387 protein-coding genes, 9 tRNA genes, 24 pseudogenes and 2 riboswitches (2 of these 422 running past the window's edge) are annotated in these 461,373 nt (G+C 65.9%); of the genes and pseudogenes, 227 read left to right on the forward strand and 193 right to left on the reverse strand.

The features are described from left to right. Together QP166_RS03480 and QP166_RS03485 are read right to left on the reverse strand one after the other, a co-directional pair. Window positions 1–700, reverse strand: the 5' portion of a protein-coding gene (locus tag QP166_RS03480) for an enoyl-CoA hydratase/isomerase family protein (protein WP_333914647.1). It extends 68 nt beyond the left edge of the window; the window shows 700 of its 768 coding nt (coding positions 1–700); its start codon is at window positions 698–700; its stop codon lies off the left edge, out of view. Continuing rightward, entirely contained in the window at window positions 697–1,863 is a 1,167-nt protein-coding gene (locus QP166_RS03485; RefSeq protein ID WP_333914648.1) for an acyl-CoA dehydrogenase family protein, read from the reverse strand. The genes QP166_RS03480 and QP166_RS03485 overlap by 4 nt, the downstream gene beginning before the upstream one ends. A 293-nt stretch (window positions 1,864–2,156) precedes the next feature. Between QP166_RS03485 and QP166_RS03490 the strand changes: the two genes are divergently transcribed. The 7 genes from QP166_RS03490 (at window position 2,157) to QP166_RS03520 (ending at window position 13,277) form a co-directional block, all read left to right on the forward strand. Then, entirely contained in the window at window positions 2,157–4,361 is a 2,205-nt protein-coding gene (locus QP166_RS03490) for an autotransporter assembly complex protein TamA (RefSeq protein ID WP_333914649.1), read from the forward strand. After that, window positions 4,361–8,590 (forward strand): translocation/assembly module TamB domain-containing protein, encoded by a 4,230-nt coding sequence (locus QP166_RS03495; RefSeq protein ID WP_333914650.1) that lies wholly within the window; start codon window positions 4,361–4,363, stop codon window positions 8,588–8,590. The genes QP166_RS03490 and QP166_RS03495 overlap by 1 nt, the downstream gene beginning before the upstream one ends. A 584-nt stretch (window positions 8,591–9,174) precedes the next feature. Next, the gene (locus tag QP166_RS03500) at window positions 9,175–9,393 is read left to right on the forward strand and encodes a hypothetical protein (RefSeq protein WP_333914651.1); all 219 of its coding nucleotides are present in this window, start codon (window positions 9,175–9,177) and stop codon (window positions 9,391–9,393) included. Further along, a complete protein-coding gene (locus QP166_RS03505) occupies window positions 9,390–9,512 on the forward strand; it encodes a hypothetical protein (RefSeq protein WP_333914652.1) in 123 nt (40 codons plus the stop codon). Before QP166_RS03500 ends, QP166_RS03505 begins: the two co-directional genes overlap by 4 nt. After that, the gene (locus QP166_RS03510) at window positions 9,506–10,456 is read left to right on the forward strand and encodes an EAL domain-containing protein (RefSeq protein WP_333914653.1); all 951 of its coding nucleotides are present in this window, start codon (window positions 9,506–9,508) and stop codon (window positions 10,454–10,456) included. The genes QP166_RS03505 and QP166_RS03510 overlap by 7 nt, the downstream gene beginning before the upstream one ends. After that, window positions 10,453–12,828: an ATP-binding protein gene (locus tag QP166_RS03515; protein WP_333914654.1), complete on the forward strand. Its 2,376-nt coding sequence runs from the start codon at window positions 10,453–10,455 to the stop codon at window positions 12,826–12,828. The genes QP166_RS03510 and QP166_RS03515 overlap by 4 nt, the downstream gene beginning before the upstream one ends. 62 nt (window positions 12,829–12,890) lie before the next feature. Then, window positions 12,891–13,277 carry a response regulator gene (locus tag QP166_RS03520; RefSeq protein ID WP_159761048.1) on the forward strand — a complete coding sequence of 129 codons (387 nt, stop codon included), beginning with the start codon at window positions 12,891–12,893 and terminating at the stop codon, window positions 13,275–13,277. Window positions 13,278–13,322: 45 nt separating this feature from the next. Here QP166_RS03520 and QP166_RS03525 read toward each other — a convergent pair. After that, a pseudogene (locus QP166_RS03525) lies at window positions 13,323–14,158 on the reverse strand (class I SAM-dependent methyltransferase). A gap of 48 nt (window positions 14,159–14,206) precedes the next feature. Between QP166_RS03525 and QP166_RS03530 the strand changes: the two are divergent. Genes QP166_RS03530 through QP166_RS03540 form a run of 3 tightly spaced genes read left to right on the forward strand, consistent with a single transcriptional unit; the run spans window position 14,207 to window position 15,657 of the window. Continuing rightward, the gene (locus QP166_RS03530; protein ID WP_333914655.1) at window positions 14,207–14,935 is read left to right on the forward strand and encodes a ComF family protein; all 729 of its coding nucleotides are present in this window, start codon (window positions 14,207–14,209) and stop codon (window positions 14,933–14,935) included. A 31-nt stretch (window positions 14,936–14,966) separates the two neighbouring features. Further along, a complete protein-coding gene (grxC, locus tag QP166_RS03535) occupies window positions 14,967–15,224 on the forward strand; it encodes a glutaredoxin 3 (protein ID WP_333914656.1) in 258 nt (85 codons plus the stop codon). Between the two features lie 7 nt (window positions 15,225–15,231). Further along, window positions 15,232–15,657, forward strand: coding sequence for a DUF1178 family protein (locus tag QP166_RS03540; protein WP_333914657.1), 426 nt, complete (start codon window positions 15,232–15,234; stop codon window positions 15,655–15,657). Between the two features lie 114 nt (window positions 15,658–15,771). Here the strand turns inward: QP166_RS03540 and QP166_RS03545 are convergent, their stop codons facing one another. Next, a complete protein-coding gene (locus QP166_RS03545; RefSeq protein WP_333914658.1) occupies window positions 15,772–16,434 on the reverse strand; it encodes an HAD-IA family hydrolase in 663 nt (220 codons plus the stop codon). Then, the gene (leuA, locus tag QP166_RS03550) at window positions 16,431–18,089 is read right to left on the reverse strand and encodes a 2-isopropylmalate synthase (RefSeq protein ID WP_333914659.1); all 1,659 of its coding nucleotides are present in this window, start codon (window positions 18,087–18,089) and stop codon (window positions 16,431–16,433) included. Before leuA ends, QP166_RS03545 begins: the two co-directional genes overlap by 4 nt. 238 nt (window positions 18,090–18,327) lie before the next feature. On the opposite strand from leuA, the gene QP166_RS03555 reads away from it, so the two are divergent. Both QP166_RS03555 and QP166_RS03560 read left to right on the forward strand, forming a co-directional pair. Further along, window positions 18,328–18,717: a BLUF domain-containing protein gene (locus tag QP166_RS03555; RefSeq protein ID WP_333914660.1), complete on the forward strand. Its 390-nt coding sequence runs from the start codon at window positions 18,328–18,330 to the stop codon at window positions 18,715–18,717. A 68-nt stretch (window positions 18,718–18,785) separates the two neighbouring features. Further along, window positions 18,786–19,151, forward strand: coding sequence for a hypothetical protein (locus tag QP166_RS03560; RefSeq protein WP_333914661.1), 366 nt, complete (start codon window positions 18,786–18,788; stop codon window positions 19,149–19,151). 36 nt (window positions 19,152–19,187) lie between these two features. Here QP166_RS03560 and QP166_RS03565 read toward each other — a convergent pair whose 3' ends face one another. From QP166_RS03565 to miaA, 6 genes and pseudogenes are all read right to left on the reverse strand, one after another. Then, complete coding sequence (locus tag QP166_RS03565) at window positions 19,188–19,805, reverse strand: YceI family protein (RefSeq protein ID WP_333914662.1); 618 nt, start codon at window positions 19,803–19,805, stop codon at window positions 19,188–19,190. Window positions 19,806–19,899: 94 nt separating this feature from the next. After that, entirely contained in the window at window positions 19,900–20,625 is a 726-nt protein-coding gene (locus tag QP166_RS03570) for a hypothetical protein (RefSeq protein WP_333914663.1), read from the reverse strand. A gap of 514 nt (window positions 20,626–21,139) precedes the next feature. Continuing rightward, window positions 21,140–22,159: a ketol-acid reductoisomerase gene (gene ilvC, locus QP166_RS03575; RefSeq protein WP_333914664.1), complete on the reverse strand. Its 1,020-nt coding sequence runs from the start codon at window positions 22,157–22,159 to the stop codon at window positions 21,140–21,142. A gap of 126 nt (window positions 22,160–22,285) precedes the next feature. Further along, window positions 22,286–22,801 (reverse strand): acetolactate synthase small subunit, encoded by a 516-nt coding sequence (ilvN, locus tag QP166_RS03580; RefSeq protein WP_333914665.1) that lies wholly within the window; start codon window positions 22,799–22,801, stop codon window positions 22,286–22,288. A 148-nt stretch (window positions 22,802–22,949) separates the two neighbouring features. After that, window positions 22,950–24,725 (reverse strand): biosynthetic-type acetolactate synthase large subunit, encoded by a 1,776-nt coding sequence (ilvB, locus tag QP166_RS03585; protein ID WP_333914666.1) that lies wholly within the window; start codon window positions 24,723–24,725, stop codon window positions 22,950–22,952. A gap of 64 nt (window positions 24,726–24,789) precedes the next feature. Beyond that, a pseudogene (gene miaA / locus QP166_RS03590) lies at window positions 24,790–25,703 on the reverse strand (tRNA (adenosine(37)-N6)-dimethylallyltransferase MiaA). Between miaA and serB the strand changes: the two are divergent. Beyond that, window positions 25,702–26,583, forward strand: a complete 882-nt coding sequence (gene serB, locus QP166_RS03595) for a phosphoserine phosphatase SerB (RefSeq protein WP_333914667.1) — start codon at window positions 25,702–25,704, stop codon at window positions 26,581–26,583. The pseudogene miaA and the gene serB sit on opposite strands and share 2 nt — an antisense overlap. A gap of 78 nt (window positions 26,584–26,661) precedes the next feature. Then, complete coding sequence (locus QP166_RS03600; RefSeq protein WP_333914668.1) at window positions 26,662–27,378, forward strand: ParA family protein; 717 nt, start codon at window positions 26,662–26,664, stop codon at window positions 27,376–27,378. Here the strand turns inward: QP166_RS03600 and QP166_RS03605 are convergent. The 5 genes from QP166_RS03605 to QP166_RS03625 form a co-directional block, all read right to left on the reverse strand. Continuing rightward, window positions 27,324–28,148, reverse strand: a complete 825-nt coding sequence (locus QP166_RS03605; protein WP_333914669.1) for a hypothetical protein — start codon at window positions 28,146–28,148, stop codon at window positions 27,324–27,326. The genes QP166_RS03600 and QP166_RS03605 overlap by 55 nt on opposite strands. Continuing rightward, a complete protein-coding gene (locus QP166_RS03610; protein WP_333914670.1) occupies window positions 28,145–29,365 on the reverse strand; it encodes a dihydroorotase in 1,221 nt (406 codons plus the stop codon). The genes QP166_RS03605 and QP166_RS03610 overlap by 4 nt, the downstream gene beginning before the upstream one ends. Continuing rightward, a complete protein-coding gene (locus tag QP166_RS03615; RefSeq protein ID WP_333914671.1) occupies window positions 29,362–30,351 on the reverse strand; it encodes an aspartate carbamoyltransferase catalytic subunit in 990 nt (329 codons plus the stop codon). Before QP166_RS03615 ends, QP166_RS03610 begins: the two co-directional genes overlap by 4 nt. A gap of 588 nt (window positions 30,352–30,939) precedes the next feature. Next, window positions 30,940–31,404, reverse strand: a complete 465-nt coding sequence (gene ruvX, locus QP166_RS03620) for a Holliday junction resolvase RuvX (RefSeq protein WP_333914672.1) — start codon at window positions 31,402–31,404, stop codon at window positions 30,940–30,942. 231 nt (window positions 31,405–31,635) lie between these two features. Next, window positions 31,636–32,739, reverse strand: a complete 1,104-nt coding sequence (locus QP166_RS03625; protein ID WP_333914673.1) for a DUF3089 domain-containing protein — start codon at window positions 32,737–32,739, stop codon at window positions 31,636–31,638. A gap of 134 nt (window positions 32,740–32,873) precedes the next feature. On the opposite strand from QP166_RS03625, the gene gatC reads away from it, so the two are divergent. Genes gatC through QP166_RS03645 form a run of 4 tightly spaced genes read left to right on the forward strand, consistent with a single transcriptional unit; the run spans window position 32,874 to window position 36,531 of the window. After that, the gene (gatC, locus tag QP166_RS03630) at window positions 32,874–33,161 is read left to right on the forward strand and encodes an Asp-tRNA(Asn)/Glu-tRNA(Gln) amidotransferase subunit GatC (RefSeq protein WP_333914674.1); all 288 of its coding nucleotides are present in this window, start codon (window positions 32,874–32,876) and stop codon (window positions 33,159–33,161) included. Further along, window positions 33,161–34,645, forward strand: coding sequence for an Asp-tRNA(Asn)/Glu-tRNA(Gln) amidotransferase subunit GatA (gene gatA / locus QP166_RS03635; protein WP_333914675.1), 1,485 nt, complete (start codon window positions 33,161–33,163; stop codon window positions 34,643–34,645). The genes gatC and gatA overlap by 1 nt, the downstream gene beginning before the upstream one ends. Window positions 34,646–34,657: 12 nt before the next feature. After that, window positions 34,658–36,121, forward strand: coding sequence for an Asp-tRNA(Asn)/Glu-tRNA(Gln) amidotransferase subunit GatB (gatB, locus tag QP166_RS03640; RefSeq protein WP_333914676.1), 1,464 nt, complete (start codon window positions 34,658–34,660; stop codon window positions 36,119–36,121). After that, window positions 36,118–36,531 (forward strand): GFA family protein, encoded by a 414-nt coding sequence (locus QP166_RS03645; protein WP_333914677.1) that lies wholly within the window; start codon window positions 36,118–36,120, stop codon window positions 36,529–36,531. The genes gatB and QP166_RS03645 overlap by 4 nt, the downstream gene beginning before the upstream one ends. Before the next feature lie 177 nt (window positions 36,532–36,708). On the opposite strand, the gene QP166_RS03650 is transcribed toward QP166_RS03645, so the two are convergent. Next, on the reverse strand, window positions 36,709–36,909 hold the full coding sequence (locus tag QP166_RS03650; RefSeq protein WP_159758995.1) for a hypothetical protein: 201 nt from the start codon (window positions 36,907–36,909) through the stop codon (window positions 36,709–36,711). Between the two features lie 270 nt (window positions 36,910–37,179). Here QP166_RS03650 and QP166_RS03655 point away from each other — a divergent pair. The 7 genes and pseudogenes from QP166_RS03655 (at window position 37,180) to QP166_RS03685 (ending at window position 45,448) form a co-directional block, all read left to right on the forward strand. Beyond that, window positions 37,180–37,264, forward strand: a tRNA-Leu gene (locus QP166_RS03655). A 58-nt stretch (window positions 37,265–37,322) separates the two neighbouring features. After that, on the forward strand, window positions 37,323–39,017 hold the full coding sequence (gene tig / locus QP166_RS03660) for a trigger factor (protein WP_333914678.1): 1,695 nt from the start codon (window positions 37,323–37,325) through the stop codon (window positions 39,015–39,017). Window positions 39,018–39,164: 147 nt separating this feature from the next. After that, the gene (locus QP166_RS03665; RefSeq protein WP_333914679.1) at window positions 39,165–40,733 is read left to right on the forward strand and encodes a hypothetical protein; all 1,569 of its coding nucleotides are present in this window, start codon (window positions 39,165–39,167) and stop codon (window positions 40,731–40,733) included. Then, window positions 40,730–41,674: a glycosyltransferase family 2 protein gene (locus tag QP166_RS03670; RefSeq protein ID WP_443027182.1), complete on the forward strand. Its 945-nt coding sequence runs from the start codon at window positions 40,730–40,732 to the stop codon at window positions 41,672–41,674. The genes QP166_RS03665 and QP166_RS03670 overlap by 4 nt, the downstream gene beginning before the upstream one ends. 57 nt (window positions 41,675–41,731) lie before the next feature. Beyond that, a pseudogene (gene clpP, locus QP166_RS03675) lies at window positions 41,732–42,417 on the forward strand (ATP-dependent Clp endopeptidase proteolytic subunit ClpP). A gap of 263 nt (window positions 42,418–42,680) precedes the next feature. Continuing rightward, window positions 42,681–43,949: an ATP-dependent Clp protease ATP-binding subunit ClpX gene (clpX, locus tag QP166_RS03680; protein ID WP_333914680.1), complete on the forward strand. Its 1,269-nt coding sequence runs from the start codon at window positions 42,681–42,683 to the stop codon at window positions 43,947–43,949. Between the two features lie 374 nt (window positions 43,950–44,323). Next, window positions 44,324–45,448 (forward strand): calcium:proton antiporter, encoded by a 1,125-nt coding sequence (locus tag QP166_RS03685; RefSeq protein WP_333914681.1) that lies wholly within the window; start codon window positions 44,324–44,326, stop codon window positions 45,446–45,448. Between the two features lie 145 nt (window positions 45,449–45,593). Here QP166_RS03685 and QP166_RS03690 read toward each other — a convergent pair whose 3' ends face one another. Together QP166_RS03690 and QP166_RS03695 are read right to left on the reverse strand one after the other, a co-directional pair. Then, window positions 45,594–45,839 carry a hypothetical protein gene (locus QP166_RS03690; protein WP_333914682.1) on the reverse strand — a complete coding sequence of 82 codons (246 nt, stop codon included), beginning with the start codon at window positions 45,837–45,839 and terminating at the stop codon, window positions 45,594–45,596. Beyond that, window positions 45,809–47,569, reverse strand: coding sequence for a M1 family metallopeptidase (locus QP166_RS03695; RefSeq protein ID WP_333914683.1), 1,761 nt, complete (start codon window positions 47,567–47,569; stop codon window positions 45,809–45,811). Before QP166_RS03695 ends, QP166_RS03690 begins: the two co-directional genes overlap by 31 nt. On the opposite strand from QP166_RS03695, the gene lon reads away from it, so the two are divergent. The 6 genes from lon (at window position 47,568) to QP166_RS03725 (ending at window position 56,362) form a co-directional block, all read left to right on the forward strand. Then, window positions 47,568–49,964: an endopeptidase La gene (lon, locus tag QP166_RS03700; RefSeq protein WP_333914684.1), complete on the forward strand. Its 2,397-nt coding sequence runs from the start codon at window positions 47,568–47,570 to the stop codon at window positions 49,962–49,964. The genes QP166_RS03695 and lon overlap by 2 nt on opposite strands. A 161-nt stretch (window positions 49,965–50,125) precedes the next feature. Further along, window positions 50,126–50,398, forward strand: a complete 273-nt coding sequence (locus QP166_RS03705; RefSeq protein WP_333914685.1) for an HU family DNA-binding protein — start codon at window positions 50,126–50,128, stop codon at window positions 50,396–50,398. Between the two features lie 60 nt (window positions 50,399–50,458). After that, window positions 50,459–50,533, forward strand: a tRNA-Val gene (locus QP166_RS03710). Between the two features lie 803 nt (window positions 50,534–51,336). Continuing rightward, window positions 51,337–51,558, forward strand: a complete 222-nt coding sequence (locus QP166_RS03715) for a DUF5818 domain-containing protein (protein ID WP_333914686.1) — start codon at window positions 51,337–51,339, stop codon at window positions 51,556–51,558. A gap of 238 nt (window positions 51,559–51,796) precedes the next feature. Continuing rightward, complete coding sequence (locus tag QP166_RS03720; protein ID WP_333914687.1) at window positions 51,797–53,440, forward strand: hypothetical protein; 1,644 nt, start codon at window positions 51,797–51,799, stop codon at window positions 53,438–53,440. Between the two features lie 99 nt (window positions 53,441–53,539). After that, the gene (locus QP166_RS03725) at window positions 53,540–56,362 is read left to right on the forward strand and encodes a TonB-dependent receptor domain-containing protein (protein WP_333914688.1); all 2,823 of its coding nucleotides are present in this window, start codon (window positions 53,540–53,542) and stop codon (window positions 56,360–56,362) included. 167 nt (window positions 56,363–56,529) lie between these two features. Here QP166_RS03725 and QP166_RS03730 read toward each other — a convergent pair whose 3' ends face one another. After that, window positions 56,530–57,159 carry a prolyl hydroxylase family protein gene (locus QP166_RS03730; RefSeq protein WP_333914689.1) on the reverse strand — a complete coding sequence of 210 codons (630 nt, stop codon included), beginning with the start codon at window positions 57,157–57,159 and terminating at the stop codon, window positions 56,530–56,532. Between the two features lie 118 nt (window positions 57,160–57,277). Between QP166_RS03730 and QP166_RS03735 the strand changes: the two genes are divergently transcribed. From QP166_RS03735 to QP166_RS03820, 18 genes are all read left to right on the forward strand, one after another. Beyond that, window positions 57,278–58,174, forward strand: a complete 897-nt coding sequence (locus QP166_RS03735) for a type II secretion system protein N (protein WP_333914690.1) — start codon at window positions 57,278–57,280, stop codon at window positions 58,172–58,174. Next, window positions 58,171–60,387 carry a type II secretion system secretin GspD gene (gene gspD, locus QP166_RS03740; protein ID WP_333914691.1) on the forward strand — a complete coding sequence of 739 codons (2,217 nt, stop codon included), beginning with the start codon at window positions 58,171–58,173 and terminating at the stop codon, window positions 60,385–60,387. Before QP166_RS03735 ends, gspD begins: the two co-directional genes overlap by 4 nt. After that, window positions 60,384–61,964 carry a GspE/PulE family protein gene (locus QP166_RS03745; RefSeq protein WP_333914692.1) on the forward strand — a complete coding sequence of 527 codons (1,581 nt, stop codon included), beginning with the start codon at window positions 60,384–60,386 and terminating at the stop codon, window positions 61,962–61,964. Before gspD ends, QP166_RS03745 begins: the two co-directional genes overlap by 4 nt. Window positions 61,965–62,109: 145 nt before the next feature. Then, window positions 62,110–63,333, forward strand: coding sequence for a type II secretion system inner membrane protein GspF (gene gspF, locus QP166_RS03750; RefSeq protein WP_333914693.1), 1,224 nt, complete (start codon window positions 62,110–62,112; stop codon window positions 63,331–63,333). An 8-nt stretch (window positions 63,334–63,341) separates the two neighbouring features. After that, window positions 63,342–63,782, forward strand: coding sequence for a type II secretion system major pseudopilin GspG (gene gspG / locus QP166_RS03755; RefSeq protein ID WP_333914694.1), 441 nt, complete (start codon window positions 63,342–63,344; stop codon window positions 63,780–63,782). 4 nt (window positions 63,783–63,786) lie between these two features. Next, window positions 63,787–64,266 carry a GspH/FimT family pseudopilin gene (locus tag QP166_RS03760; RefSeq protein WP_333914695.1) on the forward strand — a complete coding sequence of 160 codons (480 nt, stop codon included), beginning with the start codon at window positions 63,787–63,789 and terminating at the stop codon, window positions 64,264–64,266. Then, window positions 64,253–64,654, forward strand: coding sequence for a type II secretion system minor pseudopilin GspI (gene gspI / locus QP166_RS03765; RefSeq protein WP_333914696.1), 402 nt, complete (start codon window positions 64,253–64,255; stop codon window positions 64,652–64,654). Before QP166_RS03760 ends, gspI begins: the two co-directional genes overlap by 14 nt. Beyond that, window positions 64,651–65,340: a type II secretion system minor pseudopilin GspJ gene (gspJ, locus tag QP166_RS03770; RefSeq protein ID WP_333914697.1), complete on the forward strand. Its 690-nt coding sequence runs from the start codon at window positions 64,651–64,653 to the stop codon at window positions 65,338–65,340. Before gspI ends, gspJ begins: the two co-directional genes overlap by 4 nt. Continuing rightward, complete coding sequence (gspK, locus tag QP166_RS03775) at window positions 65,327–66,403, forward strand: type II secretion system minor pseudopilin GspK (RefSeq protein ID WP_333914698.1); 1,077 nt, start codon at window positions 65,327–65,329, stop codon at window positions 66,401–66,403. The genes gspJ and gspK overlap by 14 nt, the downstream gene beginning before the upstream one ends. Further along, window positions 66,298–67,380 carry a type II secretion system protein GspL gene (gene gspL / locus QP166_RS03780; RefSeq protein ID WP_333914699.1) on the forward strand — a complete coding sequence of 361 codons (1,083 nt, stop codon included), beginning with the start codon at window positions 66,298–66,300 and terminating at the stop codon, window positions 67,378–67,380. Before gspK ends, gspL begins: the two co-directional genes overlap by 106 nt. Then, window positions 67,377–67,982 (forward strand): type II secretion system protein GspM, encoded by a 606-nt coding sequence (gene gspM / locus QP166_RS03785; protein ID WP_333914700.1) that lies wholly within the window; start codon window positions 67,377–67,379, stop codon window positions 67,980–67,982. Before gspL ends, gspM begins: the two co-directional genes overlap by 4 nt. After that, window positions 67,909–68,568 carry a type II secretion system protein N gene (gspN, locus tag QP166_RS03790; protein WP_333917250.1) on the forward strand — a complete coding sequence of 220 codons (660 nt, stop codon included), beginning with the start codon at window positions 67,909–67,911 and terminating at the stop codon, window positions 68,566–68,568. The genes gspM and gspN overlap by 74 nt, the downstream gene beginning before the upstream one ends. Before the next feature lie 48 nt (window positions 68,569–68,616). Next, window positions 68,617–68,693: transfer RNA gene (locus QP166_RS03795), tRNA-His, on the forward strand. Between the two features lie 90 nt (window positions 68,694–68,783). Then, complete coding sequence (locus QP166_RS03800) at window positions 68,784–69,839, forward strand: Leu/Phe/Val dehydrogenase (RefSeq protein ID WP_333914701.1); 1,056 nt, start codon at window positions 68,784–68,786, stop codon at window positions 69,837–69,839. 243 nt (window positions 69,840–70,082) lie between these two features. Then, on the forward strand, window positions 70,083–70,808 hold the full coding sequence (gene ccmC / locus QP166_RS03805; RefSeq protein WP_333914702.1) for a heme ABC transporter permease CcmC: 726 nt from the start codon (window positions 70,083–70,085) through the stop codon (window positions 70,806–70,808). Beyond that, window positions 70,805–70,909, forward strand: a complete 105-nt coding sequence (gene ccmD / locus QP166_RS03810; protein ID WP_333914703.1) for a heme exporter protein CcmD — start codon at window positions 70,805–70,807, stop codon at window positions 70,907–70,909. Before ccmC ends, ccmD begins: the two co-directional genes overlap by 4 nt. Beyond that, window positions 70,906–71,346 carry a cytochrome c maturation protein CcmE gene (gene ccmE / locus QP166_RS03815; protein ID WP_333914704.1) on the forward strand — a complete coding sequence of 147 codons (441 nt, stop codon included), beginning with the start codon at window positions 70,906–70,908 and terminating at the stop codon, window positions 71,344–71,346. Before ccmD ends, ccmE begins: the two co-directional genes overlap by 4 nt. After that, the gene (locus QP166_RS03820; protein WP_333914705.1) at window positions 71,346–71,978 is read left to right on the forward strand and encodes a tetratricopeptide repeat protein; all 633 of its coding nucleotides are present in this window, start codon (window positions 71,346–71,348) and stop codon (window positions 71,976–71,978) included. The genes ccmE and QP166_RS03820 overlap by 1 nt, the downstream gene beginning before the upstream one ends. 10 nt (window positions 71,979–71,988) lie before the next feature. Here the strand turns inward: QP166_RS03820 and QP166_RS03825 are convergent, their stop codons facing one another. Continuing rightward, entirely contained in the window at window positions 71,989–72,207 is a 219-nt protein-coding gene (locus tag QP166_RS03825) for a DUF3072 domain-containing protein (protein ID WP_333914706.1), read from the reverse strand. A 136-nt stretch (window positions 72,208–72,343) separates the two neighbouring features. Here QP166_RS03825 and QP166_RS03830 point away from each other — a divergent pair. The 5 genes and pseudogenes from QP166_RS03830 (at window position 72,344) to lldD (ending at window position 77,157) form a co-directional block, all read left to right on the forward strand. Next, window positions 72,344–74,264 (forward strand): annotated as a pseudogene (locus QP166_RS03830) (potassium transporter Kup). Further along, on the forward strand, window positions 74,261–74,782 hold the full coding sequence (locus QP166_RS03835; RefSeq protein WP_333914707.1) for a 2'-5' RNA ligase family protein: 522 nt from the start codon (window positions 74,261–74,263) through the stop codon (window positions 74,780–74,782). Before QP166_RS03830 ends, QP166_RS03835 begins: the two are co-directional and overlap by 4 nt. A 60-nt stretch (window positions 74,783–74,842) precedes the next feature. Then, window positions 74,843–74,919: transfer RNA gene (locus QP166_RS03840), tRNA-Met, on the forward strand. 190 nt (window positions 74,920–75,109) lie between these two features. Beyond that, window positions 75,110–75,931 carry a TrmB family transcriptional regulator gene (locus QP166_RS03845; RefSeq protein WP_333914708.1) on the forward strand — a complete coding sequence of 274 codons (822 nt, stop codon included), beginning with the start codon at window positions 75,110–75,112 and terminating at the stop codon, window positions 75,929–75,931. Window positions 75,932–76,011: 80 nt separating this feature from the next. Then, window positions 76,012–77,157: an FMN-dependent L-lactate dehydrogenase LldD gene (lldD, locus tag QP166_RS03850; RefSeq protein ID WP_333914709.1), complete on the forward strand. Its 1,146-nt coding sequence runs from the start codon at window positions 76,012–76,014 to the stop codon at window positions 77,155–77,157. A 42-nt stretch (window positions 77,158–77,199) separates the two neighbouring features. Here the strand turns inward: lldD and QP166_RS03855 are convergent, their stop codons facing one another. The 3 genes from QP166_RS03855 to QP166_RS03865 form a co-directional block, all read right to left on the reverse strand. Continuing rightward, window positions 77,200–78,309 carry a copper resistance protein B gene (locus QP166_RS03855; RefSeq protein WP_333914710.1) on the reverse strand — a complete coding sequence of 370 codons (1,110 nt, stop codon included), beginning with the start codon at window positions 78,307–78,309 and terminating at the stop codon, window positions 77,200–77,202. Beyond that, complete coding sequence (locus QP166_RS03860) at window positions 78,306–80,033, reverse strand: copper resistance system multicopper oxidase (RefSeq protein WP_333914711.1); 1,728 nt, start codon at window positions 80,031–80,033, stop codon at window positions 78,306–78,308. Before QP166_RS03860 ends, QP166_RS03855 begins: the two co-directional genes overlap by 4 nt. A gap of 72 nt (window positions 80,034–80,105) precedes the next feature. Further along, a complete protein-coding gene (locus tag QP166_RS03865; RefSeq protein WP_333914712.1) occupies window positions 80,106–80,555 on the reverse strand; it encodes a DUF2721 domain-containing protein in 450 nt (149 codons plus the stop codon). 154 nt (window positions 80,556–80,709) lie between these two features. Here QP166_RS03865 and QP166_RS03870 point away from each other — a divergent pair, with 154 nt between their 5' ends. The 5 genes from QP166_RS03870 (at window position 80,710) to QP166_RS03890 (ending at window position 86,947) form a co-directional block, all read left to right on the forward strand. Further along, window positions 80,710–81,144, forward strand: coding sequence for a hypothetical protein (locus QP166_RS03870; protein ID WP_333914713.1), 435 nt, complete (start codon window positions 80,710–80,712; stop codon window positions 81,142–81,144). A 7-nt stretch (window positions 81,145–81,151) separates the two neighbouring features. Further along, complete coding sequence (locus tag QP166_RS03875; RefSeq protein WP_333914714.1) at window positions 81,152–81,877, forward strand: TorF family putative porin; 726 nt, start codon at window positions 81,152–81,154, stop codon at window positions 81,875–81,877. A 197-nt stretch (window positions 81,878–82,074) separates the two neighbouring features. Continuing rightward, the gene (locus tag QP166_RS03880) at window positions 82,075–83,211 is read left to right on the forward strand and encodes a thiolase family protein (protein WP_333914715.1); all 1,137 of its coding nucleotides are present in this window, start codon (window positions 82,075–82,077) and stop codon (window positions 83,209–83,211) included. Then, a complete protein-coding gene (locus QP166_RS03885; RefSeq protein WP_333914716.1) occupies window positions 83,211–85,538 on the forward strand; it encodes a 3-hydroxyacyl-CoA dehydrogenase/enoyl-CoA hydratase family protein in 2,328 nt (775 codons plus the stop codon). Before QP166_RS03880 ends, QP166_RS03885 begins: the two co-directional genes overlap by 1 nt. A 107-nt stretch (window positions 85,539–85,645) precedes the next feature. Then, window positions 85,646–86,947 (forward strand): OmpP1/FadL family transporter, encoded by a 1,302-nt coding sequence (locus tag QP166_RS03890; protein ID WP_333914717.1) that lies wholly within the window; start codon window positions 85,646–85,648, stop codon window positions 86,945–86,947. A 277-nt stretch (window positions 86,948–87,224) separates the two neighbouring features. On the opposite strand, the gene QP166_RS03895 is transcribed toward QP166_RS03890, so the two are convergent. After that, the gene (locus QP166_RS03895) at window positions 87,225–90,080 is read right to left on the reverse strand and encodes a helicase-related protein (protein ID WP_333914718.1); all 2,856 of its coding nucleotides are present in this window, start codon (window positions 90,078–90,080) and stop codon (window positions 87,225–87,227) included. Continuing rightward, window positions 90,077–90,376 (reverse strand): hypothetical protein, encoded by a 300-nt coding sequence (locus tag QP166_RS03900; RefSeq protein ID WP_333914719.1) that lies wholly within the window; start codon window positions 90,374–90,376, stop codon window positions 90,077–90,079. Before QP166_RS03900 ends, QP166_RS03895 begins: the two co-directional genes overlap by 4 nt. Window positions 90,377–90,508: 132 nt before the next feature. On the opposite strand from QP166_RS03900, the gene QP166_RS03905 reads away from it, so the two are divergent. Beyond that, window positions 90,509–90,907 (forward strand): hypothetical protein, encoded by a 399-nt coding sequence (locus QP166_RS03905; RefSeq protein WP_333914720.1) that lies wholly within the window; start codon window positions 90,509–90,511, stop codon window positions 90,905–90,907. 18 nt (window positions 90,908–90,925) lie between these two features. Here QP166_RS03905 and QP166_RS03910 read toward each other — a convergent pair whose 3' ends face one another. The 8 genes from QP166_RS03910 to QP166_RS03945 all read right to left on the reverse strand — a co-directional run bounded on the left by QP166_RS03910 (window position 90,926) and on the right by QP166_RS03945 (window position 98,943). Further along, window positions 90,926–91,114, reverse strand: coding sequence for a hypothetical protein (locus QP166_RS03910; protein WP_333914721.1), 189 nt, complete (start codon window positions 91,112–91,114; stop codon window positions 90,926–90,928). Between the two features lie 21 nt (window positions 91,115–91,135). Next, window positions 91,136–92,314: a vWA domain-containing protein gene (locus tag QP166_RS03915; RefSeq protein WP_333914722.1), complete on the reverse strand. Its 1,179-nt coding sequence runs from the start codon at window positions 92,312–92,314 to the stop codon at window positions 91,136–91,138. After that, window positions 92,314–93,165 carry an AAA family ATPase gene (locus QP166_RS03920; RefSeq protein WP_333914723.1) on the reverse strand — a complete coding sequence of 284 codons (852 nt, stop codon included), beginning with the start codon at window positions 93,163–93,165 and terminating at the stop codon, window positions 92,314–92,316. Before QP166_RS03920 ends, QP166_RS03915 begins: the two co-directional genes overlap by 1 nt. 72 nt (window positions 93,166–93,237) lie before the next feature. Continuing rightward, on the reverse strand, window positions 93,238–93,897 hold the full coding sequence (locus QP166_RS03925; RefSeq protein WP_333914724.1) for a DUF6975 family protein: 660 nt from the start codon (window positions 93,895–93,897) through the stop codon (window positions 93,238–93,240). Between the two features lie 178 nt (window positions 93,898–94,075). After that, window positions 94,076–96,103: an RNA polymerase sigma factor RpoD gene (gene rpoD / locus QP166_RS03930; RefSeq protein ID WP_333914725.1), complete on the reverse strand. Its 2,028-nt coding sequence runs from the start codon at window positions 96,101–96,103 to the stop codon at window positions 94,076–94,078. Next, window positions 96,103–97,998, reverse strand: coding sequence for a DNA primase (dnaG, locus tag QP166_RS03935; protein ID WP_333914726.1), 1,896 nt, complete (start codon window positions 97,996–97,998; stop codon window positions 96,103–96,105). The genes rpoD and dnaG overlap by 1 nt, the downstream gene beginning before the upstream one ends. Then, the gene (locus QP166_RS03940) at window positions 97,995–98,291 is read right to left on the reverse strand and encodes a GIY-YIG nuclease family protein (protein ID WP_333914727.1); all 297 of its coding nucleotides are present in this window, start codon (window positions 98,289–98,291) and stop codon (window positions 97,995–97,997) included. Before QP166_RS03940 ends, dnaG begins: the two co-directional genes overlap by 4 nt. A gap of 199 nt (window positions 98,292–98,490) precedes the next feature. Further along, window positions 98,491–98,943, reverse strand: a complete 453-nt coding sequence (locus QP166_RS03945) for a GatB/YqeY domain-containing protein (RefSeq protein ID WP_333914728.1) — start codon at window positions 98,941–98,943, stop codon at window positions 98,491–98,493. 125 nt (window positions 98,944–99,068) lie between these two features. Between QP166_RS03945 and carA the strand changes: the two are divergent. From carA to QP166_RS03970, 5 genes and pseudogenes are all read left to right on the forward strand, one after another. Beyond that, window positions 99,069–100,303, forward strand: a pseudogene (gene carA / locus QP166_RS03950) (glutamine-hydrolyzing carbamoyl-phosphate synthase small subunit). Then, entirely contained in the window at window positions 100,300–100,569 is a 270-nt protein-coding gene (locus QP166_RS03955; protein WP_333914729.1) for a hypothetical protein, read from the forward strand. Before carA ends, QP166_RS03955 begins: the two are co-directional and overlap by 4 nt. Beyond that, entirely contained in the window at window positions 100,569–103,913 is a 3,345-nt protein-coding gene (gene carB, locus QP166_RS03960) for a carbamoyl-phosphate synthase large subunit (RefSeq protein WP_333914730.1), read from the forward strand. Before QP166_RS03955 ends, carB begins: the two co-directional genes overlap by 1 nt. Window positions 103,914–104,000: 87 nt before the next feature. Beyond that, window positions 104,001–104,477 (forward strand): transcription elongation factor GreA, encoded by a 477-nt coding sequence (gene greA, locus QP166_RS03965; RefSeq protein ID WP_333914731.1) that lies wholly within the window; start codon window positions 104,001–104,003, stop codon window positions 104,475–104,477. Beyond that, window positions 104,477–105,262 carry an APH(3') family aminoglycoside O-phosphotransferase gene (locus tag QP166_RS03970; protein WP_333914732.1) on the forward strand — a complete coding sequence of 262 codons (786 nt, stop codon included), beginning with the start codon at window positions 104,477–104,479 and terminating at the stop codon, window positions 105,260–105,262. Before greA ends, QP166_RS03970 begins: the two co-directional genes overlap by 1 nt. Before the next feature lie 158 nt (window positions 105,263–105,420). Here the strand turns inward: QP166_RS03970 and QP166_RS03975 are convergent, their stop codons facing one another. The 5 genes from QP166_RS03975 to QP166_RS03995 form a co-directional block, all read right to left on the reverse strand. Continuing rightward, entirely contained in the window at window positions 105,421–105,651 is a 231-nt protein-coding gene (locus QP166_RS03975) for a DUF4170 domain-containing protein (protein ID WP_333914733.1), read from the reverse strand. 185 nt (window positions 105,652–105,836) lie between these two features. Continuing rightward, window positions 105,837–106,286: a hypothetical protein gene (locus QP166_RS03980; RefSeq protein ID WP_333914734.1), complete on the reverse strand. Its 450-nt coding sequence runs from the start codon at window positions 106,284–106,286 to the stop codon at window positions 105,837–105,839. After that, the gene (locus QP166_RS03985) at window positions 106,283–106,615 is read right to left on the reverse strand and encodes a hypothetical protein (protein WP_333914735.1); all 333 of its coding nucleotides are present in this window, start codon (window positions 106,613–106,615) and stop codon (window positions 106,283–106,285) included. Before QP166_RS03985 ends, QP166_RS03980 begins: the two co-directional genes overlap by 4 nt. Beyond that, window positions 106,612–106,962: a phage holin family protein gene (locus tag QP166_RS03990; RefSeq protein WP_333914736.1), complete on the reverse strand. Its 351-nt coding sequence runs from the start codon at window positions 106,960–106,962 to the stop codon at window positions 106,612–106,614. Before QP166_RS03990 ends, QP166_RS03985 begins: the two co-directional genes overlap by 4 nt. A gap of 4 nt (window positions 106,963–106,966) precedes the next feature. Then, window positions 106,967–107,503: a hypothetical protein gene (locus QP166_RS03995; RefSeq protein WP_333914737.1), complete on the reverse strand. Its 537-nt coding sequence runs from the start codon at window positions 107,501–107,503 to the stop codon at window positions 106,967–106,969. A 134-nt stretch (window positions 107,504–107,637) separates the two neighbouring features. Here QP166_RS03995 and eno point away from each other — a divergent pair, with 134 nt between their 5' ends. Both eno and QP166_RS04005 read left to right on the forward strand, forming a co-directional pair. Then, window positions 107,638–108,918 (forward strand): phosphopyruvate hydratase, encoded by a 1,281-nt coding sequence (gene eno / locus QP166_RS04000; RefSeq protein WP_333914738.1) that lies wholly within the window; start codon window positions 107,638–107,640, stop codon window positions 108,916–108,918. Window positions 108,919–109,035: 117 nt separating this feature from the next. Then, window positions 109,036–109,278, forward strand: a complete 243-nt coding sequence (locus QP166_RS04005; protein WP_333914739.1) for an FtsB family cell division protein — start codon at window positions 109,036–109,038, stop codon at window positions 109,276–109,278. A gap of 243 nt (window positions 109,279–109,521) precedes the next feature. On the opposite strand, the gene QP166_RS04010 is transcribed toward QP166_RS04005, so the two are convergent. The 3 genes from QP166_RS04010 to QP166_RS04020 form a co-directional block, all read right to left on the reverse strand. Then, window positions 109,522–110,346, reverse strand: a complete 825-nt coding sequence (locus QP166_RS04010) for an alpha/beta fold hydrolase (RefSeq protein ID WP_333914740.1) — start codon at window positions 110,344–110,346, stop codon at window positions 109,522–109,524. 318 nt (window positions 110,347–110,664) lie between these two features. Continuing rightward, window positions 110,665–111,765 carry a 3-dehydroquinate synthase gene (gene aroB / locus QP166_RS04015; RefSeq protein WP_333914741.1) on the reverse strand — a complete coding sequence of 367 codons (1,101 nt, stop codon included), beginning with the start codon at window positions 111,763–111,765 and terminating at the stop codon, window positions 110,665–110,667. Then, window positions 111,762–112,325: a shikimate kinase gene (locus QP166_RS04020; protein ID WP_333914742.1), complete on the reverse strand. Its 564-nt coding sequence runs from the start codon at window positions 112,323–112,325 to the stop codon at window positions 111,762–111,764. The genes aroB and QP166_RS04020 overlap by 4 nt, the downstream gene beginning before the upstream one ends. Window positions 112,326–112,423: 98 nt before the next feature. On the opposite strand from QP166_RS04020, the gene QP166_RS04025 reads away from it, so the two are divergent. The 4 genes from QP166_RS04025 to QP166_RS04040 are packed head-to-tail and all read left to right on the forward strand — an operon-like array spanning window position 112,424 to window position 116,164. Then, window positions 112,424–112,561, forward strand: a complete 138-nt coding sequence (locus QP166_RS04025; RefSeq protein WP_184033684.1) for a hypothetical protein — start codon at window positions 112,424–112,426, stop codon at window positions 112,559–112,561. Next, window positions 112,542–114,311, forward strand: coding sequence for a hypothetical protein (locus QP166_RS04030; protein ID WP_333914743.1), 1,770 nt, complete (start codon window positions 112,542–112,544; stop codon window positions 114,309–114,311). Before QP166_RS04025 ends, QP166_RS04030 begins: the two co-directional genes overlap by 20 nt. Beyond that, a complete protein-coding gene (locus tag QP166_RS04035; RefSeq protein WP_443027183.1) occupies window positions 114,308–115,204 on the forward strand; it encodes a tyrosine-type recombinase/integrase in 897 nt (298 codons plus the stop codon). Before QP166_RS04030 ends, QP166_RS04035 begins: the two co-directional genes overlap by 4 nt. Before the next feature lie 9 nt (window positions 115,205–115,213). Beyond that, window positions 115,214–116,164 carry an acetyl-CoA carboxylase carboxyltransferase subunit alpha gene (locus QP166_RS04040; protein ID WP_333914744.1) on the forward strand — a complete coding sequence of 317 codons (951 nt, stop codon included), beginning with the start codon at window positions 115,214–115,216 and terminating at the stop codon, window positions 116,162–116,164. A gap of 150 nt (window positions 116,165–116,314) precedes the next feature. Here the strand turns inward: QP166_RS04040 and QP166_RS04045 are convergent, their stop codons facing one another. Both QP166_RS04045 and QP166_RS18915 read right to left on the reverse strand, forming a co-directional pair. Continuing rightward, window positions 116,315–116,482: a Flp family type IVb pilin gene (locus QP166_RS04045; RefSeq protein WP_333914745.1), complete on the reverse strand. Its 168-nt coding sequence runs from the start codon at window positions 116,480–116,482 to the stop codon at window positions 116,315–116,317. A 146-nt stretch (window positions 116,483–116,628) separates the two neighbouring features. Next, a complete protein-coding gene (locus QP166_RS18915; protein ID WP_443027184.1) occupies window positions 116,629–116,727 on the reverse strand; it encodes a hypothetical protein in 99 nt (32 codons plus the stop codon). A 147-nt stretch (window positions 116,728–116,874) separates the two neighbouring features. Between QP166_RS18915 and QP166_RS04055 the strand changes: the two genes are divergently transcribed. The 4 genes from QP166_RS04055 (at window position 116,875) to QP166_RS04070 (ending at window position 120,089) form a co-directional block, all read left to right on the forward strand. Further along, complete coding sequence (locus QP166_RS04055) at window positions 116,875–117,261, forward strand: (deoxy)nucleoside triphosphate pyrophosphohydrolase (RefSeq protein WP_333914747.1); 387 nt, start codon at window positions 116,875–116,877, stop codon at window positions 117,259–117,261. Further along, a riboswitch (cobalamin riboswitch) is annotated at window positions 117,243–117,439 on the forward strand. It overlaps the preceding gene by 19 nt. Window positions 117,440–117,544: 105 nt before the next feature. Beyond that, window positions 117,545–118,357, forward strand: a complete 813-nt coding sequence (locus tag QP166_RS04060) for an ABC transporter substrate-binding protein (protein WP_333914748.1) — start codon at window positions 117,545–117,547, stop codon at window positions 118,355–118,357. Beyond that, window positions 118,354–119,316 carry a FecCD family ABC transporter permease gene (locus QP166_RS04065; RefSeq protein ID WP_333914749.1) on the forward strand — a complete coding sequence of 321 codons (963 nt, stop codon included), beginning with the start codon at window positions 118,354–118,356 and terminating at the stop codon, window positions 119,314–119,316. The genes QP166_RS04060 and QP166_RS04065 overlap by 4 nt, the downstream gene beginning before the upstream one ends. After that, window positions 119,313–120,089, forward strand: coding sequence for an ABC transporter ATP-binding protein (locus tag QP166_RS04070; RefSeq protein WP_333914750.1), 777 nt, complete (start codon window positions 119,313–119,315; stop codon window positions 120,087–120,089). The genes QP166_RS04065 and QP166_RS04070 overlap by 4 nt, the downstream gene beginning before the upstream one ends. A gap of 10 nt (window positions 120,090–120,099) precedes the next feature. Here the strand turns inward: QP166_RS04070 and QP166_RS04075 are convergent. Beyond that, a tRNA-Cys gene (locus QP166_RS04075) sits at window positions 120,100–120,173 on the reverse strand. A 142-nt stretch (window positions 120,174–120,315) separates the two neighbouring features. On the opposite strand from QP166_RS04075, the gene QP166_RS04080 reads away from it, so the two are divergent. From QP166_RS04080 to QP166_RS04095, 4 genes are all read left to right on the forward strand, one after another. Beyond that, window positions 120,316–120,990, forward strand: coding sequence for a protein-L-isoaspartate O-methyltransferase family protein (locus QP166_RS04080; RefSeq protein ID WP_333914751.1), 675 nt, complete (start codon window positions 120,316–120,318; stop codon window positions 120,988–120,990). 11 nt (window positions 120,991–121,001) lie between these two features. Continuing rightward, window positions 121,002–122,531, forward strand: a complete 1,530-nt coding sequence (locus tag QP166_RS04085) for a TolC family outer membrane protein (protein ID WP_333914752.1) — start codon at window positions 121,002–121,004, stop codon at window positions 122,529–122,531. Between the two features lie 30 nt (window positions 122,532–122,561). Further along, window positions 122,562–123,140, forward strand: coding sequence for a DUF2497 domain-containing protein (locus QP166_RS04090; protein WP_333914753.1), 579 nt, complete (start codon window positions 122,562–122,564; stop codon window positions 123,138–123,140). Window positions 123,141–123,227: 87 nt separating this feature from the next. Beyond that, window positions 123,228–125,258 carry a S9 family peptidase gene (locus QP166_RS04095; RefSeq protein WP_333914755.1) on the forward strand — a complete coding sequence of 677 codons (2,031 nt, stop codon included), beginning with the start codon at window positions 123,228–123,230 and terminating at the stop codon, window positions 125,256–125,258. Here QP166_RS04095 and QP166_RS04100 read toward each other — a convergent pair. Beyond that, a complete protein-coding gene (locus tag QP166_RS04100) occupies window positions 125,255–125,638 on the reverse strand; it encodes a hypothetical protein (RefSeq protein WP_333914756.1) in 384 nt (127 codons plus the stop codon). The genes QP166_RS04095 and QP166_RS04100 overlap by 4 nt on opposite strands. A 101-nt stretch (window positions 125,639–125,739) precedes the next feature. Here QP166_RS04100 and QP166_RS04105 point away from each other — a divergent pair, with 101 nt between their 5' ends. Both QP166_RS04105 and QP166_RS04110 read left to right on the forward strand, forming a co-directional pair. Beyond that, window positions 125,740–128,520 carry a valine--tRNA ligase gene (locus QP166_RS04105; protein ID WP_333914757.1) on the forward strand — a complete coding sequence of 927 codons (2,781 nt, stop codon included), beginning with the start codon at window positions 125,740–125,742 and terminating at the stop codon, window positions 128,518–128,520. 63 nt (window positions 128,521–128,583) lie between these two features. Next, the gene (locus QP166_RS04110) at window positions 128,584–128,991 is read left to right on the forward strand and encodes a response regulator (protein ID WP_333914758.1); all 408 of its coding nucleotides are present in this window, start codon (window positions 128,584–128,586) and stop codon (window positions 128,989–128,991) included. Here the strand turns inward: QP166_RS04110 and QP166_RS04115 are convergent. The 8 genes from QP166_RS04115 to uvsE all read right to left on the reverse strand — a co-directional run bounded on the left by QP166_RS04115 (window position 128,988) and on the right by uvsE (window position 134,747). After that, window positions 128,988–129,191, reverse strand: a complete 204-nt coding sequence (locus QP166_RS04115; RefSeq protein WP_333914759.1) for a helix-hairpin-helix domain-containing protein — start codon at window positions 129,189–129,191, stop codon at window positions 128,988–128,990. The two genes, QP166_RS04110 and QP166_RS04115, sit on opposite strands and share 4 nt — an antisense overlap. Window positions 129,192–129,420: 229 nt before the next feature. After that, window positions 129,421–129,690, reverse strand: a complete 270-nt coding sequence (locus tag QP166_RS04120) for a hypothetical protein (protein ID WP_333914760.1) — start codon at window positions 129,688–129,690, stop codon at window positions 129,421–129,423. 51 nt (window positions 129,691–129,741) lie between these two features. Beyond that, window positions 129,742–130,368 (reverse strand): methyltransferase domain-containing protein, encoded by a 627-nt coding sequence (locus tag QP166_RS04125; RefSeq protein ID WP_333914761.1) that lies wholly within the window; start codon window positions 130,366–130,368, stop codon window positions 129,742–129,744. Further along, window positions 130,365–131,018, reverse strand: coding sequence for a PIG-L deacetylase family protein (locus QP166_RS04130; RefSeq protein ID WP_333914762.1), 654 nt, complete (start codon window positions 131,016–131,018; stop codon window positions 130,365–130,367). The genes QP166_RS04125 and QP166_RS04130 overlap by 4 nt, the downstream gene beginning before the upstream one ends. Continuing rightward, complete coding sequence (locus tag QP166_RS04135) at window positions 131,015–131,989, reverse strand: acyl-CoA dehydrogenase (protein WP_333914763.1); 975 nt, start codon at window positions 131,987–131,989, stop codon at window positions 131,015–131,017. Before QP166_RS04135 ends, QP166_RS04130 begins: the two co-directional genes overlap by 4 nt. Further along, window positions 131,986–133,032: a glycosyltransferase gene (locus QP166_RS04140; protein ID WP_333914764.1), complete on the reverse strand. Its 1,047-nt coding sequence runs from the start codon at window positions 133,030–133,032 to the stop codon at window positions 131,986–131,988. The genes QP166_RS04135 and QP166_RS04140 overlap by 4 nt, the downstream gene beginning before the upstream one ends. Further along, the gene (locus QP166_RS04145; protein WP_333914765.1) at window positions 133,029–133,463 is read right to left on the reverse strand and encodes a pyridoxamine 5'-phosphate oxidase family protein; all 435 of its coding nucleotides are present in this window, start codon (window positions 133,461–133,463) and stop codon (window positions 133,029–133,031) included. The genes QP166_RS04140 and QP166_RS04145 overlap by 4 nt, the downstream gene beginning before the upstream one ends. Window positions 133,464–133,553: 90 nt before the next feature. Further along, window positions 133,554–134,747 carry a UV DNA damage repair endonuclease UvsE gene (gene uvsE / locus QP166_RS04150; RefSeq protein WP_333914766.1) on the reverse strand — a complete coding sequence of 398 codons (1,194 nt, stop codon included), beginning with the start codon at window positions 134,745–134,747 and terminating at the stop codon, window positions 133,554–133,556. Window positions 134,748–134,951: 204 nt separating this feature from the next. On the opposite strand from uvsE, the gene QP166_RS04155 reads away from it, so the two are divergent. Then, window positions 134,952–135,845 (forward strand): Gfo/Idh/MocA family protein, encoded by an 894-nt coding sequence (locus QP166_RS04155; RefSeq protein WP_333914767.1) that lies wholly within the window; start codon window positions 134,952–134,954, stop codon window positions 135,843–135,845. Window positions 135,846–136,010: 165 nt separating this feature from the next. Here the strand turns inward: QP166_RS04155 and mgrA are convergent, their stop codons facing one another. The 7 genes from mgrA to QP166_RS04190 form a co-directional block, all read right to left on the reverse strand. Continuing rightward, window positions 136,011–137,021 (reverse strand): L-glyceraldehyde 3-phosphate reductase, encoded by a 1,011-nt coding sequence (mgrA, locus tag QP166_RS04160; RefSeq protein ID WP_333914768.1) that lies wholly within the window; start codon window positions 137,019–137,021, stop codon window positions 136,011–136,013. A gap of 683 nt (window positions 137,022–137,704) precedes the next feature. Beyond that, entirely contained in the window at window positions 137,705–138,337 is a 633-nt protein-coding gene (locus QP166_RS04165; protein WP_333914769.1) for a PEPxxWA-CTERM sorting domain-containing protein, read from the reverse strand. 205 nt (window positions 138,338–138,542) lie between these two features. Beyond that, window positions 138,543–141,830 carry a family 43 glycosylhydrolase gene (locus QP166_RS04170; protein WP_333914771.1) on the reverse strand — a complete coding sequence of 1,096 codons (3,288 nt, stop codon included), beginning with the start codon at window positions 141,828–141,830 and terminating at the stop codon, window positions 138,543–138,545. Between the two features lie 249 nt (window positions 141,831–142,079). Beyond that, window positions 142,080–144,809 (reverse strand): TonB-dependent receptor, encoded by a 2,730-nt coding sequence (locus tag QP166_RS04175; protein ID WP_333914772.1) that lies wholly within the window; start codon window positions 144,807–144,809, stop codon window positions 142,080–142,082. A gap of 222 nt (window positions 144,810–145,031) precedes the next feature. After that, complete coding sequence (locus QP166_RS04180) at window positions 145,032–147,623, reverse strand: cellulosome protein (protein ID WP_333914773.1); 2,592 nt, start codon at window positions 147,621–147,623, stop codon at window positions 145,032–145,034. Continuing rightward, window positions 147,620–149,008, reverse strand: coding sequence for an MFS transporter (locus QP166_RS04185; protein WP_333914774.1), 1,389 nt, complete (start codon window positions 149,006–149,008; stop codon window positions 147,620–147,622). The genes QP166_RS04180 and QP166_RS04185 overlap by 4 nt, the downstream gene beginning before the upstream one ends. Next, the gene (locus QP166_RS04190) at window positions 149,005–151,053 is read right to left on the reverse strand and encodes a glycoside hydrolase family 31 protein (RefSeq protein WP_333914775.1); all 2,049 of its coding nucleotides are present in this window, start codon (window positions 151,051–151,053) and stop codon (window positions 149,005–149,007) included. Before QP166_RS04190 ends, QP166_RS04185 begins: the two co-directional genes overlap by 4 nt. A gap of 117 nt (window positions 151,054–151,170) precedes the next feature. Here QP166_RS04190 and QP166_RS04195 point away from each other — a divergent pair, with 117 nt between their 5' ends. After that, window positions 151,171–152,238 carry a LacI family DNA-binding transcriptional regulator gene (locus QP166_RS04195; protein ID WP_333914776.1) on the forward strand — a complete coding sequence of 356 codons (1,068 nt, stop codon included), beginning with the start codon at window positions 151,171–151,173 and terminating at the stop codon, window positions 152,236–152,238. A gap of 125 nt (window positions 152,239–152,363) precedes the next feature. Then, a complete protein-coding gene (locus QP166_RS04200; RefSeq protein ID WP_333914777.1) occupies window positions 152,364–155,261 on the forward strand; it encodes a TonB-dependent receptor domain-containing protein in 2,898 nt (965 codons plus the stop codon). Between the two features lie 64 nt (window positions 155,262–155,325). Here the strand turns inward: QP166_RS04200 and QP166_RS04205 are convergent. Then, window positions 155,326–157,502 (reverse strand): annotated as a pseudogene (locus QP166_RS04205) (TonB-dependent siderophore receptor). Window positions 157,503–157,530: 28 nt separating this feature from the next. Here QP166_RS04205 and QP166_RS04215 point away from each other — a divergent pair. Next, a complete protein-coding gene (locus tag QP166_RS04215; RefSeq protein WP_333914779.1) occupies window positions 157,531–159,489 on the forward strand; it encodes a BCCT family transporter in 1,959 nt (652 codons plus the stop codon). A gap of 128 nt (window positions 159,490–159,617) precedes the next feature. Here QP166_RS04215 and QP166_RS04220 read toward each other — a convergent pair whose 3' ends face one another. After that, on the reverse strand, window positions 159,618–160,337 hold the full coding sequence (locus QP166_RS04220) for a FadR/GntR family transcriptional regulator (protein ID WP_333914780.1): 720 nt from the start codon (window positions 160,335–160,337) through the stop codon (window positions 159,618–159,620). A 180-nt stretch (window positions 160,338–160,517) separates the two neighbouring features. Between QP166_RS04220 and QP166_RS04225 the strand changes: the two genes are divergently transcribed. The 8 genes from QP166_RS04225 (at window position 160,518) to QP166_RS04260 (ending at window position 173,156) form a co-directional block, all read left to right on the forward strand. Then, entirely contained in the window at window positions 160,518–163,277 is a 2,760-nt protein-coding gene (locus QP166_RS04225) for a TonB-dependent receptor (protein ID WP_333914781.1), read from the forward strand. 26 nt (window positions 163,278–163,303) lie between these two features. Then, complete coding sequence (locus QP166_RS04230; protein ID WP_333914782.1) at window positions 163,304–164,992, forward strand: GH39 family glycosyl hydrolase; 1,689 nt, start codon at window positions 163,304–163,306, stop codon at window positions 164,990–164,992. After that, window positions 164,982–166,256, forward strand: a complete 1,275-nt coding sequence (locus QP166_RS04235) for an MFS transporter (protein ID WP_333914783.1) — start codon at window positions 164,982–164,984, stop codon at window positions 166,254–166,256. Before QP166_RS04230 ends, QP166_RS04235 begins: the two co-directional genes overlap by 11 nt. Then, window positions 166,253–167,431, forward strand: coding sequence for an L-rhamnonate dehydratase (locus QP166_RS04240; protein WP_333914784.1), 1,179 nt, complete (start codon window positions 166,253–166,255; stop codon window positions 167,429–167,431). Before QP166_RS04235 ends, QP166_RS04240 begins: the two co-directional genes overlap by 4 nt. Further along, the gene (locus tag QP166_RS04245; RefSeq protein WP_333914785.1) at window positions 167,428–168,003 is read left to right on the forward strand and encodes an NAD(P)-binding domain-containing protein; all 576 of its coding nucleotides are present in this window, start codon (window positions 167,428–167,430) and stop codon (window positions 168,001–168,003) included. Before QP166_RS04240 ends, QP166_RS04245 begins: the two co-directional genes overlap by 4 nt. Next, window positions 167,892–168,296: an NAD-binding protein gene (locus tag QP166_RS04250; protein WP_333914786.1), complete on the forward strand. Its 405-nt coding sequence runs from the start codon at window positions 167,892–167,894 to the stop codon at window positions 168,294–168,296. Before QP166_RS04245 ends, QP166_RS04250 begins: the two co-directional genes overlap by 112 nt. Window positions 168,297–169,104: 808 nt before the next feature. Beyond that, complete coding sequence (locus QP166_RS04255) at window positions 169,105–171,987, forward strand: TonB-dependent receptor (protein WP_333914787.1); 2,883 nt, start codon at window positions 169,105–169,107, stop codon at window positions 171,985–171,987. Between the two features lie 65 nt (window positions 171,988–172,052). Further along, window positions 172,053–173,156, forward strand: a complete 1,104-nt coding sequence (locus tag QP166_RS04260) for an arabinan endo-1,5-alpha-L-arabinosidase (protein ID WP_333914788.1) — start codon at window positions 172,053–172,055, stop codon at window positions 173,154–173,156. Window positions 173,157–173,216: 60 nt separating this feature from the next. On the opposite strand, the gene QP166_RS04265 is transcribed toward QP166_RS04260, so the two are convergent. The 3 genes from QP166_RS04265 to QP166_RS04275 all read right to left on the reverse strand — a co-directional run bounded on the left by QP166_RS04265 (window position 173,217) and on the right by QP166_RS04275 (window position 175,188). Beyond that, window positions 173,217–174,476 (reverse strand): sensor histidine kinase, encoded by a 1,260-nt coding sequence (locus tag QP166_RS04265; RefSeq protein ID WP_333914789.1) that lies wholly within the window; start codon window positions 174,474–174,476, stop codon window positions 173,217–173,219. Window positions 174,477–174,547: 71 nt separating this feature from the next. Beyond that, the gene (locus QP166_RS04270; protein ID WP_333914790.1) at window positions 174,548–174,994 is read right to left on the reverse strand and encodes a response regulator transcription factor; all 447 of its coding nucleotides are present in this window, start codon (window positions 174,992–174,994) and stop codon (window positions 174,548–174,550) included. After that, window positions 174,976–175,188, reverse strand: coding sequence for a hypothetical protein (locus tag QP166_RS04275; protein ID WP_333914791.1), 213 nt, complete (start codon window positions 175,186–175,188; stop codon window positions 174,976–174,978). Before QP166_RS04275 ends, QP166_RS04270 begins: the two co-directional genes overlap by 19 nt. 62 nt (window positions 175,189–175,250) lie before the next feature. On the opposite strand from QP166_RS04275, the gene QP166_RS04280 reads away from it, so the two are divergent. The 4 genes from QP166_RS04280 to QP166_RS04295 are packed head-to-tail and all read left to right on the forward strand — an operon-like array spanning window position 175,251 to window position 180,925. Continuing rightward, window positions 175,251–176,336: an efflux RND transporter periplasmic adaptor subunit gene (locus QP166_RS04280; RefSeq protein ID WP_333914792.1), complete on the forward strand. Its 1,086-nt coding sequence runs from the start codon at window positions 175,251–175,253 to the stop codon at window positions 176,334–176,336. Between the two features lie 10 nt (window positions 176,337–176,346). After that, window positions 176,347–179,415 carry an efflux RND transporter permease subunit gene (locus QP166_RS04285; RefSeq protein WP_333914793.1) on the forward strand — a complete coding sequence of 1,023 codons (3,069 nt, stop codon included), beginning with the start codon at window positions 176,347–176,349 and terminating at the stop codon, window positions 179,413–179,415. Then, window positions 179,412–179,711: a DUF3240 family protein gene (locus QP166_RS04290; RefSeq protein WP_333914794.1), complete on the forward strand. Its 300-nt coding sequence runs from the start codon at window positions 179,412–179,414 to the stop codon at window positions 179,709–179,711. Before QP166_RS04285 ends, QP166_RS04290 begins: the two co-directional genes overlap by 4 nt. Next, entirely contained in the window at window positions 179,708–180,925 is a 1,218-nt protein-coding gene (locus QP166_RS04295; protein ID WP_333914795.1) for a TolC family protein, read from the forward strand. The genes QP166_RS04290 and QP166_RS04295 overlap by 4 nt, the downstream gene beginning before the upstream one ends. Window positions 180,926–180,957: 32 nt before the next feature. On the opposite strand, the gene QP166_RS04300 is transcribed toward QP166_RS04295, so the two are convergent. After that, the gene (locus tag QP166_RS04300; RefSeq protein ID WP_333914796.1) at window positions 180,958–181,695 is read right to left on the reverse strand and encodes a hypothetical protein; all 738 of its coding nucleotides are present in this window, start codon (window positions 181,693–181,695) and stop codon (window positions 180,958–180,960) included. A gap of 251 nt (window positions 181,696–181,946) precedes the next feature. Here QP166_RS04300 and QP166_RS04305 point away from each other — a divergent pair, with 251 nt between their 5' ends. Continuing rightward, window positions 181,947–182,267, forward strand: a complete 321-nt coding sequence (locus QP166_RS04305) for a hypothetical protein (protein WP_333914797.1) — start codon at window positions 181,947–181,949, stop codon at window positions 182,265–182,267. A gap of 78 nt (window positions 182,268–182,345) precedes the next feature. Next, window positions 182,346–183,176 carry a 23S rRNA (adenine(2030)-N(6))-methyltransferase RlmJ gene (locus QP166_RS04310; RefSeq protein ID WP_333914798.1) on the forward strand — a complete coding sequence of 277 codons (831 nt, stop codon included), beginning with the start codon at window positions 182,346–182,348 and terminating at the stop codon, window positions 183,174–183,176. Between the two features lie 42 nt (window positions 183,177–183,218). Here the strand turns inward: QP166_RS04310 and QP166_RS04315 are convergent, their stop codons facing one another. Continuing rightward, window positions 183,219–184,718, reverse strand: a complete 1,500-nt coding sequence (locus QP166_RS04315) for a glycoside hydrolase family 13 protein (protein ID WP_333914799.1) — start codon at window positions 184,716–184,718, stop codon at window positions 183,219–183,221. Between the two features lie 352 nt (window positions 184,719–185,070). Here QP166_RS04315 and QP166_RS04320 point away from each other — a divergent pair, with 352 nt between their 5' ends. The 3 genes from QP166_RS04320 to QP166_RS04330 all read left to right on the forward strand — a co-directional run bounded on the left by QP166_RS04320 (window position 185,071) and on the right by QP166_RS04330 (window position 190,982). Then, complete coding sequence (locus QP166_RS04320; protein ID WP_333914800.1) at window positions 185,071–187,938, forward strand: TonB-dependent receptor; 2,868 nt, start codon at window positions 185,071–185,073, stop codon at window positions 187,936–187,938. A 90-nt stretch (window positions 187,939–188,028) separates the two neighbouring features. Further along, on the forward strand, window positions 188,029–189,525 hold the full coding sequence (locus QP166_RS04325) for a tryptophan halogenase family protein (protein ID WP_333914801.1): 1,497 nt from the start codon (window positions 188,029–188,031) through the stop codon (window positions 189,523–189,525). Further along, entirely contained in the window at window positions 189,522–190,982 is a 1,461-nt protein-coding gene (locus QP166_RS04330; protein WP_333914802.1) for a tryptophan halogenase family protein, read from the forward strand. Before QP166_RS04325 ends, QP166_RS04330 begins: the two co-directional genes overlap by 4 nt. Window positions 190,983–191,034: 52 nt before the next feature. Here the strand turns inward: QP166_RS04330 and QP166_RS04335 are convergent, their stop codons facing one another. Genes QP166_RS04335 through QP166_RS04345 form a run of 3 tightly spaced genes read right to left on the reverse strand, consistent with a single transcriptional unit; the run spans window position 191,035 to window position 194,230 of the window. After that, a complete protein-coding gene (locus QP166_RS04335; protein WP_333914803.1) occupies window positions 191,035–192,369 on the reverse strand; it encodes a GntT/GntP/DsdX family permease in 1,335 nt (444 codons plus the stop codon). Further along, complete coding sequence (locus tag QP166_RS04340; protein WP_333914804.1) at window positions 192,370–192,762, reverse strand: RidA family protein; 393 nt, start codon at window positions 192,760–192,762, stop codon at window positions 192,370–192,372. Beyond that, window positions 192,755–194,230, reverse strand: a complete 1,476-nt coding sequence (locus tag QP166_RS04345) for an N-acyl-D-amino-acid deacylase family protein (protein ID WP_333914805.1) — start codon at window positions 194,228–194,230, stop codon at window positions 192,755–192,757. Before QP166_RS04345 ends, QP166_RS04340 begins: the two co-directional genes overlap by 8 nt. 71 nt (window positions 194,231–194,301) lie before the next feature. Between QP166_RS04345 and QP166_RS04350 the strand changes: the two genes are divergently transcribed. Next, on the forward strand, window positions 194,302–195,531 hold the full coding sequence (locus QP166_RS04350) for an amino acid deaminase (RefSeq protein WP_333914806.1): 1,230 nt from the start codon (window positions 194,302–194,304) through the stop codon (window positions 195,529–195,531). A 21-nt stretch (window positions 195,532–195,552) separates the two neighbouring features. Here the strand turns inward: QP166_RS04350 and QP166_RS04355 are convergent, their stop codons facing one another. The 10 genes from QP166_RS04355 to QP166_RS04400 form a co-directional block, all read right to left on the reverse strand. Then, window positions 195,553–197,661 (reverse strand): alpha-L-fucosidase, encoded by a 2,109-nt coding sequence (locus QP166_RS04355; protein WP_333914807.1) that lies wholly within the window; start codon window positions 197,659–197,661, stop codon window positions 195,553–195,555. Next, complete coding sequence (locus QP166_RS04360) at window positions 197,658–199,964, reverse strand: family 20 glycosylhydrolase (RefSeq protein WP_333914808.1); 2,307 nt, start codon at window positions 199,962–199,964, stop codon at window positions 197,658–197,660. Before QP166_RS04360 ends, QP166_RS04355 begins: the two co-directional genes overlap by 4 nt. A gap of 41 nt (window positions 199,965–200,005) precedes the next feature. Next, window positions 200,006–202,180, reverse strand: a complete 2,175-nt coding sequence (locus QP166_RS04365; RefSeq protein WP_333914809.1) for a TonB-dependent receptor domain-containing protein — start codon at window positions 202,178–202,180, stop codon at window positions 200,006–200,008. Continuing rightward, on the reverse strand, window positions 202,123–203,238 hold the full coding sequence (locus QP166_RS04370) for a TonB-dependent receptor (protein ID WP_333914810.1): 1,116 nt from the start codon (window positions 203,236–203,238) through the stop codon (window positions 202,123–202,125). The genes QP166_RS04365 and QP166_RS04370 overlap by 58 nt, the downstream gene beginning before the upstream one ends. Window positions 203,239–203,356: 118 nt before the next feature. Continuing rightward, window positions 203,357–204,037, reverse strand: coding sequence for a FecR family protein (locus QP166_RS04375; protein WP_333914811.1), 681 nt, complete (start codon window positions 204,035–204,037; stop codon window positions 203,357–203,359). Then, the gene (locus QP166_RS04380; protein ID WP_333914812.1) at window positions 203,977–204,444 is read right to left on the reverse strand and encodes a DUF4880 domain-containing protein; all 468 of its coding nucleotides are present in this window, start codon (window positions 204,442–204,444) and stop codon (window positions 203,977–203,979) included. The genes QP166_RS04375 and QP166_RS04380 overlap by 61 nt, the downstream gene beginning before the upstream one ends. Next, a complete protein-coding gene (locus QP166_RS04385; protein ID WP_333914813.1) occupies window positions 204,441–204,968 on the reverse strand; it encodes a sigma-70 family RNA polymerase sigma factor in 528 nt (175 codons plus the stop codon). The genes QP166_RS04380 and QP166_RS04385 overlap by 4 nt, the downstream gene beginning before the upstream one ends. A gap of 74 nt (window positions 204,969–205,042) precedes the next feature. Then, window positions 205,043–205,375: a hypothetical protein gene (locus QP166_RS04390; protein ID WP_333914814.1), complete on the reverse strand. Its 333-nt coding sequence runs from the start codon at window positions 205,373–205,375 to the stop codon at window positions 205,043–205,045. A 21-nt stretch (window positions 205,376–205,396) separates the two neighbouring features. Beyond that, window positions 205,397–206,227, reverse strand: a complete 831-nt coding sequence (locus tag QP166_RS04395; protein WP_333917253.1) for an aldo/keto reductase — start codon at window positions 206,225–206,227, stop codon at window positions 205,397–205,399. Window positions 206,228–206,262: 35 nt separating this feature from the next. Continuing rightward, window positions 206,263–207,546, reverse strand: coding sequence for a glycoside hydrolase family 130 protein (locus QP166_RS04400; RefSeq protein WP_333914815.1), 1,284 nt, complete (start codon window positions 207,544–207,546; stop codon window positions 206,263–206,265). A gap of 190 nt (window positions 207,547–207,736) precedes the next feature. On the opposite strand from QP166_RS04400, the gene QP166_RS04405 reads away from it, so the two are divergent. Continuing rightward, a complete protein-coding gene (locus QP166_RS04405) occupies window positions 207,737–209,821 on the forward strand; it encodes a TonB-dependent siderophore receptor (RefSeq protein WP_333914816.1) in 2,085 nt (694 codons plus the stop codon). A gap of 94 nt (window positions 209,822–209,915) precedes the next feature. Here the strand turns inward: QP166_RS04405 and QP166_RS04410 are convergent, their stop codons facing one another. The 6 genes and pseudogenes from QP166_RS04410 to QP166_RS04430 all read right to left on the reverse strand — a co-directional run. Next, entirely contained in the window at window positions 209,916–210,464 is a 549-nt protein-coding gene (locus tag QP166_RS04410) for a ShlB/FhaC/HecB family hemolysin secretion/activation protein (RefSeq protein WP_333914817.1), read from the reverse strand. Then, window positions 210,449–211,624, reverse strand: coding sequence for a ShlB/FhaC/HecB family hemolysin secretion/activation protein (locus tag QP166_RS04415; protein WP_333914818.1), 1,176 nt, complete (start codon window positions 211,622–211,624; stop codon window positions 210,449–210,451). The genes QP166_RS04410 and QP166_RS04415 overlap by 16 nt, the downstream gene beginning before the upstream one ends. Further along, a complete protein-coding gene (locus tag QP166_RS04420; RefSeq protein WP_333914819.1) occupies window positions 211,621–217,905 on the reverse strand; it encodes a YDG domain-containing protein in 6,285 nt (2,094 codons plus the stop codon). The genes QP166_RS04415 and QP166_RS04420 overlap by 4 nt, the downstream gene beginning before the upstream one ends. After that, window positions 217,835–218,170, reverse strand: coding sequence for a hypothetical protein (locus tag QP166_RS04425; RefSeq protein WP_333914820.1), 336 nt, complete (start codon window positions 218,168–218,170; stop codon window positions 217,835–217,837). The genes QP166_RS04420 and QP166_RS04425 overlap by 71 nt, the downstream gene beginning before the upstream one ends. A 111-nt stretch (window positions 218,171–218,281) precedes the next feature. After that, window positions 218,282–218,377, reverse strand: a pseudogene (locus QP166_RS18920) (hypothetical protein); the annotation flags it as partial. A gap of 107 nt (window positions 218,378–218,484) precedes the next feature. Continuing rightward, window positions 218,485–221,250: pseudogene (locus tag QP166_RS04430) on the reverse strand (two-partner secretion domain-containing protein); the annotation flags it as partial. Window positions 221,251–222,078: 828 nt separating this feature from the next. Here QP166_RS04430 and QP166_RS04435 point away from each other — a divergent pair. The 14 genes from QP166_RS04435 to QP166_RS04500 all read left to right on the forward strand — a co-directional run bounded on the left by QP166_RS04435 (window position 222,079) and on the right by QP166_RS04500 (window position 237,708). Next, complete coding sequence (locus QP166_RS04435; RefSeq protein WP_333914822.1) at window positions 222,079–222,285, forward strand: cold-shock protein; 207 nt, start codon at window positions 222,079–222,081, stop codon at window positions 222,283–222,285. Next, the gene (locus QP166_RS04440) at window positions 222,286–222,585 is read left to right on the forward strand and encodes a hypothetical protein (protein WP_333914824.1); all 300 of its coding nucleotides are present in this window, start codon (window positions 222,286–222,288) and stop codon (window positions 222,583–222,585) included. A gap of 53 nt (window positions 222,586–222,638) precedes the next feature. After that, entirely contained in the window at window positions 222,639–223,346 is a 708-nt protein-coding gene (locus QP166_RS04445) for a spermidine synthase (RefSeq protein WP_333914825.1), read from the forward strand. An 81-nt stretch (window positions 223,347–223,427) separates the two neighbouring features. Next, a complete protein-coding gene (locus tag QP166_RS04450) occupies window positions 223,428–223,718 on the forward strand; it encodes a hypothetical protein (RefSeq protein ID WP_333914826.1) in 291 nt (96 codons plus the stop codon). Between the two features lie 404 nt (window positions 223,719–224,122). Then, a complete protein-coding gene (locus tag QP166_RS04455) occupies window positions 224,123–225,304 on the forward strand; it encodes an alpha/beta hydrolase-fold protein (RefSeq protein WP_333914827.1) in 1,182 nt (393 codons plus the stop codon). Between the two features lie 432 nt (window positions 225,305–225,736). Then, window positions 225,737–228,760 (forward strand): TonB-dependent receptor plug domain-containing protein, encoded by a 3,024-nt coding sequence (locus QP166_RS04460; RefSeq protein ID WP_443027185.1) that lies wholly within the window; start codon window positions 225,737–225,739, stop codon window positions 228,758–228,760. Window positions 228,761–229,078: 318 nt separating this feature from the next. Next, a complete protein-coding gene (locus QP166_RS04465) occupies window positions 229,079–229,594 on the forward strand; it encodes a GntR family transcriptional regulator (RefSeq protein WP_333914829.1) in 516 nt (171 codons plus the stop codon). Between the two features lie 146 nt (window positions 229,595–229,740). Then, window positions 229,741–231,087, forward strand: coding sequence for an amidohydrolase family protein (locus QP166_RS04470; RefSeq protein ID WP_333914830.1), 1,347 nt, complete (start codon window positions 229,741–229,743; stop codon window positions 231,085–231,087). Continuing rightward, window positions 231,084–232,406, forward strand: coding sequence for an MFS transporter (locus tag QP166_RS04475; RefSeq protein ID WP_333914831.1), 1,323 nt, complete (start codon window positions 231,084–231,086; stop codon window positions 232,404–232,406). Before QP166_RS04470 ends, QP166_RS04475 begins: the two co-directional genes overlap by 4 nt. 17 nt (window positions 232,407–232,423) lie before the next feature. After that, a complete protein-coding gene (locus QP166_RS04480) occupies window positions 232,424–233,668 on the forward strand; it encodes an iron-containing alcohol dehydrogenase (RefSeq protein WP_333914832.1) in 1,245 nt (414 codons plus the stop codon). A gap of 17 nt (window positions 233,669–233,685) precedes the next feature. Further along, window positions 233,686–235,152 (forward strand): NAD-dependent succinate-semialdehyde dehydrogenase, encoded by a 1,467-nt coding sequence (locus tag QP166_RS04485; RefSeq protein ID WP_333914833.1) that lies wholly within the window; start codon window positions 233,686–233,688, stop codon window positions 235,150–235,152. A gap of 8 nt (window positions 235,153–235,160) precedes the next feature. Next, entirely contained in the window at window positions 235,161–237,260 is a 2,100-nt protein-coding gene (locus QP166_RS04490; RefSeq protein ID WP_333914834.1) for an outer membrane protein assembly factor BamB family protein, read from the forward strand. Further along, window positions 237,260–237,559, forward strand: coding sequence for a c-type cytochrome (locus QP166_RS04495; RefSeq protein ID WP_333914835.1), 300 nt, complete (start codon window positions 237,260–237,262; stop codon window positions 237,557–237,559). The genes QP166_RS04490 and QP166_RS04495 overlap by 1 nt, the downstream gene beginning before the upstream one ends. Then, entirely contained in the window at window positions 237,550–237,708 is a 159-nt protein-coding gene (locus QP166_RS04500; protein ID WP_333914836.1) for a hypothetical protein, read from the forward strand. Before QP166_RS04495 ends, QP166_RS04500 begins: the two co-directional genes overlap by 10 nt. A 34-nt stretch (window positions 237,709–237,742) precedes the next feature. Here QP166_RS04500 and QP166_RS04505 read toward each other — a convergent pair whose 3' ends face one another. Then, window positions 237,743–238,519 carry an enoyl-CoA hydratase gene (locus tag QP166_RS04505; RefSeq protein ID WP_333914837.1) on the reverse strand — a complete coding sequence of 259 codons (777 nt, stop codon included), beginning with the start codon at window positions 238,517–238,519 and terminating at the stop codon, window positions 237,743–237,745. Beyond that, window positions 238,516–239,703, reverse strand: coding sequence for a CaiB/BaiF CoA transferase family protein (locus QP166_RS04510; protein WP_333914838.1), 1,188 nt, complete (start codon window positions 239,701–239,703; stop codon window positions 238,516–238,518). The genes QP166_RS04505 and QP166_RS04510 overlap by 4 nt, the downstream gene beginning before the upstream one ends. A gap of 181 nt (window positions 239,704–239,884) precedes the next feature. Between QP166_RS04510 and QP166_RS04515 the strand changes: the two genes are divergently transcribed. Both QP166_RS04515 and QP166_RS04520 read left to right on the forward strand, forming a co-directional pair. Beyond that, on the forward strand, window positions 239,885–241,777 hold the full coding sequence (locus QP166_RS04515; RefSeq protein ID WP_333914839.1) for an outer membrane protein assembly factor BamB family protein: 1,893 nt from the start codon (window positions 239,885–239,887) through the stop codon (window positions 241,775–241,777). An 11-nt stretch (window positions 241,778–241,788) separates the two neighbouring features. Beyond that, a complete protein-coding gene (locus tag QP166_RS04520) occupies window positions 241,789–242,112 on the forward strand; it encodes a hypothetical protein (protein ID WP_333914840.1) in 324 nt (107 codons plus the stop codon). A gap of 35 nt (window positions 242,113–242,147) precedes the next feature. Here QP166_RS04520 and QP166_RS04525 read toward each other — a convergent pair whose 3' ends face one another. From QP166_RS04525 to QP166_RS04535, 3 genes and pseudogenes are all read right to left on the reverse strand, one after another. Next, window positions 242,148–243,146: an SMP-30/gluconolactonase/LRE family protein gene (locus QP166_RS04525; RefSeq protein WP_333914841.1), complete on the reverse strand. Its 999-nt coding sequence runs from the start codon at window positions 243,144–243,146 to the stop codon at window positions 242,148–242,150. A gap of 2 nt (window positions 243,147–243,148) precedes the next feature. Beyond that, complete coding sequence (locus tag QP166_RS04530) at window positions 243,149–243,565, reverse strand: hypothetical protein (protein ID WP_333917392.1); 417 nt, start codon at window positions 243,563–243,565, stop codon at window positions 243,149–243,151. A gap of 91 nt (window positions 243,566–243,656) precedes the next feature. Next, a pseudogene (locus QP166_RS04535) lies at window positions 243,657–244,559 on the reverse strand (cupin domain-containing protein); the annotation flags it as partial. 89 nt (window positions 244,560–244,648) lie between these two features. Here QP166_RS04535 and QP166_RS04540 point away from each other — a divergent pair. From QP166_RS04540 to QP166_RS04590, 11 genes and pseudogenes are all read left to right on the forward strand, one after another. Continuing rightward, window positions 244,649–245,920, forward strand: a complete 1,272-nt coding sequence (locus QP166_RS04540; protein ID WP_333917254.1) for an MFS transporter — start codon at window positions 244,649–244,651, stop codon at window positions 245,918–245,920. 23 nt (window positions 245,921–245,943) lie between these two features. Beyond that, the gene (locus QP166_RS04545; RefSeq protein ID WP_333914842.1) at window positions 245,944–246,903 is read left to right on the forward strand and encodes a hypothetical protein; all 960 of its coding nucleotides are present in this window, start codon (window positions 245,944–245,946) and stop codon (window positions 246,901–246,903) included. A gap of 246 nt (window positions 246,904–247,149) precedes the next feature. Further along, a pseudogene (locus tag QP166_RS04550) lies at window positions 247,150–250,679 on the forward strand (hydantoinase B/oxoprolinase family protein). Then, window positions 250,679–251,332 carry a DUF969 domain-containing protein gene (locus tag QP166_RS04555; protein WP_333914843.1) on the forward strand — a complete coding sequence of 218 codons (654 nt, stop codon included), beginning with the start codon at window positions 250,679–250,681 and terminating at the stop codon, window positions 251,330–251,332. The pseudogene QP166_RS04550 and the gene QP166_RS04555 overlap by 1 nt, the downstream one beginning before the upstream one ends. Continuing rightward, window positions 251,329–252,270 carry a DUF979 domain-containing protein gene (locus tag QP166_RS04560; protein ID WP_333914844.1) on the forward strand — a complete coding sequence of 314 codons (942 nt, stop codon included), beginning with the start codon at window positions 251,329–251,331 and terminating at the stop codon, window positions 252,268–252,270. The genes QP166_RS04555 and QP166_RS04560 overlap by 4 nt, the downstream gene beginning before the upstream one ends. Then, window positions 252,270–253,244 carry a DUF2891 domain-containing protein gene (locus QP166_RS04565; protein WP_333914845.1) on the forward strand — a complete coding sequence of 325 codons (975 nt, stop codon included), beginning with the start codon at window positions 252,270–252,272 and terminating at the stop codon, window positions 253,242–253,244. Before QP166_RS04560 ends, QP166_RS04565 begins: the two co-directional genes overlap by 1 nt. Window positions 253,245–253,338: 94 nt before the next feature. Further along, window positions 253,339–254,286: a DNA/RNA non-specific endonuclease gene (locus tag QP166_RS04570; protein ID WP_333917255.1), complete on the forward strand. Its 948-nt coding sequence runs from the start codon at window positions 253,339–253,341 to the stop codon at window positions 254,284–254,286. Window positions 254,287–254,520: 234 nt separating this feature from the next. Next, window positions 254,521–255,447, forward strand: coding sequence for a hypothetical protein (locus QP166_RS04575; protein ID WP_333914846.1), 927 nt, complete (start codon window positions 254,521–254,523; stop codon window positions 255,445–255,447). Window positions 255,448–255,550: 103 nt separating this feature from the next. Then, window positions 255,551–256,306, forward strand: a complete 756-nt coding sequence (locus QP166_RS04580; protein WP_333914847.1) for a hypothetical protein — start codon at window positions 255,551–255,553, stop codon at window positions 256,304–256,306. Between the two features lie 25 nt (window positions 256,307–256,331). Continuing rightward, complete coding sequence (locus QP166_RS04585) at window positions 256,332–257,411, forward strand: M4 family metallopeptidase (protein WP_333914848.1); 1,080 nt, start codon at window positions 256,332–256,334, stop codon at window positions 257,409–257,411. Next, complete coding sequence (locus tag QP166_RS04590) at window positions 257,411–257,761, forward strand: protealysin inhibitor emfourin (RefSeq protein ID WP_333914849.1); 351 nt, start codon at window positions 257,411–257,413, stop codon at window positions 257,759–257,761. The genes QP166_RS04585 and QP166_RS04590 overlap by 1 nt, the downstream gene beginning before the upstream one ends. A gap of 253 nt (window positions 257,762–258,014) precedes the next feature. On the opposite strand, the gene QP166_RS04595 is transcribed toward QP166_RS04590, so the two are convergent. From QP166_RS04595 to QP166_RS04605, 3 genes are all read right to left on the reverse strand, one after another. Beyond that, a complete protein-coding gene (locus tag QP166_RS04595) occupies window positions 258,015–260,426 on the reverse strand; it encodes a TonB-dependent receptor (protein WP_333914850.1) in 2,412 nt (803 codons plus the stop codon). 96 nt (window positions 260,427–260,522) lie between these two features. Continuing rightward, on the reverse strand, window positions 260,523–260,897 hold the full coding sequence (locus QP166_RS04600) for a winged helix-turn-helix domain-containing protein (RefSeq protein ID WP_333914851.1): 375 nt from the start codon (window positions 260,895–260,897) through the stop codon (window positions 260,523–260,525). Between the two features lies 1 nt (window position 260,898). Further along, window positions 260,899–261,105 carry a TOBE domain-containing protein gene (locus QP166_RS04605; RefSeq protein WP_333914852.1) on the reverse strand — a complete coding sequence of 69 codons (207 nt, stop codon included), beginning with the start codon at window positions 261,103–261,105 and terminating at the stop codon, window positions 260,899–260,901. 172 nt (window positions 261,106–261,277) lie between these two features. Here QP166_RS04605 and QP166_RS04610 point away from each other — a divergent pair, with 172 nt between their 5' ends. Both QP166_RS04610 and QP166_RS04615 read left to right on the forward strand, forming a co-directional pair. Further along, window positions 261,278–262,015, forward strand: a complete 738-nt coding sequence (locus QP166_RS04610; protein WP_333914853.1) for a M24 family metallopeptidase — start codon at window positions 261,278–261,280, stop codon at window positions 262,013–262,015. Window positions 262,016–262,178: 163 nt separating this feature from the next. After that, window positions 262,179–262,946, forward strand: a complete 768-nt coding sequence (locus QP166_RS04615) for a COG4705 family protein (protein WP_333914854.1) — start codon at window positions 262,179–262,181, stop codon at window positions 262,944–262,946. A 56-nt stretch (window positions 262,947–263,002) separates the two neighbouring features. Here the strand turns inward: QP166_RS04615 and QP166_RS04620 are convergent, their stop codons facing one another. Further along, entirely contained in the window at window positions 263,003–264,742 is a 1,740-nt protein-coding gene (locus tag QP166_RS04620; protein ID WP_333914855.1) for an alkaline phosphatase D family protein, read from the reverse strand. Here QP166_RS04620 and QP166_RS04625 point away from each other — a divergent pair. The 3 genes and pseudogenes from QP166_RS04625 to QP166_RS18925 all read left to right on the forward strand — a co-directional run bounded on the left by QP166_RS04625 (window position 264,702) and on the right by QP166_RS18925 (window position 267,015). Continuing rightward, window positions 264,702–265,514: a Plug domain-containing protein gene (locus tag QP166_RS04625; protein WP_333914856.1), complete on the forward strand. Its 813-nt coding sequence runs from the start codon at window positions 264,702–264,704 to the stop codon at window positions 265,512–265,514. The genes QP166_RS04620 and QP166_RS04625 overlap by 41 nt on opposite strands. A gap of 51 nt (window positions 265,515–265,565) precedes the next feature. Continuing rightward, a pseudogene (locus QP166_RS04630) lies at window positions 265,566–266,618 on the forward strand (TonB-dependent receptor domain-containing protein); the annotation flags it as partial. Continuing rightward, the gene (locus QP166_RS18925; RefSeq protein WP_443027186.1) at window positions 266,617–267,015 is read left to right on the forward strand and encodes a TonB-dependent receptor domain-containing protein; all 399 of its coding nucleotides are present in this window, start codon (window positions 266,617–266,619) and stop codon (window positions 267,013–267,015) included. The pseudogene QP166_RS04630 and the gene QP166_RS18925, both read left to right, overlap by 2 nt. Before the next feature lie 93 nt (window positions 267,016–267,108). Here the strand turns inward: QP166_RS18925 and QP166_RS04635 are convergent, their stop codons facing one another. The 4 genes from QP166_RS04635 to QP166_RS04650 all read right to left on the reverse strand — a co-directional run bounded on the left by QP166_RS04635 (window position 267,109) and on the right by QP166_RS04650 (window position 271,657). After that, entirely contained in the window at window positions 267,109–267,894 is a 786-nt protein-coding gene (locus QP166_RS04635; RefSeq protein ID WP_333914857.1) for a glycoside hydrolase family 97 catalytic domain-containing protein, read from the reverse strand. Further along, entirely contained in the window at window positions 267,828–268,934 is a 1,107-nt protein-coding gene (locus QP166_RS04640; protein WP_333914858.1) for a glycoside hydrolase family 97 N-terminal domain-containing protein, read from the reverse strand. The genes QP166_RS04635 and QP166_RS04640 overlap by 67 nt, the downstream gene beginning before the upstream one ends. Before the next feature lie 49 nt (window positions 268,935–268,983). Further along, window positions 268,984–270,171, reverse strand: a complete 1,188-nt coding sequence (locus QP166_RS04645) for a glycoside hydrolase family 43 protein (RefSeq protein WP_333914859.1) — start codon at window positions 270,169–270,171, stop codon at window positions 268,984–268,986. Between the two features lie 82 nt (window positions 270,172–270,253). Continuing rightward, window positions 270,254–271,657: a family 43 glycosylhydrolase gene (locus QP166_RS04650; protein WP_333914860.1), complete on the reverse strand. Its 1,404-nt coding sequence runs from the start codon at window positions 271,655–271,657 to the stop codon at window positions 270,254–270,256. A 544-nt stretch (window positions 271,658–272,201) separates the two neighbouring features. On the opposite strand from QP166_RS04650, the gene galA reads away from it, so the two are divergent. After that, a complete protein-coding gene (gene galA / locus QP166_RS04655) occupies window positions 272,202–275,261 on the forward strand; it encodes a beta-galactosidase GalA (protein ID WP_333914861.1) in 3,060 nt (1,019 codons plus the stop codon). Here the strand turns inward: galA and QP166_RS04660 are convergent. From QP166_RS04660 to QP166_RS04710, 11 genes are all read right to left on the reverse strand, one after another. Then, window positions 275,152–277,860, reverse strand: coding sequence for a TonB-dependent receptor (locus QP166_RS04660; RefSeq protein ID WP_333914862.1), 2,709 nt, complete (start codon window positions 277,858–277,860; stop codon window positions 275,152–275,154). The genes galA and QP166_RS04660 overlap by 110 nt on opposite strands. A gap of 661 nt (window positions 277,861–278,521) precedes the next feature. Then, entirely contained in the window at window positions 278,522–279,919 is a 1,398-nt protein-coding gene (chrA, locus tag QP166_RS04665; protein WP_333914863.1) for a chromate efflux transporter, read from the reverse strand. Next, on the reverse strand, window positions 279,916–280,572 hold the full coding sequence (locus QP166_RS04670; protein ID WP_333914864.1) for a chromate resistance protein ChrB domain-containing protein: 657 nt from the start codon (window positions 280,570–280,572) through the stop codon (window positions 279,916–279,918). Before QP166_RS04670 ends, chrA begins: the two co-directional genes overlap by 4 nt. A 638-nt stretch (window positions 280,573–281,210) precedes the next feature. Next, complete coding sequence (lysA, locus tag QP166_RS04675) at window positions 281,211–282,506, reverse strand: diaminopimelate decarboxylase (protein WP_333914865.1); 1,296 nt, start codon at window positions 282,504–282,506, stop codon at window positions 281,211–281,213. A 19-nt stretch (window positions 282,507–282,525) separates the two neighbouring features. Then, window positions 282,526–282,789 (reverse strand): hypothetical protein, encoded by a 264-nt coding sequence (locus QP166_RS04680; protein ID WP_333914866.1) that lies wholly within the window; start codon window positions 282,787–282,789, stop codon window positions 282,526–282,528. Beyond that, window positions 282,786–283,307 carry an SAM-dependent methyltransferase gene (locus QP166_RS04685; protein ID WP_333914867.1) on the reverse strand — a complete coding sequence of 174 codons (522 nt, stop codon included), beginning with the start codon at window positions 283,305–283,307 and terminating at the stop codon, window positions 282,786–282,788. Before QP166_RS04685 ends, QP166_RS04680 begins: the two co-directional genes overlap by 4 nt. 9 nt (window positions 283,308–283,316) lie before the next feature. After that, window positions 283,317–283,580 carry a hypothetical protein gene (locus tag QP166_RS04690; protein WP_333914869.1) on the reverse strand — a complete coding sequence of 88 codons (264 nt, stop codon included), beginning with the start codon at window positions 283,578–283,580 and terminating at the stop codon, window positions 283,317–283,319. Window positions 283,581–283,730: 150 nt separating this feature from the next. Then, window positions 283,731–284,699 (reverse strand): magnesium and cobalt transport protein CorA, encoded by a 969-nt coding sequence (locus tag QP166_RS04695; RefSeq protein ID WP_333914870.1) that lies wholly within the window; start codon window positions 284,697–284,699, stop codon window positions 283,731–283,733. A gap of 11 nt (window positions 284,700–284,710) precedes the next feature. After that, window positions 284,711–285,079 (reverse strand): hypothetical protein, encoded by a 369-nt coding sequence (locus QP166_RS04700; protein WP_333914871.1) that lies wholly within the window; start codon window positions 285,077–285,079, stop codon window positions 284,711–284,713. 55 nt (window positions 285,080–285,134) lie between these two features. Beyond that, on the reverse strand, window positions 285,135–285,677 hold the full coding sequence (locus QP166_RS04705) for a hypothetical protein (protein ID WP_333914872.1): 543 nt from the start codon (window positions 285,675–285,677) through the stop codon (window positions 285,135–285,137). 549 nt (window positions 285,678–286,226) lie between these two features. After that, window positions 286,227–287,069 carry a potassium channel family protein gene (locus tag QP166_RS04710; RefSeq protein ID WP_333914873.1) on the reverse strand — a complete coding sequence of 281 codons (843 nt, stop codon included), beginning with the start codon at window positions 287,067–287,069 and terminating at the stop codon, window positions 286,227–286,229. Window positions 287,070–287,237: 168 nt separating this feature from the next. Between QP166_RS04710 and QP166_RS04715 the strand changes: the two genes are divergently transcribed. Further along, window positions 287,238–288,185: a transglutaminase-like domain-containing protein gene (locus QP166_RS04715; RefSeq protein ID WP_333914874.1), complete on the forward strand. Its 948-nt coding sequence runs from the start codon at window positions 287,238–287,240 to the stop codon at window positions 288,183–288,185. Between the two features lie 160 nt (window positions 288,186–288,345). Here QP166_RS04715 and QP166_RS04720 read toward each other — a convergent pair whose 3' ends face one another. The 3 genes and pseudogenes from QP166_RS04720 to QP166_RS04730 all read right to left on the reverse strand — a co-directional run. Then, a complete protein-coding gene (locus QP166_RS04720; RefSeq protein ID WP_333914875.1) occupies window positions 288,346–289,227 on the reverse strand; it encodes an alpha/beta hydrolase in 882 nt (293 codons plus the stop codon). Between the two features lie 32 nt (window positions 289,228–289,259). Beyond that, on the reverse strand, window positions 289,260–289,541 hold the full coding sequence (locus tag QP166_RS18930) for an alpha/beta fold hydrolase (RefSeq protein WP_443027187.1): 282 nt from the start codon (window positions 289,539–289,541) through the stop codon (window positions 289,260–289,262). A gap of 176 nt (window positions 289,542–289,717) precedes the next feature. Further along, window positions 289,718–290,032 (reverse strand): annotated as a pseudogene (locus QP166_RS04730) (alpha/beta fold hydrolase); the annotation flags it as partial. 142 nt (window positions 290,033–290,174) lie between these two features. Here QP166_RS04730 and QP166_RS04735 point away from each other — a divergent pair. Further along, window positions 290,175–290,921 (forward strand): glutathione S-transferase, encoded by a 747-nt coding sequence (locus QP166_RS04735; RefSeq protein WP_333914876.1) that lies wholly within the window; start codon window positions 290,175–290,177, stop codon window positions 290,919–290,921. 96 nt (window positions 290,922–291,017) lie between these two features. Here the strand turns inward: QP166_RS04735 and QP166_RS04740 are convergent, their stop codons facing one another. Beyond that, window positions 291,018–291,362 carry a hypothetical protein gene (locus tag QP166_RS04740; protein ID WP_333914877.1) on the reverse strand — a complete coding sequence of 115 codons (345 nt, stop codon included), beginning with the start codon at window positions 291,360–291,362 and terminating at the stop codon, window positions 291,018–291,020. A gap of 403 nt (window positions 291,363–291,765) precedes the next feature. Further along, on the reverse strand, window positions 291,766–292,299 hold the full coding sequence (locus QP166_RS04745; protein ID WP_333914878.1) for a glutathione S-transferase N-terminal domain-containing protein: 534 nt from the start codon (window positions 292,297–292,299) through the stop codon (window positions 291,766–291,768). Between the two features lie 622 nt (window positions 292,300–292,921). On the opposite strand from QP166_RS04745, the gene QP166_RS04750 reads away from it, so the two are divergent. After that, entirely contained in the window at window positions 292,922–294,079 is a 1,158-nt protein-coding gene (locus QP166_RS04750; RefSeq protein WP_333914879.1) for a methyl-accepting chemotaxis protein, read from the forward strand. Window positions 294,080–294,510: 431 nt separating this feature from the next. Here the strand turns inward: QP166_RS04750 and QP166_RS04755 are convergent, their stop codons facing one another. Beyond that, a complete protein-coding gene (locus QP166_RS04755; RefSeq protein ID WP_333914880.1) occupies window positions 294,511–295,617 on the reverse strand; it encodes an NAD(P)-dependent alcohol dehydrogenase in 1,107 nt (368 codons plus the stop codon). 207 nt (window positions 295,618–295,824) lie between these two features. Between QP166_RS04755 and QP166_RS04760 the strand changes: the two genes are divergently transcribed. Next, window positions 295,825–296,031: a TOBE domain-containing protein gene (locus QP166_RS04760; RefSeq protein ID WP_333914881.1), complete on the forward strand. Its 207-nt coding sequence runs from the start codon at window positions 295,825–295,827 to the stop codon at window positions 296,029–296,031. 58 nt (window positions 296,032–296,089) lie between these two features. Next, a pseudogene (locus tag QP166_RS04765) lies at window positions 296,090–296,278 on the forward strand (winged helix-turn-helix domain-containing protein); the annotation flags it as partial. Between the two features lie 124 nt (window positions 296,279–296,402). Here QP166_RS04765 and QP166_RS04770 read toward each other — a convergent pair. Continuing rightward, window positions 296,403–296,840, reverse strand: coding sequence for a DUF6538 domain-containing protein (locus QP166_RS04770; RefSeq protein WP_333914882.1), 438 nt, complete (start codon window positions 296,838–296,840; stop codon window positions 296,403–296,405). Between the two features lie 274 nt (window positions 296,841–297,114). On the opposite strand from QP166_RS04770, the gene QP166_RS04775 reads away from it, so the two are divergent. The 4 genes from QP166_RS04775 to QP166_RS04790 all read left to right on the forward strand — a co-directional run bounded on the left by QP166_RS04775 (window position 297,115) and on the right by QP166_RS04790 (window position 303,054). Next, window positions 297,115–298,446 (forward strand): integrase, encoded by a 1,332-nt coding sequence (locus QP166_RS04775; RefSeq protein ID WP_333914883.1) that lies wholly within the window; start codon window positions 297,115–297,117, stop codon window positions 298,444–298,446. Window positions 298,447–298,979: 533 nt separating this feature from the next. Next, window positions 298,980–299,960 (forward strand): AAA family ATPase, encoded by a 981-nt coding sequence (locus QP166_RS04780; RefSeq protein ID WP_055817233.1) that lies wholly within the window; start codon window positions 298,980–298,982, stop codon window positions 299,958–299,960. 2 nt (window positions 299,961–299,962) lie between these two features. Beyond that, window positions 299,963–302,377, forward strand: coding sequence for a S8 family peptidase (locus QP166_RS04785; RefSeq protein WP_333914884.1), 2,415 nt, complete (start codon window positions 299,963–299,965; stop codon window positions 302,375–302,377). Window positions 302,378–302,763: 386 nt separating this feature from the next. Next, window positions 302,764–303,054 (forward strand): hypothetical protein, encoded by a 291-nt coding sequence (locus tag QP166_RS04790; protein WP_333914885.1) that lies wholly within the window; start codon window positions 302,764–302,766, stop codon window positions 303,052–303,054. Window positions 303,055–303,133: 79 nt separating this feature from the next. Here the strand turns inward: QP166_RS04790 and QP166_RS04795 are convergent, their stop codons facing one another. Then, a complete protein-coding gene (locus QP166_RS04795; protein ID WP_041394249.1) occupies window positions 303,134–304,492 on the reverse strand; it encodes a voltage-gated chloride channel family protein in 1,359 nt (452 codons plus the stop codon). Window positions 304,493–304,515: 23 nt separating this feature from the next. Continuing rightward, window positions 304,516–304,592, reverse strand: a riboswitch (Fluoride riboswitch). A gap of 167 nt (window positions 304,593–304,759) precedes the next feature. On the opposite strand from QP166_RS04795, the gene QP166_RS04800 reads away from it, so the two are divergent. The 5 genes from QP166_RS04800 to QP166_RS04820 are packed head-to-tail and all read left to right on the forward strand — an operon-like array spanning window position 304,760 to window position 307,843. After that, complete coding sequence (locus QP166_RS04800; protein ID WP_229668351.1) at window positions 304,760–305,125, forward strand: DUF305 domain-containing protein; 366 nt, start codon at window positions 304,760–304,762, stop codon at window positions 305,123–305,125. A 1-nt stretch (window position 305,126) separates the two neighbouring features. Then, window positions 305,127–306,566 carry a YncE family protein gene (locus QP166_RS04805; RefSeq protein WP_333914886.1) on the forward strand — a complete coding sequence of 480 codons (1,440 nt, stop codon included), beginning with the start codon at window positions 305,127–305,129 and terminating at the stop codon, window positions 306,564–306,566. A 1-nt stretch (window position 306,567) separates the two neighbouring features. After that, the gene (locus QP166_RS04810; protein ID WP_041394245.1) at window positions 306,568–307,077 is read left to right on the forward strand and encodes an RNA polymerase sigma factor; all 510 of its coding nucleotides are present in this window, start codon (window positions 306,568–306,570) and stop codon (window positions 307,075–307,077) included. Then, window positions 307,074–307,661 carry an anti-sigma factor family protein gene (locus QP166_RS04815; RefSeq protein ID WP_333914887.1) on the forward strand — a complete coding sequence of 196 codons (588 nt, stop codon included), beginning with the start codon at window positions 307,074–307,076 and terminating at the stop codon, window positions 307,659–307,661. The genes QP166_RS04810 and QP166_RS04815 overlap by 4 nt, the downstream gene beginning before the upstream one ends. A 32-nt stretch (window positions 307,662–307,693) precedes the next feature. Continuing rightward, window positions 307,694–307,843, forward strand: coding sequence for a hypothetical protein (locus QP166_RS04820; protein ID WP_156357090.1), 150 nt, complete (start codon window positions 307,694–307,696; stop codon window positions 307,841–307,843). A gap of 50 nt (window positions 307,844–307,893) precedes the next feature. Here QP166_RS04820 and QP166_RS04825 read toward each other — a convergent pair whose 3' ends face one another. Continuing rightward, a complete protein-coding gene (locus QP166_RS04825) occupies window positions 307,894–308,406 on the reverse strand; it encodes an MgtC/SapB family protein (RefSeq protein ID WP_052075880.1) in 513 nt (170 codons plus the stop codon). Next, window positions 308,403–309,470 (reverse strand): sulfite oxidase, encoded by a 1,068-nt coding sequence (locus QP166_RS04830; protein ID WP_333914888.1) that lies wholly within the window; start codon window positions 309,468–309,470, stop codon window positions 308,403–308,405. The genes QP166_RS04825 and QP166_RS04830 overlap by 4 nt, the downstream gene beginning before the upstream one ends. A gap of 146 nt (window positions 309,471–309,616) precedes the next feature. On the opposite strand from QP166_RS04830, the gene QP166_RS04835 reads away from it, so the two are divergent. The 10 genes and pseudogenes from QP166_RS04835 (at window position 309,617) to QP166_RS04880 (ending at window position 317,604) form a co-directional block, all read left to right on the forward strand. Then, a complete protein-coding gene (locus QP166_RS04835; protein ID WP_333914889.1) occupies window positions 309,617–310,489 on the forward strand; it encodes a LysR family transcriptional regulator in 873 nt (290 codons plus the stop codon). Continuing rightward, window positions 310,486–311,637: a TDT family transporter gene (locus tag QP166_RS04840; protein WP_333914890.1), complete on the forward strand. Its 1,152-nt coding sequence runs from the start codon at window positions 310,486–310,488 to the stop codon at window positions 311,635–311,637. The genes QP166_RS04835 and QP166_RS04840 overlap by 4 nt, the downstream gene beginning before the upstream one ends. Before the next feature lie 89 nt (window positions 311,638–311,726). Further along, window positions 311,727–312,962: a molybdopterin-dependent oxidoreductase gene (locus QP166_RS04845; protein WP_056532709.1), complete on the forward strand. Its 1,236-nt coding sequence runs from the start codon at window positions 311,727–311,729 to the stop codon at window positions 312,960–312,962. A 12-nt stretch (window positions 312,963–312,974) separates the two neighbouring features. After that, window positions 312,975–313,457, forward strand: coding sequence for a c-type cytochrome (locus QP166_RS04850; RefSeq protein ID WP_056532564.1), 483 nt, complete (start codon window positions 312,975–312,977; stop codon window positions 313,455–313,457). 374 nt (window positions 313,458–313,831) lie between these two features. Next, window positions 313,832–314,155, forward strand: a pseudogene (locus QP166_RS04855) (ArsR/SmtB family transcription factor); the annotation flags it as partial. A 19-nt stretch (window positions 314,156–314,174) separates the two neighbouring features. Further along, entirely contained in the window at window positions 314,175–314,603 is a 429-nt protein-coding gene (gene arsC, locus QP166_RS04860) for an arsenate reductase (glutaredoxin) (protein WP_082445131.1), read from the forward strand. Next, window positions 314,603–315,886, forward strand: a pseudogene (locus tag QP166_RS04865) (arsenic transporter). Before arsC ends, QP166_RS04865 begins: the two are co-directional and overlap by 1 nt. After that, the gene (locus QP166_RS04870) at window positions 315,883–316,206 is read left to right on the forward strand and encodes a YnfA family protein (RefSeq protein ID WP_333914891.1); all 324 of its coding nucleotides are present in this window, start codon (window positions 315,883–315,885) and stop codon (window positions 316,204–316,206) included. Before QP166_RS04865 ends, QP166_RS04870 begins: the two are co-directional and overlap by 4 nt. Beyond that, entirely contained in the window at window positions 316,206–316,964 is a 759-nt protein-coding gene (gene arsH / locus QP166_RS04875; RefSeq protein ID WP_056015372.1) for an arsenical resistance protein ArsH, read from the forward strand. The genes QP166_RS04870 and arsH overlap by 1 nt, the downstream gene beginning before the upstream one ends. A gap of 451 nt (window positions 316,965–317,415) precedes the next feature. Then, window positions 317,416–317,604 (forward strand): hypothetical protein, encoded by a 189-nt coding sequence (locus QP166_RS04880; RefSeq protein ID WP_041394287.1) that lies wholly within the window; start codon window positions 317,416–317,418, stop codon window positions 317,602–317,604. Window positions 317,605–317,847: 243 nt separating this feature from the next. Here the strand turns inward: QP166_RS04880 and QP166_RS04885 are convergent, their stop codons facing one another. From QP166_RS04885 to QP166_RS04905, 5 genes and pseudogenes are all read right to left on the reverse strand, one after another. Then, window positions 317,848–318,534 carry a ZIP family metal transporter gene (locus QP166_RS04885; protein WP_031393017.1) on the reverse strand — a complete coding sequence of 229 codons (687 nt, stop codon included), beginning with the start codon at window positions 318,532–318,534 and terminating at the stop codon, window positions 317,848–317,850. Window positions 318,535–318,545: 11 nt separating this feature from the next. Next, window positions 318,546–321,770: an efflux RND transporter permease subunit gene (locus tag QP166_RS04890; RefSeq protein ID WP_333914892.1), complete on the reverse strand. Its 3,225-nt coding sequence runs from the start codon at window positions 321,768–321,770 to the stop codon at window positions 318,546–318,548. Window positions 321,771–321,773: 3 nt separating this feature from the next. Next, window positions 321,774–322,943: an efflux RND transporter periplasmic adaptor subunit gene (locus tag QP166_RS04895; RefSeq protein WP_056532552.1), complete on the reverse strand. Its 1,170-nt coding sequence runs from the start codon at window positions 322,941–322,943 to the stop codon at window positions 321,774–321,776. Next, window positions 322,940–324,205: a TolC family protein gene (locus QP166_RS04900; protein ID WP_333914894.1), complete on the reverse strand. Its 1,266-nt coding sequence runs from the start codon at window positions 324,203–324,205 to the stop codon at window positions 322,940–322,942. Before QP166_RS04900 ends, QP166_RS04895 begins: the two co-directional genes overlap by 4 nt. Before the next feature lie 419 nt (window positions 324,206–324,624). Next, window positions 324,625–325,286, reverse strand: a pseudogene (locus tag QP166_RS04905) (cation transporter). Window positions 325,287–325,355: 69 nt separating this feature from the next. Here QP166_RS04905 and QP166_RS04910 point away from each other — a divergent pair. Both QP166_RS04910 and QP166_RS04915 read left to right on the forward strand, forming a co-directional pair. Next, window positions 325,356–325,760: a MerR family transcriptional regulator gene (locus QP166_RS04910; protein ID WP_235513447.1), complete on the forward strand. Its 405-nt coding sequence runs from the start codon at window positions 325,356–325,358 to the stop codon at window positions 325,758–325,760. A 413-nt stretch (window positions 325,761–326,173) separates the two neighbouring features. Continuing rightward, the gene (locus QP166_RS04915; protein WP_333914896.1) at window positions 326,174–326,953 is read left to right on the forward strand and encodes a hypothetical protein; all 780 of its coding nucleotides are present in this window, start codon (window positions 326,174–326,176) and stop codon (window positions 326,951–326,953) included. Here the strand turns inward: QP166_RS04915 and QP166_RS04920 are convergent. Continuing rightward, window positions 326,940–327,572, reverse strand: coding sequence for an SOS response-associated peptidase (locus tag QP166_RS04920; protein ID WP_333914898.1), 633 nt, complete (start codon window positions 327,570–327,572; stop codon window positions 326,940–326,942). The genes QP166_RS04915 and QP166_RS04920 overlap by 14 nt on opposite strands. A gap of 46 nt (window positions 327,573–327,618) precedes the next feature. Continuing rightward, window positions 327,619–327,888 carry an HU family DNA-binding protein gene (locus QP166_RS04925; RefSeq protein ID WP_333914900.1) on the reverse strand — a complete coding sequence of 90 codons (270 nt, stop codon included), beginning with the start codon at window positions 327,886–327,888 and terminating at the stop codon, window positions 327,619–327,621. Window positions 327,889–327,929: 41 nt separating this feature from the next. On the opposite strand from QP166_RS04925, the gene QP166_RS04930 reads away from it, so the two are divergent. The 3 genes from QP166_RS04930 to QP166_RS04940 are packed head-to-tail and all read left to right on the forward strand — an operon-like array spanning window position 327,930 to window position 329,259. Continuing rightward, window positions 327,930–328,106 (forward strand): hypothetical protein, encoded by a 177-nt coding sequence (locus QP166_RS04930; RefSeq protein WP_333914901.1) that lies wholly within the window; start codon window positions 327,930–327,932, stop codon window positions 328,104–328,106. A gap of 39 nt (window positions 328,107–328,145) precedes the next feature. Further along, the gene (locus QP166_RS04935; RefSeq protein WP_333914902.1) at window positions 328,146–328,592 is read left to right on the forward strand and encodes a hypothetical protein; all 447 of its coding nucleotides are present in this window, start codon (window positions 328,146–328,148) and stop codon (window positions 328,590–328,592) included. Continuing rightward, the gene (locus QP166_RS04940) at window positions 328,585–329,259 is read left to right on the forward strand and encodes a hypothetical protein (RefSeq protein ID WP_333914903.1); all 675 of its coding nucleotides are present in this window, start codon (window positions 328,585–328,587) and stop codon (window positions 329,257–329,259) included. The genes QP166_RS04935 and QP166_RS04940 overlap by 8 nt, the downstream gene beginning before the upstream one ends. A gap of 21 nt (window positions 329,260–329,280) precedes the next feature. On the opposite strand, the gene QP166_RS04945 is transcribed toward QP166_RS04940, so the two are convergent. Continuing rightward, window positions 329,281–329,727, reverse strand: a complete 447-nt coding sequence (locus QP166_RS04945) for a hypothetical protein (RefSeq protein ID WP_333914904.1) — start codon at window positions 329,725–329,727, stop codon at window positions 329,281–329,283. 169 nt (window positions 329,728–329,896) lie between these two features. Here QP166_RS04945 and QP166_RS04950 point away from each other — a divergent pair. The 5 genes and pseudogenes from QP166_RS04950 (at window position 329,897) to QP166_RS04970 (ending at window position 335,902) form a co-directional block, all read left to right on the forward strand. Continuing rightward, window positions 329,897–330,656 (forward strand): annotated as a pseudogene (locus QP166_RS04950) (ImuA family protein). Window positions 330,657–330,819: 163 nt separating this feature from the next. Next, entirely contained in the window at window positions 330,820–331,785 is a 966-nt protein-coding gene (locus QP166_RS04955; protein ID WP_333914906.1) for a Y-family DNA polymerase, read from the forward strand. 325 nt (window positions 331,786–332,110) lie between these two features. Then, a complete protein-coding gene (locus QP166_RS04960) occupies window positions 332,111–332,353 on the forward strand; it encodes a DUF6504 family protein (RefSeq protein ID WP_333914907.1) in 243 nt (80 codons plus the stop codon). Then, window positions 332,350–335,611, forward strand: a pseudogene (locus QP166_RS04965) (error-prone DNA polymerase). The gene QP166_RS04960 and the pseudogene QP166_RS04965 overlap by 4 nt, the downstream one beginning before the upstream one ends. A gap of 33 nt (window positions 335,612–335,644) precedes the next feature. Then, window positions 335,645–335,902 (forward strand): hypothetical protein, encoded by a 258-nt coding sequence (locus tag QP166_RS04970; protein WP_333914908.1) that lies wholly within the window; start codon window positions 335,645–335,647, stop codon window positions 335,900–335,902. A 260-nt stretch (window positions 335,903–336,162) separates the two neighbouring features. Here QP166_RS04970 and QP166_RS04975 read toward each other — a convergent pair whose 3' ends face one another. Genes QP166_RS04975 through QP166_RS04985 form a run of 3 tightly spaced genes read right to left on the reverse strand, consistent with a single transcriptional unit; the run spans window position 336,163 to window position 337,963 of the window. After that, window positions 336,163–336,966: a hypothetical protein gene (locus QP166_RS04975; RefSeq protein ID WP_333914909.1), complete on the reverse strand. Its 804-nt coding sequence runs from the start codon at window positions 336,964–336,966 to the stop codon at window positions 336,163–336,165. Between the two features lies 1 nt (window position 336,967). Further along, window positions 336,968–337,330 (reverse strand): DUF3768 domain-containing protein, encoded by a 363-nt coding sequence (locus QP166_RS04980; protein WP_333914910.1) that lies wholly within the window; start codon window positions 337,328–337,330, stop codon window positions 336,968–336,970. A gap of 54 nt (window positions 337,331–337,384) precedes the next feature. Beyond that, on the reverse strand, window positions 337,385–337,963 hold the full coding sequence (locus tag QP166_RS04985; RefSeq protein WP_333914911.1) for a tyrosine-type recombinase/integrase: 579 nt from the start codon (window positions 337,961–337,963) through the stop codon (window positions 337,385–337,387). A gap of 446 nt (window positions 337,964–338,409) precedes the next feature. On the opposite strand from QP166_RS04985, the gene QP166_RS04990 reads away from it, so the two are divergent. Further along, entirely contained in the window at window positions 338,410–339,084 is a 675-nt protein-coding gene (locus tag QP166_RS04990) for an HAD-IA family hydrolase (protein WP_333914912.1), read from the forward strand. A gap of 9 nt (window positions 339,085–339,093) precedes the next feature. Here the strand turns inward: QP166_RS04990 and QP166_RS04995 are convergent, their stop codons facing one another. From QP166_RS04995 to QP166_RS05010, 4 genes are all read right to left on the reverse strand, one after another. Next, entirely contained in the window at window positions 339,094–340,608 is a 1,515-nt protein-coding gene (locus QP166_RS04995) for a tryptophan halogenase family protein (RefSeq protein WP_333914913.1), read from the reverse strand. Further along, a complete protein-coding gene (locus tag QP166_RS05000) occupies window positions 340,605–341,612 on the reverse strand; it encodes a cupin-like domain-containing protein (protein WP_333914914.1) in 1,008 nt (335 codons plus the stop codon). Before QP166_RS05000 ends, QP166_RS04995 begins: the two co-directional genes overlap by 4 nt. A gap of 70 nt (window positions 341,613–341,682) precedes the next feature. Further along, window positions 341,683–344,802, reverse strand: a complete 3,120-nt coding sequence (locus QP166_RS05005; protein ID WP_333914915.1) for a TonB-dependent receptor — start codon at window positions 344,800–344,802, stop codon at window positions 341,683–341,685. Window positions 344,803–344,879: 77 nt separating this feature from the next. Further along, complete coding sequence (locus QP166_RS05010; protein WP_333914916.1) at window positions 344,880–345,629, reverse strand: SDR family oxidoreductase; 750 nt, start codon at window positions 345,627–345,629, stop codon at window positions 344,880–344,882. Window positions 345,630–345,756: 127 nt separating this feature from the next. On the opposite strand from QP166_RS05010, the gene QP166_RS05015 reads away from it, so the two are divergent. The 4 genes from QP166_RS05015 to QP166_RS05030 all read left to right on the forward strand — a co-directional run bounded on the left by QP166_RS05015 (window position 345,757) and on the right by QP166_RS05030 (window position 351,192). Then, window positions 345,757–346,968, forward strand: coding sequence for a mandelate racemase/muconate lactonizing enzyme family protein (locus tag QP166_RS05015; RefSeq protein WP_333914917.1), 1,212 nt, complete (start codon window positions 345,757–345,759; stop codon window positions 346,966–346,968). Continuing rightward, entirely contained in the window at window positions 346,965–348,185 is a 1,221-nt protein-coding gene (locus tag QP166_RS05020) for a cellulase-like family protein (RefSeq protein WP_333914918.1), read from the forward strand. Before QP166_RS05015 ends, QP166_RS05020 begins: the two co-directional genes overlap by 4 nt. A 54-nt stretch (window positions 348,186–348,239) precedes the next feature. Next, entirely contained in the window at window positions 348,240–348,926 is a 687-nt protein-coding gene (locus QP166_RS05025) for a FadR/GntR family transcriptional regulator (protein ID WP_333914919.1), read from the forward strand. Window positions 348,927–349,230: 304 nt separating this feature from the next. Then, window positions 349,231–351,192, forward strand: coding sequence for a sialate O-acetylesterase (locus tag QP166_RS05030; protein WP_333917258.1), 1,962 nt, complete (start codon window positions 349,231–349,233; stop codon window positions 351,190–351,192). 254 nt (window positions 351,193–351,446) lie between these two features. Here the strand turns inward: QP166_RS05030 and QP166_RS05035 are convergent, their stop codons facing one another. Next, a complete protein-coding gene (locus tag QP166_RS05035; protein WP_333914920.1) occupies window positions 351,447–353,240 on the reverse strand; it encodes an arylsulfatase in 1,794 nt (597 codons plus the stop codon). Between the two features lie 174 nt (window positions 353,241–353,414). Further along, window positions 353,415–354,328: pseudogene (locus QP166_RS05045) on the reverse strand (formylglycine-generating enzyme family protein). Between the two features lie 515 nt (window positions 354,329–354,843). Between QP166_RS05045 and QP166_RS05050 the strand changes: the two are divergent. Beyond that, a complete protein-coding gene (locus QP166_RS05050) occupies window positions 354,844–355,878 on the forward strand; it encodes an IS110 family transposase (protein ID WP_333914923.1) in 1,035 nt (344 codons plus the stop codon). Window positions 355,879–356,544: 666 nt separating this feature from the next. Here QP166_RS05050 and QP166_RS05055 read toward each other — a convergent pair. From QP166_RS05055 to QP166_RS18940, 11 genes and pseudogenes are all read right to left on the reverse strand, one after another. Then, entirely contained in the window at window positions 356,545–357,462 is a 918-nt protein-coding gene (locus QP166_RS05055; RefSeq protein ID WP_333914924.1) for an HNH endonuclease, read from the reverse strand. Then, window positions 357,459–357,815, reverse strand: a complete 357-nt coding sequence (locus tag QP166_RS05060; protein WP_333914925.1) for a hypothetical protein — start codon at window positions 357,813–357,815, stop codon at window positions 357,459–357,461. Before QP166_RS05060 ends, QP166_RS05055 begins: the two co-directional genes overlap by 4 nt. Then, window positions 357,794–358,738, reverse strand: a complete 945-nt coding sequence (locus tag QP166_RS05065; protein WP_333914926.1) for a hypothetical protein — start codon at window positions 358,736–358,738, stop codon at window positions 357,794–357,796. Before QP166_RS05065 ends, QP166_RS05060 begins: the two co-directional genes overlap by 22 nt. Next, window positions 358,735–362,511 (reverse strand): helicase-related protein, encoded by a 3,777-nt coding sequence (locus tag QP166_RS05070; RefSeq protein ID WP_333914927.1) that lies wholly within the window; start codon window positions 362,509–362,511, stop codon window positions 358,735–358,737. Before QP166_RS05070 ends, QP166_RS05065 begins: the two co-directional genes overlap by 4 nt. A 207-nt stretch (window positions 362,512–362,718) precedes the next feature. After that, window positions 362,719–363,315, reverse strand: a complete 597-nt coding sequence (locus QP166_RS05075) for a hypothetical protein (protein WP_333914928.1) — start codon at window positions 363,313–363,315, stop codon at window positions 362,719–362,721. A 12-nt stretch (window positions 363,316–363,327) separates the two neighbouring features. Continuing rightward, window positions 363,328–363,540 (reverse strand): hypothetical protein, encoded by a 213-nt coding sequence (locus QP166_RS05080; RefSeq protein ID WP_333914929.1) that lies wholly within the window; start codon window positions 363,538–363,540, stop codon window positions 363,328–363,330. Then, window positions 363,527–364,015: a hypothetical protein gene (locus tag QP166_RS05085; protein ID WP_333914930.1), complete on the reverse strand. Its 489-nt coding sequence runs from the start codon at window positions 364,013–364,015 to the stop codon at window positions 363,527–363,529. Before QP166_RS05085 ends, QP166_RS05080 begins: the two co-directional genes overlap by 14 nt. 107 nt (window positions 364,016–364,122) lie before the next feature. Then, window positions 364,123–365,265 carry a hypothetical protein gene (locus tag QP166_RS05090; RefSeq protein WP_333914931.1) on the reverse strand — a complete coding sequence of 381 codons (1,143 nt, stop codon included), beginning with the start codon at window positions 365,263–365,265 and terminating at the stop codon, window positions 364,123–364,125. Window positions 365,266–365,472: 207 nt separating this feature from the next. Beyond that, window positions 365,473–367,941: a hypothetical protein gene (locus QP166_RS05095; protein WP_333914932.1), complete on the reverse strand. Its 2,469-nt coding sequence runs from the start codon at window positions 367,939–367,941 to the stop codon at window positions 365,473–365,475. Beyond that, window positions 367,938–368,123, reverse strand: coding sequence for a hypothetical protein (locus QP166_RS18935; RefSeq protein WP_443027188.1), 186 nt, complete (start codon window positions 368,121–368,123; stop codon window positions 367,938–367,940). Before QP166_RS18935 ends, QP166_RS05095 begins: the two co-directional genes overlap by 4 nt. 481 nt (window positions 368,124–368,604) lie before the next feature. Continuing rightward, window positions 368,605–369,174 (reverse strand): annotated as a pseudogene (locus QP166_RS18940) (DNA cytosine methyltransferase); the annotation flags it as partial. Window positions 369,175–369,338: 164 nt separating this feature from the next. Here QP166_RS18940 and QP166_RS05105 point away from each other — a divergent pair. After that, entirely contained in the window at window positions 369,339–369,794 is a 456-nt protein-coding gene (locus QP166_RS05105; protein ID WP_333914934.1) for a hypothetical protein, read from the forward strand. Window positions 369,795–369,848: 54 nt separating this feature from the next. Here the strand turns inward: QP166_RS05105 and QP166_RS05110 are convergent, their stop codons facing one another. The 4 genes and pseudogenes from QP166_RS05110 to QP166_RS05125 form a co-directional block, all read right to left on the reverse strand. Further along, window positions 369,849–371,021 carry a hypothetical protein gene (locus QP166_RS05110; RefSeq protein ID WP_333914935.1) on the reverse strand — a complete coding sequence of 391 codons (1,173 nt, stop codon included), beginning with the start codon at window positions 371,019–371,021 and terminating at the stop codon, window positions 369,849–369,851. A gap of 226 nt (window positions 371,022–371,247) precedes the next feature. Then, window positions 371,248–372,375 carry a helix-turn-helix domain-containing protein gene (locus tag QP166_RS05115; protein ID WP_333914936.1) on the reverse strand — a complete coding sequence of 376 codons (1,128 nt, stop codon included), beginning with the start codon at window positions 372,373–372,375 and terminating at the stop codon, window positions 371,248–371,250. A 143-nt stretch (window positions 372,376–372,518) separates the two neighbouring features. Continuing rightward, entirely contained in the window at window positions 372,519–373,241 is a 723-nt protein-coding gene (locus QP166_RS05120; protein WP_333914937.1) for a hypothetical protein, read from the reverse strand. Window positions 373,242–373,299: 58 nt separating this feature from the next. After that, window positions 373,300–374,078: pseudogene (locus QP166_RS05125) on the reverse strand (IS5 family transposase). A 341-nt stretch (window positions 374,079–374,419) separates the two neighbouring features. Here QP166_RS05125 and QP166_RS05130 point away from each other — a divergent pair. The 3 genes from QP166_RS05130 (at window position 374,420) to QP166_RS05140 (ending at window position 379,244) form a co-directional block, all read left to right on the forward strand. After that, complete coding sequence (locus tag QP166_RS05130) at window positions 374,420–376,159, forward strand: DUF6538 domain-containing protein (RefSeq protein ID WP_333914938.1); 1,740 nt, start codon at window positions 374,420–374,422, stop codon at window positions 376,157–376,159. 461 nt (window positions 376,160–376,620) lie between these two features. Then, window positions 376,621–378,015 (forward strand): hypothetical protein, encoded by a 1,395-nt coding sequence (locus QP166_RS05135; protein ID WP_333914939.1) that lies wholly within the window; start codon window positions 376,621–376,623, stop codon window positions 378,013–378,015. A gap of 617 nt (window positions 378,016–378,632) precedes the next feature. Beyond that, complete coding sequence (locus tag QP166_RS05140) at window positions 378,633–379,244, forward strand: hypothetical protein (RefSeq protein WP_333914940.1); 612 nt, start codon at window positions 378,633–378,635, stop codon at window positions 379,242–379,244. Here the strand turns inward: QP166_RS05140 and QP166_RS05145 are convergent. The 4 genes from QP166_RS05145 to QP166_RS05160 all read right to left on the reverse strand — a co-directional run bounded on the left by QP166_RS05145 (window position 379,241) and on the right by QP166_RS05160 (window position 380,948). Then, window positions 379,241–379,471 carry a DUF6771 family protein gene (locus QP166_RS05145; protein ID WP_333914941.1) on the reverse strand — a complete coding sequence of 77 codons (231 nt, stop codon included), beginning with the start codon at window positions 379,469–379,471 and terminating at the stop codon, window positions 379,241–379,243. The two genes, QP166_RS05140 and QP166_RS05145, sit on opposite strands and share 4 nt — an antisense overlap. A gap of 53 nt (window positions 379,472–379,524) precedes the next feature. Continuing rightward, entirely contained in the window at window positions 379,525–379,731 is a 207-nt protein-coding gene (locus QP166_RS05150) for a hypothetical protein (protein WP_333914942.1), read from the reverse strand. Window positions 379,732–379,774: 43 nt separating this feature from the next. Next, window positions 379,775–380,137, reverse strand: a complete 363-nt coding sequence (locus QP166_RS05155) for a hypothetical protein (protein WP_333914943.1) — start codon at window positions 380,135–380,137, stop codon at window positions 379,775–379,777. A gap of 268 nt (window positions 380,138–380,405) precedes the next feature. Continuing rightward, the gene (locus QP166_RS05160; RefSeq protein ID WP_333914944.1) at window positions 380,406–380,948 is read right to left on the reverse strand and encodes a recombinase family protein; all 543 of its coding nucleotides are present in this window, start codon (window positions 380,946–380,948) and stop codon (window positions 380,406–380,408) included. A 353-nt stretch (window positions 380,949–381,301) separates the two neighbouring features. On the opposite strand from QP166_RS05160, the gene QP166_RS05165 reads away from it, so the two are divergent. Continuing rightward, window positions 381,302–382,825 carry an AAA family ATPase gene (locus QP166_RS05165; protein WP_333914945.1) on the forward strand — a complete coding sequence of 508 codons (1,524 nt, stop codon included), beginning with the start codon at window positions 381,302–381,304 and terminating at the stop codon, window positions 382,823–382,825. 343 nt (window positions 382,826–383,168) lie between these two features. Here QP166_RS05165 and QP166_RS05170 read toward each other — a convergent pair whose 3' ends face one another. Both QP166_RS05170 and QP166_RS05175 read right to left on the reverse strand, forming a co-directional pair. Further along, the gene (locus QP166_RS05170; RefSeq protein WP_333914946.1) at window positions 383,169–383,912 is read right to left on the reverse strand and encodes an HNH endonuclease; all 744 of its coding nucleotides are present in this window, start codon (window positions 383,910–383,912) and stop codon (window positions 383,169–383,171) included. Window positions 383,913–383,956: 44 nt separating this feature from the next. Next, window positions 383,957–384,370 (reverse strand): hypothetical protein, encoded by a 414-nt coding sequence (locus tag QP166_RS05175; protein ID WP_333914947.1) that lies wholly within the window; start codon window positions 384,368–384,370, stop codon window positions 383,957–383,959. A 366-nt stretch (window positions 384,371–384,736) separates the two neighbouring features. Here QP166_RS05175 and QP166_RS05180 point away from each other — a divergent pair, with 366 nt between their 5' ends. Further along, window positions 384,737–385,612, forward strand: coding sequence for a hypothetical protein (locus QP166_RS05180; RefSeq protein ID WP_333914948.1), 876 nt, complete (start codon window positions 384,737–384,739; stop codon window positions 385,610–385,612). Between the two features lie 29 nt (window positions 385,613–385,641). Here QP166_RS05180 and QP166_RS05185 read toward each other — a convergent pair whose 3' ends face one another. The 3 genes from QP166_RS05185 to recJ form a co-directional block, all read right to left on the reverse strand. Further along, window positions 385,642–386,220, reverse strand: a complete 579-nt coding sequence (locus tag QP166_RS05185; RefSeq protein WP_333914949.1) for a hypothetical protein — start codon at window positions 386,218–386,220, stop codon at window positions 385,642–385,644. Window positions 386,221–386,298: 78 nt separating this feature from the next. Beyond that, a tRNA-Glu gene (locus QP166_RS05190) sits at window positions 386,299–386,373 on the reverse strand. Window positions 386,374–386,432: 59 nt separating this feature from the next. Beyond that, window positions 386,433–388,178 (reverse strand): single-stranded-DNA-specific exonuclease RecJ, encoded by a 1,746-nt coding sequence (gene recJ, locus QP166_RS05195; protein WP_333914950.1) that lies wholly within the window; start codon window positions 388,176–388,178, stop codon window positions 386,433–386,435. A 96-nt stretch (window positions 388,179–388,274) separates the two neighbouring features. Here recJ and QP166_RS05200 point away from each other — a divergent pair, with 96 nt between their 5' ends. The 10 genes and pseudogenes from QP166_RS05200 (at window position 388,275) to QP166_RS05250 (ending at window position 397,538) form a co-directional block, all read left to right on the forward strand. Beyond that, a complete protein-coding gene (locus QP166_RS05200; RefSeq protein ID WP_333914951.1) occupies window positions 388,275–388,655 on the forward strand; it encodes a MerC domain-containing protein in 381 nt (126 codons plus the stop codon). Between the two features lie 217 nt (window positions 388,656–388,872). Next, entirely contained in the window at window positions 388,873–389,367 is a 495-nt protein-coding gene (locus QP166_RS05205) for a Fur family transcriptional regulator (protein WP_333914952.1), read from the forward strand. A 23-nt stretch (window positions 389,368–389,390) separates the two neighbouring features. Next, a pseudogene (gene dxs / locus QP166_RS05210) lies at window positions 389,391–391,294 on the forward strand (1-deoxy-D-xylulose-5-phosphate synthase); the annotation flags it as partial. A 564-nt stretch (window positions 391,295–391,858) separates the two neighbouring features. After that, on the forward strand, window positions 391,859–392,095 hold the full coding sequence (locus QP166_RS05215; protein ID WP_028966408.1) for a ribbon-helix-helix protein, CopG family: 237 nt from the start codon (window positions 391,859–391,861) through the stop codon (window positions 392,093–392,095). Further along, complete coding sequence (locus tag QP166_RS05220) at window positions 392,086–392,436, forward strand: type II toxin-antitoxin system PemK/MazF family toxin (RefSeq protein WP_333914953.1); 351 nt, start codon at window positions 392,086–392,088, stop codon at window positions 392,434–392,436. Before QP166_RS05215 ends, QP166_RS05220 begins: the two co-directional genes overlap by 10 nt. 22 nt (window positions 392,437–392,458) lie before the next feature. Next, window positions 392,459–393,367, forward strand: coding sequence for a class I fructose-bisphosphate aldolase (locus tag QP166_RS05225; protein ID WP_333914954.1), 909 nt, complete (start codon window positions 392,459–392,461; stop codon window positions 393,365–393,367). Window positions 393,368–393,569: 202 nt separating this feature from the next. Continuing rightward, window positions 393,570–394,250, forward strand: coding sequence for a thiamine phosphate synthase (thiE, locus tag QP166_RS05230; protein WP_333914955.1), 681 nt, complete (start codon window positions 393,570–393,572; stop codon window positions 394,248–394,250). Between the two features lie 55 nt (window positions 394,251–394,305). Further along, window positions 394,306–395,895 carry a peptidoglycan DD-metalloendopeptidase family protein gene (locus tag QP166_RS18945; RefSeq protein WP_443027189.1) on the forward strand — a complete coding sequence of 530 codons (1,590 nt, stop codon included), beginning with the start codon at window positions 394,306–394,308 and terminating at the stop codon, window positions 395,893–395,895. Window positions 395,896–395,961: 66 nt separating this feature from the next. Further along, a complete protein-coding gene (gene efp / locus QP166_RS05245; RefSeq protein ID WP_333914956.1) occupies window positions 395,962–396,525 on the forward strand; it encodes an elongation factor P in 564 nt (187 codons plus the stop codon). Between the two features lie 200 nt (window positions 396,526–396,725). Continuing rightward, window positions 396,726–397,538 (forward strand): inositol monophosphatase family protein, encoded by an 813-nt coding sequence (locus QP166_RS05250; RefSeq protein ID WP_028966401.1) that lies wholly within the window; start codon window positions 396,726–396,728, stop codon window positions 397,536–397,538. Between the two features lie 230 nt (window positions 397,539–397,768). Here the strand turns inward: QP166_RS05250 and QP166_RS05255 are convergent, their stop codons facing one another. The 4 genes from QP166_RS05255 to QP166_RS05270 all read right to left on the reverse strand — a co-directional run bounded on the left by QP166_RS05255 (window position 397,769) and on the right by QP166_RS05270 (window position 401,139). After that, window positions 397,769–399,115 (reverse strand): sensor histidine kinase, encoded by a 1,347-nt coding sequence (locus QP166_RS05255; RefSeq protein WP_333914957.1) that lies wholly within the window; start codon window positions 399,113–399,115, stop codon window positions 397,769–397,771. Between the two features lie 8 nt (window positions 399,116–399,123). Further along, window positions 399,124–399,846 (reverse strand): response regulator, encoded by a 723-nt coding sequence (locus QP166_RS05260; protein WP_333917260.1) that lies wholly within the window; start codon window positions 399,844–399,846, stop codon window positions 399,124–399,126. 41 nt (window positions 399,847–399,887) lie between these two features. Beyond that, on the reverse strand, window positions 399,888–400,382 hold the full coding sequence (locus QP166_RS05265; protein WP_333914958.1) for an EF-hand domain-containing protein: 495 nt from the start codon (window positions 400,380–400,382) through the stop codon (window positions 399,888–399,890). Between the two features lie 118 nt (window positions 400,383–400,500). Next, window positions 400,501–401,139, reverse strand: coding sequence for a glutathione binding-like protein (locus QP166_RS05270; protein WP_333917261.1), 639 nt, complete (start codon window positions 401,137–401,139; stop codon window positions 400,501–400,503). A gap of 756 nt (window positions 401,140–401,895) precedes the next feature. On the opposite strand from QP166_RS05270, the gene QP166_RS18950 reads away from it, so the two are divergent. Further along, the gene (locus QP166_RS18950) at window positions 401,896–402,156 is read left to right on the forward strand and encodes a hypothetical protein (protein WP_443027240.1); all 261 of its coding nucleotides are present in this window, start codon (window positions 401,896–401,898) and stop codon (window positions 402,154–402,156) included. Between the two features lie 21 nt (window positions 402,157–402,177). Here QP166_RS18950 and QP166_RS05275 read toward each other — a convergent pair. Further along, window positions 402,178–403,404 (reverse strand): annotated as a pseudogene (locus QP166_RS05275) (TetR family transcriptional regulator); the annotation flags it as partial. A gap of 134 nt (window positions 403,405–403,538) precedes the next feature. On the opposite strand from QP166_RS05275, the gene QP166_RS05280 reads away from it, so the two are divergent. The 4 genes from QP166_RS05280 to QP166_RS05295 all read left to right on the forward strand — a co-directional run bounded on the left by QP166_RS05280 (window position 403,539) and on the right by QP166_RS05295 (window position 407,744). Then, window positions 403,539–404,774, forward strand: a complete 1,236-nt coding sequence (locus tag QP166_RS05280; protein ID WP_333914959.1) for an acyl-CoA dehydrogenase family protein — start codon at window positions 403,539–403,541, stop codon at window positions 404,772–404,774. Then, on the forward strand, window positions 404,771–405,790 hold the full coding sequence (locus QP166_RS05285; RefSeq protein ID WP_333914960.1) for a phosphotransferase family protein: 1,020 nt from the start codon (window positions 404,771–404,773) through the stop codon (window positions 405,788–405,790). The genes QP166_RS05280 and QP166_RS05285 overlap by 4 nt, the downstream gene beginning before the upstream one ends. Then, window positions 405,787–406,587, forward strand: a complete 801-nt coding sequence (locus tag QP166_RS05290) for an SDR family NAD(P)-dependent oxidoreductase (protein ID WP_333914961.1) — start codon at window positions 405,787–405,789, stop codon at window positions 406,585–406,587. The genes QP166_RS05285 and QP166_RS05290 overlap by 4 nt, the downstream gene beginning before the upstream one ends. An 89-nt stretch (window positions 406,588–406,676) precedes the next feature. After that, the gene (locus QP166_RS05295; RefSeq protein ID WP_333914962.1) at window positions 406,677–407,744 is read left to right on the forward strand and encodes a catalase family protein; all 1,068 of its coding nucleotides are present in this window, start codon (window positions 406,677–406,679) and stop codon (window positions 407,742–407,744) included. 2 nt (window positions 407,745–407,746) lie between these two features. Here QP166_RS05295 and QP166_RS05300 read toward each other — a convergent pair whose 3' ends face one another. The 4 genes from QP166_RS05300 to QP166_RS05315 all read right to left on the reverse strand — a co-directional run bounded on the left by QP166_RS05300 (window position 407,747) and on the right by QP166_RS05315 (window position 413,153). After that, window positions 407,747–408,643, reverse strand: a complete 897-nt coding sequence (locus QP166_RS05300; protein ID WP_333914963.1) for an acyl-CoA thioesterase — start codon at window positions 408,641–408,643, stop codon at window positions 407,747–407,749. Next, entirely contained in the window at window positions 408,640–409,767 is a 1,128-nt protein-coding gene (locus tag QP166_RS05305; protein WP_333914964.1) for an acyl-CoA dehydrogenase family protein, read from the reverse strand. Before QP166_RS05305 ends, QP166_RS05300 begins: the two co-directional genes overlap by 4 nt. A 174-nt stretch (window positions 409,768–409,941) precedes the next feature. Then, on the reverse strand, window positions 409,942–411,120 hold the full coding sequence (locus QP166_RS05310; protein ID WP_333914965.1) for an acyl-CoA dehydrogenase family protein: 1,179 nt from the start codon (window positions 411,118–411,120) through the stop codon (window positions 409,942–409,944). Continuing rightward, entirely contained in the window at window positions 411,117–413,153 is a 2,037-nt protein-coding gene (locus tag QP166_RS05315) for a 3-hydroxyacyl-CoA dehydrogenase NAD-binding domain-containing protein (RefSeq protein ID WP_333914966.1), read from the reverse strand. Before QP166_RS05315 ends, QP166_RS05310 begins: the two co-directional genes overlap by 4 nt. Window positions 413,154–413,371: 218 nt before the next feature. On the opposite strand from QP166_RS05315, the gene QP166_RS05320 reads away from it, so the two are divergent. The 4 genes from QP166_RS05320 (at window position 413,372) to QP166_RS05335 (ending at window position 415,646) form a co-directional block, all read left to right on the forward strand. Continuing rightward, on the forward strand, window positions 413,372–414,106 hold the full coding sequence (locus QP166_RS05320) for a Crp/Fnr family transcriptional regulator (RefSeq protein WP_333914967.1): 735 nt from the start codon (window positions 413,372–413,374) through the stop codon (window positions 414,104–414,106). Between the two features lie 52 nt (window positions 414,107–414,158). Continuing rightward, complete coding sequence (locus QP166_RS05325) at window positions 414,159–415,349, forward strand: AI-2E family transporter (protein WP_333914968.1); 1,191 nt, start codon at window positions 414,159–414,161, stop codon at window positions 415,347–415,349. Between the two features lie 46 nt (window positions 415,350–415,395). Continuing rightward, window positions 415,396–415,472: transfer RNA gene (locus tag QP166_RS05330), tRNA-Asp, on the forward strand. A 97-nt stretch (window positions 415,473–415,569) separates the two neighbouring features. Continuing rightward, window positions 415,570–415,646: transfer RNA gene (locus QP166_RS05335), tRNA-Asp, on the forward strand. 19 nt (window positions 415,647–415,665) lie between these two features. Here the strand turns inward: QP166_RS05335 and QP166_RS05340 are convergent. The 4 genes from QP166_RS05340 to QP166_RS05355 all read right to left on the reverse strand — a co-directional run bounded on the left by QP166_RS05340 (window position 415,666) and on the right by QP166_RS05355 (window position 417,091). After that, entirely contained in the window at window positions 415,666–415,872 is a 207-nt protein-coding gene (locus QP166_RS05340) for a DUF2842 domain-containing protein (RefSeq protein WP_333914969.1), read from the reverse strand. Then, the gene (locus QP166_RS05345) at window positions 415,869–416,411 is read right to left on the reverse strand and encodes a 5-formyltetrahydrofolate cyclo-ligase (protein ID WP_333914970.1); all 543 of its coding nucleotides are present in this window, start codon (window positions 416,409–416,411) and stop codon (window positions 415,869–415,871) included. Before QP166_RS05345 ends, QP166_RS05340 begins: the two co-directional genes overlap by 4 nt. Before the next feature lie 186 nt (window positions 416,412–416,597). Continuing rightward, on the reverse strand, window positions 416,598–416,903 hold the full coding sequence (gene zapA, locus QP166_RS05350) for a cell division protein ZapA (RefSeq protein WP_333914971.1): 306 nt from the start codon (window positions 416,901–416,903) through the stop codon (window positions 416,598–416,600). Next, a complete protein-coding gene (locus tag QP166_RS05355) occupies window positions 416,903–417,091 on the reverse strand; it encodes a hypothetical protein (protein WP_333914972.1) in 189 nt (62 codons plus the stop codon). The genes zapA and QP166_RS05355 overlap by 1 nt, the downstream gene beginning before the upstream one ends. Before the next feature lie 141 nt (window positions 417,092–417,232). Between QP166_RS05355 and gap the strand changes: the two genes are divergently transcribed. The 3 genes from gap (at window position 417,233) to QP166_RS05370 (ending at window position 419,895) form a co-directional block, all read left to right on the forward strand. Then, window positions 417,233–418,234, forward strand: a complete 1,002-nt coding sequence (gene gap, locus QP166_RS05360) for a type I glyceraldehyde-3-phosphate dehydrogenase (RefSeq protein ID WP_333914973.1) — start codon at window positions 417,233–417,235, stop codon at window positions 418,232–418,234. 66 nt (window positions 418,235–418,300) lie between these two features. Further along, window positions 418,301–418,708 carry an MOSC domain-containing protein gene (locus QP166_RS05365; RefSeq protein ID WP_333917262.1) on the forward strand — a complete coding sequence of 136 codons (408 nt, stop codon included), beginning with the start codon at window positions 418,301–418,303 and terminating at the stop codon, window positions 418,706–418,708. Further along, the gene (locus QP166_RS05370) at window positions 418,705–419,895 is read left to right on the forward strand and encodes a phosphoglycerate kinase (protein WP_333914974.1); all 1,191 of its coding nucleotides are present in this window, start codon (window positions 418,705–418,707) and stop codon (window positions 419,893–419,895) included. The genes QP166_RS05365 and QP166_RS05370 overlap by 4 nt, the downstream gene beginning before the upstream one ends. Window positions 419,896–420,018: 123 nt before the next feature. Here QP166_RS05370 and QP166_RS05375 read toward each other — a convergent pair whose 3' ends face one another. Next, window positions 420,019–420,681 carry an RBBP9/YdeN family alpha/beta hydrolase gene (locus QP166_RS05375; RefSeq protein ID WP_333914975.1) on the reverse strand — a complete coding sequence of 221 codons (663 nt, stop codon included), beginning with the start codon at window positions 420,679–420,681 and terminating at the stop codon, window positions 420,019–420,021. Between the two features lie 202 nt (window positions 420,682–420,883). On the opposite strand from QP166_RS05375, the gene QP166_RS05380 reads away from it, so the two are divergent. From QP166_RS05380 to QP166_RS05405, 6 genes are all read left to right on the forward strand, one after another. Next, on the forward strand, window positions 420,884–421,627 hold the full coding sequence (locus tag QP166_RS05380) for a TlyA family RNA methyltransferase (RefSeq protein WP_333914976.1): 744 nt from the start codon (window positions 420,884–420,886) through the stop codon (window positions 421,625–421,627). Window positions 421,628–421,691: 64 nt separating this feature from the next. After that, on the forward strand, window positions 421,692–422,246 hold the full coding sequence (locus QP166_RS05385; protein WP_333914977.1) for a TspO/MBR family protein: 555 nt from the start codon (window positions 421,692–421,694) through the stop codon (window positions 422,244–422,246). Window positions 422,247–422,274: 28 nt separating this feature from the next. Further along, window positions 422,275–422,535: an accessory factor UbiK family protein gene (locus QP166_RS05390; RefSeq protein ID WP_333914978.1), complete on the forward strand. Its 261-nt coding sequence runs from the start codon at window positions 422,275–422,277 to the stop codon at window positions 422,533–422,535. A gap of 58 nt (window positions 422,536–422,593) precedes the next feature. Next, window positions 422,594–423,106, forward strand: coding sequence for a YbjN domain-containing protein (locus QP166_RS05395; RefSeq protein ID WP_443027241.1), 513 nt, complete (start codon window positions 422,594–422,596; stop codon window positions 423,104–423,106). Between the two features lie 7 nt (window positions 423,107–423,113). Further along, the gene (locus QP166_RS05400) at window positions 423,114–423,533 is read left to right on the forward strand and encodes a pyrroline-5-carboxylate reductase family protein (RefSeq protein WP_333914980.1); all 420 of its coding nucleotides are present in this window, start codon (window positions 423,114–423,116) and stop codon (window positions 423,531–423,533) included. Next, window positions 423,533–423,856, forward strand: a complete 324-nt coding sequence (locus QP166_RS05405; RefSeq protein ID WP_333914981.1) for a pyrroline-5-carboxylate reductase family protein — start codon at window positions 423,533–423,535, stop codon at window positions 423,854–423,856. Before QP166_RS05400 ends, QP166_RS05405 begins: the two co-directional genes overlap by 1 nt. Before the next feature lie 114 nt (window positions 423,857–423,970). Here QP166_RS05405 and QP166_RS05410 read toward each other — a convergent pair whose 3' ends face one another. Continuing rightward, the gene (locus tag QP166_RS05410; RefSeq protein ID WP_333914982.1) at window positions 423,971–424,645 is read right to left on the reverse strand and encodes a MarR family transcriptional regulator; all 675 of its coding nucleotides are present in this window, start codon (window positions 424,643–424,645) and stop codon (window positions 423,971–423,973) included. Between QP166_RS05410 and QP166_RS05415 the strand changes: the two are divergent. From QP166_RS05415 to QP166_RS05425, 3 genes and pseudogenes are all read left to right on the forward strand, one after another. Continuing rightward, window positions 424,529–425,627, forward strand: a pseudogene (locus QP166_RS05415) (branched-chain amino acid aminotransferase). The gene QP166_RS05410 and the pseudogene QP166_RS05415 overlap by 117 nt on opposite strands. A gap of 36 nt (window positions 425,628–425,663) precedes the next feature. Then, window positions 425,664–425,738: transfer RNA gene (locus QP166_RS05420), tRNA-Gln, on the forward strand. Between the two features lie 530 nt (window positions 425,739–426,268). After that, window positions 426,269–426,655 (forward strand): PAS domain-containing protein, encoded by a 387-nt coding sequence (locus QP166_RS05425; RefSeq protein WP_333914983.1) that lies wholly within the window; start codon window positions 426,269–426,271, stop codon window positions 426,653–426,655. A gap of 556 nt (window positions 426,656–427,211) precedes the next feature. On the opposite strand, the gene QP166_RS05430 is transcribed toward QP166_RS05425, so the two are convergent. The 4 genes from QP166_RS05430 to QP166_RS05445 all read right to left on the reverse strand — a co-directional run bounded on the left by QP166_RS05430 (window position 427,212) and on the right by QP166_RS05445 (window position 430,745). Beyond that, the gene (locus QP166_RS05430; protein WP_333914984.1) at window positions 427,212–427,994 is read right to left on the reverse strand and encodes a TadE/TadG family type IV pilus assembly protein; all 783 of its coding nucleotides are present in this window, start codon (window positions 427,992–427,994) and stop codon (window positions 427,212–427,214) included. Next, on the reverse strand, window positions 427,985–428,581 hold the full coding sequence (locus tag QP166_RS05435) for a TadE/TadG family type IV pilus assembly protein (RefSeq protein ID WP_333914985.1): 597 nt from the start codon (window positions 428,579–428,581) through the stop codon (window positions 427,985–427,987). The genes QP166_RS05430 and QP166_RS05435 overlap by 10 nt, the downstream gene beginning before the upstream one ends. Beyond that, window positions 428,578–429,276, reverse strand: coding sequence for a hypothetical protein (locus QP166_RS05440; RefSeq protein WP_333914986.1), 699 nt, complete (start codon window positions 429,274–429,276; stop codon window positions 428,578–428,580). The genes QP166_RS05435 and QP166_RS05440 overlap by 4 nt, the downstream gene beginning before the upstream one ends. A gap of 95 nt (window positions 429,277–429,371) precedes the next feature. After that, window positions 429,372–430,745: a pilus assembly protein gene (locus QP166_RS05445; RefSeq protein ID WP_333914987.1), complete on the reverse strand. Its 1,374-nt coding sequence runs from the start codon at window positions 430,743–430,745 to the stop codon at window positions 429,372–429,374. 695 nt (window positions 430,746–431,440) lie between these two features. Here QP166_RS05445 and QP166_RS05450 point away from each other — a divergent pair. The 5 genes from QP166_RS05450 (at window position 431,441) to QP166_RS05470 (ending at window position 435,106) form a co-directional block, all read left to right on the forward strand. Beyond that, window positions 431,441–431,662, forward strand: a complete 222-nt coding sequence (locus QP166_RS05450; protein WP_333914988.1) for a hypothetical protein — start codon at window positions 431,441–431,443, stop codon at window positions 431,660–431,662. A gap of 78 nt (window positions 431,663–431,740) precedes the next feature. Beyond that, the gene (locus QP166_RS05455; protein WP_333914989.1) at window positions 431,741–432,061 is read left to right on the forward strand and encodes a hypothetical protein; all 321 of its coding nucleotides are present in this window, start codon (window positions 431,741–431,743) and stop codon (window positions 432,059–432,061) included. A 37-nt stretch (window positions 432,062–432,098) separates the two neighbouring features. Beyond that, on the forward strand, window positions 432,099–432,464 hold the full coding sequence (locus tag QP166_RS05460) for a CsbD family protein (RefSeq protein WP_333914990.1): 366 nt from the start codon (window positions 432,099–432,101) through the stop codon (window positions 432,462–432,464). 8 nt (window positions 432,465–432,472) lie between these two features. Next, a complete protein-coding gene (locus QP166_RS05465) occupies window positions 432,473–433,993 on the forward strand; it encodes a helix-turn-helix transcriptional regulator (RefSeq protein ID WP_333914991.1) in 1,521 nt (506 codons plus the stop codon). A gap of 231 nt (window positions 433,994–434,224) precedes the next feature. Then, window positions 434,225–435,106, forward strand: coding sequence for a hypothetical protein (locus QP166_RS05470; protein ID WP_333914992.1), 882 nt, complete (start codon window positions 434,225–434,227; stop codon window positions 435,104–435,106). Between the two features lie 263 nt (window positions 435,107–435,369). On the opposite strand, the gene QP166_RS05475 is transcribed toward QP166_RS05470, so the two are convergent. From QP166_RS05475 to QP166_RS05485, 3 genes are read right to left on the reverse strand one after another with little or no spacing between them, the layout of a single operon-like run. Further along, window positions 435,370–435,834: a nuclear transport factor 2 family protein gene (locus QP166_RS05475; protein WP_333914993.1), complete on the reverse strand. Its 465-nt coding sequence runs from the start codon at window positions 435,832–435,834 to the stop codon at window positions 435,370–435,372. Window positions 435,835–435,847: 13 nt separating this feature from the next. Continuing rightward, window positions 435,848–436,258, reverse strand: a complete 411-nt coding sequence (locus QP166_RS05480) for a VOC family protein (protein ID WP_333914994.1) — start codon at window positions 436,256–436,258, stop codon at window positions 435,848–435,850. Continuing rightward, window positions 436,255–436,863: a pyridoxamine 5'-phosphate oxidase family protein gene (locus tag QP166_RS05485; protein ID WP_333914995.1), complete on the reverse strand. Its 609-nt coding sequence runs from the start codon at window positions 436,861–436,863 to the stop codon at window positions 436,255–436,257. Before QP166_RS05485 ends, QP166_RS05480 begins: the two co-directional genes overlap by 4 nt. Window positions 436,864–436,939: 76 nt before the next feature. Here QP166_RS05485 and QP166_RS05490 point away from each other — a divergent pair, with 76 nt between their 5' ends. Continuing rightward, window positions 436,940–437,833, forward strand: coding sequence for a LysR family transcriptional regulator (locus tag QP166_RS05490; protein ID WP_333914996.1), 894 nt, complete (start codon window positions 436,940–436,942; stop codon window positions 437,831–437,833). Window positions 437,834–438,117: 284 nt separating this feature from the next. Here QP166_RS05490 and QP166_RS05495 read toward each other — a convergent pair whose 3' ends face one another. Together QP166_RS05495 and QP166_RS05500 are read right to left on the reverse strand one after the other, a co-directional pair. Further along, complete coding sequence (locus QP166_RS05495) at window positions 438,118–440,844, reverse strand: TonB-dependent receptor (protein WP_333914997.1); 2,727 nt, start codon at window positions 440,842–440,844, stop codon at window positions 438,118–438,120. A gap of 61 nt (window positions 440,845–440,905) precedes the next feature. Continuing rightward, a complete protein-coding gene (locus QP166_RS05500) occupies window positions 440,906–443,407 on the reverse strand; it encodes a glycoside hydrolase family 95 protein (protein ID WP_333914998.1) in 2,502 nt (833 codons plus the stop codon). A gap of 285 nt (window positions 443,408–443,692) precedes the next feature. Here QP166_RS05500 and QP166_RS05505 point away from each other — a divergent pair. Beyond that, window positions 443,693–444,791 (forward strand): IS3 family transposase gene (locus QP166_RS05505; RefSeq protein ID WP_333914999.1). Its coding sequence is split into 2 segments (ribosomal slippage): window positions 443,693–443,946 and window positions 443,945–444,791, totalling 1,101 coding nucleotides; the frame shifts between segments, so codons are not numbered across the junction. A gap of 112 nt (window positions 444,792–444,903) precedes the next feature. Here QP166_RS05505 and QP166_RS05510 read toward each other — a convergent pair. Beyond that, a complete protein-coding gene (locus QP166_RS05510) occupies window positions 444,904–447,063 on the reverse strand; it encodes a putative bifunctional diguanylate cyclase/phosphodiesterase (RefSeq protein WP_333915000.1) in 2,160 nt (719 codons plus the stop codon). 544 nt (window positions 447,064–447,607) lie between these two features. Here QP166_RS05510 and QP166_RS05515 point away from each other — a divergent pair. Both QP166_RS05515 and QP166_RS05520 read left to right on the forward strand, forming a co-directional pair. After that, window positions 447,608–448,321 (forward strand): PAS domain-containing protein, encoded by a 714-nt coding sequence (locus QP166_RS05515; protein WP_333915001.1) that lies wholly within the window; start codon window positions 447,608–447,610, stop codon window positions 448,319–448,321. A 274-nt stretch (window positions 448,322–448,595) separates the two neighbouring features. Further along, window positions 448,596–450,884 carry a PAS domain S-box protein gene (locus QP166_RS05520; protein ID WP_333917263.1) on the forward strand — a complete coding sequence of 763 codons (2,289 nt, stop codon included), beginning with the start codon at window positions 448,596–448,598 and terminating at the stop codon, window positions 450,882–450,884. 356 nt (window positions 450,885–451,240) lie between these two features. Here the strand turns inward: QP166_RS05520 and QP166_RS05525 are convergent, their stop codons facing one another. After that, on the reverse strand, window positions 451,241–451,702 hold the full coding sequence (locus tag QP166_RS05525; RefSeq protein WP_333915002.1) for a PaaI family thioesterase: 462 nt from the start codon (window positions 451,700–451,702) through the stop codon (window positions 451,241–451,243). Continuing rightward, window positions 451,699–452,295, reverse strand: a complete 597-nt coding sequence (locus QP166_RS05530) for a TetR/AcrR family transcriptional regulator (protein ID WP_333915003.1) — start codon at window positions 452,293–452,295, stop codon at window positions 451,699–451,701. Before QP166_RS05530 ends, QP166_RS05525 begins: the two co-directional genes overlap by 4 nt. A 67-nt stretch (window positions 452,296–452,362) precedes the next feature. Between QP166_RS05530 and QP166_RS05535 the strand changes: the two genes are divergently transcribed. Genes QP166_RS05535 through QP166_RS05545 form a run of 3 tightly spaced genes read left to right on the forward strand, consistent with a single transcriptional unit; the run spans window position 452,363 to window position 455,315 of the window. Next, window positions 452,363–453,163 carry an SDR family NAD(P)-dependent oxidoreductase gene (locus tag QP166_RS05535; protein ID WP_333915004.1) on the forward strand — a complete coding sequence of 267 codons (801 nt, stop codon included), beginning with the start codon at window positions 452,363–452,365 and terminating at the stop codon, window positions 453,161–453,163. A gap of 50 nt (window positions 453,164–453,213) precedes the next feature. Beyond that, the gene (locus tag QP166_RS05540) at window positions 453,214–454,299 is read left to right on the forward strand and encodes an alkene reductase (RefSeq protein WP_333915005.1); all 1,086 of its coding nucleotides are present in this window, start codon (window positions 453,214–453,216) and stop codon (window positions 454,297–454,299) included. A gap of 14 nt (window positions 454,300–454,313) precedes the next feature. After that, entirely contained in the window at window positions 454,314–455,315 is a 1,002-nt protein-coding gene (locus tag QP166_RS05545) for an NADP-dependent oxidoreductase (protein ID WP_333915006.1), read from the forward strand. Between the two features lie 168 nt (window positions 455,316–455,483). Here QP166_RS05545 and QP166_RS05550 read toward each other — a convergent pair whose 3' ends face one another. From QP166_RS05550 to QP166_RS05565, 4 genes are read right to left on the reverse strand one after another with little or no spacing between them, the layout of a single operon-like run. Continuing rightward, window positions 455,484–457,487 (reverse strand): alpha/beta hydrolase domain-containing protein, encoded by a 2,004-nt coding sequence (locus QP166_RS05550; protein WP_333915007.1) that lies wholly within the window; start codon window positions 457,485–457,487, stop codon window positions 455,484–455,486. 2 nt (window positions 457,488–457,489) lie between these two features. Beyond that, window positions 457,490–457,807: an AtuA-related protein gene (locus QP166_RS05555; RefSeq protein WP_333915008.1), complete on the reverse strand. Its 318-nt coding sequence runs from the start codon at window positions 457,805–457,807 to the stop codon at window positions 457,490–457,492. Next, the gene (locus tag QP166_RS05560) at window positions 457,808–459,145 is read right to left on the reverse strand and encodes an acyclic terpene utilization AtuA family protein (protein ID WP_333915009.1); all 1,338 of its coding nucleotides are present in this window, start codon (window positions 459,143–459,145) and stop codon (window positions 457,808–457,810) included. Beyond that, complete coding sequence (locus tag QP166_RS05565) at window positions 459,142–460,467, reverse strand: CitMHS family transporter (RefSeq protein WP_333915010.1); 1,326 nt, start codon at window positions 460,465–460,467, stop codon at window positions 459,142–459,144. The genes QP166_RS05560 and QP166_RS05565 overlap by 4 nt, the downstream gene beginning before the upstream one ends. A gap of 308 nt (window positions 460,468–460,775) precedes the next feature. On the opposite strand from QP166_RS05565, the gene QP166_RS05570 reads away from it, so the two are divergent. Beyond that, window positions 460,776–461,373, forward strand: partial view of a TonB-dependent receptor plug domain-containing protein gene (locus QP166_RS05570; RefSeq protein ID WP_333915011.1) — the beginning only. 2,111 nt of this gene lie beyond the right edge of the window; only the first 598 of its 2,709 coding nucleotides appear in the window; the start codon lies at window positions 460,776–460,778; its stop codon lies off the right edge, out of view.

A 461,373-nucleotide genomic window follows, 5' to 3' on the forward strand; every position in this document is an offset into this window, starting at 1 on the left:
TTTGCATCAAACGATCCTGCTCGGCGCGCTCATGCTCGGTCCGCTCGCGCACCGCTTCGGCCAGCCCGGTGCGCAGCGTCGCGCGGGTCGCCTCGACCGCGAGCGGCGCATTGGCGGCGATTTCGGCGGCCAGCGCCTGCGCGGCGGTGCGCGAGTCGGCGGCGATCTGGTCGACCAACCCGAAGCGCAGCGCCTCGTCGGCCTTCACCCGCCGCCCGGTCAGCAGCATCAGGCTGGCGTGCTGCTCGCCGATCACGCGCGGCAAGGTCAGGCTGATCCCGAAACCGGCATGGAAGCCGAGCGTCACGAAATTCGCCGAGAACTTCGCCTCGGGTGCGGCGACGCGGAAGTCGGCGACCAGTGCGAGCCCGAGCCCGGCCCCGACCGCCGCACCCTGGACCGCAGCGACGATCGGCTTCTTCGCCGAGAACAGCCGGTAGGCGCCACGATAGAGCGCGGGGGTCTCGCTCTCGCCCTGCTCGTCGACCAGGGGCTTGTCGCCGGTCAGGTCGGCCCCGCCGCAGAACACGCGCCCCTCGGTCGCCAGCACCACCGCGCGCACCTCGGCGTCGGCGTCCAGCTCGTCGAGCACATCGGCCAGCGCATGGATCAGCGCGGCGTTGACGTGGTTGTGCGGCGGGCGGTCGATCACGACGGTCGCGACATGCCCCTCGCGGGTGACGGACAGATGCTGTTTCATGCGCGGGTTCCCAGAAGGTTGCGGGCCACGACCCAATTGTGGATCTCGGTCGGGCCGTCGTAGATCCGCATCAGGCGGATGCGCGCCGCCATCTGCGCCAGCGGCAACTCGCGGGTCATACCCATCGCGCCGAACGCCTGCATGACATGGTCGAGCACCTCCCACGCCATCTCCAGCGCGAAGCTCTTGAGCATCGACACCTCGGTCCGCGCGTCGCGGCCCTGATCGATCTTCCACGCGCAATCATAGGCCATCAATCGTGCGGCATGGATGCGGATCGCGGCATCGGCGACCCAGTTCTGCACCGTTTGCCGCTCGCTCAGCGGCTTGCCGAACGTCGTGCGCTGCGGCGCATAATCGATCAGCATGTCGAGCGCACGCGCGGCCATCCCGATCGCATTCGCCGCCATCTCGGCACGGCGCGTGTTGAGGCGAAGCTGCATCGGCGCGAAGCCTTGCCCCTCGGTCCCGAGCAACTTCCACCCCGGTACGCGGCAATCGTCGAGCGCGACCTCATAGGTGGTCTCGCCGCCGATCATCGGGATCGGGCGCACCACCGAGAAGCCCGGCGCGTCGCGATCGACCAGGAACGCGCTCATCCCGCCACGCTGGCGCTTTTCCTTGTCGGTGACGGCGATGACGATCGTGAAGTCGGCGCGATCGGCCTTGGTGATCCAGATCTTGCGCCCGTTGAGCACCCAATCGTCGCCGTCGCGCACGGCGGTGGTCTTCATGCCCGCCGGATCGGAGCCGGCGCCCGGCTCCGAAATGCCGATCGCCGAGATCGTCTCGCCGCGCACATACGGGGCGAGGTACGCCTCGCGCTGGCGATCGTCGACGGTCGCGGCGAGCATTCGCAGGTTCGGGCTGTCGGGCGGCAGCGTCCACGGCACGATCGTCCGTCCCAGCGCCTCGTTGACCGCGACCATCGCCACCGCGGGCAGGTCGGTCCCGCCGACGTCGGCCGGCGCATCCAGCCCCCACAAGCCCAGTTCGCGCGAGACGCGATCGACATTGCCGCGCTCGTCGGCGGTCAATTCCAGCCCGTGCCCGGTGGCATCGCGCTCCAGCAGGCCGTTCTCCAGCGGCACCAGTTCGTCATCGACGAAGCGCCGCACCAGCTCGGCGATCATGCGGTGATCGTCGTCCAGATCGAAATTCATGCGCTCTCCCAGCGTTCGTTGCTGCCGGTCCTAGGCGGTTGGCGAGACGCGCGCCAGCGGTGTCGAGCAAGCTCCCATCGTCATACCGGACGTGTCCGGCATCCACAGCGCCACGTATCCGCAAGCCTTTGCTCCTGCGGGACACTAGACGCCGGAACGAGTCCAGGGTGACAAGCTGAGTTAGAGCCTCGCCCCGACGTAAAGTGCGCAACCGTTTCGCCGGTGGATCGTTGCCGTGGGACGGGAGATAAGAACCGGATTGCCGGACTCTCCCGCTCAAAGGGGCGTTGTTCTTGGTTTTTTCGGTTCGTCACTCCCGCCTGCTCCTGGCCACCGCCGGGTTCGCGTTGATCGCCGGGCAGGCGCAGGCCCAGATCCAGACGCCGGGCACCGCCCCGGCGCAGGGTCCCGACGCGCCGCGTGACACGCCGCCCGCCGCCGATCCGCAGGGTGATGCCCCGATCGTCCCCGATGCCGAGTTCGACAAGGCGCTGCCCCCGCTGTCGGGCGACATCAATGCGCCGCTGGAGCCGATGCCCGCCGACACCACGGCCCCCGCTACGACGCCCACCGTCGATGCCGCCGCGCAGCAACCGATCACCCCCGGCACCCTGCCGCCACCGCCACCCGTCGACCCCGCGCTCGCCCAGCCGCTCGAACCGCTGTCAACGTTCAACACCGAGCCACTGCGCTCGGTCGCCGACGTCAAGGGCGACGACGCGCCCGACATCCGTTACGCCAGCGAGGTGCGCGGGCTCGATCCACTTGGGCTGACCGACGAGTTCAACTCGCTGTCCGCGCTGCGCGAAGGCAAGGGCAAGGCCGACAATGCCACGCAGGTCGCGGCACGCGGGCGCGAGGACGAGCAACTCGCGGTACGGCTGATGAAGTCGCTCGGCTATTATGACGCGACCGCGATCTCGACGATCGAGACCGTCCCCGGCGGCGACCAGAAGATCAAGGCGATCGTCAGCGCGACACCGGGGCAGCAATACAAGCTCGGCACGATCACCGTGCAGGCGAACGCGACGACCCCGCCCGAGCTGGTCCGCCGCGAACTGCCGCTGCGCACCGGCGACCCGATCGAGGCGCTGCGTGTGCAGGGCGCGGAGGCGAACGTCAGCCTCAAGCTGCCGCAACAGGGCTATCCGTTCGTCAAGGTCGGCGAGCGCGACATCCTGCTCGACGAGCAGACCGCGCGCGGCGACTATACGCTGCCGGTCGACACTGGGCCGCGCTCGTCGTTCGGCGTGCTGCGCACCGAGGGCGAGCCGGTCTTCGACCTCAAGCATCTGAACGTCTTCCCGCGCTTCGATCAGGGCGAGCTTTACGACAATCGCAAGGCCGACGATCTGCGCGAGGCGCTGGTCGCGACCGGGCTGTTCAACGGCGTCGGGGTCGAGCCGGTGCGCACCGGCACGGTCCTGCCCGACGGCACCGAGCAGGTCGACTTGATGGTCCGCCAGAGCCGGGGTCCTGCCAAGAGCCTGTCGGGCGGCGCAGGTTTCCAGACCGGGCAGGGCGTCACGGTCGAGGGCACGTTCACCAACCGGAACCGCTTCCCGCCCGAGGGCGCGCTGATCCTCGGTGCGATCGCGGGCACGCAGCAACAGGGCTTGTCGGCGACCTTCCGCCGCCAGAACGCCGGCAAGCGCGACCGCACCGTGACAGTGGTCGCGAGCGCGCTGCGCGCCAATTACGACGCGTTCGAGGCGTTCACCGGCACGCTGTCGGGTCGGATCTCCTACGATTCGACGCCGATCTGGCAGAAGAAGTTCACCTACGCCTATGGGTTCGAACTGGTCGCGACGAACGAAAGCGTCTTCGACTTCGCCGAGAACGATCGCGTCCGCCGCACCTACGGCGTGCTCGCGCTACCGGGGCAGGTGCAGTTCGACACGTCGGACAATCTGCTCAACCCGACGCGCGGCTATCGCCTGAAGCTGAGCCTCAGCCCCGAAACGTCGGTGCAGGGCTCGGTGCGGCCCTACGGACGCAGCCTTGTCGAGGCGACCGCTTACTATCCCGTCTCCGACAGCCTTGTGATCGCCGGCCGCGTCCGCGCGGGCAGCATCTTCGGCATCGCCCGCGACGACATCGCGCCATCGCGGCGCTATTACGGCGGCGGCGGCGGATCGGTGCGCGGCTATGGCTTCCAGCGGCTTGGGCCGCTCGAACCCGAAAGCTCGCTGGTGCCGGGCGACAAGGACCGCGACGAGGTCAAGGACCTGCGTCCGATCGGCGGGCGCAGCCTCAACGAATTCTCGATCGAGGCGCGCTATCGCTTCGGCAACTTCGGGATCGTGCCGTTCATCGACGGCGGAAACACCTATGAGAGCACCCTGCCGAACGGCAGTGACCTGCGCTTCGGCGCGGGTATCGGTGGGCGCTTCTACACCAATTTCGGCCCGATGCGCGTCGACGTGGCGACGCCGCTCAATCCGCGACCCGGCGATGCCAAGGTCGCGCTCTACATTTCGATCGGGCAGGCGTTCTGATGACTGACGACACGCTGGCGCCGGGCGAGGGCACGACCGTGGTGGAGCGTCGGCCGCTCTGGCTGCGCATCCTGAAGTGGATCGGCATCGCGATCCTCGCGCTGCTGCTGCTGATCGTGGCGATCGTGCTGGGGATCAACACCGACCCCGGCCGGCGTTTCGTTGCGGACCAGATCGGCGGCTACACCACCGCCTCGGGGCTCAACATCAAGGTCGGGCGCGTCGACGGCTCGCTCTATGGCAAGATGCGGCTCAGCGACGTGCGCGTCAGCGATCCGAAGGGCGTGTTCCTCACCTCGCCACGGCTCGATGTCGACTGGCGTCCGTTCGCCTTCGCCAACAACCATGTCGACGTGCGGTCGGTGTCGAGCCAGCTCATCACCTTGCGGCGCAACCCCGAGTTGAAGCCCTCGACCGAGCCGACGGACCCGAACGCGCCACTGCTTCCCGATCTCGATATCGACATCAACCGCTTGCAGGTCGCCCGATTCGTCATGGAGCCGGCGGTGTCGGGCGCGCGGCACATCGCGCGCTTCGACGGGCAGGCGCATATCGCCGACCGCCGCGCACAATTGCAGGTCAATGCGGTCGCGCTGCGTGCGCCCGGCGTGGCAGGCGGCGACGTCGCGCGCGTGAAGATCGACGCGGTGCCCGACGACAATAAGCTCGACGTCGACGTGCGCCTCACCGCCCCGGCAGGCGGCATGGTCGCGCAGCTCGGTGGGCTGAAGGCGCCCTTGATCGCGACGGTCACTGGCCGCGGCAGCTGGGCGTCGTGGCAGGGCCGCGCGCTCGCCACACTCGGCGGCGGGCAGCTCGCCGACCTCGCGCTGACCGCGCGCAACGGCCATTTCGAAGTGCGCGGGCCGACGCGCCCCGGCCTCTATTTAGAAGGTCCGGTCGAGCGGCTGACCGCTCCGGCCTTGCAGGTCGCCGCCGACGTCACGCTCGGCGAGCGCAGCGCGGGCACGCGCATCAAGCTGACGTCGAACGCATTGGCGGTCGATGCGGGCGGGATGCTCGACCTCAAGAACAGCCGCTTCGGCAATTTCGCGGTCGATGCCAAATTGCTGACCCCCGGTGCGATCGCACCGAACGTCCGCGGGCGCGACGTGCTGGCGCGCGTCGTGCTGAACGGCGCGTTCGCGACGCCGACGGTGGACTATAAGGTCCGCGCCACCTCGCTCGGCTTCGGCGAGATGAGCGTCGAGAACCTCTATGCCGAGGGGCTGGCGCGCGTGAACAGCGACCGCATCCTCGTGCCGGTCCATGCCCGTGCCAAGCGGATCGCGGGGCTCAACCCGGCGCTCGGCGGGCTGACCACCAATGCGCGGATTGACGGCGATCTGGCGATCCAGATGCCGAACATCCTGTCGGACAATCTGCGCATCCGCTCTGATACGATCGACGCGACCGCGATCATCGCCGCCAATATGGCGACCGGCCGCTACACCGGCGGCTTGCAGGGACGCGTCAACAACTTCCGCGTCGACAGCGTCGGCATCCTCAACATCCAGACCGATGCCAAATTGGTCCCCGGCGCGCGTGGCGGGTTCGGGATCACCGGCCGCGTCGCGGTGCAGACCAAGCAATTGTTCAACGAGGGCGCCCGCAACTTCCTCGGCGGCAATGCCGTGCTCAGCACGCGCTTCGGCTATTCGCCCGAGGGTGTCGTCACCTTCCAGAGCCTGAAGATGAACGCGCCACAATTCCGCATCACGCGCGGGCAGGGGCGGTTCGATCCGGCGAGCGGCGCGCTGCTGGTGGATGCCGACGCCTATTCGACGCAATACGGCCCGTTGTTCGCGCGCGTCACCGGCTCGGCGACCGCACCGGTCGTGCGGCTGCGTGCGCCGCGGCCGGGAGTCGGGATCGGGCTCGCCAATCTCGACGCGCGCGTCGTCGGACGCGGCGGGTCGTATCAGGTCAATGCGACCGGCGGCACCAATTACGGGCCGTTCACCGCCGACGTGCTGGTGACGCCGGGCAAGCAGCTTGCGGTCGACATCCGGCGCGTGCTGTTCGCGGGCGTCCAGTTCGCGGGCCGTGTCGTCCAGACCGCCGCCGGCCCGTTCGCCGGTCAGGTGCGCTTCAACGGTCAGGGGCTGAACGGCCTCGCGACGCTGGGCGCCGAGGGCAAGTATCAGCGCGCCAGCGTCAACGCGCGCGCCTTGGCGGCGAAGATCCCGGGCGCGGTCGATTTCACGATCGGGCGCGCGCTCATCAACGCCGATATCGTGCTCTACGACAAGCCGCAGGTCCGTGCCGACGCGCAGATCGCCGACATGCGCTATGGCGCGACGGTGATCGAGGCCGGGCGCGTGCGCGTGAACTATGCCAATGGCTCGGGCACCGCGGAGGCGCTGCTGACGGGGTCGAACAGCGTACCGTTCCGCCTCGCCGCCAATGCGCAGCTGTCGCCCTCGCAATATCTGGTCGCGCTGCAAGGTGCGGCCAATGGCGTCAACTTCCGCACCGCTTCCCCGGCCCGCATCGTTCCTGACGGCAAGGGTTACCGCCTCGATCCGGCACGGCTCGACTTCGACAAGGGCTCGATGCGGCTGGCCGGCAAGTTCGGCGGCGGCGCGACCTCGGCGCAGATGCGGCTCGACCGGCTCGACCTCGCCTTGCTCAACGCGCTCGTCCCCAATCTCGGGCTCGGCGGCCAGGCAACCGGCAGCGTCGACTATGTGCAGGAGGCCGGACAGGCGTTCCCGCGCGCCGATGCGCGCATCAACATCGCCAACTTCACCCGCTCCAGCCTGACCTCGGTGTCCGAACCGGTCGACGTCGTCTTCCAGGGCCGACTGACCAGCGCGGCGGGTGAGGGGCGTGCGCTCATCAAGCGCGGCGGCACCCCGGTCGGACGCATGGTCGCGACGCTGACGCCGAGCGGCAGCGGCAGCTGGACGACCCGGCTGATGCAGGGGCCGCTGTCGGGCGGGATCCGCTACAACGGGCCGTCGGGCGTGCTGTTCAGCCTCGCCGGGCTCGCCGAGCAGCAATTGTCGGGGCCGATCGCGATCGCGGCGGACTTCGGCGGAACGGTCGGCGCGCCGCGCATCAACGGCCTGATCCGTGCCGACAATCTGACCTACACGAACGAGACCTATGGCACGCGCCTGACCAACATGCGGATCGGCGCGCGCTTCAACAACGACCGGCTTGAGCTGTCGCAGCTTCAGGCGAAGGCCGGCGACGGCACCGTGCAGGCGCAGGGCAATGTCAGCCTCGCGGCGGCGCAGGGCTTCCCGCTCGACGTGCGGGTGGCGCTGCGCAATGCGCGGCTGGCGAAGTCCGACGCGCTTGGGGCGACCGCGACCGGCGACATCCGCATCCAGAACAATGCGAATGGCGGGTTGATCTCGGGCGACATCCTCGTGCCCAACGCGCGCTACGAGATCATCCGGCAAGGTTCTGCCGAGGTGCCCGAACTGACCGGCATCCGCCGCAAGAGCGATGCGGTGCGGCCGGCGCGTTCGACCGATCGCCCGGCGGCGCCGGCGGTGGGGCTATTCAAGCTCGACCTGCGCGTCCACGCCGACAACCAGTTGTTCGTCTCCGGCATGGGGCTGGAAAGCGAATGGTCGATGGACCTGCGGATCGGCGGCACCAGTGCGGCGCCGACGGTCGGCGGCGGGCTCGATCTGGTGCGCGGCACCTATTCGTTCGCGGGCAAGCGCTTCGACGTGTCGCGCGGGCAGGTACGCTTCCGCGGCGGCGCGGCGCTCACCGATCCGGACATCAACATCCTCGCGACCACCAGCAACGATGGCGTGACGTTCAACATCAACATTACCGGCACCGGGCAGCGTCCGCAGATCGCCTTCACCTCCACCCCGTCGCTGCCGCAGGACGAGGTGCTCAGCCGCCTGCTCTTCGGCACCAACCCGGAGAATCTGTCGGCGACCGAGGCGCTGCAACTCGCCTCCGCGCTCAACTCGCTGCGCGGGTCGGGCGGCGGGCTCAACCCGCTCGGCAAGTTGCGCTCGGCGACCGGGTTCGACCGGCTGCGCATCTTGGGCGCGGACGAGGCGAGTGGCCGCGGTTCTGCCTTGGCGGCAGGTAAGTATCTGACGAACGATATCTATATTGAGATCGTCACCGACGCCCGCGGCTTCACCGCCACCCAGCTGACGATCGCGCTGACCAAGTCGATCAGCCTGTTGTCGCAGGCGGGATCGTTCGGCGGATCGAACGTCCAGCTCCGCTACTCACGCGACTGGTAAGGACCGTCTTGGTCGTCCCGGGTCTGACCCGGGACGAGCAGGCTAGTTTGGCCACGCCTCGCCATGGACGAGGATATTCTCGCTGATCAGGGGCCTCTGCAAAAGTCCGGGAAACAGGTCCACCCGAGCGTGTGCTCCTGCGAGCGCAGGAGCCTAGGGCAATGCAGAACGACGCCTGACAGGACGTGAAAGTCAGGGCTCCTGCATTCGCAGGAGCGCGACAAGAACCTCCGCAGAGATTTCGCGTGTCACGCTGATGATTGCTGTCGGGAAACCGCACGCCGGCCACCTGCGACCAGCCGTCCCGCTACTTCATCGGGAGCGATGTGCCCCCTCTATCGCTGGTTCGGCGATCCGGCCGGAGCCGGATCGCCGCTGGAAATTACCAGGGCTTGACGACGAGACCGACGGCAAGCGCGATGATGAAAGCGAGCATGGGTTTCTCTCCCTTATGTGTCCCCCCGAAGGGTGACTTGTACTTAAGAGATCGTTAGGCATGGCTCAATGGCGTTAACCCTTTATTCACCAACAGGAACCACCACTTAAGTCATTCTTCAAGAGTGGGTCCTACCAACGGCAAGGACATGGCCAGCCTGTTCCATCTTGCCCCGCTTACGCCGCCCGACGGCGAGATCGTGCTTCCGGCGCGGCGGCAGGGACGCGCCCTAATTAAATTGATGAATTTCAATGTGTTACGACGTGACATCGGCGTAGCAGGCGTGCGGCGGCTGGTCGATGTGCTGGCCTCACGGCTAGCACAGACGGTCCCGGAGGGGGCGTATCGCAGTCCGGACGCGACGTGATCGAGGTCGATTTCACCTCCTCCGCTCCCGACGCCTTGACGAAAATCATCGCCGATTGTCGCGCCGCCTGTGCCGCACCGGTGCAGATCGACGAATTTTTTGCGCGCCCAAATTGTTGATATCGGGTGCGATCGGCGCGGCCGATGCCGATTCGGCGCTGTTGATCGAACAGGCCGAGGCGGCGCTTGCGGAGGCCGAGCAGGCGGCGACATCGCCCACGCGACAGGCCGGTGGCGTCGAGGATATCGTCGTCGCCGGGCTCGAGGGCGCGCTCGATCGAGGCGAGATGGTGCTCCATTATCAGCCGAAGGTGCATATCCGTCGGCAAGCGATCGATTGCGTCGAGGCGTTGGTCCGGTGGCAGCATCCGGAACGCGGGCTGGTGCTGCCGGGCGATTTCATCCCGGCGACCGAGCGCGCACAACGCATGGAGCGGCTGACTTTATGGACGATCGCACAGGCGATCGCCGATCAGCGCGCCCTCCGCGCGCAGGGGCATGACCTGCGCATCTTCATCAACATGTCGGGCCATCTGCTCGCCGATGCCGAGTTCGTGCGGCTGGCCTGTGCGGCGATCACCGCCGCGCCCGACGCACGGCTCGGGTTCGAGGTTACCGAGACCTCGGTGATCCGCGATCCCAATGGGGCGATCGCGCACCTGCGCGAATTCGATCGCATCGGGGTGCGCATCTCGATCGACGATTATGGCGCGGGCCTGTCGAGCCTCGCCTATCTCAAGCAGCTCCCGGCGTGCGAGCTGAAGATCGACAAGCTCTTCGTCACCCAGCTCACCAGCTCGAACCGCGATCCGCTGATCGTGCGTTCGACGATCGACCTCGCCCATGCGCTCGACATGGAAGTGGTTGCCGAGGGGGTCGAGACGCAGGCGGCGCTGGCGCTGCTGTCGGTGATGGGGTGCGACATGGCGCAGGGCTATTTCATCAGCCCGCCGCTCGCCCCCGCGCCGCTCGCGGCGTTCCTCGCCGCGGAACAGCATCGTCAGGCGACGCAGGACGTGCGCGGATCGTTCACGCGCCGCGCCGCCGGATGGAAGCGCGGATGATGCGCACGGTGCGGATCGCGCTCGGCGCCATCCTCGTCGCACTGCTGGCCGGAAACACGCCCGCCGCTGCCACCCCGGCAGATGCCGCGGCGATCGAACAGCGGATGGCGAGCGATCCCGAAGCGGCGCTGGCGATGGCGCAGAAGGCGCGTGCGCGACTGTCGCCGACGATGCTGCGCTCGGCAGACGGTGCGGCCTTGCTATGGCTGGCCGGGGAGGCGCAGGTTCGCGTCGGTGACCCTCGCGGCGGGTTGCGCACGCTCGAACAGGCGCGCGAGATCGCCACCCGCGTCCCGACGCCCGCGCGATTGCTCGCCGACATCACCCTGTCGCAGGGGAGCGCGCTGACCGATGCCGGGCAGGTCGCCGACGCGCTGACGACGTTGCAGCGCGCGCACCGCATGTTCGTCGCGCTGCACGATCTCCGCAGCCAGTCGCGCGCGCTGATCCTCGTCGCGTTGCTTTATGCCAGCGCGCAGGATCATCTGACCGCGCTGCGCTATTTCGATCAGGTCGAGGATGGCCATCCCACCGATCTGGGGCTGGCGATGGCGGTCGACAGCGGGCGCGGCAACGCCTTGCTCGCGCTCGGACGCTTTACGGAGGCGCAAGGCGAGTTCCGGGAGGCACTGGCCGCAGCGCGCAGCCTGCGCAGCGGGCCGGTGATCGCGCAATCGCTCGGTGACCTGTCGCTGGCGCAAATGCGCAGCGGCGATCTCGCTGGTGCGGCGCGTAGCGTCGAAGCGGCATTGGCGGTGGCGCGCCGCCCGGACGCCTCGGTCATTCGGCCGCAATTGCTGGCCGCTGCGGCAGATGTGGCGCTGCGCCGCGGCGACCTCGCCCGCGCGCGTCGGCTCGTCGAAGAACGTTTCCAGGCGGTCGATCTGACGCATACGACCCTGACCGATCGCCATGCGCACGACGTCGCCTATCGCACCTTCGTCGCCAACGGCGATCCGGCGGCGGCGCTGCCGCATCTGGCCGCCGTCCAGCGGCTCGACGCACAGGCGACCGAGATCGCCCGCTCCACCAGCGCGGCGCTTGCCGCCGGGCGCTTCGACTATGCCAATCAGGAATTGCGGATCACCCGACTGAAGGCGGCGGGATTGGCGCGCACGATCGCCTACCAGCGCGCCACCGCGCGGTCGGAGCGGTTGATCCTGTACGGTGTCGCCGGCGCGACGTTGCTGGTGATCGCCATGCTCGCGACCGGGCTCGCGCTGATCGGGCGCAGCCGCAACCGCGAGCGCGACGCCAACCGCGATCTGGCGGCGAGCAACGCGCAGTTGGAAAAGCTCTCGCAGGCCAAGACCGAGTTCCTCGCCACCACCAGCCACGAGATCCGCACGCCGCTCAACGGCATCCTCGGCATGACGCAGGTGATGATCGCCGACAAGTCGCTCGACGCGACGGTCCGCGAGCGGCTCAACGTCGTCCATGCCGCCGGGCAGACGATGCGGGCATTGGTCGACGACATCCTCGACATGGCGAAGATCGAGACCGGGCGACTGACGCTGGAGAGCGCCCCGTTCGACCTTCATGCGACGATCGACGATGCGGCCCGGTTGTGGCGCGATCCCGCGCTGGCGAAAGGCTTGCGGTTCGAGGTCGACACGGTCGACGCGCCGCACTGGATCGTCGGCGATGCGGCCCGCTTGCGGCAGATCGTCTTCAACCTGCTGTCGAACGCGGTCAAGTTCACCGAAAGCGGGCTCGTCTCGCTGCGTGTCGCGTCGGCACAAGGACGTTTGCTCGTCAGCGTCACCGATCACGGCATCGGCATGGACGGCGCGACGCAGCGGATCATCTTCGAATCGTTCCGCCAGGCCGATGCCAGCACCACGCGCCGCTTCGGTGGCACCGGGCTGGGGCTGTCGATCTGCCGCAATCTCGCGCGCGCGATGGGCGGTGACGTGACGGTGGAGAGCCAGCTTGGGGAGGGCTCACGCTTCACGCTCGATCTGCCGCTGGTCGCCGCCGACGCCCCTGCCGAGGTCGTCACATCTGGCGGCCTGCTGATCGTCGAGCGCCAGCCGATCGCGCGCGCGATGCTGCGGTCGTTGTTCGCCGCCCACCCGGTCGTCACCTTCTGCGATGCCGATGACGCGCTGGCGCGCGTTGCCGAGGTGCGTCCGCAGGTGGTGCTGATCGACGCCGGCACCTTCGGCCGCGTACCCGCCGACCTCGCCGCGCTGGTCGACGCCGCGGACGGTGCGCGGGTCGCGTTGCTCGGCCCCAAGCTGACCGACGAGGAGCGTTACGAGCTGTATCGCTCTGGCATCACAAATGTTATCGAAAAGCCTGTTCCCAAACAGGTGTTGGTGGACGCTATAGGTGCCATGCTCAGGCACCCTGTCAGGGATGCCGCGTAACGGGTATGAACGGTCGGCGCATTCGCCACCGTGCATCAGCTAGGAAGATTGAAATGGCGGCGATGACGGTGCTGTTCATCGAGGATGACAGGATGAACCGTCGGGTCGTGCGCGACATGCTGGACGTCGCCGATGTCGAGATGGTCGAGGCCGAGAGTGCCGAGATCGGCCTGGCGCTGATCGACGAGCATGATTTCGCGATCGCGCTGATCGACTTGCGGATGCCGGGCATGGACGGGCTTACCGCGATCGGCCACATCCGCGCCCGCACCGACGCCAAGGCGCGGCTGCCGATCATCGTCGTCACCGCCGACACCGCGGTCGACCTGCGCCAGCGCTGCGTCGCGGCCGGCGCGAACGACGTGATCTTCAAGCCGGTGGCGATGGACGAGTTGTTCGACGCAATGGGCCGCCTGCTCGCCGAAGACGGCGACGCCGCGCTGATCTGATCGCGCTCCCATCCCGGACATGATCCGGGATACGCTTGCTGCCTCTTACGCCTGCGGCCGCAGCGCAGCCGCCAGCGACGCCCCCGCACTGCCGCGCCGCGCCGGCTTGGGCTGATCGGGGAGGGTGACCAGCCGGTCAGAAAGATCATGTCGAATCGCTCCTCCGTCCGCCCGTCCGGCGCCGCCCGCGCCGCGAACGCCGCCGCCGCGCGCGCCAGCACGTCGCGGCGCAACGGATGACGCGTGGCGAGCACGTTGGCCGCCGCCATCCCGCGCAGATCGTCGAGCAACCGCCCGAACGAACCATACCGCACGGTCAGCGTCTCGCTGTCGGCGACCGGCAGCGTCAGTCCGGCGCGCACCAAAAGGTCGCCGGCCGAGCGAAGGTCGACCTGCGGATGCAGCCGCGCCACCGGACGCTCGCCCTCGGCCTCGCGCAACACCGCGCGCAGCGTCGAGAGGCTGTTCCCGCCGACGAACGCGCCCAGGAACAGGCCGTCCGGCCGCAAGGTCCGCCGGATCAAGGTCAGCGCGCCGGGCAGGTCGCCGACGCTGTCGAGCGTCCCCGCCGCGACCACCAGGTCGAACGCGCCGTCCGCGAACGGCAGTCGATCCTCGTCGCCCTGCACCCCGCCCGCAGACCGCGCGAACGCAAAGCCCGGATCGAACCGCGCGACCCGTGATCCTGCGGGCGGCACGAAGGACGCATCGAAACAGCCGAGATCGAGCACATCGGTAAATTCGCGCTTCACCGCGCCCAACCGGTCGACGATCCCCTCGACCATCGCGGCGCGCAGAAAATCGTGGTCGGCGTAGCCGCTTGCGGCGCGGTCGCGACGAAGACGGCGCGCGGTGCGGTCGAAGATGTCGGGGGAGACCATGATGCCGGCGGCTTGTGCCCGTTCGCGGCGCGCGCCACAAGGTCGGGCGTGCCGCCCCGTCTGCTCGCCCTCGGCCTACTCGATCTTGTCCTGCCGCCGCGCTGCCCCGGCTGCGGCGCGACCGTCGCAGGGCAGGGGCGCTTCTGCGCATCCTGTTGGTCGAGCCTGCGCTTCCTCGGTCCGCCCTGGTGCGCAGGCTGCAACGTGCCGTTCGCGTTCGATCGCGGCGAGGATGCGTTGTGCGCCACCTGTCTCGCCGATCCGCCCGCCCATGCCGGTGTCCGCGCGGCGGTCGGCTATGGCGATGTCGCGCGCACCGTCGTCTTGCGGCTCAAGTACGGCGGCCGCCCCTTCTACGCCGCGACGATGGCGGCGCTGATGCTACGCCATCTGCCCCCGGAGGCGGCGCGGCTGATCCCGGTCCCGCTGCATCGCCGCCGGTTATGGTCCCGCGGCTACAATCAGGCGGCACTGATCGCGACGGCTTTGGGCACGCGCGCGAACCTGCCCGTCGACGTGCACGCGCTGCAACGCCATCGCGCGACCCCACCGCTCCGCGACCGGTCCGCGCGCGAGCGGCGCGCGACGGTCGCGGGAGCATTTCGTGTGACTGCGCGTGGCCGGGAGGCGGTGCGCGGCGCGTCGCTGGTGCTCGTCGACGACGTCTATACCAGCGGCGCGACCGCCGAGGCGTGCGTGAAGGCGCTGCGTCGCGCCGGGGCGGCGTCGGTCACGATCCTCGCCTGGGCGCGCGTGCTCGACGGCGCAAGCGATTGACAGCCGGGGTCGTCGCTCACACCTAGGGGCGATGGCACAGGTCGAGATCTACACCAAAGCATTCTGTCCTTATTGCGCGCGCGCGATGAACCTGCTGGCGTCGAAGGACGTCGCGGCGGAAGAGACGGACATCGGCATGAACACCGCCAAGCGCGGCGAGATGATCGAGCGCGCCGGTGGCCGCACCACCGTTCCGCAGATTTTCATCGACGGCACGCACGTCGGCGGCTCCGACGACCTCGCCGCGCTGGAGCGTGCGGGCAAGCTCGACGCGCTGCTCGGCCGCTGACGATGCGATGATCGTCTTCGATCTGCGGTGCGCGCGCGAAGGCCATGTGTTCGAGGCATGGTTCGCGTCGTCGGCCGCCTATGACGACCAGCGTGCGCGCGGGTTGCTGGCGTGCCCGTCGTGCGGCGCGGCGGAGATCGACAAGGCGGTGATGGCGCCCAATGTCGCGCCGAAGGGCAATCGCGGCGTCGCGCCCGCCGAGGCCAAGGCGTTGCTCGCCAAGATCGCAGAGGCGCAACGTTGCGCGCTGTCGGGATCGCGCTGGGTCGGCGGCGACTTCGCCGCCGAGGCGCGCGCGATGCACGTCGGCGACAAGCCCGACGCGCCGATCCACGGCCAGGCCAGCCTCGCGGAGGCGAAGCAACTCGCCGAGGAAGGCGTCCCGATCGCACCGCTTCCGCTGCCGGTGACACCGCCGGAGACGGTGAACTAGCGAGTTTCCGCCGTCATTCCCGCGAAGGTGGGAATCCAGAACCTCTGACGGCGCGACTCTTGCGATAACCTGCGCGTCTGGATTCCCGCCTTCGCGGGAAGGACGGCGGCGGGCTCAGTCCGCCGCCACCACCCGTTCGTGCAGCAACAATCCGCCGTCCTCCGCGACCTCTACCGACAGCGCCCCATAATCCTCGATGCTGCGATGCGCCGTCTCCAGCGGCGCATGATGCGTCGCGGTGACGACCATCACGTCCGCGCCCGCTGCCTCGCCCGCCGCGATCCCGGCTGGCGCATCTTCCCACACCAGACAGTCGCTTGCCGCCACGCCCAGCCGCTCGGCGGCGAGCAGGAAGCAGTCGGGCGCGGGCTTGCCGCGCTCGATGTCGTCGGCCGTCACCATCACCGCCGGTGCTGCCAGGCCGGCTGCGCGCAATCGCACTTCGGCCAGGGAACGCGGCGCGGACGTGACGATCGCCCAGCGTTCCGCCGGCAGGGCGCGCGTGAACGCCGCCGCACCGGGGATCTCGACCACATCGGCGACATCGTCGATCTCGGCCTGCAACAATGCCTCGAACTCTGCCTGCGGATCGACGCCCGGCGGCGCGAAGCGGCGGATCGTCTCGATGGCGCGGACGCCGTGCATCACCGCCATCAGCGCGTCGACGTCGATCGCGTGCTTTTCCGCCCAAGCCGTCCAGGCACGGATCGCCGAGGGGATGCTGTTGATCAGCGTCCCGTCCATGTCGAACAGGAAGGCGGCGTAGCGGCGGGTCATGCGCGGTTCGCCGCGGAGAGCACCGCGCGGACGCTGGCGGTGGCGATGTCGCTGTCGATCCCGACGCCCCACACGGTCCGTCCATCGCCGGTCTGGCATTCGAGATAGGCGACCGCCTGCGCCGTCGCGCCATGGCCGATCGCATGTTCGCTATAGTCGACGACGTCCAGATCGGGGCCGGTGCTGTCGGCCAGCGCCGCGATCACGCCCGAGATCAAGCCGTTGCCGCGCCCCGACAGCGAGCGTTCCTCACCGTCGATCGCGACCCGTCCGACGAACACGCGCTCTCCGGTCGCGCCGGTTTCCTCATAGTCGCGCAGCACGAACCGGTCGCCGTCGCCCGGCAGATACGCCGTCTCGAACGCACCCCAGATGTCGGCGGCGTTCAGCTCGCGGCTGCTCTCGTCGGCCAGCGCCTGCACGTGGCGGCTGAAGTCGGCCTGCATCCGCTTGGGCAGCTTCAGCCCCTTGTCCTGCTCCAGCACCCAGGCAACACCGCCCTTGCCGCTTTGCGAGTTGACGCGGATCACCGCCTCGTAACTGCGGCCCAGATCGGCGGGATCGATCGGCAAGTACGGGACCTCCCACAAGGTATCGTTGCGCGCGGCCTGTGCGGCAAAGCCCTTCTTGATCGCGTCCTGATGGCTGCCCGAAAAAGCGGTGAAAACCAGATCGCCCGCATAGGGCGTGCGCGGATGCACCGGGATGTTCGTCGCATATTCGACCGTCTTCACGATCTCGTCAATGTTCGACAGGTCGAGCTGCGGGTCGGTCCCTTGCGTGTACATGTTGAGCGCCACGGTTACGAGATCGCAATTGCCGGTCCGCTCGCCATTGCCGAGCAGGCATCCCTCGACGCGGTCTGCGCCCGCCATCAACCCCAGTTCCGCTGCCGCGACCCCGGTGCCACGATCGTTGTGCGTGTGGAGCGAGATCACCACCGCGTCGCGGTTGGGGATGTTGCGCCCGAACCATTCGATCTGGTCGGCATAGACGTTCGGCGTCGCGCATTCGACCGTCGCGGGCAGGTTGAGGATGATCGGCGACTCCACAGTGGGGCGCAGCACCTCCATCACCGCCGCGCAAACCTCGACCGAGAAATCCAGCTCGGCGGTCGAGAAGGTTTCCGGCGAGTATTCGAACTGCCAGCGCGTGTTCGGGCGCTTGGCCGCTTCGTCGCGCAGCACCTTCGCCCCATCCACCGCGATCTTCCTCACCTCGTCCCGCGTCATCCCGAACACGATCTTGCGCCATGCCGGGCTGACCGCATTATAGACGTGGACGATCGCGGTCTTCGCGCCCTCCAGGCTTTCGAAGCTGCGCTCGATCAGATCGCGCCGCGATTGCGTCAGCACCTGGATGGAGACATCGTCGGGAACGCGCCCATCGCGGACCAATCCGCTGATGAAGTCGAATTCGGTCGCGCCCGCGCTGGGGAAGCCGACCTCGATCTCCTTCAATCCCACCTTCACCAGCAGGTCGAAGAAGCGCGTCTTCTTCTCGGCATCCATCGGATCGATCAGCGCCTGATTGCCGTCGCGCAGGTCGGTCGACAGCCAGCGCGGGGCACGCGCGATCGTGGTCGACGGCCAGCGTCGATCGGGCAGGTCGATGGTCGGAAACGGACGATATTTCTGGCTAGGATCGCGCAACATCACGGGCTCTCTTGTGCAGGAGCATCAGGGAAGGTCGGAAAAGCCCTTAGGCGCGTCGCGCGTGCGATGCACGCGTCGGAGTGTCCGCGCCTAAGGGCGCGTAAGTCGCAGAAGGAGGGCCGGACGGCGCGTCATCGTTGCCGTGCCTAGCCCGCGACAATGCCCACTGTCCAGTGCGGCGGTCCGGTTGAGGAAAAGCAAGACTTCACGGTCATTAACGGCGGTTACAGGAGTTTGTATGTTGCAGATCGTCTATATCAGCACGGCAACGGGCGCGGTCGACACCGCCGCGATCCTCGCCACGTCGCGTCGTAACAACACGCGCGATGGCTTGACCGGCCTCCTCTACACCAATGGCAAGCGCTTCCTGCAGGTGCTCGAGGGCGAAACGGCGAATGTCGAGCGGGCGCTGGCGCGGATCGACGCCGATTCACGGCATCGTGCGATGGTGGTGCTTTCGTCGCGCGACGTGTCTGCACGTGAATTCGGGGCCTGGGCGATGGCCGAACGCGTCGCGGGCGACGATGCCGACGCCTTCGTGGCGCGCGTCCGTGCGCTGGTCGCGCAGGCGTCGCCTTCGGTCCGCGCAACCTTCGACGGCTTCGTCCAGCTCCACCGCGCGGCCTGAGATCATCGCTTGCCCGCCGCTCGGCAGGGCGTAATAATTTTCCCCGAAAAACAAGGGGGAGGGTGACGATGCGAACGATCATCATGGCTGCGGCGATCGCGACGGCCGCCGCAAGCGCAGCAGCGGCGGCGCAGACGGGCGACTATGGACCGGCGTTGCGCCGGATGCTGACCGAGACGGCGGGTGGGCGCTGCCCCGACGATCTGATGGCCGAGCCGCTGCTGTCGGCATGTCGCGCGCAATTGCCGCAGATGCAGCCCGGCCTGACGGCGCTCGGCGCGATCGGCGACCTGTCGTTCATCAAGGCCGAAGGTGACGGCGATACGCGCGTCGAAACCTATGCGGTCAAGTTCGCGGGCGGAAAGACCGCGATCTGGAGCATCGGCCACCGCAAGGACGGCAAGTTCGGCGCGGCCTACTCGCTCGGGCAGTGAGGCCCGGCCCCGCGCGTCGCGGGGCCGGGAACATGGTCAGGCGGTGAACGCCGCCTGCACCGTCAGCTTGACGTTGTCGGACACCACCGGCGCGGCATAGCCGAGCCCGAAGTCGCTGCGCTTGATCGTGCCGGTGCCGGTGAAGCCGAAGTTGACCTTCTTGCTCATCGGGTTGGAGCCCGCACCGACGAAGGAGACATCAAGCGCGACCGGCTTGGTGACGCCCTTGATCGTCAGATTGCCCTTCAGCGTCGCGCGGTTTGGCCCACGCGCCGTCACCGAGGTCGAGACGAAGCGCGCTGTCGGGTTGGCCGCAGCGTCGAAGAAATCCCCCGACTTGAGGTGCTTGGCAAACTGCGCCGAGGTCGTCGACAGTTCGTCGATCGCGAAGGTCACGTCGACCTTGGTCGCGGCCGGCTTTTTCGGGTCGATCGTGATCGAGCCGCCCTGCGCGCCGAACTGGCCCTGCAGCATCGAGAAGCCCATGTGGTTGACCTCCCACGTCACCTGCGTGTGCGCGGGGTCGACCTGATAAGTGCCGGCGGCGACGCGCGCCGCCTGCGGCTGGCCGGGCTGCTGCTGGGTGGTCGCGAGCTGTGCGACGGCGGGAACCGCGAGCGTCGTGGCGAGAACGGCGGCGATGATCGGACGCATGTTATTGATCCTCCTGTTGTACTTGTCGTTGCACCACAGTTTCGCGTCGTTGCGAAGACGCTGCGCGCGAAACGGATCATTTCGCGGCCGGTCGCTATTGGCCTTCCGGTTCCGGTCCGTCCTCCGGACCGCCGGTCGGCACGATGTCGAAGCGGATCCGCACCCACGCGCCGATCAACTCGGTCCCGCCCTTGCGCGGCGGCCGCACGAGGAACTGCCACGCCGCCTGCCGCAGCGCGCGCCCGATCCCGGAACCCGGCGACTCGCCCAGTTCGCGGCAATCCTCGACATGGAAGCGCGGCGCGGTCCGGCACGCCACCATGCCCCAGCCGGTCTTGCCGCGGGGCATGTACGGCTGGGTCTCGGCGGGGCGCGGGCGGCGATACCATTCGGCGGCGTAGAGCGGCTCGCCGCCCGGCCCCAGGCCGACCGTCTGCGTGTCGTCGCCGCGCCCGCTGTCACCACGCCCGCTCGCGGACGGACCGGCGGTGCCCTTGATCGTCCCGATGTCCGAGGCGGCGAAGTCGACGTGGTTGAGGATCATCACGCCGGGCAGGTGCAGCGGCTGTTCGGGAAGTGGTGGCGCCGGCACCGGGCGCGGCGTGACGACGCGCGGCGGGGTGATTTCGCTGCGGGTCGGCGCCGCCTGCTGGCGCTGCGCCTTCTGCGTCTCGGATTTCTGTTGCTTGGCGCCCTCGTTGCGCACGTCGAAGCTGACCAGCCGCCGCCCGTCGCCGAAGTCGCCGTGCACGACCCCGCCCATGGTCAGCAACGCGAGGATGATCGCGATCGCGATGCCGATCGCCAGCAGCACCGACACGACGCGGCTGCCCGTGTCTTGACGGGTCCGGTACGACGAAGCTCGGTACGTCGCCGTCCGCATGAGCGCGCGAGTACAGGAGCCGGCCGCAGGCGGCAATCGGGTTCCGGGTTACAAAGCGGTTAGGTGGGGCAGGGGGCTGACGCGGAGATCGTCATTCCCGCGGAGGGCGGAGATCAAGACTTAGGTGGCGGGATGAGCCCATGCCGAAATCGTCATCCCCGCGGAGGGCGGGGATCCAGACTTAGGTCGGGGGTGAGCCAACGCCGAAATCGTCATCCCCGCGGAGGCGGAGATCCAGACGCGCGGGTTCTCGTAAAGGCCGCTACGTCAAAGGTTCTGGATTCCCGCCTGCGCGGGAATGACGAAGGGACTAGGGGAAGGGCGGGGGCATCGCGTCCCACCCGCCGGCCCGTCGGACCCGGCAAAGCCGGGCCCTATGGGCCGGCTCTGCCGTGCCGGCCGAGCTTGGGCGAGCGAGGACGCAGCCTTGCTGCGACTTGCCGCCCTTCGCTTAGTTCTTGTCCTTGTCCACCAGCTTGTTCGCGCCGATCCACGGCATCATCGCGCGCAGCTCCGCACCGGTCTTCTCGATCTGATGCGCCGCCGCCGCCTTGCGCGCCGCCTTCAGCTCGGGCTGCCCCGCACGGTTGTCGAGCACGAAGTTCTTCACGAAACGCCCCGACTGAATGTCGGCCAGCACGCGCTTCATTTCCTTCTTCGTCTCGTCGGTGATGATCCGCGGACCCGTGACGATGTCGCCATATTCGGCGGTGTTCGAGATCGAGTAGCGCATGTTCGCGATCCCGCCCTCGTACAGCAGGTCGACGATCAGCTTCGTCTCGTGCAGGCATTCGAAATACGCCATTTCCGGCGCATAGCCGGCCTCGACCAGCGTCTCGAACCCGGCCTGGATCAGATGGGTCACGCCGCCGCACAGCACCGCCTGCTCGCCGAACAGGTCGGTCTCGCACTCTTCCTTGAAGTTCGTCTCGATGATGCCCGAGCGACCGCCGCCGACGCCGCTTGCATAGGCCAGCGCCACGTCATGCGCATTGCCGCTCGCGTCCTGGTGGATCGCGATCAGGCATGGCACGCCGCCGCCGCGCACGTACTCGCTGCGCACGGTGTGGCCGGGGCCCTTCGGCGCGATCATGATGACGTCGATGTCCGCCGGCGGCTCGATCAGCCCGAAGTGGACGTTCAGCCCGTGCGCGAACGCCAGCGCGCTGCCCGGCTTCATCCGGCCCTTGATGTCGTCCTCATAGATCGCGGCCTGATGCTCGTCGGGGGCGAGGATCATCAGGATGTCGGCCCATGCCGCGGCATCCTTGGTGCTCATCACCTTGAAGCCCGCACCCTCGGCCTTCTTCGCGGTCGCCGAACCCTCGCGCAGCGCGATCGCGACCTCGGCGATGCCGGAGTCGCGCAGGTTCTGCGCATGGGCGTGGCCCTGCGAGCCATAACCGACGATGGCGATCTTCTTGCCGGTGATGAGATTCAGATCGGCGTCGCGATCGTAATAGACCTTCATGATATTCTACTCCCTTCTTCGTCGCCCCGGCCTTGCTCCGGGGTCCCGCTTTTCGCCAGCGTGGCAGAAGAAGCGGGACCCCGGATCAAGTCCGGGGTGACGTGGTGTTGATGAAAAAACGAAAACTCAGGCCGCGTCCTTGCCGCGGGCGATCGCGACCACGCCGGTGCGCGCGACCTCGATCAGGCCGACCTCTCCCATCAGCTCGACGAACTTGTCGATTTTCTCGATCCCGCCCGTCACTTCGAACACGAAGCTGCTGGTCGTCGCATCGACCACGCGCGCGCGATAGACCTCGGCGAGCCGCAGCGCCTCGATCCGGTGGTCGCCGGTGCCGCGCACCTTGACCAGCGCCAGCTCGCGCTCGACGTGATCGCCCTCGGCGGTCAGGTCGTGCACGCGGTGGACGGGCACCAGCCGGTCGAGCTGCGCGACGATCTGCTCCAGCGTCGCCGGGCTGGCGCTGGTAACGATCGTGATGCGGCTGACCGCCTTGTCGGCGGTGATCTCGCTGACCGTCAGGCTCTCGATATTATAGCCGCGCGCGGTGAACAGCCCGGCGATCCGCGCCAGGATGCCCGGCTCGTTGTCGACGATCACCGCCAGCGTGTGGCGTTCGGCTTTCTCTTCACGGATATGCATTCGTCGTCCTTCTCCCCTCCCTTTCAAGGGAGGGGGCGGGGTGGGTGGCGTCCTGGGGATGTACGGAGGGCGAGGCGCACCAGGCGCCGTATCGCGAGCACTCCACCCACCCCCAGCCCCTCCCTTGAAAGGGAGGGGAGTGGAAGGATCAAACCAGCGCCTTGGCCTCGTCGTCCATCGTCCCGCTGACCTCGTTGGCCTGCAGGATCATGTCGGTATGCGCCGCGCCGCTCGGGATCATCGGGAAGCAATTGGCGAGCTTGGCCACCATGCAATCCACCATCACCGGTCCATCATGCGCGAGCATGTCCGCGATCCCGGCCTCCAGTTGGTCGGACCGCTCGATGCGGATGCCCTTCCAGCTATAGGCCTCGGCCAGCTTCACGAAATCGGGCAGCGAGTCCGAATAGCTCTCGGCATAGCGGCTCTCATAGGTCAGCTCCTGCCACTGGCGGACCATCCCCATATATTCGTTGTTGAGGATGAACACCTTGACCGGCAGGCGATATTGCGTCGCCGTCGCCAGCTCCTGGATGTTCATCTGGATCGAGGCTTCGCCCGCGATATCGATGACCAGGGCATTCGGGTTGCCGAGCTGCGCACCGATCGCGGCGGGCAGGCCGTAGCCCATCGTGCCGAGCCCACCGCTCGTCAGCCACTTGTTCGGCAGATCGAAGCCGAAATGCTGCGCGGCCCACATCTGGTGCTGGCCGACCTCGGTGGTGATGATCGGCTGGCGACGATGCGTGGCGTCGTACAGCGCACGGACGGCGCGCTGCGGCATGATCTCCCCGTTCATTGAATTGGGCCCGTTCTCGGGGAATTCGAGACACTTGACCGCACGCCAGCCCTCGATGCGGCGCTGCCATTCGGTCGTGTCGGGCTTGGGATGCTGGCGCGCCTTCCAGACGTGGATCATGTCCTGCATCGCATGGCCGGCATCGGCGACGATCGCGAGGTCGATCCGCACCGTCTTGTTGATGCTCGACCGGTCGATGTCGATATGCACCTTGCGGCTGTTCGGGGAGAAGGCGTCGAGCCGCCCCGTCACGCGATCGTCGAAGCGCGAGCCGATCGCGACGACCAGGTCCGCCTGGTTCATCGCCATGTTCGCTTCATAGGTGCCGTGCATCCCCAGCATCCCGAGCCATTGCGGCCCGGTGGCGGGATAGGCACCCAGACCCATCAACGTCGAGGTGACCGGCGCGCCGGTGATCTTCGCCAGTTCCTGCAACAGCTGCGCCGCTGCCGGGCCCGAATTGATGACCCCGCCACCGGTGTAGAGCACCGGGCGTTCGGCGGCCGCGAGCATGTCGACGACCTGCTCGATCGCGGCGCGATCGGCCTTGATCTGCGGACGATAGGTCTTGTGCTGGATCGGGCCGGGCTTGGCATAGCTGGCGGTCGCGACCTGCACGTCCTTGGGGATGTCGACCACCACCGGGCCGGGGCGTCCCGAGGTGGCGATATGGAACGCCTCGTGGATGACCGGGCCGAGCCGCGCCGGATCCTTCACGAGATAATTGTGCTTCGAGCAGTGACGCGTGATGCCGACGGTGTCGGCCTCCTGGAACGCGTCCGATCCGATCAACGCGGTCGGCACCTGCCCGGTGATGACCACCATCGGAATCGAATCGAGCAGCGCGTCGGTGATCCCGGTGACCGCATTGGTCGCACCCGGACCGGACGTGACCAGTACCACGCCGGGCCTGCCCGTCGAACGCGCATAGCCTTCCGCGGCATGGGTGGCGGCCTGTTCGTGACGCACGAGGATGTGCCGAATCCGCTTAGACCGGAACAAGGCGTCGTAGATCGGCAGGACGGCACCGCCCGGATAGCCGAACACGACCTCCACGCCGAGATCGCACAGCGCCTCGACCAGGATGTCTGCTCCGCTCTTCTCGGTCACGTCACGTCTCCTCATTGGGGAAGGGGCAAGCGTCTTAGCCCGCCGGGTCCGGGCGCGCTACGGCATAGAAAGTTACGCGTCAACCGCTTTGTGCGAAATAAAATTGCGAATTTGGCGCGGTGCAGCATTGCCATTCGCGAGGTAACTGATTGCGAAACCATGTGTATTGCCGCTTGGCATAACGACGGGTGGCAAGCTGCGCCGCCGCCAGCGCGTCCTCCCGCGACAGCGTGCCGGAAAGCAATGCGGCGATTTCCGGCACCCCGATCGCGCGCCGCACCGGCGCATCGCCGGGCACGTCGGTGCGGGCCAGCAGCACCGCGACCTCGTCGATCCCACCTTCGTCGAACATCTGGATCAGCCGCGCATCGCAGCGCGCCATCAACGTCTCGCGATCGGGCAGCAGCACCAGCCCGCGCACGTCGATCGTCTCGCCGATCCCGCCACTCCGTTCCGCCTGCCACGCGGCCAGCGTTCGCCCGGTCGACCGCACGACCTCCAGGGCGCGCGCGACGCGCGTCGTATCGCGCGCGTTGAGCCGCGCGGCCGCCTCCGGGTCCTCCAGCGACAGCGCCGCATGTGCCTGGGCAACCGGCATCGCACGCACCGCCGCGCGGACGTCGGCATCGATCTCCGGCACCGGCGCGATCCCGTCGAGCAGGGTGCGCAGGTACAATCCGGTCCCGCCGACCAGCACCGGCACGCCACCCGCCGCGTGGACGCGCCGCACCTCCTCCGCTGCGTCCGCCGCCCAGCGCGCCGCCGAACACGCTTCCGCGCCATCGACATAACCGAACAGCCGATGCGGCACCCGCGCCTCGTCGGCGGGGAGGGGCGCGCCGACAAGATGCGCAGGTCGCGGTACACCTGGCTGGCGTCGGCGTTGATGACCGTTCCGCCGACCCGTTCCGCCAGCTCGATCGCCAGCGCGCTCTTGCCGCTGGCGGTCGGCCCTGCGATGAGCGCCAGCCTTGGCTTTGCGGGGTTAGGCATGTTCACGGCGACGCTGATAGCAGCAGGGCGGCTGACGCCCAACATCATGGCCGAGGCGCACGACCGGCTGGCGGCGGCGGGCTGCGCGCCGACGACGATGGCGTGGATCGACGAGGGCGATGCGGCCGACTGGCAGTTCGAACTGGCGCCGGCCGATGCGCGCGCCGCATTGGAGGGCACGTTCGATCGCGTCGACATCGTCGTGCAGCCGCGCGAGGGCCGGCGCAAGATGCTGCTCGTCGCCGATATGGATTCGACGATGATCACCGTAGAGTGCATCGACGAACTCGCCGATTATGCCGGGCTGAAGCCGAAGATCGCCGCGATCACCGAGGCGGCGATGCGCGGTGAACTCGATTTCGAGGCTGCGCTAGACGCGCGGGTCGCGTTGCTCAAGGGGCTCGACGCCGCCGTGGTCGATACCTGCCGTGCCGAGCGCGTGCAGTTGATGCCCGGCGCGCGCGAACTGGTCCGCACGATGCGCGGCTGGGGGGCGAGCGCGGTGCTGGTGTCGGGCGGGTTCACGCGCTTTGCCGAGCCGGTCGCGGCCGAGATCGGGTTCGATCGCGCGATCGCCAACGTGCTGGAGATCGATGGCGCGATGCTGTCGGGCACCGTCGCGCGCCCGATCGTCGGCGCCGCGACCAAGCGCGAGACGTTGCTGGAGACCCGCGCCACGCTCGGCCTCGCCGATGCCGCGACGCTGGCGGTCGGCGACGGCGCGAATGACCTGGCGATGATTGAGGTCGCCGGGCTGGGGGTCGCCTATCATGCCAAGCCGATCGTCGCGGCCGCGGCGGCGGCGCGCATCGAGCACGGCGATCTCACCGCATTGCTCTGGGCGCAGGGTGTGCCGCGCGCCGAATGGGTAAGTATCTGATCGAGCGTCTTTAACGCTTCCTCCACCATCCGCGTGGCAAACAGCCGCACGGATCAACGGGGGACATCGGCAGCCGACATGCGCGTAATCGCGGTGGCATCGCAGAAGGGCGGGTCGGGGAAGACGACGCTCGCCGGGCATCTCGCGGTGCAGGCACAGCGAGTCGGCGTCGGGCCGGTCGCTTTGCTCGACCTCGATCCGCAAGGCACGCTCGCGCCATGGGCCGCGGCACGCACCGACCGCTTTCCCTCGTTCGACATGAGCGGGGTCAACAGGCTCGCAACGGACCTCGACGCCTTGCGCGACAAGGGTGTCCGGCTGGTCGTGATCGACACGCCGCCCGCGCTGACCGTCGCGATCCAGGCGGCGATCCACCTCGCCGAGCTGATCGTGGTGCCGACGCGCCCCAGCCCGCACGATCTCCACGCGGTCGGCGGCACCGTTGAGCTATGCGAACGCTCGGGCAAGCCGCTGCTGTTCGTCGTCAACGCCGCGACCGAAAACGCCCCGATCACCGCCGACACCACGGTCGCGCTCTCGCAGCACGGCACGGTCGCCGCGGTGACCATCCATCAGCGCACCGAATATGCCGCGTCGATGGCCGACGGGCGCACCGTCATCGAAACCGATCCCGACGGGCCGGCGGCTGCGGAGATCGCCGCGCTGTGGAGCCATGTCTCCGATCGACTTGAGAAGAACTTCCGCCGCACCGTCTTCACCACCAGCACCCCCGGCGGCGGCTACGGCGCCGTGCGCGCGACCGCGAACAGCTTCGGGCGGCGGGTGCTGAGCTGATGCGCGCCGTCATTGCCCGCGCTGGCACCACGCTGCTGCTCGCGCTCGCGCTGTCCGGGTGCAGCGTGTGGCGCTTCGATTTCAGCCGCGCGCCCGCCGCGCGAGCCGACGACGTCGCGGCAGCCGAGCGTGCGCTCCGCCAACGCCGCTGGCCGGTCGCCGTTTCTCGTGCCGAACAGGCAGTCGCGGCGAACGGCAGCGACGGCGCGCGACGTGCCTTGCTCGGTACCGCTTACCTGCGCGCCGGCCGGTTCCGCTCGGCGGCGCAGGCGTTCGACGATGCGCTCGCGCTCGACCATGTCGACGGTACGACCGCGCTCCACCTCATCCTCGCGCAGATCGCCAGCGGGCAGCAGCACGCGGCGCAGGCGAGCCTGTCGCGCCACGCCGCGCTGATCCCCGCCGCCGACCGCGGGCTCGCGCTGGCGCTCGCCGGCGCGCCGGGGCAGGGCGTCGAGGTGCTGATGGCGGCGATGCGCCTCCCCGGCGCGGATGCGCGCACCCGCCAGAACCTTGCGCTCGCGCTCGCACTGGCCGGCGAATGGCCCGACGCCTTCTTCCTCGTCGGGCTCGACCTTACGCCAGCACAGGCGCGCCAGCGCATCCTCGAGTGGATGCGCTTCGCCCGCCCGCAGGGGGCGGCGGATCAGGTCGCCGCGCTGATGAAGATCACCCCGCGCTCGATCCCGGTCAGCCCGCGGTGCTGGCCCTCCACCGCGTCGACCCTTCGACCGTCGAGGCCGCAGCACACTGACGCTGCGACGCGTCACCCTGCGATCGCGCGGCCGCCCTTCCACATCGCGGTGACGCGTCCCTGCACGGGAAGGCCGTCGAACGGCGTATTGCCCGCCTTGCCCGGCAAGCGATCGGCGTCGATCTGCCACGGCGCGCTCTCGTCGATCAGGATCACGTCGCCCGGCATCCCCGCCGCCAGCGTCCCCGTCTCCAGCCCCAGCAGCGCCGCCGGCCCGGTCGCCAGCAGCGCGAACAGCCGCGGCAGCGTCACCCGCCCGTCGCGCGCCAGCCCCAGCGCCAGCGGCAGCAGCGTCGCCGCATCCGCCGCGCCCGCGCTCGCGTCCGCGAACGGCAGGCGCTTCTCCTCCGGCCCGCGCGGATCGTGCCCCGAACACAGCAGGTCGATCGTCCCGTCCGCCAGCGCCGCCAGCGCCGCCTTGCGATCGTCCTCGCTCCGCAGCGGCGGCGAGAGATGCGCGAAGGTGCGGAAATCGCTCATCGCATTGTCGCTGAGCAGCAGATACGCCGGGGTGACCCCGCACGTCACCCGCACCCCGCGCGCCTTCGCCGCCCGTACCAGCGCGAATCCCGCCGCGGTGGTGACGCAGCGAAGGTGCAGCCGGGCGCCCGTTTCTTCGGCCAGCATCAGGTCGCGCGCGATCGCCAGCGGCTCGGCGAGCGCCGGCGCGGACGGCAGCCCAAGCCGTGTCGCGGTTTCGCCCTCGGTCGCCACCGCATCCGCCGCCAGCCCGCCGTCCTCGGCATGAGTGACGACCACCACGTCCAAATCGCGCGCATACATCAGCACGCGGTGCATCACACCCGAATCGGCGATCCAGCCACGCCCGGTCCCGACCGCGCGCGCCCCCGCCGACAGGCAGATCGCCATTTCGGCAAGGTCCTTGCCCTGCAGCCCGCGCGTCGCCGCGGCGATCGGATGGATCCACAGATCGGGCCGCCCGATCAGCGTCAGCCGCTGCACCGCACCCGGCTCATCGAGCACCGGCACCTGATCGGGCATCGGCGCCACGCGCACCACGCCACCCGCGCGCGCCGCCGCCCGGTCGATCCGCGCGACGCCGACGTCGATGATCCCCGGCGCGAGCAACTTGCCGCGACAGTCGAAGCGCTCGGCATGGCCCGGCGCCTCACCCGCGACGATCGTGCCGTCGACGATCAGCACGTCGCCGTCGCGCTCGCCGCCTGCGGGGCAGACCAGCCGCGCATTGGTCAGGTGCAGCGCCTGGGTCATGCCCAACCCTCCACCTTGCGCGCCCGCCGCGTCAGCACGTCCAGACAGGCCATCCGCACCGCCACGCCCATCTGCACCTGCTCCGTAATCGCCGACTGCTCGACATGGTCCGCGACCGCCGAATCGATCTCCACCCCGCGGTTCATCGGCCCCGGATGCATCACCAGCGCGCCTGGCGCGCGCGTCTCGAGCCGCTCCAGCGTCAATCCGTAGCGCAGGTGATATTCGCGCGTGGAGGGGACATAGCCGCCCGCCATCCGCTCGGTCTGCAATCGCAGCATCATCACCACGTCCGCGCCTTCGATCGCCTTGTCGAAGTCGGTGAAGGCGGTCACGCCGAACCGCTCGATCGCGGGCGGCATCAACGTCGAGGGCGCGCAGACACGCACCTCGGCGGCCAAGGCGGTGAGCGCGAGGATGTTCGATCGCGCCACGCGGCTATGCAGCAGGTCGCCGCAGATCACGACGCGCTTGTTCGCGATCCCGCCCAGCCGCCGCCGGATCGTCAGCGCGTCGAGCAGCGCCTGGGTCGGATGTTCGTGCCGCCCGTCCCCTGCGTTGAGCACCGGGCAATCGACCTTGTCCGCGATCAGCCGCACCGCGCCCGACGACATGTGCCGGATCACGATCACGTCGGCGCGCATCGCGTTCAGCGTCATCGCGGTGTCGATCAGCGTCTCGCCCTTCTTCACGCTCGACTGTGCGGCGTGCATGTTGACGACGTCTGCGCCGAGCCGCTTGCCCGCGATCTCGAAGCTCAGCAGCGTGCGCGTGCTATTCTCGAAAAAGGCGTTGATCTGCGTGAAGCCCGCCAGCCGCTGGTCGGGGGCGGCGCGGGTGCGGTTCGCCTCGACCCAGGTTTCCGCCTCGTCGAGCAGGAAGGTGATCTCGTGCGGCTCTAGGCCTTCGATCCCGGTCAGGTGGCGATGCGGAAAAACCGCGCCTCCGGGGATCAGCGTGGCGGGGCGGTGGTCCGACTGGTTCATCGAAGCCGCTGCCTAATGGCGGAGCGGACAGGGGGCAAGCGGAGCGTGGACTCGCGCCATGTCGGACTCGTCGCTCCGGATTAGATCCGGCGCCCCGCTTTTCTGCGACGGAGGTCAGAAGCGGGATCCCGGATCAAGTCCGGGATGACGCCATGTTGTGAGGAGCGCTCTTCGGCATCCGTCACCCCGGTCACTGCCGTCACTGCCGTCACCCCCGTCATCCCCGCGAAGGCGGGGATCCAGACGCGCAGGTGTTCGTAAGAGCCGAAAGGTCAGAGGTTCTGGATTCCCGCCTTCGCGGGAATGACGGCATGGGTGATGATCAGGGAGCTGCCACCAAGGCGACGATTGCCGCTTGCCCGTCGCCCCCTGGCCCCGTCAGCCCGTCGCCACGTCGCCACGTCGCCACGTCGCCACGTCGCCACGTCGCCACGTCGCCACGTCGCCACGTCGCCCTGTCATGCTCGTCATCCGCCATCCCCGTCATCCCCGCGAAGGCGGGGATCCAGACGCGCAGGTCTTCGCAAGTGCCGAGAAGTCAGAGGTTCTGGATGCCCGCCTCCACAAGATTGACGGCGTGGGTAAGGATCACGGAGCCGCCACCAAGGCATCGATCGCCGCTTGCAGGATATGCGCCGCGGCATGATTGTCGATCCGCTCCGCCCGCTTGGCGCGGCTGAAGTCCTGTTCGATCAGCGCGCGCTCCGCGGCCACGGTCGACCAGCGCTCGTCCCACAACAGGATCGGCAGCCCGGTGTCGCGGCAATTGCGCGCGAACGCCCTCGTCGACTGGCTTCGCGGGCTCTCGGTGCCATCGAGGTTGAGCGGCAATCCGATTACCCAGCCGCGCACCTGCTGCGCCTCCGACAAGGCGACCAGCGCCGCCTTGTCCACGGTGAACTTCGCACGCCGGATCAGCTGCGCCGGGCTCGCGAAGCTCCACCCGGCATCGCACAGCGCCGTGCCGACCGTCTTGGTCCCGACGTCGAGCCCCAGCAGCCGCCCGCCCTCGGGCAACAACGCGCGAAACGCCGCCGCTGCGGTGACGATCATCGAAACTCCCGTCATTGCGAGCGTAGCGAAGCAATCCAGGGCCGGACCAGGACGCCCTGGATTGCTTCGCTACGCTCGCAATGACGGCTCACGTCGACGTTGTTCCAAGCTAAGGCACTTACCGGGTGCACGATACTATCGCCTCCGTTCGTGCTGAGCCTGTCGAAGCACGGCTCCCAACGAACACGCTCTTCCACAAGGCGAACGGCGTCGGAAATCTAACGTCACGCGTCATCCCTGCGCCGCCATCCGCCGCGCGGCATCGGCACGGACGTTCGCCCAGAACAGGCTGTAATCATAGACGTGATAATTGTTGCCGGGCAGCGTGTAGGGCCCGACGTCGGGCGGCGAGCCGATCAGCAGCAGCCCGCGGCCGCCGCACTTCGCGCCGATCCGCCCCGCCTCGATCCGCGCGTCGCTCAGCGTCGAATTGGGGAACAACGTCCCCAGGTTGGCGCTTGCCGGCGCGGCGGCGTCGGGCGTGCCGGTCAGCGGGTTGGTGCACAGCATCTGCGTGCCGCGCCGCGGCCTGCCGTCGAACCCGGTCGAGCGATCGTAATTGTCGAGGATCAGCGACGGATCGGCGGGTTCGGCGAAGGTTTGCCACGAGAGCACGCACCCGCGCTGGTCGGCGCGTTCGCACGCCGGCAGCCCGAGCGCGGGCAGGTCATTGGTCGTCGATACCGGCCAGCCGACGACATAGGCCGCGACGATGCGCTTCGCGAGCGGCGTGCCGGCGACGCGATCCTTGAGCAGATGCGTCAGGTGCAACGCGCCCTGGCTATGGCCCGCAAGGATGATCGGCCGCGTCGGCCCGGCTTCGGCCAGAAACGCATCGAAGGCGGCGAGGATGTCGCCATATGCCAGCGCCAGCGCCTGCTCGGCGGCGCGCTGGTCGGTCAGGAACGCACCGAACGTCGCCTGACGATAGCGCGGCGCCCAGATCTCGCCCGCGTCGTTGAACGCGCTCGCCTGGCCGCGCAGGAACAAGGCGGCGCGGTTGTTCGCCTCCTGGTCGGCCAGCGGTGCGTTCCAGTGCGCGCGAGTGAGATAGGAGGTCGGGTGGATGAAGAACACCGCCGCGCCGCCGGGGGCCTTGCGCGGCGTATAGCCAGCCGGCGTCCACAAGGCAGGATTGCGCGCGAGCGAAGGCCGCGCCAGCCACATCGAATCGGGCGCATAATCCTTGGCGCTCAATTGCTGCTGGTCGCGGAACGACTCGCCCGGGACCATCGCCATCCGCATCATTCCGACGCCCCACAAGCGATAGGCAAAGGCAGCAGCAGTCGCCAGCACGATCAATGCGACGACGACATAGAGGAATTTGCGGGCCAAAAGAGCGTCACCATTGTGCGGTGCAGCAAAAGCGCCGGGTCCGCAACCGCAAAGCTGGTGCCTCAGGAATGCGCCATACGCAACCGTGTCAGGCGTGTTGCAAGATCGGGCCGCCGGGTGGTAGCGGCGGCGGCATGTCCGTTGACACTGCAACCGTTAGGCGCATCGCCGGCCTCGCCCGCATCGCCATCACCGACGACGAAGCCGCCCGGCTCGCGCCCGAACTCGGCAACATCCTCGACTGGATCGAGCAGCTGGGCGAGGTCGACACCGCCGGGGTCGATCCGATGACCGCCGTGATCCCCAATCACTTGCGGCTGCGCGACGACGTCGTCACCGACGGCGGCGTCCGCGAGAAGGTGCTCGCCAATGCACCGCAGGCCGAACACGGCTTCTTCACTGTGCCCAAGGTGATCGAATAATGACCGCACTCACCGATCTGGGCATCGCCGCGATCCGCAACGGCGTGCGCGACGGCGACTTCTCCGCGCGTGAGGTAGCCGAGGCGTTCAACGCCGCGGTCGCCGCCGCGAAGCCGCTCAACGCCTTCCTCGTCGAAACCCCCGAACATGCGCTCGCCGCCGCCGACGCCGCCGATGCCGCGCGCGCGGCCGGCGAGGTGCTGAAGCCGATGGCCGGCGTGCCGATCGGGATGAAGGACCTGTTCTGCACCAAGGGCGTGCCGACCACGGCGGCCAGCCACATCCTCGAAGGCTTCACGCCCGAGTATGAGTCGACGGTGTCGCAGAACCTGTGGAACGCCGGTGCGGGGATGCTCGGCAAGCTGAACCTCGATCAGTTCGCGATGGGCTCGTCGAACGAGACCAGCTACTTCGGCAACGTCATCAGCCCGTGGCGGCGCAACGACGGCGGCAACGCGCCGCTCGCGCCCGGCGGGTCGTCGGGCGGTTCGTCCTCGGCGGTCGCGGCGCGCTTGGCGCCGGGTGCGACCGGCACCGACACCGGCGGCTCGATCCGCCAGCCGGCGGCATTCGTCGGCATTTCGGGGATCAAGCCCACCTACGGCCGCTGCTCGCGCTGGGGCACGATCGCCTTCGCCTCGTCGCTCGATCAGGCCGGGCCGATGGCGCGCGACGTCCGCGACTGCGCGATCATGCTGGAGGCGATGGCCGGCTTCGACGCGAAGGATGCGACCTCGCTCGATCTGCCGGTCCCGAACTGGGAAGCGCAGCTCAACGCCTCGCTCGCCGGCAAGCGCGTCGGCATCCCCAAGGAGTATCGCGTCGACGGGATGCCCGCCGAGATCGAGGCGCTCTGGCAGCAGGGGATCGCGTGGCTGAAGGATGCCGGCGCCGAGATCGTCGACGTCTCGCTGCCGCACACCAAGTACGCGCTGCCCGCTTATTACATCATCGCACCGGCGGAGGCTTCGTCGAACCTCGCGCGCTACGATGGCGTCCGATACGGGCTCCGCGACCTTCCGGAGGGGGCTAATTTGCAGGAGATGTACGCACGGACGCGCGCCGAAGGCTTCGGCAACGAGGTCAAGCGCCGCATCCTGATCGGCACCTACGTGCTCTCGGCGGGCTTCTACGATGCGTACTACACACAGGCGCAGAAGGTCCGCACGCTGATCGCGCGCGATTTCGAGCGCGCCTGGGACGTCTGCGACGTGCTTCTGACCCCCACCGCGCCGTCGGCGGCCTTTGCGCTCGGCGAGAAGTCGGCCGATCCTTTGGCCATGTATCTCAACGATGTATTCACTGTCCCTTCCAGCCTCGCGGGCCTTCCGGCGATGAGTGTACCGGGCGGTGTCGACGCGGCGGGACTTCCGCTCGGCCTGCAGGTCATCGGCAAGCCGCTCGACGAACAGGGCGTCCTCAACGCCGCACTGGCGCTCGAGGAACGCGCCGGTTTCACGGCGCGTCCGGCTAAGTGGTGGTAAGAAAGACGAAACATGGCTGACGCATCCACCCCGTTCCGCATCAAGGGCGCCACCGGCGATTGGGAGGTCGTGATCGGCCTCGAAGTCCATGCGCAGGTGTCCAGCAATGCCAAATTGTTCTCCGGCGCCGCCACCACCTTCGGCGCCGAGCCGAATACGCAGGTGTCGCTGGTCGACGCCGCGATGCCGGGAATGCTGCCGGTCCCCAACCGCGAGTGCATCCGTCAGGCGGTGCGCACCGGCATGGCGATCGACGCGCAGATCAACAAATGGTCGCGGTTCGACCGCAAGAACTATTTCTACGCCGATCTGCCGCAAGGCTATCAGATCTCGCAGCTTTATCACCCGTTGGTCGGTGAGGGCGCGGTCGAGATCGAGGTCGGCGACGACACCAAGACGATCGGAGTCGAGCGGATCCACGTCGAGCAGGACGCCGGCAAGCTGATGCACGACCAGCATCCGACCCGCTCCTATGTCGACCTCAACCGCTCCGGCGTCGCGCTGATGGAGATCGTCAGCCGCCCCGACATGCGCTCGCCCGCCGAGGCCGGCGCGTATCTGACCAAGCTGCGTTCGATCTTGCGGTATGTCGGGTCCTGCGACGGCAATATGGATCAGGGCTCGATGCGCGCCGACGTCAACGTCTCGGTGCGCAAGCCCGGCGATGAATTCGGCACCCGCACCGAGACCAAGAACGTCAACTCGATCCGCTTCGTTATGCAGGCGATCGAGCATGAGGCGGCACGGCAGGTCGACGTGCTGGAGGCCGGCGGCACGATCGTGCAGGAAACGCGGCTCTTCAACCCCGACAGCGGCACGACACGCTCGATGCGGTCGAAAGAAGATGCGCACGATTACCGCTACTTCCCCGATCCAGATCTGCTCCCGCTCGAACTCGATGACGCATTCCTCGACGAATGCCGGACGAGCCTGCCCGAACTGCCCGACGTCAAGCGCGCGCGCTACGAGGGGCTGGGGATCACGCCGTACAATGCGCAGGTGCTGACCGCCGAGGTCGAGAGCGCGCGCTGGTTCGACACGCTGCTCGACGCCGGTGCCAAGCCGGTCACCGCGGCGAATTGGGTGACCAGCGAATTGTTCGGCGCGCTCAACCGTCTCGGCAAGTCGATCGGCGACAGCCCGGTCACGCCGGGACAGGCGGCAGAGCTGCTCGCGCTGGTCGCGGACGGCACGCTCTCGGGCAGCCTTGCCAAGCAGGTGTTCGAGGCGATGCTGGAAACCGGCGACGCACCGGGCAAGATCGTCGAGGAGCGCGGGCTCAAGCAGACCAGCGACACTGGCGCGATCGAGGCGGTGATCGCCGACGTGCTGGCGAAGAACCCCGGCCAGCTCGAGCAATATCGCAGCGGCAAGGTCGCGCTGTTCGGCTTCTTCGTCGGGCAAACGATGAAAGCGATGGGCGGCAAGGCCAACCCCGCGGTGGTCAACGATTTGCTGAAGAAGGCGCTGGGGTGACGATCGAGCGGCGCGCGCGTTGCCGGTGTGGTCAATTGACCGCGACCTGCATCGGCGCGCCGGTTCGTGTGTTTGCGTGCCACTGCCACGCTTGCCAGCGTCGCACCGGCGGTCCCTTCTCGGCACAGGCGCGGTTTCCGATCGATCGGGTGACGATCGCGGGGGACTTTCACGTCTGGGAACGGGTGGCGGATAGCGGTCGGCGGGCGTGGTATCGCTGGTGCGGCGACTGCGGTGGAACGATCGCCTATACGAATGAAGGTATGAACGGGTTGATCGCCATTCCGATCGGCGCGTTTGCGGACGAGGCGACCGGGGCGGAACTACCGTCCCTCACCGCATCGGTGTTCGAGCAGTACAAGCAGCGGTGGCTCAGGATCGAAGGCGACGGCATCTCGCACGAAGACTGAATGCCGCCAGTCGTGCCCGTCGATCTTCATCAAATACCCCGTCTCTTACGTCATCCCGGACTTGATCCGGGATCCCGACTTCCCGCGGTGTCCGAAGGGGCGGGGCCCCGGATCAAGTCCGGGGCGACGAAAGAGAAGCGCCGATAAATGCGGGCGCGAGGCTCTTAAAAACCGGGCTTACTGCTGCGTCAGGTCTTGGTTCTTGACCTCGCCGCCGGTGCCGCTGTTGCCGTCGAACTCGCCGGTATCGGTGAAGCGCGCCGGTTCCTTGCCGCCTTCGCCGCGCGCGACCGCGTCGCTACGCGCCTCGACTGCCTGCTGGATGTCGGGGCGCTCGTCGTCGCGGTTCGGGATCGGATCGATCGTCTTCTCGGTCATGGCGTGCGCCTTTCAGATGCTCAGGGTCGTAGGGGACGGCGCACCGGGGGCCGGAACGTCGATATCGGGGCCGGGCGGCACGATTTCGGGGGAGGCGCGTCGGGCGTGGCCGGCTGAGTCGGCTGCGGCACGTCGGCGGGAAGGTCTCCGGGGTTGGTAGCCATGGCATTTTTCTCCTTCCCTCCATGAACGCGCCGTCGAAGCGTGGGTTGCCCGCTTGCCCCATCGCGCGCGTCGGTATAGATGCCGCCGACCGGCGGTGTCCGACTAGCGGGCGTGGCGGAACTGGTAGACGCGCCAGATTTAGGTTCTGGTATCGCAAGATGTGGGGGTTCGATTCCCTTCGCCCGCACCAGTCCCCGCGCAAGCGGGGTTGGCCACCACTCACAAAATTCTTCTGACGAAAGCGGCCAATGCAGACTGTCGAGACGCTGAACGAGGGCCTGAAGCGCGCCTTCACCCTGACGATCCCCGCCGGCGACATCGCCAAGCGGGTCGATGCCGAGCTGAAGCGCGTTGCGCCGCAGATCAAGATGCCGGGCTTCCGCCCGGGCAAGGTGCCGACCAATCTTGTCAAGAAGATGCACGGCCCCGCGATCGAGCAGGACGCGCTGAACACCTCGATCCAGGAGGGCATCCAGGCGCTGATCGCCGACAAGCAGCTTCGCCCCGCGATGCAGCCGAGTGTCGAGCTGGTCGAGGGCTATGAGTCCGGCAAGGACGCCGAGCTGAAGGTCGAGCTGGAAGTGCTCCCGCAGGTCCCGGCGCCCGCGATCGAAGGGCTGAAGCTCGAGCGTCTCACCGTCCCGGTCGACGAATCGGCGATCGACGAGCAGCTGAAGCGCTTCGCCGACGGCGCGAAGCGCTGGGAAGACGCGGGCGACAAGGCCGCCGAAACCGGCGATCAGGTCATCATGGACTTCGTCGGCAAGACCATGGACGGCGTGGCGTTCGATGGCGGCACCGGCACCGACATGGCGGTCGAGATCGGTGCGGGTCGCCTGATCCCCGGCTTCGAGGAGCAGGTCGTCGGCGCAAAGGCGGGCGAAGAGCGCCAGATCAAGGTGACCTTCCCCGAGGATTACGGCGCCAAGGAACTGGCCGGCAAGGACGCGACCTTCGATCTGACGATCAAGTCGGTGCAGACCGCGGGCGAGAGCCAGATCGACGACGAGATGGCCAAGAGCCTCGGTCTCGAGAGCCTCGAGCAGCTGCGTGGGCTGGTGAAGGGCCAGTTCGAGCAGGAGAACAACGGCCTGACGCGCACCTATATGAAGCGCAAGCTGCTCGACCAGCTGGCCGAGGGGCATGACTTCGAAGTGCCGCCGTCGATGGTCGAGGCCGAATTCAACCAGATCTGGCAGCAGCTCCAGCACGAAGCGACGCACGAGCCCGATCCGCAGGCCGCGCTCGACGAAATGGAGAAGGAGCGCGACGATTACCGCAAGATCGCCGAGCGCCGTGTCCGTCTCGGCCTGCTGCTGAGCGAGATCGGCCAGGCGAACGGCGTCGAAGTGACGCAGGCGGAAATGCAGCGTCTGCTCTCGCAGGCGGCGCAGCAATACGGCCCCGAGGACCGTCAGCGCTTCATCCAGTACGTGCAGCAGGACCCGATGGCCGCCGCACAGCTCCGCGCGCCGCTTTACGAGGACAAGGTCGTCGACTTCCTGTTCGACAAGGCCGAAATCAGCGAGCGCGAGACGACCAAGGAAGAGCTGGAAGCCGCGATCGAGAGCGAGGACGGTTTCGCGACCGGCACGCACAGCCACGATCACGACAACCACAAGCCCAAGCAGAGCCGCGCCAAGAAGAAGGCCGCACCGGCCGCAGAAGGCGACGACGCCGCTGCCGAGGCGAAGCCCGCCAAGAAGGCCGCCGCCAAGAAGCCGGTCGCCAAGGGTGAGGATGCCGGCGCGGTGACCGAGCCCGCTGCTGCCGAAGCCGAGGCGGCGCCGGCGAAGAAGCCGCGCGCCAAGAAGGCTGCTGCGCCGGTCGAGGCCGAGACGCAGGTCGCCGAATCGTCCCCGGAGGCCGCTGAGGCAGCCGAGGGCACGCAGGCCGCCGACGCCGCTCCGGCGAAGAAGCCGCGCGCGAAGAAGGCCCAGTAAGATCGGTTCGCGCATGATCCTTGCGGCGGCGACGCTCGCGAGGATCATGCGCCGCCGACTGTCCCATTGCCGCGGGACGAAGGTGCGTGACGCTCTTCCTTCCGACTGTTAGACGCGGCCGCTGAAGGCGTGGGCAAGGGGCTTGCGATGGATGTGGCGATGGGTGGTGAAGGCGAGCGGCAGAACGTCGCGGCGCGCGGTAACCGCACGCCCGCGCTCGACCTCGTCCGCCACATCGTCTGCATCCTGGCGCTGATGTGGACCGGGCTGGTCAACGGCCAACCGTTCTTCTTCCCTGACAGCACCAATTACATCCGCGCTGCCGATCTTGCGGTACATCTCGCCTCGGGCCGGACGATATCGACGGCATGGACGGCCCGCTACGCCGAGGACTTGCCGGCGGCGCGGCCTTCGCCCGCCACGCCGCCGTCCGCTCGCCCGATCAAGCCGGAGGCGGCGCACTCCAACACCGCGAACGACTTGAAGAGCGGGCTCGTGATGAGCGGGCGATCGCCGTATATCGGCGCGCTGATCTATGCCGGCTGGGTGCTCGGGTGGTTCTGGCCCTTCGTGCTCTTGCAGGCGGTGATCGCCTACCTCCTCATTATCATGGTGTTGCGCCGCTTCGATCTGGCGCGGGCCGGGATCGTGACACTGGTGACGTTGGTCCTCGCGCTCACCACCAGCTTGCCGACCTATAACAGCATGTTGCTCGCAGACGGTTTTGCGTCGTTCGGGATGCTTGCGCTTGCGCTGCTCGCGCTGCCGGGGCGGCTGCGGCGGTGGGAGGTGGCGTTCCTCGTCGCGGTGATGGTGATGTCGGCGATCGCGCATCTGACGCATCTGACGATGTTGCTCGGCATGACCGGCGCGTTGGTGCTGCTGCGGTTGCTCGGCTGGCTGCGCGTCCCCCCGCGCGCCTGGTTTGCCGCGATCGGGACGATCGTCGTCGCGGCGCTGGCGTTGCAGGCGACCACCTTCGCCACCCGCATGGCGCTGGGGCGCGCGCCGCAATTGTTGCCGTTGCTCACCTCGCGCTTCTACGCCGACGGGCCGGGGCAGAAGTTCATCGAGGCCGGCTGCGAGGGGAATCGCTTCGAGGCGTGCCGCATTCCGATGGGCAAGCCCTACAACAACGCCGCGTGGCTGTTCTCGGACGATCCGCGCTACGGCGCCTATATGCTTTCCACGCCGACGCAGCGCCGGATCATGGGCGAGGAGGACGTCGCCTTCGCGCTCGCTGTGCTCCGCGCCTATCCGGTCGAGCAGATCACCGCATCGGCGCGCAACACGATCCAGCAGGTGCTATGGATCGATTATGATGCGCTCAATCAGGGCTGCGGCACCGGGCCGAGCTGTTGGGAGAGCCTGCCGCCGGTCGTTCGTGCGCGCTTCCTGCACAGCCTGTCCGGACGCAATGCGTGGCCGCGCGACCTGATGAACGGCATCCTCTATGCCGCGGTGATTGCGTCGCTGCTCGCGCTGGCGGCGATGCTGCCGATGCTCGCGCGCCGGGATCGCGACGCGTTCGTGCTGATGCGCAGCCTGCTGGTGATTACCGGGATCGGGATGCTGGTCTGCTGCTTCTTCGGCGGCGCGGTCGCCGATCCGCAATATCGCTATCAAGGGCGGTTGATCTGGCTGCCGGTGTTCTTCGCGCTGGTGGCGGTGTTGCGGGCACGGCAGGGGCGCTTTGTCGAGGACGAGCGGCGGTGATCGCGGGTCCGCGGATCGCGGTGCTGTTGCCGTGCTATAACGAAGAGGCGGCGATCGCGCAGACCGTCGCGTCGTTCCGCACAGCGCTGCCCGATGCGGCGATCTACGTCTACGACAACAACAGCCGCGACCAGACCCGCGAGCGCGCTGCCGCGGCCGGCGCGATCGTCCGCACCGAACGCATTCAGGGCAAGGGCGCGGTGGTGCGGCGGATGTTCGCCGATGTCGATGCCGACGTATATGTGATGGCGGACGGCGACGCGACCTATGACGCCAGCGCCGCACCTGCGCTGGTCGCGCGGATGCTCGACGAGCATCTCGACATGGTCGTCGGTTGCCGGATCGGCGAGGCCGCCGCCGCCTATCGCCGCGGGCATCGGCTCGGCAATGCGCTGCTGACCGGCATGCTTACGCGGCTGTTCGGGCGTAGCTTCACCGACATCCTGACCGGATACCGCGTGTTCTCGCGTCGCTTCGTGAAAAGCTTCCCGGTGCTGTCGGTCGGGTTCGAGATCGAGACCGAGATCAGCGTCCATGCGCTCGAGCTCAAGATGCCGGTCGGCGAGGTCGAGACGCCCTATTTCGCGCGCCCCGAAGGATCGGTATCGAAGCTGAGTACCTATCGCGACGGCTGGCGGATCGTCGGCACGATCGCGACGCTCTACCGGATCGAGCGGCCCTTGTGGTTCTTCGGCGGATTTGGCGGGCTGCTCGCGGCGCTGGCGGTGATCCTCGCGGTGCCGCTGGTCGTCACCTACATGCACACCGGGTTGGTGCCGCGTTTCCCGACCGCGATTCTGACCACCGGGCTCATCATCCTCGCGGCGCTCTGCTTCTTCGCCGGGTTGATCCTCGACACCGTGGTGCGCGGACGGCGCGAGGTGCGGCGGCTCGCCTACTTGCAGCTCCCCGCGCCGGGCCGGGTAAGCGAAGGGGCTTGAACCGTTTCGCGGAAGCACCGATGTTGCGGGTTCTTCCTTAGCGAAAAGAGAGTTTCCATGCACAATCCGTTCGACACCGGCGATTTCGCGGGCAAGCTGGCGAGCGCCGGGCTCGGGCTGCATCAGACCCAGGCCGGGTTGGTGCCGATCGTGATCGAGCAGTCGAACCGCGGCGAGCGGTCGTTCGACATCTTCTCGCGCCTGCTGCGCGAGCGGATCGTGTTCGTGACCGGGGGGTCGAGGACGGCATGGCCAGCCTCATCACCGCGCAGTTGCTGTTCCTCGAGTCGGAAAATCCGAAGAAGGACATCTACATGTACATCAACTCGCCGGGCGGCGTCGTCACGGCGGGCATGGCGATCCACGACACGATGCAATATATCCGTCCGCGCGTCGGCACGGTCTGCATCGGTCAGGCCGCGTCGATGGGCAGCTTCCTGCTCGCCAGCGGTGAGCCGGGGATGCGCGTCGCGCTGACCAACAGCCGCATCATGATCCACCAGCCGTCGGGCGGGGCGCAGGGCATGGCGGCCGATATCGAGATCCAGGCGCGTGAGATCCTGCGGATGCGCCACTTCCTCAACACGCTCTATGCCAAGTACACCGGCAAGCCGCTCGAGGAGATCGAGCGTGCGATGGACCGCGACAAGTTCATGGGCGCCGATGAGGCCAAGGAGTTCGGCCTGATCGATCAGGTGTTCGACAAGCGGCCGCAGCCGGCCGAGGATGCAGCAGCGGCCTGAGGGTGATCGACGCGCGCGAACGGCGCGCGTCGATACCAATTGCTTACGCCTGCCTGCTATGGCGGTTGCGCGACGAACCGCGCCGGGCCTGCCCTTGAAGCCCGTCGCGGGACGTTCGATATAGGGCGCTGCGCCGGCGTGAAGCGGGACCTTCGCGCCGCGCGGCGGCCAACGACGCTTTGTACGTTGTTGCTTAAGCAGCGGTGCGTTAGCTTGCGCCGCGCACAGGGCGGGTCGACGATCCGCGACGAAGGATGGACTGAATGACGAAACTTAGTGGCGGCGATAGCAAGAGCACCCTCTATTGCTCGTTCTGCGGCAAGTCGCAGCACGAAGTGCGCAAGCTGATCGCCGGACCCACCGTCTTCATCTGTGACGAATGCGTCGAGCTGTGCAACGACATCATTCGCGAGGAGACGAAGTCCGCGCTGGTCGCCAAGAAGGACGGCGGCGTGCCGACTCCGCAGGAAATCTGCGACGTGCTCGACGATTACGTCATCGGGCAGAAGCAGGCGAAGCGCGTGCTGTCGGTGGCGGTCCACAATCACTACAAGCGGCTGAACCATGGCGCGAAGGGCGCCGATGTCGAGCTGGCGAAGAGCAACATCCTGCTCGTCGGTCCCACCGGCTGCGGCAAGACGCTGCTCGCGCAGACGCTCGCGCGGATCCTCGACGTGCCGTTCACGATGGCGGACGCCACCACGCTGACCGAGGCCGGTTATGTCGGCGAGGATGTCGAGAACATCATCCTCAAGCTGCTCCAGGCGTCGGACTATAACGTCGAGCGGGCGCAGCGCGGCATCGTCTACATCGACGAGATCGACAAGATCAGCCGCAAGGCCGAGAACCCCTCGATCACGCGCGACGTGTCGGGCGAGGGCGTCCAGCAGGCGTTGCTCAAGCTGATGGAAGGCACCACCGCCAGCGTGCCGCCGCAGGGCGGGCGCAAGCATCCGCAGCAGGAATTCCTGCAGGTCGACACGACGAACATCCTGTTCATCTGCGGCGGCGCCTTCTCGGGGCTCGAGAAGATCATCGGCGATCGTCTGCAGGGCAAGTCGATCGGCTTCGGCGCCTATGTCGCGACTCCGGAAGAGCGCCGCACCGGCGAGGTGCTGCGCCAGACCGAGCCCGAGGATCTGCTCAAGTTCGGGCTGATCCCCGAGTTCGTCGGCCGTCTGCCGGTCATTGCGACGCTCGAGGACCTCGACATTCCGGCGCTGGTCAAGATCCTCGCCGAGCCGAAGAACGCGCTGGTGAAGCAGTATCAGAAGCTGTTCGAGATGGAGGAGGTCAAGCTCGGCTTCACCGACGACGCGCTGGTCACGGTCGCCAAGAAGGCGATCGAGCGCAAGACCGGCGCGCGTGGCCTGCGTTCGATCCTCGAGGCTATCCTGCTCGACACGATGTTCGACCTGCCGGGAATGGACTCGGTCGACGAGGTGATGATCGACAAGGACGTGGTCGAAGGCCGCAAGGACCCGGTCCGCGTCTACGCCGAGAAGAGCAAGAAGGCCGGCGAGGTCGCCTGACTTGATAGTGCGTAGGTAGAGCGGTCGGCTTCGTCCGTCCCTCTACCCACGTCGTCCCGGGCTCGACCGAGGACCCCGATTGTTACGCTAACGGCGCGCCGCTCGAGCGAGCCCACTCGTTGCTTCGCTCGTCCGTCATGCCGGCCTTGTCCCCGCATCCACCGGGTCACGAACGCGGAGCCCGACGATTGCGACGAGCCGTGGACCCCGGAACAAGTCCGGGGCGACGTAACGCTCAAAGCATAGTCGAGCTTTGTCGTGGATCCCGGCCGCCTGCGATGGCCTTCCTGATCACGGCTATGCGCAATCGTTACACCCGTGGATCATGTCCGCGCGTCATGCATTGGTCGGGAGAAGGGAGCCCGCCAGATCGCATGACCATCGAAGACGACGCCTTGCCACCCGCCGACGTTCGCCGTTTGCTGCTTCACCGGCTCGATCTGCCGTTGTGGACGCTGGCGATGCCGCCGCTCGGGCTGCTGACCGTCCTGCTGTCGCTCTACAAATTCGGGACGGTCGGCACGATCGGCGCGACGATCGTGCTGTTCGGCTGCGTGCTCGCGGCGGTCCACCATGCCGAGGTCGTCGCGCACCGCGTCGGTGAGCCGTTCGGCACGCTCGTGCTCGCGATCGCGGTGACCGTCATCGAGGTCTCGCTGATCGTCTCGCTGATGCTCTCGGACGCGGGCGACGCTTCGGCGCTGGCGCGCGATACCGTGTTCGCGGCGATCATGATCATCCTCAACGGCATCATCGGCCTGTGCCTGCTGGTCGGTGGCGTCCGGCATGGCGAGCAGCGCTTCACGCTGCGCGGGGTCAGCGCGGCGCTCTGCACGCTCGCCGCGCTCGCGGTGCTGACGCTCGTGCTGCCTAATTACACGCTCACCACGCCCGGGCCTTATTACGCGACGTCGCAACTGGTGCTGGTCGCAGTGGTCAGCCTGTTCCTCTACGGCATGTTCGTGATGGTGCAGACGCTGCGCCATCGCGAATATTTCCTTCCCGAACACGGCGATGAAGACGGCCACGCGGCAATGCCGACCCGCGTGACCACCGGCGTGGCGTTCGGGACGTTGCTCGTCGCGCTGGTCGCGGTCGTGCTGCTCGCGAAGGCGCTGTCGCAGACCGTCGAGGAAGCCGTGCTCGGCGCCGGGCTGCCGCTGGCGGTGGTCGGGGTGGTGATCGCGGCGCTGGTGCTGGCCCCCGAAAGCCTCGCCGCCTATCGCGCCGCGGCACGGAACCGCATTCAGACCAGCCTCAATCTCGCGCTCGGCTCGGCATTGGCGACGATCGGGCTGACGATCCCGGCGGTCGCGATCGTCAGCCTCGTGCTCGACCTGCCGCTCGCGCTCGGGCTTAGCGCGATGAAGATCATCCTGCTCGCGCTGTCGCTGTTCATCGCGACGATCTCGCTTGGCACCGGGCGGACGACCGTGCTGCAAGGCGCGGTGCATCTCGTGATCTTCGCGGTGTATCTGTTCACGACGGTGGTGCCGTAGCTTCCACCCGACCGTTCGTCCTGAGGAGAGGCTGAGCCTGTCGAAGCCTCGTCTCGAAGGATCTGCGCGACAACGCTGCTTCGAGACGGCATGTTGACGTCGCTCAATGCCGCCTCAGCACGAACGGAGAAGGGGAATGGCGCCGCTATCCCCGCTGTCGTGCCGCAAGCGCCAACCCCGCCGCGATCTGCACCAGCGCGTACAGCCGCCGCCGCCCCGGCCGCCCGACGAACGGCCGCACCGTTCGCTCCGCGCCCAGGGCGCGTTCCTTCCACAGGTCGGTATGCCGCTCGGTCTGCGTCAGCCCGAGCAGCCCGTCGCCGATCATGAAGACCGCCGCCATTTCGACCACGCGCGCGGTCAGCGGGGTTTCTGCTGCTGTTGTCGCCATTGCTGATAGTCCTCCACCGCCACCGAGCGACGCAGGATGCGCGCCGCAGGATCGATCACCACATGCGCGCCGGCCGGCACCGCGATCGTCGCGGTCCCGTTCGGCATCTCGACGCGCCGCATCACGCCATCGACGGTCAGTTCGACCGGCATCGCGAACACGCGCGCTCGCTCCGTCCGCCAGCCCAGCCGAAGCGTGTCGCTGTCACGCGTCGTCACCAGTTCGGGCAACGCACGATCGCGCAGATAGGTGTCGAAAAACCACGACAGGTCGCGCTTGCTTTCCTCGCCAACGATCGCCTCGAATTCGCGGGTAGAGTTGTAGCGCGGCGTGAAATTGCCCGGCTTCGGATCGCGCCGGCCATAGACGAGCCGCCGCACCGCATCGAAAAACGCCCGGTCGCCGATCAGCCAGCGCAGCGTATGAAGCGTCCACGATCCCTTGTAATAGATGTCGGTGCCCGCACCGCCCTTGCTCGGCTCGTAGACTTCTTCCTCGGTCAGCACGCGATCGCGGACAATCGGGGCGCGATTGGCAATCTGGTTGCGCTGCGCCTCCAGCATCACCGCATAGCGTGCGTCGCCCTCGCGCCACTGGCCGTAGAGCGGCTGCATGTAGCTGCCGAACCCCTCGTGCAGCCAATAATCGTCCCAGTTTGCGGCGGTCAACTGATTGGCGAACCATTCGTGGCTGAACTCGTGCTGGAATAGCCAGTCGAACCCCTCCGGCGCCTTGGCATAATCGTTGCCGTAGGCGTTGATCGTCTGGTGCTCCATGCCCTTGTGCGGCGTCTCGACCACGCCCAGCTTCTCGTCGCCAAAGGGATAGGGGCCGATCACGCTTTCGAAAAAGTCGAGCGTCGGCGCGAACTCGTCGAACAGCTTCCGCGCCTGCGCACCCTCGCCGGGCAGATGCCAGTAGAACAAGGGGATCGTGTTGCCGAAGCGGCTCTTGTAGCTGCCCTCGATCACCTCATACGGCCCGATGTTGATCGCGATCGCATAAGTGTTCGGCTGGCGTGCGCGCCAGTGCCAGACGGTGCGCCCATCGGGCAGCGTGTCCACCCCCAGCAATCGGCCATTGGACGGCGCCTTCAATCCCTTCGGCGCGGTGATGTGGAGCGTGGCCACGTCGGGCTCGCCGGTCGGAAAGTCGAGGCAGGGCCACAACAGGTCGCACCCATAGCCCTCGGTCGTGCTCGCGACCCACGGGCGACCGTCGGGGGTCTGCGACCATACCATCCCGTCGTCCCACGGCGCGTTGACCGCGACGTGCGGGGTGCCGTCATAGGCGATCGCGATCGACACCTGCTTTCCCCGCGCCAGCGCCCGCGCCACGACGATCTGCCCGTCCGGCCGCTGCGCGCGCACCGGCCTGCCATCGACCGTCACCGATCGCACCTGATAGTTCGAATCGAGGTCGAGCGTGATCGCCGCCACGTCGCGCCTGGCTGCGACGACGAGCGTCGCGCGGGCCACCATCCGCCGCATGGCCGGATCGGGGGCGAACGAGAGGTCGGCGGATCGCAGGCTCAGCTCGGCCTGTCCATTCGGCCGCACCCCACCCGAAAGCTGCGTCTGTTCGCTGATCGGCGGTTCGCCCTTCCCGGGCAATTGCGCGGCGGCGAGCGGGGCGGGGAGGGCCAGCGCGAGCAGAAGATTGATGCCGCGCCCGAACGCACCATATAAAGAGGGTAGGCCGCCCCCGACCGGCGGCACCGGAGTATCCATGACGTCTGCTTTCCCCGTTCTGCCGCTTCGCGACATCGTCGTCTTCCCGCATATGATCGTGCCGCTGTTCGTCGGGCGCGACAAGTCGGTCGCCGCGCTGGAAGCCGCGATGGCGGCCGACAAGGAAATATTCCTCGTCGCGCAGCTTGATCCGGCCGAGGACGATCCTGCGCGTGACGATCTCTATACGATGGGCGTCACCGCGACGGTGTTGCAATTGCTCAAGTTGCCCGATGGCACCGTCCGCGTGCTGGTCGAAGGCAAGGCGCGCGCGACGCTGGAGACGCTGGAGGAGGGCGGCGAGTATCTGACCGCCGCGGTCGAGCCGGTGCTTGACGCCGAGGTCGAGGGGCCGGAGGCGGCGGCGCTGATGCGCTCGGTCGTCGACCAGTTCGAGAATTATGCCAAGCTCAACCGCAAGCTGCCCGCCGAACTCGCCGCGCAGCTTGGCGAAATCGACGTCGCCGGGCGGCTGTCGGATACGGTCGCGGGCAATATCCAGGTCAAGGTCGCCGAGAAGCAGGCGCTGCTGATGGAGGCCGATCCGCTCAAGCGGCTGGAGATGGCCTATGCGCTGATGGAAGGCGAGCTGGGCGTCCTGCAGGTCGAGAAGAAGATCAAGAGCCGCGTCAAGCGCCAGATGGAGAAGACGCAGCGCGAATATTACCTCAACGAGCAGTTGAAGGCGATCCAGCGCGAGCTGGGCAATGAGGGCGAGGAAGGCGAGGGCGACGAGATCGCCGAGCTGACCCAGAAGATCGCCACGCTCAAGCTGTCGAAGGAGGCGCGCACCAAGGCGACCGCCGAGCTGAAGAAGCTCAAGACCATGGCGCCGATGAGCGCCGAGGCGACCGTCGTGCGCAACTATCTCGACGTGCTGCTCGGCCTGCCATGGGGCAAGAAGAGCAAGATCAAGAAGGACATCCCCGCCGCCGAGGCGATCCTCAACGAGGATCATTACGCGCTGGAGAAGGTCAAAGACCGGATCGTCGAGTACCTCGCGGTACAGGCGCGCACCAACAAGCTGAAGGGGCCGATCCTGTGCCTCGTCGGTCCGCCGGGCGTCGGCAAGACCAGCCTCGGCAAGTCGATCGCCAAGGCGACCGGGCGCGAGTTCATCCGCCAGTCGCTGGGCGGCGTGCGCGACGAGGCCGAGATTCGTGGCCACCGCCGCACCTACATCGGCTCGTTGCCCGGTAAGGTGGTGACCAACCTCAAGAAGGCCGGCGCCAGCAACCCGCTGTTCCTGCTCGATGAGATCGACAAGCTCGGCCAGGATTTCCGCGGCGATCCCGCCTCGGCGCTCCTCGAAGTGCTCGACCCGGAGCAGAATGCCAAGTTCAACGACCATTATCTCGAGATCGATATCGACCTCTCGGACGTGATGTTCGTCTGCACCGCCAATTCGCTCAACCTGCCGCAGCCGCTGCTCGACCGCATGGAGATCATCCGGCTGGAGGGGTATACCGAGGACGAGAAGGTCGAGATCGCCGAGCGGCATCTGGTCGACAAGCAGATCGAGGCGCACGGCCTGAAGCCGGGTGAGTTCACGCTCACCAACGAGGGGCTGCGCGCGCTGATCCAGCGCTACACCCGCGAGGCTGGCGTCCGCACGCTGGAGCGCGAGATCGCCAAGCTGTGCCGCAAGGCGCTGCGCCAGATCCTCGAGGGCAAGGCGGAGAGCGTGACGATCACGCCCGACAATCTCTCCGATTACGCCGGGGTGCTGAAGTTCCGCCACGGCCTGTCGGAGACCGAGGACCAGATCGGCGCGGTCACCGGGCTGGCCTGGACCGAGGTCGGCGGCGAATTGTTGACGATCGAAAGCGTTACCGTTCCCGGAAAGGGACAGGCGAAGGTCACCGGCAAGCTCGGCGACGTGATGAAGGAATCGGTGCAGGCCGCCTTCTCGTTCGTCCAGGCGCGCTCGCCGTCGTTCGGGATCAAGCCCAGCCTGTTCCACCGCAAGGACATCCACATCCACTTGCCCGAAGGTGCGGTGCCGAAGGACGGCCCGTCGGCGGGCATCGGGCTGGTCACCTCGATCGTCTCGACGCTGACCGGCATTCCGGTCCGCAAGGAAGTGGCGATGACCGGCGAGGTGACGCTGCGCGGGCGCGTGCTGCCGATCGGGGGCCTCAAGGAGAAGCTGCTCGCGGCGTTGCGCGGCGGAATCGAGACGGTGCTGATCCCCAAGGAGAATGAAAAGGACCTCGCCGAGATCCCACAGAACATCCGTGACGGGCTGAAGATCGTGCCGGTCGCGCACGTCGACGAGGTGCTGCGGCTCGCGCTGGTGCGGCCGCTCGAGGCGATCGACTGGACCGAAGCCGATGAACTCGCGGCCCTGCCGCCGGCGCCGATCGCGCCGGTCGGTGGTGAGCTTCACCACTAATTTAACTGGGTTTTTGTTTCACGTCTCCGCCGTACCGTTGATCCGGTACGGCGGTTTCGTTTGACTCGGTGGCGGGGGCGCGCGTTAATGGGATGGTGCGGGCTTCAATCCGCGAATCCATTCCATATCTGTAACGACATTCTGAAAGTGGGGTTTTGCGGATGAACAAGCAGGAACTGATCGCGCAGGTTGCGACGGTCGCCGGACTGGGGAAGAACGAGGCGAGCCGCGCGGTCGAGGCGGTGTTCGACACCATCTCGGGTTGCCTGAAGAAGGGGGACGAGGTCCGCCTCGTCGGCTTCGGAACGTTCGCGGTCAGCAAGCGCAAGGCCTCCACCGGGCGCAACCCGCGCACCGGCGAACCGATGACGATCAAGGCGTCGAGCCAGCCGAAGTTCAAGGCCGGCAAGGTGCTGAAGGATTCGCTGAACTGAGGCGGATTTGCTCTGGACAGGGCGGGGGGCTTGCGTAATTGCGCCGCTCCGCCAGCGGATGGGCGCGTAGCTCAGCGGTAGAGCACACCCTTCACACGGGTGGGGTCACAGGTTCAATCCCTGTCGCGCCCACCATCCACGGCCCGAAAGCCCCGCCCGGTCATGATGATCCGGCGGGGCTTTTCGCGTCCTGGACGATGGCGTTCGTCGCTGGTTCCGTGACGCCCACTCCCTGCCGTCGTCATCCCCGCGCCCGCTATGGGGTGATCCATCAAGCTGAAGTGTTCTCCGGCGAAGGCCGGGGCCCAGTTGGGGGACGCTGCTGGGTCACGTCGCGCTTCATCTCGCTGACCTTCTTAACTGGGTCCCGGCCTTCGCCGGGGTCCGAAGGAGAATGGCTCAAGCCAACTGGATCAAACTCCGAACCTCTGCGAACACCTCTTGCCGTGCTCCTGCGAAAGCAGGAGCCCAGGGTTCCGGGCGCCACAAGGCGTTACTCTGCTCGGCCCTGGGCTCCTGCCTCCGCAGGAGCACAAGCTCGGAGAGCCATGCTTTTGGCTTCCCGCCTGCGCGGGTATGACGACGGGGCTGCCGCCGCCGTTTGCAGTCTAGCCGCCGCACAGGTCACGCAACCGGAACCGCTTGGCGTCGCCTGCGCGCGGTTGCGCGCGACGGTGCAATATTCAATATAACTCTCGGAGCCACCACGCACGGCTTCCGGGGATTAGTACCCCCGATGTGACCGGTAGATGCTGACCGCAACAGCGTCACACTTCCTGACCCTTCTGGTCGGGGAGCCTGTGGCGTATGTCCAAGGCTTCTAGCCCAAAGGCCGCAGGGCCGACTTTTGCCGGTGTACTAACTCCCCGATCACCAAGGGATCAGGTGTGAAGTCGATAGCGGGGGCGTACCGCATCGGACTTCCGGGGAGACGGGCGATGCCACGCGGCACCCGGCATGTTCTCACTGGCACGTTGCGACGGACGCGGTTCGGTCATGCGCTCGACATGGACGGCGGCGGGGTGTGGCAGCTCGATGTCGGCTGGCTGGCCGCCTGGCGCCTGTGCGGTCGTCGGGTGAGAGTGGAGGGCACCCGATCGGGCTTCGACCTTCTCGACGTTCGTCGCATGACGTCGGCGGACGATCTTCATGAGACTTGATCGTCCAGCTTCCCGCCTGCGCGTGAATGACGTAAGTTGCTGAAAGACGGCGCGGTAAACACGTCCCATCCTCGCACATGTCACGCAACCGTAACGGTGGCGTCACGCAACCGTCTCCCAAATCGCATTCAGCTGTCATCCTCAACGCCTAGCGGCGCTCTCGACGATCGAGCGGACAGTCAGGTCCGACTCTGATCGGGGCCTTGGGAAGGGTCCGTATCTCGAAGGGAGTGAGTTCATGGTCAGCTTCAGCCGCCGCAGCCACATGCTGCTGGCATCCAGTGCCGCCCTGTTGCTGGCGTCGTGCGGTGCGGATGACGTGGCGTCGCCGGGCGCGGGCAGCATCCCCGTCACGATCAATCAGCCGGCCCCGACGCCGACCCCGACGGGCACCGCGACGCCGACCCCGCTGACCGCTTCGCAATTCGCGCTGTCGACCACCGTCAACGGCGTCAGCATCACCGCCGACGAGCAGGTCGCGCTGGTCAACGCCGGGCAGAACAACAACCTTCAGGGCTTCGGCACGACGCTGAACGGCGTCTATCCGGTCAGCGGCACCTCGCTCACCACCGCCAGCAACCCGCAGACGGTGCTGGACAACACGGCGTTCATCCAGAACACCAGCTTCGTCGGCGCGCTCAGCGGCCCGAACGACAATTCCTTCTCGGGCTGGACCTGCAATTCGTCGAGCGCGACCTTCCTCAACAGCGGGTCGTGCACCGCGGTGCCCTCGATCGGCACCGGCACCCCGGCGGCGTCGTGCCCGACCGGTCTGACGGATGATGGCCTCAACACGTCGAACACGGCCAGCAACCCGGCGACCTTCCGCTATTGCCGCCTGCCTTCGGTCATCTCGGCCGACCTGACGCTCGCGAAGGTGCCCGGCCTCGTCTACCGCTTCCGCGGCCTGACCGAAGTCGGCGTCGACGGCGGTGCGGCGGCGACGCTGACGATCCAGCCGGGCGTCGTGCTGGCGGCGGACTCGACCGAGACGTCGAACGACGTCGTGCTCGTCAACCGCGGCAGCAAGATCAACGCGGTCGGCACTGCCGATGCGCCGATCATCTTCACCGCGCAGCAGAACCTCGCCAACAACGGCGTGTCGGACTCGTCGCAGGGCCTGTGGGGCGGCGTGATCCTGCTCGGCAAGGCGCCGACCGCGGTCTGCGCCACCGGCACCGGCCCGAACACCGCCGATGGTACCTCGGCGGGCGCGTCCGCGCCGTGTCAGCAGCAGATCGAGGGTGTGACCGGTCGCCTGTACGGCGGTACCGAAGCCGCCGACAGCTCGGGCACGATGCAGTACGTCCAGATCCGCTACACCGGCATCGCGATCAGCGAGGGCAACGAGTTGCAGGGCCTGACGCTCGGCGGCACCGGCTCGGGCACGATCATCGATCACGTCCAGAGCCACAATTCGGCCGACGACGGCATCGAGATCTTCGGTGGCACCACCAACCTGAAGTATTTCGTGGTCACCGGCGCCGATGACGACGGCTTCGACGTCGACAACGGCTGGCGCGGGTTCATGCAGTTCATCATCGCCGCGCAGAAGGCCGGCGGCTCGACCGCCGACTCGTTCGCGACCGAGATCGACTCGAACGGTGCCGAGGACCTGCTGCCGCGCACCTACGGCCGCTACGCCAACTTCACCTTCATCCAGACGAACTCGGCCCCGGCCGCGATCCGTCTGCGCGGCGGCGCGGACTTCGCCTTCGTCAACGGCATCGTGAAGACGCAGTCGGGCGCGGCGTGCCTCAACCTGATCGCAGGTGCGGGCTCGGGCGACACGCGCACGACGATCCGCCCCGCGAACAGCGCGTTGCAGGACGTCGGCCCGCCGACCTTCAACTCGGTCTACTTCCAGTGCCAGGGCCGCTGAGGCGCCCTTAAGCCCCTCGTGATGCTCGGCGGAGCCCGGGGAGCGCCTGATCGCGCCACCCCGGGCACGCTTTATGACCTCCGATCGGAACACCCGACCATGCGCCAGCGCAACCTCGCCACGCTTCTTCTCCTGACGACCACGCTGGTCGCCCCCGCGGCGCTGGCGCAGGTCGCTCCCGCTCCGTCGGCGCCGGCCGGCCCGCCGCAGACCAGCACCACGTCGCCCGGCCCGGCGACATCCGCAGACCGTCAGGCGGAGGCGACGCAGGATGCCGTGCCGGGCGGTGCGGACGATCAGGCGGAAATCTCCGCGCCCGGCGTCGACGCCAGCACCGCTGGCGACATCGTCGTGGTCGGACGCAACATCCCGAATGCGGTCCGCGCCACGGCGCAGGTCGTCAACGTGCTGTCTAGCGCGGATATCGCCCGCACGGGTGAGGGTGATATCGCCGGCGCGCTGACCCGCGTCACCGGCCTGTCGGTGGTCGGCAACGGCTATGTGTTCGTGCGCGGTCTGGGCGATCGCTATTCGTCGGCGCTGCTCAACGGTTCGCCGCTGCCCAGCCCCGAACCGCTGCGCCGCACCGTTCCGCTCGATATCTTCCCGACGACGGTGGTCGGCTCCGCGCTGGTCCAGAAGACCTATTCGGTCAATTATCCCGGCGAGTTCGGCGGCGGCGTCATCAACCTGACGACGAAGGCGATCCCGGACGAGAATTTCTTCACGGTCGGCGCCTCGGGCGGGATCGATACCGAGACGACCGGACGGCTCGGCTATACCTATTTCGGATCGAAGACCGACTGGCTCGGCTATGACGGCGGCGAGCGCAACGTTCCCGATTTCATCAAGCAGGCGCCGCTCGGCAATGGCGTGATCCCCAGCGCGCAGGTGCTGCAACTGTCGAACGCACGGACGACGCTGCTCCAGCGCAACAGCGACATTCCCGCCAACTACTCCGGCAGCCTCGATCTCGGCGTCACCGGCGACATCGGCGGAACGCGCGTCGGCCTGATCGGCAGCGTCGGCGTGTCGAACAACTGGCGCACCCGCGATGCGGTGCAGCAGGACACCGTCAGCAACGACGGCACGCTCCGCAACGATTTCCAGACCGTCATCACCGACAATCGCGCGGTGGTGAACGGGCTGCTCGGTTTCGGCGCGGAATTCGGCGAGAACAAGATCCGCTGGACCAACGTCTATATCCACGACACGCTCAAGCAGGGGCGCGCCTCGGCGGCGACCGTGTACAACAATTCCAGCGGCAACCCGCTGTTCCAGCAGAACACCAGCTGGTTCGAGCGCAAGCTGATCGAGACGCAGCTGGTCGGCGAGTTCAAGCCGGTGCAGGATCTCTCGATCGACCTGCGCGGCGCCTATGCCAATTCGCAGCGCAATTCGCCGTACGAGCGGCAGTTCATCTATCTCTGCAACACCTCGCTCAACACCGACCTCAGCAATGCGCCGGTGTCCGACACCGGGGTGAGCTGCCCGGGCGTGTGGCAGGCGACCAACGCCTTCGACCGCTTCGCGACGGTGGTGTTCAGCGAGCTGAACGAGAACCTCTATTCGGGTCAGGCGGACGTCGCGTACAAGTTCCAGGGCGAGCGCCCGATGACCTTGTCCGCGGGCTATTATTATTCGGAGAACGAGCGGACCTCGACGCGTCTGCCGTTCACCTACCAGACGGTCGCGGGCGGTGCGATCCCGTTCCCGTGCAATCTGTTCCGCCCCGATTACCTGCTGTCGCCCGATGTGGTGAACGGCTGTCCGGTGCCGGGTGCGGGCAGCCCGACCGACACCGCGGTGCAGATGCGCTTCGACGCCGGACAGAACGGCTCATACGCCTATGACGCGCTGCTGCGCGTCCACGCCGGCTATGTGCAGGCCGAGGCGGAGGCGTTCGACGGCGTCCGCGCGATCATCGGCGTCCGCTACGAAACCGCGACGCAGCGCGTCACCCCGATCAATGCGACCGGCACGCGTCTGAAGAACGATTACTTCCTCCCGGGCGCGACGCTGACGTGGAATTTCGCGCAGGACATGCAGCTGCGCCTCGCCGCGTCGAAGACGCTCGCGCGCCCGCAGTTCCGCGAGCTGGCCCCGCAGGCGTTCCGCGACTTCGAATCGGATCGCCTGTTCTTCGGCAACCCGCGGCTGAAGGACTCGCAGCTCTACAATCTCGAGGCGCGTTACGAATGGTTCTTCGCGCGTGACCAGCGGATCACGCTCGCCGGCTTCTACAAGCGGATCGACAATCCGATCGAGCAGGTCGGCTTCTTCCCGACCCCCGATGCCCGCCTCCAGACCGGGTTCACCAACCTGCCGCGCGCCAAGCTGTACGGCGCCGAGATCGAAGCGCAGAAGTACATCCCGCTCGACTTCATCTCCGAAGGCATGGCGGGCAAGCGCGCGGTGGTGATCGCGAACTATACCTGGACGCATTCGGCGCTCACCGCCGATCGCACCTGCGTGCCCGGCGTGCTGGAAGGGACGACGCTCGGCGGCTGCCAAGCCAATTTCGCGCCCGCCGCCAGCCTGTTCCGCAACGGCGCGCCGCTCACCGGCCAGTCCGACCACCTCGTCAACCTGCAACTCGGGTTCGAGGACAAGGACAATGGCACGCAGGCGACGCTCTTGTTCAACTACGCCAGCGAGCGCGTGACCAACCGCGGCCCGTCGCTGCTCGGCGGTGCCGGCTTCCAGCCCGACATCATCGAAAAGCCGGGCATCCGCCTCGACTTCGTCGCGCGACAGACCGTCGATTTCATGAGCAAGAAGGTCGAGATCAAGGCCGAGATGCGCAACCTGACCGGCACGCGTTATCAGGAGTTCCAGATCTTCGAGGGCGGCAACCGCGTCGACATCAACAACTACCGCCTCGGCCGGCTGTTCACGCTCGGCGCCAGCGTGACCTTCTAAGCCGGAGGGCCGGCGCTTTCGTCTCGCAGCGCCGGCTACCGTACGGAGGAAGCAAACAATTCGTCATTGCGAGCGTAGCGAAGCAATCCAGGGCCGGACCAGGACGCCCTGGATTGCTTCGCTACGCTCGCAATGACGGAAGAAAGGCGGCCACGCTTGGTCGTCTTTCACCACCCCCAGGCGCGCTCGCGATACCATTTGGTGATGATATATTTGGTCCCGGCGCGCACCTTCATCCCGTGATGGATCGTCGCCGGGTTGAGCGTGCCGTCGGGGCGGCAATTGTTCCAGCAGACCAGCTTGCCCAGCTCGGGCTGGATCGTCTTGTCGACCGCCTTGAACCGCGTCGCGCCGCCCGCCTCGGGCTCGTTGAGATAGATCATCGCGGTCCAGGTGCGATTGCCCGCGACGCTGCAATAGCGCGCGAAATCCGCGCCGTTCGGCTCGAAATAATCGGTATGCGCCTTGAACTCCTGCCCCACGGCATAGCGTTGCCCCTGGACCGGCTCGCCGTGCAGCGGGTCGAGCCCCGTCGCGCCCGCCAGCGCCGCATCCACCTCCGCCACCACCGGATTGGTCGCGGGCAGGTCGCAGGTCTCGCTGGTGCGGAACGCGGTGTCGCCGTTCGGATCGGCGATCGTCGACGGGCGACGGCCGATGTCGATCAAATCGACCAGATGCGCACACGCATCGGGCGACAGGAACGCGCGTTTGATGAACAGCGTCAGCTTGGGGCTAGGCAGCCGCTGGAAACCGGGCGAGGCGGCAAGCCGGGCGGCGATCGGGTCGGTGGCCATCGCGGGTTTGTGCCACAGGTGAAGGTCCGCGCCCAAGCACAGAAATATTACACAAAGCCGCAATACCCACGTAATATGGTTTACCTAAGCGGCCGTTCGCGGGGAGTTGGCCTGGCCGATGCGATTGAAGTTCGATGCCCGTGCGCGGGCGATCCTGCGGCGGCTGCCCGTGGTAAATATCTACTCCGCGGCCGAATTGGCGCTGCTCGCGGTGCTGGCGGTGCAGTGCGCGCGGCTGGCATGGGTGCTGCTCACCCCCGTCGCGCCGCTAGGCGCATGGGTGCCCGCCGGGCCGACCGTGCCTGCCGATGCGGCCGGCGTGCTCGCCGGCTTCGATCCTTTCTACCGCGTCAGCGGCGCGGCACAGGCGCAGGGGCCGAGCGCGGTGACCTCGCTCCAGCTCACGCTGTACGGCACCCGCATGGACGATGCGCAGGCGCGCGGCGCGGCGATCATCGCCGGCCCGGACGGCGTTCAGAAGAGCATCGCGGTGGGTGAGGAGGTCGTGCCCGGCGTCACGCTCAAGGCGGTCGCCTTCGACCATGTCACGCTCGATCGCGGCGGTCGGAACGAGGATCTGTTCCTCGATCAGTCGTCCAGCAGCGGCATCGTCACCGCGCCCGCCGCCGACCCCGCGCAGAACCCGCCGCCGACATCGGTGCCGCCGGCCGGCGCGCCCGGCCCCGCCGCGCCGCTCGAGACGCCGAGTGGCGGGCCGGTCGCCCCCGGTGCCGCCAACGTCTCGCCGCAGCAGCTTCGTCAGGAAATCAACGCGATCCCGCGCATCGAAGGCGGCAAGGTCACCGGGGTCACCGTCCGCGGACAGGGCGGGACGGCGTTCCGCGCGGCCGGGCTGCGCGACGGCGACGTCATCACCACCGTCGCGGGTCGCCCGATCAGCGGCCCGTCCGATCTCGAAATGCTCACCCGCGCGCGCGCGTCGGGCGGCACCCTGTCCCTCACGGTCGAACGCGGCGGCCAGCCGCTGCCGCTCACCATTCCGGTAACACGATGAACCGCACCGCCACTTTCCTGTCCCCGCTCGCTCTCGTCGCCGCTGCGCAGCCGGCGCTGGCGCAGACCACGCTCAATGTCCGCGATGCCGATATCCGCGCCTTCATCGCCGATGCCGCGAAGGTCACCGGGCGCACCTTCATCATCGACAATCGCGTGCAGGGTAAGGTGTCGGTCGTCACCGATCGCCCGTTGTCGCGCAGCGAATATCTGGAGGTGTTCCTCTCGACGCTGCGCGCCAACGCGCTGATCGCGGTGCCGACCGCCAATGGCGCATTCCGCGTCCAGCCGATCGACAATGCCGCCAGCCAGCCAGGGCGGATCGGACTGGCGGGCGCGCAGCGCAACCAGCTCGTTACCGAGATCATCCGGCTGCGTTCGGTCGACGCCGCGCAGGCGGTCGATACGGTGCGTCCGCTGGTCAGCGCGCAGGGCTCGGTCACCGCCAATCGCGGCGGCAACAGCCTGGTCGTCGTCGATTTCGCCGACAATGTCCGGCGGGTGCGCGAAGTGGTACGGCGGATCGACGCCGACACCTCGGCGACGCGGATCGTCGCCCTCAAGAACGCGCGCGCCAGCGAGGTCGCGACCGCGCTGACGGGATTGCTCGGCGGCGGTGCGCAGGGCGGTGCGGCGGCGGCGACCGGCGGTGCCTCGGCGGTCGCGATCGAGAGCAGCAACGCGGTGGCGCTACGCGGCGATCCGCAGACCGTCGCGCGGCTCGCCGGGCTGGCGCGCGAACTCGACCAGAACGCCCGCAACGCGACCGAAATCCGCGTCGTCTTCCTCGAGAACGCCGACGCCAATCAATTGCTGCCGGTGCTCCAGCAACTCGTCGGTCAGGCACCCGACGCGGTCCAGGAACAGGGGCTCAGCCGCACCGGACTCAGCACGTCGAGCACCGGCGCGACTGGGGTCGGCGCGACCCCGCAGCCCGCGACGCGCAGCCAGTCGCAACAGACCACTACACAGCAATCGGGCAGCCAGCCGCAGCAGGCCGCGATTCGCGGCGAAGGCGCGCGCACCGCCGCGGTGGTGACGCGCTATGCCGGCGCGAATGCGATCGTCGTTGCCGCCCCCGCCGACGTCCAGCGTCAGCTCGCCGAGGTGATCCGCAAGCTCGACCAGCGCCGCCAGCAGGTGCTGGTCGAGGCGATCGTCGCCGAAGTGTCGGACAGCACCGTCAACCGCCTCGGCGCGCAATTCCTGCTCGGCAACATCGACGGTGGCGCCTTCGCCGCCTCGACGTTCAGCAATTCCGCCCCCAACATCCTGCAGATCGCTGGCGCCGTCGGCGCGCAGAAGCTCGGCAGCACGCAGACCACGGTCGTGTCGCCGGACGGGACGCGCACCACCACCAACGTCAACAACAGCGCGTCGAACCAGCTCACGCAATCCGCGATCAGCTCGATCATCGGCTCGCAAGGCGGGTTCGGCGGGTTCGGCGGGCAGATCGGCAGCACGATCTTCGGCGCGATCATCAACGCGGTGAAGAGCGATACGCAGTCCAACCTGCTGCAAGTTCCGCAGATCATGACGCTCGACAATCAGGAAGCGCATACCCTGGTCGGGCAGGAGATCCCGATCACCACCGGCGAGGCGCTGTCGAACAATTTCGACAATGCCTTCCGCACGACGCAGCGGCAGAATGTCGGCATCGGGCTCGACGTGCGGCCGCAGGTCAATTCGTCGGGCACGATCAAGATGAACCTCCATCTGGAGGTCAGCTCGATCGCCGGCCCGGTCAGCAGCAACAATTCCGACCTGATCCTCAACAAGCGCGAGGTCGAGACGGTACTGACCGTCGACGATGGCGCGATCGGGGTGATCGGCGGACTGCTCTCCGACGAGGAGCGGCGGACGATCGAGAAGATCCCGTTCCTCGGCGACATTCCGATCCTCGGCAATCTGTTCAAGAGCAAGGCCAAGACCCGCGCCAAGTCGAACCTGATGATCTTCATCCGCCCGACGGTGATCCGCTCGGCGGAGGAGAACCGCCGCGTTACCGAGCGCCGCTACGGCTATCTGCGCCTCCAGCAGGGCTTGCAGGACCCGACCGTCGAGCCGTCGATCGACGAGCTGGTGCGCGATTATATGGGCGCCACTCCGCCGCTGCCCGCACCGGGCGAGCCGGGCAGCATCGAGGACCCGCGCGTCGGCGTGCCGGTCTATCGCAACTCGACGAGCGTCATCACCGGGGGCAAGCGCAAATGATCTTGCGGACCGGCGCGGAGATCGACGCGGCCGCCGCGCCGCTGCCGCCCGCCCCGGACGGCGCGACCGTGCTGACCGATGCGGTGCCGGTCGTGCCGCCGGTCGCCTTGCCTTATGCCTTCGCGCGCAAGTTCGGCGTCGTGCTCGATGGCGACGCCGTGGCGCTGCGCGAGGGCAGCGATCCGCGCGCGCTGATCGAGGTGCGGCGCGTGCTCGGGCGCGCGTTCGATGTCGCGGTGGTTGCGCCGGCCGCCTTCGACCGCTTGCTCAGCGACAATTATGCGATGGACGGGCAGGCGACCGCCGCCGCCGCCGTCGGCATGGGCGACGAACTCGACCTGCTCGCCGATGGCTTGCCGACCGCCGAGGATCTGCTCGACACCGCCGACGACGCGCCCGCGATCCGGCTCATCAACGGTATCATCGCCGATGCCGCGCGCAACGGCGTGTCGGATATCCATATCGAGCCGTACGAGACCGGGCTGGTCGTGCGAATGCGGATCGACGGCGTGCTGCGCGAGACGCTGCGGATGCCGCCGCATGTCGCGCCCGTCGTGGTCAGTCGTATCAAGGTCATGGCCCGCCTCGACATCGCCGAGCGGCGCGTGCCGCAAGACGGGCGCATGGGGCTGACGCTGGGCGGCAAGCTGCTCGACGTCCGCGTCTCGACCCTCCCGAGCCGCGCGGGCGAACGTGTCGTGCTGCGTATTCTCGACAAGGAGAATGCCGGCATGGACCTCGACGCGCTCGGGATGAGCGCGCCGATGTACGCGTTGCTGCGCGAGGCGATCGCGGAGCCGAACGGCATCGTGCTGGTGACGGGCCCGACCGGCAGCGGCAAGACGACGACGCTCTACGCGGCGCTGCGCCTGCTGAACGACGGCAGCCGCAACATCCTGACCGTGGAGGACCCGGTCGAATATGCGGTCGAGGGCGTCGGGCAGACGCAGGTCAACGCTAAGGTCGGGCTGACCTTCGCCGCGGGCTTGCGCGCGATCCTGCGGCAGGACCCCGACGTGGTGATGATCGGCGAAATCCGCGACCGGGAAACCGCCGAGATCGCGGTGCAGGCGTCGCTGACCGGCCACCTCGTGCTGTCGACCGTCCACACCAACGACGCGGTCGGCGCGATCACGCGGATGCGCGACATGAAGGTCGAGCCGTTCCTGCTCGCCTCGACGTTGCGCGCGGTGATCGCGCAGCGCTTGGTGCGTCGCCTGTGCAAACATTGCGCACGCCCGGTGCCAGCATCGGAGACGGTCGCACCGCTGCTCGGCATCGATCCGGCGAAGATTGTCTACGAGGCGGTAGGCTGCGAGAATTGCAACAGAACCGGCTTCCGCGGCCGGATCGGCGTCTACGAAGCGGTGCGCGTCGACTCGACCGTCCGCCGCCTGATCAACGAGGGCGGCGACGAAGACGCCATCGCGCGCCACACCTTCGTCAACAACGACACGCTGGCCATCGCCGCGCGGCGGCTGGTGGAGAGCGGGCAAACCACTGCGGAAGAAGCGATTCGCGTCTCCCGCAGCGAAAACGTCGACGCCGCCGAAGCCGCGATCGCCGATGCGCATTAAGCCGCTACATACTCCCCTCCCTGTCAGGGAGGGGCCGGGGGTGGGTGGCGTGTCCGCGATACGTCTGAGTGTGCGCCCCCGGCTCCGTACCACCCGAACCCTACCCACACCCACCCCTCCCTGACAGGAAGGGGCGGGTAAGGTCATGGCTGACTTCGACTATCTTGCGATCGACACCCGCGGTAACGAGACGCGCGGCCACGTCAGCGCCACCGACATGGACGCCGCCCGCGCCGCGCTCGACCGCAAGCGGCTGTACGTCGTCCGCCTCGAACCCGGCAACACCCCACAGGCGCGTAGCCGCCCATTGTTCGGGCTCGAACTCGGCCGCGCGAAGATGTCGGGCAAGCAATTGACCTTGTTCACCCGACAGTTGGCAACGCTCAACCGCGTGTCGCCGCTGGAAGAGTCGCTTCGCACGATCACCCGCCAGACCGAGCAGGACAGCGTCCGCGCGATCGTCCAGACCGTCCATAGCGCGGTCGTCGAAGGCCGCCGCCTCGCCGATGCGATGGCGCGCGAGCCGAAGAGCTTCCCGCCGCTCTACCGCGCGATGGTCGCGGCGGGCGAAAGCTCGGGCACGCTGCCGCAGATCATGGAGCGGCTGTCGACCCTGCTCGAACGTCAGGCCGAAATCCGCGGCAAGTTGCTGACCGCGATGGCCTATCCCTCGGTGCTCGCCGCTGTCGCGCTCGGGGTGGTGCTGGCGCTGATGACCTTCGTCGTTCCGCAGGTGGTCGAGCAATTCGATACCGTGGGGCAGGAACTCCCGCTGCTGACGCGGCTGGTGATTGGGCTGTCGGACGTGCTGGTCGGCTGGTGGTGGCTGATGCTGCTGGTGCTGGTCGCGCTCGGCGTCGGCGCATGGGCAGCGCTGCGCCAGCCGCCGATCCGGCTCGCCTTCGACAGCTGGCTGCTGCGTGTACCGCTGCTTGGTCGCCTGCTCCGCGACCTCCACGCGGCACGGATGGCGCGGACCTTGTCGACGATGGTCGCCAGCCGTCTCCCGCTTTTGGAAGGGCTTAGCCTTACCGCGGGCACGATCCACAACCGGCGGCTGAAGGTGGCGTCGGACGAGATCACCGAATCGATCCGCGGCGGCGGCAGTCTGTCGACGGCGATGCGCCGCGCGGGTGTGTTCCCGCCGCTGCTCGTCTACCTCGCCGCCAGCGGGGAAGCGGCGGGGCGGCTCGACGAGATGCTGGAGCGCGCCGCCGATTATCTGGAACGCGAGTTCGACCGTTTCACCGCCACCGCCATGTCGCTTCTCGAACCGCTCATCATCGTCATCATGGGCGCGATCGTCGCGACGATCGTGCTATCGATCCTGCTCCCCATCCTTCAGCTCAACACGCTGGCCGGACAATGAGAATGCCTATGTCGACCGAACAGAAGAACCGCCGCAGGAAGCGCAACGGGTTCACCCTCGTCGAGCTGATGGTGGTGATCGTCATCATCGGCCTGCTCGCGACGATCGTCGCACTGAACGTGCTGCCGTCGGGCGACACCGCACGCATCCAGAAAGCCAAGGCCGATATCGCGACGATCGAGCAGGGTCTCGAACTCTACCGGTTGCAGATGGGCAATTACCCGACGACGACGCAGGGGCTGCAGTCGCTGGTCACCCCGCCGGCGGGCGCCGATGCCGCGCGCTACCAAGCCGGCGGCTATATCAAGCGTTTGCCGGAAGATCCGTGGAACCGGCCGTACCTTTATGCCTCGCCCGGTCAGCACGGCGCGGCGGATGTCTGGACGCTCGGGGCCGACGGCAAGGACGGCGGGCAGGGGATCGATGCCGATATCGGATCCTGGCAGTAAGCCATTGTTCCTGGCCACGGCGTGGGCCGGGGCGCGCTGCCGCACGCATGACGCGCGGCAGCGCGGCTTCACGCTGATCGAGCTGATGGTGGTCATTACCGTCATCGGGCTCGCCTCGGCGGCGGCGGTGCTGATGATGCCCGACACGCGCGGACGGCTGATGGACGAGGCGGCGCGCTTCGCGGTGCGCACCCGCGCCGCGCACGACGCCGCGATCGTCGAGGCGCGCCCGGTCAGCCTGTGGGTGACGCCGGGCGGCTACGGCTTCGACCAGTGGCGTGGTGGGGCGTGGACCCCACTCGATGGCCCGCTGGGCGTCGAGCGCTGGAAACCCGGTACCGCAACCACCGGCCCGGCGCGCGACCGCTTGACCTTTGATACCACCGGGCTAGCCGACCGCGCGATGACCGTGACGCTGACTCGCGAGGGGATGCGCACCGATGTGGTGATCGACGCCGACGGGACCGTCCGTGTCGCGGGCTGACCCGCGCGCCCGCGGGTTCACTTTGGTCGAGATCATGGTCGCACTCGTGGTGTTCAGCCTCGCCGCATTGGCGCTGATCCGGCTGGAGGGACAGACGATCCGCTCGACCGGCTTCGTGTCCGAGACGTTGCTCGCGCAGATCGTCGCGCGAAACGTCGCGATCGAGGCCGTCACCGATGCGCAACCGCCGACGCGCGGCCGCGCGACCGGGATCGAGCAGGCGGGCGGGCGCAATTGGACGTGGGTCCGCGACACACAGCCGCTCGGCGATGGCGATGTCCAGCGGATCGATGTCGCGGTCAGCGACGCGGGCGGCGCGGTGATGGGGCGCGCGACGATGGTCCGCCCACCGCCCGCGCCGATCTCGCAAGTCAGGGTCGGGCCATGACCCGCCGGACGACGCACGAAGCGGGCTTTACCTTGGTCGAGGTGATGATCGCGCTGATGATCTTTGGGATGATCGCCGCGGCGGGCGTCGCATTGCTGGCGTTCAGCGTCCGCGCGCAGGGCGCGACCGACGCGGCGCTCGATGACAATGCCGCGCTCAACCGGCTGGTGTCGATCATGACCGCCGACATGGCGCAGGCGCAGGATCGCCCGACTCGTGACGCCGCGGGCACGCTGCTCCCGGCCTTTTCGGGCGACCGCAGCGCGCAGCCGATCCTGCGCCTCGTGCGCGGCGGCTGGGCGAACCCCGATCAGGCACCGCGCGCGACCTTGCAGAAGGTAGAATATCGCCTGACCGCCGACGGGATCGAGCGCGTCGCCTATCCCGCGCTCGACGGAGCCGCGCCTTTGCCGGCGGCGTTGCTGGTCGAACGTGTGCAGGAGGTGCGCGTGCGGTTCCGCTATGCCGGGGCGTGGAGTGACACCTGGCAGGGCGACGAACGAGCGACGCTGCCGCAGGCGATCGAGCTGACGCTCGTGCGCGCCGGTGGGCAATCCTACCGGCTGCTGTTCCTCGTCGGCACGGGCGCGCCGCGTACGACCGACGACACCAACAACGGTCAGCAAGGCCCTGGAAGCGGCACTCCGGCGGGCACACCCGCAGGCGCGATCGATGCGCCGCGCTAGGCCGGGCGAGCGCGGCGCCGCGCTGTTGACCGTGCTGCTGCTCGTCGCGGTGATCGCGGTGATGGCGGCGACTGCGCTGGAGCGGCTCCGGCTATCGACGCGGCTCGCCGCCAATGCCGTCGCGCTCGATGCCGCGCGGGGCTACGCCTATGCCGCCGAGACGTTGGCGACCCGTCGCGTTTCTACCTTGCTGCAACAAAGCCGCGACCGCGTCGCGCTGACCGGCGGATGGAGTGGTCGACCGTTCGGGCTGCCGATCCCCGGCGGCACCGCGGTCGCGCGGGTTACCGATGGCGGCAATTGCTTCAACCTCAACGGGCTGGTGACGTTCGGATTCGGCGATGCCTATCTCGTCAACCCACAGGCGCTGACGCGCTTTCAGAGGTTGTTGCGGCTGTTGCGCGTGCCGGAAGGTGACGCGATCGCCGCCGCCACGGCCGACTGGCTCGACAGCGACGACGATCCACTGCCCGGCGGTGCGGAGAACAACGATTATCGCGGCTATCGCACCGCCGGCACGCTGATGGCGGATGTCAGCGAGCTACGCGCCGTGAAAGGCGTCACGCCAGAGGCGTTCAAGGTGATCCGGCCATGGGTATGCACGCTGCCGATCGCGCGGCAGTCGGTGTTGAACGTCAACACGTTGCTTCCGGAACAGGCGCCGCTGCTCGCGATGCTGCTCCCCGACTCGATGGGCGTCGCGCAGGCGCAGGGCCTGCTGCTGCGCCGGCCACCCGGCGGCTATGCGCAGACCGGGCAGTTCTGGGCACAACTGGCGAGCGCGGGCGGTGCGACCGACATCGGCGCGCAGTCGCAGACCGCCGTCACCACCAAATGGTTCGCGCTGCGCATCGATGTGGCCAATGGCGGCGCGGAATTGCATGAGGAAGGGCTGATCGACGCGCGGACCCTTCCCGTCCGGCTCGTGACGCGGCAATGGGGGATGTACCATGACCGTTGCGACGCTCCTCTTCCTGCCCCCCGACGATCTCGCAGCCGTGGCGCTGGTGGCGGATCCGCGACGATGCGGTCGAGCGCGAGGGCGAGGGGCTGCCCGAGGTGACGGCGGACGATCGCGTCGTCGCGGTCGCGCCGGCCGATGCGGTGACGTTGCACTGGGCGGCGCTACCCGCCCGTTCCCCGGCGCAGGCGCTGGCGGCGGCACGCGTCGTGGTCAGCGACGCGACTGCCGAGCCGGCGCACGACCTCCATGTCGCGGTCGGCCGAGAGCGCGATGGCGAGCGCGCGATCGCGGTCGTCGCACCGGCGCGGATGGCGGGCTGGCTCGCGGCCTTGGCACGCGGCGGAGTCGATCCGGCCGCGGTCGTACCCGCCCCGTTGCTGCTCCCGGAACCCGAAGAGGGCTATGTCCGCGCCGACCTTGGCGGGCAGGTGGTGGCGCGTGGCCGTACGACCGGTTGGGCCGACGAACCGGTGCTTACCGGGCTGGTCACGCGGGGCGAGACCCCGCGCCTGCTCGACCGCGCCGCGCTTCGCGCCGCCGCGATCGACGCGGTCGCGGAGCCGGTGATCGACCTGCGGCAGGGGGCGTTCGCGCGTCGCCGCCGGCGTACCTCGATCGACTGGGCGCTGGTGCGGCGGCTGGCGGTGCTCGCCGGGCTGATCCTGCTCGCAACGCTGGCGATCGATGTGGTGCGGATCATGCGCTATTCGTTCGGTGCCGATGCGATCGAGCAGCGCGCCGCGACGATCGCGCGACAGGGCCTGCCGCGCGGCACCGGCGAAGGGGATGCGACACGGATGCTCGGCGAGCGACTGTCGGCACTGCGCGGGCCGGGGCAGGGTTTCACCCGCACCGCCGCGGCGATCTACGCGATCGTGGAGGCGGTGCCCGACACCGAGATCACCGCCTTGCAGTTCGAGCCGAACGGTGCGCTGCGTGTCTCGCTGTCGCTGGCGGGCGAGGCACAGGCTAACACGGTCAAGTCGCGGCTCGCCGATGCCGGCTTCACGGTCGAATCGAGTGTCTTCCAGCAATCCGCCGGTCGCCTGACCGGCGACATGACGGTGCGGCCATGACGGCGTTGAAGGCATGGTTCGACGGACGCTCGCTGCGTGAGCGGCGATTGCTGCTGGTGATGGTCGCGTTGGCGGCGGTGACGCTGGTGTGGGGCGCGGTGATCCGTCCGGTGCGCGACGGCCTGTCGTCGTCGCGTGAACGCTATACCGATGCGGTGATCCGGCTCGGCACCGCGCAGGCCGGGCTGCGGCAGGTCAAGGCGTTGCAGCGCCGTGCGACCCCGCTGTCCGCGCCGCTCGCCGACATCGTCCGCGCGCGTGCCGACGCCGCGGGCTTCACGCTCGCCAGCCTCGACGTCGAGGCGCCGGATCGCATCCGAACCGCGATCGCCACCGCGCGGGCCGGGGCGTTGATGCAATGGATCAGCGGCCTGGAGGCGGAAGGCGTCCTCGTCGACTCGCTCAGCGTCTCGGGCAACGGCGCGGGCAGCGTCACCGCGACCATGACGCTGCGTGCGCGGGGGCCTGATGCGCATCCCGCTTACTACCGGTCGCCGCACGCTGTTCCTCGCGCTTTTCGTGGCGGCGATGCTCGCCTTTCTCCCGCTGCGGCTCGCGCTCGGCTGGACCGGGCTCGACGGACAGGGCTTTGCCGCGCGTGAAGTGACCGGCAGCTTGTGGTCGGGGCGCTTGGTCGAGGCGCGGTTCGGCGAGATCGCCTTGGGGGATCTCGACGCGGGCCTGTCGCCCCTCTCGCTGCTGATCGGTCGCGCGAGGATCGCGTTGGAGAGCGAGTCGAACGATCCGGCACAGCGGCTCGCCGGTGCGGTTGAGATCGGGCGCAATCGCGCGGCGATTATTGGTGCCAGTGGACCGCTCTCGCCCGGTAACGCCTTCGCGCCTTTACCCGTCTCCGCGCTCAACCTCGACGGTGTGACGGTGCGCTTCGTCGACGGTACGTGCCAAGCGGCGGAAGGTCGCGTCCGCGCGACGCTCACCGGGGCGTTCCTCGGGCAGCCGCTGCCCGGTGCGCTCAGCGGCACTGCGCGCTGCGATGCCGGCGCCTTGCTGCTGCCGCTCACCAGCGGCGCGGGCGAGGGGGTCAACCTGCGGCTCTGGCCGGACGGCCGCTATCGCGCCGACCTGACGCTGATCCCGACCGACCCGACGATCGCGGCACGGCTCGACGGCGCCGGCTTCGCGGTCAACGGTGCGGCACGAACCTTCTCGGTCGACGGACGTTTTTGAACCGCTTGACGAACCGGCTGCCATGCCGCTAGGGGCACGGCCTTCGCGGCGATCGTAGCTCAGTTGGTTAGAGCATCGGTTTGTGGTACCGAGGGTCGCGGGTTCAAGTCCCGTCGGTCGCCCCATCCCTCCATTTCTGTTTCTTGCTGGCGTTTTTCGCCAGACAAGATTAGCGCGCCTGACGGTAATTTAACGTCGTGCGCACTGGAGAGACGATGACCTCGGTCTGGGACTATCCCGATTTCGACAGCCATGAAGGGCTGCACCTGTTCACCGATCCGACGTCGGGGCTGAAGGCGGTGATCGCCGTCCACTCGACCACGCTCGGACCGGCGGCAGGCGGGGTGCGCTTCTGGCATTATGCCGATGATTCCCGTGCGATTACCGATGCCCTGCGTCTCTCGCGCGGCATGAGCTACAAGAATGCGATGGCCGGACTCGATCTCGGCGGCGGCAAGGGTGTCGTCCTCGCGGACCGGGCGGGCGCGACGATCAGCGACGACCAGCTGGTGGCCTTCGGCCGCGCGGTTGAGTCGCTCGGCGGTCGCTACGTCACCGCCGAAGACGTCGGCATGTCCGAGGCACGGATGAAGGTGATCGCGGGCGAGACGCGCTACGTCTCCGGGCTGCCGGTCGCGCAGGGTGCGGCGGGTGGCGATCCCGGCCCGTACACCGCACACGGCGTCTATCTCGGCGTGCGCGCCGCGGCGAAGCGCGGGCTCGGCACCGATGACGTGAAGGGCGTGCGCGTCGCGATCCAGGGGCTCGGTTCGGTCGGCGGCGGCCTTGCCCGGCTGCTGGCGAAGGACGGAGCGATCCTGACGCTGGCCGACGTCGATCAGGCGCGGGCCGAGCGGATGGCCGCGGAGCTGGGGGCGACGACCGTCGCGCCCGACGCGATCCTGTCGGCGGATGTCGATATCGTCAGCCCCAATGCGCTGGGCGCAATCCTCACCGAGCGCTCGATCCCGACGCTGAAGGCGAAGATCGTCGCGGGCGGCGCGAACAACCAGCTCGAGACGCGCGCGGACGGTCAGCGACTGCACGACGCCGGGATCGTCTACGCGCCCGATTACGTCATCAACGCCGGTGGCATCATCAACGTCGGGCTCGAATATCTCGGCCACGGCGACGAGGCCGAGGTGATGGCGCGGATCGCGCAGATTCCTGGTCGCCTGGATCAGGTATGGGACGAAGCTGCCGCCTCGGGCGATCCGACCGCCGAAGTCGCCGACCGGATCGCGCGCCGCCTGATCGGCAGGGCTGCGTAACAGTGATCTGGCACACCGTTGCCGCGTTCGGCGGCGACGGTGCGCGAGACGAAGCAGACATAGGCCCCTGCCTCCGCAGGGGCGACACCGCCTCAAACAGCCGTCGCCCCTGCGAATGCAGGGGCCTATGTCTGTCGCCTCCGCCGATACCCGTGCCGCGGAAGATGGGGCGATTGTGTCCCTCACCCCCATCCACAAAACGCCGGGGGTGACGGCCGCCCCCGGTTCGCCTATCCCGGCGCCGTGCCTGCGCTCCATGCCTTTGCCAACCCGGCGCGTTTCCTGAAGATCGCGCGTCCGCTCACCCCGATCCTGTGGTGGGCGGGCGTCGCCTTGATCGCGATCGGCTGCTGGGCGGGGCTGACGCAGACCCCGGCGGATTATCTGCAGGGTGAGACGGTCCGCATTCTCTACATCCACGTGCCATCCGCCTGGCTGGGGATGGGCGGATGGAGCAGCATCGCAATCTCGAGCATCGTCTTCCTCGTGTGGCGGCATCCACTGGCGATGATCGCTGCGCGCGCGATCGCCGCGCCCGGCGCGATCTTCGCCGCGCTGTGTCTGGTGACCGGCGCGATCTGGGGCCGGCCGACTTGGGGGACGTGGTGGCAATGGGACGGCCGGCTGACCTCGATGCTGCTGTTGTTCTTCGTCTATCTCGGCTTCATCGCGTTGGCGCAGGCCGATCGCGAGCGCGACGGCGATGGCCGCATCCCCGCGCTGTACGGCATCGCCGGCACCGTGCTGCTCCCGATCATCCGCTATTCGGTGGTGTGGTGGAACACGCTGCATCAGGGGCCGAGCATCGGGCTGACCGGCTCCAGCATCGATCGCTCGCTGCTCTGGCCGCTGCCGATCATGCTGGCGGGCTTCTCGTTCTTCTTCGGGGCGGTGGTGCTGATGCGGATGCGCACGATGCTGGCGCGCGAAAAGGCCGAGGCACGGCTCCGGCGGCGGGCACGCGCATGAACCCGTGGCCCTTCGTCACCGGCGCCTATGCGCTGACCTTGCTCGCCGCCGCGGCGCTTGCGTGGTGGAGTTGGCACCAGATGCGGGATGCCGAGAAGTGACGCGCAAGAACCAGCGACTGATGCTCGTGTTGCTCGGCCTCGGCGCGATCGCCGCGGCGGCGCTGCTCGCGCTTTCGGGTCTGCGCGACCAGGCGGCGTTCTTCTACGCGCCCGCCGACGTCGCGGGCAATCTGCCGCCGCCCGACAAGGCGGTGCGGCTGGGCGGGATGGTCGAGCGCGGCTCGCTCAAGCGCGCGGCCGACGGCGTATCGATCGACTTCGTCGTCACCGACGGCAAGGCGACCACCCCGGTGCGGTTCAGCGGAATCGCGCCCGACCTGTTCCGCGAAGGCTCGGGTGTCGTGGCGGAGGGGCATTTCCGCCCGGACGCCTCGTTCGTCGCCACCAACCTGCTCGCCAAGCACGACGAGAAATACATGCCGCCGCAAATGGCCGGGAAGATGCACGAAACCCGCACGCTCGAGGAGCAGCGCTGATGGGGTTCGTCGCGCTATTGGTGTTGGCTGCGGCGGCGTTCGCCGCGATGGCGTTGTGGCTGCGCGTCGATCGGCTGTTGTGGTCGATGGTCGGCGCGGCACTGTGCCTCGGCGGGGTCGGCTATGCCTGGCAGGGGCGGCCGATGGTCGGCGCCGCGGCACCGCAACGCACGACCACGACTCCGCCGATCGATATCGAAGAAACGCAGCTTCGCGACAGCATGTTCGGCCGCTTCAACGCCGATACGGCCTATCTCGTCGCCGCCGACGCGATGACGCGCAGTGGCAATGACGATGCGGCGGCGCGGGTCGTGCTCGGCGGCCTGTCCAAATTGCCGCAGAGCTTCATCCTGTGGACATGGGCCGGCGTGACGCTTGCCGCCGAAGCGGGGCATCGCGTCTCGCCGCCCGCGTTGGTCGCGTTTCGGCAGGCGGCGCGGCTTGCCCCCGAACACCCGGCACCACCTTATTATCTCGGCTTCGCCTATCTGGAGGCCGGGGACGTCGCCAAGACACGCAAGCTATGGGCGCGTGCCGTCCAGCTTTCGCCGGACGGCACGCCGTATCGTATCGAGATCGCGCGCCGGCTGGCGCTGCTCGACCGGTTGATCGCGGCCAACGACGCGCGCTGACCGCCGCGGGCTATTTGCCGCGGCCGGTCTTCTCCTGAAGCGCATCGATCCGCTTCGACGCGTCGCCTTTCGTCAGCGACTCGTCGAATGGCTCGCCCGCCTCTTCGCTCAGCGTTTTCAGATAGCTCGCCTGTGCCCCGGTCATCGGCTCGTCGCCGGTGGTCCAATCGTCCGGGTCCTTTTCGGCGTTCGAGAAGGGTTCGCGCTTCGGGTTATGGGTATCGGTCATGGTGGCAAGGTCCTTTCGCTGAACAGAACATTTATGTTCGCGACCTGTTCCGCGTTGCGGGCGCATCGGGCGCGTGCTAGGCGCGCCAGCTTATGGCCACCAATGCGGACGACCTCTCGATAGCGGTGGCCAGCGCATGAGCGTCAGCACCGTCGACCCTGCCGTCCGCGCACAAGCGGCCGCCGGGCATCATCAGCACAGCGGCAGTCTTGCCAAGCTCGCGCTCGGCGCGATCGGTGTCGTCTATGGCGACATTGGCACCAGCCCGCTCTACGCGATGAAGGAGGTGTTCGTCGGGCACCACCCGCTCGCGGTCGACCCACTGCATGTCTTTGGCGTCATCAGCCTCGTCTTCTGGTCGCTGATGCTGATCGTGACGCTCAAATATGTGCTGATCGTGCTGCGCGCCGACAACAATGGCGAGGGCGGCAGCCTCGCGTTGCTCGCATTGATCCAGCGCCGGTCGGGCGCGGGAAAGAAATGGGGGTCGAGCCTCGTCATCCTCGGCGTGCTCGCCACCGCCTTGTTCTTCGGCGATTGCATGATCACCCCGGCGATTTCGGTGCTGTCGGCGGTCGAGGGGCTGGCGACGGTCGAACAGGGTTTCGATCTCGTTCGTGCTGCCGATCGCGGTGACGATCCTGATCGCGCTCTTCTACATGCAGTCGATCGGCACCGAGAAGGTCGGGCGGCTGTTCGGGCCGATCATGGCGGTCTATTTCGTCGTGCTCGCGGTGATGGGTGTCGCACACATCATCCAGCGTCCTGATATTCTGTTCGCGCTCAACCCGCTCTACGCGGTGCGCTTCGCGATGAACGATGGCGGGCTGGCATTCCTCGCGCTCGGATCGGTGGTGCTCGCGGTGACCGGGGCGGAAGCGCTCTACGCCGACATGGGCCACTTCGGCCGCCGCCCGATCGAGCTGGCGTGGCTGGCGTTCGTGCTGCCGGCGCTGATGGTCAACTATCTGGGGCAGGGCGCGTTGCTGCTGCAACAGCCGTCCGCCGCGGAAAATCCGTTCTTCCTGATGGCGCCCGAGAATTGGCGCCTTCCGCTCGTCATCCTCGCGACCATGGCGACGGTGATCGCCAGCCAGGCGGTCATCACCGGCGCCTATTCGGTCGTCCAGCAGGCGGTGCAGCTCGGGCTGATGCCGCGTATCCGCATCACCCACACCAGCGCGTCCGAAGCGGGGCAGATCTACATCCCGGCGGCGAATTGGGCGTTGATGGTGATGGTGCTGCTGCTCGTCTTCGGTTTCGGCGAATCGTCGAACCTCGCCGCGGCTTATGGCATTGCGGTGACGGGCACGATGTTCATCTCGACCTGCATGGTCGGCGTGCTGATCCGTCGGGTCTGGCACTGGCCGCTGTGGGCGACCGCCTTGTTCGAAATTGTGTTCCTGTCGATCGACGGCCTGTATTTCGCGTCGAACCTCACCAAGGTGCCCGACGGCGGCTGGTTCCCGCTGTTGGTCGCGGTGATCGTCTTCGTGCTCCTCACCACCTGGTCGCAGGGGCGCAAGCTGATGATCGAGCGGATGCGTGAGGCGGCGATGCCGATCAAGATCTTCATCGATTCGGCGGCGACCTCGGCGACGCGCGTCTCGGGCACCGCGGTGTTCATGACCTCCACGCCGGAGGGCGTGCCGCACGCCTTGCTCCACAACCTGAAGCACAACCGCGTCCTGCACGAGCGCGTCATCCTGCTGACCGTCCGCGTCACCGACATGCCCTATTTCCCCGAGGAAGACCGCTTCCTCCACGAGGATCTGGGACAGGGCTTCCACCGCGTCATCCTGCGCTACGGCTTCATGGAGGAGCCCGACGTGCCGGCGCACCTGAAGACCTTCGACGGCTGCGGCGCGGCGTTCCGGATGATGGACACCAGCTTCTTCCTCAGTCGCCAGACGCTGCTCGCCTCGGAGCGCCCCGGCATGGCGATCTGGCGCGAGAAGCTGTTCAGCTGGATGCTGCGCAACGCGGAAAGTGCGATGGAGTTCTTCCGTCTGCCCACCAACCGCGTGGTGGAGCTGGGCAGCCAGATCGAAATTTGACCGCCTCTTTCGAGCCTGCCCCGATCATCGTCACCGCGCTGTTCGGGCGCGAGGATCAGGCTTTCTTCGAGGCCGAGCGTCGCGCGTACTTCCCGCCCGAGCGCAACCAGCTCGCGGCGCATCTGACGATGTTCCATCATCTCCCGCCGTCGCTCGCGCCTGAGGTAAAGCAGCGGCTGGTCGCGGAAACCCGCGGCGTTCCGGCGCCGCGCGCGCGGATCGCGGACGTGATCTCGCTGGGTCGCGGCGTCGCCTATCGCATCGACTGCGAAGAGCTGGCCGCGATCCGCGCGAGCCTCGCCGCTGCCTTCGCCGGGCTGCTGACGCCACAGGACGCCGGGGGTTGGCGCGCGCATGTCACGGTGCAGAACAAGGTCGAGCCGGCGGTCGCCAAGGCGCTGTTGGCCGATCTCCGCGCGACGTTCCGGCCGCGCCCGGTCGCGATCGCCGGGCTGGCGGCCTATTGGTACCGCGGCGGCCCGTGGGAATTGTTGTCGAACCATTCTTTCGCCGCTTGACCGCTTTGGTTCGGCTGCTATAGCCCGCGCCTCACGAGCGCTGGTTCCCTCGCTTGACGGGGCGGAGTAGCTCAGCTGGTTAGAGCAGCGGAATCATAATCCGCGTGTCGGGGGTTCAAGTCCCTCCTCCGCTACCATCCCCGTTTCGGGCTGGAACGGCGATCAGGCGTTCGTGAGTGTTCCTATCCCTGTCGATCCGGCGCTGGCGTAGGCGATCGATCGGTGCCCCGCAGCGATGTAACCCGCTGGATCGAGCGGCAATCTTCTATATAGCGTCGCTGCGGGCCGGCCGGGACATGGCGCCCGCGCTTTCCCCGGAGTAGTCCCATGCCGCCGAACACCGCGCTCAGCGCCTTCGGATTCACCGATCTCGAATCCTCGCTCTATACCGAGCTGCTGCGGCAGGCGCCGGCCACCGGTTATCGACTGTCGCAGCGCGTCGGCAAGGCGCCGGCGAACGTCTATCAGGCGCTGAAGGTCATGGAGCAGAAGGGGGTTCTGCTCGCCAGCAACAGCAGCGATCCGGTCACCTACACGCCGATCCCGCCCGCCGAGCTGTTCGCCTCGCTCAGGCGCGACTTCGACCGTCGCCACACCGAGGCGCTCTCGTCGCTCAGCGCGGTCTATCAGCCGACCCGCGCCGAGGAATTCTTCCAGTTGCGCTCGGTCGCGCACGTCGTGGAACGCGTCCGCGCGATGATCGCCGAGGCGCGTGAGATCGTGCTCTTCGATCTATTTCCGGCGGTCTTCGACCTCTTCGCGGAGGACATGGAAGCCGCGCGTGCGCGTGGCGTCACCGTCGCCGGGATCGCCTATCGGGAGGAACATGCCGGGCCGACCGTGCCGTTCAACCGCGAGGCGGCGTCGTTCGTCGGCGAGGGTTGGCCGGGGGTCGGCGTGCTGGTGGTCGCCGACGGCGCGCAGCAGTTGATGGCGCAATTGTCGCTCGACATGGAACATGTGCTCAACGGGCTGTGGAGCGACAGCATTTTCCAGAGCTGTTTCCTCCATTCCTATGTCGCCGCGCACATCCGCCTCGTGGCGTTCCGCGCCGATCCTTCGGATCCGCTACGCGAATTGTCGCTGCAACAGGCACAGCCGCCGGGCTTGCAGATGCTGATGGCGCAACGTGAGGGCAACGCGGGCTGATCGCTTTCCACGTCCGGGGCGACGAACGGAAGATCCTGGGCTAGGTAGGCGCGCGATCACCGCAGAGGACCCGGCAAGATATGGCGAAGGCAGCATCGGCGCTCGACTATCGCGACCTGGCGCGACGGCGGCTGCCGCGCTTCCTGTTCGAATATATCGATGGCGGCAGCTATGCCGAGGCGACGATGCGACGGAACGTCGAGGATCTCGCCGATATCGCCTTGCGTCAGCGCGTGCTGACCGACGTCTCGACGCTCGACCTGACCACCGAATTGTTCGGGCGGCGGCAGGCACTGCCGGTCGCACTCGCACCGATCGGTCTGGCGGGAATGAACGCGCGCCGTGGCGAGGTGCAGGCCGCGCGCGCTGCGAACAAGGCCGGGGTGCCGTTCTGCCTTTCGACCGTCTCGGCCTGCCCGATCGGCGAGGTCGCGGCGCAGACCGACGCGCCCTTCTGGTTCCAGCTCTACATGATCCGTGACCGTGCGTTCATGAAGGACCTGCTCGCGCAGGCGCGCGCCGCCGGGTGCAGCGCGCTGATCTTCACCGTCGACATGCCGGTACCGGGATCGCGCTATCGCGATTATCGCAGTGGACTGGCGGGCGCGCCGGGGTTGGCGGGGGCGATGCGGCGGACGTGGCAGTCGATCCTGCGTCCGCATTGGGCATGGGACGTCGGGGTACGCGGGCGTCCGCATCAATTGGGCAATGTCGCGCCGGTGCTCGGCCGCAACACCGGGCTGGAGGATTTCTTCGCCTGGATGCGCAATAATTTCGACCCGAGCGTCTCGTGGCGCGACCTGGAGTTCATCCGCGAAAGCTGGGACGGGCCGCTGATTATCAAGGGTATTCTCGACCGCGAGGACGCCCTGGCCGCGGCGAAACTGGGTGCGGACGGGATCGTGGTGTCGAACCATGGCGGGCGGCAGCTCGACGGCGTGCCCTCGACCGCGCGCGCCTTGCCCGCGATCGCCGAGGCCGTGCGCGACCGGATGACGGTGCTGGCAGACGGTGGAGTGCGCTCGGGGCTTGACGTGGTGCGGATGTTGGCGCTGGGGGCGCATGGCGTGCTGCTCGGACGCGCCTGGATCTATGCGCTGGCGGCGCGCGGGGAGGCGGGGGTTACCCATATGCTGCAACTCGTCGAGGCCGAGATGCGCGTCGCGATGGCGCTGACCAGTTGCACCAGCATCGACAAGATCACGGGCGACGCGCTGGTGCGGTGAGGCTTCTTGTCGCCCCGGATCATGTCCGGGGCGACGGGCTTCTCAGAACCACGCGCGCACCCCCAGCGCCACCACGGCGCCTCCGTCACCACCGCGCAGCCGCCGCGTCTCACCGAACGCCCGCTCCCACGACACGCCGACATAGGGCGCGAACTCGCGGCGCAGCTCATAGCGGAGCCGCAGCCCCAATTCGGCATCGACCAGCCCCGCGCCGATCCGATCCTGCGCGACATCCTGCGCCGAAAGGTTCAGTTCGGCGCGTGGTTGCAGGATCAGCCGCTGCGTGATCCGCTGGTCGTAATAGCCCTCGACGCGCGCGAGCACGTCGCCGCGATCGGAGAGGAAGGCGGTCGCCTCGACATCGAACCAATAAGGCGCGAGCCCCTCGATCCCGGCCACGGCATAGCGGCGATCCGCACCGATCTCCTGCCGGATGCCGCCCTGCACGTTGAAGTACGGCCCGATCGCCCGGCTGTAGAGCGCCTGGACTTCACCGCTGGCGCGGGTGCCCAAGCGGCCATCGCCCTCGCTCTTCACTACCAGCCGGTCGACGTCGCCCCCGAACCATGCCTCGCCATCCCAGCGATAGCCGTCGCGCCCGCCACGCGGTTGCAATTCCGCGATGTTGAGCATCACCTGCGTGAAGGTCATTCCGCCATGTTGGTGGCGCAACCGCGCGCGCGCCGGCCCCATCGCGCCGGCACCCCAGATGCGATCGGCATAGGTCGGTGCCGGCGCTGCCGGGGCCGGAGCGTCGCCGGCCGGCAGCGCGGTGCCGCTCGCCGCAGCATCGCCCGGCGCGGCGCTGCAATGCCCCATCGCGGCATGTTCGGGCGGGCAAGGCTCGGTCGGGCCGGTCGTCGGCATCGACGCCGGCGCCTCGCAATGCCCCATCGCCGCATGTTCCGGCGAGCAGGCTGCGACCTCGGGCATCTGCATCGGCGCCGCCGGCTTCGCTTGCTTGGCGTCCGGCACATCGCGGCGCTTCGGTTTCGCCGTCGCCTTGGGCTTTGCAGACGGCTTGGGCTTTGCAGACGGCTTGGGCTTCGCAGCCGGCTTGGGCATCGGCATCGTCATGCCCGGCATGTGCCCGGCATGATCCATCCCCTGCATCTGCGCGGCGGCGAGCGCGAGCGCGAGCGCCACGCTCATGCTGCACCCTCGTCGCGCGGGCGGACGCTGACCACCTGCATCATCCCGGCGTGCATGTGGTAGAGCATGTGGCAGTGGAAGGCCCAGTCGCCGACCGCATCGGCGGTCAGGTCGAAGGTGACGGTACCGCCGGGCTGGACCTGCACGGTGTGCTTGCGTGGGGCGTGGTCGCCGTGGCCGGTGACCAGTTCGAAATAATGGCCGTGCAGGTGGATCGGATGACCCATCATCGTGTCGTTGACGAGCGTCACGCGCACGCGCTCGTTTTCGAGAAAGGCGAACGGTGCGGTCACCTCGTTCAATTTCTCGCCGTCGAACGCCCACATATAGCGTTCCATGTTCCCGGTCAGATGGATGCGCAGCGCGCGGGCGGGCGCGCGCACGTCGGGGTTGCGCGTCGCAGCGACGAGATCGCGATAGGTCAACACGCGGTGGTCGACCCCCGCCAGCCCCTGGCCGGGCTCGCCGGTGCGATCGACCGGCATCGGCGCGATCGTCTGGACGGTTGGCGTGCGCTTCACCTCGGGCGCATTGGCGAAGTCGCGCATCGAATGGTTCATCGCGGCCATATCGTGACCGGCCTCCCCATGAGCCGGCATGTCGTGACCGCTCATGTCGTGCGGCGGCATCGCATCGTCGCTGCCCATCGCCATCGCGCCCATTCCCATGTCCTTCATGGTTGCGAGCGGACGCGGACGCAGCGGCGGTGCGGCGGCGCGCATCCCGACGCGTGGTGCGAGCGTGGCGAGCGCCATTCCCGATCGGTCGACGCTCTCGGCGACCAAGGCATAGGCGCGGTCGTCGGCCGGCGTGACGATCACGTCATAGGTTTCGGCGACCGCGATCTGGAGTTCGTCGACCGTCACCGGGCGCACCGCCAGCCCGTCGGCCTCGACCACCGTCATCGCCAACCCCGGCAGCCGGACGTTGAAGGTCGTCATCGCCGAGGCGTTGACCAGCCGTAGCCGCACGCGCTCGCCCGGCGTGAACAATCCCGTCCACTGGTCACGCGGGCCATGACCATTGACCAGATAGGTGTAGGTCGCGGCAGTGACGTCGGCGACATCGGCGGGGTCCATCCGCATCTTGCCCCACGCCCGCCGCTCGCCGGCGCGCTGATCGCGCCCGGAAAGCAGCCCCGCCAGTGTCTGCTTCTGATAATTGAAGTAGCCGCCCTGCTGCTTGAGCTTGCGGAAGATCATGTGCGGGTGAAGCTGGCTATGGTCGGACAGCAGGATCACATGCTCGCGCATCGGGCCCGCGGCGTCGGGGGTCGCCGGATCGATAACGATTGGACCATACAGCCCCATCTGTTCCTGCAACCCCGAATGGCTGTGATACCAATAGGTGCCCGCCTGCTTCACCGGAAACTCGTAGGTGAAGGTCGAGCGGGGCGCGATCCCGGGGAAGCTGACGCCGGGCACGCCGTCCATCTGGAACGGGACGAGCAACCCGTGCCAGTGGATCGAGCTTTCCTCGTCGAGCGCATTCTCGACATGCAGCCTTACCTTCTGCCCCTCGCGCAGCCGGATCAGCGGCGCGGGCACGCTGCCGTTGATGCCGATCGCATGGCTCTGCCGGCCGTCGATCGTCATCATCTGGTGCGCGATGCGAAGGTGGATGTCGTCGCCGGAAACCTCCGGGCGTGCGGCGATCCCGACGCTGCCGGCTTGCGCCCACGCCGGTGTCCATGCGCCCGCCGCCAGCACACCGCCGGCACGCAAAGGTCGCGGCGACCAAAGCGGGTCGCCGTGTCATGATCGCTCGTCATATGCGTCATATAAGGTGTTGGCGCGTCATTGCAGCAGGTCGTCGCGCACTCGGATCGCACGGCTCGACAGGCGCACCTCGATCATGAACGCGACGAACGCCGCGATCAGCAGCGACATCGCGAGGATGAAGCTGATCGCGACATACGGTCCGATATGGCTATGCGTCAGCGCGCCGACGAACAGCAGCGCGACGACGATGCACGTCGCCACCGCGCTCGCCACCGCAAGGAACAATGCGAAGTTGATGACGCTCATTCGCCTGGCCAGCCGGCGCAATTCCCACACCAGCCGCGCGCGTTCGTCGATGCCGATCTGCGGATGGCGCTCCTCCAGCGTCCGCACGCGGTCGATCACGCGCGACAGCCGGCCGGTCAGCACGTTGAGCAGCGCGCCGATGCCGGTCAGCACGAAGACCGGGCTCAGCGAGGCCTGGATCGCCTCGGCGATGGTGGGCAGGGCAGGGGCATAGGGCATTGCGGCATGTTGTGGCGCGTCGTGGCGCGATCGACAACGACGGATGACAAATTGTTACGCTGTCGGCCGGATCGTTGAAGCGGCGCGGCGCGTACGTATCTCGGGATACGGTCACCGGGCAGCATGGTCCGGGGCCGACGCAAGGAGAAACGCCATGATCGTCTCGATCGTCGCCGGGCTGCTGCTCGGCACCCCCATCGCCGAAGAGGCACACCGAGTGCAGATGGACCATCGCGGACAACAGGTCGACGTCACATACCGGAGCGCGGTCGACGTTACGCACAAGCAGGTCGGCGCGGTCGGCGCGCCCGGCCGCCCGACCGCGCTGCGCTGCGCCTGGACCGCCTCGGTCGACGTCCATCGCGAGGCGCGCCACGCCGCCGGACATGTGATGGCGCGCACGATCAGCGCCGACGCGCCGCTGACCGGCAGCCGTCCGGGCTGGTGCGATACGCAGCGCGACGCGATCGCGCAGGATATCGCGGCGCGCAGCGGCAAGGTCCGCGACCATTTGCTCGCGGTCGCCGCGCGCGATCAGGATGCGCTGGTCGCCGAACTCGACGCCGCGCACGACCGGGTCCGCGGCTGAGGTGCGGATGCGTTATGTGATCGCCGCCATGCTCGCGGGCGTGGCGGCACTGCCCGCTGCGGCGCAGGTACAGGCCGGTGTCGAACTCGCCACCGACGAGCGCCGCCGTGGGATCAGCTGGAGCGAGGGCAAGGCCGCGCCGTCCGCCTATGCGCGCATCGACCTGCCCGCCGGTTTCGACCTCGGCGCGCGCGTGCTCGCCACGCGCGGCGATGCGCGCCACGACGGCGCGGACGGCGTGATCGAGCCGACGCTCGGCTATTCGCGCGACCTCGCCGGCTTGCGCCTCGACGCCTTCGCGACCGGCCATCTCTTCACCGACGCGCGCGGGTCGATGAATTACGGCGAGCTGGGCGCGGGGCTCAACTATTCGCTCGGCCCGGCACAGGCCGGGGTCGAGGCGCGCTATGCCCCGTCGCAGAGCGCGATCGGCGGCGACAATCTCTATCTCGGCGTGCGCGGTCGCATCGGCATCCCCGCAACGCCGTGGACGGTGACCGCCAGCGCCGGGCGCTCGTCAGGCAGTGTCGACGACCCGATCCGCGCGGCGCGCCTGCGGCCGGGCGGGACCTATCACGACTGGTCGTTGGGGGTGCAGCATATTACCGGGCCGCTCACGGTGGCGCTGGAATATACCGGCACCGACATCCGCAACGAGCCGGACCCCTCGCGCTTCGCGGTGCGCGACCATGCCGGCGACCGGCTGGCGGCGCGGATCTCGCTAGGGATATAGCGCCTCACCGTCATTCCCGCGAAGGCGGGAATCCAGAACCTTGGACCTCGCGCCTGTCTCGTCGGACCTGCGCGTATGGATTCCCGCCTTCGCGGGAATGACGAGGTAACCACGGCAACGACCTCGCCAAAACCCCTTGAGCCCCGTCTGACGTTGACGTAAACGGCAGCCAGCAATTCCTACCGAGAGGGTTACCGATGACCGACGTCGTTATCGCGGGCTATGCCCGGTCGCCGTTCCATTTGGCGGGCAAGGGCGCGCTGGCGCGGGTCCGTCCCGACGATCTCGCGGCGCAGACGATCCGCGGCCTGATCGAGAAGACCGGCGTCGACGCGGCGCTGATCGAGGACATCGTGCTCGGCTGCGCCTTCCCGGAGGGCGAGCAGGGGCTGAACGTCGCCCGCATGATCGGCCTTCTCGCCGATCTGCCGCTGTCGGTCGGCGGGATGACCGTCAACCGCTTCTGCGGATCGTCGATGAGCGCGATCCACATCGCGATGGGCCAGATCGCGGTCGGCGCGGGCGAGGCCTATATCTGCGCCGGCCTGGAGTCGATGAGCCGCGTCCCGATGGGCGGCTACAACCCGCTGCCCAACCCTGAATTGGCCGCCAAGAGCGCGGGGGCCTACATGGGCATGGGCCAGACCGCCGAGAACGTCGCGCAAAAGTACCAGATCACCCGCACCGAGCAGGAAGCGTTCGCGGTGAAGAGCCAGCAGAAGGCTGCCGCCGCGCGTGAGGACGGCCGCCTGTCCGACGAGATCGTCGCGATCAAGACCAAGGCCGGTGCGGTCGATCAGGACGGTACGCTGCGCCCCGACACCACCGCCGAAGCGCTCGCCGGGCTCAAGCCAGCCTTTTCGCAGGACGGCTCGGTGACCGCCGGCACCTCCTCGCCGCTGACCGACGGCGCCAGCGCGGTGCTCGTCACGTCGGAGGATTTCGCGAAGAAGCACAACCTCCCGATCCTTGCGAAGATCAAGGCGATCAGCGTGTCGGGCTGCGATCCCGAGACGATGGGGCTCGGCCCGATCGGCGCGTCGAAGAAGGCGCTGGAGCGCGCCGGCATCTCGCCGGCCGACCTCGATATCGTCGAGATCAACGAGGCGTTCGCGAGCCAGGCGATCGCCTGCATCCGCGACCTCGGCCTGAAGGAAGAGACGATCAACCTCGACGGCGGCGCGATCGCGATCGGCCACCCGCTCGGCGCGACCGGTGCGCGGATCGTCGGCAAGGCGGCGGCGCTGCTGGCGCGCGAGGGCAAGCGCTACGCACTCGCCACGCAGTGCATCGGCGGCGGGCAGGGCATCGCCACCGTGCTGGAGCGCGTGTGATGGGCGAGCCGATCAAAAAGGTCTGCGTCATCGGCGCAGGCGTGATGGGCGCGGGCATCGCCGCGCAGGTCGCCAATGCCGGCGTGCCGGTGCTGCTGCTCGACATACCAGCGAAGGCCGGTGACGATCGCGACGCGGTCGCCAAGGGCGCGGTCGCGAAGATGCTCAAGACCGAGCCTGCGCCCTTCATGTCGACGGCGGCGGCGAAGCTGGTCGAGACCGGCAACATCGACGATCATCTGGCGCGCGTCGCCGAATGCGACTGGATCGTCGAGGCGATCGTCGAGCGGCTCGATATCAAGCAATCGCTCTACGCCAAGCTCGAGCAGTTGAAGCGTCCCGGTACCGCGGTGTCGTCGAACACCTCGACGATCCCGCTAGAGCGACTGGTTGAGGGGCGCAGCGAGCAGTTCCGCCGCGACTTCCTCATCACGCACTTCTTCAACCCGCCGCGCTATATGCGGCTGGTCGAGATCGTCCGCGGCACCGACACCGACGCGGGCACCGCCGGCAAGGTCGAGGACTTTGTCGACCGTTTCATGGGCAAGCGCATCGTCCGCGCCAAGGACACACCGGGCTTCATCGCCAACCGCATCGGCACATACTGGCTGGCGATCGCGGTCAATGCCGCGATCGATCAGGGGCTGACGGTCGAGGAAGCCGACCAGATCGGCGGACGACCGATGGGCGTGCCGAAGACCGGGATATTCGCGCTGATCGACCTCGTCGGCGTTGACCTGATGCCGCTGCTGGCCAAAAGCCTGTCGGACACGTTGCCGGCGGGCGATCCTTACTTCGCGACCGTCCGCCCGCTGCCGCTGGTGGACAGGATGATTGCGGAGGGCTTCACTGGCCGCAAGGGCAAGGGCGGCTTCTACCGGCTCGACAAGGGTGCGGATGGCAAGCGCACCAAGCTGGCGATCGATCTCACCTCGGGCGAGTATCGCGCCGAGGCCAAGCCGGAGGCGCTCCCCGCCGCGGCCGAGAAGGATCTCGCCGCGCTCGTCACTGTCCCCGGCAAGGTCGGCGATTATGCGTGGACGATCCTCGGCAACGTGCTGAGCTATGCCGCGATGCTGGTCGGCGAGGCCGCCGATGATGTCGTCGCGATCGATGATGCGATGAAGCTCGGCTACAATTGGAAGTTCGGCCCGTTCGAACTGATCGACCGGCTCGGGCCGGGCACGCTCGCCGAGCGGCTGCGTGCCGAGGGCCGCGCCGTGCCCGCGATCCTGGAAACCGCCGGCGACCGGCCGTTCTACCGGGTCGAAGGCGGGGTGCGGCAGTATCTCGGCAGCGAGGGCGGCTATCACGACGTCCCGCGCGCCGAGGGCGTGATGCTGCTCGAAGACATCAAGCGTCGCTCGCAGCCGGTGGCGAAAAGCGCCTCCGCCGCGCTGTGGGATATCGGCGACAGCGTGCTGTGCCTCGAATTTACCGCCAAGATGAACGCGCTCGACGGTGAGGTCGCCAGCCTGATCCAGCAGGCGATCCCGCTGGTGCAGGAGCGTTTCAAGGCGCTGGTGATCTACAACGAGGGCAGCAATTTCTCGGCCGGCGCCAACCTCGGGCTCGCGTTGTTCGCGGTGAAGGCCGGGGCATGGGGCGAGATCGAGAAACTGATCGTCGGCGGACAGCAGGCGTTCAAGGCACTGAAATACGCCCCCTTCCCGGTGGTCAGCGCGCCCGCCGGCATGGCGCTGGGCGGCGGGTGCGAGGTGCTGCTCCACTCGGACGCGGTGCAGGCCCATGCCGAGAGCTATATCGGACTGGTCGAGGCCGGTGTCGGCCTGGTGCCCGGCTGGGGCGGGCATGGCGAGTTGCTCGACCGGCTGGCCAAATCGAGGGGGATGCCGCGCGGGCCGATGCCGGCGGTGATGAAGGCGTTCGAGCTGATCTCGACCGCGCAGGTGTCGCGCTCGGCGGCGCAGGCCAAGGAAATGGCATTCCTGCGCCCCTCCGACGGCATCACCATGAACCGTGACCGGCTGCTCGCCGACGCCAAGGCGAAGGCGCTGGCGCTGGTCGACGGCTACACGCCGCCCGAGCCGCCCACCTTCCGTCTGCCGGGCGAAAGCGGGCGCACCGGGCTGGCCGGCGCGGTCGCCGACTTCCGCCGGAAGGGCGTCGCAACCGCTTACGACGAGGTCGTCGCGGAGCGGCTCGCCAACGTGCTGACCGGCGGCGAGGCCGATCTCGTCGACACCGTCACCGAGCAGCAATTGCTCGATCTCGAACGCGCCGCCTTCATGGAAAGCGCGCATGACGAACGCACCCATGCGCGCGTCGAGAGCATGTTGATGACCGGTAAACCGTTGCGCAATTGACGCATCGCTTCCCCGTTGGCCCGGACGAGGAAGCGAGTTCATCCTGCGTTCAACGAAATGGGACGCAGGCACACCGGGCCCAGACACAAAAAGACATGAGGATCGCCATGAATACCCGTCACCGCATCATCGCCTCACTGGCCGTGCTTGCCGCATCGTCGGCGCTGGCCGGCGCCGCGCACGCGCAGGCTTTCTACCTTCAGGAGCAGGCGGCACGCGGTGCGGGTCGTGCCTTCTCGGGCGAGACCGCCGACACCGGTGCCGCCTCCTTGTGGTGGAACCCTGCGGCGATCGCCGGGATCGAGCGCGCGGAGGCGACGGTCAGCGCCTCGGTGATCCTCCCCAAGGGTGACGTGGTCGACAATGGCACCGTGATCCAGCGTCCGGGCGGCACCTTCGCGCCGGTCGGCGGTTCGTCGACGTCGCGTGATCCGATCAACAAGGGCGTGCTGCCCTCGGGCGCAGTGGCGGTGCCGCTCGGCGACCGGCTCGCGGTCGGTCTTGCGGTGACCTCGCCGTACAGCTTCACGACCGACTACAGCAGCGACAGCTGGGCACGCTACAGCGCCGACCGCACCTATCTGCGCACCTTCGACATCCAGCCATCGGTCGCGGTGGCGGTCACCGACTGGCTGCGCGTCGGCGGCGCTGCCAATGTCGAGCACGTCGACGCCAGCCTCGGCAATGCTTTGCCGAACCTTTCGGCGACCCTTCCGGACGGCAATCAGACGCTGAAGGGCGACGGCTGGGATCTGGGCTGGAGCGCGGGCTTCCAGATGCACAACGACTGGGCGACGGTCGGCGTCAGCTACAAGTCGGCGATCAAGCACACGCTTAAGGGCGACCTGACCGTCAGCGGGCTGCTCGGACCGCTCGCCGGGCAGAACCGCGTCCTCAACGGCGTCGAGGCGAGCTTCTATACGCCCGCGCAGATCATGGTCGGCGGCCGCTTCCGCGCCACCGACCGGCTGACGCTCAACGCACAGACGATCCGCTCGACCTGGGAGAAGTTTGACGCGATCCGGCTCGGCGCGCCGCTCAATGCCGCGCTGCCCGAAAACTATCGCAGCATCTGGAGCTATGCGGCGGGCGTCGATTATGCGGTATCGCCGCGCCTGACGGTGCGTGGCGGTGCGCAGCGCACGCTGACCCCGACCAGCGACGGCGAGCGTGACGCGCGCGTCCCCGATGCGAACCGCTGGAATTACGCGCTCGGCGCGTCGTTCGACGTAACGCCGCACTTCTCGCTCGACGCCGCGGCCAATTACGTCGACTTCGCCGATGCGACGATCGATCGGACCACGGCGGCCTATGCCGGCACTGCGGTGCAGACCCCGGTCCTCATCAACGGCCGCCTGGAAGACGCCCGCGCAATCGTCCTGTCGCTCGGCGGCCGCGTCCGCTTCTGAGGATCACGAAGGGGAGGGGACCCGCTTCCCTCCCCAACACGTCATTACCCCCATCTCCGTCATTCCCGCGAAGGCGGGAATCCAGAACCTCTGACGACGCGGCTCCTGCAAATACCTGCGCGTCGGCATCCCCTCCGCCGGAATGACGACGGACAGACAGGACCGGCTGTCCTACACCGTCCAACAACCGCTATCCTGAAAGCCCCCGCGCACAGGCCAGCCGCGCCGCACGCGCTTCAACCCGCCGTCCGCACAACCTTCGCAAACATCCGCGCGCTCACGCCTCGGCCATCTCCCGCACCAGCTCGCCCGCGCGCTCCAACCGGGCGAACGGATCGTCGATCCGCTCCCTCAACAGGAACCGCCGTTCCTTCTGCTCCAGCCCGAACGCCGCTGCGTCGATCGCCGTGCCGTTGTGCGGCTCCAGCGCCACCGCCGCCGGGCCGGCGCTCACCTTGGCGATCCCCGCCGCGCGCGAATCGACCCGCAGCCGCGCCGTCGTCAGCAACGTCCGTGCCTCCTCCGGCAAAGCGCCGAACCGGTCCTCCAGTTCGTCCTCCAGCGCGTCGAGCGCCGCCGCCTCGGTGATCCGCGCCAGCCGGGCGTAGAGCGTCACCCGCAGTTCCTCGTCCGGGATCCACGTCTCGGGCAGGCGCCCCTCGATCCCGAGGTGCAGTTCGGGCGTCCAGCGCTCGACCTCCTCGCCGCGCGCACGGCGTAGCGCGCCTTCGAGCAACTGCTGGTAAAGATCGATCCCGATCAGCTTCATATGCCCGGCCTGCGTCTCGCCGAGCAGGTCGCCCGCCCCGCGCATGTCGAGGTCGCGCGCGCTGATCGCGAAGCCGGCCCCGAGCCGATCAAACGCCTCCAGCGTGCGCAACCGCTTGAGCGTGCGCGGTGCGATCTCATGCTCGGGATCGGTGAACAGCAACACCTGCCCGCGCCGGCTGCCCCGCCCGACGCGACCGCGTAGCTGGTGCAGCTGCGACAGCCCGAACCGGTCGGCATGCGCGATCACCATCGTATTGGCGCGCGGTACGTCGAGCCCGGCCTCGATGATGTTGGTGGCGAGCAGCACGTCGCCCTCCCCACGCCCGAACCGCACCATCGCCGCATCGAGGTCGTCCGCAGGCAATTTGCCATGCGCTTCGATCACCTCCAGATTCGGCACCAACTTGCCGAGTTGTTCGGCGAGCGGCGCCATGTCGGCAATCCGAGGCACCACCACGAAGCTCTGCCCGCCGCGGCTCTTCTCGCGCAGCAAAGCGGCGCGCAACGTCTCGGGGTTGAAGCTACCCACCGCGGTGCGGATCGGCTGGCGGCGCGCCGGCGGCGTGGCGATGATCGACAGTTGCTGCAGGCCGACCAAAGCCGATTGCAGCGTGCGCGGGATCGGCGTCGCCGACAGCGTCAACACGTGACCTGCTGAAAGCGCCCGCAATTTGTCCTTGTCCGCCGCGCCGAAACGCTGTTCCTCGTCGATGACGACCAGTGCCAGGTCCTTGTAGGTCACGCCCTTGCCCGCGACCGCCCCCGTGCCGACGACGATCTGGATCGAGCCATCGGCCAGCCCGGCCTTCACACGCTTCTTCTCGGCGGCGCTCGACAGCCGCGACAGCCCGGCGACGTCGATGCCGCTTCCTTCGAAGCGCGCGGTGAAGGTGTCGAGATGCTGGCGCGCGAGAACGGTGGTCGGCGCGGCGATCGCGACCTGCTTGCCAGCCAGCGCGGCGAGCGCGGCGGCACGCAACGCCACCTCGGTCTTGCCATAGCCGACATCGCCGATCACCAGTCGGTCCATCGGGCGTCCGGCGGCAAGGTCGGCGCGCACCGCGGTGATCGCCTTGGCCTGATCGGCCGTCTCGGTGAAGGCGAAGCCCGCCGCGAACCGTTCGTAGGCGGCAGGGTCGGGGGCGAGCACCGGCGCGTCGCGTGCGGCGCGTGCCTCGGCGAGCGCGGTCAAATCGCGCGCGCTCTGTGCGATGGCGGCGTCGATCTCACCGCGGCGTTTCTGCCAGCTCGATCCGTCGAGCCGGTCGAGCGTCACCGCGTCCGCTTCCGCACCATAGCGCCAGATGCGATCCGCCTCGCCCACCGGGACCAGCCGCACGCCATCCTGCGCATAGGTCAGCTTGATCGCATCGCCGCCATCGTCGGGCAGTTGCTCCAGCCCGGCGACGACGCCGATGCCATGATCCTCATGGACGACGACATCGCCGATGCGGATCTCGCCGACGTCGAGCAGCGCGGTGTCCGTCGGTGCCCCGGAGCGTTGCTCGCGTTCCGCGCGGCTGCCGAGCAGGTCGGCAGCCGCGATCGCGAGCACCCCCTCGCGCCGGAAGCCGCGATCGGCGGCCCACTCGAGCGTCAGCAACGCTCCACGCTTGGCCTTCGCCACCTTGGCCCAGCTATCGACTGTGGCAGGCTCTTCGCCGAGCGCCTTGGCAACCCGCGCGCGCAGGAACCGCAGATCCCGCGCGCTGCCGAGCAGCACGACCCGGTCGCCCGCCTCGCGCGCTTCCTTCGCCAATTTGGCGAAAGCGCGCAGCGGCGCCTTGTGTTCGGCAAAGCGCGGCGGCGGCTCGCCTTCGCGGGCAAGCGTCTGACGGTCGCGTGCGTCGAGTGCCTTCTGCCATGCCGCTTCGTCGATCACGTCACGCGCGGCACGTTTCGGCGCGCGGCGGGTGGCGTCGGCGACGAGCGTCAGGAACCGGCGGCGACGGTCGTCGGCAGCTTCGTCGACGATCACGATCGCGCCGGGCAGATGATCGAGCAAGGTGGTGCAGTCGTCGCCGGGCGCGGGTTCGGCCACCCGGCCGAGTTCACGTTCCGCGACATCGTCGATCGAGCGCTGGTCGGCGGGATCGTAGCAGCGCAGCGCGACCACCTTGCCGTCCGCAACCTCGACACGCAGCGGAAGTGCGGCATCGGCCGGAAAGACATCCAGCACCTGGCCGCGCAGTGCGACCTCGCCGGGTTCGTCGACGCGTTCGTCGCTGATATAGCCCAGCTCTTCGAGTTCGGCGAACAGCGCGGCAAGGTCGAGCGGCGCGCCATGCCTGATGGTCGGCGGCACCGAGTCGTACGCAGACGGCGTAGGATAGGCGCGCGCCAGCGCCTCACCCGTGGTCACGAGCGCGATCCGCGACGGGCGCTTTTCCGCACCAAGCCGGCGTGCGCGGCGCAATGCTGAGACGCGCTGGCCGACATTTGCAGGGGAAGGGGCGCATCCTCGCCGGGCAGCGCGTCGCTTCCTGGGCAGAACAGCACCGCCGCGGTCGGCATCGCAGCTTCCAGCGCCAGCGCCACCGCGGCGGCGCGGACATCGTCGGCCAGCGCTACGATGAGGTCCTGCGTCGCCAGCATTTCGGCAAGCATCGCAGCCTGTTCGGCGACGGAAAGCGGGGCGGCCGGATCGACGGCGGGCATCAGCGGAAAGCGTCCATAGGCCACACGAACGGGCCGCAACCCCCGCCGTTCCGGGTGATCCGCTTGCTTCAGATCAGCGGTGGATCGACGCGGGTCAGCGCTGGTTCAGCCAGCATGTGTCAGGAGCGTGCCATGAAGAAACTGATCGCCGCCGCGGCGCTGGTCGCCGCCATAGCCGCCCCCGCCCAGGCCAAGCAGTCGAGCCCCGATCAAGACCTCGCCGAACTGCTGAAGGGGAGGGTGGCGGAGGCGCCGGTGCGCTGCATTCCGGTCAGTCCGACCGATCTCAGCTCGGTACAGATCATCTCGGGGCGTGCACTCGTGTGGCGGATCGGCTCGCGCATCTACGTCAACGTGCCGCGCGCGCGCGCCGAGACGCTGGACGACGACGACATTCTGATCACTGAGCCGTTTGGCAGCCAATTGTGCCGCAACGATCAGGTGCGCCCGCTCAATCGCATGTCACGCATTCCCAAGGCGTCGCTGCTGCTCGGCAACTTCACGCCTTATGTGCGCAGCGCCACCAAATAGGCGCTGCGCCGATGCGGCTCAGGCAGCGCGACGAGTGTCGGTGTCGTTCGCGGCGATGGCGCGCGCGCGGGTCTGGTTGCGATATTGGGCGATCAGATAGACGAGGTAGAGCATCAGGGCCTCACGAAATTGCTTTGCTGCGGCGCAGCGTGTGCCGTTGATCTGGTGAAGGAAGCGTGTTGCAGCAATTGCAACCTGCGCGATCATGGGTGCGTGAAGCGCAACTGCTTAACGCTTGCGGGTAAGCTCGCGCATCGCCGCGTCGAGCCCGTCGAGGGTCAGCGGATACATGCGACCGCCCATCAGCGCATGGATCATGCCGACCGAGGCGGTATAGTCCCAATGCGCTTCCGGCAGGGGGTTGAGCCACGCGGCGGCGGGGTAGGTAGCCGTGAGCCGCTGCATCCATACCGCGCCGGACTCTTCATTCATATGCTCGACCGATCCGCCGGGCTGGCTGATCTCATACGGGCTCATCGACGCATCGCCGACCAGCACCAATTTGTGGTCGTGTCCGAAGCGGTGGAGCACGTCCCATAACGGCGTCCGCTCCTGGAAACGCCGGCGGTTGTCCTTCCACACGCCCTCATAGGGGCAATTGTGGAAGTAGAAGAACTCGAGGTGGCGGAATTCGGCGGTCGCGGCCGAGAACAATTCCTCGCACAGCCGGATGTACGGGTCCATCGATCCGCCGACGTCCAGGAAGAGCAACAGCTTGACCGCGTTGCGCCGCTCGGGACGCATCGCGACATCGAGCCAGCCGCGCCGCGCGGTGCCGGCGATCGTGGCGTCGATGTCCAGCTCGTCGGCCGCGCCCTCGCGAGCGAAGCGGCGCAACCGGCGCAGCGCGACCTTGATGTTGCGCGTGCCCAGCTCGCGGGTGTTGTCGAGGTCACGGAACTCGCGCTGCTCCCAGACCTTGATCGCGCGGCGGTGGCGCGATTCGCCGCCGATCCGCACGCCAGCGGGATTGTAGCCGCCGTTGCCGAACGGGCTGGTGCCGCCGGTCCCGATCCATTTCGACCCGCCCTGATGCCGGGCGTGCTGCTCCTCCAGCCGCTGGCGGAGCGTTTCCATGATCTCGTCCCATGAGTCGAGCGCAGCGATCTTCGCCATCTCCTCGGGCGTCAGGTAGCGTTCGGCGATCGCCTTCAGCCATTCGTCGGCGATCGCCGCGCCGGGTTCGGCAAAGCTCGTCTCCAGCCCCTTGAAGACGTGAGCGAACACGCGATCGAAGCGGTCGTACAGCCCCTCATCCTTGACGTAGATCGCGCGCGACAGATGATAAAATTCCTCCGGGCTACGCTCGATCACCTCGGCCTGCAGCGCCTCGAGCAGCAGCAGATGCTCCTTCATCCCCGCGGGGATGCCGGCGGCGCGCAGCTGGTCGAGGAACGCGAGGAACATCAGCCGCGCGGGCCCCGGCGCGCCATGAACGCCAGCCGCTCGAACAGCATCACGTCCTGTTCGTTCTTGAGCAGCGCACCATGCAGCGGCGGGATCGCCTTTGTCGGGTCGCGGTTCTGGAGGACGTCGAGCGGCATGTCTTCGTGGAGCAGCAGCTTGAGCCAGTCGAGCAACTCGCTGGTCGACGGCTTTTTCTTGAGGCCGGGCACTTCGCGGACCTCGTAGAACAGGTCGAGCGCACGGCCGACCAGCAGTTTCTGGATGCCGGGGAAATGCACGTCGACGATCGCCTGCATCGTCTCGCGATCCGGGAAGCGGATATAGTGGAAGAAGCAACGGCGCAGGAAGGCGTCGGGCAATTCCTTCTCGTTGTTCGAGGTGATGACGACGATCGGACGCTGTGCGGCGCGCACCGTCTCACCGGTTTCGTAGACGTGGAACTCCATTCGATCGAGTTCCTGCAACAGGTCGTTGGGGAATTCGATATCGGCCTTGTCGATCTCGTCGATCAGCAGCACCGGCGGGGTGGGGCGGGTGAACGCCTCCCATAATTTGCCGCGGCGGATGTAATTGGCGATGTCGTGGACACGTGGATCGCCCAATTGCCCGTCGCGCAGGCGGGCGACTGCGTCATATTCGTAGAGGCCCTGCTGCGCCTTGGTGGTCGACTTGACGTTCCACTCGATCAATTCGGCGCCGACCGCGTGCGCGATTTCCTGTGCCAGCACGGTCTTGCCGGTGCCCGGTTCGCCTTTGACCAGCAACGGGCGGCGCAGCGCGACCGCGGCGTTGACCGCGACTTTCAAATCATCGGTCGCGACATAATCCTGCGTGCCCTCGAAGCGCTGCATCGCTCAACCCGTTCCTCATCGAAGATCGGGTACGGGATAGCGGCACCGCGCGGGTGCGCAAGCGGCGAAGCGTTACATGCCCTGGCGCGCGGCGGCCCGTGCTTCGAGCAACTGCCACAGCCCGCGGTGTTGCGCGAGCATCTGCTGCGCGCCGAATCCCATGGCGCGCTCGACGGAGGCGGTGGCCTGGATGGCCTTGAGCAAGGCGATCGCCTGATTGGCGGCGGCGGTGAATGGCTCGCCCACCGGCAACGCCATCCGGCGCGCGCAACTGTCGAGCACGCCGCGCACCGCCAACCAATCGAGGACGAAGGCGAGCGCAGTGCCCGTCGCACAGCCTGCGCGGTCGGAACGCGACAGCATCTCCAGCGCATTACGCTGCCCGAGGATCGCGGTCTGCGATGCGGCCTGTCCCGGCGTCGACGGCAGCGGCCCGACCGCGGCGGTCAGCCGCACGAGCAACGCGCGTTCGCTGCTGACTGCCACCGCCGCCTGTTCCAGCCACCCGCGCGCGAACGGATCGGCGCAGCCGTCGCGCGCATTGTCGACGATGCCGGGGAAGGTGCCGTGGATCACGCACAGTGCATGGACCGCATCGGCGATGTCGCGAAGCGTCGCCGCCGGCTGCATCAGCGCGGCGGCATAGGGCGCGGTGGCGGTGCCGTCGCTCGCGACCATCGCGAGGATCGTGCCGGCGCAGCCCTTGGGCTGCTTGTCGATGGCGATGGTCACGCTTTCCTCCGCTCGATGCGACCCCTCCGCGCCGGCAATGGCCCGGTGGTTGGTGGCAACGATAAAGCGGGGGTATGAAGAGGCGGTTTACGGCGCGGGTGTCTCAGTACACCCGTCGAACATTATGACCCATAATGACGGGCCGTGGAGAGCGGGACCACCCGCTCTCCACAATGGCTTATTGGTCGAGGAAGCTGCGCATCTTGCGGCTGCGTGACGGATGCTTGAGCTTGCGCAACGCCTTGGCCTCGATCTGCCGGATACGCTCGCGCGTGACCGAGAATTGCTGCCCGACCTCTTCCAGCGTGTGATCGGTGTTCATCCCGATCCCGAAGCGCATCCGCAGCACACGCTCCTCGCGCGGCGTCAGCGACGCGAGGACGCGGGTGACGGTTTCCTTGAGGTTCGCCTGGATCGCGGCATCCACCGGGATCACCGCGTTCTTGTCCTCGATGAAGTCGCCGAGATGGCTGTCTTCCTCGTCGCCGATCGGCGTTTCGAGGCTGATCGGCTCCTTGGCGATCTTCATCACCTTGCGGACCTTCTCCAGCGGCATCGAGAGGCGCTCAGCCATCTCTTCCGGGGTCGGCTCGCGGCCCTGCTCGTGCAGGAACTGGCGGCTGGTGCGGACCAGCTTGTTGATCGTCTCGATCATATGGACCGGGATGCGGATCGTGCGCGCCTGATCCGCGATCGAGCGCGTGATCGCCTGACGGATCCACCAGGTCGCATAGGTCGAGAACTTGTAGCCGCGGCGATACTCGAACTTGTCGACCGCCTTCATCAGGCCGATGTTGCCCTCCTGGATCAGATCCAGGAACTGAAGCCCGCGGTTCGTGTACTTCTTGGCGATCGAGATCACGAGCCGCAGGTTCGCCTCGACCATCTCCTTCTTGGCGATTCGCGCCTCGCGCTCCGCCTTCTGGACCATGTTGACGATGCGGCGGAACTCGCTGAGCGCCATGCCGGTCTGCTGCGAGATCTCGCTGATCTCGGTCCGGATGCGATCCACCGCCGCGACCTCGTTGGTCGCGAACGCCGTCCACTTCTTGTCGAGCCCGGTCACCGAAGCAAGGAAGCCCTCGTCCAGCTCATGCCCCATGTAGCGCTCGAGGAAGTCCCTGCGGTTCACCTTGTGACGCTCGGCGAGGCGCAGCATCTGCCCGCCCAGCGTCGTCAGCCGGCGGTTGTAGCTGTAGAGCTGGTCGACCAGATATTCGATCTTGGTCTGGTGGAACTGGACGCTCTCGACCTCGGCGGTCAGGTCCTCGCGCAGCTTCTGGTACTTGCGTTCCTCGGCCGCCGACAGCTCGATGCCGGTGCCCATGGCCTCCAGCCGGCTCTCCTGCATCTTGGAGAACTTGCGGTAGATCGCGGTGATGTTGGCGAACTTCTCCAGCGCCTGCGGCTTGAGCGTTTCCTCCATCTGCGCGAGGCTGAGGGTATTGTCCTCCTCTTCCTCGTCGGACGGACGCGGCGCACGACGCTCGGTCATGTCGTCATCGTCGTCGGCGGGCGCTTCCTCGGGCTCGTCCTCTTCCTTGAACTGCGGCCCGGCGTTCGAGGCGCTGATCTCGCCCGAATCGTCCTCTGCGCCCTCGACCTGCTCGGCCGACGGACCCTTGGAGAGCATCGCGTCGAGATCGACGATCTCGCGCAACTGCATCGTGCCTTCGTTGAGCGCGGTCGACCAATCGATGATCGCATTGAAGGTGATCGGGCTTTCGCACAGCCCGAGGATCATCGTGTCGCGACCGGCCTCGATCCGCTTGGCGATCGCGATCTCGCCCTCGCGCGACAGCAGCTCGACCGCCCCCATCTCGCGCAGGTACATGCGGACGGGATCGTCGGTGCGATCGATCGTCTCCTTCTTCTTCTCGACCGCAGGGGCAGAGCCGTCGGCTTCGCCGTCGACGGCCTCCGCCTCTTCCTCGTCGGCGCGTTCCTCGGTCTCGCCGTCCTCGCCCTGCTCCTCGTTCTCGACGATGTTGACGCCCATTTCATTGAGCGCCGACATCACGTCCTCGAGCTGGTCGGACGACATCTGATCCTGCGGGAGCGCTTCGTTGAGCTGGTCGTATGTGATGTAGCCGCGCTTCTTGGCGCGGGCGATCAGCTTCTTGATGTTCGCGTCGTTCAGGTCGATCAGCGGAGCATCGGCCACTTCCGCGCCTTCGTCAGCACCGCCACCGTTCATCTTCGCCATCAATCGTCCTCGGGTCCAAGCGCGCGGGCGTCTTCGTTTGCCTGCACCAGATTTGCAAGCCGCTCGTCGAGCGCGCGCTGTTCGTTCACCAATGCCACCTGTCGTTCGAACGCCTCGGCAGTGAAATGCGTCTGCATCGCCGAGGTTGCCTCGGCGAGCGCTGCATCCACCTCCGGCCGCGCGATCAGCACCGCGATCGCCTCGTCGAGGTCCTCGCGCGCCTGCTTCTCGTCGCCGCCCGCGCGGGTAAACGAATAGGGCATCGTATCGGCTCTAAGTAGATCATGCGCGATCGCCTCGAAACCGGACCGCGCCAATATGGTGACGAGCCCGCCGCTATCAAGCGGCGCGGCGCGGCGGTCCTCCAAGGCGACGTCGACGACCGCCTCGAACAAGCGTCCGAGTGCGCCATCGGCGAGCTTGAGACTGCCCAGCACCTCCATGTGACGCGCGATCTCCGCGGGGTGGCGGATCAGCCCGGCGAGCACCGCCTTGGCGAGCACGCGGTCGATATTGCCGGCGGCACCGACCTTCTTGGCGTCTTCGGTGACGGGCGGCGAGGGCGGCGACCATTTCTGGCCGGGCTTGCGCTGTCCCATCGGGTAGAAGGGCTGGCGTTGCTGGAACGGCTGCCGCTGGCGCGCGAACCGCTCGTCGAAGCGGTTGCGGAACTCGGCCTTGTATTCGGACTTCACCGACGGATCGGCGATCGTCTCGGCAAGATCGTTGAGGCGCTTTTTCAGCCCCGCGCGCTGCTCGGGCGTATCGAGCGGTTCGGCGGCGAGTTCGTGCTTCCACAAGCGATCGGCGAGCGGCTCCGCGTCGCGCACCAACGCCTCGAACCCTTGCGCGCCCTTGGCCCGCATCAGGTCGTCGGGATCCTGTCCCTCCGGAAGCATCGCAAAGACGAGGCTGCGGCCGGGCGCGAGCATCGGCAGTGCGCGATGCGCGGCACGGATCGCGGCCTTCTGCCCGGGCTTGTCGCCGTCGAAGCACAGCATCGGTACGTCGACCACGCGCCACAGCCGCTCGAGCTGCTGCTCGGTCAGCGCGGTGCCGAGCGGGGCGACGGTCTCGCCGATCCCGCCCTGCGCGAGCGCGATCGCGTCCATATAGCCCTCGACGACGAACAGCCGCGCGGTCTTGCGCGCGGCGGGCAACGCGCGATCGAGATTGTAGAGCGTCCGCCCCTTGTCGAAGAGCGGGGTGTCGGGCGAATTGAGATATTTCGGCTCGCCCTCGCCGATGATCCGCCCGCCGAACGCGATCACGCGCCCGCGGGGATCGCGGATCGGGATCATCAACCGACCACGAAACCGGTCATAGGGCTCCTTGCCCTCGACCTGAATCAGCAGCCCTGCCTCGACGAGCATTTCGTCGCCGAAATCCTTGAGCGCGGTCCGCAGCCGGCCGCGCGCGTCGGGGGCATAGCCGAAGCCGAACGCCTTGCGGGTCGCGTCCTTGATCCCGCGGCGGTCGAGCAGCGCGCGCGCCTCCGCCCCGTCGATCCCGCCCAGTTGCTGCGTGAACCAATCGGCGGCGGCCTGCATCACGTCGTGGAGCGACTTCGCCTTCTCGGCGCGCTGCGCGGCGCGCGCGTCGGGGGCGGGGACCTCCATTCCGGCGGCGGCGGCGAGTTCCTTCACCGCGTCCATGAAGGGCAGGCCCTGGTGATCGGTCAGCCAGCGAATCGCGTCGCCATGCGCCGAACAACCGAAGCAGTGATAGAAGCCCTTGTCGTCGTTGACGTAGAAGCTGGGCGTCTTCTCGTTGTGAAACGGACAGCAGCCCTTCGACTCGCGCCCGGCGCGGGTGAGCTTGACGGTCTTGCCGACGAGCGCGGTCAGCGAGGTGCGCGCGCGAAGCTCATCGAGGAAGGCGGGGGTGAGGCTCATGCGGACAACTCCGCCGACTCACACCCATCCGTTCGTGCTGAGCTTGTCGAAGCACGTGCCCCATACGCCCGCGCTAGCCCGGGGAGCGCGTCCCAGTCACCCGCGATCAACGCTTCCTTTTTCGCACGCGACCAGCCCTTGATGCGTCGCTCGCTTTCCAGCGCCTCGATACGGGTCGGGAATTCCTGCGACCAGACCAGCGAAACCGGGCGCCGTCGCGCCGTATAGTCGCCGCCCCGGCCGGCGTCGTGCAGACCGATCTCGCGTCGGCAGGTCGTCGGTATGGCCGGCATAATAGCTGCCGTCTTCGCAACGCAGAAGATATGCCCAGAAGACCATCGTGTGCGCCTGCCACATCGGGGCGATCAGGTCGAGACGTTGTGCTTCGGGGCACGTGCTTCGACAGGCTCAGCACGAACGGTGGGGCGGGGGCGGCGGGTAGTAGCTACCGTCCTCCCCTGACCCCTAGCGCAAGCGGGAGGGAAGATTTTCTTACGCCAAAGCCGCCTTCACCAGCCCGCTCGCTTTGCTCATGTCGAGCGTCGTCGCATGGCGCGCCTTCAGTTCCGCCATCACGCGGCCCATATCCTTCATGCCGCTCGCGCCCAGATCGGCCTTGATCGACTCGATCGCCGCTCGCGTTTCCTCCTCGCTCATCTGCGTCGGCAGGAAACGCTCGATCACCGCGACCTCGGCGGCTTCGGCGGCGGCGAGTTCGGCGCGGCCGCCCTGTTCGTACATCGCGATCGATTCGCGGCGCTGCTTCACCATTTTCTGCAGCACCTCGATCACCAGCGCGTCATCGTCGGTCGGCGCGGTGCCGGTGCGCGCCTCGATGTCGCGATTCTTGATCGCCGCCTGAATCAAGCTGATAGCCCCGCGCGCTTCTTTGTCGCCGGCCTTCATCGCCGCGATCTGCGCTGCCTTGATGTCGTCGCGAATCATCTACTCGTCCTTAACAGATTGACGCATCGCCGATGCGTCTCTAGCGGGCGGGGCTTAGCGACATTGCCGACCCTTTCAAGGAGTGCCCGCCCATCATGGCCGAGCCAGAGTTTCCGCACGCCCCCATGCCCGAAGGCGCCACCGGCGTCCTCGTTCTGGCCAATGGCGAGGTCGCGTGGGGGCGCGGCTTCGGTGCGGAGGGCGCGGCGGTCGGCGAGGTGTGCTTCCACACCGCGATGACCGGCTATCAGGAGATCATGACCGATCCGTCCTTCGCCGGGCAGATCATCACCTTCACCTTCCCGCATATCGGCAACGTCGGCGCGAACCCCGACGACGTCGAGGCGGACAACCCCCATGCGCTGGGCATGATCGTCCGCGAAGACCCGACCGCGCCGTCGAACTTCCGCGCGATGGAGAATCTCGACGGCTGGATGAAGCGTCACACGCGCATCGGCCTCGCCGGCATCGACACGCGCGCGCTGACGCGGCGCATTCGCTCGGGCGGCGCCCCCAACGGTGTCGTCGCGCATTCGCCAACCGGCGAGTTCGACCTCGACGCGCTGCTCAAGATGGCGCGCGGCTGGCCGGGGCTGGAGGGCATGGACCTCGCCAAGGACGTGACGCGTGAGACGCACGGCACCTGGGCCGGCGGCATCTGGCGGCTGGGGTTCGGCTATGACGATGCTGCTCCCCTCCCTGCAAGGGAGGGGCCGGGGTGGGTGATGGCGGAGACGCCACCGCTCCCCAAACACCCACCCCCAACCCCTCCCTCAAGAGGGAGGGGAGTGCTGGCCGCCCGCATGTCGTCGCGATCGACTATGGCAGCAAGTTCAACATCTTCCGCAATTTGGTCCAGGCCGGTGCGAAGGTGTTGGTGGTGCCCGCCAGCGCTTCGTTCGACGAGATCATGGCGCTGAACCCGGACGGCATCTTCCTGTCGAACGGCCCCGGCGACCCCGCCGCGACCGGCGACTATGCCGTGCCGGTGATCCGCCAGTTGCTGGACACGGGCAAGCCGCTGTTCGGCATCTGCCTGGGCCACCAGTTGCTCGCGCTCGCGGTCGGCGCGCGCACGACCAAGATGTTCCAGGGCCATCGCGGCGCGAACCATCCGGTCAAGCGCGTGGCGGACGGTGCGGTCGAGATCACCAGCATGAACCACGGCTTCGCGGTCGAACGCGACTCGCTGCCCGCGAACGCGCGCGAGACGCATGTGTCGCTGTTCGACGGATCGAACGCGGGACTGGAGCTGACCGATCGCCCGGCGTTCTCGGTTCAGTACCACCCCGAGGCGAGCCCGGGGCCGCAGGATAGCTTCTATCTGTTCGAGCGGTTCGTGGCGGGGTTGCGTAAGTGAGCGTGGTCCTTGCACTGGCCTTGCAGGCCGCGGCGCAACCGACCGGGCCTCGGCACAAGGTCAGCCAGGCTGACCTGAATGCCATGGCCGATGCGTGCCATGCGCCGCGTACGTCGCTGGTTCTGACAGAGCACTCTGTCCTGTTTCGGTCCAGCCCGGATGCCGACCTTGCCAAGATCGACTGCCTAGTCAGGAAGGTCAGCGCAGTCGTGCCGATGGAAAAAATCGGCTTCATCGGCAACGGACGAGCTTCGAAAGAAAAGTAATGCCCAAACGCACCGACATCTCCTCTATCCTCGTCATCGGCGCCGGCCCGATCATCATCGGGCAGGCGTGCGAGTTCGACTATTCGGGCACGCAGGCGATCAAGGCGCTCAAGGAAGAGGGCTATCGCATCGTCCTGGTCAATTCGAACCCGGCGACGATCATGACCGATCCCGAGCTGGCCGACGCGACCTATGTCGAGCCGATCACGCCCGAAGTGGTCGCGCGGATCATCGAAAAGGAGCGCCCCGACGCCGTCCTTCCGACGATGGGCGGCCAGACCGCGCTCAACACCGCGCTGGCGCTGTTCCGCGACGGCACGCTGGAGAAGTTCGGCGTGACGATGATCGGCGCCGATGCCGACGCGATCGACAAGGCCGAGGACCGCCTCAAGTTCCGCGACGCGATGGACAAGATCGGGCTGGAAAGCGCGCGCAGCCATATCGCGCACACCGAGAAGGAGGCGCTCGAAGGGCTGGAGAAGGTCGGGCTGCCCGCGATCATTCGCCCGAGCTTCACGCTCGGCGGCACCGGCGGCGGGATCGCGTACAATCGCGAGGAATTCATCGAGATCGTCCGCAAGGGGCTCGACGCCTCGCCGACCACCGAGGTGCTGATCGAAGAGTCGCTGCTCGGCTGGAAGGAATATGAGATGGAGGTGGTCCGCGACCGCGCGGACAATTGCATCATCATCTGCTCGATCGAGAATGTCGATCCGATGGGCGTCCATACGGGCGACTCGATCACCGTCGCGCCGGCGTTGACGCTGACCGACAAGGAATATCAGATCATGCGCAACGCCAGCATCGCGGTGCTGCGCGAGATCGGCGTCGAAACCGGCGGCTCGAACGTGCAGTTCGCGGTCAATCCCAAGGATGGCCGCCTGATCGTCATCGAGATGAACCCGCGCGTGTCGCGTTCGTCGGCGCTGGCGTCGAAGGCGACCGGCTTCCCGATCGCCAAGGTCGCGGCCAAGCTGGCAGTCGGCTACACGCTCGACGAGATCGATAACGACATCACCGGCGCGACCCCGGCGTCGTTCGAGCCGACGATCGACTATGTCGTCACGAAGATTCCGCGCTTCGCCTTCGAGAAGTTCAAGGGCGCCGAGGCAGTGCTGGGCACCGCGATGAAGTCGGTCGGCGAGGTGATGGCGATCGGCCGCAACATCCACGAATCGATGCAGAAGGCGCTGCGTGGGCTGGAAACCGGCCTGTCGGGCTTCAACCATGTCGAGCGGCTGGTCGGCGCGCCGCGTGCCGAGATCGAGGCGGCGCTCGCCTCGCCGACGCCCGACCGCCTGCTGGTCGCCGCGCAGGCGCTGCGTGAAGGCTTCACCGTCGCCGAGGTGAATGCGATCGCCAAATACGATCCGTGGTTCCTCGAGCGGATGGCGGAGATCGTCGCCGCCGAGAACGAGGTGATGAAGGACGGGCTGCCGATCGAGGCGGCGGGAATGCGCCGGCTGAAGGCGATGGGCTTCTCCGACAAGCGGCTGGCGTGGCTGGCGCTGCAATCGGCGAACCTGCGCGGCATGGAGCGCGGGATCGCGCGTGGCTCGGGGCTGATCCACGAGGCGGTCAAGGCGATGACCGGCGGCGTCACCGAGGACGAGGTGCGCGAGCATCGCCTGAAGCTGGGCGTGCGTCCGGTCTTCAAGCGGATCGACACCTGCGCCGCCGAGTTCGACGCCAAGACGCCGTACATGTACTCGACCTATGAGGCGCCGTCGTTCGGCGAGCCCGAGAACGAGGCGCAGCCGTCGGATCGCCGCAAGATCGTGATCCTGGGCGGCGGACCGAACCGGATCGGGCAGGGGATCGAGTTCGATTATTGCTGCTGCCACGCCTGCTTCGCGCTGGCGGAGGCGGGCTACGAAACGATCATGGTCAACTGCAACCCGGAGACGGTGAGCACCGATTACGACACCTCGGACCGCCTGTATTTCGAGCCGCTGACCGCCGAGGATGTGCTCGAAATCCTGCACGTCGAACAGTCGAAGGGCGAGCTGGTCGGCGTGATCGTGCAGTTCGGCGGGCAGACCCCACTGAACCTCGCGCGCGCGCTGGAAAAGGCCGGGATCCCGATCCTCGGCACCTCGCCCGATGCGATCGATCTCGCCGAGGATCGCGAGCGATTCGCGGCATTGGTCAACCGGTTGAAGCTGCTCCAGCCGTCGAACGGCATCGCGCGCAGCCGCACCGAGGCGCTCAACGTCGCCAACCGTATCGGCTATCCGGTGCTGATGCGCCCCAGCTACGTGCTCGGCGGGCGCGCGATGGAGATCGTCGACAGCGACCAGCAGCTCGAGGATTATATCCTGACCGCGGTGCAGGTGTCGGGCGTCGCGCCGGTGCTGATCGACCAGTATCTGCGCGACGCGATCGAGGTCGACGTCGACGCGATTTGCGACGGTGAGGACGTGGTGGTCGCGGGCGTGCTCCAGCATATCGAGGAAGCCGGCGTCCATTCGGGCGACAGCGCCTGCTCGATCCCGCCCTATTCGCTGCCGCCGGAGATCATCGCCGAGATCGAGCGGCAGACCGAGGCGCTCGCGCGTGGGCTGAGCGTCGTCGGGCTGATGAACATTCAGTTCGCGGTCAAAGACGGGCAGGTCTTCCTCATCGAGGTCAACCCGCGCGCCAGCCGCACCGTGCCGTTCGTCGCCAAGGCCATCGGCGCACCGATCGCCAAGATCGCCAGCCGCGTCATGGCGGGCGAGAAATTGCGCGACCTGCCGAAGATCGACCGCGACATCGATTATTTCGCGGTCAAGGAAGCGGTGTTCCCGTTCGCGCGCTTCCCGGGGATCGACCCGGTGCTCTCGCCCGAGATGAAGAGCACCGGCGAGGTGATGGGGATCTCCACCGATTTCACCACCGCCTTCGCCAAGTCGCAGCTCGGCGCGGGCACCGTCCTGCCGACCAGCGGCGCGGTGTTCGTCAGCGTCAAGTCCGGCGACAAGGATCTGATCGTCCCCGCGGTACGCGCGCTGGTCGACGCCGGCTTCACGATCGTCGCGACGACCGGCACCGCCGATCACCTGACGCGCGCCGGGCTTCCGGTCGAGACGGTCAACAAGGTGGCCCAGGGCCGTCCGCATATCGTTGATCGGATCAAGGACGGCGCGATCGCGTTGATCTTCAACACGACCGAGGGCTGGCAGAGCCTGAAGGACTCGCAGCCGATCCGCGCGTCGGCGGTGAATGGCAAGGTGCCGTACTTCACCACCGCCTCGGCGGCGGTGCAGGCGGCGCAGGCGATTCATGCCGCGGTCAAGGGCGATGGTGCGCGCAACCTTGAAGTACGGCCGTTGCAATCCTATTATTCGCAGCCGCACAACTGATCCCCGGACATATGTGCTGATGTAGGGGGCGGCCTTCGCAGGGAGAGGGCCGCTTCCGGGGACGCGTTTTTACGAAGGACAAGGGCGATGGCGACGGTCGAAAAGATGCCGATGTTGCAGGAAGGCTATGAAAAGCTGACTGCGGACCTGAAGCGGCTGAAGACCGAGCGTCCGCTGATCGTCGACGCGATCGAGGAAGCGCGTGCGCACGGCGATCTTTCGGAAAACGCCGAATATCACGCCGCCAAGGAGCGACAGGGCCAGGTCGAGGCGACGATCGCCGACATCGAGGACAAGTTGAGCCGCGCGCAGATCATCGATCCGCGTGAGCTGTCGGGCGACAAGATCGTGTTCGGCGCGACCGTCACCTTGCTCGACGAGGACGAAAAGCCCGTAAGGTATCAGATCGTCGGGCAGACGGAGGCCGATGCCAAGACCGGCCGGATCAGCTACAACTCGCCGATCGGCCGCGCGTTGATCGGGCGCAGCCTCGACGACGAGGTCGAAGTGTCGGTCCCGGCGGGTGATCGCTATTATCTGGTGTCGAAGATCGAGTTCATCTGATGCCCATTCCGCTTCCTCCGTCGTGGCGGGAGCGGTTGGCTGGGGCGACATGGGAGCGCGAGCCGGAGGGTGAATCTGGTGGCGTGATCCACCGTATTCTCGCTGCCAACGGTGACCGGCTGTTCCTGAAATATGGTGACGGCGCCGTGGCGGAGGCGGTAGCCGACGAGGCCATTCGGCTGCGATGGCTGCAGGGACGCGTGGTGACGGTGCGCCTCGTTGCTACCGCCTTCGAGCCGGATGCTACATGGCTCCTCACCAGCGCCGCGTCGGGCAAGACCGGGGACGCATGGATCGACGAAAGCCCTGATTCATTGACGCAGGTGATCCGCGGTTTCGCGACCTTCCTGCGGACGCTTCATGCCCTTCCGGTGGACGAATGTCCGTTCGACGCCTCGGCATCCGTTCGACTCGCAGCTGCGAGGAAGCTCGTCGCGGCGGGCAAGGTAGACGAGGCCGATTTCGGCCACGACCATCTCGGGATGAGCGCCGCCGCCGTGCTGGCGGAGGCGGAAAGGCTAGCGTGCCATGCCGCCGGTCGCGTGGTCACACATGGTGACTTCTCGCTCGGCAACGTCCTGCTCGATGCCGATGGCGTGGTGACCGGATGTATCGACGTTGGCAGGCTCGGTGTCGCGGATCCCTATCAGGACATTGCGATATTATGGGAGAACCTCGGCGAGTTCGGCGATGCCGCGCAGCACACGCTGTTGGCATCCCTCGGCCTCGACGCGCTCGATGAGGATCGGCTTCTTTTCCACCGGACTCTGGACGAGTTGTTCTGAGGGGCAGTCGCTGTGGACCTGATCCCGCCGGTATGCTTGCTCACCGGTAAATTTATTTAATGACCTAAATCGTCGCTCCGGACGCGACCCGGGATCACGCTTCTTCGCCATCGAGGAAAGAAGCGGGAGCCCGGATCAAATCCGGGATGACATGAACGTCAGGCCGCCGGCTTGGCGAGCAGCTCGGGCTCGAGCAGGCGGTGCAGGTGGACCACCACATATTTCATCTCGGCGTCGTCGACGGTGCGCTGCGCGGCCGCGCGCCACGCCTTTTCGGCGCTGGCATAGTCCGGAAAGACCCCGACGATATCGATCGAGGACAGATCGCCGAATTCGAGGGTGCGCGGATCGCTGACGCGACCACCGAACACCAAATGAAGCTTGCTCATGCACGCGCTCCCGCTGGGGATTGAACCAGTGCCGCACCGCTCGTCCGCGTCGCCGCCGGAACGAGGAAGAGCCGCGGGCAGCGATTGCGCAGACCCGGCGGCTCTCCCTCAAACTCCGATCGGCGCCGCGGTCGCGCGGTCGGCCTGCGCAACCCCTAGCGCGATGCGCGTCCGGATTGAAGGGGTCAGGACCCGCTCTTTACCTGTTCCTTGCCAGCCTGCGCCGCGGCCGACCCTGCGGTGCCGGCCGCCTTGAGCACGCCCTGGAATAGCGAGCGCGCCTGATCGCGCGCGGCATTCGGCGTCAGCCCCAGCTGGTCCATCTCGGCGCGACCGGCATCCTTGGCGGCGGCCAGCGCCGCAACCGCGGCGGTGTTGATCTTGCGCCCGACGCCGGACAGCAACTCCTTCTCGCGGTGGCTGCGCGGCAGGATCGCGGCGACCGCCGCACCCAGCACGAGTCCGCCGATCAGCACGCCAAGCGGATTGCCTTCCAGCGTCTCGGCGGTGGCATGGGCGGCATCGCTGGCGCGGTGCTTGGCGGTGTCGAGCGCGCTCGACGCTGCCTCACGCGCGTGGTCGACGCTTTCGCGCAGACGGCCGTGCTGCTCCTGATCGTTCACTTGGTCGGTCATGATCCAGTCCTTTCGGCGGGTTGGGCGATATCTTCTGGAGATGGCAGACGCTTCTGCCGCTTCTTCGTGCCGAACAAACGCGCGATCTGTCGCCCGACGACGAGCGCCGCCAGCAGCGACGCACCGCCTGCGACCACGCCCGGATTGCGGCGGGCCACCTCGGTGCCGACCCGCACGGCGCGTTCGCCGCTGCCCGACACCTCGGCCAGTGCGACGCGCGCAAGGCGGCGGGGTTCGAGTTCGCTCTGCAAACGCCCGACGGTGCCGTCGAGGCGACGACGCGCCTCGGCGACGCGCGCCTCGGCCAAAGTTACGTCCGTAGCCGTCATGCGTCCGTATCCGTGCGCAACGCGGACTTGCCCGACAAGGCGAGCAAGCCGGCGATCACCAGCACCACGCCGACCACCGCGAGCGTCGCCCAGCCGGGGCCGATCAGCGTCGCCAGCGACAGGATCGCCCCGACCAGCAAGGCGATCAGCGCCGCCAGCGCGAGCACGCCGGCAATGGCAAAGCGAATCGCCGCCGCCTTGTAGCGGCTGACAGCGAAGCCCGCCTTGGCCTTGGCCAATGCGATCTCCGCCTTCGCCACGTCGCGCGCGTCCGTCGCCAGCTGCGTCACAAGCTGCGGGATACTATCCGGATGGACGCGATCACGTACGTCCGTTCGTTCGGACATTAGATCAGGCATCGCGCTGGTCGACGGCGGCACCGATCAGTCGCGCCACCACGAAGCCGATTCCGGCCGCGAGGCCCACGGCCAATTCGGGGCTCTTGCGCACCAGTGCACGGGCGTCGTCGAGCAGGTCGTCGACGCTCTTCTGATCGATCGTGCTGGTAAAGCCCTGCACGCGATCCGCCGCTGAGCGGGCATATTGGCCGTACTGTGCGCCAAGCTTCTCATCGACCTGCCCGGCGGCGTCGGTGAGCATCTGCGAAAGCTGCGTCAGCGCGTCGGTCGCCCTGGCTTTGCCGTCTTCGGCGAAGGTGCGCGCCTTGTCGGCGGCCTGTTCGCGGCCCTTGGCGACGTGATCGCGTACCGATTGCTTGGCATCCGCAAGCGTGCTGCCGCTGGCGGTCGCGCTAGTGTCTTCGGGCGTAAAGTCGACGCCGGCATCCTTCAGCGGCGCGGCGGGCGTGAACGATGCGTCGGCGGGTGGCGGCGCGGCGTCTGCCGGAGTGGAATGCTGGAGCGTGTCACGATCCTGCTCAACGGCCATGATTCATCCTTCCCTGGTCGAGGTCCAACAACCCGGCGGCCGGGTCGGCGGTTCCATCGCGTTGCAGCATCGCCGGGCGCCCGCTAGGAGGCGCCATGCCCTGCCGCGATGGCAGAAAATAGGAGGATCGTTTCGTGACCGCAATCATCGACCTGCACGGACGCCAGATCATCGACAGCCGCGGCAACCCGACCGTGGAGGTCGACGTGCTGCTCGACGACGGCAGCTTCGGTCGCGCGGCGGTCCCTTCGGGGGCGTCGACCGGCGCCCACGAGGCGGTCGAGCGGCGCGATGGCGACAAGGCGCGCTGGGGCGGGAAGGGCGTCGACGACGCGGTCGAGGCGGTCAACGACGAGATTGCCGACGCGATCATCGGGCTCGATGCCGAGGACCAGCTCGAAATCGACCAGACGATGATCGAGCTGGACGGCACCGAGAACAAGGGCCGGCTCGGCGCGAATGCGATCCTCGGCGTCAGCCTCGCGGTGGCGAAGGCGGCGGCGGATGCGCGCGGGTTGCCGCTGTACCGCTATGTCGGCGGCGTCGCGGCGCACGTGCTCCCGGTGCCGATGATGAACATCATCAACGGCGGCGAACATGCCGACAACCCGATCGACTTCCAGGAGTTCATGATCGTGCCGGTGGGCGCGGAATCGCTGGCCGAGGCGGTGCGCTGTGGCTCGGAAATCTTCCACACGCTGAAGAAAGGCCTGAGCGAAAAGGGCCTGGCGACCGCAGTTGGCGACGAGGGCGGGTTCGCGCCCAACCTCGCCAGCACCACCGACGCGCTCGATTTCATCATGACCTCGATCGAGCGCGCGGGCTACACCCCCGGCGACGACGTGATGCTCGCGCTCGATTGCGCGGCGACCGAATTCTTCAAGGACGGCAAGTACGTCATCTCCGGTGAGAATCTGACGCTCGAGCCGGGCGCGATGGCCGAATATCTCGCCGATCTCGCCGCACGCTATCCGATCTTCTCGATCGAAGACGGCATGGCCGAGGACGATTTCGAGGGCTGGAAGGCGCTGACCGACGCAATCGGCAAGAAGGTGCAGCTGGTCGGCGACGATCTGTTCGTCACCAATCCGAAGCGGCTGCGCGACGGCATCGGGCAGGGGCTCGCCAACTCGCTGCTCGTGAAGGTCAATCAGATCGGCACGCTGTCCGAGACGCTGGAGGCGATCCGCGTCGCCGAGCGCGCCGGCTATACCGCGGTCATGTCGCATCGGTCGGGTGAAACCGAGGACTCGACGATCGCCGATCTGGCGGTCGCAACCAATTGCGGACAGATCAAGACCGGCAGCCTTGCACGGTCGGATCGGTTGGCGAAGTACAACCAGTTGATCCGCATCGAGGAGGAATTGGGCTCGATGTCGCGCTATGCGGGCCGGGACGTGCTGCGGAACCGCTGATAGGGCTTGCAAAGGGCGAGGCGACTCGCGAGAATCGCTGGCGTTATGCCTCGCCCGTCAACCCGCCTCTCGCAAACGCTCCGGCGTGCTGCCGTCCCCGCCCTTGCGGTGGCGGTGATGGCGTTTTTCGGCGCCTATGCGGTGGTGGGGCCAAACGGACTGATCGCGCTGGGTGATTACAAGCGGCAGCTGGTGGCGCGAGAGCGGCAATATGCCCAGCTCGATCAACGCCGGACGATGTTGCAGAACCGGGTGACGCTGCTCGATCCCCGCCACGCGAACCCGGATATGGTGGACGAACTGGTGCGCAAGGAGCTGAACGTCGCGCACCCCGACGAGGTGATCGTTCCGCTGAAATGAGCGGCAACGGGGGGACGCTCCCTTGATCGTCACCCCGGCGAAAGCCGGGGCCCAGTTGGGAAAGCCTCAGTAGCTGCGCGGCGTGCGTCGCCATCAGCGTCACGAAACTGGACCCCGGCCTTCGCCGGGGTGACGGGGTTCGGGAGGATTGGCGTGCCAATCTTGTCTTCCCGGACCTAGTCCGCGACCCCGCTTACTCCCGGCAGAAGAAGCGAGACCCCGATCAAGCCCGGGATGACCACCTTACCTGCCCAAGAACGTCAGCAGATCGTCGGTCAGCCGGTCGCTTTCCGTAGCGAACAGCCCATGCGGCGCGCCGTCATATTCGACCAGTTGCGCGTTCGCGATCCCGGCCGCTGCGGCGCGGCCGCTGGCGTCGATCGGCACGGTCTTGTCGGCGGTGCCATGCAGCACCAGCGTCGGCACGCGGAAGGCGGGCAGGTCGGGGCGGAAGTCGGTGTGGCCGAAGCTCTCGGCGCATTTCAGCGTCGGCTGCAACCCCGCCTGCATCGCGATCCGCCATGCCCAATCGAGCGTCGCCTCGCTGACCGGGCTGGTGACGTAACCGACGCCGAAGAAGTCCTTGAAGAAGCTTCGGAAGAAGTTCGGACGATCGGTCAGGATCCCGTCGGCGATGCCGGCCAGCGTCTGCTCGTCGACGCCATCGGGATTGTCCTCTGTCTTCAGCATGTACGGCACGACCGACGCGATCAGCGCCGACGAGATCACGCCCTTGCCGTCGTAGCGGCTCTGATATCGCGCCACCTCGCCGCCGCCCATCGAGAAGCCGACCAGCGTCACGTCTTCCGTCGCGCCCGCCGCCTCCATGACGTCGCGAAGATCGTCGGTGAGGGTGTCATAGTCATAGCCCGACCATGGCTGTCCCGAGCGCCCGAAGCCGCGTCGGTCATAAGCAATCGCGCGAAAACCGGCATCGGCCAGCGCTTTCATCTGCGGGTCCCAGCTATCCGAGGACAGCGGCCAGCCATGGATCAGAACGACCGGGCGACCCTCACCCCAATCCTTGACGTAGATGTCGGTCCCGTCGCGCGTCTTCACATATGGCATGTGGCTCTCCTTGGCAGAGCAGCCGTAACGGGCGGTTTGTGGTGGCGTTCCTTGCCCGGGTGGCGGGCTCGACACACTCATTTACGCGCAGTCGGAAATTTTGGCGCGCAGGTGGTGATGCGAGCCGCAAGGTCAGAGGTTCTGGATCCCCGCCTTCGCGGGGATGACGAAAGGGGGCGTTCCTTGGCCCGAGTGCGGGGCCAACACCGTCATTCCCGCGCAGGCGGGAATCCAGACGCGCAGGTCGTGGTAGGAGTCGCAAGGTCAGACGTTCTGCGTCCCCGCCTTCACGGGCATGTCATAAGGGATGAGGGGCAGTTACCGCCCCGGTTCGCCGAGGAACGCCTCGACCCGATCGAGCGCCACGGTCTTGTCGAGATACGTCTGGCCGATCCCGTGCGCGAGCAGGAACGGCAGCGTGCCGGCCGCCATCTTCTTGTCGTGGCGCATATGTTCGACCAGCCGTGCGGGCTGGGCGGTGATGCCCGAGGCGGCGAGGCCGTCGGGCAACCCGCTGTCGCGCCAATGCGCGGCGACGCGCGCGGCATCGTCCGCCGAACAGCGCCCGGTCGCGGCGGAGAAGGCGAAGGCGAGCCCGCAGCCGGCGGCGACCGCCTCGCCATGGAGCAGCCGGTCGGAGAAGCCCGCCTCCGCTTCCAAGGCGTGGCCGAAGGTGTGGCCGAGGTTGAGCAGCGCGCGGCGGCCCTTGGTCTCGAACTCGTCCTCGCCGACGATCCGCGCCTTGGCGGCGACCGCATGCGCGATCGCCTTCACGCGCGCTTCGGGATCGCCCGCGAGCAGTTTCGCGCCATTCGCCTCGCACCAAGCGAAGAAGTCGGCGTCATCGATCAGCCCGTATTTGACGACCTCGGCATAGCCGGCGCGCACCTGCCGCGCGGGCAGGGTATCGAGCACGTCGGGGTCGATCAGCACCACCTTGGGCTGGTGGAAGGCGCCGATCAAATTCTTGCCGGCGCGCGCGTTGATCCCGGTCTTGCCGCCGACCGACGAATCGACCTGAGACAACAGCGTGGTCGGGATCTGCACGAACCCGCAGCCGCGCTTGAGGATCGCGGTCGCAAAGCCGACCAGATCGCCGATCACTCCGCCACCCAGCGCCACGACATGATCGCCGCGCTCGACGCCGAGCGCGAGCAGTTCGTCGGTGAGCCGCTCCAGCGTCGCCCAGCTTTTCGACGCTTCGCCGGCCGGCAGCACGATCTCGGCGTGCCGGAGGCCGGCGGCGTCCAGCGCGGCGGTCAGCGTGGCGAGATGCGCGACGACATTGGCGTCGGCGACGATCACCACCGGGCGCGTGCCGACGATCGGCGCGAGCGCGTCGCCGGCACGCGACAACAGCCCCGGCTCGATCCGCACGTCATAGCTGCGGTCGCCCAGCGCCACGGTCACGGTCGTCATTTGCTCAGGGCCTCCATGATCGCGCGCACCGTGATGTCATGCGGCGTATTCGCGCTGGGAATGCGCAGATGTGCGAGTGCGTAGAGCGGGTTGCGGACCGCGGCCAGCTCGCGCAGCACGGTCGCGGGGTCCTTGCCGCGCAGTAGCGGGCGGGTGTCGCGGCGCTTCACGCGCTCGGCAAGTACCTCGACGGGCGCGTCGAGCCAGATCGCCAGCGCATCGGACAGGATCAGCGCGCGTGTCTCGTCGTTGACGAAGGCGCCACCGCCGGTCGCGATCACCTTCGGACGCCCATCGATCAGCCGCTGGATCACCCGCCGCTCGCCGTCACGAAAATATTCTTCGCCGAACTGCGCGAAGATGTCGGCGATCGACATGCCCGCCGCCGTCTCGATCTCGGTATCGGCGTCGACGAACGGCAGCGCGAGGCGCAGCGCGAGCCGGCGGCCGACCGTCGATTTGCCCGCGCCCATCAATCCCACCAGCACGATCGGGCGGCCGGTCCAGCGATGCGGACGGCGCGACGAGCGGCGGGACGGGACGGGCGGGCTTTGCAACATCGTCTCTGCGGCTATACAGCGCGTTCCGTTCCCGGCAACAGCAGGCTCGTGCCGCGTCGGGGCTGAGTTATACGTCGCGCGCAAAGGTTGGGAATTTCATGACCCGGTTGATTGTCTCCGTCGTCGTGCTGCTGGTGATCGTGGTGGGCGCGCTGTTCTTCTTTGCGGGCCGCGCAACCGAGCAGCCGGTCACGCGTGTCGAGAAGGCGGTCGAGCTTGGCAATCTCGCCGGCTAAACGCGCCGCGCTGGCCGGCGTCGCGGCGCTCGGCCTCGCGGCGGCGGCCATCGCACAGGACCGCCCCGAGTCGCTGTTGCCGCCCGGCTTCGGCGACGCGGCGCCGGCGCCAGCGCCCGCTGCACAGCCGAGCCCGGCCGCGACCGGGGCCGCCAATGCGCCGCGCGTGCAGGCGACGACGCCGGCCGGGCCGTTGCCGCCGCTGCCTCCGCTGCCCTTCCCGTCACCGACGGCGAGTCCCAGCCCGGTGCCGACTCCAAGCTATGTGCTGCCGGCGTTCGCGCGACGCTCGCTGGCGGCGGTCGGGGCCGATCAGGGGTTCGTGGGCGAGGCGTTCGGGAGCGCGGATGGCCGCTATGTCGAGCGGCTGATGCGCTATCTGTCGGCGCCCTTGCCGTCGCGGTGGCTGTCGATCGCCCTGCGGCGGCTGCTGGTGGCGAAGATCGATACACCTGCGCGCGTCAACGGTGCCGACTTTGCCGCCGAACGTGCGTGGTTGTTGCTGCGGATGGGCGAGTCGGTGTCGGCGCGCGCGGTCGCGCAGTCGGTCGACAGCGACCGTGTGACGCCGAAGCTGCGTGAAGTGTGGATGCAGGCCGCGCTCGCGACCGGCGATCCGGCCGGACTGTGCCCGCTCGCCGCCACGGCGGGCGACAGCGAGCGCGCGTGGACCGTCGCGCGCGCGATGTGCGCCGGGTTGACCGGGGCGGGGCGGACCCAACCGCTGATCGCCGACATCCGCCGCCGCCGCGTCGCCAGCGGGATCGACCTGGCACTGGCGCAGAAGGTGATGGGCGCCGGGCTCAACAGCCGCCAGGCGGTGACGATCGAATGGGCACCGGTGGTGCAATTGACCGCGTGGCGGTTCGGGCTGGCGACCGCGACCGGGGTCGCAGTGCCTGACGAGCTTTACGCTACGGTCGGACCGCAGGTGCGCGGCTGGCAGGCGCTGGCCCCCGCGATCCCGCTCGCCGAGCGTGCCGCCGTCTCGGATCGCGCCGCGGCGCAGGGCGTGTTATCGAGCGCGGCGCTGGTCGATCTCTATGCTGCGGTCGCCGAGGGCAATGACGCGCCCGCCGCCTTGTCGGGCACCGCCGCGACGTTGCGCGACGCCTATGTCGGCAACGATCGGGCGACGCGGATCGCCGCGATGGTCAAGCTGTGGGACGCCGCGGAGACGCCCGCGAGCCGCTATGCCCGACTGGTGCTGACCGCGCGCGCCGCGGCACGGCTGCCGGCGCGCGCCAACGAGGCGGAGGCCGATCGATTGATCGCGTCGATGCTGACCGCCGGGCTGGATCGCACCGCGCAGCGTTGGCAAGGCGCAGTGCCCGCCGGCAGCACCGGCTGGGCGATGCTCTTGCTCGCCGACCCCGATGCGATCGCGCAACTGCCCGCATCGACGATCACCGATTATGCCCCCACCGGCGCGCTGGCCGAGCGCAAGCGGCAATTGTTCTTCGCCGGCATGGCGGGGCTCGGGCGGCTGCCCGCCGCGGCGGTCGACGATCTCGCCGAGAAGCTGGCGGTGCCGGTCGCGCAGCGCAACGCCTGGACGAGCGCGCTGGAGCGTGCCGCGGGCGAGGGGCAGGCGGGAACGGTGCTGTTGCTGGCGGCGGTCGGGATGCAGGCGGATGGCTGGGCACATGTCCCTCCCGCGGCGCTGTTCCATATCGTCCGCGCGCTGCGGGCGGTCGGGCTCGACGGCGAGGCGCGGATGATCGCGGCGGAGGCGATCGCGCGATTGTGAGCGACGCCGCCGCGATCGATCGCTTCCTGGAGATGATGGCGGCGCAGGCCGGGGCGGCGCCGAACACGCTGGCCGCTTACCGCCGCGACCTGATGCTGGCATCCGCTGCGCTCGACGGAGGGCTGGCGGTGGCGGACGGCGCGGCGCTGGAGCGGCTGGCCGATGGCTGGGACGCGCTGTCGAAGTCGACGGTGGCGCGCAAGGCGGCGGCGCTGCGGCGCTTCTTCGGGTTCCTGATCGACGAGGGCGACCGCGCCGACGATCCCTCGCCGGCCCTGCCGCGGCCGGGGACGCAACGGCGGTTGCCACGCACGCTCGATCACGGCGATGTCGACCGGCTGTTCGCCGCGATCGAGGCGCGGCTGGCGCGCGGCGCGGTGATCCCGACCGACCTGCGGCTCTCGGCCTTGTTCGAGCTGCTGTACGGATCGGGTCTGCGCGCGACCGAACTCGTCTCGTTGCCGCGCGGCGCGATCCATCCCGATCGGCCGTTCCTGATCCTGAAGGGGAAGGGTGGGCGCGAGCGGCTGGTGCCGATCTCGGATCGTGCCCGCGCCGCGGTGGCGGCGTGGCGTACGCATGTCCCCACCGATCGCGCATTCCTGTTCCCGTCGGGCGCGACGCATCTCTCGCGCGTGCGGCTGTTCCAGCTGGTGCGGGCGCTCGCCGCCGAGGCCGGGATCGCGCCCGAGCGGATCAGCCCGCACGTCCTGCGCCACGCCTTCGCGACGCACCTGCTGGAAGGTGGGGCGGACCTGCGCGCGCTCCAGACGATGCTGGGCCATGTCGATATCGCGACCACCGAAATCTACACCCACGTCGATAGCAGCCGGCTGGTCGAGCTGGTCAACGAGCGTCACCCGCTCGTTGACGCGTTGCGAAAGCGCGCCTAGCTGCGCTCGATGCGTATTTTCCTCGACTTCGAGAAGCCCATCGCCGAGCTTCAGGCGCGTATCGACGAATTGCGCGAGACCGGCGCCGAGGGCACCGTCGACATTTCGTCCGAGATCGCCAAGCTGCAGGCGAAGTCGGACAAGCTGCTGAAGGACACGTTCGGCAAATTGTCGCCGTGGCAGAAGACGCAGGTCGCGCGTCATCCCGAGCGCCCGCACTTCAAGCATTTCGTCGCCGGGCTCTTCGATGAGTTCGTGCCGCTCGCCGGTGACCGTGCGTTCGGCGACGATCAGGCGATCCTCGGCGGCTTCGCGACCTTCCGCGGGCAGCGCGTGATGGTGCTGGGGCATGAGAAGGGCGACGACACCGCCAGCCGGCTGCGCCACAATTTCGGAATGGGTAAGCCGGAGGGCTATCGCAAGGCGATCCGGCTGCTCGAACTGGCCGATCGCTTCGGGCTGCCGGTCGTGACCTTGGTCGACACCTCGGGTGCGTTCCCGGGCATCCAGGCCGAGGAGCGCGGGCAGGCGGAGGCGATCGCGCGCTCGACCGAGGCGTGCCTCGCGCTCGGCGTGCCGATGGTCGCGGCGGTGGTCGGCGAAGGCGGCTCGGGCGGCGCGATCGCGCTGGCGAGCGGCAATCGCGTGCTGATGTTCGAACATGCGGTCTATTCGGTGATCTCGCCCGAGGGCTGCGCCTCGATCCTGTGGCGTACCGCCGACAAGGCCCCTGACGCCGCCGAAGCGATGAAAGTGACCGCGCAGGATCTCAAGTCGCTGGGCGTGATCGACGCGATCGTACCCGAGCCGCTGGGCGGCGCGCACCGTGATCGCGACGGCGCGATCCGTGCGCTGGGCGATTGCATCGAGCGGATGCTGCGCGATCTGGCACCGCTCACGCCCGAGGCGTTGCGGCAGGATCGCCGCACCAAGTTTCTGAAGATGGGCCGCGTCGCCTAGGCGAGTTGATCCTTCCGGATTGACTGCCCTATTGCTCACACCGGACCTGATCCGAACGCCCGCTTTTCGGTTTCCCTGCCGGACGGACAAAGAGAAGGGCGGCGGAACCGATGTTCCGCCGCCCCACCGGTCACCGCCGGTCAAACCCTATTACGGGTTCGTCATCTTCGTCTGAACGTTGGTGAAGGTGGTGTTGAGCTGCGTGCCGATGCCCTTCATGGCAGCAATTGCGGCAACCGCGATAAGGGCAGCGATCAGACCGTATTCGATCGCGGTCGCGCCCTTGCTGTTCTTGAGGAACGAACGAATCTTCTGCATGTCGATCTCCAGTGACAACCTAAATTTCTGTACCCGCCGACGCACCGTTCAGGTCCATCAATGACGTTTCTAGAAGCGCAGGGTTGATAAAGGTTTAAGTGGAACCCTATGTTTTTGTTCAGTACCTTGGCGATCGACAACAATCGCTAGCGCGCTGACTGCAGGTTGCTGCTGATCGACGCGAAGATGCCCGTTACCGGGTGACCGATTGCGGACATGCCGCCGACGGCGGTCAGCGCGATCATCGCTACGATCAGCCCGTATTCGACCGCGGTCGCGCCGCGGGTGTGCGGCGCAAGGGCCCGCAACCGGGTTGAGAACGAGCGAGCAGCGGATCGACGTGACATGACCCACACGATATTCGAAACGGGTTAAGGAAGGATCGCAGCGCGATGCTGGTGGTGGCCGTGGCATTGACCGACGGGTCGGGGCGCTGCCTGATGCAGCAACGCCCGCACAACAAGCGGCATGGCCGGCTCTGGGAGTTCCCCGGCGGCAAGGTCGAGCCTGGCGAGCATCCGGTCGCCGCACTGATCCGCGAACTGGAGGAGGAACTGGCGATCAGCGTCGCGGTCGACGCACTCGATCCGCTCGGCTTCGCCACCGACATGCCTGTGACGATGCTGCTCTACCGCTGTACCGCGTGGCGGGGCACGCCGCGTCCGCTCGCAGCGCAGGCGTTCCGCTGGGATTGGCCGGAGGCGCTCATGCACCTGCCGATGCCGCCGGTCGACGTACCGCTGCTGGCGGCGCTTGCCCGCGCGCTGGCGGGCGGCTAGGCCCGATCACGCGATCAGGAAAGGAAATCCGGTAGGCAACGATCCGGAGCTGCCCCCGCAACTGTGACCGGCGAGCCGCTCGCCCCTCGTGTGCCACTGGATCGCTCGCGCTCCGGGAAGGCCGGGCGAACGGCGACGACCCGGGAGCCAGGAGACCTGCCGGATCGCGGTTGTCCTTCGCGCGGACGGGGTGTGCCGGGCGATCGGGGATTTTTTCCCGCGCGACGACGAACGAGTCGGGTCGGCGTGGGGATGGATGAAGTTGAGCGATCGTAGATTTCGCATGGCGCGGGTCGCCGCCGCAGTGCTGGCAGTGCCGGTGCTGATCGGTGCGGCGCCTGCACGCGCGCCGCGCGTCGTGTCGATCAATCCATGCCTCGACGCGATGCTGATGCAGGTCGCCGATCCGGCGCAGATCGCCGCGATCAGCCATTATTCGCACGATCCGCGCGCTACGTCGGTCCCGCTCGCCTGGGCGCGGCGCTTCCCCTCAACCTCAGGCACCGCCGAGGAAGTGGTAGCGCTCCGCCCCGATTTGGTGGTGGCAAGCGGGCATGTCGCGCCGGCCACGGTCGCGGCGCTGACGCGGATGCACATAAAATTGCGGCAGTTCGCGCTGCCCGACTCGATTGCGGAAAGCGCGCAGCAGGCGCGAGACCTGGCGGAGGCGATCGGCCATCCCGCCCGGGGCGCGGCGCTCGCCGGCCGAATCACTGCCGCAGCGCGCGCCGACGCGGTGCCGCCGATGTCCGCGGTGATCTTCGGGCCGGGCGGTCTGGTGCCGGGGGCGGGGACGCTGCCCGACGAGATGCTGCGGAGCGCCGGCTTCCGCAACGCCAGCGCCGGCTACGGGCTGAAGCGCTGGGACGTGCTGCCGCTGGAATATCTGCTCGCCGATCCGCCGCGCATCATCCTGTCGGTCGCCGCCGCGCAGGGCGCTGGGGAGCGGATGGAGCGGCATCGCGCGCTGCGGCGGCTAGGTACGCGCGTGACGATCGCGCCGTTCGCGGGCCGGCTGATGAACTGCGGCGGTCCGACGATCATCGCCGGGATGGCGCGGTTGCGGGCGGTACGCGCGCAGGTGGCGGCGCGATGACGCGCACGACGCTGTTGTTAGGGCTGGGCGTGCTGCTCGCCGCCGCGCTGTCGGTCGCCGCGGGGAAGGTGTGGGTGCCGCTTGACGGCTGGACCGCCGCCGATCCGCGTTCGATCATCATCGTCGAGTTGCGGCTGCCGCGGACGATCCTCGCGCTCGCGGTCGGCGCGGCGCTGGGGATGTCCGGCGCGACGATGCAGGGCTATCTGCGCAACCCGCTCGCCGATCCGGGGCTGTTCGGCGTGTCGTCCGGAGCGGCGTTCGGCGCGGTGTGCTCGCTATACTTCGGCTATGCCGCGCAGACGTGGCTGTTGCCGAGCTTCGCGCTGACCGGCGCCGCGGTCACGATGGCGGCGCTGGCGCTGATCGCGGGGCGATCGGGCAGCCTGATCCTGTTCACGCTCGCAGGGATGATCCTGACCAGCATCACCGGCTCGCTGACCGCACTGGCGCTCAGCCTCGCGCCGACGCCGTTCGCCGCGTCGGAGATCATGACGTGGTTGATGGGCGCGCTGACCGACCGGAGCTGGGACGAGGTGATGGTGTCGGTGCCGCTGATCCTGCTGGGGATGGCGGTGCTGGCGCGGACCGCGCGATCGCTCGATGCGCTGACGCTCGGCGAGCAGGCGGCACGATCGATGGGAGTCGATCCACGGCGGCTGCAAATGGCGGTGATCGTCGGAGTCGCCCTGACGGTCGGCGCGTCGGTCGCCGCGGCGGGGGTGATCGGTTTCGTCGGGCTGATCGTGCCGCATCTCGTCCGTCCGTTCTCGGGGCACCGCCCGTCCGCGACCCTGCTGCCGGCGGCGCTGGGCGGGGCGTTGTTGCTGACGCTGGCCGACAGCCTCGTGCGACTGGCGCCGACCGTCAGCGAGCTGCGACTCGGGATCGCGATGTCGATGCTGGGCGGGCCGTTCTTCCTCTATCTGCTAATCGCGATGCGGCGGCGGCTGGCATGAGCGTGCTGGCAACGGAAGGCGTCTCGCTGACGCTCGGCGGCAAGGCCGTCCTCCAATCGATCAACGCGGCGTTTGCGAGCGGGCGGGTCACCGCGCTGCTGGGGCCGAACGGTGCGGGCAAGAGCAGCCTGCTGGCGTGCCTCGCCGGCCTGCATGTGTCCGCCAGCGGCCGCGCGTCACTGAACGGCACCGACGTGCGGACATTGTCGGCTCAGGAACGCGCCCGGCGAATTGGCTTCCTGCCGCAGGCGGCGGACGTGCACTGGAACATCGACGTCGCGACGTTGGTCGCGCTCGGACGGTTGCCATGGCGCGGGCGTTGGGGCGAGACGGCCGAGGATCGCGCGGCGGTCGATGCCGCGCTGGCGGCGACCGGCATGACCGCCTTCGTGCGGCGCGGGGTCGAGCATCTGTCGGGCGGCGAGCGTGCGCGCGCGTTGCTGGCACGGGTATTGGCCGGTCAGCCCGAATGGCTGCTCGCCGACGAACCGCTCGCCAGTCTCGACCCCGCGCATCAGCTCGAGGTCGGCGCGCAGCTTCGCGCGGTGGCGGCGGGCGGCAGCGGCGTGGTGCTCGTGGTGCACGACCTGAACCTCGCGGCGCGGCTGGCCGACGATGTCGTGCTGCTGCGCGACGGGCGGGTGGTCGCGGCGGGGGCGGCGGACGAGGTGCTGACCGCCGCGTTGGTCGGCGAAACCTATGGCCTGACGGTCGAGACCGGCATCACCGCGACGGGGCAGCGCTACATCGTTCCGATCGGGCGGCCCGGTTGAGACGGGCCGCTGGAGGCGCGACCGGGAATCGAACCCGGGTGCAAGGATTTGCAGTCCTCTGCGTCACCACTCCGCCATCGCGCCTCGAGGCCGGTGAGGGCGCGCAGATGCGGGCGTGGCGGCATGATGTCAAGCGGCCGATTGCAAAGTGTGTTCTGCGCGCGATACAAGCCCGTTGGCGCAACGTGTGTTGCATCGATAAAACAGCTATGCCACAGGACGGCTCATGACCCTCTCCGCCCCCGCTCTCCGGAATGACGATTTCACCGCGATGCGCCAGGCGATGGTCGCCAGCCAGTTGCGCACCACCCAGGTCAACGATCCGCGCATCGTCGCGGCGATGGCCGAGGTGCCGCGCGAACGCTTCGTGCCCGCACAGGCCGCCGCGCTTGCCTATGTCGACCGCGCGGTCGAACTGGGGCAGGGACGCGCGCTCAACACGCCGCTCGCCACCGCACGGCTGCTGGTGCAGGCGCGATTGCAGCCGGGCGACCGCGTGCTGCTGATCGGTGCGGCGGCCGGCTATACCGCCGCGGTGCTGGCGTCGCTCGTCGCCGAGGTGGTCGCGGTGGAAACGCTGCCCGATCTGGCTGCCCATGCGCGCGACGCGCTGGCGCAGACTCCGAACGTCACCGTGGTCGAGGGGCCGTTGGAGCACGGGCACCCGGCCGGCGCGCCGTACGACGTGTTGATCGTCGATGGGGCGATCGAGGAACTGCCCTCGACGCTCGCTTCGCAGGTCGTTGACGGCGGGCGGATCGTCAGCGGGCTCGTCGATCGCGGCGTGTTCCGGCTCGCGGCGGGCACCCACCGCGGCGCGGCGACCGCATTGACGCCGTTCGCGGATATCGACTCGGTCCCGCTTCCCGGCTTCGCGCGTCCGCGCAGCTTTACCTTCTAAGGATCACCCCTTTGCGCCTTCGCTCGCCGTCGCTGCTGTCGACAGTTGCCATCACATTGGTGCTGGCCGGGGCGAACCCGGCGTCGGCAGAGACGCTGCGCGAGGCGCTGGTGCGTGCCTATCGCGACAATCCGACGCTCAACGCGCAACGCGCGGCACAGCGGGCGAATGACGAGAACGTGCCGATCGCGCGCGCGCAGGGGCGTCCGGGCGTATCGGCGCAGACCGGGCTGACCGACAATTTCCTGCGGGGCGGCAACAGCTTCACCACGCCCGAACGTCGGCTGGATGCGCAATTGGGCGTCACGGTGCCGCTGTATCAGGGCGGGCGCGTGCGCAACGGCGTGTTGGCCGCGGAAACCCGCGTCGAGGCCGGGCAGGCGAACCTGCGCGGGACCGAGGCGACGACCTTCACCGACGTGGTCAGCGCGTACAACAACGTGATCCGCGACGAGGCGATCGTCGGGCTCAACACGCAGAACGTTCGCGTGCTGGAGACGAACCTGCGCGCCAGCCGCGACCGGTTCGAGGTCGGCGATCTGACGCGCACCGACGTCGCGCAGTCCGAGGCGCGGCTCAGCCTCGCGCGTGCGCAGCTGCAATCGGCGCAGGCGACGTTGATCTCCAGCCGCGAGAATTATGTCCGGCTGGTCGGCTCGCCGCCGGGGGTGCTGGAAGCCCCGCCGCAGCTACCCGCCTTTCCGCCATCGGCGGACGGCGCGGTCGATGTGGCGATCCAGGACAATCCGAACCTGATCGCGGCGCGGCATGTCCGCGACGCCACCGATTACGACATCCGCGTCGCGCGCGCCAATCGCCGGCCGCAGGTGAATGCAACGCTCGGGCAGAATTACTTCAACTTCCTCGGCTCGCTCGGGCAGGGCAGCGCGGCCGGGCTGGGTAACGTGCAGACCGGCAATGCCACCAGCGCGGGCGTGACGCTCAGCCTGCCGCTCTATCAGGGCGGGCGGCCGGGTGCCTTGGTGCGGCAGGCGCAGGAGTTGCGCGGGCAGGCGATCGAACAGGCGACCGCGACCGAGCGGCAGGTGATCGCCTCGGCGCGTTCCGCCTTTGCGGTTTGGCGCTCATCGCTGGAGGTGATCGCCTCGAGCGAAGCGGCAGTGAACGCCAACAAGCTGAGCCTCGAGGGCGTCCGCGCCGAAAATAGCGTCGGGACGCGTACCGTGCTCGATATCCTCAATGCCGAGCAGGAATTGCTCAACAGCCAGGTCACGCTCGTCTCGGCGCGACGCGACGCCTATGTCGCAGGCTTCGCGTTGCTGGCGGCGATGGGCCATGCCGAAGCCGAGGATCTCGGTCTGGACGGCGGGCCGCTGTACGACCCGACGATCCATTACGCCAAGGTACGTGGCAGGCTGAACGATTTCGACGACGGGCAACGTGCGGTTCCGGTGTCGCGCAGCACCGCCGACAGCCCGGCGCAGACCGCGGTCGTGACGCGTCCGCTCGACCCGCTGCTCGAAAGCAATGTTGACAGGACGCCTGCATTGACGACAGGTGTCGACACTCCACGCCCGTGAGACGACGGGCAGCGTTACGAGGTCGACCCGATGGGTGATGTGAGCGGCGAGCCGTCGATGGAAGACATTCTCGCCTCGATCAAGCGGGTCATCAAGGAGGGCGAGGCGCCTCCGGCAAGGCGCGCGCCTGCGCCGCCCCCGCGCGACGAAGACGAACCGACCGGCGACCAGATCCTCGAACTCAACGAGCCCCTGTCGGCGCCCGAGCCGTTGCCGGCGCCCGAGCCGGTAGCGCCGCCCCCGGCGTCGTTCGCGCCGCCACGCGTTTCGCAGCCGTTCGACGGGCGCGTCACCGTACCGGTCCCGCCGGCCCCGGTGCTCAACGACGCCGCCGAACCTGCACCGGCACCCGCACCCTTTACGGCGGCATCGCCACTGATCGACGAGCCCTCTGTCGTGTCGGCGGCGACGGTCCAGGCGACACGTGGTGCGCTGGGTGCTCTGTCGAAGCTGATCGTCAAGCCCGATCCGGACAGCGACGGCACGCTGGAGGGATTGGTGCGCGAGATGCTGCGACCGATGCTGAGCGACTGGCTCGATCAGAACCTTCCGAACCTGGTCGAGCAGATGGTGGCGCGCGAGATCGCCAAGATCACCAAGCAGGGCTGATCGCACCCAACATCGGGTGCTTTCGGCGCCGGAGAAGCGCCTCACGAGATTGTCTCGTACGCGACCTTCTGCTTTATCATCGCGCGCATGAAGATGCTGACCTCCGCGACTCTGCTCGCGCTTGCCGCCACTACCGCCGCGCCCGCCATCGCCCGGCAGCTCACCATCGACGACGTCACCACGCTCAGCCGGGTCGGTGCGCCGACGATGTCGAAGGACGGGCGCTGGCTGGTCTGGGCGCAGCGCGAAACCGATGTCGCCGCCGATCGCGGGCGCTACGACCTCTGGAAGCTCGACCTGACCCGCAAGGGTGCGCCGCCGGTGAAGCTCGCCGCCGATCCGCAGCTTGACGAGAACGACCCGCAACTGGTCGGCAACACCGTCTATTTCACCGCCGACGACGCGCTATGGTCGGTGCCGGTGGCCGGGGGCACGCCGCGGCGGCTGACCGACTTCAAGGGCGGGTTCAACGGCTTCAAGGTCGCGCCGACCGGCGACCGCGTGCTGATCTGGGCGGATCGTCGCCCCGGCGCGCCGTCGCTGGAGCCCGCCACCGACAAGAAGGCCGCCAATCCGGGCAGCGGGCGCACCTACGATCAATTGTTCGTGCGGCATTGGGATACATGGGCGGACGGCAATCGCTCGCAATTGTTCGTGCTTCCGCTGACCGCCGCGGGTGCGCGCGGCAACGGGCGCGCGCTCGCCCCGGCACTGCTCGGCGACACACCGTCCAAGCCGTTCGGCGGCGCGGAGGAAGTGAACTGGAGTCCCGACGGACGCACCGTCTATTTCGCGCTGCGTGAGCCGGGGCGGATCGAGCCGCTGTCGACCAACCTCGACATCTTCGCGGTCCCCGCCGACGCCAGCGCCGCACCGACCAACCTGACCGCCGCCAATCAGGCGACCGATACGCAGCCGGCGGTGTCACCCGATGGGCGCAAGCTTGCGTGGCTGGCGATGCGCCGCGCGGGCTATGAGGCGGATCGCTTCGTCGTGATGGTGCGTGATCTTGCGTCGGGGCAGACGGTCTCGCTGACCGAGCGCTGGGATCGCTCGCCGGGGTCGCTGCAATGGGCGCCCGACTCGCGCTCGCTCTACGTCACCGCCGACGACACGCAGGAAACGCCGCTGTTCCAGGTCGATGTCGCGCATGGGCAGGTGACGCGGCTGACCGGGGAAGGGCATGTCTCGGCTGTCGCGGTCGGTGCGCAGGGTGTCGTGGTGGCGATGAACAGCCTGACCGCGCCCGACGATTTCTACCGCGTCGGGCCGCAGCGCAGCACGTTGCGGCTGACGCAGGTCAACGCCGCGCGACTGGCCGGCATCGATATGCCGACGGTCGAGCGCTTCAGCTTCAAGGGCGCGAACGGTGACATCGTCTGGGGCTATGCGGTGCAGCCTTATGGCGTCGCGGGCAAGGTTCCGGTCGCGTTCATGGTCCACGGCGGGCCGCAGGGATCGAGCAACAACAGCTGGTCCTACCGCTGGAACCCCGCGGTATTCGCGGGGGCCGGTTACGGGCTCGTCGCGGTCGATTTCCACGGCTCGACCGGGTACGGTCAGGCATTCACCGATGCGATCCGCAACAATTGGGGCGGCTGGCCGCTCGAGGATCTGCAAAAGGGACTCGCCGCCGCGACGACCAAATTCGCGTGGCTGGACGGCGACAATGCCTGCGCGCTCGGCGCCAGCTACGGCGGCTATATGATGAACTGGATCGAGGGACGCTGGCCCGATCGCTTCAAGTGCATCGTCCAGCACGACGGCGTCTTCGACGCGCGCGCCATGGCCTATGAGACCGAGGAACTCTGGTTCGACGAATGGGAACATGGCGGGAAGGCCTATTTCCAGGACCCGCAGGCATTCGAGAAGTGGAACCCCGTCAATTACGTCGACAAGTGGAAGACGCCGCAACTCGTCATCACCGGCGAGAAGGACTTCCGCATCCCCTATACGCAGGGTCTGGCGGCCTTCACCGCGCTCCAGCGGCGCGACATTCCCTCGCGCTTGCTGGTGTTCCCGAACGAGAACCATTGGGTGCTGAAGCCGTCCAACTCGCGGCAATGGTATCGCGAGGTGCTGGGCTGGATGGATCGCTGGACGAAGGGCGCGCGCTAGGCCGCGGACAAAAATGGGAAGAGTTCACGCTCTTCCCATGCGAGCCGCATCCGCATCCGCTGCTGCAGCTTGAGCACCGCTTTGGCATAGCTGTCCCATTCGCCGGGGATGCGCGCCGGCGGCCAGGCGCGGACGTGTGCGCTATATTCGGCGAGCAGCGCCTGCATGTCCGCCGCCAGCGCGGCGGCGAGCGGCGCACCGGGCAGCGTCCGCCCGGTCTCCATGTCTTCGTCGGCGCGGTGCCGATGCAGCAGGTGCGAGAAGAGCACGCGCTCGCGCAGCATTTCTGCCGCGACCGCTTCGTGCCCACCTGCCAACAGCGCGGCATAGCGTTGCATCGCCGCACGGATCGCATCGTGATCGTTCTGGAACTTCGCCATTCGGTCGGTCTTTCCCCCGACTCCGCTGCTAGGCCACTCAGGTTAAGCAAGTGTTGGCCGGCGGCTTCTCAGCGCGGTTTGCTGTGGCTACAGACACGGACATGACCGAGCTTCCGAAGACCTTCGACCCCGCCGCCATCGAATCCAAATGGTATGCCCATTGGGAGGACAAGGGCCTGTTCCGCCCCGATCGTCCGAATGCCGAGCCGTGGACGATCGTCAACCCGCCGCCCAACGTGACGGGTTCGCTGCACATCGGCCATGCGCTCGACAATACGTTGCAGGATATCCTGACGCGCCACGCGCGGTTGAAGGGCAAGGATGCGCTCTGGGTGGTCGGCACCGATCACGCCGGGATCGCGACGCAGATGGTGGTCGAGCGGCAGATGGCCGCCGCGGGCGAGAAGCGCACCGACCTGTCGCGCGAGGCGTTCGTCGACAAGGTGTGGACGTGGAAGGCGGAAAGCGGCGGGCAGATCACCCGCCAGCTGCGCCGGCTCGGCTGCTCCATGGACTGGGCGAACGAGCGGTTCACGATGGACGAGGGCTTCAGCAAGGCAGTGCTGAAGGTGTTCGTCGAGCTGCACGCGCGCGGTTTGCTTTTCCGTGACAAAAGGCTGGTCAATTGGGACCCGGGCCTCGGCACCGCGATCAGCGACCTCGAGGTCGAGACGCGCGAGGTGCGCGGCAGCTTCTGGCATTTGCGCTATCCGCTGGCGGATGGCTCGGGCCATATCGACGTCGCGACGACGCGTCCCGAGACGATGCTCGCCGACATGGCGATCGCGGTGCACCCCGAAGACGAGCGTTATCGCGCGTTGGTGGGGCAACAGGTGCGGCTGCCGATCACCGGGCGGTTGATCCCGATCGTCGCGGACGAGCACGCCGATCCGGCGCTCGGCTCGGGCGCGGTGAAGATCACGCCGGGGCATGACTTCAACGACTTCGAGGTCGGCCGCCGCGCCGGGATCGAGGCGCGCGACATGCTCAACATGCTCGATGCACAGGCACGGGTGGTACAGACCGCCGACGCGCTGATCCCGGCCGAGTTCCTGGGGCTGACCACCGCCGAGGCGCGCAAGGCAGTCGTCGCGCGGCTGAAGGCCGAGGGCGTGCTGATCCCGCATCTCGACAAGGACGGCGTCGAACATGACGCCGAAGCGCGCACGATCCAGACGCCTTACGGCGACCGCTCGGGGGTGGTGATCGAGCCGTGGCTGACCGACCAATGGTATGTCGACGCCGCGACGCTCGCCAAGCCGGCGATCGAGGCGGTGCGCTCGGGCAAGATCAAGATCGTCCCGAAGACGTGGGAGAAGACGTTCTTCAACTGGATGGAGAATATCCAGCCGTGGTGCGTGTCGCGGCAATTGTGGTGGGGGCATCGCATCCCGGCGTGGTTCGCCGACGATGGCCGCATCTTCGTCGCCGAGAGCGCCGAGGAGGCGCAGCGCCAAGCGGGTGATGGCGTAGCGCTGCGGCAGGACGAGGACGTCCTCGATACGTGGTTCTCCAGCGCGCTCTGGCCGTTCGCGACTTTGGGGTGGCCCGATGCCGCAAATAAGCCCTCTCCCCTCCGGGGAGAGGGTTTGGGTGAGGGGTTGGTGTCTCACGGAGAGGCCGGTCTCGGTGAGACCTCGGCCCCTCACCCCACCCTCTCCCCGGAGGGGAGAGGGCTAGAAACGCTCCACGGTCGCTACCCCAACGACGTCCTGATCTCCGGCTTCGACATCCTGTTCTTCTGGGATGCGCGCATGATGATGCAGGGCATCGAGTTCATGGGCGATGTGCCGTTCAAGACGCTTTATCTGCACGGGCTGGTCCGCGCGGCCGACGGCGCGAAGATGTCGAAATCGAAGGGCAACACCGTCGATCCGCTCGGGTTGATCGACGCCTATGGCGCGGACGCGCTGCGCTTCTTCATGGCGGCGATGGAAAGCCAGGGCCGCGACATCAAGATGGATGAGAAGCGCGTCGAGGGCTATCGCAACTTCGCGACCAAGCTGTGGAACGCCAGCCGCTTCGCGCAGGCGAACGGCATCGGCGGGTCGACGACGATCGAGCCGCCGGTCGCTCGCCACGCGGTCAACAAGTGGATCGTCGCCGAGACGGTGGCGACGGTGCAGGCGGTCGACCTCGCGCTTGCCGACTATCGCTTCGACGCCGCGGCGAACGCGATCTATCAATTCGTCTGGAGCCGGTTCTGCGACTGGTATCTCGAATTGATCAAGCCTGTCTCGAGCGCAGTCGAGAGGGGCGGGATCGACGACGAGACGAAGGCCGTCGCGGGCTGGGTGCTCGATCAGATCCTGATCCTGCTCCACCCGTTCATGCCGTTCATCACCGAGGAATTGTGGCACGCGCTCAGCCCCCGCGCGCATGAACTGATCGTCGCGCACTGGCCGATGGCCGATGCGCGCGCGCTCGATCCGACAGCGGTGGCGCAGATCGGGCGGGCGATCGAGCTGGTCGAGGCGGTGCGCGGCGCGCGCGCCGAACTCAACGTCCCGCCCGGCGCGAAGATCGCGCTGCACACCGGCGCCGGGGAGGTGCCGGCGGAAATCGCGCCGTATGTCGAGCGGCTGGCACGCGTGACGCTGACCGCGGGCGAGGCGCACGGCGCGCGTGCGCCGATCCTTTGGGGGGCGGAGACGTTCGCGCTCGCACTGGACGGCGTGATCGACCTCGATGCCGAGCGGCAGCGGTTGCAGAAGTCGCTGGCGGCGGCGGAGAAGGAGCGCGATGCGCTCGCCGGGCGGCTGGGGAACGCCAGTTTCGTCGAGCGCGCCAAGCCGGAAGCGGTCGAAAAGGCGCGCGCCGATCATGCCGAGAAGAGCGCCGATGCGGAGCGGTTCGCGGCGGCGCTGGCGCGGCTGGGATAGCGCTTTCCACCGTAATCGTCTTTGACGCGGCAACTACAAGGATCGGCGGCGGTTGAGTGATTTATGTCGCTTTCCACCGCCCCCTACGCCGTCGTCGTCGAAGACGATCCTATCATCATGATGGAAACGACCTTCATCCTCGAGGATGCGGGGTTTCGCGTTCACGAAAGCTTCGATGGTCACGAAGCGGTCGCCTTGCTCGGCAAGCATTGGGAAAGCGTCGTGCTGCTGTTCTCCGACGTCGATATGCCCGGCGGGATGAACGGCTTCGCGCTGGCGCGGCATGTCGCCGAACATTGGCCGCAGATCGAGATCGTCATCGCGTCCGGCCACGTCTGTCCCGAAGAAGGTGACATGCCCGACCGGGCGACGTTCATCCCCAAGCCGTTCAACCAGCGGATGGTCCACGAACATCTCGCCGAGATCATGCCCGACGACAAGAAGCCCGAGCCGTTGCGGAAAGTGATCTAATCGCCGACCGTCAGCGACGCCCGACCATCGTCGGCCTTGCCGGTCAGGCCCGGAACCTCGTCGAGCTGGCGCAGGTCGGTGAAGCGGCCACGCTCGCCGCGATAACGAACGATATCGAACCCGTGGCCCTCAAGCCCGGGGATCGCGTCCAGCCCTTCGGCGGAGGCGGTGTTCACGTTGACAAGCGGCGTGTCGGCCATACGCGTCTCCCTGAGGCGGCGAGACCGTTCCGCCATCGTCATGGTGACGAAGCGAGCTCCTGACGCCATCCGCCGTGACTTGAATTTTTGATTCGACCGGTTGAACCAACACTATCTGTTCCCCGACGAAGGCCGGGGCCCAGTTGGGAGGCGTCAATGATGCGCATTGCGCTTCATCTTCCTGACTTCCCCACCTGAACCCCAAACTTCAGCTTCGGCGGATCACACCTTACATGCCGTTCTTCAGGTTGGTGTCGGGGTCGTTGGTCCGCATGTCTTCGGCCTTCTTGTCGCCAAGGTCGCGAACCGCGTCGGCCTTGTTCTCCAGTAGATCCTCGGCCGCGTCGTTGTCGACGTTGTCCGCGGCATCCTCGAGATTGTCCGCCACCGCTTCGGCATTCGCCTCGATATTGTCGGCGGCCTGCTCGCGCGGGCTCGAGTTGCACGCGGTCAGTGACGCCACGCCGGCCAGCATCGCGATCGCAAACAGCTTCTTCATGAAATTCCCCTTCGTTGGAGGTGACACCTCAACAGCGTAGAAGCATCGTCGTCATCCGATTGTTCCCGCGGCCGATTTCGCGCGAGCGCGCGGCAGATCGCCCGAGATCGTGCACGCAAGCACCACCCAACGTCCGGTACGGCGGACCGTCCTGACCTGCCACGCCTGCTGCGTCTGCTGCAGGAAGGCGCGCTGCAGGTGCGCGGCATGTTGCGTGAAGTCGTGAAAGTCGATGCGATGATGGGCGAGCACCAACGTTCCGCCGCGACGCAGCGCCCGTGCAGCGTCGCGCGCGGTGCGTGCCATCGCGCGGGGCGACAGATAATAGAGCAGTTCGGCGATCACGATCGCGTCGTAGCACGCGCGGGGCAGCCGTGCGGGCACCGCGAGCCGAAGCGCGCGCGCACGGGGAGCGCCGTCGCGCAGCGCCGCTGCCACCAGCCGTGTCCCCGCAATGGTCGCCTCGGTCGCATCGAGCCGCAAGGCGCGCGCCGCCAGCGCACGGCTGTTCGATCCATTGCCCGCGGCCAGTTCGAGGATGCGGCCGTGCGGGCCGGCGCCGATCGCGTGCAGGATCGCGGCGCGCTTGATCGCCTCGTCGCGGTCGGAGAAGGTCCGCCACGGATCGGGATCGTTCGTGAAGGTGCGTTCGAACGCGTCGAGCGTGATCGGCCTCACCGTCCGGCCGCCCGCGCGAACACTTCCTGCGGGCGACTGAACGCGGCGATCTGCTGCGCGGTCATCGCGAATCCACCTGGGTCGTCGGTGATCCGACCGGCCTGCGTGCGATAGCTGCGGATCGCGTGACGCTTGGCGAGACGTTCCTGTGCGGACAGCGCCAGGATGCGCGCGCCTCGCAGCTGCTGCCCCGCGGGCCACACCGGATAGCGCCACCATTGCACGTTCGGCTGCCGCACCGCCGCCGCCGCGACCACGCGGTGGTCGGGATGCGCATCGGCCGGGGAGGGGACGAGCGCAAGCGACGGCGTCGGCAGTGCCCGCACGGCTCGCGTGATGCTCCGACGAATATCCGCGGCATGAGCACCGAGCCGTCCGTCGGGCAGGCCGAGGAAGGCGATGGCGCTCGCCGGCACGCCCGCCCGCCGCATCGCACGGCGCGTCTCGCGCTGGCGCTCGCGGATCAGTCGCTGGCGCGGCCACGCCTTGCTCGCGGGGTGCGATGCCGCACCATCGCTGACGACGAGGATCGCGACGCGCACGCCGCGCCGGGCGAGCCGCGCGATCAGGCCATGCGCCGCGATCGCCTCGTCATCGGGATGCGGCGCGACCACCAAGAGTGCGCGTGCGCGGCCGGGATCGAACCTCACAAAGTCGGCCGCATGATACCGGACGCGACCGCCGCGCCGACCTGCATCCGCTGCGCGTCGGGACCGGGTTGGCGCAGGTACATCGCCAGGTCGGTGATCGTCGCGGAGAGCGGATGCTCGAGAAACAGCGCGGAGACACCGACCGCCTCCTGCGCGAGCCCGAGCGCTTCGCCGCCCGCCGCATACACCGACGCGCGCGCCGCGGCGACGAGCGGCAGGCGCGCGGCCTCGTCGACGAACCATGCTTCGCTGGCCCGGCGCACCGCCGCAGCGGCGCTCTCCGCCAGCCCGAAGAGTCGCGCCAGTCGACCGGCCTGATGCGGGTCCGCCGCGCGGTCGAGCGCCACCAGATGGTCGCGCACCCCGTCGACCAGCCGCGCGATCCCGCCGGCCTGCACTGCGGTGAACCGGAGCGCGCCACCGCTGAACCACGGCTCGCGCACATAGTCGCCGGGCGCGCCGATCAGCGCGTCGGGGTCGACGGAGACGTCCTGCCAGCGCACGACATGCGACTCCGATCGCTGCATTCCGGCCACGCGCCAGATGCCGCGATCGATCGACGGTGGGGCAGTGGCCAGATCGAGCAACACCAACTGGCGCCCGGCCGCCACATCGACGCTGACCAGCGCGTGTGTCAGGATGCCCGCGCCCGATGCGAAGCTCTTGCCGCCGCTCAGCCGCTCATCGTCGAGCCGAAGCGCTTCCCCACGAAGATCCGCGTTCCAGACACCGAGCATCGCCCCGCCGTCGATCGCCGCGGCCAGCGCACGGTGCTGTGCCGGCGTGCCATAGCGCGTGACGATCTGCACCGCGTCGACATGCCCTTCGAACAATCGACCGAGCGGCAGGTCTTCGCGCCCGACCTCGTACAACAGCCGCAACAGCCCGAGCAGCGCCGCGGCATCTTCCGGATCGCGCGCCGCGCGATGGGCGCGGGTCATCGCCGGAAGGCGCACGCGCAGGTCGCTCACGCTGCCTGCGCCGGGATCGTGCCGTCGATCAGCGCGGCGAGCGTGCGCTCGGCGGTCGCGAGCGAAACCTGCCGCATTCCCGCGGGCGCCTCGGGCACCACGCGCATCGCGAACGCCTCCGCATTCGGGCAGTCGCGGGCGACGCCGCGCAGATGGTCGAGACTCAGTCGGAGTGGCGCGACGAGCAGCGAGAGATCGCTGGCGGCAAACGCGCGGCGGGCCAGCACGTGGTGCCGATACTGCCAAAGCTGGTCGTCCGGATCGGTGACGCGCACGCCGTCGCACCCGGTGCGATCGAGCATCTGGAGCGCGGTCGCCAGACCGCCGACGGCGCGCCCATGCCGCCGCGCCGACGTATGGACGATGCTGGCGGCATCGCGACGCACGCGCAGCCCGGCCCGCGACGCATCGTCCAGCAGCCGCGCATCCTCGCCGCTCGCCACCGGCGCGAATCCGCCCAGCGCCTTATAGGTGTCGACGCGCATCGCCATGTTGGCGCCGCTGGCGTGATGATGCGTCGCGCACGCCTCCCAGCCGAGCGGGTCGATCCGGCGACGCAGCGCATAGAGGCGCGCGTAATAACGCTCGATGCGATCCTGCGCGCGATCCTGGGGACCGGCGCGGCGCTGGACGTCACCCGCGACCAGATCGGCCGCATCGAGCGCGGCGACCGTCGCGAGCAGCCAGTCGGTGCCGGGCCAGCTATCGGCATCGGTGCTGAGCAGGATATCGCCGCCGCGTGGCACTGCTGCGATGCCGAGCGTCATTGCGGCGTGGCGCGCGATCCCGGCGTTGGCGGCCGACCCGCCGACGCTGGCGACGTGAACCCGGTGACTAGCGCGTCCGGCATAGGCCATGGCGACCTCGGCGCTCCGATCGGTACATGTGTCGAGCAGCACGCAGACATGCACCGTCGTGCCGGCAGGGACGGCAAGCCGCTCCAGCGCCTCGAACAACCGCGGCAGCCGCGCCGCCTCGTTTCGCGCCGGAACGCAGATCGCCATTGCGGGCGGAGCGTCGCGCGCCCCCGCCGCGTCGCTCAAGCGCGCAGCTCGCCTTCGTCGCCGCCGTCCCAGTAACGGATGCGATCGGCGCGAACCTTGATCATCATCACGTCGGGCGTGTCGATGCCTTCGGGGAAGTAGCGGTCGAGATCCTTGGTCCAATGCGCCTCGAACTGCGCCTTGTCGTCGATCAGTTCGGCTGTGCCCTCGACTGCGACGAACAGCGGCGGTCCACCAAGCATTCCTGCGGCGCCGGTGTAGCTGAGGCAGACCTGCGGCACGCTGCGGATGTCCGAAACCTTGCGTGAATTGCCGTACGAGAAGAAATAGCTGTCGCCGGTATAGTCGACATCGCCGTTGTTGCTCATCGGGCGGGCGGTCGTCACGCCGTCACCCGACTGCGTCGTCAACATCGCGAAGTCGAGTTTGGCCATCTTCTTCGACAGCTCTTCCAGCGTCAGCTCGGCCATGCCCGGTCATCCTCTTTATCGACAGCGTCGCAACGATTAGCCGCACGCCATGTCGGATCACCAACGTAACGGTCGCACCGTGACCTTTGTTCATGCTCTTTCTAGTTGATCCCCATCAACTTGCGCGGCCCCGGTCAGCTCGCCCTCGTCGACGTCGGGCTCCGCCTCCGCACCGACACCGCGCTCCAGCCGCGCTTCGTCCGCGGCGAGCGTCGCGGCATCCTCCTCGGTGATCCCGAAGCGCGCGGCAACATCGGGTGCGAAGCGCAACAGGTCCGGGCGCAGCCGCAGCAGGCTGAGATCCTTGGACTTGCCCTCCATCATCACGTCGAACACCAATCCCTCGGCCATCCGCATGAACGTCGCGAACTCGAACGGATTGGTGAAGTCGGCATGTCCGGTCCACACCGGCGGTCGCAGCACGGTCTTGACGCGCGCGCTGGCCTTGACCGGCGCCTTCAGCACCTCGCCCTTCTTCGCCTTTGCCGTCCCCGCCTGTGCCGCCGCGCGCGCCTTGGGCGTGATCTTCTGCTTGATCTCACGCAGCTCGGTGCGCGGCGAGGAGAAATGGATCTTCGGTCGCACACCCGCCGGCCAGGTGGCGAGGAAGCGTTCCAGCGTCTCGCGCATGTCCAGCCGCTCGGGGTTCAGACACCACATGTGCTGGTAGTCGAAGATCAATCGCACGCCGGTGCGTTCGTGGATCCACAGCACATCGGCGGCCGAGAAGCGGATGTCGTCATTCTCGAGCACCAGTCGCTGCCGAACGTGCTCGGGGCATTGCTCCCATCCTTCTATCCAGCGCGCGCGGCTCGCCTCATGATCGTCGTACACGCCACCGACATGCGTGATCATCACGGCTTCGTCGTCCAGCGCCATCCGATCGAGCATCTCGGCCTGACTCGACAGGTCCCAGATGCTCTTCCTGGTCAGCTCGGGGTTTGGCGAGTTGAGCAGGACATATTGCGACGGGTGAAACGACAGGCGCATGTCATACGCCTTGGCCTTCGCGCCGAACGCGCGAAGCTCCGCATCGCTGTCCGCGACCATCGAGTGGAATTGCGGCATGTCGGGATGCGTGGCGTAGGGCGCGATGTCCGACGACAGCCGGTACATGTCCAGCTTCTCGGACTTGAGGTAGTCGAGCACCGCGTCGAGCAGTTCGAGCGAGCATTTCAGATGCGGGTTCTTCTGCCAGCGCCGCGTGTCCTGGCTCTTGAGATCGGGTCGGCCCATCACCTTGACGGGAAAGCCGAGACGAAGCGGACGATCGGGATCGGTCATTCGGTCACTCCCGCTTGTCGCACGCTCACGTTATCTTGTTGAGAAAGCCTGCTCTTCATCCGGACGCCAACGCAGCATGGGCCGTGCGGCTCCGTGCGCTTGTCGCGTGCCCGGGTCCGGTGGCCGCCTGTTGCCGTCGCCGCACCGATGGCGGTAACGCAGCCCGACAGAAGCAGCGATCGTGCTGGACCGGGGATCGACGTTATGCGCGTGCTGCTGATCGGATTGGGCGATATCGCCCGCAAGGCGTACCTTCCGGTCCTGTCCCGACGCACCGATCTCGACCTGCATGTGGCGACCCGCGATGGTGAGGTTCTCGACGAGGTCGGCCGCACCTTCCGCATCGCGCATCGCTACACGAGTGCCGCCGAGGCGATGCGCGCGACCACGTTCGACGCCGCCTTCGTCCACGCGGCCACCGTTGCGCATGGCGACCTCGTGCGGCTCCTGATCGAGTACGGCATTCCCACGTTCGTCGACAAGCCGCTCGCCGACAATCTCGCCGAGGTGGAAGCGTTGGTCGCGCTCGCCGCTGCGCGCGCCACCCCGCTCATGGTCGGGTTCAACCGGCGGTTCGCCCCCGATTATGCCGCGCTGAAGAGCGTCGACGCCAGCCTCATCACGATGGAGAAGCACCGCCACCGCCAGCCCGACCGACCCAGGCGGGTCGTCTTCGACGACTTCATCCATGTCGTCGATACCTTGTTGTTCCTCGCGCCGGCGCCGGTGCTCCGCCGCACGATCGACACCCATGTCGTCGACGGAATGCTCCACGCGATCACACTCACGCTGGCGGGCGATGGCTTCACCGCGATCGGCACGATGCATCGCGACAGCGGGCTCGACGAGGAACGGCTCGACGTCATCGGCGGTGGTGCGCGACACACCGTCCTCAACCTCGCCGATCGCGTCGAGGCGCGCGGCACGCAAAGCTTCCATCGCCGCGGCGACTGGCATTCGGTCGGACGGCAACGCGGCTTCGAGGCGATGTGCGACGACTTCCTGCGCGCCGCGCGCGAACGTCGCCCGGTCGACGCCGCCAGCCTGTTGGCGACGCACGACACCTGCGAGGCGATCGTCCGCCACGCGGAACGCTAGAATTTGATCCAGCTGGCTTGAACCCTCTCTAATTGTACCCCGGCGAAGGCCGGGGCCCGGTTGGGAAGGCCTAGGCGATGAAGCGCGACGCACATCGATGGCCTGCTCCAGCGGGGTTCCGGCCTTCGCCGGGGTACACGTCAGGGTTGATGGATCACACTTTAGTCAGCCTGTGTACCGAGCCGCCGGCACGCCCTGCGCTGCGGGGAGAGTGTCGATGTCGGACGATTCCGCCCAGAGATTGAGCCCACCGTCATCGGCCGCCTTGTCGATCGCGGCGAGTTCGTCCGCGGCGAAGTCCAGCGCCTTGACCGCATCGAGCGAGTCATCGAGCTGCTCGACCGTACGCGCGCCGATCAATGCCGAAGTGACGCGCGGATCGCGCAGCACCCAGGCGATCGCCATCTGCGCCAGCGTCTGCCCGCGCGCGCCCGCGATGTCGTTCAACGCGCGGATGGCCGCCAGATTCTGCTCGGTCAGCAAGGTCTGCGACAGCGATCCACCGCGGCTGGCGCGGGCATCTTCGGGAACGCCACCCAGATACTTGTTCGTCAGCATCCCCTGCGCCAGCGGCGAGAAGGCGATGCAGCCGGTGCCAAGCTCCTCCAGCGTGGCAAGCAATTCCCGCTCGATCCAGCGGTTGAGGATCGAATAGCTCGGTTGATGGATGAACAGCGGCACCTTTTCGTCGGCGAGGATCTTCGCCGCCTGTCGCGTCAGCCCGGGTTCGTAGGACGAAATCCCGACGTACAATGCCTTGCCCTGCCGGTGCAGTTGCACCAGCGCGCCCATCGTCTCTTCCAGCGGGGTCGTCGGATCGACGCGGTGCGAGTAGAAGATGTCGACATAGTCGAGCCCCATGCGCTTCAGGCTCTGGTCGCAACTGGCGATCAGATACTTCTTCGACGATCCGATATCGCCGTACGGGCCGGGCCACATGTCCCACCCGGCCTTGGTCGAAATGATCAGCTCGTCGCGATGCGGATGGAGATCGGCGGCCAGCACGCGCCCGAAATTCTCTTCGGCCGATCCGTAGGGCGGGCCGTAGTTGTTGGCGAGGTCGAAATGGGTGACGCCGCGATCGAACGCACGGCGCAGGATCGCCCGCCCCGTTTCGAACACGTCGGCGGCACCGAAATTCTGCCACAGCCCCAGGCTGATCGCCGGAAGCTTCAAACCGCTTCGACCGGTGCGGCGGTACGGCATCCTGCCGTCGTAACGATCGGGGAGGCGGCATAAGGGGTGCTGAACGGCATGATGGCTCCTTCTCGATGCCCAACGCGCGACGTCCGAAGCGTTTCACCGCAGCCCGGCGGAATTCCGGCAAAGCGTCCGGTCGGTTGCGCCGGAACCGCTGCGCCGCCATGCCCGTCGGATGGCCGTCAGCCAGCCCGGCGCTGGCTGGGATCGCGGCTGCTGCGCGCCCGGCGCTGATGGAGGTAACGCTGCTAAGGGGAAACGGGCGGAGGCCAGTGCAACAGGGTGGAGCATTTCGGCCAACGTGTAAGGGACACGCTATGAGCGGTTCCGTAGGCCGCATTCATTCCGCACCTGTTGAACAGGCCGCCTAAATATGCGGGAGAAAGTCTGCTTGTCCATCAACCTGTTAGTACCAAATTGAGACGATCGACATTTTATATAAATGAAGCACGTGGGATTATTCTATCAGTCGCATGCTTGTTAGTTAATTTTCATTTTGCCGCTATCTTTGAGAAAGTGCACCTGTGCTTGCGCGCTGTCTGAATCCTCGTTCCAGCACTCGCAATCATGTGCGCCGAACTCCGCAGACACTTGCAAAACGCCAAATGCCGCCGGTCTTTCGACCGGCGGCACTTTCGTCACCCTGCGTGAAGCAGCGATCAGGCGAAGGCGGTCACCGTGCTGCGACGCTTGCGGACGGCGGCGCCGACCATGGCGAAGCCGACGAGCATCATCGCCCAGGTGGCGGGCTCGGGAACCGCACCGGCCGAGGCGTTGCTCGTGAAGGTGAAGTTGACGTCGCTCGACATGCCGTTCTGCGACGAGGTCGCCAGCGAGAAGGTGCCGGCGGTCGCGTCCGCTGCGATCCCGTTGCTGAACGTGCCCATGCCGGTGATCGTCACGCTCGTTCCCAGCGGCGAGCGCGTCACCGAGGCATTGTCGAAGCTGAAGATGATGTTGCTGGCGCTGCCGAACTGGATGAACGGGTTCTGCAGGTACGAATTGGCGACATTGCCGATGAGGGCGATATCGGCGATGCTGGCGATCATCCCGTTCAGGCCAGTGAAGCTGCCCTTCGCGTTGCCGACCAGCGCGCTGCCGTTGACGCCGAAGCCGTTGCCGGCGCCGCCGAACGCGTCACCGAAGTCGAGGCCGGTCGCGGTCGCCGCGGTGCCACCGGTGTAGGTGCCCGAGAACGATGCCAGGCTGAACGAGCCGATGATCGGGGCGGCCGAGGCCGGCGAAACAGCGAGCAAAGCAGAAGCTGCGAGGAGCACTTTCATCATCTTCATTTGATTGATTCCCTGTCTACCCCGGGAAGAGTTCAGCCGGTTAAGTACCCCTTAAGCGGCGTTTTCCCTGCTGTCTCGTCTCTTGACAGAGGCAGATATGCTTAACGTCCCTTACCGGGATTCGCTGTTGTCCGCTGTTTGTACCATATCTGGACATTCGCCGAGACAGCGAAGATCTGCTTCCACGTCGATGCAGTGTGTCGGATCAGAAAATCGTCACCGCCATCGTGACGCGGCGATTGGCCGGAGCGACTTCCTCGTCGCGGGTCATGTCGAGCAGCGGTCGACCATCGGCGGCCCAATGCACGCGGCGCACTCGCGCGTCACGCCCGTCGCCGCCGACGCCATTGCCCCAGGTGTGATAGACGTAGAGCGTGTTGCCGTCCTCGTCGGTGGTGAAGGCGCCATGCCCCGGCCCCTGTTCATAGCGGCGGTAATCGGTGATCCCGTCGGGCATCGGCACGCTTTTCTGGAGCGGCGCCGACCATTTGCGCCACGCATCGATCCGCGTCAGGTCGGCATCGAGCGGCGCGGAGATGCCATTGACGACATAGGTCGGGCTGACTCCCGAGCTGGAATAGACGAGCGTCAGCCGCCCGTCGTGGGTAAGCGCGAACGCGCCCTCGGCGAGATTTTCCTCGACCGAGGTCTGCGGTGCGATGATCGGCCTCGGCGCGCCGGCCAGCCGCGTCGGCTGCGCAGGATCGACCGGCGCGATCCACGTCAGCGGATCGCCGAGCGTGCCAGACGCCGGCAAATAGCGTTGCGACCAGGTATAATAAGCGCGCTTCCCGACCGTGAAATAGGACATGTCGAGGCTGATGTTCGCGGGCATCTCCGCGCGCCCGAGCGGAGCGCCGTCGGCCTTGCGGATCGCGGCGGGGCGCGACCAGTCGGCGGCGTTGGCCGGATCGCCGCCGTCGCGCAGCTGGATGATGTGCGAGGCGACCCGCGACCACGCGCCGCCCTCGTTCGACTGGTCGTCCTTCGGGTTGAAGCACGGTGCAAACAGGATCGACAGCCGCCCGCCGATTTCGTGGATTTCGGGCGCCCAATAACAGCCGGCGATCACCCGGCCTTCGGCGGTACGGTCGCGGCGCGTGCGGCGGTTGAGCAGGTCGACCTCCCGCGCGCGCCCGCCGTTGGCGTCGGCGAGATCCTCGAGCCGGTCCGCGACGCGCAGCGGCAGGTGCGCGGAGCCGACATTGTCGTTGTCTGTGTCGTCGGTGGCGGTCAGCAGATAGCGGACGCGGCCGTTCCGCTCCCAGCGATAGATGTCGGGATCGGCGCGATTATAGGCGAAGATCGCGGGATAGCTCCGCTGGCGCACCGTGCCGTTGATCAGATGGCGTCCCGGTTTCGTGAGCATTGCGAGGTCGGCGGCGTCCCATTCGACCGCCCGGGTCGCTGTGGAGCCGTCCGAATAGCCCAGCGTCACCCGCGCGCTATCGAGGTCGGCGACGCGGCCCGCGGCGATCTCACGCGGCGCGACCGTCGCGCTGGTGTTGACCACGCGGCCGAACCGGCGGGTGAGGGCGGTCGCGGTTTCGGCCGTGATCGCGAGCGTATCGCTGGCACCACCGGCGACCGTGCCGAACCGCGCGTCGCCGACATTGCCCGCCGAGACGATCCGCCGACGCCGCCCGCCGTTGTCCGGCTGCCATTTCGCGACCTGCCACTCCGTCCGCGCGAGATCGGCGACGGGCGTCCAGCGCTGTCGTGCGCCTCGGTCGTTCCACGACACGAGATAGCGGCGCGCGTCGCCGTCCCACACGACATGCGGCTGCGCGACACCGTCGGCAGTGCGCAGGTCGATCGTGCCCAGTTCTTCGAAGTCGGCCGGATGATCGGGATCGCTGCGGAACACCACCGTCGCGGTGGCGGCGGGATCGGGCTTGCCGTCCATGTCGACCCGCGTCGCAATCACGCCGAGCGCACCGTTTGCAAAGTAGAAGAGCGATGGGTCGGCGACACCGCGCAACGCGATCCGGTCGACGCCGGTATAATCGCCCTTCGCGAACAGCACGCCATAATCGTCGTTGAGCGGCGTCATGCGACCGTCGGCGCCGGAGAGCGCGAGATGCACGCTGCGCGCCACGGTCGGCTGGTTCGCGTCATGCGCGCTGGTCGGCGTGCGCGCATAGGCTTCCAACTGCCGCGCACCGCTGCCGAGCACGCGGACCGTGAAGCTCTTGGTGAGCGTCGTCCCGTCCGCACGCGTCAGTCGGCCGTCGAGCCGAACGACCCGCGCCGCCGCATCGCGGTTGGTGAGGACGCCGTCGCGCAACGCCTGCCCGTCGGCGCGCCATGTCGCGGCGAAGCCCGCCGGCACCGGCAGGCGCGTTCCCGACGCCAGCACCGGCGGCACCACCCAGCGTGCCGTGGCATCGGCGCCCTCCGACGTCGTGCTCCGCCAGTGCGCCTCGACCCGCGCGCGTTCGGCCGCGGTGATCGACAGGACGGTGCCATGGCGCGGCGACGGCGGCAGGTGGAAGTCGCGCGGATAGGTCCAGGCGATTTTGCCGTCGAGCGCGTTGGTGGCGAGCGGAATATACCCGGCGCCGCCGTAATCATCGACCCACAGGAAGTATTTGAACCCGCTCTTGTCGCCTGGATTGGCGACGAAGGCGGTCGGCCCCTCCACTTCAGGGGTGCCGGCGCGACGGCCGATGCAGCGATCCAGGATCTTCCATTGCCCGGACGCGCCGTCCGCACGCAGTGATGGCGAGACCTGCGCCAGGATGTCGCTCGACGCGCAGCCGCGCGCGTCGCTGATCTTGGTGAAGCGGTAATACAGGCCGCGATCCTTCATCACGGTCGCGTCGATCATCCCCTTGGCCCTGACCGCGCCCGGCACATCGGCGGCCTTGAACCATGGCGTCGGGGTGGTGAAGGTGCGGAAGTCGCGGGTGGTGGCGGTCAGGATCTGCGGTCCCTCGCCATCCTCTACCGTATGTTCCGCGTCCTTGTAGAGCGTCGAGGTCCAATAGACGACATAGGCACCGATCGTCGGGTCATAGGTCGCCTCGGGCGCCCAGGTCATGCCGGCCGCAGGCAGGTTGACGCGAACGTGGCGCTGCTTGCCCCAATGGATCAGATCGGTCGATTCCCAGATCTCTAGATACTGGCTGCCGTGGCGCGTCGCGTCGCCCCAGCCGGTGCGCGCCGCCGACAGATCGGTGGCGAGCAGGAAGAAGTGGTCACCCTCCGCGGAGCGCATGATGAACGGGTCGCGCAGCCCGCGCGTGCCCTCGTTCGATTGCAGCATCGGCCGACCATCGTTGAGCGTCTTCCACTGCAGGGCATTGTTGCCGTCGGAAATCGCGAACCGCAGCTTCTCGCCGTCGATCGTCTTCTCGGTGAAATAGACGAAGAGATAGGCCGCGCCGGCAGGCGCAGGCGCGACGGGTTCGGCCGCCGACGTCGCGCCGCTCAGTGCGACCGCCGCGGTGAGCAGGAGCAGGGGGCGGGCGAACCCTGAGGTGAACTTCAACCATCGTCTCCCGATCGTCCGACGAGCGATCCGCCGGATCGTTATGGTTTCTAGAGCACGATGACATCATGTCGAACCGCAGCGTTATTGCGAGCGCAGCGAAGCAATCCACGGTACCGCGCCAATCGACGCGCAAAGCCCGCCCTTCTTACCCGGTCATCCCGGACTTGATCCGGGATCCCGCTTGTTCTTCCTTCAGCCGACAAGAAGAACCGTCGCCCCGGATCGAGTCCGGGGCGACGCCGGGCCCTAGAACCGGAACCGCACACCCGCCGAGAACAGGCTCGCCTCCCACCGGATGTCGCGCGGATAGCGCGGGTCCTTGACGTAGCTGTGGTACGGCGTCTGCAGCAGATTGGTGGCGTCGACGGTCAGCGTGATATTGTCGTTGACGTTATAGCTCGCCGACAGGTCGAGCCGTCCGACCGCCCCCGAATAGACGGTGGTGAAGACGCCCGGCGCACCGAAGCCGTCGAGGTTTGCGCTGCGGTAGTTGTACGCCAGCCGGACGCTCGCCGGTCCGCGTTCGTAGAGGCCGATGACGTTGAAGCTGTACTTCGACACGCCCGGCAGCGTCTGCCGCCCGCCCGCGAAGTTCGCCGCGGCCGGTACGATCTGCTCACCGTCGATATAGGTGAAATTGGCCTGCGCGCCGAACCCTCTCAATGCGCCGGGCAGGAAGTCGAAGAAGGTCGTGGCCGCCGCCTCGATGCCCTTGATCGTGCCCGAGCTGGAATTGGACGGACGATAGACCAGGATGTCGCCGAACGGCTGGACGTTGACGATCTGCGGCAACGAATTGATGAAGCCCTGGATCTCGCGATAGAATCCGGCGACCGACACCGATCCGGTGCGCGAGAAGTAATATTCCAGCGACGCATCGTAATTGTTCGAACGGATTGGCTGGAGGTTCGGATTGCCGCCGTTGCCGGTGTACGAGATGTTGCCGCCCACGGTGCCCTGCGAAACCGTCAGCGTCGGGTTGATCTGGTTGAAGCCGGGTCGCGTCAGCGCCTCGGTCCGCGACAGGCGCAGCTTCAGCTTGTCGGTGAAGTGCAATTGCGCGCTGATGTTGGGCAGGAAGTCGACATATTGCGTGGACGAGGCGATCGGCACGAACTGCGTCTGGTTGGTGCCGGGGATCGGCAGCGAGTTCGTGCCGTCCAGCCGGTTGCGCGTGATGACAACGCGCGTCCCGATCACGCCGTCGATCGGGAAGCCCACGTCGAAGGCGTAATTGACCTGCGCATAGCCCGAGAAGACCTGCTCGCGCGCCTTGAAGGCGTTGAGCGGGTTGAGCGCCGGATCCTCGGGCGCCCACGCCGCGCGCGTGCCGGCATCGGCGCCGGCACGGACCAGCGCGTCGCGGATATAGCCGCGCACGTCGTTCAGCTTGTCGTTGAACAGGAAGGCGTTGGGCGCATACCAGGAGCGGAACTTCTGCACGTCGTCGCCCCAGAAGCCGGGTTCGACCATCCCGCCCTGCGACACCGTCGGCACCTTCGTGATCGGATCCTTCAGGCTCGCCAGCCCGGCATAGCGGTCGCCGAACACGGAACTGGCGTCACGATCGCCGTAACGCAGTCCGAAGTTGAATTTCGGGAATAGCGACGATCCGGTGTCGAGCAGCAGATTGCCCTGCCATTGCCACTGCGTGCCGACCGCACGGTTCCGGTTCTCGATCAGGCCGCGCATGTAGAAGCTGTCGGGCTTGGTGAAATCGACCCCGCTCGGCGTGAAGTTGACGCTACCCTCGTCGTTGAGCTTGACCGACAGCGACAGCGGGGTCGCGACCTGTGTCTGGAACTGGCCCCAATTGTTGTCCACGGTCGAGCGGGTATAGGCCAAATCGGTGGTGAAGACCGCGTTGCCGGTCTCCCAGCGCGCGCCCAGCGCGCCCTGATAGGTGTCGGTGCGGGCGGTGCCGAATTCCTTGCTGGGGCCGTTGACCAGCCCGAGATCGATGTCGAACGACTGCAGCGTCGTGCCGTCCGGCGTCAGCACCGCGTTGCGGATCGTCGGCGGGTTGCCGCCGTTCGGGTTCGACTGGATCGGGATGCCGAAGAAGTCGTTGGCGTTGCGGTTGCGATAGCCCTGGTACAGGCCGTCGGCGTAGATCATCAGATTGTCGGCGGGCTGCCATTGCAGCGAGGCGTTGACCGACGGGCGCTGGCGCGTGCCGCGACCGTAGAACAGGCCGATATCCTGCGGGAAGGTGAAGTTGCGCCCGACCGAGGTGGGCAGGATCGTCTGCGCCGCCGGCACATTGTCCTGGAAGCCCTGATAGCGGACCGAGTTCAGGAAGCGCGTCTGCGTGAACGACACGTTCACCAGCGCGCCGATCTCGCCGATCCCGGTCTGCCACCGGTCGCTGACCAACAGGCTGCCGATCGGGTCGAGCTTGCGCGATTCCGAATTGTAGACGCCGCGCGCTGCGCCTGCGAGCTGGAAGCCCTTGAAATCGAACGGACGGCGCAGGCCGACGTCGATCAGGCCGGCGATGCCGCCTTCCAGATTGTCGGCGGTCGTCGCCTTATAGACCTCGACCTTCGACAGCGCCTGCGCGGGGAAATCCTGGATCGACACCGAGCGTCCATCGGCGGTGAAGATCTCGCGACCCTGCACCGTCGTCTGGACGTTGGGTAGGCCGCGGATCAGCACGCCATTGGCCTCGTCGCCATAGCGCGTGACCTGCACGCCGGTGACGCGCGCGATCGCCTCGGCGGCATTGTTGTCGGGGAACTTACCGATGTCCTCGGCGACCAGCGCGTCGACGATCGCGTTGGAATTGGCTTTGATATTCTGCGCGCTGCTCAGGCTCTGGCGGATGCCGGTGACGACGATATCATCGGCCGGGCCGGCCTCGTCGGACGGTGTGGCCGTCGTGCCGCCGGGCGTGGCGGTCTGTGCGAACACCGGGCTTGCGAAGGCCATGATCGACACCGAACATGCAAACGCCTTGATTGAACGAGACCTCATCGCGAATTCCTCCCCTGGTGTTGCGCCGCCGTGCTTCGTCACGACTGGCCAGAAAGATCATAGATCATTGTCTGAGTAATGTAAGGCTTAAATCCTGAGTTGCCTGCGCTTGAAGGACAATTTCAGGCTCACTTTGAGCAACTTTCAAGTCAATCTCTTTGATTTGCCAGAAAAATAACTCTGACAATCTTCTCCGTGGATGGTTCATTTTGTTGCCGTGGCTCAAGGCATCGGCGTCACCGTGATCCGGTCGATGTTCGGGGCGAAGCGCGACCGCAGCAGCACGCCGGGCCACACCTGCGAGGCATAGCTCGTCCCGTCCCAATTGGGCTGTTCCTCGCCCGCGATGCGCACCGAATTGCGCCCGGCGCGCAGCGTGACGGGCACGGTCATCTCCCACCAATTGTTGCGGTGGAAGCTGTTGGGGAAGGTCGCCAGCACCGGCTTCGCGCCGTTCACCGCGATCCGCGCGACGCGCGCCAGCGGGTCGGGATTGTAGTGCGTCGCCTTCGACTGTTCGTCGTTCGAGAAGCGCACCGTCAGTGCGTAAGTCCCCGCGCGCGCAACGCGAATGTCGGGGAAGGTCAGCGTATTGCCGTTGCCCGGCGAACCACCGATGTCGAACACCGCCTGGCCGCCGCTCGCCCGCGACGCCGCCGCGATCCGCGCATCGCCTGCGACCTGCGCCGCCTCCGCCTCATAGCTCTGCGCGTCAACCGCCGGCGTGGGCGTCACCCTCAGCCCGGTGCCGCCGGCCACCACCACCTTGTTGACGCCGCCGAGCAGGAACGCGCTGCCGCCCCGCACCGCGCGCCCGTTGACGCGCAGCACTCGTCCGCCGGACGCGTCGACACGCGCCGGCCCGTCCTCCGCGGTATAGACCCAATAGGTCGCCGACGCGCCGTCGCGCTTGGCATCGCGCGCGTCATAGACCTGCGCGGCATCGCCCGCCGCCTGCGTCAGCGTGATCCGGTCGACCAGCGCATTGCCCTGCGTCCGTCCGCGCCCGTCGCGGCTGCGCGTCGCCAGCGTCACGACATGCCGCCCCGCGCTCAAGGTCAGTTCGGTATCGGCATGATCGAGGACCGCGGGCTTGTAGCCGAGCGGCAGGTTGATCTCCCCGACCTCTTTTCCGTCGACGCGCAGGAAGACGTTGGTCGCGCCTTCCGCCTCGGCCAGCGGATCCTTGTTGAAGGTGCTGGCGAGCACGCGCAGCGCGTAGCGGCCCGCACGCGGCACCTGCACCGCAAAGTCGAGCGCGGCGTCGTTACCGCCCGCAAACCCCTCGACCGAATAGCCGCCGGAGGTGTGGAAGCGCGAGACGTCCTTGGGCGATCCCTCCGGTCCGCGCACCTTCAGCCCGCTGCCGCGCCGCGTCGCCGCCTCCGCCTCGTAATCCTGCCGCCACGGCGCGGGTGGCGCAGGCAGGGCGGTGGTGGCCGGCGTGACGACCAGCTCATACGCCGATTCCTCGCGCAGCGCGGGCAAGTCGCCGCCACCGCCAAAGGTCAGCGTGATCGCACCGTCGGTCACCGGCACGCGCCGATCGACGATCGTGACCGGCGGAGCGGCGTCGCCCAACTGCCCGGTCCACGCGATCTCGCGCACGCGCACCTGCGCCGTCGCCCCGAACAGCGCCGGGAGCCTGGTCAGCGCCACGGTCGCCGCACCGCTCTTGCCGCCGAGCAGCACGCGCGCCTGTCGCCGCGCTGGGTCGAGCGTCGCGACCCCTTGCAACGTATAGCTCTGGTCGCGGTGCGGCGGCGTCACCGCCAGCGTGTGCCCGCTCATCGTCGCATAGGCGTTGAGCAGCCACCATTGCCCGTTGCCGCGGTTCGCCTGCACCGCGCTGTCGCTCAGATTGCCGTCGATGTTCCAGTAAGCGATGTCGGCATCGACCTTCGCATCCTCGATCGCCGCGACCCACTGGATCATCTGCCCGGGCACCGAGGTGTGGTAGTTATAGGCATATTCGTTGATGTTGACCGGCAGGTGCCCTCCCTGCCACTTCGTCCCCGCGAACAGCCGGTCCTCCCACGCGCGATACTTTCGCACGCTGGTGCGGACGGTCGCGGGATCGCTCAGTTCGTGCCACGTCACGACGTCGGGCATCGTGTCGGCGGCGATCGCGTGGCGGAGGAAGCCCTCGACCTGATCGAACAGGATGCTGGTGTTCGGCCCCGCGATCCGCGTCCCCGGTGCCGTCTGCCGCAACGCGCGCACCGCGCGGTCCCATGCGTCGAGGAACACCGCCGGCTCCTTGAGCCAGCTCACACCGTTGCAGCTCTTGGCATCGGCGCTGAACATGTTTCCGTCGGGCTCGTTGAACGGCACGAACACGATCCGGTCACGATAGCGTGCGGGCAGGGCGCGGACCTGCGCCGCCTGCCGCTTCAGCACCTCGATATAATTGGTCACCGATTGCGCGCAGTCGCCGCTCTTCCACTTGTACGGAAACTCGCGGAAGATGTCGGTCATGTAGATATAGGTGTCGCCGCCCGACGCATCGGTCAGCAGCGTCGAGACCTCCAGCGCGTCGGCGCCGGGATGCTGCGGGCCATCCTGCGCCTTGGTCGACACCGTGCGCAGGTTGATCCCCTCGAGCAGGTTGGGGTGCGGCAGCCGCGCATCGTACAGGCCATAGAGCGTGCCCGACGCGCCGCCGTGGAACCCGCCGGTATCGCTGCTCATGTCGACGGTCAGCCGTTCCGGCGCGTCCTGCGCCAGCGCGGGTCCGGCGGTGGAGGCGAGCAGGGCGGCAAGGGCGAGGGCGCGCATGTGGCGAAACTCCGGGAGAGAGCGGGCGGCGGTCATGCCGCACGCTCCGCGTTCATGCGCGCGATCGTCGCGCGGTTGAGGATCAGCCGGCTGATCGTGAAGGCCAGCAGCAGGTGCATCGCCGCCGGCACCAGCGTCGATAACGCGCGGATCCCGGTCAGCGACAGCGCGGTCTGGTTGCCCGCCCCGGCCTTGTAGGAGACGAGCACCAGCACCCCGCTGATCAGCGCGCCCGCGACCGCCCACGCCAGCTTCACGAAAAACTGGTTGAACGCGAAGCTCATGCCCGAAGAGCGCATCCCCAGCTTCCACTCGCCATATTGGTCGGCAAGCTGGATCAACGTGAAGTGCAGCGGCAACGTGCAGCCCAGCACGATGCAGCACAGCCCTACCAGCACCAGCCACAAGGTCGGATAGTCGCCCGGCACGAAGAAGGCCGCGATATGCCCCGCGACGAGGATCAGATTGACCCAGATGTAGATCGACCGCACGTCATATCGACGGGTGAAGAAGGTGACGACGATCGAGCCGATGAACCCGCCGATCGTCGCGATGCCGAAGAAGAACGCCTGATAGGTCGTCCCGCCGTTCAGCACATAGGTGATGAAATACAGCGCCGCGCCGCCCTTGGTGTTGAAGATCGCGATCAGCAGCAGCGTCATCGCGAAGGTGATGCGCAACTGGTCGTTCTTCAGCGTGTTGGCAATCGCGACACGCAGCGGCGGCTCCTCGGCGGCCGCGAAGGTGACGCGCTCGCGCACGAACAGGAAGCAGATCAGGAACATCGCCACCGCCACGAGGCTCAGGATCGCCACGCCGTCGCGATAGCCGCGCGCGACGTCGCCGCCGCCCAGCGCGCGCACCATGATCGGCAGCCCGACCGAGACGGTGAACGAGGCGATCGCCACCATCGCGAACCGTACCGACTGGCACGCGACGCCTTCCTCCGCGCTGTCGGTCATCCGCGTGACCAGCGCGCAATAAGGCACGTTGTTGAGCGAATAGGAGAAGGCGAGCAGGAAATAGGTGACCGCGGCGTATGCGACCTTGCCGTCCTGCCCGAGGTCGGGCGACTGGAAGGTCAGGAAGCAACTCAGCCCGACCGGGATCGCAGTCCACAACAGATAGGGGCGGAACTGCCCCCAGCGCGTCTTGGTGCGATCGGCCATGATCCCGATCAGCGGATCGGAAACCGCATCGAAGATGCGCAGCGACAGGAACAGGATGCCGACCACGCCCGGCGCGATCCCGAACACGTCGGTGTAATAGAAGGTCAGGAAATTGGCGATCAACCCGGTGATAATCGTGCCCCCGGCATCGCCGAAGCCGTACGCGACCTTCTCGCCGAACGGCACGCGCGCGACCGGGGCCGGGCCGCCATGGACCGGCGCGGCATCACCTTGTTGCGCGATCATCGTCATGCCGCCGGGTCCGCAAACGCATCTGCAACCCGCGCGCCGGCACGCACGAACACCGGCAGTCGGTCGCGCGGCGCGGTGCAGCGGATCGTCGCGTCACCCGCCACTTCCGCCCCGGTCCAGGCATCGATCCACGTGCCCGCCGGCAGCCACACGTCACGCGCCTCGACGCCCGCTGCGGTGACGGGTGCGACCAGCAGGTCGGGGCCGAACATATATTGGTCGTCGACCTCCCAGCTTCGCGCCTGATCGGGATAGTCGTAGAACATCGGCCGCATCGGCGGATCGCCCGCCTCGTGCGCGGTGCGCATCAGCCCGGCGACATACGGCCGCAAGCGCTCGCGCAGGCGGGCGAAGCGGCGCAGGATCGCGAAGACGTCGTCGCCGAAGCTCCACAATTCGTTGCCCGCGCCGGTGTCGCATTGCTCGACGCCGTCGCGAAACGGCTCGGCAGGCGGGGTGATCGGGTCGCGATGCCCGTGCATCCGCAGCACCGGGGTGAACACCGCCCATTGGAACCAGCGGATCATCAGTTCGTGGAACGCCGGATCGTCGACATGCCCACCGTGGAAGCCGCCGATATCGGTCGTCCACCACGGAATGCCCGCCATCGCCATGTTCAGCCCGGCGCTCAACTGGTTGCGCATCGCGGTGAACGAGCTGTGGATGTCGCCGGACCAGATCAGTGCGCCATAGCGCTGGCTCCCCGCCCAGGCGCAGCGCACCAGGCTGACGGTGTCGGTCGCACCCTCGGCGGTCAGCCCGTCATGCAGCGCCTGCGCATAGTGGAGCGGATAGGCATTGCCGACCGCCAGCACCTCGCCGGCATGATAACGGTAATTGTCGAAGTCATAGGCGCCATATTCGGGTTCGGCCTCGTCCAGCCAGAACAAGGTGACGCCCTTGTCGCGATAATTGCGCTTCAGCGTCTGCCATAGGAAGTCGCGCGCACCGGGATGCGTGACGTCGAGGAAGCGGGTGTTGCCCAGAAACTCCTGCTGCACGTCGACGCCGCGATTGGCCCGCACCAGATAGCCGCGCTCGACAAGCGTCGGGTAATTCTCGGAGCGCGGATCGACGGTCGGCCACACCGACACCATCAACGCGGTGCCCATCGCCTCCAGCTCCGCGCACATTGCGGCCGGGTCCGGCCACTCCCGCGCATCGAACCGCCAGTCGCCTTGCACCGGCCAGTGGAAGAAATCGGCGACGATCACCGCCAGCGGGATGCCGCGGTCGCGATAGTCGCGGGCGACCGCCAGCAGTTCGTCTTGCGTGCGATAGCGCAGCTTGCTCTGCCACAGGCCCAGCGCATAATCGGGCATCATCGGCGCAGTGCCGGTGACCTGCGCGTAATTGCGCACGATCTGCGCGGGCGTGTCGGCGGCGGTGATCCAATAATCGATCTCGTGCGCCGCGCGCGCGGTCCAGATCGCGCCATTCGCCGCGAAACACGCCTCGCCGACCGCCGGGCTGTTCCACAACATCCCATAGCCGTGGCTCGAGACGACGAACGGCACGCTCGCCTGCGAATTGCGCTGCGCCAGTTCCAGCACGCAGCCGGCGAGGTCGAGGTTGGGTTGCTGGTACTGCCCCATGCCGTACAGCCGCTCGCCCGGCTTCGCCTCGAACCGCACCGTGATCTCCGCCGCGCCACCCGGCAGCGGGCGGAACTCGCGCCCGGCCAGCCCCAGCGCGCTGATCGTCTCGACCGTCTCGCTGCCGATTGTCCAGAATTTGGTGACCGTATCGCGCTGCCGCCACTTTTCCTCGAGCAGAACGCGGCCGGCATGGTCCAGGAAGCGCGCGCGGCCTTGTAAATCCAGCTCCGCGGTGATCCCGCCGTTGCGGATTCGTGCGACCGAACCGTCCCGTTCGATCGTCGCGGCAACCGCGTCGATGTCGAGCAACGCGCCCGGCGCGGCGGGGCGGGCGGCATAGGTCGAGGCGCGCAGCCGCAATCCGCTCGGTCCATGCGCTTCGATTCGCACCCAGTTGCCATCATAGGCCCAGGCGATCGCGCGCTCTTCAAGCGTCAGCGTATCCACGCTTTTCCTCTCCCCGCTCGGCAATTCCAAGCCGTAAACGTTTCCGGTCTTGTGCGTTTCGGCCCGGTATCTGTCAAGGCCCTTGCGCCGCGGACGTGCCGCGGCGATCAGGCGCGCATGGACATTCGGGCGCTTGCCGGCCATCTGGGCTTGTCGATCGGCACCGTGTCGCGCGCGCTGAACGATCGTAAGGATGTCAGTCCCTTAACCCGGCAGCGTGTGCTGGAGGCGGCATCCGCGCTCGGCTACACGCCCAACCAGTTCGGCCGAACGCTACGGATCGGGCGGACCGCCACAATCGGTTTTATGCTGACGCTGGAACACGATAGCGCGGTGCACGGCGATCCGTTCTTCATGGCGCTGCTCGAAGGCGTGCAGGCCGGGCTGGTCGAACACGGCCTCGATCTGGTGATCCTGCTCGCGCGCAAGGGCGAGGACGGCGAGACGTTCCTGCGCCGCCACATCGCACGCGGCACCGCGGATGGCTGGTTGCTGTCAGGCACGCAGTACGAGGATGCTCGCATCAAGTTACTGTCGGAACGGCATATCCCTTTCGTGGCGCTCGGGCGTACCGCGGGTGTCGGCGACTATTCCTGGATCGACCTCGACTTCGAAGGCGTCGTCGCGGAGGCGATGGCCTTGTTGTTGGCCGACGGTCATCGCCGCATCGGGCTGGTGACGCCGCCAGCGACGATCAACAACAGCCACATCGTGGTCGCCGAATATCGCGCCGCGCTCGCCACCGCCGGGCTCGATGCGGATGAGGCGCTCATCCATCGCGGCGACACCGACGAGCATGACGGCGAGGCCGCGACACGCGAGTTGATGGCGCTGGAGCAGCCACCGACCGCGTTGTTATTGATGGGAGAAACCGCGCCGGTCGGCGCGTATCGCGCGCTGCGCGGTCTGGGCCGCGAACCGGGACGGGACATTGCGGTGATCGGCCTGCGCGACAACCCCACTTGTCAGGCGCTATCGCCTGATCTGACCAGTTTCACGCTCGATCTGAACGCCTTGGGGCTGGCGCTCGCCAGCGAGCTGGTGACGATCATCGCCGACAGGGAAGGTGGGACCGACACCCGGTTGCAAAAGCGCTGGCCGATGCAACTTCGCCTGCGGCAAAGCCACAGGACGAGCCATCACGGGGTTACCGCGTTGAAAAACGCGCATAATGTGTCAAATTAACCACAGTTAAGAATGGAAAGCTTCAGCTAAGCGCCTCTCCAGCTTCAACAATCTTGCGCAAACCCTTCGTCGCGGTTCATCCTCGGTCGCAGGCGCTCACGTAAGCGCTTCAAACAGGGGACTATATGCGGCAGCTTTTTGCTCAACGTACCAGCATCATCGCGCTCATTGTCGCGATCGCTCTTCCCACTGGTGCGCATGCGCAAGCAGCTCCCGAACAATCGCCGACCGAGGCGGCAGCGGCGGAAGGGGGCGACATCGTCGTCACCGGCTCGCGTATCCGTCGCGATCCGCTCGACAATCCGTCACCGGTCGTGACCATCGACGAGGCGGCCGTCGCCAAGACCGGCCTGTCCTCGATCGCCGACGTGTTGCAGCGCCTGCCGGCGTCGTCGGGCGGGCTGAACAGCAAGTTCAACAATTCCGGCAACCTCGGTAATCCGCCCGACGGTGGCGGCGTCGGCGCCGGCTCGGCAGCGATCGACCTGCGCTATCTCGGCGCCAAGCGCACGCTCGTGCTGGTCGACGGCCTACGCTACGTAAACGGCGCCAGCGCCAGCGGTATTCCCGGCACGGTCGATCTCAATTCGATCCCGGACGTCATGATCCAGCGGATCGAGGTGCTGCAATCCGCCGCCTCCGCACTTTACGGGTCGGACGCGATCGGCGGCGTGGTGAACATCATCACGCGCTCCGGGCAGAAAGGCTTCCGCGCGCAAGCGCAATACGGGCAATATCTTCGCGAGAACGATGGTGGCACGCAAAACTACCAGTTGAGCTGGGGCGGCGGCACCGACCGCATCCACCTGGATCTCGGCGGCTATTATACCAAGCAGGATCCGGTCAGCGCCCGTGATCGCACCATCTCGCAATTCCCCAATCCCGGCCAGACGAGCTGCACCGACGCGATCGGCGGCTGTTCGGGTGCCGCGCTCAACGGGCGGATCGTCTTCGCGCCGGGCAATCCTTCGCTCCCGGCCGGTGGCACGGTCACGGTGCGCAATGCGCCGCTGAACGGTCGCGGCGTGTACGATCCGACGTTGGCGGGCGGCGACTTCCGCGCCTTCACCGCTGCCGATCGCTTCAACTTCGCACCCTACAACTACTTCCTCACCCCCAACGAGCGGTACGGCGCGTTCATCAACACGCACGCCGAATTCTCGGAGCTGTTCAACGTCCGCGTCAAAGCCAGCTGGGCGCATCGTCAGTCGCAGAACCAGGCGGCGTTCCTGCCGCTGAACATCGGTCCCGATGCCGGCAACGGCAATCTGCTCGACACGATCTCGATCGACGCCACCAACCCGTACAATCCGTTCGGTATCACGCTCAATTCGGGCACAAACGGCCAGCCGGCGACCTATTCGCTGATCGGCCGTCGCCTGATCGAGGCCGGGCAGCGCACCTATAGCCAGACCGTCGATACGTTCAGCGTCACCGGCACGATCGACGGCAAGTTCCAGCTGTTCGGCCGCAACTGGTATTACGACGCCAACGCCGTGCTGGGCGTCAACGACGCGCATCAGCTGTTTACGGGCAATCTGAACGCGGCGCGACTGGCGCAGGCGCTCGGCCCGGTCGGCCAGTGCACCGGCGAGTGCGTGCCGTTCAACATCTTCGGCGGGCAGGGATCGATCACGCCGGCGATGCTCGCCTTCGTCGGCTTCGATGAGCGTTCGCGCAGTTCGCAGGAGGTGCGAGACTACACCTTCAACCTGTCGGGCGAGTTGTTCGACCTGCCGGGCGGTCCGGTCGGGATCGCGGCCGGTTACGAGCATCGCTACCAGCAGGGCAGCTTCACTCCCGATCCGATCATCCAGGCCGGGCTCGGCGCGGACATCCCGGCGCAGGCGGCGCGCGGCAGCTTCTACGTCAACGAAGTCTATGGCGAGTTGCGCCTGCCGCTGATCCGCGACGTGCCGCTGTTGCGTCTGGTCGAGCTGAACGGCGCGGTGCGGCACTCGAATTTCTCGATTTCGGGCAGCAACACCTCGCTGACCGGCGGGGTGTTGTGGAAGCCGGTGTCCGACCTGCTGCTGCGCGGCCAATATGCCGAGAGCTATCGCGCGCCGTCGATCGGTGAGCTGTTCGGCGCGCAATCGCGCTTCGATGCGAACCTCGACGATCCGTGCACGAGCGCGGCGGGCGGGTTGTTCCAGAGCAATCCGACGGTGCGCGCGAACTGCGTCGCCAACGGCGTCCCTACGAACGGCAGCTATGTCGAGCCGCAGGGCGGGCAGATCAGCGTCCTGACCGGCGGCAATCGCGCCCTCGCGCCCGAGACGGCGAAGACGTGGCTGTTCGGCGGCGTGTACAGCCCGGCATGGGCGCGCGAGGGCTTCGCGAGCGCGCTCAGCCTCGAGGTCAATTACTATGACATCAAGGTGAGTGGCGCGATCGCGTCGATCCCGGCCAACGTGCTGCTGAACCGCTGCGCACAAAGCGGTGACTCGCTGTCGTGCGCGGCTGTACAACGGACGCCGAACGGCTTCATCTCGGCGATCAACGGCTTGTTGCTGAACACCGGCGGGATCCAGACCCGCGGTATCGACGCGACGTTCAACCTGCGTACCCGCCAGACGGGCGCGGGAACGTTCGGATTGTCGGTCAGCGGCAACTATCTGTTGGCGTATAAGGAGATCGTGCCCGCCACTACCGGCACCACCACGATCGACTTCACCGGCACCGAGCGCGGGAGCCCGGATCAGGCCTATCCGCACTTCAAGGGGCAGGCGACGATCGATTGGGACATCGGCCCGGTCGCGGCGGCGTTCACCGGCCGCTACATCGACAACATCATCGAAAGCCAGAACGGCCGCGCGATGGACCGTCGCTTCTACGGCGACGTACAGCTGTCATTCCGGCCGAGCTGGGTCGGCGACCGCGTCGGTTTGACGCTCGGGATCAACAACGTCTTCGACACTGATCCGCCCGCCTGCTTCTCGTGCAGCCTCAACAACTATGATCCGACCACCTACGACGTGCCGGGTCGGTTCGGCTATGCGCGGGTAAGCTACGGCTTCTGACGATCCCGTACCCCGGCGAAGGCCGGGGTACGCTCAGCTTGAATGGATCACACCCTAGCGCGTCTCAGAGTTCCAGGCGCAGCGACGCGCGCACCGTTCGCGGTGCGCCGGGATAGATCCACAAGGCGCTGTACGAACTGGCGGCGTACCGTTGATCGAGCAGGTTGTCGGCCTCCAGACGCACGCGCACGCCCTCGACAAGCGGGGCTTCGACGGCCGCTTTCACCTTTGCATAGGCCGGCAGCGATATCGGCGTCGCCGTCAGCGATCCCGCGCGATCACCGACATAAGCGGCGCCGCCGCTGAGCTGCCAGTCGCCCCGGCTGGTCGGGATCCGGTGCACGACCAGCAACGTGCCCGAATGCTCGGGCACGTTCAGGACCTCGGGCGTCGGGAACGCCGCGTCATCCGCCTTGGCATCGAGCCACGCATAATTGGCGACGATCTGCCAGCGCGTGCCGAGCCGGGCCGAGGCGTCGACCTCGATCCCGCGACTGACGATGCTCCCGACGGGGGCGAGGAAATTCGCGTCGACCGGATCGGTGGTCAGGATATCTTGCTTGCGGATGTCGAACCATGTCGCGGCAAGATCGACGCCGGGCAGCTTGGCGGCGACACCCACCTCGTAACCGCGCCCCTTTTCCGGACCGAAGCCGGCGCCAGTCCGATCGGTGCCGGTGTTCAGCGAGAAGTTCTCGCCCCAATTGGCGTGCACCGCGATCGCGTCCGTCACGCGGTAGCGGGCACCGACGCGAAAGGTCACGGGCTCGTCGATGTTGCGGCCGACCGCGCCGGTGTTGTTGTTGACGATCTTCTGTCGATACGGATCGATCCGCGCGCCGCCGACCAGTGTCAGCCGATCGGAAACGTCCCACATGTCCTGCACATAGAAGGTGCTCGCCCAGCGGATCTCGTCGTTGTTGGTGAACGGCCGCAATGGGGCTGCCTCCGATCCATAGACCGGATCGTACAGGTCGATCGCATAGGGCGCGCCGGCGGAGGGATTGATGCGCATCCATCGCTCGCCGTAAAGGAAGCGATAGCCCTTCACGCCGGCGCTGATCCGGTGCGCTCCGATCCGCCCGGCAAGCTCGAGCCGCGCCGACAGGTCGTCGACACTGAAGTCGCGCGACCGGCGCTGTCGCCACAACGCGCTGCCCACGATCCGCGACTGATCCGCGGACAGGCCCTTCAACGTTCCGGTGCGCCACACCGCGCCGCCGTTGAGCGTCCAGCCTCCTCCCAGCTCGGCCGATCCGGTAATCTGATGCTGGTCGTTGCGCGACCGGGTGAGACCGTTCGCGGGCTCGCCATAATAATTCGAGCGCGGCAAGGCGTTGGCGTCGCCGTCGACCGCCGGGATGCCGCGGTCGAAGGGCGTGTCGAACTGGCTGAACTCGCCGGTATAGGTGAGGCGGAATGCATCGCTCGGCTGCCAGGTCAGCGATGGCGAAACCACGCGGCGGCGGAGGGTGACGGTGTCGCGCCACCCGTCGCTGTCTTCACCCGCGACCACGATCCGCGCGGCCAGCGTATCGCTGAGCGGCCCGGTGGCCTCGAGTTCGACACGGCGCGTGTCGAACGAGCCATAGCTGAGCAAAGCAATCGCATGCGGGGTAAAGCGCGGAACCTTGGTCACGATGTTGACCCGCCCGCCCGGATCAACGTCCCCGAACAGGGCGCCCGCCGGCCCCTTGAGGACCTCGATCCGTTCGGTCGTGGCGGGATCGCGCGGCGGCGCCATCCCGCGGTTGGCGAGAAAGCCGTTCAGATAATATTCCGCGCCGCCGTCCGGCGTGCCGAGAAACCCCGCACCGCGAAGTTGTCGATGACGCCGCCCCGGTTGTTCTGCTGGCTGAAGCCGCTGACGAGTTCCAGCGCGTCGCTCAGCCGGTACGTTCCCGCCGCGTCGAGGATGTCGCGCTCGATCGAGCGACTGGATTGCGACATGCGTTCGGTGGCCCGATCCGAGGATGATGCGCGATCCACGTCCTCGCGGGTGCCCAGCACGACGATCTCGTCATCATCGTCTTGCGTCGACGGCTGCTGTGCCTCGGCGGCTAATGGCGCCAGGCCGAGCGCGAGCGTGCAGGAAACGGTGGACGCACACCGGCGCACGCGATGGACGATGAAGGACATTGCTACTCCGGATTGCGGCTCGCTCACGCCGCCACGTAGGTGATGATGCAACGTATCATACGGCGTGTTGGCGGGAGTGCAACCGCCTCCGACATTCGCCATTGAGGTTAACCAGTGCTAACTGGCTGATATGTTGAAGAGCGAAATCAATCCCCGCGTGTTCTGGGGCGCGTCCGCGATCATCGCCTTGTTGCTGGTCACGACGCTTGCGATGCCGGGCACCGCCGACGCCGCGTTCAAGGCGGCGCAGAGCTGGGCCATCGACACGTTCGGCTGGTTCTATATCTCCGCGGTCGCGGTATTCCTCGTCGTGGTGCTGACGCTCGGTTTCGGGCCGGCCGGCAAGCTGAAGCTCGGCCCTGACGATTCCGAACCCGACTTTCCCTATCTGTCGTGGCTCGCGATGCTGTTCGCGGCCGGCATGGGCATCGGGCTGATGTATTTCGCGGTCGCCGAGCCGATCCAGCATTATATCTCGCCCCCCGAGGCGCCGAGTGGCACGATCCTCGCCGCGCGCGAGGCGATGGCGATCACCTTTCATCATTATGGCGTCCACGCCTGGGCGATCTACGCGCTGGTCGGGCTGAGCCTCGCCTATTTCACGTATCGCAAGGACATGCCGCTGACGCTGCGATCCGGGCTGTCGCCGATCCTCGGCAAGAGGATCGACGGTCCGCTGGGCGACGCGATCGACATCTTCGCGGTGTGCGGCACGGTGTTCGGCGTCTCGACCTCGCTCGGCTTCGGCGTGTCGCAGATGACCGCGGGGCTGGCGTATGAATATGGCGTCGCCGACACGATCACGACCAAGATCGTAGTGATCGTGCTGGTGATGAGCGCGGCGACGCTGTCGGTGATAAGCGGCGCGGATCGCGGCATCCGCCGACTGTCCGAGCTGAACCTCGTGCTGGCCGTGCTGTTGATGTTGTTCGTGATGGCCGTCGGGCCGACGTTGTTCCTGCTGCGCGCGCTGGTACAGAATTTCGGCCTCTATCTCGATCACTTCGTGAAGCGGACCTTCACGCTCTATGCCTATGAACCGCGCGCGTGGATGGCGGACTGGACGCTGTTCTACTGGGCATGGTGGATCGCCTGGTCGCCGTTCGTGGGCATGTTCATCGCGCGCATCTCACGCGGGCGGACGATCCGCGAGTTCGTGACCGGCGTGCTGTTCGTCCCGACCGCCTTCACCTTCCTGTGGATGACCGTCTTCGGTAACACCGCGATCTCGCTCGATCTCGGCGTGGCGCACGGCGGGATCGCCAGTGCGGTACAGGCGAACCTGTCGACCGCCCTGTTCAAGTTCCTCGAATATCTGCCCGCCGCCAGCATCACATCGACGTTGGCGATCGCATTGGTCGCGATCTTCTTCGTGACCTCGGCGGATAGCGGTGCCCTGGTCATCGATACGCTGGCCTCGGGCGGCACCGAGGACACGCCGCGATGGCAGCGTATCTACTGGTGCGTGCTGCTCGGCGTGACCGCGACGCTGCTGCTGGTGGCGGGCGGGCTCGGCGCGTTGCAATCGGCGACGTTGCTTGCTGCATTGCCGTTCTGCTTCATCATGCTGTTGCTGGCGTTCGGGCTGATCCGGCAGACCAACGCCGATCTCGCGGGGGTGACGCTGCCGGGCGACGCGCCATCGGTGGGCGAACGGATCAAGCGCCTGCTGGTCCCCGCGCGGCGCGCCGACATCGTCGAACAGATCGCCGGGAACGGCGAAGCGGCACTGCAGTCCGTGCAGGATGCGATGGAGAAGGAGGGCTGGACCGCCAGCCGGCTGGAGACCGGCGAGGGATCGGTCGAACTCACCATCACCGCGGCGGACGGTAGGCCGTTCAGCTACCGGCTGACACCGCGCTCGCGCCCGCTCGCCGCCTACACCGCGCTCGAGGCATCCGAAGGTCGCCGCAGCCTGGCATGGATGCTGGCGGCGCAGACCAATGGCGAGCCCGGCTTTCGCGATCTGACCGGCTTCACCGTCGCGCAGATCACCAATGACGTACTGACCCAGCTCGAACGCTGGCGGCTGGCTGCACCGAAGGGCGAGCGCCCCGCCACTGCAGGCCCCACCACCGCGGGGCTGTAAACGCGCCCGGCGTTGTGCCATACCAACGCCGGGTGTTCGCAAGAGATTGATGCGGGCAGGTTCTCACGTTGGTCGGGCCGCCAACGCCGAACTCTTTCGCCTCTCCGCACAGCTACCGCCGGCAGCGATCATTCGGGTTGCCGCGACGTATTCGCATCGATCAGCGCATTGTCGATCAGCGTTTCCATCGCGCGCCGTGCGGCGTCGCCATCGCCCGCGACCAGCGCGCGGAACACGGCGTGGTGATCGGGCATCGGATCGCGCAATTGTTGGCGCTTGTCGCGCGAGAACCGCGTGGTCCATTCGACGGCGGCGGCGATCGAGTTGGATAGCGTCAGCAGCGGTTCGTTGCGCGTCGCATCCAGCACGGCGAGGTGGAACGCCTGGTCGGCGGCGCGCCCTTCCGCGGTCAGCAGGCCGTGCCGTTCCATCTCCTGCAGCGAATGCCCCATCCGCGCCAGCTGGCGCTCGTCGCGCCGCCGTGCCGCCAGCGCCGCGGCGGAGGGCTCGACGATGCGGCGCAGCTCGAAGATGCCGTCGATGAAGTCGCGGGTCGCGCCGCCCTCGAACATCCATCCCAGCACGTCGATGTCGAGCATGCTCCATTTCGCACGCTCATTCACCCGGGTCGCGCTCTTCAGCCGCTGCTGAACGAGCCCCTTGGCGGCGAGCACCTTCAACGCCTCGCGATAGGCACCGCGCGAAACGTTGTTCTCGGCGCTGAACCGTTCCTCGCTCACCAACGCGGTGCCGGGCGCGAGCTTCCCGGTCACGATGGCGACGCCGAGATCGTGCGCGATCCCGCCGCGAATGTCGTCTGGACGGGTGGAGGAATGCCGCGCGCTCATCGTCGCACCATGGTCGACCGCGCCGCAAGCCGTCAAGCACCGGTAGATTTCATGTAGTCGTACCAGAAACGAGAGCATCTGTGCGTAAAACCGGTTTATCCCGTATAGGCTTGCTAATCTAGTAGTACCAGATTACATGGAGGCATAAGCGGCGAGACCGCACATCAAGGGGAGAGGATCATGTCGGCATTGCGACTCCGGCGGGCGACCTGCGCGTCCGCCATCGGGCTGGTATTGGCGGCGATGTCGCCGGCACATGCCCAACAGGCGGATGCGACCGTCGGCATCGCCGCGACGCAGGAGCCGCAGCCGGGGCAGACCGGCGGACTGCCCGACCGCGCCGACGCCGGCACAGCCAGCACCGCAGCGGAGGACATCGTCATCACCGGCGTCCGTGCCAGCCTCTCGTCGGCGCAGTCGATCAAGCGCAATGCCAAGCAGATCGTCGACTCGGTCGTCGCCGAAGACATCGGCAAGCTGCCCGACAACAATGTCGTCGAGGCGCTGCAACGCGTGCCGGGGGTGCAGGTGTCGCCGCGCGCGCGTGGCGAGTCCGCCACCGTGCTGATCCGCGGATTGCCCGACGTCGTCACCGTGGTGAACGGTCGCAACATCTTCTCGACCACCGGGCGGTCGCTGTCGCTCGCAGACGTGCCCGCCGATCTCGTCGCCGGGGTCGACGTCTACAAGTCGCGCGCCGCGGACCAGATCGAGGGCGGGATTGCCGGCCTCATCAACGTCCGCACGCGCCGCCCGTTCGACTTCAAGGGCGCCGAAGTCGCGGTCGCCGCGCGGCAGGTATACAGCGAGCAACCCGACACGATCGATCCTTATGCCAGCCTGTTGCTCAGCAATCGCTGGTCGACCGGGATCGGCGAACTCGGCGCGCTGGTCAGCGTGTCCTTCCACCAGACCCGCTACCGGGACGAGACGATCTACGGCGGCGGCTTCTTCGGCTATAATCTCGACAACACGCGCGCGCCCTATACGCCGGGCATTCCGCTCGATCCGCGCGGGACCAGCGCGACGGAGCCGCGCGTGTTCCGGACCGACGTGATCGGCGCGATCGACCGTATCGGCAAGCGCGAACGCCCGGCGGTGAACGGCTCGCTGCAATGGCGGCCCGATCCGCGACTGACGATCACCGCCGATGGCTTGTTCTACGGCTTCCGCGATCGCGGGAACAGCAACCAGAATTTCACCTCGCTCGAAGGCAGACTGGCCGCACCGCTGACCTTCAAGGGCGATACCAAGCTGGTCGATCAGGTCAGCACGCTCGGCAGCCGCGTCGCGGTATTCGGAGCGGTCAACGACAATGTCGCGGATCGCTATCAGGGTGCGCTGTCCGCCGAATGGCTGGCCGACGGCTGGCGCGTCTATACCGAGGGATCGTACACGCGTTCGGTGGCGACCGACCGCGTCGCCTCGGTCGACGTCGACTTCATCGCACGCCAGACCAACGGCTTTTTCAACTTCGAGGGCAGTGGGACGCCGCGGTTCGAACTGCCATTCGACAACATCGCCGATCCGTCGCGCTATTTCCTGTCGCGGCTCAACACGCAGCGGACCGAGGGCAAGGGCGATGAACTGACCTTCCGCAGCGACATCGCCTATACCGATCCGATCGGTGTCTTCACGGAACTCGCCGCGGGCGCGCGCATCAATCGCCGCAACGCCGGATCGCAGGCGTTCAACCAGATCCTCAACTGCTCCGCGACCGGTGCCTTGCGTTGCTACACCGCGCGCGCGATCGACATTCCCGGCTTAATGACGACGACGCCCGGCGACTTTTACGAAGGCGTCCGCCCGTTCGTTCGGCAATGGGCGTCGCCATCGACGCAGGGTGTGCTCGATAACATCGGGCTGCTACGCCAGCGCTTCGGCGCCGGGCCGGTCGATCCGGCGTTCCAGCAGACGCTGGGCTTCGATATCGTCGAGAAGAGCTATGCCGGCTATGTCCAGGCCAGCTTCGAGGTCGGGCAGCTCGACGGGCAGATGGGCGTGCGCGTCGTAAAGAACGATATCACCTCAAACGCCTCGCGCGCGTTGCGCGGAATCGTCACGCCGATCACGATCAGCAGCGACGGCGTCGATGTGCTGCCCAGCATCAGCGCGCGCTACAAGCTGCGCGACAATCTGTTCCTGCGCGCTTCGGCCAGCAGCACGATCACGCGCCCCAGCTTCGCGCAGCTCAACCCCGCGCTGACGCTCACCCCGCCGGTGCCGGGCCAGCAACCGTTCGGGCGCGGCACCAGCGGCAATGCCGAACTCAAGCCGGTCCGCTCGACCAACTTCGATCTCGCCGCCGAATGGTATATCGACCGTTCCAGCTCGATCACCGCCACGCTGTTCCGCCGCTCGGTGACCGGATTCATCCAGTCGGTGACCAGCAACGTCCAGATCGACTATCTCGGCGCGGATAACGGCACGTATCAGGTCGTCAGCCCGCAAAACTCCGGATCGGGCAAGCTGACCGGAATCGAGGGCGGCTTCACCTATTTCCCGCGCTTCCTCGATGGCTTCGGCATCAGCGCGAACGGGACGTACATCGACGGGGTCAACCGGGCCTTCTCGCCTTTGCCGGGCCGCACCGGTTTCATCGAGATGCCGTTCGAGAACGTGTCGAAATTCTCCGCGACCGCGACGCTGATCTACGAGAAGAACGGGCTGTCGACCCGCGCCTCCTACGTCTGGCGTGACTCGTACAATGCCGGGCTGCATTTCACCGGGGTCAATCCCAACGGGATCACCAACGGGTCGATCAACAATCTCGACATTTCGATCGCCTATGATCTGAACCCGAAGTTCACTGTCGTCTTCGATGCGATGAACATCCTGCGCGACCTGTACCAGACCTCGTTCACCGATCCCGCGCTCTATCCGCGTGACACCGTGCTGTATTCGCGCATGTTCGCGGTCGGCATCCGCGCGCGCCTGTAACCGACCAGAAAAAGAGAGGATCCTCGATGCGTCCCTATTGTCATCTGCTCGCCCCGTTATTGCTGGCCGGAACGCTGTTCGCCCCCGCCGACGCGCAGGGCGCCGCTGCCCCCCGCCCGGTGCGGATCACGGTCGACACCGCACGGACCGAGGGCAAGCTGCCCCGCATCTGGCGGTTCTTCGGCGCGGACGAGCCGAATTATGCGACGATGAAGGACGGCACGAAGCTGATCGCCGAACTCGGCAAGCTGAAGCGCGGCGACATCTATTTCCGCGCGCACAATCTGCTCAACACCGGTGACGGCACCGCTGCGTTCAAATGGGGCAGCACCGACATCTATAACGAGACGCCCGACGGCAAGCCGATCTACAATTGGACCAACGTCGACCGGATCATCGACACCTATCGCGCGGCGGGTATCCACCCGTACCTGCAGATCGGGTTCATGCCGGAGGCGATGTCCTCCGCCCCCGCCGGCACGCCCTATCGCCACGATTGGCGGCCGGGGTTCGACTATAAGCGGATCATGTCGGGCTGGGCCTATCCGCCCAAGGACTATGACAAGTGGCGCGAGCTGGTCTTCCAATGGACCAGGCACAATGTCGAACGCTACGGCCGTGCCGAGGTCGAGCGCTGGTATTTCGAGATCTGGAACGAGGCGAACGGCTGGTACTGGAAGGCCAGCCACGACGAATTCTACAAGATGCACGATTATGCGGTCGACGGCATCCGGCGCGCGCTGCCGACCGCACGCGTCGGCGGCCCGGATGCGGCGGGCGCGGGCGGCGCGTTCATGGACGGCTTCCTGAAGCACGTCACCTCCGGCCGGAACTACGCCACCGGGCAGGTCGGCACGCCCACCGACTTTCTCGCGTTTCACGCCAAGGGCCGCCCGACCTTCGTCGACGGCCATGTCCGAATGGGGATCGCGCAACAGCTCAAGGAGGCGAACGACGGCTTCACCAAGACGCTGTCGATCCCGGCGCTCGCGACAAAGCCGGTGGTGATCGGCGAAAGCGATCCGGAGGGGTGCGCCGCCTGTCCGGGGCCGGCGAACGCCTATCGCAACGGCACGATGTATTCGAGCTACACCGCCGCCAGCTTCGCGCGGATGTGGGAGCTGGCGGCGCGCCGCAAGGTCAATCTCGACGGTGCGCTGACCTGGGCGTTCGAGTTCGAGGACCAGCCATGGTTCGCCGGCTATCGGCAATTGTCGTCGAACGGCGTCGACCTGCCGGTGCTCAACGTCTTCCGCCTGTTCGCGCAGCTCGGCGACGATCGGCTGGCCGCGACCAGCGACGCGCAACTGCCGCTAGATACCGTGATGAGCGAGGGCGTGCGCGGCGCCGCCGACGTCGGGACGATCGCGACCCGCACCGCCGACGGCAAGGTCGCGGTGCTCGTCTGGCACTATCACGACGACGACGTTCCCGGCGCAAGTGCTGCGGTGACGCTGGCGTTCGGTGGATTGAAGGGGCGTCCGGCGCGCGCGACGCTCTGGCGGGTCGATGGCGACAATGCCAATGCGTTTACCGCGTGGAAGAAGATGGGCTCGCCGATCGCGCCCGACGACGCGCAATATCTGCAACTCGAAAAGGCATCGATGATGCAACCGCAGCCGCTCGTGCTGACCGGCGGGAAGGGCGGCACCGCCACCACGACGCTCGACGTCCCGCGGCAGGGGATCGCGCTGGTCGTGATCGATGCCAAGTAGCACGCCGACGCCCCGGACGGCGGCGCGCGGCGGCTGGGGCATCGCCTTCGTCGTCGCGGTCGCGATTGCGATCAGCTATCTCGACCGCCAAACGCTGCCCTGGGCGATCGCCAGCATCCAGCGTGACATACCGATCGGCAACCAGACCAAGGCGCTGCTCGATTCGGCGTTCCTCGCCACCTACGGCCTCATGTATCTCGGCGGCGGCTGGCTGCTCGACCGGATCGGGACGCGCCGCGGGTTCGTCGCAATCATGGCCTTCTGGTCGCTCGCCTGCGCCAGCCACGGCCTGGCCGGCGGGGTCGCGGCGCTGATCGTCAGCCGCCTGTTGCTCGGCATGGGCGAGGGCGGCGGCTTTCCGGCGGCGACGCGCGCGGTGGCGGAGCGGTTCGCGCCGGAACGGCGCGCCACCGCGCTGGGGATCATCAACGCCGGCACCTCGGTCGGCGCGGTGATCGCGCCGCCGCTGATCGCGCTGCTGCTCACGCACGCCGACTGGCTGGGGCTGGCGAGCTGGCGCTGGGTATTCTTCGTCACCGGCGCGTTCGGGCTGGCCTGGGCGCTGTGGTGGGCGATCGTCTACCGCGATCCACCGGCGGCCGTGGTGGTGAGCGAGGTCGCGGCGCCCCGCCTGCGCGACCTGCTGGCGCGGCGCGAGGTGCTGGGCGTCGTCGGCGCCAAGTTCCTCAGCGACGGCGCCTGGTATTTCTACCTCTTCTGGCTGCCGAAGTATCTGTTCGACGCCCATGCGTTCGACCTGAAACAGGCCGCGACGATCGGCTGGATTCCCTATGCCGCGGCGGGTGTCGGCAGTGTCGCGGCGGGCGGTTTGTCGAGCCGGCTGCTGGCGCGCGGTCTCTCGGTGAACGCCGCGCGCAAGATCGCGCTCGGCGCCTGCGCCGCCTGTATGCCATGGGTGATGCTGGTGCCCGCCGCACCGTCGATCGGCTGGGTGATCGCGCTCTTCAGCCTCGCCTTTTTCGGGCAGCAGGGCTGGTCGACGCTGGTGATGACGCTGCCGACCGACCTGATCCCGCGCGCGGCGCTCGGCCGCGTTGCCGGGCTGGTCGGGATGGGCGGGGCGTTCGGCGGGATCGTTATGGGGCAGGCGGCGGGCTGGGCGCTCGACCACGGCTTTGGCTACGCGCCCGTCCTCGCCACCGCCGCCTCGCTCCACCTTATCGCCTTCGCCCTCATCTGCCTCGCCGTGCCGCGCATCGTGCGGCTCGATTTCAGTTCCGATTCCAGGAGAGTTTTGTCGTGAAGATCACCGAAGTCCGCACCCGCGTCGTGCAATGGAAGGGGCAGACGCAGGCGCTGCCGCCGCATTTCTGCACCAACCCGATGGACGCCGTCTCACCGATGCTGTCCCCCGACACCATGGGCAGCTTCACCTTCCACGGCTGGCTGATCGTCGAGGTCTTCACCGACAAGGGGCTGGTCGGCATCGGCAATGCCGCGCTGGCGCCGATGCTCGCCAAGCAGTTGATCGACGCGCATCTCGCCCCGCTGCTGATCGGTCATGACCCATGGGATACGGAATTCCTGTGGCAGCACATGTACCGTAAGACGATGGCCTTCGGACGCAAGGGCCTGGTGATGGCCGCGATCTCCGCGATCGACATCGCGCTCTGGGATCTGATGGGCAAGGACGCCCGCCAGCCGTGCTTCCGCCTGATGGGCGGTCGCACGCGCCCGCGGATCCCGGTCTATGCCAGCCGTCTCTATTCGATCCCGCTCGACCAATTGGCAGCGGAGGCCACGCGCTACAAGGCGCAAGGGTTCAAGGCGATGAAGCTGCGCTTCGGCTGGGGCCCCGACGATGGCGCCGCGGGCATGGCGCGCAACGTCGAACTGGTGCGCACCGTGCGCGACGCGGTCGGTGACGAGATCGACGTGATGGCCGATGCCTATATGGGCTGGAGCCTCGATTATGCGAAGCGGATGATGCGGTTGATCGAGCCGTTCAACCTGCGCTGGCTGGAGGAGGCGATCATCCCCGACGATCTCCACGGCTATCACGAGCTGCGCCGCTTCGGCTCCACGCCGATCGCGGCGGGCGAGCACGAATTCACCAGCTACGGTTTCCGCCAGCTGATCGAGGCGCGGGCGCTCGACTATATCCAGTTCGACACCAACCGCGTCGGCGGGTTGACCGCTGCGCGCAAGATCCAGGCACTGGCCGAGGCGCATGGCATCCCGGTCGTCCCGCACGCCGGACAGATGCACAATTACCATGTCGTCATGGCCAGCCTGAATTCGCCGATCGCCGAATATTTTCCCAAGGTCGACGTGGAGGTCGGCAACGAATTGTTCTGGTATGTTTTCAAGGGCGAACCGGTCGCCGAGGACGGCTATGTCTCGCTCAGCGACGACGTGCCCGGTCTGGGGCTGGAAATCGACGAGGCTGCGCTGGCCAATTTCGAGGTGACGCAATGACGGAACGCACGATCGCCTTTCTCGGGCTTGGGATCATGGGCGCGGGGATGGCGCACCGGCTGATCGCGGCAGGGTTCGATGTGGTGGTGTGGAACCGCTCCCCGGACAAGGCCGCGCCGCTCGCCGCCGCCGGTGCACGCGTCGCCGCCACCCCCGCCGCTGCCGCGCAGGGCGCTGGCGTGGTCGTGGCGATGCTCGCCGACGACGTCGCCTCGCGCAGCGCGTGGCTGGGTGCGGACGGCGCGCTGGCCGCGATGGCGCCCGGCACCGTCGCGATCGAGTCGAGCACGTTGACCGTCGAATGGGTCCGCACGCTCGAGGCCGAGGCCGCTGCGGCGGGCGTCCGGCTGCTCGACGCGCCGGTCAGCGGTAGCCGTCAGCAGGCCGAGGAGGAAGCCTCCGCTTCCTGGTCGGCGGCGACGCCGACGCGCTGGCACAGGCGCGCGCCGCATTGGGCGCGATGGGCAGCGAGATCGTCCACCTCGGCCCCTCGGGAAGCGGCGCGGTGTTCAAGCTCATCAACAACTTCCTCTGCGGCGTGCAGGTCGCCAGCCTCGCCGAGGCGGTGGTGATGATCGAGCGCAGCGGAATGGACGCCGCGCGCATCGTGCCACTGCTGATCGCGGGCGCGCCCGGCAGCCCGATCGCGAAGCTCATCGCGCCCCGTATGCTCGATCGTGACTACGACCCGCGCTTCTTCCTGCCGTTGATGGCAAAGGACCTCGGCTATGCTCAGGCCGCCTTCGCCGAGCAGTCCATCGATCTGCCAAGCGCCGCGGCCGCACGCGCGCGGTTCGAAGCGGCGGCGGCAGACCACGCCGTCGACGACATGTCGGCGGTCGTCGAGGGCGTCCGCAAAGGCTGATTGCTTTACCGGTGACGGCGGGCGCCAGAATGTGGGCCGCCGGAGCCGAAGCGTCCCCCGGCGAAGGCCGGGGCCCAGCTGGGGGACGCTAGAGTGCGATGACTCAACGTCGAACCGAAACCGTCATTGCGAGCGCAGCGAAGCAATCCAGGGCGTCCTGGTTCGGCTCTGCATTGCTTCGCTGCGCTCGCAATGACGAGCGTGGGTCGGCTCAAAGTCATCCTGGTCTAGTGGTGCACGTGGCGCTTTATCTCTCAATCCTTCCCAACCGAGCCCCGGCCTCAGCCGGGATACGAAGACGGATGGCTCAAGCCAGCTAGATCAAACTCCGGTTCGCCGGCACCCGCATCCCCCGCGCCTTCGCCTTCCTCAGATTCCGTTGCTATTTTCCCACCGCGACGGTGCTATTTTCGGCTGCGTTCGTGCACCGTCCGTGCCGGGATCGGCACCGTGGCGCACTCCGAATTCAACCTACGCTTCACGTTTGTCCTACTAACGCCCAACCAAACGAACCTCCTAAGACGCCGCTTCAATCAGCCTCTCCCCTTAGGGGAGGGGCTGAAGTAGGGAGTCGCAGACCAAAACCTCGTAATCCCGCTCAAAAACCCCGCACTTTCCCAAGGAAAATGGTGACGTTACCGTGCCCGGCCCGGTGATGCGCAAAAGTCACGCTCGCTGACTTAGATCACTGCGGTGCACTGGTCCGACAAGATATGGCTTGCGAGCCAACATCACCTTGGATATTTGCTTGTCCGAGTAATGGGCGATCAACGCTCATGCCGAACTGCAACTTAGAAGGGGGAGTCCTGTGGCACTCAAGCCTGTTGTTTTCGCTTCTGTTTCCGCTCTGGCGCTGCTCGCGGCGACGCCCGGTTACGCGCAGGCCAACCCCGAACAGCCCGGGCAGGCGGGTAGTCCGACAGATCAGGCGGGCACTGGTCCCGGCGGCACTGTCGCTGGCGACGACCAGGCCGAACAGGATATCGTCGTCACCGGCGTGCGCGCGTCGATCGTCGGTGCCCTCAACCGCCGCCGCAACTCGACGCAGATCGTCGACTCGATCGTCGCGGAAGATGTCGGCAAACTGCCCGACAACAACGTCGTCGAGGCATTGCAGCGCGTTACCGGCATTCAGGTCACCGACCGCGGCCAAGGCGAAGCGGCGGGGATCGCGATCCGCGGCCTGCCCGACGCGCTGACGACGCTCAACGGCCGCAACATCTTTACCGCGTCCGGACAGGCGTTTGCGCTTCAGGACGTATCGGCGAACCTCGTGAAGCGTGTCGACGTGTTCAAGACGCGCGCCGCCGATCAGATCGAGACCGGCCTTGCCGGGCAGGTTGACGTCGTCACGCGTCGTCCGTTCGATTTCAACGGCTTCGCCATCTCCGCGCTGGCGCGCGGGATCTACGATCAGGAAGCCGACAAGATCAATCCGAACGGCGCGCTGCTCATCAGCGATCGTTGGGAAACCGGCATCGGCGACATCGGCGTGCTGGTCAACGGCAGCTACACGCGCTCGAAGTTCCGCACGATGTCGACGACGGCGGGCGCCTTCGTGCCGTTCGCCACGCTCACGCCGCCCGCGGGAACGTGCCTGGATCCTTTCCAGCGTATCTTCCCGGCACCGGTCAACCCGACCACGGGTGAGTTCATCAACACCTGTGGGCTGGGCAATTGGAAGGCCGGGAACGAGACCGGGCTGCCGACCGCAACCGGATCGACGCTGCCGGTCAATGGGATCGCGACGCCTTACTGGCTGTCGCGCGACGCGGTTTTCTCTTCTGATCTGTATGGCTTGCGTGAACGCCCATCCGCGAACATCGCGGTGCAATGGGCGCCCAACAGCAGCTCGGTCTACACCGCCGAAGCCTATTACGCTGGGTTCCGCGGCGAAACGTTCAACAGCCTGCAATTCAGTTTCGTCGATTACTGGAAATCGCCACAGAACCCGACGCTCTACGACGGAACCAACATCGTTAAATCCCGTGTCGCCAACGACGTCTACGGCTTCAACAGCGGCGACTATAACCGCGCGAAGACCGACAGCTTCGTCTATGCCTTGAACGGCAAATGGGATCTGGGGGGACGCGGCAACATCGTCGCCGATGCCGCCTATCAAACCAGCAAGACCCAGTCCGACTTCTTCGCGCAGCGTGTCGAACGCACTGCCCAGCAGATCGTCGTCGACTTCAACGCTGGCGGCGGGCTGCCGTCCTACCACTTCAACGATGACAAACTGCTGACTGATCCCGCGCAGTGGAATGTCGCCCAATTGTATGACAATTCCAACCGCGATACCGGCAGCGCATTCACCGCCACGCTCGACGGCAACTACACCTGGGACTCCGGCTTCGTCCGCCAGATCAAGGCAGGATTCCGCTTCGACGATCGACGCGCGTCCAGCTTCGTGCGCACCGCCGACGCTGCGCCGCTCAACCGCTCGTTGGCCAGCTTCCCGACCGAGGCGACCTTCACCAACAGCGACTTCTACCAGGGTCGCGCCGACGTACCGACCAGCTGGGTGCTGCCGAACGGCTATTACAATTATCGAAATCGCGATACGATTCGCGGGCTTTACGGCCTACCGACCTCGAGCCAGCTGAAGACGACCGAGGTGTTCAGCGTCGACGAGAAGACGTTGGCGGCATACCTTCAGGCGGATGGCGAACTCTCGATCTTCGGGCGTCCGCTGAAGCTCCAGGCCGGCGTTCGTTACGTGGCGGTGGATACCGACGCGATCTTCCGCGATCGCTTCAACAACGGCGCGATCTCGCGGTCGTCGCCGGGGTCGGATCGCTTCCTGCCCAGCTTCACCGCCCGCTACGAATTGACCGACAATTTCCGCGTCCGCTTCAACTACGGCGAGACGCTCCGCCGCCCCGACTTCAGCGCCATCAACCCGAACTTCTCGCTGACGGGTGATCTGACCGGGGTCGGATACGGCACCGGCGGCGCTGGCACCGCGACGCTGCAGCCAACCACATCCAAGAACTACGACGTTGCGGTCGAATGGTATTTCGATCGCAACAGCGCGATCACGGTCACCGGTTTCCGACGCGAAATCAGTGGCCTGGTGGTGCCAGTCAGCCAGCTGGAATTCATTCCCAACAACGGCATCGTCGCGGGCAAGACCGACAATTTCGTCATCAGCCGCCCGGCGAACGCGTCGGACGGCGTGCTCAAGGGACTAGAAGTCGGGCTCACCTACTTCCCGACCTATCTGCCTTCGGTTCTCGATGGCTTGGGTTTCCAGGGCAGCCTGACCCTGCTGGATTCAACGCAGAACGTGCCCGAGTTCAACCTGGCCGGGCAGCAGACCGGCGAGCTGCGCTCCGGCTTCTTCGGCGTGTCGGATTTGTCGTACAATGCCACGCTCGCCTACGACAACGGCCCGATCGGCGCACGCCTCTCCTACGTCTGGCGCAAGGCATGGCAGGTTCGGTACGAGGCCCGGTTGTTCGCTAACCCCTTGGGCGTCTGGCGCCGGCCGGAGGGCAGCCTCGACTTCCAGCTGACCGCCAAACTGACCGACCGCCTCGGTCTGACCTTCGACGCGGTCAATCTGCTCCGACTAAAGCAGCAGGAGTATTACAAGTTCGGCGATGCCGGCGACGAAAACCGCTACAACCTCGGCTCCGTCCTGGTGCCCAGGACGTTCGCGGTTGGCGTGCGATATAGCTTCAACTGACCTCGGGACAAGGGCGGACCCATCGGTTCGCCCGCTCGTGCATCGATGGAAAAGGAACACCGCTCATGAAGCGTACCCTTTCGCTTGCCTTGTTGCTGCTCGCGTCCGGCTGCGGCTCCGATGGAGGAACGCCCTCGGCATCGCCGGCACCGAGCGGGGCGGCGCCGACGCCGACGCCAAGCCCCACGCCGTCGCCAACTCCGAGCCCTTCGCCGACCCCGAGCCCGTCACCGACCACGGCATCGCTTGCGCTGACCGGCAACGTCAGCCCTGTCCACGATCCCGCCATCCTGAAGGACGGCGACACCTATTATCTTTTCACCACCGGCAATGCGGGTGACGCAGAGGGCTTGTTAGGGCTACGGACCTCGACCGATCTCCGCAATTGGACGCTGCGTGGCGGGAGTTATCGCTCGCTGCCGGCCTGGGCCACGACCGCGGTGCCCGGCGCGACCGGCATGTGGGCTCCCGACATTTCCAAGGTGAACGGCCAGTATCGATTGTATTATTCGATTTCGACCTTCGGGCGGAACCAGTCGGCGATCGGCCTGGCGACCGCGACGTCGATCGACCCCGCTGCACCCGCCGCGAATTGGCAAGACCAGGGCCCGGTCATTCAGTCGCAGACCAGCGACGACTTCAACGCGATTGATCCCATGGCCTTCACCGATGGCGATGGTCGCGCATGGCTGGCGTTCGGCAGCTACTGGACGGGGATCAAGCTAATCCGCATCGATCCCGCCACCGGGCTGCGGCTGGCCGGGGACGCCGCGCCGCGCGCGCTGGCGCAGCGCCCTTCGCCAGGTGCGATCGAGGCGCCTTATGTCGTCCGGCACGGCAATTATTATTACCTCTTCGTGTCGTTCGATGCCTGCTGCCAAGGCGCGGCGAGCACGTACAACACCGTGGTCGGACGCTCTGCCGCACCCGACGGGCCGTACGTCGACCGCGACGGACGCGCGATGCTCCAAGGCGGCGGCACGCTCGTGCTGGCAAGCGGGCAGGGCACCGGCAGCCGCTTCGTCGGGCGCGGGCACGTGGCGATCCTCAGCCAGTCGGACGGCGACTATATCGTCTATCACGCCTATGACACGCAGCGGAACGGCGCACCGACGCTGCAGATTCAGCCGATCGTCTGGGATGCGAACGGCTGGCCGGCCGTTCAGTAATGGTCGAAAAGGCGGAACGCTGGTTGCTTCAGCGAGCAGGCACGAAGCGTCACTCGGTTCTTACGGCCGGGATAGAGGTAGGCGAACGAGCACTCTCAGGCCTGAGCCGTGTTCATTGAAGCCCAGGTCCAGCGTGCCGCCGTACAGCCCGGCAATATCTCGTGAGACCGTCAGCCCCAATCCTGTTCCGGGCTTCGTCTCGTCGAGCCGCACCCCCACGCCGAGGACACGATCCCGAGCCTCGGGAGGTATCCCGGGACCGTCATCGGCGATGACGATCTCGATCCACGCAGCGTCGATCGAAGCGGTGATCCTGACGGTGTCGTGCGCCCACTTGCAGGCATTGTCGATCAGGTTCGAGAGGATTTCGGACAAGTCGCCGGGGTCACACGGAACCGCGATCCGCAACGGCACATCGTTGACGATCGTTACGTCGCGCCCTGCATGCAGCCGCCGCATCGCCTCGACGATCTCCGCAGTGAACGTCGCGAGGTCGGCGACGATGCCGGTGCCGCGCCCGCCGGCCGCCGCAGCGCGCTTCATCTGATAGTCGATCTGGCGCTGCATCCGTTCGCACTGGTCGAGGATGAATTGCGCCGCTTCCGTCTGACCGGACTGCGCGAGCTGTTCCGCTTCACTCGTCACCAGCGCGAGCGGGGTGCGGAGATTGTGGCCGAGGTTGCCCGCCTCCACCCGTGCCCTCGCGACCAGCACCGCCTGAGCCTCGATCAGTTCGTTCAGCCGACCGACGATGCCGGCGAACTCACTTGGCACGGCGTCAGGAAGACGGTCGCGTTCGCCGCGGCGGAGGTCGTCGATCCAACCGGCGAGGCGCTGGGTGGGGCGCAGACCGTAGCGGACCTGCAGCGCCGCACCGACGAGCATCAGTGCGGCGAAGGCGCCGAGCGATACGGCGAGGTCGCTGGCGAAGGCGCGCAGTTCGGCGTCGAGCACGCTTCCGGAAGCGGTGATCGAGAAGAGCAGCCCGCCCGGGCCGGGACGATCGATGCGCAGAAGCCGTTCGTGATGATCGCGGGTCCACGTCGGTACGTCGGGAGCTTCGTTGCGTGAGGTGACGAGGTGGTGGCCAGCCAGTGAGGCGGAGGTGAGCATCGGCTTCCCACCACGTTCCACCTGCCAGTAGAAACCGGAGCGGGGATCCTGAAAGCGCGGGTCGGAGAGGGGGCGATCCAGCACCGGGTGCCCGTCACGGCCGGGTTCGGTGAGGCTCGTCAATTCGTCGAGATGGTTGGTCAGGTCGCTGACGAACGTGTGGGTGACGTGCCGGCCATAGAGCCCACTGATGACGAAGCCCGCCACCAACGTCCCCAGTCCCACCCACAGCAACGAGGCAACGGCGAAGCGGAAGCGGAGGCTGTGGGTGCGCGGACTCACGGTAGCAGCCGGTAGCCGAAGCCGCGCACCGTCGCGATGCGGTCGCGGCCGATCTTTCGGCGCAGACGTCCGATCAGCACCTCCACGGTATTGGGATCGCGCTCCGCCTCCAGCGCGTAGAGCCGGTCGAGGATCGCATCGCGCGAGAGCGTGCGGCCTGGCTCCAGCAGGAAGGCGCGGAGTAGACGGAATTCGTTGCGCGTCAGCTCGATCGGCGCGCCGTCCAGCCACGCCTCGCGCGTGCCGGTGTCGAGCGCCAGCGCGCCATCCGCCAGCCGCGCGACGTGATGTCCTGCCGCTCGCCGCGCCAGCGCGTGAAGGCGGGCGATCAGCTCTTCCGCTCGCACCGGCTTGACGAGGAAATCGTCGGCTCCTGCGTTGAGGCCCTCCACCTTCTCCTCCCAGCTGCCGCGCGCGGTGAGGATCAATATCGGAACTGCCACGCCGCGCCGTCGCAGCAGCCGCACCAGATCGAGCCCCCCATTCCGGGCAAGCCGAGATCGACGATGAGCGCATTAAAGCCGTCTTCGACGAAGCCCGCCGCGTCCTCCGCACTCGCCAACCATTCGCCGGTGATCCCGGCGCGCGTCAGGCTGGCGATCGTACGCCGCGCCAGTTCCGCCTCGTCTTCGACCATCAGGATGCGCATTGCTGTCAAGTGACAGCATTTTGGCAGGTTCGCCAGCTAGAGAAGCGGGCGTGACCAAGACGCACCTTCCGCTGTCGCTGCTGATCGCAGGGCTGATCGCCGGCTGTTCGGGCGGCGAGGCGCCGGGGCCGGCCCCCACGCCTACGCCCACGACGTCGCTCGGTACGATGGGGTTGAGCGCCAAGCAGATCGCGCGGCTCGACATCAAGTTCGCCAAGGCCGAGGCCGCCACGGAGGTTCCGGTCGCCGAAGTGCCCGCGACGATCGCTCCACCGCCCAACGCGCGCGTCGCGGTAGCGGCGATGATCCCCGGAGTGGTGACGCGCACGATGGTCGTCGAAGGTCAACAGGTTCGCGCCGGACAACCGCTAGCGGTCGTCGTCAGCCGCGACGTGCTGACGATGCAGGCAGGAAGGGAACAGGCGTCCGCGCGAGCGAACGTGTCGCGGCTCAACGCCCGTCGGCTCGATCAACTCGCGCGCGAGGGCGTGATTGCCGGAAGCCGGGCGGACGAAGCCGCGGCGTCGCGGCGCGAAGCCGAGGCGGAACTGGGCGAACAGCGCCGCACGTTGGCGCTGATCAACGCCGGGCGTAGCGGCGGCAACTACACGCTGACCGCGCCGATCGCGGGCACGATCACCAAGGCGAGCGTGCAGACCGGGATGCCGGTCGACGGCGCAAGCGCACCCTATGTGATCGACGCCACGGGCCGCTACGAACTCACCGCGCAGCTGCCCGAGCGGCTGATCGGCACGATCAAGCCGGGGATGACGGTGATGCTGGACGGCGTGGCCGGAACCGTCACCAGCGTCGGCGCGACGGTCGAGCCGGAGACGCGCTCCGCAATGTTGCGCGCGAAGATCCCCGCTGCGCCGGGCCTCGTTGCCGGCCGCGCCACGACCGCCACGTTGCTGAAGCCAGCCGATGGCGTGGCGGTCGCGGTGCCGAGCGCCGCAGTCGTCATCATTGAGGGTCGAACGGTCGTGTTCGTGCGCACTCCCAAGGGCGTCGTGCGCCGCGCCGTTACCAGCGCGGGCGGGGCGGGCGGCCGCACGGTCCTCACCGCGGGCGTGAAGGCCGGGGAACAGGTCGCTGTCTCCGGGACGAGCGAGCTCAAGGCCCTCGCGGCAAACTGAGGGCAGACGGATGCTTCGTGCCCTTGCCGCCTGGTCGCTCTCCTATCGCCTGCTCGTGCTGGCGCTGTCGATCGTGACGGCGGCGCTGGGGGCATGGGCCTTTGCCACGCTGCCGGTCGATGCCTATCCCGACATCGCGCAGACGCAGGTCAAGATCATCCTCAAGGCGCCCGGCATGACGCCCGAGGAAGTCGAGACGCGGATCATCGCACCGATCGAGCTGGAGATGCTCGGCTTGCCGCGCCAGTCCGTGCTCCGCTCGACCGCGAAATATGCGATCGCCGACGTCACGATCGACTTCGACGAAGGCACCGACATCTATTGGGCGCGTCAGCAGGTGACCGAGCGGCTGGCGGGCGTGATGAAGGACATGCCGGAGAGTGTGTCGGGTGGCCTCGCGCCGATCTCCACGCCGCTCTCGGAAGTGTTCATGTTCACCATCGAGGGGTCGCTGACGCTCGCCGAGAAGCGCGAGTTGCTCGACTGGACGATCCGACCTGCGCTGCGCACGGTGCCCGGCGTCGCGGACGTCAACGTGCTGGGCGGCCATGTGCGCACCTATGAGGTGCGCCCCGATCCGGTACGCATGGCCGCCGCGGGCCTGACGATCGAGGCGGTCGCCGACGCGGTGGAGCGTGGAAATCGTAACGATGGCGCAGGGCGCCTGTCGCGCGGCGACGAGGCACTGATCGTCCGCGCAGTCGGCGCGATCCGCGACGCGGACGATCTGCGGCAAATGGTGGTCGTGGCACGGAACGACCGGATCGTGCGACTGGGTGACATCGCTACGGTCGGTGCGGGCAGCCAGACGCGCTACGGCGGGCTCACGCGCAACGGCCGTGAGTCGGTCGAGGGTCTCGTCCTCGCGCTGCGCGGCGCAGATGCGCGCAAGGTGGTGGAGGGCGTCGAGGCGCGGCTTGAGGAGTTGAAGCCGGGCCTCCCCAAAGGCGCGACGATCGACGTCTTCTACAACCGTTCGGACCTGATCGAACATGCCGTGGGCACAGTGCAGGAGGCGCTGATCGAGGCGATCGTGCTGGTGGTGATCCTGCTCGTCATCTTCCTTGGCGATTGGCGCGCGGCGGCGATCGTCGCGACCACGCTGCCGATGGCGGCGCTCATCACCTTCCTCGCGATGCGCTACATGGGCATGTCGGCGAACCTCATGAGCCTTGGCGGGTTGGCGATCGCGATCGGGATGCTGGTCGATGGCGCCGTCGTGGTGGTGGAGAATGTCGTCGATCGGCTCGCACATGCCAAGGACGAGGGTGTGCCACGGTTGAACGTGGTATTTCGCGCCACCGCCGAGGTGGTAGTACCCGTGTCCGCCGGGCTGCTGATCATCGCGCTCGTCTTCGTGCCGCTCTTGTCGCTGCAGGGACTGGAAGGGAAGCTCTTCGCGCCGGTCGCCCTAACGATCATGTTCTCGCTCGCCGCGGCGCTGTTGCTCGCGCTGACGCTCGTCCCGGTGCTCGCTTCCTACGGGCTGAAAGCGGGGCAGCATCGCGAGCCGTGGATCATGCGGATGCTCGCGCCACGCTACCACCGGCTATTGGCCGGCGCGTTCGCACGCAAGCCGCTGGTCTATGGCGTGGCGGCCGCGGGGCTGGTGCTGGCGGTGCTGGCTTACGGCGCGGTCGGCAAGACGTTCATGCCGACGATGGACGAGGGCGCGGTGGTGATGCAGACCACCAAGCTGCCCTCGATCGGCCTTACCCGCACCCTCGCGCTGGACGGCAAGGTCGAGGAGGCGATCATCGCCGCGGTGCCCGAGGTTGAGCGGATTGTCGCGCGCAACGGCGTCGACGAGATCGGGCTCGACGCGATGGGGCTCAACGAGACCGATATGTTCATGGCGCTGAAACCGCGCGCGGCGTGGCGTGGCACGAAGCAGGATATCGTCGACGGCATCCGCAAGGTGATGGAGGGGATGCCGGGGATCGAGCCGGTATTCACGCAACCGATCGAGATGCGTGTCTCCGAGATGCTCACAGGTTCGCGTGGCGATCTGGCGATCAAGATCTTCGGCCCCGATCTGGCGACGCTTTCGTCGCTGGCGGGGCAGATCGAGGGCACGTTGCGCGGCGTGCGCGGGGCATCAGAGGTGGTGACGGCGGCGAATGCGACCGTCGATTATCTCCAGCTCGATGTCGATCGCGCGGCGGCAGGCCGGTTCGGCATGCCGGTCGACAGCTTCGAGGATATGCTGCGCGCGCAGGTCGAGGGTCTTCCCGCGGGCACCGTGATCGAGGCGCAGAAGCGTATCCCGGTGCTCATCAAGGGCGACGATGCCGTGCGCGAGGATCCGGCGCGCTTCCGCGACCTGCAAATGGTGACCCCCGGTGGCACGGTCGCCCGCGTCAGCGATCTCGCGCGCGTCACCGAAACGCAGGGGCCGGTGATGCTGAGCCACGAGAGCGGCGGGCGCTATGCCTTGGTGCAAGCATTCGTGTCGGGGCGCGATCTCGTCGGTTTCGTCGAAGAGGCCAAGGCCAAGGTCGAAACGCAGGTGAAGTTGCCGGACGGCTACCGCATCGTGTGGGGCGGGCAGTTCGAGAACCAGCAGCGGGCCGCGGGGCGATTGATGTTGGTGATCCCGATCGCGCTGTTGATGATCTTCTTCGTGCTGTTCGCGACGCTCAAATCGATGCGCGGGGCGCTGCTGATCCTCGCCAATATCCCCTTTGCGGCGGTCGGCGGGATCGTGTCGTTGTGGATCTCGGGGGATTTCCTGTCGGTGCCGGCGTCGGTCGGGTTCATCGCCCTGCTCGGCATCGCGGTGCTCAATGGGCTGGTGCTGGTAAGCTACTTCCGGCAGCTGCGTGCGGAGGGCGTGTCACTCGCCGATGCGGTGCGGCTGGGGGCGGAGCGGCGATTGCGGCCGGTGCTGATGACCGCGTCAATCACCGCCTTCGGGCTGGTGCCGTTGCTGTTCGCGACCGGGCCGGGATCGGAGATCCAGAAGCCGCTGGCGATCGTCGTGATCGGGGGGCTGGTATCGTCGACGTTGCTGACCCTGGTGCTGCTGCCGTTGCTTTACGAGCGGTTCGGCGAGAGCAAGGCGGAACGCATGGCATGAGCATCGTGCTGTTGCGTTTTGCCGGTGCGGCAAGCGATGCCGAACCGATCGTCGAGGCGCTGCGCGCCTTATCGACCGCCCCGATCCATCTCCGCGACGAAATCGTCCGAGGACTGGATTTCGCTGATGCCGGGACGGCCGAGCGCGTGACGGGCGCGCTGCGCCGCGTCGCGATCGAACTGGCGGTAGTTGAAGAAGACGTACCGGCGCTGGTCGCCGCGGTAGAGGCGTCACGCCGGCGGCTTCCCGTGCGCTGGATGACGCTGCCGGTTCACGACATGGGGCGATTGGCATGAAGCGCGCGCTACTTATTCTGGCGCTCGCGACGCCGCTGCCGGTGCTCGCGCAGGAGCTGCCCCCCGCGGACGAGGTGCGCGCTGCCCTGGAAGCCTATCCTGCGGTCATGGCCGCCGATGCGCGCGTCGATGCCGCGCGCGGTGCCGGCGATGCACTCCGCGCCGGGCCGCATGAGGTGACCCTGCAGGGCACGCTCTCCAATCGCCGGGTGGACCTGGAAGGCCGCGACTATCGGGAATATGATGCCACGCTCAGCCGTGCGGTGCGCCTGCCCGGAAAGGCGTCGCTCGACCGCAAGGCGGCCGGACTCGGGGTCGAGGTGGCGATCAATCGTGCCGAGGATGCGCGGCATCAGGCGGCGCTCGCCTTGGCGGAGCTGTGGTATCGCTGGCTCGGTGCGAGCGCAGGGCACCGCAATGCACTGGCGACACAAGGGAATTTAGAGCAGGCCGCGCGTGCGATCGACCGCCGCGTGGCGCTCCGCGACGCGGCGGTGCTCGACGCGGATCAGGCCGCCGCTGCGGTCGCCTCAGCCGCTTTGAGGGTGGGTGAGGCCGCCGCCACGCGCGACCGCGCGCGGGCGGAGCTGGCGGCGACCTTACCCGAACTCGCGCTGCCGAGTGAAGCGCCCGATCTCGCGGTGGCCGAGACGTACGAAGCCGCGCTGGCGTCGCTCGCCGCGGATGCGGTGACCAAGAGCCACGATATCACCGCAGCCGACCGCAATTCGGATCGCGAGGGCGCGCTCGCCCGCCGCGCGAAGCTCGATCGCCTGCCCGATCCGACGCTTGGCCTGCGCAGCTTTCAGGAGCGCGGCGGGCAGGAGAAGGGCGTCGGTGTGTTCCTGTCGCTGCCGTTCGGCGGCGGCTATCGCCGCGGACTGGCGGCCGAAGCAGCCGGTACCGCCCGCGCCGCGACCTTCGAGGCCGCGAACGTGCGCCGCGAGGTGGAGGCGCATTCCGCCGGTGACCTGGCCGAAACCCGCACCCGGCTCGCCGCCTGGCGCGCCGCCCGCGCCGCGGTCGCCCGCTCGGATGCTGCCGCGACGAAGACGGCGCGTGGGCAGGACCTCGGCGTGGTCGATCTCGCCGATCGCCTCTACGCCGACCGCCTGGCCTATGAAGCACGCGCGGCGGAAATCGACGCCCGCACCGCCGCCGCGCTTGCGGTGACGAAGATGCGCATCGATGCCCACGCCCTGTGGATCAAGTGACGCGACTGAAGCAGCTTCCGCGCCCAAAGCTTCTATTGTGGTTCGGAAGCCGGTGACGGTGCGGGCTCGGACGGGTCGTTGCCTGCCGGCGTCGTGATTACTGGCGGCGGAACGACCACAACAGGAATGTTGACGGGTTGCGCGATCGGTGGCGAAGCCGGGCGGTAAAACGTTCGCCAGGCGTCGAATTCACGATAAAATTCCACGAACGGTCGATCAAGCCGTAGCAAAGCTGCTCGGGCAAAGGTCGGCAGATCACCGTCCGCCACCTGACCGACTTGTGCCACCTCCACGCGGGCGGCCGCGCAGAAGCCCGCACGCATCGCTGGCTGCGCGTAGAAGTTGTAGATACGCGTCTGATCGTCGTCGTAGACGCGCTGCCAGTCTATCCAGCCGGGCTCTTGCCATTCGCGAACATAGGCCTGGTAGTAGCGGTCGATCGTGGCCGCGTGCCCCTTTATCCAGGCGTTGTAAGCATCGACGATCCCGCCGCCTTCCAGGTCGCAGCCGAGCGCCGCGACGTTCAACGCGTTGCGCAGATGCCAGACTGCGGCTTGGTCCGTATTGTTCAGGTTTGGCGTGAAATAGGCACCGTCCTCGAGCTTTGCTGGTATCTTCATGCCGACATAGCCGCCCGCCGGCATTGGAGGGAGCGGGGGCGTGACGGTCACGATGGGGAGTGGCGGCTGCACGGGAATGGGCGGCGTAGCGCAGCCCGACATGGTGAGAGCAAGTCCGCCGAATAGTCCCCAGCCAATTTTCACGCGCATTGTCATGGTTCGCCCAGATACATCATCGCTACGCTCTTAGCCCGTAGCAGATGATTGCCAAAAGAATGGCAAGCATTGCCGTTCCCCGCTTCCTCTCGGAGGGTAGGAGACCCCACCCTTTCCGTCAGGTGAGAGCGATCAAACTTGAAAGCTGAGCGGGCGGGGCGTCGACGGTCCAGCTTAAGCGTTCTTCAGTCTGAACGGTCACGAGACCCGTGCCCTGAGAAGGCTGGCATGCTAGGGCCGCCGACATGTCGAAATCACAAAGCACCGGCGGAACCGTGACCGTCGACGATATCACCTACCAGTGGCAGCTCGAGCGTGAACCGCATCTGTCGGATGATGACGGCTGGAAGGGTATGACGATCGCCCTTCTTCAGCGCGATGCGAAGCGGCAGGCATGGGTGGAGTTTCCGGCGCCCAAGCGGCTCTTGAAGGGGTTGCCGCGGGGGCGTCTGCAACTCGATGATGCAACGATATCGCGGTGCGTGCGCGCTGCCTTGTCGGCGGGGTGGGAGCCGATGTCGCGGGGAAAGCCAGTCGTCTTTATGGTCGATGCCGACGGGAATTGAAGCCGGGAAGGGGGTAGTCGCCTCGCTCGGACGCGACGGTCACCGCTCGCTCGTTAAGATCACTAGGATTTGAAGTCAGTGAATTACCGTCATTCGTTCCATGCCGGAAACAGCGCCGATGTGGTCAAGCACTGTCTGCTGATGTCCCTCGTCCAGGCCCTGCAGCAAAAACAGAGCGCGCTGACCCTCATCGATACCCACGCCGGCTGCGGGCTCTACGACCTGAATGGCGAAGATGCGCAACGCACCGGTGAGTCGGTGCTCGGCGTGCAGCGCGTTATCGATGCCCCGGACCCGCTGCTGGACGACTATCGTGCCGCCGTGCAGGCCGTGAATGTCGGAACCGGGTCGCACCTCTATCCCGGCTCGCCACGAATATTGGCGCAGCTTCTGCGCCCGCAGGACTCGCTGATCCTGAACGAAAAGCATCCCGAGGATGTCCGCATCCTTCGCAGCGTCATGCGCGACACCTCGGCAGCCGTGCACGAGCGAGACGCCTACGAATTCTGGTTGGCGATGGTGCCGCCCCGCACCGCGCGCGGCGTGGTGGTGGTCGATCCCCCGTATGAGCAAACGGACGAACGAGCCCGGATCACGGCAACCCTCGCTGCCGCTTACCGGAAATGGGCGCACGGCGTGGTGGTGATATGGTATCCCTTGAAGGACCGCGCGACGCATTGGCGTTGGAAGGAGCAATTGCGCAAGCTTGGCATCGCCAAACTTCTTACGGTGGAGCATTGGTTGTACGACGACGATCGACCCGGCATCTACAATGGTGCAGGTCTTTTCATCGTCAACCCGCCCTACGCCTTCACCCAGGCGCTGGCGCCTCTGCTTGAAGCCCTTCGCGCTGTGCTGGCTCCGGAGGGCCATAGGGGTGAGCTCGAAGTGAGTTGGCTGAACGGGTGAAGTATGTTCGGGGCCGGCGCAGGACTCCCTGGTTCTCCTATTCTATCGCCTGAAACGGATGATGCAGGTGTCGTAGGCACCGATCGACAGTCCGCCGCCAACCTCTCCGGAGGCGCAGGTCTTTGCGCCGAAGCGCGGGGTCGTGCCCTCGAAACCTTGCAGTGACGGCGTCGACGGGTTGGCGCCCGTGTTGGCGATGACGACCGCACCGTTCTGGTCGGCGGCTTCGCGCGCGAAGGCGAAGATCTTCGGGTCGCCGCTTTCGAGCGGTATGTAGCGGCCGCTGCGGAACACAGGGTCGGTCTTCCGCAAGGCGATTAGCGACCGATACCAGTTGAGCAGCGAACCCGGATCGCGCTCCTGCGCGGCGACGTTGGTGCCGACGTAGCGCTGGTTGGCGGGCAGCCACGGCGTGCCGGTCGAGAAGCCCGCGTTGCGTGCCGTGCTCCATTGCATCGGGGTGCGCGCACGATCGCGCTCGTCGCTGCGCGGACGATTGGGGTCGAGCGGGACCTTGGCGAGCGTCGCCTTGTCCATGTCGCCCATCCCGATTTCCTCGCCGTAATACATGAGCGCGGTGCCGGGGTTGAGCAGGGTGAGCGCGGCGGCCATCTTGCCGATCAGCGCGTCATGCTTGCCGTCGCCGAACTCGCTATACTGGCGCGACTGGTCGTGGTTGCTGAAGAACTCGACCGGCGTGAGCCCCTCGAGCTGCGTCGCGGCCTCGTCGTAACGCCGCTTGAAGGTCGCGGCATCGAGCTTGTCGATGTTGCCGACCAGGAAGTTCATCGGCAGGTGAATCTCGTCCTTGTCCTTGCCGTACACCGCCCGCAGTTGCTGGACGTTGCGGGTGGAGGATTCGCCGAGCAGGACCGGGTTGCCGGGGTAGCTGTCGACGATCTTGCGCATCTCGCGAAGCACCGCGTTGGTGCCGGGCAGTTGAGAGTTGTAGGGTTTCAGCCAGACCGGATCGCCACCGGTCGGATCGGGATCCTGCGGCCATGCCGGGTCTTCGAAGAGATAGGGGGTAGCGTCGAGCCGAAACCCCGCCGCGCCATGATCCAGCCAGAAGCGCACGACGTCGAACATCGCCTTCTTCAGGCCCGGACTGGACCAGTTGAGGTCAGGCTGCTGGGAAAGAAAGATGTGGTAATACCATTGCTTGCGGGTCGTGTCCCACGTCCAGGCCGGCCCGCCGAAGATCGACTGCCAATTGGTGGGCGGCGTGTCCGGGGCGCCATCGCGCCACATATACCAGTCCGCCTTGGGATTGGTTCGTGAACTGCGCGACTCCTTGAACCACGGATGCTCGGCGGAGCTGTGGTTTACGACGAGATCGACCATCACGCGGATACCGCGCTTCTTCGCTTCGGCGACCAGCCGGTTCCAGTCCGCCATCGTGCCGTATTGCGGATCGACCGCGGTGTAATCGGCGACGTCATAGCCGAAGTCGGCATTGGGCGAGGGGAAGAACGGCGTCACCCAGATCGCGTCGACGCCGAGTGCCTTCAGATAGTCGAGCCGCGACGTGATACCGGGCAAATCACCGACGCCATCGCCGTTCGTGTCCTGGAAGCTGCGTGGATAAATTTCATAGATGACGGCGTGTTTCCACCATGGAACCGTCTCTGCCTTTACAGCAGACTGTTGCTGTGCAGCCACGCCACTCGACAATAGCGCGGGGTTTGATAGCGCTACCGAAAGCATCGCACGCATCAAAGTCTTTTCATGGGCTGCATCCTCTCTAGTCGTCGGCGAGCCGATTGGCTATTTCATGAAGATAGATGAAAAGTTTGGCATTGCAATCGATTGCAGCAGCGCGTAGTCGATTCGCATGACTTCAATGTCACGGCGAGTGAAACCGCCGGGCAGCGTTAAAGGAGGGGAATGAGGAATGACGTCTACACGGCAAGTGCTCGTATGTTCGACCGCGGCGCTGGCGCTGCTCTCCAGCGGTTCGGCCGCAGCACAGACCAACGTCGTTCCCGAACCCGCCCCGGCAACGGACCCTGCCACTGCACCATTGGTCGACGAGAGTGCATCGGTGCCGCAGGACATCGTCGTCACCGGTCTGCGCGCCAGCCTCGAGCGCGCGCAGGCGTTGAAGAAGAACAGTTCTTCGGTGATCGAGGCCGTGTCCGCCGAGGATATTGGCAAGCTGCCGCAGTCGAGCGTTGCCGATTCATTGGGGCGTCTCGCTGGTCTGGCCGGCGAGCGTCGCTCAGGTCGTATCAGCGGCATTTCCGTGCGTGGTTTCCGCGAGGATTTCGTCGGCACGACGCTGAATGGTCGCGAACTGATCGGCATCGGTGACAACCGCGGCGTCGAATATGACCTGTACCCGGCGGAGATCGTCGGCAGCGCGGTCGTCTACAAGACGCCGGACGCCGGCCTGACCGCGATGGGCGTGGGCGGCACGGTCGATATCCGCACCGTCCGCCCGCTGGAGCGCAAGCGCGCGCTGATCGTCAATGGCAGCGTCGAGCAGAACGGCCAGCCGTCGCGCAACCCTGATTTCAGCAACCGCGGTTATCGTCTGGCGCTGTCGTTCAGCGACAAGTTCGCCAACGACACGATCGGCATTGCGCTGACCGCGGCGACCACGTCGTCACCGGTGCAGAACCAGTTCTCGAGCGTCTGGGGCTATGCCGACGACGCGGTCACCTCAGGCCCCAATGCGGGCAAGCAGGTGGTGTCCGGCTATGAGGCCGCGGCACGGTCGCGCGTGCTGAAGCGCGACACGCTGGCGGGCGTCTTGCAATGGCGACCGGACGAGAAGTTCACGGCGACGGTCGATGCGCTCTACATCGACTTCTCGGATAAGGGCATCTCGCGCGGCTTCATCGAGCAATTGCCGGTGGCCGCGGACGGCAGCGGCATCCTGAGTGCGGACGGCGACCTCGTCACCTCGGCACGCACCAGCGGCTATAATTCCGTGCTGCGCAGCGATCCGCTCGACAAACAGGGCAAGCTCTTCGTCGTCGGCGGCAATCTCGCCTTCAAGCCGACGTCGAACCTGGACCTGACGCTCGATGTGTCTCACTCGAACAGCAGCAAGAACGATACGCGGGGCGAGAGCTATTCGGGCCTGGGCCGCGCGGGCCTGCGGTCGCAGGGGCCGAACACGATCCGGCAGTGGAACTACACCGATCGCGGCCTGATGTTCTCGAACAACAGCCAGACGTTCGACAATTATTCGGTCGTGAAGCTGGCGGGCCCGCAATCGTGGGGTGGCAGCCTGGCGCCGATCACGGAGCTGGACACGCCCGCGGCCCGCGCCGCCGGCATCGGCTTCGCGCAGGCGCAGGACGGGTTCGTGAACTCGGCGCTGTTCGACGAATTCCTGAATGCGGCGCGGATGGAGGCGAATTACCGCTTCGACGACAGCGTGCTGAAGTCGATCAGCGTCGCGCTGCGCTATTCGGATCATAAAAAGTCCAAGACCAACCAGGGCTTCTTCCTGACCGCGCAGACCTATCCATCCGACGGCCCGATCCCCGAGGACGCACGGCGTGGCGTCGCCGATCTCAACTGGGCGGGGCTGGGCAATGTCGTTGCCTATGATGCGCTGGGGCTGATCAACAGCGACTTCTACACGCGCTGGGATGCCGGCGCGCTGGAGCCGGATCGTCTCGGCGATACCTATGCGATCCGCGAAAAGGTGTGGCAGCCGTCGATCAAGGCCGATTTCGAAGTCACGACCGACGCGGTGCGGATGTTCGGCAACGTCGGGGTGCAGGCGCTGATCACCGATCAGCGCGGCACCGGCTTCACCTCGCTGGTCGGGTCGAACCTGCGCGTGCAGGCGACCCCGATCTCGGACGGCGCGAAATACACGCGCGTTCTGCCGAGCATGAACCTGAACTTCGACCTGGGGAACGGCCACACCGTGCGCTTCGCCGCATCGAAGGTCGTCAGCCGGCCGCGTATCGACTATCTCAATCCGGGTTCGTCGGTGAAATTCCGCAACAATGTCGCGGAGGTGACCAGCACCGACCCTGCCCGTGGGCCGTGGTTGTCGACCGGCGGCAATGCGCGCTTGCGGCCGTATGAGGCGAACCAGCTCGATCTCAGCTACGAATTCTACTTCGCCCCGGACGGGTTCGTCTCGGCGTCGGGCTTTTACAAGAAGCTTCTGAACTGGAACATCCAGAGCAATACAATCCGCGACTACACCCAGTTCTACATCCCCGGTTATCACCGTGCGGTCAGCAGCGATGGGCAGACGGTGTATACGCCGGCCACGTTCCTGGGCGTCGATACCACCTATCGCGGCGGGCTGCGCGGCGAGGTGAAGGGGATCGAGCTTCAGGGATCGTTCCCGCTGCGGATCCTGACCGGCGCGCTCGACGGCTTCGGCGTTACCGGTGCGGCGGCGTTCACCGATGGCGGATTGGATGAAGACCTCGACATTCCGGGCCTTTCGGCGCGGGTGTTCCAGGCGACCGCCTATTTCGAGAAGTACGGCTTCTCGGCGCGCGTTTCGGCGAACAGCCGCTCCAAGTGGGTGTCGGAGGATCGCGGTGGCAGCAACACGATCGCGCCGCTCAATCGCAGCGGCCAGACGCTGGTCGACGCGCAGATCGGCTACGACTTCGCGGGCACCAACATCCGCTATCTGCAGGGGCTGCGCGTATCGTTGCAGGCAATGAACCTGACCGATGCACGCGACACCTATTCGGACTCCGACACGGGGCTGTTCCTTCGCAACGAGCAGTTCGGCCGCAACTTCATGCTCAACCTGACCTACGCAATCTTCTGATCGGCCCGGTGCGCGCCATCCCGGCAATGCCGGGGTGGCCGCGTTACGGCAAGGACCGTAAGACCGGCGACGAACCGGGGAGGAAGCGACATGTCAGCAGCGATCGAGCGGGTCGTGATCGTGGGCGGCGGCACTGCAGGGTGGATGACCGCCGCGCTGCTGGTTCGTGTGCTGGGCGACCAGATCGCGATCGAGATGGTCGAATCCGAGGAGATCGGGATCATCGGCGTCGGTGAGGCGACGATCCCGCCGATCCAGCATGTGAACGCGACGCTCGGGGTCGACGAGGCCGAGTTCCTGCGCGAAACCAAGGCGACGATCAAGCTGGCGATCCGGTTCGACGATTGGGGAGCGATCGGCGACCGTTACTTCCACACCTTCGGCACCGCCGGGCGTAACACCGGCTTCTGCGCCTTCCATCATTATTGGCGACGCGCGCGGGAGGCCGGGGCTGACCTGAACTACTGGGATTTCGACCTCAACTATCTGGCGGCGCGTGAGGGACGGTTCGCGAAGTTGCGCGATGGCGACCCGGAATATGCGCTGCCCTACGCCTATCACTTCGATTCCGCCCTCTATGGCCAGTATCTTCGCCGCTACAGCGAGCGGCGCGGCGTGCGCCGCACCGAAGGCATGATCGCGAGCACCCGGCGCGATGCCGAGACTGGTGCGGTCACCACGCTGGTCCTGCGCGACGGGCGCGAGATCGCTGGCGACCTGTTCATCGATTGCTCGGGCGCGCGCGGGTTGCTGATCCAGCAGCAATTGAACGTCGGTTACGAGGATTGGAATCACTGGTTGCCGTGCGACCGTGCGCTGGCGGTGCCGTCGCGGCTTACCGGGCCGACCGATCCCTACACGCGCGCGATCGCGCGTAGCGCGGGATGGCAGTGGCGGATCCCGTTGCAGCACCGCGTCGGCAACGGGCTGGTCTATAGCAGTCGCCATTTGAGCGACGATGACGCCGCCGACCTGTTGCTCGGATCACTGGAGGGCGAGGCGCTGGCCGATCCGCGGCCGATTACCTTCCGCACCGGTCGGGCGCGCCGGCAATGGGACCGCAACGTCGTGGCGATCGGCCTGTCCAGCGGCTTCCTGGAGCCGTTGGAGTCGACCAGCATCTACCTGATCCAGTCCGCGATCGTGCGATTGCTGCACCTGTTTCCGGGGCACGGCATCGATCCGCGCGTGGTCGCCGAATACAATCGGCAGTCGCAGCTGGAATATGAGACCGTGCGCGACTTCATCATTCTTCACTATCACGCCACGCAGCGCGACGACTCCGCATTCTGGCGGGATCTGCGTGCGATGCCGCTGCCCGACCGGCTGGCAGCGAAGATCGCGCTGTTCCGGGCGACCGGCACGCTGTCGCAGGACCCGTTCGACATTTTCATGGAGCCGTCGTGGGTGCAGGTGATGCTGGGGCAGGGCATCGTTCCGCGCGCGCACCATCCGCTCGCCGACGGACCCACGACCGCCGAGTTGCGCGAGCAGCTGAGTGAGTTAGCGGCGGCGCGGCGCGCGCCAGTGGCGGCGATGCCGCTGCACGATGCATTCCTGGATGCGTTCGGTGGTCGCGCCGCGTGACCCCGCCTGCACAAATCGTAATTTTGGGCGGTGGAAGTGCGGGGTGGATCACCGCCAACCTGCTGGCGCACGCGTGGCCGGCAAGTTGTATCACCCTGATCGAGGCGCCGGAGATCGGCACGATCGGGGTAGGTGAAGGCTCGACACCGTCGCTCAAGCGCTTCTTCGAGATCATCGGCATCGCCGAAGACGTGTGGATGCCGCGCTGCCAGGCGACCTACAAAGTCGGGATCCGCTTTGCAGGCTGGAGCCCAGCCGCGCCGTGGACCGATTACCGGCATCCGTTCACGACGCAGATCGACGTGCATACCGAGGAAGCGTTCGTGCTCAACTGCCGCAATCGGCGGTTGGGCCATGACGTACCGGTGCGACCCGACGATTTCCTGCTCAACGGCGTGCTCGCGGCGCGCGGGCTGGCGCCGGTTGCGCCGCCGCATTTTCCGTTCCGCATTGAATATGGCTACCATTTCGACGCGGGCCTGCTCGGTGCCTTCCTGCGCGACACCGCTGTGGCAGGCGGCGTGGAGCATCGCGCGGCACGCGTGACCGGTGCCATGCGCGCCGCGGACGGTGACGTCGAGGCGCTGGTTCTCGACGGTGGCGAGCGCATCGCGGCCGACCTGTTCGTCGATTGCAGCGGTTTTGCGGGTCTGCTGATCGAACGGACGCTCGGCGTGCCGTTCGTCAGCTATCGCGGGCAGTTGTTCAACGATGCAGCGGTGGTCGTGCAGACGCCGCTGACGGACGCGCCGGCGGTCGAGACATTGTCGACTGCGCTATCGGCGGGCTGGTGCTGGTCGATCCCGCTGCGACACCGCATCGGACACGGCTATGTCTATGCTGGCGATTTCCTGTCCGCCGAAGCGGCCGAGCGCGAGTTGCGCATCGCCAGCGGCTGCGGCGAGGCGGCGGCGATACGACATCTGCGATTCCGGACCGGGCGGATGGCGCGGCATTGGGAGCGCAACTGCCTGGCGGTCGGGCTCGCGCAAGGCTTCATCGAGCCGCTGGAGGCGACGGCGTTACATTTGGTGCTCAACACCGTCGAGCAATTCATCGATCATTATGCAACGGGCACGCGTGATGCGTTCAACGACATCATCTCGGCGCGCTTCGATGGCGTGCGGGACTATATCGCCGCGCATTACAAGCTGACCTCGCGCGCCGACACCGACTATTGGCGCGCGAACGCTGCTAACGAGGATATGCCTGACGCGTTGCTGCACTTCCTCGACGCATGGTTCCGTCGCGCCGACCTTAGCGAGGCGCTTCGTCAGATCGGAGAACGGGCGCAGTTCGGCAGCCTGTCGTGGCATTGCCTGCTGGCCGGTTACGGTGCGTTCCCTGCGGTGACACAGCCTGCGCGGAGCGACGTCGATTTCTACGCTGCGCGCAGTGTCGCGACCTTCTTGAACGGATGCAGCCGCAACTTCGATGCGGTGTCGTACCCGAGCTAGATATCTCGAACGAAGAGTGCGTTCTGGCAATCGGAGGCAAGCCGAACTGCGTTCACGTAAACACCGACAAACAAAGTACGAGCAGGAGCGCGATTACCGAGATCAACGTCTCGCAAACCGTCCAGCTACGGATCGTGTCGGTGACGCTCAGCCCGAAGTACTCCTTCACCAACCAAAAGCCGCCGTCGTTGACGTGGCTTAGCACGACCGACCCTGCGCCGGTGGCGAGCACCAGCAATTCAGGTCGCACCGCCGGCTGGGCGGCGGCGAGTGGTGCCACGATCCCGGCGGCGGTCGCCATGGCGACGGTCGCCGATCCGGTCGCCACCCGCATCAGCGCCGCGATCGACCAGGCAAGCACCAGCACCGGGACGTGCCATTGCGTGGCCAGCCCCACCAGCGCGCCGGACACCCCGCCGTCGGTCAGCATCCGGCCGAAGCCGGCGCCGACGCCCACGACGAGCGTGATCAGCGCGGTCGGGGCAAGGCAGTCGTTGGTGTAGCGCTGGATCGTCTCCATCGTCAGCCCGCGCGCGAGTCCGAGCGTCCAGTAGCTCGCCAGCACCGCGAAGAGCAGCGCGACCACCGGCGTTCCGACGAAGCGGACGATCTGGTCCGCAGTCGAGCCAGGTATCGTGATCGTTGCGCCGACGCTCCCTAGCAGCATCAGCGCGACCGGCAGCAACAGGGTGGCGACGGTGATGCCGAAGCCCGGCAGCACGCGGTCGGGCCTCTCCGCGACCGGCGTCATCGACGGCGCGGCAGGAGCAAGGCGCGGCACGATCAACCGGGCGTAGAGCGGCCCGGCGATGGCGGCGGTCGGAACGCCGACGATCAGCGCGAACAGCACGGTCAGCCCGACGTCGGCGCCGAACGCCTGGGTCGCCAGCATCGCGGCGGGGTGGGGCGGTACCATCGCATGGACGACCGACAAGCCCGCCGCCATCGGCAGCCCGAGCCGCATCGGATGCTGCCCCAGCCGGGCGGCCACCGCGAAGACGATCGGCACCAGCAGCACGAAGCCAACCTCGAAGAACACCGGCAAGCCGACGATCAGCGCGACCGTCATCATCGCCCAGTCGGCGCGGCGTGCGCCGAAAAAGCCGATGACGGTTTGCGCAACCTGGTCCGCGCCGCCCGACTCGACCATCATTTTGCCGAGGATCGTTCCCAGCGCGACGACGAGCGCGATATGGCCGAGTGCGCCGCCGACCCCGGCCTCGAACGCCTTGACGATCGAGGCCGGGGGCAGCCCAGTCGCCAGCGCAAGGCCGAGCGAGACCAGCACCAGCGCGATGAATGGGCTGAGCCGGACACGGACGATCAGCGCGATCAGGATCGCGACCGCGGCCGCGCCCTCGATCAGCAACAGCGTGCCGGACGCCACTTACGGTTTCTTCCAAGCCACGCAGTCCACCTCGACCTTGCAGTCGACCACCATCTGCGACACCACGCAGGCGCGCGCCGGCGGGTTGGCGCCGAAATATTCCTTGAAGATGCGGTTGAACGACATGAAGTCGCGCGCATCGTCCAGCCACACGCCGCAGCGCACGACATGCTCAGGGCCGTAGCCGGCCTCCTCCAGGATCTTCAGGACGTTGCGGATCGCCTGGTGCGTTTGCGGGACGATCCCGCCATCGATCACCTCGCCATCGACCATCGGCACCTGTCCAGAGACGTAGAGCCAGCCGTCGGCCTGTACTGCGCGTGCAAAGGGCAAATGCTGCCCGCCGGTGCCGCTGCCGCCTTCGACGCCGTAGCGCTTGATCCCGTCACTCATTCATCGATCCTCTTCGTTGAAAAACGTTCTGGCTTTCCGGGCGGCGCAGCATCTGGCCGGCGCGCGCGCCGGTCATCCCGGCGCGATCAAGCGTCGCGACGCCATTGACCCACACGCCCAGCACGCCCGCGGCGGGCTGCTCGGGATCGTCGTAGCGGGCGCGGTCCGCGATCCGTGCGGGATCGAACAGCACGAGATCCGCCGCCATGCCGGCACGTACATAGCCGCGATCCACCAGCCCGAAGCGATCCGCGGCCAGTCCGGTCATCTTGCGGATCGCCGCTGGGAGCGACAACAGGCCGCGCTTGCGAACGTAATGCGCGATGACACGTGGGAAGCTGCCCCATAGTCGTGGGTGCGGACGCGGATCGCAGGGCAAGCCGTCCGACCCGATCATGGTCAGCCGGTGGGCGAGGATGCGGTCGACGTCGGCCTCGGCCATGCAATGATAGACGGCGCCGGCCGGTTGCAGCCGTTTGGCGGCGTCCAGCGGCGCGACGCCCCAGTCTGCGGCGATCTCACTTAGCATCCGGCCAACCTGCGCCGGCTCCGCGTCCGACCAGGTAATCATGATCGGCGTTTCCGGGACGACCTGCCCCAGGTCGAGCGTCGAGGAACTGGCGGTATAGGGATAACAGTCACAGCCGACCGGATGCGTGGCGGCGGCCACCTCCAATTGTTCGAGAATGGCACCGCTGCGGCCATGTTGCGGCGCACCCGCGCATTTCAGGTGCGAGACCACCAGCGGCGCAGTGGCATGGCGAGCGATGGCGACCGCCTCGTCGATCGCAGCGCTGATGCCGCTGCCCTCGCTGCGCAGGTGGGTGCAATAGACGCCGCTCGTCCCGCGCAACGCCGCAGCGACGGCCATCACCTCGTCCGTAGAGGCCTGAATTGCATTGGCATAGGCCAGTCCGGTCGAGAAGCCGAACGCCCCGGCTGCCAGCGCTTCGGCGAGGTCGGCGCGCATTGCGCTGCGCTCCGCGACGCTGGCGTCACGGTCGAGCCGGTCGAGATGTCGCGCGCGCAAGGCTGTGTGGCCGACCAGCGCGGCGACGTTGGTTGCGGGGCCAGTGGCGTCGACCGCAGCGGCGTAAGCGGCGAACGTGGCGTAACGGAACGCCTCCGGTGCGCCGAGCAACACCATGGGATCGGGCAAGGTATCACCGGTGGCACAGCCGGCGCCTGCGCTGATCCCGCAGTTGCCGACGACGACCGTCGTGACGCCCTGCGTGACCTTTGCCGTCATCAAAGGGCGTGTGATTACAACGAGATCGTCATGGGTATGCGCGTCGATGAAGCCGGGTGCGAGGGCGAGGCCGCGCGCGTCGATAGAGCCGGTGGCGGGTGGGTCGCTCGCCGGCGTGATGGCGGCGATGCGGCCGGCGCGGATCGTCACGTCGGCGAGGAAGCCCTCGCTGCCGGTGCCGTCGTAGAGCATCGCTCCGGCAATCGTCGTTTCGGTCATGATGCCCTCCTCCCGCATTGTCACTGCGCCCCGCAATTAAGTAAACGTCTTGGAGTTTCAGGAGGCTGGCGGTGACGGTGATCGAGTTGAACAAGGGGGTGGGCCAGGGTGAGGGGCCGTGGGACCTGCTGGCCGGCGATGTGCCGTTCCCTGCCGCGGTGCTGAGCGCGTCGAGGATGGCGCACAATCTCGCGTGGATGCGTTCGTTTATCGAGGCTTACGACATGGCGCTCGCACCGCATGGGAAGACCAGCATGGCGCCCGCGCTGTTCCGGCGGCAGCTCGATGCCGGGGCGTGGGGCATTACCGTCGCCACCAGCCAGCAGGCGGAAGTGGCGGCAGCGCATGGTGTCGGACGCATTTTGATCGCCAATCAGGTCGTGGGTGCAGCGAATGTCGCCAAAATAGCCGGGCTTGCAGCGCGTCCGGACCTCGATTTGCTGTGTCTGGTCGACAGTCCGGCGGGTGTGGCGATGCTGGGGACCGCATGTCGCGCGCGCGGCGTGACGCTCGACGTGCTGATCGAGCTGGCGCCCGAACGCGACCAGCCGGGCTTCCGAACCGGCATCCGTGACGAGGCGCAACTCGCGGCGTTGCTCGACGCGCTTGCCGAGTGGGGCGGCGTTTTGCGGCTGGCGGGGATCGAATTCTACGAAGGCGTGCTGCCCGACGAAGCCGAGGTGCGCCGCTTCGTGCGGCGCGCGGTGGACGTCGTCACGCGGCTGGTGCGCGCGGGAGCGATCGAGCGCGCGCCCGCGATCCTGACCGGTGCGGGATCGGCGTGGTATGATGTCGTGGCGGAGGAGAGCGCGGGGGCGACGCGCGACGGCGCGGTGCAGGTGCTGCTTCGGCCGGGCTGTTATCTGAGCCACGACGACGGCCTGTACCGCGCCGCGCAGGAGCGGATCCTCGAGCGAAACCCGGTCGCCCCGACGCTCGGCGAAGCGCTGCTGCCGGCGCTGCGCATCTGGGCGGTGGTGCAGTCGATCCCCGATCCGGCCCGCGCTGTAGTGGCGATGGGCAAGCGCGACGTCGCCTTCGACGCCGGGCTGCCACGTCCCGCGACCCTGTTTCGCCCCGGCCGCGACACCAGCCCGGCGACCGCGCCCGCGCATTGGGAGGTCACCGGCCTGATGGACCAGCACGCCTATCTGGCGATCACGCCGGGCGACGATCTGGCGGTCGGCGACGTGCTGGCCTTCGATATCTCGCATCCGTGCCTGACCTTCGACAAATGGCGGCGCGTGCTGGTCGCCGACGACGCGCATCGCGTAGTGGAGGTGGTGGAGACGTTCTTCTGAGCGTCGCCACCGGGGAGGGGCTCAGCGCGTCAGGATGCCGATCTCCGCGATCGCCAGTCGCTTCTCGCCCTTGGCGGTGCGGGTAAAGGCGATCTCGATATAGCGACCACGATGCGGGCGGGCGAAGGCGAGCCGCTGCGGGGCCTGATTGGCGGCGATGTTGCTGAACTCGCCGCGCTCCTGCGGCGGTCCGGTCAACGCCGGATCGTTGCCGACCCGCACCGTCCAGGCGGCGGGGTCACCGGCACCCTGCGGCGCGTGCCAGCCGGGTTTCAGCACGAACCCACGCACGTCGACGCTGCGACCGAGGTCGATCGTCACCGAGCAGGGGCGACCATCGGGACCGGTCAGCGGCGCGATCCAGTCGGTGCGGTTCAATTCGTCGATCAGCCGTTCGGCGTCGGGGGCGCTGGCGCGAACGATCTTCCAGTCGCTCTTGCGGATATCGAAGCTCTGCCGGCCGATCGTGCTGACCGCGCGGGTGGCGCGGTGGATACCGATCGCCTGCACCACGCCGCCGTCGGGAAGCGCGAAAGGTGCGGTATAGCGCGGCGAGGTGAGCGTCGGGGCGCTGCCCTCGGTGGTGAATGCGATCTCCTGACCCGGCGCGTCGCTGGTCAGCGTCACCATGCCGTCGCGGTCGCGCACGATGTGCGGCGGCTCCAGCAGCACCGGGGCGAGATAGAGGCCGAATTCGGTGATCGCAGGCGCGGCGCGGGTCGCGACGATCCGCAACCGTACACCGCGGGTGGTGACGGGTGTGTCGAGACGGATCACGCGCTGCGATCCAATACCTTCCTTGCTGGCGACCTCGACCCACGCACCGGCGCGCTGGACGTCGATCGCGAACCGATCGACGCGCAGGCCGAACGGCAGATGTTCGGCGAGCCGCACCACGTCGAAGGTCCGGGCGCTGCCGAGATCGAGCGTCAACGTCGGCGCCGTCGCGCCGTCGTGGCTCGCCCAGAAGCTGTTCGGATCGCCGTCGAGCACGTTCGCCGCGGCATGGCCGGGCCGCGCGCTGCTGGCGACGGGTCGCGCACCGCTGGCGAGATTGGTGGCGTACATACGGCGCAGCGCGGCCCCGAACGCGGTGAGATTGCCGACATCCTCGTCGGTGACCAGCCCGCGTGTGTCGGGGGCGAGGTTGAGCAACAGCCCCGCGCTGCGTCCGACCGTCTCGAAATAGATCTTCATCAGATTGGCGGGGCTGCGGCTCTGCCCGTCCTCATAGGCGTGCCAGAACCAGCCGTAGCGGGTCGAGACATCGGCCTCCGCGGGCCACCAGACCGAGCCGCCGCGCACACCGCTATTGCCCTTTTCGGGGGTGAAGCCCTTGTCGTCCATCGTCGCCCAGCACGGATCGCTGGCCTCGCCTTCCTCGTTGCCGACCCAGCGCAGATCGGCGCCGACCGGATCGAAGGTGCAGGCCATCGGCTGCAGTTCGTGGACATAGTCGATGATCGACGGCCAGTTGTAATAAGGCACGGCGTCGATCTTCCGCACTTCGCGCGCGCCGCCATAATAGCCGTCGCCGCCGTTCGCGCCATCGAAGAACACTTCGTAGATCGGGCCGTAGTTGGTCAGCAGCTCGCGGAGCTGGTTGCGGAAGAAGGTGATATATTCGGGACGCCCGTATTCGGCGTGATTGCGATCCCACGGCGACAGGTAGATGCCGAACCGGAGCCCGTGGCGGCGGCAGGCGGCGGACAGCTCCCCGACGATGTCGCCCTTGCCGTTCCTGTACGGGCTGTTCTTGACGCTATGCTCGGTATAGGCGCTCGGCCACAGGCAGAATCCATCGTGATGCTTGGCGGTGATGATCAGCCCGCGCAGCTCGGCGGCCTTCGCCGCGCCGACGATCTGGTCGGCGTCGAACTGCTTCGGATCGAAGATCGCCGGATCCTCGTCGCCATAGCCCCATTCGCGATCGGTGAAGGTGTTGATCGTGAAGTGGACGAAGGCATTCTGCTCCAGCCGGTGCCACGCAAGCTGCCGCGCCGAGGGCGTCGCGCCGTACGGGACCAGCTTGGCGGCGGACGGCGCAGCGAGCGCGGACGCGGGGAAGGACAGGCCGGCGGCGGCACCGGCGATCACGCCGCGCCGCGACAAATGGGGGAGAGAGGTCACCGAGGCTCCTTCGGGGTCAGTCGCACCGTGTCGATGCCGTAGAGCGGCCCGCCGACCGGCGGCGCGATCGTGAGACAGAGGTCTGCCTTGGCGGTCGCGGCCGACAGCGGTGCGGTCAGCGTGAGGCGGTTCGGTGCGGTGGCGGGATCGGGCAGCGGCATCGCGGCCAGCACCGGGCCGGCGCAGTCTCCGGCGTGGACCATCAGCGTGCCGAAGCTGGTCGGATGGTAGCGCCATACCACCTGCTCGCGCTGCGGCTGGCGGAGCGCGAAATTGCGCGGGAGCCGTCCGATCGTCACGCTGATCGCATCGACCTGATCGAGCGGGGCGTCGGGATACCGCCAGCAGCTATCGAAGATGTTCATGCTGTGCGCCGGCCCGGCGGTCGCGTCGGGCGAGAGCGGGAGGCGCAGGAGGATGCCGGTGGTGGTGCACGGCGGCAGCGCCGCGCTGGTGCGGGTCAGCAGGGCGGCGGGGGTGGTGTCGAAGCGGCGCGCCGCCGAGAGCGCGCGGCCGTCAGGGGCGATCGTGACGGCGCGGATCACGCTTCCCGCTGCGACCGTCAGCGGCGTGGCATAAGCGGGGGAGGCGGCGGACGGCGCGCTGCCGTCGGTCGTATAGCGGATCGTGCCATAGTCCGCCTGATGGGTCAGCGCGACCGTGACGCGCTTCGCACGCAGCGCCGCGCCGACGCTGCCTGCAACGGCGAAGTCGATCGCGAAGGCGGCGTCGGCGGCGGCGATCCCCTGTCGGCGATAGCGGTCCATCTGCGGATCGAGCCGGGTGAGGAATGCCGGCCAGTCGCGCGCCGCCTTCGGGGACCAGGCCATTTCCGCCAGCGCGGCGAGGCGCGGGAACAGCGCATGTTCGCGCTGTTCGGGGGTGACCATATATTCCGCCCAGAGATTGGCCTGCGCGCCGAGCACATGATGCGCACGGGCGGGCGCGATCGCGGCGGGCAACGGATCATAAGCGTAGACGTCGGCGAGCGTCTGTATCTTCAGCCGGCCGGGCGGCTCGTCACCGCGCGCGCTTTGCAGATTGTCGAGATAGAGCACCGGGCCGGGCGAAAGCACCACGTCATGCCCCAGATTCGCCGCCTCGATCGCGCCAGCCTCGCGGCGCCACGACATGACCGAGGCGGAGGCGGGCAGTCCGCCCTCGAGGATCTCGTCCCATCCGATCAGGCGGCGGCCGTGGCGAGCGAGATGTTTGCCCAATTGGCCGATATACCAGCTTTGCAGATGCTGTTCGTCGGCGATGCCCAACGCGCGCATCTGCGCCTGCACCGTCGCCGATGCCTGCCACTGGTCCTTCAGCGCCTCGTCGCCGCCGACATGGATATAGGGCGAGGGGAAGATCGCCATCACCTCGTCGAGGACGTTGCGGACGAAGGTCAGGCTGCGCGCGTCGGTGCCGAACAGGTACGGGTTGATCCCCCAGTTGCCCGACACCGACGGGCGGTCGCCGAGTACGCCGATCTCCGGATAGGCGGCGATCGCCGCCTGTGCATGGCCCGGCAAGTCGATCTCCGGCACGATCGTCACCGCGCGCGCCGCGGCGTACGCGACCAAGGCGCGCAATTGCTCCTGCGTGTAGAAGCCGCCGTACTGGCCCGCCGGTGCGCCGTCGTTGGGGGTCGTCGACGCGCGCCACGCACCGCGCCGCGTCAGGTCGGGATAGCGTTTGATCTCGATCCGCCAGCCCTGGTCGTCGGTCAGGTGCAATTGCAGCCGGTTGAGCTTGTGCTGCGCCATCATGTCGATGACGCGCTCGATCGCGGCGATCGGCTGCATATGGCGCGCGACGTCGAGCATCACGCCGCGCCACGCGAAGCGCGGGCGGTCGTCGATCGCCATCGCGGGCACGGCGACGGCGTCACCGTAATGCGCGTCGGGCGAGAGCATTTGGGCGAGCGTCATCGCGCCATAGAAGAGTCCGGCATCGCTGGCGGCGGTGATGCGGATCCCGGCGGGGGTGACGTCGAGGCGGTAGCGTTCGTCGCCGGCGCTGGCCTTGCCGGTGCGGACGAAGCGGATCGCAGCTGCGCCACCCTCGGCGACCCGCAGGCGCAGGCCGCGGGTGCGGGCGACGATCTCGACCGCGCGTTCGGCGGCGTTGCGCGCGGGGGGATCGCGGCGCGGCACCACGAGCGTCGCGCCATCCTCGACCCGGAACGCTCCGGTGCCCGGCATGACGGCGGCCGGCACCGGCAAGACCGCTGTCAGCGGGGCGGCGGCGAGCGGGCTGGACGCCAGCAGCGCCGCTGCCAACGCTGCGCCGCAGAGGGGACGGCCTGTCATCATTCGCTCTCCCGATCGTGGCAGCGCCGCCCGCGGGGGCATCAGAACCGCGTCGTCGCCGACACCGAGATCATCCGCCCCAGCGTGTCATACCGCTGCGGGATCGTATTGCCGCGCGACAGCGCATAGTCATAGGTGTTGGTCAGGATCGGCTGTTGACGGTCGAACAGATTGTTGACCGCCGCGGTCAGCGTCAGCCCGTCGGCGATGTTGAACGCCAGCGCGAGGTCGAAGTAATTGTACGCCGGGACGCGCGTGAAGTCGGTGACGGCGGTCTCCGGCTTCGAATTCGGTCCGCCATTCTGGCCGGCGGTGGTGCCGGCGATGTAGCGCCACGCCAGCGAGGCGCTGAACACCTCGTCCTGTGTCGTATAGGTGGCGCGGGCATTGTGGACCCAGCGCGGTGCGGGCTGCGGGCACGAGCCGCCGAAATAGCCGACGCAATTGATGCGCGGCTGGTTGACCGCGGCCTGTCCGCCCTGATCGGTGGTCAGCGTGCCGTTCATCAGCAGGTCGAGCTTGCCGGCCTGTGCGCCGAGCCGCAGCGAATATTGCGCCTGGAAGTCGTAGCCCTCCGCATAGAGGCGATAAGCGTTGAGGTTGCCGCCCTGGATATAGCCGCCCGCGCCACCGGTGCTGGTGAGCTGATAGGTGGTCGGGTCGCGCACCAGTCGGCTGCAATAATAAGGATCGTTGGTGATGACGCAGCCGTCGACCGCAAAGCTGGCGCCGAGATAGCTGATCACGTCGTTGACCTGGATCGTGTAGCGATCGACCGACAGACTGAAGCGCGGCAGGAAGCGCGGCGTCAGGACGAAGCCGTAGGTAGTGGTCCGCGCGTCCTCAGGCACGATCGGCGTGCCGTTGTTGCGTTGCCGGCAGACGTCGTCGACGCAGCGGATGCTGCCGGGCACGCCCGCGGCGAGGCCGTTGCCGTAGAGATTGTCGGGCAGCCCGGTCAGCCGGCACGCCTCGCGGCTGGCGAGCGGTGTGACGCCGTTGACGCTGGCGCACGGGTCGACGATCGTCGCATTCTGGTAGCTGATCGTCTGGTTGGCCTCGCGCAGGCCGGGGGCGCGCGCGGCGCGGTTGCGGCCGAAGCGGAAGGTGATGTCCTCGCTCGGCGAGTAGACCGCCTCGATCTTCCACGTGTTGAAGGTCTCGGGGTTGGTGCTGTACTTGGACAGGCGGTAGCCGCCGTTTACCTGCAACAGCTTGATCAGGGACACGTCCTGCACCAGCGGCAGCTGCGCCTCGACATTGCCCTCGACGACGTCCTGTTGCGCGAACCGGTCCGCGACGCCGCCATAGACTTCGATGAAGCGCGCGTTCTGGAGCCCGCGCTCCTGTTGCTTGCGATATTCGGCACCGATCGCGATCGCGAGGCCCTGCTCGGCGAACGGCGAGCGGATGCCGTAGCGGGTGAGGTCGGCGGTGAGGTTGGCGGTGACGTCGTAGAATTTGGCGCGCAGGTCGCTGTTGCCGAGCCCTTCGTTGAACAAATAATTGCTCAGCGCGGCGCTGCCGCGGTTGTCGGCGACGAAGACGTTGAGCGGGACGCACGACGGATCGCTGCCGTCGACCACCGAGCGGCACGTCGGTACGCCCCCGACGTTGACGACGTCGAGCGCGCGGTTGACGTGCGCGGCGACCGGATTGCCGCCCGGCTGCCACAATTGCCGGCTCTCGTCGTAGACGCCGCCGATGTCGTAGCGCCAGCCTTCGGCGATCTCGCCGCGGACCGAGGCGTTGATGCGGGTCTGCGTGTTGGTGAACGTCTCCTTGTCGCGGTCGCCGGCCAGACCGGGGAAGCCATATTGCACGCCGAGCGGCGCGAAGGCGGTGGTCCCGGCGGCGGTACCGCAGATCGTCTGTGCCTGCGACGCGGACAGGAACGGATTGTCGCAATTCACCCGGTACGTGCCCTGCACATACGGGCCGTAGAGCAGGTTTGCCGACTTATCACGCAGGTACATGACGCCGAGCGAGAACTCGGCGGCCGACGACGCCTTGAAGTTGATGAACCCGCCGGCGTTGAAGCGCTCATAGCCGCGCGCGGCGAGCCGGTCGCCCTGATTGGCGTAGCCGGGGATGGTCGCGGCGGGCGCGAAGGTGCCGGGGCTGCCGGTGACGTTCGAGTAATTGACGCCATTGGCGGTCAGCGTGCCGTTGGGCGAGGCGGCGGTGACGCCGCAGATAAGATTGTTGACGCGCAACGGATTGCCCGTGTCACGGCGCAGCTGACAGCCCGAGGCGTCACGATCGCGGAACAGGATGCCGTCGGCGGTGCGGTAGGTGCCGTAGACCGAGACGTTGAGCCGGTCGTCGAGGAAATTGTGCCCCAGGTCGCGCTGAGATCGGCACGCCCGCCGTCGTTGGTCATGCCGGTCGGCGTCGTGATCCCGTAGCGCGCGGCGACCGGGGTCGAGACGTTGTTGCGGTTGTTGTGGTTGTAGAAGCTGTAATTGGCCGAGAGCTGCAGCCCGGTGAAATTGCGCTTGAGGACATAGTTGACCACGCCCGCGATCGCGTCGGAGCCATAGACCGACGAGGCGCCGCCGGTCAGGACATCGACGCGCTCGACCAGCGACACCGGGATCAGGTTGGTGTCGACCGATTCCGTGCCGGCGATGCGTTGTCCGTTGATGAGCGACAGCGTGCGGTTGAAATCCAGCCCGCGGAGTTTGACGCCGCGCTGTTGACCGTTGCTCTGCTGATAATTCTGCTGCGCGTCGGGTTGCACCTGCCCGAGCCGGTTGGTCACTTCCTCAAGATTGACCGCGCCCTGCGCCCTGATCTCCGAAGCGGTGACGGTGGTGATCGGGCTGGCGGATTTCAGATTGGGGCGGACGATGCGCGTGCCGGTGACGACGATATCGACCGCCTCGGCCGGCTGCTGCGCCGGCACGGGCGGCTCGCCTGCGATCGCGGCGGCGCGCGCCGGCTCGCCCTGGTCGATCTGCCCGAGCGTGCTGAACCCGGCAGGGGAGGGCGCGGCGGCCTGAGCGCTGACCACGAAAACGCCCTGCTGGGTCCGCGAAGCCGCGAAGCCGCTGTTGCGGAGCAATTGAGTGAGCGCAGTGCCGACCGGCATCGTGCCGGAAACGGCCGGCGCGCGGCGGGTCGCGAGCCGCGCCTCGTCGAAGACGATCTGGATATGCGCCTGCTGCGCCAGCGTGCGCAGCGCCTGCGCCAATGGCTGGGGACGAACATCGATCGGCACCGCGGTCTGCTGCGCTTGTGCGGGCGTCGCCGCGAGCGCCGCGGTCAACATCGTCGCTGCCAAGGCGATCGTGCTCGAACGCGCAACGATAATACCAAACCCACTCCTGCCGATCATACCGCCCCCATTTTTTGGTTACCGCAATATGACGTGTGACGATGCGAAACCCTCAGCGCAGAGCAGATCTTTTTTGCGATACTGTCGGTAACGGCTGATTTCGAGCCGAATTGGTATGGTCCGGCCGAAGCGGCGCCAGCAGGATGGCGCCTTCCGATACGACCGCGCGTACCGGAAAGGCAGCGACCACGCCCTGCACGAAGGCGTCAGTGTCGCCGGTGTTGAACACCCCGCTGACCCGCACGTCGGCCGCTTGCGGCGAGACGGTGATCGGCTTGCCGACATTGTAACGATTGACCCGCTGGACCGCGACGGTCAGCGGCTCGCTGGCAAACGACAATTGCCCGCCGCCCGGTCGATCACCGATCGACGCGGCGCGCAACGTCGCCTCCGCCGTATCGTCGGACAGGATCAACTCGCGACCGGGGGTCAGCGCCTGCTCGGCTGGCTCGCGTCCACCCGAAACCCGCGCGAGCTGCGTCGACGGGCCGCTGCCACGATCGCGCAGCACCGCGACATGCCCCTCATAGAGCGCGACGCGCACCTCGCGCGACAGCCGCTCGACCGAGAACGCCGTGCCGACCGCCACCACCACGCTGGTGCCGCTCGTCACCGCGAACGGGCGCAACGGGTTCTTGGCAACCTTGAAACTGGCGCGCCCGCGTTCGAGCGTCAGGTCGCGCCGGTCGTCGCTGAACCGTACGCGGACCGCGCTGTCGGCATCCAGCACCATCGTCGATCCGTCGGCGAGCACCACGGCGCGCTGTTCGCCGACGCGCGTCTCGTAAAGCGTCGCGCGGTCGCGCAGCAGCAGCGTGACGCCGACCGCAAGGAGCAACGCGGCGGCAAGTGCCAGCCATGGCGCGACGCTTCCGCGCGGGGAGTCCAGCGTCGTCGTCCTGCCACCTGCACCGCCGCCAGCGCCTGCTGCCGCAGCGGCAGCAGCTCGGGGGCGTGCGCGTCGAGCGCGATCCCGTCCCACAGCCGCCGCGTCCGCGCGAAGCGTTCACGATGCGCCGGATCCTGTGCCAGCCATGCGTCGAGCGCCTGCTGCTCGGCGGTGGAGGGATCGCCCTCATGAAGGCGCAGGCACCAGGCAATGGCCTGATCGTCGATCGCCTGTTCGCGGGCGGTGCTCATCGCTCGCCTCCGGCATCGCGCAGCAGCGTACGCATCGCCGTGGCGATATGCTTTTCGACCGCGCTGACCGAGACGCCGAACGTGTCCGCAATCTCCTTCCGCGGCATGCCCTCGAGACGGTACAGGATGAAGATGTGGCGGGTCCGTTCTGGAAGGGTGGCGAGCACCGCGGCGACGCGGCCGACGCTTTCGCGCGCCTCGAGGAAGCGGGCGGCGTCGAGCTGATCGACGTCGGCCTCCCGCGCCGGATCGTCGTCGAGGTGATAGCGGTGGCGGACCGTCTCGCGACGGTAGTGGTCGTTGACGAGATTGGCGGCGATCCGAAAGATATAGGCTTCGGGATTGTCGACGACATGCGGCGGCCCGGCGGCCAGCCGGCAGAACAGGTCCTGCGTCAGATCCTCGGCATGGGACGGGTCGCGCAGCCGTCGCTGGAAGAATGCGATCAACGCCGGACGGAGTCGACCGGACAGCGCCAGCAGGTCCGCAGACAGGGCCCTTGGTTGAGGTCGATCCATTCGCATAGAGAGTAGACGGGTGAGCGGTCGAAAGACACAGCGACCGCGGCGAATTTCGGTCCGAACCTCCGATAACAGGGTTATCTGTGGCCTGTCTGCTGTTCGAACCAGCTCGCATAAGGGGTGTTGGCGACCATTCGGCGGTTGAGGTCCGGCGCGCCGTCTTCCCACCAGACCGGTCCGCGCTCGCCAAGCGCAACCTTTGCGCGATCCACCGCCGCGCGTGCCTCCGCGACACCGGCCGCATCGCTCTGACGCAGCGCCACGCCTACCCCGCGTCGGGCCTGCATCAGCTCACCGACAAGTAAGCTGCGGCACTCTTCGGGCAGCGACGGGTCCGACCGTCGCCAGAGGCGGCCTCGAACGACGAAATAGCGACCGTCCGGTGTGATGGGATGATTGTCCGTGCTCACGACTGCCGTCTGATCGTCTGCTCACAGCATCTCGAGCGGGCGACGATCACGGGGCCGCGGGAATGCGGCATCCAAGGCAGCGAGATCGTCGTCCGACAGCACGAATTCGGCCGCCGCGTGATTCTCGCGAACATGCGCCACCGTACCGGCCTTCGGGATCGCGATTATTCCGTCGCGGCGCAGTGCCCAGGCCAAGGCGACCTGCGCAGACGTGGCGCCGATCGATCCTGCCACGTTCGCGAGCGCGGGATCCGTGACAAGCCTCCCCTGCTCGACGGGGCTGTAGGCCATCACCGGCATCTCATGCTTGTCCAGCCAGGGCAGCAGATCATGTTCGGGACCGCGCCGCGACAGGTTGTAGAGGATCTGATCGGTGGCGCAGGCACCGCCGCCGGCCAGGACGAGTTCTTCCATGTCGGCCGTGTCGAGGTTGCTGACGCCCCAATGGCGTATCTTGCCGGCCTGCTTAAGTGCTTCCATTGCCTCAACGGTCTCGCCGAGCGGCACCGATCCGCGCCAGTGAAGGAGGTAGAGGTCGAGCCGGTCGGTCCCGAGCCGCCGCAGGCTGGCGTCGCAGGCAGCGGCAAGCCGTTTGCGCGATGCGTTCTGCGGATACGCCTTGCTGACCAGGAATAGCTGATCACGAACCTCACCCAGCGCTTCAGCGATCAGTGTTTCGGCGGCGCCATCCCCGTACATTTCGGCCGTGTCGATGAGGGTCATGCCCAGCTCGACACCTGCGCGCAGCGCCGCGATCTCGGCGGCACGTCGATCGCGACGCTCGCCCATCATCCACGTGCCTTGGCCAAGCGCCGGAACCTTCTCGCCATCGGGCAGGGTCGCGAACTTCATCAACGTCTCTTTCTGCGAGTTGGTCTGGCGGTCGGCTATGCCACTCGTTCCATGACCGACAGGAGATCGTCGACGCTGCCGGTCGTGAAGGCGCTGTATTCGTCGCCGACGGCATAGGGCAGCAGGATGCGACGTTTATGCAGTAACGCGCCGCAGCTGTAGGTCACGTTCGGCACATAGCCGCCGCGTTGTTCGGCAGAGGGGAAGAGCAGCGGCGACGGCGTGCGTGCCAGCACCTTTGCGGGATTGTCCTTGTCCAGCAGGCACGCGCCGACGCAATAGCCGCGCACCATGCCGACGCCATGGGTGAAGACGAGCCAGCCTTCGTCGATCTCGATCGGCGACCCGCAATTGCCGATCTGGACGAACTCCCAGGGGTATTTCGGACCCATGATCCGCATCCCCTCGTCCCAATTGTAGAGATCGTCGGAGTAGAGCAGCCAGACGTTCACATTGTCCTGCCGTCCGAGCATGGCGAAACGACCGTCGATGCGCCGCGGGAACAGCGCCATGCCCTTGTAGCTGGCGAAGGTGCCGGTGAGCGCCCGCATCTCGAAGCTGCGTTCGTCGATGCCGCGGAGCAGCTCGGACCGGGCGGCGCTGCCGTCGAAGGCGGTGTAGGTGCCGATGACGCTTTCCACGCCGTCGTGGTCGGTGAACCGCACGAGGCGGAGGTCTTCCACGCCCTGGCGTTGGCTGGGCAGGACCGGGAAGATCACGGTCTCCGACACGTCCTCGCTGTCATCGGCCATCATCCTGACCCAGCCATCGTCGTTGCTGTCGACGCGGGGCGGCACGCCCTGTTCGCTCGGCGGATCGATGACGAGCCCGGTGCTGCCGTCCCAAGCGCCCGTCCGGAAGGTGACGGACGAAACGTGACCCTCGCCGACGCCGCGCAGCGACACGAGGAAGCGGACGTTGTCGTCGTCGGTCTTTTCGTCGGGCAGCGTGACGATGCTCGGATTGAACAACGCGGCCGATTCGAAGGCATATTCCTGGCTGAAATAGGCGCCGATCAGCAACCGGTCGCGCTCGGCCTCGACGGTGATCCCGACATCGGCTTTCACCTCCTCGAACCGCCGCAGGAACACGCCGTGCACATTGCGGTGTCGCTTCTGCATCGCTTCCTGCAGCAATTGCAGCATCCGGTCACGCATCGGCTCGTCGAGCGACATGACGCGCCGGACGACGTCTTCGGCGCGGGTGGGTTTGCGGTCGAACGCAGGCGGATAACCGAAAGTGAACGGCCGAATGACCGTCCGTGAGGGATCGGGCTTCAATTCGACGTCCAGCTTGGTGAACACTTCCGCTGCGAGCATGCGCCGCCTTTCACAATGGTCCGGGCGCTGAACGCCGGACGTGCGTCTCGCGGTCCCAGGTAATTGGAAGGGTGGCGAATGATCGTCCGGTTGGGGGTGTTCCCGGCCCCTTGACATGTTGTCGACGCAATCCGCTATTGCGTGTCACTCGCATATTTGGCATCGGCAACTCCATAAGGGAGAATCATTCATGGTTGCTGTGCTGCAGGCCCGCTCGACGCGGGTGCTTCTGCTGTCGATGTCGTGCGTCGCCGCCGCATCGCTGTTTTCGACGCCGGCCATCGCGCAAGAAACGCAAGGCGATATCGTCGTCACCGCCGATCGCCGGGACAGCTTCGGTGCCGATTATGTGCAGGCCGGCACGTTCCGCGACGCCCGCCTGATCGACACGCCGCTGACCGTCGCGATCATGACGAAGCCGTTGCTCGATGCGCAGCAGGCCCGCTCGATCAACGATGCGGTGCGCAACACCGCCGGGGTTTCACAGGCGCAGATCAACACCAGCATCTACAGCAACCTGGCGGTGCGCGGGGTTACGCTCAACAACTTCACCAACGTCCGCTGGAACGGCGTGCTGCCGGTGGTGAACCTGATCGAGCAGCCGATCGAGAGCAAGGACCGGATCGAGGTCCTGAAGGGCGCGGCCGGGCTCTATTATGGTTTCGCCACGCCCTCGGGCATCGTCAATCTCGTGACCGAACGGCCGACCGCGACGCCGGTGACACGGTTCGAGCTGCAAGGCGATGGGAACGGCTCGGTCGGCATGAGCGCCGACGTCAGCCGCCGCTTCGGCTCGGCCGGGATGCGCGTCAATGCCGGCACGGGCATCCTGGAGACGGGCGTCCGCCGGACCGAGGGCACCCGGAGCTTCGTGACCGGGGCGTTCGACTGGACGCCGGCGGATGGGGTTAAGATCCTGCTCGACGCCGAATATATCTACAAGACGATCACCGAGCCGACCGAGTTCAGCCTGACGCCCGTGAACGGTACGATCACGCTGCCGCCGCTCCCATCGCCGCGCCAGAACCTCGGTGCGGACTGGATGCAGGCGCGGGGCCGGGAAACCAACCTGCTGGCGCGGGTGAACTACGACTTCGCACCCGGCTGGCGGTTCGCCGGGGCGGTTGGGCGGTCGTATCTGTCGCGCGACCGGGCCTATTCCTCGTTCGGTCGCTATGATCCGGTGACCGGCGACGGCACGCTCACCGTCGCGCAGACGACCGGCAACGATTACACCAACGTCGTCTATCGCGGCGACCTCTCCGGCACGATCCGGACCGGACCGATCGAGCATAGCCTGCTGGTCGGCGTCGCTTTCCAGACGCGCGACGGCAACGTGCCGACTGCCGTGCGCCGCACCTTCGCGCAAAACCTCTACGACCCGGTCCTCATCCCGTATCAGTCGGCACCGCCGCGGATCATTCCCAATCCGACGCGGACCGAGGATCTGGGCGTCTATGTCTTCGACCGGGCGTCGCTGGGCGACTGGCTGCAGGCGACGGTCGGCTGGCGCAAGACACGCTACACGGATGTCAGCCGCACCAATTCCTACGAGGTGACGCCCGATACGCTGTCCTATGGCGTGATGGTCAAGCCGGTTCGCTGGATCAGCGCCTATGCCAATTATATCGAGGGGCTGGAGCCGGGACCGATCGCGCAGCAGATCGCCAACAATGCCGGCGAGATCCTCCCTGCCGCCGTCAGCCGCCAGAAGGAGGCCGGAGTCAAGATCGCGCCGCTTTCCGGGCTGCTCCTGACCGGCACCTATTTCCACATCGCGCGCCCCTCCGCTTATCTGAACAGTGCGAACTTCTTCGTGCAGGACGGGGAGGCGATCTATGAGGGCGGCGAGTTCAGCGCGGTCGGCGAGATCGGCCGCCACCTGTCGATCACGGCAAGTGCGATGACGCTCTCCGCACGCCAACGGACGGGCGCGGCCAGCGTGGTCGGCAAGCGGATCGAGAATGCCGCGCCGTTCTCGGGCTCGGTCTTCATGGAATATCGCCTGCCTTCGGTGTCCGGGCTGAGCCTGTCGGCGGGCATGTTCCGGGTCGGGCGTCGGGCGGTGAACGCGCTCAACCAGGGTTATGCGCCGGGCTATACGACGTTCGACCTGGGCGCTGCCTATCGCTTCGACTTGCTGGGCAAGCGTGCGACGCTCCGCGCTTATGGCGATAACATCACCGACCGACGTTACTGGGCATCGACCGGATCGAACCTGCTTGCCCAAGGGCTGCCGCGGACGGTGAAGATGAGCCTGTCGCTGGACCTGTAAGCTGGCGAACTGGCTGGGTGGCCGGGTACGTGGTTCCCGGCGACCGTGCGGGGCATCGTCAGACCTGGTCTGGCGATGCCCCGCGCCGCATTCCTCAATACCGGATCGTCAGTCCCATGAACGCGCGCGTGGCGCGTGGGTCGAGGCCGGCGAGGCGTCGTGCCTGCACGTCGCGCGTCAGCGGCGTCGCGATTTCGGCATAGGCCGACAGCCGGCCCGACAAAGCGAGACGCACGCCGCCCCCGGTCGATGACAGCGAATTGGTACGCGATTCACCCGGAAGCACCACCTCGTTCGACACCGTGCCGACATCGTAGAAACCGTAGAATTGCGCGCCGAGCTGCGCTGCGGGCAGACCGGTGTTATATTGCAGTTCGACACGCCCCGCGACGCCCTTGTCGCCGATGATCTCGGAGGGGTCGTAAGCGGTGCCGATCACCGCGCCGCCGACACCGAATTGTTCGGACGAGAAGAGCGAGCCGCCGAACGACGTCTGCGCCTTGACGACGCCGTACAGGTTGAGCCCCTGCCAGATCGTGTCCAGGCTCTGCCGACGCGAAAGCTCCGCGGTCAGCTTGTGAAAGCCGTTGCGCGCGCGCGGGCGGGAAGGGTTGGGGCGTGCCTCGCTCAGGCTGCCGAGCATCGACAAGCCCTGGCTATATTCGACGACCAGCAGGTTCTGCCCCCCGCATGGTCGGCGACGTCGTAGCTCGCGTTCAGCCGCAGCGCGCGGATGCGGTCGTATGACGACGGCGTGAGATCGGGCGCGTCGTTGATGACCGTACGGCTGTCGAGATAATGGAACGCCAGCCCGACGCGCACCGTCTGCGCCCGCGACCGCAGGAGCGGATAGCCGAGCCGCGCGCCGAGCGTCGTACCGTCGGCGCGCGCGTTCAACGGCTTCAGCACGAAGCCCGGGCGCGAATGGCTGTAACCGGCGCTCGTGGTCAGCAGCAGGCCATCGCCGCCCAAGGGCAGGTCGATCTGTCCGTTGACATATTGAAGTTCCGAAGCCGGCGCGGCGCCGGCATAGTTGAGCGCGATCCGCTCCCCGAGCCCCAGCGCATCGTTGGTGGCGACGCCGCCGTAATATTGGATGGGGCCGATATAGCGGCTGCCGTGATTGTCCATTCCGGCATAGGCATCGATCGCCTTGTGCGTCGCGACGATCGTGACCAGCGATCCGCCCGCCACGTCGGGCGCGGGCGCAAGCACCGCCCGCGCGTCGACACCGGCCAGATCGTTCATCAGCAGCAGGTAACGTTCGAGCACCTTGCCGCGGAGCGGGCGCGAGGCGACCAGCGCATCGGCATAGCGCCGCAGGACGCGACTGGCCTTGCCCTGCACCTCGACCTTGCTGACGAAACCCTCGACCACCTGTAGCCGAAGCACGCCATCCTCGACGCGCTGTGCCGGCACGATCACCCGCGACAGCACATAGTCGTCGCTACGGTAGCGGGCGGTGATCGCATCGGCGAGGCGGAAGGCGTCCGTCAACGTGATTTCCCGGCCCAGCAGCGGCCGGATAAGGTCATCGAACGCGCCCGCGGGATAGACGGTGCTGCCCTCGACGCGGATGTCGCGCACGGTCAGCCGGACATTGGCGGCGGCCTCAGGCGCGACCGTCTCCGGGATCTCCGGCGTGACGATCTCGGGTGCGGTGCGTGGCAGCGGGGGCGGCGCGAGCTGCTGCTGGACGCGACCGGGGTCGACCTGGGCGGGGAGCGGAGCGACCTGGGCGCTCGCTTCGGTGGCCAGCAGCAGGGTGCCCGTCAGACAGGCGGCATGGGCAAGGCGCTTCACTTGCGCGACTCCAGCTTGAGAGAGGATATGAAGGAATTGGCGTATTCGTTGGCGCCTTGGACGCTGCGATCCTGGATCGTCAGCGTCGCATTGGCATTGCCGACGTTCAGCGGGACCGCAGGCGGCGTGGGCACGAAGGAGGTGGCAAGCCCGGTGCTGACCGCCACCTCTCCGGCCGTCGATGGCGCGGCCACTGGCGTCGCGAGGAGCGACTGGAGCGGCTGGGTGGCGACCAGCGCCTGCAAGGGCACAGGAACCGGTGCAGGCGTCACCGTCATCGTGCCGTTGCGGTAGGTCACGACGTAATTCGCCAGCTGCCCGCCCGACGCGTAAATCACATAGCTGCCGGCGGGGGATTGTACCGTGGCATCGGTCGACAGGATCGGCGCGATGCCGGTCGAGGCGGCGGTATCGCTGCCCACGAACCCGCTGTAGCTCGCGGTCAGCACCGGCATCGGATCGCCCGACATCCGCACCTGATCATCCGCACGCACCAGCAGCGCCGCCGGAAGGATCGTACCGGCCGCGCCAACCACGCTGCCGGTGGGCAGCGCGTAATTGGCCAGCGACGTGCCGGCCCCGGCGAGATAATCGCTTGCCGACAACAGCACGGACACGGGCAATGCCTGGCCGGCGTTCGCGGAGGCGAAGGCGCCGGCGGTCCGCGCGATGCCGATCGACTCGCCCGCGACGACGCCGCGGATCCGGTAGCTGGACGGCGTAAGTGCTGCGGTCGAGGTGCCGTCATAGGTCTTGGACACGGAGCCGGCGATCAGTTCGACCGACAGACGCGCCGGATCGATCGCTACCGACAGCCCGGTTGGCTGGCCGGCGAGCGCGTAATTGCCCGCATCCGCGCCGGTAAGCGCGAAGCCGCTGGCGGTTACCGCCTGCGTGCCTGCATTCTTGCTGGCCGCCGTGCCGGTGCCGTGGGTGAGGTCGACCGCGTCGCCACCGACCACGCCCGACAGCGTGCCCCCTGACAGCGCCACCGCAGTGGTGCCGTCATAGGCGCGCGCCTGCGTCGTGACGCCGCCGAGCGCGAGCTGCTTTGCCGTGATCGTCGCGGTCAAGCTGCTCGGCTGGCCGGAAAGGACATAATTGCCGGCATCGGAGCCGTTCAGGACGAAGCCGGAGACGGTCACCGTCTTGCCGGTGCCGACGTTGCGGTCGGCGAGGCTGCCGGTGCCGGTGACCAGGCCGACGGCGTCTGCGCCGACCAGGCCGGACAGCGTGCCGCCCGACAGCGCCACATTGGTGGTGCCGTCATAGCTGCGGTCGAGCGCGGTGACGCCTGAGAGGCTGATCGCCTTGGCGGCGATGTCGACCGAAAGCGTGTTCGGTACTCCACCCAGCGCGTAATTGGCTGCGTCCGCGCCGCTCAGCTGGAAGCCGGCCACGGTGACGGTCTTGCCAGTCCCGACGTTGCGGTCGGCGAGGCTGCCGGTGCCTTGTACCAGCGACACCGTGTCACCGCCCAGCAGACCCGCGACGGTGCCGCCAGTCAGCGCGACCGTGGTCGTGCCGTCGTAAGTGCGATCGATCGCACCCACGCCCGAGAGCGTCACCGCGCGTTGCGCGATCGCTACCGACAGCCCGGTCGGCTGGCCGGCGAGCGCGTAGTTGCCCGCATCCGCGCCGGTGAGCGCGAAGCCGCCGGCGGTTACGGCCTGCGTGCCCGCATTCTTGCTTGCAGCGGTGCCGGTGCCGGTGGCGAAACCGACCGCATCGCCACCGACCACGCCCGACAGCGTGCCCCCTGACAGCGCCACCGCAGTGGTGCCGTCATAGGCGCGCGCCTGCGTCGTGACGCCGCCGAGCGCGAGCTGCTTTGCCGTGATCGTCGCGGTCAAGCTGCTCGGCTGGCCGGAAAGCACATAATTGCCGGCATCCGACCCGTTCAGGGCGAAGCCGGAGACGGTGACCGTCTTGCCGGTGCCGACGTTGCGGTCGGCGAGGCTGCCGGTGCCGGTGACCAGGCCGACGGCGTCTGCGCCGACCAGGCCGGACAGCGTGCCGCCCGACAGCGCCACATTGGTGGTGCCGTCATAGCTGCGGTCGAGCGCGGTGACGCCTGAGAGGCTGATCGCCTTGGCGGCGATGTCGACCGACAGCGTGTTCGGTACTCCACCCAGCGCATAATTGGCTGCGTCCGCGCCGCTCAGCTGGAAGCCCGCCACGGTGACGGTCTTGCCGATGCCGACGTTGCGATCGGCGAGGTTGCCGGTGCCTTGTACCAGCGACACCGTGTCACCGCCCAGCAGGCCCGCGACGGTGCCGCCGGTCAGCGCGACCGTGGTCGTGCCGTCATAGGTGCGGTCGATCGCACCTACCCCCGAGAGCATCACCGAGCGTTGCGCGATCGCTATCGACAAGCCGATTGGCTGGCCGGCGAGCGCGTAGTTGCCCGCATCCGCGCCAGTGAGCGCGAAGCCGCTGGCGGTCACTGCCTGCGTTCCCGCATTTTTGCTGGCCGCCGTGCCGGTGCCGGTAGCGAAACCGACCGCATCGCCACCGATTACACCGGACAACGATCCGCCTGACAGCGCCACGGCGGTGGTGCCGTCATAGGCGCGCGCCTGTGTCGTGACGCCGCCCAGCGCGAGCTGCTTTGCCGTGATCGTCGCGGTCAGTCCGCTCGGCTGGCCGATCACGTAATTACCTGCGTCCGCGCCGGTCAGCCCGAAGCCGCTGAGCGATACCGCCTTGCCGACACCGACGTTGCGGTCGGCCAGCGTGCCGCCGGTCAGGGCGACCGTTGTCGTGCCGTCGTAGACACGGTCCTGCGCGGCTAAGCCGCTGACCGACAGTGCGCGGGCGGCGATGTCGACCGACAGCGCGCTGGGAACGCCACCCAATGAGTAGTTAGCCGCATCGGCGCCGCTCAGCGCGAACCCGGTGACGCTCACGCTCTTGCCGATGCCGACATTGCGGTTGGCGAGGCTGCCGGAGCCTTGCACCAGCGACACCGCGTCGCCGCCCAGCAGGCCCGCGACGGTGCCGCTGGTCAGCGCGACCGTGGTCGTGCCGTCGTAGCTGCGGTTCACCGCGCTGACCCCCGAGAGCGTCACCGCCAGCGGAGTGATCGTCGCGGAGAGTCCGGTCGGCTGCCCGGCGAGCAAGTAATTGCCCGCATCCGCGCCGTTCAGGGCGAAGCCGCTGGCCGACACCGCATGGGTGCCGGCGTTGCGGCTGGCGGAGACGCCGGTGCCACCCGCCACACCCACGATATCCGATCCGACCACGCCCGACAGCGAGCCGCCGGTCAGCGCAATCGCGGTCGTGCCGTCATACGCACGCCCCTGTGCCGCGACGCCGCCCAATGTCAGCTGCTTTGCCGTGATCGTCGCGGTGAGGCCGCTGGGTTGCGACAGGACATAGTTGCCCGCCGCTGCGCCGGTCAGCGTGAAGCTCGACAGCGAGACGGCCTTGCCGATGCCGACATTGCGATCGGCCAGCGCACCCGATCCGGCATTGAACCCGACCGTGTCGCCGCTCAGCACGCCGGACAGCGAGCCGCCCGACAGCGCCACGGTGGTGGTGCCGTTGTAGGTACGGTCCACCGCCGACAAGCCTGCCAGCGTCAGCGCGCGCGCGGTGATCGTGCCGATCGTCGCGGAGGTCGACCCGGTCGGGAGCACGTAGTTGGAGAGCAGGGTGCCCGAACCGGCGGTGAAATCGCCTGCCGACAGCGATGCGGTGACGTTGAGGTGCGTCCCGACGTTCGCGGTCGCATAGCTGCCCGAGGTCGTACCGATCGCGATGCTGTCGCTGCCGTAAAGCCCCGTCAGCTGGAAGTTGCCCTGCGACAAGGTCGCGGCGGTGGTGCGGTCATATTGCTTGCCGACCGATCCGGTCAGCGCCAGCGTCAGCACCTTGGGTGTGACCGTGACCGTGCCGTTGGCGAAGGTGATCGCATAGCCAAGCGGCGAGGCGAGGGTGCCTTGGCCGATCGTCAGCGCATAGCTGCCGCCGACCGCATTGCCTGCCTGATAGCTGGTGCTGGTGGTCACCGCGCCCGAAAGCGCGGTCGCTTGCGTGTCGCCGTCGATGAAGCCGGTGACGCTGGGGGTGACGCTGCCTGCGGAGTCGCCATAGCCGACCGTGGTGTTGCCGGTGACGGTCAGGACCGGCACCACGCTGTAGACGAACAGGTCGTCGGTCGCGGAGAGACTGGAAGGCGGGTTTGCGCTCAGCGTCCGACCGTAGAACTTGCCGTCCGCCGTCAGCCCGCCCAGCGTGTTGTTCCGCGGATCGGCGGAATAGACGAGGAAGCGCCCGGCGCCCGCCGACAGCGCGGCCGCGCCAGCGTTGTTGACGAACGCGCCGCCAGTCGCGAGCAGGATCGAGGTGCCGCTGCCGGTGGCTGTGATCGCACCGTTCAGCGTCAGCGATCCGCTGGCGGAGCCGAGGTTGCGGACGTCGACCGTGCCGGCGTGGATCGTGCCCAGCGCGATATTGCTCGCGTCGTTGTAGGTCTTGTCGGTGCTGAGGGCGAGCTTGATCGATACCGCACCGGTGGTGGTGATGGTGGAGCTGGCGAGCGCGATCTCCGCATTGCCTGCATCTCGCTGGGCATCGACCACGCCGTTGGCGACGCTGCTGTTGGCGAGCAGCGTCAGGTTGCCGGCACCCAGACTGATGTCGGCGCCGCCGGCGATGCTGTGCCCCGCCTCCAGCGTCAGGTTGCCGGTGGCGTTGCCGGCGGTCGCGATCGCATCGTTGATGAAGATGTTGCTGCTCGCCTGCAACACCAGCGAGGTGCCGTTGTTGAGCGATTTTTCGATCAACGACGGCGCGATCGTCATCGTCGACTGTGCCGCGCGGGCATAGGTCCAGCCGGTCGGGTCGGCGAAGCCCAGCGTTATCCGCCCGGTCCCTTCCTGGCTGAAGTTCAGGAGCAGCGATCCGGTCGCCGACAGCTTGTAGCCAAGGCCGAAGAACGTCGGCGCCATGGCATCGCCGTAGAAGCTGTTGCGCAGGCTCATCGTGCCCGTCAGCGGCGTGGCGCCGTCATGATAGGTGATCGCGCTTCGGCCGTTGCCGGCATAGATGCTGTTGATGATGTAGCTGCCGCCCGGCAGCCGAATGACCCCATAGTTTCCGAGCGAGTCTCCCGACGCGGCACCGACCAGCGAATTCGTCGCGTCCAGCGTGCCGGTGAACGACCCGCCCACGGCCACTTCCGTGACGGCACCGGCGTTGCCGGCGGTATACGGATTGACGAACAGCGTCTTGCCGTTGGCCAGATCGTATGTGAAGGACGGCCCGGCAAAGCCGACCTGGTCGCCGGTCGTCGTCCCGATCGCGCTATTGGCGACGGAGACCGTGCCGTGGAGCCCGGTGGTGCCGTCCATCAGCGTGGTGGCGCCCCGCATGCCTGACCAATAGGAGCTGAAGATCGCGATGCGGCCGTCCGCCAGCACCTTGAAGCGATCGGACCCCAGCCGGTCGCCGTCGTCCAGAATAGAGTAATACTCTCGGGTCACGTTGGACGGGACAAAGAGCGTGCCAGCAGTCGATCCCACCAAACTGTTGGCGGCGCTCACCTGACCTGCGAAGATGCCGCCACCCGCGAACGTGCCGTCGCTCTTGCCTAGCGTCACCGCACCGGTGCGATTGCGCCAGTTGGTGTTGATGAGCAGGAAACGATCGTTGCCGATCGTGTCGATGGGCGCCGATGCCCCTTCCGGGTTGCTGCCGACCCGGTCGCCGCCGACCCAATAGCGGAGCCCGACCGTGTTTCCGTAAGTATAATTGTAGGAGCTGATGTAGCGCGTCGCCGCCTGCGCGCCGACCAGGCTGTTCGCGGCCGAGATCGATCCCGTCAGCGAGCCGGTGCCGTCGACGAGCGCGCCGGTGGTGCCGTTGACGAAGGTGACCGCGCCACGCTGCTGCGACCAGTTCGGGCTGGCGATCAAGAAGTTGCTGTTGCCCAGTACGGTCACGCCGCCGCTGCCGACATAGTCGCCGCCGAACATGGCGGGTCTACCGCTCTCGCAACTGGCGCAATAGATGCGATCGTTTTCCGCACCGGTCGTGCCGACCAGGCTGTTGCTGCTGTTGATCGTTCCGGTGATCGCTCCGCCGGCCGCGACGTACGTGGCCGCGCCACGCGTCTTGTTCCAATTGGGGCTCAGGATCACATAGGCGCCGTTGGCCAAGGCAATGACCGAACTGCCGACATTGTCGCCGCCCAGCGGGCTCGTCTCATAAGCGGTGGCGCCGACCAGGCTGTTGGTCGTCTCCGTTCGCGGCCATGCCCGCGGTGCCGCTGACACGGGTGACCGCGCCCTTGCCGCCACTCCATTCATATGTCGAGGTGACGAAGTCGCTGGTCCCGGACAGCTTGACGATGCTCGCGCCGACGCGGTCGCCGGCGGTGCTTCCGACAAGGCTGTTGCTGCCGGAGACGATTTCTCCCGCCGACCCGCTGCTGCCGCTCAGCGTCTGGCCGTTGGTGCCGTCGAGCACCGTCACCGAACCGCGCGAGCCATTCCATGTGGGGCTGACGACGGCGTAATTGCCGTTCGCCAACGCGGTCACGATGCCGATCTTGTCGCCGCCATCGATCGTTCGGCGGTGATAGCTATCATATCCCGTCGCGGTGCCGGGGTTGCTTCCGGTAAGGCTGGTCGAGGCACTGATTGCGCCGGAAAGCGCGGTCGTGCCGCTGGCGTAAAAGGTCGTCGCGCCGCGGTTGGTCGACCAATTGGGACTGACGATGACGAAGGCGCCGTTGGCGAGTTCCACGACACCGCCGCTGCCGACGTAATCGCCACCATACCAGCTGCGGACGCCATAGCGGTCGGTGAAGTAGGTTCGCTGCCGGACGTCGTGTCGCCGACGCCCTTGGTCACACCCACCAGGCTGTTGCTGGCCGACACCAGTCCCTTCAGCCCCGCCGCGCCATTCACGTAGGTCACCGCACCGCGGCCGTGGCCCCAATTGGACGCGGTGACGACCAGCGCGCCGTTCGACAGCTGCGTGATTCCCGCGCTGCCGACATCGTCGCCGTTGTAGAAGCCGTAGTTGGGTGTCGGGCCGAATGGGGCCAACTGGTTGGTCGCGGAATAGGTGACGCCAGCATTGCCGGCCAGGCTATTCGCGCTGCTCAGCGTGCCGAGCGCGCCCAGTCCAGTCGTCGCGCTGACATAGGTCAACGCACCACCCATGCGGTTCCAATAGCCACTGCGAGCGACGACGTCCCCATTGGCCAGCTTGACGATGTCGCCGTTGCCCACCGAGTCGCCGCGCCATCCGGTGCCATTGGCGGCGGCGGTGAGCGTGCCGACCAGGCTGTTCGTGCTCGACACGTTTCCTACCAGACCGGTCGACGCATAGATAAAGGTCAGCGCGCCGCGGCCGCCGCCCCAGTTGGGACTGCGCACGAGCACATTGCCGCTCGCCAGAATGTTGAACGTCGACGATGTCGGGAAGTCCATCGATCCGACCAGATCGCCCGCGGTCGATCCGACCAAGCTGTTCGTCGATCCGACGATGCCGCTCGCCATGCCGTTGGCTGCGACCCAGGTCAGCGCGCCGGCATTGCCGTTCCAATTCGGGCTGCTGATCAGATACGCCTTGGTGTTGTCGTAGATCGGGACGTTCGACACCCCATCAGTGGTGGCATTAGGATCCAGGAATGCCAGACCGCTGTTAGCGCCGGTGCCCGATCCCACCTTGTCCCCGGCATGACTGCCCTGGAAGGTCGACAGCAGCGCGCCGTTGGAGGGATCGTAATAATAGACCGAGCCGGCATCCGCCGCGCCACCCACGGTATCGCCGGGCTTGGTGACCACGATCGTGCCGTTGGCGAGTTGCGCCGTGGTGTCGCCGAACCCGGTGCCTGTGCCGGCGTTGGGATCGATCAGGTCGAACACGGCGAGGCCGCCGGTCGTCTCGGATATGACGATGTTCTTGGGGTCGAGCAGCAGCGATCCCGCCTTGCCCGCCACCGCCGAAGCATCGCCACTGCCACCGAATTTGAGCAGGTCGCTGCTCGATACCTCGATCATGCCGCCGTTGCCGGCGATGCTGCCGCCGCGCGCGGTCGCATTGCCCTGGTAATCGGTGCGGCTGTTCGACCAGACGACCACCCGGCCGCCGTCACCGCGCGTGCCGCCGTCGGCACGTAGCGTCGCTGCGCCGTTGACCAGGGTCGTCGTCGCGGTTTGCGGGCCGGTGCCATGCAGATCGCCGCCGACCAGCACCGCGCCGCCCGCGCCGAGCGTGCCGCTGGCATCGACGGTTGCCGCCGCCAGCGCGATGTCGTTGCCCAGGATGCGGACCGTACCACCGGTCGTGCCGGTCGCGGTCAGCGTGCCCGACGTGAAGACGCGGCCCGTCGCGCCCGCGCGCGCCTCCACCGTGCCGCCGCTGCCCGCGCTGCTGCTGGCGCTGGTAATCGCCCCGGCGGTCTGGGTGATGTTCTGCGCGCCCGCCAGCGTGACGGTTCCACCGGCCCCGCCTTGCGCCGTTGCAGTCACGCTGCCCGACTGGGTGATGCCCACCGCCGTGACGCCGACCGTACCACCGGTCGCGCCATTGGCGTCGAGGCTGCCGCCGACATAAGCGAGCCGCGCCGTGACGTCGATCGCGCCGCCGGCCCCCGCGGACGAGCCCGCCATCAGCGTGCCGGTAAGACTCGCCACTCCGTCGGGCGAGGTGGCATTGCCGGCCTGAACCGTAATGCGGCCGCCATCCCGCGTGCCGACGCCCGTGGCATCGATCCGTCCCGGGATGTCGACCGACCCGGTGCCGGCGAGCAGCTCGACCACGCCACCGGCGGTGGAGACGCCGCGCGCCTCGATCACCCCCGACATGTTGATGACGCTGTTGAGCAGCCCCTCGGCCACCGATGCGCTCAGCCGGACCTGACCGCCCTCGGCATAGATGCGGCCGCTGTTGGAGACCGCGCTGTCGAACGGCGCGCTGTCGGTGACGCCGCCCACCGCCAGGTTGATGAGCCCGTCACCGTAGAAATCGACCGTCGTCGTCCGGCCGGATGCCAGCGCGACCCGACCCAGTCGCGCAATGATCGTTCCGGTGTTGCGCACGCCCGGCGCGACGAGCGCCGCGAAGCCGCCGTCGCGCGCGGTGATGATACCGTCGTTGACGACCGACGCGTCGGCATTGCCTGCGTCGATCGTGAGCGCGCCGCCGCGCACGAAGCTGCCCACCGCGCCGTCGCTGATCCGGCCGGCGCTGGCCACGACGCCTGCGACATCGACGCGTGCGGACGGGCCGAACCAGATGCCGTTAGGGTTCGCGATGACGACGCGACCGTTGGAGGTGAGGGAGCCGAAGATCTTCGACGGATCGGTGCCGACGACGCGGTTGACCGCGATCGACGCGGCATTGGGCTGGTTGAACGTCAGGCGATGGTCAGTGCCGATCGAGAAGCTGGCGCAATCGATCACCGTCCGCTGCGTCGCGGTGGTGACCGTCATATCCTGCCCGGCAGCCTGGATCGTCGCGCTTCCGGCCACTACCTGACCATTGGTCGGCAGATCCTGCGCCGCCGCGGGCAATACCGTCATGGCGACCAATGCCGTCGTCGCCATCAGGACGCGTCGCATGCCCCGTGACTGCATTACTTTCAGTGCTTGCGGCTTCGGCGTCATCGTCAACGGCTCCTGCGTCCCTCACCGTCGGCGGACGGCTTGATATCGACGAACTCCTCACACGATGTTGGTTACCGAAACGTTTGCTTTCAGATCAAAGAGCATTTGCACAGTCGATGCCGGCAAGGCTCAAAGATGCGGCGAACCGCCTTTGAACGTGACGGTCGCAACAAGTCTGTCCGTCGACTTGAGCGTCCAATGAATTGAAATTAGGACAAAAAGTCCATGAGCTTGTAGATCGGCCGGCAGCCGAACGCTGCTTGGGTGAGCGATGCTCACTCGACGCGAAATTTTTTCGACTCCGGCTCCGCTGGAAGAGGCGGAGCATTGTCTTTCGACCATTGCTGGATCGGGCGCGAGCCAGCGTGCCGTCGGATCGAAGTCATTGTGTGCTCTGCCGATCGAGGTCGATGGCAAGAGTCTGTATTAACAAGCTAATTTTGGGCGGCTGCTGGTGCAGTATGCCGGCGATCAGCTTATCGACCGCCTGCGCTGCCGCCGCGAGCGGGGTGGCAAGCCGGTCGTCGCCGGATTTGCAATAATCCGTCTTGGCGTGTCGAATTTATATAAGGTCGATCCGGCGCCGTCGGTGAGGGGGTAATCGTCATCCTTCCAGCACCAAATCTTCGGCTCCGCTGTTCCGTCTGCCGATACGTTCGATGCCGCCACTTCCTTTTTGCGCCAGCGTCCTATATTAGCAGGGCTTAACGTCGCCTGCGACGGATACTGGGCCGGCGATGGCCCCTCTTGTCCCTTTCTAGCCTCACGAAGCCGGGATGCGCCGCTGTTGGCGCATGCCCGACCACGCATGGGACAAAGGATACCCACATGATCACTGGCACCGTCAAATTCTTCAACGTCGACAAGGGCTATGGTTTTATCGCGCCGGAGGACGGCGGGACCGACGCCTTCGTGCACATCAGCGCCGTGGAGCGCGCCGGGATGCGCACGCTCAACAAGGACGAGCGCGTCTCCTACGAGATGGAGACGGATAACCGCGGCAAGACCTCGGCCGTGAACCTGCAGGCAGCCTGAATGCGGCCATCGGCGGGGGCCATCAGGGTCTCCGCCGATCCTTCCTTTCGTGCAGGAGCCGTCATGTCCTTACAATTATACCGGGACGAAGCCGTCCGCCAGCGATCGGCCGCCGAGGCATCGACCCTCCAGAACGTGCGGGAACGCTGCGAGCGGGCCGCACAGGCGTGGGATGCGCTGGCTGTCCGCAGCGAACGGGCGGATGCCGCGCGCAGCAAGGCTGCTTCTGAGAAGTTGCTGTTGAATTCGAGCGAGAACCCGGACCGCGGGCTTGCTGCGTCGATCCAGCGCGAAAGCTGACGTTGACAATTCTTGAAGCCGCTGTCGGCGGTGATGCCGAAGACCAGCCAGGCGTGCTCATCGATACGGCGGAAATTCCCGGCGGCGGCGAATTGCGCCTGATCCGTCACGGGTCGCATTTCGAGATCATGTTCGGGAGCGAGCAATTGATGGCAAGCTGGTCCTATCGCTCCGAGCAGGCGCTCGCGACGCTGGCGCTGCCTAGCCTGAACGGACGACCGACCGTCCTGATCGGCGGTTTGGGCATGGGGTTCACGCTTGCCGCAGCGCGAGCGTCGCTGCCGGTCGAGGCCAGTATCGTCGTCGCGGAACTCGTGCCGAAGATCGTGACATGGGCGACCGGCCACCTGCGGCATCTGTTCGACCACTCGCTGAACGACCCGCGGGTATCGATCGAACGGCGGGACGTGCACGACCTGATCGTCGAGCGGCCTGCCGGTTTCGATGCGATCCTGCTGGACGTCGACAATGGCCCGGATGGGCTGATCAGCCTCGCCAACGAGCGGCTCTATTCGGATTGGGGCCTGCGCGCTATGCGGTCGGCGCTGCGCCCGGGCGGGGTGCTGGCCATCTGGTCGGCGTATCCGGACGAATATTTTACCCATCGCCTTCGTGCCGCCGGCTTTGACGTCGAGGAGGTCAGGATCGACACGGACGACACCGAGGATAACCCGGACCATACGATCTGGCTCGCTACGGTTGATGGATCGGGCGAGAGGTCGAATGGTTTTGGCGTGTCCCGCGCGATCGTCGAGGCATGACGGATTGCACGCGCTGGCTCTCCATATCGTTTGACACGTGGACAGCGCGAACGGCGCAGGCATAGCGGAGGAGCCACAAGGATGGACGACGCGACCTATGCGGCATGGATGCGGGCCGGCCTGGACACGTGGATGCTCGGAGCGGAAGCGGCGAACGTCATGGCCTTGCGCTGCGCGCGCATCGCGACCGGCGGCGCCGCGGGGCGCGCGGAAACTGAGTTGATGGTGACCGAGAAGTTGCGCGCCGCGGTCGAGCTGCAAACGCGGCTGATGACCGGTGCGCTCGGCCTAACGCCTTTGACGATCGTGCAGGGCACGACACAGCATTACCGGCGTAAGGTCGCCGCGAACAGCAAGCGCCTGATCCGCTGACGCGTTGATCAGGTGCTGGAACATGGCTCGCGCTCAGATCGTGGCAGCGTGCTCCCGGGCGTCTGATGAAGCACGGTACGGCAGCCGGTAGGCGCAAGCGCCATGATCATCCCTCGGCTTGACGGACACCCATCGTAGGCGCTGCGGAGCCGGGAGGCGCTTTGATTTCGCGAGCGACGTGCGGCACCTCTGCCTGCCGAATGGAAAGTCCTGCGTGAACTGACCGACCGGGCGCCAGAACCAGATCGCGCGTCGCCCCGCAGCCTCCCTGATGGTCGATGCTTGTCGTAAAAACCAACAACAAGGCAGGTTGCAGCCTCTTTTCAATGCTGTATAACATATCAGATAGGATTCGCCGGCCGCGTGACGTGGACCGGGAACCGGGGAGAGAGATGGCGATGAAAATGGCTTCTGCTATCGCGATGGCGTTTTCGATCGTGGCACCATCGGCTGGGGCTCAGGCGTCCGCACCCGCTCCCGCGCCCGCGGTCGTCGAGGATTTTAAACCGTCGTCGCTGAACCAGCCGGGCCAGTCCTTTCCGCAGGTGAACTCGCAGGGCTATGTCCGCTTTCGCGTGCTCGCCCCCGACGCCAAGAGCGTCAAGGTCAGCCTCGGGCTGGGTGGCCGCGGTGGCACCGTGCTGACCAAGGGAGCGGATGGTGCATGGACCGCGACGTCGGAGGGGCCGCTCGACGAGGGGTTCCATTATTACCATCTCACCGTAGACGGCGGCACGTTCAACGATCCGGGCACGCTGAACTTCTATGGCTCGACGCGCTGTGAGAGCGGGATCGAGATCCCGGCGCACGATGCCGACTTCTATGCGCTGAAGGACGTACCGCACGGCCGCGTCGAGCAAATCCTCTTTGCGTCGCCGAGCACACAGTCGCAGCGCCGTGCCTTCGTCTACACACCGCCCGGCTATGACGCGGCGTCGGGCACGCGCTATCCCGTATTGTATCTCCAGCACGGCTGGGGCGAGGACGAGACGGCGTGGTCGAATCAGGGCCATGCCAATCTGATCATGGACAATCTGATCGCGGCCGGGAAAACGCGTCCGTTCATCATCGTCATGACCTATGGCATGACCAACGACGTGCGTCCCGGCAGCCCGGGCGGCCTTGCCAGTTTCAACATCACGCCGTTCCGCACCGTGCTGATCGACGAAATGATCCCTTATGTGGACCGCCGGTTTCGGACGATCGCCGACCAGCGGCATCGCGGCATGGCCGGGCTGTCGATGGGCGGGTTCGAAACCAAGCTGATCGCACCGAAGAACCTCGACACGTTCGGCTATATCGGGCTGCTGAGCGGCGGCACGATCGCGCCGGAGGATGTCGCGGCGGCGCCGGGGTATAAGGACAAGGTGCGGCTGACCTTCGTCAGCTACGGTGGTCGCGAGTTGGAGGGCGGCAAGACTCGTGGCTCGCCCGCCCGGCCGAGCACCGATCCCGCCGCGAACGCCGCGGCGCTCAAGCGCGCCGGGCTCAATAGCGTATTCTATGTCTCTCCCAATACCGGGCACGAGTTCCAGACGTGGCGCCGCAGCCTGTACCAGATGGCACCGCTGCTGTTCCGCGATTGATCCCGTTCGGCGCGCCGCCGGGTCGCTCGTTCGGGTGATCGGGCGGCTTTGCGCCGTAACGGAAGCGGGCCGCCGGGGCACGCATGAAAATCGCTTCTCAAACGTGTTGACAATGAAGCGGCGAAGTATAGGCTCTGATGGTAACGTTATCTTTTTGTTGGTAGTGTTGGTCCGGAGTGTCTGGCGCGCGATAAAGAGAGTGATACCCGATCCGTTCACCGCGGTTTGATGGCTTCCTATGTGGAGCAGTAGAATCGCCAAGTAAGCGACGAATGCTGTTCCATTATGCGGCCGACAGATGTTTGTCGGGCGTGGTTGGAATAGTGTCAGTCGTCTTTCGGTGTGCCGGGCTCTGCAAGATTCGATGATTACAAGGCGGGCGGCGAAAGATCGTCTGCGAAGCAAAGATATAAACAAGGGAGTTAGGGGAAGATGATGAAAGCGTTGACCGAAGGGCGTCGTGCCCGGATGCGGACCGGCGTCGCCGCGATCGCGCTGATCGCAGCGGGCGCCGTGCCATCGCTGGCGGAGGCGCAATCGGCGTCCGCCGGGCAAGAGGCCGGTGCCGCCACGACCGCGCCCGAAGTGCCGCCACAGCTCGACACCACCGCGGGTTCGACCGCACGCGCCGATCAGCCGAGCCAGACGACGAACGACGATACGGCGCGTGACGTCATCGTCACCGGCTCACGCATCACCACGGGTGGGTTCACCGCGCCGACGCCGACGACGGTGGTCGACTCAGCCGCGATCGCTGCCAACGCCCAGCCGAACGTCTTCACGACGATTTCGCAGCTGCCGTCGTTGCAGGGGTCGAGCGGCACCAGCGTCAACACGTTCAGCACCTCGAGCGGTGCGCAGGGGCTTAGCTCGTTCTCGCTGCGCGGCGTCGGTGCGATCCGCACGCTGACGCTGATCGACGGCCAGCGCGTGGTCGGGGCCAACGTCACCGGCGTTCCCGACGTCAGCCAGTTCCCGCAATTGCTCATCAAGCGCGTCGACGTCGTTAACGGCGGCGCCTCGGCCTCATACGGCTCCGATGCGGTCGGCGGCGTGGTGAACTTCATCACCGATACGCGCTTCAAGGGCGTCAAGGGCAACGTGCAGGGCGGGATCACCGATTACGGCGACAACGAGCAGGTGCTCGTCCAGCTCGCCGCCGGCACCAGCCTGCTCGACGACCGGCTGCACATCGTCGGCAGCACCGAATATGCGCGCGACGAAGGCATCGGCGGTGGCGAATTCGGCATCGGCCTGGCCGGCGGGCGCGACTGGTTCAAGCAGACGACGCTGGTGAACCGCAACGTCACCAACGATGGGTCGCCGCAATATGTGCTGCGCGATTACGCCCAGTCGATCACCTTCACCAAATACGGCCTGATCACGGCCGGCCCGCTGCAAGGCATCGCCTTCGATCAGTCGGGCAAGCCGTTCCAGTTCCAGTACGGGTCGAACGGCGTGCCGTCGCGAACCTCGTCGGGGGCGGTGATCGGCTGCTTCGCCGGCTTCTGCCAGGGCGGCGACCTGTCGGGCAACGTCGATGCCGGGCGTTCGCTGTTGTCGGGGCTGGAGCGGCTCAACAGCTATGGTCGGATCGGCTTCGACTTCGCGCCGAACAACGAACTCTACTTCAGCTCGAACATCGCGCAGGTGAAGACCAACAACCAGCCGGTCGGCGGCCAGAACCGCCCCGCGCTGACGATCCAGTGCGCCAACCCCTATGTCCCCGCCGAAATCAAGTCGGCGTGCGCGACCGCGAACATCACGCAATTCCAGTTCGGCACCAGCAACGCCGCGCTCGGCAACACGCAGGTGCACACCGATCGGCGTCAATATCGCTTCGTGGTCGGCGCCAAGGGTCGCCAGCCGGTGCTCGGATCGGAGTGGAGCTACGACATCTATGTCGAGCATGGCACGAACCGCACCAAGATCGACGTCGACAACATCCTGCTTACGCAGCGCTATAACGCCGCGATCAACGCGACCACGCTGAACGGCGCGATCGTCTGCGCCAATCCGGTCGCGCGTGCCGCCGGTTGCCAGCCGCTCAACGTGTTCGGCGGCAGTCCGTCGCAGCAGGCGCTCGACTATGTGATGCCTGCCAACGGTCCGCGGCAGCGGACGCGCCAGACGCAGGACGTTGCCAGCCTCAACTTCTCGGGCTCGCCGTTCAGTTCGTGGGCAGGTCCGGTGTCGGTCGCGTTCGGTGGCGAGTTCCGCCACGAATTCTACAAGGTGACCGCCGATCCTTACGGCGCGGGCATCGACAACCAGCCCTATGACTCGATCTACCCGGCGGATCCGCTGCAATTGCCGGCTGGCAACAACTGGTATGCCGGCAACTACAAGAATGGCACCGGCGCCTATAGCGTGAAGGAAGCCTTCGTCGAAGTCGACGTGCCGTTGCTCAACGGTGACTCGGTCGGCCGCGCGAGCGTCAATGGCGCGGCGCGTGTCACCGACTATAGCACTTCGGGCACGGTCTGGGCGTGGAAGGTCGGCGGTACCTGGGACCTGCCGATCGACGGCTTCCGTCTGCGTGGCGTGACCTCACGCGACGTGCGCGCGCCCAACCTGTCCGAGCTGTTCGCTGCGCCGGTCACCACCACGCAGCCGAACTTCTTCGATCCGTTCCGCAACGTGAACGTGCTCGCGATCCAGAACACGATCGGCAATCCGAGCCTGACGCCGGAAATCGCGCGCAACACCACTGCCGGCATCGCTTTCTCCGGATCGAGCTGGCTGCCGGGGCTGAGCCTGTCGTTCGACTGGTACAAGCTGAAGATCACCGACGTGATTTCCAGCCTTGGCGCGGGTGATATCGTCGACCTGTGCTATCGCAACATCCTGCCGGACACGTGCAGTGCGTTCAACCTCAACAACCAGAACGGCCCGAACTTCATCAACGTGCAGGCGTTCAACCTCGCGTCGATCGATACGTCAGGGTTCGACATCGAGGCGAGCTATCGCTGGCAGCGTCCGCTGGGTCTGCCGGGGCGGCTGACGCTCCGCGCACTGGCGACGCACATCAGCAAGTTCGTGACGGACACCGGCTTGAACGGCACGATTCCGAACGACACCGCCGGGGTGAACACCGGCAACACTCCCGATTGGAAGTGGCTGGCGGTGCAGACGTACGAGGGCGACAACTTCTCGCTGCTGGTGCAGGAGCGCTGGTTCAGCGATGGCGTGCTGGGCAACCAATATGTCGTCTGCCAGCCCGGTAGCTGCCCGGTGTCGACCAACCAGCACCCCACGATCGACCAGAACTTCATGCCGGGCGCGTTCTACATGGACGTTGGCGGCACGTACAACATCAGCGAGGCGGTGACCGCCTATGCGAAGGTCGACAACCTCTTCAACCGTGACCCGGCGAAGTCGCCGTTCTTCGTGAACCCGGCGCTGTACGACGTGATCGGTCGCACCTATCGCCTGGGGGTGCGTTTCAACTTCTGACGACCGGCAAGGCCCGCGCGCATCGCCGCGCGGGCCTTCGCGATGCAGCATCTTACGTTAGTCCCATAAACCCTATATGATCGGGTCCGTATTTCCTCCCGGACCGGCGACCCGACTTGCGGCACATCGACACCACCAGCTCTGCCTTGCCCGCCCCACGCGGCGCGCGACCCGCGCCCGGCCCGACGATGGTGGAGCGCGCCTACGACCATCTGCTCGACATGCTGATGAGCCTGAAGATCGCGCCGGGCGAGCGAGATCGCGATCGACACCGTCGCCCGTCAGCTCGGCATTTCGCAGACCCCGGTACGCGAGGCGATGAGCCAGTTGGAGGCGGAAAAGCTGGTCTACAAGATGCCGAACGTCGGCTATCGTGCCAGTCCGCAGATGACGCGGGAGGAGGTGCGCGACCTCTATACGCTGCGCCAGTTGATCGAGCCTTATGCCGCCGCACGCGCAGCCGAAGCAATGACCGACAGCGCCATCGCTTCATTGCGCGCGATCGACCAGGACATGTCGGGTGTCGTCGAAGGCGACGCGCGCGCCTATTCGCGCTTCGCCGAGGCCGATGCCGCGCTTCACCGGTTGATCGCGACTGGCAGCGGCAATCGCCTGATCGCCGAGACGATCGAGCGGCTGCACGCACACCTCCACATCTTCCGTGCACTCTATGCCACCAATGCCCCGCACGCGGCGGCCCGAGAGCATCGCGCGATCATCGATGCGCTCGTGGCGCATGATGCGGACGCGGCGGAACGCGCGGTGCGCCATCACCTCGAATGTTCGCAGCAGCGGATGGATGACGTCCTCGCGGAAAGTACGCCAAGCGCCTGACAACATTCGCTTCGCGCCGCGTTCCTTTGCTTGACAGTCGCTGGGCCACTTCGTAGTCAAATCATATAGGATATGACTTGGAGAGGATTGCGATGCGGCGGATTCGGCCAACTCGCGCGTGGGCGTTGGCTCGCGTCGGCGTCGCGTTGACGGCGCTGTGTCTCGGCGGCGCTGCGGCGGCCGAGACGGTCGTGCTCGACCATGCCACGTTGTTCGACGGCACCGGCAGCGCGCCGCGCACCGATCAGGCGCTCGTCATGACCGACGGACGGATCACCTGGGTCGGCCCGTCGCGCCGCCGCCCCGCCGCGAAGGATGCGACCGTCACCGACCTGCGCGGCAAGTTCCTGCTGCCCGGCCTTATAGACAGCCACGTCCACCTCGGGCTGGTCAATGGCGTCGACCAGAGTTTCGCCAAATATTACGACCGCGCGAACGTCGAGGAACAGCTCAAGCTGTACGCCGCTTATGGCGTCACCTCGGTCTATACGCTTGGTACCGATGGCGATCTGATCCACAAGGTGATCGCCGACCAGCGTCGCGCCGGCCGGATCGACATGGCGCGCGCCTATACCGCCGGTCGTGGTGTGGTCTACAAGGGCAGCTATGGCGGCGTGCCCGGACTGGAGCAGTCGGTCGCGACGCCTGCCGAAGCGACCGCCATGGTCCGGCGCGAAACGGCCAAGGGCGACGACTTCGTCAAACTGTGGATGGACGACGAGTTCGGCACCGTCGCCAAGCGGATGCCGTATGAGGTCAGCACGGCGGTGATCGACGCTGCGCACGCCGCGGGCAAGAAGGCAGCGGCGCACATCTTCTACTACGACAACGCTGCCGAATTGACGCGCGAGGGCGTGGACGTCTTCATGCATCAGGTTCGCGACCGGGTTGCCGATCCCGCGCTGACCGCCGCGATGAAGCGACGCGGTACATGGCAGCTCGCCTCGACGCTGAGCCGCGAGGCGAGCTTCACCTACACTTTGCTGCCATTCGTCGATGAGCCGTTCTTCTCGCGCGGGGTCGCGCCGTCGACGATCGCCACGCTCAAGAGCAAGGAACGTCAGCAGAAATTGGCCGCGTCGCCGCTGTTCCCCAAATATCCGCCGGTGCTGCGCACTGCGATGGCAAGCCTCGCCGCCGAGGCGAAGGCGGGCGTGCGTTATGGGATGGGCACCGACAGCGGTCCGATCGCGCGCTTCCCCGGCTATTTCGCGCATTGGGAGCTGGAGCTGATGGTCAAGGCCGGGCTCACGCCGTTGCAGGCGCTTACCGCCGCGACGGGCACCAACGCCGGCTTCCTGCGCGAGAATGAGAGCGGCGTGCTGGCGCCGGGGAAATGGGCCGACCTGCTCGTGCTCGACCGCGATCCGACACGTGACATTCGCAACACGCGCGCGATCAGCGCGGTCTATGTCGCCGGGCGCAAGGTGCCGACGATCTGGGAGACTTGCGTCGGCCGCGCCGCCGATGCGTGCGGCGCGGCGCAGCCGTGAGCGCCTCGGGCGCGCTGGCCGAGCCGGCGAGCGTCGCGGGCGAGCAGGCGATGCGCCCGACGCGGGTTCGCCATGCGGTGCTGTGGCTGACCGTTCTGGCCTATCTCATCACCTATATGGACCGGGTGGTGATCGCGACCGCGGCGCCGTCGATCCAGAAGGAATTCGGCTTCTCGCTGGTCACGATGGGCTGGATCTTCGCGGCCTTCCAGTTCGCCTATGCCCTGTTCCAGATCCCCGGCGGGTGGCTCGGCGACCGCTTCGGACCGCGTCGCGCGCTCACCGGGGTGGTGGTGTGGTGGTCGACCTTCACCGCAGCGACCGCACTCACCTGGTCGGCGGGCTCGATGATGGTGTGCCGGTTCCTGTTCGGCATGGGCGAGGCGGGTGCGTTCCCGATCGCGACGCGCTCGCTGTCGCGCTGGATGCTGCCGGCGGAGCGCGGCTGGGCGCAGGGGCTCACCCATGCCGGTGCGCGGCTGGGCGGCGCCGTCACGCCGGTGTTCGTCGCGCTGCTGATCCTCGACTTCGGCTGGCGAATGCCGTTCCTGCTGTTCGCGGGCGTCGGGCTCATCTGGGCGTTCGCGTGGTTCGTCTATTATCGCGACGCGCCGCGTGAACATCGCGGCGTCAACGCGGCCGAGCGTGCGTCGATCGAAGGAGCGCTCGGCGCCGGGCCGGCGCGCGCCAAAGTGCCGTGGCGGCGGTTGTTGCGCCAGCCGCAGCTCTGGACGCTGTCGGCGATGTATTTCTGCTACGCTTATTGCATCAACATCTTCCTGACGTGGTTCCCGAAGTATCTCCATGATGCGCGCGGGTACGATCTGGCGGTGATGGGCCTCTTCGCCAGCCTGCCGTTGATGGCGGGCGTGGTCGGCGACCTCGCCGGCGGCTGGACGTCGGACCTGCTGGTAAAGCGCGGCGCGGGGCTGAAGCTCGGGCGGCGCGCCGTGGCGGTCACCGGGTTCGTCATCGCCGCGGCGATGATGCCGCTCGCCGCCGCGATCGACGCGCCCGTCGCGAGCATCATCTGCTTTTGTATCGCGGTGTTCGGGCTCGAACTGACGGTCGGCGTGTCCTGGGCGGTCACGCTCGACATCGGCGGCGAGTTCGCCGGTTCGGTTTCGGCTGTGATGAACACGCTCGGCAACCTCGGTGCAGCGATCGCCGCGGCGGTGACCGGCTATATCGTCACGGTCAGCGGATGGTTTCCGGCCTTCATGGTGCTCGCGGCGCTCTGCGCCGTCGCCGCCCTTCTGTTCCTGCGGATCGATGCGTCGAAGCCGCTCGCCGCCGACAACGACGTCGCCGCGGCATGACCTCTGGAGAACCTGACATGACCTCCGATCCGACTGCGCCCCCTTTGTTCGGTGCGGCGCGCCTGCCACGCGCGATCCTGTTCGGCCGCGGCCAGCGCGCCGCGCTCGGTTCGGCAAGTGCGCGGCTCGGTCGCCGCGCCCTGGTCTGCACCGACGAGCGTCAGGCCGCGCAGCCCGAGTTCGCGGCGATGCTTGCCGACCTCACTGCGCGCGGTGTCGCCACGCGCGTGTTCGACGGCACTGTGCCCGATTTGCCGCTGCGATCGATCGACGCCTGCGTCGCCGCCGCGAGCGGCTTCGATGCGGACGTGGTGATCGGCGTGGGCGGCGGCAGCTCGCTCGACCTCGCGAAGGTGGCGGCGGTGTTGCTCACCCACGGCGGGAGCGTGCGCGACTATTACGGCGAGTTTGCGGTGCCCGGCCCGGTGATGCCGCTGGTAGCGGTGCCGACCACCTCGGGCACGGGATCGGAGGCGACGCCGGTAGCGGTGGTCGCGGATGAGGAGCGTGGCGCGAAGGTCGGGATCGCCAGCCCGCACCTGATCGCGCAGGTGGCGATCTGCGATCCCGAACTGACCGTCAGCTGCCCGCCCGCGCTCACCGGGTTCTCCGGCGCCGATGCGCTGACCCATGCGGTGGAGGCTTATACGACATTGGCGCGGCCGATCGACGCGATGTTGACCGAGCAGCATGTGTTCGTCGGCAAGAACGTGCTGTCGGATCATTTCGCGACGCTCGCGGTGACGAACGTGTTCCGTTATCTCGAGCGCGCGGTGGTCGACGGGAACGATATCGAGGCGCGAGAAGGTGTGATGCTCGCATCGCTCGCGGCCGGTTGCGCCTTCGGCACGGCCGGCACCGCGGCGGCGCACGCGCTGCAATATCCGGTCGGCAACCTGACGCATACGGCGCACGGCCAGGGGGTGGCGACGCTGCTGCCCTATGTCATGCAGTTCAACCGGCCTGCCTGCGTCGATGGCTTCGCCGAGCTGGCGACGCTGGTCGGGATCGCTGGGGCCACGCCGGCCGAGCGGGCGCAGGCGTTCATCGACGCGGTCGACGCGCTGTTCCAGCGGATCGCCATTCCCAGGTCGCTCGCGGCCCTTGGATTGCGGGCCGAGCAGCAGGATCATGTCGCTGAATATTCGCTCAACGCCGCGCGATTGATCAAGAACAACCCACGTCCGCTCGACCTTGCCGCGATGCAGACCATCACGCGCGCCGCCTTCGCGGGCGATCGCGCCTCGCTCCTTCACGCCTGATGCACGGGACGCCTTCGATGACCAGCTACACCCCGCCCGGCGACGGTCCGTTCGCCATTCCCACCGGCCTGCTGATCGGTGAGCGCTGGAGCGCGGCGGCCAGCGGCGCCACGATTGCGGTCGACGATCCTGCCACCGGCGTGACGTTGACCGAGGTCGCCGATGCCGCGCCCGCCGAGGGGATTGCGGCGGTCGACGCCGCCGCTGCCGCCGCTGCGGACTGGGCCGCGACCGCGCCGCGCAAGCGTGCCGACGTGCTGCTCGCCTGTTATCACGCGATCATGGCGGAGCAGGAATGGCTCGCGCAGTTGATCTCGCTCGAGAACGGCAAGGCGCTGCCCGACGCGCGCGGCGAGGTGGCCTATGCCGCCGAATTCTTTCGCTGGTACGCAGAGGAAGCGGTGCGCATCCCCGGCGAGCTTGGCACCTCGCCCGCGGGTGGCAACCGTATCATGGTGCAATATCAACCGATCGGCATCGCATTGCTGATCACGCCGTGGAACTTCCCGGCGGCGATGGCGACGCGCAAGATCGCGCCGGCGTTGGCGGCGGGCTGCACCTGCATCCTGAAGCCCGCGTCGGAAACACCGCTGACCGCGCTGGCGGTGGCCGAGATCATGCGTCGTGCCGGGGTGCCGGCGGGTGTGGTCAACGTCGTCACCACCAGCCAGCCCGGCCCGGTGTGCAGCGCGATCCTCCACGACCCGCGCGTGCGCAAACTCTCCTTCACGGGCTCGACGCAGGTCGGGCGCGTGTTGCTGCGCGAGGCCGCGGATCAGGTCATCAGCTCGTCGATGGAGCTAGGCGGAAACGCGCCGTTCGTGGTGTTCGACGACGCTGATCTCGACGCTGCGATCGAAGGCGCGATGGTCGCCAAGATGCGCAATGCCGGCGAGGCGTGCACCGCTGCCAACCGCTTCTACGTTCAGCGCGGTATCCATGACGCGTTCGTCGCGAAGCTGGTCGAGCGGATGGGCGCGCTCACCGTCGGCCCCGGCACCGATCCGGCGACTCAATGTGGCGCGATGATCAACCGCAAGGCGGTCGACAAGATCGAACGGCTCGTCGCCGATGCGGTGGGCAAGGGGGCGCGTATCGTACTGGGCGGTGAAGCGCCCGCCGGTGACGGATACTTCTACCCGCCGTCGGTGATCGCGGACGTGCAGCCCGGCTCGGAAATCCTGCGTGAGGAAGTGTTCGGTCCGGTCGCCGCGGTGACGATGTTCGACACCGTCGACGAGGCGGTCGCGCTCGCCAATGATACCGAATACGGCCTCGCTGCCTATGTCTATTCCGGCGATCTGAAGCGCGCCTTGGCCGTCGCCGAGCGGATCGACTGCGGCATGGTCGCGGTCAATCGCGGGCTGGTGTCGGATGCCGCGGCGCCGTTCGGCGGCATGAAGCAGAGCGGGTTGGGCCGCGAGGGATCGCACCACGGCCTGCTCGAATATTGCGAGGCGAAATATATTGCGGTGACGTGGTGAGCGCCCCGGTGCTCACGCGCCGACAGTTGCTCGCGGGCACCGCTGCGTCGGCACTGATCCTCGCGATCGACCCGGCGGCGGTGGCAGCACCCGTTCAGGACGCTGATGCGCCGGCGCCCGACACCGAATGGCGCAGCTATGCCGCCGACAAGGCGAATACCCGCTACTCGCCGCTCGACCAGATCAACGGCGACAATTTCAACGATCTCGAGATTGCGTGGAGCGTCAAGACCGACGTCTTCGGCGCGCGCAAGGAATATCAATTCGAGCCTACGCCGCTGCTGGTGAAGGGACGGCTGTTCCTGCCCGCAGGCTCGCGTCGCGACTGTGTCGCGCTCGACGCAGCCACCGGCGAGTTGCTGTGGATGCACCGTGTCGACGAGGGCCAACGCGCACTCAACTCGCCGCGGCAGTTGTCCGGCCACGGCGTGTCCTATTGGACCGACGGCACGGTCGAGCGGATCCTCTATGTCACGATCGGCTACCAGCTGGTCTCGCTCGACGCCAACACCGGCATTCCCGATCCCGCCTTCGGTAAAGACGGCATGGTCGATCTCAAGAAGGACTTCGACCAGGAACTCGATCTCGACACCGCTGATGTCGGGTTGCACGCCACGCCGATGGTGGCGCGCGATACCGTCGTGGTCGGCGCGGCGCATACGGCGGGCGACGTGCCGGCGGTGCGCAAGAACGTGAAGGGCTATATCCGTGGTTTCGACGTGCGCACCGGAAAGCGCAAATGGATCTTCCACACGATCCCGCGCAAGGGAGAGTTCGGTTACGACACCTGGTTGAACGGCGACGCCGACGAGGCGGGCAATGCCGGCGCCTGGGCAGAGATGTCGGCCGACGAGGAGCTGGGGCTCGTCTATGTTCCGGTCGAATTGCCGACCGGCGACGAGATGGGCATGTTCCGCCGCGGTAACGCGCTGTTCGGGGAGTCGCTGGTCGCGCTCGATGTCGCGACCGGGCGGCGGCGGTGGCATTATCAGATGGTGCATCACGGGCTGTGGGATCGCGATATCCCCTGCGCGCCGATCCTGTGCGATATTCCGGTGCGCGGTCAGATGGTCAAGGCGCTCGCCCAACCGACCAAACAGGCATTCCTGTATGTGCTGAACCGCGAAACGGGCGAGCCGATCTGGCCCATCACCGAGCGGAAGGTAGAGCGCGGCGACGTGCCCGGCGAGTGGTACAGCCCGACCCAGCCGGTCCCTTCGAAACCGCCCGCCTATGACGTTCAGGGCGTGACCGTAAACGACCTGATCGACTTCACCCCCGAGCTGCGCGCGAAAGCGGTGGAGTTCGTGAAATCGTACAAGATCGGCCCATTGTTCACCCCGCCGACGGTGAGCAAGCCGGGGCGATGGGGGACGATTTCGGTGCCGGGCATTCAGGGCGGCACCAACTGGCCGGGTGGCTGCTACGATCCCGAGACGCACATGGTCTATGTCTATTCCAAGACGCAGCCGTCACTGATCGGGATCGTGCCGAACGACGATCCGAAGGTATCCGAATTCCCGCAGGTCCACGGCGTGGCGGGACGCGAGGCGCGCGCGCTGCCGGCGATGGGCGCGGCGCGTGCGGGGATGCGCAACATGGAGGCGCCGCCTGCGTCACCACCCGCCGGAGGTGCCCCGGCCGGTGGGTCGAAGGGGCCGCCGCCGGGCTTCCTCGCCGTCGACGGGCTGCCGCTGTTGAAGCCGCCTTACGGCCGGATCACGGCGATCGACCTGGGCAAGGGCGATCTCGCCTGGCAGGTCGCGCACGGCGAGACGCCCGACAATGTGCGCAATCATCCCAAGCTGAAGGGCCTGAAGATCCCGCGCACCGGCCGCGCGGGCAATCTCGGCCCGCTGGTGACCAAGACGCTGGTGATCTGCGGCGAGGCCGGCTTCTACACCAACGAATATGGCATCCGCGGCGCGATGCTGCGCGCCTATGACAAGGCGACTGGCGAGGAGAAGGGGGCGGTGTACATGACCGCGCCGCAGAGCGGCTCGCCGATGACCTATCGCCTGAAGGGTCGCCAGTACATCGTCGTCGCTACGGGCGGCGGCAATGCCAGCGCGGAGCTTGTCGCCTACCGATTACCGGGAGCAGCGTGATGATCGAGCGAGTAACGAGATATAGTGGGTGGCTGTTCTGCGCGGCGGCGTTGACGCTGGGCAGCGGGGTGGTGGTGCGCGCGCAGGGCGGGCAGCGCGACGTCTGGAACGGGGTCTACACCGCCGAGCAATCCGCACGCGGCAAGGTGGCCTATGCAGAGAATTGCGCGGCCTGCCACGGCGACACGCTCGCCGGCATCGACGTGGCGCCCGCGTTGGCGGGGGCGCTTTCCTCAACAACTGGACCGGCACTTCCGCGGGCGATCTGTTCTCGCGGATCAAGACGACGATGCCGTTGAGCGCACCCGGCAGCCTGAGCGGAAAAACGGTCGCCGACATCGAAGCCTATATGTTCGAGGTCAACGGCTTCCCGGCGGGCAAGCTGCCGCTGCCCCCGAGCCAACCGATGGCAGCGGGGATCGTGATCGCGCCAAAGCCGGTCGGATAGACGCTGCGATCCTTGCCTGCGGGCGAGCGTGGCGTCACTCCCCGCGCCACGCCGGCACGCGCTTCGTCTTGGCAAGGAAGTCGGCGACGCCGCGCCGGAAGTCCTCGCTGCCGTAGACCTGCTCGATCAGCGGCTCGATCGCGGGCAGGCCGTCGAAGGTCATTCGCCGCAGCGTCTCCTTCGTCGCCCGCGTGGTAAGCGGTGCATTCTCGGCTGCGCGCGCGCACAGCGCCGCGACCTCCGCGTCGAGCGCCTCGCGCTCCACCACCTTCAGCAGGAACCCGCTGGCGTGCAGTTCCTCCGCTGTGACGATCTCGCCGAGCAGCACCATCCGCCGCGCGATCGCCACGCCGATCGCGTTGCCGATCCGCGCCACGCTCGCGGCGGACAGGCAATTGCCAATCGTGCGCCCGATCGGTGACCCGAACCGCGCATCCGGCGTGGCGAGGCGGAAGTCGCAGGCCGCGCTGATGTTGAGCCCGCCGCCCACGGCCCACCCTTCCACCACCGCGATCGTCGCGCAGGGGATGGCGTCGACCGCGCCCATGCACTCGTCGATCTCACGCTCATAGGCGACGCCCTGCGCACCCTCGGCATAATCGGCGAATTTGGTGATGTCGGTGCCGGAGATGAACGCCTTGCCGCCAGTGCCACGGAAGGTGACGACCCGTACCGAGCGATCGTCGGCGATCGTGCGCGCGGCGTCGCGTAGCTGAAGCCACATCGCCCCGGTCAGCGCATTATGCGCGGCAGGGTTGTCGAAGCGGATGTGGACCGCGGCGCCCTCGCGCGAGACGACGACCCCGCTCATGCCGTCGCCTCTGCGGTGGCGGGAAGCAGACCGCGCTCGGCCAGTTCACGGCGGATCTCGGCGTCGTGTTCGTTGAGCAGGGGCGGCGGCAGGCGGACCTCCTGCGGCGTGCCGCGCATCTTGACCGGGAAGCCGAGTGACCGGAACTCGCCCTCGATCGGGTGGGGAACCTGCATCACCATGTCGCGGGCGACCGCCTGTTCGCTGACCACCGCCTCGCCATAATCGAGGATCGGGGCGGCAGGCACGCCGGCCGCGAGCAACGCGTCGATCCACTCCTGACTGGTGCGCGTAAGAAAGGTCGGCGCGAGTTCCGCGATCAACGCCTCACGATTGGCGACGCGCGCAGCGTTGGTGGCGTAATCCGCATGATCCTGCAGCTCGGTCCGGCCGATCACCTTTAGAAAGGCGAGCCACAGTCCTTGGTTCGCCGCGCCGATCACGAACCAGTCGTCCGACGCGCGTACGGCCTGATAGGGCGCCGACATGCGGTTGGCCGAGCCGATCGGCGCTGGCGCGCGGCCGGTGCCCCAATATTCGGTCGTTTCCCAGATCGACAGCCCCATCGCCGCCTCGAGCAGCGAGGCATCGATATATTGCCCGAGCCCTGACGCCTGCCGCCCGATCACCGCGCTGAGGATGCCGTAGACCGAGAAGAGCCCGGCCCCGAGATCGGCGACCGCGATCGAATTCTTCGCAGGCTCCATGCCGGGAAAGCCGTTCGAGCTGAGCACGCCCGACATCGCTTGCGCGATCAGGTCGAAGCCCGGGCGCTGCGCCCAAGGTCCGGTCTGGCCGAAGCCCGAGATGCTGGCGTAGATCAACCGCGGGTTGAGCGCGGCGAGCGTCTCATAGTCTATGCCGAGTCGCTTGGCGACGCCGGGACGGGCATTCTCCACCACGATATCGGCGGTCTGCACGAGCGCGTAGAGGACCGCGCGGTCGGCTTCGTCCTTCAGATCGAGCGTGATGCTGCGCTTGTTGCGGTTGAGCGCGAGGAAGCCGGGGCTATCCTCGCCCTTGAGCCGGAAACCCATCGAATGGCGCGTGGAATCGCCGGTGCGCGGCGGCTCGATCTTGATGACGTCCGCGCCCATGTCGCCGAGCAACATGCAACAGAACGGCCCCGCCATCACCTGCGAGATGTCGAGGACCCTCAACCCTTTCAGCGGCAGTTCCGGCATGTGCAATCTCCTCTCCTGCGGCGTCGCAAATCCCTGCGACTGACCGTCACGGATCATATTGTATAGGATCGAACGGCTTGCTAGCACCGTTGAAATAACAGGACAACGTTGCGGCCGCTCGCATGGAACGCAACGTCGCCAGACAGGAGAGCGAAGCGTGGCCAGCAGGATCAGGCGCCGGATGCGCGATATCGTGCGCGCGGGAACGATGATGGCCGCGGCACTCGTGCCGGCGACGTCGGTGTTGGCGCAGGCAAAAGGCGACTGGCAGGGATACGGCCGGGACGAAAGCCATGCGCGCTTCTCGCCGTTGACGGAAATCACGCCGGCAAACGTCGCGAAGCTGCGGCAGGTGTGGAGCTATCATATGCGGCCGGCCGGAACCGCGGGCGAGACGATCCCGATGCCCGACAGCGTTCCCGCGAAATTCCGTACCGGCTTCTCTCCCTCCGAGGCGACGCCGCTGGTGGTGAAGGGCGTCATGTATCTCGCGACGCCGTACAAGCGTGTCGTTGCGCTCGATGCCGCGACGGGCAAGGAACGCTGGGTATTCGAGCTGCCCGGCAACGACCAGCCGTCGACCCGCGGCGTCGCTTACTGGCCTGGGGGCAAGGGAACGGGCGCGCGGATCGTCTTCGGCACGCGGACCGGCAAGCTGTTCGCACTGGACGCCGCAACCGGTCAGCCGGCGGCGCGCTTCGGCACGGCGGGCGCGGTGAACATGAAGACGCCCGAGGTAATGAACGGCACGCGCGCACCGCTCGGCATGAGCAGTCCGCCGGCGATCTATCGTGACATCATCATCACCGGCTCGCGCGTGCAGGAGATGCCGGTCAAGGGGCCGGCAGGCGACGTGCGCGGCTGGGACGCGCGCACCGGCAAATTGCTATGGACCTTCCACACCATCCCGCAGCCGGGCGAGCCGAACTTCGGCACATGGGAAGGTGACAGTTGGCGCCAGCGCTCGGGTGCCAACGTCTGGACCTTCACGCTCGTCGACGACAAGCGCGGCATCGCCTATCTGCCGGTCGGCGCGCCGACCTTCGATCGCTGGGGCGGCGATCGCAAGGGGCAGAACCTGTACGGCAATTCGATCGTCGCGGTCGAAGCGGCGACGGGCAAGTACCTCTGGCATTTCCAGACGGTCCACCACGACATCTGGGACGTCGACCTGCCATCCGCCACGCTGATCGAGGTGCGACGTGGCGGGCGCACGATCCCGGCGATCGCGGTGATGAACAAGACCGCGATGATGTTCATCCTCGATCGCGTCACCGGTAAGCCGCTCTATGACGTGCGCGAGGTGCCTGTCCCCACCGACACCGACGTTCCCGGCGAGCAACCATGGCCGACGCAGCCGATGCCGGTCACGCCGCCGCCACTGGCGCGCCTGAGCTATGCCGCGAGCGATCTTGTCGACGGTCCCCCGGCGCACCGTGCGGCGTGCGAGAAGCTGGTCGCCGACCTGACGGTTGCGCCGAGCCGGACCTTCCAGCCGCTCCGCGCCGATTCTGCGATCAACTTCTTTCCGGGCAGCCTCGGCGGAGTCGACTGGGGCGGGGGCGCGTTCGATCGTGGCAGCGGATTGTACGTCATCAACATCAACAATCTCGCCAGCCCGCAGCAGCTTGCCCTCCAGCCCGACGGCAGTTGGGGGATGAAGGCGGGTTACGCCTATTTCCAGGACTCCGAGACGGGGCTGCCATGCCAGAAGGGGCCGTGGGGCGAGCTGGTCGCGGTGAACGTTGACACTGGCGCGATCGCGTGGCGCAAGGTGCTCGGCACGAACACCGACCCGGCCTTCGCTGCGAATGGCGTCATCAGCGCCGGGGGGCCGATCACGACCGCGAGCGGGCTTACCTTCATCGGCGCGACGCGTGACGCGACGATCCGCGGCTTCGAGACGAAGAGTGGCGCTCTGCTGTGGTCGGCACCGCTGCCCGCCTCGAATTACGGCACGCCGATGACCTATCGCGCCGCCGACGGGCGACAGATGCTTGCCGCGATCGCGACCGGCGGCTTCGCCTCGCAACCCGCCACCAGCGACCAGGTCGTCGCGTTCGCCGTCCGCTGAGGAGGATCACCATGAAGCGTATCGATCTGGCCGTCCGCCTCGCCGCCGGGTGTGTCGCTTCGGGGCTGCTCGGCGCGGTGGCGTTGGCGGCGCAGCAGCCTGCCACGCCGACGCTCGGCCCCGGGCTGGAGTTGATCAACGAGCGCTGCGGCTATTGTCACACCACCAATCAGGTCTTCGCCGCGCGCAAGACAGCGGCCGAATGGCCGGCGGTGGTCCAAGCGATGATCGCCCGCGGTGCCGAGCTGTCGCCCGAGGAGCAAAAGGTGATGGACGACTATCTGGTCGCCACGCTCGCGACGGACCGCAAGCCGGCGGTCGCGGCGGTGCAGTGAGGAGGCGGGGGCGGGCGCGCTGCCCGCCCTTGGTATCAGCGTGCGTAGCGCGGCAGCACACCTGCCACCTTGGTTTGCAGCCGATACACGCTGGTCGAGGCCGTGATGTAGAGCGTGTGGCCGTCGCCCGCGAAGGCGAGGTTCGCCGCCACCTCCGGGAGCACGATCCGTCCGAGGACCTTGCCTTCGGGCGAGATCACGCGGATGCCGCCAGGCCCGGTCGCCCAGACGTTGCCGCGCCGGTCGATCTTGAGCCCGTCTGCGCCGCCTGCGCCATCGGCCGGGAAGGCGATCAGCACGCGCCGCCCTGACAGCGCGCCGTTGCGGCCGACCTTATAGGCGTAGATCGTTCCTGGCGGGCCGTAATCGGTAACGTACAGCGTCTCCCCGTCCGGCGAGAAGCCGATGCCGTTGGGCAGCTTCAGATCGGTGATGACCGGCGTCAGTGTGCCGCCGACGTATCGGAACACGGCATTGTAGGGCAGTTGCTTGGCGGGATCGCGATCCATGCCGTTGTAAAGCCCGAACGGGGGATCGGTGAACCACAGCGCACCATCGGCGGCAAAGACGAGATCGTTGGGACTGTTGAGCCGCTTGCCGCGATAATCGGTGATCAGCGGCGTGATGCGACGATCGGCGCCGATGCGTACGATCCGGCGGGCGCCCATCTGCGTCATCAGGACAGTGCCGTCGCGATCAGGGGCGAGCCCGTTCGGCCCGATACTCTTGCCCGCGGGCGGATTGGCAAGGCCGCCGGCGTTGGCGATCAGTTCCTCGACACGGCCTGCGTCGTCGACCGAGCGCAGCACGTCACCGCTGACGTCCGAGAACCAAAGCCGGTTGCCGTGCCACAATGGTCCCTCGGTGAAGGAGAAGCCGGTCGCGACGCGCTCGACCGTTGCCTCCGGCGCGATCAGCGCGTCGAGCGCCGGATCGACACGCTCGATGTGCGGTGCGGTTTGTTGTGCGGCGGCGGCGGCGTGGACCGCCAAGGGCGCGACGAGTGCGCAAGCGATCAGGGAAGGGCGCCACATCGTCATACCGCGTCGGTGAGCAGGACGAGATAGTCCCGGTTGAGCACGGTGCGCTCGATCAGCGGCCAGTTGCGCTCGTGCACCTCGGAGCGGATCCAGACCTGCCGTTGCTCCTCGCTCTCATACGTAAGCTGGAAGCGATAGTTGACGCCCGCAGGCGGCGCCGGCTGTCCCTGGATCACGCTGCGCAGCTTGAGCATCTTGAGGTCGATGAAGCCGCGGCCGCGGAAGCTCTGCGCGGCGGGCAGAAAATGCCGGTGGAAGGCGTCGAGCATCTCCTGCTCGCGCGCCGGGTCGACCGCGAGGTCGCAGTAGAGCACGATCGGCTTGTTCTTGGTCGCGAAGGCGCGGCCCGCGCCGGGCAGCGCCAAGCCGGTGCCCGCAGCGGCGATCAGGTGCAGGAGGGAGCGGCGTTTCATCGGCGATGTCCTTTCCGGTGTCAGCGAGGGGGAGCGTGGCGACGTAATCGGCCTTGGAGGCGAGATCGCGCGCGATCCCGATCACCATCAGTTCGAGCGGCGCGTTTCCGGTCGCCCGCAGGCTGCGTTGCGCGCCGACCTCGATCGGCAAGGCGTCACCACTGCTTAGCGGTGCCCGCTCGTCCGCGACGGTCGCTTCTCCGCTACCGGCCATGACATAGACCATCTCGCTGATCCCGCGCGCGGCAGCGCCGTCGAGCACGGCACCGGGCGGAATCAGCACATGGTCGACGAAGGCCCAGGGCGTGGCGAATACCTCGGGGCCGAGCAGGCGGCGCGAGCGGATCGCGCCCGCGGGTTTCAGGTTGGCACGATCGAACCGCACGGCGGCGAATTGCGCGACCGGGTCGACCGCCACCCCTTCGCGCGCATCGTTCAGGTCGAAATTGTCGTAGCGCTTCGTCTGCCCGACGTTGATGTTCAGCCACTGCACCGGACGGTCGGACGCATTGTAGAGCGCATGAGCGTGCCCCATCCGGTCAGGCACGGCGGCGGGGCCGACGATCGTCGCGGTGCGGCCGTCGACCGTGAATTGTGCCTCGCCATCGAGGATGACGAACATTTCCTCACACTGATGGTGGAAGTGCTGCCCGATGCCGCTGTGCGGCGCGATCACGCCGCGGTGAACGAAGATCAGGTTGGTGGAGAGCGCATCTGCGCCGAGCAGCGGAGCGAACGACATCGTGCCGGCGCCGTCGTGCACCTTTGCGAGCTGGCGATACCGCGCCGGATCGGTGTGCCCGATCCGTTGCGCCAGTGGCCGCGCCGTGGGTGTAGGTGCGCCTGGCTGCTGTGCTGCGGCCGCACAAGCCAGCGAAAGCGTCAGCACCGTCGCGCCCCGCGCGACCGACCGAATTGGCTTCACGCTTCCCTCCCGTCCACGCCGGAATTGACCGGCTTTACGCACGCTTACATCGGCCCTACACAGAATCATATAGGATATAATGCGCCGGCAAACGGCGCGTCGGGAGAGCGATGATGAAGGGAGCGGGGCGAACGAACGTCCGGATACGGTTGGTGGCGATGCTGTTCGTCATCAGCGCTATCGCGTTTCTCGACCGCACCAATATCTCGGTCGCGGGCGTACAGATGCGACAGGAGTATGCGGTCGACCAGATCAGGCTCGGCTGGGTCTTCAGCGCCTTCCTGATCGGCTATGCCGCCTTCCAGGTGCCCGCGGGATGGTTGGCGGCGCGGATCGGCCCACGCCGACTGCTGACGCTGGCGCTGATTTGGTGGGGCGTGTTCAGCGTCGCTACGGCCTGGGTACCGCCGGGCAGCGCCCATGCGATTACGCTGCTGATGCTGGTGCGCTTCGGGCTCGGCATCGGCGAAGCGGCGGTCTATCCGTCGGGAAACCAGTTCGTTTCTCGCTGGGTGCCGGCGCAGGAACGAGGCAAGGCCAACGGCCTGATCTTCGCAGGCGTCGGCGCCGGTTCGGGGCTGACCCCGCCGCTGATCAGCGCGATCATCGCCTTCGGCGGCTGGCGCGCGTCCTTTTACGTCTGCGCCTTGATCGGACTGGTCGCCGCGGTCGTGTGGTTCGTGGTCGCGCGCGATCGGCCGCAGGAGCATTCCGCCGTCAACGAGGCGGAACTCGCATATATCGAGGCGGGCCTGCCCGACGCGGCGGGAGAGGCGGCCGGGCCGATCCCGTGGCGCGCGATCCTCAGCAGTCGCGCGGTCTGGGGGCTGTTCCTCAGCTATTTCGCGTTCGGCTACGTCATCTGGATCTTCTTCAGCTGGTTCTTCATCTATCTCGCCGAGGCGCGCGGGCTGGATCTGAAATCCAGCGCGCTTTTCGGGATGGCGCCTTTCCTGGCGATGACGATCGGGTGTCTGGCCGGCGGACTCATCAACGATGCGGTCTCGCGGCGGCACGGGCTTTATTGGGGACGGTCGGGATTAGCGATGCTGTCCTTCGCATTGACCGCCTTGTTCCTGCTCGTCGGCTCGCAGGTCGACAACGTGCCGCTGGCGGTGATGACCTTGGCGCTGGGCGGTGGCGCGATCTATTTGTCCCAAAGCTCCTTCTGGTCGGTCACGGCGGACATCGCAGGGCCGCACACCGGGGTGGTGTCGGGCTTGATGAACGTCGGTTGCCAGATCGGCGGGGCGCTGACCGCCTCGCTGACGCCGTGGATCGCGGCCCGCTACGGCTGGGCCGCGGCGTTCGGGACCGGCGCGGGGGTGGTGGTGCTTGGCATCGCCGCCTGGGCGATCGTCGACCCGCGGCGGCTGATCGGCGCGGACCGCGCGCCCGCGCACGACCGTGCCGCGGCGGTGGCACAATAAGACCGGATGGAGGGGGAGGACGCATGATCCACGACACAGGACGTCATCGGCGCATCGCCGCCTGCGTGCTCGCCGCGCTGACACTCACCGCACAGGCGCCGCGTCCCGCGCCGCCGCCGCAGGTCGAGATGTGGGTGCCGAAGAAGACGCCCTACGCCGCCTATGACGCACCAAACCGCCCGTGGTGGAAGCTTGCCGACGTCCTCGCGTTGCACAAGGGCGCAACCGATTGGTCGCAAGCGATCGTGCGTAACCGCGACCTGGTCGCCGACTGGCACCAGCAGGCGCCGGGCAAGCGGACCGCGGAGGTCGCCTATGCGGACAATCGCACCGCGATCATCGTCTGGGGCGGTCACTTGCGCGTCACGATCGCCGGTCATCCGACGTTCGTCGCCAGCAAGGGGTTCGAGATCGGCGTACCACTGCGCGTACCGTTCACGCTCGAGACGATCGGCGATCAGCCGGCCTTGTGGTTCGAGATCCACGCCGCCAGCGACCTGCCGCTCTACCCGGTCGAGAGCACGTCCGGGCGGCCGGGCGACGTGAGCGGCTTTCGCTATGAGCGACGGTTGGTGTCCGGCGGCGCCGGCGCGCCCGACGCGACCAACCCCTTGTACGTCGACTATTACAAGGACGTGGTGCAGGGTGGGGCGCGCGCCACTGCGTTCGTCGCGGCGCAGCATCTGTTCGTGAACAACATTCGCGGACGCGCGACACCGACGCCGCCCGCCTCCAACCTCGGCCACTTCCACGTCGGTTATGACGAATTCTGGTTCGTCATGGAGGGGAATGTCGACCTGCAGATCGAGGGCGAGCCGTTGATCACGGCCGCCGCGCCCGGCGACGTGCTGACCGCGAAACAAGGACGCTGGCACCGCGCGAGCTTCGGCGGGCCGGTGGGGCAGATGGGAACGCGAGTCGCGATCAATCCCTATCCGCTCGGGCTGCACGGCTATAGCGTGCAGTCCGGCGGACGTCAGTAGACCTTACGGAGCAGGATAGGCGAACGACCGAAATCGGGGATCGAGCGAAGCTTTTCTGAAGAACCGTGAATAGTCGCTACGGCCAGCGAAGGCTCGGATTTCAAGCGACTTTGGGCAACGGTTGACCAGCGTCCCGCTTCGAACGGAGTGCGCGCCGCCCTGCAATCGATGGTGCAGCGCTGCCGCCTTGGCTAGTGCGACCGGGCAGGTCGGCGCGAATCAAGGCGCATACACGGGAACGCTCCAATGACACCCTGGCAGTTCTGGATCGATCGCGGCGGCACCTTCACCGACGTCGTGGCCCGGAAGCCTGATGGCAGCCATGTCACCGTCAAGTTGCTGTCGGAAGATCCGGAGCGCTACGCGGATGCTGCGGTGGAGGCGATCAGGCGGTTGACTGGTGGTGACGCCATGCCGCTGGAATTGCGGATCGGTACGACCGTGGCGACCAATGCATTGCTCGAGCGCAAGGGCGAGCCAACCCTGTTGGCGATCACGCGCGGGTTCGGCGATGCGCTGGTCATCGGGCATCAGGAACGTGCGGATATTTTCGCCCGCGATCTTGCGCGCCCGGCGCCGTTGTTCGCGCGCGTGGTCGAGATCGACGAGCGGATCGCGGCGGATGGCACCGTAATCGCGCCGCTGGATAGCATGGCGGCCAGAGCGGGCTTGCAAGCAGCCTATGATACCGGCCTGCGCGCGATCGCGATCGTGCTGATGCACGGCTATCGCTTCCACAGGCACGAGACGGCGCTGGCGGACCTCGCGGGCGAGATCGGCTTCACGCAGATCTCGGTCAGCCACCGGGTCGCGCCGCTGATCAAGCTGATCGGGCGCGGCGATACCACGTTGGTCGATGCCTATCTGTCCCCGGTACTCGACCGCTATGTCGCGGGACTGAGCGCCGCGCTGGGGCAGAATGCGCTGTTCATGCAATCGTCCGGCGGGCTGGTCGATGGTTCGCGCTTCCGCGGCAAGGATGCCATCCTGTCGGGGCCGGCAGGCGGGATCGTCGGCATGGCCGCCACCGCGCGCGAGGCCGGGTTCGATCGCGTCATCGGCTTCGACATGGGCGGCACCTCGACCGACGTGTCGCATCATGCCGGCAGCTACGAGCGCGACACCGAGACGCTCATTGCCGGCACGCGGATCCGCGCCCCTATGCTGCGTATCCACACCGTCGCGGCGGGCGGCGGATCGATCTGCCGGTTCGACGGGCAACGGCTGCTGGTCGGGCCGGAGAGCGCCGGCGCGGTGCCGGGACCGGCCTGCTATCGCCGGGGCGGGCCGCTGACGGTGACCGATTGCAACGTCATGCTCGGCAAGCTGCGCCCCGACTTCTTCCCGGCGCTATTTGGCGCGCGAGGCGATCAGCCGCTCGACGCCGCCGCGGTAGCGGCGCGCTTCGCCGAGCTGCCGCTCGATGCGCACGTGGCTGCGGAAGGCTTCGTCGCGATCGCCGTCGCCAATATGGCCAATGCGATCCGCAAGATCTCGGTTGCGCGGGGGCATGACGTGACGCGCTACACGCTTGCCTGTTTTGGCGGCGCGGGCGGGCAGCATGCTTGCCTGGTCGCCGATGCGCTGGGGATGGACCGGGTGATGATCCATCCGCTCGCCGGGGTACTTTCCGCCTATGGCATGGGGCTCGCCGATCGCCGCGTGTTGCGCGAGAAGACGCTGGGTGTCGGGATCGAGGACAGCGGGACGATCGCCGCCGCGATCGATCTGCTCGCCGCCGAGGCGCGTGAGGACCTGGCAGCGCAAGGCATCTCGCCCGACGCGATCGTCGTCGAGCGTCGCGTGCATCTGCGCCGTGGCCAGACCGAGCACACGATCGAAGTGGATCTGGACGATACGGCAGCGATGATCGCTGCATTCGACACGGCGCACGTCGCGCAGTTCGGCTTTGCGAGTACGCAGCCGCTGATCGTCGATCGGCTCGTCACGGAAGCGATCGCACCCAATGCCGCGGTGCAAACGACGCTGATCGCGCTCCCGACCGAGCCGGCTGAGCCAATGGCGATCGTGTCCGTTCATATGGCCGGCGCCTGGCACGACGCGCCGGTGCTGGCGCGCGAAGGCCTGCCCGTCGGTCATGCGCTAGTCGGCCCGGCGCTGATCATCGATCCGGTCTCCACCACCGTCATCGAGCCGGGTTGGGGCGCGCGCGTCGATGCGATCGGCAATCTGATCCTCGAACGTCGCTCGGCCCGTCGCGAGACCAGGATCGGCACCGAGAGCGATCCGACCCGACTGGCGATCTTCGCCGGCCTGTTCATGAGCATCGCCGAGGAGATGGGCGCCGCGCTGCAGCGGTCGGCCGCCTCGGTCAACATCCGTGAGCGGCTCGATTTCTCCTGCGCGCTGTTCGACGCCGCTGGCAATCTGGTCGCCAACGCACCGCATATTCCGGTGCATCTCGGCTCGATGGGCGAGAGTATCCGCACGATCATCACTGCGCGAGGATCGGTTGCGGACGGCAGGGGCATCCGCCGCGGCGATGCCTATGCGCTCAACGCGCCGTATCGCGGCGGCACGCACCTGCCCGATATCACGGTCATCATGCCGGTATTTGCCGAGCGAAGCGATACGCCCGACTGGTTCGTCGCCGCGCGCGGCCACCATGCCGATGTCGGCGGGATCACGCCCGGATCGATGCCGCCCGACAGCGTGTCGGTCGAGCAGGAAGGCGTGTTGCTCGACGATGTGCTGGTGGTGGACGAGGGGCGGTTCCTTGAAGCCGAACTGCGCAGCGTGTTCGCCGACGGTGCCTTTCCGGCGCGCAACATCGACCAGAACATCGCCGACCTTACCGCGCAGCTTGCGGCATGTACCCGTGGCGCATCCGGTCTCGCGCGCATTGCCGCAGAATATGGGTCGGATGTGGTCAGCGCCTATATGGAGCATGTCCAGGCAAATGCCGACGCCGCCGTGCGCCGCCTGATTGCGCGGCTGGAGGATGGCGAATTCGCGTATCACATGGATGACGGTGCGGTGGTCCGCGTGTCCGTTCGCGTCGATCGCTCGGCGGGCGCGATGACGATCGATTTCGCCGGCACGAGCGATCAGCGCCCGAACAATTTCAATGCGCCGGTCTCGATCGTACGCGCCGCCGTGCTGTATGTGCTGCGCGTGCTGGTCGACGAAGAAGTGCCACTCAACGACGGCTGCCTGCGCGGCGTGACGCGTGCAGATCGATGCTCAACCCGCACTTCCCTGCCGCGGTGGTGGCGGGCAATGTGGAGACCAGCCAGGTCGTCACCGATGCCTTGTTCGGTGCGCTCGGCGCGATGGCGGCGAGCCAGGGGACGATGAACAACTTCACCTTCGGGGACGACACCCACCAATATTACGAGACGATCGCCGGTGGATCGGGTGCCGGACCGGATCATGATGGTACGTCCGTGATCCAGACGCACATGACCAACAGCCGCCTGACCGACCCGGAAATCTTCGAGACGCGCTTCCCGGTGCTTCTGGAGGAATTTTCGATTCGCGCCGGGTCGGGCGGGGCGGGTGCGCACGAGGGCGGCAATGGAGCGACGCGACGCGTGCGCTTCCTCTCCGACATGACCGCCTGCATCCTGGCCAACCGCCGCCGCGTTGCGCCGTTCGGGCTCGCGGGCGGCGCTGACGGCGGCATCGGCGCCGCGAGCGTCGAGCGTGCCGACGGGTCGGTCGAGCGCCTTGGCTCCACGGCGAAGGTAGACATGCGCGCCGGAGACGTGTTCGTCATCGAAACGCCCGGCGGGGGCGGATTCGGAGGCGCTTGATGCTCGTTCTTGCCGGTATCGCGGTGATCGTCGCCGGCTTCCTGCTGCGCTTCAATCCGCTGCTGGTCGTGGCGGTTTCCGCATTGGTCACCGGACTTGCCGCCGGACTCGATCCGCTCGCCATCCTCGCGGCGTTCGGCAAGGCGTTCAACGCCAATCGTTTCGTCAGCGCGATCTATATCGTCCTGCCCGTGATCGGCTTGCTGGAGCGCCACGGCCTGCAGGAGCGCGCTCGGGGCGCGATCGCAACGTTGAAGGGCGCCACGGTCGGACGACTGCTGATCGGTTATTTGCTGTTCCGCCAGATCACCGCGGCGCTCGGCCTCACCTCGATCGCCGGGCCGGCGCAGAGCGTGCGTCCGCTGGTCGCGCCGATGGCCGAAGCGGCGGCGGAACGGCAGGGCGTGCCACCGGGTGGCGATGCGATCCCGGCCATGGCCGCCGCGACCGACAATATCGGGCTGTTCTTCGGCGAGGACATCTTCATCGCGATCGGGTCGATCCTGCTGATGAAGGGCGTGCTGGAGGGCTATGGCATCACGATCCAGCCGCTGCATCTGTCGCTGTGGGCGATCCCGTCGGCGCTCGCTGCGTTGCTGATCCATGGTGGGCGGCTGTGGTGGCTCGACCGCCGGCTGGCGCGCGCCAGATGATCGGAACCAACTTCATCTACGCCGTCGCCGGGCTGATGTTCGCGGCATTCGCCGTGCTGAGCGCGACGGATCGCGGCAATGCCAAGCGCTTCGGTAATGCCGGCTTCTACGCCTTGCTCAGCGTCAGTTTCCTGTTCGGCGACAGGATCGGCGATATCGGTAATGGCATGCTCGTCCTCGGCCTCGTGGCGATCGCCGGGACCGGCGCGATGGGGCGTGGTGCGCGCGCCAGCACGACCCCGGTCGAACGCCAGGTCGAAGCGACGAGGCGTGGCAATCGGCTGTTCCTGCCCGCCCTGACCATCCCGGCGACCGCGTTGCTCGGCACGCTCGCGTTCGCCGCGATGCCCCGTCTGATCGATCCCAAGCAGATCACGCTCGTCGCGCTGACGTCCGGCGTGATCCTCGCACTGGCGATCGGCTATGCCTGGTTCCGGCCGCGCCCCGCGACGCCGTTTGCCGAAGGGCTGCGGCTGATGGACAGCGTCAGCTGGGCGGCCGTGCTACCGCAGATGCTCGCGAGCCTCGGCGCGGTGTTCGCGCTCGCTGGTGTCGGGCAAGTCGTCGGCGGCGTCGCCGGCGCGGCGATCCCCGACGGCAGCCTGATCGGCGCAGTGCTCGTCTACGCGCTCGGCATGGCGGTGTTCACGATGGTGATGGGTAACGCCTTTGCCGCCTTTCCCGTGATGTTCGCCGCTGTCGCGATGCCCCTACTGATCGGCCGTTATGGCGGCGACCCGGCGGTGATCGCCGCGATCGGCATGCTTGCGGGCTTCTGTGGCACGCTGATGACGCCGATGGCGGCGAACTTCAATCTCGTGCCCGCCGCGTTGCTCGACCTCAAGGACAAGGGCGCGGTGATCCGAGCGCAGGTGCCGACCGCGCTGCCGCTGCTCGTGGTCAACATCGCGCTGCTTTACTGGCTGGGGTTCCGATGATGCTCGATACCGTTACCGCCGAGCGCTTCGCCGCGCTCACGCTCGGTCATTTGACGCGCGAATGGCCGTACAAGCTCGATCAGATCCTGACCGGCCCGGCCGATCTTGCCGCCCCGAGCACGCTGCACCCCATCTTCCATGGCAGCTTCGACTGGCATAGCTGCGTGCACGGCTGGTGGCAGGTCATGCGGCTCGCGCGGTTGTTCCCAGACATGGCGGCCACGTCGGCGATCGAAGCCTTGGCGGATCGGATGCTCGTGCCGGACCGCGTGGCGGGCGAACTGGCGTATCTCGATCGGCCGATGACCGGCGGGTTCGAGCGTCCTTATGGCTGGGGCTGGCTGCTCGCCCTGCACGACGAGCTGGCACAGCGCCCCGATCGGCCGTGGGCGGCGGCGCTGGAACCGCTCGCGCGCGCGTTCGCGGCGCGCTTCACCGACTATCTGCCCAAGCTCACCTACCCGGTGCGCAGCGGCAAACAGGACAGCACGGCCTTTGCGCTGATCCATGCGCTACGCTGGGCGAGAAGCCGGGATGCGGGGCTCGCGCGCCTGATCGAGGATCGGTCGCAACTTTGGTTCGGTGCCGACCGTGACGCGCGCCCGTGGGAACCGAGCGGCGAGGATTTTCTTTCCGCCACGTTGTGCGAGGCGGTGCTGATGCGCGACGTGCGCGGTGGGGAGTTCGCTGCGTGGCTGGCTGCGTTTCTTCCCGATCCGGGTAATGCCGCAATCGCCTGTCTGCGGGCGCCGGCCATCGTCACCGATCGCCGCGACGGCCGGCTCGCGCATCTCGACGGTCTCAATCTGGCGCGCGCATGGTGCTGGCGCAGCCTCGCCGACGACGTGCCCGATCCGGCGGCGGCGCATCGCATCGCCGACGCGCATCTTGCCGCAGCGCTGCCGCATCTGGCGGACGATTACATGGGCGAGCATTGGTTGGCGACCTTCGCCCTTCTGGCGCTGACCGTCTGAGAGCCCGGCCGGCGTAGATCCACTTATCGCTCGCCCGGTCGAGCATCTCGGAACCCGATCGTCGTTAAACGGCTACGTCTTGAGCAACCGCGACGTGAAGCCATCGGAGAACATCCGTGATCGACCTGTCCTATCGACCTCGTCTGAGCGACCTGCGGCCCATCACGTCGACGAACCAAGGCTTGCTTGCGCCGGAGGCGACCAGCGTCCGCACCTCTCCGACGTCCTCGTTTGCAGGGCGGCAGGGTTATCTGGCCGAGCACCTTGGCGAGTTTGTCGTGCCATTGCCGACACCTCCGCGATTGCGGCAGATGTCCTGCCGGTCGATGGCAGAAACGATGCACGGCTGGACTATGAGCATTTCACGGTCGTCATGTCGAGGAGCCGGCGCCTGGCGCTCTTCACTGGCGTCAACATCGATGGCAGCGCCAGCGTCTCCGTCCCGCGCGGCGGTGATCTATGGGCCTTTGACGGGCGGATCCCGGAAGCGGCCCAGGCCGGCGACGAGCTTTACGCCGACAACGACTTCGATCGCGGTCACCTGGTCCGCCGCGAAGACCCGAACTGGGGGCCGAGCGCCGGGATCGCCAATCGCGACACCTTCCACTTCACCAACTGCGCGCCGCAGCTCTCCGCCTTCAATCAGCGCACCTGGCTCAGCCTCGAGGACTATATCCTCGGCAACACGCGCAGGGTCGGCGAGCGCGCGACCGTGTTCACCGGCCCGGTCTTCCGGGCGCAGGACCCGGTCTATCGCGGTGTCGCGATCCCGCTCGCCTATTGGAAGGTCGTCGCCTTCATCCATGATGACGGCCGCCCGTCCGCGTCCGCCTACCTCATCGATCACGATGTCGATCTGAACGAGCACACGCTGCTGTTCGGTGCGTTCAAAACCTATCAGCGCTCCGTCGCCGCGATCGCACGTCTGACGGATCTCGACTTCGGGGAGCTGCCCCGGTTCGACGGCTTCTCGAACGAAGAGGCCGCGACGGGCACGACCGTCCGCCGACTGATCGCGGGGCCGGAAGACATTCTGCTCTGAGGTTCGAATTAAGCCTGTCCTTTCAAGAACAAATGTGGAACGTTGCGTGTCGGATCAACATGGAGTCGGGCACATGATCGGCCGCCGAACGCTGATGGGTATCGCCGCACCCACCCTGCGGCCCCGTCGATCGGCTGCCGTAGCGACCAAGGCTGGTCCGCGGGCCTGCGCGCAGAAAGGTGAGGGAAATTCGTAGTTTGAGGGCATGATGCGCTGAAGCTGAAGGAGATCGCCATGCGCCGCTGCGCCAGTGCCGTTCTACCGTTGATGTTGGCTCCATTGCTTCTCGCCGGATGCGCTACGAACGCAATCAGGCTGGAGGCAGCGGGAACGGTGCAAGGCCGAAGCCGCGAGGCGGTGACGGCAACCGCCAGCTACTTCGATGCCATCGAGCAACGTCGTCGCGAGGCCGCAGCAGCGCTGGTCGCGAGCGATCCAAGCTGCCTCCCGGCAACGCCGCTGCGGATACAGGTGCCCGTCTCGCCATCAGTCCCGCCGGCGCCGCTGTGCCTCTCCGGCGAGGCGCCATCGCCGGGCTACACTGCGTTCGAGATCGACATCGGCAGCAGCCCGCGCGCCGTGTTGGAACCTCGCATCGCACTTATCGCTGCGATCAGCGACTATGCCGATGCCCTGGCTGCGATCCTGGATGCGCCCAAGACCGACGTGTCGGCCGAGATCACCGCCTTCGCCGACCAGGCAGACCGGATCGCCCGCTTCAGCAACTTCGTCGCCGGCACCGACTTGCCCAACGTCAATGCCGCGGTTGCCAGTGAACAGGGTCAGAGCCTCGTCGCGCTGATCGCCTTTGCCGACGCGCTCGCCCGCGAGGCGCGCCAGACGCGAGACGTGCGTGCCCTCGTCGTCGAGCGCGGGGCCGTTGTCGACCGCGCGCTCGCATCGCTTTCGGCGCAAGTGACGACCTGGGGCAGGGGGCGGCGCGCAACGCCGACGATCTTTATGGCAACGCCCTGTTCCGGACGTACATCCGCAACCGGGCGAGCCTGTCGGCCGACCAGCGCGAGCAGCTTGCCGGCAGGGTTTTCGCCGCTCGCGAGGCCGCCAAGGATGGACCGGCTCGCGCCGCGCAAGTCGCGGACGCAATCGACCTCGCCGCCAAGGCGCAGGCAAGCTTGCGCGACGCGCTCGCCGGCCGACTGACACCGGCGCAGCGTCGCGCCGCCGCGCGCCTCAACATCGACCGCATCACGCGCGCGCTTGGCCTGATCGCCTCGCTCGCTCTTCCCGCCTGAGGAGGATCCCGATGACGACCTTCACCCAGGCCATGGCCGCGGCGGAGGCCCTGATCGACCAGTTGCAGGCATTCACCGTCGACATGCGCTTCCTCCCGCGCTCCTTCGATACCTTCTTTGGGCTCCGCACGGCTATCGGCAGCGCCAGCGAGCAGTTTGCCGCTCGGCATAACGGCGACGACACCGACCGACCGGCGTTCGCGACAATTCTCGACCGATGTGAACAGGCCATAGCGATCGGCAACGCTCTCACCCCCAACGACGCGGCAGTGTCGCGCTATGCCGAAGCAGTGCAGCGCGCGATCTCGGCGATGGACGGGCAGGGTAGCACAGCCGCCCGGCCTGCTTTTCGCGGCACGCTGCGGCTGAGGAGCAGTCCCACTCCGTCGGTGAGGGAAGGGCGCCGCTCCGCGCCCGAGCCATATTATGCCAGTCTCGTGAAGCTGTTCCCCGTCGAGGCGGTGACGCTCTACCCGCTGGCGATCGGCATCGCGGCCGGCGACGCCGTCGTGCGCCTGATCCTGATCGCCGTCATCACTCTCTTCATCATCGTTCTGCGCTGGTTCGGCACGCAGGAGGAGAGCGGAGGGGATGCCGATGTGGTGGCGATCGCAATCTCGGTAACCTCGTTCGGGCTCTACGCGGCGTCCCTTGGCGGCTTCGGCTACCTGCCGGGCGGACCCGAGCAGACCAGCCAGGTGCTCGCCTTCATTACCATCATGTGGGTCGCGCTCGTCCCGTTCGTCCTTCGCCGCGCCCGCAACTGACCCGAAACCCTTGAGGAGATACGACATGTGCAGCTCAAACCATCGTCATTCGCTTCATTGCATCCTGCCGCCCTACATCCTGTCGAAGATTGCCGAGAACGGCTCGCCCGAGCTGCGCGCGATGGCGGTCCGCAGCCTGCTGGTCGATCCGACCATGCGGATCGTCCGTGCCAGTACTGCCGGACCCGTCACCGGTGCGATTTCACGGCGACGCGCCGCGGCGGGCAACATCCTGACCCCGAGCCCGCTTCGGACGATCCGTGACGCAGGCGGCGAGCCGGAGGCGCCAGGTGCCAAGGTGGTGCGACGCGAGGGCGACGCGCCCACCGGCGATATCGCGGCCGACGAGGCTTATGACGGCCTTGGCGCGACGTTTGCGCTGTATTGGGAAGCCTATCAGCGCAACTCGATCGACGACGCGGGCATGCCGCTAGATGCCACGGTCCATTACGACCAGGACTATGACAATGCCTTTTGGGACGGCACCCAGATGGTGTTCGGCGACGGCGACGGCGAACTGTTCAACCGCTTCACCATCTCGCTCGACGTGATCGGCCACGAGCTGACCCACGGCGTCACCGAGAAGGAGGCGGGCCTCGCCTATTTCAACCAGTCGGGTGCGCTCAACGAGAGCATCTCGGACGTTTTCGGCAGCCTCGTGAAGCAGCATTTGCTCGGGCAGACCGCCGACCAGGCCGACTGGCTGATCGGCGCCGAGTTGCTGACCGCCAAGGTCAAAGGCGTTGCGCTTCGTTCGATGAAGGCGCCGGGCACCGCCTATGACGATCCCGTGCTGGGCAAGGATCCGCAGCCAAGCCATATGGACGGCTTCGTCCGCACCAATCAGGATAATGGTGGCGTCCACATCAACTCCGGCATTCCGAACCGAGCCTTCTATCTGGCCGCGACCGCGATCGGCGGAAAGGCATGGGACCGGGCCGGGCAAATCTGGTACAATGCGCTGCTGGACCCCAATACGAGGCCCAACACGGACTTCGCCGGCTTCGCCCGCGTCACCATCGACGTCGCGGCGCGTTTGTACGGCTCGGGCAGTGCCGAGGCGACCGCCGTCACCGAGGGCTGGAGCGCAGTTGGAGTGATCTGATGCAGACGAGCAAGGGCTGTGACGAGACGCTGACGGGCGAGGCCCGCGTGCGGATCGAGGGCGGCCTTGCCCATTTCCCCGGGTTGGCGAAGGAGCAGACGGTATCGTTCGACGATCTTGCCACCCCGGAGCGCCAGGAGATCGCCAGCCTTGCCGATCAGGCAGATTTCTTCGGGTGCACGCCGGCAAACGACGGCGCGCGGCCGGATGCGCGCACCTATACGGTCTGCCTGACGATCGCCGGGCGCAGCCGCGAACTCCGCGTCGCCGAGCCGATCCGCGATCCCGCATTGGCCAAGCTTGTCTCGGTCGTCCGTCGCCTGAGCAAGCAGCACGCAAGCCACCGATGACTGATTAGGGCTGTGATAAACAGGTCAAAGGCGGCGTTGTTCTTCAATTTTCGCCAGCCCGACAGGCGAACCCAATGTCGTCGGCACCTCCAGCCTCAGTCTCGCGGCGTTGCCGGCACCATGTCGTGCGCCAGTTGTCATCAGCAGAAACATGCCTCTCCGAAACTGATCGATCGCGGTTCCATCGAAAGTCCCGCCCTCGCACGATCCCTGCGGCAGCAACTGACGATGCTGCCGCAGGGACGTCGAGCGATCACATGCGGAAGCGGATCGTCCCGCCGATCGTGCGCGGATCGCTGGGGGTGCCGACGATCAGGCCGGAATTGCCCGCCTGGATCGTCAGGTTCTGGATATAGTCGGCGTCGAGCAGGTTGCGCGCCCAGACGATGAGTTCCAGCCCATCGGCGAAGCGATAGCCGATATTGGCATTGGTCAGGTTGTAGCCGCGGATATAAGTGAATTGCGACAGGCTGGGGTCGCTGTTGAAGCCGCTGCGCGAGGCGGTGTCAACATGGACGAAGACCTGCCCGTCGCCGACCGGCCGCTGGTAATCCAGCCCGGCGGTGATCGCGAAGCGCGGCAACGACGCAAGGCGACGACCGGTCAGGCTGCACCGCGTGGTGGCGGCGGTCTGTACCTCCAGCGGGCAGGGGCCGGCGGGATAGTCGGTATATTCCCCGTCCGAATAGGCGACGCTGGTGCGCGCGCTGAGGCCCGGCAGGATGAGGGCGGTCGCGTCCGCCTCGATCCCCTTCACCGTCACCTGCGGGATGTTGGACAGGTAGCCGCGCAGCTGCACCGTCTGGGTCAGCGAGTTCTCGACGACGGTCGCCTGGAAGTCGCGGACCGTGGTGTAGAAGCCGTCGATGTTGAAGATCAGGCGATTGTCGAACAGCGTGTTCTTCAGGCCGATCTCATAGGTCTCGTTGCGTTCGGGCCGCACCACGGCGGTCGCCAGCACCGGCCGGTTGTTGCTGTCGAGCGGCAGGCCCGACATGTTGATCCCGCCCGACTTGAAGCCGCGCGCATAGCTTGCATAGGCCATCGTCGTGTCGGTCACCTGCCACGCCAGGTTGCCGCGCCCCGACAGGCTGCCGTCGCTGTCATGCACCTCATAGCTTTGTGGGCGCAGCACGCCGAGCCGTGCGTTGATGAGCGCGGTGTTCGTCGTAGCCGGACCGCCCGACACGGTGGTGGTATAATATCCGTCCTTGTCCTCCTGCGTGTAGCGCAGGCCGACCGTCGCGGTCAGGCGATCGAGGAAGCGGTAATTAATCTCGCCAAACGCGGCATAGCTGAGGCTGCGAAAGTCGGTGCGGCCGTCCTGCCCATAGCCGTCGAGCAGGTTGGACGGGACCGCCGTCGTCACCTGGTTCGGCGCGGTGCCGGTGACGACGCTCGTCCCGATCAGATAGCGTGCAGCGGCAGGACCGTAGATGCTGATCGGCCGCCCCGTCAGGCGCTGGCGGAAGCCGTACAGGCCGACGACATAAGACAGCGGCCCGGTGCCGTTCGAGGCGAGGCGCAGTTCCTGGCTATACTGATCCTGCCGCGACGGGATGTGCTGCGAGAGCTGGACCGGAATGCCGGTATAGTCGCGGTCGTTCTCCGCATCCCAATTCCAGAAGCGCCATGCCGTGACCGACGTCAGCGTCACCAGCCCCAGATTCCAGTCGGTGATCGCGCTGACCCCGCCCTCGTTGGTGTCGACGCCGAGCGGCCCGTCGATGTCGGTCACGCGGTCATAGGCGTTCGTGCTGGCAGGCGTGTAGCCGAATTGCGCGGCGAGGCCGTTCGGCCCACCGAACTGGCGGTTGGCGGCGCGCAGGCTGGTGCCGGTGCGCAGATAGACCTGCCCACAGCAATAGGCCTGGAAGTTGGTGAAGTCGGCGATGACGCGCATCTGGATCGTGTCGTCGGGCTTGAACAGCAACTGCCCCCGCACCGCCTGAGTGCCGAGCGTATTGGTATCGCGGCCAGTGCGGATGTTATCGATCACGCCGTCCCGCCGCGTCGACACGCCCGAGATGCGATAGGCGATCGTGTCGGTGATCGGTCCCGACGCCCAGCCTTTCGCCTGCACGAAATTATAGTCGCCGTACGACAGCTCGGCGAAGCCCTCGCGGGTAAAGGTCGGCGCGCGCGTCGTGATGTTGAGCGCGCCCGCGGTCGTGTTCTTGCCGAATAGCGTGCCCTGCGGCCCGCGCAGTTCCTCGACCTGCTCGATATCGGCGAAGTCGAACGCGGCGGTCGCGGGACGGGCGTGATAGACCTGATCGACATAGAAGCCGACCCCCGGCTCCAGCCCGTCATTGGCCTGGCTGACCGCGACGACGCTGGAGCCGAGGCCGCGGATCGTGAAGGCGGTGTTGCGCGGGTTCGCCGAGCTGTAGTTCAGCGTCGGGATCAGCGTCGTCAGCCCCTGCGTGTTGACCGTATAGCTCTGGTCGATCAGGTCGCCGCCCACCACCGATAGCGCGACCGGCACCCGCTGCGCATCCTCCGCCCGCCGGCGTGCGGTGACGATGACCTCGGGAAGACCGTCATTCGCAGCCTCTTCAGGCGTCGCCCGGGGCGTTGCCGTGGCAGCGGTCTGCGCGAGAGCAGGCGCGCTGAACGCAAGCATATTGGTGGCGCAAAGGAACGCTGCGAACCGCTTCGACATCGACGAATACCCCTGATCGCGGTCCCTGTGGCCGCTTTATGTTCGGGCGTATATCGACGGTGTATCTGGTCGTATATAGAGAGTTCGCAGCGGTCGCTAGGAGGCGTTCGGGAGCGGCTCGGCGCGAAGATGCGTGCGGAGGCGGGCATAAGCAGGACGATCGGCGGCTGCGGCGGCCTCCCGCTCCATCTCGCGATAGGCTTCGAGGACGGCGACGCCGGTCGCGCTGACCTTCGCGCCGCGCTCGCGACCGCCACCCTTGATCGTCTCGACCAGCACCGGATCGAAGCAGCGGTTCATTTCGTCGACCAGCAGCCAGGCGCGGCGATAGCTCATGCCGAGCGCGCGACCTGCGCCGCTGATCGACCCCTCGGCGATGATCGCTTCCAGCAGATCGGCCTTGCCCGGCCCCATCGCCAGCGCGTCGCCGCAGGCGATCTGGATCTTGAGCCAGAGCGGGCCGAGCTTCATGTTACTTGCCGATCATCACGTCGCTGGCCTTGATGATGACGGTGACGGTCTCGCCGGTCGCCAGCCCGAGGTCGGCGATGGCCTCCTCGGTGATGCTGGCGGTGACGATATTGCCGCCCCCGATATCGACCTTGATCGACCCGTTTACGGCCCCGGGCGTGATCGCGACGATGGTTCCGGCGATCTGGTTACGCGCACTGATCTTCACGTTATGCCCCTTGATGCGATAGATGCCGGAGCGGCACCCGTACCCGCTCCCTATCGCCATCCTGCGCCGACTGCCATGCGCCAAGTCGGGATCGATATCTCGCCACATATGATGATCACGACGTAGACAGGGCTTATAGGATCCGCGGGAACCATGAGGCGATGACGACCTGATGCGAGATACGCGATCCGAAGAAGCCGTCCGGCGGCAGCAATTGGTGGACGCCGAAAATCGCGCGCTCGCCCTGCTCGATCGTATCGAGGCGGAGGGATATCTTCAGGCCGGAAGGACCGAGCGGGAGGTGGAACGCGACATTCTCACGCTGGCGGAGCGCGAGTTCGGCATCGAGAAGCACTGGCACAAGCGGATCGTCCGGGCAGGCGCGAACACGCTGGCGACCGCGAGGGACAATCCGCCCATCCGGACCATTGCAGGCGACGATGTGGTCTTCCTCGATCTCGGGCCGGTATTCGAGGAATGGGAGGCCGACGTTGGCCGAACCTATGCAATAGGAAACGATGCGCGGAAGCAGGCGCTATGCCGTGAACTGCCCCGCCAGTTCGATCTGGTTCGCGCCCGCTTCCTGTCCGACCCCGATATCACCGGCGACGCCCTATATGCCTTCGCCTGCCAATCGGCCGAGGAAGCGGGATGGCGGTTCGGCGGCCATATCGCCGGGCACATCGTCGCGGAGTTTCCGCACGCACGTCTGCCCGGCGCGAAGCAGCTCAATCACATCAGCCCGGGAAACCCCGACCGCCTGCGCGATCCTGACGGCAACGGCGCCGCGCGACACTGGATACTGGAAATCCATCTGGTCGATCCGGATGGCCGATATGGCGGCTTCTACGAGCGCTTGATGCTGGACGATGTCCCTGCCGCGGCAGGGGATCACCAGATCGCTCGATAGGCTGCGGGCATCGCTCGTCTTCGGGCGTGGCGGCGGATAGAGGACCTCACGCGTCAGGTCGGGCAAGTCGCCGGAACAGCACGGAGTGGTGATCAAACCGCCGTCGGCAATCGGGGCAATACTGGCTATTTGTCTGGCGTGGATCACACCGCGAGATACCGCCATGCCCTTATCCAACGCTGCGCGCATCACCTTGGTCAAGGTTCCTGCCGTCACTCTGGGCTTCTGGATCATCAAGATCCTCGCCACGACGTTGGGCGAAACCGCTGGCGACACGGTCAGCATGTCGCTGAATCTGGGCTATCTCGTGGGAAGCGCGATCTTCCTCAGCCTGCTGATTCTACTCGTCACGTTGCAGATCCGGGCAGATCGATATCGGCCGTACCTGTATTGGGCGACGATCATCGCCTCCACCACCGCGGGAACGACGATGGCGGATTTTGCCACGCGGTCGCTTGGGATCGGTTACACGGGCGGATCGACGCTGCTGCTGGCGCTGGTGCTGGCGTCGCTCTTCGCATGGTATCGCGCGCTCGGGTCGATCTCGGTCGACAGCGTCCATGAACCCCGCGCCGAACTCTTCTACTGGATCACGATCACCCTGTCCCAGACGCTGGGCACCGCGCTCGGCGACTGGCTCGCCGACACCGGTGGGCTTGGCTATATCGGCGCGGCGGGCGTCTTCGCGGTCGGGTTAGCGCTGCTGGTCGTCCTCTATTTCGCGACAGGGATCAGCCGGGTGGCGCTGTTCTGGTCAGCCTTCATCTTGACCCGGCCTTTGGGGGCGGCCGTGGGCGACTTCCTCGACAAGCCTGTCGATCATGGGGGCCTGGCATTCAGCCGCCCGCTCGCATCGGTCGTGCTCGCGATGGCAATCGTTCTGCTGGTATCGATCCTGCCGCGACGTGCAGCGGGGGCGGATCGCTCCTAGGCATCATCGCGTATCCCCAGCGAGGGATCCGTCTGGCAGGCTCTCGTCGACCCCGCTCAGTCGGCGCTCAGCATTCCCCTGTGACCGGCTTCGGTGACGAAGGTGGAGATCGTGCGGCACGGTGCCTCTGCCAGCTTTCGGTCGGTGATGGCGCGCAAGGCGACGCAGGTTTTAGTCCGATTGATATCGATCCGTGTCCAGCCGGCGTGCTGGAGGTCGTGGAACCGGATATGCGGATTGTTGGCGTCGACATCGCCGAAGCGGTCGGGCGGAGGCGAGGAGGCGCCGAGCGCGGAGGTTACGATCTCACCCGCGACAATGTTGCCCGCCTCGTCATTCAGGTCGTTGACCCAGAAGGAATGGATGTCACCGCTCAGCAACAGCGGATTGCGCACCGACGGTGCCTGCATGGCCGTCAACAGCCGTGTGCGGTTGGCGGCATAGCCATCCCACTGGTCGCTGAACGTCCGCCGCCTTGCCCCGTCCAGCCACAGTGGTGCGAAGAACACCTGTTGGGCGATCAGCGACCAGGGCCGCCGCTCGCTTGCCAGTCGATCGCCGAGCCAGCGTTCCTGTGCAGCCCCCATCATCGACCGGCCGGGCGCCGTCGCAGCGGCACAATTCTCTATCGGCTCGTTACGGGCAACATAGTGTGCCGCGCACGGCGGCGCGCTGCGATACTGACGGGTGTCTAGGACCGAGATCGATGCAAGATCGGCCCAGTCGACTGCCCGATAGAGGCGCGGCGCCTGACGCCCGCGCCACAGGCTTGGACGAATCGGCATGTGCTCGAAATAGGCACGATACGCCGCGGCGCGGCGGGGCGCGAACAGCGCGGGCGGCAGGCCTTCACGGTTGGCGAGCCCGGCATAATCGTTGAGTACCTCGTGATCGTCCCACGTGACCACCCAGGGGCAGGCGCGGTGCGCGGCCTGGAGCAGCGGATCGGTCTTGTAGAGCGCATGGCGGCGGCGATAGCCGTCGAGATCTTGAGGCTCCGGCGCGTCGAACTGGCGAACCTTCTCGCCGGACGGATAGCTGGACTCGTAGATATAGTCGCCCAGTTGCAGGATCAGGTCGGGATCAGCGGCGATCATGTCTCGGTAGGCGCCGAACTGTGCCTGTTCCCAATGCTGGCACGATGAAACGGCCAGCCGCAACCGGTCGGCACGGAGCGGCACCGTCAGCGCCCGTCCGACAGGGCTCGTCGCGCCCAGCGCGTGAAAGCGGTAGAAGTAGCGGCGGCCGGAGGGCAGACCGGTAATCTCGACATGCACGGCATGCGCGCGCTCGGGATGGGCGACACCGCGCCCGGCGCGCACGATCCGGCGAAATCCCTCATCTTCCGCGATCTCGTAGCGGACCACTATCGCCGCGGCGGCGAGCGGCTGAGCGCGAGCACCGACCAGCCGTGTCCACAACACGAAGCCGTCCGCATCTGGATCGCCGCACGCGACGCCGAGCGCGAAGGGGTCCGCATCACCGCGGGCCGCGGCATCGACCGGGATCGTCGGAACAGCCGAAAGCGCGGCCATCGCGCCCAGCACTGCGCGACGGTGCCACAGCGCTGGGGTAAGGGGCCGCATCGGTCCGTCATCGCTCATGCCGCGGCGGTAGGGCAGGCGCGTGACGCGGCCATGACGCCTGTCATGCGATCGTCGCGCGATCGTCACGCGATCGACGCGGGTCGGCCATAGAGGCGGCACCAACAATCGCCGGCCAACGGCGAGGCGTCCTTCCACACGGGTTCCGATCATGATTACTCTCGCTTTGCTGCTCGCCTCGGCGAGCGCCATTCCGCTCGCCTCCACCCCGGTTTCCGACCAGGTCCGCGCTGTCGAGGGCGACGCGTCGCCCCAGACTGCTGGGGAGGATGGGGCTGGCGACGATATCGTCGTCTACGGCGACGGCCGCGTTCGCCAGGAACAGACGGTCGGCCGCAAAGCGATCGAGATCCTGCCGCCGGGCAGTTCGCCGCTGAAGGCGGTGGCACGGCTGCCCGGCGTCGCGCTGCAGAGTTCGGACCCCTTCGGTAGCTATGAACTCGGCACCCGTTTGTCGGTGCGCGGCTTCAACCAGAGCCAGATGGGCTATACGCTGGACGGCGTGCCGCTCGGCGACATGTTCTACAACAATCATAACGGCCTCCACATCAGCCGAGCGATTGCGGCCGAGAATATCGAGCGCGTCGACGTGTCGCAGGGTGCGGGCTCGCTCGGCATCGCCTCGACGAGCAACCTGGGCGGCAACCTCGAATTCGTGTCGCTTGCGCCATCGGAGACGCTCGGCGGCCAGATCGCGATGACCTATGGCATGTATCATACCGCGCATCTCTACGGCCGGATCGATAGCGGCCTGCTGTCGACGGGAACGCTGCTGTCGATAGCGGGCGTTATCCACGACGCCGACAAGTGGAAGGGGTTCGGGGGCCAGTCCGACAACAAGGTCAACGCCAAGATTGTGCAGCGGCTCGGCGGCGCGACGCTGACCGGATGGCTGAACTATTCGCTGCACAAGGAGCGCAACTACGCCGATCTTTCGCCGGCCACGCTGTCGCGGATCGGTTAAGACCTCGACTTCCTCCGTCCCGATTTCGCGACCGCCGTATTGTTGTCGCAGGTGAGCGCCAACCAGACCGCCCGCGCCGCGGGGCGGACATTGCCGTTCCCGACGGCGGGCGTCGCCTTCCCGGCGCCCTATACCAACGTCAACGACACCTATTACGACAGCGGCGGGATCCGACGCGACTGGCTGGGTGCCGTGACGCTGGCGGTGCCGCTGGCGACGTGGCTCGACGCCGAGGCGACCTATTACCATCATTACGACAAGGGTTCGGGCGGCATCTATACCCCCGCCGTCTTCTCGCCGGCGACGGCCGTGAGCGCGGCCTTTCCGCTGTCGGTGCGGACCACCGAATATGGCATCAACCGCGACGGCGGGCTGTTGCGCACGACCGCGCGTATGGGCGCACACACGCTGAGCCTGGGCTATTGGCACGAAGACAATGACGCGAGCACCGACCGCAATTACTATGCGGTCGCGCAGGACAATCGGCCCGACGTCACTGCCTTCCTGCATAACCCGTTCCGCAGCGATTTCCTGACCGACCTGACGACCGTCACCAACCAATATTTCGTCAGCGACACCTGGAAGCTGGCAGATGCGTTGACGGTCGCCGGCGGGTTCAAGGGCGCGCGGGTCTCGAATGGGATCGTCACGACGTTCGGAACGCCGTTCATCAACGGACGCATCGCCGCCAAGGACTGGTTCCAACCGCAGATCGGCGCGACCTTCCGTGCCGGCGGCCAGGAATTCTTCGCCAACTATGCCGAGAATATGCGCGCCTTCATCAGCTCGTTCCGCGGGCCGTTCGGCACGACGCAGGCGGGGTTCGAGGCGATCCGCGGCACGCTGAGACCGGAGACGTCGCGCACCATCGAGGCGGGCTGGCGGTTCGATCTGGCGGGCTTGCGCGGCGTCGTCGCGATCTACGACGTCAAATTCCGCAATCGCCTGCTCGCGGCGTTCAGTGGCGCCAACATCCTGGGCAATCCCAGCGTTCTTCAGAACGTCGGCAGCGTCACCAGTCGCGGCGTCGAAGTCGGCGCGACCTATCGCGTCAGTCGCCCGCTATCGCTGATCGCCTCCTATTCGTACAACGACAGCACCTATGACGATAACCGTCAACGGCGCCGCGCTGGTCGCGACGCGGGGCGTACGCACCGTCGACACGCCAGCGCACCTCGCCAAGGCGGAGGTCAATTACGACGACGGCAATCTGTTCGGCAATCTGGCGGGCGGCTATACCTCGCGCCGGAACGTCACTTACACGGGCGATGTGACGGTTCCGGGTTACACGCTGATCGATGCGGCACTCGGCTATCGCTTCCCGGCGAACAGCGTCTTTGCGGGGCTTGAGGTACAGCTGAACGCCGTCAATCTGCTTGATAAAGGCTATATTGCGGCTCTGGGATCAGGCCAGTTCTTCAACACTGCGGCATCGCTCAACAACACGTTGCAGGCTGGATCTCCTCGTCAAATATTCGGAACGCTGCGGCGGCGATTTTGACTTCTTTGGCAGGCCGGGTCGAACCAGCGTCGATCTGGTATGCGTCTCGGCCGTGACCGCGATATTCCATCGGGGCGGAAGCTGTACGGTCGGTCACTGCGCGGGACGCAGCCAGCCGACGAAGCCGCCCTGTGCGCGCAGGGTCGTGTCGATCGAACCCGTCGACCGCACGGTCCGCTCGGCCCGGGCGAAGGCATCGGGCTTCGCCGGATCGTCGGCCAGCGACACCAGCTTCCAGTCGCCCGCACCCAGGAAGCGCAGGTCGATCTTCAGCGGACGGGCCGTGGTGCCGTTGATGACCCCCAGGAACCAGTCCTTGCCGTGTCGCCGGGCAAAGCCCGCCATGGTGCCCGGCTCGCTGCCCGGCAGGACGATCGTCTCGTCCCAGACCGCCGGGATCGCCTTGATCACGTCGACGGCGGGGTTTTGCAGATAGGTCGGAGGATAACCGCCCATCGACAGGAAGGGCGAGGTGAACAGGACCGCCTGCGCCAGTTCGTGCGACCAGCTGTTGCCCTGCAACTCCCTGGGCGTGAACACGGTCGGGGTATAGTCGCCCGGCCCGACGACATAGCGGGTGAAGGGCAGGATCGTGTCATGCTCGCCCGGCAGCACGCGGTGGTAGCGGGTAATGTGCCATTCGTGACCGCGCACGCCTTCGCGGGTCAGGACGTTGGGCCAGGTCCGCTCGGTTCCCGTCGGCTTCAGTGCGCCGTGGAAATCGACCATCAGCTTGTCGGCCGCCGCATCCCGCGCGAAATCCTGATACCAGGTCGACCAGTAGAAATTCGGATTCTGCGGGAAGTCGACCTTCACGCCGACGATGCCCAGGTCGGCATAGTGGCGCAATGTTTCGCGGCGCTGGTTGCGGTCGAACATCTCGTTGCTGTGCACCCAGACCCAGATGCCCACGCCCTGCGACTTGGCGTAGCGCACCGTGTCTTAGATCGTCTCCCACTTGCGCTTCCAGCTCGACCATCCTTCGTCGACCAGATAATAAGGGTAGCCGAGCTGCTTGGTCCAATCGACCCACTGGTGCTGCTCATCCTCCCTGGGGCCGCCGGTCGCCAGCCACTGCCAGCTGGAGACGCCGGGACGAATCCAGTCCGCATTGGCCAGTTCTGGAGCGGGGGCGGGTTCAGGTTCTGCACCAGCGTCGAATTGACCAGGCCGGTCAGGTCGCGCGCGATGATGGTCACGCGCCACGGCTGCACCACCGGCGCATCGGTCGTCCAGCCCATGGGGTCGACATACAGGAAGGTGTTCAGCATCCCCGACGCATCGGCGGAGAGGGCCGAATCGCCATAATTGACCACCGCCGCCTCGCTGAGCGTGACATAATAGCGGCCGATCCTGGCGGTCAGCGGCAGACCGAGCGAGCGCCCCTTGATCTCACGGAGCGTCCGGTTCTCGTAAACCTGTTCATAGCCCGGGTCGATCCGGGTGACCCACACGCGCGGATCGGGGGCGGCGAGCTTCCAGCCCGACCGGTCGGCCTCGACCATCTGTTCCGGCTTCGCGGGCAGGCGCAGCCGAACGCCGACACCGTCATCCGCGACATGGACATCCGCCTCCAACCGGGTGCCGTGCGTGGTCAGGGTGACGGTGGCGACATTGGCGCGGTCGACGGCCTCCGCCTTGCCGCCGTTGAAGCGATAGCGACTGTCCGTCTTGCTGCGCGCCACGGCGCCCTCACCCAGCTCGACACCGTCGACCCGCATACCGATGGGCGAGGGGTTGAGGATCGGCTGGCCGTCGACCGTCACCCGGTAGCTCAGCTTGCCCGCCGTATCGGACACAATCGCCTGGACCTTGCCATCGGGGCTGGCGACCGTCACCGACTTCGCCTGTGCCGCCGACAGCGGCAAGGCCAGCGCCATGCCGACGATAGCCGCGACGCTTGCGCTTCGACGAAGCATCGAAATTCCCGTCATTTCAACATTCCTCATCTCGAAAGATTGCGAGCGCTCACCGCGCCTTAAAATAGTGCAGCAGCCGATCCGCCTCCGCCGGCGTGATCGCGGTCACCGATCCGTGCTTGGGCGACGTGAAATTGGTCGTCGTCATGGGCGACGCCGGATCGTTGAACCGACCGATGTTGCGGAAGGTGCGAAAGTCGGTCGTCTCTGAAAAGCCCATGTTGTTGGGCCGCGCGCCAAAGACGTCGTACATCAGCACATAGGTGTTCGTGCCGTGCCGCCGCCACAGCATAGGCGCCTCGGTATCGACCGCTTCTGGATCGACCTTGCTCGGGTCGTAGACATAGCCCGAGGTAAGCCGGTCGGACGTCGCCTGCCGCAAATGGCCGCCGCCGTCGTCGGTGCTGAAGAACATGTGATAGCGATCACCGACGCGGGTAATGTCGGCATCGACCGAGCTCTTGCCGGCGCGGGGGACGGCGAACAGCGGCTTAGGCTCGGTCGTCAGGGTTCGGAAATCGGAATCGGCATAGGAATAGACGATCGAATTGACACCCTTACCGATGCGGCTGGTGTAATAGACCATGATCTTTCGCGCACGTGGATCGTAGATCGCCTCCGGTGCCCACGCGATCCCTGCTTCACGATAGGCGGGGAACAGCCGGGTCACATCGACCCGCGCATGGGTCCAGTGGATCAGGTCGCGGCTTTTCATCAGGATGATGCTGCGGTTGTTGCCCCAACCATAATCCTGTTCGGAACGCTGCCACGGCGTGGGACGCAGACCTTCCTGCTGCGCGTAGATATGCAGGTCGGTCATGGTCAGGTAGAAGGCACCGTCGGGCCCGCGCATCAGATAGGGATCGCGTATGCCTTTCTGCTCGGCCACATCGCGGCCCGACAATACTGGTTGACCGCCATGTACATCGATGAAACTGTACCCATCCCTGGAAACGGCAAAGTACAGGGAGTGCGCGTGTTCCTTGAAATAGACGAGCAGATAAGCCGTTTTGCTTACTTCGCTCGGCGGAATTGCGCGGCGCGCAGGTAGTCGGTCGATCAGTTGAAGTTGGGGGGCGATAGCCGGGGGCGGATCCTGCGCAGTGGCGGCGCTCGGGACTGACATGGCCAAAGCGGCAACGGACCACGTCCAGCCGCTCCACCTCTTCGCGAGCTTACCCTTCTTGAGCGCCCTTGCCGATATAATGTCGCTGCTGTTTTTCTTGGCAAACGTCATGGTGCGATTACCTGTTTCTACTGCGGTGCCAAGCTTGTGACATGGCTGGACGGGTGAGATCATTGCTGATCGGTCAGACCTGTCAGGATGCGGAGGCAGGGCGGACGCGACGGGACGCATCTTGATCCCGCCGTGATATTTCCAATCCCTCCAGGGGTCGGAATTGCCAGCGATCGAAATCGAACAGTGCGTCACCGCCGCCGTTGAAGACCAGGAACAGGTCGTGCACGTCATTCGCGCCGGTCACGGGGGCGGTTTCGGTCCGCCACGCCGGACTATCGTCATTCTTCAGGGCAAGGCTACCGACCACCGGGCCATCCACCCGGTCGAGATGCAAGGTGATCGTCGGCCTGCCGTGAACCCGCGCGACGCTGGCAGCGAAGCTGGCGGCGCCGCGCCTGAAATCCACGCCACCGATCTTGATGTAGCTGCGGTCGGCGATGCGGGTGACATGGACGCGGCCATCCTCGCCCTGCGCGGTCGTCACGCCCGGTGCCCAGCGATAGGGCCGGTCGCGGTCGCGGCCGATGCGCGAGGTCCAGGCGATCGTCTCGGCTTCCACCCAGCGATAGGGATCGAGCGGCGCAATCTGGTCGACACCGCGATCGTCCCACCAGGGCAAACGGGGAATGGCGCCGTCGGCGTTATAGGTGAATTGCCGAAGCGTAATCGATCGCCGCTCGTGATGGAGCGGCGTCAGCGCGAAGTTCAGCTCGTAATGAAAGCCGAACAGATAGGAGCGGCCCTTATAGTCGATGATGCCGGGATGGTTGCCGGTCGAGGCGGCGTTGGGGTCCATGATCGGCCCCTTAGGCACCCAGGGGCCGGTCGCCTTGTCGGCCATCGCATAGCCGATCCCCTCCGGGCAGCAGGTTGATGAATAGGCCATATAGTAATGCGGCCCGCGTTTGTAGAACCAGGGGCCTTCCTGATAATCGATCGGCTTGGCGACCTTGATGACCGGGCCGGTCGTGCTCGTCATGTCGCGGTTGAGCTTGACGTACCAAAGGTCGGGATTGCCCCAGTAGAGATAGGCCTGGCCGTCATCGTCGATCGCCACGGTCGGGTCGATCGCACCGGTGCGCGCGGGAATCAGCGGCTTGCCGATCGGATCGCGAAACGGCCCTTCCGGCCGGTCGGCGACCGCGACTCCGATCACCGTGTCGGGCCTTCCCGCCACCCGTACCGGCGCGTAGAAATAGAATTTGCCGTCGCGCGCGATCACCTGCGGCGCCCAGGCGCCATTGTCCTGCTCGGCCCAGGCGAAGGTCTTGAGCGAGGCAGGCGACCCGCGGTCGGTCCAGTTGACCATGTCGGTCGAACTGTAGAGCCGCCAGTCGCGCATGTCGAAGCCGTAGGCCCGGTCCTCGTCATGTCCGGTGTACAGATTGACAACGCCGTCATGGACCAACGGCGCTGGGTCGGCGGTGAAGCGGGTCTGGACGATCGGATTGTCCGCCTGCGCCCCGCCCGACGTCAGGCTCAAGACCAGCGTTGTCAGGGCAACGCGAAGCGACTGCAATCGGTTTGCCATATCCGGTCCCCTCCTTACCGGACTGAGCGACGCGCTGCGCTGAGCCCATCCTATCTTTTCGAGCGGACGCCGTTTCACAGTGACAACTGCGCATCCTGCCGAGTCACGCACTCGTAACGGCGGGAGAGGTGGTACATCAAGAGGGTGCAGCTACTATGACGAGCTGGATTGTGTCGATGGCGACAAATATTGCACTATATAACAGTAGTATAAATAGATAAATTCCTGAGGTTGTTATTCTTTCAAGCCAATTGAATGTGTCTGGTTCATGCCGCCTTTACCTGATGTGCGCGGCCGAAGTCGCCTGCACCGTCAACGATCAGCAGGCGCAGGAACGCTGGCTAACCAAATACCGGCCGAGTTGCCGATGGCGACCGGCGCGGCCGCAATGCCATCAGCGCAAGCACCATAAAACTGGTTCGTCTTTGGTATGGTCATCGGCTTTACAACGGCACTCGGTGCGGTACGCTGCCCTCTTGCCACTCGAGGACCGCTGATGACCATTTCCCGTCGCGCTTTGCTTGCCTCGGGCATCGCCGTGCCAGGACTCGCTGGCTGGGCGATGGCGGCGCCCGGGATCGTGCACCTCAACAGCGGAGATGCCCCGACGCCGTTCGATGTCGTACCCGAACCGCCCTTCGTGGCCGATCCTTCAATGCTGTCCCTCGACGGCGGATGGTTGTTCCACAAGGGCGACATCGTCGTTCCGGCACCGGTCGGCCATGAGGATTCCTACCATGCCGCAAAAGCCGGTGTCGCGCCCGGCGCCGCCGGGGTGGCGTGGGACGACAGCGACTGGCGTGAGGTCGAGCTGCCGCATGACTGGGCGATGGAAGAGTCGGTCGATCCGTCCGCGAACGTCGCGCAAGGCTATCGCAAGCGCGGCATCGGCTGGTATCGCCGCACCCTGCAACTTCCGCCCGAATGGCGTGGGCGCTATCTGGAGGTGCAGCTCGGCGCAGCCGCCACCAACGCCACCGTCTGGTTCAACGGGATCAACGTCGCGCACAGCTATAGCGGCTACACCGCGATCGTCATCGATATCACGCCCTACGCGCGCTTCGGCGAGGAGTTGAACACGCTGGCCGTCCGCGTCGACGCCGAGGCGATGGAGGGGTGGTGGTATGAAGGCGCCGGCCTGTATCGGCACAACTGGCTGGCCGTCCGCGATGCGGTGAGCATCGTCACGGATGGCCTGCACGCCGATCCGCGTCGCGTCGACGATCGGTGGACGGTCCCGGTCGAGCTGACGATCGCGAACAACGCCAAGGCGATCACGACGATCGATGCGGAGGCCATTCTGTTCGATCCGTCCGGACGAGAGGTCGGTCGTGCGGCAGGCACCGCCACGATCGAACCACTCGCGCGCAATGAGGCGCGCATGAAGATTTCGATCGACGAGCCGCAACGCTGGTCGGTCGATAGTCCGACACTCTACCGCGTCGAGGCGCGCCTGCTGCGTGACGGCAAGGCGATCGACACGCGCGCGACGCGCATCGGCTTTCGCGAACTGCGCTTCGATGCGGCGACCGGCTTCTACCTCAACGGCGTCCATACCAAGCTGAAGGGCGTGTGTGTCCACCAGGATCATGCCGGGGTGGGCGTGGCGATGCCCGACGCGCTGTGGGAGTGGCGCGCACGGCGGCTAAAGGCGATGGGCTGCAACGCGATCCGCTGTTCGCATCACGCGCCCGCGCCCGAGATGCTGGACGCGTGTGACCGGCTCGGCATCCTCGTCATGGACGAGAACCGCAACTTCAACCCGAGCCCCGACTTCCTGGCGCAGCTCCGTTGGCTGGTGCGCCGCGATCGCAATCGCCCCAGCGTCATCATGTGGTCGGTCTTCAACGAGGAGCCGATGCAGGCGACCGAGCAGGGTTACGAGATGGTCCGCCGCATGGCCGCGGCGGTGAAGGAGCTGGACGATTCACGTCCGGTCACCGCGGCGATGAACGACGGAATGTTCACCGCCATCAACGTGTCGCAAGCGGTGGACGTGGTCGGGATCAATTACCAGCATCGCAGCTACGATCCCTTCCACGCCGCGCATCCGGGCAAGCCGATGACCAGCTCGGAAGACACCAGCGGCTTCATGACGCGCGGCGTGTGGAAGACCGATCTCGAACGCCATGAAATGTCGTCCTACGACACCGAGGCGGCGGATTGGGGACTGACCCATCACGCCAGCTGGAAGGAGATCGACACGCGCGCGTTCGTCGGCGGCACGTTCGTGTGGACCGGCTTCGACTATCATGGCGAGCCGACACCATTCGAATGGCCGACGACGAGCAGCCTGTTCGGGATCATGGACCTGTGCGGCTTCGCGAAGATGGCGTTCCACCTGCGTCGCGCGCAGTGGGAGGATGTCGCACCCGCGCTGGCGATCGCACCGCATTGGACGTGGCCGGGGCGTGAGGGCGAGCCGATCCGCGTCGTGGTGCCGACCAACGCCGACGCGGTCGAGCTGTCGCTGAACGGCAAGAGCCTCGGGCGGCAAAGCGTCGACCGGCTCGCGATGCCCGAGTGGCAGGTGCGGTATAAGCCGGGCCGGCTCGAAGCGGTCGCATGGCGCGGCGGTCGCCCGATCGCGCGCACTGCGGTGGAGACCACGGGCGCGCCCGTGGCGCTGCGGCTGGTCGCGGATCGTCGCACGATGCTGGGGACGGGCCATGACGTGCAGCCATTCACCGTCATGGCGGTCGACGCGCGCGGGCGCGCGGTGCCGACCGCGAACGCGCGCGTGTCGTTCACCGTGACGGGCGGCACGGTGATCGGGGTCGGCAATGGCGATCCAAACGATCACGATTCTGAGGTCCAGCCGGCGCGGCGACTGTTCTCGGGGCTGGCGCAGGTGCTGGTGCGCGCGGCGCCGGGCGCGGGAACGGTGACGCTGAGCGCGACCGCGCCGGGGCTGAAGAGCGCGCGCCAGTCCGTCACGGTGATGAAGGCCGAGCCGTTGCCGTCGCTGCCCGCCACGCGACCGGTCGCGCAACTGACCGAGTGGAAGCGCAGCGAGTTCGTCGTTACGCGTCCCGACCCGCTGCGCACCTATGCGAAGAACGACATGAACAGCCTGTTGGGCGCGCGCGCCGGGCGGTTGGAGCGGGCGCGCGATGCGGGCGCGGTCTGGTCGACCTACCGGACGACGTTCGTCCCGCGCCGGCGCGTGGCCGAGCGAGGCGGCGTGGTCGCCTTCGCCGAGATCGTCGGGCGTGCCGAGGTGTGGATCGACGGGGTGCGCCGCGCGGAGAAGGCCGATGCAGCGGCCGGGCCGTTGCTGGTTCCGTTCCCGGCGGGAGCGGGGAGCACGGGTTGGTGCTGGTCGTGCAGGCGGCGCCGGGACAGCCCTCGGGTCTGGGGAAGGTCGTTGCGGTGCGCGAGCGATAGCGCGCGGCGATCGAAAGGGAAGGGGGCGGGTCCGCCGACGCAGACCCGCCCCGCGACGGTCAGAAGCGCGTCGACGCCGACAGGTAGAAGGTCCGGCCGGTGCGGCTGGTCATCTGGAACGTGTCGGCGGTCGTCTGATACGCATCCTCATGCGTGTCGTTCAGGTTGATGATGCCCGCGGTGAAGCTGAGCGCCGGGCTGGGCGTGAAGCCCAGCGCCACGTCCATCTGCGTGCGCGGACGGACGGTGTGGATCAGCCCGCCGTTGACGAAGAAGCTGGTCGACGCATCCTGAACGTACGAGCTGCGGTGGTTCACCGACAGTCGCGCGCTGAACATCTGGTTCTCCCAGTACGGCGTCAGGTTCCACGTCAGCTTCGACAGGTCGCGCAGATTGAAGCCGGTGCCGAGCGCCTTGGCATCGGTATCGACGACCGTGACGTTGCCGACCACGCCGAAGCCCTTGACCGGCAGCAGCATGTCGAAATTCTGCGACGCGCCAAGCTCGATGCCCTTCACATGGATGACGTTATTGTCGTTCAGCTTCCGGCTGAAGCTGTAGTCGGTGCGCCCGTCCGCCGACTGGCAATCGCTGACCACGCCGTTCAGCGACACGCCGTCATAGGACGACGGGCAGTAGAATTGCGTGAACGTGCCGTTCTTGATCGCCTTGTAGAAGCCGGCGAGCGTGATCGAATTGCCGTTGCCGTGGTAGAATTCGAAGCTGAGATCGGCCTGGTTGGCGGTCAGCGGCTTCAGGCGCGATTCGCCCTGCGACACCGAAACGCTGGGGCGCAGGCTGCTGGTGTCGCGGAAGATGGTGTCGGCCATCTGCGTCTGGTTGTTCAGCAGCGGGCGCACCAGCACCTTGGCCACCGCCAGACGCGCGACGAAGCGCGACGTCAGGTCCAGCGCCAGGCTCGCGCTGGGCAGGAAGTTGCCATAGTCCTGCTTGACGTGCTGTGTCCCGATCAGCTTCGCGTTGCTGTCGGTGCCGTCGGTCACGCTGACGGTCACGTCCTGCTTTGTGTGCTCGTAACGCGCGCCGATATTGCCGCGCATCGACTTGCCGAACAGCATCCCGTCGACATTCATCATGCCATAGACGGCCGGGATGTAGCGATCGACGCGATAGGTATTGGGCCAGTCGGGCGTGTCGGGGACGTTGATGCCATTGTCGCGCAGGATCGACTGCCACAGCGGCGCATTCACCGACAGGAACTGGTGCGGGATCGACATGTCGTTGCCGAGGAAGTTGTTCACCAGCACGCCGGTCGAGCCCAGGTCCGGGATCGAGCCATATTCCGGATAGGCGCCCAGGTTGTCCATGTCGCCGTCGCGGTCGTGGCGATAGGCGAGCGTCTGGAAGCTTTCGTGGTGGAACTTCGCGCCGAACACGAACGACTTGATGCCGGCGGCGTCGACATCCTTGGTCAGGTCGATCTGGCCTGCACGATCACGCGCCGACTGGATGTGCGTCGCGCCGTCGACGAACGCGAACCAGGTGCGGTTGCCGGTATTGTAGATCGAGCCGTCCGTCAGGCTGGCGGTGTCCCACTTGACGTTCTCGGGGTTCGAAATGTCGAGGGTGCCGCCGTTGCGAAAGCGCACCTCGTCGATCGTCGCCCATTCGTACAGTTTCGCATCGCCCTGCGTGTAATGGCCGACGGCATGGACGTGGAAGGTATCGCCCGGGCTCCAGTTGATCGTGCCGGTGTACGCCTGCGTCTGCAGCTTGCGCAGTTCTGGCTGATCGTTGTTGTCGACGTTGAAGTTGCTGATTGAGATGTTGTTGGCGACGCCGTTCGCCTTGCTGTTGACCGTCACCGCCGAAGCTGCCCAGCGGCCGAAGACCATCTGGCGCGTGTCATAGGTGGTGTGATCGCGCGAATATTCGGCCTGGAGCAGCGCCTCGAAGTTGCTGGTCGGCTTCCATTGCACGGCACCGCTGCCCATCAGCTGTTCGGTGTCGCGGTCGATGCGGCGATAGCGCAGATTGCCCGGCACCTGCACGTCGCTCGCGCCCGTCACTGCGCCGGGCTGATACCAGTTCTTGATGAACAGGTAATCGCCACGATCCTTCAGCTTCTGATAGCCGAGATCGAGCATGATGCCGATCGTGTCGTCGGCGAAGCTCTTGATGTACGCGCCGTTGATCTTCGGGGTCACGCCGCCGCGATAGTCGGAATGATAGCCCTTGATCCCGGCAACGAAGCTCGGCCCCTTATAGGCCAGGGGCTTGACGGTATCGATGTTGACGGTGCCTGCCAGCCCGCCCGCGTCCATGTCGGCGACCGGCGACTTCACGACCTGGATCGCGCTGGCGAGGTCGGTCTGGATGATGTCGTAGCGGAAGCCGTCCTTGAAGTCGGCGCTGGCGAAGGTCTGGCCGTTGATCGTGGTGCGCGCATATTGCGGCCCCAGGCCACGAATGCTGATCGTCGAGCCGCGGCCGTTGATGTTCGACATCTGGACGCCCGCGATCCGCTGGATCGCCTCGGTGATGTTCTGGGCGGGGAACTTGCCGATGTCCTCGGCGGAGATGCCGTCGGTGATGCGGATGTCGTTGCGCTTGGCGGCCAGCGCCGAGGCGATGCTCTGGCGATAACCGGTGACGACCACGTCGCCGCTGGTGTCGTCGACTGCCGGCGCGGATGCCTGCGGCGACGCATCGACGGTCGGCAGCGGTTGCGTGGTGGTCGGATCGGTCTGCGCGAACGCCGGTGCGGTGACCAGCAGGGCAGCAAGGCACGTCGTCGTCCGAAGCAAGCGCGTGCGTACGGAGCCCGTGATAACAGGCGATCTCGTCATGAAATGTTCCCTCCCTCGAATATCTCCGACGATTGCCACGTGGCGCTCGCCTGAGTTGCGTCGCTTCCCGGGCGACTGGTTGGAAGGGCAGCGTCTCCGCCGCGATGCTCTATCGCGACGCCCCGTGGACGATACCCAACCCTTCAATGGCGACCGCTCGATCACCCTTGACCATCAAAGCCTGCTAGTATGAATTGGTCTTCATGCGGCGTGGTTTTGTATTATTATGGTATTATTGATGCCACGCGGTTTGGTTATCTGTCAACTGACTAGATTCGGGCTGGGAAGAGGGTGATGGTGACCTCAACCGAAGGCCTGTCGGATTGGGTGGATGGTCATAGGCGGGGAAGGCGCGGCCATGTGCCATCGGCGCACGCCGGCTGCGGACGCTCGCTGAGCTTCTTCATGACCGCAGGCCAGGTCAGCGACTAAACCGGCTCGGCAGCGCTGTTGAACGATCTGGCGAAAGCTCAGTGGCTGCTCGGTGCCTGCGGCTACGATGCCAAACGACGCGCGAAGGTGCACCTTCCCAAGCGCGAGTGGCCTCCGATGACGCCTTGGCATCGATCGACGTGATCGAGCCGCGCTAGTGCGTTCAAAGACCCACCGGATTTAGGCCTCACCGGATCGCGCCCAGCCAATAGAGCGCGAGCCCCGCGGCCGATGTTGCAAGCAGCGTCGTTATGACCCCGGCGCGCGTCATGAAGATCGCGTAGGCGGCCCCGAGCGACAGCACGAGGGCGGCGGGGTCGATGCTGGTCAGCACCGGCGCGTCGAAGCGAAATGGACCTGCTGCGACCAGGGTTGTTGTGCGGAAGAGCGTGTGTAGTGCGAACCAGACAGCGAGGTTGAGGACGACGCCGACGACCGCTGCCGTGATCGCGGACAGCGCGCCCGCAACCGCGGTATTGCCACGCAGTCTCTCGATGAACGGCGCGCCGAGGAAGATCCACAGGAAGCATGGCACGAACGTGACCCACGTCGCCAGCAATCCGCCCAGCGTGCCGGCGAGCAGCGGCGACAGCGTGCCGGGTTCGCGATACGCACCGAGGAAGCCGACGAATTGCAAGACCATGATGAGCGGTCCCGGTGTCGTCTCAGCCATGCCTAGCCCGTCGAGCATTTCCCTCGGTCCCAGCCAGCCATAAGTGTCAACCGACTGCTGCGCGACATAGGCAAGGACGGCATAAGCACCTCCGAACGTGACCATCGCCATCGTCGAGAAGAAGGTAGCGATTCGGCTGAAAACGTTGTCGGATCCGAGAGCGAGCAGCAGCACCGCGACCGGCAGCAGCCATAGGGCGAGCCAGATGGCCACGGTGCGTACCGTCTCCCGCCACGTCGGGCGGGCATGGTCCGGGAGTTCCTCGCCAAGCAGAGTATCGGCATCGGCGACGATCGCGCCTTTGGAAGTGCCATGACCGCCGCCACGGAATGCAGTGCTGCCCTGCCGCGCCGACCACCATCCGATGATCCCGGCGCCGAGTACGATCAGCGGGAACGGTGCGCCGACGAAGAAGATCAGGACGAAGGCCATCGCGGCCAGTGCCCTTGCCGGAGTGGATTTGAGCGCGCGTCCGCCGATCCGCACCAGCGCCTGAAGGACCACAGCCAACACGGCGCACTTGAGGCCGAAGAACAACGCCGAGACGATGCCGACACGACCATAAAGGACATAGACCCAGCTCAGCGCCATGATCGCCACGGCGCCGGGGATGATGAACAATACGCCGGCGACGATGCCGCCTTTCGTGCGGTGCATCAGCCAACCGATATAGGTGGCGAGCTGCTGTGCCTCCGGCCCCGGCAGCAGCATGCAGTAATTCAGCGCGTGCAGGAACCGCTGCTCCCCGATCCATCGTTTCTCGTCGACGAGGATGCGGTGCATGACCGCGATCTGTCCGGCCGGACCCCCGAACGAGAGCATGGCGATACGCAGCCAGACCCAGAAAGCCTGTCCGAGCGTGACCGGTTCCGGACGCGTCGGAGGCGCGACGTCGGCTGCCACCGCGGTCATGCCGACACCTTCCCGCGCGCAGGCTGATGCGAGGACCAGTTGTGCTTCTCGCCCTGCGCGTCGCGACACCAGCGATAGAGGGCGTCGTATATCGGCATACCAGCTTCAAGCTGGGCATGATCGTCGCTGTGGATGCGCGACAGGCCAAGCGAGATTGCCAAAAGACCAGCCGCCTCGGGCACGAGGTCGAGCTGATCGGTGTCCGCACCGCGGACAATCGCAGCCAGGCGGACCAGCGGCTCATGCCCGTCCAGACCGAACGCTTCTACCATCACGTCGAAGGTGCAGCGCTCGTCCCGGTGACTCCAGAACACGCGCTGGTCTGCAACGTCAAACGGTTCGGCCTGTTTCTGCGCGGCGACGGTCAGCACCTCTCCGGGTGCCACGAACAGGAAGCGGGCATCGGGATCGACGAAGCGCCTGATCAGCCACGGACAGGCGATGCGATCAACCTTGGGCCGCGCTCGCGTCACCCACCACGTCCGACCGTCATCGTGCCGCGGCGGCAGGTGCGCCAGCGACACCGTGGGCCACCCTCCCGCTAGCCAAGCGGCGAACCCTCCTTCGAGCGCTTCCGCCGCGACCCCATCGCTCCGCAAGATCGCCGCGGTCGCGATAGCGGAGCCGTCGCCCGCATCATCGACGATCACCACCGGCGATCCGGCAGGCATGTTCCACCGTGCCGGATCAAGGTGAACGGGGAAAGTTGTTCCCGGGATCGTCTCGGATGGTGCGGCGCGCAGATCGACGATGTTAGGTGAGCCGGGCAGCGCGATGACGCGCGCGAGTTTATCCGGGATGATGGCATTTGGAGCAGGCATGATGCGTCCCTTGCGTGTTCGTGCTGGACGCGATCCTCTGGCTGACGCCTCGTGGGGAGATCGCCATCCCCATGCCACCAATCAGCCACGACGGTCAGGTATTGTCAATCGCAGACGCGGTTCTTCTCGTTTTCCAGTGACGTGGCAGCATTGAGAGCCCGGAGGCATTCTCATTCCACCACCCTTCCTAAGAACTCGGCTCGGCAGCGGGCAGGGCTGAGTGCGGCGCCTCGCTGCAACTACATGCTTGCTTGGCAGAAGGTGGGGGCCGAAAAGGTATCACAGATGACCGTATGTGGGTCTGCTCGGCCGCATAGCTACCAGTCTTTCACCAACTGATCGCTCACCGTTCGACAGTTGGGCGGACGCCCCCCGAGATGGGCGTTTCTTACATCTTCCGCCGGCTGCGGGAAAACGCTTCTGCGGTGCCTATCATTCTGTTCTCTCGGGTTCAGAAGTGGCTGGCTGCGCTAAGCTGCTTGTCTCACTGCCCCACTGAGAGCGGGATCTACCGTGCGAGACTTGCGCTGTGGCCGCATCGACAGATCAGAAAACATGGTACGATCACCGACCAGCTCGAACCTATCCTCATCGACCATCACTTGCGGGCTTATCGGGCGAGAATTGTAGATTGAGGCCATCGCGGCGCCGTACGCGCCGGTTGCATGGAAAACCGCCAGATCCCCACGATCAACCTGATCGATCGCACGATCGACACCGAAAATGTCACCGGTTTCGCAGACCGGCCCGGCGATGTCGGCAACCATCGTCCGTCCATCTGGCCGGACGGCTGCGAAGCGGTGGTAGGCGTCGTAGAGCGCGGGACGCGCCAGATCGTTCATCGCGGCATCGACGATGACGAACGGGCGGTGCTGGCTTGGTTTTACCCAGATCACCCGCGTCAGCAGGACGCCGGCTAGCCCGGTGATGATGCGACCCGGCTCGAACGTGAGGCTGACATTCCAGTCGTGCGTGACCCGAGCGACCATCGACGCGTAATCGGCAAGCGACGGCATCACATCTTCAGGCCGATAAGTAATCCCAAGCCCACCACCCAGATCGACACGGGTGATCGTGTGCCCGCGGGCGCGAAGTTCGAGAACTAGCGCGCCGATCCGGCGATAGGCGGTCTCCAGTGGTTCGAGATCGCTGATCTGACTGCCGATATGCAGCGCTATCCCTTGCAGATCGAGCCCGTCCAGTTTCGCAAGCCGATCATACATATCCGGCGCGCCGGCGATATCGACGCCGAATTTGCTGGTCCGCCAGCCGGTCGTGATCTTGGCGTGCGTTCCGCCATCCACATCGGGATTGACGCGCAACACCGCCGGCGCGCGCTTACCGCGTCGCCGCGCGAGTTGTGCCAGAACGCCGCCCTCTTCCTCCAGCTCGAGGTTGAACTGGCCGATGCCGGCCTCCAGCGCGTCGATCAGTTCCCGATCGGTCTTTCCAACGCCAGAGAAGACGACATCCGCAGGGGCAATCCCTGCATCCAGGGCCCGACGCAGCTCGCCGCCTGACACGATATCGGCACCGTAGCCGCGCTGTGCGAGCAGCCGGAGGACAGCGCCGTTTGGATTGGCCTTGATCGCAAACGCGAACCGGGCGGAAGGCAGATCGCGCAGGGCCGACGTGAACGCGTCGGCCGCATGCCGGAGCGCGCCCGCCGAATAGACGTGGACGGGCGTACCGACCGCATCGGCGATCATCGGCAGCGCGACGTCCTCGGCGCACAGGACGCCGTCACGATAGTCGAAGAAGCTCATGATTAGGTGACCTTGCGTGTCAGTGGCCGAAGCCGTCGTCTGCCTGACCGCGACGACGCACGCGGGCGGCATGGACGACGTCAGCGGTGTGGCTGTGCCCGCGTCGCTCGGCCCGGAGCAACTGACCGACGCGCTTGCCATGGATCATCAGCGGCAAGCCGAGCAGGGCAAGCGGAAAGAAGACGATCATCGCCGGTGAGCAGTCGAGCGCGAGACACATGGCACAGGAGGACGCCAGCAGCGCGAAGCCGCCGGCTTTCCATTGCAGATCGCGACGGGTCATGCCGCCCGTGCCCGATCGCTTGAGAAATGGTGATCGCCGAGGATGATGTTCCCCGACTTCGCGAGACTTACCCGCACGCCTGGACGATCATCTTCGGCGCGACCACCGTGCCACAGGACGATGTCTGCCGGGAAATCGGTTTCGCTCGCCAGTGCCTCGATCATATCCGCGACTTCAAAGGTGAGCCCGATCGCCGGTTCGTGCAGACGTGCAGCTGCTGCACGCGACCGCCCGATCATCGCCGGTGAGCCATCGATGCCGCGGCCCTCGACCGCCGTGAAGCCGAGCGCCTTGGCGTGACGCACTGCCTCGATCAGCAAGGTGCCGCACGCGCAGTCGGCGTCGACGATACGGACGGAATGGCGCCCTCGCTCGCGCAGAGCAGCAAGCGCGACGCAGATATCAGTCCAGCGCGCATCATTGTGTGCAGCACGGCTGCCCAGGATCGTGGACGGGGTAACCGTTGATGTGGACGACGGACAATCGGCCGTGACGAACGGCTTCAGTTTCGGTGTCATGGGAAATCCTCAGGCGGCGCGGCGTAGCGCGTGCTCGGCCGGGCTCACCGGCTCGAAGGAGATAAGCGGAACCAGCGGTGCCGAGACGATCTCAAGGCTCGCGTGGTATATCTGCCGTTCGGCTTCGGCGAAGCTGAGCGCTGCGCCTCGCGAGACGAACCGGCCTTCCATCCTTCTACCGCTATCCTGCACGAGCCAATGGCCCGCCTTGTCCTGACCGACGTAGATGATTGTCCCGCGCTCTTCGGGCTCCGGATTGGGCTCAGACGACATATCGCCTTTGAAACCTTCAGTGATCGAGCGTCCAGCGCCCGCTTTTCGGAGGTACGAGGCCCCGCATAGTGTTTCGAGATCGATTCCGGGAAAGTGCATAGCGCGGGCGTAAGCCTGGCAACGGCTCGTCGCATTCGGGGGGTATGTGATCTACAACCAACGCGCCTTGCGGAAGCGCCAGTACAGCGCCGAACAGATCGTCAGGATCACGCCAATGGTTATGGGGTAACCGTACGGGCTCCGCAGCTCCGGCATATGCTCGAAGTTCATGCCGTAGATGCCGGCGATGGCAGTCGGCACCGCCAGGATCGCTGCCCAGGCCGCAAGCTGGCGCGTGATCGCGCCGGTGCGCTGCTGCTCGATCAGATTGCTGAACTCGAACACCGACGACAGCAGATCGCGCAAGCCGCTCGCCATCGCCTCGACCCGGCGGACGTGATCCAGCACATCGCGGAAATATAGCCGAGCCTCGGCATCGACGCACGGCAGCTCGTTCTTCGACAGCTTGCGGGCGACCTCCTCCATCGGCACCAGAATGCGATCGAAGCGCATCAGGTCACGTCGCAACGCGAAGATGCGAGCGATCTCGGCGCGATCGAGAAAGGTGTCGAGCATCCGCTGCTCCATGCTCGCGACTTCTTCCTCGAGCGCTGTCATCAGCGGCATGTAGCCGTCGACGATGAAGTCGAGGATGGCATGGAGAACATAGTCCCCGCCCTTGCCCAGCAGGTCGGGCGCGGCCTCCAGATGCTCGCGCAGCGGCGTGTATGACCTGGTCGAGCCTTGCCGAACGGTGATGATATGGCTGTGGCCGAGAAAGGCCGCCGTCTGTCCGTAGACGATGTGCCCGTCGGATAGATGGGCAGTCCGGCCAATGACGAACAATTGATCGCCGTAGACGTCGACCTTCGGCAGCTGCCCGTCCTTGAGCGCGTCCTCAATCGCCAGTGGGTGCAGATTGTAGAGGCGCTGCAGCATGTCGATTTCGTCCGAACACGGATCGGACAGTCCGATCCAGACGAACTCCGATCGGTCGGAGGGGCAATCGACCCGTTCGTCGATCGCGATCTCACGAACACGGCGGCCATGGCGATACAGATAGGCGGCGATGACAGGCATGGTGTTCCTGATCAGCGCCGAGGAGCTGATGTCCAGTCGATCAGGGTCTGGTCGGGCTTTCCGACTTGGGCCTTGACGATCAATCGACCACGCCGCGCCAGACCCATCCGGTGCCGCGCCTGCATCATCGAAGCGCCATGGCGCGTATCGAACGCCCGTCCCTGTGGCGTGATCGGTGCCTCCAGGCGGGATCGGAACGCGGTTCGCGCACGCAGCTCCTCACTGCGCAAGCGGTCAGGAGCCGGCTTGAACAGCTTGGCGCCATGGATCAGGAGCAGGATGCCGGTGCTGGCGAGAACGAACGTCAGCAAACCAAGACCGAACTCGCTGATCTGCGCAGGACCATGCCGCGCCGCCTCGTAGACGCCTCGATGGACCAACGTCGATCCGCCGGAACACACAAGCAGCATAACACCAAGCAACCTTGGTGGGAGCTTACCCACGGGCCACGCTGCCTTTCAGCGGCCGATCGCAGATCAGGCTCAGCCGTCCCTCGATCCGACGCGGAATCCCTGCCGAGGTCGCGACCGAAACCGATGTTCGACCATGCCGCTCTGCTTCGGCAAAACGTTGCGCCGCCCGTGCCGATGAGAAGCGCCCAAGGAGCATTCCTGCGCTCTCACGGACGGTCCAGTCACCGTCGATGTCACGGCCGACCACAAGCATGGCTGGTTCCGGAATGTCCATCTCGATAATACCTTCTGACGGAGTGGAGACGTTCAGGTCGGGGCGTCCCCGCCAGCGGGCACTCACCTCGACTTCATCGAAAAGATGATGACCCAGGATGGTCAGGGCGGTGCCGGCACTCGCGGCCATGAAGCCGACTGCGGCGATCCCGTAGGCAAGGACGCCAGCTTTCAGTGGTGGCACGTGCATAGCGACGAGCCGCGCGATCGCGGTGTAACTCACCCAGCAAAGAAGAAGTCCTGTGGCGCGCAGAACGATGTCGGCGCGCCGCGACCGATGCCACGCTGCCATGCCACAACCCTTGATGTGGCCATCCAATTATCGCCCTCGACATAGCAATTCGAGATCGATTTCAGCTAATTGCATAGCGCGCGCATAGTGCTGCTCTATGCCCGACCCGCCGCGGTACGAGCCGTCAGGCCCAGTGTGGCTTGTTAGAAGATCACGGCCGTGCCAAGGAGGCAAGCATTATGCCGGCATCTTCTCAGTCGGCCGAGCGGACACTTGCGATGCACCACAGCCGTGCACGGCCGCCGCGATGTAGATGTCGTCATAGGCGGCGTAGATCTCTCGGCCGTCAGGACCGCAGCAGATCGACGACGCGCTTTCGGACGGAGCAGTGCCGAGGAACTCGCGAGTAGCTTGGGCAACGGGTAGCTGAATAAGCGTCCGCTTCCGGGACAAGCCTCTCACGCTCTGGATGACCGGAAGTGGCTCGGAGCCCTCAGCTCCCCTCGATAAGCTCGATCACCCAATCTCCCGCCATCAGTCGCTGCGTTTTGGCTTGCGCCACCTCGATCGCCTTTCCCTCGCGGTAGATCCGAACAATTTGACTTCCCGCTACGTCCCGGGGGAGATGCCGATCTCATCTGCTCGTACGGCACGCTCCCGCAGTTCGATCCGACCAGCTCGCGTGACCAGGTCGGTGACGTAGTCAGCCACATGCGGACCGGTGGTGCACTGGGCGAGCAGCTGCCCGCCGAAGCTGACGGGATTGACGATGATGCTTGCGCCTGCATCACGGGCAAGCAGTTCGTTCTCGATAGCGGCGATCGACACGGCAATGCCCGCATGCGGAGCGAGCCGCCGACAGGTGAGGATGATAAGAACGGCAGTGTCGTCTCGACCTGGGCAGACGATGATGTTGCTGGCAGCCTCAACCTTCGCAATTTCAAGTACACGATTGTGAGTCGCATCCCCTTGGACCGTGGCAACGCCCAGTTCCTCAGCAAGCCGCAATCTACCGCTATCCTCGTCGACGACCACGATGCGTTCGGGCAGGTGACCTCGTTCAAGCAACTCACTGACAGCCGCCGAACCCGATCTGCCGTAGCCGCAGACGATAACGTGATCCTTTAATGCATGTCTGACGAGGCCCATCCGCCATCGCTCCCAGCCTTGCCTCAGCATGAAGCTGTAGGCGCTACCCAGAAATATGAGGAACACGAAGATCCGAATAGGTGTGACGACAAATGTGTCGAACATGCGCGCAGAGTCGCTGACCGGAACGATGTCCCCATACCCTACCGTCGTGACCGTGATGACCGTGAAGTAGACAATGTCTAGGAAGCTGACGGAGCCGTCCGTATTGTCTCTGAGCCCGTCCCGATCGATCCAGTGTCCGCCCAGCGCTATGCAGACGAGCACGAGCACCGCGATCCCGCGGATCGCCAACGTCGTCAACGGACTGAGCCGCCCAGAACGATAAAAGCGTGGTCGTATATCCAGTACCGCAGACCGCGCCGCCATCCGCCCCGGAATCAACGCCTCCTGCTTTGGTCGGCGATGTCTCATGAAGGGAGACCAGGGGCGAAGTGGATCATACCGGCATTCTCGGCGAGGGCCTTTGCCATGCGCAAGGCTTTTGTGCCGCGTGTCCATGCGCTTCCGCCGGGGCGGGGCGTCTTGCCCATTCATCTGGGCGTTGCGAGCTCGAGGGAGCGCCAGAGGAGGGGCTCCAACGTTGCACAACCCAAAGCGAACACCATTTTGCAATGCATGGATAATCTTGAAGACTTGGGTCTGGTGGATGATGACGACATCGTCCTGGATGAGGCTGCGCTGACGCTGGCGCTCCAAGATCACGCTGAGATCGACGTTGGCCCTTATGAGGACGTGCTTTCTGACATCGCTTCGCGTCTCGACGGGGTCGGCGTTGGTGCTGCCGATGCCTCCGAGCGCGCGGCCTGCCTCGCGCAGGTGCTTGCCGCGGAATTTGGCTTCTCAGGTGACGCGAAGACGTACGACAATCCTGACAATGCCGACCTGATCCGCGTTATCGACCGTCTGCGCGGTCTGCCGATCAGCTTGTCGATCCTGTACGTTGCCGCTGCTCGCCGCATCGGCTGGACTGCCGAGATCCTCAATCTGCCAGGACATGTGCTCGTCATGGTCGGCGATGAGGCCAAGCCCGTGATCATCGATCCATTTCGCGGAGGCGCACAGGTTGATGCAGGCGAGATCATCGCCCTATTGGCCCCGGCGAAGAGCGGCGTCACGGCCGCGGTGCGGCACGTATCTGCAATGAAGAACCGTGCGATCCTCGTTCGGCTGCTGCTTAACCAGGCAACCCGCGCAGAGCGAGCTGGCGACCGCCGGCGGGCACTGATGCTCTACCGTAGGATGACCTCGATCGCGCCAGAATATTCCCATCCTTGGTGGGAGCGCGCCCGGCTGGAACTCGTCGACAACGACATAGCGGCTGCCCGCGCCAGCCTAATCGCAATGCTTGAGATCACGCGCGAGCCAACTTTACGAGAGCGGGTCACCGGCATATTAGATGCTCTTGCCACAGCATAGAAGTCCTCTGCCCATCGAATGCGATTGTCAGCTGCCGAGTGTTGATTGGGCCGTGACCGAGGTAGAGCCGGTGTGCTGAACGAACGGCAGAAGCCGGGGACCCGAAAAGTGCCAGCGACTATCTGCATGTGGGTCGGATAAGTAATCTACTGGTCTGACCTTACGGAAGGACGACCCCGTTTGATTTCGCATTTGAACGGATGAACGAAGAGACATCGTTTAAAACCGGCGCCCGCCCGCGGAAAGGCCGGGCGAGTGCGAGCAGAATGCCGACATGGCCCAGCTTGGGGTATGCACGTTGCTCCACAGCCACGCCGCCCGCGCGCAGCCTCGCGGTCAGCGCCTCGCTATTTCGGGGGCGTACAACGGTATCACCCGTGCCGTACAGCAGGAGCGCAGGCGGATCACCGGGGCCGGCCCACGTCACGGGCTGGGTTTCCGCGGGATCGGACACCTGGCCGAAGGCGGCACGGCTGGCGTCCACATCAAAGGGTGCGAAGTCGTAGGGGCCGGCAAGACCGACAAGCCCCTTGATCGCCGCCCGCGTCCGCCCCAGCCAGCGAGGGTCGACCGACAGCATCGCGGCGATATAGGCACCTGCCGAATGCCCCATCAGCACGACAGACCTGCCATCGCCGCAGTACTTTCCGGCGTTCGCAGTCACCCAGCGTACGGCTGCGGCACCGTCCTCTACGAAGGCTGGATAATGGACTTCTGGCACTAGTCGGTAATCAGGAACAACGGTGACGAAGCCCTGCGCGGCAAGTGCGCGGCCGACAAACGCATATCCGGCGCGCGTGCCACTGCTCCAGCTGCCGCCATAGAAGAAGACCACGACCGGTCGTGGTTGTCCGCAGCTGCTCCGGGGTGCGTAGACGTCCAATCGCTGGCGAGGACCTGGACCATATGCCAGCCCCTCGGCGACAAGAGAGCTGCCGCGATCCTTCGGCACCAGCCTGTCGAAGGTGCTGAGCGGCGAACAAGCGGCAGCGAACGACCCGAATAAGGACGCGAGCCCTGCGCGTATGCGGCGTTGCCTCATGCGGCCCCCGGTCGGACCGACCCGTGTTTCTGTCACTGCGTAGCCTGTAGGATAACTGAAGCAGCTTCGCGTGGCATGTCCCACATCGGAAAATGGCCGCTGTGGTCGAACCAGTGCAAGTTCGCCGACGGAAAAGCCGCGCTGGCGCGCGCCGCCTGACGGGGCAGGCATAGGCGATCCTGCCTGCCCCAACCGATAACGATGCGCGTGGTCGGATCGGCGGCAGGTCCCTTCTGCTCGGGGCCATTGGCGAGGTCTTTGACCAGCGCATCAAATGTCGTCGTATCGACGATACTGGTAAGCTCGGAGCACACCAACTCTGGCGACAGGCTGGAGGGCTTTGCCGACAGTTGAGCGAGGAGGGCGGTACGCGCCGCAGCATTGCGGCTGATTGCCGGCAGGCGGGATCGCAGGATGCGCAGCAGACTGGCGGATAACCCGATCGTCGTGCGGAAAAGCTTCGCTCCCAGCCACGCCAGAACCCACCCGGATCGAGCGCGACCACGTTGCCAACCTTTCCCCGCCGCGCCAGTTCCAGCACGATCCGGGCGCCCAGGGAACTGCCCACGGCATCAATCCCAACGAGATCGTTCGCAACAAGGTGTCGCTCGACACTGCGGACCAGCCCGTCGAACGTGCCGCTATCCTGCTCCGCGGGTGTGGCGCCATGACCAGGCAGATCGATGGCGATGACCGAGCGCTCGGTCGCCAGATCATCTAGGATCGGTCGCCAACTACGCCAGCTGCTCCCCAGACCATGGATGAGAAGAAGTGGCTTGCCAGAGCCGCGGGTTATCTGATGCATCGGAGCTTCCGTACTGTTCGAACCGTTCAACGATCGAAGCGGAATAACGGCATCGGACGGGACAAAATTCGCCCGGGAGCGCAGCGGGAAGCATGGCAACTGGACCTTACCAACGTGCCCCTTTGCAAAGCATAAAAGCGTGATGGCCGACCCAGTCCTCTATAGCTTCCGCCGCTGCCCCTACGCAATGCGGGCGCGATTGGCGCTGGCCGTCAGTGGCGTGCGGTATGAACTCCGCGAGGTCCGGCTCGCCGACAAACCCGACGAGATGCTCACGATCTCGCAAAAGGGCACCGTGCCGGTGCTGCAGACGACCGATGGCGCGGTAATCGACGAAAGCCTCTCCATCATGCGTTGGGCGCTGGACCTGCGGGACCCCGAAAACTGGTTGGCGCGAGACGATGGCGTTCTGATCGCCCGCAACGACGGCATGTTCAAGCACCACCTCGACCGGTATAAATATCCCGACCGGTATGGCTCCGACCCTGCAGCGCATCGCGACTGCTGCCTGCCGTTTCTGGAAGAACTCGACGGTCGGATAGGAGATGCTGGCCACATTTGTGGCACGAAAGCAGGCCTGGTCGATGCTGCGATCATGCCATTCGTCAGGCAGTTCGCCGCAGTCGATCGTAACTGGTTTCAGGCGCGGCCCTTTCCGCGGCTGACGGCGTGGCTAGGAGACCACTTAGCCTCGGGTTTGTTCGAAACCATCATGCATAGGCTCCCCCTTGGTCTCGGGGCCAAAAGCGCGTTGTTTTGCAGGGTACGCTGTATGCCTATCTGCAGGAGTACCCCAGTAGCCCAACGGCTGAACAACCATGACCAAGCGTCCGGGTTCGGAGAGCGCAAGTCATGCACTAGGTGTCCGGGAATAAGTCACATAGCATGAGGTTGATGGTGACCTAGCGATTGTTCGTGCCGTCGTCGGCTACCGGCGCGGCAACGCGCAGTTCGGCGAACGTCAGCAGTGGAGGACATTCTTAGATCATGGACGACCACCAAACAGCGAGCGCTGGGCAGCGGTGGCGCGGTCCCACCATGCGCGGGACAGGAGAAGGGCGATGCGCTCGGTCGCATCGCTGCCATATCGGACGAGGACGGCGGGCCAGCCACGGTAGTGGTCCGTTTCCCAGAACGTCGCCGGGTCCGTCTCAATTAGTACCTGCTTCTCGTCGCCTGCGACATGTAGGACGAAGCTGTTTGAATCTGGTGCGGTAGTGCCAGCGAGCGTCTTGCCCCGGAACTTAAGTGCAGGCTTGCCGTAGGAGACGTCCAAGGTGACCCCAGGCAGAGCGATGCCGGCGTCAACGACAGCTGCCCAGTCCTTCAACGATGCCACTCCTCGTGTCTCAACCAGAGCAAAGTCTACCAATTACGAGGCCGCAAACCAATGATTCATCTTCTAAGAGTGAGCAGCGGATCACTCTGTGCCGCGCCTTAGGCGCAATGGCGGACGGTCGGAGGCGAGATGAACGACGGTCCGGAGGTGAGGCGGCCTTTGCCGCCGTGAATGTCCGTTGTGGGTCCGAGCCGCCCTACCGGGCGCGCGGCCGAAGCCATCCTCCCTTATGTATTCGTACACGATGAAAGGCGCACGTGCACCGCAGCGCTACTAATCGTTTGGTCGATCTGCAGACGACCGCCCCGGCACGCGCTGAGACGATCGTCCATCCACGATTAGGCTTGGATGAGTCCTTCGTGTGCCATCGCCTTTCGCACGGCCGGGCGCTTCATCATTCGATCTCGGAGAGCGACAAGGTTGGCCGGTGCCTCGACTCCGTTTTTTCTGCCCACAACAGCATAACGAACAGGTAGCAGTCGGCAGCGCTCACGGTGTCGCCGAACAGGTAATCACCCTTCATCGTCTCGGCTAGCCACGTCATCCGCTTGACGATGGTCTCACGGGCCTTCGCTTTCTCATCGTCGCTAGCACCCGCGAAGAACGGCTTGAACGCCTTGTGAATCTCGGTCGAGATGTAGGCGAGTGCTTCGAGCAAGTGGGTGTGCCCCATTGCGCCGGCGGGTTTAAGCGCACCGTCCTGATGGGCAATCCAGTCGAGGATGGCGACATTTTCGGTGATCGTTTCGCCGCTGTCCAGTGTCAGCGCGGGCACATAACCTTTGGGATTGATGGTCAGGAAATCCTCACCGTGTTCGGTCTTCCTGGCCTTCAGATCGACCTTTTCATGCTCGAATGCGAGACCGGCTTCATGGAGCGCGATATGGTCAGAAAGGCTGCAGGCGCCGGGTGCGAAATAGAGCTTCATCATTCTCTCCTCGTGATTGACCGGGCAACGCATCAAAGTTGGCTGTGGCCCCCATAATGGTTTGAGAAACCATCCGGAACGACGTTGTAAGGTAGTGGAGATCCTCTCGAGCTACGACACGCTTCCAGCGCGAAACGGCACCGTCTTCAAATTGAGATGCCAAGGTACCTCGCCTACGGCGATGATGAACGAACGGCGAGATTGGGAGAGTGGATTGGGTGCGCTGCGTGGCGTCATCTGGGTCAGAAAGCACGTGCGGTATGCCGCGATCATACTGGCGGAGATCGACACGCCAGAAGTGGCGGTGCTTCGTCATGATGACCGTGCGGTCACGAGTGGGGACTTGCTGGGTCGCGCGATTGGATAATGCGGAACTCGCCGGCGGCGTGCATCATGCTCATGAGGTATGACATGCGGTTCAGCGTGTCAGACGATCGTTTGTTTCGCTGAGATCCAAGGTGCCATTCACCTCGTCCTCTGACAGCCACTCAGGAGACTAAGATTGTAGATGCTGGTACGACCTTGGTATAATTATACCGCGCATCCAATCACATCTAAGCCAATCTTAACCTTGTAGCTTCAGCTGTTCGGTATCTACCGCGTTGTCCGAAAGCAGTATGCCATGCTGAAGTGGTTCAAAGAGATCGCTCCGATCCGCCTCAAATTCAAGGTTCTGCTCTTTGTGTATGGAAGCTTGGCAGGGGCACTTGCAGCGATAGCCAGCTACGCCGCGCTTCATTCCTCAGCTACTCAGTCCACCCCGGTCATTGGAGCCGCGCTGGTGCTGTTTGCGCTGGTTATCGTGGTCACGTTAACTGCGGCTCACTTGATTTGCACGCCGTACGTAAACACTGTTTTGCGAATGGAAGCTCTTGCAGCGGGCGATCTGGACAGCCCGGTTGCGTATACGCGACACCGCGACTGCGTCGGTCGGATGACGACGGCGATGGAGAGCTTTCGTGAAAGCTCATTGGCGGCTGCCGAGTGCAATTCCCAACGTGCTATGGCACTGGCGATGGGCGCAGGCCTGACCGAGATCGCGAACGGAAACCTGTCTCACCGTATCACCGCGGAACTAAGCGGTCCTTTTGCCAAGCTCAAAGAGGACTTCAACGCGGCGGCCGCTGCCCTCTCCGACGCGCTCGGCGTTGTAAACTCCAGTGCGTCTGGCATTGCGAGCGGCGCCCATGACATCCATCAGGCCGCTGACGATCTCTCACGCCGGACAGAGCAGCAAGCGGCGTCGCTCGAGCAGGCTGCTGCAGCCATGCACCAAATCACCACAACGGTTCAGGATACTGCTTTAAGCGCTGCCCGCGCGAACGATGCAGTCACGCAGGCACGTGAGGACGCAGGGCAATCCGGTGAGGTCGTGCTGCGTGCAGTCGAAGCGATGAATGGTATCGAGCGGTCATCGGTCGAGATCAGCGAGATCATCGCGGTGATCGACGGAATTGCGTTTCAGACGAACCTTCTTGCGCTCAACGCGGGTGTCGAAGCCGCGCGAGCCGGCGACGCTGGGAAGGGCTTCGCTGTCGTGGCAAGTGAGGTTCGCGCACTGGCGCAACGCTCTGCCGATGCCGCTAAGGACGTTAAGGCAAAGATCACTTCTTCTGGCCAGCAGGTTGATGTCGGGGTCAGGCTGGTGGCTGAAGCGGGCGCGTCATTGGATCGCATATCCCAGCGAGATCGGCAACATCAGCGGTCTTGTCTCGGGGATAGCATCTGCGGCGGATCAGCAGGCGACCGGTCTGCAACAGGTGAATCAGGCTGTCGCTGAAATGGACAGCGTTACGCAGCAGAACGCTGCCATGGTAGAAGAGACAATGGCAGCTACAGCAAGCTTGACCGAGCAGACCGACCGGATGGCGGCGGAAGTCGGACGCTTCAAGATTGCGGCAGGTGCAAACGTTGTATCGATCGATGCCCAGCGATCCGCTTCGGCCCTTTCTTCGGTAACACGGCAGCTGCACAAGAGATCTACGCGCATGTAATCCGCTGACCCTGCCTCCATTTGGCGAGCCCTGCTGAGCGCACAGAAAATTAGGAACCAGGTCGACGGACATTCTTAGCGATGGGTGCGCGCGTAAGGCGGAAGCAATGTGGCTGAATGCGACTTCACTAAGGGTTTGATTGAAATCTTTGATCAAATTAACGTTGTGTTGTCGCGTCTTGATGCTCAGGCCGTAAAAGACCTTGTCCCGGTGCGCGTCAGCGGCATGCGTCTTCCTTTTCCTGCGCGAGGCTGGCGCTGTCGATGACGTAGCGGAAACGGACGTCGCCTGACTTCACCTTCTTGTACGCCTCGTTGATCTCTTGGATCGGGATCACCTGTACGTCGGGCGCGATGCCATGTTCGGCGCAGAAATCGAGAACCTCTTGCGTCTCCGCGATTGAGCCGATCAGCGAACCTGCGATTGACTTGCGCCCCATAATGACCGGCATGTGGTTCCAGCCTGGCATGGGAGCCAGGGCGCCGACCGAGACATAGGCAGCATCGTGCTTGAGCAGCGGAATGAACGGGTCGACCTTGTGCTTTTCGGGGATGGTCGAGAAAATGAAATCAAACTGACCTTCAAGCGCTTCCAAGGCTCCCTTGTCGCCTCCGACGACGCCCTTGGCACCCAGCTTCTCTGCCTCCGCAACCTTCTCCATGGTCGTCGTGAAGACCGTTACATCGGCTCCCATCGCAACCGCGATCTTGACCGCCATGTCGCCAAGACCGCCGAAGCCGACAACGCCGACCTTGCCGCCCGCCTTTACGCCCCAGTGCTTCATTGGCGAATAGGTCGTGACGCCCGCGCATAGGATCGGGGCTGCCGCCTCAACCGGAATTGATGCCGGGATCTTCAGCACGAAATTTTCCCGCACGACGAGGACGTCCGAGTAGCCGCTGAACGTATTGTCCCGGCCATACATGTTCGTGCCCGTCTTCGCCTGCGCAGCGGGCTTCATCGGGCCGTTATAGGCCGCTAGCCAGCTGTTCGGTCCTTCGCAATATTGCTCGACACCTGCCTTGTACGGACCGCACTCATGGCAGCTGTCGATCATGCAGCCGACGCCGACCAGATCGCCCACCTCATGCTTGGTGACGCTCGCACCCTTGGCCGAAACCCGCCCCACAACCTCGTGGCCTGGCATGCACGGATAGACGGTGTTGCCCCAATCATTCTCGCACTGGTGGACGTCGGAATGGCAGACCCCGCAATACAGGACGTCGACCTGCACCTCGTTGGCCTTGGGTGGATCACGTTCGATCTCGATTGGCTTCAGACGCGAGAAACTATGCTTGGCGGCGTAACCGGGAGCAATGATCATGATTGATGACCTTTCGTGAGGCAAGGATTGTCCTGCCGACGATCGTCCGGTCAGCTGTCATTATCCTGCTATGAAGCACTATATTTTTGTCGATACATTGTATCGCGAGAGAGGGGCATAAGGTCGTGCAGTCGCACTTTAGCAGCGGTTGCGGTACATGAGGGCCTGGTTGGCCAGACGGGCAACCATGAATGCAAGAAAGCATCCATGAAGATCAGCGCGCGTAATCAGATTTCCGGCACTATCGTCTCGATCACGCCCGGCGCAGTGAATGGTTCGATCAAGGTCGACATCGGTGGTGGGAACGTCGTGGCTGCCAACATCACCGAAGAGGCGATTGCCGACCTTGGTCTGGCGGAAGGCGAGGCGGTCACCGTCATTATCAAGGCCAGCGATGTGGTGATCGGCAAGTAAGACGAAGGTTGGACCCCTCTGGCTGGAAATTCAGATCGCATGCGGGGATGCCCTGGCGATGGGACTGGGTAGGGCCGACCTCCTGGAAGCGATTTGGTCCGACGGGTCGATCAGCGCGGCAGGCCGCGCACTCGGCATGAGCTATCGCCGCGCTTGGCTGCTGGTCGATGAGATGAACCGCTGCTTCGATCCTCCGCTGGTGGATACGGTCAAGGGTGGCGGGCTCGATCGCGGGTCGCGGGTAAGCCCGTGACCTGACCCCGACCGTCGTGCTGACGCTGGGCGCGAGCTACGACTGGCGTGACCTGTCACGCGCCGAGGAATACGGCAATCCGCCCACGGGCGGCGCGGCGCGCAGCTTCAGCTATCCGCTACGCAACGCCGATGCCTGGAACGCGCAGGGCGCATCGAGTGGAAGCCGGTCGAAAGCAGCCGCCGAAGTCGTAGCGGGCACCCGGCGCATGGTCGGTCAGGCCATTGGCATATTCGAATGCCCCGAGCTCGAGCGCGGCAAGCTTTTGCGCCACGCCGCGGAGTTGCTCGTCCGATGGTCCGTCGAGAAAATCGTCGACCATCACACGTGCCGAGCGGAGTTGCCGGTTGGCCAAGGCGCGACGAGCCGCGGCAAGCGTCTGCTCATAGATCACGGCATGTGGGTGGTAGCGCTGGCGGGCTTCGTCGGGGTCGCGGGTATCAAGGGTGCGCTTATACTGGCTCGACGCGCCATCGAAGACCGGGCGGAACGCGGCGGGGGCGACCCGTCGGAAGTAGAAAATGCCGGCGCGAGGATCTTTGAAAGGAGTGGCCATACGGATCACTTCGTACGCATTCTTTGTACACAAGGATGGGTAAAGGGTCCATGAAGACCGCCAAAACCGCGCAAATCCGCCACTTTGGCGGACGCTGGTGACCCCTACGGGAATCGAACCCGTGCTTCAGCCGTGAAAGGGCAGATAGCTGGCTTATTTGAGGTTTGCCGGCGTTCACGCATCCCCAAGACGCGTGGGTTAACTGGCCGTTGTTGCCCGCCCTGGTTCGCTCATGTATATTCGATGTATATTTGACGGCTTTCTGGAGTGAGTAGTGGCGAAGACCCTGGTGGAGCATCGGATCGCGGGAAGAGCGGACCGCAAGCGGCTCGACCCAAGCTCGACGCCTTATTGGCGCAGCGTCGATCCAGATGTGCACCTCGGCTATAGGAAGGGCGCTAGGGGAGGGACTTGGCTCGTTCGGTGGCGCATAGGAACGGGATACCGCCAGGCTCGCCTTGGAACCGCCGATGACGAGCTGCACGAAGGCACGATGAGCTTTGACGCAGCAATTCGAGAGGCCCGTTCATTTGTCGAGCGCGCCCGCGCATCGGAACGGGCCGCTGCTCGAGGCGCTCCGACTACCGTAGGTTCAGCCGCCGGCGCCTACATCGCGAAACGTGATGCACGTCACAAAGCGCGTTCGGGGAATGCTGTGCGATCCGATGCAAATCACCGGCTAACGAAGTATGTCGTCGGCAAAGCGGCATCCGGTCGCCGCGCCGAAATCGATCGTAACCCCCTGGCCGATGTCGAGTTGCACGCGCTGAAAGAATCGCAGCTGAGGAAATGGCTTAACGAGCTGCCAAGTACGCTGAAGGAGGCAACGAAACGGCGACTTATTAACGATCTGCGCGCAGCCTTGAACGAAGCTTACACTACCGACCGGGACCGCCTGCCGCCCGCTCTACCCGAAATCTTGAAAAACGGCCTTCGGCTAGACGTGGTCGATTTCGACCGAGACCCGATCGCTCGCGAGAACCAAATCCTCAATGACGCTCAGATCTCACGGATCGTCGTGGTTGCCCGTGAGGTGGATGTCGAACAGGGCTGGGAAGGGGATCTGTACCATCTAATTCTGGTGCTTGCCGCCACGGGATCAAGATTCTCGCAAATAGCGCGTGTTCGCGTTGGGGACTTTTTGCCCGATGAGGCGCGTCTCATGGTGCCGTTCAGTTATAAAGGTAAGCGCGAGCGTGGCGGTGAAACGCCGGTCCCGTTGGGCACCGACGTTGTGCGGGCGATCAAGGCCGTCGCGGCGGGCCGAGCAGCTTCCGAACCATTGTTGCAGCGATGGCGGAGCAAGCAAGCTCCAGGCGGCATCCGTTGGGTCAAGGAGAGTAGAGGTCCCTGGCAGCTACCGACAGAAATCGTTCGTGCGTGGGGGCTGATACGCACAAGAGTGGGGCTGCCTGACATCGTTCCTTACTCGCTCCGGCACTCGAGCATCGTAAGGGGCATTCGCGCCAACTTGCCGATCCGCCTAGTCGCCGAACTGCACGATACCTCAGTGGCTATGATCGAGCGTCACTATGGACGCTATATAGCAAGCGGCTTTCACGAACTCGCGGCGAGAGCAGTTGTCCAGATTGTCCATGATCGTTGAACGCGCAGGCTAACACTCGGCTAGCCAGCAGCTTGACGTATGACCTCGCCAAAAAACGTCTAAGCGATTTTTGCCTAAAGCAAAAGCAAGCCAAGGACTATGTTTGTATGTCGCTTGCCCGGTCGAGAAGCGTCGTAGAACCGGCGTCGCGTACCGCTGAGCCGTCGATGCGCGTAAATAGGTGGGAGCTAAGATGCTTTAGTCCTCTATAGCCGGTCTGCTGATGCCCGGTCTTTTTGAAATGCCACTTTGACGGAAAACGGACCGGCTGTCAGGTGGTCACCGAGAGGTATACCCAAAAAGCACCGACCGGGACGGCGGTGATCTCGCTTGAGGGCAATAGCGGTATGTCGATCGAGCTTGGGTCCGCGTGTCTGCCCGGCAGACACTGTGCGGAACTCGTTGTCACATTGATGGAACGACGATAGAACGGCCAGTACTTGGGAGCAGTCGACCAAAGCGCGTCTTCCGAGCGTTGCCGCAACAGACAGCGCGAGATGAGGCATGATGGGGCATCGTACAGGCGAATTAGCGTGACAAAGGCGACTCATTTCGTCGCGCTGCTGCAGAGTCACATCGATGGCGATGACGAGCAGTTTCTCAGTGTCGCGATGCAGGCGGCCGCTAATGAAGCGCGCCTTGGCCATGGCAAGGTCGCTCAGCAGCTGCGCGAGATGGTGGATGATGCCCGAGCACGGGGCAAGACAAAAGCGCGGGCGCATGCCGTTCCCCTTGTTCAGCCTCGTGGCGAGTTGGCGAGTCTGGTCGCTGCCAAATATGTCGATACGCGGCTATCGAGTATGGTCCTCCCAGTTGAGTTGCGAGATCGTCTTCAAAGGGTAATCCTCGAGCAGCGGCAGGTGCATCGCTTGCGCCAGCATGGTTTGCAGCCGCGCCGCAAGCTTCTGCTCATAGGCCCGCCTGGAGCAGGTAAGACGATGACCGCGGCAGCCATCGCCGGCGAGCTTAAGCTTCCATTGTTTTCGGTCCTCTTGGACGGGCTGCTAACAAAGTTCATGGGCGAGACAGCCTCGAAGCTTCGCACGGTCTTTTCAGCGATGACCGAGACTAGGGGCGTTTATTTCTTTGACGAGTTCGATGCGATTGGAGCACGCCGTGGCGAACGCAACGATGTAGGAGAAATCCGGCGCGTTCTAAACTCCTTTCTGCAGTTCTTGGAAGAGGATGACAGCGAAGGATTGATCGTTGCTGCGACCAACCATCCCGAGCTCTTGGACCCAGCGCTCTTCCGGCGCTTCGACGACGTGATTGAATACACCCTGCCAGACGCGCAGGTAGCTCGGGCGATCCTTGAAGCTCGGCTATCGGCCTTCGACACGGCTTCCGTGTCTTGGGAAGACGCAACCGAAGGGGTTGATGGGCTAAGTCAGGCAGACCTTTCGCGTGTTGCGGACGAAGCAGCAAAAAGGACGTTGCTCGCAGGGCGTGACGGCGTGGAGACAGCGGATCTTTTCGCTGCGATCGCTGAGCGGAAGGCGGCGGCTCGTCGGTAAGAATGGCAGACGAACAAGCGCGGCCGCATCCGCATATCTATCTTCGGGGTACAGGCACGCGGCGGGGTTACACAGCCTACCAGGCGGGCGGTGATGGCGGCGGTGGACTGCCGCAGCGCGATCGGGTTGGCCATGCAAATGCCCTAACCCAAGCCCTGACGGCGGTTGTGCAGCAAGGCGAGACGGTCCTCGCAAACCGGGACGCGAATATCGCTGCTGGAGAAAAAGGCTTCTATGTCGAGTTCACTCTGCCTTCGGGCCAGGCGGACATCGTCGACAAGCTGGAGAACCGACGGGGCCGCTTTCCGATTGAGCTAGTGAACGTGCACCCGGCGGAGGAGGGGCAGGTTTCGGCAACCGTGTTCGTTCCCGAGGCGCAGAAGGACTATTACCTTAGAAAAGTTGCGGCCTATCGTGACGACGACAATGTCACCTACAAGACACACGACGACGGCTTCGTCGAAGAGCTTCGCAAGCCAAAAAATCAGCGCCTCATCGCGTCGATCGAAACCGCGCGTTTAGCGGTCGCTCGATCCTTCTACACCGACCAGGCTAACTTGTTTCCCGCGCCGGGGGGCGAGGCCTGGTGGGAGGTGTGGGTTCGCAAAGGAACAAAGGGGTCGTTCGACAAGGCCGCGCAGGCGCTTGGCATGGTCACACGCGAGCATACCCTCGAGTTCGCTGAACGTGATGTGGTTATCGCTAAAGGTACGCCTGAGCAGCTCGGACGAGTGATCGCCAACACTGACAGCGTTGCCGAGCTCCGTCTCGCGCGAGACACGCCCTCGCTTTTTATGGGCATGGATGGTGCTGAGCAACGAACGTGGAGCGCAGATCTAGCAAAGCGGCTCGTGCCGATCGATGACGAAGCCCCGGCCGTATGCCTGCTAGATTCCGGTACGACCATCAACCATCCTTTGATCAAACCTTACCTTCTACCTGTTGATCAGCAGGCATTCGACGCCGCTTGGAATGCTGAGGATGTCAGTGCACAAGGTCACGGAGGTCACGGTACGCAGATGTCGGGGACATCGCTGTACGGCGACCTTATGGAAGTGCTTGATGGGACCGGGCCGATCGTCGTCCGGCACCGGTTGGAGTCAGTAAAGATCCTGCCGGATCACGGCGCCAATGCCCCGGATTTATATGGTGCAATCACTGCTCAGGCGATTGCGCGAGCAGAGATTGCTGCGCCAAATCGACCAAGAGCTATCTGTCTAGCGGTTACAAGCCTAGGCGATCACGGTCGCGGCCGACCATCGGCATGGTCGGCCAAGCTAGATGCGATCACCTTTGGTCGCGACGAGGTGCAACGCTTCATTGCGGTCGCTGCTGGCAATATCCGCGAGGCGATCGTTGCGGCAGACTATCCAGCACGCAACGATACAATGCCGATCGAAAATCCGGCTCAAGCATGGAATGCGTTGACTGTTGGAGCGTACACTGAGCGCACGCTCATTTCGGATCCGACTTATGCCGGCTGGAATGCGCTTGGTGCCGCCGGTGACATCATGCCGCGGAGCCGAACCTCCGTCAGCTGGATTCGAGAATGGCCTTTGAAGCCCGATGTTGTGTTCGAGGGCGGAAACATAGGCCATGATCCAGCGACGGGGCAGGGCGATCATGTTGATGACCTCGCCTTACTGACCACATATCGCACGATCGCCGAGCGACCTTTCACGACAACCGGTGACACCAGCGCGGCTACTGCGCTTGCCGCCCGAATGGCGGCACAGATCATGGCGGAAAAGCCAACATTGTGGCCGGAGACGGTACGCGGTCTCATCGTTCACTCCGCAGAGTGGACCGATGCTATGCGTGCCAATCAGAACACCATTGGCAAGCCTGCTCTTGTGCGTCGCTACGGCTTTGGCGTTCCTTCCTTAGTGCGTGCTCTCGGCAGCCTCGATCACGATCTAACTATTGTTACCGAAGACGAGATCGTGCCATTCAAGATGAAGGGTGGAGCAGCGATTACGGACGAGTTGGCAGTCCACCAGCTTCCGTGGCCAAGAGGCGCACTGCTCGCACTTGATCCTGCGACGCTTGTCCAACTGCGAATAACCTTGAGCTATTTCATAGAGCCTAACCCTGGTGAGCGGGGATTGTCACGACGTCACGTTTACGCAAGCCATGGATTACGCTTCGACCTAAAGCATGCGGATGACTCACTAGATACTTTTATTCGACGTAGAACGTCTGAGGCAGGTGCTCGACCTGCAAGGCGCGCGGCGTCGGATGCCGGCTGGACTATCGGTCCTCAGTTGCGAAATAGAGGATCGTTGCACGCCGATATTTGGGAAGGCACCGCGACGGAGCTTGCCGCTCGTGACGCGATCATCGTCTATCCAACAGGGGGTGGTGGAGAGAAAATGTTGCGAAGGGCCATGCGGGGGAGGCGATACGATATAGCCTGATCGCGAGCATCCGCGCGGCACCAGGAACAGAACTGTACACCGAGGTTACTGCCCAAGTCGCGCCTGAGGTCGCCATCGAGATCTAGCGGCGACGCTAGATGCAGCGGCGCGCAAACATAGCGGCGTCCGCTCGCAATCAAGATTTCGTGCTTACATTATCCGTTGCGGGTGGATACCAACGGCGGGTTCCGCTTTTGCGTTTGGCTGTCCCATTTCACCGTATCCACAGGGCCATTTCGGGAAAGAGCAATCGGGAACACATTTCGGGAAACGGCTGCTTCCATGCCAACCAGCGGACCCTGCAAACGTCAGCCGTCCCAACCATCCTTCCTTTACGGGAACGCCAATCAGGCTCTGGTTAGCTCAGTTTTGCGCGTGATAGTCCAATGCTCCAGTCGTTTGTAGACGATCACCTTGTCGCCGAGCAGATCTCCATGCCGGCGACAGAAAAGGTCGAGCTGATCGTGATCGCCGACCAGTTCGACACAGATCGTCAGATGCGGATCGGCAATTTCCGAGCCGTTCTCCCGGATCGATTCGTGATTGCTGAAGCCGTAATGGGTATTTTGCGCGACGGCGTTGATGATGCAGTCCGCCTTCGCGGTGCGAGATCAGCTCACGATAGAGCGGCTTTGCCCCCAGAAGCGACGCGGGCCGATCTTGTCGGACGGTTTTAGATAGATGCGCAGCATCCCGACTTCGCGGTGATGGACAGTGAAACGGTTGGGCATGACGGGCTTTCGACAGGAAACAGGATCAGGCGCGCGTGCGCCGGCGAGAAGCGCGGTGCGTGCGGGCATCGCGCAGGGTCGCGTCGGGTGTGAGGTGTGCGGCAGGTACCTTTGGTACAGCGACGCGCTGCGACAGGTAGATGCCGTTGTGGCCTGAGCAGAGGTAGGCGACGAAGCACGCGACTGCGATCGGCACGGCATAGGTCGCGCCAAACAATTCGATCCCCATGAAGGTGCAGGCAAGCGGCGTGTTGGCTGCACCCGCGAACAGCGCGACGAAGCCGATCGCCGCGAACACCCCCGTCGGCACTCCAAATACGGGCGCGAGCGCATTGCCGAGCGCCGCGCCGATGAAGAACAGCGGGGTCACCTCCCCGCCTTTGAAGCCGGCACTTAGGGTGACGACGGTGAAAAGCAGCTTCAGCGCCCAGCTCCACGGGTACGTATTGGAGCCGAAGAAGCTGGCAATGGTCAGGCCACCCGGCGTTGCCGCCAGCGTGCCTAGGCCGAGATAATCTTGCGTGCCAAATAGCCAGACCAGCGCGATCACGGCCAAACCACCGATAACGGGTCGTAGTGGGCCATAGGGTATCACGCGCTTCAGCCATCCGCCGAGCGCATGGTTGGCCTCTGCAAAGGCCAGCCCGACCAATCCGAATACGACGCCCGCGAGGCTGGCTTTTGAGACGAGCGACGCGTCGACCGGCACCATCGCATCGACATGGTAGGCGCCGTGATGAATGCCCCAGGAAAGACAGGTCCAGTCACCCACCAGTGCCGCGACCAAGCATGGTACTAGCGCACGATACTCGACCCGGCCGATCGCCAGGACCTCCAGCGCGAAGACCGCGCCCGCGATCGGCGTCCCGAAGACCGCGCCAAAGCCCGCCGCGATTCCGGTCATCAGCAGGATGCGTGTCGCTTCCGCATCCAGCTTGAGTGCGCGGCCGAAGCCGCTGGAAAGGCTGCCGCCCAATTGCACGGCGGTGCCTTCACGCCCCGCCGATCCCCCGAACAGGTGCGTCACGACCGTGCCGAAGAAGATGAGCGGGGCCATGCGCAGCGGCACACCGCCCCCCGGTTCATGGATTTGCTCGACGATGAGGTTGTTACCGCCTTCGACCGAGCGCCCTGTCAGATGGTAGAGCAGTCCGACCATGAACCCGCCGATCGGCAGCAGGTAGAGCAGCCAGGGAAAGGCAAAGCGAAGCCGGGTCACGGCATCGAGGCTCCACAAGAAGGCCGCGCAGAGCGTTCCCACCGTTGCGGCCATCGGGACCAGGATCAAAGCCCACCGCAGCACCGACATGGCATGGGTGCGGCGATCGCGAATGAACGCTGCCATGTTGAACTGGTCGTAGAGATTGCGAAATGTCGCGCGCACGATTCCTCCTTGCTGCCTTGCGGCGCTTGGTAGGAATCATCGGCCCTTGCGAGGGCGGTTCGGCCGAATGGCCCGGCGGAAATCCATCGCCGTGCCCGAGCATATGATGTCCGACGGCGACCTGGTCAACCAACCGCAGGGTTGCGAAGGGACCATATGTCTTGGTGAAGATCGATAAAATGACTGCACCCATGGAATAAACCCCGACGGGCGTCGTCTACGCTTTCGAGACTGATGCGCCGGAGGCTTATGCGTAGACGAAATTGGATGCTGGGTCTGACTGCTTCGGCCATGCTCACCGGCGCAGTCGCGGCCGCCCCCGCCGATGGCTACGCCAGCATGGTATCTGCCGCGATGGACCGGATGATGGCGGGCATGATGGTCAAGCCGTCCGGCGACGTCGACCGCGACTTCGTCGCAATGATGCTTCCGCATCACCAGGGCGCCATTGATATGGCGGTGGCAGAGCTGCGCTACGGCCATAACGAGCAGCTCAAGCGCATTGCGCAGGAGATCATCATCGATCAGCAGCAGGAGATCGCCGCCATGAAGTTGGCGATCGGTCAGCCGCTACCCCCTTCGACGCCAGCCCCGACGCAGGGCGGCGACCACCACAGCCATATGGAGCACTGACATGATCCCGACCTTCCTGCGCTCGGCCGCCTTGCTGATGAGCGCCGCACCGGGCATTGCCATGGCCCAGCAGGCGCCGTGGAACGCCCAGGACGTGCCTGTCAGCCACCGCGACCGCGTCTATGCATCCGAACAATTCTCCAACACGGTGTCGGTGACGGACCCGGCCGACAACAGGTTGCTCGGCGTCATCAAGCTCGGCGATCCGCAGCCGATGAATTTTTCCCCGCTCTACAAGGGGCAGGTGCTGGTTCACGGCCTCGGCTTCTCGCCGGACGGGAAAACACTGGCGGTCGTGTCGATCGGATCCAACGCCGTGTCGTGGATCGACACCGCCACCAACACCGTCAAGCACACGACCTATGTCGGGCGCAGCCCGCATGAGGCGTTCTTCACGCCGGACGGCAAGGAGGTGTGGGTTACGGTACGCGGCGAGGATTACATCGCCGTGCTCGACCCCACGACGTACAAGGAGACCGGTCGCATCAAGACGCCCGGTGGTCCGGGCATGACGATCTTCTCTCCCGATGGCCGATACGGCTATGTCTGTTCCTCGTTCAATCCGGTGCTGGCCGTGTTCGATGTCTCGACCCACGCGCAGGTCGGACAGGTGGCGCAGCCGAGTCCGTTCTGTCCCAACATCGCCGCGACGCCGGACGGCAAGCAGGTGTGGTTCACGCTGAAGGACATCGGCAAGACGGTCGCATTCGATGCCAGGCCGCCTTTCGCGATCCTCAAGGTGCTGGATACCGGACCGATCACCAATCACGTCAACTTCGCCCGCACGGTCAGGGGACAGTTCGCCTATGTCACGGTGGGCGGGGAAAACGCGGTGAAGGTGTTCCGCACGTCCGACTTCGCGCTTGTCGCTACCATCCCGGTCGGCAAGATGCCGCACGGCGTCTGGCCATCGGGCGACGGCCGGCGCATCTATGTCGGGCTGGAGAATGCCGATGAACTTGCCGCGATCGACACCGCCGGCAACAAGGTCGTTGCCACCGTGCCGGTCGGACAGGCACCGCAGGCGATCGCCTATGTGCCGAACGCTATTCCGACAGGCCCCGGCACCGACAATCTCCAACCGCTCGGTACGGCAGGCAAGGCGGTGCATCTGAACATGGGGCCAGTTGGAGGCAATGGTGCGGCAAGCAGCATTACCCTCTTCGACCAGGGCATCATTCAGGTCGTGCAGAGTGCCGTTACCGGTTTGCAGCCCAAGAAGCCTTATATGCTCGTGCTCACCGCCAACGCGGACGGCAGCGGTGCGGTAGAGCCGCTTGCGAACTTCATGAGCAATCCGGCAGGTGCGGCGATCGTCAACGCATCGGGTCCGATCCGGCAGATCGTTCAGGGCAGTGCAGCGGCCCCCCGGCGCTTTCTGGCGGTCGCCGAGGTAGTGAATGGCGCACCGGGCCGCATCGTGCAGGTGCAGCGCGACTGAGATGGACCCGCTTGCCGCCGCGATCGAGCCCCTGGTCCCCGGTCTGCGCCGTTATGCCCGGTCGTGGTTGCGCGATCGGGCGATGGCGGATGACGTGGTGCAGGATTGCCTTGAGCGCGCGGTCGGGCGCTGGCGGCAACGACGCGGGACGGAGGTTCGCCCCTGGATCTATGCGATCCTGCACAATCTGTTGGTCGACCATCAGCGGCAGCATAGCCGGCGAGGTACGGCGGTTCCGCTCCACCTCGTGGACGACGCTGCGCTCGGCCACCCGGCCGATCAGGACGCAGGCCTGCACCACCGAGACCTGTTGCGCGCACTTGATGCGTTGCCCGAGGAGCAGCGGACGGTGCTGCTCCTCATTTCCGTCGAAGGTCTGTCATATGGGGAAGTCGCTGCCGTCGTCGGCGTGCCGCTGGGAACGGTGATGTCGCGCATATCGCGGGGGCGCGACCGTCTGGCGACGCTCCTCCAGGAGGATGAACGGCCACGATTAAGGAGTATTCGATGACCAGCCCGATCGGAGAAGACGATCTGGCCGCGTGGATCGATGGCAGGCTGTCGCCCGAGCGGCAGCGTCTGGTCGACGCTTACCTTGAAGGCCAGCCGGACGTGCATGCCCGTTTGCGGGAGCAGGCGGAGCAGGCGCGAGCCCTTGCGTCCCTGTTCGCTCCCATCGCGGAGGAACCGATCCCGGCGACGATGCGCGTCGCAGCCATCAGGGGACGGCAACGCCAACCGCCTTGGCAACTCGCCATCGCCGCGTCGCTTCTGCTGGCGGTCGGATTTGGCGGTGGTTGGTCGAGCGCGCGGTGGAGCGGCGAACCCCACGCGGGCATCGCGGCGCTGGCCAATGAGGCGAGCGACAATTTCCGTGTCTATGCCGCCGACCGGATCCGACCGGCGGAAATCGGCCCCGACCAGCGCGCCATGCTGATCCGGTGGACCTCCAGCCGATTGGGTGAGCGCGTGACCATCCCGGACCTTAGCACAGCGGGTTACCGCTATGGCGGGGGCGATTGGTCGCGACGCCCCACGGCCCTGCGGCGCTGCTCCTCTATGATGGACCGCAAGCGTCGAAGCTCGCGGTGCTGACGAGGCCCATGCAAATCGACAAGAGCGCAAGCATGACCAGCACGTCCAGCGGGACCATGGGCCGGGTCACATGGGCGGTCGACGGGATCGGCTATAGTGTGGTGGGGGAGCGCCCCGCTGCCGAGCTGCATCCGATCGCCAACGAGGTCCGGCGCCAGGCCGATGCGGCGCTTGTGTCCTGATAGCGCGTGGCCGGTTCTCAGCGCGACAGGCACTGGGCGGACCAGCGGGATCACGGCTTGCGCTCGGCATCCTTCCGGTCGGCCTCTGCCGGAGTCAGCCTGGCCCGCTCGCGAATGCGACGTTCGAGCGGAGCGCCGACGAACAGTACGAGCATCGCAAGGCTCAACCCGCCGATGATGAGCGGCCACACCGCCAACCCTGCTGCCGCGCCGATCGTGGCCGTGACCCAGATGCACGCGGCGGTCGCCAATCCATGCACTTCCTGACCCTGGCCGACCCGCAGCACCGCGCCGGCACCGATGAAGCCGACGCCGGACAGAATGCCCTGCATCGCCCGTCCTGCGGCATCGGCGTTTACGTTCGGCAAGCCACTGTGCACGATCGCCTGCACGGCGATGCAGCTCGCCAGACCGACCAGACCCAGCGTTCGCAATCCCATGATCTGCCGGTTCTCGCGCGAGCGTTCCCAGCCGAGCACCATCCCAGCCGCGGTCGCCACCACCAGCCGCCCGATCGCATCGATCCAGAAGCCGAGGTCCGATGCCGCTGATGCTTCGATCATTCGACCAGCACGTGCACATGATGCCAGGCGGTGCACAGATAGCCGGCGAAGTTCCACACCGTATCCGGCCGCTCGGGCTGACCCTGTCCAGTCTCGTCGAAGGCGCGCACGACAAGGTGCTGGCGCCCCTTGGCGAGCGTGGCGTCGAGGGTCCAGCGCCGCCAACCCCAGTGCGCCTCCGGATCATCGGTGAACGTCGCCTGTTGCCAGTCGCGACCACCGTTTACCGACACTTCGACCCGAGAGACGCGGCGATCATAGGCGATGGCATAGCCCTCGATCCGCACCTCCCCGGCCGGCAGGCTTTCGCCAGAGCCGGGCACGCAGATCGCGGCGTTGAGCGGCATGGCATTGATGGTCAGACCCTGGCTCCAGTCGACGGTGTCGCTCGTCACATCGGCAGGAAAGAGCTTGTAGTCGTGCGCCTGGATCGGTGCGTCGGATGGCGTCTCGCGCACCTCGATCCGTGTCAGCCATTTGGCGCTCCGCACCCCGGCATAGCCCGGCACCACCATGCGGAGCGGTGCGCCGTGTTCGGGCGTCAGCGGCTCGCCGTTCATCGCCCAGGCAATAAGGACGTCGGGTTGCCGCGCCTTGTCCATGGCGATCGAGACCCCGAACAATGCTTCCTCGCCTTCGACGTCCACCTCGTCCGCGCCGGTGAACGCCACGAACAGGTCGGACGCATTCGGCGCACCGACGGCATCCAGTACGTCGGACAGTCGTACGCCGGTCCATTCCGCATTGCCGATCGCGCCCACGTCCCAGGGGTCGCCGGACGTCCTGGCGACCTGCTGAAGATCCGTGCGCCGGTTGCCGGCGCACTGGAGAACTGCCGTCACCGTCCGCGTGGCCAACGCGCTTTTCAGTTCCTCCACCGAGAAGGAGCGGCTCGCCATGCCCGTCCCGCTCACTTCGATCCGGTGATCGGCAGGCAGATCGGGCACTGCACCATGGCTGCGCACGTAGAACAGCGCCTGCGGCGTCAGGAACCGCTCGATCAGCGCGCCGGGCGTCGGCTCGGCGTTGTAGGGATCGGATTTGCGCTCGATCATATCAGTCATGGACGAACCAACGCCGCAAGCGCGCGGATCGCTTCAAGCCTTCAAGACTATCGCAGACGAAGGATTACCGATCGTTCCGATATCCAGATTGGAACAAACAGATCGAACGGTTGGTCGTATCGATCAGTTTGCGCGATACAAGCTGCATGACCCTGGAGCAGCTCAGAATCTTCGTCGGTGTCGCCGAGCGCGAACACGTCACCAAGGCAGCAGAGGTGCTGAACGTCACGCAGTCCGCTGCCTCCGGCGCGGTCGCGGCCCTCGAAGCGCGCTACGGGGTTCCTCTGTTTCACCGCGTCGGGCGTGGCATCCAGCTGACCGAAGCGGGCCGCGGCTTTCTGGAGGAAGCGCGCGCGGTGCTGGGGCGGGCAGCGCATGCCGAGACGATGCTGGCGGACTATGCCGGGCTTGCCCGTGGTTCGTTGCGGATCGTCGCCAGCCAGACGATCGCAAGCTACTGGTTGCCCGCAAGGCTTGCCGCCTTCCACGAGCGCCACCCGCAGATCGCGGTCGAGCTGGCGATCGACAACACCGAAGGCGCGGCAGCGCAGGTCCTTAGCGGAGCGGCGGAACTCGGTTTCGTTGAAGGCGAAGTGGACGAACCAGCGCTGGCGCATTGGGAAGTCGGACGCGATCCGATGGTGCTGGTCGGACGCAGGGACGCCGAGCGTGTCGACGAGGACTGGCTTCGCGCTGCACGCTGGATCGTCCGCGAGCAGGGTTCGGGCACGCGCTCGACCTTCGAGGACGTGCTGCGAACGCGCGGGTTTGATCCGGCCCAGCTGACGGTAGCGATGACGCTGCCGTCCAACGAGGCGGTGCGTACCGCGGTCGAGGCCGGTGCCGGCGTCGCTGTGTTGTCGCGATTGGTCGTCGCACGCGCGCTCGAGGCCGGCGATCTGGTCGAGCTGGCGCTTGAGTTACCCGATCGCGCCTTCCACGCGCTGCGCCACAAGGAACGCTATCGCACCCGCGCGGCCGACGCGCTGACGGACCTCATCAAGGAGCAAGTCGCATGACTGCCGACGCACCTTCGGCCCTGACCGGCCTCAAGCCGCTAAGCAGGCTCGATCACCCGCGCGAGATGATCCGCCAGTTCACACCCAACTGGTTCGCCGCGACCATGGGCACCGGCATCCTCGCTCTCGCGCTGCCGCAGGTGCCCGGCATCGGCCCCGCGCTCAAACCGATTGGCGAGGTGTTGTGGTTCTTCAACATCGCGCTCTTCATCCTGTTCGCCGGTCTCTATGGCGCGCGCTGGGCGATGTTCGGGCATGAGGCACGGCGCATCTTCGGCCACAACACCGTGTCGATGTTCATCGGGACCATCCCGATGGGCTTGGCGACGATCATCAACGGATGCCTCGCCTTCGGGATCGCGCGGTTCGGTAACGGCATCGTGCCGGTCGCACACGTCCTGTGGTGGATCGACGTCGCCATGTCGCTCGCCTGCGGCGTGTTGATCCCCTACCTGATGTTTACCCGCCACGAGCACAGCCTGGACGGCATGACCGCGGTGTGGCTGCTGCCGGTCGTCGCAGCCGAAGTGGCGGGTGCCAGCGGCGGGCTACTCGCACCGCATTTGGCCGATCCCCACGCGCAAATCGTGACGCTCGCGACTTCCTATGTGCTGTGGGCCTATTCGGTGCCGGTCGCGTTCGGCATCCTCGCCATCCTGATCCTGCGCATGGCGCTCCACAAGCTTCCGCACGAGAGCATGGCAGCATCCTCCTGGCTGGCGCTGGGGCCGATCGGCACTGGGGCGCTGGGTATGCTGGTGCTCGGGGCGGATGCGCCGGCGATCCTCGCTGCGCACGGGCTGGCCGGTGTCGGTGCCGTCGCGCAAGGGATCGGCGTCGTCGCCGGGCTCTGCCTGTGGGGTTTCGGCCTGTGGTGGCTGGCGCTCGCGACGCTCATCACCATCCGCTACTGGCGCGCCGGCGTCCCATTCAACCTTGGCTGGTGGGGCTATACCTTCCCGCTCGGCGTCTACACCGTCGCCACCTTCCGCCTCGGTACGACGCTGAGCCTAGGCTTCTTCGGTATTGTCGGCACAGTGCTGACGGTCGCGCTCGCGGCGATGTGGCTCCTGGTCGGTGCCAAGACACTCGCCGGAGCATGGCGCGGCAACCTGTTCGTCTCGCCCTGCATCGCTACCCCGAACTGATCCACCCTGATGATCGGATCAATCGGTCCGATCACTTGCAGAACGCCGCTTCGAACCGCCAGCGTGGCTGGCCACAGGAGAGCCTTGTCATGGACAATTTTGACGCCGCGCTGGCGAGTGAAACCAGCCGTCGCCGCTTTCTCAGGCGTACGGCGCTCGGCACCGCCGGCCTTGCCGCAGCACCTGCGCTGGCGCAGCAGCTCGTCGACCTGAAGCTGCCTGGCGGCAATGCCGAGCGGCCGATGACCAGCGCCTTTCCTGGCAAGGGCAGCATGATCCTCCAACGCATCCATCCTCCGCTGTTGGAGACGCCGATGGACGTGTTCGACAAGTCGGTGTTCACGCCCAACGACCAGTTCTTCGTTCGCTGGCACTGGGCCGACATTCCAACCTCGATCGACGTCGAGAGCTTCCGCCTCAACGTCTTCGGCCACGTCAACCGACCGCTGTCGATTAGCCTCGCCCAACTGCTGCGCCTGCCGCGGGTCGAGATGGCGGCGGTCAACCAGTGTTCGGGCAACAGCCGTGGGCTGTTCCAGCCCCGGGTCGCCGGCGCGCAATGGGGCAACGGCGCGATGGGCAATGCCAAATGGCTCGGCGTGCGCCTGCGCGACGTGCTGGACCTCGCGGGGGTCAAGGCAGGCGCGGTACAGGTGCGCTTTGGCGCGCTCGATCAGCCGGTTGTGGCGGACGCCCCTGACTTCGAGAAGGCGCTCGACATCGACCATGCCCGCGACGGCGAAGTGATGATCGCCTTCGGCATGAACGGCGAGCAGCTGCCGCTCCTCAACGGCTTTCCCTGCCGGCTGATCGTCCCGGGCTGGTATTCGACCTACTGGGTCAAGATGCTGAACGCGATCGAGGTACTGCCCGGCCTTGACGACCAGTATTGGATGGCCAAGGCCTACAAGATACCGGCGACACCCGGCGCGAATGTCGCGCCCGGTGCCAAGGACTTCCCGACCGTGCCGATCAATCGCATGATCCCGCGCAGCTGGATGACCAGCCTGCCCGATGGCCAGGCGATCGCCTATGAGGCGTCGATCCCGGTCGGCGGCATCGCGATGGGCGGCGATTGCGGCGTCGCCAAGGTCGATGTCTCGTCGGATGGTGGGCGCACTTGGTACAAGACGACGCTCGGTGTGGACGAGGGCAGGTACAGCTTCCGTCGGTGGGATGGTCGCGTGCCGCTTAGGCGCGGTCCCAACCCCATCATGGTGCGCTGCTGGAACGCCAACGGTGTCGCTCAGCCGATGAAGCCGATCTGGAACCCCGGCGGGTTCATGCGCGGCAACATCGAAACCACCACCATCATCGCGGCCTGAGGAGCGAGTAGCATGAAGACCCCGTCTTCCGGCATCATGGCCGCTGGCCTGATCGGCCTGACCGGCATTATCCTCGTCTCGATCGGGGCGCCGAGCAGCCGCAAGGCGCCTGCCCCGATCTCCGAGACATCCGAGCCGGCACCGCCCACCAGCGTCTCAGCCCGCGGCTTTTCGCTCGCCTCGACCAGCGTCGACCTGCCGGTCGATGACGTTACCTACCCCGATGGTCCGCACGCCGACGTCATCAACGCCAACTGCACTTCGTGCCACTCGGCCAGCATGGCGCTGACCCAGCCTGCGCTATCGGCGGATCAGTGGAAGGCGACCGTCACCAAGATGCGTGAAGTGTACAAGGCTCCGGTGGCCGAGAAGGACGTCAACGCGATCGTCGCCTATCTCATCGCTATGCCGAGCCAGAAGGCGGCACCCGCGACAGGCAAGGCACAGGATCCCGACCCCAAGGCGGCTCCCGATGTCTCAGGTGGAACAGGCTAACCGATCTCCTTCCATAATCCCGAAATACCATCGTTTGTGGGACGGTCGCCAGCAGTGAACTGCAACGCGCCGACACTGCCTTGCGAGCCGACAGAAGGAAGAGCTTCAACCCTCAATGAAGCTTCATCGGTGCCGTTTGGTAGGGTGCCGTTTGGTCCTCCTTGGTTAGGACTCCAGGCGGACCAAAGGGCCGATCCGAGCTAAATTCTTAATGTCCCTTTTTGGCGGAAATCGGACCGGCCAGAGTAGGAACGCAGAGGGTATACCTAAAAAGTACTAGCAAAAATTCGATCAATGTCGCGGGAAAGCAGGGAGGGGAGCCAAGTGTCGCACCCGGCTCTAGCTTAATTTATTATATCGTCTATGCTGGATATATGGAAAGCAACACCGCGATCGCCGCGCTTAGCGCACTAGCGCAAGGAACACGGCTCGACGTGTTCCGCCTACTGGTTCAGCACGAGCCAGACGGCGTCGCTGCGGGCGATATTGCTCGGCAGCTCGATGTGCCGCAAAACACGATGTCGGCGCACCTTGGCATCCTCGCGCGTGCGGGCTTGGTCCGCTCTGAACGGCATAGCCGCTCCATCGTCTACCGCGCAGATCTGGGCGGACTGCGCGCACTGACCCTGTTCCTCGTCAAAGACTGCTGCGCCGGCTCGCCCGAATTGTGCGCGCCACTGCTGGCCGAACTCACCCCTGCTGCTGAAAGGACGCCCCGTGGCCGTCGATATCGTGATCTATCTCAACCCCGAGTGCGGCACGTCGCGCAACACGCTGGCGATGATCCGGAATGCCGGCATCGAGCCGCATATAGTCGAATATCTGAAGACGCCGCCCTCGCGCGCGCTGCTGGTCGAGCTGATCGATCGCGCCGGGATCACGCCCCGCGATCTGCTGCGTGAGAAAGGCACGCCCTATGCGGAGCTAGGCTTGGGCGACACGTCGCTGTCCGACGACGTGCTGGTGGACGCTATGATGGCGCATCCGGTCCTCATCAACCGGCCGCTGGTTGTCTCTCCGGTCGGCGTGAAGCTGTGCCGACCGTCCGAAGCGGTCCTTGATCTGCTGCCCGAGCCGCAACAGGGGGCGTTTGCCAAGGAAGACGGCGAAAAGGTCGTGGACGCCTCGGGTCAGCGCATCGCCTGATGCTGCTCGCGCTTGCTATCTTCGTCGTCACGATTGCGCTCGTCATCTGGCAACCCAAGGGCCTCGGCATCGGGTGGAGCGCGCTGGGCGGTGCAACCGTTGCGCTGCTCGTCGGCGTCGTCTCGCTCTCCGATGTGCCGGTGGTGTGGGGCATCGTCTGGAATGCGACCGCGACGTTCGTCGCGATCATCATCGTCAGCCTGTTGCTCGATGAAGCCGGGTTCTTCGAATGGGCGGCGCTCCATGTCGCGCGCTGGGGCGGGGGCATGGTCGCCGGCTGTTCGTGCTGATCGTGCTGCTCGGCGCGGCGGTGTCGGCACTGTTCGCCAACGATGGCGCGGCCCTGATCCTGACGCCGATCGTCATCGCGATGCTGCGCGCCTTGGGATACAAGGACAAGGCGACGCTGGCGTTCGTCATGGCGGCGGGGTTCATTGCCGATACCGCCAGCCTGCCGCTGATCGTTTCCAACCTCGTCAACATCGTGTCGGCCGACTTCTTCCGGATCGGCTTTGCCGATTATGCCTCGGTAATGGTGCCGGTCGATCTGGCGTCGATCGCCGCGACGTTGGTCGCGCTGTTGCTGTTCTTCCGGCGCGACATACCGGGCAGCTATGATGTGGCTCAGCTCCGCGCGCCCGCTGACGCGATCCGCGATCCTGCCACGTTCAAGGCGGGCTGGGTCGTTCTCGCCCTGCTGCTCGCCGGCTTCTTCCTGCTTGAACCTATCGGCGTGCCGGTCAGCGCCGTTGCCGCTGCCGGCGCGGTCCTCCTGCTTATCATCGCCGCGCGCGGCCATGTTATCCAGACGCGCAAAGTGCTGGCCGGCGCTCCGTGGCAGGTCGTGATCTTCTCGCTCGGCATGTACCTGGTCGTCTATGGCCTGCGGAATGCTGGCCTGACCGACCACCTTGCCGGCCTGCTCGATCGCACCGCGCAAGGCGGCGTGTGGGGTGCGGCGTTCGGGACCGGGATCATTGCCGCGCTGCTGTCATCAGTGATGAACAACATGCCGACCGTTCTGGTGGGGGCTGTCGATCGACGCGACGCACGCCACAGGCGCGATCAAGGAAGCGATGATCTACGCTAACGTGATCGGCTGCGACCTCGGTCCGAAGATCACGCCGATCGGCTCACTCGCGACGCTGCTCTGGCTGCATGTCCTCGGGCAAAAGGGCATCCGGATCGGCTGGGGCTATTACTTCAAGGTTGGCGCGACACTGACGATCCCGGTGCTGCTGGTAACGCTCGCGGCACTCGCGATCAGGATCAGCATGGTATGACGGCACTCGTCTACCTTGCCGCGTCGCTTGCGGAAATCGCGGGCTGCTTTGCCTTTTGGGCATGGTTGCGGCTGGACAAATCGCCCCTGTGGCTGGCTCCGGGCGTGGTCTCGCTAATGCTGTTCGCCTGGCTGCTGACACGTGTGGATAGCGATGCAGCGGGGAGGGCCTATGCTGCCTATGGCGGCGTCTATATCTGCGCATCGCTGGTCTGGCTGTGGGCTGTCGAAGGGGTGAGGCCCGATCGCTGGGACGCGGGTGGAGCGGCGCTCTGCTTGATCGGCACCTGTATCATTCTGTTTGGCCCAAGGACCGCCTGATGCCGCTCCGCACTCTCTCCGATCCTGATAATCTGCCCGCACTCGATCGGCGCTATGCGCTCGATCGTCCTGCCCTTGGGCTGGGCGCTGGTGATCCACCTCCGCGGATCCTGCTGCTCTACGGATCCCTGCGGGAGCGGTCCTTCTCGCGGCTGTGCGTCGAAGAAGCTGCTCGCCTGCTACAATTCTTCGGCTGCGAAACGCGGATCTTCGATCCTTCGACGTTGCCGCTGCCCGATCAGGTGACGGGGGACGATCACCCGGCCGTCCACGAGTTGCGCGAACTGTCGATGTGGTCGGAGGGGCATGTGTGGTGCAGCCCTGAACGACACGGCCAGATTACCGGCATCATGAAGCTGCAAGTCGATCACCTGCCGCTGTCGATGGGCGGGATGCGCCCAACGCAGGGCCGCACGCTCGCCGTCATGCAGGTGTCGGCGGGGTCGCAGTCGTTCAACAGCGTGAACACGCTGCGCGTCCTTGGCCGTTGGATGCGGATGGTGACGATCCCCAACCAATCCAGCGTCGCGAAGGCGTTTGCCGAGTTCGACGAAAGCGATCGAATGAAGCCTTCGGCCTACTATGATCGGATCGTGGACGTGATGGAGGAATTGGTACGCTTCACGATCCTGCTACGCCCGCACACCGCACAACTGGTCGATCGCTATTCCGAACGAAAGGAGGCAGGCGTGCCGATCGATAGCGCCACGGACCTTTCGAGCATCGCAACCTCACCAACGTATCGGAAAGGCGAGTAAAGTCCGCTTAGTGTGGCAAACCGCTCCTGCGACATTGTGCATCACGAAGTGTGCTTCTAGATGCATGCAATGAAACGCCGGGCTCGCCCACTCTCCAAAATATTGCATTCCATGGCGTTTTTCGTCCTGGCAGTGATGTTACTGGTCCGGCTTGGTCCGCTCTGCGAGACGATGGCGATGGCCGCGCCTCCGGCTGCGTCCGCGATGATGGACTGCGCCAGCAAATCAGCAGGCGCTCCCGTCAAAAAGGCGCCTGCGTCGGCCTGCGCCATACCGTGCGTTGCAGTTGCCGGCGAAACCGTCGAACATATCGAGCTGGTTCCGTCCTCCCGTCTATCGCCATGGCCGGCTCCACAGACGGGCCTTTTAGGCATGGCATACGCTCCGGCCACACCCCCTCCGCAAACCGTGTGAAATTGAACACCATCACACGTAAATTTCGGAGAATATCATGACCAAGTTTAAGCTCATCAGCGCTGCTTTCGCCCTCACCCTGTCGACTGGCGCATTCGCCGCTGTCGCCAATTGCTGCGCCGACATGGCGTGCTGCAAGGACGGTGCGGACTGCTGCAAGGATGGCGCAAAAGCCAAGGCCGCGGACTGCTGCGATCATGCCAAGGGCGGCATGAAGCACGGCTAAAGCTGGATAGGGGCGGGCAACCGCCCCTATTTTTCTAGTCTACGTCTACTCGGCGCGGCACGCCGTCCCGCCACGGTCGCTGCGACGAGCGGAGAGTTACCCTCAGGGTTGAGGCTCTTCCCCGAACCGCATCCATCGTTCGTTCCATCTCGCGCGCAATTACCGCCAGCGTTTGCCTGGCCTCGATACGCCGACGAAGCTCGGCGTCATCATCATCGGTCCAGGACGTTCCACGTCGAGCGGTCAGCCCAATACCTCCTCAATCAGGAGCAATCCCAGAAACCCGATGAAGAACATCGCGCTGATAAGCGGGGTGTCAGGCTTCTCGTGCGCTTCGACCAACAGCTCTTCCGTCACGAGATAGAGCAGCGCCATCAGACCGAAACTGAGAAACCCGGCGATGACGACGGGCGGAAACGTCGCAACGGGCGTCGCTATCGCTGCACCGATCGGCAGCAACAACGCGATCCCCATCGTAATCGCGATGATCCGCGCCTTGGACTTGATCGTCTCGCCCAACTCGGTCGTCACGGTCAGTCCGAGAAACAGCACCTCCAATGTCAACGCGATCGTCAGCAACACCCCGGCCTTCCCGCCAGCGACGAACGCCAACCCGAGAACAAGCCCGTCGATCAGGATATCGACGGCTACCGCACCCAACATGGCGATCGGGCCACTGGCGCGACCCTCAAGGGCTTTGAGCGACAGCATCACGAGAATGCCAAGCGCGCCGCCTGTGAATGTCGCGATCGGTGAACCTTCGTGCATCACCTGGGGCAGGATCTCGGCTGCCGCTGCGGCGAACACGACGCCTGCCGCCAAGTGCTGCATAGCGCTTACGAAGGCATCACTTGGCCGTCTCGATACCGCGAATAGCGAGCCGATCAGTACGGCGACGACGGGAATGAGCGTGAAGGCAACGGCCTGCATAGCTTAAGCCCTCACGCTGTCAGATTCAAAGGCGGCAGTTCGATGTGTCCCCCTGATGGGGCTGGCAGCTCGCGCCGTCCGAAACGAGCGTAGAGCGTCGGCAGCACGAACAAGGTGAGCAAGGTTGCGGATATCAGGCCACCAATGACGACGGTCGCCAGCGGCTTTTGCACCTCGGCTCCAGCACCATGACCAAGTGCCATCGGCACGAAGCCAAGCGACGCAACGAGAGCCGTCATCGCAACCGGCCGGAGCCGCGCCAGAGCGCCTTGATGCGCCGCTACCGCACGATCCATGCCTTGCCGCATCAGATCATGGATGGACGACACCATGACCAGCCCATTGAGGACCGCGACGCCCGATAGCGCGATGAAGCCAACTGCCGCTGAAATGGAGAACGGCATGCCTCTTAGCACCAGCGCCAGGATGCCTCCGACCAGCGCCAGCGGAACGCCAGTAAACACGATCAACGCATCCCTGACGGAGCCTAGCGCGCCGTAAAGCAGGAACATGATGACCACGAAGCATATCGGCACCACAACGCTGAGCCGATCGCGGGCAGATGCCAGATTCTCGAACTGACCGCCCCATTCGAGATACGTGCCGGGCGGCAACTTCACCTGAGCGTCGATGGCTGACCGGGCATCAGCCACGACGCCGGCCACGTCTCGATCGCGCACGTTGGCCTGCACCACGACACGCCGCTTGCCGTTCTCGCGACTGATCTGGTTGGGACCATCGACCACGGCGATATCCGCCACAGTCGATAGCGGTACGAAGCCGCCACTGCCGGTCGGCACCGGCACCTGAGCAACCGTCGTCAGATCGGAGCGCGAGCTTTCCGCCATCCGGATCACGACCGGGAAGCGACGATCGCCTTCAAAGATGACGCCAGCTTGTCGGCCGCCAATGGCTGCTGCAACCGTGTCCTGCACATCACCCGCCGTCACCCCGACGCGGGACATGGCAGTGCGGTTCGGCCGGATATCGAGCATCGGCAAGCCTTCGGTTTGCTCAACCCGCACGTCTGCTGCACCCCGCGTCTTTCGCAGAATGCCGGCGATCCGATCTGCGGTCGCGTTCATCTCGCCAAAGTCGTCGCCGAATACCTTGATCGCGATATCGCCGCGTACGCCCGCGATCAGCTCGTTAAACCGCATCTGGATCGGCTGGGTGATCTCATAGGCGTTGCCCGGCAGAGTAGAGAGGCGCTTTTCCAGCCGGTCCACGAGCTCTTCCTTGGACAGGCCGGGGTCGGGCCACTCCTTCTTCGGCTTCAGGATGACGAAGGTGTCGGTCGCGTTAGGCGGCATCGGGTCCGATGCGATTTCGGACGTGCCGGTGCGCGAGAAGGCGAAGCGGACCTCAGGGGCCTTGGCCAGTGCCTTTTCCACCTGGAATTGCATCGCCTGGCTCTGATCGACCGATGTGCCCGGGATGCGGACCGCCTGCACGAGGATGTTGCCCTCATCGAGCTGCGGCAAGAACTCCTGCCCCAATGTCATGAAAGCGGCCCCGGCGAGTGCCAGCGCACCGATCGCGACGCCGATGGTCAGGGTGGGGCGGCGCATTGCCGCATCGAGTCCCGGCTCATAGCGCTGCCGGAGGAACGTGACGACGCGGCTTTCCTTTTCCTCGACCCGCTTGCTGAGCCAGATCGCAATCGCTGCCGGTATGAAGGTCAGCGACAGGATGAAGGCGAACACCAGGGCGATGATGACCGTCAGTGCCATCGGCTCGAACATCTTGCCTTCGACGCCCGTGAAGGTGAGCAACGGCGCATAGACAAGGATGATGATAGCCTGCCCGTACACTGATGGGCGGATCATCTCGCGTGCCGATGCCGCGACAATCCCGAGACGTTGCTCGATCGTCAGCACGTCATCGCGACCATGCTGCGCCTCGCCCAAACGCCGTAATGCGTTCTCCACGATAATGACCGCGCCATCCACGATCAGACCAAAGTCGAGCGCACCAAGGCTCATCAGATTGGCCGAAACGCCCGCTTCCAACATGCCGATGCTGGTCAGCAGCATCGTGATTGGAATGACACAGGCCGCGATCAGCGCCGCGCGGAAATTGCCAAGCAGCGCAAACAGGACGACGATCACCAGCACCGCACCTTCGGCAAGGTTGCGGGCAACCGTCGAAATCGTGGAGTTCACAAGCTCGGTCCGGTTCATCACCGGCTTCACAACCACATCGACCGGCAACGAGCGGCCGATCTGCGTCAGCCGTTCGGCAACGCCAGTCGATACCGTGCGGCTATTTTCCCCGATCCGCATGACCGCGGTCCCAACGACAACCTCATGGCCGTTTTCCGACGCCGATCCCATGCGCAGCCCTTGTCCGGTGCGAACGGCCGCAATCTGGTTGAGCAGGATCGGAACGCTCTCGCGGGTGGCAACGACGGTACGGGCCAGCTCGTCGGCGTTGCGGACACGCCCATCCGATCGAACCGCCAGCCCTTCGCCGTTGCGGTTGACCACGCCCGCGCCCGCGCTGGTATTGCTGCGCTGAAGGGCGGTGGTGAGATCCTGAAGCGTCAGCCGCATCGCTGCCATGCGCTGTACGTCCGGAACGACGAGATATTCCTTGGTGTAGCCACCAAGGGAGTCGACGCCGGCAAGCCCGGCCGTGCTTTTTAGCTGCGGCGTGACGATCCAATCCTGCACAGTGCGCAGGTAGGTCGCCTTGTCGGCGTCACTGACGAGGTGATCCCCCTCGGGGGTGATATAGCTGGCATCGCGTTGCAGGCCGGGTTCGCCGTTGCGGTGATGGACCTGATCCAGCTCGCGGTATTCAACGGTCCACATGAAGATATCGCCCAGGCCCGTGGCGATCGGCCCCATCTCCGGGTTCACGCCTTCGGGGAGGTCTTCCTCGGCGGTTCTCAGGCGTTCGGCGACCTGCGCCCGCGCGAAGTAGATATCGGTCTTTTCACCGAAAACTGCTGTGATCTGGGCAAAGCCATTGCGGCTTAGCGAGCGGGTGTATTCAAGGCCGGGAATGCCCGCGAGCGCGGTTTCGACGGTGAACGCAACCTGCTTCTCGATCTGATCGGGGGACAGGGCAGGAGCGACGACGTTGATCTGCACCTGGTTGTTGGTGATGTCGGGTACGGCGTCGATTGGAAGCTGACGCAGCGCGCCAATCCCGAGCAACGCAGCCGCGATGGTGAGAAGCAGGACGAGCCAGCGCTTCTCGACGGATAGGGTGACGATGCGACCGATCATGGCTCAGTCCTCATCCCCGCCTGCGCCCTTGCCGAGTTCGGCCTTGAGCGTGAAGCTGTTGGTGGAAGCGATGCGCTCCGAGCCGGTAAGGCCTGCCGTTACGGTAACCTGTCCGCCATTGGTGCGGCCAAGTGTCACTGGAATTGCCCGGAAACCTGTCGCCGTCCGGACGAACACAAACGACTTGTCCTCGATCATCTGTACTGCGGCCGATGGTACGGCGACGGTGCGGTCCCCGGTCGCAGGAACGAGGATCGATACGTTGACCGTCTCACCGACGCGCCATGTGCTGCCGGCGTTGTCGAGGGTGGCGATCACCGGCACCAATCGGGTCGTCTCGTCCAGAATGGGGGACACGAACGTGACGCGTCCCTCCTGACGCCGCCCCGGCGCTGTCACTTCGACACGCACGCCGGGTTTCACCCGACCAGCATCCGTGGGAACGAGTGATGTGGTGACAGTGACCTTCGACAGGTTGGCGACGCGGAACAGCTCTGCATCGGCCGCGACTGCCTGCCCGAGGGTCGCCGATCGCGCGATCACTTGGCCGGCGATCGGCGAGCGGACCGCGATGCGGTTGAGCGCGCCGCCTCCGCTGCCCGTCGCTGACAACTGCTGCTGCGCCAGACGAAGGGCAATGCTGGCCTCCGTTGCGGCCGTTCGCGCCGCGACCAGATCCTGCTCCGGCGAAACGCGTTCGGCGAACAGGCGCTGTTCGCGGCGAAGGTTCGATTGGGCGAGTGCGGAACGCGCGCGCGCAGCCTCTACCTCCGCTTTCAGTGATGCCGCTTCCCGGCTTTCGATGATAGCCAGCGGGTCGCCCCGGCTGACTGACTGCCCGAGATTGCGGGTGAGGGAAACGAGCCGACCGCCTACGGAGGTGGACACAACCTGCACACCCTGAGGATCGCCCTCGATCGTTGCCGATAGCTCGATCGCTCCGGCCACGCCGCCTACTGTAGGACGCGTAACCTCTATCCCGGCATCCGCGATCTGCTGGGCGGACAGGGTAACAATATCCTTTGGGCCCTCCTTGGCTTCGCCGGCCTCGGCACCTTCCGCCTTCTCGGCTCCGGCTTTCTCACCGGCCTCGCTGCTGCCACCCCCGCCGCATCCGGCAAGGAGGATAGCCAGGGTCATAGGCGCGAGCGCCCGCATGATGGTCTTCGTCATTGATTGGTTTCCTCGGGCGAGGGCGCTGCGGCAACGAACCGTTCGAGGCGTGCCTTGGCGTCGTGATAGGTGGCGAGCGCATCGATCGCGGCGGTTCGTGTTTCGGACAGGGTACGTTCGGCATCCAACAAATCGAGCTGACCGAACTTGCCCTCCCGGTAGCCGATCCGGGCAATCCGAGCGGCTTCGCTTGCCGATGCCAATGCCGGCCCGCTGGCGTTGCGAGCGGTCGTCGCGGCATTCGCGACGTTCGCCTGTGCGCTTGCGATATCCTGCGCGGTATCCAGCTCGGCCGCGCGACGTAGCGCCTGCGCCGAATCGGTCTGCGCCCGCGCCTGCGCCACTGCCGCCTTGCCGTTGTTGAACAGCGGAAACGGGATCGACAGGCCGAACACCGCTGCCACGTCGTTCGTAGCCTCAAGCCGTCGTGCGCTGGCGCTGAGTGTCACGTCGGGAATGCGCTGCGACCTGGCAAGCCGCACCTGGGCCTCTGCCGTTTTTACGTCCGCGCGTGTCGCTGCCAATGCCAGCGTCCCGGCGGTCTCGATCGGCCGCGCTGGACCAAAGCTCTCGACACGGCCGAACCACGCCAAGTCCAACGGTCCTGTGAGGGGTTGGCCGATCCGTCGGGCAAGATTGCTTCGCGCGACCTCGGCAAGCCGCTGCGAGCGCTCCACAGCCGTCTCCGCGTTGATCCGCAATACATCGGCTCGCTGCTGTTCGAGCGGTGATGCTCGCCCCGCCTGAACGCGGACGCCGGCTGCACGCGAAGCCTCGCGGGCGATACCGGCCTGCTGACGGGCGATCACAAGCCGACGCTCCGCTGCTGTCGCCTCGATGTAGAGCTGAGTGACGGCAAGCCGTAGATCAGCCTCAGCCAACGCCGTGCCTATCCGCGCTCGATTACCAATCGCATCCGCGACGGCGATCCGTGCCGATCGTTTGCCACCCAGCTCGATCGGTAGTGCCAATCCTGCTGTTGTCTCGGCGCTGCGAAGGCCGCGATATTGACCGCTACCGGCAATGTTCTCGGTCTCGGCGACGATCGACGGGTTAGGGCGGTAGCCGGCAACCGTGCGGCCTGCCTCTGCTGCCCGGACGGCTGCTGTGGCAGCCTCAAGGCTAGGGGCGGTCGCTCCGGCAAGTGAAAGCGCCTGATCAAGGGTAAGCGGGGGACTGGTCGATGTTGGATCGGCTGACTGCGCCTGCGCGATCGACGCGCATGACGCCACGGCCAATAAGGCCGCAATAAAACGGTGCATGGGAACGGACTCTGACGAACCTTTGAGCATCCGCACGGGCTTTCCCGGCGAGATTAGGCGTTGGTCAGGCTTGGGGAGGACGTAGGGCTGGGTCCGACGCTACCGGGGCCTTGGGCGCATTGCGCCACACCGACGCATTCATACGAACGCTGCTGGCTGGTCCGGTTGAATCGGACGCGAACGGCACGCCGACATGATGGCCGTGGCAACCGCCATGATGGTGAGGATACGCCTTGTCGGCGTCTGCCGGCACTTGGTCAGCGTCGCCGTCGCAATGATCGAGGGAGCTGACCGCTGTGGTATCAATGCACGTCACGCCTTCGGTCGCATGCGCGACTGATCCAAGCCCGAGCATAAGCACGAGCATGAAACTGAGGAACAGGGCGGAAAGGCGGTGCATCGGCCCGCGTCTTAGCAGCTTACCGACTGCCATGTAACGACTGCTGGTAAGTAGCGGGGACGGGTGAGGGCTCGCTACGCATTTCGGCGCGTGCCTGCCGCATGATCTGAACACCGCCCGATATGCCCAACACAGCCATCAAGGTGGCGACGGCAAGATCAGGCCACGCGCTGTTGAGGCCGAACACCCCGCCTGCGGCTAGCACGACGGCAATGTTGCCAATCGCGTCATTGCGCGAGCAAATCCATACTGACCTCATGTTCGCGTCACCGCTTCGGAAGCGGTACAGCATGACCGCGACGACAAGGTTCGCGATCAGCGCGGCGATGCCGACCACACCCATAATGTCGGCATGGGGCGTCGCGTCGTGGAGCGCACCCCATCCCGCCGCGAACAGGACATAGACGCCTAGCAAAGCAAGCGTCGCCCCTTCAACATCGCAGCGCGTGCGCGCCAGGCTATCGCCATTCCGGCAACACCAAGACTGATTGCGTAGTTCGCGGTGTCAGCAAAAAAGTCGAGCGCGTCGGCTTGGAGCGCCTTCGATCCGCCCGTGATGCCGGCTATGATCTCGATAACGAACATGCCGGCATTGACGGCAAGCGCGATCCATAGCGCCCGGCGCCACTTTGGATCGTTGAGAGTACCCGCCTTGTCGGACGCGCAGCTTGTGCAGGCCATGTTCGCCACCTCGATAGAATCGATCTGACAGCCTATATGCACCCTCTAGTCGCTAGAGGGTCAAGCGCTGTGTCTGAGAAACTGACAATCGGAAAATTGGCTGGTGCGACTGGCACGAAGGTCGAAACGATCCGCTACTATGAGCAGATTGGCTTGCTGCCGGCACCTGCGCGATCGGCGGGGAACTATCGGACCTATGAGGGTGCGCACCTGCGCCGCCTGTCCTTCATTCGTCGTGCCCGCGATCTTGGCTTCTCGATCGACCAAGTACGCGAGTTGATGGGGCTTGCCGATCGACGAGATCAGTCCTGCATCGCTGTTGATGTCGTTGCCAATCAACACCGCGACGCGATCAGGCGTAAGATTGCCGATCTCACCGCACTGGCTGGTGAACTCGATGCGCTGATAGATTCCTGTAGCCGGAACACCGTCGCCGACTGTCGGATCATCGAAGCCCTTGCGCCTCCTGAGTAGTCCCACAGGACTTAACGGCTTCCTGTGACGGATCCTTTGCCAGGCGTCGCCAGCAATCACCATATAAGTCGAGGGTTTTGCGATGCCCGCGACACCGCTGCCGAGGATCGTGATGCTAAGACAGAAACCCTGATACTTAGATACTTACCCCTGCAGTGAGAAATCGACGGTGTTGTTTGATTGGGTGCCGTATGGTCCTCCTTGGCTGGGACTTCAGCCGGACCAAGGCAACAAATAGCCCCGAATTCTATGGATCATCTATTGATCTAAAAAGGACCGGCCTGGAAGGATGCGCTGGGGGTATACCCTAAAGGCACTGGCGTAGGCTTGGTCTTGACGGGTTGTAACTCGGCTTCCGAGTTTCGGTGCTATAGGGTCTATTCCTGGACGCGCTCGGCAATCATGAAGGTACCATGTCGTTATTCTCAGTGACCATAAGAAATGTGGCATCTAAATTGCGGGTGTGGGCAATTGGTCTAACCGGCATAGTCGGGTCGATCATATATTTCGAGGGCGAGAGCTATCAGAACGCAATAAATGAGGCGTTCCATATACCAGCGGGGCTAATAGAGCCGTCAACCGCCGAAAAGTTTATATTCGGTGTTTTAACACTGCTTTCTCACCACATCGTACATCTTATATTGTTGCTCGCGCTGTTGCCGATCGTTGTCGGGATGGCCCTTATGGCGCGACAAGTCTTTCGAGGGGCTTGGAAGAAAACGACTCCCAAATGGCGCCTTCGCCTGACGGAGTGGCGGGACCGAAATATGGCAAGGGTCAGGGGTTGGCTTGGTGAACCCGAGTTCCACTTCCTAACGATGCCCGTTACCGCAGCAATTATGGTCGGTATGGTTTTCCTGACGATGACTGCTTCATTTGCGCTTATCGACGAAGGGACAAAGGCCGGTGATGATGAAGCTAATAGACTAAAGGAGATCGCGAAGAGATGCTCTGTGGGGCGAGGTTATATCGACGAGAATCCTTCGTGTTCATCTATTAATCTAAAGACAGGTCGGCAGGTCGTTGGGCTCTTATTTAATACGAGCGGTAGCAATCTTTTCATTTCCGATGGCGTCCGCACAAGGGTAATTGATCTAGGCTCAGTAGAGTCAATAGCCGATGTTCCGGGAGTTTCCCGAAGGCCAGCAATCAATTTGAAGACCGGAAAGACGGATGTGGTCACTCACCGATAGCAATGTTCATTAACTGGGAGGGGTAGGAGGCGACGAGGGCCGAGGCCTCATCCCACGACGATCGAAGCCAGCATTCGTAATCCTCATCGTGGAGGATCACTGGCATTGCCTTAGGATGGATTGGAGCTACCAAAGCGTTTGGATCTGTCGTCAGAAAGCCATAGGCATTCCCTCGCTCTGTTGACCTCCATATGCCGGCAAAGGCAAAGACCGGACGGCTAGGCACATCGAACCAATGGAGCGGCTTTTTGCCATCTTCACCGGGTTGGAGACCATACTCGGAGAATGACGTCACCGGCACCAAACAGCGCCTCGCCGGGGAAGTAAGCATCGACTTCCAGAACGGAGAGCGAAGGTTGCGGACATTTGTTACGTACTTCGTCAGCTTGGTCTCTGGGTCGCGTTTGCTCGGAACCTGCGTCGGCACGCCCCATTCCATCCGCTGGAGCCGTCGGTCGTCACCGTCCTGCAAAATGACGGCCCCATAGAACGGGGTCTTCTTGCCGGTGGGGAAGATATCGCCCGCTGGGAATGCGTCATCGACCTCATAGGGAGGGCGAATGCCGAAGGCCGCAGCCACCTCGGCCTGCTTCGCCGTCAGCCTGTACCGATTACACATCCGCGCCTCCTGTGAGAGCCGGCGATCAATCGCCGGCGCATGATCTTTAGAGCTTGTCCTTCAGGCCCTTCGCGGCCGTGAACGACACCTTCTTCGAAGCGGCGATCGTCATGGCTTCCCCGGTCGCTGGATTGCGCCCCTGACGCTCTGGCCGATCCTTGACGGCAAATTTGCCAAACCCCGGGATCGAGACTTCCTCGCCCTTTGTCGCGGCCTCTGCGATCTGATCGAAAACCGCGGCGATCGCCTTCTTTGCGTCGGCTTCGCTCGATCCCGTCGACGTGGCGACGCCCTTGGCCAGCTCACTGATGTTCATGCTAGTCTTGCTCCTTAGAAAAAACGAGGGGATCCTTACCCATGGCGAGCGACGACACAAAGACCGTGCTGGATGAGGCGAACGCGCGGGCGGTCGCACTGATGCTCGAGAAGCTCGAGGACCACGACGTGACCGTCGTTTACGAAGCCGTCGGCGGCGTTGGGCCGATTGCCGATCTTGCCGCAGAGGCCATGAAGAAACGAAACATCGATCTCTGACAGCCAAGCAGTAAGGTTCAGCCAAACACAGGGGGTGATATGGATCCGCGGGTAGCTGCATTCTTGGACGAGCTCGGGCAGCAAGAGACCATCGAGCCGCTTCCGGTCAGAGACCGAATTGTCAGCTTGCTCGATGAAATAGACCAAGAACAAGACCGTGTAGCGCTTTTGCAAGCGTTTCACGCCGTCATGGGGCTAGCTGTCCGATCGCTGGAAGCGCAGGGCAACGATGCGACGAAGTTGAAGGACGCGATACTGACCGATCGCTACGCTTTCGCCATATCAGAAGCTACCTTGGACGGTGAAAACATCGATCCAGCTATTTTCCATCATGTCGTTACGCGAGAGATTGAAGCAGGTCGAATGGAGCCTGATAGTTTTACCGATCTCGCGAAATCCGGGGCCGCGGTCTTGGGGCCTTCCGTCAGCGCACCTGCGAAGAGGGGCTTCTTCCGACGTTTATTCGGATCGAATGCCTATGACTGATGATGTGAAACAACCCCGCATCCGTGCCCGTTTAACAAATGACACCACCGACTTTCCTCACAACGACATCGCAAATGCCGCTCTCTACATGCGCGAGAGATTGTCGAAGGCCTTCGAAGACAAAGATCGTGGCGATGGCATCTTCCTCGACATGATTGCGATGGTGACAATGGTCGCGTTTGCGCTGGAGGGGTACGTCAACTTCGTCGGCATTACACTCATTGAGCGATCAGCAACCGACAAAGGCTCGGCCGCTGCGAGTTGGAGTGACTACGAACGCAAGAGCACGAAGGACAAGGTTAAAGCCCTTCTGAAGATGACCGGCGTGGACATCGATTGGAATAAGCGACCCTACGCAACCATCGGCGAACTCAACGAGATACGAAACATGTTCGCCCATCCTAAACCGCACAAGCCAAAGGTGCGGGAGTGGGAAGCAGTCGGAACAGATGCCGAGTTTCGGAAGCAGTTGCGTGACTACCGTCCGGAATACGAAGAACGCCTCACATGGGAATTTTGTACGCGCGCCTATGACGACGTGGAGGCAATCTGGCAGCACCTCCTTGAAGCAGCAAAGATCAACCTAATCGACGCCCTGAGCGGAGGATCACAGGGGTTCGAGCTACTCGCCTGGGTGGATGAAAATGGCGGAGAGACGAAGGCGTAGGCTGCGTGAAGCCGCAGCGTATTATCGAGCCGAGTGACGCTCACGCGTGATCCGGGGATCCTCGTACAGATCCCTCAACGCGCGCACTCGAAATACATTCCACCATCGCTGCCAGCGATGCTCGGCCGCATCGTGGATCATGTGGCAACGCTGGCAAAGCGCGCGCAAGTTTCCGGGAGCACTGTTGCCCGGATCATGATCGAGGTGCGCGCAGGCTAGCACGACATAGGTCATCCGGACGCTCGCGAGCGTGAAGCCCGCCTTCATCGAGACGCGCTTGCCCTGGTCCGATCGCCAACACGACGTATCGGCGTCCCACCAACGTCCGTCGCCAAGATGCGCAACCCGTCGAAGGTGTGGCCGACGGCATTGCTCGCAGCGCCTGCCCGCACGCTCAAACCGGATCGTACCTGACAGCTGGTGCCAGTCGATCGGGTAGAGCCAGCGATTTTCAGCGCGGATCGGCATCACATTTCTATGAGTCACGCGAGAGGCCATGGAAAGCGGAATTTCTCGCTTTGTCGCTGCTTCGTATCGCGTGCGTTCCGTTTCGATACGACGAATGGAGACGATCAGCCCTTGCAATGTTGGACTTGGTAACGGAACATAAAGAGAACGAGTAGAGTCTTACCAAACGATGTCCGCCGCTCTCGATTCCTTCGCGCCCAGCATAGCGCACCTCCGGACAATCGCCACGCCGGTCACGGATTATCGCGTGCTGCCGTTCGGGATTGACGAGATCGATAGTCGGCTTGGGGCAGGGGCTGCGCGCCGGTGCTCTACACGAGGCGACAGCCCAAACCGGGGCACCGGTCGACGATGCGGCGACGACGCTCTTCCTGGCCGGGATCGCGGCACGCGAGGCGGCGATCGCCGGAGGGCCGGTGCTATGGGCGAGCTGCCGACCAGATATCTACGCCCCGGGCCTTGCTCAGGCGGGACTCACGGCCGCGAGCGTCATCTACGCGCACCCACCCGACGACGCCACACTGCTTGCAGTAATCGAAGACGCTGTGCGTGACGGCACGCCGTCGGCAATCGTCGCGGAGGCAAGCAAAGTATCAATGGTCGCCACGCGCCGCCTGCAGCTGGTGGCAGCTGAAGCGGACATGCCGGTTTTGCTGCTCCGACGTCGCCGTAACCGCGACCAGGACCCCTTTAGCGAGCCATCCGCCGCGTGGACGCGCTGGCGGATCGGCTCCGCGCCTTCGGCGCGGTTGGATGTCGCGGGTGTAGGAAGAGCGCGGTGGTCGATCGAACTCGCGCGACAGCGCGGAGGTGAGGGCTTTTCCCTGATATTGGAGGCCAGCGATGAGACGGGTTGTCTCGCTGTTCCTGCCGAACTTGGCCATCGAGCGGCTGAGACGGTTGGAACGGCCCGCTTCGCGGCCGCCTGAGCGCCCCGCCCTGCAGTTACCGGTCGACGACGATCCCGGCGCCTGTTCGGTGCCGCGGGGCGGCGGTTGGCGTCCTGGTGCCCGTTGGGCACGGACCAGCGCGCAATCGCGTGAAGAGGTGGAGGCACAGATTGCGTCTCTGCCTGTCCACGCACAGCCACCCATGCGCGAGCTCGGCCGACGGTCTGAGGCAGCGAGCCACCCCTACAAGACGGCTGCGCTGACTATGCTAAACGCGCCAGCCGCAGCGCTACCCGTCGATCACGCCCCGCTTGCGCTGATCGGCAAGATGGGTCGTCGCGAGGAGGTCGTCGCAGCCTGTATAGGCGCGCAGGCGTTGGGGATCCATGCCGGCATGGCAGCGACCCATGCTCGCGCGCTGGTGTCTGATCTCGATTTTCGTCCGGCCGAGCCCGAAGCAGACGCGGCGCTGCTCGATCGCCTCGCACTACTGGCCGTCCGGCGCTGGTCGCCGATTGCCGCGGTGACGCCGCTGGATGGCCTTTGGATCGACCTCGCCGGCTGCGATCATCTCCACGGTGGAGAGGAACGCTTCTGCCGTCGTCTCCTGGCCTTCTGCAGGCGAGCAGGCTTCACCGCTCGCGTCGCGGTCGCAGACACACCGGGCGCCGCACATGCGCTCGCACGGTTCGGGAAAGAAGAGCTGACGCGCGTCGATCCACACGGCACGGTCGAGGCAATCAGCTCGTTGCCGATCGCGGCGCTGCGCCTAACACCGACTGCGCTGTCGGCCGCTCGCAAATTCGGCTTCGAGCGTATCGCGGACCTGCTGCCGGTCGCGCGCGGTCCGCTGGCACGTAGACTTGGTCTGCCGGCGATCACGCGTCTCGATCAGGCGTTAGGCGGTATCGCCGAGCCAATCACGCCGCGAGACGACCCAGAGGTGCCGGCGGTCGAACGCCGGCTGCTCGAACCGATCAGCACGGCCGACGCGATCGAGAAGGTCATGTCGGATCTCTTGGGGGACCTTGCTGAGGTGCTGCAGGCAAGGGGACTCGGCGCTCGATCGCTGCGCCTGACGGGAATGCGCGTCGACGGCAGCGAACAGGTTGTCGCGATCGGCACATCGCGGCCGACGAGGAAGTTACGCATCTGCTGCGGCTGCTGAAGCTGCGTATCGAGCGCATCGATCCGGGCTGGGGCCTCGAGCAATTTACGATGGTAGCATCGCATACCGAGCCCCTTGATGCAGTAGATCTCGGGGCGGTCTTGGCGGGCGAAACGCTTGTGCGCGATCCCGCACGACTGGTTGACGTGATCGCGGGCCGAATAGGGATGCGATCGGTCTTCCGCATCGCCCCGGTAGAGAGTCATGTGCCGGAGCGGGCCGTCGCCCACTCCGACCCGAATGTCCTGCCGGGGAGTGGCCTGCTTGGCAACGTCCGGTGCGTCTTTTCGCGCGCCCAGAGCCGCTGCACCGAGTTATCGCGCTGATGCCCGACCAGCCACCGCGACGCTTCGAGTGGCGGGGAACGGTCTACAAGGTCGTCGCCGGCGACGGCCCCGAGCGCGTTCATGGCGAATGGTGGCGACGCGACGCGGAGATATGGGCGGTCCGTGACTATTACCGGGTCGAGGACGATGCGGGCGGCCGGTACTGGGTGTTCCGCCGCGGTGACGGGTTCGAGGGTGATACCGGCGACCTGTCGTGGTGGATGCACGGGGTCTTCGGATGACCCACTATGTCGAGCTTCAGGTGCTGACGCACTTCTCACTGCTCCGCGGCGCGTCCAGCCCCGAAGAGCTGTTCGCAGCTGCGGCCCTGCTTGGATATCCAGCGATCGGCGTCAGCGATATCGGCACTGTTGCCGGCGTCGTGCGCGCGTGGGAGGCGCAGAAAGCCACTGGCGTCCGCTCGATCGCGGGCACGCGCGTGGATCTATCCTGCGGGCGGCGCCTGCTACTTTATCCCACCGATCGTCCCGCCTGGTCGCGCATCACGCGGCTGCTCACTGTCGGCAAGAAGCGGGCAGGGAAGGGCGCGTGCCTGCTCCACTGGCACGACCTCGAGCCATGGTCCGAGGGCGTTATCGCCATCCTGCTGCCGCATGAGGCGGACGAGGAGAACCTCGCGGCACTGAAGGACCTCAAGGCGGTCTACGGGCGCCGCGGCTACATGGCGCTTTACCAGCGGCGCCGGCCGGGTGACGCGGTGCGCATCGACGCGCTCGCGCGTCAGGCAGGCGGCGCGGGCGTGCGCGCCGTCGTCACCGGCGACGTTCTCTATCACGCGCCTGAGGCGCGCCTGCTGCAGGACGTCGTCACTGCGGTGCGCGAGAAATGCACCGTCGACGAGCTCGGCTACCGCCGCGAGGTGAACGCGGACCGCGCACTGAAATCGCCCGATGAGATGGTGCGCCGCTTCCGCGCCTATCCCGACGCGCTGCAGGCGAGCGTCGACATCGCCAAGCTGTGCACCTTCGACCTCGGCGAGCTGGCCTACCAATACCCGCACGAGCGGCTGATCGAGGGGCTGACGGCGCAGGAGGCCTTGCAGAAGCTGGCGACTGAGGCGGTCGAGCGCATGTTCGACGGCGACGTGCCCGAGGCCTACACCACGCAGATCGCGCATGAGATGCGGCTGATCGGCGAGCTCGGCTATGCGCCCTACTTCCTCACCGTCTACGCGATCGTTCGCGAGGCGCGCCGGCGCGGGATCCTCTGCCAAGGTCGCGGCTCGGCCGCGAACAGCTGCGTGTGCTTCGTGCTGGGCGTCACCTCCATCGACCCGATCAAGCACGAGCTGCTGTTCGAGCGCTTCGTGTCGGGCGAGCGCCGCGAGCCGCCCGATATCGACGTCGACTTCGAGCATGAGCGCCGCGAAGAGATCATCCAGTGGATCTATGAGACCTATGGTCGCAACCACTCCGCGCTGACCGCGGTCGTCACCCGCTACCGCGCGCGCGGCGCGGTGCGCGACGTCGGCAAGGCGCTCGGTCTGCCGGAGGATCTGACCTCCTCGCTAGCGGGGCTGGTGTGGGGCTGGTCGGCCGAAGGCGTCGGCGAGAAGCAGGTCGACGAGCTCAACCTGGACATCGCCGATCGCCGCCTGCGCCTGACGCTCGACCTCGCACGTAAGCTCATCGGCGTCCCGCGCCACATGTCGCAGCACCCGGGCGGCTTTGTGCTGACACATGACCGCCTCGACGACCTGGTGCCGATCGAGCCCGCGGCGATGGAAGATCGGCAGATCATCGAGTGGGACAAGGACGACGTTGACGCACTCAAGTTCATGAAGGTCGACGTCCTCGGATTGGGGATGCTCGGCTGCATGAACCGGGCCTTCAACCTGCTCGAGCAGGACAAGGGCATCTGCGTCGGGCTGGCCGACCTGCAGGACGATGATCCCGACGTCTACGCCATGATCCAGAAGGCCGATACGCTTGGCACCTTCCAGATTGAGAGCCGCGCGCAGATGAGCATGCTGCCGCGCATGAAGCCGAGGCGCTTCTACGACCTCGTCATTCAGGTCGCGATCGTGCGGCCCGGGCCAATCCAGGGCGACATGGTCCACCCCTACCTGCGCCGGCGCGAGGGACTGGAGCGGCCCGAGTACCCGCGGCCGGAGCTGCGCGCCGTGCTCGAGAAGACGCTCGGCGTGCCGCTCTTCCAGGAGCAGGCCATGAAGGTCGCGATTGTCGGTGCCGGCTTCACCCCGGCCGAGGCGGATCAGCTGCGCCGCGCCATGGCGACGTTCAAGTTCACCGGAGGGGTCAGCCACTTCAGCGAGAAGCTGATCGGGGGCATGGTCGAGCGGGGCTACCCGCGCGAGTTCGCCGAGCGCACCTTCCGCCAGCTCGAGGGCTTCGGCTCCTACGGCTTCCCCGAGAGCCACGCCGCTAGCTTCGCCAAGATCTCCTATGCCTCGTCGTGGATGAAGCACCATCATCCGGACGTGTTCTGCGCCGCGCTGATGAACGCGCAGCCGATGGGCTTCTACGCGCCGGCGCAGATCGTTCGTGACGCGCGCGAGCACGGCGTCGAAGTGCGGCCCCCTGCGTCAACGCGAGCCGCTGGGATTGCACGCTCGAGCGAACGGGCGGCCGCTACCTGGCGGTGCGGCTCGGCCTCCGGCAGATCCGCGGTCTGTCGAACGCAGACGGCGCCAAGATCGTCTCCGCGCGCAGCACCACCGCTTACGAGAGCGTCGAGGACGTATGGCGGCGGTCCGGCGCGCAGCGCGCCGCGATCGAGAAGCTGGCAGATGGTGACGCCTTCCACAGCTTCGGCGCCGATCGCCTGCAGGGCCTCTGGAAGGTGAGGGGCTCGGCGAGGCGCCGCTGCCGCTGTTCGCCGCAGCCGACCGCGCGGCCGAGACGCAGAGCGCGGAGGGGATCGAGCCCCAGGTGCAGCTCCGCTCGCTCACCGACGGCCGCGAGGTGATCGAGGATTACCGCAACCTGCAGCTGTCGCTTCGCGCGCATCCGCTCTCATTCGTGCGCGACGAGCTGACGCGCCGCGGCGTCACCCCCTGCGCGGATCTCGCCAGCGTCCGCGACGGTCGCCACGTTGAGGTCGCCGGCATAATCCTGGTCCGCCAGAAACCCGGCTCGGCCAAGGGTGTGCTGTTCATCACGATCGAGGACGAGACCGGAATCGCCAATGGCATCCTCTGGCCCGACCGCTTCGAGGCGCAGCGCCGCACCGTGATGTCGGCCTCCATGGTCGGTCTGAAGGGGCGAGTGCAGAAGGAAGGCGAGGTGATCCACGTCATCTGCGACCGCATTGTCGACCACGGCGACCTTCTACACCGCGTCGGCGACATGTCGTTCCCGCATCGCACCGGCCGCGGCGACGCCGCCCAGCACCCCGGCTCACCCGATCGCGGCGACAAGGAGTGGAGCCCCGAGCCGCGCAACTGCTACTGGCCGCCCCACGCCGAGGGCATGGATCCTGAGGACGTCGTGCGCTTCAAGTCGCACGACTTTCACTGATCCGTGGCGACGCTGCCTCGACACCAGCGCGTCGTGATCGCGCTGTCGGTGCACATCCTGCGCGCTGGCGTGGCGAAATGCTCGGAGACGACGGTCGACGGGATCGAGGTGCGGCTCGCGCTGCGCTGCCTGCTGCCGCACTGCCCTGAGCGCTGGCCGCTCGAGCTCTACTGGGACGCGGCCTCGCAGGCGAACGAGGTCGGGCGCGCCCAGGGCGTGACCGCGGCCTTCAACGGGATCGTGCGGCAGCTGCGGAAAGCGGGGCGGTACGAGGACGTTCCGCCGCTGTGAGCAGCCGGCCGACGAACGACACTTCCTACCGGACGCTCGGCGAATGGGCGGACGATCGCGCCGACATGCGGATCATCTGCGCGTGCGGTCGCACCATCAAAAATTCCTGCCGAGCGGATCCTCGCGCGCTTCAAAGGCGATCGAGCGGTCGCTACCAAGATGATTTGACTTATCGCCTTGCCGGCCACTCATAACGCAGCGGCTTTTCCAACTCAGTACAAAATGGTACTTTTGTACTGAGTTGCCGAGCCGCGGCAGCCTCATGTTGCGCCGCTCAGATCGAGCTGCCATCGACGATACACAAAGCCAAACGCACCGTCGGCGAGCTCCTCGTACGCGAGCGGTTCGCCATCGACGTAGACGGTGTGCAAGGTATGCGAGGGTTGCTGTACACGCCCGTTCAACCCGCACGCTTCCCAGTTCGATACCGATACGTATGCGCGCGTGCCGCCACCGACGTGCGGTTGAGACAGCAGGCAGCGCTTGGCGTGCAACGTACCGGCATTGCTCATGCGATCGTGAGTGGGATTGAGCACGATGTCTGTGCGCTCGATCGCGGTGCGCGCGTCGTCATCGACGAAGGCGGGACGCAATCGCCCCTGTACGATGTTGAGCTCGCCGCAGATCAACGCAAACAGCGTGAAGTCATCAAGCTTCAGCGATCGGCGCAACAGCCGCCGGCGAAAGGCTATGAGGCCCGGGCTGGCGCGGTGGCGCACCTCGCGGCTGGTGCCGAACGCCTGGCGTCCAAAGCGGTGCAGCTGGCCGTCGCCCAGGATCGCCCACATGGCATGCGAGTGACCAATCTCGTGCCGGCGGCGGCCGTCGTGATGAACCTCCGTGATGATGACGCCGCTGCGCGGATCGTCGGCAATGTCGCGTGTAAGGCGATATAGGTGCTTGCGCGAGTGTACAGCATAACCGGCGGTGACCAGCAGATCGGGCTCGTAGCTGTCGCTGGCCGCCAGGATCAGTCGCATACGGTCACCGGGCGGCAGCACCATTTCTGGGCCACAGCGGGCAAAAGAGATGGTGCCGACATGAAGCGCTTTGCGTCGCACCATGTCAGTACTCGCTAGCCAGCATGATCGTAAGCACGCGGATCGTCAGAGATGGATCGAGCGGATCGGGCGAACCAAGGCGAAGCGATCGGTCGTAGTAATCGATCTTCCAAAACAGCCGCTCGCCTTGCCAGTGGAATGATCCGAAATCATGTTCCCCGTTGGGGTCGTTGTCGGGCGTGAAGGCATCAAAGGTGTGTACGAGTTCGAGCACGCTTAATAGCGCGGCATCTCCTAGCGAGATGACGCCAGCGGTGGTGAACAGCTGGCCGCCGGTGGGATCACGGCGAAACGCGTCGTTAAGCAAGGTAAGTGGGGCAAGCGCGGCCGGCATGTCGCAGGCGCGCGTGTCAGGCTTCCCAGTCATGCGAATTCTCCTTGGTGCAGCAGATGTCGAGGGTAGGGGAGGGACAGTAGCCCGTCAGACCAGGTGGATCAGCCTGCGCTGTGCAGCGCGGTCGCCCTGGATGTAGCGCTCGGTAGTGGTGAGCTGACGATGGCCAGCAAGCTCCTGGACGTCGCGCAGTGACCCGCCGCTACGTGTCAGAAGCCGTGCTGACCTTGTGATGAAGGTGCGCCGCCCGGAATGGGAGGAGCAGCCATCCATGCCCAGTTCTGCATAGACGCCGGCAAACCAGTTGACGATGCTGCGGGGGCGAAGGTGGTCGCCGCGCTCCGACCGCACCACTGGGCCGGTACGTGGTTTGCCATGTAAGCGGTGCAATGCACTTAGTGACGCACGAAGTTCGCCATTCATCGGAAGGACGCGTGCATGTCCATTCTTAGCGATATGCCCGGACACCAGCAGTTGGTGCGCCACTTGTCCGCGTGGCGTCAGCACCATCCGCCAATCGAGGCCGGCGATTTCGCAGGCACGCAAACCTGCTTTGAAGCTTAGTAAAACGATGACCAGGTTACGTGGGGCATGGCGCTGGGCGCGCACCAGTCGAATGAGCTGGCGCACGTCAGCATGCTCCAGCACCCGTGCAGGGTTGGGCATGATAATCTCCGATGTAAGTAGGTGTCAGCAACTACTAATGCTACATCATTATAGCACGCCCCTGCTGCTAACTCAAGGTTGGTTCGATCGCGTAACTTTGGGACTGCATCATGGGCGCGACGTTGATCTTGCTATTTGCAAGTTGAAGGTCGAGCAGGTCTTAGTTTATTGACTGAGCCCGCTGTCGTAGCTGGTGGAGAGGGGAATGGCCGCTTTCTAGTCGAAATTTCTAAAAAGCGACGTTAGTTCAGTCGGTGGGGGATGGGGGTGAACGGCTCGCCACAACTCCAAGACGTGAGCGGACTTGTGACGCACCTTTCTGACACTTTAAAGCCAGCACAAATTCGTGCGTCAACGGGGAGAAGCACAACCGATTGTGGCTGTTGAAAACGCGCTGAGATCACGAATCGTACGTTTACTCACGATAAATGGTATAAAGGCGATAGATGACGAACTTAAGCGACTGTAGCTTTGCGGGCTTCCTATTCGATATGGATGGCACGCTGCTGACCTCCATCGAGGCTTCGAAACGCGTCTGGGGTAGGTGGGCAGCTCGCTTTGGGTTGGATGCCGCTACGTTCCTGCCGAATGCGCACGGTATGCAAGTGCGCGACGTCATTCGGCTGCTCGATTTACCCGGCCTCGATCCAGACGACGAGGCAGCGGCGATCTTTGCCGCCGAGCTTGCCGATATGGACGGCGTCACCGCCATCCCGGGGGCCGGTTCGTTCCTGACCCAACTGCCCGCAGATCGCTGGGCCATCGTCACCTCGGCGCCGCGAGCCCTGGCTCTGCGTCGGCTCGACGAGGCTGGTCTCCCAGTACCGCCAGTGCTGATCTGCGCGGCCGACGTGGATCGTGGCAAACCCGATCCGTCCTGCTTCATTCTCGCCGCCGAGCGGCTCGGCGTCGCCATCGACCAGTGCCTCGTGTTTGAGGATGCACCCGCGGGCATTCTCGCGGCGGAGCGATCCGGCGCGACCGTCGTCGTCATCACCCATGCCCATCCCGGTCGTGACGCGGTGCATGCGAACGGTATCGGCGATTATACCGACCTGTCGCTGGAGCAGACATCGATGGAGTCATGGCGCGTGTCCTGCCCCGGTCGGGCACGATCCTGACGAGCCGCGTCAGCCGGCTGAGTCACCCAGCCTTGCCGCGAGCCAGGCGCGATGCGTCGGTGCGGAAGCCGCCAGTTTCGCGACGTCGCGTGTTATTCGCCCGAACGCGCTCTCGATCTGCTGCGACGTGAAACTATCCGCCAGCGGATCCCATGCCTCGGGCATGATGCCGAGACCCACGAAGATCGCCAGCCAGCTCGGATCGGCGAAGGTTTCCCACTCCATCCGCACCATTCGTCCCCGCGCGGCGAAGAGCCGGATCTTGCGCGCCAGCCCGTCGGGCAATGGCGTCGCGCGACGTTCGGCCCAGAACGGTTCCGAACGCCTATTCGCCCAGTAATGCAGGATCAGGAAGTCGCGAACGCGCTCATATTCGAGCCGCGTGATCCGGTTGTATTCGTCGGCGAGCGCCGGATTCATGCCGTCGTCCGGAAACAGCGCCAATAGGCGCTGCAGCCCCGAGTAGATCAGCGTGATGCTGGTCGATTCCAACGGCTCGAGGAAGCCCGCCGCGAGGCCCAGCGCCACGCAGTTCGACACCCAGACGCGCTGGCGACGCCCCGTGGTAAAGCGGAGAAGGTTGGGTTCGGCGAATGCCTCCCCTTCGAGTGTGGCGCGCAGCGTCGCTGCGGCCTCGTCGTCGGATAAGTGACTGCTCGCATAGACATAGCCGTTGCCAATGCGGTGCCGCAGCGGGATGCGCCATTGCCATCCCGCCGCCCGTGCCGTCACCCGGGTGTACGGCTCAATGGGCGCGGCACCCTCCCGATAGGCGCACGGGATCGCAACGGCTCGATCGACCGGCAGCAAGGTGCGCCAGTCGTCATAGGGCTCGCCTAGCGTCTCGCCGGCAAGCAGCGCCCTGAATCCGGTGCAGTCGATGAAGAGATCGCCCGAGATTTGCGCGCCGGTGTCGGTGTGCAGCGACAAGAGGCGGCCGGTTTCGCCGCAGCGCTCGACCCGGTTGATCCGGGCATCGACCCGGGTCACGCCCCGGGCCTCGGCGACCTCGCGCAGATGATGGGCGAACAGCGCCGCGTCGAAATGGACTGCCCAATCGAAGAACCCATAGTCGGGCGCGGGGCGCAGCGGCGTCATCATCCGCCCACTGAGCGCAAGCTGGCTCGCAAGGCTGTACCGGTCGAGCGTCGTCCGGTTGCCGCCAGCATGCAACTTCGACCAATATTGGTGGAAGTCGACGCCGTTCGATGGTGAGCCGTACAGACCAAAGGGATGGAAGAAGCCGCTGTCCTCACCGGTCCAGCCATCGAACAGGATGCCGAGCTTGGCAGTGGCATTGCTCGCGCGCATGACCTCCGCCTCGTCGAGGCCTGCCTCGGCGAAGAAGTCGCGGATTGCGGGCGTGGTGGCCTCGCCGACGCCAACCGTTCCGATCGTGGTCGATTCGACGAGCGTGATCGCGATGCCCAGTGGCGCGAGCCGACGCGACAGCAGCGCCGCCGCCATCCACCCCGCCGTCCCGCCGCCGGCAATGACGACCGATCGCACCCGTCCTGCGCTCACGGCGACCGCCGCTGCGGCTCGCCGTCCATCGCGCGCAGGAAAGCATCTCGCTCAGGCGATTGCGGGCCGACATACCCGCGGGCATGGTCGGGCAGATGGTCGGCCATGCTCGCCGCCTCGTCGCCGAACACCATCGTGTCGAACCAGTGCCGCCACGCCTGCCGGTGTGCGGGCGGAAGGTCGCGGATGGCGCGTAGGGTCTCGATCATTGCTGCCAGCGCGGACCGGCTGTCGGCTTCGGCCCACCAATGGTTGACCATCACGTTGAGCGGTCCTCGGGCGTGGACTGCATGCCACCAGATCGGCGGAATGTAGAGCGCGTCGCCGGGCGCCAGGTCAGCGTGAAGGGCGTGACGCGCCGCCTCGGCGTAGCGCGGGTAGCGATCCAGGTCGGGTTTCGCCACGTCGACCATGCTCACCGGCGGACCGGCGATGGTCAGGTGCAGCGGACCGACATAGAGGTTGTCAACCTGCTCGGGCGGGAACAGGGTGACGCGACGGGTGCCCGCAACAACCACCATCAAGTTGCTCGACTCATCGAAGTGGGTAGCGACGTGGCTTTCGTTGCCGATCCACACCCGCGCCTTCGCCGTCGGCAGATCGAAGCCGATCGGATTGGCCGTGGTCCATCCCGGCAGGACCGCGCCGGTCGCCGCGGCCCCCGCATACAGCGCGTTCGGCCGGACCTGTCCGCGCTGGCTGAGCAAATGTCTCAGCAGCCCCGTGACCGTCGTCCCGCGCTTCTGGAAATTGCACCCGCGCAACGCACCGTCGTAGAAGTATCGCCCGCCGATCTCGGGCGGCCCGACCAGCAATTCAGTCTGCGTCCCGCTGTCGAGCGCGGCGATATAGTTGACCAGCGCCTCGTCGGAGCGACGCGCCGCCTCGACCGCGGGCCAGGCGGCCGCCTGCCCGCGCAGGACGACCGGCCGATACGCCGTCACGATCTCGGCGGCAAAGCCCGCCGCGTCGATCGAACCGCGGTCGGCGACCGGCTGGCTCATCCCCGCCTCGGAGCAATGCGATGCCGTGCCCCTGCAGGGCCGCGGCGATCAACAAGACGCAGCGCCGAGATCAGAACTTGACCCGCGCGCCCATCGTGAACCGCCGTTCGTAAAGGTTGTTGTAGGCCTTCTGGTCCTCCCAGACCAAATAGTAGCGCTCGTACTCGCCGGTCAGGTTTGACCCTTGCGCATAGATGGTGAAGTTGGGCGTGAAGTCGTAGCTGACCGACGCGTCGACATAGCTGACCGGCGACTGGTACAGCTGAAGGCCGCCGACGCCGCCGAAGTTCTGCGACACCGCACGCTCCGACCGATAGTTCCACGCCACGCGTGCCTGGAGGTGGTCGTCCTGGTAGAAGCCGGTGACGTTGGTCTGGATCTTCGAATTATCCTGGAAGGGCACGTCGCGTCCGGCCAGATCCTTCGCGCCCGACTTCGACGGCGAATAGGTCAGATTGAGGTCGAAACCGAAGTTCGACAGCAGCGTCGGCATGAAGGCAAGGTCACGGAACGACTGCTTCCATTGCGCCTCGACGCCCTTCAGCGTGCCCGACGCGCCCTGGACCGGCGTGGTGATGGAGACCGGCCGTCCTCGGACAACCCCGTCATTGTCGGGCAGATCGGTGCGCACGATCGTGCCGTTCTGCGTGAAGCTGTCGACCTGAATATAGAAGCCGGCGAGGCTCAACAGGCTGCCGCGGCCGATGTAGTATTCCGCCGACAGGTCGAAGTTGGTCGCCCGCCACGGATCGAGCTGCGGATTGCCCGACGAACTGCCGCCCGTCACCCGGAACAGTGGAGTCGGTCCGCTGGTATCGATGGCATAGGTCGGGTTGAGGCCCCCACCCCATTGACTAAGGTTGAGCAGCGTCATCGTACGCGTCACCGCACCGCGCAGGCGCAGGTCGCTCGTGACGTCGACCGCGACGTTGATCGACGGCAGGAAGTCGGTGAAGCCCCGCTTCGTTTCCGTGGTGCCCTGAAAGGCGTTGGCGAGGCCATAGGGGCGCGGCACGCCGGTAATGTTCTGGATCACGTCGAGCCGCGTCTCGATCACCTTCACGCCGCCGTTGGCGCGGACCGGCATGCCGAACAGCTCGCCTTGGCCGTTGATCTGGAAATAGCCGGTGACCTGCTTCACGCCCACGGCATAGGACGCGCCCGGATTGGCGACCTCTACGTTGCCGGGATAGAAGGAGTCTTGGAACGCCTGCGCGTTGTCCATCGCTTTGGGATCGAGCACGTAGAGCGCCGGCACGCCGGCCGTAGGCGGCTTGACCTGCGCCAGTAGGCCGTTGAACTTCGGATCGTTGCCGCGATAGGCGATGCCGGCGGTGTAGAAGCCGCCCGCACCATCGGGCACGAAGCACGCCGCCGGATTGGTCGCCGAATTGGAATTCAGCGCGACGTCGAACGACTTCCACTTGACCAGGCAGGCACGATCCGCAGTCGCCGCCGGCCCTTGCGCCAGGCCCGCATACAGCGGCGCGGCGCGGTCGAACGAATAGTTGTCCGCTGATCGGTCGCTGTAACGGCCGCCGAATTCCAGGCTGAGCTCGTCGTTGACCTTCCACGTCGCATCGATGCGGCCGACCTTCAGATCGGCGTTGCGGCGATAGTTGGTTTCCGACGACGTTCCCTTGAACCCGATCTGTGCCGGATCGCCGAGCTGGGTCAGCAGCTGCTGCGGCAGCGAGAATGTCGGGCGATCTCCGGTAAAGTCGACGATCGAATGCAGAGAGTTCAACCCCGCCAGCGTGTTGACGGTGTAGCCGTTGGGATTGAAGGGCCGATCGCCCCCGATCGAATCGGGGTAATTGCCGATACCGCCGGGCTGCCACTGGCGCCCGTTCGACGGGCTGAACGCGGCGTAGCTCTGATCGTAGGTCTGGCTTGCCTTGCCATACAGGCCGCGCGCAACGATCTTGAAGTTGTCGTCATTGTCGAACTTCAGTTCGAGATTGTAGTTCTGCGACTTGGTCACAGAATGGTCGTTCTGCGACCATAGCGTGAAGTCACCAAGGTCGTAGTCGTAGACGCTGACGGTGTTGAAGTCGTAGGTCCCGCGCACCTTGGCGCCGGTATTGCGCGTCTGGGTCGGCACGAACTCGGCGGCTTGCCAGTTGATGTTAGCCTGCTGGAAGCCGGCGATGCGGGCGCGCTCGTCCTGCTTGGCATAGAAGGCGTCGCCGGTCAGTTCGAGGTTGTCGCTCAGCTTGAATTGGACCGAGCCGTTGATGCCCAGCCGCTCGCGACGGTTCTCGGTGTTGTAACCCTGGAAGCCCTGCGACACGAAATAGGCGTCGTTAATGTCGCCATCGCCGTTAACGTCGGCGCCCTGGGTGCCGAAGCGGACACCGCGCGGGCGGAACGAGGGCGAGAAGCCGCTGGTGCCGAGCGCGTCGGTCCCCTCCGACCGCACCTGACCGCCGTAGCCGGCGATGATGCCTTCCTGCGAATTGGCGAGGTGGATCTTGGTATAGGCAGCCGCCACCAGGATACCGAACCGGTCGCCGCGATACGCCACCAGCCCGTTGACGTTGGGCTCCCACCGATCGGTCTTCTGGCCATGCTGGATTTCGCCCGCGGCCGACACCGTCAGCGTCTTGGTGAAGTCGAACGGGCGCCGCGTGCGCAGGTTGACCGTGCCCGTGATGCCCGCGTCGAGCAGATCGGCAGTCGACGATTTGACGACGTCGGCGCCGGAGAACAGCTGCGACGGGATGTCCTGGAAATTTGGCTGCACGCTCGTGATCGAGTTGCCGCTGAGATAGGATTCGCCGTTCAACAGCGTTGTCACCTGCGGCAGGCCGCGCACGTTGACCGCGCCACCTTCACCCGCTCCGCGGCGAATCTGAACGCCAGGAATGCGCTGCAGCGAATCGGAGATGGTAACGTCGGGCAGCTTGCCAATGTCCTCGGCAGAGATCGAATCGATCACCGAGGCCGCGTTGCGCTTCAGCGCGATCGCGCGCTCCTGCGATGCGCGGATACCGGTGACGACGATGTCGGCGCCCTCGGCGGTTTCGTCCGTGCCACTGGTCGGCGTCGGATCCTGCGCATTCCCCTGCGGCGTCGATGGTCCGGTCGCGCCCGGTGCGGTCGTCTGCGCCAGCGCGCTGCCGGCGAACGCGAGCGCGGATACCGTCGCCAGCAGCGCCAGCCTGCGCACGAGTGCTGCGTTCCCCATGAATCTTCCCCTTGCCTGTTTGTTTTTGTTGATGAGGGCGGGCGTTGCACCGTGACGGATCGCCGATGGCTGGATGGTCACCATCCCCCGTCGATCCCGATAATCTGTCCCGAGATCATGTCCGACGCTGGAGACGCCAGGAACAATACCAGGTTCGCCACGTCGGCGGCCTCGATCCGGCGCTTCACGCTTTGGTTTTCCAGGATCCATTGATTGTATTCGGCCAATCGGTCGCCAAACACGCGCTCCTCGGCGTTCGACACCACCGCGCCCGGCGCCACCGCGTTCACGCAGATGCCGAAAGCGCCCAGTTCGCGCGCCAGCGACTTGGTCAGCCCCAGCACCGCCCCCTTCGACGCGACATAGGGTACGTATCCGTCCCACCGGCCATTGAGGACCAGCGAACAGAAATTGACGATCTTGCCGTAGCCGCGCGCCTTCATCCCCGGCGCCAGTGCCAGGACAAGCGCGAAGGCCGCCGACGCGTTGACCCGCATCTGGTCCTCGAACTCTGCCGACGAGAATTGCTGGAACGGCTTGTTGATTATCAACGCGGCGTTGTTGACCAGGATGTCGATCGGCTGCTCGGTGTCGAGGCTGGCGATACTGCGCTGCGCCTCATCTAGCCTCGTCAGGTCGACGCCGACATAGCGCGCGCCCGACCCTATCTCGGCCGCGAGCGCGTGACCCTCCTGCTCGAGGCAAGGCAGATCGAGCAGGCATAGATGTGCGCCAGCGTCGCGCAGACGTACCGCTTCCGCCCGGCCCAATGTGCCCAGCGCACCCGTGATGAGCGCAGCTTTTCCTGCAAGCACCCCGTCAGACATCCAGACTATTCCTCTCGTCTGTCCGGTCTCGCAGCAACTAGACAGCTTGTCAACAACCTGTATCACAGGTAGCTATCGATCTGCATATAAGGTTGACGAACAACATGTGGTTGGGGGAATGACGATCATGAAGATCACCGCGATCGAGACGATCCGCGTGGCAGAGTTTCCCAACCTGCTGTGGGTTCAGGTCCATACCGACGAGGGGATCAGCGGCCTTGGTGAAACCTTCTACGGTGCCGCCGCGGTCGAGGCGCACATCCACGAGGTTGCCGCGCCGCAGCTGATCGGTCGCGATCCGCTCGCGATCGACGCCATCTCGCGGTTGCTGGCGGGATATGTCGGCTTCCGTTCGACCGGTGTCGAAATCCGCGCCGCATCGGCGATCGACATCGCACTGTGGGATTTATTCGGCAAGGTCGCGGGTGAGCCGATCTGGCAGCTTCTGGGCGGCCGCACACGCGAGTCAATCCGCACTTACAACACGTGCGCCGGTTCGCATTACGTCCGCACGACGCGTGGCCAGTCGATCGAGAACTGGGGCCGCGGCATTACCCGTGTCACCGGCCACGACGATCTCGAAGCCTTCATGACACGCGCCGACGAACTCGCCGCCGACCTGCTCGAGTCGGGTATCACGGCGATGAAGATCTGGCCGTTCGATCACGCCGCCGAACGCAACATGGGCGCATACATTTCGCCCGAAGAGTTGCGCGACGCGTTGAAACCGTTTGAACGCATCCGCAAGGCGGTGGGCGACCGGATCGACATCATGGTCGAATTCCACTCGCTCTGGCTGTTGCCGCCCGCGATCCGCATCGCCGAGGCGCTCGCCCCTTTCGACACCTTCTGGCACGAAGACCCGATCCGGATGGACAGCCTGGGATCGCTGAAGCGTTACGCCCAGCGCAGCCGAGCGCCGTTGTGCGCGTCCGAGACGCTGGGGTCGCGCTGGGCGTTCCGCGATCTGCTCGAAACGGAGGCAGCTGGGGTGATCATGCTCGATCTCGGTTGGTGCGGCGGCCTGTCGGAAGCGCGCAAGATCGCCGCGATGGCGGAGACGTGGCACCTGCCGGTCGCGCCGCATGATTGTACCGGTCCGGTCGTGCTCACCGCCTCGACCCACCTTTGCCTCAACGCCACCAATGCGTTGGTGCAGGAATCGGTGCGCGCCTTCTACAACGGCTGGTACCAGGATCTCGTCACCCAGTTGCCGCCGGTGCGTGGCGGCATGATCACCGTACCCGATGGTCCCGGACTCGGGCTCGAGCTCCATGACGATCTCGACGCTCGGCTGACCGTCACACGTCGCCGCTATGATGCGAACAGCGCCGCATGACCGGCATCACCCGCAAGGACGTGCTCGTCGGCCTCGGGGCAGTTGCGACCGCTCCGGCACCCGCGACTGCGGCGCCGCCACGCCCGCGGCGGGGCCGGCCGCTCGCGATCGCGATGTGGGATTTTTCCTGGCTCGAGCGGCGCTGGCCCGGCGCAGGGTACGAGGATTGGGACATCGCATTAGAGGAGTTGGTCGACCGCGGCTACGACGCGGTACGGATCGACGCCTATCCGCATCTGGTCGCGGCCGACGACACGCGCGAATGGCTGCTGAAGCCGGTGTGGAACAACCAGGATTGGGGCGCGCCTACACTGACGCGGGTCGCCGTCCTTCCTGCTCTCACGCAATTTATAGCCCGCTGCCGCGCGCATGGCGTGCGCGTCGCCCTGTCGACCTGGTTTCGCGAGGACGCCGACAACGTCCGCCAACGGATCAAGACGCCCGCCGCGCTGGCCGACATATGGCGGCAGACACTGCGCGCGATCGAGCGGGCCGGGCTGCTCGACACCATCGTCTACGTCGATTTCTGCAACGAATGGCCGGGGCCGATCTGGGCGACCTTCCTCGATCCGCCGTTGCAATGGGGCGCGTGGCGCGATCCGCGGTCGCTGACCTGGATGCGCGGTGCGATCGCGGCGCTGCGGCCCGACTATCTCGACATGCCGCTGCTGTTCTCGGGAACGGCCGGCGAGATCGCCGACTATGCCAGCGGCGACGCGAGCATGATGGATGCCTGCGAATACCACATCTGGATGGCGAACGGGAAGCACAACGAGTTCGCCAAGGCCGTTGGCTACAAGGGCGACCGCTTCTCGGACGAAGGCTATCACAACCTCCAGCTCCAGGCGTACGACGTCTACACCGCCAGGGCCGACTATTGGCGCACGTCGCTGACCGACCAGATCGCCGCCGCGGCCGCCGCCTCGCGCACTGCGCGGCTGCCGATGATCACCACCGAATGCTGGGGCATCGTCGACTATAAGGATTGGCCACTGCTACGCTGGGATTGGGTGAAGGAATTGTGCGCGCTGGGCACGCTCGAAGCCTCGCGAACCGGTCGTTGGCTAGCGATCGCCACCAGCAACTTCTGCGGTCCACAGTTCCAGGGCATGTGGCGCGACATAGCCTGGCACCGCGCGCTCACCCGCGCGATCAAGCAGGGTCCGGTCGATCCCGCCTTGCAATCAGGTCGACTTTGGGCGCAACTTACCGCCTGATATGACGCGCCCGATCGCCACCCTCTCCGATCATTGCCAGGTGAGCACGCGCGCGTGAGCGAAGGAACGCAGGCGGTCATCGACGCCGTCACCGGATACATCGCCGCTCAGCGCCTACGCAGCGGCGATCCCCTGCCCAGCGAGAATGACTTCGCCGGATCGGTCGGCGTCAGCCGCACGGTGGTGCGTCAGGCGTTCGGCGCGCTCGGCGCGCTGCGCCTGATCGAGACGAGCAACGGCCGACGTCCCCGGGTCGGTCGGATCGACGGCTCGGTCGTGGCCATCCCGATGGCCCATGCGGTCAGCACGGCTCAGGCGACGGTGCAACAGGTATGGGACGCGCGCCGCGCGCTCGAGCGCCGCACCGCAGAATTGGCGGCGATGCAGCGCACCGAGGCGGAGGCGGATCGCATAGTCGCACTGTCCGGCTTGCTGCGCCAGGCGGGCGATGACCTGCCGCAGCAGGTGGAACACGACATTGCCTTCCACGCCGCCATTGCGGAAGCGACGCGCAATCCGCTGCTGGCGCTGCTGATCGGCTCGTTCGCCGAATTGATGCGCAAGACCTGCCCGATCGGATGGCAGGCGCGGCGCACCAACGAAGATCGCCTCGCGGTATTCGACCAGCACGACCGGATCGCCAACGCCATCAAGGCGGGTGACCCGGTCGCGGCGCAAGCGGCGATGGACGCGCATTTCGAACTCAGCCTGCGTGCATTGGCCGGATCCGGCTTCAACTGACGCGTTGCATCACGGCCGGACGGCGATCCGTGCCGGCACGACGTTCCACCCCTTACCGCGCTCCGCGCTCCCTCCGCGGGCGGCTTGCCCGGCACCTGCAGCGCCGCCATCGCGGCGATGCTGACAGCGACGGCGGCTCACGCGAACGTCTTGCCGATCATCAACTTCTCCCGCTTGTCGGTACGGAAGCGCTCCGAAATGCACCAACGTTTCGACCAACCTATGCTACAGGTTCTTGCGCGGTCAATTACAGCGGCCCACACACCGTGGGGCGGCCAGCGCAGAAGGAACATCGGTGACGATCATGAGGCTTGGCTGGACGGCCCTCGCCGCGGCGGGAATATTGACCGTTACTGTATCCGCCGTGGCCACCGCGAAGGCACCGTCAGCGGCAGACACGCCTGCTCCCTCGCTCCTCGCCCACATCTTCGGCGACCATGGCGTGTTGCAGCGCGACCGTCCCATCCCAGTATGGGGCCACGCCGCTCCGCGCGCCGACGTCTCGGTCACGCTTGCCGGCCGAACTGTGGCGGTTCGCGCTGATGTCGGCGGTCGATGGAGCACCACCTTGCCGGCCCTGCCGGCGGGCGGTCCCTACACGCTCACTGTCCAATCGGGCCGCACGCACCAGACCCTCACCGACATGCTCGTCGGCGACGTCTATCTGTGCGGCGGCCAGTCCAACATGGAGTTTCCCGCGCGGCGCGCCACGGGCGCATGGGGTGGGGTCATCCCGCGGGCCATGCCGTCGCTGCGCTTCGCCCATGTCGAACGTGACAGCCGGCCCGCCGCGCTGCGTGATTTCGCCAAGCCGGTGGCGTGGAAGATCGTCGATCCCCAGTCGGTGGGCGATGCCTCGGCCGTCTGCTTCCACATGGCGGCGACGCTGCAGCGCCACCTCGACATCCCCATCGGCTTCATCGAATCCTTCTGGGGCGGAACCACGATCGAGAACTGGATCGCCGCGCCGGTGCTCGGCACCATGGCCGCCTATCGCCCCCGACTGTCAGCACTAGACCGCATGGCGCGCGATACCGATGCCGGTTTGCGAGCACAGGATGACCGCGACGATGGCTGGTGGCTAGCCCATTACTCGGCATGGAACGCGGAACGGGCATGGCGGGGCGTCGACGTCGACGCGTCGGCCTGGTCGATCGCCCGATCGAATGTGGCGGAGACGCCGGCCACCGCGCCGCTGACCGTCGGCTGGTACCGCCAGATCGTCGATCTGTCAGCCGATCAGGCCGCCACCGCCAATCGCATCGGACTGGGCACGATCGACCGGCACGACAGTGTCTGGATCAACGGGCACTGGATAGGCGCGAACGATGCCGACTGGTTCTGGCGCGACTATCCGCTGCGGCCCGGCGTCGTCCATACCGGACGCAACGTCATTGCCATCCGCGTGCTGGGTCGTGCCGGCCTGACCGGCGATTCGGCGCAGCGGGCGATCGTGCTGAACGACGGCACGCGCGTGCCGCTGGCCGATCGCTGGTCCTACCGCCGCGGCGGTGCGGTGCCCGACGGCGCGCCGCCGATCGCGGCGTGGCAGGTGCCTAACAGCGTGTCGACCTTGTACAACGGCATGATCGCACCGCTGGGCGGCTACGGCTTGCGGCTTATCGCCTGGTATCAGGGAGAGGCGAACGTCGGCGATCCCGCGGGCTATGCCCGGCTACTGCCGATGCTGATGACGGATTGGCGCAGCCAATTCGGCCAGCCGGCGCTGCCGTTCATGGTCGCGCAGATCGCCGCCTTCGGCCCGCCGCTGATCCGCCCGGGCGATGCGCCGCGGGCCGCCTTGCGCGACGTGCAGGCGCGGGTGGTGCGCGCCGATCCTGCCGCCGGCCTCGCCGTCACCATCGACGTCAGCGATCGCTTTGACGTTCATGCGCCGCAGAAACGGCTGGTCGGCGAACGGCTGGCGCGTGCGGCTCGCGCCGTCGCCTATGGCGAGGCGATCACGGACGGCGGGCCGCAGGTTAGCGGCGTGGCGCGCGATGGCGACGACCTGGTCGTGACCTTCGACCGCGCCGAACGTGGCCTCTTCACCTATAGCAGCGATGTCGCAATCGGCTTCGAATCCTGCGCAGGCACCGACTGCCGCTATGTAGCGGGGCAGGTCGAAGGACGTACCGTCCGCCTTCGCGGCGGCAACCGGCCCGGCGCGAACCGCGTCCGCTACGGCTGGGCGGATGCGCCGTTCGTCAACCTCTACGGCATCGACGACCTGCCCGCGGTGCCGTTCGCCAGCGACATTCGCTGACAAACCATCACCGCATCCGCCTCATCGCCGCCGCGTGCCCGGCGATGAGGCGCCGGGTCGAGGCGTCGATATCGAAGACGCAGGAACAGCCCAACCGCGATCATCATCACCGCCCGACGTCCCAGCACATCGGCCAGGCGTCCGGTGCCGAGCGCTCCGGCCGCCTTGAGTGCCGGCGCGTTGCCGAGCGACGGTGATTGTCCCGATGCGATCGCCGCCGACGGGGAACGCGATCCGGCGTCCGCGACTCCCGTCTACCGGTCCGGCTCGCGGATCAGCCGGATCGCCTTCACGTCGCCCACCTGACCCGCGGGCAGGCCGACCGAGTGGAGCGACAGCCAGGCGGTGGCCGTCGGCAGGTCGAGATATCCCAGCTCGCCTCGAGCCCAGCGCCGTTCGGGCACCTCGTCGGTGGGATAGGTGCGCCGACCCCATGACGCCGTAGACGGAGGTGCCAGCGGCAGTATCGCGGATGCGCTCGCATTGGCGAACGAGGCGACCATGCGCGGTCCCGTCGTACCGCCGGCGGTCGCATAGCTGACGCTCACCCGGTACCGGCCCGGCCTGCTCACCCGGACCAGCCAACGCATCGAGGCCGATGTGTCGGTCCAGCGATCGACCCAGTCGTGCGCCCATCCCCAATCGCCATGATAGTGGATGCCGCTGCCGTACAGGCTCGCCTCGTTGGCGGGCAGCTCGGTCATTTCGTGGCCCGGCAGCCCTAGTTGCACCGGCTGCACGGCGCTCGCCCCCGACGATGCGTCGGCGTACCAGGCGAGATAGGCCGCCTTCATCGCGGCGAGGCGCGCCGGATCCTTGCTGGAGGCGTTTAGCGCCTGCGACGGATCGGCGATGACGTCGTACAAGGCCCAGCCCGCATCGGGCGTGAAGGTCGCAAGCCAGCGCCCCTGCCGAACCGCGCCGGGCGAGCTCTGGATGGCGACCTCGTCCGGTCGCCGCGTGTTGCGTAGCTGATGCGTGAACAGATACCGCGTGTCCCAATCGCCACCGGCCGATCTTCCCGTCAACATGGGGACGAGCGACTTGCCGTCGATGGCGGGGCCAGGCGGCGGGGTAATACCCGCCAGTTCCATCAGCGTCGGATAGATGTCGATGTGCTGGGCGGGCGTAGCGATCCTAGTGCCGCCGGCCAGGTGCCCCGGCCAGCACATAACGAACGGCACCCTCGTGCCGCCCTCGTCGACGCTTCCCTTCGATCCCGTCAGCCCGGCATTGTAGCGTTGTTTCTTGTCGGGATAGACGGGTCCATTATCCGACAGATACACGACGATCGTGTCGTCCTGCTGCCCCTTCGCGCGGACGGCGTTCAGGATGCGCCCGACATTGTGATCGAAATCCTCGACGAGGGCGTAGATCGACGCGGTGGCGTCGTCCAACCCCGCCGTCTTGTATCGCCCCAGCAAGTTTGGCTTGGCCTCGTAGGGCGAGTGGGGCGCCGGCAGCGGCACATAGAGGAAGTACGGCTTGTCGCCGCTTTGCTCGACGTAGCGCACTGCGCGATCGGCGAGGATGTCAGTCAAATACCCCCGTGCGACATAGCGCCGCTCGCCCCGGACGAGCGCCGGGTTCCAGTAATTGAGGTGGCCATCGACAAAGCCGTCGAACGTCTGGAAACCCTGGCCAACCGGATCCGACGGGAAATGCGCGCCATTGTGCCATTTGCCGAACGCCGCCGTCGCATAGCCGTTCGCCGCAAACGCTTCCGCCATCGTGACCTCGGACGGCCGCATGGCCTCGCCACCGCGCGTCACGCTCCACACACCGGTCCGCAACGATGCCCGCCCGGTCAGGATACTGGCGCGACTGGGCGCACACACGGGACTGACGTGGAATTGGTCCAGCGTCACGCCGCGCCGGCTGAGCGCATCGAGTACCGGCGTGCGGATGGCCTTGTTGCCGTTGAAGCCAACATCGCCGAACCCCTGATCATCGGCGACGATCAGGATGACGTTGGGGCGCCGCGCCTCTTTAGCTTTCGCGGCCAGATCAGGCCGCGCGACGACGTGCGGCACGGTCCCGACCTGCACGATTAGCGACGCCGACGCTAAGGCAAGCCACGATCGCATTTTTCTCGCCCTTTCATGATGTAGCTCGGCCCTCGTCTGGTGCAGCCTAGAGCGATCCCCCACCATCGCAACGCCGATCGGCTAATATGGGCAGAACTTAGTGCTGATCTATACCGGGTTCGTTGCTCGCGACGGTCAGACGCGAACGACGCAGCGAAAGCCGATGTGCCCAGTCGAGGTGTCGATCGTCTGCGCCTGGCGCGCGGCCGGCCTGTAGCGCTGGCAATAGGTGGCGGCGCAAAGATGCGATCCGCCCTTCAGCACCTTGCGACCCAGCAGGGAGCTGCCGTCGCGATCCACGCTGTCGCGCTCGCGACCACGCCGCGGGTCGGTGGGCAGGCCGCAGCATCCCTTGGCCCTGCGCCGCCCGCTTGGGGTCGGCCGTACCAGTCGGCTGTCCACTCCCACACGTTGCCGATCATGTCGTGGAGGCCATAGCCGTTGGCGGGAAAGGCCTTAACCGGCGACGTCCGTTCATAGCCGTCGAGGAGCTGGTTCGCGAATGGAAACAGGCCTTGCCAATAGTTCGCCATCATCACGCCGTCGGGCGCCAGCGTATCGCCCCATGCATAATCCGCGTCCTCGAGCCCGCCACGGGCGGCATATTCCCATTCCGCTTCGGTCGGCAGCTCTTTGCCGGCCCATCGGGCGTAGGCGAGGGCATCGGCAAACGCGACATGTACGACGGGATGGTCGCCCAGGTCCTCGATCCCGCTGTCCGGTCCCGTCGGATGCCGCCAGTCGGCGCCGGTAACGAAATGCCACCACAGCGAGGGATCGTCGGTAGGCACGGGTGCATCGGTCCGCTGAAATACCAACGATCCCGCATCGATCGGTTTGCTGTTGAATGCTGGGCAGTGGGTCACGTCCGGCGCAAGCTCCGCCATCGTCACGTGCCCCGTTGCGCTGACGAAGCGGGCAAACGCTTCGTTGGTTACAGGCACCTCGTCTATCCAAAACTCTTCGACTTGGGCTTCATGGACCGGTGCCTCTTCAGGATAGAAGCGGTCCGATCCCATCTTGAAGCTTCGTGTCGGTAATCTCCTCATCCCCTTATGAGAGGGGATTTGATTCGAGAGCTGGGAAGACCTATGCATCTTGCTTGTTTAATCGGCACCACCAATTTCCGATACCGTTAACGCCAGCAACCTTTCTCGCTGGCTGACACACTGGCAAGCGAACACTCCAGATCACCGCGAGATGGCGCCATTTCCGTGTGTCGCCGGTTTTCCCGGTATTTGTTCCCGATTGGCATTCCCAGAGTGTTTTATCCCACGGTTTGATGGTGCGATTCTTTCGATGAAATGGAAGGAGTAGTATGGGACAGGTTCCGCAACCTTTTGCTGGGGAGAAAAGTCGGCAGAGGCGGAGGGTTCCTCCACCTCAATGTCCAGACCTGGTGGATTAGGGATTGGCCGCTTCGGGGCAGCCGCAAGCTTAAGCTGCCACTCGTTCATGTGGCAGGCCGGGGCCTCGAACGGCTGTCGGTGGTGATGGGGTGGACGCCCCCGACGGCATCGATGTGCCAGAGTGGAGGTGTTGAACACCACTGAGGGAGGCGTCCGTGTCAGAGGTTACCACGATCGGGTTGGATATCGCCAAGCATGTTTTTCACGCGCACGGCGCTGATGAGCGCGGCGTAATGGTGTTCAGTCGCAAGCTGACCCGCGGCAAGCTGCTGGATTTCTTCGCCAAGCATCCGCGCTGCGTGGTGGCACTGGAGGCATGCGGCGGTGCGCATCACTGGGCTCGCGAGCTCCAGGCGATGGGCCATGAGGTCCGGCTGATTCCGCCGGCTTACGTGAAGCCATTCGTAAAGCGGCACAAAAACGATGCGGTGGATGCCGAAGCGATCTGCGAGGCAGCACAACGACCGAGCATGCGGTTTGTGGCGGTGAAGAGCGAGGAGCAGCAGGCCGCGGCGCTGGTGTTTCGCACGCGCGATCTGGTCGTGAAGCAGCGGACCCAGATCGCCAATGCGATCCGTGGGCACCTGGCGGAATATGGCTGGGTCGCACCCAAGGGTGCCGCTCACCTCGCTGTGCTGGCAGACCTGCTCGAAGACGGCGAGATCGGGGAAACGCTGCCGGAGGCGGCGCGGCCGATGTTCGCCATGATGGTCGACATGCTGGCGGTGCTCGACAGGCGGATCGCCGAGCTGGACAAGGAGATCACGCGTCGCGCTCGCGAGGATGAGGTCGCACGCCGGTTGATGACCATCCCCGGCATTGGTCCGATCACCGCCACGGCCATTGCGGCGATCGCTCCACCGGCAGAGACGTTCGCCAAGGGCCGCGACTTCGCCGCTTGGCTGGGGTTGGTGCCGAAACAAGCGTCCACCGGCGGCAAGCAGAAGCTTGGCGCGATCTCGCGAATGGGCGAGCGAACGCTGAGGCGCCTGCTGATCATCGGCGCCAGCGCGGTCGTGCTCCAGGTGAGCAAGCGCGGGGCGCCGGCCGGCTCATGGCTCGAGGGCATGCTGGCCAGGAAGCCACGAATGCTGGTGACGGTCGCGCTCGCCAACAAGATGGCCCGCACCGTCTGGGCGTTGCTGGTCAGGCAAGAGGATTACAGAGCTCCGGTCGCAGTCGCGGCGTAAGCCGAGGCGGGCCAGAGGCGTCGGAGGGCGCGGTCGGTCGAAGGAGGGTATGGCACAAGAGTCGGCGAGACGGGGCCGGAAGAACCAGGGCTTTCCACCGTGCCATGAGCACGCTGTTGGTGATGTGGTTCCGGTCCGCGAACTCCCATACGGGCCAGCAGCTCAGCGCTGCATCAAAGGCCGGACAGATGGCAGCATCCGACTACGTGTCAGAACTTCCAGATACCGCTTGCAACCGAAGGGGCGTCCACAGATGGAAAGCGGCCAGTCCGCTTACGGGTGCCCACTAGCGCTAAGCTGCCATTTGTTCAGGCTTCCCTATCGGCAGCTTTGCGCCCTAATCTCGGTCATCCGACCAATCTACCAGCAATCTCGAAACTCGCGATTCATTCAGGAACGGTCGACGGGAGCAACTGGCGGATTGCCGCACGTTTGGTTTGGAGCAGCGCGAAATAGATAGTCGCCGTTCATTCAGCAGCCGGTCGGAATCGAAGACGCAGACTGGCTCGTGACAAGCGGAATAGCCATTTCGGCCATCCGAATCCCTTAGCCGATCAATCAACGAGCCGCGACGTGGTCGTCACCAGCCAACCTTTGGCTGCTCGCGCATCGCCAACCGCCGAGGTCGGCGGGATGTCGTTTGGGCTCGGTCCGACCCGCCTCGATTTAGCTGGCGCTCGCGAACCTTTCGCGGTGATGTGCCAAGTAGTCGGATCCGGGCCATAGGCGTTCGTCTCCGGGCAGGTGCAGCCGACCGTCCGTCGGGAGGAATGTGCGCCTCAGGTGCTCGGGTAGCAAGTTATGGGCGACCAGGAGGCGGTAATCCTCACCGACCGAAACGAGGTGGCGGTCGAAGAGCCAGTGTGCGGTGCCGCACAGTGCAATGCCGTTCTGGATAACGTCCGGTCCATTCAGGGCGACAGGCACAATGTGCGCGGCTTGCGCCTCCGCGCGTCCCCCACCGTTGATGATGCGAAGCCCGGTCACGGCGCAGGTGTCGTCGTAGGCGGCCAGGACTGCTCCGCGGAAGCTGGCGTCGCGGATGCGCCTGTTGACCAGCAGCTGCGCGACCCGCCGCGCGCGGTCCTCTGGCGCGTCCGCTGCCGCCGCCTCAGCCGCGAGCGCCGCCTCCGGGGGACCCACATCCAACCTGCGCGAGTTCGCCGGCGCCAGCGTGGCACTCAGCCCCTTCAGACAGATCGCGGCAAAGTCGACGTCCTCCAGCGGTCTGACGGACCTGCCGCGCAACGCGACCCCCACGCCCGCGCGTTCCGGCAGCACCCGGAGCGGGCCCTCCTCGTAGCGTCCTTCGGTCGCGAACGGCACCTTCGCATCGAACGGCAGGTAGTCGGCCACTAGCGCGTAGGCGTGAGTGGGGTCGAGCGGATCATCGATGACGTCCACGACACGGGCGACGCCGAAGTACGCCTTGGACCCGCCGTTGCGGTAGGGTTCGCGATACACGATCCAGTCGCCTCGCGTCGCGAGCATCACGTCGAGGTAGAGCCGCTTGGGAAAATGGTACCGCCTGGCGACGTCGTCCCTGTAGGGCGAGCCCACCTTGGCATCGAAGACGGCCTTCATGCCGCTCGCCGCGCGTCCTCGAGCGCCCGGAGCGGCCTGCGCTCCAGCTCGAACGTGTCGACGAAGAGGACATCGTCGCTTCGGGCCAGCGCCTCGCCTTCTGGTCCGTCGCGCTTCCAGAGCGGATGGATAACCAGCATCGTCCGGGCCCTGCCGCCCCCGCCGTTCTCGACGAGGCAGGGCAGTCCGGAGCTTGCATGCACGCCCGCCACCAACGATCCCGGACGCATCCGCGCGGTGGTCGCGGCCAGCGCGGCGGCACGCTCGTGCCACCCGGCCAGTTCGGGGTGCGCCAGGTCGCCGTCGAGGCCGCACGCGTGCCCCGGCTCGATCATCGCGCGGAGGTAGGACAACCCAAGCCGCCAATCCAGGAGTCCGTGGTACGGACGGTTCGAGTAGCGCTGGATGCATCGGTAGCACGACGTCTGGCACCTGGCCGCGTGCTCGCCTTCGTCGTCGATCGCGAGCAGGTCGACCAGCGGCCACCTCCCCGGTCCTCGACCACGCTGCGGATCAGGTCGACGATCTGCGGACGGCCTTGGCTCGTATCGGTGCCAAGGCGCCGCGAGAGGCCGGAGCCGTTGATGAGAGCGTCGGCGACCTGGAGCATCGGCCGCCCGTCCCTCAGTCGCGGCTCAAGCGCCTCGAACTCGTCGGACGAGACGTCGAGATCAATCGCCGCCCGCTGCACCAGCATCTGCGTTGCGCTGATCGCGGCCGCGCGCGTCGGCAGGTGCGAGTCCATTCCTCTCCTGGCCACCTTCAACAAGGTCAGGCGGGGGTCGTGGGACATCATCTCGAGGTAGAGCGCGTCGGTCTCCTTCTTCGCGATGAGACCGAATCTCGCGTCCGAACCCGGCTCGACCGCCCAGCGCCCGCCTGAACCGGGGTTGCGGGCCACGTCGGGATCGACGGCCTGGGTGCCCTGGAGTTCCGTGATCCAGTTCGCGGGCGGGACTGGTACGCCAAGATCCTGCGCCTCGACGACCGCGAAGCGCGCGGCCGATCCAAGATCGTCCTCGGGCCCGTCGTTCAGCTGCATGATGGTCACGCCAGCGCCGCGTCTCACGCGGACGTTGCCGATGTCCGCGGTCTCACCCCCGTGCAGCAGGGTGGCGACGGTGCGGGTCGACATCCGGCCGATCGTGTCGAGGTCGTTCCGCTCCGGCCTGAAGTCGGTTCTGAACGCCGAAGGCGTGACATAGTCGAGAAACGCGTCGGCCGGGATGTCCGCCCGGCAGTCCTCGCACGGCAGCGCCCCGATGGGCCGCGTCACGGCGTAGCTCGCTGAACCGCACTGCGGGCAGAGCGCGACGCTGTGCTCGGACTCCTCCAGTCGGACGCCGCGGCGACGACGACGTCGTTGCCCCGCCGGTCCGGAGGCAGCAGGGTGCCGGTGAAACCGATCACGCGATGCTTCCGCTTGTCCTTGGTGAGGACCGAACCCGGCGCGAACTCGAAAACGGCCATGTCCAGGTCGCGGTCCATCGTCGACCAGTCGTAGTCGGTGTTCCGATCCTCGCTCTGCGCGCGCAACCCGAGGTAGAGCTGCCTGACGCGGGTCGGCATCCCGTACATCGGCAGCAGCCCGCGCTCGGCGAGGAACTGCGCCAGACCCCGGCGCTCGCCATGAATCCGCGAGCGGCGCTGAGCCTCGATCTCGCCGACGATCGCGTCGACCGTGGCGTTCGCCAGAAGCCTCGCGCGCTGGTCGCGATCGATCGTGGCCGCCTCTACGAAGCCGTCCCGAACATCCTCCGTCGCCGCGAGCGCGCGGCGAAGCGCCAGCGGCCAATCCTCGCCCGCCACGTCGCCGTAGTATTCGTCCGTGGGCACGTACTCGCCATGCACGTCGGGCGGCACTAGACCGTCGCTCGGGAAGCCGACCCCCTGGTCCTCGTACTCCCGGCGCAGGAGGTCGAAGGCGGCACGCAGCCAGACCTTGCGGAGCAGGCGCATCGGAATCGGGTCGTGATCGGCCGCGAGGAAGGGCGGCGGGGGCGGATCCCCGGTGATCGCGGCGGGATGGGCGAAATAGTAGGCGTCGTGGCTGCGCCCGCGGCAGAAGGTCACCACGAGCGAGAAGGCCTGCCCGCGACGTCCGGCGCGGCCGACCCGCTGCTGGTAGTTGAACCTCTGCGGCGGCATGTTCGCCTGGTAGACGCTCTGCAGCGATCCGATGTCGATGCCCACCTCCATGGTGGTCGTGACCGAGAGCATGTCGATTTCCCGCGCGCGTCGCGAAACCGGGTTCTCCCCCTCGACGAAGATGCCCTTGAACTTCCGCAAGCGGTCGGAGAAGTCGTCCGTCTGCCCAGTCAGCTCCTCGCACCGCAGCCGGAAGCGCCTGACGCCCTCGGCCTGCCCGCGCACGATCCGCCTCCCCAGGAAGTTCGACGCCCACAGCTCCTCAACCCGTCCCGTCGCCTCCGGCGACAGCGGCGCGTAGCAGCGGGTGCACAGGCCGACCCCGCGGTGCATGTGGACGCGCTCGCACGATCCGCACCGCCAGTACGGATCGTCCTCGCGCGCGATCCGCAGGTACACGTTCTGGATCCTGAAGAGGCCGTTCTGGTGGCCCATCGCACTGAGCCGATGCAGGATGCCGGTCAGGCCCGCCCCGCCGTCGTCGCCGAACACCGCGCGGGCGAAGCGCAGGACGCGATTGGTCCGGGGCACTGCGGAGGCGTCGGGCCACTCCCTGGCGCCGTTCTCGTCGAAGAACTTGTTCTCGCGCACGCGCGTGGCGCTGGCGAAGACGCGCAGCCACGCGTCCATGCGGTCGACGTCGTCGCCGGCACCGTCGGAGAGCGACGGGTAGGCGAGGCCGGTCTCCTCGAGCGCGAAGAACGTGTTGGCGAAGATAACGTCGTCGACGAGCTCGGTCTGCTGGTCGAAGATCCTGCCCCAGAGCTTGGCCTTGTCGGCGTCGGAGAGGTCGGTGCTGTAGCGGACGACCCCCGCCTCCTCCCGGAACGCCTCGTGCCAGGGCCTCTTCATGAACGTCTGCAGACCGACCTCATCGAACGGATGCACGCCGAGCCGCACGTACTCCGCTATGAGTTCGCCGACGGCGTCGCCCTGGGCACCCACGTCGAAGATGCGCGCGAGCTGAACCTTGCGGTTGGCGACGCTGACCTGGCGGTCCGTGGTCTGCTGATTGAGTTCGGCCATCAGCGCCATCGCCTCGGCCTGGCCCTCGATGGTGCCGCTGGCCAGCAGCTCGCCGGCGCGCGCGAAGGCGGCCGTACGGTCGAGCGCCTCGGCCGACCGCCGCTCCAGGTAGCGGCGCGCCACCGAGACCAGCACCTCGCGCCTGAGGTCGCGCAGGTGCAGGCGCTCGATCTCAAGGGACTGATTGGCCGCGTCCTGCCGACTGTCGGAAAAGACGATGCTCTTCGGGTCCGCGCCAATCGCGTAGAGCAGCTCGAATAGCTCCGTCGCGACGAGCTGGGACGCCTTGCTGACGCCGGTGCGAAACGCGCGGATGGGCGAACGGGAACGGCTGGTCGACGGTCGGTTCGAGTAGTCGGTGCCGCACTTGGGACAGCAGAAGGGCTGCGCGGACTTCATGCCGAGAGTCGAGCCGTTCCGCACGGCGGCGTCGGCCTGGAAGTAGAGACGCCCGCCGATAGAGCCGGCGGGAACCTCGCCTCCGACCGTCAGCACGCCCGTCTCGGGATCCAGGCTCGCCGCCTCCCAATCGTCGTAGCCCTTCTCCGAGACCTGCGGATCCGACCGTCGCGGCCAGAACACCGCGAACTGGTCGAAGGTCATAGAATCGTAGTACTCGGCGGCCGCGCGCTCCGGCAGGTTCTCCAGCTCCGCCGTCGCGGGCAGGAGCTCGGTTTCGCGCCTGCCGCCGTTGGCCGTTCCCCGCTGCCCGCCGACGAGCAGATCGCCGCACGCCTCGCAGTAAAGCAGCTCGAAAAGCCGCGGCCCGCGCACTTCGCCGGGCGCGGGAGCTGCGTGCGACAGCCCGCGCTCAACGCCCAGATCGGAGTAGCGGACCCCGCCCTCGTCGTCGACGGAGAGCGCGGCGAACAGCCCTTCCACGTTGCGCACGAAGCAGTGGACGCGGAAGGACGGCGTCGCCGGGTCGACGCGGACCGCGTCGCGGAAGGCGGTGGACTCCGGAAGCGCGCGCGCCAGCATCAGCCCACGGACGGCCTCGACGCGAGCCGGGTCGCCGAAGACCCGTCCCGCAATGTCGCCGACCGATCGCGCGCGGACGCCGTCCCCCTCGCGGCACGCGTCCGTCAGAACCGCGGCGGCCGCCTCGGCGAGCGCGCGAACCGTGCGTTCCCCTTCCGGGATCCCCAGCGCCGCGGCGGCTTCGTCGATGGCACCCTGGGCCGCGGCACCGTCGTCGAGGCGTGCGACCATGTCTGAGCCCGCGGCGCAGGCCCCGAGCAGCGCCTCGAAGGGCTCAGCGGCGGGGGTGCTGGCGCCCGCCGCCGGGAGCTCGGCCACGCCCCGCACCACGCAGCTCTCCCAGAACTCGGTGGTCTCGGAGCCGGCGTCGCCGGGACCCGAGCTGGTGCCGAAAGGCGCGAACATGTCGCGCAGATAGCGCCGCGACTGATGGCCGCGCTCGCCGTCCATCGGGAGCGAGGCCGACGATGCGAGGATGCGCAGCTTGTGGCGGTGGCCGGGGTGATCAAGGCCGAGCCGCTGCACGAGGGACTTCACCAAGTAGGCGATCTCCGTGCCCGCCGAGCCGCGGATCAGGTGGAGTTCGTCGAAGACCAGGTAGAAGTAGGAATCGTCGCTGGACTCCAGCCAGGACCGGGTCCGCTCGAAGATACCCTGCTCAACCTCGCGCGAAAGCATGGCTCCCAGCATCGAGGCGTTGGTGACCAGCAGGTCCGGGGGGCTGTCGTGCATGTCCCATCGAGAGACCATCTCCCCGCCGTCCAGCGACGGGAAGATGTAGCGGGTCAGATCAGGGGCGGGCCGGCCCTCGGCGCGCGCGAGCTCGGCCTCCGCCGCGTCGTGCCGCCGGGCCGCGGACTGGTCGGCGTCGTAGTCCAGGAGAGCGAGCCGCAACTGCCGGAGCCTGCGGCTCCGGCGACGCCGTTCGGACTCCTCGCCCGAGATCTCGCGGGTGGTGCTCGTAGCCGGTCACCGGCGTCGAGCCGGTGTACTGGCCGAAGAAGAGGCGGTTGCCGGCGAAGCGCGCGTCCATGGTCGCCCGCGCTTCATCGGAGTCGAGGGTCCGCCTCAGACGCACCATCTGATCCTCAACTAGGGCGTTCATCGGGTAGAGCACGAGGGCGCGCACCGCGGCCGGCCGGTTCTCGCCGACACGCCGGGAGTCCACTTGGACCGCGGCGTCGCCCACCAGCGATCGCTGAGATAGCCGGCCGACGGCGCGGTCCACCCAATCGCCTCCTGCGCCATGGCGGCGAGGATCGGCAGCATAAAGCTCTCGGTCTTGCCGGAGCCGGTGCCGGACGTGACGATGCCCGGCCGGCCCGGCCTGATCCCGCGCGCCAGCATCTCCACCTGGTGCTGGTACGGCGCGTACCCCGAGGCTCGGCGCAGCTCGCCCTGAGACGCCGAACCCTCGAACAGACCGGACAGGGCGAGCTCGACGAACGCGACGCGCGCCTCGCGGTTGAGCGGCTCGAGCGGCCCGTGCGCGAGGTCGACCAGCTCCTCCAGCCTGCGCTCGCTGGATCGGTAGCGTGGGACGGGTTCGACGAACGGCAGCGTGGCGAAGACGTCGGGGCGCTCGAGCAGAGCCCGCCGCGCCTCCGCGACGACCGGATCGGAGATGCGGAAGCTGGTTTCCACGTAGGACCTGAAGAAGTCCTGGATGCGGTCGAAGCCGCCGATCGGGTCGAGCACCTGTTGTCCCCTCTAGCTTCCGGTACTACCGCGGATGATCGTCAGGAAACGGCGCGCCGCGCGCTCGCCCGCCGTCCCGTCGTCCGGCGTGATCGCCGCCGCCTCCGCCGCGATCCGCGCCGTCCTGACCGCCACGGCCACTTCCAAGTCCGTGCCGTCGGCAGCGAGGGATGCGAGCGCCGCGTCCGCGGCGGACAGGTCCTGCGCGCGATCACCCGGATCCAAGCGTCCCGCGAGGGAGCCGGAACCGAGTAGGCGCGGGGCCAGCAGGGCGGACCCCGGCGCCACGGCGCCCTCGACCGCGAGGCGGCAGGTGCCGGGGGAGCGAAGCGGCCTCCGAGGCGTCCTGATCCAGCAGCGTCGCGAAGAGAAGCAGTCGCCGCGGGATCAGGCCCCTGCGGGCGAGCGCAGCGAGGGCGGGGTGCCACGAGCGGGCTGCGGAGCGCTCGATGCCGCGCAGCTGAACGAGGTGGACGTGCCCCTCCGACGCCAGCGCAGCCGCCTGCGAGACCTGCGAGGCGAGACCGGAGCCCGGCCGCGACCAGATGTCGTCCGGCGCGATCACCGTCTCGTCGGCGTCGAACGGCACGAGGCGCCCGGCGGCTAGCAGCGCCTCGGCGACGAGCGCGAAGTCCTCCGCCTGCGGTCCGTGGAGGACCGGCACCTCGCCGGCCAGCGCGAGTGCGGCGAAGTCGGCCATGAGCGCTTTGCCCGCCGGCGTGAGAAGCGCACACGACGCGATGCGGGTCCCGAGCTCGGCCACGTCGAAGGAGGCGACCGCACCCGCGTCGGCTTGCGCGATCTCGGTTACCGCCCGGGGGTGGCAATGCCCCGCCTGGCGCGCTCAGCGAACTCGCGTTCCGCCGCCGCCGCACGCTCGGCGGCTGCACGGGCAGCCTCCTTGAGCCCATCAGCCTCGGAGCGGAGTTCGCTCGCCCGCGCGTCAAGGGCGTCGCACTCCGCTTCGAGCCTCTCCCGCTCCGAACGCGCGGCCTCGACCGTCGCCGCGGCCTCCTCCCGATGACGTCGGGCCTCGTCCTCGCCTTGCGCAGCGCGCTGCGCGAGGCGACGCTCCAGGTCGGCGGAAAGCTCGCGCTCGCGCGCCGAGGATCGCTCGTCCGCCGCCTTCGCCAGCGCGGCCTCGCGCGCCGCGATGCGCGCGGCCTGCTCGGCCCTACGCCCGTCCAGCTCGGTCTCGAACTCGCGCTCCGCCGCGGCGCGCGCATCCTCGCGCGCATGCGCCGCCTCGCGGGCAATCGCGGCTTCAACCGCGGCCGCGATCTGGGGATCGCCGCGGGCTGCGGCGAGGTACGCTGCCATCACCTCGCGGTCCGCCCTCAGGCGCGCCGCCAGGTCGCCGGAGCGAAGGGCCTCGAAGGCGAGTTCGTGGTCGGTGCCGATCGCGGACACGCGGCCGGTCTTCTCCTCCCGGTGCAGGTCCAGCCAGGCGATCAGCTCGGGCAGGCGCGGATCGTCCGCGCCGGCCAGAGCCCGAACGACGTGGGCGACATAGTCGGCACCCGGAGACCAGTCGTGAACGGCGAGCGGCGGGGCGTCCACCGGGTCGTACAGCGTACGCCCCGTGGCGCCCGACGGCTCCGGAAACGCGCATCCCTCGTCGAATGACAGGCACGCCACCTTGCCGAGACTCCGGTCGGCGCAGCGAAGCCGGCCGTCGCGGGCGCGCTCGAGCTGCATGGTGAGGACGCGGTCGTCGGAGAAGCGCACCGACCAGTGACCCGCCTCGGCAGCACCGTCCCAGCCCTCGCGCGTTAACAGGAACCGGGCCGCCTCTACCGTTCCCAATCCGCGCAGGTCGGCGAAACGGCTCAGGAAGCGATGCGCGCCCACCCGGACCTGCCTCGCGCCGGGGCGGCCCTCGTCGGCCACCTGGAAGGCGACCCACTCGCCGGAGCTGGCCTCGAGCGCCGCCGGACCCTGCAGCTCCACCTGGCCGGTCTTGGGAAAAGCTTGCGCGGCGCCTCGATCGACTCCCAGTCCTCGGTGCCGCGACGGACCAGCACGTCCACCGGCGCGCGCCCGCCGCTGCGCCTCGCGACCTTGCCCGCGTACCAGGGGCGCCCGCCGCTCACGCCGCGAGCACCCTGCCGGCGTGCCACCGGAGCCGTGTCCGGCCGCCGTCACGACGCGGACGCGTCAGCGGCGTGCCGCCAGCCGCTCCCGGCGCGACCGCGGCGGTCTCGGGCAATCCCGCGAGGCTTCCGGGCAACGCGTCGGCGAAGGCGCGGAGGGTCGCGACGTCGACCGGATATGTGTAGCCACCGCCGTCCGCAGGACCTGCGCAGGAGAGCGCGGCGACCCGCAGCCGCCGGGCCAGTTCGAACGGGAGGGCTCCTTCCGCCGACGTGCGCACAAGCAACCCGTCGCGGACCTCCAGGAACGGGATCCCCGCGATCGAATGGCCTTGGGCGATCGCCGCGGTCCGGGTGGCGTGACAGGTCTCGCCGCCGGTCCAGCGGACCCGGTACTGGTCATGGTCGCGGCCGCCGGGATGCGCCCACCGCTCGATCTCGACGGGACCCTCGGAGGCGATACCGACGACGAAGCGCCTGCGCGTCCAATCCCAGGACGAGGCGCGGACATGATCGGCGGCGACCAGTTCGGAGATCTCGATGCGCCCGGCTGCGGCTGAAGAGGACGTGCCCTCGCGCACCGGCCAGCCCAGCGCCCCGGAGATCGCGAGAGGATCGACGCCGACCGCCCCGATGATCGGCGGAGCCCAGGCGGAGAGCGGTCGCACGCGGAACGGAGCTCCGCCGGCGCCAACCGCCACCTGCCTGAACTCCTCTTGGAGTGCCGCACATGTTGCGCCATCGACCAGGGTGCCCCAAGCGGTCGCCCCGAGTGTGACGGGCTCCAGCGTCCAGAAACGACCCCGCCACCGAGCGCGATGCCGCGCCGCGACGAAGCCGGACTCCTGCATGGCGCGCAGCACTTCCCAGCCCGAAGCGGGGCGCCCGCGCGCGACACCAGGTCGATGATCTCCGCGTCGCCGAGCCCCGACCGTCCCGACGCGTAGACGGCCTCGAGGAGGTCGCCGACACCGCACAGCCCGCCCTCCCACACGATGGGCGGCAGGACCGACGGCGACGGCAGAGCGCCTTCACCCTCAACCTGATCGACGAGCCATTCCGCCACGGCCGGCCCCCGCTCGGCCGCTCGACCCAGTTCGCCATGGGGCGCGGCATCGCGGTAGAAGCGGACGCGACGTGTCCATTCGGGCGCGTCGCCGCTGGTACCGGACGAGACCGAGAGCTCGTACGAGCCGTCGAGGTCGGCGTCGGCGGCGATCTGTCCGCCATCGCAGCGGGCAGACGGGGGCGACAGCCCCCGCTCGACCACCTCGCGGACGGCGCTGGCGCGGCCCGCCGCGACGATGCGGGGCAGGAACCGCCTCCGTCCCAGCATTCCCGAGCCGGTGCTCACGCCACCCTCGACGGAGACGTCGATCAGGCGCTCGCGGCGGAGCCTCGACAGCTGCAGCCTGGCGAGCAAATCGTCCACCGTGCCTGGCGGGACCGGCGCGGCCGTCAGCAGCCAATCGCCGTTGGGCGCGAACGCGGCGTTGGTCCCGCGCGCGACCGCGGCGTGCGTCGGCGCCACCCCAACGTGGACGCGACCGGGCGGCGGATCCGACTCCGCAGCCCAGCTCGCCATGCCCGTCTGCCGGAAGAACACCACCCCGCGCTGCGCGGCCGCGGCCAGGTTTCCACTTCGGACCACCGGGATGGCGCGCATCGCTGCGGCGAGCGTGACGACCGGGGAACCGTCAAGACGCAGCCCCGCGCGACCATCCTCGTCAAACTCGATCCTGAGCGAGACATCGTTCGGCCCGTCGCCGGCCGACCTGTTGTTCGCGGCCCTGAGCACGAGCCGCCAGAAGCGATGGCCCGTGGACGCGCCGCCGCCGCGAAACGCGTCCCGAAACTCGGCGAACGCTGACTCCATGCCCCACGACGCGCCGTCCCGGGCTATTGCCGCTTCGATCGCGCGGATCAGGCCGGGCGGGTCGGAGGCGCCCCGGGGAAAGTTGGCGAGCGCCTTCTCCAGAAACCGGACGTCCGAGCGGGTAGGGAATGACAGGCGACGCGTGTGGCCGATCTGGGTCCACGAGCGGGGGTCGGGAAGCACGAGCCTGCGGAACGGCTCACCAGCGGCGAGCCGCGCCTCAAGCCAGTGTTCCAGATCGTGCCACATCGACGCGATGCCGGGCAGCTGCATCATGGTCCGCGACGTGCCCAGCCAGATCTTCAGGCGCTCGCGGAACTGGCCCTGCCCCGAATAGGCACCGTCGAGCAGAGTATCGATCAGAAGCGACGCGCACAGGTAGGCGAAGCACTCCGGGCGGGTCGTCCCTGCGATGCGGGGCGTGCCGGAGCGGAAGGCGTCGAACACGCGCGGGTCCGTCCGAACCGCGGTCCTGAACGCCTCCTCCGCCTGCCCAGCGGTGGCGGCGGCGTCCGGGAAGACCGCGGCGAGGGTCTCGCCGGTGATCTCGAACGACCGCAGGGGCGACGCATCGCCGCATTCGCCTAGCCGCAGGAAGTGGTCGACCAGCGCCCGCTCCCAAGCCGCAAGCGTGGTCGGCAGCGCATCGCCGCTCAAGCGGGCAGCCTTCCTGCGGCGTCCTCGTCGCGACGGGCAGCGGGTTCAGCAGGAGCCGTGACGATCCTCTCGATGATCGTGCGCGCGATGAACGACACGACCGGCGCGACCACGCCGTCGCCCATCAGCTGGAAGGCATGCTGGTACCGCACGGGCAGTGGATAGTCCGACGGCAGGCCCATCAGGGTAGCCGCCTCGCGAGGCGAGAGCAGCCTCGTCCTGACCAGGTCGCCGTCCACGACCACGATCTCGCGGCCGCGAAGCGCCACCGCGCGGAGTGCGCAGGCATCCGAGGGTCGGCCCGAAAGCGATTTCAGCACACTGCACGTTACCGTCCCCGTCGGGGCGAGGCCGCATGCGCAGATATAGGCTGCCGACCATCGGACGACCTGCCTCGCGGGCGAGAGCGAGCCGAGCCCTGTGCGCAGGAGGCATCATGGCCAGCAGGCGTCGGGTCTCCTCCTCGGGATGCCAGTCCGCGGCATCGGAAAGGTCGAGCGCGTCGGCCAAGGCGCTCTCCGGCGGCTCCGGGGCCTCGCCCAGCGTCCACCAACGCCACCTCTCGGATGCCGCCGGGGACAGCAGTGCGCGCGCGGTCGCGATCGCGGGATTGTGCCAGGGCCGCACCGGTGCGTCGACCTGGAGGTCGGCGGGAACGGACAGATCCCCCCGGGCGGCTATGACGAACACCCGCGGTCGCGACTGCGCGACGAAAAGCTTCGCGTCCACCGTGACCGCACCGAACGCGTAGCCGAGCTTGGCCAGCGCCTCACAAACGGCGGCGAAGTCGCGCCCGCCGTTTGACGATAGCAGACCAGGCACGTTCTCCAAAACGATGACAGAGGGATGTCGCGCCTCGAGCTTCAGGTCGGCCATCAGGTCCATGAACGGCCACAGCGCGCTGGATCGCGTCGCGCGATCATCGGAAGATCCGACGCCACGGCCCGCGCCGGCCACCGACAGGTCTTGGCACGGGAAGGAGGCCCAAGCGAGGTGGGCCTCCGCTGGCAGGTCTTCCACCCGCACGTCATCAATGTTCCGCTCGTCCAGCTCACCATCGCCCCAACTTGCCCGATAAGCTGCAGCCTTGAGCGCGCTGTTGTCGTTCGCGAACGAGCACGACCAGCGAGCGCCCAGGCCCACACGCGCCATGCCGCCGCCCGCGAAGAACTCGTAAAACGTGAGTGGGGCTTCCGACCCTTTGATCAAATCCGCCCCCACTCGCTCCAGCATGGAAAAGTGTCCGGAACCGCTGATCCTTCTTCCCCCATTCTCAAGACATTCTCCAATGCGTTCTGAGCAGCTTACAACCGAACAGCGCGGGGGGAAGAGCTACGTCGAAGAAAATCGCGTGCGGTGATCTGCGCCGTTGGCACCCAGAGATCGGCGCGAAGGTCGTGGCCTACGGCTTCGCCGATCTGGATGTTGGGGAGGCGGACGCCGATGCCGACGTCGCCCGACCGATCTCCCGATATCTTTACAGGTCTGCGGCACTGATCACCGACATCGAGCCGGAAGACAGGTCGCGCGGACGGCCATGGCCGTTCTTCCGGGTGGATCGCGACTGGCCGGGCGGCATGAGCGGCGGTCCCGTGGTCAACGCAGGCGGCCACGTGGTTGGCGTCGTCAGCACGGGCATGACCGTCATGAGCAGTGGCGAACCGCAGAGCCTGTACGGCACCGGCAACACGATCTGGCGCCTCAACCAGCATTCCTGCCGAACACCGGCTGACGAAGCCTTGGTTCAACGACGCAAGCAGAAAAAAGGAACGTTAATGAACGACCGGTTTGGGGAAGCTACTAGGTCGGCCTCAGTGTCCGCAACTGGGTCAAATTGGCTGTTGGGCCGATGAGGTGCCGACCTAGCCACCATCGCTCTAGCGGCGGCTGAGGTCGAGCCTTACAGATTACGGAATGGGCACGCCGCCCGTTACAGCTATGACGTTTCCAGACATGTAGCTAACCGCGATCCACACGCTTAGCGCGCAACTCATTGACGGCGTTTTCCCACTTGGGATCCGCCGCCAGTGCTGTGCTGCGTCGTATGTCGACGGGCTGGCGAGGCAGCGTGGTTCGACTGCCAGCCCAAACTTTTGGATGCGCGCTGGCAGGTCGCGGCTCGAAACGACGGGGCATCGCGCGTGCCATGCACGCAGGCGCTGTAGCAGATCGCGTTTCAAGGCCTTGCCGCCTAGACCCGTGCAGAACACCGCATGATCAAACTCGATGTGGCACAACGACTCTGCCAAGCGCAACGCGAGCGATGGGCGATTGATGGACCCGCGAAAGCGCTTGTACCCGCTCTGCTCATACGCGTCTTTCATGAGCCGACCGCATTTCACCGGCGCCTTGAAGAGGTAGAAGCATTGACTACGCAGGCGTGCAAGCGTCTTGACGGGTTTGATGGTGACGGTGGGCGCGCCAAGCCAGCTGGTCAGGATGTTGCGATCTCGAAGAAGGCGGGCAGTGGCCTGGGGCTTGAAGCGGGGATCATCGGTGTAGCCCAGCGCGTGGGCGTGAAATTCAAACATGCGACCGTGGCCGCCGCCGGGGTAGTTGGAGACTGCCTGAAGCTCGAGCAGGCCAACGGCGTGCAAGCCGGTGAGGCCGAGGACCTTTGCGAAATCGCGGCGGCAACGCGCCAACTCGATGACGGTTTGGTATTCAAGACTGTTGCCGACATCGCTGATGAGGGTGACGAAAAACCAGCGGCGAGGCGTGCTGGGCGGCTTCCACAGCGGCTTCACCGCTTCAAACAAAATTTCATACGCACTTTTTCGAATTTTCAGATTGGCAAGAGAGAGGGTCTCGGGAAGCTTCCGGTCAGTGCCCAGCCCCAAGCCAATACGCAATGCACGGCGCTCTGCAGGCGAGATGTCGGCGTCGTTGATGATGGGAGCGAGTAACTGCGTGAATTCGCTGATTGAGCGTGCCATCCGGCTATCAGGATGCATCCACTCTATCGGGTCGTAGGCGGTGTCGTCACTGACGAGTGGCAGGTGCGCGATGCTCAAATCGACATTTTGCGTGCAAAGCGCTGGGTTGAGGCCCTGATCATCATGAGATCGGCGGCGCGTCATCGGGACAGGGCCGGAAAAAGGGGTGGGCCAGATGAGCGAGTTGAGGGTGCTGGCGGGGTAGGTAGATGGTGTGGGGCGGGGTGGGGGCTATACACTGAGTGTAAGTCATAGCTGCTGTGCCTTGAATATGACGCGAAAAGCCACGCACTTTGTGTGCGTGGCTTCGCTGCATTTGATTCTTTTGGGGTGGTGCGCCGTCTCCGAAAGGGAGACGGCGCAATGGGTTTTACAGCTTCACGAGCGGTGGCGGCGCACCATGGGTTTCGAGTGCGTGCTCCCAAAGAAGGTGGATCACGTCGGCACGATCCAGCCAGCCACGACGCTGCTTTGCGTTAGACGCGCGCACGATGGATGGTGCGAGTGCTTGCCGCAGGATCGCCTCGCTCAGTCCCGCGGCGGAATAGACCTTCTGCACAGGCGTCAGCACACCGAGCTGAAACTCAACAAGGGCGCGCTGACGCCGGCTGGCGCGCCAGCGCTCTTTGCCAATCGCCAACGCTTTCTCATTCGCGTTACGCTGCAGGGTCTTGGGCGCTCGGACGAACTTCTCAACCATGGCGCGAATGTCCGCCGCTGTGGGGTTTTCACAGACTTCAGTCGGCAGCTCGGGACGGTGCGACGGAATCGATGAGGGTTGCTGCGCGCGGGTGCGAGTGCCGGGGTAGCTGGTGGCTGCGTTCACGAACTCCACAAATAACGACACAACGCTGCACGCCACCGCGAAAGCTTCGTCTTCTGCGATAGGCAACGCCAACGTCGTCACAGCTCGGCTGATCGAATGAGGCTGGCGCTTTTTAAAGCTATTAGCCGGCTTGCGCGCTTTTGACATGTCCAAAACCAAGCGGCGGGCAGATGCGTCGCATTCTTGCGCGCACGTGAGCATCACTCCGATCTTCTTGAGCGGATTGATCTCATTCAGCGCCTGCAAGCGGGCAGCGACCTCCTCAACGAACTCGAGCTCTGTCCGTACTGCCCCGGTCGCGGCGTAGGTCAGAATGGGCTCGCTCATGCCCCTGAGGTTCGAAACGATTTCCTGCTCCTTGGGACGCCCGCTGAAGATCCGTTGAAGGATCGGCGCGTTGCGCTTGCGCTTAGTGACCTTGTTGTTGTCGTCGAGTTGCGGGTTTGCCTTGCGCGAGCTGTAGCCCATCTCAGCACCCCCACGTGTGGTGGAGCGCTGGATGAAAGCGTCGATGCTCGATGCGAGGATCAGGCGACGGCGCCCAATCCGGATGGTGTCGAGCTCATTCCGCGACAGGAGCGCGTAGAGGGTGGTTTTGCCGACGCCCATTATCCTGTGAGCTTCACCAATCGACAGGGCCTTCGGGGTGAGTCCAGATACTTCAGATTTCATCTCAATCCTCCAGTTATCCGTGGCGAAGCCAGCGGAGGACGACGCATCTGGACGCTGATTGCGAGAAAGGCCCGCAGCATAAGTTTGTTAAATGCTGCAGGGCGAAGATGACCGAATTGACGCATCTTTTGCGCGAATTTGCGTCAGACTAATTTTTTCATTCTTTCCAAAAGCTTGTAGGCCTGAGGAGCTGCAGCTCTGATCATGTACGGGGACGTTTCTCCATGCTCACGATCGGCTACGAGAGCCTCTGCTTCCCTTTTGAGCCACTCAATGCTGCCCTCCAGCTCAACCTTCCCAGAGGTACGCTCAAGAATGATCGCCATCACGTACAGCCAAGCCGCATCGCGCTTTGATCCGTCCTCCGGACGTCCACGCTTGGGCTTCGTCTCACTGGGACCAAATATCTGAGGTTGAAGCCTTTTGAGGTCAGGAAGATAGAAGCGAACACCTTCCATCATGAAACGACGGCGTGGCTTAAGCCGCGTTGTGGCGAGAAAGCGACTAACTGAGACGCGCCACTGCTGGCGATCCTCGGAGATGGCTTTTTCCATCCTCCAATAACGTTGCGGAACAGGCCCGCTATCAACCAAATCTGGCTTCTTCTTCCAGGCATCTCCGGTGAAACGTTCGTCGGACTTCCACATAGCTGAAGCTTTGGCTCGGAGGTCGCCATGTCGCAGATAAAGTGCAAGCATGTTTTCGATATCTGCCGGATTGTGGTGGCTTCTCATGAGCGTCCGGCGGACCTCAGATGCTTTTATCCAATCTGGGTCCTCAGTTATGCTGCTCTGAGCGCCTTGGGTTGCGGTCATCGCAATACCAGTAGTCTCATTTTGATCTTCACGACTTGCATCTTCTTCCACAGTGAACGTCCTTCGATTTGTGAGAGGTAAAGCTAGTGGTAGGGTCAAGGCTCGTTAGTCACAACCGGAAGATGACTGCGGCAGTTAGGCCAATGGCGGAGAAGAAGGCGCTAGGGCAGCGGTCGTAATAAGTGGCGACCTGCCGCCAGTCCCCTTCGGCAAGCTCTGGACTGGCTTGGGAGACCGATCATGATCTCGATACGGCTACGGCGCCTGTAGCGGCGTTTGCCGTATTTGATGGGCTCAAGCCGAGATCTCCGACCTAGGATGCATGGCTGGATGCCCTTGGCCGGCAAGGCATTCTTGCATTAGTCGGCGTCATAACCGCGGTCGCCGAGCAGCCATGGCGCCTTGGGCAGATCGTCGAGAGATGTGGCCGCGCCGGTGTAATTGCTGACTTTTCTGACGATCATGAAGAAGCTCAAGGCTCGGCCGTTTGCGTCCCCGACGGCGTGGAGCTCGGTGTGCATGCCGCCTTTCATTCGGCCGATCAGGCGGCCGAGATTTCCGATTTAACCGGCAGGCCCGAGGCCATGCGGTGCGCCTTGAGGTATGTCGCGTTGATCATGACGGTGTCGGGCTCGGCATCGACTGCAGCCAACCCTCCATTATGCGCGTGAACACGCCTTGCTCGCCCCGGCGCTTCCACCGGCTGTACAGCGTCTTGTGAGGACCATAAGCGCTGAGCGCAGCTCGCCAGAGCAGCCCGTTACTTTTGACGCAGACGATGCCGCTCAGCACCCGCTAGTCAACCACCTAAGGCGGGCCGTGGCTCTTCGGAAAGAACGGTCACAGCCGCTCGATTCGCTCAGCCGTCAGCCAAAGCAGGTCGCTCATTCCAGTCTCCTCTCGGAGCCTGAAAAAGATTGTGATGCTCACATCAATTGACCCTGACGCCAGCGCAGGGGTCTGCTCGTCCACTTCGCGACAGTGCGCCAGCTACATATTTTTTGTCACTATCCGTTCGTCGTGGTTCGCCACGTTCTGCGAACAAATATTCGACCGTTATTTGACTATTTTGCTGACCGCAAAGCCAAGCCATTGAAAAGGCTGGTGACCCCTACGGGAGCAATCAACGACTAAGAATAAGACTAAGAAAAACAAGGAAGCGTTGTTTTTCCTCGCGTTAGGTCGGATCACTGCGAGACATTGGTGTGAGATTCGTGCTTCGGAGGAAAATGACTGCTACCCTGCCATACATTCGTGATCGCGACGGGGTGTTCCAATATGAGCGGCGCGTGCCCCTTGCCGTTCGTAGAGACGATCGTCGCTTCCAAGAGCGCTTCGGCGGTCGTGAGCTATTCCGTCGTTCACTTCGAACAAAGGATCGCGCCGAAGCGCTCGCCGCGTATCAGGCCGTTGATCGCGAGTTTGAATCGTTGGTTGCTTGTCCGCCGCCCGTGCTATCTTTAACCTTGGTGGCGCGAGCAGCCCCGAAACGAACTGTGACAAATGACGACCTTGCAGCGATCACTGATCGCTACGCCTCGGTCACGTCTGATCCTTTCGAAAACCTGCACCGACGCGCGGGTGTCTGTCCCGCGTCAGCGGAGGAATTGGAGCGCTTGCAATATGAGTTAGAGGTATACGGCGAGCAGATCGGCGCTGCTATTCGCTCGCGAGTGTCCAACCCAAATGCCTTTGCTACGACGCCGGTAGATGAAGCGGACAAACTAATTGCCGAGCAGGGGTATCACGCACCGCCGGGAAGTGACGAGCGAGGGGCAATCATCGGTGCCATTCGCGCGGGGCTGGAACAGGGCTATAAGCGCGTTTCTGCGCTGGCGCAGGGAGCGATAGGGCCCACCCTGCCATCGCCTGTAGCCTCCCCAAAAACGCTGAATGTGCTGACGCTACGTGAAGGCGTGGAGACATACATAAAGGGTAAGAAGCTGTCTGTTAAGGGAATTAGCGAAGTTCAGTTAGCGCTTAGGCAATTCGAGGAAGTGGTCGGTCGGAAATCTATTGCCGCTATTGTTCGTGAAGACGCGTTCAAATTTGTAACGGCACTTGGCAAGTTGACCGTGGGTGGCAAATCCGACGGCAGCATCGTTAGAAAGCTGTCGCATGGTAGCATCAGCAAACGCATTAGAATGCTAGGAGCGGTCATCAGCTACTTGCGGGATCGTGGAGAATATGTCGGTGAAAATCATCTCGCTGATGTAAAGCTAAGTGCCCATCTTCCTGCCGTTGACAAAGTGATCATGCCAGATAAGCGGCGGTTACAAACGTCTGAACTGAATGAGGTATTCAAGCATCCGTGGTTTTCGGGGTGCGCGTCAGCAAGTGACGTATATTCGAAAGGTAATTATCGCCTGAACGACCGTAGATTTTGGGTGCCTATCGTTGCCCTGTTTACGGGTTGCCGTGCGGCTGAACTTGGCGGGCTTCTCGTAAGTGAGGTACGGCTTGACGATTTGCATCCCCATATCGTCATTCAGCCAAATCGATATCGCACGATCAAAAACAATAAGCGGCGATGCGTCCCGATCCTTGACGCGCTCTTCGATCTTGGTTTCCGCGAATACGTGATGTCTATTCGGGGCAGGGGGCATGATCGGCTATTTCCCGATTGGACGGCCAGCAAACGAAAAGGGAGTGCGGAAAGTGACGATCCGGCGTGGTCGAACGCATCCATTATCAGGGCATTCAATAGGCAGGTAATACCGACTACGCTAAAGCATGTTCTTTCGCCAAATGCTCGCCGTGAAGTAAGCTTTCACTCGCTACGTGGAGCGTTCAAGGCGATGCTCGTTGCGGGCCATAATATTTCGTTGCCGATAGCCAATGATATTGTTGGACATGCGCAAGACGAATTGGATGCTCGTTACATCGGCGCGCTTAGCATCGAGGAAACCTACCCAAAGGTAAAGTCCTGCTTCTATAAAGGACTGATGCTGCCTACGTCGCCAATATGACGTAGGCAAATTCTGTGGGGCGTTGGGCGTGCCATTGTAACCGTTCCTTTGGACGGCATAACCTTACGCTCGGCGATGATTGGCATCCCAGCCATCGGAGCGCCCATTTCTGGCCTGTAGGAGCGCGTCGGAGTGTGAAGGCGGAATTGTGGTGGTGCTAGTCGCTTGCCCCCATCCTGCCCCTCCTAGGCCCTCCATATGGCGTTGGTGAGGATTGCGGTTTCGCGCGCGTAAAAGGCTTCAACGATCATTTTGGACGAGTGTCAGCGTAATCAATCGTCACCAGTAAATCAAAGGGATACAACAAGCCGCATTTAAATAGCGCGGATTCTAGTAAATATCAGCCACTTATCTGGCGCTTAAATGCGGTAGTCACTAAATATATCTTAATATTACTAAATAACAGGGTCTTTCGGTCCAGTTCTAAACCGGACACATAGGCTACCATTCCGCAATTATCCATGAAATGGTTTCCCTATATGCCTTCCCTTTTTCCCTCCTTCCCCCTCTCTCTTTCGTTCTATTTCTTCTATAATAAGTTTTATACCTTTGATGTGAATAGTCAGAGGGGTCGACACCTAAGGCTTATAAGCCAAGCAGTAAGTGATGTAGCTATTCGTCTTCTAGACGATCTATCTAAAAAGGTCGCAGCAAGAACCTTCAAGGTTTATAAACCAAGCAAACCATTCATGAAGGCTTTGGGAGCATTCGTATCTGACTTGCTCGATATCGCTTCTAGCGACGAGATTGATTACGGCTATCATAGCGTCAGCCAAAAGGCCTTCACCGGCGAGGAGGTAGGACAGAAGCCGTTCGTCTCGGTGGTCAATGGCATGTTGGCCCTGAATCTCATCGTGAGAGTCAAGGGGTTCAAGGAGCATACCGGTCCAAACGCCAAGGCCGAGGCGACACGCTTCTGGCCGACAGCCAAGCTACTGAAATTAGCAGCGGCCTATGGGATCACGCCAGCAAACAGGGGTTTGCACTTTGGCTTCATGCCACGGCCAGCTTCCATACCGCAGCCCGTCACGTTGAAGAGCGCCCGGACATTCACACGCGATCCGCAGCCGATGCCCATTCGGCCCGGTGATACGAAGGCGACCGCCATCGCCGCACAGGTCAACGACCTAAACGCGTTTTTTGCCAAGCAGGTGATCGAACCGAATAAGCACTACGGTTTCGTGCGCATGTTTGCCAACGGTGATCGACCCGACTTCGATTGGGATCAGGGCGGAAGGCTCTACTCGGTTGGGTTCGACAATTACCAACAGCTACCCGGCAAGCCGAGGGAGGGAGAACCGATTAGCCGAGCAGGTATCCGCATCAACGGTGAAACCACGGTGGAGTTGGATATCAAGGCAAGCCACCTGACGATCCTACACGCCATGATGAAGGTGCCGCTACCAGGCCGCACCGATCCCTACGGTATTGAAGGATACGACCGGGCGGTTATCAAGACGTTCGTAACAATGACGCTTGGCTATGATCGCTTCCATAAGGATTGGACTAAGGATGCAATAGACACATTCAGAAAGAAGAGCGTGTCATCGTATAATCCGGATGGATTAGCCTTAACGGCCTTTTCATTCAACGACGTTAAGGAGGCAACGCTAGACAACTTGACTATCCTAAAAGGTTGGAAGGATAGCCATATTCGATGGGGCGACCTTCAATATTTGGAGAGCGAGGTAATAATCGCTACTATCAGCGAGCTAGCTTTCAAGTACGGTATTGCCGCACTCCCGGTTCATGACTCCATCATTGTGCCGGTATCGGCAAGAGAGCTAGCTATTCAGGTTCTAAAACAGAAATTTGAAGAGCTAATTGGTCTAACGCCAACGATAGAGGCAAAATGACTAAGCTCACACAACAGATAATTTCAAGTAAAATTTGTGAATGGACAGGTAAGGCCGGGGAGCGCTGTCGCTAAGACTTCGCATGTTCACCACCTGCCTGTTCCAATTTGCGCTGTACGAGGCTCTGCGGGCAAAATAGAGCATATTGCCGCAAAGGGTCGCAGTTGGCCCGCTATGGCGAAGGCCGGATCAAGGAGGGGTCATGAAAACAGAAGCCCATTACGAACGCCTAGCGAGTACCTGTCGGGCAATCGTAGCCTCCCCCAAGTTACGCAATTTGTAGTCGGCATCACAACCAACCCATCGGCTCGCCGTCAGAGCTACAAGCGTTGGGCGGAAAATCATGAGAATGGTCCCGGAAAGCTAGATGGATTTGTCATTCTTGATTGGGGGTACAGCCAAGACGATATTCGTGCGGTTGAAGAGTATCTCTTCAATGCCTTGGTAGATCATGACAATTACGGGGTCATTGATATGAGGTACAAGCCGTCCGTATACAAGAAGGGACCGAAGGCTGATGATCAATCAATCTATATTGCTTGGTGGTCACCCTACCTAGTTATATCAGATCAATTCATGTCTGACGACGATCAATAGCTCATTCAAGGATTCAGGTGATGAACGACGATGAGTTTCAGTTGCGTTGTGACGAGTTGGCAACAAGCTACCTAGATCACGTTCTTCTAATTCTCCGAGTCAACGATCGGGGAGCGAATCTCCGCGACTTTCTCGATCCGTGGTGGAGCTTCAATAAGGGGGAGCCTTTTATCGGCGGCCGGAAGAATGGAAATTTGTCGCAGCGGACTCTAAACAATCCGTGTGCATGTGGCTGCGGGAATATAGATAAATCGCTCGGAAACAGACTTCTTTATCTGGATTGGATTTCGGTCGGAGCGCAAAAGGCGCTTTCCCGCCGCGTCTGCAAAAACAAAATCGAGCAGCGTGATCCACACGACCGTCTGATTGTTGAACATTCCGTCCCCTTCGCGTACATTGTAAATACCCTTTTCGCAGCGCGCGAGACGTGGGATCGAAATAGTTTGCATCAGTTCTTGATCGCTAACTTTAAGCGAGCGTTGATAACGAGAGAAGAGGATGCTCTTCTCGATGGCTATCAAAATGGACGGTCTTTAACAGCGAATATGCCAATTGGGTGGAATGTTGGCTCTGATCCTTATTCCCGATATCAAGAGCGCGGCATTATCGAGCACAGGCAGGAGCTTCACTAAAGCGGCAACGTCGTCTGCCCGTCTGGCACAATCACGACCGGCGCATCCAAGCTATCCCCGATCCGGGCAGCAAGGACCATGGCGGCTTCCTCCCCTACGCGTTCACTAGGGGCGGCTATGCCCACCCGGACCCAACCGGGCGCGGTGAGAACGGCAGCGGCGAGAGCAAGGGGCGATGGCGATTCTATGCCCCTTTGCTCCCCTTTTGATCTCGCGTGCTCCGCCAAATCGATTCTATAGTGACGAAAGCCTTTTGGCCGCGCGTCCCTACCAACCTCGATTATTTCTGCTTCTGGAAGCGTTCAAGCTGGTCGTTAAGGTTGCGCACAGCATCGGCATAATCATCTGCCGCCCTTGCAACGTTGTTGTTTAGTAGCTGCTGCGTCTGATAACGTTCATACGCCCATAGGCCTAAAGGTATGGATACAAAGGTGGCGGATACGGCAGCAATAAAAAGGAAAGCGCGACCTGCTAGCACCTTCCTCATTACGAATCATTATCAGGAACGAATCCCGCCTCATGGAACGCCTTCATCGACCGGCTTTTAAAAACGGCACCATGTGCCTATATTCGAGCAGGTCGGTACGATTGCATGGCTCGTTGTAAGGATCGGCGCTCATGCGCCGAACGCGATTGTCCAAGGTCCGATTTAGGAACGCTTCGATCTTTTCTGTAGTTATATAACCTCGCAGGTTATCACGAACTTGCGCGCGGATAACGCGCTCGTTGCCAGTATGACAACGAGCTTCATTCACGTAAAGCGCGCCTGATGCTGATGCGTAAGTTGTTAGGCCATCGAAGGCGAAATATAGCAAATCTTTTGCTTCGACCTTATCTGCACGACCTTTGGCGGCAGCACTGACAGACGCCGAACATGCCAGCGCCGTAGCCATGCCGCAGGCGATTAGCGCTTTTAGCATAAGTGATGCCCTCCTTTGCTTGGAGGCATCCCCGGCAGCGAGCCGGGTATTGGAATCCCCGTGCGTAGCCCGGAGCACCGCCACCTTTGGGCGCAAGCCTTGGACATACGCAGCGGTTACCCGGCCGAGAAACTCGACCGAGCTACGCTTCGAAGGGGATTCCACGCCCCACAGCCCGAATTTGCGGACCTGCATGGCGGTGATGGATTAAACGGGAATGCGCTGCTACCGGGCAGTTAGTTCAGGCCGCGCCGAGCGCCCGGTAAACGCTAGCGCGAGCAATGCCGAGCTTAGTGGCAATATCGACCGGGCGGACGCCTTCCGCTTTGAGCGCCCGCACCGCTCCCGCATCTACCGTAGGCTTGCGGCCCTTGTAGCGCCCATCTGCCTTTGCCTTGGCGATTCCTTCCGCCTGACGCTCCTTGCGAATGGCGGTTTCAAACTGCGCGAAGACGCCAAGCATTTGCAGGAACGCGACGCCCGCCGGTGACGACGTGTCGATAGGCTGCTCGATGGCTTTCAGGTATGCGCCCTTGCGCTTGATGGTCGCGACGATCGTTTCCAAATCGCCGACGGATCGCGCCAGACGGTCAATACGGCTGACTAGGAGCGTGTCACCCTCCCGGATGAAATCCAACGCATCGGCGAGCGCCTTGCGGTTGTCGGTGCTGGTGCCGCTCTCTTTTTCCGCAAATAGCTTTTCGCACCCGGCAGCTTTGAGGGCGTCGAACTGAACGTCGAGCGATTGCCCCGCCGACGACACCCTTGCGTAACCTACCAGCATGACCACGCTCCGTCTCAATAGAGTCTAGATAATGCGAGTCATACGTCCCGTTTAAACGGAGTCAACCCTATTGAGACGCCGCCCGCGTCTCACACCGCTGTCTCTGATGGGTATACGCCAGCGGGGCGCAGAACTCACACCGTCTGTCCCGCATGGGCATACCCACATGCGCTCTTAGTCGCCCTTGTCATCGATTATGTTATCGTTAGCGTGTGATTGCGACACGTCGATTAAGGCTGACTATGACAATCCCAATCGTTGAGGTTCAACGCCAGGCGGCATTACATACTAGCCGTATATTCAGTGTCCCAAGCTCTAGCGCTCCAATCGCGCTGCCTGTCTCTAGCGGGAAGGTGTCCTTAGTCATCGGCCCAAACGGCGCCGGCAAATCTGCCTTCGCTCACTTGATTTACAAAAGTCTACCGCAAGGGCTGGCAGAATTTTTTCCAGGGCATCGGCAAATTTATTTTAGCAGCGATCATTTTGACTTTTTGGGCCAGCCGATCGACCAACTTCATGCTAACCTTTACGATCAAGGTCAGGTTTCAAATCGGTTTAGGTCGGCCTGGTCGGAGGATCACCTAAAAAGTGTCTTAAAGCGGCTTACAAATGACGAATTTCAATATGTGTGGGATATTGCAGAGAGCGCACAAAGCTATGCACCTATTGGATCAGAAAAGGGGCCTTTATCGGTCCTAAATTCAATCTTTAAGTCAGTGGATTTACCAGTAACTTTTACCATTGAAGCTGGACAACTGCGCGCGACTCGGGATGGCGGATCGACCTATGCCATTGATCGACTTTCAGACGGAGAGCGAGCGGCACTTCTCCTGGTGGCCGCGATTATCGTGCAACCGATCAACCATACGGTTGTCATCGATGAACCTGAAAAGCATCTGCACGGTGCAATTGCCGGTCCTTTGATTGCTGCTGCCGTTCGTGCGCGGCTCGACCTGGCTTATGTTTTTACAACCCACGCGCTTAGCCTGATTGAGGCACTTAAGCCGGATCAAATACTGCATGTAAGAAGTTCACAAGTTGTCGGTCCTAATGACGAGCGCAACTTTGACGCTCACTTGATGACAGGCCAGGATGGATTGCCGGATGATGTGAAGGCGTCCATTGCGGGGTCAAGAAAGAAGCTACTGTTTGTTGAGGGTACTGCATCATCTGATGATCTAGCGCTATACACGCTGTTATACCCACAATGGAGTATCGCCCCGAAAGGCGGGGCAGATACTGTAATTTCAAATGTTCGCGCCGTTGCATCAAACGGTCAGTTCACTTGGCTTGAGTCACGCGGTATTATCGATCTTGACGGCAGAAATCAGCAGGAAGTCGCGGCGCTTCAAGCAGATGGTATTCACGCTCTTCTAGTTCCGACGATCGAAAATGTTTTTTGCCTTAAAGAGGTTATAGAGGTAGCAGCGGACGTTTTCTCAAGTCTTTCGGGCGGCTCTGATCCCCAGGCCGTTATGAGCAGAATAACAGCGGCGCTTCCCGCCCTCTTTATGCATGAGCGAGCAAACTTCATTGCGCGGCGAACATTGTGGATTGTAAATCGCCAGGTGTCTGCGACAAAGCTATCTGTTGCTGGATTAAAGAATGGAGTATTTAAAGTTGATGCTGTAGATGCAGGGGCAACGTTCGATGCCGTTTCAGCCGATATAGATCGTCTGATTGCCGGTAACCCATTTGCAGCATTATCGCTTTTGCCAATCAAGAATACGTCTATTCTCAAAAGAATAGCTGCTGAAGCGGGATATCCCACAGTTTCTTTATACAAAAATACTATATTACATCAGATTGCAACTGGAAGCTCTCATGGGAATAAAATGAAAGAGGCTATGTACAACTACCTGCCAGTGCTATCCTGATAAATGGAACCGAGCGTTTAGGCCAAAGTCCAATCAATCTCGATGATAGCTATTTTCGCTTGGACGCGACGCGTCATTGCTTATGGTTCAGCAAATGGCGTTTCACATCGTCGCTTATTTTGAACGAGCGGCTTCAACACGTTTGTGCCCAATAAAGCTTCGGTGCCGACTGATTCTCTAGGCCAGTGTAGTTCCTATGTAATCGGTCCGGGAAAGTCGGTGAAAACGCGGGTAGGTGCGTTTGTCGCTACCCGCCCCCGCTTCTTTTGCCTAAGTAGCTAGAATTAAGTCGATCCTGATGGATCGTGATAATTTCCCGGTTCGACTGTAAGTCTGTCCGCTATCAGCTGTTTTTAGTTCTCGTAAGTGCGGCGTTCAGGTCGGGGAGGGACAAGGGCGTCCTCTGGCGATGTGCCATACGATGACAGCTAGCGCATAGCAGCGCCAAGTCCACCAGCTTAGTCTTACTCACTGTTACGAGCGTGTGGACAGGCTTTACATGGTGAACTTCTATATAGCCCGCACCAATGTCGCCATAGACTGCTTCGTAGTCGAAGCCGCATACCTCACAAGCCAGCGCACCAATCGCCGCCGCCGCTTTCCGCTTTTCCGCGATAAGCTTGGGATCGCGCTCATATCGCTTATGTAGCCGCATGATGACGCCACCCTCTTCCCCCTCGTACGGTTCGGCAGGGGGTAACTTGGCTACGGTCGCTTCGTCGGCAGCGTTGACGGTATCGCGTATGACCGTGGCGGCGGCGGCTAGACCAGTCCTGTCATTCTCGTATTCGGCCCACACGACCTTTTCGAGTTTGCCCCCGGATTGCATCCCGACCTTGCCTAGCACGGTAAAGGCAGGGTCCAGCGCCCTTAGGTTCATCATCTTAAGGTAGACGCCGTTCTCATTTCGCAGCGTAGGAGCCGCTGTGACGCCGTTTAGCCGATGCATCTTATTCAAGATGGCGGATAGCTCCGCAACGGTCGTGCTGCCCTTTCCCGGCGGACTGACGGGGTTCGTCATGTACAGGTCGAGCGCGAGAATGAGTTCGTCGTGCGACCATGCCGGGTTGCGGAGTGGCTTCATCATTGGACAAGCCTAACGCGTTGCGCCGCCACCGCAATGCTCCGACCTTACGCGTCTACCGACCAGACCTGCACCCCACCTTGCTCAAGCTCGGCCCGCCGCTCGATGCCGGGGTATGCCGGAGAAGCGAAGAACACGTATCGGTACCGCTCGGATCGCGCGACCAGCTTAGCTAGGTCGCTTGCCAGCTTACGGTTGTTGCGCGGGTGGACTGCGGCGAACGTTTCAGCGCCCACCAAGCCCTCTTCCATACTCATTATGTCGAGCGGCCGGGACATATGAGCGCCCGGAGCAAGCACAAAGCCTCCTGCATCGGGGTGAAGGTCGAGAAGCACCCGCGTAGCCGCCAGCGCTACGGCGTAGGTGAAAGTTTGATTGATCTGCTCAATGACGTTCAAGCCCCGATCTGCGATCGGGTGGAAGCCGACCGCCTCGAATTTGAGGGAGCGCAACAGGTCCATCGAGTCACCGCTGTGTGCCGTTATCCAAGCTTGCGTTCGATCCGCTGCGCTCCGTAGGGTCAACAAGTGACGCTCCACGTCCTGAACCGTTTCAACGATAAGCTCCAACCTGTCTCTCCCTGTACAAGCGCCGATCCCGCCCTCGACGTTTGAGGACGTTTAGCTCGCCTCGACCGGCTTTGTGTAATTCCGGTGTAATCAGTCCGGGAAAAACGGTGAAATTGCGGGTAGATCGGTTTGTCGCGAGACGGGGGTGGGTTGCGGGTCTGCTTGTCCAGGGAGATAAGCCAGCTTCAAGTATGCCGACCCAATAGGCTGTGCAATCAAGAGGGGAAGGGGGCGATGACGAGTGTTTGGCGGCTTCGCATGAAGTCGGGGCAGGAAGGTGTGAAGCATGAGGCTGCGAAGGCGTTTGCGCTGACAGAAGGGTGGGTAGGGTCGGGATGGGGCCTAAACGGCAGCGACTACGCCGATCAGATCAAAGATGGGTGTACGGACGTGCAAACCTACCTTGCGCTTGCCGCTCATCGTTTCCCACAGGACGCAAGTCTCGCAAAGGCGGCGAAGGCGATAGCGGTAGAAATGGCGAGCGGGGATATTTGCTGGACCTATGATCCGCGTAAAGGAGAATATTGGTGCGGAAAAGTCACCGGCGACTTCGTCTACCGTCAAGGCGGAATGTTCGATGAGTATGACCTTCACCTGCTGCGACCTTGCCGATGGGCTTTAGCGGGAACCGCTGATGCGATACCGGGAGCCGTTCGCCGAGGATTTGCAGGGCCGTTCGGAGCAGTAACGCAACTAACCACCGATAAAGAGCGAATCATCAACGCGGCCCGTTATGCCCTCGGAGAGCCTAACGTTGAAATTTTCGGCGACCTGTTTGAGGCTGCTAGCCCCGAAGATTTAGAGGACTTAGTCGCACTGTTCCTGCAAGATCACGGTTGGCGCTTGCTGCCAAGCACCTCAAAAACTTCAATGGCTAGTTATGAATTTGTTGTGGTTGAGAGTAAATCCGGGCGACGGGCGGGTGTTCAGGTCAAGAGCGGAAATGTTAGCTACTTGGAACAAGCCGTTGCCGAAGATTTTGATTCGTTCTTTGTTTTTCTCGCGGGTAAAAATCCACGGATCATTGGCGACCACAAGGCGGAAATAATAGACCGCGAGAACTTGAGGAGGTTCGCATTGAACAATCTAGCCATAATCCCCAAGAGGTTGGCTGCGGTTTGGGCGGTGAGCTAGGTATCATAAAAAGGCAAAGGGGGGCGTAGTTACGCCACGCGACGTTGCCTGGTCAGGAGCTTCAAATCCCACCAACAGTATAGCTCTTTCTCCTCGATGCGGCCTTGTTGGTGCAGCCAACGACCTAGTTCAACGACTGATTTCCATCTAGGCCGAAGAACGTTCTCCGTTTGTTGCCAAGCTGTTATGAACGCGTCGACCAACGGGCCGTCATCAAGCCAACGAAGGCGCAGCATGATTTTGGCTGCATCCTCATCAGGAGTAGGAGCTAAGCGACCGCTGGCAAGCCCCTCCGCAAGGTAGTGAGCGGCGAAAAGCCTATCTGCCTCACTCTGCCTCCTAAATCGACGTTCGGCGATCGGACCAGCGAGCAATTCAATGGTGTCCAGTCGCGCTGCCTCAACAAGATCGACTGCGACGCTGGGCTTGGCATAATGGTGACCGAACGCTGGTTGAAAGCGCGCTTGCGAAGCGGTGAATCCTAGCTGACCGTTCGGCTGCTCGATGATCGACAGGGACTCAATATTCCGCCGACATGCGTTCGCCATGATCGCAACGGCATGTCCGGCTTCATGGACAGCAACATACAGGGGGATACCTCGCGGCATTATCATCCATTGTGATGCGAGACAAAACTGTGAGACAATCTCGCTAACAGACCATCTAAGTCATTGAAAAACTTAGCATGGTGACCCCTACGGGAATCGAACCCGTGCTTCAGCCGTGAAAGGGCCGCGTCCTAACCGCTAGACGAAGGGGCCTCGTTGCGGTGCCGAGCCGCCTAGGCGGATTGTGTCGGGCGGTCAAGCGCCTCGCGCGATCAATTTGCCCAGGCGGCGTCGTCGAGGTGAAGCTCGGCCACGTCACGCCCGCTCCAGTCGTCGCGCTTGGCGCGGCCCGCCAGCCACAGGCGTCGCGTCGGACCGGCCGCCAGCAACGCCTGCCCCAAGGCCGTATCAGCGGCGCGGAACGCCATCGCTTTCAGGCTGCGGCCGTCATCGCCGGCGACGATCGCGCGGACGTGGCCGTTGCCGACCACATCGACCTTCACCGCGCGTACCGGGCCGACCGCGACGCGCGGCGCGGGCCAGCCGGTGCCATAAGGCCCACCGGCCTCCAGTGCGTCGACGAGCGACGGCGTCACGCCGCCGGGCGCGACCACCGAATCGAACAGCAAGGCACGCGCCGCCATCGCCTCGGCCACCGCGCCGGCCAGCCGCGCGTCGAGCCAATCGGCGAAGGCGCTCACCTGGTCGGCGGCGATCGTCAGCCCCGCCGCCATCGCATGGCCGCCACCCGCGATCAGCAAGCCCTGTTCGCGTGCCGCCAGCACCGCCGCGCCGAGATCGACGCCGGTGATCGACCGACCAGAGCCCTTGCCGATACCGTCCTCGTCGAGCGCGATGACGATCGCGGGGCGGCCGAGCTTTTCCTTGAGCCGCCCGGCGACGATCCCGATCACGCCCGGATGCCAGCCCGCACCCGCGACGACGCAGACGGCGCAATCGTGGCGCAGCATCGCCTCCGCGCCTTCCTGCACCATCGCCTCGATCGCGCGGCGTTCCTCGTTGAGCCGGTCGAGTTCGGTGGCGATCGCGCGCGCCTCGACCGGATCGTTGGTGGTGAGCAGCCGCACGCCGAGATCGGCACGCCCGACACGTCCCCCGGCATTGATCCGCGGCCCGAGCGCGAAGCCGAGGTCGCTCGCGGTCGGCGCGCGGGTCAGCCGCGTTGCCTCGGCCAGCGCGGTGAGCCCGACATTGCGACGCTGCGCCATCACCTTCAGCCCCTGCGCGACGAACGCGCGATTGAGCCCGCGCAGTTGCGCGACGTCCGCGACCGTGCCGAGCGCGACCAGATCGAGCAGGTCGAGCAGCTTCGGCTCGGCGCGTTCGGCGAAATAGCCGCGCGTCCGCAACGTGCGCAGCAGCGCCGCGCCGAGCAGGAAGCAGACCCCGACCGCCGCGAGGTGCCCGTGCAGCGCGCCATCGCCTTCGTCGCGGCGGTTGGGGTTCACGACCGCCACCGCGCGCGGAAGCTGCGTCGCACATTGGTGATGATCGGCGACGATCACGTCGCAGCGCGCCGCCTCAAGCGCCTCGAAAGCCTGCGCGCCGCAATCGACGGTGACGATCAACGTCGCCCCTTCGTCGGCGAGGCGTGTCAGCGCGGCGGCGTTGGGGCCATAGCCTTCGGTCAGCCGGTCGGGGATGTAGACGCGTGCATCACGCCCCAGCGCGCGCAGCAACAGCACCAGCAGCGCCGACGAGGTCGCGCCATCGACGTCATAGTCGCCGAAGATCGCGATCGATTCCCCGCGCTCCACCGCATCGGCGAGCCGTGCGGCGGCGGTATCCATGTCGCGGAAGATCGAGGGGTCGGGCATGAAGCTGCGGATCGACGGCAATTTGTGCGCGTCGAGCGCCTCGCGCGGGCAACCGCGGGCAAGCAGCAATTGGGTGAGCAGATCGTCGGGCACGAACCCGTCGCGCTGGTCGGCGGCCAGCGCACGCCAGCGCCAGGGCTGGCCGAGGATCGAGCGCTCGACATCGAGTACGTGACGCATCCCGCGCGCTTTAACCGAATGGCTGCAGCGCGTCACGCGACAAGAAAAGTTCTATGAGATATTGTAACATCGCTCCGATCGGCCTAACTTGCCGGCATGATCGCCCGTGATGTCAGCAAGATCGGCCGGCTCGACCGGGTCGCGATGTGGTTATCGGCGGCCTGTGTCGTTCACTGCCTGGCGACCGCGATCCTGGTTGCGGTGCTGTCGACCGCGGGCGGGGTCCTCGGCAGCCCGGTGATCCACGAAACCGGGCTGGTGCTGGCGATCGCGCTGGGCTGCGTCGCGTTCGGCCGCGGGATCCTCGCACATCGGCGCGTGCTGCCGATCCTCCTCGGCGCGACCGGCTTGTCGCTGATGATGGCCGCGCTGGTCGTCGCCCATGCCGGCGGGCATCTGGTCGAATCGGCGCTGACGATCGTCGGCGTCGCGGTGCTTGCGGCGGGACACGCGCTCAATCGGCACACGCATCGCTAGACCGGGCGAGCTTCAGCGTTTCCCGGACGGAATATCACTCCAATCCGAACGTTTCCTCTTCGTCGCCCCGGACTTGATCCGGGGCCCCGCTTTGGCGACAGAGCTAAGAAGCGGGATCCCGGATCAAGTCCGGGATGACGGCGTGAGGAATTTGTCTAACGAACCGCGACCCGCGCACAAACTTGCCGCGGCCCCGCACGACGCTTAAATCCCCGGTATGGCGCGACATGCACATCACGAACCGCACGGCGACGATCTGCTCGCCGCGGCACAGGCGACGCTGGAGCGCTCGGGCGAGCAATGGACCGCGATGCGCGCCAACGTCTATGCGGCGCTGTCGGGGTTCGCCAAGCCTGCCTCCGCCTATGACATCGCCGAGGCATTGTCGCGCAGCGAGGGGCGGCGGATCGCCGCCAACAGCATCTATCGCATTCTAGATCTGTTCGTGACCGCCAATCTCGCGCTGCGCGTGGAAAGTGCGAACGCCTATGTCGCCAACGCGCATCCCGGCTGCCGCCACGATTGCATCTTCCTCGTCTGCGACGGCTGCGGGAGCACGACGCACTTCGACGACGATTCGCTGACCGGCGGTTTGCGCGCCGCCGCCAGCGCCGCCGGGTTCGAGGCGGAGCGGCCGGTGATCGAGGTCCGCGGTCGCTGCGCCGACTGTGCCGCGGCAGCCCGCACGCAAAGCGGGCAATCGACACACTGATCCTGCTCGGCTATTCGGGTTAGATGGTTGAAGTACCGAACACGCCGTTGCTCGACACCGTCGATACGCCCGCCGATCTCCGCCGACTGAAGCCGGAACAGCTTCGCCAGCTTGCCGACGAATTGCGTCAGGAAACGATCTCGGCGGTCGGCGTCACGGGTGGCCATCTCGGCTCGGGGCTGGGCGTCGTCGAACTGACCGTCGCGATCCACTACGTCTTCGACACGCCGACCGACCGGTTGATCTGGGATGTCGGCCACCAATGCTATCCGCACAAGATCCTGACCGGCCGACGTGACCGGATTCGCACCTTGCGGCAGGGCGGGGGCTCTCGGGCTTCACCAAGCGCAGCGAAAGCGAATACGACCCGTTCGGCGCGGCGCACAGCTCGACCTCGATCTCCGCGGCACTCGGCTTCGCGACCGCCAGCAAGCTCGCCGACAAGCCGGGCAAGGGCATTGCGGTGATCGGCGATGGCGCGATGTCGGCAGGCATGGCCTATGAGGCGATGAACAACGCCGAGGCGGCGGGCAACCGCTTGGTCGTGATCCTCAACGACAACGATATGTCGATCGCCCCGCCGGTCGGCGGGCTGTCGGCATACCTGTCGCGGATGGTGTCGAGCCGCGAGTTCCTGGGCGTGCGCGAGATCATGAAGCGCGTTGCCAAGCGGTTGCCGCGCCGGTTCCAGGCCGCAGCGCGGAAGACCGACGAATATGCCCGCGGCATGACGATGGGCGGCACGCTCTTCGAGGAGCTGGGCTTCTATTACGTCGGCCCGATCGACGGCCACAATCTCGACCATCTGATCCCCGTGCTCGAGAACGTTCGCGATGCGGAGGAAGGGCCGATCCTCGTCCACGTCGTGACCAAGAAGGGCAAGGGCTACGCCCCGGCCGAGAACGCTGCCGACAAATATCACGGCGTTCAGAAGTTCGACGTCATCACCGGTACGCAGGCCAAGGCGCCGCCGGGACCGCCGGCCTATCAGAACGTCTTCGGCGAGGCGCTGAGCGCCGCTGCGGACAAGGACGACCGTATCTGCGCGATCACTGCGGCGATGCCGTCGGGCACCGGGCTCGACCGGTTCGCGGCGACGCATCCGGAACGCTTCTTCGATGTCGGCATCGCCGAGCAACATGCAGTCACCTTCGCCGCCGGGCTGGCGGCGCAGGGGATGCGCCCGTTCTGCGCGATCTATTCGACCTTCCTGCAACGCGCCTACGATCAGGTCGTGCATGACGTCGCGATCCAGAACCTGCCGGTGCGCTTCGCGATCGATCGCGCCGGGCTGGTCGGCGCGGATGGCGCGACCCATGCGGGCAGCTTCGACGTCACCTATCTGGCGACGCTCCCCAATTTCGTCGTGATGGCCGCCGCAGACGAGGCCGAGCTGGTCCACATGGTCCAGACCTGCGTCGAGCATGATTCGGGGCCGATCGCGGTTCGCTATCCGCGCGGCAACGGCACCGGGGTCGCGCTGCCCGAAACGCCCAAGGCGCTCCAGATCGGCAAGGGCCGGATCGTGCGCGAGGGCAAGAAGGTCGCGATCCTGTCGCTCGGCACGCGGCTCATCGAGGCGCTCAAGGCCGCCGACACGCTCGATGCCAAGGGGCTGAGCACGACGGTCGCCGATCTGCGCTTCGCCAAGCCGCTCGACGAGGCGCTGATCCGCCGGCTGCTCACCTCGCACGAGGTGGCGATCACGATTGAGGAGAATGCGATTGGCGGGCTCGGCGCGCATGTGCTGACGATGGCCTCGGACGAGGGGCTGACCGACGCGGGGCTGCGCATCCGCACGATGCGTTTGCCCGACCTGTTCCAGGATCAGGACAAGCCCGAGCTGCAATATGCGCAGGCGCGGCTCGACGCCGATGCGATCGTCGACACGGTGTTGAAGGCGCTGCGCTACAACGAAGCAGGCGTCATCGCGCGCGTGACCGGCTGGCAGAAGGTCGCCGCGCTGACGGCGTTCTACGTCATCGGCATGTTGTGGGTGAACTGGACGATGGTCCGCCGCGTCCGCGGCGCGGTCGCGGCGCGCGCCGCCTGGACCGCCGAGGATTTCGACGCGGTCTTCGCCGACCTCGACCCGCGCCTCGCCCCGGCGGTGCGCGCGGCGCTCGCGCCGTGGTACGGGGAGGGCGTGGTGCCGCGCCCCGAGGACACGCTCAAGCGCTTCCTGAAAATGGACCGCGGCGAGGTCGACGACCTCGTCACCGACGCCGCGGCGCGGGCTGAGCTTCCGCCACCCGGCCTGTCGTTGCCCGACCTGCCTGATGTGGCGGCAGTGGTCCGCTACCTCGCGTCACTAGGCAGGTAGCAACAAACCCATCACTCCGTTCGTGCTGAGCCTGTCGAAGCACGTGCCCGGCAACACGCCCCTTCCCGAACGCAGGCCAAAGCCCCCAACCACGAACAACCCGACCATAAACCCGCTTGCGCAATCATCAGACAAGCCCTACGTTCAACATGTTAAACGGAGGGGCAGGTGCTCGGGGTCAGGCTCGATACGGAACTCGAAGAACGGCTCGCCAATGTCGCGCGGACGCAGGGCCGCAGCAAGAGCGATATCGCGCGTGAGGCGGTGCGGCGTTATGTCGAACTGCATGACGAGGCGTTCCGTCGCGAGGCGCGCCGTCAATCGCAACGCGCCTCGCGTCGCGACACCCACGAGGATTACGCCTTCTGGGAACAGGCCGAGCGTGAGGATGCGGCATGGCGGTGAGTGACGCGCCCGAGATCCGCCACGGCGCGATCGTGCTCGTCGATGCGCCCGAAGGCGCCAGCGGTGGGCCTCGAGCATGCGTCGTCGTGCAGGCCGATCTGTTCAACGACAGCCATGCCACCGTCACGCTCTGTCCGTTGACGACCGTCGTCGGCGGCGAGGTGCTGTTCCGCGTCACGATCTCGCCGCAGGAACATACCGGCCTCACCGTCGAATGCGAGGTGCAGGTCGACCGCATCACCAGCATCCGCCGTCACCGCATCGTCAAGGTGATCGGCCATGCCTCCGCCACCCGCATGGAGCAGGTCGATCAGGCGCTGCGCCGCTGGCTCGCTTTGTAATTCAACAGGACAGGAAGAAACCATGACGCCGATCGTGAAGTCGATTCTGGACAAATACGAAGCCACCAGCCCCGCGGTGAAGGCCAATCTGGCGCGCATCCTGATGCACGGGAAGCTGGGCGGCACCGGCAAGCTCATCATCCTGCCGGTCGATCAGGGGTTCGAACATGGCCCGGCGCGCAGCTTTGCGGTCAACCCGCCGGCCTATGACCCGCACTACCATTACCAGCTCGCGATCGACGCCGGGCTGTCGGCCTATGCCGCGCCGCTCGGGGCGCTGGAGGCCGGGGCGGATACGTTCGCGGGGCAGATCCCGACGATCCTGAAGGTCAACAGTTCGAACAGCTGGGCGACGCAGATCGCCCAGGCGCAGACCGGCAGCGTCGAGGACGCGCTGCGGCTGGGTTGCGCGGCGATCGGCTTCACCATCTATCCGGGCGCGGACGACATCTTCGCGTCAATGGAGCAGATCCGCGCGCTGCGCGAGGAAGCCGCCGCGGCGGGTCTTGCGACCGTCATCTGGAGCTATCCGCGCGGCGGCAAGCTCAGCAAGGACGGCGAACTGGCGCTCGACGTCGGCGCCTATGCCGCGCACATGGCGGCGCTGCTCGGTGCGCACATCATCAAGGTCAAGCTGCCCAGCGCGCACATCGAACAGCCCGAGGCGCAAGAGAGCTACGAGGGCACCGACTGGTCGAACCAGGCCGATCGCGTCCGCCACGTCGTCCAGTCGAGCTTCGCGGGTCGCCGGATCGTCGTCTTCTCGGGCGGCGCGGCCAAGGGCACCGATGCGGTCTATCAAGACGCGCGCGACATTCTCGCGGGCGGCGGCAACGGCTCGATCATCGGCCGCAACACTTTCCAGCGCGAGCGCGGCGAGGCGCTGGCGATGCTCGACAAGCTGGTGTCGATCTACAAGGGCCAGGAGTAAGGCCGACAACTCCCTCTCCCCTCCGGGGAGAGGGCCGGGGTGAGGGGCAGTGAGGCACGGTGCGCTCGCCGCGCGCACCAAGCGGAGGTCGCCCCTTTCCCCCACACCGCCCCACTCGCGGCAACCCCTCACCCAACCCTCTCCCCATCGGGGAGAGGGCTTATGCCTTCCACCACTCCCCCAAACCCGCTACGCGCCGCGCATGACTGAAGACCCGCTCGGCCCGCTCGACCCCGATTTCGGCGCCAACTTCAAGCGCGACGATCGCCGTCCGCGCTGCCAGCTCTACCTGATCTCGCCGCTCGACGTGACCGGCGGCTTCCCCGACCGTCTCAAGAGCGCGCTCGACGCCGGCCCGGTCGCCGCCTTCCAGTTCCGCGTAAAGGACGTCGACCAGCACAGCGCCGCGCGGCTCGCCGAGCCGCTCCAGCGTATCTGCGCCGACCGTGACGTCGCCTTCATCGTCAACGACTCGATCAGCCTCGCCAAGCGCCTCGGTGCGGACGGCGTGCATCTCGGGCAGGAGGACGGCGACTCGCGCGAGGCACGCGACGCGCTCGGCCCGGCGGTGCAGATCGGCGTCACCTGCCACGACAGCCGCCATCTCGCGATGGAAGCGGGCGAGGCAAACGCCGACTATGTCGCGTTTGGCAGCTTCTATCCTACCACCACCAAGGCGGTGGAGCATCATCCCGAGCCGGTGATCCTGTCGTGGTGGCATGCCTTGTTCGAGCTGCCCTCGGTCGCGATCGGCGGGATCACGCCCGACAATGCCGCGCCGCTGATCGCCGCCGGTGCCGACTTCATCGCTGCCAGCCATGCGGTATGGGGCGGCGACGAGGCCGCCGCGATCCGCGCCTTCGATGCGGTGCTGAAGGGCTGACGGACCCCGACGCGGCAAAGCGCGTTGTTACGGCATCGAAATACGAGAGGTGCCCGTGAAGCGTATCGCCCCCGTCGCCGCCAGCTTGATCGCCGTGACGCTCACCGCCGCCGCCCCGGCGCAGCGGAGCGCGACCCCGCCGCTCGATCCGGCGGTGATGCGGACCCAGGTTGTGCTCGACAAGCTCGGCTTCGGCCCCGGCGTGATCGACGGGCGCGGCGGGCAGTCGTTGACCAACGCGCTGAAAGGCTTTCAGGAAAGCCGCGGCCTGCGCGTGACCGGCACGCCGGACGCGGCGACACTCGATGCGCTGCACCACTTCGGCAATGTCCGGCCGACAATGCAGGTGACGCTCGACGCCGCCGCGATGCGCGGGCCGTATGTCGCGAACATGCCGGACGATTATGCCGAAAAGGCCAAGTTGCCCTCGATGGCCTACAGCCGCCCGCTCGAAAAGCTTGCCGAGCGCTTCCACACCACGCCCAAGGTGCTGGCCGAGCTGAACCCGGGCGTGACCACGATCGGCGTCGGCACCAGGATCACCGTGCCCAACACCTTCCCGACCTCGCGCGCCTATCCCGCCGATGCGACGCCGGCCTGGCGCGCGACGCTCGCCTCGCTCAACGTCGAGGCCGCGGTGCCGCAGGCCGCGAAGATCGTCGTCGACAAGTCCGACGGCATCCTGCGCGTCCTCGACGGCAACGGGCATCTGGTCGCCCAATATACCGCGACGATCGGTTCGTCGCGTGATCCGCTGCCGCTCGGCAACTGGAAGGTGCTGCACGTCTCGCCCAACCCCGACTGGAAGATGAATCCGAAGATCCTCAAGGGCGTGCCCGACGACACGCAGGCGCAGATCATTCCGCCCGGCCCGAACAATCCGGTCGGCGTGGTGTGGATCGACCTGAGCAAGGAGCATTACGGCATCCACGGCACCAGCGAGCCGGAGCAGATCGGCCGCGCACAGTCGAACGGTTGCGTCCGCCTGACGAATTGGGATGCGGCGCGCGTCGCATTGATGGTGAAGGGGGAACCCCGGTGCTGTTCCAAGCCTGACATGACCAAGCTCGGCTGGTCGATCCTCGCGATCATCCTGCTGCTCGGGGCCGGCTTCGTGTCGATGCTCTCGATCGGTTCGCGCGCGCCAGTCGCCGCGCCGCCGCCGCAATCCGCGGGATCGCCGCCGCCCGAAGCGACGAATGGACGCTTGCTCGTGCCGGTTGCAGGCGTGACGCGCGACGCCCTAGTCGACACCTTCGGCCAGCCGCGCGACGGCGGCGCGCGGCATCACGAGGCGATCGACATCATGGCGCCGCGCGGCACGCCGGTGCTCGCCGCCGCCGACGGGCGCGTCGACAAATTGTTCGACAGCGCGGCGGGCGGCCGCACGATCTACATCCGCTCCACCGACGGCGCGACCATGTATTATTACGCGCATCTCGACAGCTATCGCGACGGGCTGACCGAGGGACAGGTGATCCGGCGCGGCGAGCCGATCGCTTCGGTCGGCGCGACCGGCAACGCCGATGCCGCTGCGCCGCACCTGCATTTCTCCGTGCTGCGCACCACCCCGACGCAGGGTTGGTCGGAAGGGCAGGCGGTCGATCCCTTTCCGCTTCTTGCCGAACCGCGCGCCAACCGCTAAGTCGCCGCGATCGGCGCCCGCGGACCACCGCCGGCGCCGCGGCTCTTTTACAGCAGGCGAAACCCCATGAAGATCAGCGGCGTGGACATCCGTCCCGGCAACATCATCGAGTACGAAGGCGGTATCTGGCGCGCGGTCAAGATCCAGCACACGCAGCCCGGCAAGGGCGGCGCGTACATGCAGGTCGAGCTGAAGAACCTGCGCGATGGCCGCAAGAACAATGTCCGCTTCCGCTCGGCCGAGACGGTCGAGCGCGTCCGCCTCGACACCAAGGACTTCCAGTTCCTGTTCGCCGAAGGCGAGGACCTCGTGTTCATGGACAAGGAAACCTATGATCAGGTGACGCTGCCGCGCGACCTGCTCGGCGACGCCGCCGCCTTTCTGCAGGACGGCATGGATGTCGTTATGGAGCTTCACGACGAAGAGCCGATCAGCGTCCAGCTCCCCGACACGATCGAAGCGACGATCGTCGAGGCCGATGCGGTGGTGAAGGGGCAGACCGCCTCGTCCAGCTACAAGCCCGCGATCCTCGACAATGGCGTGCGCGTGATGGTGCCACCGCACATCTCCAGCGGCGTGCGGATCGTGGTCGACGTCTACGAGCAGACCTACGTCCGGCGCGCCGACTGATCTTACCCCCTCCCTTTCAAGGGAGGGGCCGGGGGTGGGTGGCGTGCTCGCGATACGGCAGCCGCACCCAAGGCGGAGACCGTACCACCCGGACACTACCCATCCATCATCGGGTAATCCATGCCCCGCATGGATTAGAAATGCCGGGGGCATTTCGACCCGATTATCCCTCCCTCAAAAAGGGAGGGGGAGTTAGAAAAATGCCATCTCATTCCGGACTGTTCACCGTCATCGAACGCGCGGCACGCAAGGCCGCCCCGCGGCTGCGTCGCGACTTCAACGAGGTCCAGCACCTGCAGGTCAGCCGTAAGGGCCCGGCCGATTTCGTCAGCCAGGCCGACCAGCGCTGCGAGCGGACGCTCTACGACGAACTGTCGAAGGCACGCCCCGACTGGGGCTTCGTCATGGAAGAAGGCGGCACGATCGAGGGCGATCCGAACAAGCCGCGCTTCATCATCGACCCGCTCGACGGCACGTCGAACTTCCTCCACGGCATCCCGCATTTCTGCATCTCGATCGCGGTCGAGGAGCCGATGCCGAACGGCAAGCGCGAGATCACGACCGCGCTCGTCTATCAACCGCTGACCGACGAGAGCTTCTGGGCCGAGAAGGGCCGCGGCGCGTGGTTGCAGGACCAGCGGCTGCGCGTGTCGTCGCGCCGCGAGACTTCGGAAGCGCTGATCGCGACCGGCATCCCCTTCATGGGGCACGGTGATTTCGTGCAATGGACGCGCATCTTCGGCGCGGTCGCGCCGCAGGTCGCGGGCATCCGCCGGCTCGGCGCCGCAGCGCTCGACCTCGCCTGGGTCGCGGCCGGACGGTTCGATGGCTATTGGGAAAGCGACCTGAAGCTGTGGGACGTCGCGGCGGGGATGCTGCTGGTCAAGGAAGCCGGCGGCTACGTCACCGACTTCCGCGGCGGCGACCGCGCGATCGAACGCAACGAATTCCTCGCCGCCAACGACGCGCTCCACAACAAGCTGCACAAGATGGTCGCGCAGGCGCTGCGCTGACCGATCCGTCATTGCGACCCCGGCGAAGGCCGGGGAAGCAATCCAGAGCCGGACCAGGACGCCCTGGATTGCTTCGCTACGCTCGCGATGACGAGCGTGCCTGCGATTGAGATGAGACGCCCTTCCCACAAGCCGTCGCCCCGGACTTGATCCGGGGCCCCGCTTCTTCTCGCACCGTGGGAAAGAGGAAGCGGGATCCCGGATCAAGTCCGGGATGACGATCGGTGATGTTACCCCCGCGGCAAGGTAATCGTCGCCACCAACCCGCCGCCGTCGCGCGCGGTCAGCACGATCCGCCCGCCGGCTTCCTCGACGATCGCCCGTGCCAGCGCGAGCCCCAGCCCGATCCCCCCGGTATGCCGGTTACGCGAGCTTTCGAGCCGGAAGAACGGATCGAACACCTGATCCAGCCGCTCGGGCGGTATCCCCGGCCCGCGATCCGCGACCATGATCGCCGCCATGCGCGCGTCCGACGCCAGCGATACCTCGGCCGCCCCGGCGTATTTCACCGCATTCTCGATCAGGTTGCGCACCGCGCGCCGGATCAGCGACGGCCGCAACCGCATCCGCAACCGCTCCGCCTCTTCGAACGTCACCGCTTCGCCCAGGTCGCGGAAATCCTCCACCACGGCATCGACCAGCGCGGCGAGATCAACCTCGGTTTCCGGCTCGCTCGGGCGGCCCAGCCGTGCCAGCGACAGGATGTCGTCCAGCGTGCGGTTCATTTCCGCGATCGTATCCGCCATCCGCGCCCGATCCTGATCGTCCTCAACCGATTCGATCCGCACGCGTAAGGCCGCGAGCGGCGTGCGCAGGTCATGCCCGATCGCGCCGAGCATCCGGTCCTTCTCGTCGAGCATCGCGGTGACGCGCAGCCGCAATGCGTTGAACGCCGCGATCACCGCGCAGACGTCGGGCGGCCCGCTTTCCTCCAGTGGCTCGGGCGCCACCGCGGGCGAATAACCCCGCGCCGCCGCCGCCAGTTCGCGCAGCGGACGCGAGATCCGTCGCGCGACCCACAACACCGGTGCCAGCACCACGACATACAGGATCAACGTCTGGCCGAGGAGCCGCCAGAACAGCCGCAGGTCGTCGCGCGGCAACCCGCCGGCCAACGCCATCCAGCGCCCATCGGTGCGCCGCACCGCGATCACGATCGAATCGCGCGGGCCGTCGTCGCGTGCCGCCCGCGCCGCCATCCGCCGCTCGAAGCGGCTGAGCGGGATGCGATATTGCCACGGCTTGGCGATCGCGACATCGACCGCCGCGACACGGACTCCCATGTCGGAAAGCTGGGTCGTCAACTCTCGCGCCACCGCCGGCTGTGCGACCATCGCGCGCGTAATTGGGTTCCGCGGCACCAGCCGCACGCGCCCGCGATCGGACACCACCGGCCGTCCGGCGGCCTCCTGGTCGAGCGCGTCGGCAATGCGATAGGCGGCGGGGCGCGTGATCTGCGCCATCCGCACCGCCCCGCGCTCGCGCAGCAGCATCGCGAGGTTGATCGCCTGCGCCATGAACAGCGCCAGCGCGACCAGCAACGCCATCTGCCCCGCCAGGCTGCGCGGCCAGGGCATCCGCAGCTTCACAGCCGCGTCACGTCCGTCGACAGCGCATAGCCGCCGCCCCACACCGTCTTGATGATCTCGGGATTCTTGGGATCGGGCTCGATCTTACGACGCAGGCGGCTGACCTGATTGTCGATCGCGCGGTCGAAGGCGGCCGCCTCGCGCCCCTGCGTCAGGTCGAGCAACTGGTCGCGCGTCAGCACCTGTCGTGGGCGCTGCACCAGCGCGAGCAGCAGGTTGTACTCGCCGGTGGACAACGGCACCGACACGCCCTCGCGATCGATCAACGCGCGCTCACCGGTCTTCAGCACCCAGCCGGCAAAGGCATAGGACCCGCTCTCCGGCGCATGGTGCCGCACCCCGCCGCCGCCCGCGGTACGCCGCAGCACGGTCTTGATCCGTGCCGCCAGTTCGCGGGGCGAGAAGGGCTTCACGACATAATCGTCCGCCCCCATCTCCAGCCCGACAATCCGGTCGGTCTCTTCGCTCTTGGCGGTCAGCAGGATCACCGGCGTCTCGCCGGTGGCGCGGACGTGGCGGCACAGCGACAGCCCGTCCTCGCCCGGCATCATGATGTCGAGCACGATCAGGTCGATCGCATAGGCCGCCAGCCGCGTGCGCGCCGCCTCCGCATCACCCGCCTGGGTGACGCGAAAGCCCTGCTTGGTCAGATAGCTGGCCAACGGCTCGCGGATCGACCGCTCGTCATCGACCAGCAGGAGGTGCGGCATCTCGCCCATGGTCACGGCACCTGACACAATCGTCGCCATGCGAAAAGGGGTCAGCCGATCGGCGCGGCGTCGGCATCGGCCGGCGGCGTCTGCCCGTCGTGCGGGCGATCATGGCCGAGCCGCCGCGACCGCATCAGCATCATCATCGCCTCGCGCTCGTTGGCGTCGATCCGCCCGTCATGGTTGGTGTCGATCCGGTCGAAACGCTTGAGCGCGCGGTCGCGGAACTCGGCCTGCGTCTGGTCGGCATCGCGGCGGCCACCGCGCGCGCCGTCACCCCGTCGCGCGGCATCGGCGCGGCGCCGCTCGCGCCACGCGCGCCGCTCGTCGCGGGTCAGCTTTCCGTCGTGGTTGGTGTCCATCGCCGCAAAGCGTCGGTCGGCGTCGGCGGCGGCCTCGTCGCGCGTCACCACGCCGTCCCCGTCGCTGTCCGACGTCTCCATCGGCGTTCGGGGCGGGGGCGGGGTTTGCGCCTGCACGCTGGCGGCACCCAGCCCACCCAGCATCGCGGCACCCAATACGGCGGCGGTCGTCCACGTCCTCATCGCACTTCCCCTTCGTTCCCAAGGGCGCGATCGCCCCGACCGTCACGTTGTGCGGGCGGAGCGTCGCGGGAACATGTCGGTGGCGGGACGAAACTGTCGCGACTTGTATCAACGGCGGTTATTTCGGCGGCGCGACCGCCTTGCCGCGCGCATAGGCGCGCTCGACCGCCGGACGCGCCGCGATCGTCGCGTGCCAGCGCGCGACGTTGGGGAAGCTCGCCATATCTTGCCCCTGCGCCTCGGGCAGGATCCACGGATAGCAGGCCATGTCGGCAATCGTATATTCGTCACCGATCACGAACTCGCGCCCCTCCAGCTGGCCATCGAGCACGCCGTACAGCCGCGTCGTCTCCTTGAGGTAGCGGTCGATCGCATAGGGCACCTTCTCGGGGGCAAAGCGCGTGAAATGGTGGTTCTGCCCCAGCATCGGGCCGAGCCCGCCCATCTGCCACATCAACCATTGCAGCACGTCGACATGCGCGCGCGGATCGCGGCCGCCGAACGATCCGGTCTTGTGCGCCAGGTACAGCAGGATCGCGCCGCTCTCGAACACGCTGATCGGCGCACCGCCGTCGCGCGGCGCATGGTCGACGATCGCCGGCATCCGGTTGTTCGGCGCGATCTTCAGGAACTCTGGCCTGAACTGCGCACCCCCGCCGATGTCGACCGGATGGATCTGATGCTCGAGCCCCGCCTCCTCAAGGAAGATCAGCACCTTGTGCCCATTCGGCGTCGGCCAGTAATGAAGGTCGATCATCGCATTCAGCTCCTGTGCGTAGCGCGTTTCGATGCATAGCACCTCGCGCCGCCGTCCGTTCCGCGGTCGGCACTCAGTTCGCCGATGCCGGAAAGCGACACATGCTTGCAGCCGGGCAACAAAAGATTATGAGGTCAAACTAACAAGTTGCTGGGGGGCGACGTGACGGGGAAAGAAAACAGGGCGGCGATGGTGGATGTACGCTATGTCCCGCCCGGGGGCCGGCTGAAGCGCTATGTCACCGGCTATCACCGTTTCGCGGCCCCCGTCTGCCCCAATCGCGAGATGCACGACGCCTTCTTCCCCAGCGTCGCGACGATCCGCGTGTCGCTGCGCAACAGCCCGTCCTGGTCGTTGAAGATCGCCAGCCGCCTCGTCGATCCGATGCCCGCAGTCGCCCTCACGGGGCCGACCAGCTATGCCGGCTATCTCACCTGCTACGGCGGCGAACTGGTCGGCGTCGGGCTGCAGCCGCTCGGCTGGGCGCAGATCTTCGGCGGCGATGTCTCGCGCTACGCCAACCGCGTCATCGCGCTCGGCGACATCGATCCGGGCGCGAACATGCTCCGCGAGGCGCTGGAGAGCGACCAGCCGTTCGAGGCGGCGTTCGAGGCGTGGCTGGAGGCGCGGCTCGACCGCCGCCCGCCCGCCGACCCGCGCATCGAGATCCTGTGCGAGCTGCTGCGCGATCCAGCCACGACCCGGATCGAAACCGTCGCGGAAGCGCTCGACATGTCGCCGCGCGCGCTGGCGGCGATGACGCGCTTCAACTTCGGCTTCACCCCCAAGCTGCTGCTCCGCCGCACGCGCTTCCTTCGCGCGGTGACGATCGTGCTGACCCAGCCCGAAGCGGGGCCGGCGGCGCTGGAGGCGGCCGGCTATTGGGACCGGTCGCACTTCCTGCGCGACAGCCATCTGTTCCTCGGCTGCTCGGTGCGCGAATTCACCCGCCGCCGCGGCCCGCACAACCAGGTCGCGATCATGGCGCGGATTCAGGCGTTCGGCACGCCGGTCTAGCCGGCGCGGGCGCTCACCCGCCAACGCGCGGTCGTCGAACATCCCGAACATCAGCGTCGAGGCATAGAAATGGATCGCGCGATCGCGATCCATGCTCCACGCCCATTTGCGCATGTCGAACGCGGCGTTGAGCATCCCCATCAGCGCCTGCGACGCGACCAGGCTGTCGACCGGGCGGACGGTGCCCTCGGCGATCCCGTCCATCATCGTGCCCGCGAAGCGCCGCGCGATCCGCGTCGAGCGGTCGATCATCTGCTGCCGCTCGCCCGCGGGCAGCCCGCTCAGCGCGGTGGTGCGCAACAGCGACTCGCGCTCCGAAAACTGCACCGCCACCAGTGTCGCAACCGTGTCGCACAGCCGCTGCCAATAGTTCCCGTCACGCTCGTCGGCGAGCCGCTGCGCCGCGGCGATCGTGTCGAAGCTGCGGCGGTAACAGGCGACGACCAGATCGTCCTTGGCATCGAGATGGTGGTAGAAGCTGCCCTTGGTGACGTTCAGCTCCGACGCGATCCGCTGCACCGATGCGCCGCGATACCCCAGCTCGTTGATGAGCCGCGTCGCCGCGAGCAGGAACGCCTCGCGCCCCGGCACCGGATCGTCGTGCGGCAGCGCGACCGCCGCCGGGTTCCAGCCGGCACCGTCCACCGCCAGCCCGTCGCGCAGCAACGCGATTAGCCGCGCCGCCGCCCGCGGATATTGATCGACCTCGTAGCGCGGCAACCACAACGGCAGCCAGAAGATGTTCTCCAGCAGCACATGCGCGCGCGCGCCGGCCAGGTCGGTCGCCTCGCGCGACAGCCCGCTGCCCCACAAGGCGCGCGTCCGCCGGAACACCTCACGCCAGCGGTTCATCAACGTCGCGCGCATCGGCTCGTCCATCGCGCGCAGGTCTGACAGCACCGCCAGCGCGCGTTCCTCGCCGCGCTCGATCCGCATCAGCCGCTCGACGTTGAGCGTCACCATCCGCGCGACCCGCGCCTGTGGAGTCGCTTCGCGCGCGGCATCGTCGAGCATCGCCATCAGGCTGTCGAGCGTCTGCTCGAAGGCGGCGGCGGCCAGATCCTCCTTGCGCTTGAAATAATAGGTCACGCTGGTGGTGTTCAGCCCGACACGGCGCGCGACATCGGCGAAGGTCATCCCCTTCGCGCTCTGCTCGTTGATCGCGTCGGCGGCGGCGGCAAGGATCGCCTGGCGCTTCTCGCGAAAGCGCCGCGTGCTGCCGGTGTCTTCGGTTGTCATTTCCCCCATGACGTAGCGTTAGCATGGCTGCTTTCGAAGATGCAGTCCTTTTCTTCAAGGGCGCTATGCTCCCGATCTGCGGCTTTACCGAACATCGGGTATGGCCTACATCACGCAGCCGACAGCCACGGAGAGGAAGCGCGGTGGATTTTACCCTGAGCGAGCGCGAGACGCATTTCCGCGATCGGGTACGCGAGTTCATCGCCCGCGAGATCGCGCCGCGTCGCGCCGAACACGACCGCCAGCATCATGACGGCGATCCGTGGAAGGTGCTGCCCGTGATCGAGGAGGTGAAGGCGCGCGCGAAGGCGGCCGGGCTATGGAATTTCTTCATGCCGCCGCATTCAGGCCAGACCCATGTCGACGATACGTTCGCGTTCGAGGGCACGCAGCTTTCGAACCTCGAATATGCGCTCTGCGCCGAGGAGATGGGCCGCATCGACTGGGCGAGCGAGTGTTTCAACTGCTCGGCGCCCGATACCGGCAATATGGAGGTGCTCCATCGCTACGGCACGCTGGCGCAGAAGGAAGAGTGGTTGCGGCCACTGATGAATGGCGAGATCCGCTCGGTCTTCCTGATGACCGAGCCGGCGGTCGCCTCGTCCGACGCGACGAATATCGAGACGCGCATCGATCGCGATGGCGACCATTATGTCATTAACGGTCGCAAATGGTGGTCGTCGGGGATCGGCGACCCGCGCTGCCGGATCGGCATCCTGATGGGCAAGACCGATACCGGCGCGGCGCGGCACCAGCAGCAGAGCATGGTGCTCGTCCCGCTCGACACGCCGGGCGTGCGGATCGAGCGGATGCTGTCGGTCTATGGCTATGACCATGCGCCGCACGGCCATGGCGAGGTCAGCTTCACCGACGTGCGCGTGCCGGTCGAAAACATGCTGCTCGGTGAGGGCAGGGGGTTCGAGATTGCGCAGGGCCGGCTCGGGCCGGGGCGCATCCATCATTGCATGCGCACGATCGGCGTTGCGGAGAGCGCGATCGAGGCGATGGCGCGCCGGCTGGTCACCCGCACCGCCTTCGGCAAGCGCATCGCCGATCACAGCGTCTGGGAAGAGCGGATCGCGCGGGCGCGGATCGACATCGAGATGACGCGGCTGCTCTGTCTCAAGGCCGCCGACATGATGGATAAGGCCGGCAATAAGGCCGCGCAACAGGAAATCGCGATGATCAAGGTGCAGGCGCCGAACATGGCGCTGCGGATCCTCGACGATGCGGTGCAGGCGCATGGCGGCGCGGGCGTGTCGGGCGACTTCGATCTCGCGCACGCCTGGGCATCGATGCGGACGTTGCGCTTCGCCGACGGCCCCGACGAGGTTCATGCGCGCGCGATCGCGCGACACGAGTTCGGCAAATACGCATGAGCGACCTCGACACCGCGCGGCTCGGCGACTGGCTGGCGGCGCATGTCCCCGGTTCGGGCGCGATCATCGGGGAGCAACGGCTGGAGGGTGGGCAATCCAATCCCACCTATCGCATCGACACCGACGGCGGCAGCTATGTGCTGCGCCGCAAGCCGGTCGGTGCGCTGCTGCCCTCCGCGCATCAGGTCGACCGCGAATATCGCGTGATCGCCGCGCTCCACCCGACCGGCTTTCCGGTGCCGCGGCCGTACGGGCTGTGCATGGACGATGCGGTGATCGGCTCGGCCTTCTATGTGATGGCGATGGTCGAAGGGCGGACGATCTGGGACGGGACGATGCCCGATTTCACCCCCGATCAGCGCCGCGCACATTACGAGGCGATGATCGACACGCTCGCCGATCTCCACAACACTGACCATGTCGCGATCGGGCTGGAGGATTACGGCCGCCCCGGCAATTATTTCGAGCGCCAGGTCGCACGCTGGACCAAACAATATCGCGGTGCCGAAACCGAGCCGATGCCCGCGATGGAGAAGCTCATCGACTTCCTGCCGCGCACCGTTCCCGCGCAGGAGCGGACCAGCATCGTCCATGGCGACTATCGCGTCGACAACCTCCGCTTCGCGCCGGGCACCGAACCGCGCGTCGCGGCGGTGCTCGACTGGGAATTGTCGACGCTCGGCGATCCGGTTGCCGACCTCACCTATTTCCTGATGAGCTGGGTCACCGAGCCCGAAGGCCGCTCGGGCGTGCTCGGCCGCACCGGCGCGACGACCGGTATTCCCGAAATGACCGAGATGCTGGAGCGTTACTGCGCGCGTACCGGGCGCAGCGCGCCGATCGCGCTCGACTGGTATTTTGCGTTCAATCTCTTCCGGCTCGCCGGCATCGTGCAAGGCATCAAGAAACGGATCGTCACCGGCACCGCCGCCAACCCGCGTGCGCACGAAACCGCGGCGCGGATGGGCGGGCTGGTCGATGCCGCATGGCATTTCGCGCAACGGGCCGGGGCATGATGCGCTTCGCGGGCAAGTCGATCGTCGTCACCGGCGCCGGCTCGGGGATCGGCCGCGCGGCGGCGTTGCTGTTCGCGACAGAGGGCGGGCAGGTGGTCGTCGCCGACGTCACCGATCGCGCGGAGGAGACGGCACAGTCGATCGTCGCCGCGGGTGGCGTCGCGGCAGCGATCCGCATGGATGCTGGCGACGAGGGCGATGTCGCACGCACCGTCGCGCTTGCCGTCGATCGCTTCGGCGGCCTCGACGTGATGTTCGCCAATGCCGGCATCTCGGGCGGGATGGCGAACATCTTCGACACCGATGTCGCGCTGTTCGCGGAAGTGTTGCGTGTCAATCTGATCGGCCCGTGGCTGGCGGTGAAGCACGCCGCACCATCGATCGCCGCGCGCGGCGGCGGCGCGATCGTGCTGACCGCCAGCGTCGCCGGGCTGCGCTCGGGTGCGGGCTCGCCTGCGTATTCGGCGTCCAAGGCGGGGGTCATCAATCTCGCGACGACCGCCGCGCAGCAATTGTCCGGCTCGGGCGTCCGCGTGAACGCGCTGTGCCCCGGCCTGACGGAGACGGGGATGACGCAGCCGACCTTCGATTACGCGCGCGACGCCGGCAAGATGGACCGCATCGGTCGCCTCAATCCATTGCGCCGCGGAGCACAGCCCGAGGAACTGGCGCGCGTCGCGCTGTTCCTCGCCAGCGACGACGCCAGCTACGTCAACGGCCAGGCGCTCGCGGCGGATGGCGGCCTGTCGTCGAGTCACCCGGTAACGCGACAGGACTATGGCAAGACCGCGGTGTGACAAGGGCGGCGACCGGCAAGCATCTCGAAGCGCACGGGAACGCCCGCAGCTAACCTGTGTTGACCCTCCATCCACAGGAGAGTCGCCCGATGCCCGCCCCCATCCGTTACACCGCCGACATCGAGCAGCAGCAGCCCGACGAGGCGACGACGATCGCCCAGCTTAACGAACAGTTCGACATCGTCCTCGACACCACCGCCGAGGATTACGGCCACGCCGTCCGCGCCGTCCATGCCAAGGCGCATGCGATCCTCGAAGGCACGCTGACCATCGACGCCGATCTTCCGCCCGAGCTGGCGCAGGGCCTGTTCGCCACGCCGGGCGAGCACAAGGTGCTGATGCGCTTTTCCACCAATCCCGGCGACATCCTCGACGACGCGATCTCGCTGCCACGCGGCCTCGCGATCAAGATCCTCGACGTCGACGGCGAGCGGTTGCCGGGCGCCGAGGGCCGGTCGCAGGACTTCATCATGGTCAATGCCACCGCCTTCCAGGCGAAGACCGCCGCCAAATTCCTCGGCAGCCTCAAGCTGCTGGCGCGCACCACCGACAAGGCGGAGGGCGGCAAGAAGGCGCTTTCCGCGGTGCTGCGCGGTGTCAGCAGCGCGCTCGGCGCGGTCGGGATCGAGAGCGCGACGATCAACACGCTCGGCGGTGCACCAAACGTCGATCCGGTCGGCGAGACCTACTACAGCACCACCCCGTTTCGCTACGGCGACCATATCGCCAAGTTCAGCCTCCGGCCCGTCGCCCCCGGCCTCACGGAGCGCACCGGCGCGATCATCGACACGGCGGGCGACCGCGACGCGATCCGCCACACCGTCCGCGACGAGCTACGATCGATCGCCGGCGAATGGGAGTTCCGCGTCCAGCTCGCCCGCGACCTCGCGCGCCAGCCGGTCGAGGACGCGACCGTCGAGTGGGACGAGCAGGAAGCCCCCTTCGTCCGCGTCGCCACGCTCCGCACCGCCGCGCAGGACAGCTGGGATGATGCCCGCGTCGAACAGGTCAACGACCATTTGCGCTTCAGCGTGTGGACCGGCCTCTCCGCACACCAGCCGCTCGGCAACATCAACCGTGCGCGCCGCGACATCTATCGCCACTCCGCCGACTACCGCCAGCACGTCAACCGCTGCCCGATCCACGAACCGGAATGAGGTCAGCGCCGCATCCGCGCCAGCCCCTCCTGCGCGACGCTCGCCACCAGCCGCCCGTCGGCGGTGAAGATCCGCCCGCGGTTCATGCCGCGGCCGTGTCCCGCCCACGGACTGTCCATCGTGTAGAGCAGCCAGTCATCGGTCCGCGCCGGCTCGTGCAGCCACAAGGCGTGGTCGAGGCTGGCGGTCTGCATCCCCGGCGTGATCCACGTCACGCCATGCGGCAACATGCACGTCCCCAGCAGCATCATGTCGCTGGCATAGGCGAGCACCGCGCGGTGCATCGCCGGATCGTCGCCAACGGGTGCGACCGCGCGGAACCAGTAATGATGCACCGGCGGGGCAGGGGTCGGCTCGGTCCAGTGCCGCGGCGTCACCGGGCGATATTCGATCGCGCGCGGCCGCAACAATTGCGCGCGAAGCTGCGGCGGGATCTTGTCGACCACCGCCGCGCGCAACGTCTGTTCGTCCTGCAACGACTCGGGCGGCGGCACGTCGGGCATCGCATCCTGATGCGACAATCCTTCCTCGGGACGCTGGAACGACGCGGCCATGTTGAGGATCGGCGTGCCCCGCTGCATCGCGATCACGCGCCGCGTCGCGAAACTGCGTCCCTCGAAATCGCGCACCACGCGGTAGATGATCGGATGCTCCTCCGACCCGGCGCGCATGAAATAGGCGTGGAGCGAATGCGCGACCTTGTCGGTCTCGCCCGCCGAGCGCTGCGCCGCCTGCAACGCCTGCGCGATCACCTGCCCGCCGAACACGCGCCCGACCCCGCCGGTCGACCGCCGCCCGCGATACAGATCGGTGTCGATCTCCTCGACGTCGAGCAGATCGAACAGATCGGCGACCAGTTCGGCCGGAGAGGGCGCCGCAGGCGAAGGCACGTCGCTCAATAGCCGCGCCCGCGCGCCACGCGATCGGCGTGGAAGTTCGCATCGCCGAACATTTCGGCGAGCACCCGCGCGCGCTTCATGAAGAAGCCGATGTCATATTCGTCGGTCATGCCGATTCCGCCGTGCATCTGAACGCCTTCCTGCACCGACAGCGTCGTGGCAAGCCCCGTCATCGCCTTGGCGACCGACACCGCCTGATCCGCCGCGGCGTCCTCGGCGTCGAGCAATTGCTGCGCCTTCAACACCGCGGCGCGTGCCACCTCCAGCTCGGCATAGAGATGCGCGGCACGGTGCTGGAGCGCCTGGAAGCTGCCGATCAGCGCGCCGAACTGCTTGCGCTGCTTCAAATAGCCGACCGTCAAGTCCATCGCGCCGCCGCCGACCCCGAGCAGCTCCGCCGACGCCCCCGTCCGCCCGGCCCGCAACAGCCGGTCGAGCGGCGCGCGCCCCGCGTCCACCTCGCCGATCACCGCATCGCCGTCGACCGCGACGCCCTCGAAGGTCAGCCGCGCGGCGATGCTGCTGTCGGCAAGCCGTTCGGGCGTCGCGGTCAGGCCGGCGGCATCGGCCGGCACCGCGAACAAGGTCACGCCCTCGGCGTCCGCATCGCTGCCGGCGGTCCGCGCCGCGACGATCAGCAGATCGGCGACATGGCCATGCGTGACGAACTGCTTGGCGCCGCTCAGCCGAAAACCGTTGCCGGCCCGCTCCGCGCGCATCGTCACGCCGTCGCGATGCTTCGGCCCCTCGTCGATCGCCAGCGCCGCGACCGTCTCACCCGACAGGATACCGGGGAACCAGCGCTCAGCCTGCGCGGTGCCGTCGAGCGCCGCCACCGCCGCCACCGCGGTGGAGAGGAACGGCGAAGGCGACAGGTTGCGCCCGATCTCCTCCAGCACCACGCCCGCCTCGACATGCCCGAGCCCCAGCCCGCCGGCATCCTCGCCGATCAGGATGCCGGTGAACCCCATCTCCGCGAATTGCTTCCACAACGCGCGATCGAACCCGGTCGCATCGTCGCTGTCGCGCAAGCGCCGCAGGTTCGCGACGGGCGCATTCTCGCCCACGAAGTCGCGCGCGGTGTCGCGCAGCATCGTCTGTTCGTCATTCAGGAAAAGCGGCATCGCATCCCTCCGATAGTGGGGCTGATCGTCCCACCTTCAACGTCGCCCCTGCGCAGGCAGGGGCCTATGTCTCTGTCGTGTGCCGAGACGTTTGACACACATCCCGCGCTCACTATTGGCCACCGCGCACTTCCATTCGGCAGCCATGGGCCCCTGCCTTCGCAGGGGCGACGATCACCCCGGCAATTCCAGTATCCGCTTCGCCACGATGTTGAGCTGGATCTCGCTCGTCCCGCCCTCGATCGAATTGGCCTTGGTCCGCAGCCACGCCCGCGCCGCGCGCCCGCCGCCCGAACGCTCGCTTTCCCATTCGACCGCGTCCGACCCGCCCGCCGCCATCGACAGTTCGTGCCGCGCCTTGTTCAGCTCGGTACCGTAATATTTCATCATGCTCGGCTGCGCGGGGTGCGCCTGTCCCGCCTTCAGCTCGTCGATGAACCGCTCGCTCTGCGCCGCGAACGCCAGCGCGCGGACCTCGTACAGCGCGATCTGCGCGCGCAGCAGCGGATCGGCCAGCCGTCCCTCGGCATCCACTCCGACCGTCGCCAGCGCCCCCTCGACCAGCGCGTCGCCGCCGCCCGACAGGCCCATGCCCGAGATCATCTCGCGCTCATGCCCGAGCAGGTATTTGGCGACGTCCCAGCCCTTGTTGAGATCGCCGACCAGATTGGCCTTGGGCACCTTCACATCGTCGAAGAAGGTCTCGCAAAACGGCGAATAGCCGCTGATGAGAAGGATCGGCTTGGTCGACACGCCGGGCGAGGCCATGTCGAACAGCACGAAGCTGATCCCGCCCTGCTTGGTCGTCTTGTCGGTGCGGACCAGGCAGAAAATCCAGTCGGCCTGATCGGCATAGCTGGTCCACACCTTCTGACCGTTGACGATGAAATGATCGCCGGCATCCTCGGCGCTGGTCGCCAGGCTCGCGAGGTCCGATCCGGCATTGGGCTCCGAATAGCCCTGGCACCAGCGGATCTCGCCGCGCGCGATCTTGGGCAGATGCTCCAGCTTCTGCGCCTCGGTCCCATATTTCAGCAGCGCCGGCCCGAGCATCGAAATGCCGAAGCTGTTGAGCGGGCTACGCGCCTTGATCCGCGCCATTTCCTCGCGCAGCAATTTGGTTTCCGCCGCGCTCAGCCCGCCACCGCCATATTTCTTGGGCCAGTCGGGGACGGTCCAGCCGCGCGCCGCCATCCGGTCGAGCCATGTCTTCTGCGGCGCGGTCAGCCGCGACTGATCGCGCCCGCCCCACACCACGTCCTTCTCGGAGACGATCGGCGCGCGCATTTCGGGCGGACAATTCGCCTCCAGCCACGCGCGCGTCTCTTCGCGGAAGGTGTCGAGATCGCTCACTTGAACGTCTCCCCGGTCTTGAGGCCCTTGGCGACCGAAAAGCCATAGCGTTCCAGCCCGGCGACCACCTTGTCGGCGCCCTCGCTCTGCGCCCAGAACATCGGCCCGCCGCGATAGACCGGCCAGCCATAGCCATACACCCACACGACATCGACGTCGGACGCGCGCTGCGCCATGCCTTCCTCGAGGATCAAGGCACCTTCGTTGACCATCGTATAGAGCGTGCGCGCGACGATCTCCTCGTCGCTGATCGCGCGCGGTGTCGCGCCTTCCTTGGCGCGGAAGTCGTCGATGATCTCGGCCACCCGCGGCGAGGGGGTCGGGTTTCGCTTCTCGTCATAATCGTAGAAGCCCGCGCCCTTCTTCTGCCCCCAGCGACCCTCGGCGGCGAGCGCGTCCCGAATGTTTTCGATCCGGCTCGGATCGCGATGCCACCCGATATCAACCCCGGCGAGGTCGGCCATCTGGAACGGCCCCATCGGCATCCCGAACGCGACATGGACGCGGTCGATCTGCTCGGGGGTCGCGCCCTCCATCAACAGCTTGTTGGCCTCGACCTGCCGCGGCATCAGCATTCGGTTGCCGATGAATCCGTCGCACACGCCCGCGACGACCGCGACCTTCCGGATCTTCTTGGCCAGCGCCATCACCGTCGCCAGCACGTCGGGCGCGGTCTGCTTGCCGCGCACTACCTCCAGCAATTTCATGACGTTCGCCGGCGAGAAAAAGTGCATCCCCAGCACGTCGCCGGGGCGCTTGGTCACCGCGGCGATCTCGTCGATGTTGAGATAGCTGGTGTTGCTCGCCAGGATCGCACCGGGCTTGGCGATCGCGTCGAGCCTGGCGAAGATGTCCTTCTTGACGCCCATATCCTCATAGGCGGCCTCGATGATCAGGTCGCAATCGCCGAGATCGTCGAGCGACAGGGTAGGGGAGAGTAGCGCCATCGCCTGGTCGGGCGCGCCGGCGGGCAGGCGGCCCTTGGCGGCGCTTGCCTCGTAATTACGCCGCATCACCCCGGTGCCGCGATCGAGCGCGTCCTGCTGCATCTCGACGATCGTGACCGGCACGCCCGCCGACAGGAAGTTCATCGCGATCCCGCCGCCCATCGTTCCCGCGCCGATCACGCCGACGCGCTTGATCGCGCGCAACGGGGTGGCGGGGTCGATGTCGTCGATCTTCGCGGCCTTGCGCTCGGCGAAGAACAGGTGCCGCTGCGCCGCCGATTGCGTGCCGGTCATCAGCGCCATGAACTGTTCGCGCTCCACCGCCAGCCCGTCCTCGAACGGCCGTTCGGTGGCTGCGACGACGCAGGTGATGCACGCCTCGGGCGCATCGAATCCGCGCAGCTTGCGGCCGTGCGTCTTGCGGAACGCCTCGACCGCCGCCGGATCGGGCGCGACGGTGCGATCGCGGACCCGCGGGATCGGACGCGTGCCCGCCACGTCGCGCGCGAAGGCGAGCGCGTCGGCGGCCAACGTGTCCTCGCCGACGACCTTGTCGATCAGGCCCATGTCCGCTGCCGCCTGCGCCGACACCGGATTGCCGAGCACGATCAACTCCAGCGCTGCCTTGACGCCCACCAGTCGCGGCAGCCGCTGCGTGCCGCCTGCGCCGGGGAGCAGCCCCAGCTTCACTTCGGGCGTGCCCAGCTTCGCGGACGGGACGGCGACCCGGTAATGGCAGCCGAGCGCCACCTCGCACCCGCCGCCCAGCGCGGTGCCGTGGATCGCGGCGATGACCGGCTTGGGGCTCGCCTCGATCATGTCGACCAGCGTCGGCAGCGGAATGCCCTGCAACGGCTTGCCGAACTCGCTGATGTCGGCGCCCGCGAAGAAGGTGCGACCGTCGCAGCGAAGCACGATCGCGGCGATGCTCGAATCCGCGACACCCGCCTTCACCGCCGCCTCCAGACCGTCGCGCACTGCCGCACCAAGCGCGTTCACGGGCGGCGAATCGCTGGTAATTTGGAGGATGTCGCCGTCCCGCTCGATGCGGATCGGCCCCGGTTGCTCGTTATCGTGCGACGTCATGGGGGTAACTCTCCTCGCTTCGGCATACCGCTTTTTCGAACTGTGTCGCATCTATCGCGTTGTTGGAGGCGAGCGCAATCGTCCTTGTGCGGACCGGCGTCACGATCGCGGTTGATTTTTATCGGGATTTATATGGTGGGACCCGCCGGGCTTGTCCCTGTGCCGCTTCCCCGCCTAATCCTGCACTCCAGATAAGATGAACGGGGGACGGCTCTTCGATGCGCGTGACGAAGGATTTTCTACGCGGGCGTGGCCGCAACGGACTGACGCAGGCCGAAAAAGACGTGCTGGAAAGTGCGGTCGAACGTGTCGAGCGCTTGCCTGCGCGCAGCATCGTCACACGCCGTGGCGAGCCGGTGACGTACAGTACCCTGCTGCTCGAAGGCGTGATGTGCCGCTACATGGATGCGCGTGACGGTTTTCGGCAATTGGTGGCGTTGCAGCTGACGGGGGACTTCGTCGACCTGCACGGCTATCCGCTTCGCCGGCTCGACCACGATGTCGGCACGCTCACCGAGGCGCGGATCGCGCTGATACCACACGCTCGCATCGACAAGATCCTGGTCGATCACCCCCATCTGACCCGCCTGTTGTGGCGCTCCACCCTCCTGGACGCCGCCCTCCACCGCGAATGGATCTTCCGGATCGGGCGCCTCGATGCGGCCGGGCGACTCGCGCATTTTCTATTGGAAACATACCACAGATTGGAAGCGGTCGGCGCTGCGGACGGCGGTGCGTTCGATTTCGCGCTGACCCAACAAGATCTAGGCGAAGCCCTCGGCCTGACGAGCGTACACGTTAATCGAATGTTGCGGCGGCTGCGCGAAGCGGGGTTGGCGGAGTTCTCGCGCGGCGTGGTGCGGATCACCGATCACGACCGGCTTGCCCGCCTCGGCGAGTTCGATCCCGATTACCTCTACCTCGAGGCCGGTGCCTGGCATCAGGATGGCTAGCCTCGCGTGAAGATGCTTGGCCGCGGGCGGTAAATAGCCGTAGGTGATGGATATGCCCGATCAGCCTGCGCCCGCCGACCCGTTCATCCCGGCCCCTAGTGCGGCCGGGATCGACCCGCCGATGCGGCGCGACCGGCTGCTCGCGGGGTTGACGCTGACTGCCGGGATCGGGCTGATGCTCGGGCTGCCGTTCGCGCTGCAGGCGGGTGCGGAGTTCTTCATGCCGACCGCGATCGCGCTGGTCGTGTCGTTGGCGTTGATTCCGCTGCTGGAATGGCTGGAACGCCGCCGGCTTCCGTCGCCGATCGCGGCGCTGTTCTGCGTGATCCTGTTCCTCGTGATCGCCAATGTGGCGCTCGCCGCGATCGTCGTGCCCGCGACCGAGTTTTTCCGGCTGCTCCCTAGCCGCATCCACCGCATCCAGGCGAATCTCGCGCCGATCCTCGATCTATACTCAAGCCTCGAGCGCTATGCCAACCGCACGCTGCGCCAGATCGCGACCACCCCGGTAAAACCTTCCCCCACCGCCGCCGTCTCGCCGCCGAGTTCGATCGTCGAACTGGCGGCCACATCTGCGCCGGCGGTGATCGTCCAGACCTTCTATGCCATTCTCGTCGCGTTCTTTTTCTTGTCCGGCTGGACCCGGATGCGCGAGAAGATGATCACCGGCCGCGCCAGCTTCGGCGGCGCGATGACGACCGCACGCGTGCTGCAGGAGATGGTCGACGCGGTGTCTTCGTATCTCGGGACGATCACGATCATCAACATCGCGCTCGGGGCCGTGGTCGCCGGCGCGCTCCATCTGCTCGGGATGCCGTTTCCGTTGATGTGGGGCGGCATCGTCACCCTGCTAAACTACGTACCCTATTTTGGACCGGTAGTCGCAGCGCTTCTGCTCGCGATCGGCGGCCTCATGACCTTCTCCGACGTCTGGACCGCCTTGTCGGCCCCGGCGATCATGTATGGCGCACATCTGATCGAGGCGAACGTCGTGACGCCGCTGATTGTCGGCCACCGATTGACGATCAACCCGGTGATGATCCTCATTTCGATCAGCTTCTGGGGCTGGGTGTGGGGCACCGTCGGCGCGTTGCTGGCGGTGCCGATCCTCATCATCGTGCAGACGATCCTCTCTGCCGCCGGACGCCCGGACATCGCAGGTTTCCTCTTCGAGGACGGCACGTTGATGCGCGGCCAAGAGGAGCAGGTCGCCGTCGTCGAAAAAGTCGGCGATAGTCGTTGACAGGGTAGGGCGTGCCGCCTAGTTGGCGCGCCTCACGCTTCTGCAAGCGGGTGTAGCTCAGTTGGTTAGAGCGCCGGCCTGTCACGCCGGAGGTCGCGGGTTCGAGCCCCGTCACTCGCGCCACCCTCAAATCGAGGTGGTTTTTGTCGCAGCGGGAATGACGCGACGAGCGCGGTTCCAGGGCCCGAGGTCCTGCAATTGCGCGGTTGCGTATGGGAATGCGGGTGTAGCTCAGTTGGTTAGAGCGCCGGCCTGTCACGCCGGAGGTCGCGGGTTCGAGCCCCGTCACTCGCGCCACGTATTGGTGGCTTAAAACTTACCGCCAGCGTCCGGTCTCCATCCAGAGAAGCAGCGGCTTGAGCGGTGCGATCCAGACGATCCCGGTCACGACATAGAAAAGCAACTGCACCACGCCGTGCCAGCGCGCGATCGTGCCCGACAGCGAGGCGATCGCCATGCACCACACTAGGATCAGCAGCAGGATCGCGAGCATCCCGACGGGCTTGCGCCATGAAGGTGTCATAAGGTGATCCATTCCTGTTCGGTCGCGATGGCGTGCAGCGGCACGTCCCAAGGGTCGGCAGTCAGTCCGTCGATCATCTGCACGCTCCACGCCACCCCGATGCGCACTGCGGCGGGGAAGGCGGCGAACGCGCGGTCGTAATGCCCCGCGCCTTGTCCCAGCCGGTTCAACGCGCGGTCGAAGGCGACGAGCGGAGCCAGGACGAGGTCGGGTGCGACCGGTTCGCCATCATGCGCGGGCTGCCGTAATCCGAAAGGGCCGCTCTCCAGCAGTCCGCCCGGTGTCCAGCACAGGAAGCGCAGCGGCGTCGCGCGGTCGATGACATGCGGCAGCGCCAGCGTGCATCCCACCGCGAGCGCCGCCTCTTCCAGCGGTCGCGGATCGGCTTCGCCACCGATCGGCACGTAGCTCGCCACGATCATCCCCGGCGTCAGCAAGGCGGCAAAACGGGGGTCGACCCGGATCGGCGCGTGCGGCGCGGCGACGAACGCGGCGCGTGCGGCGCGCGCGGTGATGCGCAAGGTTGTCTTGTCAGTCATCAGCTTGCTGCGCGGCGGGTGGCGGGACCGCCATGGTCGTTTGCCGGATTATCCACTGACGCCCAGTACGTCAGGTGGGGATCATATGCGTCGGGCCAGGACCCGGGCAGGGACAACCCCCATGGAAGATGAATAGCCTCAGGGATTTCTCTAGGCTCGTACCGGGCAGAACCCGCCACGCTCAACTTAGGCGCTCGGCAGCGTTTGCTCAAGGGCTGAGGCGATCGATTCGAGCCGCTCGGACAATTGGTTGAGCGCGACACCCTCGGGCGTTTCCGGCGGCGGGGCATTGCGCGCGTCGATCAGCGCGTCGGCGAGCATCAGCGCGGCGAGCAGCATCTGACGGTTGGCGCCGCCCGCACCGGCGGCGCGACGAGCCGTGTCCCACCGCTCGTCGATCAACGCGGCAGCCTCCTTCAATCGCGCCTCGCCACCGTCGCGGCAGGCGAGGTCGTAATTGGTGTCGCCGATGCGCAGCGTGACGATCGCCATCAGCCCTGCGCCTCCGGCTCGGCGGTATTGGCGATGATCGTGTCGAGCGCCGCCACGGCCTGTGCCATCGTCGCCTTCAGCGTGGCGTGCCGCCGCTCCAGCAACGCGTCGGCAGCGCGACGGGCGGCAATCGCGTTTTCGACACGGGTGATGGCGGCGTCCAGCCGGGCGATCGCGGGATTGTCCATAGGGGCAAAGCGATAGGATCGCGCGCGCGACACGACAAGTAGGTTGCGCGGCAGACGGTCGCTGCAGCGGGGCGGTTGACGGGTGCGCGTCCACCTGCGCAAAAGCCGCCGCATCTGGACGGAATTGGCGGAGGACTGACGATGACGAAGGTTGCGATCAACGGCTTCGGGCGCATCGGCCGGCTGGTGGCGCGCGCATTGCTGGAGCGCGGCAGCGAGCTGGAGCTGGTGACGATCAACGACCTGGCCGACACCAAGTCCAATGCGTGGCTGTTCAGCCGCGACAGCGTCCACGGCAAGTACGCCGGCACCGTCGAGGCGGACGGGCAGGACATGGTGATCGACGGCAAGCGCATCCGCGTCACGGCCGAGCGCGATCCCGCGAACCTGCCGCACAAGGAACTTGGCGTCGACATCGTGCTGGAATGCACGGGCTTCTTCACCGATCGCGCGAGCGCGCAGAAGCATATCGATGCGGGCGCCAAGAAGGTGCTGATCTCCGCGCCGGCCAAGGGCGTCGACATCACCGTCGTCTACGGTGTGAACCACGACAAGCTCGAGGCTGGTCACACGATCGTCTCGAACGCGTCATGCACCACCAATTGCCTCGCGCCGGTCGCCAAGGTGCTGAACGATGCGCTCGGCATCGAGCGCGGGCTGATGACCACGATCCACGCCTACACCAACGATCAGAAGATCCTCGACCAGATCCATCCCGACCTGCGTCGTGCACGTGCCGCGGCGATGAGCATGATCCCGACCACCACCGGCGCGGCGCGCGCGGTGGGTGAGGTGCTGCCAGAGCTGAAGGGCAAGCTCGACGGTTCGGCGGTGCGCGTGCCGGTTCCCGACGGCAGCCTGGTCGACTTGACCTTCATGCCGGGTCGCGAGACGACCAAGGAGGAGGTGAATGCGCTGCTCAAGGCGGCGGCGGACGGTCCGATGAAGGGCGTGCTCCACTTCTCCGATGAGCCGCTGGTGTCGATCGACATCGTCCACACGCCCTATTCGTCGACGGTCGACAGCCTCGAAACCGCCGTGCTCGACGGCAAGCTGGTGCGTGTCGTCAGCTGGTATGACAACGAATGGGGGTTCTCGAACCGCATGGTCGACACCGCGTCGGCGATGGCCAAGCTTGGCTGATGGCGGGAGGCGCGCGATGACGGGGTGTTGCTCGGGATCGCGCGCCACGCCCGCTCGCGCGCGCCGATGGAATTGGTCGAGCATGTCGAAGTCTCCGTGGACGGCGGCATCCATGGCGACTTCCGCGGCGCGATGCGGGGCAAGCCGTACAAGCGGCAGGTGACGCTGATCGAGCACGGTGATTGGACGACGGCGATGGCGGAGGTCGGGCATACGATCGGCTGGGAAGAGCGTCGCGCCAACCTGCTGGTCGACGGGTTCGATCTCCCACAAACCGCTGGTGTCCGCTTCCGGATCGGCGCGGAGGTCGTGCTCGAGATTACGCGCGAATGCGATCCGTGCGAGCGGATGGAAGCGCTGGCCGACGGTCTTCGCGCCGCGATGACGCCGGATTGGCGCGGTGGCGCGTGCGCGATGGTGATAAGCGGCGGCCGGATCGCGGTCGGTGACGAGATCAGGATGGAGGAAGCATGACCAAGTCGTTCCGTACGCTCGACGATATCGGCGACGTCACCGGCAAGCGCATATTGGTGCGCGAGGATCTGAACGTCCCGCTTCACGGCGGGCAGGTCAGCGACGACACCAGGCTGCGTGCGACGGTCGCCACCGTTGCGGAGCTGGCCGACAAGGGTGCGATCGTACTCGTGCTGGCGCATTTCGGCCGGCCCAAGGGCGTGCCGTCGCCGGAGCTGTCGCTGGCGCAGATCGTCAAGCCTTACGAGGCGGTGCTGGGGCGCGAAGTGCGCTACATCGACTGGGAGGGCGCGGCGGACGCGATCGCGACGCTGCAGCCCGGCGACATCGGCGTGCTGGAGAATACGCGCTTCTTCGGCGGCGAAGAGAAGAATGATCCGGCGGTGATCGAGCGGTTTGCGGCGCTCGGTGACCTGTACGTCAACGACGCTTTCTCCGCCGCGCATCGTGCGCACGCCTCGACCGAGGGGCTCGCGCATGCGCTGCCCGCCTTCGCAGGCCGCGCGATGGAAGCGGAGCTGGATGCACTCGAAAAGGCACTCGGCAAGCCCGAGCATCCGGTCGCGGCGGTGGTCGGCGGCGCGAAGGTGTCGACCAAGCTGGCGGTGCTCAAGCATCTGGTCACGCAAGTCGACCACCTCATCATCGGCGGCGGGATGGCCAACACCTTCCTCGCCGCGCGTGGCGTCGATGTCGGCAAGAGCCTTTGCGAGCATGAGCTGACGGGCACCGCCGACGAAATTTTCGATGCTGCCGAACAGGCCGGCTGCACGATCCACCTGCCGTATGACGTCGTGGTCGCCAAGGAGTTCAAGCCGAACCCGGCGACGCGCACCGTCAATGTTCACGAAGTTGCCGCAGACGAGATGATCCTCGACGTCGGCCCGGCCGCAACCGAGTCGTTGGGCGACGTGCTCAAGAATTGCCGGACGCTCGTTTGGAACGGACCGCTGGGGGCGTTCGAGACACCGCCGTTCGACACCGCGACGGTGGCACTGGCGCGAACCGCGGCAGCGCTGACCAAGGAAGGCGGGCTGGTGTCGGTCGCGGGCGGCGGGGACACGGTCGCGGCGCTCAATCAGGCTGGCGCGGGCGACTCGTTTACCTTCGTCTCGACCGCTGGCGGCGCGTTCCTGGAGTGGATGGAAGGCCGCGAGTTGCCTGGAGTAGCAGCGCTCACGCGCTGAGCCTTTTTCTCGTCGTCACCCCCGACTTGTTCCGGCATCCACCTTTCTGCGAAGGCTTAAGCCTTTGGTTTCGCGGATAAGTGGACACCGGAACAAGTCCGGGGTGACGAAGTCTTGGAAGCTTCAGGCGTGCAGGCGGCGATCGTCGTCCGAGCGGCGCGACAGGATCGAGCGCGCATCTCCTGGCGAGCGTACCTCGCCATGAGGGCCGCCCGCCGCCGACAACACGCGGTCGAGCAGTTCCAGCCCTTCCGGCCATCGTCCCAGCCCGCTGGCGGCATTCAGGTGCCCATACGTGCCATAGTCGATGAAGTGGCTGCCCCAATCGACGGCCATGCTGTGCGCTCGCTCGATCGACACCCATGGATCATCGCTCGATCCCACGAGGATCGACGGAAAGGGGAGGGCGAGCTTCGGTGCCGGCGCGAACGGCGCCAGCTCGCTCGAAACCCCGGCACGGTCGACATCGGCCGGCGCGACCAGCAATGCGCCCGCGACGGGCCAGCCATAAGGCTGCGGGCTCATTGAGGCCCACCAAGCGATCGCGATGCAGCCCAGGCTATGCCCAACGAGGATCACCGGTGCGCGGGCCGACGCAACCGCCTGATCGATCTTGGTCACCCAGCTGTTGCGATGCGGGCGGTCCCACATGCCCAGCTCGATACGGGCCGTATCCGGGCGGCTGCGCTCCCACAGCGTCTGCCAATGCGCAGGGCCGGAACCACCGAGTCCGGGGACGGTCAGCACGGTCGGCTGAACCGACAGATCGTAGTTGGCATGTCCCATGACGTACCTCCTGTTGCGTGCAATAGGCGAGGCCGCGGCTCAGTCTAGGGGTCGGGCACGCCGCGGCCTCAGGTACAGAGGTAATCCCTATTAGATCGATGGGCAATCGTGCAGCGCAGCAAATCGCATGGGTTGAGCGGTTGGAGCGACAAGGCGTTGCAGCCGCTTGCGGCGCGGCACCGTGCGCGCGATAGCGTTCGGAATGTCAGCACCAACGAAACAGCGGGTCGACCAGTTGCTGGTGGATCGCGGGCTCGCCGAGTCGCGGACGCGCGCACAGGCTTTGGTGATGGCCGGGCTGGTCTTCGTGGGTGAGCGCAAAATCGACAAGCCGGGCCAGCCGATTGCCAGCGATGCCATGCTCGACGTGCGCGGACGCGATCACCCCTGGGTGTCGCGCGGCGGGATCAAGCTCGCCCATGGGCTCGATCATTTCGGCTGGGAGGTGCGTGATGCGGTCGCGATCGACGTCGGTTCGTCAACCGGGGGCTTCACCGACGTGCTGCTCACACGCGGTGCGGCGCGCGTCTATGCGGTCGACAGCGGCACCAATCAGCTCGCGTGGAAGCTGCGCCAGGACGAGCGCGTGATCGTCCACGAACAGACCAGTGCGCGCATCCTCACCGCCACGCATATACCCGAGCCGGTCAACATGGTCGTTTGCGATGCCAGCTTCATCGGGTTGGCCAAGGTGCTGGCGGTGCCGCTCGGCTTCGTTCGCAGCGGTGGGCGCGCGCTGGTGCTGGTGAAGCCGCAGTTCGAGGCCGGCCGGGGCGAAGTGGGAAAGGGCGGGGTGGTCCGCGATCCCGCGATCCACACGCGGGTGTGCGCCGAGGTTGCCGAGTGGTTCGATGGCCAAGGCTGGCGCGTGGAAGGTGTCACCGAAAGTCCGATCACGGGGCCAGAGGGCAACATCGAGTTCCTTCTTGCGGCGCATCGCGGTTGAACATGTCGCCGGTTGAAGCGCTCTGGAAGTTGTCGCTGCGGCAAGAACAGGCGAGGGGATAAGCATGGGCGAGTTGGCGTCGAAGGAGCAGCTGCGGACCTCGTTGCTCCGCTATGCGATGGTCACCGTCCCGGCGGTGTTGCTGCTCGGCTTTCTTTCCGGGCGCACCGTGCCGTCAGGCGACCAGAACGGCTGGTACGCCGTCCTCGCGAAGCCCGAGATCACGCCGCCCGGCTGGATGTTTCCGGTCGTCTGGTCGGTGCTCTACGTCTTGCTCGGACTCGCGCTTGCCCTGGTGCTCAGCGCGCGCGGCGCGCGTTTGCGCGGTCTCGGCATCGCCTTGTTCATCGCGCAGCTGGCGGGCAATCTCGCATGGACGCCGCTCTTTTTCGGCGCGCATCGTGTCGCCGCGGCGTTCCTGCTGATCGTCGCCATCTTCGGCCTGTCGGTGCTGACGACGATCGTCTTTGCGCAGATCCGCCGTGTCGCTGCATGGTTGATGGTGCCTTATCTGGCATGGCTCTGCGTCGCCGGTGCGCTCAACTGGCAAATCGGCAAGCTCAATCCGGATGCGGAACGGGTTGTGCAAGCGCCCGCGGCATCCCAAGTGATCCGCTGACCCTTTTGCTCTCGCAGGACGATTCGCCATGCAATCCGAGAACCCTCTGTTCGGTGACGTCGCAAAGCTGTTCAACGGCGCGGCCGGTACGATCGCCGGGATGGGCCGCGAGGCTGAAGCCAACGCGCGCGCCCGCGCCCGCGAATGGATCGGCGGGCTCGACTTCATCGCGCGTGAGGAGTTCGAGGCGGTAAAGGCGATGGCGGTTGCGGCGCGGGACGAGAACGACGCCCTGCGCGCGCGGATCGAAAAGCTCGAGGCTGCCCTGGCAACGCGGCCGACCGCCTGATCCTGCGCTTGCCCAAATTGCTGCCGGGGATGACGCACGACCAAGGTCGTGCGATAAGATCGTGATGCTTGACGAAGCCGACCAATTTTCCGAGCCCGAGGCACCGCTCGACATGCTCGAATCCTATTTCCTCGCGCATGGCTGGCCGTGCGAGCGGAACGAGGATGAGATCACCGCGACGATCAAGGGCAGCTGGACCGAATATGAGCTTCGCGCGCTCTGGCGCGAGGAAGACGGCGTCGTGCAGTTGCTCGCCTTTCCGGACGTGAAGGTTGCGGAGGGGCGGCGCGGCAAGGTTTACGAGACGCTGGGGCTCATCAACGAGCAATTGTGGCTCGGCCATTTCGAGATGTGGTCGTCGAGCGGCATCCTGCTCTATCGCTGCGCCACCGCGATCGAGACGCGTGAAGGCGAGGCGACGATGTCGCTCGCGACCGCCGAATTGTTGATCGACTCGGCGATCGACGAGTGCGAGCGTTTCTATCCGGTGTTCCAGTTCGTGCTGTGGGGCGGCAAGTCGCCGACCGAGGCGATCGCCGCGGCGATGGTCGAGACGCAGGGCGAGGCCTGAGCCGATCATGCGATTGTGGATGATCGGGTGCGGCAACATGGCCTCGGCGATGTTGCGGCGCTGGCTGGAAAGCGGCGTCGTCTCTGCGGCGGATGTCGACGTGGTTAACCGACAGGATCGCGTGCTGCCCGGCGATGTTCGGCAGGCGCGGCGTCTGCCCGATGGTTCGCCACCCGACGTGGTCGTGCTGGGGATCAAGCCGCAGCAACTCGATGAGGTCGCGGCGGTCCACCGTGAGCGCGTGCGTGCTGCGCCGTTGCTGGCGTCGATGCTCGCCGGCCCCGATCCTGACCGGCTGTCCGCCGCTTTTCCGGGACCGGTCGCGATTCAGACGATGCCGAACCTGCCGGTCGAACTGGGAAGGGGGTCGTCGCGATCCACGCCCCCGCTGCGCCCGCCGATGCGCGTGCGACGACCGATCGGTTGATGGCACCGCTGGGACTGGTCGAGTGGTTCGACGATCCGGCGCGCTTTGCCGCCGCAGGGGCGCTGTCGGGATGTGGGCCGGCGTTCCTGTTCCGCTTCGTCGATGCCATGACCGCGGGCGGCGTGGCGATCGGGCTCGATCCGGCGCGGGCAGCTGCGGTGGCGCTGGCAACCGTCGAGGGCGCGGCGGCGATGGTGGCGGCCAGCGATCGCACGCCCGGTGCGCTCGCCGATGCGGTGGCGAGCCCGGGCGGGATGACCCGCGCAGGGTTGAATGTGCTCGACGAAGCGGGGGGCTCGTCCCACTGCTGGAGCGCACGCTGACCGCCTCGGCGAAGCGCGGTGCGGAGATGGCGAAGGGTTAAGGCCTGTCGCCGCCCTAGGCTTGGCCCAGGACAATAACGGAGGAGCCCGGTTTCAAAACCACCGGCTCAGGTCCTAACTCCGCAGCGCTTCGACCCGTGCGATCTCGTCGTCGGGGATCAAACCCTCCAGCACCGCCCAGAAGCCTGTCACTGCGCCTTGTCCGGCGCGCGAATAAGCCGCGGACAGTTTCTCACGCAGCGCCTCGTACAGGCTGGTTTCCAGTTCCACGCCGTCGGGCGTCAACCGCAGCAGCCGCTGGCGTCGGTCGCGATCACCCGCGCGGGTCTCGACCAGGCCACGCTCCATCAGCTCGTTGAGCACGCGTCCCAGCGACTGTTTGGTGATCGCCAATAGCGCCAGCAAATCGCTGACCGGCATGTCGGGCTTGCGCGCGATGAAATAGAGCGCGCGGTGATGCGCACGACCAAGTCCCTGTCGCGCAAGGCCTCGATCGATCGACCGCGTGATGTGCGCGTTGCCGAAATACAGCAGCTCCAGCCCGCGACGAATCTCGGTTTCGCGCAGGAAAAGCGGCGAGGCGGAATGCGTTGAGGCAGCCATGTTGACCCGCTTTGCCATCCGCCCTAGGCCGCTGCAACCCCGGCGCGTCGACCAAATGGTTGCACGCTCGTGATCTTTGGAGGTCCCGTGAACTTCGCGTTCGAACCGCATCCGTCGCCCGTTTCCGCCAATGAGCGCGCCGCGCGGCTGGTCGATCCCGGTTTCGGCCGCGTGTTCACCGATCATATGGCGGTGCTCCATTATTCCGAGGGACGCGGCTGGCATGGCGGGCGGATCTCGCAGCGGATGCCGCTGACGATGGATCCGGCATCGTCGGTGCTTCATTACGCGCAGGAGATTTTCGAGGGGCTGAAGGCGTATCGCCTGGAGGATAACGGCCTTGCGCTGTTCCGTCCCGACGCCAATGCCCGCCGCTTCAACGCCTCGGCGCAGCGAATGGCGATGCCCGAACTGCCCGAAGAGCTGTTCCTCGAGTCGGTCGAACAGCTCGTGCTGACCGAGCGCGAGTGGATGCCGACCATCGAGGGCGGCTCGCTGTATCTTCGTCCCTTCATGATCGCGTCCGAGGCGTTCCTCGGCGTCAAGCCGTCGGCCGAGTATCTCTACATGGTGCTTGCCTCGTCGGTGGGCGCCTATTGGAAGGGTGGCGCGCGTGCGGTGTCGCTGTGGGTGAGCCACGACTATACCCGCGCCGCACCGGGCGGCACCGGCGCTGCCAAATGCGGCGGCAATTATGCCACCAGCCTGATCGCCCAGCAGGAAGCGATCCGCCGCGGCTATGACCAGGTCGTGTTCCTCGACGCTACCGAGCGGCGCTGGATCGAGGAATTGGGTGGCATGAACATCTTCTTCGTCTTCGAGGACGGCTCGCTGCGTACCCCGCCGCTGACCGGCACGATCCTGCCCGGCATCACCCGCGATTCGATCCTCCAGATCGCGCGCGATCAGGGCCTTACGGTGCAAGAGGAGCCCTATGCGATCGAGGACTGGCGCGCCGATGCGGCGAGCGGTCGCCTGATCGAGAGCTTTGCTTGCGGCACCGCGGCGGTGGTGACGCCGATCGGTCGCGTGGCTGGTCCGGACTATGAATTTACGATCGGCAGCGGCGGCACCGGCCAGCTGACCGCGCATTTTCTGGAGCGGCTGAGCGCGATTCAACGCGGGCGGGCGGAAGATCTCGCGCGGCTGGTTGCATCGTATCGGTTGAGCTTTGCCGCGCGCCCCGCTAAGGCGCGCGGCTCGTTGGGGCGTCGCCAAGCGGTAAGGCACCGGTTTTTGGTACCGGCATTCGCAGGTTCGAATCCTGCCGCCCCAGCCATCTGCCTGAATCTCAGCCAATTGGCTGCTAAGTGTTTGAAGATGCTGGCTGGCTATCAGGGTCGTCCGTTGGCACCTGCACAATTGTGCATCGGATTTTGCCAATGCGCTGGCCGGGAAGGCCGCGGTTTTTGTACTGTCTTCAACACGTGTACCGGCGCGGGCACATTTTCTGGTGGCGCCGAATTCGCCGTTTATTGGATATGGCACCCTAGATGTTCGGCTGTCGCTGCGGACCCGACCGGAAGGCGGCGCGCAACATCGGGGCGGCGCTCACGGCGGTGACGCCGAGAGTGCTGGAGATCGCCGCTGCGGGTTTCGCAGTCGATGGCCGGCTGCGCTGGATGCTGGAACGCTGTGGGCGAACGACTGTCGCAATCTGGTTCAAGGTTGAGCCTGGAAAAGCTCGCATGCGGTAACGGATCTAGCAGGTGCCATTTACCAATTGCCCTATTCGCCTCCCGATGAGCGTCCTCGGAAGCCGGCGGGTCGAAGGTGCTGGCTTAACAGCCGAAGCCAGCGCATCGGCTGTTGGACGGTGGAGACGAGGCACCGACACCACTCCTGCTGCTCGGCATCGCAAAAATGACGTGGGAAGCCGCACCAGATTGCTTTGTCGAAGTCGACAGCCCGACCTGGCGCGAATATACAGGACAGCGCTATGATGATTGGAAAGGGTTTGGATGGCTCACCGCTCTTCAACCCGATGATCGTCAACTCACCGCGTTGCGCTGGCGGGACGCCGTCCGGCAAGGGCGTCCGGTGCACGTCGAGTACCGACTTAGGAGATATGACGGTCTTTATCGCCGGATGGGCGTCCACGCGGTTCCGATGCACAACGAAAGTGGCGTCAGTGCCAGGTGGCTGGGAGTTGTCGTTGATATCGATGACGCTCGCGGAGCGGAGCAGAAGCACTGAGTCTCAAACCACGTTTGGCCCGTGATAGTGGTTGACTCCCAAACTCGCTATTCAACCGCACTTTTTCGGCGTCCGCGACCGCGGTACATCTGCATTAGCTAACAAGTTTGACTGCTCATCAGCGCAGTTAGATTTCGGTTTGATCTAACCACGTGGCGTTGTAAGTTATTAGAATCTTGTTCATGCCTCCTTCTTGAGTTTTAGCAGGCCGCTCGGTCTTTTCTGGAGTCGTAAGACAGTAATCTGGTCTTCTTTGCTATTCAGCACATTGCAAGTCGATGGAGCCAAGCCACCTCTCGACGAAGATTGAACCGTGTAGTCTCTTGCTGTTGATCGGCCACAACTCGCGTTCCTGACGTTTGAGCGTGCTATGAGGGTGTCGTGGCTAGCCTGAACTAAACGCAGGTGAATCGGCCGATAAGTCGCGCTGCGCCTTTCTTCAGTCAAGCGGCAACAGCCCGGTGAACGGACGTCTAATTCCGGGAAGAGCGATGAATGTGGCCAATAACCGATTGTGGGTCGTGGCTTCATGGCGGCGGCACTCACGATAGCCGCATCACGGCGTTGGAGCGGCGGCGCTGAAGATGGTGCAGTCGGCGCGCTTGGTGCCGGTGAGCGCGGCATCGTTCCGCAGCGAATAAGCCGTGCGTTGGCGCACGTTGAAGGCCATGACGCGCCGGATCTTCGGGGTGCCGAGAACGGTGGTAATCAGGCTGATGGGTATCAAGGGCTTGTACGTATATACCAGCTCGACGACCATGACCGCGGTTCCGCCGACTGCAGCGATCTGATTGTTGGTCGGGCCCATGCCGTCGATTGTCGACGCGGCTTCGACAGCGCCATGATCGTCGTTAACGGTGCTGTCCAGGTCGGTGACCTGCCCGCCGGAACCGTTGCGCGGAACGCCGTAGGACGAGGCGGTCTTCATCGCGCCGGCGCACCGCTGCCACCTGATCCATTGTCGGAAACCATCGGGGTTGCTGCTGGACGTCGCGCCTTTGCCATTTGCGCCGGTGGTCGTCGTGCGTTGCTCGAGATCGGAAAGAATGATCCGGCCGTTACTAGCGACGTCGAGCGGCTCGCCCATCTTCATCGCGCCGAGCATAATTTCGGAGATATCGGCTTCGTCGATGGTCGTGCGGACCCGCCCCGCATTGTCGGCGACCGACATCGCGATTTGCGAGACGCGTAAATTGGCGGACACAAAATTGCCCATCTCCACGCCGCCCAGTCCAAGCAAGAGCACGGTGGGCGCGGTGATAGCGAACTCAAGCAGCGCGACACCGCTCGTGTTGTGCAAAAGCCGGCGCAATGTGGCGCGCGTGGTAGTTAGCTGCATATCGTCATCGCTTCAGGCTGCGCGGCATAAGGCTGGTTCTTCACCATCGTCGACGCCTTGATCGTGCTGATCCCGTTGCCACCGACCAGCTTTCGCATCGGTAGCAATTCCGGATAGGTTACCGTCGCGACATAGACCACGACATCGTCGGATCCGCCGGTGCCCGCTTTGCCAGCGTCGGCGTCCCAAACGCCGTTGCGGTTGATGTCGCTGAAACAATCGCCTTGATTGTAGACGCCCAGCGGCGGCGTGTCGGTCGTGATCGGCTCGGCCTTTGCGATCTGCTGGTACTTTGTGTAGCTGGCTGGGGCGACGTCGACCGATGCGCCCTTGATCACCGAGGTGACACGGTCTTTCACCATGGCCGTGAGCTGGTCCGAGGTGGTACTCGTGCCGATCGTCACCTTACGTGCAGCGCGGTCAAGCGAGTCCTGAACCTGGGTCGCGACATATTGGCGAAAGCCCAGATCGAAGAGCCCGCACATGATGATGATCGCGGGCAAGGCGACGAGCGCGAACTCGACGGCGGCGGCGCCGCGATCATGCTCTGCAAGCCGCGCGACGAATCTGAATAATGGTCGCTTCATTGAGTAAGTCTCAGCGCGCCGATGTTCTTGCCGATCTCGACGAACTTGGCCATCAGCGCGGCCTGATCCGCAGAGGTGGACGCCTGGCTCGCCGTGCTCGCGCAATTGGTGAGCGATGCGTCGAGCGTCGTCGCAAAGCCGATTACCCAAACCGAATAGCCCATCGACTTCGCCCGAGAGCATAAGAGATCGAACCGGCGCTTGTGACGCGCCAACTGGTCGTCTTCGTTCGAACTGGTGCCTCCAGGCGTCACCCGCGCATCAAGACGCTCGACCCCGTAAGACGAGTATAGCCTTTCGTAGCCGGTATCGAACTGACCATCGGTCATGAAGATGATGTATTTTTTCACCGGCATGGTGTTGTAGGTGTCGGGATTGTTGGCTCCAAAGATGCCGCCCGACGACGCCCAGCGCGTTCCCCACATCATGCCGTTGTCATGATAGGTGCCGCCATCGGTAGTGAGACTGTTGAGATACGTCTTGAGCTGGTCGCGCGCCCATGTCTGCATCGGAGCCGCTGCTGCAGGGCAGGCATATTGCGGCTTATATGGGTTGTTCGCGTAGATGTTCGCGGCATAGTTGGTATATTCTACCTCGGGCCAATAGGGCTTCCATCGCGTCGCATCGCTCGAGGGTATCAGGTCAATGTCGAGGTCGGTCGCCGAGGCCGGGATGGTGGCCTCCGTGGCACTCATGCGCGTGGTGGCCCGCTCCTCAATGCAACCGGCCCAAGTGACTTTCTTCGATACGGACCAGGTCGGCGTCAGGCCGGTCGACGTGGCGGTGCCGATTAGGGGGTGACGTCGACACTGTTGCCCGCGACATATCCGGAGATGTCGATCATGCGACGGCTGTAATCGAAATAGGTGCAGGTGCCCTGGTTCGAATCGTAGTTGCCTTTGGCGGAAGTGCAACTGGAAGAAGAACGGTAATCGGTGACGACCCGCCGCGTCCAATAGTTCCAGTTCGTCGATAGCATGTAGTCAGTGTTGGCGGCGCGAATCGCCCTGCCGACGTTGGTCGCGCTTGCATAGGGAACGACGCCGTAGCGCAGTCGCATTCCGGATGCGGAAAGCTGTGTCTGCACCGAAGCCAATTGGTCGTATAGCGCCAAAACTGCAGATCGTAGCGCGTCGATCTTGCTTGATGTATCGGACGACGTCGCCTTATCGGCCATCGAGCCGGTTGTATCCAGCACGAAGACGATGTCGGTGTTGACGAAGTCTTGCGACGCATTGCAACTGACGCTGACGGGCAGGGTCCTGAAGCCGAACATGCGCATGATCGACGTCGGCACCGTCGTGGACGCCTGTATGTAAACCGTTGTCTTGGAGCCCGACGTGCTGGTCACCGAGGGAACGAAGGGATCCGCTCCGTAGATCCCCTGCCGAAAATTGAAGTTGAAGAATTTGGTGGCTTCGGCGCGAACGGCGTCGTCGACGACGCCATTCGTCATCGCGCGACGCCCCGCGAGCACTGCAGCATCGCATGCCACCTGCATCTGCTCGCGGGTGACATAGCCGGCGCCGAGATCAACGGCCGAGCCAATCAGGCCCACCAGCGGGATCAACATGAACGCCCACAGCGCCATGACATTGCCGCGGCTATCAGCGAGCAGCCGCGCCGAGTTGCCCGGTCGGGCGCGAGAGGGCTCAAGCCCAGGCAACTTCGCGGCGCGTTGCCGCGGACCTGGTGCGCGTAGTAGTAACGCGGCAACACTCTGCTGTTTGCTTGCCACCTGTCGTTTGATCGCGGCGACCTGTTTGGCTCGCGCCGCGTCTTTACCGATCCGACCGTGAGACCAGCGCGACGTACATAGCTTGTACGTCTCGGCCGCCGCGGTGCAAGCCACCTTCAGCATGTGCGGAACCTCGATGCGTCGGGAGTTAGAGATCCCCAGCACGGAATAATAATTCTCGAAATGCTTGATGAGATGGTTCGCCGGAAGGCGGAAGAACATGCGCCACCGCGATCGCACCAGCGGGCCGGAACGTTGCTGCGCTACTAGGCCGGGCTGTAGCGACGCCCCCGTCATATCGTTGCGGATGATGCCTTGATGGTGCGCGAGTGTGGCCAGGGCGTGGACGGCCCACATTTTCCTTTTCCCCAGAATCAAACTTAAGGTGAGAGGCGCGTCGCTTCCGCTACGCCACAGATGCGTCACGCCCCGGCCACTTGCTGGTCGCAACGGGAGCAGCGCGGGGCGACAAGCGCCGTGTCGAACGATAGGCAGGTCGAGATGGCTTCTTCGAAAAAATGCGTCATGGGTGGCGGAGCTTTCCGACTTCGCGGCGTGTCGCTCGCAGGTATCGGAGGAGGGTAAACTCCCTTTTAATCAGCGAATTAGGCAGTTACCGGTTGGACGAAAGTCTAACACTCGGTGATAAATAAGCGGCTTGGGGTGGGGCCAACCGGACGGTGTTGTCGCGGCGGCACCGCGTATCAGGACCGACTGCAATCGACGCAAAGCCACGTGCGCCGACCACCAATAAATCATCGCGATTGCAGTCCAAGGTGCTCGGACCTCGGGTTCGTTGGAGCGGCCCTCGCATGGGGACGGAAGAAAGCCGCATGAAACAGGTCCGTCATTGGTGCGCCGTAATCAGGCACGTAGATCGGGCATCAATACAACAGTCGCAGGCTGCAATCGCTACGCTGACCTGAGAGCTGAAAACTAGTCCTCCTATATAATCTTTGAATCAAAAGCCGTTCTTGCCAATGACCGATAGTGCGGTCACGTTGCTGATCCCGCCAGCCTTATTGTCCGTTCGGAATTCTGCCCGAACGGTATCAATCTACTACAATCTGGGTAGGTTAGAATGATATCGTGATGGCATTCCCGGTGATAGCGATCGTGGGATGAGCAAGCATGATGATTCTGTCACCGACCTGTTTGGCTCTGCCCTTCAGGATGAGCGTGCCTATCTTCTGAGTCGCGCCGAAGAACACCGGCAACGTTCGGAGGCGACAACGGATTATCCTGCAAAGATGATCCACGACCGTCTTTGCCAGCTCTATGCCGAACGCGCGGCCCAGCTGCCGCTAGTAGATACGGACCAGGATATGGCGCAACACTACTAGGAACGTGTGATGTGTCGGTAGGTTGTCACGTCCATAATCGTTGCATCTTCGCGATGCCGGTCATGGAGGACGCGATCGATGAAGTCCCTGATTGTTGCGCTGTCAAGCGCGTTGATCCTCTCTGCCTGCGCTGCGCCCGCAACGCGGATCTCGACGGGTCTGCAGCGATATGGCCTCGATGAACAGCGCGCGGATTGCGTCGGCACCCGGTTGCAGGACGACCTGTCGCTCGGCCAGCTCCAGCAGCTCGGCAAGGCGGCTGCCGCCTATCGCAAGGGCGATACCAATCCCGGTGTACTGACTGTCGGCGACCTGCTGCGCGTCGCGGGTGAGCTGAAGGATCCCGCCATCGCGCTCGCCGTCGGCAAGGCCGCGGCGGGTTGCGGCGTCCTTCCATGATCGCTGGCGTATCTTCATTTCAGACAAGGAAACGATCATGAATTCAGACGAACTCAAGGGCGGCGCACGCTATGTCGGCGGCAAGGTCGAAAAGACCGTGGGCGATGCCGTCGACAGCCGCGACTGGAAGGTCGACGGCGTCGTCGATCAGGTCGCGGGCGCCGCCCAACATACCTACGGTCGAGCGCGTTCGGTGATCGAGGATGCGATCGACAGTGCCCCCGAACTGGCGGACGAGGCTCGCGACCGCCTGAAGGTGGCAGGCGAACGCGTCGTTGACGGCGCGCAACGCGGCGGCAAGGTCGCGGCGCAGACGGTCGAGGACAGCCCGGTACTGTGGGCGCTCGCCGCGGCACTTGGCGGCTATGCGCTGGCCTGGTTCGTCCACGGGCGTCGCGACTGAGCGGTCCGATGGCGAAGGCATCGTTCAAATCCCTGCGCGAGACCGCAGATCTGCGCCACCTGCGACAGATCATCGTCGGCCTCGACGAAGGCGTGATCCTGATCGATCCCGATCAGAGCCTGCTCTGGGCGAACGATGCCGCATTGGCGATGCACGGCGTCGCGGATATCGCCGAACTCGGCGCGACGGTGGACGAATATCGCGCCCGCTTTCAGCTGCGCTATCGCAACAACCACCGTGTCGAGGCGGACGATTATCCCATCGAACGCGTCGTCGCCGGCGACAGCTTTTCCGAGGTCGTGGTCGAGGTGACCGTCGCGGGCGAGGATGCGCCGCGCTGGGTGCATCAGGTGCGCAGTCTTGTGCTCAACGACAGCGACGAGGGCGAGCCCGCCTGTCTGGTACTCATCATCCAGGACGTGTCCGCCCGTTTCGAAGCGGAGGACCGGTTCGAACAATCGTTCAACGCCAATCCCGCGCCCGCGGTGATTTGCCGCTTGAGCGACCTCCGCTTCGTGAAGGTCAATCAGGGCTTCCTCGAGATGACCGGACATCAGCGCGACCAAGTGCTGTGCAAGACAGTCTACGACGTCGACGTGCTGCGCAAAGCCGATCGCCACGATCTCGCCAAAGAACGGCTCGGCGAGGGGCGGACGATCCCGCAGATGGAGGCGGAGCTCGCTTTGCCGAATGGCGGCACAAAGCTCGTCATCGTCGCCGGCCAGCCGATCGACATGGGCGATCAATCCTGCATGCTGTTCACCTTCGCCGATCTCGAGCCGCGCCGGAAGGCACAGGACGCGCTGCGCCACAGCGAGGAACGCTTCACCCGCACGTTCCAGATGGCGCCGGTGCCGATGGCGATCGGTGCCCGCGACGGCCATCTGCTGTGCGAGGTCAATGCCAGTTTCACGCAGATGACGGGCTATGCGGCGACCGACATCATCGGCCGGCCGCTCGGCGATGTCGAACTGTGGGAGAGCAACGCGATGCGCCGCACGATCGAGGCGGCGATCGACGGTGGCCACGACCTGCGTGGGCGTGAGGCGCGGATCCACGCCAAGGACGGCGCGACGATCGACTGCATCGTCTCCACCGAGGCGATCCGGCTCGGCGACGACGCCTGCGTCCTGTGGGCGTTCCAGGACATTACCCAGCGCAAGGCCACCGAGCTCGAGCTGGTCGAGGCGATCGAAGCGGTGATGAAGGATACCAGCTGGTTCAGCCGGACGGTGATGGACAAGCTTGCACGACTGCGCACGCCGCAGACCGACCGGGACGGACCCGGGCTGGACGATCTGACCGCGCGCGAGCGTGAGGTGCTGGCGCTCATCTGCCGGGGTTGCGACGACAAGACGATCGCTAGGTCGCTCAACGTCGCGGGCAACACCGTGCGCAACCATGTCGCGCGCATCTATGCCAAGATCGGCGTCAACCGGCGCATCGCCGCGGTCGCTTGGGCGCGGGCACGCGGCTTCGATGGCGAGGGCGTGGCGATAGAGGCACCGGTGCGGGGGACGGCGGCATGACGGGACGGCGAACCGAAGACGATGCGCGCGGTGCCGCCGCACGCGCCGCCAAAAAGGCCCAGGTCCGCAAAACGAAGGGATCGGTGCACGAGGCGATCGGCAAGCTGATCGGCGACGACGCCGCATCTGCGGAAGGCGCTGAGGAAAAACGGGCGGCGGCGGACGAACGGCCCGATGATCCTTCGCCGCGGCGCTGAGCCGCCGGCACAATCACGTTCAACAGGAGTAATTATGGCTACCACAATCGAAACCGGCGTGATGCCGGTAGACCCGGCGCACGTCGGCAAGACACCGACGCGGCTCTCCTGGGGCGCGATCTTCGCGGGCGTCGTCATCGCGGTCGCGGTGCAGCTGGTGCTCGGCATTCTGGGGGCTGGGATCGGCCTAACGATGGTCGATCCCGTCGAGGGGACGACGCCGGGCGCCGCCGGCTTTGGCATCGGTGCCGGCCTTTACTGGCTCGTCACCACGGTCGTCGCGCTTGGGGCTGGCGGCTACGCCGCGTCGCGCGTCGCGGGCGTGCATGAACGGTTCGATGCGCTGGTCCACGGCCTCGTCGTATGGGGTGTGACGCTGATCCTGACGCTGTACCTGCTGACCTCGGCGGTCGGCGGCATCATCGGCGGCGCCTTCCGTACCGTCGGCGCGGTTGCCGGCGCCGCGGGCACGACAGTCGGCGCGGCAGCGCCCAAGGCCGCCTCGATCGCCGGAATCGACGAAACCGACGTGCGCAGCGAAGCCGCCGCCTATCTGTCTGATGTGCCGAGCGATCCTGCCCAGATGACGCCCGAGCAAGCGCAGAAGGAAATCGCAAAGCAGCTGCCCGCGCTCGCCCGCGGCGGTGCCGAGGGGCAGCAGGCCGAAAGCCGTATCGTCGACATCGTCGCCGCGCAGCGCAAGATCAGCCGCCCCGAGGCGCAGGCGCAGGTGACCCGCGCCGAGCAGCAGTTCGTCCGTACCAAGAACCAGGCGATCGCTACCGCCAAGTCGGCAACCGACAGCGCCGCCGGTGCCGCAGCAGGCACGTCCTTCGTCCTCGTCCTCGCGCTGATCGTCGGCGCGGCGGCGGCAGGTTTCGGCGCGACTGCGGCAACCCGCCGCAGGCTGCGCTGAGTGTACGCGGCAGGCCGGCGTATCTGGCCCGCCGCACCCACTTCACGACGGAAGGAAAGGGATGGCGGAATATTCCGGGCGAATGACCGCTGCTGAGTTTTCTTACAGCCCTGAGTAGCCGAAGACAGCGTTGCCTCGCGTCATCGGCTTCTTAATATGCGTCACCATCAAATCTTTGTTGGCTACCCGGTTTCGGGATACTACCTTCATTTCAGGCCAGTGGCAGATCGACCGGGATCCATTGGGACGGTAAGGACTGGAAGCTACAGCCCAAGCTCCTCCAGCCCTGGATGATCGTCGGGGCGTGGCCCGAGCGGCCACCGGAATAGTCGATCGGCCTCTGCGATCGGAACGTCGTTGATGCTCGCGATCCGTCGCGACATCAGGCCGTCCGATGTGAATTCCCAATTCTCGTTGCCGTACGAGCGATGCCACGCGCCGGCATCATCATGCCATTCATAGGCAAAGCGCACCGCAATGCGGTTGCCGCCGTGTGTCCACAAGCCCTTCATAAGCCGGTACTCGTGCTCGCGACGCCACTTGGCGGTCAGGAAGGTGATGATGGCATCACGCCCTTGAAGGAAATCGGATCGATTCCGCCACTGACTGTTCTCGGTGTAAGCGAGCGCCACGCGCGCGGGATCGCGGCTGTTCCAGCCGTCCTCGGCGGCGCGGACCTTCAGCGACGCAGTCTCATGGGTGAAGGGAGGGAGGGGCGGTCGCGACATCGGACTGAACCTTTCAAGCAAAGGGTGTTGCAAACTCCAGACGAATCCCGCCCGGAATGAAGATAAGAAAGTGGCGCGTCGTCGATCCGGGACGCATGGGGCCGGGCACTGCGTCGACCACGACTTGGGGATGCGCCGTCACGGCATCCCACACCGCCGCCAGTGCCGCATCGTCGGCAACCGTAAGCGAGAGATGATAAAGACCGATATTGGCCCGCCGGTCGAAGGCGCGGGCCGTCACCGGGTCGGCGGCGCGCCACAGGGTCAGCAGGATCGTGCCGTCCGAGACGAAGATGGACGGATAATCTGGCACGCCGCCCACTTCGACGAATCCCAACGTGCCACAGAAGAAAGCACGCGCTTGATCGAGGTCAGGCACAGTCAGCCCGATATGGTGGACGCCGCGTGTCAGGTTTCCAGTCATGATGCTGTCCGTTCAAGTTGGGCGATACGGGCGCGAAGCACCGCGATCTCGTCGACAAGCGGCTGGGAGACGCCTCGCACCTCCGCCTCGGTGAAACGCGGCGTGATATGCTGCGGGCAGTTCCAGTCGAACCCGACGACGTCGATTAGAATGCCACGCTCCGGCTCGGCCGCGTAACGGGCCGGCATGAGCGCAGTGATGACGGCGGGGTCTTCGCTCAAACGAGCGTGGCCGATGATCTTGAGGCGGCGGCGGTTCGGATAGTCCATCAGGAACAGTGCGACACGATCGTCGGCTGCAACATGTGCGGTGGAGAGATATTGCTGGTTTCCGCGATAGTCGGCGAACCCGATGCGATTGCCTTCGACGTGCCGTAAGAAGCCGATCGGCCCGCCGCGGTGCTGGACATAGGGCCAGCCATCCTCCGAGGTACTCGCCATATAGAAGCTGTCGCGAGTGGCGATGAACGCGAGTTCTCGCATTGTCAGCTGGTCGACCGGCCCCGCACGGGCTTCCATGCGGGCGTAAGACGCTCGCGATCCGGCTGCTTCTTGCAGTGCGCGGGCGCGGGGTCCGAAGAGTGTATGGAGATATGCTTCAGCCATAAGCGAGCAGATGGCGCGTTGCGCCTAACTTGATAATCCGCAATGTTTGACATAGACTATTGCGCGATGAGGAATGATGGATCGCTTCGAGAGCCTTTCAGTCTTCGTCAAGGTGGCCGAGCTGCACAGCTTCGCGGCGGCGGGACGCGCCCTTAACCTGTCTCCTCCCGGCGTGACCCGTGCAGTCGCCGCGCTGGAGCGTCATCTGAATGTGACGCTGTTCTATCGCTCGACCCGAGCGGTATCCCTGACTGACGACGGGGCGGGTCTGCTCGATCGGGCGCGGCGCATATTGGCAGACCTTCGTGAGGCGGAGCAAATTGCGATGGGCGGTCGCTCGGTTCCCCGGGGGCAGCTCTATGTGACCGCGCCGGTCATGTTCGGGCGGCTGCATGTGCTGCCGGTCATCAACACGCTGCTGGCAAGTCACGCCGGCCTGAATGCCCGCATGATGCTGCTCGACCGCAATGTGCGCATCGTCGAGGAGGGTGTCGATGTGGCGGTGCGCATCGGGGCGCTGGCGGACAGCACGCTGCACGCCGTGGCGATCGGCTCGGTTCGACAAACCATCGTGGCGAGCCCAGAGTATCTTGCCGAACATGGCGTACCCGTCGCTCCGTCCGACCTTGCCGCCCATCGCTGCATCATGGGCAGCGGCGTGCGCGCAGGCAGCGGATGGCCGTTTGGCGCACGCGGCGACAATGCCGTAGCAATGGTCCCCCGCCTGACCGTCAACGGCATCGATGCTATCCTGGCTGCTGCCGAGGCAGGCGTGGGCCTTGCCAATGTGCTGAGCTACCAGTCGGCCGCGGGTGTCGCGAGCGGGCGGCTGGTCGAGGTCCTGGCGGATCAGGCCCCGCCCGCCATGCCAGTAAGCCTGCTTTATGATACCGGCCGGGCGGCTATGCCCGCGGTACGTGTGTTCATTGACGCGATGCGGGGACGGGGGCGACAGGGCGCGTGGTCCTGATCGGGACTGCCGGACGAGCGTATGGTGCTCGACGCATCGGTCCTCGCCATGATCGAGGATGCGAAGGGGCCGCCAAGGTTGCAGCCGGGATCGCTGCCGCGAGCGTAAGCAGCTTAAACTACGCCGAGGTGCCGGCCGAGTGAACTTCAGCACAAGCTGCTGGACGCCTGCGCGCGACAGCGGCTGAGACCAGGCTGAGCCTTGACGACCGCTTCTCCCTCGCGAGTGGATCCGGCAGGGTAACCCCGTTACCTCGGCTTTCGCCAGGTAACGGGCACCAACGCTTAGAACCGAACCCGCACGCCGGCCGTCACGCGACGACCGTTGTCGACTACGCCGCGCAGCAGCCCGGCGCCGGTGTCGTTGTAGATCTTCGCATTCGTGGCGTTGGTCACGTCGGCGTTCAGCGTGATCATTGGATTGATGTCGTAGCTGGCCGAGATGTCGAGCTGTCCGTACGACCGCTGATAATCGCCGTCGCCGAAAGTGCTGATCGCGTCGTTCACGAAGCCGTTGCGATAATTGTACGAGGCGCGGATGCCGAAGCCCGCCTTCTCGTAATAGCCCGCGATATTATAGCTGCGCGTCGATGCCCCCGAGATCGGGATCGCGGGCTCGCCCTGCGTTACCACCACGTCGCCGAGATCGAGATAGGTGAAGTTGCCGAGCACGCCAAACCCATCGAGCGCGCCGGGCAGGAAGGTGAACGGCACCTGTGCGCCAAGCTCGAAGCCCTTGATCTTGCTGCTCGCGCCGTTGCGCGGCTGGCGCAGTAGAAACACCTGCTCGCGGCTGCCGCCTTCCTCCAGCTGCACGGTCTGCGTCACCGAGGTTGCGGTGTTGACGATGAAGTTTTTCACGTCCTTGTAGAACACGGCCGCCGACAGCAGCCCCGATCCGGCGAAGTAATATTCGAGCGACAGGTCGATCTGGTTCGATAAATAGGGGCGAAGGTTCGGGTTGCGCGCGCTGATCGTGCTGGTGTTCGCATCGACGCTGAGCGTCGGCGACAGCAGACCGATGTCGGGGCGGGTCAGCGTCCGCGCCACCGCGCCGCGCACCTTCAGCTGCGGCGTGAGATCGAACGAGAGATTGGCGCTGGGCAGCCATTCGGCATAGCTGTTGTCGATCGAGACTGGCGTGGTGCCCTGCACGACGGTGATGATCCCGCCCCGTCGTACGAGCAATGTCGACAGGTCCGCGGCATTGCCGTCCGATGTCTGATCGGTGCGGACGTAGCGCAGCCCGATATTGCCGTTGAACCGCTCGTCGAGCGCGCGGATGTCGACCTGCCCATAAGCGGCATAGGACCGCTCGCTGACCTGGAAGTCGTTGGCGAGCTGCGCCTGTGGCGGAGCGAGCGCCAGCATCTCCGAGAGCGGCAGGCGATCGAAGAAGGCGTCTAGGTTCGGCGCCAGATAGGTGCCGAGCGACGACTGGACGAACTTCGAATAATCGACCTGTGACAGGATCGGCGCCGCCGAGGTGCTGCCACCCTCGACGGTCGGATTATAGGCCTGCCCCAGCGCATTGGCGAATTGCTGTGAGGTCAGGTTGAAGGTGCGCGAGCTGAATTCGCTCTTGCGGTTGGCGAACATCGCTCCGGCCTTGAGCACCAGCGACGCGTCCGCGAGGTCGAGGTCGCGCGCGACATCGAGCCGGCCGTCGTAATTGCGATCGATGCTCGGCGCACGATAGGTGCCGCCGACTGCGAGCAGGTTGAATGTCGACGGGTCGAGCGGGTCGTAGCCGCGGTTGAAGGTGACGGTCGGCTCGCGCCCGAGATTGCCGCCGGTGTCATAGCCGACCCGCGCGCGCGAATTGATCGCAAAGCCATAATTGGTCGAGGTGCGCCGCGCCTTGGAAAAGGTGAATTCGCTCGATACCTTCAGCCGATCGACCGTCCAGATCCCGCCGATCGCGCCGCTGAACAATTCATCGTGCGTGTCGATCGGGCGGGTGTCGGCGCGGTGGTCCACGCCGTTGGCGTCGAGTGCGGTCAAATAATTCCCCGCCACGGTGCTGCCCACGACACCTGCGCTCGGGCCCTGGATGTTGGTGAAACGAACCTGATGTTCGTTGTAGATCGAATAATCCTTGAAGTCCGAGAAGAAGCCGTCGGCGTAGAAGTTGAGCGTGTCGGTCGGCTTGAACTGCAACCCGCCGATCATTGTCGCGCGTTCGAACTTGCCGTCCTGCGCGACGAGATTGGTGGTGTGGATGAAACGATACTGGTCGTTGAAGTCGCCATCGAGATTATAGTCGAGGGGCGGATTGCGCCGTGCCTCAACGCCATTCTCCGCGCCATAACCGAGGTAGCCGGCGGACAATACGCGACGCTTTTCATAGTTGATGCCGAAACTGGCGCCGAAGCGGTCGTTGATGACCTTGTTGACGTAGAGCGAGGCGTGCGGGGTGACCCGGTTCGGGTTCTCCTCGTAGATGCCCTCCGCGGTGATCGCCACCACGTCACGCCCGGCGTCGAGCGGACGCGCGACGCGGACGTTGACGATGCCGGCCAGACCGCCTTCGACCTGTTCGGCGCTGGGGGACTTGAACACTTCGACGGCACTGACGAAATCCGACGATAGCGAGGTGAAGGAGAAGCTGCGCCCGCCGCCCGGTGTCGCGATCTGGCGGCCGTTATACTGCGTCTGGGTGAAGTTCGGCCCGAGCCCGCGCAGCGCGACGCGTGAGCCTTCGCCCTTGTTGCGAGTGATCTGCACCCCGGTCACGCGTTGCAGCGATTCGGCGAGGTTCTGGTCGGGGAAGCGGCCAATGTCCTCGGACGAAATCGCATCGACGATGCTGACGTTGTTGCGCTTCAGTGCTGTCGCATCGGCCAGGCTGCGGCGAATGCCGGTGACGACGACTTCCTCGCCGCTCCCGGCGGCGTCGATGGCATTGTCCTGCGACGCCGGTTCGGCCGCGGGCACTGTCTGCGCGATCGCGGACGAGGCGACGGTAATCGCCAGAAGCGACACTGCGCTGGCCAGAAAACGTGTTGTCAATTTTTTCTCCCCGTAAAGCCTCCCGTCCTTGGTGACGGGTCGGCGGTGATGGCGGTTGCGGTCAGGCGGCGCCGATGGTCAGTGTGATGCGGTCACCGGCGCGCCCCTTCAGTAGGAGCCCGGCCATGTCGTCGCGCAGCGGGACTGCGACACCACCGCGCATTGCGGCGCGCACGCGGCGGCCCTCGGGCAATCGCACGAGTATGTCGCCCCTCTTCGCGAACGTCAGCTCGGCCTGCAATAGCAAGCCCTGGCTCCATCGTTGATCGACGGTGACGCCTCCGCGCGCGCGGAGGCCCCGCACACTGCCGTCGCGCCACGCCGGCGGCAAGGCCGGCAGCAACGCGACCGCGCCGTCATGGCTTTGCAGCAGCATCTCGGCGATCGCCGCGGTGATCCCGAAATTGCCGTCGATCTGGAAGATCGGTCCCTTGTTCGACGGATGCGTGTCGAAGAGGTTGTCGAGCGTACTGTCTTTGAAGAAGGCGTCGATCGATCGGCCAGACCGTTCGGCATCGCCCATTCGCGCCCAGATGCAGGTCGCCCAAGCGCGGCTCCAACCGGTTTGCGCGCCGCCGTTGTCCTCGCGCCGCTGCATCGAAGTCGCTACCGCCTGTGCCCATTTCGGCGTGCGCCGGGGACTGAACTCGTCACCGGGATAAAGCGGATATAGATGCGAGATGTGGCGGTGCCCCGGCTCGCCCTCCGCGAACTCGCGCGACCATTCCAGCAGCTCGCCGTGGCTGCCGATCCGGTACGGCTCCAGCTGGTTGACCAGTCCCGAGAGCGTCTCGGCGAACGCGGTGTCTGTCTTCAGCAGTGCCGAGGCGGCGATGCAATTGGTGAACAACTCACGGGTCAGCGCAAGGTCCATGGTGCAGCCCGCGCTAATGGAGGCCTTCTTGCCATCCGGTGCGAGGAACTCGTTCTCGGGCGAGATCGACGGCGCCGTGGTCAGCCGCCCGTCAGCGGGGTTGGCGACGAGCCACGCCGCACAGAATTCCGCGCAACTGCGCATCAGCGGCCAGGCGCGATCGCGCAGGAAAGCCAAGTCGCCACCAAAGGTATAATGTTGCCACAGATGCTGCATCAGCCAAGGGCCGCCCATCGGCCAGTTGGCCCAGACCGGCGTCGCGTCGCCTTCGCCGACCGGGTTGGCCATCGCCCAGACGTCGCTGTTGTGATGCAGGCACCAGCCAGGCATGCCGTAATAACCGCGCGCCACCTCGGCGCCGCGCACAGCGACATGCTCGATCCAGTCGAACAAAGCAGTGTGGCAATCGGCGAGGTTCGCAACCTCCGCCGGCCAGTAATTCATCTCGGTGTTGATGTTGGTGGTATGGTTGCTGCTCCACGGCGGACGCACTTCGGCATTCCAAATTCCTTGCAGGTTTGCCGGCTGCGTGCCGGGACGCGAACTGGCGATCAGCAGATAGCGACCGAAGTGGAACAGCAACGCGGCCAGCCCGGGATCGCTTGCGCGTGCGTTGCCAGCCCGCCGCGCTGCCGTAGTGCCGCCCGGTCCCGACAGGCTCAGTGCGGCGCGGCGATACAGCGCGCGGTGGTCGGCGATATGGGCAGCCTTCAGCGCGGAATAGCCGATGGCGCGAGCAGCTGCCAACGCCTGCGCCGCTTTTGCTTCGATCGCCGCTGCCGGCAGGTCGGGCGATTGGTCGAAGCGGCGGAAGCCGGTGGCAGCGGCGATCCGAATCTCGACGCTGCGGGCATCGCGAACCATGATGCGATCGCCAGCGGCAGTCGCGCTGCCGCCTTCAGTCATGACTTCGGCGATCGCGGCGAACATCATGCCTTTGCCGAGCTCGTCGTCGTATCGGATCGGATCGGCGACTTTCTGGTAATTGGGTGCGGCATAGGCCGGCGCCTTACCGGTCAGAACTATGCGGTTCCCGGTTGCTCGCGCCGAGCCGCGCAGCAGCGTGGCGAGCGACAGATCGGCGTCGATCGTCCCAGTCTCTGCGGTCAACCGCACAACCACCAATTGCGCGGGGTGCGAGACGAACATCTCGCGCCGATGCCGAACCGCGCCTTGCTTATACGTCACCGTGACCAACGCTTGGTCGAGGTCGAGTTCGCGACGATAGTCGCTCGCTGCGCTCTCTCCCGCGTCCTTGCCCAAGATAGCAATTTCGAGATCGCCTAGCGGAGCATAGCTGTTGGAGTATGGCCCCTGCATTTGTTTCGCGCGCTCATCGGCAAGGTGGTAGTCGCCGATAAGGGCAGCTTGCCGGACGCCTGGGAGGGCGGCGCGTGCACCGAGGTTAGAGTTGGAGGTCGGAAAGCCTGACCACAATGTATCCTCGTTCAAGGAAATAATGTCGCGGGCAATGCCTCCGCGGATTACCGCGCCAAGGCGACCGTTTCCGATCGGCAAGCCATCGACCCAGCGCGTCGCGGGTGAATCGAACCAGAGCCGATGTGCATCGCCGGCATTCACCGGCTGCGCGAGGAGCGGGAGCGAACCAAAACCGCCTGTCGCAGCGGCTGCCGCCCCCGCGCCCAGAAGGCCGCGTCGCGTAAGCTCGCCCGCCATCGAACTCTCCATTTGCTTATATAAAAACGCTCTGTGCCAGTGATTGTGGCGTAAGTTCCGTCAGCAGGGAAGAGCAAAAATGCTTAATTATCTTTCCAGATGTTGCTGAAGCGACGCCTCTAGTTTGAGGTCGGGGTCTGACGTGACAGCCATGGCCCTGTTCTGGCCAGCAGGATCGCCCTTGAAGTTGATGAAGGATGTTCAAAGTTGAGGAGCCTCTGACGTCCTCCCTGTTTTTTCATCCATGTTGAGTGAGAGTTTTCCGGTCCTTTGAAGCCTGCGGGCGAGGAGCTGGACATGAAGAAGACGAGGCATACGGACGAGCAGATCGCGTTCGCGCTGAAGCAGGCGGAGACGGGTACGTCAGTGGCGGAGGTAATCCGCCGGATGGGGATCTCCGAGCAGACATTCTACCGCTGGAAGAAGGTGTACGGCGGCCTCGGCGTAGGCGAGCTGCGGCGCCTGAAGCTGCTCGAGGAGGAGAACCGCAAGCTCAAGCAGCTGGTCGCGGACCTGAGCCTGGACAAGCATATCCTGCAGGACGTGCTGTCAAAAAGCCCTGACGCCTGGACGACGGCGCGAGCTCGTCGCGCACGTCCAGGCGTCTCATGGTGTCAGCGAGCGACGCAGTTGCCTGGCGCTGGGCGTCGACCGGTCGTCGGTGCGCTACGTGTCGCATCGGCCGGACCAGGCGCCGCTGATGCTGCGCATCCGCGATCTGGCGGCGACGCGGACGCGATACGGCTACTTCCGCATCTACATCCTGCTGCGCAGGGAGGGATGGTTCGTGAACCACAAGAGGGTCTATCGGCTTTACCGGGATGATGGACTGAGCCTTCGGCTCAAGAAGCCTCGCCGCAACGTCAGCGCTGCCAACCGCGACCGACAGCCTGCGGCTGCGGCGGCCAACGAGATGTGGTCGATGGACTTCGTCTCCGACGCGCTGTTCGACGGCCGGCGGTTGCGAGCGCTGACGGTCGTCGATGCGTTCACGCGCGAGGCGCTGGCGATTGACGTCGACCAGGGCATCAAGGGTGAGCAGGTGGTCGAGGTGATGGCGCGGATCTCGTCAACCCGCGGCGCGCCCAGGACCATTCGGGTGGACAACGGGCCGGAGTTCATCTCGAAGGCGCTCGACCGCTGGGCATACGAGAATGGCGTGACCCTGGACTTCAGCCGGCCGGGCAAGCCGACCGACAACGCCTTCGTAGAGTCGTTTAACGGCCGCCTTCGGGACGAGTGCCTGAACACGCACTGGTTCCTGTCGCTGGAGGACGCCAGAGCCAAGATCGAGGCCTGGCGGCGGGACTATAATGAGAGCCGCCCTCACACATCGCTTGGCTGGCTGACGCCGGTCGAATATGCTGCTGCCGCGGCCAAGATCGCGGCCGAATGAATGACGGAAACTCTCCTTCGACATGGATGAGAAACTGGGGGACCCTCAAAATGACGGAAACTCTCCCTTAAACTGGATGAGAAACCGGGTCCCCCTAGACCAATCCCCGGCTCTAGTTATGACTGCTAGAGCTCTGGGGAGCTCGTTCGGTGGACGCGATAAGTGCCCTTGTTTTGTCTGCGGGCATGGGCCGGCCGAAGAAATAGCCTTGCGCGTTGCCACAGTTCCGCGCGAGCAAATACGCCGCCTGCTCAGCTGTCTCCACTCCTTCCGCGACAACCGCGATGCCGAGTTGATTTGCAAGCCCGAGCACCGCGTTGACGATGGCCGCGTCACCAGGTTCCGTCAGAAGGCCTGCGACGAAGCTTCGATCGATCTTGATGACGTCGACGGGATATTCCCGCAGGTGTTTGAGCGACGCGTAGCCGGTGCCAAAATCGTCCAGCGCGACTGTGACCCCGGCGCTGTGGAAGGCACCCAACGTATCCCCGACGCCCTCCGCCCCGCGGCCGAGGAAAACCGTTTCCGTGACCTCCAGCTCAAGCAACCCGGCGGGAAGGTCGTGGCGGTGTAACTGACCCATGATGCGGTCGAAGAGATCGTCGCGGCGGAACTCCGCGGGGGACAAATTTAATGCTACGGGCCTGAGCGTCAGCCCTTCGTCCCGCCAGCGTACGAGGTCTGCGCAAATTCGTTGCAGCATCCGATCGCCAAGCGACGTGGCCGTCGTGAGATCGTCAAATGCCGCCGCAATCGTGTCAGGGCCCTGGATACCCAATGTGTCATGGCGCCATCGTAGCAGCGCCTCAAACCCCGAAAGGGCGCCATCACTCAGCCTGACCTTTGGCTGATAGAAGGGTACAAGGCGATCATCTCGCGCAATCATGCGGGCGACTGAGAGCATCGATGTGCGGCGCTGCATGCTGGCACGCATTTCTGGACGGAAGCGGGAGAGTTCGCCGCGGGCGCTCGCTTTACCGGCGTATAGCGCTAAGTCGGCTGTCTTAAGTAGATCATGCGCCCCTCGCGCGTCTCTAGGGAAGGAGGCGCTACCCGCCGTCGCCTGACAGTCGAGCGTTAGGGATTCTTCCACGACAGGCTCGCGCAGCAAGCGAAGTGCAGATCGCAGGCGATGCTCCGTCGACTTCTCCGACGAAGCCTCCAAGATCGCAGCGAACTCGTCTCCGCCCAGGCGCGCCACGACCACATCGTCGCCCAAGACGAAAACAAGCCGTTCGGCGACGGTGCGCAGCAGTAGGTCGCCGGCATCGTGCCCAGCAGTGTCGTTGGTCTCCTTAAGATGGTCGACGTCGAATAATGCGAGCGTCAGCATTGCTGCATCCGACCGATCCGCTCGCGCGATCGCGTCCTCAAGCAGCCGGTTGAAGGCGGCGCGGTTGACCAATCCGGTGAGCGGATCGTGTTCAGCCGCCCAGCGGATCCGTCGCTCGGCAGTGAGTTGCTCGGTAACGTCGCGGACAGTTACCAGAACGCGTTCGATCCGGCCATTTGCCGACTTGACCCGCCAGCCACTCGTCTGCATCCAACGTAGCGCACCGTCATCTGCCCGGTTGATGCGTACCGTCAGTTCGAAGCGCGGCTCGATGTCACCATCGCTGATGGAGTCGACGAGTTGCCGTAGCAACGGACGATCCTCCGGAACGACCAGCGCAAGGGCGGTGGCGGGCTCAGCTGGTACCTCTGGCGCAAGGCCGAGCATCGCGCGAAAAACGTCCGACCAGAGACGAGTGCCACGCAGCGCGTCATAGTCCCAGATGCCAAGGCCCGCCGCCTCCGCGGCCAGTCGGAAACGCTCCTCGCTCGCGAACAACTCGGTTTCGACGCGCTTCCTGTCGTCAATATCTTCCAGCGTGCCGAACCAGGCCACTGCCGATCCGTTGCGATCGAGGCGTGGTGATGCAAACGAGCGAAACCAGCGATAGCCGCTTGACGTACGCAGGCGATAATCGACGTCGACCGACGACGCTGTTTCAAGCGCCACGCGCCACGCGCACATCGTCGGCTCGACGTCTTCCGTGTGCAGCGCGTCAAGCCAGCCGCTATCGAGCGCCTTGGCGACTGCGATGCCTGTGACTTCTGTCCAACGAGCGCTGACGGTGCGGATGGCACCGGATTTGTCTGCGCTCCAGCTAATATGCTGCGCCATCTCCACGCTTGTTCGATAGTGATCGGCTTCGCTCTGTGCGGCGGCCAGCGCGCGTAGGAGCAATTGAGGCTCATCAAGTGGCTTGGAGGCAACAACTTGCTTCATACCAGTTTTAAGCCTGCCAACCTCGCCTATTCGTCAGAACACCACACGAATCGCTGCATAAACCTATGCATAGCAACGTCTTAAGCGTCGTTAGCGCAAGCCCTATCACTCACAAAAAAAGGCAAAAATGCTAGACATAGGTCTAGCTGCGCTAAGAAGTGCCGCGATCAAAATCGCTCGGGATGGTTCCCGTAAGCCGCTTGGGGCAAGGACACTTGCGAAGTTCGACTTCAGCGGACCGCGGCTCGTTGAGTATCCGGATGTGGGTCGTAACCGCCTATTGGACCCACCACCCGGGTACGACCTAAGCGTAGCGCAACGGCACAACTAGTGAGCTTGATTGTGGCGATTCCACCGCCCCGGATCGATGCTGCCACGCACAACGTGGCTGACCAAAATCAGCGCTTTCCATCCCGCGGCTTCTCGTCGAGGCAATCTCGCGTTACCAATCGCCAATGGGAAGGCCGAGATTAGCATCGAAGGGCATGCCTTCGCCGTGGAAGTCAAATAGCGGACGAGCGCTTTGACTTTCATTGAACTTCTTATGACCGGCGGTGACACCGGCAGCCTGATCGCGGCCCGTGATTGGGCTGGCACGCAGATAGGTCCGACTTGCGACTGGCCGGAGCCATTGCGCACCTCTTTGCTGACCTGCCTTCGTGCTCCGACCGTCGGGGCGGTGCTTTGGGGACCAGACCATCTCCTCCTGTACAATGACGCCTATGCCGACGTGCTGGCTGATCGACACCCGACGGCGCTTGGGCGACCGCTGCTTGAGGTGTTCGCAGAGGTTGCGAATGTGCTCGGTCCCCAACTTGAAGAGGCGTACCGGTCCGGACGCGGTTTCCTGACTGTCGATCAGACCCTTTCCCTCCATCGCGCGGGCATGTCCGAAGAGACGCAATGGACCTATAGTTTCGCGCCAATTCGCGGCGCGGACGGGCATGTTGCCGGGCTTTCCAATAGTGCGATCGAGACGAGCGCCCGCGCCCGCGGTGATCGCGCGCGCGACGCTGCGGAACGACGGATGACGGCGGCGACCAGCGCGTCCGGCTTGTCCGCCGACTTCCGCGCCCTCTTCGAAGCGTCGCCGACGCCCCTGGTCGTGGTGGCCCCGCCGGATTGGACCATCGTTGCCGCAAACGACGCCAGACTTCAGGTCACGGGCATCACGCGGGAAGCGCAGATCGGCCGACGCCTGTTCGACCTTTTCCCGACGACCCTGGAGATCCGCAGGCGGATGGCGTCAGTAATCTAACCGCGTCCTTCGAGCGCGTCGTTGCCACGGGATCGGCGGACGTGATGGCGGTGCAGCGTTATTCGGTACGAGGACCGGACGGTCGCTTCGCCGAACGGTGGTGGACGCCGGTCAATACACCGGTGCTCGGTCCTGACGGTACGGTGGCGCTCATCATCCACCGGGTCGAGGATGTGACCGAGCTCGTCCGCCTGCGCGGCGATGCCGAAGCGCGTGACCAGCTCGCCCGCGACCAGCAGGCCCTGATCCAGCGGCTTCGCGTATCGGAAGCGGCATTGCGCACCAGCGAAGAGTTCAACCGGCGGATTCTGGCAAGCTCCCTGATTGCATCAAGGTGCTCGACCTTGATGGCCGGGTGGAGTTCATGTCGGACGGCGGCTTTGGCGTCATGGAAGTGGAGGCGTTCGATATGCTCCGCCACCAGCACTGGCCCGAACTCTGGCCGGAAGCGGAGCGGCACAAGGTCATCACCGCGATCCAGATCGCCCAATCAGGCGCCACCGGCCGTTTCCAAGGCTTCGCCCCCACCATGAAGGGGAACCCGCGCTGGTGGGACGTGGTGGTGACCGCGATCAACGGGGCCGATCTCCGGCCCGAGAAGCTATTGTCCGTTTCTCGCGACATCACGACCGGTCGGGCCGCCGAGGAGCAACTGCGGGAAAGCGAGGCACGCTTTCGTCTGATGGCCGATGCCGTGCCGCAGATCGTCTGGATAACGGATGCCGGTGGGCATACCGAATTCTTCAACAAACAATGGTCGAACTACACGGGCGCCGCCTACGAACCGACCACGGCCGGGCAGATCGCCCACTCGTTCATCCATCCTGATGATGCCGGTGCCACGATGGCGGCATTCGACAAGGCTCGTGCTACCGGCACCAACTTCGACGTCGAGCATCGCATCCGTTCGGCGGCGGGCGAGTATCGCTGGTTCCTCGTACGGGGCGAACCATATTACGATCAGGACGGTGCCATCATCCGGTGGTTCGGCGCATCGGTCGACATTCATGACCGCAAGCTTGCTGAGGACCGGTTGCGGGAGCTGAACGACACGCTGGAACAGCAGGTCGCTGCGCGCTCGGCCGAACGCGATCGTCTGTGGAACCTGTCGGAGGACATGCTCGCCCGCGCCGATTACCAGGGCAGGATGTCCGCGGCGAGCCCGGCCTGGAGTAACGTCGTCGGCTGGAGCGAAGAGGAATTGCTGCGTCGGGGCTATGCCGAGTTCATGCATCCCGACGACGCCGCGGCCACGCTGGCGGCGATCGAACGTATCGCGGCGACACGGACATCGGCGCGGTTCGAGAACCGCATCGCCACGGTCGACGGCGGGTGGAAGCCGATCGAGTGGACCGTCGTCCCCGAGGCCGACGGCGTCAATTTCATCGCGGTCGGACGCGACCTGAGTAATGCCAAGGCGCGGGAGGCCGAGCTGGCGGCCGCACAGGAGGCGTTGCGGCAAAGCCAGAAGATGGAGGCGATGGGCAGCCTCACCGGCGGTGTCGCGCATGATTTCAACAATCTGCTGACCCCCATCATCGGCTCGCTCGACATGCTCCACCGCAAGGGCGTGGGCAGCGAGCGCGAGCGGCGCCTGATCGATGGCGCACTGCAATCGGCCGAACGCGCCAAGACGCTGGTGCAACGCCTCCTGGCCTTTGCGCGCCGACAGCCGCTCCAGGCCGTCGCGGTCGATGTGGCGCAACTGGTGAGCGGCATGACCGACCTGATAGGCTCAACACTGGGGCCCGCGATCGACCTGCGTGTGGCGATCGATCCGGGCCTTGCTCCCGCCCGCGCCGATCCGAACCAGGTCGAGATGGCGCTGCTCAACCTCGCGGTGAACGCCCGCGACGCGATGCCGGACGGGGGCGAGCTTCGCATCGCTGTAGGGCGGGCCAATGTACGGGAGCCTGATCGGACCGGACTGCCCCGCGGACATTATGTTCGTCTTGCCGTCACCGACACAGGTAGCGGCATGGATGCCGAAACTCTGAGCCGCGCGATCGAACCGTTCTTCTCAACCAAGGGCATTGGGAAAGGCACGGGGCTTGGGCTCTCAATGGTGCACGGTCTGGCTGCGCAACTTGGTGGTGGATTGACCATCACGAGCGCGCCGGATCGGGGCACCACCGTCGAGCTTTGGCTGCCGATCAGCACGGTTGCAGCCGAAGGCGAAAGCCCTGCGCCTGAGCCAACCGTTGGACCCAAGCACCTTGGCACGGCGCTGCTTGTGGACGACGAGGATCTCGTTCGTATGACGACGGCCGACATGCTGTCGGACCTGGGCTATACGGTGGTGGAGGCAGGCTCGGCGGAACAGGCGCTGCGACTGGTAGGCGAGGGGTTGTACCCCGATCTCCTTGTGACCGATCACCTGATGCCGGGGATGAACGGGGCAATGCTGGCGCGCACATTACATGAACGCCGACCGGACTTGCCGGTGCTGATCGTGTCCGGTTACGCCGAAGCCGATGGGATGCGGTCCGACATTGCCCGCCTCACCAAGCCATTCCGCCAGACAGAACTGGCAGCCAGCCTTTCTGCCCTCACGGGGTCATGATCGCACATTCGAGCGCAACCTCGCGTCGTACGCCATCGTAATCCGCAGGTTAGTGAGCCGCTTACTTTTTCGCAGAGGCATGATGGCGGCTCATTCGGATGGATTAACGAACGACCGCCTCTGGCAAGCAGTAGAAGGGCTCTGAACGTACATAAGCGGGCGGGTCTTGGCGAAGACGGCTTCCGCCACAAACGGCAGCGCGTCTGCGCCGATGCACAGTCGCCCGTGTGCACGGATCCTTTTCGTCGAGATGAACGGATCACCGGAATCGGGGGCTAAGGGTCTGTCTCGAACGGCCGGATTTGGGTCTTTGTAACGTGATAGCCAACTGACTGGTTTGAGGGACGTTCGCGATATCAGCTTGCAGGAGGCTCAAGCGGGATGATCAACAGCGTCGAGGTCGCAGAAGCGCAAAGGCGTCCCTGCGCATCGACCAGCCGTGCTTCTGAGAAGCCGACGCGGCGCCCCAGGGAGACGACCTTGCCCTCGGCACGGACCGGTCCGCTCGCATCCGTCAGGGCGCGGTGATACGCTATCTTGAGTTCGAGCGTGGTGTAGCCATTGCCTGCTGGAAGGCTCGAATGGACAGCGCAGCCGCACGCGCTGTCGAGCAACGTCGCGGCATAGCCGCCATGCACCGATCCGATCGGGTTATAGACCTTGCGTGAGGGCGATCCTTCGAACACGACGCGGCCTCGCTCGAGCTCGACCAAGGCGAATTCCAGCGTCTCGCCGATCGGCGGATGACGGTTGGCCGCCATCAGTGCGGCGAGCTGGTCATGGCCGTCGAGATCGGCGTGATCGGTCAACACGTTCATGCGCGGGCATCCTCTTCCTGATCTGTGGTGACGCGAGCCTGCGTCGTGGCAATCCATGCGCGGGTGGCGTGGAGCAATTCGTCTGACAATGCGGGGTTGTCGACCGCGCGGGACAACACTACGGCGCCGACCATCGCCGCCCAGCGGCCAATCGCGGCTTGGCGTCGTTCGGCGTCGTCGTCGCCGGGCAATGCCGCCGCGAACCGCTCGATATGCCGGTTCAGGCCGTGCGCCATGGCGCCGCGCGCTTCCTGTGTCTGATGCCGCATCAATCCGGCAAGGCTCGCCATCGGACACCCCTGGTCGGGATTTTCGCGATGCAACGGCGACAGATACGCGTCGGTCCAGGCATCGATGTCTGCCATCGCCGATGCTTCGCCCCCAAGCGTGTCAGCGACCGTCGCGGCGATCAGGTCGCCCTTCGACGCGAAATGGCCATAAAAACCGCCATGCGTCTGTCCCGCCGCCTTCATCACGTCGGCGACCGTCACGTCGGCGAAGCCACGCGCGCGGAACAGGCGGCTCGCTTCCCGCAGGATGCGAGCCCGATTCTCTACCATCTGCTCGCGGCTAACCTTCACAAGAATCTCCATCGCCCATTTCCGTTTGATGATAGCCATCACATTTAGCAATCATGACGCCTATCATCAATATAGGCTTTTGCGCCGAAAGGACAATCCGATTACCATCCCAACCGTTCTTATCACCGGCGCTTCCACTGGAATTGGCGCGACCTATGCCGATCGCTTCGCACGGCGCGGCCACGATCTGGTTCTTGTCGCGCGCGATGCCGCACGGCTCGATGCGCTGGCCACCCGGCTGAAGAACGAGACGGGCGTCGCGATCGACGTCCTGCCCGCTGATCTGACCCATCGCGACCAGCTTGCCACAGTCGAGACGCGTCTGCGTGAAGACGACCGGATCGGCACGCTCATCAACAATGCCGGGGCCGGCCTTGTCGGCAGCTTCGTCGATCAATCGACCGATGCGGTGGAGGATCTGATCGCCCTCAACACCCTTTCGGTCGCGCGTCTGGCAAGCGCGGTCGCGCCGCGCCTAGCCAAACGCGGGGAGGGCGCGATCGTCAACATCGGTTCGGTGGTCGGACTGGCGCCCGAGCTGGGCATGACCGTCTACGGCGCGACCAAGGCGTTCGTGCTGTTCCTGTCGCAGGGGCTGGCCATCGAACTGGGGCCGAAGGGCGTCTACGTTCAGGCGGTCCTCCCCGCCGCCACGCGGACAGAATTGTGGGGCCGTGCGGGCGCGGATGAAGCGACCCTGCCGCCGATGATGGATGTGAACGCGTTGGTCGATGCCGCGCTCGCCGGCTTCGATGGGCGGGAAGGTGTGACGATCCCGCCGTTGCACGATGCCGACCTTTGGCAGGCATTCCACGGCGCGCGGCAGGCAATGCTGCCTGGCTTCGGCGCGATTGAGCCCGCTCCGCGTTACACCGCCTGATCATCCGCCCCTCGTTCTTTGCGCCTCGCGCTTTGCGAAAGACCTTTGACATGTCCGAAGCCACGCTCTTCTCGTCTTACGACCTAGGTCCCCTAACGCTGGCCAATCGCCTCGTCATGGCACCGCTCACCCGCAACCGCGCCGCGCCGGGTCTGCTCCCCAGCGAACATGCCGCGGAATATTACGCACAGCGTGCCAGTGCCGGGCTGATCATCACCGAGGCGACGCAAGTCTCGCGCCAGGCGCAAGGGTATCAGGATACGCCCGGCCTCTACACGCCCGAGCAGGTCGCGGCGTGGCGCGTCGTTACCGACGCCGTCCACGCCAAAAGCGGCCGTATCTTCGCGCAGCTCTGGCATGTCGGACGGGTCAGCCATGTCGACCTGCACGATGGTGCGGCGCCGGTCGCCCCATCGGCGATCCCGGCGGGCACCAAGACCTTCGTCAACAACGGGTTCGTCGACACCTCGCCGCCGCGCGCGCTGGAGGCCGACGAAATTCCGGGCATCGTCGACAGCTTCCGGAACGCCGCGGCCAATGCGATCTCGGCCGGGTTCGACGGGGTCGAGGTCCATGGCGCCAACGGCTATCTGCTCGACCAGTTCTTGCGCGAAAGTGCCAATACCCGCACCGACGCTTATGGCGGGTCGATCGAGAACCGCGCCCGCTTGCTGATCGACGTCACCGCAGCGGTCGCAGGCGAAATCGGTGCGGACCGGACCGGCGTGCGCATATCCCCAGTGTCGCCCGCCGGCGGCATCGTGCCGGCCGACGACGAACAGCCGCTGTTCAACCATGTCGTCGAACAGCTTGACGCACTGCGCATCGTTTATCTGCATGTCGTCGAGGGAGCCACGGGCGGACCGCGCGACGCCAAGCCGTTCGATTATGCCGCGCTTCGCCAGCGTTTCGGCCGCACCTTCCTCGCCAACAACGGCTTCGATCTGGCGTTGGCCGAACAGGAGCTGGCGGCCGGCAAGGCCGACCTGTTCGCCTTCGGTCGCGCCTTCATCGCCAACCCCGATCTGGTCGAGCGGCTGAAGACCGGCGCCAGCCTCAACGCGCTCGACCCCGACACGCTCTACGGCGGCGGGGCCAAGGGCTATACCGACTATCCGACGCTTGCCGACGCCTGAGCAGGAGGAGCAAGATGAAAGCCTATGTCCTGGACAGATATGGCAAGGGTCGGACGCTGCGCCTTGGCGACGTGCCCGATCCGGCGCCGCCGCCGGACGAAGTGCTGATCGCGATCCATGCGACCGCGATCAACCAGTTGGACGGCAAGATCCGGGACGGCGCGTTCAAGCCGATCCTGCCTTACAAGCCGCCGGTCGTGCTGGGTCACGATCTGGCCGGCACGGTGCTGGCGGTCGGCGCCGGGGTGCGCGGCTTCGCGGTGGGGGATGAGGTCTATGCCCGCCCCCGGGACGGCCGGATTGGCACGTTTGCGGAACGGATCGCGGTTCATGCCGCCGATGTCGCGCTGAAGCCTGCCAGTCTTTCGATGGCAGAGGCGGCGTCTGTGCCGCTCGTCGGCCTGACCGTCTGGCAGGCGCTGGTCGAAACGGCACAGCTGAAGCGAGGGCAGAAGATCCTGATCCACGCCGGCTCGGGTGGCGTCGGGACGCTTGCGATCCAGCTCGCCAAGCATCTCGGCGCGACCGTGGCGACGACCGCGAGCGCCGGTAACGTCGATCTCGTCCGCAGCCTCGGCGCGGACGTGGTGATCGATTACAAGACACAGGACTTTTCCGAACTGCTGTCGGGGTATGACGTCGTTCTGAACAGCCTTGACGGGAAGACGCTGGAACAGTCGCTGAAGGTGCTGAAACCCGGCGGCAAGCTGATCTCGATCTCGGGCCCGCCCGACCCGGCGTTCGCCGAGGCCCAGGGGCTGAATATCGTCCTGCGTACAGTGCTGCGCTTGCTCAGCGCCGGCATCCGGCGCAAGGCGCAGCGCGCCAAGTTGAAGTACGCCTTCCTGTTCATGCGGGCTGACGGGGGGCAACTTGGCGAGTTGACCAAGCTGTTCGAGGCTGGTGTGCTCCGCCCGGTCATCGATCGCCAATTTTCGTTCGGTTCGCTGAACGATGCCATCGCCTATGTCGACAGCGGTCGTGCCAAGGGCAAGGTCGTGGTAAACGTCGCTTGATTCGTCGGGTGCAGGGAGCACCGGACATAATACCACGCTAGAACGGGTGGATGGCGACACGGCCCCGGTCGTGTGCGGGCGATGGCATCCGCGCAACCTACGTAAGAAAAGACGAGCGTCTGACCGGGCGTTCTGCCTGTTTAGGCTAACGAAACGGGGGCAAGGACCTCAGCGAAGGACTTCGCTCGCCTCCGCTTCGGCGATCAACCTGCTCGCATCGGCGGCGAGCAACCAACCCGCCGCGACCTGCTGCGCGGTGACGGCTTTGACGCGCGCAACGAAGCCTGCGTGATCGCGGTAGCGCGCTTCCAGCGAAGGTCGCGGATCGCCGGTGGCGCGTCGCTCTGCTTCAGTACGAGCGAAGGGGATGAACCCGCCGAAGAAGCCGCATCCGCCCCCGCGTCCAAAACCGGCAGCGGACTCGTTCCAGCCGGTGTAGGTGCCCAGCGGTACCAGCAACTGCACCGAGGGCACGCCGGACGTCTCGTTCCCATCCTTGTCGACACGCGGGACGAGCGACGGGATCGTCTGGCGGATCGCTGGCGGCTGTCGGTCGAGCACGCCCGACAGGTCGCGATAGTTGAAGCCCCGGCCGAAATCATAGTCGAGGAAGTCATTGAATTTCCCGTCGGGGGTCGGAGCGGCCGGGATCGCCGGCCAGCCGATCGAGCGTGCGGTGGGTGCCACGAGATCGCCCGCAGCGATCGTCGGATAGCGGCTGGGAGGTGGAGCCGTGTCGTTGCTCACCCACGCGGCAAGTGCCTGAAGCAGCGCGCGCCTTGTATCGGTCGACGGGTTGGGATTGCCCGGAAGGGTGCAATTGGGCGTTCCCGGATACCGCTTGTCGCCCTTCGGCGAAAAGCCGCCGAAGTACGAGCCGCCGTGCGTGACGCTGGGGAAGTAATAGCGCCGCACCTCGGCGGGCAGTGGCAGGTCCGCACGGGCATCCGTGCCGACCAGATTGGGCGACATGCGCAGCCCCCAGAACTCCGCCGAGCCGAACGTCTCGATGATCTTCGGACAGGTCGCAGTCGCCCGGCAGCGGTCAAGCAGGCTGGCGGTGCCGCGCCCGCGGCGGCGGTCGTCGTAGCGGCTCCACCATAACGGCCCCTCGCTACCCGGCTCGTAGAGCCCGGCGGCGCCACCGGGCACGCCGAAGCGGATGTTGAGCGGCACCTGTCGCGCGGCAATGTTCGGGTTTGCGCCGTCGAACAATCGGCGGTCGTCCTCGGTGCGGTTGAAGCCGAGGCTGATGAAGCTGCGCACGAAATTGCCCGATTGCGACGTGCCGGTCATGATCGACCAGCGGATGCGGTGGGCGAGCGGGTTCGCCGTTCCGTCATCGTCGGCCGTGCCGTAGCGAAGGAAGGTGTTGAGGTCGCGCACCGCCGCGAAGCCGAGCCCGAGCACCTTGGGGTCCTTGCCCTGATAGACCAGCGTATAGGCCTGCGCCGGATCGAAGCCGCTCCGCAGGCACAGGCGTGTCGGATCGGGCGTGCCCGGGAAGGGCGTCGTACGGCAATCGGCGAACGCCCAGTCGCCTGCATCGATGTCGACGGGTGCGGCCGTGTCGCTATCCTGCCGGAACAACCGCGCTTGGCGGGTGTCGAGCAAGACCGGCAGGGGGCGCGGCGTCGGGCGACCGATCCCGCCGGTGATCGCGATCGTCGTCGCGCCCGCCGGCATGTCGGTAAAGCGTTGAAGCACCGGCGCGGTGAGCGGCCGACCGTCCGGTCCGCGCGCGACCGGTACCTGCAAGCGCTGCGCGTCCGGGGCATCGATGTCGCCCTGCCAGCCGCTGATGACGCGGACATGGCCGTCCGGGTCGGCCACTACCGTGCCGTTACCGCGGTTGGGCACGTCGTACATCAGGAAGCCGCTGGTGCCATCCGCGTCGACCGGCATCGCCAGCGCGAAGGTGGCGGTATAGGCGACACGCCCGTTCGGGCGGCGCGGGGCCGCCGCAAGATCGGTGATGATGCGGTTGTGCGCGTCACGCGGATCGACCTCGCCCTCGTAATGCCCGCGCAGGATCCGGTAGGCGGGCGCGCCGGAGCGCACGGGCGCCGCCTCTTGCGTCGACTCCACCACGAAGCGGGTGAGGCGTGCCGGCGCTGCGGTAGAGAACGTGAGGAGCAGCGAAGCGCCGAGCAGCAGGGAGGTTCTGGTCATCGTCATCGTCCGTCTTCGCCGCCTAGCGGCAGGTCCAGAAGTTGTGCGCCCAGCGTCTTTCCATGGGCATCAAGCGCCAGCGAGCGTGTGACCCCGCCGCTCAACGCGCCCTCGAGCACGAAATTGAGCGCGCCGATCGCGGGCAGTTCGTAGCGGTGTGCGCTGTTGACCGTGAGGCCGGCGAGGTGGCGCAGCACGCGTGCGACCGTGACCTCGCGCACGAGCAGCTCGAAGTCGGCCGAATCGTAGGCGATCACGGAGATCTGCGAGATGTCACCCTTGTCGCCGGTGCGCAGATGCGCGATGTCGCCGAGCTGCATTCAGACCTCCACGATGACGACACGCGGGCTCACCGCGTCGGCGGGGATCAGCGCGGACGCGACCGCGACGACCGGGCGCACGCTGCGCGTCACCCCGCCACCGCCGAACGGGCCGTTGGTGTAGAGCGCCTCCACCTCCGCACCGACGCGGCGGGCGAGTTCCGCGGTGGCGGTGCGGACGCAGACCCGCGCGCGGACTTCGCGCGGCGGCTGACCGCGTCCGGTCCGGTCGACGGCGTCGATGCCCATCAGGTCGAAGCGCGCATCGTCGAGCGGGACACCGATCATCGCCAGCCGCTCGCGCACCACTTCGATCGCGAGCTCGGCGCGGGGCAGGGCGCCCGGCCCGGCGTAGGAAATCTGTCCCTCGCCGATGAAGCCATCGTCATAGCCGATCGATACCTTGAGCGTTTCGGGCCGTGGGCCGCCGCCGCCGCCGCTGAACGCGACGCGGTCGGGCGCTTCCTCGTGCAGCCGCACCGTGCGCAGATCGGCGATCACGTCGGCCTGGTAATAAGCCGAGGGGTCGAGGATTTCGTAGAGCAATTGCTCCTTGCACGCCGCGAGCGAGAGATGCCCGCCCGATCCCGCAACCTTGGTGAAAACTGCGCTGGCGTCGCTCTTCACCTCGGCCAGCGGGAAGCCGAGCCGCGCGAGCCCCGGCACAGTCTTGCGCCCGGCGTCGGCGAAATAGCCTCCCGTCAACTGGCCGGCGCATTCGAGCAGATGACCGATGATCGTGGCGCGCCCGATCAGCGAGGGATCGTCGAGCGACCAGCCGAAGGCGTGGACCAGCGGTCCGACGAACAGCGCCGGGTCTCCGACGCGGCCGGTGATGACGACATCGGCCCCCTGCGCCAGTCCTTCCGCGATCGGCCCGGCGCCGAGATAGGCGTTGGCGGATACGATCGCGGCGAGGTCCGCTGTCGTTCCCGCACGGTCGATCAGCGGCAGCGGCGTGGCGGTGACGACGTCCAGTACGTCGTCGCCGAGCACGGCGGCGATCTTCAGCGAGCTGAGCCCGAGTTCCCGCGCCAAGGCAGCGACGGCTTCGGCTGCGCCCAGCGGGTTCGCGGCCCCGGCGTTGGTGACGATGCGCACGCCGCGCGCGCACGCCACGGGAAGCACCCGGCGCATCCGTTCGAGCAGCATCGGGTCGAACCCCGCCGACGGGTTGGAGCGTCGCTCGTTCTGCGCCAGCGCGATGGTGCGCTCCGCAAGGCATTCGAAGACGAGGAAGTCCAGCTCCCCCTTCTCGACCAGCTCCACCGCCGGTTCGATCCGGTCGCCGGCGAAGCCCGCGCCGGCGCCGATGCGGATCGTGCGCTGCCCGGTCACAGCGGCAACACGCCGAACAGCACGGCGGCGATCACCATGACGAGGCTGGCGGCGAACAGCCACGGAATGGCAAAGCGCTGGTGCGCGCCGAGTTCGATCCCGCTGAGTCCTGCGACGAGGAAGGTGGCGGGGGTGAGCGGGCTGACCGGAAAGCCGGTGGTCATCTGCCCGAGCAGCGCGGCTTGCCCGACGCTGATCGCGGGCGTCCCGAAGCTTTCTGCGACGCGCGCAATCACCGGCAGCACGCCGAAGTAGAAGGAGTCCGGGTCGAACACGAGGCTGAGCGGCATCGCCAGCACGCCGACGAGCACCGGCAGCCGCGATCCCAGCGCTTCGGGAATGCGGAGCGCGGCGGTATCCGCCATCGCGCCGATCATCCCCGATCCGGTCATGATGCCGGTAAAGGCGCCCGCCGCCAGCAGGATGCCCGCCATCAGCAGCGCGGCGCGCGCGTGCGCGTCGATGCGCGCGCGCTGCTGTGCGGCATCGGGATAGTTGACGAGCAACGCCACCGCCGTGCCGACCATGAAGACGACGACCGGCTCCATGATCCCGGCGATCATGACCCCGACCACGACCAGCGTTAGCGCGACGTTGAAGGGCAGGAGGCGCGGGCGACGTAGGGACAGAGCGTCGGCCTCATCGCGATGCCCTTGTTCGGGAGACGCGTCGCGGGTTGACGCGCCGGACGCGCTGGGCAGCGCGATCCCGCTCGCCAGCCGCCGCTCCTCCGCACGCCCGAGCCACCAGGCGGCGGCGAAGACAAAGGCTAAGCCGACGAACTGCACGCCGATCATCGGGGTGAAAAGGGTCGTCACCGGCACCTTGAGCGCGGCGGCCGCGCGCAGTGTCGGGCCGGTCCATGGCAGGAAGTTGACACCCGCCGCCATCGATGCGGTGCAGGCGAGCACGCGCCGGTCCATGCCGAGGCGGTCGTACAGCGGCCGGAGCGCCGGAATGGTGACGAGGAAGCATACCGCCCCCGACCCGTCGAGATGGATCAGCAACGCCAGCAGCGCGGTGCCGACTGCGATCCGCGTCGGCTTTTCGCCAACGAGCCGCAGCACCAGCGAGACGAGCGGCGCCAACAGGCCGACGTCGGTCATGATCCCGAAGAATAGGATCGCGAAGACGAACATGCCCGCGACCGGCGCGATCTTCGCGATGCCCGCGACGATATAGCCGGGCACCGCTGCACCCAGCCCGACGAGCAACGCGGCGACCACCGGAACGAGGATCAGCGCCGACAAGGGTGACGTGCGGTTCGACAGGATGAGCGCCAACAGCGATACGATCGCCAAGGCGCCGATGAGTGCGAGCATGATCCTCCCCCGCTCGGTCGTTCGCCGAACCTCGCCACCATGCAACCGACGTTGCTATCCAACAATGACAATTAGTGAATAGACCCATGCGTAATGCTGATAGGTTGGACGAAGTCGTCGGTCATGCGCGTTACGCATAGGTCGATAGCAAAATTCTATTTTTTATCTTGTCTGCCGCCCCGCATGAAGAGGGCGAACTCGGCAGGTAGCCGGGTCGGAGAGGATCTGGAACGGTGATCGACGGCGGACTACGCCGCCGTCCGCTCTCGCCCTCCGCCCGGCGCCGAAAGCCAGAGGGAGGGGATAATATGAGCTTCATTCCGCGTACACGCCGTTACCTGTTGGCCATGTCCGCGCTCGGAACGCTGCCGGGTGCGCTGATCGTTGCGACACCGGCGATGGCGCAGACGAGCGGCCCGACCAGCTCGGCACCGGCCGGGCAACTGCCCGGCAGCGCGCCGGTGAGCGAGGCGGATGCGGCGACCGCGGGTGACGCACCGACCAGCGACATCGTCGTCACCGGATCGTATCTGAACGTCCGTCAGGAGGATCGTGCGTCCCCGGTGCTGTCGATCACCGCCGAGGATCTCAATCGTACCGGCGTCGGCTCGCTGGCCGATATCACGCGCTTCATCCCGCAGAACGTCGGGAGCGCGGGCGGTATCCAGGATCTCGCCAAGGGCGGCGGTGCGGACTCGCGCGATACGCGATCGGCCAATCTGCGCGGGCTGGGTGCGGGGGCGACGCTAGTCCTGCTCAACGGCCGACGTGTCGTGCCAGCGGATGGCTTCGTCAATCTCAACAGCTTGACGCCGGAGATCGCGATCGAGCGGTTGGAGACAGTGCTCGACGGAGCGTCATCGACCTATGGTGCCGACGCGGTGGCGGGCGTGTTCAACGTCATCA

It is taken from the genome of Sphingomonas sp. LR60 (assembly GCF_036855935.1).
In the GTDB taxonomy this organism is placed as follows: Bacteria; Pseudomonadota; Alphaproteobacteria; order Sphingomonadales; family Sphingomonadaceae; genus Sphingomonas.

Coding starts and splice junctions, on each gene's coding strand:
- QP166_RS03485 (WP_333914648.1), bottom strand. CDS start 1,863: ATGAATTTCGATCTGGACGACGATCACCGCATGATCGCCGAGCTGGTG.
- QP166_RS03495 (WP_333914650.1), top strand. CDS start 4,361: ATGACTGACGACACGCTGGCGCCGGGCGAGGGCACGACCGTGGTGGAG.
- QP166_RS03500 (WP_333914651.1), top strand. CDS start 9,175: ATGGCCAGCCTGTTCCATCTTGCCCCGCTTACGCCGCCCGACGGCGAG.
- QP166_RS03515 (WP_333914654.1), top strand. CDS start 10,453: ATGATGCGCACGGTGCGGATCGCGCTCGGCGCCATCCTCGTCGCACTG.
- QP166_RS03520 (WP_159761048.1), top strand. CDS start 12,891: ATGACGGTGCTGTTCATCGAGGATGACAGGATGAACCGTCGGGTCGTG.
- grxC (WP_333914656.1), top strand. CDS start 14,967: ATGGCACAGGTCGAGATCTACACCAAAGCATTCTGTCCTTATTGCGCG.
- QP166_RS03540 (WP_333914657.1), top strand. CDS start 15,232: ATGATCGTCTTCGATCTGCGGTGCGCGCGCGAAGGCCATGTGTTCGAG.
- QP166_RS03545 (WP_333914658.1), bottom strand. CDS start 16,434: ATGACCCGCCGCTACGCCGCCTTCCTGTTCGACATGGACGGGACGCTG.
- leuA (WP_333914659.1), bottom strand. CDS start 18,089: ATGTTGCGCGATCCTAGCCAGAAATATCGTCCGTTTCCGACCATCGAC.
- QP166_RS03555 (WP_333914660.1), top strand. CDS start 18,328: ATGTTGCAGATCGTCTATATCAGCACGGCAACGGGCGCGGTCGACACC.
- QP166_RS03560 (WP_333914661.1), top strand. CDS start 18,786: ATGCGAACGATCATCATGGCTGCGGCGATCGCGACGGCCGCCGCAAGC.
- QP166_RS03565 (WP_333914662.1), bottom strand. CDS start 19,805: ATGCGTCCGATCATCGCCGCCGTTCTCGCCACGACGCTCGCGGTTCCC.
- ilvC (WP_333914664.1), bottom strand. CDS start 22,159: ATGAAGGTCTATTACGATCGCGACGCCGATCTGAATCTCATCACCGGC.
- ilvN (WP_333914665.1), bottom strand. CDS start 22,801: ATGCATATCCGTGAAGAGAAAGCCGAACGCCACACGCTGGCGGTGATC.
- ilvB (WP_333914666.1), bottom strand. CDS start 24,725: ATGAGGAGACGTGACGTGACCGAGAAGAGCGGAGCAGACATCCTGGTC.
- serB (WP_333914667.1), top strand. CDS start 25,702: ATGTTCACGGCGACGCTGATAGCAGCAGGGCGGCTGACGCCCAACATC.
- QP166_RS03600 (WP_333914668.1), top strand. CDS start 26,662: ATGCGCGTAATCGCGGTGGCATCGCAGAAGGGCGGGTCGGGGAAGACG.
- QP166_RS03610 (WP_333914670.1), bottom strand. CDS start 29,365: ATGACCCAGGCGCTGCACCTGACCAATGCGCGGCTGGTCTGCCCCGCA.
- QP166_RS03615 (WP_333914671.1), bottom strand. CDS start 30,351: ATGAACCAGTCGGACCACCGCCCCGCCACGCTGATCCCCGGAGGCGCG.
- ruvX (WP_333914672.1), bottom strand. CDS start 31,404: ATGATCGTCACCGCAGCGGCGGCGTTTCGCGCGTTGTTGCCCGAGGGC.
- gatC (WP_333914674.1), top strand. CDS start 32,874: ATGTCCGTTGACACTGCAACCGTTAGGCGCATCGCCGGCCTCGCCCGC.
- gatA (WP_333914675.1), top strand. CDS start 33,161: ATGACCGCACTCACCGATCTGGGCATCGCCGCGATCCGCAACGGCGTG.
- gatB (WP_333914676.1), top strand. CDS start 34,658: ATGGCTGACGCATCCACCCCGTTCCGCATCAAGGGCGCCACCGGCGAT.
- QP166_RS03650 (WP_159758995.1), bottom strand. CDS start 36,909: ATGACCGAGAAGACGATCGATCCGATCCCGAACCGCGACGACGAGCGC.
- tig (WP_333914678.1), top strand. CDS start 37,323: ATGCAGACTGTCGAGACGCTGAACGAGGGCCTGAAGCGCGCCTTCACC.
- QP166_RS03665 (WP_333914679.1), top strand. CDS start 39,165: ATGGATGTGGCGATGGGTGGTGAAGGCGAGCGGCAGAACGTCGCGGCG.
- clpX (WP_333914680.1), top strand. CDS start 42,681: ATGACGAAACTTAGTGGCGGCGATAGCAAGAGCACCCTCTATTGCTCG.
- QP166_RS03685 (WP_333914681.1), top strand. CDS start 44,324: ATGACCATCGAAGACGACGCCTTGCCACCCGCCGACGTTCGCCGTTTG.
- QP166_RS03690 (WP_333914682.1), bottom strand. CDS start 45,839: ATGGCGACAACAGCAGCAGAAACCCCGCTGACCGCGCGCGTGGTCGAA.
- lon (WP_333914684.1), top strand. CDS start 47,568: ATGACGTCTGCTTTCCCCGTTCTGCCGCTTCGCGACATCGTCGTCTTC.
- QP166_RS03695 (WP_333914683.1), bottom strand. CDS start 47,569: ATGGATACTCCGGTGCCGCCGGTCGGGGGCGGCCTACCCTCTTTATAT.
- QP166_RS03705 (WP_333914685.1), top strand. CDS start 50,126: ATGAACAAGCAGGAACTGATCGCGCAGGTTGCGACGGTCGCCGGACTG.
- QP166_RS03715 (WP_333914686.1), top strand. CDS start 51,337: ATGCCACGCGGCACCCGGCATGTTCTCACTGGCACGTTGCGACGGACG.
- QP166_RS03720 (WP_333914687.1), top strand. CDS start 51,797: ATGGTCAGCTTCAGCCGCCGCAGCCACATGCTGCTGGCATCCAGTGCC.
- QP166_RS03725 (WP_333914688.1), top strand. CDS start 53,540: ATGCGCCAGCGCAACCTCGCCACGCTTCTTCTCCTGACGACCACGCTG.
- QP166_RS03730 (WP_333914689.1), bottom strand. CDS start 57,159: ATGGCCACCGACCCGATCGCCGCCCGGCTTGCCGCCTCGCCCGGTTTC.
- QP166_RS03735 (WP_333914690.1), top strand. CDS start 57,278: ATGCGATTGAAGTTCGATGCCCGTGCGCGGGCGATCCTGCGGCGGCTG.
- gspD (WP_333914691.1), top strand. CDS start 58,171: ATGAACCGCACCGCCACTTTCCTGTCCCCGCTCGCTCTCGTCGCCGCT.
- QP166_RS03745 (WP_333914692.1), top strand. CDS start 60,384: ATGATCTTGCGGACCGGCGCGGAGATCGACGCGGCCGCCGCGCCGCTG.
- gspF (WP_333914693.1), top strand. CDS start 62,110: ATGGCTGACTTCGACTATCTTGCGATCGACACCCGCGGTAACGAGACG.
- gspG (WP_333914694.1), top strand. CDS start 63,342: ATGTCGACCGAACAGAAGAACCGCCGCAGGAAGCGCAACGGGTTCACC.
- gspJ (WP_333914697.1), top strand. CDS start 64,651: ATGACCCGCCGGACGACGCACGAAGCGGGCTTTACCTTGGTCGAGGTG.
- gspK (WP_333914698.1), top strand. CDS start 65,327: ATGCGCCGCGCTAGGCCGGGCGAGCGCGGCGCCGCGCTGTTGACCGTG.
- gspM (WP_333914700.1), top strand. CDS start 67,377: ATGACGGCGTTGAAGGCATGGTTCGACGGACGCTCGCTGCGTGAGCGG.
- gspN (WP_333917250.1), top strand. CDS start 67,909: ATGCTCGCCTTTCTCCCGCTGCGGCTCGCGCTCGGCTGGACCGGGCTC.
- QP166_RS03800 (WP_333914701.1), top strand. CDS start 68,784: ATGACCTCGGTCTGGGACTATCCCGATTTCGACAGCCATGAAGGGCTG.
- ccmD (WP_333914703.1), top strand. CDS start 70,805: ATGAACCCGTGGCCCTTCGTCACCGGCGCCTATGCGCTGACCTTGCTC.
- QP166_RS03820 (WP_333914705.1), top strand. CDS start 71,346: ATGGGGTTCGTCGCGCTATTGGTGTTGGCTGCGGCGGCGTTCGCCGCG.
- QP166_RS03825 (WP_333914706.1), bottom strand. CDS start 72,207: ATGACCGATACCCATAACCCGAAGCGCGAACCCTTCTCGAACGCCGAA.
- QP166_RS03845 (WP_333914708.1), top strand. CDS start 75,110: ATGCCGCCGAACACCGCGCTCAGCGCCTTCGGATTCACCGATCTCGAA.
- lldD (WP_333914709.1), top strand. CDS start 76,012: ATGGCGAAGGCAGCATCGGCGCTCGACTATCGCGACCTGGCGCGACGG.
- QP166_RS03855 (WP_333914710.1), bottom strand. CDS start 78,309: ATGAGCGTGGCGCTCGCGCTCGCGCTCGCCGCCGCGCAGATGCAGGGG.
- QP166_RS03865 (WP_333914712.1), bottom strand. CDS start 80,555: ATGCCCTATGCCCCTGCCCTGCCCACCATCGCCGAGGCGATCCAGGCC.
- QP166_RS03870 (WP_333914713.1), top strand. CDS start 80,710: ATGATCGTCTCGATCGTCGCCGGGCTGCTGCTCGGCACCCCCATCGCC.
- QP166_RS03875 (WP_333914714.1), top strand. CDS start 81,152: ATGCGTTATGTGATCGCCGCCATGCTCGCGGGCGTGGCGGCACTGCCC.
- QP166_RS03880 (WP_333914715.1), top strand. CDS start 82,075: ATGACCGACGTCGTTATCGCGGGCTATGCCCGGTCGCCGTTCCATTTG.
- QP166_RS03885 (WP_333914716.1), top strand. CDS start 83,211: ATGGGCGAGCCGATCAAAAAGGTCTGCGTCATCGGCGCAGGCGTGATG.
- QP166_RS03890 (WP_333914717.1), top strand. CDS start 85,646: ATGAATACCCGTCACCGCATCATCGCCTCACTGGCCGTGCTTGCCGCA.
- QP166_RS03900 (WP_333914719.1), bottom strand. CDS start 90,376: ATGCCCGCCGTCGATCCGGCCGCCCCGCTTTCCGTCGCCGAACAGGCT.
- QP166_RS03905 (WP_333914720.1), top strand. CDS start 90,509: ATGAAGAAACTGATCGCCGCCGCGGCGCTGGTCGCCGCCATAGCCGCC.
- QP166_RS03910 (WP_333914721.1), bottom strand. CDS start 91,114: ATGATCGCGCAGGTTGCAATTGCTGCAACACGCTTCCTTCACCAGATC.
- QP166_RS03915 (WP_333914722.1), bottom strand. CDS start 92,314: ATGTTCCTCGCGTTCCTCGACCAGCTGCGCGCCGCCGGCATCCCCGCG.
- QP166_RS03920 (WP_333914723.1), bottom strand. CDS start 93,165: ATGCAGCGCTTCGAGGGCACGCAGGATTATGTCGCGACCGATGATTTG.
- rpoD (WP_333914725.1), bottom strand. CDS start 96,103: ATGGCGAAGATGAACGGTGGCGGTGCTGACGAAGGCGCGGAAGTGGCC.
- dnaG (WP_333914726.1), bottom strand. CDS start 97,998: ATGAGCCTCACCCCCGCCTTCCTCGATGAGCTTCGCGCGCGCACCTCG.
- QP166_RS03940 (WP_333914727.1), bottom strand. CDS start 98,291: ATGCCGGCCATACCGACGACCTGCCGACGCGAGATCGGTCTGCACGAC.
- QP166_RS03945 (WP_333914728.1), bottom strand. CDS start 98,943: ATGATTCGCGACGACATCAAGGCAGCGCAGATCGCGGCGATGAAGGCC.
- carB (WP_333914730.1), top strand. CDS start 100,569: ATGCCCAAACGCACCGACATCTCCTCTATCCTCGTCATCGGCGCCGGC.
- greA (WP_333914731.1), top strand. CDS start 104,001: ATGGCGACGGTCGAAAAGATGCCGATGTTGCAGGAAGGCTATGAAAAG.
- QP166_RS03970 (WP_333914732.1), top strand. CDS start 104,477: ATGCCCATTCCGCTTCCTCCGTCGTGGCGGGAGCGGTTGGCTGGGGCG.
- QP166_RS03975 (WP_333914733.1), bottom strand. CDS start 105,651: ATGAGCAAGCTTCATTTGGTGTTCGGTGGTCGCGTCAGCGATCCGCGC.
- QP166_RS03980 (WP_333914734.1), bottom strand. CDS start 106,286: ATGACCGACCAAGTGAACGATCAGGAGCAGCACGGCCGTCTGCGCGAA.
- QP166_RS03985 (WP_333914735.1), bottom strand. CDS start 106,615: ATGACGGCTACGGACGTAACTTTGGCCGAGGCGCGCGTCGCCGAGGCG.
- QP166_RS03990 (WP_333914736.1), bottom strand. CDS start 106,962: ATGTCCGAACGAACGGACGTACGTGATCGCGTCCATCCGGATAGTATC.
- QP166_RS03995 (WP_333914737.1), bottom strand. CDS start 107,503: ATGGCCGTTGAGCAGGATCGTGACACGCTCCAGCATTCCACTCCGGCA.
- QP166_RS04005 (WP_333914739.1), top strand. CDS start 109,036: ATGGCGTTTTTCGGCGCCTATGCGGTGGTGGGGCCAAACGGACTGATC.
- QP166_RS04010 (WP_333914740.1), bottom strand. CDS start 110,346: ATGCCATATGTGAAGACGCGCGACGGGACCGACATCTACGTCAAGGAT.
- aroB (WP_333914741.1), bottom strand. CDS start 111,765: ATGACGACCGTGACCGTGGCGCTGGGCGACCGCAGCTATGACGTGCGG.
- QP166_RS04020 (WP_333914742.1), bottom strand. CDS start 112,325: ATGTTGCAAAGCCCGCCCGTCCCGTCCCGCCGCTCGTCGCGCCGTCCG.
- QP166_RS04025 (WP_184033684.1), top strand. CDS start 112,424: ATGACCCGGTTGATTGTCTCCGTCGTCGTGCTGCTGGTGATCGTGGTG.
- QP166_RS04040 (WP_333914744.1), top strand. CDS start 115,214: ATGCGTATTTTCCTCGACTTCGAGAAGCCCATCGCCGAGCTTCAGGCG.
- QP166_RS04045 (WP_333914745.1), bottom strand. CDS start 116,482: ATGCAGAAGATTCGTTCGTTCCTCAAGAACAGCAAGGGCGCGACCGCG.
- QP166_RS18915 (WP_443027184.1), bottom strand. CDS start 116,727: ATGATCGCGCTGACCGCCGTCGGCGGCATGTCCGCAATCGGTCACCCG.
- QP166_RS04055 (WP_333914747.1), top strand. CDS start 116,875: ATGCTGGTGGTGGCCGTGGCATTGACCGACGGGTCGGGGCGCTGCCTG.
- QP166_RS04060 (WP_333914748.1), top strand. CDS start 117,545: ATGGCGCGGGTCGCCGCCGCAGTGCTGGCAGTGCCGGTGCTGATCGGT.
- QP166_RS04065 (WP_333914749.1), top strand. CDS start 118,354: ATGACGCGCACGACGCTGTTGTTAGGGCTGGGCGTGCTGCTCGCCGCC.
- QP166_RS04070 (WP_333914750.1), top strand. CDS start 119,313: ATGAGCGTGCTGGCAACGGAAGGCGTCTCGCTGACGCTCGGCGGCAAG.
- QP166_RS04080 (WP_333914751.1), top strand. CDS start 120,316: ATGACCCTCTCCGCCCCCGCTCTCCGGAATGACGATTTCACCGCGATG.
- QP166_RS04090 (WP_333914753.1), top strand. CDS start 122,562: ATGGGTGATGTGAGCGGCGAGCCGTCGATGGAAGACATTCTCGCCTCG.
- QP166_RS04095 (WP_333914755.1), top strand. CDS start 123,228: ATGAAGATGCTGACCTCCGCGACTCTGCTCGCGCTTGCCGCCACTACC.
- QP166_RS04100 (WP_333914756.1), bottom strand. CDS start 125,638: ATGGCGAAGTTCCAGAACGATCACGATGCGATCCGTGCGGCGATGCAA.
- QP166_RS04105 (WP_333914757.1), top strand. CDS start 125,740: ATGACCGAGCTTCCGAAGACCTTCGACCCCGCCGCCATCGAATCCAAA.
- QP166_RS04110 (WP_333914758.1), top strand. CDS start 128,584: ATGTCGCTTTCCACCGCCCCCTACGCCGTCGTCGTCGAAGACGATCCT.
- QP166_RS04115 (WP_333914759.1), bottom strand. CDS start 129,191: ATGGCCGACACGCCGCTTGTCAACGTGAACACCGCCTCCGCCGAAGGG.
- QP166_RS04120 (WP_333914760.1), bottom strand. CDS start 129,690: ATGAAGAAGCTGTTTGCGATCGCGATGCTGGCCGGCGTGGCGTCACTG.
- QP166_RS04145 (WP_333914765.1), bottom strand. CDS start 133,463: ATGGCCGAGCTGACGCTGGAAGAGCTGTCGAAGAAGATGGCCAAACTC.
- uvsE (WP_333914766.1), bottom strand. CDS start 134,747: ATGACCGATCCCGATCGTCCGCTTCGTCTCGGCTTTCCCGTCAAGGTG.
- QP166_RS04155 (WP_333914767.1), top strand. CDS start 134,952: ATGCGCGTGCTGCTGATCGGATTGGGCGATATCGCCCGCAAGGCGTAC.
- QP166_RS04165 (WP_333914769.1), bottom strand. CDS start 138,337: ATGAAGATGATGAAAGTGCTCCTCGCAGCTTCTGCTTTGCTCGCTGTT.
- QP166_RS04175 (WP_333914772.1), bottom strand. CDS start 144,809: ATGAGGTCTCGTTCAATCAAGGCGTTTGCATGTTCGGTGTCGATCATG.
- QP166_RS04180 (WP_333914773.1), bottom strand. CDS start 147,623: ATGACCGCCGCCCGCTCTCTCCCGGAGTTTCGCCACATGCGCGCCCTC.
- QP166_RS04185 (WP_333914774.1), bottom strand. CDS start 149,008: ATGACGATGATCGCGCAACAAGGTGATGCCGCGCCGGTCCATGGCGGC.
- QP166_RS04195 (WP_333914776.1), top strand. CDS start 151,171: ATGGACATTCGGGCGCTTGCCGGCCATCTGGGCTTGTCGATCGGCACC.
- QP166_RS04200 (WP_333914777.1), top strand. CDS start 152,364: ATGCGGCAGCTTTTTGCTCAACGTACCAGCATCATCGCGCTCATTGTC.
- QP166_RS04215 (WP_333914779.1), top strand. CDS start 157,531: ATGTTGAAGAGCGAAATCAATCCCCGCGTGTTCTGGGGCGCGTCCGCG.
- QP166_RS04220 (WP_333914780.1), bottom strand. CDS start 160,337: ATGAGCGCGCGGCATTCCTCCACCCGTCCAGACGACATTCGCGGCGGG.
- QP166_RS04225 (WP_333914781.1), top strand. CDS start 160,518: ATGTCGGCATTGCGACTCCGGCGGGCGACCTGCGCGTCCGCCATCGGG.
- QP166_RS04230 (WP_333914782.1), top strand. CDS start 163,304: ATGCGTCCCTATTGTCATCTGCTCGCCCCGTTATTGCTGGCCGGAACG.
- QP166_RS04235 (WP_333914783.1), top strand. CDS start 164,982: ATGCCAAGTAGCACGCCGACGCCCCGGACGGCGGCGCGCGGCGGCTGG.
- QP166_RS04245 (WP_333914785.1), top strand. CDS start 167,428: ATGACGGAACGCACGATCGCCTTTCTCGGGCTTGGGATCATGGGCGCG.
- QP166_RS04250 (WP_333914786.1), top strand. CDS start 167,892: ATGGGCAGCGAGATCGTCCACCTCGGCCCCTCGGGAAGCGGCGCGGTG.
- QP166_RS04260 (WP_333914788.1), top strand. CDS start 172,053: ATGAAGCGTACCCTTTCGCTTGCCTTGTTGCTGCTCGCGTCCGGCTGC.
- QP166_RS04275 (WP_333914791.1), bottom strand. CDS start 175,188: ATGGTCGAAGACGAGGCGGAACTGGCGCGGCGTACGATCGCCAGCCTG.
- QP166_RS04285 (WP_333914793.1), top strand. CDS start 176,347: ATGCTTCGTGCCCTTGCCGCCTGGTCGCTCTCCTATCGCCTGCTCGTG.
- QP166_RS04290 (WP_333914794.1), top strand. CDS start 179,412: ATGAGCATCGTGCTGTTGCGTTTTGCCGGTGCGGCAAGCGATGCCGAA.
- QP166_RS04295 (WP_333914795.1), top strand. CDS start 179,708: ATGAAGCGCGCGCTACTTATTCTGGCGCTCGCGACGCCGCTGCCGGTG.
- QP166_RS04300 (WP_333914796.1), bottom strand. CDS start 181,695: ATGCGCGTGAAAATTGGCTGGGGACTATTCGGCGGACTTGCTCTCACC.
- QP166_RS04305 (WP_333914797.1), top strand. CDS start 181,947: ATGTCGAAATCACAAAGCACCGGCGGAACCGTGACCGTCGACGATATC.
- QP166_RS04320 (WP_333914800.1), top strand. CDS start 185,071: ATGACGTCTACACGGCAAGTGCTCGTATGTTCGACCGCGGCGCTGGCG.
- QP166_RS04325 (WP_333914801.1), top strand. CDS start 188,029: ATGTCAGCAGCGATCGAGCGGGTCGTGATCGTGGGCGGCGGCACTGCA.
- QP166_RS04340 (WP_333914804.1), bottom strand. CDS start 192,762: ATGAGTGACGGGATCAAGCGCTACGGCGTCGAAGGCGGCAGCGGCACC.
- QP166_RS04345 (WP_333914805.1), bottom strand. CDS start 194,230: ATGACCGAAACGACGATTGCCGGAGCGATGCTCTACGACGGCACCGGC.
- QP166_RS04360 (WP_333914808.1), bottom strand. CDS start 199,964: ATGACAGGCCGTCCCCTCTGCGGCGCAGCGTTGGCAGCGGCGCTGCTG.
- QP166_RS04370 (WP_333914810.1), bottom strand. CDS start 203,238: ATGTTGACCGCGGCGCTCGCGGCGACGCCCGCACAAGCGCAGCAGACC.
- QP166_RS04375 (WP_333914811.1), bottom strand. CDS start 204,037: ATGGTGCTGGATGCCGACAGCGCGGTCCGCGTACGGTTCAGCGACGAC.
- QP166_RS04380 (WP_333914812.1), bottom strand. CDS start 204,444: ATGAGCACCGCCCGCGAACAGGCGATCGACGATCAGGCCATTGCCTGG.
- QP166_RS04385 (WP_333914813.1), bottom strand. CDS start 204,968: ATGCGAATGGATCGACCTCAACCAAGGGCCCTGTCTGCGGACCTGCTG.
- QP166_RS04395 (WP_333917253.1), bottom strand. CDS start 206,227: ATGAAGTTCGCGACCCTGCCCGATGGCGAGAAGGTTCCGGCGCTTGGC.
- QP166_RS04400 (WP_333914815.1), bottom strand. CDS start 207,546: ATGCTCGCAGCGGAAGTGTTCACCAAGCTGGACGTCGAATTGAAGCCC.
- QP166_RS04405 (WP_333914816.1), top strand. CDS start 207,737: ATGGTTGCTGTGCTGCAGGCCCGCTCGACGCGGGTGCTTCTGCTGTCG.
- QP166_RS04410 (WP_333914817.1), bottom strand. CDS start 210,464: ATGCTCGGCAGCCTGAGCGAGGCACGCCCCAACCCTTCCCGCCCGCGC.
- QP166_RS04435 (WP_333914822.1), top strand. CDS start 222,079: ATGATCACTGGCACCGTCAAATTCTTCAACGTCGACAAGGGCTATGGT.
- QP166_RS04440 (WP_333914824.1), top strand. CDS start 222,286: ATGCGGCCATCGGCGGGGGCCATCAGGGTCTCCGCCGATCCTTCCTTT.
- QP166_RS04450 (WP_333914826.1), top strand. CDS start 223,428: ATGGACGACGCGACCTATGCGGCATGGATGCGGGCCGGCCTGGACACG.
- QP166_RS04455 (WP_333914827.1), top strand. CDS start 224,123: ATGGCTTCTGCTATCGCGATGGCGTTTTCGATCGTGGCACCATCGGCT.
- QP166_RS04460 (WP_443027185.1), top strand. CDS start 225,737: ATGATGAAAGCGTTGACCGAAGGGCGTCGTGCCCGGATGCGGACCGGC.
- QP166_RS04465 (WP_333914829.1), top strand. CDS start 229,079: ATGAGCCAGTTGGAGGCGGAAAAGCTGGTCTACAAGATGCCGAACGTC.
- QP166_RS04480 (WP_333914832.1), top strand. CDS start 232,424: ATGACCTCCGATCCGACTGCGCCCCCTTTGTTCGGTGCGGCGCGCCTG.
- QP166_RS04485 (WP_333914833.1), top strand. CDS start 233,686: ATGACCAGCTACACCCCGCCCGGCGACGGTCCGTTCGCCATTCCCACC.
- QP166_RS04495 (WP_333914835.1), top strand. CDS start 237,260: ATGATCGAGCGAGTAACGAGATATAGTGGGTGGCTGTTCTGCGCGGCG.
- QP166_RS04500 (WP_333914836.1), top strand. CDS start 237,550: ATGCCGTTGAGCGCACCCGGCAGCCTGAGCGGAAAAACGGTCGCCGAC.
- QP166_RS04505 (WP_333914837.1), bottom strand. CDS start 238,519: ATGAGCGGGGTCGTCGTCTCGCGCGAGGGCGCCGCGGTCCACATCCGC.
- QP166_RS04510 (WP_333914838.1), bottom strand. CDS start 239,703: ATGCCGGAACTGCCGCTGAAAGGGTTGAGGGTCCTCGACATCTCGCAG.
- QP166_RS04515 (WP_333914839.1), top strand. CDS start 239,885: ATGCGCGATATCGTGCGCGCGGGAACGATGATGGCCGCGGCACTCGTG.
- QP166_RS04520 (WP_333914840.1), top strand. CDS start 241,789: ATGAAGCGTATCGATCTGGCCGTCCGCCTCGCCGCCGGGTGTGTCGCT.
- QP166_RS04525 (WP_333914841.1), bottom strand. CDS start 243,146: ATGTGGCGCCCTTCCCTGATCGCTTGCGCACTCGTCGCGCCCTTGGCG.
- QP166_RS04530 (WP_333917392.1), bottom strand. CDS start 243,565: ATGAAACGCCGCTCCCTCCTGCACCTGATCGCCGCTGCGGGCACCGGC.
- QP166_RS04540 (WP_333917254.1), top strand. CDS start 244,649: ATGCTGTTCGTCATCAGCGCTATCGCGTTTCTCGACCGCACCAATATC.
- QP166_RS04545 (WP_333914842.1), top strand. CDS start 245,944: ATGATCCACGACACAGGACGTCATCGGCGCATCGCCGCCTGCGTGCTC.
- QP166_RS04555 (WP_333914843.1), top strand. CDS start 250,679: ATGCTCGTTCTTGCCGGTATCGCGGTGATCGTCGCCGGCTTCCTGCTG.
- QP166_RS04560 (WP_333914844.1), top strand. CDS start 251,329: ATGATCGGAACCAACTTCATCTACGCCGTCGCCGGGCTGATGTTCGCG.
- QP166_RS04565 (WP_333914845.1), top strand. CDS start 252,270: ATGCTCGATACCGTTACCGCCGAGCGCTTCGCCGCGCTCACGCTCGGT.
- QP166_RS04575 (WP_333914846.1), top strand. CDS start 254,521: ATGCGCCGCTGCGCCAGTGCCGTTCTACCGTTGATGTTGGCTCCATTG.
- QP166_RS04580 (WP_333914847.1), top strand. CDS start 255,551: ATGACGACCTTCACCCAGGCCATGGCCGCGGCGGAGGCCCTGATCGAC.
- QP166_RS04585 (WP_333914848.1), top strand. CDS start 256,332: ATGTGCAGCTCAAACCATCGTCATTCGCTTCATTGCATCCTGCCGCCC.
- QP166_RS04590 (WP_333914849.1), top strand. CDS start 257,411: ATGCAGACGAGCAAGGGCTGTGACGAGACGCTGACGGGCGAGGCCCGC.
- QP166_RS04595 (WP_333914850.1), bottom strand. CDS start 260,426: ATGTCGAAGCGGTTCGCAGCGTTCCTTTGCGCCACCAATATGCTTGCG.
- QP166_RS04600 (WP_333914851.1), bottom strand. CDS start 260,897: ATGAAGCTCGGCCCGCTCTGGCTCAAGATCCAGATCGCCTGCGGCGAC.
- QP166_RS04610 (WP_333914853.1), top strand. CDS start 261,278: ATGCGAGATACGCGATCCGAAGAAGCCGTCCGGCGGCAGCAATTGGTG.
- QP166_RS04615 (WP_333914854.1), top strand. CDS start 262,179: ATGCCCTTATCCAACGCTGCGCGCATCACCTTGGTCAAGGTTCCTGCC.
- QP166_RS04625 (WP_333914856.1), top strand. CDS start 264,702: ATGATTACTCTCGCTTTGCTGCTCGCCTCGGCGAGCGCCATTCCGCTC.
- QP166_RS04620 (WP_333914855.1), bottom strand. CDS start 264,742: ATGGCGCTCGCCGAGGCGAGCAGCAAAGCGAGAGTAATCATGATCGGA.
- QP166_RS18925 (WP_443027186.1), top strand. CDS start 266,617: ATGACGATAACCGTCAACGGCGCCGCGCTGGTCGCGACGCGGGGCGTA.
- QP166_RS04635 (WP_333914857.1), bottom strand. CDS start 267,894: ATGTTCGACCGCAACCAGCGCCGCGAAACATTGCGCCACTATGCCGAC.
- QP166_RS04640 (WP_333914858.1), bottom strand. CDS start 268,934: ATGCTTCGTCGAAGCGCAAGCGTCGCGGCTATCGTCGGCATGGCGCTG.
- QP166_RS04645 (WP_333914859.1), bottom strand. CDS start 270,171: ATGACGTTTGCCAAGAAAAACAGCAGCGACATTATATCGGCAAGGGCG.
- galA (WP_333914861.1), top strand. CDS start 272,202: ATGACCATTTCCCGTCGCGCTTTGCTTGCCTCGGGCATCGCCGTGCCA.
- chrA (WP_333914863.1), bottom strand. CDS start 279,919: ATGACCGCGGTGGCAGCCGACGTCGCGCCTCCGACGCGTCCGGAACCG.
- lysA (WP_333914865.1), bottom strand. CDS start 282,506: ATGAGCTTCTTCGACTATCGTGACGGCGTCCTGTGCGCCGAGGACGTC.
- QP166_RS04680 (WP_333914866.1), bottom strand. CDS start 282,789: ATGACCCGTCGCGATCTGCAATGGAAAGCCGGCGGCTTCGCGCTGCTG.
- QP166_RS04685 (WP_333914867.1), bottom strand. CDS start 283,307: ATGACACCGAAACTGAAGCCGTTCGTCACGGCCGATTGTCCGTCGTCC.
- QP166_RS04690 (WP_333914869.1), bottom strand. CDS start 283,580: ATGTCGTCTGAGCCCAATCCGGAGCCCGAAGAGCGCGGGACAATCATC.
- QP166_RS04695 (WP_333914870.1), bottom strand. CDS start 284,699: ATGCCTGTCATCGCCGCCTATCTGTATCGCCATGGCCGCCGTGTTCGT.
- QP166_RS04705 (WP_333914872.1), bottom strand. CDS start 285,677: ATGGCAGCGTGGCATCGGTCGCGGCGCGCCGACATCGTTCTGCGCGCC.
- QP166_RS04715 (WP_333914874.1), top strand. CDS start 287,238: ATGCGCAAGGCTTTTGTGCCGCGTGTCCATGCGCTTCCGCCGGGGCGG.
- QP166_RS04720 (WP_333914875.1), bottom strand. CDS start 289,227: ATGAGGCAACGCCGCATACGCGCAGGGCTCGCGTCCTTATTCGGGTCG.
- QP166_RS04735 (WP_333914876.1), top strand. CDS start 290,175: ATGGCCGACCCAGTCCTCTATAGCTTCCGCCGCTGCCCCTACGCAATG.
- QP166_RS04745 (WP_333914878.1), bottom strand. CDS start 292,299: ATGAAGCTCTATTTCGCACCCGGCGCCTGCAGCCTTTCTGACCATATC.
- QP166_RS04750 (WP_333914879.1), top strand. CDS start 292,922: ATGCTGAAGTGGTTCAAAGAGATCGCTCCGATCCGCCTCAAATTCAAG.
- QP166_RS04755 (WP_333914880.1), bottom strand. CDS start 295,617: ATGATCATTGCTCCCGGTTACGCCGCCAAGCATAGTTTCTCGCGTCTG.
- QP166_RS04760 (WP_333914881.1), top strand. CDS start 295,825: ATGAAGATCAGCGCGCGTAATCAGATTTCCGGCACTATCGTCTCGATC.
- QP166_RS04770 (WP_333914882.1), bottom strand. CDS start 296,840: ATGGCCACTCCTTTCAAAGATCCTCGCGCCGGCATTTTCTACTTCCGA.
- QP166_RS04785 (WP_333914884.1), top strand. CDS start 299,963: ATGGCAGACGAACAAGCGCGGCCGCATCCGCATATCTATCTTCGGGGT.
- QP166_RS04790 (WP_333914885.1), top strand. CDS start 302,764: ATGCTCCAGTCGTTTGTAGACGATCACCTTGTCGCCGAGCAGATCTCC.
- QP166_RS04800 (WP_229668351.1), top strand. CDS start 304,760: ATGCTGGGTCTGACTGCTTCGGCCATGCTCACCGGCGCAGTCGCGGCC.
- QP166_RS04805 (WP_333914886.1), top strand. CDS start 305,127: ATGATCCCGACCTTCCTGCGCTCGGCCGCCTTGCTGATGAGCGCCGCA.
- QP166_RS04810 (WP_041394245.1), top strand. CDS start 306,568: ATGGACCCGCTTGCCGCCGCGATCGAGCCCCTGGTCCCCGGTCTGCGC.
- QP166_RS04815 (WP_333914887.1), top strand. CDS start 307,074: ATGACCAGCCCGATCGGAGAAGACGATCTGGCCGCGTGGATCGATGGC.
- QP166_RS04820 (WP_156357090.1), top strand. CDS start 307,694: ATGACCAGCACGTCCAGCGGGACCATGGGCCGGGTCACATGGGCGGTC.
- QP166_RS04825 (WP_052075880.1), bottom strand. CDS start 308,406: ATGATCGAAGCATCAGCGGCATCGGACCTCGGCTTCTGGATCGATGCG.
- QP166_RS04830 (WP_333914888.1), bottom strand. CDS start 309,470: ATGACTGATATGATCGAGCGCAAATCCGATCCCTACAACGCCGAGCCG.
- QP166_RS04835 (WP_333914889.1), top strand. CDS start 309,617: ATGACCCTGGAGCAGCTCAGAATCTTCGTCGGTGTCGCCGAGCGCGAA.
- QP166_RS04840 (WP_333914890.1), top strand. CDS start 310,486: ATGACTGCCGACGCACCTTCGGCCCTGACCGGCCTCAAGCCGCTAAGC.
- QP166_RS04845 (WP_056532709.1), top strand. CDS start 311,727: ATGGACAATTTTGACGCCGCGCTGGCGAGTGAAACCAGCCGTCGCCGC.
- QP166_RS04850 (WP_056532564.1), top strand. CDS start 312,975: ATGAAGACCCCGTCTTCCGGCATCATGGCCGCTGGCCTGATCGGCCTG.
- QP166_RS04870 (WP_333914891.1), top strand. CDS start 315,883: ATGACGGCACTCGTCTACCTTGCCGCGTCGCTTGCGGAAATCGCGGGC.
- arsH (WP_056015372.1), top strand. CDS start 316,206: ATGCCGCTCCGCACTCTCTCCGATCCTGATAATCTGCCCGCACTCGAT.
- QP166_RS04880 (WP_041394287.1), top strand. CDS start 317,416: ATGACCAAGTTTAAGCTCATCAGCGCTGCTTTCGCCCTCACCCTGTCG.
- QP166_RS04885 (WP_031393017.1), bottom strand. CDS start 318,534: ATGCAGGCCGTTGCCTTCACGCTCATTCCCGTCGTCGCCGTACTGATC.
- QP166_RS04890 (WP_333914892.1), bottom strand. CDS start 321,770: ATGATCGGTCGCATCGTCACCCTATCCGTCGAGAAGCGCTGGCTCGTC.
- QP166_RS04895 (WP_056532552.1), bottom strand. CDS start 322,943: ATGACGAAGACCATCATGCGGGCGCTCGCGCCTATGACCCTGGCTATC.
- QP166_RS04900 (WP_333914894.1), bottom strand. CDS start 324,205: ATGCACCGTTTTATTGCGGCCTTATTGGCCGTGGCGTCATGCGCGTCG.
- QP166_RS04915 (WP_333914896.1), top strand. CDS start 326,174: ATGTCGTTATTCTCAGTGACCATAAGAAATGTGGCATCTAAATTGCGG.
- QP166_RS04920 (WP_333914898.1), bottom strand. CDS start 327,572: ATGTGTAATCGGTACAGGCTGACGGCGAAGCAGGCCGAGGTGGCTGCG.
- QP166_RS04925 (WP_333914900.1), bottom strand. CDS start 327,888: ATGAACATCAGTGAGCTGGCCAAGGGCGTCGCCACGTCGACGGGATCG.
- QP166_RS04930 (WP_333914901.1), top strand. CDS start 327,930: ATGGCGAGCGACGACACAAAGACCGTGCTGGATGAGGCGAACGCGCGG.
- QP166_RS04935 (WP_333914902.1), top strand. CDS start 328,146: ATGGATCCGCGGGTAGCTGCATTCTTGGACGAGCTCGGGCAGCAAGAG.
- QP166_RS04940 (WP_333914903.1), top strand. CDS start 328,585: ATGACTGATGATGTGAAACAACCCCGCATCCGTGCCCGTTTAACAAAT.
- QP166_RS04945 (WP_333914904.1), bottom strand. CDS start 329,727: ATGCCGATCCGCGCTGAAAATCGCTGGCTCTACCCGATCGACTGGCAC.
- QP166_RS04955 (WP_333914906.1), top strand. CDS start 330,820: ATGCGCGAGCTCGGCCGACGGTCTGAGGCAGCGAGCCACCCCTACAAG.
- QP166_RS04960 (WP_333914907.1), top strand. CDS start 332,111: ATGCCCGACCAGCCACCGCGACGCTTCGAGTGGCGGGGAACGGTCTAC.
- QP166_RS04975 (WP_333914909.1), bottom strand. CDS start 336,966: ATGGTGCGACGCAAAGCGCTTCATGTCGGCACCATCTCTTTTGCCCGC.
- QP166_RS04980 (WP_333914910.1), bottom strand. CDS start 337,330: ATGACTGGGAAGCCTGACACGCGCGCCTGCGACATGCCGGCCGCGCTT.
- QP166_RS04985 (WP_333914911.1), bottom strand. CDS start 337,963: ATGCCCAACCCTGCACGGGTGCTGGAGCATGCTGACGTGCGCCAGCTC.
- QP166_RS04990 (WP_333914912.1), top strand. CDS start 338,410: ATGACGAACTTAAGCGACTGTAGCTTTGCGGGCTTCCTATTCGATATG.
- QP166_RS05000 (WP_333914914.1), bottom strand. CDS start 341,612: ATGAGCCAGCCGGTCGCCGACCGCGGTTCGATCGACGCGGCGGGCTTT.
- QP166_RS05005 (WP_333914915.1), bottom strand. CDS start 344,802: ATGGGGAACGCAGCACTCGTGCGCAGGCTGGCGCTGCTGGCGACGGTA.
- QP166_RS05010 (WP_333914916.1), bottom strand. CDS start 345,629: ATGTCTGACGGGGTGCTTGCAGGAAAAGCTGCGCTCATCACGGGTGCG.
- QP166_RS05015 (WP_333914917.1), top strand. CDS start 345,757: ATGAAGATCACCGCGATCGAGACGATCCGCGTGGCAGAGTTTCCCAAC.
- QP166_RS05020 (WP_333914918.1), top strand. CDS start 346,965: ATGACCGGCATCACCCGCAAGGACGTGCTCGTCGGCCTCGGGGCAGTT.
- QP166_RS05030 (WP_333917258.1), top strand. CDS start 349,231: ATGAGGCTTGGCTGGACGGCCCTCGCCGCGGCGGGAATATTGACCGTT.
- QP166_RS05055 (WP_333914924.1), bottom strand. CDS start 357,462: ATGAAGGCCGTCTTCGATGCCAAGGTGGGCTCGCCCTACAGGGACGAC.
- QP166_RS05085 (WP_333914930.1), bottom strand. CDS start 364,015: ATGGCCGACTTCGCCGCACTCGCGCTGGCCGGCGAGGTGCCGGTCCTC.
- QP166_RS18935 (WP_443027188.1), bottom strand. CDS start 368,123: ATGGGCCTGCCGTCGGACTATCCACTGCCCGTGCGGTACCAGCATGCC.
- QP166_RS05110 (WP_333914935.1), bottom strand. CDS start 371,021: ATGACGCGCCGCCGATCTCATGATGATCAGGGCCTCAACCCAGCGCTT.
- QP166_RS05115 (WP_333914936.1), bottom strand. CDS start 372,375: ATGAAATCTGAAGTATCTGGACTCACCCCGAAGGCCCTGTCGATTGGT.
- QP166_RS05130 (WP_333914938.1), top strand. CDS start 374,420: ATGACTGCTACCCTGCCATACATTCGTGATCGCGACGGGGTGTTCCAA.
- QP166_RS05135 (WP_333914939.1), top strand. CDS start 376,621: ATGAAATGGTTTCCCTATATGCCTTCCCTTTTTCCCTCCTTCCCCCTC.
- QP166_RS05140 (WP_333914940.1), top strand. CDS start 378,633: ATGAACGACGATGAGTTTCAGTTGCGTTGTGACGAGTTGGCAACAAGC.
- QP166_RS05150 (WP_333914942.1), bottom strand. CDS start 379,731: ATGAGGAAGGTGCTAGCAGGTCGCGCTTTCCTTTTTATTGCTGCCGTA.
- QP166_RS05155 (WP_333914943.1), bottom strand. CDS start 380,137: ATGGCTACGGCGCTGGCATGTTCGGCGTCTGTCAGTGCTGCCGCCAAA.
- QP166_RS05160 (WP_333914944.1), bottom strand. CDS start 380,948: ATGCTGGTAGGTTACGCAAGGGTGTCGTCGGCGGGGCAATCGCTCGAC.
- QP166_RS05170 (WP_333914946.1), bottom strand. CDS start 383,912: ATGATGAAGCCACTCCGCAACCCGGCATGGTCGCACGACGAACTCATT.
- QP166_RS05175 (WP_333914947.1), bottom strand. CDS start 384,370: ATGGACCTGTTGCGCTCCCTCAAATTCGAGGCGGTCGGCTTCCACCCG.
- QP166_RS05180 (WP_333914948.1), top strand. CDS start 384,737: ATGAAGTCGGGGCAGGAAGGTGTGAAGCATGAGGCTGCGAAGGCGTTT.
- QP166_RS05185 (WP_333914949.1), bottom strand. CDS start 386,220: ATGCCGCGAGGTATCCCCCTGTATGTTGCTGTCCATGAAGCCGGACAT.
- recJ (WP_333914950.1), bottom strand. CDS start 388,178: ATGCGTCACGTACTCGATGTCGAGCGCTCGATCCTCGGCCAGCCCTGG.
- QP166_RS05200 (WP_333914951.1), top strand. CDS start 388,275: ATGATCGCCCGTGATGTCAGCAAGATCGGCCGGCTCGACCGGGTCGCG.
- QP166_RS05205 (WP_333914952.1), top strand. CDS start 388,873: ATGGCGCGACATGCACATCACGAACCGCACGGCGACGATCTGCTCGCC.
- QP166_RS05220 (WP_333914953.1), top strand. CDS start 392,086: ATGGCGGTGAGTGACGCGCCCGAGATCCGCCACGGCGCGATCGTGCTC.
- QP166_RS05225 (WP_333914954.1), top strand. CDS start 392,459: ATGACGCCGATCGTGAAGTCGATTCTGGACAAATACGAAGCCACCAGC.
- thiE (WP_333914955.1), top strand. CDS start 393,570: ATGACTGAAGACCCGCTCGGCCCGCTCGACCCCGATTTCGGCGCCAAC.
- efp (WP_333914956.1), top strand. CDS start 395,962: ATGAAGATCAGCGGCGTGGACATCCGTCCCGGCAACATCATCGAGTAC.
- QP166_RS05250 (WP_028966401.1), top strand. CDS start 396,726: ATGCCATCTCATTCCGGACTGTTCACCGTCATCGAACGCGCGGCACGC.
- QP166_RS05255 (WP_333914957.1), bottom strand. CDS start 399,115: ATGCCCTGGCCGCGCAGCCTGGCGGGGCAGATGGCGTTGCTGGTCGCG.
- QP166_RS05260 (WP_333917260.1), bottom strand. CDS start 399,846: ATGGGCGAGATGCCGCACCTCCTGCTGGTCGATGACGAGCGGTCGATC.
- QP166_RS05265 (WP_333914958.1), bottom strand. CDS start 400,382: ATGAGGACGTGGACGACCGCCGCCGTATTGGGTGCCGCGATGCTGGGT.
- QP166_RS05270 (WP_333917261.1), bottom strand. CDS start 401,139: ATGATCGACCTTCATTACTGGCCGACGCCGAATGGGCACAAGGTGCTG.
- QP166_RS18950 (WP_443027240.1), top strand. CDS start 401,896: ATGACGCGCTTCAACTTCGGCTTCACCCCCAAGCTGCTGCTCCGCCGC.
- QP166_RS05285 (WP_333914960.1), top strand. CDS start 404,771: ATGAGCGACCTCGACACCGCGCGGCTCGGCGACTGGCTGGCGGCGCAT.
- QP166_RS05290 (WP_333914961.1), top strand. CDS start 405,787: ATGATGCGCTTCGCGGGCAAGTCGATCGTCGTCACCGGCGCCGGCTCG.
- QP166_RS05295 (WP_333914962.1), top strand. CDS start 406,677: ATGCCCGCCCCCATCCGTTACACCGCCGACATCGAGCAGCAGCAGCCC.
- QP166_RS05305 (WP_333914964.1), bottom strand. CDS start 409,767: ATGCCGCTTTTCCTGAATGACGAACAGACGATGCTGCGCGACACCGCG.
- QP166_RS05315 (WP_333914966.1), bottom strand. CDS start 413,153: ATGACGTCGCACGATAACGAGCAACCGGGGCCGATCCGCATCGAGCGG.
- QP166_RS05320 (WP_333914967.1), top strand. CDS start 413,372: ATGCGCGTGACGAAGGATTTTCTACGCGGGCGTGGCCGCAACGGACTG.
- QP166_RS05325 (WP_333914968.1), top strand. CDS start 414,159: ATGCCCGATCAGCCTGCGCCCGCCGACCCGTTCATCCCGGCCCCTAGT.
- QP166_RS05340 (WP_333914969.1), bottom strand. CDS start 415,872: ATGACACCTTCATGGCGCAAGCCCGTCGGGATGCTCGCGATCCTGCTG.
- QP166_RS05345 (WP_333914970.1), bottom strand. CDS start 416,411: ATGACTGACAAGACAACCTTGCGCATCACCGCGCGCGCCGCACGCGCC.
- zapA (WP_333914971.1), bottom strand. CDS start 416,903: ATGGCGATCGTCACGCTGCGCATCGGCGACACCAATTACGACCTCGCC.
- QP166_RS05355 (WP_333914972.1), bottom strand. CDS start 417,091: ATGGACAATCCCGCGATCGCCCGGCTGGACGCCGCCATCACCCGTGTC.
- gap (WP_333914973.1), top strand. CDS start 417,233: ATGACGAAGGTTGCGATCAACGGCTTCGGGCGCATCGGCCGGCTGGTG.
- QP166_RS05365 (WP_333917262.1), top strand. CDS start 418,301: ATGGAATTGGTCGAGCATGTCGAAGTCTCCGTGGACGGCGGCATCCAT.
- QP166_RS05370 (WP_333914974.1), top strand. CDS start 418,705: ATGACCAAGTCGTTCCGTACGCTCGACGATATCGGCGACGTCACCGGC.
- QP166_RS05375 (WP_333914975.1), bottom strand. CDS start 420,681: ATGGGACATGCCAACTACGATCTGTCGGTTCAGCCGACCGTGCTGACC.
- QP166_RS05380 (WP_333914976.1), top strand. CDS start 420,884: ATGTCAGCACCAACGAAACAGCGGGTCGACCAGTTGCTGGTGGATCGC.
- QP166_RS05385 (WP_333914977.1), top strand. CDS start 421,692: ATGGGCGAGTTGGCGTCGAAGGAGCAGCTGCGGACCTCGTTGCTCCGC.
- QP166_RS05390 (WP_333914978.1), top strand. CDS start 422,275: ATGCAATCCGAGAACCCTCTGTTCGGTGACGTCGCAAAGCTGTTCAAC.
- QP166_RS05400 (WP_333914980.1), top strand. CDS start 423,114: ATGCGATTGTGGATGATCGGGTGCGGCAACATGGCCTCGGCGATGTTG.
- QP166_RS05405 (WP_333914981.1), top strand. CDS start 423,533: ATGGCACCGCTGGGACTGGTCGAGTGGTTCGACGATCCGGCGCGCTTT.
- QP166_RS05410 (WP_333914982.1), bottom strand. CDS start 424,645: ATGATCGGTGAACACGCGGCCGAAACCGGGATCGACCAGCCGCGCGGC.
- QP166_RS05430 (WP_333914984.1), bottom strand. CDS start 427,994: ATGCAGCTAACTACCACGCGCGCCACATTGCGCCGGCTTTTGCACAAC.
- QP166_RS05435 (WP_333914985.1), bottom strand. CDS start 428,581: ATGAAGCGACCATTATTCAGATTCGTCGCGCGGCTTGCAGAGCATGAT.
- QP166_RS05440 (WP_333914986.1), bottom strand. CDS start 429,276: ATGAGTGCCACGGAGGCCACCATCCCGGCCTCGGCGACCGACCTCGAC.
- QP166_RS05450 (WP_333914988.1), top strand. CDS start 431,441: ATGAGCAAGCATGATGATTCTGTCACCGACCTGTTTGGCTCTGCCCTT.
- QP166_RS05455 (WP_333914989.1), top strand. CDS start 431,741: ATGAAGTCCCTGATTGTTGCGCTGTCAAGCGCGTTGATCCTCTCTGCC.
- QP166_RS05460 (WP_333914990.1), top strand. CDS start 432,099: ATGAATTCAGACGAACTCAAGGGCGGCGCACGCTATGTCGGCGGCAAG.
- QP166_RS05465 (WP_333914991.1), top strand. CDS start 432,473: ATGGCGAAGGCATCGTTCAAATCCCTGCGCGAGACCGCAGATCTGCGC.
- QP166_RS05470 (WP_333914992.1), top strand. CDS start 434,225: ATGGCTACCACAATCGAAACCGGCGTGATGCCGGTAGACCCGGCGCAC.
- QP166_RS05475 (WP_333914993.1), bottom strand. CDS start 435,834: ATGTCGCGACCGCCCCTCCCTCCCTTCACCCATGAGACTGCGTCGCTG.
- QP166_RS05480 (WP_333914994.1), bottom strand. CDS start 436,258: ATGACTGGAAACCTGACACGCGGCGTCCACCATATCGGGCTGACTGTG.
- QP166_RS05485 (WP_333914995.1), bottom strand. CDS start 436,863: ATGGCTGAAGCATATCTCCATACACTCTTCGGACCCCGCGCCCGCGCA.
- QP166_RS05490 (WP_333914996.1), top strand. CDS start 436,940: ATGGATCGCTTCGAGAGCCTTTCAGTCTTCGTCAAGGTGGCCGAGCTG.
- QP166_RS05500 (WP_333914998.1), bottom strand. CDS start 443,407: ATGGAGAGTTCGATGGCGGGCGAGCTTACGCGACGCGGCCTTCTGGGC.
- QP166_RS05510 (WP_333915000.1), bottom strand. CDS start 447,063: ATGAAGCAAGTTGTTGCCTCCAAGCCACTTGATGAGCCTCAATTGCTC.
- QP166_RS05515 (WP_333915001.1), top strand. CDS start 447,608: ATGACCGGCGGTGACACCGGCAGCCTGATCGCGGCCCGTGATTGGGCT.
- QP166_RS05525 (WP_333915002.1), bottom strand. CDS start 451,702: ATGAACGTGTTGACCGATCACGCCGATCTCGACGGCCATGACCAGCTC.
- QP166_RS05530 (WP_333915003.1), bottom strand. CDS start 452,295: ATGGAGATTCTTGTGAAGGTTAGCCGCGAGCAGATGGTAGAGAATCGG.
- QP166_RS05540 (WP_333915005.1), top strand. CDS start 453,214: ATGTCCGAAGCCACGCTCTTCTCGTCTTACGACCTAGGTCCCCTAACG.
- QP166_RS05545 (WP_333915006.1), top strand. CDS start 454,314: ATGAAAGCCTATGTCCTGGACAGATATGGCAAGGGTCGGACGCTGCGC.
- QP166_RS05550 (WP_333915007.1), bottom strand. CDS start 457,487: ATGACCAGAACCTCCCTGCTGCTCGGCGCTTCGCTGCTCCTCACGTTC.
- QP166_RS05555 (WP_333915008.1), bottom strand. CDS start 457,807: ATGCAGCTCGGCGACATCGCGCATCTGCGCACCGGCGACAAGGGTGAC.
- QP166_RS05565 (WP_333915010.1), bottom strand. CDS start 460,467: ATGCTCGCACTCATCGGCGCCTTGGCGATCGTATCGCTGTTGGCGCTC.